This is a genomic window from Pseudomonas sp. Pseusp18, assembly GCF_059506005.1.
In genome coordinates, this window is record NZ_CP169240.1 from 119,462 (window position 1) to 579,287 (window position 459,826).

393 protein-coding genes, 4 tRNA genes, 9 pseudogenes and 1 riboswitch (1 of these 407 only partly in view) are annotated in these 459,826 nt (G+C 59.9%); of the genes and pseudogenes, 209 read left to right on the forward strand and 197 right to left on the reverse strand.

Annotation, left to right across the window (positions count from 1 at the left end; all coding sequences use genetic code 11):
• The first annotated feature begins 107 nt into the window (after nt 1-107).
• From ACEN9A_RS00430 to ACEN9A_RS00460, 7 genes are all read left to right on the forward strand, one after another.
• The gene (locus tag ACEN9A_RS00430; RefSeq protein WP_018929351.1) at nt 108-773 is read left to right on the forward strand and encodes an amino acid ABC transporter permease; all 666 of its coding nucleotides are present in this window, start codon (nt 108-110) and stop codon (nt 771-773) included.
• Entirely contained in the window at nt 754-1,413 is a 660-nt protein-coding gene (locus ACEN9A_RS00435; RefSeq protein WP_018929350.1) for an amino acid ABC transporter permease, read from the forward strand. Before ACEN9A_RS00430 ends, ACEN9A_RS00435 begins: the two co-directional genes overlap by 20 nt.
• Nucleotides 1,410-2,192: an amino acid ABC transporter ATP-binding protein gene (locus ACEN9A_RS00440; protein ID WP_258671923.1), complete on the forward strand. Its 783-nt coding sequence runs from the start codon at nt 1,410-1,412 to the stop codon at nt 2,190-2,192. The genes ACEN9A_RS00435 and ACEN9A_RS00440 overlap by 4 nt, the downstream gene beginning before the upstream one ends.
• A complete protein-coding gene (locus ACEN9A_RS00445; protein ID WP_258671925.1) occupies nt 2,189-3,070 on the forward strand; it encodes a transporter substrate-binding domain-containing protein in 882 nt (293 codons plus the stop codon). The genes ACEN9A_RS00440 and ACEN9A_RS00445 overlap by 4 nt, the downstream gene beginning before the upstream one ends.
• Before the next feature lie 437 nt (nt 3,071-3,507).
• Nucleotides 3,508-4,611 (forward strand): efflux RND transporter periplasmic adaptor subunit, encoded by a 1,104-nt coding sequence (locus ACEN9A_RS00450; RefSeq protein ID WP_258671927.1) that lies wholly within the window; start codon nt 3,508-3,510, stop codon nt 4,609-4,611.
• The gene (locus tag ACEN9A_RS00455) at nt 4,608-5,675 is read left to right on the forward strand and encodes an efflux RND transporter periplasmic adaptor subunit (protein WP_019651526.1); all 1,068 of its coding nucleotides are present in this window, start codon (nt 4,608-4,610) and stop codon (nt 5,673-5,675) included. The genes ACEN9A_RS00450 and ACEN9A_RS00455 overlap by 4 nt, the downstream gene beginning before the upstream one ends.
• Complete coding sequence (locus ACEN9A_RS00460; protein WP_258671929.1) at nt 5,672-8,725, forward strand: efflux RND transporter permease subunit; 3,054 nt, start codon at nt 5,672-5,674, stop codon at nt 8,723-8,725. The genes ACEN9A_RS00455 and ACEN9A_RS00460 overlap by 4 nt, the downstream gene beginning before the upstream one ends.
• Nucleotides 8,726-8,831: 106 nt before the next feature.
• On the opposite strand, the gene ACEN9A_RS00465 is transcribed toward ACEN9A_RS00460, so the two are convergent.
• The 12 genes from ACEN9A_RS00465 to ACEN9A_RS00520 all read right to left on the reverse strand — a co-directional run bounded on the left by ACEN9A_RS00465 (nt 8,832) and on the right by ACEN9A_RS00520 (nt 21,331).
• Nucleotides 8,832-9,461, reverse strand: a complete 630-nt coding sequence (locus tag ACEN9A_RS00465; protein WP_258671932.1) for a class I SAM-dependent methyltransferase — start codon at nt 9,459-9,461, stop codon at nt 8,832-8,834.
• 64 nt (nt 9,462-9,525) lie between these two features.
• Nucleotides 9,526-10,170: a methionine ABC transporter permease gene (locus tag ACEN9A_RS00470; protein WP_018929342.1), complete on the reverse strand. Its 645-nt coding sequence runs from the start codon at nt 10,168-10,170 to the stop codon at nt 9,526-9,528.
• A complete protein-coding gene (locus ACEN9A_RS00475; RefSeq protein ID WP_258671934.1) occupies nt 10,160-11,281 on the reverse strand; it encodes a methionine ABC transporter ATP-binding protein in 1,122 nt (373 codons plus the stop codon). Before ACEN9A_RS00475 ends, ACEN9A_RS00470 begins: the two co-directional genes overlap by 11 nt.
• 2 nt (nt 11,282-11,283) lie before the next feature.
• Nucleotides 11,284-12,093 (reverse strand): MetQ/NlpA family ABC transporter substrate-binding protein, encoded by an 810-nt coding sequence (locus ACEN9A_RS00480; RefSeq protein ID WP_258671936.1) that lies wholly within the window; start codon nt 12,091-12,093, stop codon nt 11,284-11,286.
• 189 nt (nt 12,094-12,282) lie between these two features.
• A complete protein-coding gene (locus tag ACEN9A_RS00485) occupies nt 12,283-13,635 on the reverse strand; it encodes an LLM class flavin-dependent oxidoreductase (protein WP_258671938.1) in 1,353 nt (450 codons plus the stop codon).
• Complete coding sequence (locus ACEN9A_RS00490) at nt 13,635-14,852, reverse strand: SfnB family sulfur acquisition oxidoreductase (protein ID WP_258671940.1); 1,218 nt, start codon at nt 14,850-14,852, stop codon at nt 13,635-13,637. Before ACEN9A_RS00490 ends, ACEN9A_RS00485 begins: the two co-directional genes overlap by 1 nt.
• A 23-nt stretch (nt 14,853-14,875) precedes the next feature.
• Nucleotides 14,876-16,117: an SfnB family sulfur acquisition oxidoreductase gene (locus tag ACEN9A_RS00495; RefSeq protein WP_111453977.1), complete on the reverse strand. Its 1,242-nt coding sequence runs from the start codon at nt 16,115-16,117 to the stop codon at nt 14,876-14,878.
• A 397-nt stretch (nt 16,118-16,514) separates the two neighbouring features.
• Nucleotides 16,515-17,279 carry a hypothetical protein gene (locus ACEN9A_RS00500; protein ID WP_258671942.1) on the reverse strand — a complete coding sequence of 255 codons (765 nt, stop codon included), beginning with the start codon at nt 17,277-17,279 and terminating at the stop codon, nt 16,515-16,517.
• A 506-nt stretch (nt 17,280-17,785) separates the two neighbouring features.
• A complete protein-coding gene (tcyN, locus tag ACEN9A_RS00505) occupies nt 17,786-18,535 on the reverse strand; it encodes an L-cystine ABC transporter ATP-binding protein TcyN (RefSeq protein ID WP_007939567.1) in 750 nt (249 codons plus the stop codon).
• A 4-nt stretch (nt 18,536-18,539) separates the two neighbouring features.
• Nucleotides 18,540-19,205 carry a cystine ABC transporter permease gene (gene tcyL / locus ACEN9A_RS00510; protein WP_007939566.1) on the reverse strand — a complete coding sequence of 222 codons (666 nt, stop codon included), beginning with the start codon at nt 19,203-19,205 and terminating at the stop codon, nt 18,540-18,542.
• Nucleotides 19,205-19,999 carry a cystine ABC transporter substrate-binding protein gene (tcyJ, locus tag ACEN9A_RS00515; protein WP_019581730.1) on the reverse strand — a complete coding sequence of 265 codons (795 nt, stop codon included), beginning with the start codon at nt 19,997-19,999 and terminating at the stop codon, nt 19,205-19,207. The genes tcyL and tcyJ overlap by 1 nt, the downstream gene beginning before the upstream one ends.
• Nucleotides 20,000-20,338: 339 nt before the next feature.
• Nucleotides 20,339-21,331 carry a D-cysteine desulfhydrase gene (locus ACEN9A_RS00520; protein ID WP_258671943.1) on the reverse strand — a complete coding sequence of 331 codons (993 nt, stop codon included), beginning with the start codon at nt 21,329-21,331 and terminating at the stop codon, nt 20,339-20,341.
• A 190-nt stretch (nt 21,332-21,521) separates the two neighbouring features.
• On the opposite strand from ACEN9A_RS00520, the gene epsC reads away from it, so the two are divergent.
• Both epsC and betT read left to right on the forward strand, forming a co-directional pair.
• Nucleotides 21,522-22,448, forward strand: a complete 927-nt coding sequence (gene epsC, locus ACEN9A_RS00525) for a serine O-acetyltransferase EpsC (protein ID WP_007939563.1) — start codon at nt 21,522-21,524, stop codon at nt 22,446-22,448.
• 385 nt (nt 22,449-22,833) lie between these two features.
• Complete coding sequence (gene betT, locus ACEN9A_RS00530; protein WP_258674127.1) at nt 22,834-24,789, forward strand: choline transporter BetT; 1,956 nt, start codon at nt 22,834-22,836, stop codon at nt 24,787-24,789.
• 14 nt (nt 24,790-24,803) lie between these two features.
• On the opposite strand, the gene ACEN9A_RS00535 is transcribed toward betT, so the two are convergent.
• On the reverse strand, nt 24,804-25,064 hold the full coding sequence (locus ACEN9A_RS00535) for a hypothetical protein (RefSeq protein ID WP_018929330.1): 261 nt from the start codon (nt 25,062-25,064) through the stop codon (nt 24,804-24,806).
• 56 nt (nt 25,065-25,120) lie between these two features.
• Nucleotides 25,121-25,861: an SDR family oxidoreductase gene (locus ACEN9A_RS00540; RefSeq protein WP_258671945.1), complete on the reverse strand. Its 741-nt coding sequence runs from the start codon at nt 25,859-25,861 to the stop codon at nt 25,121-25,123.
• Nucleotides 25,862-25,986: 125 nt separating this feature from the next.
• On the opposite strand from ACEN9A_RS00540, the gene ACEN9A_RS00545 reads away from it, so the two are divergent.
• Both ACEN9A_RS00545 and mgrA read left to right on the forward strand, forming a co-directional pair.
• Complete coding sequence (locus ACEN9A_RS00545) at nt 25,987-26,877, forward strand: LysR family transcriptional regulator (protein ID WP_258671947.1); 891 nt, start codon at nt 25,987-25,989, stop codon at nt 26,875-26,877.
• A gap of 180 nt (nt 26,878-27,057) precedes the next feature.
• A complete protein-coding gene (mgrA, locus tag ACEN9A_RS00550) occupies nt 27,058-28,095 on the forward strand; it encodes an L-glyceraldehyde 3-phosphate reductase (protein ID WP_258671949.1) in 1,038 nt (345 codons plus the stop codon).
• Between the two features lie 117 nt (nt 28,096-28,212).
• Here mgrA and tauD read toward each other — a convergent pair whose 3' ends face one another.
• From tauD to ACEN9A_RS00585, 7 genes are all read right to left on the reverse strand, one after another.
• Nucleotides 28,213-29,049 (reverse strand): taurine dioxygenase, encoded by an 837-nt coding sequence (gene tauD / locus ACEN9A_RS00555; protein WP_258671952.1) that lies wholly within the window; start codon nt 29,047-29,049, stop codon nt 28,213-28,215.
• Between the two features lie 176 nt (nt 29,050-29,225).
• Nucleotides 29,226-30,074 (reverse strand): taurine ABC transporter permease TauC, encoded by an 849-nt coding sequence (gene tauC, locus ACEN9A_RS00560; RefSeq protein ID WP_258671954.1) that lies wholly within the window; start codon nt 30,072-30,074, stop codon nt 29,226-29,228.
• Complete coding sequence (gene tauB, locus ACEN9A_RS00565) at nt 30,071-30,865, reverse strand: taurine ABC transporter ATP-binding subunit (RefSeq protein ID WP_258671955.1); 795 nt, start codon at nt 30,863-30,865, stop codon at nt 30,071-30,073. Before tauB ends, tauC begins: the two co-directional genes overlap by 4 nt.
• Nucleotides 30,866-30,881: 16 nt before the next feature.
• Nucleotides 30,882-31,859 carry a taurine ABC transporter substrate-binding protein gene (gene tauA / locus ACEN9A_RS00570; RefSeq protein WP_258671957.1) on the reverse strand — a complete coding sequence of 326 codons (978 nt, stop codon included), beginning with the start codon at nt 31,857-31,859 and terminating at the stop codon, nt 30,882-30,884.
• A gap of 295 nt (nt 31,860-32,154) precedes the next feature.
• The gene (gene gshA / locus ACEN9A_RS00575) at nt 32,155-33,738 is read right to left on the reverse strand and encodes a glutamate--cysteine ligase (RefSeq protein WP_258671958.1); all 1,584 of its coding nucleotides are present in this window, start codon (nt 33,736-33,738) and stop codon (nt 32,155-32,157) included.
• Between the two features lie 327 nt (nt 33,739-34,065).
• Nucleotides 34,066-34,449: a PaaI family thioesterase gene (locus ACEN9A_RS00580; protein WP_258671961.1), complete on the reverse strand. Its 384-nt coding sequence runs from the start codon at nt 34,447-34,449 to the stop codon at nt 34,066-34,068.
• On the reverse strand, nt 34,449-36,773 hold the full coding sequence (locus ACEN9A_RS00585) for a Tex family protein (RefSeq protein ID WP_258671962.1): 2,325 nt from the start codon (nt 36,771-36,773) through the stop codon (nt 34,449-34,451). Before ACEN9A_RS00585 ends, ACEN9A_RS00580 begins: the two co-directional genes overlap by 1 nt.
• A 361-nt stretch (nt 36,774-37,134) precedes the next feature.
• On the opposite strand from ACEN9A_RS00585, the gene ompR reads away from it, so the two are divergent.
• Both ompR and ACEN9A_RS00595 read left to right on the forward strand, forming a co-directional pair.
• On the forward strand, nt 37,135-37,875 hold the full coding sequence (ompR, locus tag ACEN9A_RS00590) for an osmolarity response regulator transcription factor OmpR (protein ID WP_007939544.1): 741 nt from the start codon (nt 37,135-37,137) through the stop codon (nt 37,873-37,875).
• Nucleotides 37,876-37,990: 115 nt separating this feature from the next.
• Nucleotides 37,991-39,263, forward strand: a pseudogene (locus tag ACEN9A_RS00595) (ATP-binding protein).
• 103 nt (nt 39,264-39,366) lie between these two features.
• Here the strand turns inward: ACEN9A_RS00595 and rimK are convergent.
• Nucleotides 39,367-40,272 (reverse strand): 30S ribosomal protein S6--L-glutamate ligase, encoded by a 906-nt coding sequence (gene rimK, locus ACEN9A_RS00600; RefSeq protein ID WP_007903081.1) that lies wholly within the window; start codon nt 40,270-40,272, stop codon nt 39,367-39,369.
• Nucleotides 40,269-40,748, reverse strand: coding sequence for a retropepsin-like aspartic endopeptidase RimB (gene rimB / locus ACEN9A_RS00605; protein ID WP_018929317.1), 480 nt, complete (start codon nt 40,746-40,748; stop codon nt 40,269-40,271). The genes rimK and rimB overlap by 4 nt, the downstream gene beginning before the upstream one ends.
• Before the next feature lie 213 nt (nt 40,749-40,961).
• Here rimB and ACEN9A_RS00610 point away from each other — a divergent pair, with 213 nt between their 5' ends.
• The 3 genes from ACEN9A_RS00610 (at nt 40,962) to ACEN9A_RS00620 (ending at nt 44,234) form a co-directional block, all read left to right on the forward strand.
• Complete coding sequence (locus ACEN9A_RS00610; protein ID WP_018929316.1) at nt 40,962-41,369, forward strand: RNA-binding S4 domain-containing protein; 408 nt, start codon at nt 40,962-40,964, stop codon at nt 41,367-41,369.
• A gap of 241 nt (nt 41,370-41,610) precedes the next feature.
• Entirely contained in the window at nt 41,611-42,513 is a 903-nt protein-coding gene (gene hslO / locus ACEN9A_RS00615; protein ID WP_019651505.1) for an Hsp33 family molecular chaperone HslO, read from the forward strand.
• Nucleotides 42,514-42,692: 179 nt separating this feature from the next.
• Nucleotides 42,693-44,234 (forward strand): phosphoenolpyruvate carboxykinase, encoded by a 1,542-nt coding sequence (locus ACEN9A_RS00620; protein ID WP_019581745.1) that lies wholly within the window; start codon nt 42,693-42,695, stop codon nt 44,232-44,234.
• 153 nt (nt 44,235-44,387) lie between these two features.
• On the opposite strand, the gene ACEN9A_RS00625 is transcribed toward ACEN9A_RS00620, so the two are convergent.
• The 5 genes and pseudogenes from ACEN9A_RS00625 to ACEN9A_RS00645 all read right to left on the reverse strand — a co-directional run bounded on the left by ACEN9A_RS00625 (nt 44,388) and on the right by ACEN9A_RS00645 (nt 47,255).
• Nucleotides 44,388-44,741, reverse strand: a complete 354-nt coding sequence (locus ACEN9A_RS00625; RefSeq protein WP_019651504.1) for a DUF1493 family protein — start codon at nt 44,739-44,741, stop codon at nt 44,388-44,390.
• An 88-nt stretch (nt 44,742-44,829) separates the two neighbouring features.
• A pseudogene (locus ACEN9A_RS00630) lies at nt 44,830-44,964 on the reverse strand (YhfG family protein); the annotation flags it as partial.
• 120 nt (nt 44,965-45,084) lie between these two features.
• The gene (locus tag ACEN9A_RS00635; RefSeq protein WP_019651503.1) at nt 45,085-45,378 is read right to left on the reverse strand and encodes a hypothetical protein; all 294 of its coding nucleotides are present in this window, start codon (nt 45,376-45,378) and stop codon (nt 45,085-45,087) included.
• A gap of 350 nt (nt 45,379-45,728) precedes the next feature.
• Entirely contained in the window at nt 45,729-46,871 is a 1,143-nt protein-coding gene (locus ACEN9A_RS00640) for a hypothetical protein (protein ID WP_019651502.1), read from the reverse strand.
• A gap of 96 nt (nt 46,872-46,967) precedes the next feature.
• Nucleotides 46,968-47,255, reverse strand: coding sequence for a hypothetical protein (locus tag ACEN9A_RS00645; protein WP_019651501.1), 288 nt, complete (start codon nt 47,253-47,255; stop codon nt 46,968-46,970).
• Nucleotides 47,256-47,560: 305 nt separating this feature from the next.
• Here ACEN9A_RS00645 and ACEN9A_RS00650 point away from each other — a divergent pair, with 305 nt between their 5' ends.
• The 4 genes from ACEN9A_RS00650 (at nt 47,561) to ACEN9A_RS00665 (ending at nt 52,270) form a co-directional block, all read left to right on the forward strand.
• Entirely contained in the window at nt 47,561-48,064 is a 504-nt protein-coding gene (locus tag ACEN9A_RS00650; RefSeq protein WP_019651500.1) for a hypothetical protein, read from the forward strand.
• 420 nt (nt 48,065-48,484) lie between these two features.
• Nucleotides 48,485-50,413, forward strand: a complete 1,929-nt coding sequence (locus ACEN9A_RS00655) for a RecQ family ATP-dependent DNA helicase (protein WP_258671976.1) — start codon at nt 48,485-48,487, stop codon at nt 50,411-50,413.
• Nucleotides 50,414-50,533: 120 nt separating this feature from the next.
• Nucleotides 50,534-51,760, forward strand: a complete 1,227-nt coding sequence (locus ACEN9A_RS00660; protein ID WP_258671978.1) for a 3-hydroxyacyl-CoA dehydrogenase — start codon at nt 50,534-50,536, stop codon at nt 51,758-51,760.
• A gap of 78 nt (nt 51,761-51,838) precedes the next feature.
• On the forward strand, nt 51,839-52,270 hold the full coding sequence (locus ACEN9A_RS00665; protein WP_258671979.1) for an acyl-CoA thioesterase: 432 nt from the start codon (nt 51,839-51,841) through the stop codon (nt 52,268-52,270).
• A gap of 67 nt (nt 52,271-52,337) precedes the next feature.
• Here the strand turns inward: ACEN9A_RS00665 and ACEN9A_RS00670 are convergent, their stop codons facing one another.
• From ACEN9A_RS00670 to ACEN9A_RS00685, 4 genes are all read right to left on the reverse strand, one after another.
• Nucleotides 52,338-52,829 carry a glycine zipper domain-containing protein gene (locus ACEN9A_RS00670; RefSeq protein ID WP_019651495.1) on the reverse strand — a complete coding sequence of 164 codons (492 nt, stop codon included), beginning with the start codon at nt 52,827-52,829 and terminating at the stop codon, nt 52,338-52,340.
• A 312-nt stretch (nt 52,830-53,141) separates the two neighbouring features.
• Nucleotides 53,142-55,490 (reverse strand): FdhF/YdeP family oxidoreductase, encoded by a 2,349-nt coding sequence (locus ACEN9A_RS00675; RefSeq protein ID WP_258671980.1) that lies wholly within the window; start codon nt 55,488-55,490, stop codon nt 53,142-53,144.
• Entirely contained in the window at nt 55,487-56,326 is an 840-nt protein-coding gene (gene fdhD, locus ACEN9A_RS00680; RefSeq protein ID WP_258671982.1) for a formate dehydrogenase accessory sulfurtransferase FdhD, read from the reverse strand. The genes ACEN9A_RS00675 and fdhD overlap by 4 nt, the downstream gene beginning before the upstream one ends.
• Before the next feature lie 94 nt (nt 56,327-56,420).
• The gene (locus ACEN9A_RS00685) at nt 56,421-57,308 is read right to left on the reverse strand and encodes a LysR family transcriptional regulator (protein ID WP_019651492.1); all 888 of its coding nucleotides are present in this window, start codon (nt 57,306-57,308) and stop codon (nt 56,421-56,423) included.
• Nucleotides 57,309-57,445: 137 nt separating this feature from the next.
• Here ACEN9A_RS00685 and lysM point away from each other — a divergent pair, with 137 nt between their 5' ends.
• Nucleotides 57,446-57,886, forward strand: a complete 441-nt coding sequence (gene lysM, locus ACEN9A_RS00690) for a peptidoglycan-binding protein LysM (RefSeq protein WP_258671984.1) — start codon at nt 57,446-57,448, stop codon at nt 57,884-57,886.
• Between the two features lie 111 nt (nt 57,887-57,997).
• On the opposite strand, the gene yrfG is transcribed toward lysM, so the two are convergent.
• Nucleotides 57,998-58,660: a GMP/IMP nucleotidase gene (gene yrfG / locus ACEN9A_RS00695; RefSeq protein WP_258671985.1), complete on the reverse strand. Its 663-nt coding sequence runs from the start codon at nt 58,658-58,660 to the stop codon at nt 57,998-58,000.
• Nucleotides 58,661-58,750: 90 nt separating this feature from the next.
• Between yrfG and nudE the strand changes: the two genes are divergently transcribed.
• Both nudE and cysQ read left to right on the forward strand, forming a co-directional pair.
• Nucleotides 58,751-59,317, forward strand: coding sequence for an ADP compounds hydrolase NudE (nudE, locus tag ACEN9A_RS00700; RefSeq protein ID WP_018929298.1), 567 nt, complete (start codon nt 58,751-58,753; stop codon nt 59,315-59,317).
• Nucleotides 59,314-60,147 carry a 3'(2'),5'-bisphosphate nucleotidase CysQ gene (cysQ, locus tag ACEN9A_RS00705; protein WP_019651490.1) on the forward strand — a complete coding sequence of 278 codons (834 nt, stop codon included), beginning with the start codon at nt 59,314-59,316 and terminating at the stop codon, nt 60,145-60,147. The genes nudE and cysQ overlap by 4 nt, the downstream gene beginning before the upstream one ends.
• Before the next feature lie 109 nt (nt 60,148-60,256).
• Here the strand turns inward: cysQ and ACEN9A_RS00710 are convergent, their stop codons facing one another.
• The 4 genes from ACEN9A_RS00710 to rfbC all read right to left on the reverse strand — a co-directional run bounded on the left by ACEN9A_RS00710 (nt 60,257) and on the right by rfbC (nt 64,604).
• A complete protein-coding gene (locus ACEN9A_RS00710) occupies nt 60,257-60,712 on the reverse strand; it encodes a YiiD C-terminal domain-containing protein (protein ID WP_019651489.1) in 456 nt (151 codons plus the stop codon).
• A gap of 40 nt (nt 60,713-60,752) precedes the next feature.
• Nucleotides 60,753-62,147, reverse strand: a complete 1,395-nt coding sequence (locus tag ACEN9A_RS00715) for a sigma-54-dependent transcriptional regulator (protein ID WP_018929295.1) — start codon at nt 62,145-62,147, stop codon at nt 60,753-60,755.
• Nucleotides 62,144-63,952, reverse strand: coding sequence for a sensor histidine kinase (locus ACEN9A_RS00720; RefSeq protein WP_258671988.1), 1,809 nt, complete (start codon nt 63,950-63,952; stop codon nt 62,144-62,146). The genes ACEN9A_RS00715 and ACEN9A_RS00720 overlap by 4 nt, the downstream gene beginning before the upstream one ends.
• Nucleotides 63,953-64,058: 106 nt before the next feature.
• The gene (gene rfbC / locus ACEN9A_RS00725; RefSeq protein ID WP_258671989.1) at nt 64,059-64,604 is read right to left on the reverse strand and encodes a dTDP-4-dehydrorhamnose 3,5-epimerase; all 546 of its coding nucleotides are present in this window, start codon (nt 64,602-64,604) and stop codon (nt 64,059-64,061) included.
• A 181-nt stretch (nt 64,605-64,785) separates the two neighbouring features.
• Between rfbC and ACEN9A_RS00730 the strand changes: the two genes are divergently transcribed.
• The 11 genes from ACEN9A_RS00730 (at nt 64,786) to ACEN9A_RS00780 (ending at nt 75,628) form a co-directional block, all read left to right on the forward strand.
• Nucleotides 64,786-67,698: an aminotransferase gene (locus ACEN9A_RS00730; RefSeq protein ID WP_258671992.1), complete on the forward strand. Its 2,913-nt coding sequence runs from the start codon at nt 64,786-64,788 to the stop codon at nt 67,696-67,698.
• 208 nt (nt 67,699-67,906) lie between these two features.
• On the forward strand, nt 67,907-68,785 hold the full coding sequence (gene aguB, locus ACEN9A_RS00735) for an N-carbamoylputrescine amidase (protein ID WP_019581765.1): 879 nt from the start codon (nt 67,907-67,909) through the stop codon (nt 68,783-68,785).
• Between the two features lie 4 nt (nt 68,786-68,789).
• On the forward strand, nt 68,790-69,896 hold the full coding sequence (gene aguA, locus ACEN9A_RS00740) for an agmatine deiminase (protein ID WP_258671993.1): 1,107 nt from the start codon (nt 68,790-68,792) through the stop codon (nt 69,894-69,896).
• 246 nt (nt 69,897-70,142) lie between these two features.
• A complete protein-coding gene (locus tag ACEN9A_RS00745) occupies nt 70,143-70,355 on the forward strand; it encodes a hypothetical protein (protein ID WP_018929289.1) in 213 nt (70 codons plus the stop codon).
• A 218-nt stretch (nt 70,356-70,573) separates the two neighbouring features.
• Complete coding sequence (locus ACEN9A_RS00750) at nt 70,574-71,245, forward strand: DsbA family protein (protein ID WP_258671995.1); 672 nt, start codon at nt 70,574-70,576, stop codon at nt 71,243-71,245.
• 17 nt (nt 71,246-71,262) lie between these two features.
• Entirely contained in the window at nt 71,263-71,658 is a 396-nt protein-coding gene (locus tag ACEN9A_RS00755; protein ID WP_258671996.1) for a nuclear transport factor 2 family protein, read from the forward strand.
• A gap of 237 nt (nt 71,659-71,895) precedes the next feature.
• A complete protein-coding gene (locus ACEN9A_RS00760; protein ID WP_258671997.1) occupies nt 71,896-73,182 on the forward strand; it encodes an OprD family porin in 1,287 nt (428 codons plus the stop codon).
• 230 nt (nt 73,183-73,412) lie between these two features.
• Nucleotides 73,413-74,159, forward strand: a complete 747-nt coding sequence (locus ACEN9A_RS00765) for a 2OG-Fe dioxygenase family protein (RefSeq protein WP_258671999.1) — start codon at nt 73,413-73,415, stop codon at nt 74,157-74,159.
• Between the two features lie 46 nt (nt 74,160-74,205).
• A complete protein-coding gene (locus ACEN9A_RS00770; protein ID WP_177324976.1) occupies nt 74,206-74,619 on the forward strand; it encodes a GNAT family N-acetyltransferase in 414 nt (137 codons plus the stop codon).
• Nucleotides 74,616-75,332, forward strand: coding sequence for an AzlC family ABC transporter permease (locus ACEN9A_RS00775; RefSeq protein ID WP_019651478.1), 717 nt, complete (start codon nt 74,616-74,618; stop codon nt 75,330-75,332). Before ACEN9A_RS00770 ends, ACEN9A_RS00775 begins: the two co-directional genes overlap by 4 nt.
• Nucleotides 75,311-75,628, forward strand: coding sequence for an AzlD domain-containing protein (locus ACEN9A_RS00780; protein ID WP_007939492.1), 318 nt, complete (start codon nt 75,311-75,313; stop codon nt 75,626-75,628). Before ACEN9A_RS00775 ends, ACEN9A_RS00780 begins: the two co-directional genes overlap by 22 nt.
• On the opposite strand, the gene ACEN9A_RS00785 is transcribed toward ACEN9A_RS00780, so the two are convergent.
• Nucleotides 75,545-76,471, reverse strand: coding sequence for a LysR family transcriptional regulator (locus ACEN9A_RS00785; protein ID WP_026346062.1), 927 nt, complete (start codon nt 76,469-76,471; stop codon nt 75,545-75,547). The two genes, ACEN9A_RS00780 and ACEN9A_RS00785, sit on opposite strands and share 84 nt — an antisense overlap.
• Nucleotides 76,472-77,043: 572 nt before the next feature.
• A pseudogene (locus tag ACEN9A_RS00790) lies at nt 77,044-77,591 on the reverse strand (ATP-binding protein); the annotation flags it as partial.
• Between the two features lie 195 nt (nt 77,592-77,786).
• Here ACEN9A_RS00790 and ACEN9A_RS00795 point away from each other — a divergent pair.
• The 6 genes from ACEN9A_RS00795 to ACEN9A_RS00820 all read left to right on the forward strand — a co-directional run bounded on the left by ACEN9A_RS00795 (nt 77,787) and on the right by ACEN9A_RS00820 (nt 81,371).
• Nucleotides 77,787-78,008, forward strand: a complete 222-nt coding sequence (locus tag ACEN9A_RS00795) for a tautomerase family protein (protein ID WP_007939483.1) — start codon at nt 77,787-77,789, stop codon at nt 78,006-78,008.
• Complete coding sequence (locus ACEN9A_RS00800) at nt 78,005-78,661, forward strand: DsbA family oxidoreductase (RefSeq protein WP_258672002.1); 657 nt, start codon at nt 78,005-78,007, stop codon at nt 78,659-78,661. The genes ACEN9A_RS00795 and ACEN9A_RS00800 overlap by 4 nt, the downstream gene beginning before the upstream one ends.
• A gap of 43 nt (nt 78,662-78,704) precedes the next feature.
• A complete protein-coding gene (locus ACEN9A_RS00805) occupies nt 78,705-79,415 on the forward strand; it encodes an SDR family NAD(P)-dependent oxidoreductase (protein WP_258672004.1) in 711 nt (236 codons plus the stop codon).
• A gap of 310 nt (nt 79,416-79,725) precedes the next feature.
• On the forward strand, nt 79,726-80,124 hold the full coding sequence (locus tag ACEN9A_RS00810; RefSeq protein WP_007939479.1) for a carboxymuconolactone decarboxylase family protein: 399 nt from the start codon (nt 79,726-79,728) through the stop codon (nt 80,122-80,124).
• Nucleotides 80,090-80,446: a hypothetical protein gene (locus tag ACEN9A_RS00815; RefSeq protein ID WP_258672005.1), complete on the forward strand. Its 357-nt coding sequence runs from the start codon at nt 80,090-80,092 to the stop codon at nt 80,444-80,446. The genes ACEN9A_RS00810 and ACEN9A_RS00815 overlap by 35 nt, the downstream gene beginning before the upstream one ends.
• A 175-nt stretch (nt 80,447-80,621) precedes the next feature.
• Nucleotides 80,622-81,371, forward strand: a complete 750-nt coding sequence (locus ACEN9A_RS00820; RefSeq protein ID WP_026286657.1) for a hydroxypyruvate isomerase family protein — start codon at nt 80,622-80,624, stop codon at nt 81,369-81,371.
• A 436-nt stretch (nt 81,372-81,807) separates the two neighbouring features.
• Here ACEN9A_RS00820 and ACEN9A_RS00825 read toward each other — a convergent pair whose 3' ends face one another.
• From ACEN9A_RS00825 to ACEN9A_RS00875, 11 genes and pseudogenes are all read right to left on the reverse strand, one after another.
• Nucleotides 81,808-82,659, reverse strand: coding sequence for a hypothetical protein (locus ACEN9A_RS00825; protein ID WP_413387640.1), 852 nt, complete (start codon nt 82,657-82,659; stop codon nt 81,808-81,810).
• Between the two features lie 86 nt (nt 82,660-82,745).
• On the reverse strand, nt 82,746-83,738 hold the full coding sequence (locus tag ACEN9A_RS00830) for a DGQHR domain-containing protein (protein ID WP_413387642.1): 993 nt from the start codon (nt 83,736-83,738) through the stop codon (nt 82,746-82,748).
• Between the two features lie 551 nt (nt 83,739-84,289).
• Nucleotides 84,290-85,270 carry an integrase domain-containing protein gene (locus ACEN9A_RS00835; RefSeq protein ID WP_413387644.1) on the reverse strand — a complete coding sequence of 327 codons (981 nt, stop codon included), beginning with the start codon at nt 85,268-85,270 and terminating at the stop codon, nt 84,290-84,292.
• A gap of 909 nt (nt 85,271-86,179) precedes the next feature.
• Nucleotides 86,180-87,502, reverse strand: coding sequence for a tyrosine-type recombinase/integrase (locus ACEN9A_RS00840; protein WP_110651109.1), 1,323 nt, complete (start codon nt 87,500-87,502; stop codon nt 86,180-86,182).
• A 172-nt stretch (nt 87,503-87,674) separates the two neighbouring features.
• A tRNA-Thr gene (locus ACEN9A_RS00845) sits at nt 87,675-87,750 on the reverse strand.
• A 78-nt stretch (nt 87,751-87,828) separates the two neighbouring features.
• A pseudogene (locus ACEN9A_RS00850) lies at nt 87,829-87,993 on the reverse strand (FkbM family methyltransferase); the annotation flags it as partial.
• Between the two features lie 337 nt (nt 87,994-88,330).
• Nucleotides 88,331-89,560 carry an SAM-dependent methyltransferase gene (locus ACEN9A_RS00855; RefSeq protein ID WP_258672019.1) on the reverse strand — a complete coding sequence of 410 codons (1,230 nt, stop codon included), beginning with the start codon at nt 89,558-89,560 and terminating at the stop codon, nt 88,331-88,333.
• Nucleotides 89,541-90,230 (reverse strand): ABC transporter permease, encoded by a 690-nt coding sequence (locus ACEN9A_RS00860; protein ID WP_258672023.1) that lies wholly within the window; start codon nt 90,228-90,230, stop codon nt 89,541-89,543. The genes ACEN9A_RS00855 and ACEN9A_RS00860 overlap by 20 nt, the downstream gene beginning before the upstream one ends.
• Complete coding sequence (locus ACEN9A_RS00865) at nt 90,227-90,922, reverse strand: ABC transporter permease (protein WP_007939468.1); 696 nt, start codon at nt 90,920-90,922, stop codon at nt 90,227-90,229. The genes ACEN9A_RS00860 and ACEN9A_RS00865 overlap by 4 nt, the downstream gene beginning before the upstream one ends.
• A 78-nt stretch (nt 90,923-91,000) precedes the next feature.
• Complete coding sequence (locus ACEN9A_RS00870; protein ID WP_019651466.1) at nt 91,001-91,747, reverse strand: ABC transporter substrate-binding protein; 747 nt, start codon at nt 91,745-91,747, stop codon at nt 91,001-91,003.
• 13 nt (nt 91,748-91,760) lie between these two features.
• Nucleotides 91,761-92,534 (reverse strand): ABC transporter ATP-binding protein, encoded by a 774-nt coding sequence (locus ACEN9A_RS00875; protein WP_007939465.1) that lies wholly within the window; start codon nt 92,532-92,534, stop codon nt 91,761-91,763.
• Between the two features lie 552 nt (nt 92,535-93,086).
• Between ACEN9A_RS00875 and gabP the strand changes: the two genes are divergently transcribed.
• Complete coding sequence (gene gabP / locus ACEN9A_RS00880; protein WP_258672026.1) at nt 93,087-94,478, forward strand: GABA permease; 1,392 nt, start codon at nt 93,087-93,089, stop codon at nt 94,476-94,478.
• A gap of 71 nt (nt 94,479-94,549) precedes the next feature.
• Here gabP and ACEN9A_RS00885 read toward each other — a convergent pair whose 3' ends face one another.
• The 4 genes and pseudogenes from ACEN9A_RS00885 to ACEN9A_RS00900 form a co-directional block, all read right to left on the reverse strand.
• Complete coding sequence (locus tag ACEN9A_RS00885) at nt 94,550-95,002, reverse strand: hypothetical protein (RefSeq protein WP_019651463.1); 453 nt, start codon at nt 95,000-95,002, stop codon at nt 94,550-94,552.
• Nucleotides 95,003-95,008: 6 nt separating this feature from the next.
• Entirely contained in the window at nt 95,009-95,425 is a 417-nt protein-coding gene (locus tag ACEN9A_RS00890; RefSeq protein ID WP_019581792.1) for a hypothetical protein, read from the reverse strand.
• Nucleotides 95,426-95,462: 37 nt separating this feature from the next.
• Complete coding sequence (locus ACEN9A_RS00895; protein WP_258672029.1) at nt 95,463-96,437, reverse strand: alpha/beta hydrolase family protein; 975 nt, start codon at nt 96,435-96,437, stop codon at nt 95,463-95,465.
• Nucleotides 96,438-96,530: 93 nt separating this feature from the next.
• Nucleotides 96,531-97,181, reverse strand: a pseudogene (locus ACEN9A_RS00900) (DUF1016 N-terminal domain-containing protein); the annotation flags it as partial.
• A 263-nt stretch (nt 97,182-97,444) separates the two neighbouring features.
• Between ACEN9A_RS00900 and ACEN9A_RS00905 the strand changes: the two are divergent.
• Complete coding sequence (locus ACEN9A_RS00905) at nt 97,445-97,894, forward strand: hypothetical protein (protein ID WP_019651459.1); 450 nt, start codon at nt 97,445-97,447, stop codon at nt 97,892-97,894.
• A gap of 85 nt (nt 97,895-97,979) precedes the next feature.
• Here ACEN9A_RS00905 and ACEN9A_RS00910 read toward each other — a convergent pair.
• The 5 genes from ACEN9A_RS00910 to ACEN9A_RS00930 form a co-directional block, all read right to left on the reverse strand.
• Nucleotides 97,980-98,055 (reverse strand) — tRNA-Phe (locus ACEN9A_RS00910).
• 103 nt (nt 98,056-98,158) lie between these two features.
• A complete protein-coding gene (locus ACEN9A_RS00915; RefSeq protein WP_018929219.1) occupies nt 98,159-98,431 on the reverse strand; it encodes an oxidative damage protection protein in 273 nt (90 codons plus the stop codon).
• Nucleotides 98,428-99,495: an A/G-specific adenine glycosylase gene (gene mutY, locus ACEN9A_RS00920; protein ID WP_019651458.1), complete on the reverse strand. Its 1,068-nt coding sequence runs from the start codon at nt 99,493-99,495 to the stop codon at nt 98,428-98,430. Before mutY ends, ACEN9A_RS00915 begins: the two co-directional genes overlap by 4 nt.
• Complete coding sequence (locus ACEN9A_RS00925; RefSeq protein ID WP_258672031.1) at nt 99,492-101,726, reverse strand: AsmA family protein; 2,235 nt, start codon at nt 101,724-101,726, stop codon at nt 99,492-99,494. The genes mutY and ACEN9A_RS00925 overlap by 4 nt, the downstream gene beginning before the upstream one ends.
• Before the next feature lie 77 nt (nt 101,727-101,803).
• A complete protein-coding gene (locus ACEN9A_RS00930; protein WP_258672032.1) occupies nt 101,804-102,208 on the reverse strand; it encodes an acetyl-CoA sensor PanZ family protein in 405 nt (134 codons plus the stop codon).
• 270 nt (nt 102,209-102,478) lie between these two features.
• Here ACEN9A_RS00930 and ACEN9A_RS00935 point away from each other — a divergent pair, with 270 nt between their 5' ends.
• From ACEN9A_RS00935 to ACEN9A_RS00965, 7 genes are all read left to right on the forward strand, one after another.
• Nucleotides 102,479-104,140 carry an OFA family MFS transporter gene (locus ACEN9A_RS00935; protein WP_258672033.1) on the forward strand — a complete coding sequence of 554 codons (1,662 nt, stop codon included), beginning with the start codon at nt 102,479-102,481 and terminating at the stop codon, nt 104,138-104,140.
• 271 nt (nt 104,141-104,411) lie between these two features.
• Entirely contained in the window at nt 104,412-105,005 is a 594-nt protein-coding gene (hisB, locus tag ACEN9A_RS00940; RefSeq protein ID WP_007939452.1) for an imidazoleglycerol-phosphate dehydratase HisB, read from the forward strand.
• Nucleotides 105,005-105,643: an imidazole glycerol phosphate synthase subunit HisH gene (hisH, locus tag ACEN9A_RS00945; protein WP_258672034.1), complete on the forward strand. Its 639-nt coding sequence runs from the start codon at nt 105,005-105,007 to the stop codon at nt 105,641-105,643. Before hisB ends, hisH begins: the two co-directional genes overlap by 1 nt.
• The gene (locus ACEN9A_RS00950; RefSeq protein WP_008005317.1) at nt 105,644-105,901 is read left to right on the forward strand and encodes a DUF2164 domain-containing protein; all 258 of its coding nucleotides are present in this window, start codon (nt 105,644-105,646) and stop codon (nt 105,899-105,901) included.
• Nucleotides 105,902-105,943: 42 nt separating this feature from the next.
• Nucleotides 105,944-106,681 (forward strand): 1-(5-phosphoribosyl)-5-[(5-phosphoribosylamino)methylideneamino]imidazole-4-carboxamide isomerase, encoded by a 738-nt coding sequence (hisA, locus tag ACEN9A_RS00955; protein ID WP_007939449.1) that lies wholly within the window; start codon nt 105,944-105,946, stop codon nt 106,679-106,681.
• Nucleotides 106,682-106,690: 9 nt separating this feature from the next.
• Nucleotides 106,691-107,461, forward strand: coding sequence for an imidazole glycerol phosphate synthase subunit HisF (gene hisF, locus ACEN9A_RS00960; RefSeq protein ID WP_018929212.1), 771 nt, complete (start codon nt 106,691-106,693; stop codon nt 107,459-107,461).
• A gap of 72 nt (nt 107,462-107,533) precedes the next feature.
• Nucleotides 107,534-108,289 (forward strand): substrate-binding periplasmic protein, encoded by a 756-nt coding sequence (locus ACEN9A_RS00965; protein ID WP_258672036.1) that lies wholly within the window; start codon nt 107,534-107,536, stop codon nt 108,287-108,289.
• A 54-nt stretch (nt 108,290-108,343) separates the two neighbouring features.
• Here the strand turns inward: ACEN9A_RS00965 and ACEN9A_RS00970 are convergent, their stop codons facing one another.
• The 4 genes from ACEN9A_RS00970 to gpmI all read right to left on the reverse strand — a co-directional run bounded on the left by ACEN9A_RS00970 (nt 108,344) and on the right by gpmI (nt 113,600).
• A complete protein-coding gene (locus tag ACEN9A_RS00970) occupies nt 108,344-109,126 on the reverse strand; it encodes a divergent polysaccharide deacetylase family protein (RefSeq protein WP_019650822.1) in 783 nt (260 codons plus the stop codon).
• Nucleotide 109,127: 1 nt separating this feature from the next.
• Nucleotides 109,128-110,447, reverse strand: coding sequence for a S41 family peptidase (locus ACEN9A_RS00975; RefSeq protein ID WP_018929208.1), 1,320 nt, complete (start codon nt 110,445-110,447; stop codon nt 109,128-109,130).
• Nucleotides 110,448-110,481: 34 nt separating this feature from the next.
• Nucleotides 110,482-111,774 (reverse strand): murein hydrolase activator EnvC family protein, encoded by a 1,293-nt coding sequence (locus ACEN9A_RS00980; protein ID WP_019581805.1) that lies wholly within the window; start codon nt 111,772-111,774, stop codon nt 110,482-110,484.
• A gap of 296 nt (nt 111,775-112,070) precedes the next feature.
• Nucleotides 112,071-113,600, reverse strand: coding sequence for a 2,3-bisphosphoglycerate-independent phosphoglycerate mutase (gene gpmI, locus ACEN9A_RS00985; protein WP_019581806.1), 1,530 nt, complete (start codon nt 113,598-113,600; stop codon nt 112,071-112,073).
• 153 nt (nt 113,601-113,753) lie between these two features.
• On the opposite strand from gpmI, the gene ACEN9A_RS00990 reads away from it, so the two are divergent.
• The 3 genes from ACEN9A_RS00990 to secB are packed head-to-tail and all read left to right on the forward strand — an operon-like array spanning nt 113,754 to nt 114,965.
• On the forward strand, nt 113,754-114,167 hold the full coding sequence (locus ACEN9A_RS00990; RefSeq protein ID WP_018929205.1) for a rhodanese-like domain-containing protein: 414 nt from the start codon (nt 113,754-113,756) through the stop codon (nt 114,165-114,167).
• A 1-nt stretch (nt 114,168) separates the two neighbouring features.
• Nucleotides 114,169-114,423 carry a glutaredoxin 3 gene (gene grxC / locus ACEN9A_RS00995; protein ID WP_007939440.1) on the forward strand — a complete coding sequence of 85 codons (255 nt, stop codon included), beginning with the start codon at nt 114,169-114,171 and terminating at the stop codon, nt 114,421-114,423.
• A 56-nt stretch (nt 114,424-114,479) separates the two neighbouring features.
• Complete coding sequence (secB, locus tag ACEN9A_RS01000) at nt 114,480-114,965, forward strand: protein-export chaperone SecB (protein ID WP_007939439.1); 486 nt, start codon at nt 114,480-114,482, stop codon at nt 114,963-114,965.
• Nucleotides 114,966-115,129: 164 nt separating this feature from the next.
• On the opposite strand, the gene trmL is transcribed toward secB, so the two are convergent.
• On the reverse strand, nt 115,130-115,585 hold the full coding sequence (gene trmL, locus ACEN9A_RS01005) for a tRNA (uridine(34)/cytosine(34)/5-carboxymethylaminomethyluridine(34)-2'-O)-methyltransferase TrmL (protein WP_007939438.1): 456 nt from the start codon (nt 115,583-115,585) through the stop codon (nt 115,130-115,132).
• On the opposite strand from trmL, the gene ACEN9A_RS01010 reads away from it, so the two are divergent.
• Nucleotides 115,584-116,024, forward strand: a complete 441-nt coding sequence (locus ACEN9A_RS01010) for a hypothetical protein (RefSeq protein WP_018929203.1) — start codon at nt 115,584-115,586, stop codon at nt 116,022-116,024. The genes trmL and ACEN9A_RS01010 overlap by 2 nt on opposite strands.
• A gap of 385 nt (nt 116,025-116,409) precedes the next feature.
• Here the strand turns inward: ACEN9A_RS01010 and ntrC are convergent, their stop codons facing one another.
• The 6 genes from ntrC to glnA all read right to left on the reverse strand — a co-directional run bounded on the left by ntrC (nt 116,410) and on the right by glnA (nt 122,747).
• A complete protein-coding gene (gene ntrC, locus ACEN9A_RS01015) occupies nt 116,410-117,846 on the reverse strand; it encodes a nitrogen regulation protein NR(I) (RefSeq protein WP_018929202.1) in 1,437 nt (478 codons plus the stop codon).
• On the reverse strand, nt 117,843-118,928 hold the full coding sequence (glnL, locus tag ACEN9A_RS01020) for a nitrogen regulation protein NR(II) (protein WP_018929201.1): 1,086 nt from the start codon (nt 118,926-118,928) through the stop codon (nt 117,843-117,845). The genes ntrC and glnL overlap by 4 nt, the downstream gene beginning before the upstream one ends.
• Before the next feature lie 495 nt (nt 118,929-119,423).
• Nucleotides 119,424-120,044 (reverse strand): DUF4124 domain-containing protein, encoded by a 621-nt coding sequence (locus tag ACEN9A_RS01025; RefSeq protein WP_258672039.1) that lies wholly within the window; start codon nt 120,042-120,044, stop codon nt 119,424-119,426.
• Nucleotides 120,041-120,556: a DUF4124 domain-containing protein gene (locus tag ACEN9A_RS01030; protein ID WP_258672041.1), complete on the reverse strand. Its 516-nt coding sequence runs from the start codon at nt 120,554-120,556 to the stop codon at nt 120,041-120,043. Before ACEN9A_RS01030 ends, ACEN9A_RS01025 begins: the two co-directional genes overlap by 4 nt.
• 101 nt (nt 120,557-120,657) lie before the next feature.
• Complete coding sequence (locus ACEN9A_RS01035; RefSeq protein ID WP_258672042.1) at nt 120,658-121,206, reverse strand: chorismate mutase; 549 nt, start codon at nt 121,204-121,206, stop codon at nt 120,658-120,660.
• A 134-nt stretch (nt 121,207-121,340) separates the two neighbouring features.
• On the reverse strand, nt 121,341-122,747 hold the full coding sequence (gene glnA / locus ACEN9A_RS01040) for a glutamate--ammonia ligase (protein WP_019581810.1): 1,407 nt from the start codon (nt 122,745-122,747) through the stop codon (nt 121,341-121,343).
• A 328-nt stretch (nt 122,748-123,075) separates the two neighbouring features.
• On the opposite strand from glnA, the gene thiI reads away from it, so the two are divergent.
• Nucleotides 123,076-124,530 (forward strand): tRNA uracil 4-sulfurtransferase ThiI, encoded by a 1,455-nt coding sequence (thiI, locus tag ACEN9A_RS01045; protein ID WP_258672044.1) that lies wholly within the window; start codon nt 123,076-123,078, stop codon nt 124,528-124,530.
• Between the two features lie 139 nt (nt 124,531-124,669).
• Nucleotides 124,670-126,490, forward strand: a complete 1,821-nt coding sequence (gene typA, locus ACEN9A_RS01050) for a translational GTPase TypA (RefSeq protein ID WP_008028025.1) — start codon at nt 124,670-124,672, stop codon at nt 126,488-126,490.
• A gap of 227 nt (nt 126,491-126,717) precedes the next feature.
• On the opposite strand, the gene ACEN9A_RS01055 is transcribed toward typA, so the two are convergent.
• Entirely contained in the window at nt 126,718-127,158 is a 441-nt protein-coding gene (locus ACEN9A_RS01055; RefSeq protein ID WP_258674128.1) for a YkgJ family cysteine cluster protein, read from the reverse strand.
• Between the two features lie 259 nt (nt 127,159-127,417).
• Here ACEN9A_RS01055 and ACEN9A_RS01060 point away from each other — a divergent pair, with 259 nt between their 5' ends.
• The 5 genes from ACEN9A_RS01060 to ACEN9A_RS01080 all read left to right on the forward strand — a co-directional run bounded on the left by ACEN9A_RS01060 (nt 127,418) and on the right by ACEN9A_RS01080 (nt 136,823).
• Nucleotides 127,418-129,868, forward strand: a complete 2,451-nt coding sequence (locus tag ACEN9A_RS01060) for a glycogen/starch/alpha-glucan phosphorylase (protein ID WP_019650815.1) — start codon at nt 127,418-127,420, stop codon at nt 129,866-129,868.
• 143 nt (nt 129,869-130,011) lie between these two features.
• Nucleotides 130,012-133,599: a DUF2339 domain-containing protein gene (locus ACEN9A_RS01065; protein WP_258672045.1), complete on the forward strand. Its 3,588-nt coding sequence runs from the start codon at nt 130,012-130,014 to the stop codon at nt 133,597-133,599.
• Nucleotides 133,596-134,963, forward strand: a complete 1,368-nt coding sequence (locus ACEN9A_RS01070) for a DUF3999 domain-containing protein (protein ID WP_258672046.1) — start codon at nt 133,596-133,598, stop codon at nt 134,961-134,963. The genes ACEN9A_RS01065 and ACEN9A_RS01070 overlap by 4 nt, the downstream gene beginning before the upstream one ends.
• 243 nt (nt 134,964-135,206) lie before the next feature.
• Entirely contained in the window at nt 135,207-136,217 is a 1,011-nt protein-coding gene (locus ACEN9A_RS01075) for a class 1 fructose-bisphosphatase (protein ID WP_007933966.1), read from the forward strand.
• 3 nt (nt 136,218-136,220) lie between these two features.
• Nucleotides 136,221-136,823, forward strand: coding sequence for a DUF924 family protein (locus ACEN9A_RS01080; RefSeq protein WP_018929191.1), 603 nt, complete (start codon nt 136,221-136,223; stop codon nt 136,821-136,823).
• Nucleotide 136,824: 1 nt separating this feature from the next.
• Here ACEN9A_RS01080 and ACEN9A_RS01085 read toward each other — a convergent pair whose 3' ends face one another.
• From ACEN9A_RS01085 to ACEN9A_RS01100, 4 genes and pseudogenes are all read right to left on the reverse strand, one after another.
• Nucleotides 136,825-137,157 (reverse strand): type II toxin-antitoxin system RelE/ParE family toxin, encoded by a 333-nt coding sequence (locus tag ACEN9A_RS01085; protein WP_096481387.1) that lies wholly within the window; start codon nt 137,155-137,157, stop codon nt 136,825-136,827.
• Nucleotides 137,154-137,426, reverse strand: coding sequence for a type II toxin-antitoxin system Phd/YefM family antitoxin (locus ACEN9A_RS01090; RefSeq protein WP_019581817.1), 273 nt, complete (start codon nt 137,424-137,426; stop codon nt 137,154-137,156). Before ACEN9A_RS01090 ends, ACEN9A_RS01085 begins: the two co-directional genes overlap by 4 nt.
• 148 nt (nt 137,427-137,574) lie before the next feature.
• Complete coding sequence (locus ACEN9A_RS01095; RefSeq protein ID WP_370695245.1) at nt 137,575-138,339, reverse strand: methyl-accepting chemotaxis protein; 765 nt, start codon at nt 138,337-138,339, stop codon at nt 137,575-137,577.
• A 93-nt stretch (nt 138,340-138,432) separates the two neighbouring features.
• A pseudogene (locus tag ACEN9A_RS01100) lies at nt 138,433-139,467 on the reverse strand (HAMP domain-containing protein); the annotation flags it as partial.
• A 284-nt stretch (nt 139,468-139,751) separates the two neighbouring features.
• Here ACEN9A_RS01100 and bamE point away from each other — a divergent pair.
• Together bamE and ACEN9A_RS01110 are read left to right on the forward strand one after the other, a co-directional pair.
• Nucleotides 139,752-140,006: an outer membrane protein assembly factor BamE domain-containing protein gene (gene bamE / locus ACEN9A_RS01105; protein WP_018929189.1), complete on the forward strand. Its 255-nt coding sequence runs from the start codon at nt 139,752-139,754 to the stop codon at nt 140,004-140,006.
• 33 nt (nt 140,007-140,039) lie between these two features.
• Nucleotides 140,040-140,609 (forward strand): lipocalin family protein, encoded by a 570-nt coding sequence (locus ACEN9A_RS01110; RefSeq protein WP_019650810.1) that lies wholly within the window; start codon nt 140,040-140,042, stop codon nt 140,607-140,609.
• A gap of 59 nt (nt 140,610-140,668) precedes the next feature.
• Here the strand turns inward: ACEN9A_RS01110 and ACEN9A_RS01115 are convergent, their stop codons facing one another.
• A complete protein-coding gene (locus tag ACEN9A_RS01115) occupies nt 140,669-142,033 on the reverse strand; it encodes a formimidoylglutamate deiminase (RefSeq protein WP_258672048.1) in 1,365 nt (454 codons plus the stop codon).
• 146 nt (nt 142,034-142,179) lie between these two features.
• On the opposite strand from ACEN9A_RS01115, the gene hutC reads away from it, so the two are divergent.
• From hutC to ACEN9A_RS01215, 20 genes are all read left to right on the forward strand, one after another.
• Nucleotides 142,180-142,890, forward strand: coding sequence for a histidine utilization transcriptional repressor HutC (gene hutC, locus ACEN9A_RS01120; RefSeq protein ID WP_162135916.1), 711 nt, complete (start codon nt 142,180-142,182; stop codon nt 142,888-142,890).
• A 23-nt stretch (nt 142,891-142,913) separates the two neighbouring features.
• The gene (locus ACEN9A_RS01125; protein ID WP_258672050.1) at nt 142,914-143,483 is read left to right on the forward strand and encodes a HutD/Ves family protein; all 570 of its coding nucleotides are present in this window, start codon (nt 142,914-142,916) and stop codon (nt 143,481-143,483) included.
• A gap of 467 nt (nt 143,484-143,950) precedes the next feature.
• The gene (gene hutU, locus ACEN9A_RS01130; protein ID WP_258672051.1) at nt 143,951-145,633 is read left to right on the forward strand and encodes a urocanate hydratase; all 1,683 of its coding nucleotides are present in this window, start codon (nt 143,951-143,953) and stop codon (nt 145,631-145,633) included.
• 171 nt (nt 145,634-145,804) lie between these two features.
• A complete protein-coding gene (locus tag ACEN9A_RS01135) occupies nt 145,805-146,773 on the forward strand; it encodes an ABC transporter substrate-binding protein (protein ID WP_018929183.1) in 969 nt (322 codons plus the stop codon).
• A 70-nt stretch (nt 146,774-146,843) separates the two neighbouring features.
• The gene (locus tag ACEN9A_RS01140; protein ID WP_018929182.1) at nt 146,844-147,695 is read left to right on the forward strand and encodes an ABC transporter permease; all 852 of its coding nucleotides are present in this window, start codon (nt 146,844-146,846) and stop codon (nt 147,693-147,695) included.
• Entirely contained in the window at nt 147,692-148,522 is an 831-nt protein-coding gene (locus ACEN9A_RS01145) for a quaternary amine ABC transporter ATP-binding protein (protein ID WP_007936770.1), read from the forward strand. Before ACEN9A_RS01140 ends, ACEN9A_RS01145 begins: the two co-directional genes overlap by 4 nt.
• Nucleotides 148,523-148,666: 144 nt before the next feature.
• Nucleotides 148,667-150,190, forward strand: coding sequence for a histidine ammonia-lyase (hutH, locus tag ACEN9A_RS01150; RefSeq protein WP_258672053.1), 1,524 nt, complete (start codon nt 148,667-148,669; stop codon nt 150,188-150,190).
• A 111-nt stretch (nt 150,191-150,301) separates the two neighbouring features.
• On the forward strand, nt 150,302-151,840 hold the full coding sequence (hutH, locus tag ACEN9A_RS01155) for a histidine ammonia-lyase (RefSeq protein WP_258672055.1): 1,539 nt from the start codon (nt 150,302-150,304) through the stop codon (nt 151,838-151,840).
• A 97-nt stretch (nt 151,841-151,937) separates the two neighbouring features.
• Entirely contained in the window at nt 151,938-153,347 is a 1,410-nt protein-coding gene (locus ACEN9A_RS01160) for an amino acid permease (RefSeq protein WP_258672058.1), read from the forward strand.
• Nucleotides 153,348-153,364: 17 nt separating this feature from the next.
• Nucleotides 153,365-154,570 carry an imidazolonepropionase gene (hutI, locus tag ACEN9A_RS01165; protein ID WP_258672061.1) on the forward strand — a complete coding sequence of 402 codons (1,206 nt, stop codon included), beginning with the start codon at nt 153,365-153,367 and terminating at the stop codon, nt 154,568-154,570.
• 10 nt (nt 154,571-154,580) lie between these two features.
• Nucleotides 154,581-155,384 (forward strand): N-formylglutamate deformylase, encoded by an 804-nt coding sequence (gene hutG / locus ACEN9A_RS01170; protein WP_018929176.1) that lies wholly within the window; start codon nt 154,581-154,583, stop codon nt 155,382-155,384.
• Between the two features lie 327 nt (nt 155,385-155,711).
• Nucleotides 155,712-156,659, forward strand: coding sequence for a choline ABC transporter substrate-binding protein (locus ACEN9A_RS01175; RefSeq protein WP_019650800.1), 948 nt, complete (start codon nt 155,712-155,714; stop codon nt 156,657-156,659).
• 50 nt (nt 156,660-156,709) lie between these two features.
• Nucleotides 156,710-157,630, forward strand: a complete 921-nt coding sequence (locus ACEN9A_RS01180) for an alpha/beta hydrolase (protein ID WP_258672063.1) — start codon at nt 156,710-156,712, stop codon at nt 157,628-157,630.
• Nucleotides 157,631-157,758: 128 nt separating this feature from the next.
• A complete protein-coding gene (gene pip, locus ACEN9A_RS01185) occupies nt 157,759-158,730 on the forward strand; it encodes a prolyl aminopeptidase (RefSeq protein WP_018929173.1) in 972 nt (323 codons plus the stop codon).
• Entirely contained in the window at nt 158,727-159,164 is a 438-nt protein-coding gene (dtd, locus tag ACEN9A_RS01190) for a D-aminoacyl-tRNA deacylase (protein WP_258672065.1), read from the forward strand. The genes pip and dtd overlap by 4 nt, the downstream gene beginning before the upstream one ends.
• A gap of 321 nt (nt 159,165-159,485) precedes the next feature.
• Nucleotides 159,486-161,291, forward strand: a complete 1,806-nt coding sequence (locus tag ACEN9A_RS01195) for a glucan biosynthesis protein G (RefSeq protein ID WP_026345987.1) — start codon at nt 159,486-159,488, stop codon at nt 161,289-161,291.
• A complete protein-coding gene (mdoH, locus tag ACEN9A_RS01200; RefSeq protein ID WP_258672071.1) occupies nt 161,284-163,854 on the forward strand; it encodes a glucans biosynthesis glucosyltransferase MdoH in 2,571 nt (856 codons plus the stop codon). Before ACEN9A_RS01195 ends, mdoH begins: the two co-directional genes overlap by 8 nt.
• A 229-nt stretch (nt 163,855-164,083) precedes the next feature.
• Nucleotides 164,084-164,881 (forward strand): transporter substrate-binding domain-containing protein, encoded by a 798-nt coding sequence (locus ACEN9A_RS01205; protein WP_026345986.1) that lies wholly within the window; start codon nt 164,084-164,086, stop codon nt 164,879-164,881.
• A 180-nt stretch (nt 164,882-165,061) separates the two neighbouring features.
• Entirely contained in the window at nt 165,062-166,021 is a 960-nt protein-coding gene (locus ACEN9A_RS01210) for an amino acid ABC transporter permease (RefSeq protein ID WP_258672073.1), read from the forward strand.
• Nucleotides 166,014-166,748: an amino acid ABC transporter ATP-binding protein gene (locus ACEN9A_RS01215; protein ID WP_007936789.1), complete on the forward strand. Its 735-nt coding sequence runs from the start codon at nt 166,014-166,016 to the stop codon at nt 166,746-166,748. Before ACEN9A_RS01210 ends, ACEN9A_RS01215 begins: the two co-directional genes overlap by 8 nt.
• A gap of 110 nt (nt 166,749-166,858) precedes the next feature.
• On the opposite strand, the gene ACEN9A_RS01220 is transcribed toward ACEN9A_RS01215, so the two are convergent.
• The 11 genes and pseudogenes from ACEN9A_RS01220 to ubiE all read right to left on the reverse strand — a co-directional run bounded on the left by ACEN9A_RS01220 (nt 166,859) and on the right by ubiE (nt 175,056).
• The gene (locus tag ACEN9A_RS01220; RefSeq protein ID WP_408981113.1) at nt 166,859-167,731 is read right to left on the reverse strand and encodes a methyl-accepting chemotaxis protein; all 873 of its coding nucleotides are present in this window, start codon (nt 167,729-167,731) and stop codon (nt 166,859-166,861) included.
• A pseudogene (locus ACEN9A_RS01225) lies at nt 167,717-168,775 on the reverse strand (methyl-accepting chemotaxis protein); the annotation flags it as partial. The gene ACEN9A_RS01220 and the pseudogene ACEN9A_RS01225, both read right to left, overlap by 15 nt.
• Nucleotides 168,776-168,994: 219 nt before the next feature.
• Complete coding sequence (locus ACEN9A_RS01230) at nt 168,995-169,702, reverse strand: 16S rRNA (uracil(1498)-N(3))-methyltransferase (RefSeq protein ID WP_258672076.1); 708 nt, start codon at nt 169,700-169,702, stop codon at nt 168,995-168,997.
• Nucleotides 169,699-170,493 carry a twin-arginine translocase subunit TatC gene (gene tatC / locus ACEN9A_RS01235; RefSeq protein ID WP_019581837.1) on the reverse strand — a complete coding sequence of 265 codons (795 nt, stop codon included), beginning with the start codon at nt 170,491-170,493 and terminating at the stop codon, nt 169,699-169,701. Before tatC ends, ACEN9A_RS01230 begins: the two co-directional genes overlap by 4 nt.
• Nucleotides 170,490-170,930, reverse strand: coding sequence for a Sec-independent protein translocase protein TatB (gene tatB, locus ACEN9A_RS01240; protein WP_258672078.1), 441 nt, complete (start codon nt 170,928-170,930; stop codon nt 170,490-170,492). Before tatB ends, tatC begins: the two co-directional genes overlap by 4 nt.
• Before the next feature lie 10 nt (nt 170,931-170,940).
• A complete protein-coding gene (locus ACEN9A_RS01245; protein ID WP_258672080.1) occupies nt 170,941-171,219 on the reverse strand; it encodes a twin-arginine translocase TatA/TatE family subunit in 279 nt (92 codons plus the stop codon).
• Between the two features lie 24 nt (nt 171,220-171,243).
• Nucleotides 171,244-171,576 (reverse strand): phosphoribosyl-ATP diphosphatase, encoded by a 333-nt coding sequence (locus tag ACEN9A_RS01250; RefSeq protein WP_007899279.1) that lies wholly within the window; start codon nt 171,574-171,576, stop codon nt 171,244-171,246.
• Nucleotides 171,569-171,970, reverse strand: coding sequence for a phosphoribosyl-AMP cyclohydrolase (gene hisI / locus ACEN9A_RS01255; protein WP_007936797.1), 402 nt, complete (start codon nt 171,968-171,970; stop codon nt 171,569-171,571). The genes ACEN9A_RS01250 and hisI overlap by 8 nt, the downstream gene beginning before the upstream one ends.
• Nucleotides 171,971-172,061: 91 nt before the next feature.
• Nucleotides 172,062-173,666 (reverse strand): ubiquinone biosynthesis regulatory protein kinase UbiB, encoded by a 1,605-nt coding sequence (gene ubiB, locus ACEN9A_RS01260; RefSeq protein ID WP_028939613.1) that lies wholly within the window; start codon nt 173,664-173,666, stop codon nt 172,062-172,064.
• Complete coding sequence (locus tag ACEN9A_RS01265) at nt 173,663-174,286, reverse strand: ubiquinone biosynthesis accessory factor UbiJ (protein ID WP_019581841.1); 624 nt, start codon at nt 174,284-174,286, stop codon at nt 173,663-173,665. Before ACEN9A_RS01265 ends, ubiB begins: the two co-directional genes overlap by 4 nt.
• Nucleotides 174,286-175,056 carry a bifunctional demethylmenaquinone methyltransferase/2-methoxy-6-polyprenyl-1,4-benzoquinol methylase UbiE gene (gene ubiE / locus ACEN9A_RS01270; protein WP_007936800.1) on the reverse strand — a complete coding sequence of 257 codons (771 nt, stop codon included), beginning with the start codon at nt 175,054-175,056 and terminating at the stop codon, nt 174,286-174,288. Before ubiE ends, ACEN9A_RS01265 begins: the two co-directional genes overlap by 1 nt.
• Before the next feature lie 154 nt (nt 175,057-175,210).
• Here ubiE and ACEN9A_RS01275 point away from each other — a divergent pair, with 154 nt between their 5' ends.
• From ACEN9A_RS01275 to ACEN9A_RS01285, 3 genes are all read left to right on the forward strand, one after another.
• Entirely contained in the window at nt 175,211-175,486 is a 276-nt protein-coding gene (locus ACEN9A_RS01275; RefSeq protein WP_018929158.1) for a polyhydroxyalkanoic acid system family protein, read from the forward strand.
• A 205-nt stretch (nt 175,487-175,691) separates the two neighbouring features.
• Nucleotides 175,692-176,114, forward strand: coding sequence for a phasin family protein (locus ACEN9A_RS01280; protein ID WP_007936802.1), 423 nt, complete (start codon nt 175,692-175,694; stop codon nt 176,112-176,114).
• 10 nt (nt 176,115-176,124) lie between these two features.
• On the forward strand, nt 176,125-176,946 hold the full coding sequence (locus ACEN9A_RS01285) for a phasin family protein (RefSeq protein ID WP_258672084.1): 822 nt from the start codon (nt 176,125-176,127) through the stop codon (nt 176,944-176,946).
• A 189-nt stretch (nt 176,947-177,135) separates the two neighbouring features.
• Here ACEN9A_RS01285 and ACEN9A_RS01290 read toward each other — a convergent pair whose 3' ends face one another.
• The 10 genes from ACEN9A_RS01290 to ACEN9A_RS01335 form a co-directional block, all read right to left on the reverse strand.
• Entirely contained in the window at nt 177,136-177,753 is a 618-nt protein-coding gene (locus ACEN9A_RS01290) for a TetR/AcrR family transcriptional regulator (protein ID WP_007936804.1), read from the reverse strand.
• A 59-nt stretch (nt 177,754-177,812) separates the two neighbouring features.
• Entirely contained in the window at nt 177,813-179,495 is a 1,683-nt protein-coding gene (gene phaC, locus ACEN9A_RS01295; protein WP_258672086.1) for a class II poly(R)-hydroxyalkanoic acid synthase, read from the reverse strand.
• Nucleotides 179,496-179,624: 129 nt separating this feature from the next.
• Complete coding sequence (gene phaZ / locus ACEN9A_RS01300) at nt 179,625-180,479, reverse strand: poly(3-hydroxyalkanoate) depolymerase (protein ID WP_018929153.1); 855 nt, start codon at nt 180,477-180,479, stop codon at nt 179,625-179,627.
• 134 nt (nt 180,480-180,613) lie between these two features.
• On the reverse strand, nt 180,614-182,293 hold the full coding sequence (gene phaC, locus ACEN9A_RS01305) for a class II poly(R)-hydroxyalkanoic acid synthase (protein ID WP_258672087.1): 1,680 nt from the start codon (nt 182,291-182,293) through the stop codon (nt 180,614-180,616).
• Between the two features lie 254 nt (nt 182,294-182,547).
• Nucleotides 182,548-182,928: a gamma-butyrobetaine hydroxylase family protein gene (locus ACEN9A_RS01310; protein WP_018929151.1), complete on the reverse strand. Its 381-nt coding sequence runs from the start codon at nt 182,926-182,928 to the stop codon at nt 182,548-182,550.
• Nucleotides 182,929-183,133: 205 nt separating this feature from the next.
• The gene (hslU, locus tag ACEN9A_RS01315; RefSeq protein WP_019581849.1) at nt 183,134-184,474 is read right to left on the reverse strand and encodes an ATP-dependent protease ATPase subunit HslU; all 1,341 of its coding nucleotides are present in this window, start codon (nt 184,472-184,474) and stop codon (nt 183,134-183,136) included.
• Between the two features lie 54 nt (nt 184,475-184,528).
• Nucleotides 184,529-185,059 (reverse strand): ATP-dependent protease subunit HslV, encoded by a 531-nt coding sequence (gene hslV / locus ACEN9A_RS01320; RefSeq protein ID WP_007936812.1) that lies wholly within the window; start codon nt 185,057-185,059, stop codon nt 184,529-184,531.
• A gap of 312 nt (nt 185,060-185,371) precedes the next feature.
• Nucleotides 185,372-186,082, reverse strand: coding sequence for an SPOR domain-containing protein (locus ACEN9A_RS01325; RefSeq protein WP_007936813.1), 711 nt, complete (start codon nt 186,080-186,082; stop codon nt 185,372-185,374).
• Nucleotide 186,083: 1 nt separating this feature from the next.
• Entirely contained in the window at nt 186,084-187,820 is a 1,737-nt protein-coding gene (argS, locus tag ACEN9A_RS01330) for an arginine--tRNA ligase (protein WP_258672088.1), read from the reverse strand.
• Between the two features lie 183 nt (nt 187,821-188,003).
• Entirely contained in the window at nt 188,004-190,223 is a 2,220-nt protein-coding gene (locus ACEN9A_RS01335; protein ID WP_007936815.1) for a primosomal protein N', read from the reverse strand.
• A gap of 170 nt (nt 190,224-190,393) precedes the next feature.
• Here ACEN9A_RS01335 and rpmE point away from each other — a divergent pair, with 170 nt between their 5' ends.
• From rpmE to ACEN9A_RS01350, 3 genes are all read left to right on the forward strand, one after another.
• A complete protein-coding gene (gene rpmE, locus ACEN9A_RS01340; RefSeq protein WP_018929146.1) occupies nt 190,394-190,612 on the forward strand; it encodes a 50S ribosomal protein L31 in 219 nt (72 codons plus the stop codon).
• Nucleotides 190,613-190,647: 35 nt separating this feature from the next.
• The gene (locus tag ACEN9A_RS01345; protein ID WP_258672091.1) at nt 190,648-191,439 is read left to right on the forward strand and encodes a thermonuclease family protein; all 792 of its coding nucleotides are present in this window, start codon (nt 190,648-190,650) and stop codon (nt 191,437-191,439) included.
• Between the two features lie 179 nt (nt 191,440-191,618).
• On the forward strand, nt 191,619-192,887 hold the full coding sequence (locus ACEN9A_RS01350) for a malic enzyme-like NAD(P)-binding protein (protein ID WP_204123936.1): 1,269 nt from the start codon (nt 191,619-191,621) through the stop codon (nt 192,885-192,887).
• 132 nt (nt 192,888-193,019) lie between these two features.
• Here the strand turns inward: ACEN9A_RS01350 and ACEN9A_RS01355 are convergent, their stop codons facing one another.
• Nucleotides 193,020-195,458 carry a penicillin-binding protein 1A gene (locus ACEN9A_RS01355; RefSeq protein ID WP_408981114.1) on the reverse strand — a complete coding sequence of 813 codons (2,439 nt, stop codon included), beginning with the start codon at nt 195,456-195,458 and terminating at the stop codon, nt 193,020-193,022.
• 217 nt (nt 195,459-195,675) lie between these two features.
• Between ACEN9A_RS01355 and ACEN9A_RS01360 the strand changes: the two genes are divergently transcribed.
• The 11 genes from ACEN9A_RS01360 (at nt 195,676) to hemE (ending at nt 211,405) form a co-directional block, all read left to right on the forward strand.
• Nucleotides 195,676-196,740, forward strand: coding sequence for a pilus assembly protein PilM (locus ACEN9A_RS01360; RefSeq protein ID WP_019581855.1), 1,065 nt, complete (start codon nt 195,676-195,678; stop codon nt 196,738-196,740).
• Complete coding sequence (locus ACEN9A_RS01365) at nt 196,740-197,306, forward strand: PilN domain-containing protein (protein ID WP_019650784.1); 567 nt, start codon at nt 196,740-196,742, stop codon at nt 197,304-197,306. Before ACEN9A_RS01360 ends, ACEN9A_RS01365 begins: the two co-directional genes overlap by 1 nt.
• Nucleotides 197,303-197,926 carry a type 4a pilus biogenesis protein PilO gene (pilO, locus tag ACEN9A_RS01370; protein WP_019581857.1) on the forward strand — a complete coding sequence of 208 codons (624 nt, stop codon included), beginning with the start codon at nt 197,303-197,305 and terminating at the stop codon, nt 197,924-197,926. Before ACEN9A_RS01365 ends, pilO begins: the two co-directional genes overlap by 4 nt.
• Nucleotides 197,923-198,450 (forward strand): pilus assembly protein PilP, encoded by a 528-nt coding sequence (locus ACEN9A_RS01375; RefSeq protein ID WP_258672094.1) that lies wholly within the window; start codon nt 197,923-197,925, stop codon nt 198,448-198,450. Before pilO ends, ACEN9A_RS01375 begins: the two co-directional genes overlap by 4 nt.
• A 13-nt stretch (nt 198,451-198,463) precedes the next feature.
• On the forward strand, nt 198,464-200,539 hold the full coding sequence (locus ACEN9A_RS01380) for a type IV pilus secretin PilQ (RefSeq protein WP_258672095.1): 2,076 nt from the start codon (nt 198,464-198,466) through the stop codon (nt 200,537-200,539).
• Between the two features lie 4 nt (nt 200,540-200,543).
• Nucleotides 200,544-201,062, forward strand: a complete 519-nt coding sequence (gene aroK / locus ACEN9A_RS01385; RefSeq protein WP_019581860.1) for a shikimate kinase AroK — start codon at nt 200,544-200,546, stop codon at nt 201,060-201,062.
• 150 nt (nt 201,063-201,212) lie between these two features.
• Entirely contained in the window at nt 201,213-202,313 is a 1,101-nt protein-coding gene (gene aroB, locus ACEN9A_RS01390) for a 3-dehydroquinate synthase (protein ID WP_019581861.1), read from the forward strand.
• A gap of 10 nt (nt 202,314-202,323) precedes the next feature.
• Nucleotides 202,324-203,937, forward strand: a complete 1,614-nt coding sequence (locus ACEN9A_RS01395) for an AAA family ATPase (protein WP_019650780.1) — start codon at nt 202,324-202,326, stop codon at nt 203,935-203,937.
• A 349-nt stretch (nt 203,938-204,286) separates the two neighbouring features.
• Complete coding sequence (gltB, locus tag ACEN9A_RS01400) at nt 204,287-208,732, forward strand: glutamate synthase large subunit (RefSeq protein ID WP_258672097.1); 4,446 nt, start codon at nt 204,287-204,289, stop codon at nt 208,730-208,732.
• Nucleotides 208,733-208,765: 33 nt separating this feature from the next.
• Nucleotides 208,766-210,184, forward strand: coding sequence for an FAD-dependent oxidoreductase (locus tag ACEN9A_RS01405; protein ID WP_007936832.1), 1,419 nt, complete (start codon nt 208,766-208,768; stop codon nt 210,182-210,184).
• Between the two features lie 153 nt (nt 210,185-210,337).
• The gene (gene hemE / locus ACEN9A_RS01410) at nt 210,338-211,405 is read left to right on the forward strand and encodes a uroporphyrinogen decarboxylase (RefSeq protein ID WP_018928609.1); all 1,068 of its coding nucleotides are present in this window, start codon (nt 210,338-210,340) and stop codon (nt 211,403-211,405) included.
• A gap of 70 nt (nt 211,406-211,475) precedes the next feature.
• Here the strand turns inward: hemE and ACEN9A_RS01415 are convergent, their stop codons facing one another.
• Nucleotides 211,476-212,750 (reverse strand): MFS transporter, encoded by a 1,275-nt coding sequence (locus ACEN9A_RS01415; RefSeq protein WP_258672098.1) that lies wholly within the window; start codon nt 212,748-212,750, stop codon nt 211,476-211,478.
• Between the two features lie 118 nt (nt 212,751-212,868).
• On the opposite strand from ACEN9A_RS01415, the gene ACEN9A_RS01420 reads away from it, so the two are divergent.
• Nucleotides 212,869-213,765 (forward strand): LysR family transcriptional regulator, encoded by an 897-nt coding sequence (locus ACEN9A_RS01420; RefSeq protein WP_086944120.1) that lies wholly within the window; start codon nt 212,869-212,871, stop codon nt 213,763-213,765.
• A 384-nt stretch (nt 213,766-214,149) separates the two neighbouring features.
• Here ACEN9A_RS01420 and ACEN9A_RS01425 read toward each other — a convergent pair whose 3' ends face one another.
• The 20 genes from ACEN9A_RS01425 to ACEN9A_RS01520 form a co-directional block, all read right to left on the reverse strand.
• Nucleotides 214,150-215,376, reverse strand: a complete 1,227-nt coding sequence (locus ACEN9A_RS01425) for a beta-ketoacyl-ACP synthase (protein WP_019581869.1) — start codon at nt 215,374-215,376, stop codon at nt 214,150-214,152.
• Nucleotides 215,376-216,104 carry a 3-oxoacyl-ACP reductase FabG gene (gene fabG, locus ACEN9A_RS01430; protein ID WP_019650775.1) on the reverse strand — a complete coding sequence of 243 codons (729 nt, stop codon included), beginning with the start codon at nt 216,102-216,104 and terminating at the stop codon, nt 215,376-215,378. The genes ACEN9A_RS01425 and fabG overlap by 1 nt, the downstream gene beginning before the upstream one ends.
• Nucleotides 216,104-216,562, reverse strand: a complete 459-nt coding sequence (locus ACEN9A_RS01435) for a hotdog family protein (protein WP_018928602.1) — start codon at nt 216,560-216,562, stop codon at nt 216,104-216,106. The genes fabG and ACEN9A_RS01435 overlap by 1 nt, the downstream gene beginning before the upstream one ends.
• Complete coding sequence (locus ACEN9A_RS01440; protein ID WP_258672099.1) at nt 216,559-217,755, reverse strand: beta-ketoacyl-[acyl-carrier-protein] synthase family protein; 1,197 nt, start codon at nt 217,753-217,755, stop codon at nt 216,559-216,561. The genes ACEN9A_RS01435 and ACEN9A_RS01440 overlap by 4 nt, the downstream gene beginning before the upstream one ends.
• Nucleotides 217,752-218,249: a DUF3261 domain-containing protein gene (locus ACEN9A_RS01445; protein ID WP_018928600.1), complete on the reverse strand. Its 498-nt coding sequence runs from the start codon at nt 218,247-218,249 to the stop codon at nt 217,752-217,754. Before ACEN9A_RS01445 ends, ACEN9A_RS01440 begins: the two co-directional genes overlap by 4 nt.
• A complete protein-coding gene (locus tag ACEN9A_RS01450; RefSeq protein WP_258672101.1) occupies nt 218,249-218,974 on the reverse strand; it encodes a class I SAM-dependent methyltransferase in 726 nt (241 codons plus the stop codon). Before ACEN9A_RS01450 ends, ACEN9A_RS01445 begins: the two co-directional genes overlap by 1 nt.
• A complete protein-coding gene (locus ACEN9A_RS01455) occupies nt 218,971-220,218 on the reverse strand; it encodes an NAD(P)/FAD-dependent oxidoreductase (protein WP_258672103.1) in 1,248 nt (415 codons plus the stop codon). The genes ACEN9A_RS01450 and ACEN9A_RS01455 overlap by 4 nt, the downstream gene beginning before the upstream one ends.
• Nucleotides 220,205-221,362, reverse strand: coding sequence for a sodium:proton antiporter (locus tag ACEN9A_RS01460; RefSeq protein ID WP_258672105.1), 1,158 nt, complete (start codon nt 221,360-221,362; stop codon nt 220,205-220,207). The genes ACEN9A_RS01455 and ACEN9A_RS01460 overlap by 14 nt, the downstream gene beginning before the upstream one ends.
• On the reverse strand, nt 221,362-223,701 hold the full coding sequence (locus ACEN9A_RS01465) for an MMPL family transporter (protein WP_258672107.1): 2,340 nt from the start codon (nt 223,699-223,701) through the stop codon (nt 221,362-221,364). The genes ACEN9A_RS01460 and ACEN9A_RS01465 overlap by 1 nt, the downstream gene beginning before the upstream one ends.
• Entirely contained in the window at nt 223,685-224,251 is a 567-nt protein-coding gene (locus tag ACEN9A_RS01470; RefSeq protein WP_258674129.1) for an outer membrane lipoprotein carrier protein LolA, read from the reverse strand. Before ACEN9A_RS01470 ends, ACEN9A_RS01465 begins: the two co-directional genes overlap by 17 nt.
• 146 nt (nt 224,252-224,397) lie before the next feature.
• Entirely contained in the window at nt 224,398-224,823 is a 426-nt protein-coding gene (locus ACEN9A_RS01475) for an acyl-CoA thioesterase (RefSeq protein ID WP_258672110.1), read from the reverse strand.
• Nucleotides 224,816-226,360, reverse strand: a complete 1,545-nt coding sequence (locus ACEN9A_RS01480) for an HAL/PAL/TAL family ammonia-lyase (protein ID WP_019650767.1) — start codon at nt 226,358-226,360, stop codon at nt 224,816-224,818. Before ACEN9A_RS01480 ends, ACEN9A_RS01475 begins: the two co-directional genes overlap by 8 nt.
• Nucleotides 226,341-227,288 carry a lysophospholipid acyltransferase family protein gene (locus ACEN9A_RS01485; protein ID WP_019650766.1) on the reverse strand — a complete coding sequence of 316 codons (948 nt, stop codon included), beginning with the start codon at nt 227,286-227,288 and terminating at the stop codon, nt 226,341-226,343. Before ACEN9A_RS01485 ends, ACEN9A_RS01480 begins: the two co-directional genes overlap by 20 nt.
• Complete coding sequence (locus tag ACEN9A_RS01490) at nt 227,285-228,019, reverse strand: glycosyltransferase family 2 protein (protein WP_019650765.1); 735 nt, start codon at nt 228,017-228,019, stop codon at nt 227,285-227,287. The genes ACEN9A_RS01485 and ACEN9A_RS01490 overlap by 4 nt, the downstream gene beginning before the upstream one ends.
• Nucleotides 228,012-229,694 carry an acyl-CoA synthetase family protein gene (locus tag ACEN9A_RS01495; protein WP_258672114.1) on the reverse strand — a complete coding sequence of 561 codons (1,683 nt, stop codon included), beginning with the start codon at nt 229,692-229,694 and terminating at the stop codon, nt 228,012-228,014. The genes ACEN9A_RS01490 and ACEN9A_RS01495 overlap by 8 nt, the downstream gene beginning before the upstream one ends.
• Nucleotides 229,691-230,236 (reverse strand): COG4648 family protein, encoded by a 546-nt coding sequence (locus tag ACEN9A_RS01500; protein WP_258672115.1) that lies wholly within the window; start codon nt 230,234-230,236, stop codon nt 229,691-229,693. The genes ACEN9A_RS01495 and ACEN9A_RS01500 overlap by 4 nt, the downstream gene beginning before the upstream one ends.
• On the reverse strand, nt 230,233-230,487 hold the full coding sequence (locus tag ACEN9A_RS01505) for an acyl carrier protein (RefSeq protein WP_007936741.1): 255 nt from the start codon (nt 230,485-230,487) through the stop codon (nt 230,233-230,235). The genes ACEN9A_RS01500 and ACEN9A_RS01505 overlap by 4 nt, the downstream gene beginning before the upstream one ends.
• Nucleotides 230,488-230,496: 9 nt before the next feature.
• Entirely contained in the window at nt 230,497-230,772 is a 276-nt protein-coding gene (locus ACEN9A_RS01510; RefSeq protein ID WP_018928588.1) for a phosphopantetheine-binding protein, read from the reverse strand.
• Nucleotides 230,750-231,562, reverse strand: coding sequence for a lysophospholipid acyltransferase family protein (locus ACEN9A_RS01515; RefSeq protein ID WP_258672117.1), 813 nt, complete (start codon nt 231,560-231,562; stop codon nt 230,750-230,752). Before ACEN9A_RS01515 ends, ACEN9A_RS01510 begins: the two co-directional genes overlap by 23 nt.
• Nucleotides 231,538-232,263 carry a beta-ketoacyl synthase chain length factor gene (locus tag ACEN9A_RS01520; RefSeq protein WP_258672118.1) on the reverse strand — a complete coding sequence of 242 codons (726 nt, stop codon included), beginning with the start codon at nt 232,261-232,263 and terminating at the stop codon, nt 231,538-231,540. Before ACEN9A_RS01520 ends, ACEN9A_RS01515 begins: the two co-directional genes overlap by 25 nt.
• 356 nt (nt 232,264-232,619) lie before the next feature.
• On the opposite strand from ACEN9A_RS01520, the gene ACEN9A_RS01525 reads away from it, so the two are divergent.
• Entirely contained in the window at nt 232,620-233,390 is a 771-nt protein-coding gene (locus ACEN9A_RS01525) for a ParA family protein (RefSeq protein ID WP_018928585.1), read from the forward strand.
• A gap of 7 nt (nt 233,391-233,397) precedes the next feature.
• On the opposite strand, the gene trxC is transcribed toward ACEN9A_RS01525, so the two are convergent.
• The gene (gene trxC / locus ACEN9A_RS01530; RefSeq protein WP_030129872.1) at nt 233,398-233,832 is read right to left on the reverse strand and encodes a thioredoxin TrxC; all 435 of its coding nucleotides are present in this window, start codon (nt 233,830-233,832) and stop codon (nt 233,398-233,400) included.
• Nucleotides 233,833-234,049: 217 nt separating this feature from the next.
• Between trxC and ACEN9A_RS01535 the strand changes: the two genes are divergently transcribed.
• The gene (locus ACEN9A_RS01535) at nt 234,050-234,271 is read left to right on the forward strand and encodes a hypothetical protein (RefSeq protein ID WP_258672119.1); all 222 of its coding nucleotides are present in this window, start codon (nt 234,050-234,052) and stop codon (nt 234,269-234,271) included.
• 20 nt (nt 234,272-234,291) lie between these two features.
• Here ACEN9A_RS01535 and selO read toward each other — a convergent pair whose 3' ends face one another.
• The 5 genes and pseudogenes from selO to ACEN9A_RS01560 all read right to left on the reverse strand — a co-directional run.
• Nucleotides 234,292-235,755 carry a protein adenylyltransferase SelO gene (gene selO / locus ACEN9A_RS01540; protein WP_258672121.1) on the reverse strand — a complete coding sequence of 488 codons (1,464 nt, stop codon included), beginning with the start codon at nt 235,753-235,755 and terminating at the stop codon, nt 234,292-234,294.
• Between the two features lie 48 nt (nt 235,756-235,803).
• Nucleotides 235,804-239,154 (reverse strand): mechanosensitive channel MscK, encoded by a 3,351-nt coding sequence (gene mscK, locus ACEN9A_RS01545; RefSeq protein WP_258672123.1) that lies wholly within the window; start codon nt 239,152-239,154, stop codon nt 235,804-235,806.
• 34 nt (nt 239,155-239,188) lie between these two features.
• On the reverse strand, nt 239,189-240,931 hold the full coding sequence (locus tag ACEN9A_RS01550) for a potassium/proton antiporter (RefSeq protein WP_019650758.1): 1,743 nt from the start codon (nt 240,929-240,931) through the stop codon (nt 239,189-239,191).
• Between the two features lie 259 nt (nt 240,932-241,190).
• Nucleotides 241,191-242,063, reverse strand: a complete 873-nt coding sequence (locus ACEN9A_RS01555) for a methyl-accepting chemotaxis protein (protein WP_371916747.1) — start codon at nt 242,061-242,063, stop codon at nt 241,191-241,193.
• Nucleotides 242,046-242,882 (reverse strand): annotated as a pseudogene (locus ACEN9A_RS01560) (MCP four helix bundle domain-containing protein); the annotation flags it as partial. The gene ACEN9A_RS01555 and the pseudogene ACEN9A_RS01560, both read right to left, overlap by 18 nt.
• 209 nt (nt 242,883-243,091) lie before the next feature.
• On the opposite strand from ACEN9A_RS01560, the gene ACEN9A_RS01565 reads away from it, so the two are divergent.
• From ACEN9A_RS01565 to ACEN9A_RS01580, 4 genes and pseudogenes are all read left to right on the forward strand, one after another.
• Entirely contained in the window at nt 243,092-243,322 is a 231-nt protein-coding gene (locus ACEN9A_RS01565) for a hypothetical protein (RefSeq protein ID WP_007936756.1), read from the forward strand.
• Nucleotides 243,319-243,621 (forward strand): cell division protein ZapA, encoded by a 303-nt coding sequence (locus tag ACEN9A_RS01570; RefSeq protein WP_007936757.1) that lies wholly within the window; start codon nt 243,319-243,321, stop codon nt 243,619-243,621. The genes ACEN9A_RS01565 and ACEN9A_RS01570 overlap by 4 nt, the downstream gene beginning before the upstream one ends.
• Nucleotides 243,622-243,766: 145 nt before the next feature.
• A pseudogene (locus ACEN9A_RS01575) lies at nt 243,767-244,795 on the forward strand (HAMP domain-containing protein); the annotation flags it as partial.
• A 132-nt stretch (nt 244,796-244,927) separates the two neighbouring features.
• Entirely contained in the window at nt 244,928-245,659 is a 732-nt protein-coding gene (locus ACEN9A_RS01580) for a methyl-accepting chemotaxis protein (protein WP_408981115.1), read from the forward strand.
• A 143-nt stretch (nt 245,660-245,802) separates the two neighbouring features.
• On the opposite strand, the gene ACEN9A_RS01585 is transcribed toward ACEN9A_RS01580, so the two are convergent.
• On the reverse strand, nt 245,803-247,605 hold the full coding sequence (locus tag ACEN9A_RS01585) for an acyl-CoA dehydrogenase (protein WP_258672125.1): 1,803 nt from the start codon (nt 247,603-247,605) through the stop codon (nt 245,803-245,805).
• Nucleotides 247,606-247,748: 143 nt separating this feature from the next.
• The gene (gene putA, locus ACEN9A_RS01590; protein WP_258672126.1) at nt 247,749-251,702 is read right to left on the reverse strand and encodes a trifunctional transcriptional regulator/proline dehydrogenase/L-glutamate gamma-semialdehyde dehydrogenase; all 3,954 of its coding nucleotides are present in this window, start codon (nt 251,700-251,702) and stop codon (nt 247,749-247,751) included.
• Nucleotides 251,703-252,163: 461 nt separating this feature from the next.
• Here putA and putP point away from each other — a divergent pair, with 461 nt between their 5' ends.
• From putP to ACEN9A_RS01635, 9 genes are all read left to right on the forward strand, one after another.
• Nucleotides 252,164-253,648, forward strand: a complete 1,485-nt coding sequence (gene putP / locus ACEN9A_RS01595) for a sodium/proline symporter PutP (RefSeq protein WP_258672127.1) — start codon at nt 252,164-252,166, stop codon at nt 253,646-253,648.
• Nucleotides 253,649-253,901: 253 nt separating this feature from the next.
• Complete coding sequence (locus ACEN9A_RS01600; RefSeq protein ID WP_258672128.1) at nt 253,902-255,920, forward strand: type VI secretion system Vgr family protein; 2,019 nt, start codon at nt 253,902-253,904, stop codon at nt 255,918-255,920.
• A complete protein-coding gene (locus tag ACEN9A_RS01605; protein WP_258672129.1) occupies nt 255,910-256,647 on the forward strand; it encodes a DUF4123 domain-containing protein in 738 nt (245 codons plus the stop codon). Before ACEN9A_RS01600 ends, ACEN9A_RS01605 begins: the two co-directional genes overlap by 11 nt.
• A complete protein-coding gene (locus tag ACEN9A_RS01610; RefSeq protein ID WP_258672130.1) occupies nt 256,647-261,437 on the forward strand; it encodes an RHS repeat-associated core domain-containing protein in 4,791 nt (1,596 codons plus the stop codon). The genes ACEN9A_RS01605 and ACEN9A_RS01610 overlap by 1 nt, the downstream gene beginning before the upstream one ends.
• Nucleotides 261,438-261,446: 9 nt before the next feature.
• A complete protein-coding gene (locus tag ACEN9A_RS01615) occupies nt 261,447-261,863 on the forward strand; it encodes a hypothetical protein (RefSeq protein ID WP_258672131.1) in 417 nt (138 codons plus the stop codon).
• A 6-nt stretch (nt 261,864-261,869) separates the two neighbouring features.
• Nucleotides 261,870-262,352, forward strand: a complete 483-nt coding sequence (locus ACEN9A_RS01620; protein WP_258672132.1) for a hypothetical protein — start codon at nt 261,870-261,872, stop codon at nt 262,350-262,352.
• A 166-nt stretch (nt 262,353-262,518) separates the two neighbouring features.
• Nucleotides 262,519-262,839 (forward strand): hypothetical protein, encoded by a 321-nt coding sequence (locus ACEN9A_RS01625; RefSeq protein WP_258672133.1) that lies wholly within the window; start codon nt 262,519-262,521, stop codon nt 262,837-262,839.
• 370 nt (nt 262,840-263,209) lie between these two features.
• Nucleotides 263,210-263,533 carry a hypothetical protein gene (locus ACEN9A_RS01630; RefSeq protein WP_258672134.1) on the forward strand — a complete coding sequence of 108 codons (324 nt, stop codon included), beginning with the start codon at nt 263,210-263,212 and terminating at the stop codon, nt 263,531-263,533.
• Nucleotides 263,534-263,856: 323 nt separating this feature from the next.
• Nucleotides 263,857-264,693, forward strand: coding sequence for a 23S rRNA (adenine(2030)-N(6))-methyltransferase RlmJ (locus tag ACEN9A_RS01635; RefSeq protein ID WP_258672135.1), 837 nt, complete (start codon nt 263,857-263,859; stop codon nt 264,691-264,693).
• Nucleotides 264,694-264,817: 124 nt separating this feature from the next.
• Here ACEN9A_RS01635 and msrA read toward each other — a convergent pair whose 3' ends face one another.
• The 5 genes from msrA to aceE all read right to left on the reverse strand — a co-directional run bounded on the left by msrA (nt 264,818) and on the right by aceE (nt 274,752).
• A complete protein-coding gene (msrA, locus tag ACEN9A_RS01640) occupies nt 264,818-265,465 on the reverse strand; it encodes a peptide-methionine (S)-S-oxide reductase MsrA (RefSeq protein WP_018928566.1) in 648 nt (215 codons plus the stop codon).
• A 68-nt stretch (nt 265,466-265,533) separates the two neighbouring features.
• A complete protein-coding gene (locus ACEN9A_RS01645) occupies nt 265,534-268,227 on the reverse strand; it encodes a putative bifunctional diguanylate cyclase/phosphodiesterase (RefSeq protein WP_019650744.1) in 2,694 nt (897 codons plus the stop codon).
• A gap of 236 nt (nt 268,228-268,463) precedes the next feature.
• The gene (locus ACEN9A_RS01650; RefSeq protein ID WP_258672136.1) at nt 268,464-269,858 is read right to left on the reverse strand and encodes an alkaline phosphatase D family protein; all 1,395 of its coding nucleotides are present in this window, start codon (nt 269,856-269,858) and stop codon (nt 268,464-268,466) included.
• Nucleotides 269,859-270,139: 281 nt separating this feature from the next.
• Nucleotides 270,140-272,095 (reverse strand): dihydrolipoyllysine-residue acetyltransferase, encoded by a 1,956-nt coding sequence (gene aceF / locus ACEN9A_RS01655; RefSeq protein ID WP_413388449.1) that lies wholly within the window; start codon nt 272,093-272,095, stop codon nt 270,140-270,142.
• An 11-nt stretch (nt 272,096-272,106) separates the two neighbouring features.
• On the reverse strand, nt 272,107-274,752 hold the full coding sequence (aceE, locus tag ACEN9A_RS01660) for a pyruvate dehydrogenase (acetyl-transferring), homodimeric type (protein ID WP_019650741.1): 2,646 nt from the start codon (nt 274,750-274,752) through the stop codon (nt 272,107-272,109).
• Nucleotides 274,753-275,135: 383 nt separating this feature from the next.
• Between aceE and glnE the strand changes: the two genes are divergently transcribed.
• The 17 genes from glnE to ACEN9A_RS01745 all read left to right on the forward strand — a co-directional run bounded on the left by glnE (nt 275,136) and on the right by ACEN9A_RS01745 (nt 295,232).
• Nucleotides 275,136-278,075, forward strand: coding sequence for a bifunctional [glutamate--ammonia ligase]-adenylyl-L-tyrosine phosphorylase/[glutamate--ammonia-ligase] adenylyltransferase (gene glnE / locus ACEN9A_RS01665; protein ID WP_258672139.1), 2,940 nt, complete (start codon nt 275,136-275,138; stop codon nt 278,073-278,075).
• A gap of 338 nt (nt 278,076-278,413) precedes the next feature.
• Complete coding sequence (gene waaF, locus ACEN9A_RS01670; RefSeq protein ID WP_258672140.1) at nt 278,414-279,448, forward strand: lipopolysaccharide heptosyltransferase II; 1,035 nt, start codon at nt 278,414-278,416, stop codon at nt 279,446-279,448.
• Nucleotide 279,449: 1 nt separating this feature from the next.
• Complete coding sequence (waaC, locus tag ACEN9A_RS01675) at nt 279,450-280,511, forward strand: lipopolysaccharide heptosyltransferase I (protein ID WP_258672141.1); 1,062 nt, start codon at nt 279,450-279,452, stop codon at nt 280,509-280,511.
• Nucleotides 280,511-281,632 (forward strand): glycosyltransferase family 4 protein, encoded by a 1,122-nt coding sequence (locus tag ACEN9A_RS01680; RefSeq protein WP_258672142.1) that lies wholly within the window; start codon nt 280,511-280,513, stop codon nt 281,630-281,632. The genes waaC and ACEN9A_RS01680 overlap by 1 nt, the downstream gene beginning before the upstream one ends.
• On the forward strand, nt 281,632-282,438 hold the full coding sequence (gene rfaP, locus ACEN9A_RS01685) for a lipopolysaccharide core heptose(I) kinase RfaP (RefSeq protein ID WP_258672143.1): 807 nt from the start codon (nt 281,632-281,634) through the stop codon (nt 282,436-282,438). Before ACEN9A_RS01680 ends, rfaP begins: the two co-directional genes overlap by 1 nt.
• Nucleotides 282,438-283,172, forward strand: coding sequence for a lipopolysaccharide kinase InaA family protein (locus ACEN9A_RS01690; protein ID WP_018928556.1), 735 nt, complete (start codon nt 282,438-282,440; stop codon nt 283,170-283,172). Before rfaP ends, ACEN9A_RS01690 begins: the two co-directional genes overlap by 1 nt.
• Nucleotides 283,169-283,921, forward strand: a complete 753-nt coding sequence (locus tag ACEN9A_RS01695) for a lipopolysaccharide kinase InaA family protein (RefSeq protein WP_258672144.1) — start codon at nt 283,169-283,171, stop codon at nt 283,919-283,921. The genes ACEN9A_RS01690 and ACEN9A_RS01695 overlap by 4 nt, the downstream gene beginning before the upstream one ends.
• Nucleotides 283,921-285,372, forward strand: coding sequence for a lipopolysaccharide kinase InaA family protein (locus tag ACEN9A_RS01700; protein WP_258672146.1), 1,452 nt, complete (start codon nt 283,921-283,923; stop codon nt 285,370-285,372). Before ACEN9A_RS01695 ends, ACEN9A_RS01700 begins: the two co-directional genes overlap by 1 nt.
• A 168-nt stretch (nt 285,373-285,540) precedes the next feature.
• On the forward strand, nt 285,541-285,876 hold the full coding sequence (locus tag ACEN9A_RS01705; protein ID WP_258674130.1) for a YceK/YidQ family lipoprotein: 336 nt from the start codon (nt 285,541-285,543) through the stop codon (nt 285,874-285,876).
• 71 nt (nt 285,877-285,947) lie between these two features.
• Nucleotides 285,948-286,826 (forward strand): DUF3800 domain-containing protein, encoded by an 879-nt coding sequence (locus ACEN9A_RS01710; protein ID WP_258672147.1) that lies wholly within the window; start codon nt 285,948-285,950, stop codon nt 286,824-286,826.
• A gap of 227 nt (nt 286,827-287,053) precedes the next feature.
• Nucleotides 287,054-288,811, forward strand: a complete 1,758-nt coding sequence (locus ACEN9A_RS01715) for a carbamoyltransferase family protein (RefSeq protein ID WP_018928552.1) — start codon at nt 287,054-287,056, stop codon at nt 288,809-288,811.
• Nucleotides 288,795-289,925, forward strand: coding sequence for a glycosyltransferase (locus ACEN9A_RS01720; protein ID WP_019650732.1), 1,131 nt, complete (start codon nt 288,795-288,797; stop codon nt 289,923-289,925). Before ACEN9A_RS01715 ends, ACEN9A_RS01720 begins: the two co-directional genes overlap by 17 nt.
• Nucleotides 289,925-290,821, forward strand: a complete 897-nt coding sequence (locus tag ACEN9A_RS01725) for an antimicrobial resistance protein Mig-14 (RefSeq protein ID WP_019650731.1) — start codon at nt 289,925-289,927, stop codon at nt 290,819-290,821. Before ACEN9A_RS01720 ends, ACEN9A_RS01725 begins: the two co-directional genes overlap by 1 nt.
• An 8-nt stretch (nt 290,822-290,829) precedes the next feature.
• Nucleotides 290,830-292,263 carry a PIG-L deacetylase family protein gene (locus ACEN9A_RS01730; RefSeq protein ID WP_258672149.1) on the forward strand — a complete coding sequence of 478 codons (1,434 nt, stop codon included), beginning with the start codon at nt 290,830-290,832 and terminating at the stop codon, nt 292,261-292,263.
• A gap of 52 nt (nt 292,264-292,315) precedes the next feature.
• On the forward strand, nt 292,316-293,200 hold the full coding sequence (locus ACEN9A_RS01735) for a DUF6625 family protein (RefSeq protein WP_258672150.1): 885 nt from the start codon (nt 292,316-292,318) through the stop codon (nt 293,198-293,200).
• Nucleotides 293,197-294,351, forward strand: coding sequence for a glycosyltransferase family 4 protein (locus tag ACEN9A_RS01740; RefSeq protein ID WP_258672152.1), 1,155 nt, complete (start codon nt 293,197-293,199; stop codon nt 294,349-294,351). Before ACEN9A_RS01735 ends, ACEN9A_RS01740 begins: the two co-directional genes overlap by 4 nt.
• The gene (locus tag ACEN9A_RS01745) at nt 294,348-295,232 is read left to right on the forward strand and encodes a glycosyltransferase (RefSeq protein WP_258672154.1); all 885 of its coding nucleotides are present in this window, start codon (nt 294,348-294,350) and stop codon (nt 295,230-295,232) included. The genes ACEN9A_RS01740 and ACEN9A_RS01745 overlap by 4 nt, the downstream gene beginning before the upstream one ends.
• A 159-nt stretch (nt 295,233-295,391) precedes the next feature.
• Here ACEN9A_RS01745 and ACEN9A_RS01750 read toward each other — a convergent pair whose 3' ends face one another.
• Together ACEN9A_RS01750 and ACEN9A_RS01755 are read right to left on the reverse strand one after the other, a co-directional pair.
• Complete coding sequence (locus tag ACEN9A_RS01750) at nt 295,392-296,615, reverse strand: acyltransferase family protein (protein ID WP_258672155.1); 1,224 nt, start codon at nt 296,613-296,615, stop codon at nt 295,392-295,394.
• Complete coding sequence (locus ACEN9A_RS01755) at nt 296,615-298,480, reverse strand: bifunctional O-antigen ligase/aminoglycoside phosphotransferase family protein (protein ID WP_258672156.1); 1,866 nt, start codon at nt 298,478-298,480, stop codon at nt 296,615-296,617. The genes ACEN9A_RS01750 and ACEN9A_RS01755 overlap by 1 nt, the downstream gene beginning before the upstream one ends.
• A 155-nt stretch (nt 298,481-298,635) precedes the next feature.
• Between ACEN9A_RS01755 and msbA the strand changes: the two genes are divergently transcribed.
• From msbA to ACEN9A_RS01790, 7 genes are all read left to right on the forward strand, one after another.
• A complete protein-coding gene (gene msbA, locus ACEN9A_RS01760) occupies nt 298,636-300,438 on the forward strand; it encodes a lipid A export permease/ATP-binding protein MsbA (protein ID WP_019650724.1) in 1,803 nt (600 codons plus the stop codon).
• A gap of 185 nt (nt 300,439-300,623) precedes the next feature.
• Nucleotides 300,624-301,328 carry a sulfotransferase family 2 domain-containing protein gene (locus tag ACEN9A_RS01765; RefSeq protein WP_019650723.1) on the forward strand — a complete coding sequence of 235 codons (705 nt, stop codon included), beginning with the start codon at nt 300,624-300,626 and terminating at the stop codon, nt 301,326-301,328.
• Nucleotides 301,321-301,926: an adenylyl-sulfate kinase gene (gene cysC / locus ACEN9A_RS01770; protein ID WP_258672157.1), complete on the forward strand. Its 606-nt coding sequence runs from the start codon at nt 301,321-301,323 to the stop codon at nt 301,924-301,926. Before ACEN9A_RS01765 ends, cysC begins: the two co-directional genes overlap by 8 nt.
• Nucleotides 301,927-302,028: 102 nt before the next feature.
• The gene (hldE, locus tag ACEN9A_RS01775; RefSeq protein ID WP_026286608.1) at nt 302,029-303,450 is read left to right on the forward strand and encodes a bifunctional D-glycero-beta-D-manno-heptose-7-phosphate kinase/D-glycero-beta-D-manno-heptose 1-phosphate adenylyltransferase HldE; all 1,422 of its coding nucleotides are present in this window, start codon (nt 302,029-302,031) and stop codon (nt 303,448-303,450) included.
• Between the two features lie 122 nt (nt 303,451-303,572).
• Nucleotides 303,573-304,547, forward strand: a complete 975-nt coding sequence (locus ACEN9A_RS01780; RefSeq protein ID WP_019650721.1) for a glycosyltransferase family protein — start codon at nt 303,573-303,575, stop codon at nt 304,545-304,547.
• Between the two features lie 3 nt (nt 304,548-304,550).
• Complete coding sequence (locus ACEN9A_RS01785; protein ID WP_258672158.1) at nt 304,551-305,255, forward strand: hypothetical protein; 705 nt, start codon at nt 304,551-304,553, stop codon at nt 305,253-305,255.
• Between the two features lie 71 nt (nt 305,256-305,326).
• Nucleotides 305,327-306,133: a hypothetical protein gene (locus tag ACEN9A_RS01790; RefSeq protein ID WP_018928538.1), complete on the forward strand. Its 807-nt coding sequence runs from the start codon at nt 305,327-305,329 to the stop codon at nt 306,131-306,133.
• A gap of 10 nt (nt 306,134-306,143) precedes the next feature.
• Here ACEN9A_RS01790 and ACEN9A_RS01795 read toward each other — a convergent pair whose 3' ends face one another.
• From ACEN9A_RS01795 to ACEN9A_RS01810, 4 genes are all read right to left on the reverse strand, one after another.
• Nucleotides 306,144-307,109: a metal ABC transporter ATPase gene (locus ACEN9A_RS01795; RefSeq protein WP_258672159.1), complete on the reverse strand. Its 966-nt coding sequence runs from the start codon at nt 307,107-307,109 to the stop codon at nt 306,144-306,146.
• Between the two features lie 81 nt (nt 307,110-307,190).
• Nucleotides 307,191-308,006 carry an aldo/keto reductase gene (locus tag ACEN9A_RS01800; RefSeq protein WP_258672160.1) on the reverse strand — a complete coding sequence of 272 codons (816 nt, stop codon included), beginning with the start codon at nt 308,004-308,006 and terminating at the stop codon, nt 307,191-307,193.
• Nucleotides 308,003-309,178 (reverse strand): NAD(P)/FAD-dependent oxidoreductase, encoded by a 1,176-nt coding sequence (locus ACEN9A_RS01805; protein WP_258672162.1) that lies wholly within the window; start codon nt 309,176-309,178, stop codon nt 308,003-308,005. The genes ACEN9A_RS01800 and ACEN9A_RS01805 overlap by 4 nt, the downstream gene beginning before the upstream one ends.
• Nucleotides 309,179-309,409: 231 nt before the next feature.
• Entirely contained in the window at nt 309,410-309,742 is a 333-nt protein-coding gene (locus ACEN9A_RS01810; protein ID WP_007939639.1) for a DMT family transporter, read from the reverse strand.
• Between the two features lie 103 nt (nt 309,743-309,845).
• Between ACEN9A_RS01810 and ACEN9A_RS01815 the strand changes: the two genes are divergently transcribed.
• Nucleotides 309,846-310,736, forward strand: a complete 891-nt coding sequence (locus ACEN9A_RS01815) for a LysR family transcriptional regulator (RefSeq protein WP_018928534.1) — start codon at nt 309,846-309,848, stop codon at nt 310,734-310,736.
• 22 nt (nt 310,737-310,758) lie between these two features.
• Complete coding sequence (gene waaA / locus ACEN9A_RS01820) at nt 310,759-312,039, forward strand: lipid IV(A) 3-deoxy-D-manno-octulosonic acid transferase (RefSeq protein WP_258672164.1); 1,281 nt, start codon at nt 310,759-310,761, stop codon at nt 312,037-312,039.
• Between the two features lie 57 nt (nt 312,040-312,096).
• Here the strand turns inward: waaA and ACEN9A_RS01825 are convergent, their stop codons facing one another.
• The gene (locus tag ACEN9A_RS01825) at nt 312,097-313,536 is read right to left on the reverse strand and encodes a TolC family outer membrane protein (RefSeq protein ID WP_019650714.1); all 1,440 of its coding nucleotides are present in this window, start codon (nt 313,534-313,536) and stop codon (nt 312,097-312,099) included.
• 205 nt (nt 313,537-313,741) lie between these two features.
• Nucleotides 313,742-313,847: riboswitch (TPP riboswitch) on the forward strand.
• Between the two features lie 166 nt (nt 313,848-314,013).
• On the opposite strand from ACEN9A_RS01825, the gene thiC reads away from it, so the two are divergent.
• Together thiC and cytX are read left to right on the forward strand one after the other, a co-directional pair.
• Nucleotides 314,014-315,903, forward strand: coding sequence for a phosphomethylpyrimidine synthase ThiC (gene thiC, locus ACEN9A_RS01830; RefSeq protein ID WP_258672166.1), 1,890 nt, complete (start codon nt 314,014-314,016; stop codon nt 315,901-315,903).
• Nucleotides 315,904-316,115: 212 nt separating this feature from the next.
• Complete coding sequence (cytX, locus tag ACEN9A_RS01835; RefSeq protein WP_258672167.1) at nt 316,116-317,408, forward strand: putative hydroxymethylpyrimidine transporter CytX; 1,293 nt, start codon at nt 316,116-316,118, stop codon at nt 317,406-317,408.
• Here cytX and ACEN9A_RS01840 read toward each other — a convergent pair.
• Nucleotides 317,377-318,123 (reverse strand): RsiV family protein, encoded by a 747-nt coding sequence (locus ACEN9A_RS01840; RefSeq protein WP_258672168.1) that lies wholly within the window; start codon nt 318,121-318,123, stop codon nt 317,377-317,379. The two genes, cytX and ACEN9A_RS01840, sit on opposite strands and share 32 nt — an antisense overlap.
• Before the next feature lie 229 nt (nt 318,124-318,352).
• On the opposite strand from ACEN9A_RS01840, the gene ACEN9A_RS01845 reads away from it, so the two are divergent.
• From ACEN9A_RS01845 to ACEN9A_RS01885, 9 genes are all read left to right on the forward strand, one after another.
• On the forward strand, nt 318,353-318,970 hold the full coding sequence (locus tag ACEN9A_RS01845) for an NUDIX domain-containing protein (protein ID WP_258672170.1): 618 nt from the start codon (nt 318,353-318,355) through the stop codon (nt 318,968-318,970).
• Nucleotides 318,961-319,413: a DUF1249 domain-containing protein gene (locus ACEN9A_RS01850; protein ID WP_007939629.1), complete on the forward strand. Its 453-nt coding sequence runs from the start codon at nt 318,961-318,963 to the stop codon at nt 319,411-319,413. Before ACEN9A_RS01845 ends, ACEN9A_RS01850 begins: the two co-directional genes overlap by 10 nt.
• 111 nt (nt 319,414-319,524) lie before the next feature.
• Entirely contained in the window at nt 319,525-320,340 is an 816-nt protein-coding gene (gene cpdA, locus ACEN9A_RS01855) for a 3',5'-cyclic-AMP phosphodiesterase (protein ID WP_258672171.1), read from the forward strand.
• 165 nt (nt 320,341-320,505) lie between these two features.
• The gene (locus tag ACEN9A_RS01860; protein ID WP_258672172.1) at nt 320,506-321,114 is read left to right on the forward strand and encodes a YqiA/YcfP family alpha/beta fold hydrolase; all 609 of its coding nucleotides are present in this window, start codon (nt 320,506-320,508) and stop codon (nt 321,112-321,114) included.
• Nucleotides 321,115-321,157: 43 nt separating this feature from the next.
• Nucleotides 321,158-323,065, forward strand: a complete 1,908-nt coding sequence (gene parE, locus ACEN9A_RS01865; protein WP_019582186.1) for a DNA topoisomerase IV subunit B — start codon at nt 321,158-321,160, stop codon at nt 323,063-323,065.
• On the forward strand, nt 323,065-324,054 hold the full coding sequence (locus ACEN9A_RS01870; RefSeq protein ID WP_258672173.1) for an esterase-like activity of phytase family protein: 990 nt from the start codon (nt 323,065-323,067) through the stop codon (nt 324,052-324,054). Before parE ends, ACEN9A_RS01870 begins: the two co-directional genes overlap by 1 nt.
• A complete protein-coding gene (locus tag ACEN9A_RS01875; protein ID WP_018928522.1) occupies nt 324,051-324,572 on the forward strand; it encodes a retropepsin-like aspartic protease family protein in 522 nt (173 codons plus the stop codon). Before ACEN9A_RS01870 ends, ACEN9A_RS01875 begins: the two co-directional genes overlap by 4 nt.
• A gap of 10 nt (nt 324,573-324,582) precedes the next feature.
• Nucleotides 324,583-326,847 (forward strand): DNA topoisomerase IV subunit A, encoded by a 2,265-nt coding sequence (parC, locus tag ACEN9A_RS01880; RefSeq protein WP_258672175.1) that lies wholly within the window; start codon nt 324,583-324,585, stop codon nt 326,845-326,847.
• Nucleotides 326,848-327,023: 176 nt separating this feature from the next.
• Nucleotides 327,024-327,737 (forward strand): PqiC family protein, encoded by a 714-nt coding sequence (locus ACEN9A_RS01885; RefSeq protein ID WP_019650709.1) that lies wholly within the window; start codon nt 327,024-327,026, stop codon nt 327,735-327,737.
• A 283-nt stretch (nt 327,738-328,020) separates the two neighbouring features.
• On the opposite strand, the gene ACEN9A_RS01890 is transcribed toward ACEN9A_RS01885, so the two are convergent.
• Entirely contained in the window at nt 328,021-329,550 is a 1,530-nt protein-coding gene (locus tag ACEN9A_RS01890) for an AhpA/YtjB family protein (protein ID WP_258672177.1), read from the reverse strand.
• Nucleotides 329,551-329,684: 134 nt separating this feature from the next.
• Here ACEN9A_RS01890 and serB point away from each other — a divergent pair, with 134 nt between their 5' ends.
• Entirely contained in the window at nt 329,685-330,899 is a 1,215-nt protein-coding gene (serB, locus tag ACEN9A_RS01895) for a phosphoserine phosphatase SerB (RefSeq protein WP_007939616.1), read from the forward strand.
• 69 nt (nt 330,900-330,968) lie between these two features.
• Here serB and ACEN9A_RS01900 read toward each other — a convergent pair whose 3' ends face one another.
• The 4 genes from ACEN9A_RS01900 to ACEN9A_RS01915 form a co-directional block, all read right to left on the reverse strand.
• Nucleotides 330,969-332,756 carry a cyclic-di-GMP receptor FimW-related protein gene (locus ACEN9A_RS01900; RefSeq protein ID WP_258672178.1) on the reverse strand — a complete coding sequence of 596 codons (1,788 nt, stop codon included), beginning with the start codon at nt 332,754-332,756 and terminating at the stop codon, nt 330,969-330,971.
• 135 nt (nt 332,757-332,891) lie between these two features.
• The gene (gene asd, locus ACEN9A_RS01905; protein WP_007939614.1) at nt 332,892-333,752 is read right to left on the reverse strand and encodes an archaetidylserine decarboxylase; all 861 of its coding nucleotides are present in this window, start codon (nt 333,750-333,752) and stop codon (nt 332,892-332,894) included.
• An 18-nt stretch (nt 333,753-333,770) separates the two neighbouring features.
• Complete coding sequence (rhdA, locus tag ACEN9A_RS01910; RefSeq protein WP_007939613.1) at nt 333,771-334,586, reverse strand: thiosulfate sulfurtransferase; 816 nt, start codon at nt 334,584-334,586, stop codon at nt 333,771-333,773.
• Between the two features lie 96 nt (nt 334,587-334,682).
• Nucleotides 334,683-336,215, reverse strand: coding sequence for an HDOD domain-containing protein (locus ACEN9A_RS01915; RefSeq protein WP_258672179.1), 1,533 nt, complete (start codon nt 336,213-336,215; stop codon nt 334,683-334,685).
• A gap of 166 nt (nt 336,216-336,381) precedes the next feature.
• Between ACEN9A_RS01915 and motA the strand changes: the two genes are divergently transcribed.
• The 4 genes from motA (at nt 336,382) to ACEN9A_RS01935 (ending at nt 339,731) form a co-directional block, all read left to right on the forward strand.
• Nucleotides 336,382-337,233, forward strand: coding sequence for a flagellar motor stator protein MotA (gene motA / locus ACEN9A_RS01920; protein WP_018928515.1), 852 nt, complete (start codon nt 336,382-336,384; stop codon nt 337,231-337,233).
• A gap of 3 nt (nt 337,234-337,236) precedes the next feature.
• On the forward strand, nt 337,237-338,262 hold the full coding sequence (gene motB, locus ACEN9A_RS01925) for a flagellar motor protein MotB (protein ID WP_258672180.1): 1,026 nt from the start codon (nt 337,237-337,239) through the stop codon (nt 338,260-338,262).
• 513 nt (nt 338,263-338,775) lie between these two features.
• Nucleotides 338,776-339,276, forward strand: coding sequence for a type VI secretion system amidase effector protein Tae4 (locus tag ACEN9A_RS01930; RefSeq protein ID WP_258672181.1), 501 nt, complete (start codon nt 338,776-338,778; stop codon nt 339,274-339,276).
• Entirely contained in the window at nt 339,276-339,731 is a 456-nt protein-coding gene (locus ACEN9A_RS01935) for a type VI secretion system amidase immunity protein Tai4 (RefSeq protein WP_258672182.1), read from the forward strand. The genes ACEN9A_RS01930 and ACEN9A_RS01935 overlap by 1 nt, the downstream gene beginning before the upstream one ends.
• 48 nt (nt 339,732-339,779) lie before the next feature.
• On the opposite strand, the gene ACEN9A_RS01940 is transcribed toward ACEN9A_RS01935, so the two are convergent.
• The 4 genes from ACEN9A_RS01940 to rsgA all read right to left on the reverse strand — a co-directional run bounded on the left by ACEN9A_RS01940 (nt 339,780) and on the right by rsgA (nt 342,891).
• On the reverse strand, nt 339,780-340,265 hold the full coding sequence (locus ACEN9A_RS01940) for a toll/interleukin-1 receptor domain-containing protein (RefSeq protein ID WP_258672184.1): 486 nt from the start codon (nt 340,263-340,265) through the stop codon (nt 339,780-339,782).
• The gene (locus ACEN9A_RS01945) at nt 340,265-341,224 is read right to left on the reverse strand and encodes a caspase family protein (protein ID WP_258672187.1); all 960 of its coding nucleotides are present in this window, start codon (nt 341,222-341,224) and stop codon (nt 340,265-340,267) included. Before ACEN9A_RS01945 ends, ACEN9A_RS01940 begins: the two co-directional genes overlap by 1 nt.
• Nucleotides 341,225-341,226: 2 nt before the next feature.
• Nucleotides 341,227-341,634, reverse strand: a complete 408-nt coding sequence (locus ACEN9A_RS01950; RefSeq protein ID WP_258672190.1) for a TIR domain-containing protein — start codon at nt 341,632-341,634, stop codon at nt 341,227-341,229.
• 225 nt (nt 341,635-341,859) lie between these two features.
• A complete protein-coding gene (rsgA, locus tag ACEN9A_RS01955) occupies nt 341,860-342,891 on the reverse strand; it encodes a small ribosomal subunit biogenesis GTPase RsgA (protein ID WP_018928510.1) in 1,032 nt (343 codons plus the stop codon).
• 108 nt (nt 342,892-342,999) lie between these two features.
• On the opposite strand from rsgA, the gene orn reads away from it, so the two are divergent.
• Together orn and ACEN9A_RS01965 are read left to right on the forward strand one after the other, a co-directional pair.
• Nucleotides 343,000-343,542: an oligoribonuclease gene (gene orn, locus ACEN9A_RS01960; protein WP_019582197.1), complete on the forward strand. Its 543-nt coding sequence runs from the start codon at nt 343,000-343,002 to the stop codon at nt 343,540-343,542.
• A gap of 182 nt (nt 343,543-343,724) precedes the next feature.
• Complete coding sequence (locus tag ACEN9A_RS01965) at nt 343,725-344,336, forward strand: trimeric intracellular cation channel family protein (protein WP_019650696.1); 612 nt, start codon at nt 343,725-343,727, stop codon at nt 344,334-344,336.
• Between the two features lie 89 nt (nt 344,337-344,425).
• Here ACEN9A_RS01965 and queG read toward each other — a convergent pair whose 3' ends face one another.
• Complete coding sequence (gene queG, locus ACEN9A_RS01970; protein ID WP_258672191.1) at nt 344,426-345,490, reverse strand: tRNA epoxyqueuosine(34) reductase QueG; 1,065 nt, start codon at nt 345,488-345,490, stop codon at nt 344,426-344,428.
• A 63-nt stretch (nt 345,491-345,553) separates the two neighbouring features.
• Here queG and ACEN9A_RS01975 point away from each other — a divergent pair, with 63 nt between their 5' ends.
• The 12 genes from ACEN9A_RS01975 to ACEN9A_RS02030 all read left to right on the forward strand — a co-directional run bounded on the left by ACEN9A_RS01975 (nt 345,554) and on the right by ACEN9A_RS02030 (nt 360,552).
• On the forward strand, nt 345,554-347,053 hold the full coding sequence (locus ACEN9A_RS01975; RefSeq protein WP_258672192.1) for an NAD(P)H-hydrate dehydratase: 1,500 nt from the start codon (nt 345,554-345,556) through the stop codon (nt 347,051-347,053).
• Entirely contained in the window at nt 347,041-347,511 is a 471-nt protein-coding gene (gene tsaE, locus ACEN9A_RS01980) for a tRNA (adenosine(37)-N6)-threonylcarbamoyltransferase complex ATPase subunit type 1 TsaE (RefSeq protein WP_258672193.1), read from the forward strand. The genes ACEN9A_RS01975 and tsaE overlap by 13 nt, the downstream gene beginning before the upstream one ends.
• Complete coding sequence (locus ACEN9A_RS01985) at nt 347,512-348,942, forward strand: N-acetylmuramoyl-L-alanine amidase (protein WP_019582199.1); 1,431 nt, start codon at nt 347,512-347,514, stop codon at nt 348,940-348,942.
• A complete protein-coding gene (gene mutL, locus ACEN9A_RS01990) occupies nt 348,939-350,849 on the forward strand; it encodes a DNA mismatch repair endonuclease MutL (protein WP_408981102.1) in 1,911 nt (636 codons plus the stop codon). Before ACEN9A_RS01985 ends, mutL begins: the two co-directional genes overlap by 4 nt.
• A complete protein-coding gene (gene miaA / locus ACEN9A_RS01995) occupies nt 350,849-351,820 on the forward strand; it encodes a tRNA (adenosine(37)-N6)-dimethylallyltransferase MiaA (RefSeq protein WP_019582201.1) in 972 nt (323 codons plus the stop codon). Before mutL ends, miaA begins: the two co-directional genes overlap by 1 nt.
• A gap of 94 nt (nt 351,821-351,914) precedes the next feature.
• Complete coding sequence (gene hfq / locus ACEN9A_RS02000) at nt 351,915-352,175, forward strand: RNA chaperone Hfq (protein WP_007902656.1); 261 nt, start codon at nt 351,915-351,917, stop codon at nt 352,173-352,175.
• A gap of 12 nt (nt 352,176-352,187) precedes the next feature.
• A complete protein-coding gene (gene hflX / locus ACEN9A_RS02005; protein ID WP_253417031.1) occupies nt 352,188-353,489 on the forward strand; it encodes a ribosome rescue GTPase HflX in 1,302 nt (433 codons plus the stop codon).
• A 96-nt stretch (nt 353,490-353,585) separates the two neighbouring features.
• Complete coding sequence (gene hflK, locus ACEN9A_RS02010; protein WP_019582202.1) at nt 353,586-354,758, forward strand: FtsH protease activity modulator HflK; 1,173 nt, start codon at nt 353,586-353,588, stop codon at nt 354,756-354,758.
• Nucleotides 354,758-355,627, forward strand: a complete 870-nt coding sequence (gene hflC / locus ACEN9A_RS02015; protein WP_007939589.1) for a protease modulator HflC — start codon at nt 354,758-354,760, stop codon at nt 355,625-355,627. The genes hflK and hflC overlap by 1 nt, the downstream gene beginning before the upstream one ends.
• 317 nt (nt 355,628-355,944) lie before the next feature.
• Complete coding sequence (locus tag ACEN9A_RS02020) at nt 355,945-357,132, forward strand: ATP phosphoribosyltransferase regulatory subunit (RefSeq protein ID WP_007939588.1); 1,188 nt, start codon at nt 355,945-355,947, stop codon at nt 357,130-357,132.
• A 54-nt stretch (nt 357,133-357,186) separates the two neighbouring features.
• The gene (locus tag ACEN9A_RS02025) at nt 357,187-358,479 is read left to right on the forward strand and encodes an adenylosuccinate synthase (protein WP_018928499.1); all 1,293 of its coding nucleotides are present in this window, start codon (nt 357,187-357,189) and stop codon (nt 358,477-358,479) included.
• A gap of 138 nt (nt 358,480-358,617) precedes the next feature.
• On the forward strand, nt 358,618-360,552 hold the full coding sequence (locus ACEN9A_RS02030) for a methyl-accepting chemotaxis protein (RefSeq protein ID WP_258672194.1): 1,935 nt from the start codon (nt 358,618-358,620) through the stop codon (nt 360,550-360,552).
• A 100-nt stretch (nt 360,553-360,652) separates the two neighbouring features.
• Here the strand turns inward: ACEN9A_RS02030 and ACEN9A_RS02035 are convergent, their stop codons facing one another.
• The 4 genes from ACEN9A_RS02035 to ACEN9A_RS02050 all read right to left on the reverse strand — a co-directional run bounded on the left by ACEN9A_RS02035 (nt 360,653) and on the right by ACEN9A_RS02050 (nt 363,895).
• Entirely contained in the window at nt 360,653-362,218 is a 1,566-nt protein-coding gene (locus ACEN9A_RS02035; protein WP_258672198.1) for an ABC transporter permease, read from the reverse strand.
• Nucleotides 362,218-363,228, reverse strand: a complete 1,011-nt coding sequence (locus ACEN9A_RS02040; protein WP_258672199.1) for an extracellular solute-binding protein — start codon at nt 363,226-363,228, stop codon at nt 362,218-362,220. The genes ACEN9A_RS02035 and ACEN9A_RS02040 overlap by 1 nt, the downstream gene beginning before the upstream one ends.
• A 328-nt stretch (nt 363,229-363,556) precedes the next feature.
• Nucleotides 363,557-363,643, reverse strand: a tRNA-Leu gene (locus ACEN9A_RS02045).
• 165 nt (nt 363,644-363,808) lie between these two features.
• Nucleotides 363,809-363,895 (reverse strand) — tRNA-Leu (locus ACEN9A_RS02050).
• Nucleotides 363,896-364,121: 226 nt separating this feature from the next.
• On the opposite strand from ACEN9A_RS02050, the gene rnr reads away from it, so the two are divergent.
• The 11 genes from rnr to ACEN9A_RS02105 all read left to right on the forward strand — a co-directional run bounded on the left by rnr (nt 364,122) and on the right by ACEN9A_RS02105 (nt 381,120).
• Nucleotides 364,122-366,752: a ribonuclease R gene (rnr, locus tag ACEN9A_RS02055; protein WP_258672200.1), complete on the forward strand. Its 2,631-nt coding sequence runs from the start codon at nt 364,122-364,124 to the stop codon at nt 366,750-366,752.
• Nucleotides 366,749-367,516: a 23S rRNA (guanosine(2251)-2'-O)-methyltransferase RlmB gene (gene rlmB, locus ACEN9A_RS02060; protein ID WP_018928494.1), complete on the forward strand. Its 768-nt coding sequence runs from the start codon at nt 366,749-366,751 to the stop codon at nt 367,514-367,516. Before rnr ends, rlmB begins: the two co-directional genes overlap by 4 nt.
• Nucleotides 367,517-367,833: 317 nt before the next feature.
• A complete protein-coding gene (rpsF, locus tag ACEN9A_RS02065; RefSeq protein ID WP_007939579.1) occupies nt 367,834-368,256 on the forward strand; it encodes a 30S ribosomal protein S6 in 423 nt (140 codons plus the stop codon).
• 28 nt (nt 368,257-368,284) lie between these two features.
• Nucleotides 368,285-368,515 carry a 30S ribosomal protein S18 gene (rpsR, locus tag ACEN9A_RS02070; RefSeq protein WP_002551829.1) on the forward strand — a complete coding sequence of 77 codons (231 nt, stop codon included), beginning with the start codon at nt 368,285-368,287 and terminating at the stop codon, nt 368,513-368,515.
• Nucleotides 368,516-368,551: 36 nt separating this feature from the next.
• Complete coding sequence (locus tag ACEN9A_RS02075) at nt 368,552-369,445, forward strand: YybS family protein (protein ID WP_019582207.1); 894 nt, start codon at nt 368,552-368,554, stop codon at nt 369,443-369,445.
• Nucleotides 369,446-369,464: 19 nt separating this feature from the next.
• Nucleotides 369,465-369,911, forward strand: a complete 447-nt coding sequence (gene rplI / locus ACEN9A_RS02080; protein WP_007939577.1) for a 50S ribosomal protein L9 — start codon at nt 369,465-369,467, stop codon at nt 369,909-369,911.
• A gap of 136 nt (nt 369,912-370,047) precedes the next feature.
• On the forward strand, nt 370,048-371,445 hold the full coding sequence (dnaB, locus tag ACEN9A_RS02085; RefSeq protein ID WP_019650685.1) for a replicative DNA helicase: 1,398 nt from the start codon (nt 370,048-370,050) through the stop codon (nt 371,443-371,445).
• A 286-nt stretch (nt 371,446-371,731) separates the two neighbouring features.
• Nucleotides 371,732-374,035, forward strand: coding sequence for a YgiQ family radical SAM protein (locus ACEN9A_RS02090; RefSeq protein ID WP_258672201.1), 2,304 nt, complete (start codon nt 371,732-371,734; stop codon nt 374,033-374,035).
• 344 nt (nt 374,036-374,379) lie between these two features.
• Nucleotides 374,380-377,655: a transglutaminase family protein gene (locus ACEN9A_RS02095; RefSeq protein WP_258672202.1), complete on the forward strand. Its 3,276-nt coding sequence runs from the start codon at nt 374,380-374,382 to the stop codon at nt 377,653-377,655.
• A gap of 88 nt (nt 377,656-377,743) precedes the next feature.
• Entirely contained in the window at nt 377,744-380,230 is a 2,487-nt protein-coding gene (locus ACEN9A_RS02100) for a circularly permuted type 2 ATP-grasp protein (RefSeq protein WP_019650682.1), read from the forward strand.
• Entirely contained in the window at nt 380,230-381,120 is an 891-nt protein-coding gene (locus ACEN9A_RS02105; protein WP_019650681.1) for a transglutaminase family protein, read from the forward strand. The genes ACEN9A_RS02100 and ACEN9A_RS02105 overlap by 1 nt, the downstream gene beginning before the upstream one ends.
• Before the next feature lie 130 nt (nt 381,121-381,250).
• On the opposite strand, the gene ACEN9A_RS02110 is transcribed toward ACEN9A_RS02105, so the two are convergent.
• On the reverse strand, nt 381,251-381,442 hold the full coding sequence (locus ACEN9A_RS02110; protein WP_019650680.1) for a hypothetical protein: 192 nt from the start codon (nt 381,440-381,442) through the stop codon (nt 381,251-381,253).
• Between the two features lie 68 nt (nt 381,443-381,510).
• On the reverse strand, nt 381,511-382,098 hold the full coding sequence (locus tag ACEN9A_RS02115) for a cytokinin riboside 5'-monophosphate phosphoribohydrolase (RefSeq protein ID WP_018928486.1): 588 nt from the start codon (nt 382,096-382,098) through the stop codon (nt 381,511-381,513).
• A 345-nt stretch (nt 382,099-382,443) separates the two neighbouring features.
• Between ACEN9A_RS02115 and azu the strand changes: the two genes are divergently transcribed.
• A complete protein-coding gene (gene azu, locus ACEN9A_RS02120) occupies nt 382,444-382,890 on the forward strand; it encodes an azurin (RefSeq protein WP_019650679.1) in 447 nt (148 codons plus the stop codon).
• A 71-nt stretch (nt 382,891-382,961) separates the two neighbouring features.
• Here the strand turns inward: azu and nadE are convergent, their stop codons facing one another.
• The 3 genes from nadE to ACEN9A_RS02135 form a co-directional block, all read right to left on the reverse strand.
• Nucleotides 382,962-383,789 (reverse strand): NAD(+) synthase, encoded by an 828-nt coding sequence (gene nadE / locus ACEN9A_RS02125; RefSeq protein WP_019650678.1) that lies wholly within the window; start codon nt 383,787-383,789, stop codon nt 382,962-382,964.
• A 4-nt stretch (nt 383,790-383,793) separates the two neighbouring features.
• On the reverse strand, nt 383,794-385,020 hold the full coding sequence (pncB, locus tag ACEN9A_RS02130; protein ID WP_019650677.1) for a nicotinate phosphoribosyltransferase: 1,227 nt from the start codon (nt 385,018-385,020) through the stop codon (nt 383,794-383,796).
• Between the two features lie 254 nt (nt 385,021-385,274).
• Nucleotides 385,275-386,186 (reverse strand): LysR family transcriptional regulator, encoded by a 912-nt coding sequence (locus tag ACEN9A_RS02135; protein WP_019650676.1) that lies wholly within the window; start codon nt 386,184-386,186, stop codon nt 385,275-385,277.
• Between the two features lie 187 nt (nt 386,187-386,373).
• Between ACEN9A_RS02135 and amaB the strand changes: the two genes are divergently transcribed.
• The 8 genes from amaB (at nt 386,374) to ACEN9A_RS02175 (ending at nt 396,282) form a co-directional block, all read left to right on the forward strand.
• The gene (amaB, locus tag ACEN9A_RS02140) at nt 386,374-387,864 is read left to right on the forward strand and encodes an L-piperidine-6-carboxylate dehydrogenase (RefSeq protein WP_258672204.1); all 1,491 of its coding nucleotides are present in this window, start codon (nt 386,374-386,376) and stop codon (nt 387,862-387,864) included.
• Between the two features lie 166 nt (nt 387,865-388,030).
• Entirely contained in the window at nt 388,031-389,314 is a 1,284-nt protein-coding gene (gene amaA / locus ACEN9A_RS02145) for an L-pipecolate oxidase (RefSeq protein ID WP_019650674.1), read from the forward strand.
• Between the two features lie 363 nt (nt 389,315-389,677).
• Nucleotides 389,678-390,811 carry a branched-chain amino acid ABC transporter substrate-binding protein gene (locus tag ACEN9A_RS02150; protein WP_018928479.1) on the forward strand — a complete coding sequence of 378 codons (1,134 nt, stop codon included), beginning with the start codon at nt 389,678-389,680 and terminating at the stop codon, nt 390,809-390,811.
• A gap of 171 nt (nt 390,812-390,982) precedes the next feature.
• Nucleotides 390,983-391,897 carry an ABC transporter permease subunit gene (locus tag ACEN9A_RS02155; RefSeq protein WP_007939055.1) on the forward strand — a complete coding sequence of 305 codons (915 nt, stop codon included), beginning with the start codon at nt 390,983-390,985 and terminating at the stop codon, nt 391,895-391,897.
• Nucleotides 391,898-391,900: 3 nt separating this feature from the next.
• Nucleotides 391,901-393,184: a high-affinity branched-chain amino acid ABC transporter permease LivM gene (livM, locus tag ACEN9A_RS02160; protein ID WP_258672205.1), complete on the forward strand. Its 1,284-nt coding sequence runs from the start codon at nt 391,901-391,903 to the stop codon at nt 393,182-393,184.
• Nucleotides 393,181-394,053, forward strand: coding sequence for an ABC transporter ATP-binding protein (locus ACEN9A_RS02165; RefSeq protein WP_018928477.1), 873 nt, complete (start codon nt 393,181-393,183; stop codon nt 394,051-394,053). The genes livM and ACEN9A_RS02165 overlap by 4 nt, the downstream gene beginning before the upstream one ends.
• Nucleotides 394,050-394,766, forward strand: coding sequence for an ABC transporter ATP-binding protein (locus tag ACEN9A_RS02170; protein WP_019650671.1), 717 nt, complete (start codon nt 394,050-394,052; stop codon nt 394,764-394,766). Before ACEN9A_RS02165 ends, ACEN9A_RS02170 begins: the two co-directional genes overlap by 4 nt.
• Nucleotides 394,767-395,511: 745 nt before the next feature.
• On the forward strand, nt 395,512-396,282 hold the full coding sequence (locus tag ACEN9A_RS02175; protein WP_258672206.1) for an SDR family oxidoreductase: 771 nt from the start codon (nt 395,512-395,514) through the stop codon (nt 396,280-396,282).
• 131 nt (nt 396,283-396,413) lie between these two features.
• Here ACEN9A_RS02175 and ACEN9A_RS02180 read toward each other — a convergent pair whose 3' ends face one another.
• The 7 genes from ACEN9A_RS02180 to ACEN9A_RS02210 all read right to left on the reverse strand — a co-directional run bounded on the left by ACEN9A_RS02180 (nt 396,414) and on the right by ACEN9A_RS02210 (nt 401,602).
• Nucleotides 396,414-397,541, reverse strand: coding sequence for an AGE family epimerase/isomerase (locus ACEN9A_RS02180; protein WP_258672207.1), 1,128 nt, complete (start codon nt 397,539-397,541; stop codon nt 396,414-396,416).
• A 125-nt stretch (nt 397,542-397,666) separates the two neighbouring features.
• Nucleotides 397,667-398,239: a HupE/UreJ family protein gene (locus ACEN9A_RS02185; RefSeq protein ID WP_258672209.1), complete on the reverse strand. Its 573-nt coding sequence runs from the start codon at nt 398,237-398,239 to the stop codon at nt 397,667-397,669.
• Nucleotides 398,240-398,267: 28 nt separating this feature from the next.
• Nucleotides 398,268-398,882, reverse strand: a complete 615-nt coding sequence (gene ureG, locus ACEN9A_RS02190; protein ID WP_008001031.1) for an urease accessory protein UreG — start codon at nt 398,880-398,882, stop codon at nt 398,268-398,270.
• Nucleotides 398,883-398,905: 23 nt separating this feature from the next.
• On the reverse strand, nt 398,906-399,580 hold the full coding sequence (locus tag ACEN9A_RS02195; RefSeq protein ID WP_258672210.1) for an urease accessory protein UreF: 675 nt from the start codon (nt 399,578-399,580) through the stop codon (nt 398,906-398,908).
• The gene (gene ureE, locus ACEN9A_RS02200; RefSeq protein ID WP_258672212.1) at nt 399,577-400,077 is read right to left on the reverse strand and encodes an urease accessory protein UreE; all 501 of its coding nucleotides are present in this window, start codon (nt 400,075-400,077) and stop codon (nt 399,577-399,579) included. Before ureE ends, ACEN9A_RS02195 begins: the two co-directional genes overlap by 4 nt.
• Before the next feature lie 214 nt (nt 400,078-400,291).
• Nucleotides 400,292-400,924 carry a TetR family transcriptional regulator gene (locus tag ACEN9A_RS02205; protein WP_019650666.1) on the reverse strand — a complete coding sequence of 211 codons (633 nt, stop codon included), beginning with the start codon at nt 400,922-400,924 and terminating at the stop codon, nt 400,292-400,294.
• Nucleotides 400,925-401,083: 159 nt separating this feature from the next.
• On the reverse strand, nt 401,084-401,602 hold the full coding sequence (locus tag ACEN9A_RS02210; RefSeq protein ID WP_086944068.1) for a hypothetical protein: 519 nt from the start codon (nt 401,600-401,602) through the stop codon (nt 401,084-401,086).
• A 387-nt stretch (nt 401,603-401,989) separates the two neighbouring features.
• On the opposite strand from ACEN9A_RS02210, the gene ACEN9A_RS02215 reads away from it, so the two are divergent.
• The gene (locus ACEN9A_RS02215) at nt 401,990-404,065 is read left to right on the forward strand and encodes an AsmA family protein (RefSeq protein WP_258672214.1); all 2,076 of its coding nucleotides are present in this window, start codon (nt 401,990-401,992) and stop codon (nt 404,063-404,065) included.
• A gap of 25 nt (nt 404,066-404,090) precedes the next feature.
• Here ACEN9A_RS02215 and ACEN9A_RS02220 read toward each other — a convergent pair whose 3' ends face one another.
• Nucleotides 404,091-405,035: a LysR substrate-binding domain-containing protein gene (locus tag ACEN9A_RS02220; protein ID WP_258672215.1), complete on the reverse strand. Its 945-nt coding sequence runs from the start codon at nt 405,033-405,035 to the stop codon at nt 404,091-404,093.
• A gap of 121 nt (nt 405,036-405,156) precedes the next feature.
• On the opposite strand from ACEN9A_RS02220, the gene ACEN9A_RS02225 reads away from it, so the two are divergent.
• The 3 genes from ACEN9A_RS02225 (at nt 405,157) to ACEN9A_RS02235 (ending at nt 407,100) form a co-directional block, all read left to right on the forward strand.
• Nucleotides 405,157-405,795: an FMN-dependent NADH-azoreductase gene (locus ACEN9A_RS02225; protein ID WP_258672217.1), complete on the forward strand. Its 639-nt coding sequence runs from the start codon at nt 405,157-405,159 to the stop codon at nt 405,793-405,795.
• Nucleotides 405,796-406,101: a DMT family transporter gene (locus ACEN9A_RS02230; RefSeq protein ID WP_007903452.1), complete on the forward strand. Its 306-nt coding sequence runs from the start codon at nt 405,796-405,798 to the stop codon at nt 406,099-406,101. It begins immediately after the preceding gene.
• Between the two features lie 108 nt (nt 406,102-406,209).
• Nucleotides 406,210-407,100 (forward strand): esterase/lipase family protein, encoded by an 891-nt coding sequence (locus ACEN9A_RS02235; RefSeq protein WP_258672218.1) that lies wholly within the window; start codon nt 406,210-406,212, stop codon nt 407,098-407,100.
• 101 nt (nt 407,101-407,201) lie between these two features.
• Here the strand turns inward: ACEN9A_RS02235 and ACEN9A_RS02240 are convergent, their stop codons facing one another.
• Entirely contained in the window at nt 407,202-408,077 is an 876-nt protein-coding gene (locus ACEN9A_RS02240) for a DMT family transporter (protein WP_018928463.1), read from the reverse strand.
• Between the two features lie 98 nt (nt 408,078-408,175).
• Between ACEN9A_RS02240 and ACEN9A_RS02245 the strand changes: the two genes are divergently transcribed.
• The 3 genes from ACEN9A_RS02245 to ACEN9A_RS02255 all read left to right on the forward strand — a co-directional run bounded on the left by ACEN9A_RS02245 (nt 408,176) and on the right by ACEN9A_RS02255 (nt 410,532).
• Nucleotides 408,176-408,964 (forward strand): AraC family transcriptional regulator, encoded by a 789-nt coding sequence (locus ACEN9A_RS02245; RefSeq protein WP_258672220.1) that lies wholly within the window; start codon nt 408,176-408,178, stop codon nt 408,962-408,964.
• 72 nt (nt 408,965-409,036) lie between these two features.
• Nucleotides 409,037-409,342 carry a PsiF family protein gene (locus tag ACEN9A_RS02250; protein WP_019650658.1) on the forward strand — a complete coding sequence of 102 codons (306 nt, stop codon included), beginning with the start codon at nt 409,037-409,039 and terminating at the stop codon, nt 409,340-409,342.
• Nucleotides 409,343-409,518: 176 nt separating this feature from the next.
• On the forward strand, nt 409,519-410,532 hold the full coding sequence (locus ACEN9A_RS02255; RefSeq protein ID WP_258672221.1) for an AI-2E family transporter: 1,014 nt from the start codon (nt 409,519-409,521) through the stop codon (nt 410,530-410,532).
• Between the two features lie 129 nt (nt 410,533-410,661).
• Here the strand turns inward: ACEN9A_RS02255 and ACEN9A_RS02260 are convergent, their stop codons facing one another.
• Nucleotides 410,662-411,936 (reverse strand): Hsp70 family protein, encoded by a 1,275-nt coding sequence (locus ACEN9A_RS02260; RefSeq protein ID WP_019650657.1) that lies wholly within the window; start codon nt 411,934-411,936, stop codon nt 410,662-410,664.
• Between the two features lie 295 nt (nt 411,937-412,231).
• On the opposite strand from ACEN9A_RS02260, the gene ACEN9A_RS02265 reads away from it, so the two are divergent.
• Together ACEN9A_RS02265 and ACEN9A_RS02270 are read left to right on the forward strand one after the other, a co-directional pair.
• The gene (locus ACEN9A_RS02265; protein WP_019650656.1) at nt 412,232-413,179 is read left to right on the forward strand and encodes a DnaJ C-terminal domain-containing protein; all 948 of its coding nucleotides are present in this window, start codon (nt 412,232-412,234) and stop codon (nt 413,177-413,179) included.
• 25 nt (nt 413,180-413,204) lie between these two features.
• Nucleotides 413,205-413,510, forward strand: coding sequence for a chaperone modulator CbpM (locus ACEN9A_RS02270; RefSeq protein WP_019650655.1), 306 nt, complete (start codon nt 413,205-413,207; stop codon nt 413,508-413,510).
• Nucleotides 413,511-413,688: 178 nt separating this feature from the next.
• On the opposite strand, the gene ACEN9A_RS02275 is transcribed toward ACEN9A_RS02270, so the two are convergent.
• Nucleotides 413,689-414,816, reverse strand: coding sequence for a sensor histidine kinase (locus ACEN9A_RS02275; protein ID WP_019650654.1), 1,128 nt, complete (start codon nt 414,814-414,816; stop codon nt 413,689-413,691).
• A 240-nt stretch (nt 414,817-415,056) separates the two neighbouring features.
• Here ACEN9A_RS02275 and ACEN9A_RS02280 point away from each other — a divergent pair, with 240 nt between their 5' ends.
• Complete coding sequence (locus tag ACEN9A_RS02280; protein WP_258672222.1) at nt 415,057-419,976, forward strand: NEL-type E3 ubiquitin ligase domain-containing protein; 4,920 nt, start codon at nt 415,057-415,059, stop codon at nt 419,974-419,976.
• A gap of 67 nt (nt 419,977-420,043) precedes the next feature.
• Here the strand turns inward: ACEN9A_RS02280 and ureC are convergent, their stop codons facing one another.
• The 25 genes from ureC to cbiE all read right to left on the reverse strand — a co-directional run bounded on the left by ureC (nt 420,044) and on the right by cbiE (nt 443,514).
• Nucleotides 420,044-421,744, reverse strand: coding sequence for an urease subunit alpha (gene ureC, locus ACEN9A_RS02285; protein ID WP_258672223.1), 1,701 nt, complete (start codon nt 421,742-421,744; stop codon nt 420,044-420,046).
• Between the two features lie 160 nt (nt 421,745-421,904).
• The gene (locus ACEN9A_RS02290; RefSeq protein ID WP_258672224.1) at nt 421,905-422,213 is read right to left on the reverse strand and encodes an urease subunit beta; all 309 of its coding nucleotides are present in this window, start codon (nt 422,211-422,213) and stop codon (nt 421,905-421,907) included.
• Complete coding sequence (locus ACEN9A_RS02295) at nt 422,213-422,746, reverse strand: GNAT family N-acetyltransferase (protein WP_019650650.1); 534 nt, start codon at nt 422,744-422,746, stop codon at nt 422,213-422,215. The genes ACEN9A_RS02290 and ACEN9A_RS02295 overlap by 1 nt, the downstream gene beginning before the upstream one ends.
• Nucleotides 422,747-422,752: 6 nt before the next feature.
• Entirely contained in the window at nt 422,753-423,286 is a 534-nt protein-coding gene (locus ACEN9A_RS02300; protein ID WP_258672225.1) for a GNAT family N-acetyltransferase, read from the reverse strand.
• Between the two features lie 9 nt (nt 423,287-423,295).
• Nucleotides 423,296-423,598, reverse strand: a complete 303-nt coding sequence (ureA, locus tag ACEN9A_RS02305; RefSeq protein ID WP_007937143.1) for an urease subunit gamma — start codon at nt 423,596-423,598, stop codon at nt 423,296-423,298.
• 48 nt (nt 423,599-423,646) lie between these two features.
• On the reverse strand, nt 423,647-424,486 hold the full coding sequence (locus ACEN9A_RS02310; protein WP_258672226.1) for an urease accessory protein UreD: 840 nt from the start codon (nt 424,484-424,486) through the stop codon (nt 423,647-423,649).
• 31 nt (nt 424,487-424,517) lie between these two features.
• Nucleotides 424,518-425,216 carry an urea ABC transporter ATP-binding subunit UrtE gene (urtE, locus tag ACEN9A_RS02315; RefSeq protein WP_019582243.1) on the reverse strand — a complete coding sequence of 233 codons (699 nt, stop codon included), beginning with the start codon at nt 425,214-425,216 and terminating at the stop codon, nt 424,518-424,520.
• Between the two features lie 184 nt (nt 425,217-425,400).
• Nucleotides 425,401-426,270, reverse strand: a complete 870-nt coding sequence (urtD, locus tag ACEN9A_RS02320; protein WP_018928448.1) for an urea ABC transporter ATP-binding protein UrtD — start codon at nt 426,268-426,270, stop codon at nt 425,401-425,403.
• A complete protein-coding gene (gene urtC, locus ACEN9A_RS02325) occupies nt 426,267-427,346 on the reverse strand; it encodes an urea ABC transporter permease subunit UrtC (protein ID WP_258672227.1) in 1,080 nt (359 codons plus the stop codon). Before urtC ends, urtD begins: the two co-directional genes overlap by 4 nt.
• Nucleotides 427,346-428,848 carry an urea ABC transporter permease subunit UrtB gene (gene urtB, locus ACEN9A_RS02330; protein ID WP_258672228.1) on the reverse strand — a complete coding sequence of 501 codons (1,503 nt, stop codon included), beginning with the start codon at nt 428,846-428,848 and terminating at the stop codon, nt 427,346-427,348. The genes urtC and urtB overlap by 1 nt, the downstream gene beginning before the upstream one ends.
• 190 nt (nt 428,849-429,038) lie before the next feature.
• The gene (urtA, locus tag ACEN9A_RS02335) at nt 429,039-430,304 is read right to left on the reverse strand and encodes an urea ABC transporter substrate-binding protein (RefSeq protein WP_007937152.1); all 1,266 of its coding nucleotides are present in this window, start codon (nt 430,302-430,304) and stop codon (nt 429,039-429,041) included.
• Between the two features lie 225 nt (nt 430,305-430,529).
• Nucleotides 430,530-430,829, reverse strand: a complete 300-nt coding sequence (locus tag ACEN9A_RS02340; RefSeq protein ID WP_019650643.1) for a 7(1) septoil knot domain-containing protein — start codon at nt 430,827-430,829, stop codon at nt 430,530-430,532.
• 194 nt (nt 430,830-431,023) lie between these two features.
• Nucleotides 431,024-431,392, reverse strand: coding sequence for a DUF6124 family protein (locus ACEN9A_RS02345; RefSeq protein ID WP_258672229.1), 369 nt, complete (start codon nt 431,390-431,392; stop codon nt 431,024-431,026).
• 467 nt (nt 431,393-431,859) lie between these two features.
• Nucleotides 431,860-432,870: a FecCD family ABC transporter permease gene (locus ACEN9A_RS02350; protein ID WP_258672230.1), complete on the reverse strand. Its 1,011-nt coding sequence runs from the start codon at nt 432,868-432,870 to the stop codon at nt 431,860-431,862.
• Nucleotides 432,867-433,814: an ABC transporter substrate-binding protein gene (locus ACEN9A_RS02355; RefSeq protein ID WP_258672231.1), complete on the reverse strand. Its 948-nt coding sequence runs from the start codon at nt 433,812-433,814 to the stop codon at nt 432,867-432,869. Before ACEN9A_RS02355 ends, ACEN9A_RS02350 begins: the two co-directional genes overlap by 4 nt.
• Nucleotides 433,811-434,599 carry an ABC transporter ATP-binding protein gene (locus ACEN9A_RS02360; protein WP_258672232.1) on the reverse strand — a complete coding sequence of 263 codons (789 nt, stop codon included), beginning with the start codon at nt 434,597-434,599 and terminating at the stop codon, nt 433,811-433,813. Before ACEN9A_RS02360 ends, ACEN9A_RS02355 begins: the two co-directional genes overlap by 4 nt.
• A 224-nt stretch (nt 434,600-434,823) precedes the next feature.
• Complete coding sequence (locus ACEN9A_RS02365; protein ID WP_019650638.1) at nt 434,824-436,203, reverse strand: PepSY-associated TM helix domain-containing protein; 1,380 nt, start codon at nt 436,201-436,203, stop codon at nt 434,824-434,826.
• A gap of 150 nt (nt 436,204-436,353) precedes the next feature.
• The gene (locus ACEN9A_RS02370) at nt 436,354-438,483 is read right to left on the reverse strand and encodes a TonB-dependent copper receptor (RefSeq protein ID WP_408981103.1); all 2,130 of its coding nucleotides are present in this window, start codon (nt 438,481-438,483) and stop codon (nt 436,354-436,356) included.
• 72 nt (nt 438,484-438,555) lie between these two features.
• Nucleotides 438,556-439,026 (reverse strand): DUF2946 domain-containing protein, encoded by a 471-nt coding sequence (locus tag ACEN9A_RS02375; RefSeq protein ID WP_258672234.1) that lies wholly within the window; start codon nt 439,024-439,026, stop codon nt 438,556-438,558.
• Nucleotides 439,027-439,047: 21 nt separating this feature from the next.
• Nucleotides 439,048-439,527, reverse strand: coding sequence for a copper chaperone PCu(A)C (locus ACEN9A_RS02380; RefSeq protein ID WP_019650635.1), 480 nt, complete (start codon nt 439,525-439,527; stop codon nt 439,048-439,050).
• Nucleotides 439,528-439,575: 48 nt separating this feature from the next.
• Entirely contained in the window at nt 439,576-439,974 is a 399-nt protein-coding gene (locus tag ACEN9A_RS02385; RefSeq protein ID WP_258672235.1) for a DUF2946 domain-containing protein, read from the reverse strand.
• Between the two features lie 48 nt (nt 439,975-440,022).
• Nucleotides 440,023-440,334 (reverse strand): hypothetical protein, encoded by a 312-nt coding sequence (locus ACEN9A_RS02390; RefSeq protein WP_258672236.1) that lies wholly within the window; start codon nt 440,332-440,334, stop codon nt 440,023-440,025.
• Nucleotides 440,335-440,493: 159 nt separating this feature from the next.
• Nucleotides 440,494-441,216 carry a cobalt-precorrin-6A reductase gene (locus ACEN9A_RS02395; RefSeq protein WP_258672237.1) on the reverse strand — a complete coding sequence of 241 codons (723 nt, stop codon included), beginning with the start codon at nt 441,214-441,216 and terminating at the stop codon, nt 440,494-440,496.
• Complete coding sequence (locus ACEN9A_RS02400) at nt 441,213-442,310, reverse strand: cobalt-precorrin-5B (C(1))-methyltransferase (protein WP_258672239.1); 1,098 nt, start codon at nt 442,308-442,310, stop codon at nt 441,213-441,215. The genes ACEN9A_RS02395 and ACEN9A_RS02400 overlap by 4 nt, the downstream gene beginning before the upstream one ends.
• On the reverse strand, nt 442,303-443,514 hold the full coding sequence (gene cbiE, locus ACEN9A_RS02405; protein ID WP_258672240.1) for a precorrin-6y C5,15-methyltransferase (decarboxylating) subunit CbiE: 1,212 nt from the start codon (nt 443,512-443,514) through the stop codon (nt 442,303-442,305). The genes ACEN9A_RS02400 and cbiE overlap by 8 nt, the downstream gene beginning before the upstream one ends.
• A gap of 143 nt (nt 443,515-443,657) precedes the next feature.
• On the opposite strand from cbiE, the gene cobG reads away from it, so the two are divergent.
• The 5 genes from cobG to ACEN9A_RS02430 all read left to right on the forward strand — a co-directional run bounded on the left by cobG (nt 443,658) and on the right by ACEN9A_RS02430 (nt 455,420).
• Entirely contained in the window at nt 443,658-444,959 is a 1,302-nt protein-coding gene (gene cobG / locus ACEN9A_RS02410) for a precorrin-3B synthase (RefSeq protein WP_309475227.1), read from the forward strand.
• Nucleotides 444,952-445,578 carry a precorrin-8X methylmutase gene (locus ACEN9A_RS02415; RefSeq protein ID WP_019650629.1) on the forward strand — a complete coding sequence of 209 codons (627 nt, stop codon included), beginning with the start codon at nt 444,952-444,954 and terminating at the stop codon, nt 445,576-445,578. The genes cobG and ACEN9A_RS02415 overlap by 8 nt, the downstream gene beginning before the upstream one ends.
• On the forward strand, nt 445,578-446,309 hold the full coding sequence (locus ACEN9A_RS02420; RefSeq protein WP_018928431.1) for a precorrin-2 C(20)-methyltransferase: 732 nt from the start codon (nt 445,578-445,580) through the stop codon (nt 446,307-446,309). Before ACEN9A_RS02415 ends, ACEN9A_RS02420 begins: the two co-directional genes overlap by 1 nt.
• Nucleotides 446,309-448,009, forward strand: a complete 1,701-nt coding sequence (gene cobJ, locus ACEN9A_RS02425) for a precorrin-3B C(17)-methyltransferase (RefSeq protein ID WP_258672242.1) — start codon at nt 446,309-446,311, stop codon at nt 448,007-448,009. Before ACEN9A_RS02420 ends, cobJ begins: the two co-directional genes overlap by 1 nt.
• Nucleotides 448,010-448,337: 328 nt before the next feature.
• On the forward strand, nt 448,338-455,420 hold the full coding sequence (locus ACEN9A_RS02430) for a TcdA/TcdB pore-forming domain-containing protein (protein ID WP_408981104.1): 7,083 nt from the start codon (nt 448,338-448,340) through the stop codon (nt 455,418-455,420).
• A gap of 14 nt (nt 455,421-455,434) precedes the next feature.
• Here the strand turns inward: ACEN9A_RS02430 and ACEN9A_RS02435 are convergent, their stop codons facing one another.
• The gene (locus tag ACEN9A_RS02435; protein ID WP_019582263.1) at nt 455,435-456,031 is read right to left on the reverse strand and encodes a MarC family protein; all 597 of its coding nucleotides are present in this window, start codon (nt 456,029-456,031) and stop codon (nt 455,435-455,437) included.
• A gap of 256 nt (nt 456,032-456,287) precedes the next feature.
• Here ACEN9A_RS02435 and ACEN9A_RS02440 point away from each other — a divergent pair, with 256 nt between their 5' ends.
• The 3 genes from ACEN9A_RS02440 to ACEN9A_RS02450 are packed head-to-tail and all read left to right on the forward strand — an operon-like array spanning nt 456,288 to nt 458,500.
• On the forward strand, nt 456,288-457,073 hold the full coding sequence (locus ACEN9A_RS02440) for a hypothetical protein (protein WP_019650625.1): 786 nt from the start codon (nt 456,288-456,290) through the stop codon (nt 457,071-457,073).
• Nucleotides 457,074-457,133: 60 nt separating this feature from the next.
• A complete protein-coding gene (locus ACEN9A_RS02445) occupies nt 457,134-457,862 on the forward strand; it encodes a hypothetical protein (RefSeq protein ID WP_258672243.1) in 729 nt (242 codons plus the stop codon).
• A complete protein-coding gene (locus ACEN9A_RS02450) occupies nt 457,859-458,500 on the forward strand; it encodes a hypothetical protein (RefSeq protein WP_019650623.1) in 642 nt (213 codons plus the stop codon). Before ACEN9A_RS02445 ends, ACEN9A_RS02450 begins: the two co-directional genes overlap by 4 nt.
• 22 nt (nt 458,501-458,522) lie before the next feature.
• On the opposite strand, the gene ACEN9A_RS02455 is transcribed toward ACEN9A_RS02450, so the two are convergent.
• Nucleotides 458,523-459,826: the end of a hybrid sensor histidine kinase/response regulator gene (locus tag ACEN9A_RS02455; RefSeq protein ID WP_019650622.1), read on the reverse strand. It continues 1,471 nt past the right edge of the window; 1,304 of the gene's 2,775 nt are visible here — the last part of the coding sequence; the start codon falls outside the window, past its right edge — the gene reads right to left on this strand; it ends in the stop codon at nt 458,523-458,525.

Here is a 459,826-nt window from a genome sequence, read left to right on the forward strand (position 1 = left end):
ATTTAAATTCCTCTTTTTATACCTTTAAAGTCGGTGCTTGCCGGGTGGTTATCCACTGCCCATGGACTGCGCCATCGTCGCTTACCGAGCGGCGTACAGGATGTTCAATGACCTTCGATTACGCATTTATCCTCAGCACCCTGCCGGCGTTTCTCAAAGCCGTTGGCGTGACGCTGCAGGTCGGCTTCATCGCCATCGGCACTTCATTGCTGGTGGCGCTGGTCAACGCGACGATTCTGGTGTTTCGCACGCCTTACCTGCAGCGCCTGGTCGGGCTGTATGTGGAGCTGGCGCGCAACACGCCATTGCTGATCCAGTTGTTCTTCGTCTACTTCGCGTTGCCGGCCCTGGGCATCAAAGTCTCGGGCTTCGCCGCAGCGATCATCACCATGACCTTTCTCGGTGGAGCCTACCTCACCGAAGTCCTGCGTGCCGGCGTGGATGCCGTGCCCCAGGCGCAACTTGAGTCCGGTCGTTCAATTGGCTTGTCCCACGGGCAATTGCTGCGCTACGTGATCTTGCCGCAGGCCGGCATTCTCAGCCTGCCGTCGCTATTCGCCAATTTCATATTCCTGCTCAAGGAAACCACCGTGGTCTCGGCGGTGGCGGTGCCGGAGATTCTCTACACCACCAAGAGCTACATCGCGCTCTATTACAAAACCTACGAAATGCTCGCCGTGCTGACGTTGATCTGCGTGCTGTTGTTTTTGCCGTTGTCGCTGCTGCTCAGCCGTCTGGAAAGGAGGCTCCAGCATGGCCAGTTCGGGTCTTGAGTTGCTCATGGTGTCGTTGCCGCAATTGGGCAAGGGCGCTGCACAAACCTTGTCGATTTCTTTCCTGAGCATCGCCTTCAGCACCGTCGGCGGGGTGCTCTACGGCGTGTTGCGCACGCTGAATTCGACATGGCTCAACGCAATGCTGCGGGTTTATCTGGAATTGTTCCGGGCGATCCCGGTGCTGGTCTGGTTGTATTTGCTGTTCTTCGGCCTGCCGATTTTTTTCGGCCTGAGCATTCCGAGCTTCTGGTGCGCGGTGCTGGTGCTGTCGCTGTGGGGCGCCAGCGAAGTCGGGGAAGTGGTGCGCGGCGCCTTGCATTCGTTACCGCGCGGCCAGCGAGAAGCGGGATTGTCGATTGGCTTGAACGGCCCGCAACTCTACGGCTACGTGCTGCTGCCCCAGGCGCTGAAACGCATGACGCCGCCGACCATCAACGTCTACACGCGGATCATCAAGACCAGCTCCCTGGCGGTGCTGATCGGCGTGGTGGACGTGATCAAGGTCGGCCAGCAGATCATCGAGCGCACCTACGAATCGGTACTGATCTACGGCGCGCTGTTTCTGTTTTTCTTTTTCATCTGCTACCCGCTGTCAGCCGCCTCCCGCGTGCTGGAGCGGCGCTGGACGCAAGCATGAGCGCATTGATCGAGTTCAAGGGTTTCAACAAGTTTTTCGGCGAGCAGCAGGTGCTCAACGGCATCGACCTGAAGGTGAAACCGGGCGAAGTGATCGTCATCCTCGGCCCCAGCGGCTGTGGCAAAAGCACCTTGCTGCGCTGCCTCAACGGCCTGGAAGTCGCTCACAGCGGCAGCTTGAGTTTTGCCGGGCGTGAGTTGCTGGACAAGGGCACCGACTGGCGCGAAGTGCGTCAGCAGATCGGCATGGTATTCCAGAGTTATCACCTGTTCCCGCACATGAGCGTGCTCGATAACGTGCTGCTTGGCCCGGTGAAAGTGCAGAAGCGCGACCGCCGCGAAGCCCGTGCCCAGGCCGAAGCCTTGCTGGAGCGCGTAGGCCTGTTGGACAAGCGCGACGCGTTTCCGCGTCAGCTCTCCGGCGGTCAGCAGCAACGCATCGCCATCGTCCGTTCGCTGTGCATGAATCCCCAGGTCATGCTCTTTGACGAAGTTACTGCCGCCCTCGACCCGGAGATGGTCAAGGAGGTACTCGAAGTGATTCAGGGGCTGGCCCGCGAGGGCATGACCCTGCTGATTGTCACCCACGAAATGGCCTTCGCCCGCGCCGTGGCCGACCGCATCGTGTTCATGGACGCCGGGCGCATCCTTGAGCAACAACCCCCCGAGATTTTCTTTACGAACCCGCAAACCGCACGAGCGCAGCAGTTCCTGGAGAAGTTCTCCTTCGTCGCCGCACTACCCAAAACGACTCAAATAAAGGAATTGGAACTGCCATGAAAACTGCCAAGTCTTCTCTGCTGCTACTCCCGCTGTTCGGCCTGGCGCTGTTGGCCGGTTGCAACAAAACCGAAGAACCGGCCAAGCCGAAAGTCGCCAGCGTCAGCAGCGCACCGGCCGGATACCTGGAAAAGATCAAAGCCCGGGACAAGCTGATTGTCGGCGTGTTCACCGACAAACCGCCGTTCGGTTTTGTCGATGAAGCCGGACGCTACGTGGGGTTCGATACCGACATTGGCCGCCAATTCGCCAAGGATCTGTTGGGCGATGAAAACAAAGTCGAGTTCGTGGCGGTGGAGCCGGCGAGCCGGATTCCGTTTCTGCAAAGCGACAAGGTCGATCTGATCCTGGCCAACATGACCGTCACCCCGGAGCGCAAGGAAGCGGTGGACTTCACCAACCCGAACCTCAAGGTGGCGGTGCAGGCGCTGGTGCCGCAGGCCAGTTCGGTGAAAAATCTGGATGACCTGGCGACCCGCACGACTATCGTGACCACGGGCACCACAGCCGATGTCTGGCTGACCAAAAATCACCCGGACTGGAAACTGCTGAAGTTTGAGAAAAACTCCGAGTCCCTGCAAGCCCTGGCCAATGGTCGCGGCGACGCTTATGCGCAGGACAATCTGGTGCTGTTCAGCTGGGCCAAGCAGAACCCGGGTTATCGCGTGCTGGAACAGAAGTTGGGCGCCGAAGCGCCGATCGCCCCGGCGGTGAAGAAGGGCAACATCGAACTGCGTGACTGGGTGAATGCCGAGTTGGCGAAGCTGGGTGAGGAAAAGTTTTTGCTCAAGCTGTACGACCAGTATGTGCGTAAAGAATTGAGCGATGACACCAGGCCTGAGAGCGTGATCGTCGAGGGTGGGAAGTGGCAGGGGTGATTTGCTTCAGATAAACGTTTCCACCTGTGGCGAGGGAGCTTGCTCCCGTTCGGTTGCGCAGCAGCCGCAAAACCTATCAATGCGTTACCTCAGACAAACCGCATGCTCAGGTTTAGGGCCGCTGCGCGCCCCAGCGGGAGCAAGCTCCCTCGCCACAGGTGTGGGAACGGTCACTGTGTCTCAGTCAGGCCAATACCACGCCGGCTCATCCAGCATCCGCTGCCCGACCACCAAATCGGCATCAGGATCACCGCGTTGATGAATTAACGTTGTAGGCGCTGCCGAAGGCTGCGATCTTTTGATCTTCCGGCGATATCACGATCGCTAAAGTCAAAAGATCGCGGTCTTTGATTATCGGCGTGGGCGAAGGTGGAACCCTGTTCTAAGCTCACAGTCGTATCGTCACTGGCACGTACGTACAACGCAAAGGAGTCTGCATGGCGGGTCCCGGATTGAAATTAATGGTTGGCCTGAGCATCTTTGCCTTGCTGACCGCCTGTGGCGATAAAAAGCCCGTCGAGAAGGACCGTCCGCGAGTTTTCGTGCAAGAGGTCAAGCCAACCGATTACGCCGCCGCGGTGACTCTCACCGGCGACGTCCAGGCGCGTGTCCAGACCGAGTTGTCGTTCCGCGTGGGTGGCAAGATCATCCAGCGCATGGTCGACGTCGGGAACCGGGTTTCAGCCAAACAAGTACTGGCCAGGCTTGACCCCAAAGACCTGCAAACCAATGTCGATTCGGCCCAGGCCCAGGTGGTTGCCGAACAGGCGCGGGTCAAACAGACAGCGGCAGCCTTCGTTCGCCAGCAAAAACTTCTGCCCAAGGGCTACACCAGCCAGAGCGAATACGACTCCGCCCAAGCGGCCTTGCGCAGCAGCCAGAGCGCTCTGAGCGCCGCTCAAGCGCAATTGGCCAACGCCCGCGATCAACTGAGCTACACCGCGTTGATTGCCGACGCGCCGGGCGTGATTACCGCGCGCCAGGCCGAAGTCGGCCAGGTGGTACAAGCCACGGTGCCGATTTTCAGCCTGGCCCGGGATGGCGAGCGTGACGCGGTGTTCAACGTTTACGAATCGCTGCTGGCCGAGCCGCCATCGGACAGATCAATTGTGGTCAGCCTGCTCGACAATCCGAAGATCAAGACCACGGGCACCGTTCGGGAGGTCACGCCCGCGGTGTCTGCGCAGACCGGCACGGTGCAAGTCAAAGTCAGCCTCGACAGTCTCCCTGAAGGCATGCAGCTCGGCTCGGTGGTGAGCGCCACCGCCAAGCCTGTGGGCAAAACCGCGGTGGAACTGCCTTGGGCGGCCCTGACCAAAAATCTCAGCGACCCGGCCGTGTGGCTGGTGGACGCCGAGGGCAAGGCGCAGTTGCACACGGTCACCGTCGGCCGTTACCTGACCGGCAAAGTCATTGTTAGCGCTGGCCTCACCGGTGGCGAAAAAGTCGTCACCGCGGGTGGTCAGTTACTGCACCCGGGCGTGCGGGTGGAGGTCGTCGAAAATACCTACGAGACCCCAGCGACAGGAGCCCAACCATGAAACGCCTGTTGCTGTTGTCCGCCGCTGTGCTGCTGGGCGCCTGTTCCAAGGAAGAAGCTCCGCCAGAACCGGTACGGCCGGTGCTGTCCATAGAGGTGAAAGCGCTCAATCAAGAGAACCTCGGCCGGTTCGCCGGCAGCATTCAGGCTCGTTACGAAAGCAACGTCGGGTTCCGTGTGCCGGGGCGTATCGCCAGCCGTAACGTCGATGTCGGCGCCGAAGTACAGAAGGGCGCCTTGCTCGCCACCCTTGACCCCACCGATCAGCAGAACCAGTTGCGCTCGGCTCAAGGGGATCTGGCGCGTGTCCAGGCGCAGCTTATCAACGCCCAGGCCAACGCTCGGCGTCAGCAGGAGTTGTTCAATCGCGGGGTTGGCGCGCAGGCGCAACTGGACATCGCCCAGACCGATCTGAAAACCACCCAGGCGTCCCTCGATCAAGCCAGGGCCGCGGTCAATCAGGCGCAGGACCAACTCAACTACGTTGAACTGCGCACCGATCACAAAGCCATTGTCACCGCGTGGAGCGCCGAAGCCGGGCAAGTGGTGACCGCCGGCCAGCAAGTGGTGACCCTGGCGCAGCCGGACATCAAGGAAGCGGTGATCGACTTGCCCGACACCCTGGTCGATGATTTGCCGGCCGACGTGGTGTTCCAGGTCGCCTCACAGCTGGACCCGAGCATCACCAGCACCGCCATCGTGCGTGAAATCGAACCCCAGGCCCAAAGTGCGACCCGTACCCGTCGCGCCCGCCTGAGCCTGACCGATACGCCGCCGGGTTTTCACCTCGGCACGGCGATCAGCGTGACCCTCAGCTCCGCAATCAAGCCTCGCCTCGAACTGCCGGTGAGTGCGCTGCAAGAGGTCGATGGGAAAACGCGGATCTGGGTCATCGACCCGCAGACGCTAACCGTTGCGCCACGGGACGTCAGCGTGATCAGCCGGACCGATGCCACGGTGGTCCTGGCCAACGGCGTGAACTCTGGCGAGCGGGTGGTCAGTGCCGGTGTGAACAGCCTCAAACCGGGGCAGAAAGTGAAAATCGACGAGGGCAGCCCGCAATGAATGGGAGTTTCAACTTATCCGAGTGGGCCCTCAAGCATCAGTCGTTTGTCTGGTATTTGATGTTCGTCGCGCTGCTGATGGGCGTGTTCTCGTACCTGAACCTGGGGCGCGAAGAAGACCCGTCGTTCACCATCAAAACCATGGTGATCCAGACCCGTTGGCCCGGTGCGACCCAGGAAGAAACCCTCAAGCAGGTCACTGACCGGATCGAGAAAAAACTCGAAGAACTCGACTCGCTCGATTACGTGAAAAGCTACACCCGTCCCGGCGAATCGACGGTCTTCGTTAACCTGCTCGACACCACCAGCGCCAAGGACATTCCGCAAATCTGGTACCAGGTGCGCAAGAAGATCAACGACATCCGCGGCGACTTCCCGCAAGGCCTGCAAGGGCCGGGCTTCAACGATGAGTTCGGCGACGTGTTCGGTTCGGTGTATGCCTTTACCTCTGACGGCCTGTCGATGCGCCAGCTACGCGATTACGTGGAACAGGTGCGTGCCGAAATTCGTGAAGTGCCAGGGTTGGGCAAGGTCGAAATGATCGGCGAGCAGGATGAAGTGCTGTACCTGAACTTCTCCACCCGCAAACTCGCCGCCCTCGGCATCGATCAGCGCCAGGTGGTGCAGAGCCTGCAATCACAGAATGCCGTGACCCCGGCGGGAGTGATCGAGGCCGGCCCTGAGCGGATTTCGGTGCGGACCTCGGGGCAGTTTGCCTCTGAGAAAGACCTGGCCAACGTCAACCTGAAGCTCAACGACCGCTTCTACCGCCTGGCCGACATCGCCGACATCAGCCGTGGCTATGTCGATCCTGCCACCCCGGAGTTTCGTTTCAACGGCCAGCCGGCCATCGGCCTGGCAATCGCCATGAAGAAGGGCGGCAACATCCAGGCATTTGGCAAGGCGCTGCATCTGCGCATGAACGAGCTGACGGCCGACCTGCCGGTGGGCGTTGGCGTGCACAACGTTTCCGATCAGGCCGAAGTGGTGGAAGAAGCTGTCGGCGGTTTCACCAGTGCGTTGTTCGAGGCCGTGGTGATCGTGCTGATCGTCAGCTTCGTCAGCCTTGGGGTGCGCGCCGGGCTGGTGGTGGCGTGTTCGATTCCGTTGGTGCTGGCGATGGTCTTCCTCTTCATGGAATACAGTGGCATCACCATGCAGCGGATTTCCCTCGGAGCGCTGATCATCGCCCTCGGCCTGCTGGTGGACGACGCGATGATCACGGTGGAGATGATGGTCACGCGCCTGGAAATGGGTGAAACCAAAGAGCAAGCAGCGACCTTCGCCTACACCTCGACTGCGTTTCCGATGCTCACCGGCACGCTGGTCACCGTCGCCGGCTTCGTGCCGATCGGCTTGAACGCGAGCTCCGCCGGTGAGTACACCTTCACGCTGTTCGCGGTGATCGCGGTGGCCATGTTGGTGTCATGGATCGTCGCCGTGCTGTTCGCCCCGGTACTCGGTGTGCATATTCTGAGCAGCAATGTGAAACCGCATGACGCAGAGCCAGGACGCATCGGTCGGGCATTCAATGGCGGCCTGCTCTGGGCCATGCGCAATCGCTGGTGGGCCATCGGCATCACCGTGGCGCTGTTCGTGCTCTCGGTGTTTTCCATGCAGTTCGTGCAGAACCAGTTCTTCCCGTCCTCGGACCGTCCGGAAATCCTCGTCGACCTGAACCTGCCGCAAAACGCCTCGATCGCCGAAACCCGCAAAGCCGTGGACAAGCTCGAAGCAACGCTCAAGGGCGACCCGGACATCGTGCGCTGGAGCACCTACATCGGCGAGGGCGCGATCCGTTTCTACCTACCCCTCGACCAGCAATTGCAGAACCCGTACTACGCGCAACTGGTGATCGTCAGCAAAGGCCTGGAGTCACGCACGGCGCTGACAGCTCGTTTGCAAAAGCGCTTGCGTGAAGAGTTCGTCGGCATCGGCAGTTACGTCCAGGCGCTGGAAATGGGCCCGCCGGTGGGGCGTCCGATTCAATATCGGGTCAGCGGTAAAGACATCGATCAAGTGCGCAAACACGCGATCGCCCTGGCCACCGAACTGGATAAAAACCCGCACATCGGCGAGATCATTTACGACTGGAACGAGCCGGGCAAAGTCCTGCGCATCGACATCGCGCAAGACAAGGCGCGGCAACTGGGGCTGTCGTCGGAAGACGTGGCGAACCTGATGAACAGCATCGTCGTCGGCTCGCCGGTGACGCAGGTCGATGACGACATCTACCTGATCGACGTGGTCGGCCGCGCTGAAGATGCCGAGCGCGGCAGCCCGGAAACCTTGCAGAACTTGCAGATCGTCACCCCCGGCGGCACTTCGATACCGCTGCTGGCGTTCGCCACGGTGCGCTACGAACTGGAGCAACCGCTGGTATGGCGTCGTGACCGCAAACCGACCATCACCATCAAGGCTGCGGTGCGCGACGAAATTCAGCCGACCGACCTGGTGCAACAGCTGCAACCGGAGATCGACAAATTCGCCGCCGGTTTGCCGGTGGGCTACAAAGTTGCCACTGGCGGTACGGTGGAGGAAAGCGGCAAGGCTCAGGGGCCGATTGCCAAGGTCGTGCCGTTGATGCTGTTTTTGATGGCGACCTTCCTGATGATCCAGTTGCACAGCGTGCAGAAGCTGTTCCTGGTGGCCAGCGTCGCGCCGCTCGGCTTGATCGGCGTGGTGCTGGCGCTGATTCCGACCGGCACGCCCATGGGCTTCGTGGCGATCCTCGGGATTCTGGCGCTGATCGGCATCATCATCCGCAACTCGGTGATTCTGGTGACCCAAATCGATTCTTTCGAGAAGAGCGGTTATACGCCGTGGGACGCGGTGGTGCAGGCCACGGAACATCGGCGTCGGCCGATTTTGTTGACGGCAGCGGCGGCGAGCATGGGGATGATCCCGATTGCCCGCGAAGTGTTCTGGGGGCCGATGGCCTACGCGATGATTGGCGGGATCATCATCGCGACGTTGCTGACGCTGCTGTTTTTGCCGGCGCTGTATGTGGCTTGGTACAAGGTTCGCGAGCCAAAGAAACACGCTAGCTGATTCAAAAGCAAAGATCGCAGCCTGCGGCAGCTCCTACATGGATCATTCCGGGTTAACGCCAAACCCTGTAGGAGCTGGCGAAGCCTGCGATCTTTTGATCGTCGCCCTAATCGATTCGACGCCAAACACTCGCCAACCAAGGCTGTTGCTCCCGCGGCAGCCCCGCCGGCCGGTAGTAATGCTCCAGCTCCACAAACCCCGCTTCGGTCAGCATTTCGCGCCACACCTGAAGATCGTAATACGCCCCATAACGCGGTCCGTTCCAGCCTTCCTGATTCTCGCCACGCGGATTGGAACTGAACAACACACCGCCCGGTTTCAACGCCTCGCGCAACTGCTTCAACACCCGCGGCAATTCCTGGCTCGGCACATGAAACAGCACCGCGTTGGCAAAAATCCCGTCAAACCGCTCGGCCGGCAGATCGAGTTTCAGAAAGTCCTGCTGCCAGACCTCACACCCGCTGTCGTCCCGGGCCATCTGCGCAAGCTTTTCCGAACCGTCGAGCCCGATGGCAATGTGGCCCAGGCGGGTGAACGTTTTCAGGTCGCGGCCAGGGCCGCAGCCAAAGTCGAGAATGCTGAATGGCGCGTTACTCTGGATATGCCGTAGCAGAGCATCGATGTTCTGGCTGACATCGTGATCGCGAGTGCCTTCACGGAAGTCTTCGGCCACCGCGTTGTAATGGCCCAGGGTGGTAGAGGTGATCTGCTCCAGGTCGGCGGGAGTCTGTTTCATGGTCGGCTGCACAGAAAAAGAAAGAAGCACTGACTATAAGCGCTTTCGCACTTTTGATCTTGATTCAGCGCTTGTTCAACCCCCGCGCCAACCGATCCCCACCCAACTGAATCACCGCCACCAACACCACCAGCAACACAATCACCGTCAACATGATCTGGCTGTCAAAGCGCTGATACCCATATCGATAAGCAATGTCGCCCAACCCACCAGCGCCAATCGCCCCGGCCATGGCCGACGAGTTGATCATGGTCACCAGCGTAATGGTGAAGCCGCCGACAATCCCCGGTAGCGCCTCGGGCAGCAACACATGCCAGACGATATGCCAGCGCCGGCAGCCCATGGCCTGTGCCGCTTCGATCAACCCGTGGTCGACTTCCCGCAGGCTGACTTCGGCGATGCGCGCGAAGAACGGCGTGGCGGCGATGGTCAGCGGCACCACCGCCGCCCAAACGCCATAGGTGGTGCCGACGATCAACCGGGTAAACGGTATCAGCGCCACCATCAAAATCAGAAACGGAATCGAGCGGAACAGGTTCACGAACGCGCCCAGTGCGCGGTTCAGCGCCGGTGCTTCGTAGATCCCGCCCTTGGTGCTGGTGACCAGGATCACCGCCAGCGGAATGCCCACCAACAGCGCGATCAGTGACGACACGCCGACCATCAGGAAGGTATCGATGAAACCTTGCAGCAATCGATCAAACCACATAACCCAGCACCTCCACCTGTTGCGCCCAATGACTGGCGCGCTGACGCAATTCCTCGGCGCCGAGGGACGAACCGGTCACCGCCAGCAGCAATTGCCCCAGCGCATGGCCCTGAATCCGTTCCACGCCCCCTTGCAGCAAACGCACGCGGCCACCGAGGGCGCTGAAAAGCGCCGCCAGGTCTGGCTCGTCGCGGGTATTGCCGGTGAATTGCAAGCGCAGGACCACGGCGGCGTCCGAAGACTGCGGCTGTGCCCGCAAGCGGCTTTGCAGTTCTTCCGGCAGACCGTGTTGCAGCGGCGCGAGCAAGGTCTTGCTGACCTCATGTTGCGGGTTGCCGAATACTTCCCAGACCGGCCCTTGTTCGACGATTCGCCCGTGCTCCAACACCACGACCCGATCGCAGATATCGCGGATCACCGCCATCTCGTGGGTGATCAGCACGATGGTCAGGCCCAGGCGCTGATTAATCTCGCGCAACAGGCCGAGGATCGATTGGGTGGTCTCCGGATCGAGGGCCGAAGTGGCCTCGTCGCACAGCAGAATCTCCGGGTCATGCACCAACGCACGGGCGATGCCGACACGTTGTTTCTGGCCGCCGGAAAGCTGCGCCGGATAAGCCTTGTGCTTTCCTTGCAGGCCGACCAGTTCGAGCAATTCACGGACCTTCTGCTCGCGTTTTTCCTTGGGCACACCGGCGACTTTCAGCGGCAACTCGACGTTCTGCCAAACCGTCTTGGCCGACATCAAATTGAAGTGCTGGAAGATCATCCCGATCCGTCGGCGCAGCGCCACCAGGCGGTCTTCATCGAACTCACCGATGTCCACCTGATCGATCAGTACTCGCCCGCTGCTCGGTTGTTCGAGGCGGTTGATGGTACGGATCAGAGACGACTTGCCGGCACCGCTGCGCCCGATGATGCCGAACACTTCACCGCGCTGGATTGCCAGGTCGATACCGTGCAGGGCCGCCACCGGACCTTGCTGGCCGTTGTAGGTTTTGCCCAGGCCGATGAAGCGCACGTGGGCGCGGTTCAGCTCGGGGTGCAGCTCGGTGCGTTCAGCACTGTGTGGCTCTGGAGTCTCCAGTCGCCGTTGGATGGCGGCCGTCATGCTCAGCTTTCCCAGCCTGCTTGATAGAGCTTGCCATGGGTCTTATCCAGCGCTGCGCGAACCGCTGGCGAGTGCTGATAGATGTCGACGAATTTGATCAGGCGCGGGTCGGTTTTACTTTTCGGCTGGATCACGAACTGGATCACGTATTCCTTGTGATCGAGACCATCGAACAGCAGCGCGGAGCTGGCATCGAAGGTTTTTGACAGGCGAATGTAGGCCGGGTAACCCTGGACCAGATCGGCGTCGTCATAGGCGCGTACCAGTTGCACGGCTTCGACCTGAAGGATTTTGATTTTCTTCGGGTTGGCGATGATGTCTTCTTCGGTGGCCTTGTAGCCGACGCCCGGTTTGAGGGTGATCAGGCCGGCCTTGGCCAGCAGTTGCAGGCCGCGACCGCTGTTGATCGGGTCATTGGCGATGGCCACGCTGGCGCCTTCGGGCAACTCGGCGAAGCTTTTGTATTTCTTCGAGTAGAGACCGACGTTGTTGATGATGCCCGGGGCGAACGGCACCAGGTCAAAACCGGCCGCGGCCTTGGCGTTTTCCAGGAACGGGATGTGCTGGAAGTAGTTCACGTCGATGTCGCCCGAGGCGAGGCTGACGTTGGGAGCGATCCAGTCGCTGAACTCCACGAGTTCGACTTTCAGGCCTTGTTTGCTGGCTTCCTCTACGGCGGCTTCCAGCGGAATGGCGAAGGCGGCGGTGGTGCCGACCTTCAGCGGCGCGTCGGCGGCGAAGGTGACGGAGCTGAAGAGGCCGAGGGCCAGGGCCAGTGCTTTGACTGGGTGGGATAAGAGTTTTTTGGTCATGATGATTTTCCAGTCAATTGTTTAATGTGCATGCTTTTGTGGCGAGGGAGCTTGCTCCCGCTGGGCTGCGAAGCGGCCCCAAAGCCATTCAATGAGTTCAGTCAGTTGAAACTCGCCAGCAGGTTTTGCGACTGCTGCGCAGTCGAGCGGGGCGATGCGGCGTTCCGACAAGCTCCCTCGCCACAGGTTTTAGTGTCGGTAATGGGAGCCCGTGTGTTGCTCAGGCAAATGCGCGTCACGCTGGAACAGTTTTTCCCGCAGGCTGCCGTCGTCGTAAGCGGTCTTGTACGAGCCCCTGCGTTGCAACTCGGGAATCACCAGCTCAATGAAATCCACATAGCTTTCCGGGGTGACGATCCTTGTCAGGTTGAAGCCGTCGAGGCCGGTTTCGGCGATCCATGATTCCAGCTCATCCGCTACTTGCTCAGGCGAGCCGACCACGGTGATGTAGCGGCCGCCGAGGGCGTGTTGTTCCAGCAGTTTGCGGCGGGTCCAGTCGTTGTTTTGCAGGTTCCTGGTGGCGGACTGGATGGCGTTGCTCTTCACGTACTGGATCGGTTCGTCGAGTTCGTACTCGGAAAAATCGATCCCGGTGGACGCCGAAAAGTGCGCCACGCCGGCCTCGGCGCTGGCGTAGCTCAGGTACTCGGCATGCTTGGCCCAGGCCAGTTCTTCGGTGGCGCCGACGATCACGTTCAAGCCCATGAACACCTTGATGTCCTCAGGCTTGCGCCCGGCCTCGACGGCGCTGGCGCGAACCTTGTCCACTTGAACCCGGGTCGCCGGTTTGTTCTGGCCGCTGATGAACACACACTCGGCATGCCGACCGGCGAACAGCAGGCCGCGATCGGAGCTGCCGGCCTGGAACAGCACCGGCGTGCGTTGCGGCGACGGCTCGCAGAGGTGATATCCCTCGACCTGATAGAACTCGCCCTTGTGCTCGACCTTGTGCACTTTGTCTGGCTGGGCGTAGATCCGTTGCTCGCGGTCGTTGAGTACCGCGCCGTTTTCCCAGCTGCCTTCCCAGAGTTTGTAGAGCACTTGCAGGTATTCGTCAGCCTGGTCGTAGCGTCGGTCGTGTTCCACCTGCTCGCTGAGGCCCATGGCCTTGGCGGCGCTGTCCAGATAGCCGGTGACGATGTTCCAGCCGACCCGGCCGCGACTCAGATGATCGAGGGTCGACAGGCGTCGGGCGAACAGATACGGCGGCTCGTAGGTCAGGTTGGCGGTCAGGCCGAAGCCGAGGTTCCTGGTGACCGCGGCCATGGCCGAGACCAGTAGCAGCGGGTCGTTGACCGGCAATTGGATCGACTCTTTGAGCGGCACGTCGACCGAGTTCTGGTAGACGTCGTACACGCCGACGATGTCGGCGATGAACAGACCGTCGAACAGTCCGCGCTCCAGCAGTTGCGCCAGTTCGGTCCAGTATTCGATCGTCTTGTACTGGGTGGACGTGTCCCGTGGATGGGTCCACAGACCATGGTTGATGTGCCCGATGCAGTTCATGTTGAACGCGTTGAGCAGGATCTTCTTTTTGCTCATCAAATGGTCCCCCGCAACGGCGGGTTTTCATCGTTGAGGTAGTAATTGCCCACCGCGTGATACTTCCAGCGCACCGGGTCGTGCAGGGTGTGCACCCGGGCGTTGCGCCAGTGGCGATCGAGGCCATGTTCGATCAGGGTCGCCTGGCTACCAGCCAGTTCGAACAGCGTGCTGCCGGCGGCGAGGGAGATCTCAGTGCTGATGGCCCGGGCTTCGGCAACCGCAATCGATGCAGCTGCAACGGTTTCGGCATTGGTGTCGGCCTGGGCTCGGTCGAGGAATTCGCCGGAGCGTTCCAGCAAGGCTTCGGTGGCGTGCAGACGAATACTCAAGTGGCCGAAACTCTTGATGGTCAGCGGGTCTTCGGTGGCTGTTTCATGCGTGGCGTCGATCCACGGCCGGGTTTTGGTGCGCACGAAATGCAATGCATCTTCGTAGGCTGCGCGGGCAATGCCGGTATCGATCGCGGCGTGGAGAATCTGCGCCAATGGACCGACAGTGGTCGGGCGTTCGAACGCGCTTTGAAATGGAATCACGTCCTCGGCGGCAACGTAGACATCCTCGAACACCACCGAACCGCTGCCGGTGGTGCGCTGGCCGAAGCCGCTCCAGTCATCGATGACCGTCAGGCCTTTGCTGTTGTGCGGGACGAAGGCCAGCTGCTGCACGCCGTTTTCATCCACTACTGAGGTGGGGATGCGCTGGGCGTAAATGGCGCCGGTGGCGTAGAACTTGCGGCCGTTGATGCGATAGCCGTCACCGTCACCGTCACCGTCACCGTCACCGTCGCGGGTCAGGCGGGTGACGCGGTCATGGGCGGTTTTGGTGCCCAGTTCCGCCAGTGCATTGCCGAAACGCTGGCCGGCCAGCACTTCGGCGTACAGGCGCTTTTTCTGCCCATGGCTGCCGTTCACACGGAGCACTTCGAGGGCGTAGAAATGGTTCTGCGGGATCTGCCCCAGGGAGCCGTCAGCCTGGGCGATCAACGCGATCACTTTGGCCAGGGTGACGTTGGAAACCCCGGCGCCGCCGTATTCCTTTGGCACGCTGATGCCCCAAAGGCCCGAACGGGAAAACACTTCCAGTTCCGGGTGCGGCAAACGACGTTCGCGGTCGCGCAGGGCGCTGTCGCGTTTGAAGTCGTCGGCCAGGTCACCGGCGACGATCAGGGCTTGCTCATCGCTGGTAATGACCGCGACGTTTCGAGAAAGAGACATGTGTTTCTCCAGCGATCTGGTCGTTAAATCCAGGAGTGGCGAGCCGGCAACGTGCCGTTCAAGTGATAAGCGCCAACCGCGTGATACTTCCAGCGCACCGGGTCGTGCAGCGTGTGCACCCGGGCATTGCGCCAGTGGCGGTCGAGGTTGAATTCGGCGAGGGTGGCGCGGCTGCCGGCCAGTTCGAAGAGTTTTTCGCTGGCCAGCAGCGAGATCTCGGTGGTCAGCACTTTGGCCTCGGCCACGGCAATCGAGGCGCGGGCCGCGGACTCGGTGGTGAGCGGCGCGGCGTTGACCTGATCGAGCACTTGCCCGGCCTTGCGCAGCAGCGCTTCGGCGGCGTGCAGTTCGATTTTCAGCTTGCCGATATCGGCGATCACGTAGAGGTCGTCGCTGGCCCGTTCGACCTTGGCGTCGATCCAGGGCCGGGCACGGGTTTTCACGAATTCGATGGCGTCATCGATTGCGCCCCGGGCGATGCCGGCGTCGATGGCTGCTTGAATCAGTTGCGACACGGCGCCCTGAGTGTTCGGGCTGTCGTTGATCCTCCAGTTGTCCACCACCAGCTCGGCGTCGACCCGCACGTTGTTGAGCAAAATGGTGCCGCTGGCGGTGGTGCGCTGGCCGAAACCTGACCAGTCATCAACGATGCGCAAGCCCGGCGTGCCGCGCCGAACGAAGGCCAGCACTTGCTTGCCGTCGTCGTTCAGCGCCTTGACGGCCACCCAATGGGCGAACAATGCGCCGGTGGAGTAGAACTTCTGCCCGTTGATGACGAAGCCATCGCCGTCGGCGGTGATTCGCGCCTTGAGCTCCAGGGTATTTTTGGTACCGCGCTCAGGGCCTGCGTTACCGATCCGCCAGCCTTCGAGCACGCTTTTGAACAGCTGCTTTTTCTGCGACTCGGTGGCACTGCCCAGTATCAGGTTGAGAATCCCGAACTGGTTCTGCGGGATCTGCCCCAAGGCCGGGTCGGCTGCGGAAATGATCGCGAAGACTTCGGCAACGGTGACGAATGAAACCTGTGGGCCGCCGTACTCACGCGGGATGGCAATGCTGCCCAGGCCGCTGCGGGTGAACTGTTCGATTTCCGACCAGGGCAACTTGCGCTGCTGGTCACGTTTGGCGGCGTGCAGGCGGGCGACTTGCGCCAGCTCTTGGGCAGCCTTGATGGCTTGTGCGTCGTTGCGCAAGACCTGCGCGGGCAACAACAACGGGGCGATGTCCAGATCACTCTGGATGATTGCATCTGCCAGACTGGACATCAGTGCCGCTCCTTGGCTGCACGCAATGCCCTGGCGATTTGCACTGGGGTGATTGTGTTCCGGACCATACCTACCTCACATCTCATGAAAACGCCGCAGGTGTTGCGGCGAACGAAAAACACGAATGTCCGGTGGTCCGGTGTATATACCCTAAACGCGTATAAATAATTAATGAACTAACTTTTAGGAATATGTATAGAAGGTCTGATCTGAACTCCTGTGGCGAGGGGGCTTGCCCCCGTTCGGCTGCGAAGCAGTCGTAAATCCAGCACATGTGGTTTGCCTGACACAACATCAGGCGTTCAAAAAATCGGGGACTGCTGTGCAGTCCAACGGGGGCAAGCCCCCTCGCCACAAAAGCCCCTCCCCACGAGGTCGGTGATTACAGCAAGTTTTTTCACTTCTTTCGGGATTCAGCAGCTTTGAGCACTTCTTTGGGCGGCACTTTCAGGTAAGGATTGGCACAGCCGATCTTCAGCGTGCGGGCCGGTGCCCAGCGCGAGTTGTTACCCACCCGGTCGAGGATGCAGTAAGTCACTTCCAGTCGAAGGTCTTCGCCGGCTTCGAGAATGATTGCCGGTGGCACCCAGACGTGAATCGGCTGACCCACATCGTCGGCCTTGAGTTTGGGCAGGTCCATGCGCACATCGCCCCAGCGCAGGGTGATTTCGTCGTCGGTGGCCATATTCAGATACGGTTCGATGGTCAATGGCACACCGCGCTTGACCTGGTTCGGATTGACCCCCTGACGGCGAATGGTCTCGGGGATGAACACCGGCGCCAGGCTCTGGTTTTCCTCATCGCAAAGGGGCGAGGGCAGGCCGCCGGGGCAATCGAGTTTGATCTGGACGTGCGCCGCCGGTGATATCGCTGGCCCTTGCCCGATCTGCATGACCTTGTAATGGACGCGAGCAGAACCGTTGGCAATGAAGCTTTCCGGCACCCGCAGGCTCACCGCTTTGCCGCCATGGTCAGTCCCCAACACGCTGGAGGCCACGTAGCAGTTGTTCCAGAACAGCTCGATCAGGTCGCCTTCGTCCATGCCGGGATAAGTCGGCACGTCGATCATAAGATGAGCGGCCGAGGTGATGCTGATGCCGGCCTTGTGAGTTTGCGCCAGGGTCGGGGCTGCAAGTTCGGGTTTGTTCGAAGTGCTTGTCATGGGGTTCTCTCCTTGAAGCCTTACCGCGAAGTCCGTTTCTGAAAGATCGAAAGGCGTGAATTACCAGGCAACAAAACGATTCACTTTTTGTGTATTTGAAGAGTGATCGAGTTTGATGAAAGTCGCTTGTTGGAGACTAGATAAGAGTGGGTTCGAATAGGTGTCAATAGTGTTTGTCGATTAAAGGTTGGTTCTTGGGTTATTCAGAAATCTCCTACACGGTGTAGTTAATAAACCCCATTGTCCTGTCGAATTCAGTCCGGTATTTGGGGGTGTGTATGCCTTGGAGGCAGCAACCCATTGACTGTAGGTGGCGAGGATTTTTATGGATTTTAAGCGAGGTGAATCTATTGCAGGACATATATATGTACCGCATGGGAGGGTGGGAAGTTATCTATGATCGGAGTGAATCAAGGCAGTCGTTGATGGCGATGACAGGATTTCATAAGTCGGAGAAAGTGCCACTTCCGTCCATGGAAGTTGACAGTTTTTGAGTGGGGATTGAACTAAGCGTTGTTAAGGAATTTGCTGAGAAACTGCTTCGTCCGTTCTTCTTTCGGGTTGGCAAACAGCGCCTTGGCTTCGCCCTGTTCGACGATCACACCCTTGTCGAAAAACACCACACGGTTGGCCACGTCCCGAGCAAAACCCATTTCGTGGGTGACGATCACCATGGTGCGTTTCTCCTCGGCCAGGCCGCGGATGGTCGCCAACACTTCGCCCACCAGTTCCGGGTCCAGCGCCGAGGTTGGCTCATCGAACAGGATCACTTCCGGTTCCATCGCCAGCGCCCGGGCAATCGCCACCCGCTGTTGCTGACCGCCGGAAAGGCGACGCGGGTAAGCGTCTTCCTTGCCCGCCAGGCCGACCTTGGCCAACAGCTTTTTACCCAGGGCAACGGCGTCGGCCCGTGGAATTTTTTTCACCACGATCGGGCCTTCGATGACGTTTTCCAGGGCTGTGCGATGGGGGAACAGGTTGAAATTCTGGAACACAAAACCCACGTGCTGGCGCAGGCGCCGTACCAGGCTCTGCTGCTGGTTCAGGGGGCGGCTGCCATCGATCTCGATGTCGCCGACCTTGATCCGGCCGCTGGTGGGTTCTTCCAGAAAATTCAGGCAACGCAGGAACGTGGTCTTGCCCGAGCCGCTGGGGCCGATGATTGCCACTACCTCGCCTTCCTTCACCTGCAGATCGATGCCGTTGAGCACCACCTGACCCTTGAACTGCTTTGTCAGTTTTTCCACGACAATCATTGGGTCAGGACTCCTGGTCGTGCCGATTGACCCGCTCTTCCAACTTGTTCTGCAGGTGCGAAAGCACCGTGGCCAGAACCCAGTAGATCAGCGCGGCGGCAAGATACATGGTGAAAATTTCGAAGGTACGGGCGGTGATCAGCTGTGCCTGGCGGAACAGCTCCGGCACCTGAATGGTGGCCGCCAGCGCGGTATCCTTGACCAGCGAGATGAAGCTGTTGCCCAACGGTGGCAGGGCCGTGCGCATCGCTTGCGGCAGAATGGCCCGGCGCAGGGTTTGCGCGCGGGTCATGCCGATACTGGCCGCAGCTTCCCATTGGCCGCGCTCGATGGAGCTGATCGCGGCACGCAGGATTTCGCAGGCGTAGGCCGCCATGTTCAGCGAGAAACCGATCAGGGCCGCCGGCAGCGGATCAAGTTCGATGCCCAATTGCGGCAAGCCGTAATAGATCACGAACAGTTGCACCAGCAACGGCGTGCCGCGAAAGAACGACACGTAGATGCGGGAAATCCAGCTCACCAGTTTGAAGCGCGACAGGCGCATCAACGCCAGGCCGAAGCCCATCAGCAGGCCGAAGAACATTCCGCCCAGGCTCAGGATGACCGTGTAATACGCGCCCTTGAGCAGGAAGGGCGCGGAGTCCAGCGCGAGTTGGAAAGCTTCTCCCATTATTGAGTGACGTCAGCGCTGAAGTATTTTTCCGAAAGCTTTTTCAGCGTACCGTCGGCACGCAGCTTGTCGATGGCTTTGTTCACCGCGGCCAGCAGTTCAGGCTCGCCTTTGCGCAGGGCAATACCGGCCTCTTGGCGGGAGAACGCTTCGCCGGCGGCGGCAGTGTCCTTGGCCTTCCTGGCGTATTCCAGCGCGGCCAGGCGGTCGATCAGAATGGCGTCGATGCGGCCGACGCGCAGATCCTGGAACTTGCTCGGGTCATCTTCGTAGGTGCGGACGTCAGCCTTCGGCACATTCTCTTTCACCCACTGCTCGTAGTTGGTGCCCAGGCCTACGCCGACTTTCTTGCCGGCCAGATCGGCGGCGGTCTTGATGGTGTCTTTGTTTTTGGTCAGGGTCAGCGCCTGAATCCCGGAAACGGTGTACGGCTCGGAGAAGTCGTACTTCTTCTTGCGCTCTTCGGTGATGGTCACCTGGTTGATCACCGCGTCCAGACGCTTGGATTCCAGGGCCGCGAGGATGCCTTCCCATTTGGTCGGCTGCAGTTTGACCTTCACGCCCAGCTCTTTGGCCAAGGCTTCGGAGAACTCGACTTCGAAGCCGCTCAGTTTGCCGGCCTCGTCGACGAAGCTGAACGGTGGATAAGTGCCTTCCAGGCCGACGTTGATCACGCCCGCGTCCTTGATCTTTTGCAGTTGCTCTCCGGCAACCGCTTGCCCGAGCAGGCCGGCGCTCAGCGCCAGGCCCAACGAGCCCACCAGCAGATTTCTACGTAGTGCGGAAAAATTCATGACAAGCCCCTGTGTTTTCTTATGGAAGACGCTTAAGGAAAGTTGGCAAATTCGGGATTTGAACGACTGCGATATCCTGCCCTAAAGCAGCTTATGCGTCTCGCTGCAAATTCGCCTGCGGCGCGACTATATGATGGGATTTTTAGATTGGAAAATAATAAATATTAAGTTTGTTATTCTTTAAATGAATATTTGAGGGGTGCATTCCTGTGGCGAGGGGGCTTGCCCCCGTTCGGCTGCGAAGCAGTCGTAATGTCTGCTGACTCGATATGACTGCCGGACACAAGGGGCCGCTGCGCGACCCAACGGGGGCAAGCCCCCTCGCCACAGGACTATCGGTTACAGAAAATCTTTGTAGGCAAACAACGCCGGTGCCCCGCCGGTGTGCAGGAAGATGATCGGGCCGTCATCGAAGCGCTGGCGCCCGATGCCGTCGAGCAAACCGGCCATGGCCTTGCCGGTATACACCGGGTCCAGCAACAACCCTTCCTGGCTCGCCAACAGCTTCACCGCCGCCAGCGTCCCGGCATTCGGCTCGCCATAACGCGGGCCGAAATATTCGTCCCACAGTTCGACTTTGAAACTCGCCGGCAGGTCCACGCCCAACAGCTCGGCAGTGCGTTCGGCGAGGCCCTGGACTTTCGGTCGTTGAGCTTCATCGCTACGGGAAACGGTCACGCCGATCACTGGCAAATCCGGCAGTACTTCGCTCAATGCCAGCGCCAGGCCGCTATGGGTGCCGGCACTGCCGGAAGCCAGGACTACGGCGGCGAATTGCAGCCCGGTGTCCTTGATCTGCTCGGCCAGTTCCAGACCTGCACGGACATAACCCAAAGCGCCCACCGCATTGGAGCCACCAATCGGCACCAGATAGGGTTTCTTGCCGTTGCTGCGCAGACGTGCGGCCAGCGCTTGCAATTGCTCGTCAGCATTGTCGAGGTTTTCCACCAACTCGACTTTGGCATCGAACAGGTCCAGCAACAGCCGATTGCCATTGCCGAGGTAGTTGCTATCGTCAGTGCCGAGCGGGTTCTCCAGCAGCGCCACGCAGCCCAGGCCAAGCTTGGCCGCAATGGCGGCGGTTTGGCGCACGTGGTTGGACTGGATCGCGCCAGCGGTGATCAGTGTATCGGCGCCCTGGGCCAGGGCATCGGCGGCGAGGTATTCGAGTTTGCGCAGCTTGTTGCCGCCCAGTGCCAATGGCGTCAGGTCATCGCGTTTGACGTACACATCGCGGCCCAGCCAGGTCGACAAGCGTTCGAGTTTTTCCAACGGGGTAGGGTGACCGAGCAGGTCGAGGCGGTTAAAACGGGCAAGCTGTTGTTTGATCATGGGTCCGTACTGGCGGAGAAAGATGTCTGGACTATAGGCACGGGTATTTAGCGGGGCAACTGCCAATCGCTTATAGCCAAAAGTATTGTTCCCAGCACTATTGGTTCTTAATTCGGCTGCAAGTCGTTGCCGTAAAGTAATCGCCGTCAGCGCGGCCAGACAGTCCGGCCGCCCGTGAGGAGTTTTTACCGTGAGCGAGCGTTCCAGCCATTGGCAATTGCAGACCATCGTCAGCCAACTGCGTACGGCGCGCGACCAGTGGCGCGCACAAAACGGCCGCGCCAGCACCGAGCAGGGCGGTCGCGAGTTGCCGTCCCGAGCGGCCATGGCGGACATTCTCGAAGCCTTGTGCGGTGCGTTGTTTCCGATGCGTCTGGGGCCGGTGGATTTGCGTGAGGAGAGTGAGGACTTCTACGTCGGCCACACACTCGACGTGGCGTTGAATGCATTGCTGGCTCAGGCGCGGCTCGAATTGCGCTACGTCGCTCGTCACAGTGCCGGGGGCGACTCTGAAGTCGAAGCCAAGGCCATCCGGATCATTCAGGACTTCGCCCTCGCTCTGCCGGAATTGCGCAGCCTGTTGGACACCGACGTGTTGGCGGCCTATCACGGCGATCCGGCGGCTCGCAGTGTCGATGAAGTGTTGCTGTGCTACCCGGGAATCCTGGCGGTGATTCACCATCGCCTGGCCCACCATTTGTACCGCGCCGGGTTGCCGTTGCTGGCGCGGATCAGCGCGGAAATCGCCCACTCGGCCACCGGTATCGACATCCATCCTGGCGCGCAGATCGGTCGCAGTTTCTTCATCGACCACGGTACGGGTGTGGTGATCGGCGAAACCGCGATCATTGGTGAGCGGGTGCGGATTTATCAGGCCGTGACGTTGGGCGCCAAGCGCTTCCCGGCGGACGAAGACGGCCAGTTGCAGAAGGGCCATCCGCGGCATCCGATCGTCGAGGACGACGTGGTGATCTATGCCGGCGCGACGATTCTGGGACGGATCACCATCGGCAAGGGCTCGACGATTGGTGGCAACGTCTGGCTGACCCGCAGCGTGCCAGCGGGGTGCAACCTGACCCAGGCGAATCTGCAGCATGATGACGGGACGCAGAAGTAAGCCAGGTGACACTTTGCGCTTTTTGTGGCGAGGGAGCTTGCTCCCGCTCGGTTGCGCAGCAACCGCAATATAGATAACCAGTTAAATCCACATAGAGGCGGTCGCGATTTTTGGGGCCGCTTCGCGGCCCAACGGGGGCAAGCCCCCTCGCCACAATCCTTCCTTCAGCCAGGGTGAGACGAGCTACCGCCGAGCCCTGCGATTAGTCCTTAGCACCCTATTCATGTTTAACTTGAACGTTCATTCAAGTTAAACCGGTGGTTCGCCGCCCGCTCACAACAGGAGGCTTGCCTTTGCTGAGTCCGATTTTTACAGCCACGTTTTCCCCCCTCGAGGTGCACCTTTCGTGAGTGCATCGTCCATCCCCGCAAGCGGCCAGGTCCGCATGAATCCGCCGGTGTTTTATTTCGCGGCGACCTTCATTTTGTTGTTCGCCGTCGTGGTCATGGCGATCCCCGAACAGGCCGGTGCCTGGCTGTTGCAAGCGCAAAACTGGGCGGCCAACACGGTCGGCTGGTACTACATGCTCGCGATGACGCTGTATCTGGTCTTCGTGGTGGTCACCGCCTTGTCCGGCTACGGCAAGATCAAGCTCGGTGCCGACCACGACGAGCCCGAATTCAGTTACTTGTCCTGGGCCGGCATGCTGTTCGCCGCCGGGATCAGCATCACGCTGTTTTTCTTTTGCGTGTCCGAACCACTTACGCATTTGGTGCAACCACCGCAAGGCGAGGCCGGTACGGCGGAGGCGGCGCGTCAGGCGATGCAGATTCTGTTTCTGCACTGGGGCCTGCACGGCTGGGGCGTGTTCGCCTTCGTCGGCATGGCGCTGGCCTATTTCGCCTATCGACATAACCTGCCGCTGGCCCTGCGTTCGGCGCTGTACCCGCTGATCGGCAAGCGCATCAACGGGCCCATCGGTTACGCGGTGGACGGCTTCGGCATCATCGCCACGGTGTTCGGCCTCGGTGCCGACATGGGCTTTGGCGTATTGCACCTCAACTCCGGCCTGGATTACCTGTTCGGCATCGCCCACACCCAGTGGATTCAGGTCGGCCTGATCACGCTGATGATGGGCGCGGCGATCATCGTCGCGGTGTCTGGCGTCGATAAAGGCGTGCGGGTGATGTCCGACATCAACATGCTGCTGGCCTGTGCGCTGCTGCTGTTCGTGTTGTTCGCCGGCCCCACCCAGCACTTGCTCAATACCCTTATCCAGAACCTCGGCGATTACCTCGGTGCCTTGCCGATGAAGAGTTTCGACCTCTACGCCTATGACAAACCCAGCGACTGGCTGGGCGGCTGGACGGTGTTCTACTGGGCCTGGTGGATTGCATGGTCGCCGTTCGTGGGCCTGTTCATTGCGCGGATTTCCCGTGGCCGGACCATCCGCGAATTCGTCTTCGGCGTGCTGTTGATCCCGCTCGGTTTCACCCTGGCGTGGATGTCGATCTTCGGCAACAGCGCCATCGATCAGGTGCTCAACCACGGCATGAGCGCGCTCGGCATGTCGGCCATCGACAACCCGTCGATGACGCTTTACCTGCTGCTGGAGACCTACCCGTGGAGCAAAACCGTGATCGCGGTCACGGTGTTCATCAGCTTCGTGTTCTTCGTCACCTCCGCCGACTCCGGCACCGTGGTGTTGTCGACCTTGTCCGCCAAGGGTGGCAATCCCGATGAGGACGGGCCGAAATGGCTGCGAGTGTTCTGGGGCGCGATGACGGCACTGGTGACCAGTGCGCTGTTGTTCTCCGGCAGCATCGACGCATTGAAGTCGGCGGTGGTGCTGACGTCGTTACCGTTCTCGATGATTTTGCTGCTGATGATGTGGGGTCTGCACAAGGCGTTTTATCTGGAGTCGCAGAAACAGATCGCGCAATTGCATTCCCTCGCACCGGCATCTGGATCACGGCGCGGCGGTTGGCGTCAGCGCTTGAGTCAGGCAGTGCATTTCCCGTCTCGGGATGAGGTTTATCGCTTCCTTGATACAACGGTGCGCCCGGCCATTGAGGAAGTGACCGCCGTGTTTGTCGAGAAGGGATTGCATGTGGTCACTCAGCCCGATCCGGCCAACGACAACGTTAGCCTGGAAATCGGTCACGGCGAACTGCATCCGTTCATCTATCAGGTGCAAATGCGTGGCTACTTCACCCCGTCCTTCGCCCGTGGCGGCATGGGTTCCAAGCAACTCAACAACCGTCGTTACCACCGTGCCGAAGTGCATTTGCGCGAGGGCAGTCAGGACTACGATCTGGTGGGTTACACCGAGGATCAGGTGATCAACGACATCCTTGACCAGTACGAACGGCACATGCAGTTCTTGCATCTGGTGCGTTGATCGACCGGTGGCGCTCAGGTCTCGCTGCTCAACACCATGAACAGCACCAGTGCCGCCACCGGTACGCCGAACACCGCGCTGCCCACCACCAGTTCCGCGCTCAACGGTTGGCCAGCGTTGACCATTCCGACTGCGCCGTTGATCAAGGTCAACGCCAGCCACAGCACGACAAAGCTGTAGGCCAGGGTCTGACGGGAGAAACCGATTTTCTCGCCGATGAACAGCATCAGTGCCAGCAGGATCAGGCCGAAGAAGATGATGATCGTGGTGTGCATGATGCGTTCCGTCCTTCAGATGTGTGCTGCCTTACGGCCCAATACATCGAGCATAGTTAAACCAACCCGCCGTTAACGCGCAGGATTTGCCCGTTGACCCAGGCCGAATCCGGGCCGACCAGGAAGGACACGACGCGGGAGATGTCTTCTGGCTGAGCCAGGCGTTCCAGCGGTGGCATCTTGGCGAAGGTCTGGATCTGTTCTTCGCTCTTGCCGTGCAGGAACAGGTCGGTGGCGACCGGGCCCGGGGCCACGGCGTTGACAGTGATGTTGCGACCGCGCATTTCCTTGGCGAACACTTGGGTCAGGGATTCCACTGCCGCCTTGCTGGCGATGTACACCGCATAGCCCGGCAGGTTCATGCCGACGGTGCTGCTGGAGAAGTTGATGATTCGGCCACCACTGTTCAGGCGCGTTGCCGCTTCACGCAGAGTGTTGAAAGTGCCGCGAGCGTGGATGTTGAAGTTCTGGTCGAACAGTTCGTCGCTGTGTTGCGCCAGCGGCAGCACTTTGAGGATGCCGGCGTTATTGACCAGCACGTCGACCTTGCCCAGTTGGGTTTCGGCTTCGTCGAATAGCCGGCGTACATCGTCGGCGTTGGCCACATCAGCCTTGATCGCTATGGCCCGGTGACCGGCCTGACGCAGTTTTACCACCAGTGCCGACGCCACGGTGGCGCTGTTAGCGTAGTTGATGGCGACGGCGAAACCCTGGCTGGCCAGTTGCTGGGCGATCACGGCACCGATGCCGCGGGAGGCGCCGGTCACGATGGCAACTTTCGAAGTTTGAGTAGTCATGGCGTTGATTCCTTGGAGTGGCTGGGGTGTGGAGCCAGATTCACATGTTTACTCAGGGTGATAGATGCACGAGAGTTGCCTTTACTGTTCAATAATCGCCAACAATCGATCGTCAGGAGCGCCGTATGGATCAAGTCAAGGCGATGAAGGTTTTCGTGCGGATCTACGAGCGCAGCAGCTTCACGCTCGCGGCCGATGACCTGAACCTGCCGCGTGCCACCCTGACCCATACGCTGAATCAGTTCGAAGCCTGGCTCGGTACCCGTTTACTGGAGCGCAGCACGCGCAAGGTCCGTCCTACGCTGGATGGCGAGGCGTACTACTTGCGTTGCGTGCAGTTGTTGGCAGAACTGGAAGAAGCCGAACTGGCATTTCGCGGCGTTGCGCCGAAAGGCCGATTACGGGTGGATCTGCATGGCACGTTGGCCAAGCATTTTGTAATCCCGGCGTTGCCGCAATTCATGGCGCGCTACCCGGACATCGAGTTGTCCATCAGCGAAGCCGACCGCTTCGTCGACCTGATCGCCGAAGGCGTTGATTGCGTGTTGCGCGCCGGCACCTTGGGCGATTCGGCGCTAATCGGTAAACGTGTCGCCAACCTGCGCCAGATCACCTGCGCCAGCCCGGCTTACCTGCGTAAATACGGCGAACCGAAAAACCTCGAAGACCTGAAAAACCACCGCGCGGTGAACTACGTTTCGCGCACCACGGCCAAGCTGTTTCCATTCGAGTTCATGGTGGATGGCGAGCTGAAAGAAGTGGCCATCGAGGGAGCGTTGTCGGTGTTCGGTGCGGAGATTTATGCGGCCTCGGCAATTGCCGGATTGGGGCTGATTCAGTGCCCGCATTACCGAATGGAAACGCAGATTGGCCAAGGGTTGGTGCAGGAAATCCTCACCGACACACCGCCGCCATCGATGCCGGTTTCGGTGTTGTATCCGCATAACCGACACATGTCGCCACGGGTTCGGGTGTTTGTGGATTGGTTGGGGGAGGTGTTTGCAGGGGCTCAATAACTGCCGGCCTACCGATCGTTCCCACGCTCCTGCGTGGGAACGATCACTCTCAAGACCGAAAATCTATGAAACGTTTCAGCAATTAGTCGAATCCGGGGTTTCCTGGCGTTTGTCTGGGCGTATGCTGGGCAGCTTGGAAAGCAGTCGATACCCCATTCAAGACCCACAAGAGAGGATTCGATGACCTACACCGCTGCCGAAAACCGCTACGACTCCATCCCATACCGCCGCGTGGGCCGCAGCGGGCTGGTGCTGCCGGCACTGTCCCTGGGGCTGTGGCACAACTTCGGCGACAGCACGCCGATCGACATACAGCGCTCGTTGCTGCGCACGGCGTTCGATCTGGGCATCAACCACTTCGACCTGGCCAACAACTATGGCCCGCCGTACGGCAGCGCCGAGATCAACTTCGGCCGGTTGCTGCGTGAAGACTTCAAGCAGTACCGCGACGAGCTGATCATCTCCAGCAAGGCCGGTTGGGACATGTGGCCCGGCCCTTACGGCCAGGGCGGCGGGTCGCGAAAATATGTGCTGGCCAGCCTCGACCAGAGCCTGCAACGCCTGGGCCTCGATTACGTGGACATCTTCTATTCCCACCGTTTTGACCCGGACACCCCGCTGGAAGAAACTGCCAGCGCACTGGCCACCGCCGTGCAACAGGGCAAGGCGTTGTACATTGGCATCTCGTCTTACTCCGGGGTGAAAACCCGGGAAATGGCCACGTTGCTCAAGGAGTGGAAAGTCCCGCTGCTGATCCACCAGCCGGCCTACAACCTGCTCAATCGCTGGGTGGAAAAGGACCTGCTGGATGTCACCGACGAACTCGGTACCGGCGTGATCGCCTTCACACCGTTGGCGCAGGGCCTGTTGACCGACAAATACCTCAATGGCATTCCGAAGGATGCGCGGGTCAATCGCCCGGGCGGTGATTCATTGCAGTCCTCTCACCTGTCCGAAGCCAACATCGCCCAAGTGCGGGCGCTCAATGAAATCGCCAAACGCCGCGGTCAGAGCCTCGCGCAGTTGGCGCTGGCCTGGACCTTGCGCGACCCACGGGTGACCTCGGCGCTGATCGGCGCGAGCCGGCCGGAGCAGATCATCGAGAACGTCGGGGCGTTGAAGAACCTGAGTTTTAGCGTGGAAGAACTGGCGGAGATTGATCGATTTGCCCAGGAGGGCGGGATCAACCTTTGGGAGAAGCCTTCGATGGCTGAGTAACCTGAAAAAGCAAAAGATCGCAGCCTTCGGCAGCTCCTACAGAATCGATGGTTGACCGCAATATTTGCGGCGAACGCGGTCAATGTAGGAGCTGCCGAAGGCTGCGATCTTTTGATCTTAAAACGGCACATCCCCCAACACCGTCGCCCGCTGCATCACCCGCCGTGCCGGGCGGTAATCATCCACCGCGTAATGCTGGGTCACGCGGTTGTCCCAGAACGCGATGTCGTCTTTCTGCCAGCGCCAGCGAATGGTGAAGTCCGGCCGTGTGGTGTGGGCGAACAAGAACTTCAGAACTACTTCGCTCTCGGTTTCCGACAACTCGTTGATCTTCGACGTGAACCCTTCATTGACGAATAACGAACGACGCCCGCTCACCGGGTGCGTGCGAATCACCGGGTGTGACAGCGGTGGATTCTTGCGCCGGGCTTCTTCCCATTGGGCCAGGGCTTCCGGCGTGTTGCCATAGCGCTCCAGTGGAAACGAACGGGTGAAATCGTGAGTGGCGGTCAGCCCTTCGAGCAAGGTTTTCATCGGCGCGGACAACGCTTCATACGCCGCAATGCCGCTGGCCCACAGGGTGTCGCCGCCAAACTCCGGCAGCAACTTGGCGCTGAGCACCGCGCCCATCGCCGGGGTCGGCAGGAACGTCACATCGGTGTGCCAGATCGCGTTGTCCCGCACGTCGGTGACGGCGGTGTCGAGGATCAGCACTTCCGGTTGTTCCGGCACGTTCGGGTAGATCGGATGAATATGCAGGTCGCCGAAATAGGCGGCGAATCGCGCCTGTTGCTGTGGCTCGATCGGCTGGTTACGGAAGAACAGCACCTGATACTTGAGCAGCGCCTGCTCGATGGCGTCGCGTTGTTCCACGTTCAGCGGCTGGCTGATGTCGACGCCGCTGATTTGCGCGCCGAGGGCGCAGCTGAGGGGGACGATGGTCAAGTTACTCATGGCGGTTCTCTTCAATCCAGGGCGCCGACTGTGGGAGCGACCTGTGGCGAGGGGGCTTGCCCCCGTTGGGTTGCGAAGCAGCCCTTAAAATTCTGATGTACCAAAGATCTTGTGAGTGCTACGCACTCAAACGGGGGCAAGCCCCCTCGCCACACAGGCTCCCACTGGTTGAATATTCAGTGAGCCTGGCCATGCCACGGCACCAGTTTGCGCTGCAGGGCGCGCAGGCCCATTTCCATGGCGAAGGCGATCAGCGCGATCACCAGAATCCCCAGCACCACCACATCGGTGACCAGGAACTGCGCGGCCGACTGCACCATGAAGCCCAAACCGCTGGTGGCGGCGATCAACTCGGCGGCGACCAGTGTCGACCAACCCACACCCAAGCCAATGCGCACACCGGTCAAAATGTCCGGCAAGGCACTGGGCAGAATCACATGGCGAATCAACTGCGCCCGAGTCGCACCCAACGACTGTGCAGCGCGCAATTTCGCCGGGTCGACGGTGCGCACGCCGGTGGCGGTGGCGATGGCTATCGGGGCGAAGATCGCCAGGTAGATCAGCAACACTTTCGACAGCTCACCGATGCCGCACCAGATCACGATCAGCGGCAAATAGGCCAGGGGCGGAATCGGGCGGTAAAACTCGATCAGCGGATCGAGAATGCCGCGAGCAATTCGGTTGTGGCCGATGGCAATGCCGACCGGCACGGCGGTCAGCACCGCGAAGCCCAGGCCCAAACCGATGCGGCTGAGGCTCGCGCCCAAGTGCTGCCACAAGGTCGAATCCATGTAGCCGCTGGTCACCAGCAACCAGCCTTTTTGCAGCACGGCGGAGGGGGGCGGCAGGAACAGCGGTTCGATCAATCCGGTGGCGGTGACGGCCCACCAGATCGTCAACAGTGCGATCAGGGTCAACACACTGATCCAGCGCGTGCTGATACGGCGGCGCAGCGCAATCACCGCCGAGCCCTTCACCTTTGAACCGGGTTTCACCGTTGCGGCGGGAATTCCATAACTGCTCATGCGCGCTCCTGCCGCTGGACGGCACTGCGTTGGGAGAACACTTTGGCGAGCACGTGTTCGCGGGTTTCGATAAAGCGCGGGTCGGATTTAATCGAGCGCGCCGACTCGCCGGCGGCGTAACGCTGACCGAAATCCAGGCTCAGACGCTCGACGATTTGCCCGGGATTCGGCGCCAGCAGAATCAGGTCGGTGGCGAGGAACACCGCTTCTTCAATATCGTGGGTAATCAGGAACACCGGTTTGGCGGTACGTTGCCAGACTTGCAACAGCAGCTCCTGCATCTGTTCGCGGGTGAAGGCATCCAGGGCGCCGAAGGGTTCGTCCATCAGCAACACCCGAGGGTCGGCGGCGAGGGCGCGGGCCAGGCCGACACGTTGTTTCTGCCCGCCCGAGAGTTGCCAGATGCGGCGGTTTTCGAAGCCGGAAAGGTCCACCAGCGCGAGCATTTCCCGGGCGCGGATTTCACGTTTGTCCCGGGGAATGCCGGCCAGTTCCAGACCGAAACCGACGTTGGCCAGCACGTCCTGCCAAGGCAGCAGGGCGTCGTCCTGAAACACCACGCCGCGCTCGGCGCTCGGGCCTTTGACCGGCACGCCGTCAAGGGTGATGCGCCCGGCGCTGGGCTCGACGAAACCGGCAATCAGGTTCAACAGCGAAGTCTTGCCACTGCCGGAAGGGCCGAGGGCGACCAGCAACTGCTGGGGCCCAAGGCTCAGGGAAATATCCGCCAGCACAGGTTCCGTGCTGCCTGGGTACTGTGCGCTGATGCGCTCCAGCTGTAGCAAAGCCATCGCGGTTAACTCCCGATCAGTTGGTGATGTACTTGGCGCTGACGTACGGCGCGTAGTCCGGCAGCACGGCCTCGACCTTGCCCTGCTCCTTGAGGAACGCCGCAGTGTCGGTAATGGCTTTGGTGGTCGGCGCACCGAGGGTGATCACCTGATCAGCCGCCAGCGGATACACGTTGCCTTGCAGCAGCAGCGGAATATCGCTGGCCTTGGCGCCGGAGAGTTTCACCAGTTTGTCGACGTTGCTTTGATTGGCCAGCCAGGCTTGCGGGTCTTTGCGGTAGTCGGCGTAGGCATCGAGGGTCACTTTGGCGAATGCGGTGACGATCTCCGGATGCTTCTCGGCGAAGTCCTTGCGCACGATCCAGGCATCGAAGGTCGGCGCGCCGAACTTGGCCAGCTCGCCGGAAGTGATCAGCACTTTACCGTTTTCCTTGGCCACACCGAGGGCCGGATCCCACACGTAGGTGGCGTCGATGTCACCGCGTTTCCATGCCGCGATGATGGCTGGCGGCGCGAGGTTGAGCACGGTGACTTTCGACGGGTCGATGTTCCAGTGTTTCAGCGCGGCCAGCAGGCTGTAGTGGCCGGTGGAGACGAACGGTACGGCGACTTTCTTGCCGATCAGGTCTTGCGGGGTCTTGATCCCGGAACCGTCGCGCGCGACCAATGCTTCGGCAGCGCCGATCTGGGTGGCAATGAGGAAGGTTTCCACCGGGACTTTGCGGGTGATTGCCGCTGTCAGGGGGCTGGAACCGAGGTAGCCGATCTGCACATCGCCGGAAGCGATGGCGGCGATGATGTCGGCACCGCTATCGAATTTGCGCCAGTTGATATCGGCTTTGGTGGCTTTTTCGTAGGCGCCGTCGGCTTGGGCGACTTTGGCCGGGTCAACGGTGGTCTGGTAGGCGACGGTCACATCTGCCGCCTGAGCCAGGAAACTCGCCGCAGCCAACGACGCGGCCGCCAGGAGGCGAAGGGGGAAAGTCAGTTTCATCGGGAAGCTCCTTTTCAGACGACCGAAAGCCGGCGAGAAAGGAGACTAAATGATATAAGAAACTTAAAATAAATAACTTTTTAGAATGAGCTTATGAGCGGAAAATTCTAAGGGAGAATAGTCGTGTATTGCTCTTGTGGCGAGGGAGCTTGCTCCCGCTGGACCGGGCTGGCGCTCCAGGCCGAAGGACTCCCAAAAACAGCGAAGGTGTTGTGTCAGATTAAACACCGTCGCAGATTTTACGGCTGCTGCGCAGCCGAGCGGGAGCAAGCTCCCTCGCCACAGAGGTTTACGTCTAATTGCTGATCGCCAGAATGCTCGCCTGATACGACCCGACAAACACATCGAAATCGCCGACTTCGTTCTGTTCAAGCTCAGCCTGTTGAGCCAACGACGAACGCGCCAACTCTTCAAACCTGGCCTGTTCTTCACCTGAAAGCGGCTCGCTGCAGAAAAACTCTGCATGCACCTGGCTTTGGCGCAAGGAGAACTGGGCGAAGCTTTCCTTGTGTTCGGCCATCGCCGCCAGCACCTGGGCCGATGGCGTCAGGGACGAGTCCTGGACCTTGGCCATTTGGGCGTCCAGCGCCTTGCTGTGGGCATCGCCGCCATGGCTCTGATCCAGCAGCGCCGCCAGTGGCGCAATCTTTTCCAGCAATTCGCCGGCCCATTCCTTCATGTCCACCGCTTGCCCGTCGCGTTGCAATTGCAGGCCCGGACGGCGACCTTCCTTGACCACGCTGAGGAAGTTCGACGTTGCGTTACCGCAGCTGGTACTGGTCAGCAGCGGGCTGTCGTTCAGTGCGCAGTACAGCAGGAAAGCGTCGAGGAACCGTGACTCGGTGAGGTCAATGCCCATCGGCAGGAACGGGTTGATGTCCAGGCAGCGCACTTCGACGTACTGGATGCCACGGGCCACCAGCGCCTGAATCGGCCGTTCGCCGGTGTAGGTCACGCGCTTCGGACGGATGTTGGAGTAGTACTCGTTTTCGATCTGCAGGATGTTGGTGTTGAGCTGAACCCACTCACCGTCCTTGTGCGTACCCACCTCGACGTACGGTGGATACGGCGTAGCCACCGCTTTGCGCAGGCTGTCGGTGTAGCTGGTCAGGTCGTTGTAGCACGGCGTCAGACCGGCCTGGGCGTTGCTCTGGTAACCCAGATCACTCATGCGCAGGCTGGTGGCGTACGGCAGGTACAAAGTGTCCGGATCCAGTTGTTCCAGCTGATGCGAGCGACCGCGCAGGAAACCGGCGTCCAGCGCAGGGGATGCGCCGAACAGGTACATCAGCAGCCAGCTGTAGCGACGGAAGTTGCGAATCAGCGCAATGTAGGCCGACGATTGGAAGTCGCGGTCTGTGCCGTCAAAGCCTTCGGCCTCTTTGAGCAGCGGCCAGAGCTTTTCCGGCAGGGAAAAGTTGTAGTGGATCCCGGCAATGCACTGCATGGTCTTGCCGTACCGCAGGGCCAGGCCCTTGCGATAGACGTACTTGAGCTGACCGATGTTGGAGGTGCCGTAATAGGCGATCGGGATGTCTTCCTCGGCCGGCAACGGGCACGGCATCGATGGACTCCACAGGTACTCGTTGCCGAGCTTGCTGTAGGCAAAACGGTGAATACTGTCCAGGCTCGCCAGCATCTGCGCCGGGTCTGGCAGGGCTGGCGTGATGAACTCCAGCAGCGACTCGGAATAGTCGGTGGTGATTTGTTCGTTGGTCAGCGCGGAACCCAGTGCTTCGGGGTGCGGTGTTTGCGCCAGGCGACCTTCGCCGGTCACGCGCAGGCATTCACGTTCGATGCCGTGAAGGCACTGTTCGAGCAGAGAGAGGTTAGCGCGCTCGCCGAGCAGAGCCAGGCGGCGGTTGAGAAGTTCGCTCAAGTTGGATTCCTTCACGCGTCAGTCGCCCCAATATGGGGGTGGGCAAGACGGTCTACAAGGGTGAAGTTGAAACTGGCGTTTTCGCCTGGTTTTCGGGCCGCACTGGCCTGCTATCAGCCAGCGCCGCAATCCCCGCTGGGAACGGGCCCGTGGCGAGGGGGCTTGCCCCCGTTGGGCTGCGAAGCAGCCCCAAAACCTCTGATGTTTCAAGATCTTGTGAGTGCTACGCACTCAAACGGGGGCAAGCCCCCTCGCCACAGGCGCTCCCAGAGAAACTCCGACGCTGTAGTCACAGCGCCGAAATTAACTCAAATTGATGATTGGGGGCTACAGGACAGCGAACGTGCCTTGTGCTTTTGCGACCAGTTTGTCGCCTTGCATCACATCGGCCTCGACGACAAGCGTGCGGCGGCCCGGGTGGATCACCCTGGCCGTGCACATCACTTCACCGTCGGCGACTGCGCGGATGTAGTTGATCTTGCACTCGATAGTCGCGCTTTGCTGGTCAAAGCCGTGGGTGCTGGAGCAGGCCAGCCCCATGGCAATGTCCACCAGACTGAACAAGGCCCCGCCGTGCAGCTTGCCGCCGCGATTGCGCAACTGTGGCTCCAGCGCCAGGGCGACTTGCGCCACCCCGGTTTCCAGGCTGTGCAAGCGACACCCCAGCAGCTTGAAAAACGCGCTTTCGGTCAAGCCGGCCGGGATCTCCATCAGCGTTTCTTCAACTGCTTGGCGTTGGCGAAAAGCGACGCCATGGCGTTGTTGGTCGGGGCCGCTACCGGGGTTTCCTTGCGCGGCGCGGTGTTCTGGGATTGGCGCGGAGCCGACCCCGGACGTGCACCACGGGCACCGTCGATTTTCTCTCCCGGGGTGTCGCTCATGCGCATCGATAGGCCAACGCGTTTGCGCGGGATATCGACTTCCATGACCTTCACCTTGACCACATCACCGGCCTTCACCGCTTCGCGTGGATCCTTGATGAACTTCTCCGACAGCGCGGAAATGTGCACCAGACCGTCCTGATGCACGCCGATGTCGACGAAGGCACCGAAGTTGGTCACGTTGGTGACCACGCCTTCGAGGATCATGCCCAGTTGCAGGTCCTTGAGGTCTTCGACGCCGTCCTGGAACTCGGCGGTCTTGAACTCGGGACGCGGGTCGCGGCCAGGTTTTTCCAGCTCTTGCAGAATGTCGGTGACCGTCGGCAGGCCGAACGTTTCGTCGGTGTACTTCTTCGGATCCAGACGCTTGAGGAACGCGGCGTCGCCGATCAGCGAGCGAATGTCGCGATCGGTTTCAGCGGCAATGCGCTGCACCAGCGGATAGGCTTCCGGGTGAACCGCCGACGAATCCAGCGGGTTGTCGCCATTCATTACGCGCAGGAAGCCGGCGGCCTGTTCGAAGGTTTTTTCACCCAGGCGGGCGACTTTCTTCAATGCCGCACGGGTTTTGAACGCACCGTGCTCGTCGCGGTGGGCAACGATGTTCTGCGCCAGGGTCGCGTTGAGGCCGGAGATGCGCGCCAGCAGCGCCACGGATGCAGTATTCACGTCCACGCCCACGGCGTTCACGCAGTCTTCGACCACTGCGTCCAGGCCGCGCGCCAGTTTCAGCTGCGACACGTCGTGCTGGTATTGGCCAACGCCGATGGATTTCGGATCGATCTTCACCAGCTCCGCCAGCGGGTCTTGCAAGCGACGAGCGATGGACACCGCGCCACGGATCGACACGTCCAGGTCCGGGAATTCCTTGGAAGCCAGTTCCGAGGCCGAGTAAACCGATGCACCAGCCTCGGAGACCATGACTTTGGTCATCTTCATGGCTGGGTATTTTTTGATCAGTTCAGCGGCCAGTTTGTCGGTTTCGCGGCTGGCGGTGCCGTTGCCGATAGCGATCAGGTCCACCGAATGCTTGGCGCACAGGGCAGCGAGCACGGCGAGGGTCTGGTCCCACTTGTTGTGCGGCACGTGCGGGTAAACCGTGGCGTGGTCCAGCAGCTTGCCGGTGGCGTCGACCACGGCCACCTTGCAGCCGGTGCGCAGGCCCGGGTCGAGGCCCAGGGTGGCACGCGGGCCGGCCGGCGCGGCCAGCAGCAGGTCGTGCAGGTTGTGGGCGAACACGTTGATCGCTTCGGTTTCCGCACCGTCGCGCAGCTCGCCCAGCAGGTCGGTTTCCAGGTGGGTGTAGAGCTTGACCTTCCAGGTCCAGCGCACCACTTCGCCCAGCCATTTGTCGGCGGCGCGGTTCTGGTTCTGGATGCCGAATTGCTGGCCGATCATGCCTTCGCACGGGTGCATGGTGCCCGGCAGCTCGTCACCGACTTTCAGCGCGGAGCTGAGAATGCCTTCGTTGCGGCCACGGAAAATCGCCAGTGCGCGGTGGGACGGCATGCTTTTCAGTGGTTCGTCGTGTTCGAAGTAGTCGCGGAACTTGGCACCTTCCTCTTCCTTGCCGGCGATCACGCGGGCACTGAGGGTGGCTTCCTGCTTGAGGTAATTGCGCAGCTTGTCCAGCAGACCGGCGTCTTCGGCGAAGCGCTCCATGAGGATGTACTTGGCGCCTTCGAGGGCGGCCTTCGCATCGGCCACGCCTTTTTCGGCGTCGATGAAGCGCGCCGCTTCGGTTTCCGGGTTCAGGGTTGGATCGTTGAACAGGCCGTCGGCCAGTTCGCCGAGGCCGGCTTCCAGGGCGATCTGGCCCTTGGTGCGGCGCTTCTGCTTGTACGGCAGGTACAAGTCTTCGAGGCGGGTCTTGGTGTCGGCGAGCTTGATGTCGCGCTCAAGTGCAGGGGTCAGCTTGCCTTGCTCCTCGATGCTGGCGAGGATGCTGATGCGCCGTTCGTCGAGTTCTCGCAGGTAGCGCAGACGCTCTTCCAGATGACGCAATTGCGTGTCATCGAGGCTGCCGGTCACTTCTTTCCGGTAGCGGGCGATGAAGGGCACCGTGGAGCCTTCATCGAGTAGCGCGACGGCCGCTTCGACCTGTTGTGGGCGGACGCCGAGTTCCTCGGCGATGCGGCTGTTGATGCTGTCCATAAAACCACCTGACAAATTGTGAAAGCAGGCTCGCAGGCGCGGAAATAGGGCCTTCGCGAGTCTGGTTGAGCGGCCTGGCGAGCGCCGCTACCTGGATCAACAGGCTTGCCGTTGACCCGTGAAATCGAACAATTACTGCCAGCGCCATGAAAATAAAAAGCGGTTACCGGCAATAACGATCAGACGTTGCCTGACACAAAAGGCCGCGCATTATAACCAGCGTTCTGTCATTCGGGGGCATTGCAGGCTGTAGGCGAAAAGACTGGTTTCCTGGCGGTGAAGGAAAAATCTGCTAACAATGCACACGGTGCGTATAACGGCAGCTACGCCATAATGCGCGCCGAGATCAAAGGAGCATCCAATGAGCAGCACTGCACAAACTGCTGAAGGCGAAAAAATTCTTATCGTTGACGACGATCCAGGGCTAAGCAGCCTGCTGGAACGCTTTTTCGTCAGCAAGGGCTACCGTGCCCGCGCCGTCCCGAACACCGAACAAATGGACCGCCTGCTGGCGCGTGAAGTGTTCAACCTGGTTGTCCTCGACTTGATGCTGCCCGGCGAAGACGGCCTGACCGCCTGCCGCCGCCTGCGCACGGCGAACAATCAGATTCCAATCATCATGCTCACCGCCAAGGGCGACGAGCTGAGCCGTATCAAGGGCCTGGAACTGGGCGCCGACGATTACCTGGCCAAGCCGTTCAACCCGGACGAGCTGATGGCCCGGGTCAAAGCGGTGCTGCGGCGCCAGGCAGCACCGGTGCCGGGTGCGCCGGGCAGCGAAGACGAAAGCGTGACCTTCGGTGACTACGAGCTGTCCCTGGCCACCCGCGAACTCAAGCGTGGCGATAAAGTGCACATGCTCACCACCGGTGAGTTCGCGGTGCTCAAGGCCCTGGTCATGAACGCCCGTCAACCGCTGACCCGCGACAAGCTGATGAACCTGGCCCGTGGCCGCGAGTGGGATGCCCTGGAGCGTTCCATCGACGTGCAGATCTCCCGTCTGCGCCGGATGATCGAGCCCGATCCGTCCAAACCGCGCTACATCCAGACCGTCTGGGGCGTGGGCTACGTGTTCGTTCCGGATGGCGCCGCCACGAAGTGATCGGTGATTTGTAGGAGCGGGTCCTGCGGGTAACGGGTCGGATGACCTTTCCCGCAGACTCGCGATCCGCAATATGCGAGCATCGCTCGCTCCTGCAAGTGTGTAGCGGTTACCCATGAAAACCCCTGTTTGGTTCCCCCAGAGCTTCTTCTCTCGCACCCTGTGGCTGGTGCTGATCGTCGTCCTGTTCTCCAAGGCGCTGACCCTGGTTTATCTGCTGATGAACGAAGACGTGCTGGTGGATCGCCAATACAGCCACGGCGTCGCCCTGACGCTGCGCGCCTATTGGGCCGCCGATGAAGAGAACCGCGCGAAGATTGCCGATGCCGCGACCCTGATCCGGGTGGTGGGCGCCGGTGTGCCGGAAGGCGAGCAGCACTGGCCGTACAGCGAGATCTACCAGCGACAGATGCAGGCCGAACTGGGTGCCGACACCGAAGTACGATTACGCATGCACTCGCCACCGGCGCTGTGGGTTCGGGCACCCAGCCTGGGCGATGGCTGGCTGAAAGTGCCGCTGTACCCGCATCCGTTGCGCGGCCAGAAAATCTGGAACGTGCTCGGCTGGTTCCTCGCCATCGGCCTGCTATCCACCGCCTCGGCGTGGATTTTCGTCAGCCAGCTCAATCAACCGTTGAAACGTCTGGTCTATGCCGCGCGGCAACTCGGTCAGGGCCGCAGCGTACGTCTGCCGATCAGCGACACGCCAAGTGAAATGACCGAGGTCTATCGCGCCTTCAATCAGATGGCCGAAGACGTCGAACAGGCGGGGCGCGAGCGCGAACTGATGCTGGCCGGGGTGTCCCACGACCTGCGCACGCCGCTGACCCGATTGCGGCTGTCCCTGGAACTGATGGGCGATCACAGCGACCTGACGGACGACATGATCCGCGACATCGAAGACATGGACGCGATTCTTGACCAGTTCCTGGCCTTCATTCGCGATGGTCGTGACGAGTTGGTGGAAGAAGTGGACCTGAGCGATCTGGTTCGTGAAGTCGCCGCACCGTACAACCAGAACGAAGAAAAAGTGCACTTGCGCCTGGAACCGATCCAGCCGTTCCCGTTGCGTCGGGTGTCGATGAAGCGGCTGCTGAACAACCTGATCGGCAATGCGCTGCATCACGCTGGCAGTGGAGTGGAAGTGGCGGCTTATGTGTCCGGGGATACCAGCGCGCCGTATGTGGTGCTGAGTGTCATGGACCGTGGTGCGGGGATTGATCCGTCGGAGCTGGAAGCGATTTTCAACCCGTTCACCCGTGGCGATCGTGAAACGGATCGCCTCGATGCATGGCGGCAATGTCGAGCTGCGCAACCGCTCCGGTGGCGGGCTGGAAGCGCGGGTGCGGTTGCCGCTTGGGTTGATGTTGCCGCGGGATGCGGTTTAGCGGCTGAAAAGATCGCAGCCTCGCTTCGCTCGACAGCTCCTACGGGGGATCGCACCTTCCTGTAGGAGCTGTCGAGCGAAGCGAGGCTGCGATCTTTTCAGGCTCAACCCTTACCTTTGGTCCGCGTCATATTTGGCCCGCCATTCTTCTCCAGATGCTCAATGATGATCCCCGCCACGTTCTTCCCGGTGGTGGTTTCAATCCCTTCCAGTCCCGGCGACGAGTTCACTTCCATCACCAGCGGCCCATGATTGGAACGCAGGATATCCACACCCGCCACCGCCAAACCCATGACCTTCGCTGCACGCAATGCGGTCATGCGTTCTTCCGGGGTGATCTTGATCAGGCTCGCACTGCCACCGCGATGCAGGTTGGAGCGAAACTCCCCCGGCTTGGCCTGGCGCTTCATCGCCGCGATCACCTTGTCACCGACCACGAAACAGCGAATGTCCGCGCCGCCAGCTTCCTTGATGTACTCCTGAACCATGATGTTCTGTTTCAGGCCCATGAAGGCCTCGATCACCGACTCCGCCGCCGTGGCCGTTTCACACAGCACCACGCCGATGCCCTGGGTGCCTTCCAGCACCTTGATCACCAGCGGCGCGCCGTTGACCATCTCGATCAAGTCGGGAATGTCATCCGGGGAGTGCGCAAAACCGGTGACCGGCAAACCGATCCCTCGGCGCGACAGCAATTGCAGGGAACGCAGTTTGTCTCGGGAACGGGCGATGGCCACCGATTCGTTGAGCGGAAACACCCCCATCATTTCGAACTGGCGCAGCACCGCGCAGCCATAAAACGTGACCGATGCGCCGATCCGCGGGATCACTGCATCGAAACCCTCCAGCGGTTTGCCACGGTAGTGGATTTGCGGCTTGTGGCTGGCAATGTTCATGTAGGCGCGCAGGGTATCGATCACCACCATTTCATGGCCACGCTCTATACCGGCTTCGACCAGACGACGGGTGGAATACAGACGCGGGTTCCGCGACAGCACAGCGATCTTCATGCAACACCTGTGGAGAGGGTAGATACCGGGAACACCGGCTTGTCTTGTACATATTTGATGCCCGGATTGACCACCAACTGGCCGTCGATCAGGGCTTTGGAACCGAGTAACAGGCGATAACGCATGGACTTGCGGCAGGCGAGGGTGAACTCGACCCGCCAGACCCGATCACCGAGGGCCAGGGTGGTACTGACCACATAGCGCATCTGCGCGTGGCCGTTGGAGCTTTTAATGGTTTTCATCGTCACCAGCGGTGCTTCGCAGCGCCGGTGACGCAATTGCACCACCGTGCCCAGGTGCGCGGTGAAACGCACCCACTGTTCGCCATCGCGCTCGAACGGCTCGATGTCGGTGGCATGCAGGCTGGAGGTACTGGCGCCGGTGTCGATTTTTGCCCGAAGGCCCGCGACTCCCAAATCCGGGAGCGCCACCCACTCGCGCAGACCGACAACGGTCAAATGGTCAAATGTCTTCAAAAGTGCTCAACCGGTAAAAACCGCTCAGGCCGTGTGCGGCCGAATTCGCGGTATTCACGCAGAATAATGGGTAAAAGGCGACAGATATCTACGGCCCGGATTTTCATCCCTCAAACAGGGGGGAATGCCTGCATTCTAATCCACGGCGTTGTGATTCATGGCACGACAGAAACGGTAGTACAGTTCATCGATATTTCAGAATGAGGTCATCCAATGGCACAAAAAAGCGAAGAGGACGACAAGGTCCGTCTCGATAAATGGTTGTGGGCTGCGCGTTTTTATAAAACACGTGCCTTGGCCAAGGCCGCGATTGAAAGCGGCAAGGTGCATTGCCGGGGTGAGCGCTGCAAGCCAGGCAAGGAGCCGAGGATCGGCGACGAGTTTCAGATTCGCACCGGCTTCGAGGAGCGCACGGTGGTGGTCCAGGCGTTGTCGATCGTGCGTCGTGGCGCGCCGGAAGCCCAGGCCCTGTATGCCGAAACCGAAGCCAGCATTGCCAAGCGTGAAGCGGCGGCGGCCATGCGCAAGGCCGGGGCGTTGGGCGTGAGCACCGACGGCAAACCGAGCAAGAAACAGCGCCGGGATTTGTTCAAGTTTCGCGGCAGCAGCAACGACGAGTAGTGACGGCCGTCGGGCGCAGACTTGTAATCGCCTGCCTGTGCAGCCATATGGGGGATATTCGCCAACGGCGCATTTCGCAGGTGAAAGCACCGCTCGTCGAAAACCGAGGTTTGACCTTGCTTGGAACAACCCCGAATTGTTCATAAAATGCCGCTATGGCTAAGCTCACCCCCAAAAGTGCTGCTACGGCGTGTTTCATTTTTTGTAACCTTTTTTGTCACCAATTCAGATACCCAGACCTATGACCGATCTACCGGATACCGACTACACCCAACGCTTCATCTTCGATGACAGCGACACCCGCGGCGAACTGGTGGCATTGGAGCGTAGCTATGCCGAAGTCCTCGCCAAACACACCTATCCGGAGCCGGTCGCGCAACTGCTGGGCGAGCTGATGGCGGCTGCAGCGTTGCTGGTAGGCACCTTGAAGTTCGATGGCTTGCTGATTCTTCAGGCCCGTTCCGAAGGCCCGGTGCCGATGCTGATGATCGAGTGCTCCAGCGAGCGCGAAATTCGCGGCCTGGCCCGCTATCACGCCGAGCAGATCGCGCCCGATGCGACGCTCGCCGACCTGATGCCCAATGGCGTGTTGGCGCTGACTGTCGACCCGACTCAAGGCCAGCGTTATCAGGGCATTGTCGATCTCGACGGTGAAACCCTGTCCGATTGCTTCACCAACTATTTCGTCATGTCGCAGCAGGTTGGCACCCGCTTCAAGCTGTACGCCGACGGCCGTCGTGCCCGTGGCCTGCTGTTGCAGCAATTGCCTGCCGACCGTCTGAAAGATGAAGAAGATCGCGCCGCCAGTTGGCAGCACATCACCGCCCTGGCCAGCACCCTGACCGCCGACGAATTGCTGAGCCTGGACAACGAAACCGTGCTCCATCGCCTGTACCACGAAGAACAAGTTCGTTTGTTCGATGTGCAGAAACTGCGCTTCCATTGCAGTTGCTCCCGGGAACGCTCGGGCAATGCGCTGGTCAGTCTGGGTCTGGAAGATGCGCAGCAGCTGGTTGTCGAACATGGCGGCAGCATCGAGGTCGATTGTCAGTTTTGCAACGAGCGCTACCTGTTCGACGCGGCCGATATCACTCAGTTATTCGCCGGAGCAGGGGTTGATACGCCGTCAGATACCCGTCACTAAAACGCTTCAGCGCAGGTAAATTCACTGCTTAACGCCGGAATAACGCCGTTCTGACGGGAGGGCCCTACACTTTTTGGGCTTTTCTGGCATAATCCGGCCCACTTTTTTCGCGGTAGTAGTGCACGACTTTCTACTACAAAACGTTTGGAGCACTCGGCCACTGGCCGACGGGGAACCTCATGACGCAAGCCAATAACGCCGTGTACACCGATCTGAGTGTTGATGATCTGGTTAAACAAGCCCTGAGTCGCGGTGAAGGCGAGCTTGCCGATACCGGCGCGCTGGTTGTTCGCACCGGTCACCGTACCGGCCGTTCGCCAGTCGATCGTTTCATCGTTGAAGAGCCGACCACCCAGGACGCTATTGCCTGGGGCCCGATCAACCGCAAGTTCCCGGCCGACAAGTTCGATGCCCTGTGGGCTCGCGTCGAGGCGTTCAACAACGCGCAAGAGCATTTCGTTTCCCACGTACACGTAGGTTCGGCTGAAGAGCACTACCTGGCCGTGAAAATGACTACCCAGACTGCCTGGCAGAACCTGTTCGGTCGTTGTCTGTTCATCAACCCGGCCCAGTACAACCCGGCCGGTCGTGAAGAGTGGCAAGTTCTGAACGTCGCCAACTTCGAGTGCGTGCCAGAGCGTGACGGCACCAACTCCGACGGTTGCGTGATCATCAACTTCGCGCAGAAAAAAGTGCTGCTCGCCGGCATGCGCTACGCCGGTGAAATGAAGAAAGCCATGTTCTCGGTGCAGAACTTCCTGCTGCCGGCCGCCGACGTGCTGCCAATGCACTGCGCCGCCAACATCGGCGAAGCGGGCGACGTGACCCTGTTCTTCGGTCTGTCCGGCACCGGCAAAACCACCCTGTCCGCCGACGAAAGCCGTTACCTGATCGGTGACGACGAACACGGCTGGGGCGAGGGCGTGGTGTTCAACATCGAAGGCGGTTGCTATGCCAAGTGCATCGACCTGTCCGAGAAGAACGAGCCGGTCATCTGGAAAGCCATCAAACACGGCGCAGTCCTGGAAAACGTTGTTATCGACGACGCCAAGCACGCCGACTACACCGATGTCAGCCTGACCCAGAACAGCCGCGCCGCCTACCCGCTGGAGCACGTAGCCAAGCGTTCCGAGAAGAACCTGGGCGGCGAGCCAAACGCAGTGATCTTCCTGACCTGCGACCTGACCGGCGTGCTGCCGCCAGTGTCGATCCTCAATGAAGAACAAGCGGCCTACCACTTCCTGTCCGGCTACACCGCACTGGTGGGCTCGACCGAAATGGGTTCCGGCAGCGGCATCAAGTCGACCTTCTCCACCTGCTTCGGCGCACCGTTCTTCCCGCGTCCGGCTGGCGAATACGCAGAACTGCTGATCAAGCGCATCCGCGGCTTCGGCTCCAAGGTCTACCTGGTCAACACCGGCTGGACCGGCGGCGGCTACGGCGTCGGCAAACGCTTCAACATCCCGACCACTCGCGGCGTGATCGCAGCGATCCAGAGCGGCGCGTTGATCGGTGCCGAGACTGAGCACCTGGACACTATCAACCTTGACGTGCCATTGGCTGTACCGGGCGTTGAGACTGGCCTGTTGAACCCACGTAACACCTGGGCTGACAAGGCTGCTTACGATGAAGCCGCTAAGGCGCTGGCTGGGTTGTTCGTTGAGAACTTCAAGAAGTTCGACGTGAGCGACGCGATCAAGGCTGCTGGGCCGAAGTTGTAAGTATCGGTAGTGGTTTGAGGTAAGAGAAAGCCGCCCTTTGAGGGCGGCTTTTTTGTGAGCGCGATTTAGCTCCCTTGAGGCGGAACTGGCAATACTCCCGCAGTAAACACGCTAAACAGCCAGAATAATGCCACTTACTATCGTCCTGATCCGCTATACAGCTTCCACTTCCTGCGTGTTCCAGCGTTGCTTCTTGATTGCTTTGTAGAGCATGCCAATGGTCAGCGGGATTTTGTCGCCACGACCCTTGGCCCGGCGCTTGAGGAACGGGTCAAAGCCTTCGGGCTGAAAATACCGATACGCGTCGTAGTCGATGAAGTCGATGGCGAACTGTTCCTCCAGCGCTTCCATCAGCTGCCGCGCATCCGCGCCGTCGCAGCCCAGGTCAAAGTTGATCGCGGTGGTGAGGCTGATGGTTTTGCGTTCGGGTAGGCCGAGTTCTTCGTGCAGCAGCTGCATGAGCAGGTGCATGGCGTGATCGTCGGGGAAGTTGGGGGCGAGGTTCATTGTGGGGCGTCCGGTTGGGCTCAGGAGGATCTTATTGGGCGTCGGGTTCGTGGGGAAGAGCGGAAGCAGATGGCAGCGGTTTGTCTTGTCGGTACTTGGCCAGCACTTCTTTTCGTGTAGGGAGTGATTTGTCGAGGTCTGCCGGTGATGTGTCGAATCCTGCCAGACGCAGGCTAGCCAGGTAGTTTGAGCGGCGCACTTTTTCGTAGTACGCAAGTTTTTTTGATCGTTCCTGCGCTCCGCGTGGGAATGCAGCCCGGGACGCTCTGCGTCCCAAGGGCCGAACGCGGAGCGTCCGTAGAGGCATTCCTTTGCTGCGCGTGGGAACGATCTTCACTCGGCGTCAGGCCGGCGCTTTCCAGCCCATCATGCGTTGCTGGGCGACTTTCAGCAGGTCGCAGCCGTCCTGGGTCAGCAAGTAGAGCGCGTGGGTGATGTGGGGGATGTCTTCGACGTCGCCGTGTTTGAAGCAAATGCAGTGCAAGGTTTTGAGGAGGTCGCTGGAGGCTCGGATGCGCTGGAGGGCGGCTTCGAGGATGTCTTGCGGGTTGGCCTCTGTGTCGATGATCAGGGGTGGGGTGTCGGTAAGGTTGGATTGGAGTGGGCGGTAGCGATCAGGTGTGAACGGATTATTCATAATGTGTAATCTCGAATGCATCAGAAAGAACCGCTGCCATCGTGACCAAGCGATGGGAGGCGGACTGTATTCGGGTTGGTCAACCGGTGAGATCGCACGCTTACCCGGCACGCCCGAAGACGTCCCAAACACAGCCGCCATAAACTGTACTGACACAAAAAAGCGCCGGCAGCATACAACGGGTGCGTGCGTAGATCTAATTCGGGTGACCAAGCCCGAGCCGCTGATTTGGCAGCGACAGTCACGACTATAGATTTGAGCTACAGGATGGCGATAGCCGACAAGGAGCCTTCTCTTGTAGGAACGGTATGAAGATTTCATAGGCCGTTCCTACCGATCCGCCATCGTTTTCAACAAATAGACCGATACGCCGCAACATCCAGCAGACTGGTGCTCAACCCGGTCGCCGGCGCGTAGATCGTGCCTTTCACCGCGGAGAAGCTGACCCCTTTGCTGCCCAGGGAAACGTAGCGTTCGCCTTGGTCCAGCTCGGTGAAGTAGGTGTAGGAGTAGTTGTGCATCAGCCGGTACTTCGCTTCGTCGCTGACCATGGCGTTGCTGAGGTTCTCCAAGTCGGCCTGGGTCAGGTTCAGCGGCTTGTTCAGCTGTACGCCCCAACGCTTGAGGCAGGTTTCGGCGAGGTGGCGGACGATGCGGCCGGGTTCGACCAGGATTTTCAGGTCGCTGGCACCGCTGGGGACGCCGCCGGCGGAGGTGGCGTTACCGGCCATGGTGGCGTGGCGGCCGGCCATGGGGTAGATGTGGGTTTGGGTGCCGGTGGCGGTTTGCGGGATGACGCAGCTGAAGCCTTTCGAGCGTTCATCACGGGCGAAGAAACCTACATACTCTTTGACGTTGGCGCCAAGTTTGACTTTGTCATCCTGGAAATTGCCAATGCCGGGCACCGGATCAATCGCAAAGATATTAACCGGGATGTTTTTAAGTTCGCTGTCCTTGAACATGGCGTTGGCCAGCATGTGGCAACTAATGCCGCCACGGCTCCAGCCCACCAGGTTTACTTTGGTTGGAATAACACCATCCTTGCGGAAGGTCTTGATAATTTGCTCCTGTAACTTTTGTTGCGTCACGCTGCGATCGCCGTAGTTGTATTTACGCCAGAACCACGAGCCTTCGACTTTCACATCTTCGATGGGAATGCCGGCAGCTTTGAGGCGGTTGTATTCCGCTTCGGTCAGTTGCTCGCGCTGCCAGTCGCACTGGCCTTTGATGATGTTGATCGCGTGCTGGACATTTTGCTCCCAGCCTTTGCCGAACAGCGTACCGCTGAGGCCATAGTCCGCGGACTTGGTAAACAGATCGTCGGCTTGCAGGTTACCGCTGCCGGGGCCGTCGACCACGATCCATTCGGCAAACTCGCGGCCGGTATGGTTAGAGGAAAGTGTGGAGACCAGTTCACCGTCCCAGAAGTTCTCATGGGTGTCGTCGAATTTGGTGGAACCGGTGCCGCAGAAGAAAATAGTTAGTACTGTCATGGTGTTGCCCTTGGTTTGTGTAAGAGCAAGCAGGCTAGTGTTGATTGTTTTAATAATAAAGTGATTGGTTGTTTCTAGGTTTGTAGCTTTAAAAGTTTATGATGGGTTTTTTAGTTGTTGTTTTGCAACTTCTAGTAATTCGCAGCCGTCTTGCGTCAATAAGTAAAGTGCATTGACGATGTGCGGGATGTCTTTCACGTCTGCCTGTTTGAAACATAAACAGTAAAGTGTTTCGAGCAGATCGCTGGCCGCACGCAGGCGTTGTTGGGCAGCATCGAGCAGGTCGCCATGACTGGCATCGGTGTCGATGACCAACACCGGGGTGTCGCTGTAGCTGGTCTTGAGTGGGCGATAGCGGTTGGTCAACGGGTTGAACGTGTTCATGGTTGAGGCGTGTCCTGTACGAAGTCGCTCCGGCGGGCCGACACAGTGTTTTCAGCCGCGTCGAAAACTATAGATGGCCGCAGCGAAGCGTCGCAAGGTGGTGCAAGTGGACAGGTTTTGTAGGGGGTTTACCGGTGTTATCGCCCTTTGCCTACGCATCCCTCGACTATTTTTTAAGCTTTTCCCTTGGTGGTCGATATTCCTACGGGATTGTCAGGCTTAACGCATCCAGCCTCTGGAGGGTGCGCGCCAGAATGTGTAGGACGTTTCGAAGCGTCTGAGTCGACTCTTAAAGGGAATTAGGTATGCAATGGCTGCGTATGGCCTCGATTTTGTTGTTATGGGCCGGTGTTTGTCGGATAGCGGGTGCTGCTGACGTCGGTCATTCACTGGTCCTCGCCAACATGGAGCGAACTGGTTGGCCGGATGCGCTGGCCACCCAAGCGGACATCGACACCGCATCTCGCGCCGAGGTGTTGATGGTGGGCAAGGCGTTGCTGGCCAGCGAAGCGCTGGATGAGCAGGGGCTGAAACAGCGACTGGGCGTGCGGGCTGTGAAGCTCAAGTCGATCAGGCAAGTGCGTGACGGGTTGTGGGATCGGTTGCTGATCACCTATCGCAGTGCCAGTCAGAACTGCGAGGACCAACTCTTCTGTCCTCGTGTGCACAGGGTCGCCGATTTGCGTCAGCTGGCGGCGGCGTTTACGGGCGAAATAAGCCCGGCTTATGCGGCGTGGGCGAACAAGAGCCGGGTGTTTCATGAGCAGGCGCTGGATGAGCAGTTGCGGGTGGCGGTGTTGGTGCCATAGCCACCCGACGTCAGTCGATCGATGACTAAGTTTGTGAGGCGCTGTCCAGAGTTGTGGGCGCAGCGTAGAGGGGGTCGTCAGGGAGTTTCATGCATCCGCTCAGCAGCAGGGATGCAAAGACAAGGGCGATTGGAAAAAGCAGAGTGTTAGACATGATTGTTCCTTTGTGAGGATCCGCGTGCAGGCGTCCTGCCTTGATGAAAACTTCGCGGATAATGGTTTTTCTCGGGGCGAACCTTACCGGCTGACAGGGGGCTGATGTCAGGGGGCAAAGTGCCTCGTTTGTTTCAATCTGTGGCGAAGGAATCGATGGGTTGACGCTGTATCATCCCGTATCGTTTTTGCCCCCGACCTTTTCTCGACTCGCTGCGTTCGCCGGCTAGGCTTTGGGCTTCGCAGCGGTCAACGGAGTGACAGCTTATGCACAACACCCTGGAACAGGTTTTCGGTTATCCACAGTTTCGGCCCGGCCAGGAGGCGGCGGTCAGCGCAGTGCTGGCCGGGCGCTCGGCGGCCGCGATTTTCCCTACCGGCTCGGGCAAATCCCTGTGCTATCAGTTACCGGCCATCCTGCTGCCGCACCTGACGCTGGTGGTCTCGCCTCTGCTGGCGTTGATGCAGGATCAGTTGGCGTTCTTGCAGCGCCACGGCATTGCGGCGGGCAGTATCGATTCGGCCCAGAGTCGCGATGACGCCAGCGATGTGATGGCCCGGGCAAAGTCCGGCGAATTGAAGATTCTGATGATTTCCGTGGAGCGCCTGAAGAACGAGCGTTTCCGCCATTTTCTGCAGCAGGTGCCGATCTCGCTGTTGGTGGTGGACGAGGCCCACTGCATCTCCGAGTGGGGTCACAACTTCCGCCCCGACTACCTCAAGCTGCCGGACTATCAACGCCAGTTCAACATCCCTCAGGCGCTGCTGCTGACGGCCACCGCGACGCCCAAGGTGATCGCCGACATGCAGGCCCGGTTCGCCATTGCGCCTGAGGATGTGGTGACCACCGGTTTCTACCGGCCCAACCTCAATCTGTTGGTGGAACCGGTGCGTGGCCAGGACAAGCGCCGCCGCCTGGTCGAGTGGATGAGCCAGCGTCCCGGCCAGCCCAGCATTGTCTACGTCACTCTGCAGAAAACAGCTGAGCACATCGCCGAACATCTGGGGCGCAACGGCATACAGGCCGAGGCCTATCACGCCGGTTTGCCCCACGAGCAACGGGAAGCGATTCAGCGCCGGTTCATGGGCGGGCAGTCCAATTGCATCGTCGCCACCATTGCCTTCGGCATGGGCATCGACAAAAGCGATATCCGCAACGTGGTGCATTTCGACCTGCCCAAATCCATCGAAAACTACAGCCAGGAAATCGGCCGTGCCGGGCGTGACGGGCAGCCGTCCGATTGCCTGGTGCTGGCCAACCGCGACAGCCTTAACGTGCTGGAGAATTTCGTCTACGGCGACACACCGGAGCGGGACGGCATTCGCTGTGTGCTCGACGAGTTGCAAGCCGCTGCGCCCGAGGGGCAGTGGGAGTTTCTGCTGGGGCCTTTGGCCGATCAGAGCAACATTCGTCAGTTACCGCTCAAGACCTTGCTGGTACAGCTGGAGTTGCGTGGGCTGATCGCTCCGCGCTATGCCTATTACGCTGAATACCGCTTCAAGTATTTGCAGGAGCCGGAAGCGTTGCTGGCCCGTTTCGAGGGTGAGCGCAGGGACTTCGTCTCGGCGATCATCCAGACTTCCAGTCGCGCACGGACCTGGGCCACGGTGAATTTCGACGCACTGTATCAGCAGCATTCCGCCGAGCGCAGTCGAGTGGTCAAGGCGCTGGATTACTTCCAGGAAAAGGGCTGGGTGGAGCTTGAAAGCAAGCAGATGACGGAGGTCTATAGCCTGCTGCAAGCCGACTTCGATTCCCAGGCCTTGAGCGCCGAATTGCACACCTACTTCACCCAGCACGAACGCACCGAGATTTCGCGGATTCACGCCATGCTGGATCTGTTCGCCACCGACCACTGCCTGGGATATCGCCTGGCCGAGTACTTCGGCGACGAAAACGCGCCACGGCGATGCGGGCATTGTTCGGTGTGTCACGGCCACGTAGCGCGGTTACCCGAACCACCGGAGTTGCCGGCGCTTGTGGATAAAAATTTCGAGGCGCTGTGCGGTGATTTTATCCACAGGCACCAACAGCACACGGGAAGTGCTCCATCGGCGGAGCGCGTGACGCGGTTTTTGTGCGGGATCAGCGTTCCATTGTTTACCAAGCTCAAGGCACGGTCGATTCCTGGGTTTGCGGTGCTGGAAGATTATCCGTATGCCGAGGTCCGGACGTGGGCTGAGGCGAACCTCTAACCTGCGGGATCGGGACGCATCCGTCCGCTGAATGTCGCCCATCACAGGAATAAACTTCAAAAACACGCATCGGCTGACTATGGTGAGGACTGTCTTTGGATCGCCAATAAGAGAACAACCATGAGCCAGACATCGTTCGATATTCAGCGCGCCGCCGTGATTGGCGCGGGCACCATGGGCCGTGGCATCGTCATGTGCCTGGCCAACGCCGGGGTGCCGGTGCAGTGGGTCGATAACAATCCGCAGATGCTTGAGCAGGCGCTGACCAGTGTGGCTGACACTTACGCCCACAACGTGCGTCAGGGGCGGATCGATCAGACCGAGGCGGATGCGCGCATTGCACGGGTAACGGCGGCTGCCGATTACGCAGCGATCCGCGATGTTGATCTGGTTATTGAAGCGGTCTACGAAAACCTCGAGCTGAAGCAGAAAATCTTCCGCGAACTCGACGGCCTGCTCAAACCTGAAGCGATTCTGGCCAGTAATACCTCGGCGCTGGATATCGACGCCATCGCCGCTGCCACTCGCCGCCCGCAGCAGGTCCTGGGCCTGCACTTCTTCAGTCCGGCGCACATCATGAAGTTGCTGGAGATCGTACGCGGCGCCCAGACCGCGCCGGCGGTGCTTGATGCAGCCCTGACGCTGGGCCGGCGCATGGGCAAGATCAGCGTGGTCTCGGGCAACTGCCACGGCTTCATCGGTAACCGCATGCTGCATCCGTACGTGCTTGAAGCGCGCAAGATGTTGCTGGAGGGCGCGTTGCCTTATCAGGTGGATGCGGCGCTGCAAGGTTTTGGTTTCGCCATGGGGCCGTTCCGCATGTACGACGTGGTCGGCATTGACCTGGAATGGCGCGCGCGGGAATTGGCTGGCAAAGGCCAGGATGCGCCTGAGGTTCAGGTGGACAACCGCTTGTGCGAGCTGGGGCGTTTCGGCCAGAAGAGTGGTGACGGGTATTACCATTACGAACCGGGCAGTCGTCAGGCTGAGCACGATGTGGAAGTCGATGCGCTGGTACTGGAAGTCAGCGAAGGGCTGGGGTTTCAGCGGCGTGAGATAGGGCCGGAGGAGATTCTTGAGCGCAGCTTGCTGGCACTGGTCAATGAAGGGGCGAAGATCCTTCAGGAAGGCATTGCGGCGTCGGCGCACGACATCGATCTGGTGTACCTCAACGGTTATGGTTTCCCGGCGGACAAGGGCGGGCCGATGGCCTGGGCGGATCAGCAAGGGCTGGACGATATTCATCTGCGGTTGTTGCAGCTTGAGACCAAACAGGGCGATCACTGGGCGCCGGCGCGGTTGATTGGGGAGTTGGCGGCGCAAGGCAGAGGGTTTGCCGACATGTGATTTATTTGGCGCCTGCTCGCGAGGGGTACGACGCGGTTTCACCTTAAACTAGCCATCCAACTCCAGGAACCGACGCTGATGTCCAACCCGATGCCCCAACGCACCGACTACCCCCATTTCCAGCCCATCACCACCCGCTGGCATGACAATGACACCTACGGTCACGTCAACAACGTCACCTACTACAGTTTTTTCGACACGGCGGTGAACACCTACCTGATCGAAGTCGGCGGTCTGGATATCCATGACGGTGAGGTGGTGGGTTTTGTGGTGAGTTCGGCCTGTGATTACTTTGCGTCTATCGCTTTCCCGGATCGGATCGAGATTGGCCTGCGGGTCGGCAAGTTGGGCAACAGTTCGGTGCAGTACGAGCTGGCGGTGTTCAAGGCTGGAGAAGATGAGGTCTGCGCGGCAGGGCGCTTCGTGCATGTATTCGTCGATCGGCTGTCGAACCAGCCGGTGGCGATTCCTGCCGGATTGCGTGGGGCATTGGAGCGACTGGCGATCTGAGGGCAAAAAAATCGCAGCCCGAGGGCTGCGATTCTTGGATCTACCGGTCGACGAGGCGATTCAAGCCTCAGTCGTCATCGTGATAGCGATGGTGATGCTTGCGATGCCCGTAGGCATGGCCGCGACCCGGGTGACCACGGTAGTAGCGACGATCATCATCGTCATAACCACGACGAGAGGAACGACGATCATCGTCATAGCTATTGTTGCCCATATGGTTACCCAGCGCGCCACCGAGGCCGCCACCTGCTGCGGAGCCGATCAGGCTACCGGTGGTGCCGCCCATGCTGCGGCCGACCACGTTACCGCCAGCTGCGCCCAACGCACCACCAATGGCGGCTTCGCCACGGCTGTGTCTGTCTGCGCCAACTGCGCTACCACCCGCGCCGCCCAGGGCCGCGCCAATGGTTGAACCTGTACTGCCGCCTAGCGATTGGCCGACGACCGAGCCCAGAACCCCGCCCAATGCGCCGCCCACACCTGCTTCGGTGGTGCCGCCAGCAGACGCGAAGCCACTGACCAGGCCAAGGGACAACAAGAGAATCGAGGAGAACTTCATAGAGGAACCTCAAGGGGATGACGGCGCGATCCTGAGGCTGCGTCGTGATTGTGACAATAGAAATCCGACGAGTAACACGACTTGAGCACATTTCTATAAGTTGCTGTTTTTTGGGCGGAACTTAAGTGTTTTTCGCCGGTCTTTAGCTACTTATCAAAGGCCGTTTTTATATAAAAGCGGCCTTTTTTGTGGGCGTTTGATAGTTGTTGTGTCAATGATTTTGTTAAAAGATCGCAGCCTTCGGCAGCTCCTACGCGGGATATGCGTTTCCTCTGTAGGAGCTGCCGAAGGCTGCGATCTTTTGATTTTGCGTTAAGCTGACTTAGCCATGATCAGCCCCGTCTCACTCGCCGCTTCCAGCCTGATCGCCACAAACTTCGACGTCGGCGTATGGCTGCCATCCCCGGTGCTTTCCAACGGCACCAGCGGGTTCACTTCCGGATAGTACGCAGCCGCTTGCCCGGCAGGAATATCAAATGCCAGCAGGGTGAAACCCTTGACCCGCCGCTCACGGCCATCATCCCAGATCGAAACGATGTCAGCTTTCTGCCCCGGTTTGAACCCCAGGCGAATGATGTCGGCTTCATTGACGAACAACACATCCCGCTGACCTTTCACCCCGCGATAACGATCATCAAGACCATAAATGGTGGTGTTGTACTGATCGTGGGAGCGCATCGACTGCATGATCAGGTCCGGCAGTACGCCGGTGGCGCGGGTGCGTTCGTGCACCAGGTCTTTGGGCAGGATGTTCGGGCGGAAATTGGCCCGACCCGATGGGGTATTCCAGCGACGTGCGCCAGCACTGCTGCCCAGGTAGAAACCGCCGGGGTTCTGGACTTTCTCGTTGAAGTCCCGAAAGCCCGGGATGGTGTCGGCGATCAGGTCGCGGATACGGCTGTAATCGGCCACCAGCCAGTTCCAGTCCACCGGTTTGCTGCCCAGGGTCGCGGCGGCGATACCGGCGATGATTGCAGGTTCCGAGCGCATCAGGTTCGACAACGGCTGCAACTGACCGTTGGAGGCGTGGACCATGCTGAAGGAGTCTTCCACGGTCACCGCTTGGGCGCCTTCGGTCTGGATATCGATATCGGTACGGCCCAGGCACGGCAGGATCAACGCGTCTTTACCATGGACCAAATGGCTGCGGTTGAGCTTGGTGCTGATCTGCACGGTCAAGTCGCAGTTACTCAGGGCCTGGAAGGTCCGTGGGCTGTCCGGTGTGGCTTGGGCGAAGTTGCCGCCCAGGCCGATGAAGACTTTCGAACGGCCGTCGGCCATGGCGTGAATGGCCTCGACCACGTTGTGGCCGTTTTCACGCGGCACCTTGAACTGGAAGCGCCGCTCCAGGGAGTCGAGGAACGCCACCGGCGGACGCTCGTTGATGCCCATCGTCCGGTCGCCCTGCACGTTACTGTGGCCGCGCACCGGGCACAGACCGGCCCCCGGCCGGCCGATGTTGCCGCGCAGCAGCATCAGGTTGGCGATTTCCTGGATGGTCGCCACCGAATGGCGATGCTGGGTGATGCCCATCGCCCAGCACATGATCACGTTCTTGCCTTTGGCGTACATGCGCGCCGCTTGCTCGACTTCCACCAGGGTCAGGCCGGATTGCTCGACGATCTGCTCCCACGGGGTGTCGTCGACGATGCCGAGGTATTCCAGAACGTTGGCGCTGTGTTCATTGAGGAAGTCGTGGTCGAACACCGCAGGCTCACCCGCCTTCTGCGCATCGCGCTCCCATTGCAGCAGGAACTTGGCCATGCCGCGCATGATCGCCATGTCGCCGCCCAATGCCGGACGGAAGTACGCAGTGTTGGTCGGCTTGTCGCCGTTGGTGAGCATTTCGATCGGGTGTTGCGGGTGCTGGAAGCGTTCCAGGCCGCGCTCTTTCAGCGGGTTGATGCACACCACCTGCGCACCGCGTTTCACCGCTTCGCGCAGTGGCTCGAGCATCCGCGGGTGGTTGGTGCCAGGGTTCTGGCCCCAGACGAAAATCGCATCGGCGTGTTCGAAGTCATCGAAGGTCACCGTGCCTTTGCCAACGCCGACACTTTGCGCCAATGCCACACCGCTGGCTTCGTGGCACATGTTCGAGCAGTCGGGGAAATTGTTGGTGCCATAGGCGCGCACGAACAATTGATAGAGGAACGCCGCTTCGTTGCTGGCACGACCCGAGGTGTAGAACTCGGCCTGATTCGGACTCGACAGCCCTTGCAGGTGTTTGCCGATCAGGGCGAAGGCGGCTTCCCAGCTGATCGGTTTGTAACGATCGGTTTCGGCGTCGTAGCTCAGCGGCTCGGTCAGACGGCCCTGGTACTCGAGCCAATAATCACTTTGCTCCAGCAACGAGCTGACGCTGTGCTTGGCGAAAAATGCGCCATCGACACGCCGTTTGGTCGCTTCCCAGTTCACTGCTTTGGCGCCGTTCTCGCAGAACGCCACCATGCCGGCTTCCTTAGAATCGCCCCAGGCGCAACCGGGGCAGTCGAACCCGCCGTTCTTGTTGGTCTTGAGCATCATGCGCAGATTTTTCAACGCGTTGTCGCTGGTCAACCAGGCCCGGGCGACGCTGGCCAGCGCGCCCCAGCCACCGGCCGGTCCTTTATAAGGCTTGTAACGTGGAACGGGTTTCTGGTCGGCTTGTTGGTGTTGGCTCACGCTTGATTCTCCGTCGCGGGGCTGTAGACCCGCGGCGCACTTTTTTGCGGCAGGTGGATGAGATTGAGGTTGTGTCGACGGGCCCATTGCACGGCCAGTCCCGTGGGCGACGACAGGCTGACCAGGGTCTGGATGCCGGCGCGTAAAACTTTCTGGATCAATTCGAGGCTGCAACGGCTGGTGACAATCGCCAGACCATCGGTGGTCGGGATTTTCTGGCGGATCAACCCGCCGATCAGCTTGTCGAGGGCGTTGTGCCGGCCGATGTCTTCACGGCCCAGCAGCAATTCGCCTTTACCATTCATGAACACCGCCGCATGCACCGCGCCGCAATGCTGGCCCAAAGGCTGGAATTCACCGATGCGATGGCGCAGGCCGTCCAGCCATTCGGCCGGGGGCAGCGGGGCGCCGGGCAGCACCTTGAGGTCGGGCAGCGCTTGCTCCACCGCTTCAACGCCACAGAGCCCGCAACCGCTGGTGCCGGCCAGTTGGCGGCGCTGCTGCTTGAGGTTCCAGAAGGCGCGGTTGGCGATGGTCACCTGCGCGTATTGCGCCGAACCCGAGCCGCTGAGTTGCAGGTCATAGATGTCTGAAGCGTCTTCGATGATGCCGCTGCCGAGGCTGAAGCCGACGATGAAGTCTTCAAGGTCCGTCGGCGTCACCAACATGACGGCCTGGCTGATGCCGTTGTAGGCGATCGCCAACGCGACTTCCTCAGCCAGCGCGGTGCTGGATGATTCGGAGTATTCGAGGTTGCAGTAACTGTATGTCTGGCTTGCGGCGGGCGCGGGCGTTTCGAGAGCGGGCGCCGCGCAGCCGGGGCGCTTGGCGTTCATTAGGCATCACCGACGGTTTGGTCAGCTTTAAGCCTAGGCGCGTCAACATGTCGCGTCTAATCGCTATTACTGATCTACCGATAGATGGCGTCGATCAAGTGTCTGCCGGTGATTTCTGATAGATCGCAAAACAGGCTTCTGCCAAGGCCGAACGCGGAGCGCTGCGACGCATGATCAGCCCCAGCCGGGCGAGGGTCTGGGCGCTTTCGATGGGTTGCAGACGCAAGTGATCGGTGAGGTTTTCGAGGCCGCTGTTCAGCGGCATCACCGCGCAGCACAGGCCACCGTGTACCGCTTGTAACAATTGGTGGACTGCATCGGTTTGCAGCAACGGCTGTGGGGTCAGGCCACGGCTGTGGAAGTTATGGTCGATGGACTGGCGAAAGTGCATGCCGCTGGTGAGCATGCCCATGGGCAGTTCGATCAGCGACTCCCAGCTCAGTGGCGTCTCGCCGAAACTGAAGAAGCGTTGATCGTAGAGCAGGCCCATGTGGGTTTCGCTGAACGCCAGGGAGTCGAAGCGCTCGCCGTCCAGATGCTCCAGGTACGATACGCCGAGGTCGAGACGGTTATTCGCCAGTTGTTCAAGGATCTGTTCGGAACTCAGGGCCGAGAGTTCGAACCGCAGGTTCGGGTGTGCGGCGTGCAGGCGTTGCATCAGCGGCACCGGGTCGAAACTCGACAGCGGCACCACCCCCAGACGCAACGTGCCCACGAGGTTGCCGCGACAGGCCGCCGCTTCGGCCTGCAAACCGTCGTAGGCCGCCAGCACCGTACGTGCCCATGCCAGCACGCGCTCACCCGGTGCAGTGAAACCTTCGAAGCGTTGGCCGCGATTGACCAGCGGCAGCTCGAGTTCTTCCTCAAGGCTGCGCAGGCGCATGGACAAGGTCGGCTGGGTGATGTGGCAACGCGCGGCGGCCTGGCCGAAGTGTCGGGTTTCGTCGAGAGCGATGAGGAATTTCAGCTGCTTGATGTCCATCTTCGCTCCAGGGCGCCGGCAAGGTTTGCGATTCTACCGCCTGCGCGGGGTTGGGTCATTGGTCGGTTGGGAACCGGTCTTCAAACGACTGGTCTAGTCTTGGGCGTCTGGAACCCAAATCCCAAGGAGCGTGCACCATGAGTATTTTTAGCTTTGTGAAAGAAGCAGGTGAAAAACTTATTGATCTGCTGACACCTGGCAATGCCAACGCCAGCGAGCAGCTGAAGGCACACATCAGCAAGGTCGGCTTGGGTAACCCGAATGTTCAGGCGACCATCGATGGCGACAAAGTCACCGTCACCGGTGAAGTGGCAAGCCAGGAAGAGAAGGAAAAAATTCTATTGGCCGTGGGCAATATTGCCGGTGTCGGTAGCGTCGATGACCAGATCACCGTAACGGGGCCGGTTGCCAAGGCAGCGCGGTTCGTCACCGTTAAAAAGGGCGACACCCTCAGCGCGATTTCCAAGGCGGCATACGGCGACGCGAACAAGTACAACAAAATCTTTGAAGCCAACAAACCAATGCTTTCGCACCCGGACAAAATCTATCCGGGGCAGGTGTTGCGGATTCCTGAGTAATGTGAGGCCCGTAGGAGCTGCCGCAGGCTGCGATCTTTTGATCCTGGCGGCATTGAAACTGCCAAAGATCAAGATCAAAAGATCGCAGCCTGCGGCAGCTCCTACATTGAGTCAGAGCCCTGCGATGAACTCCCGATAATCCCCCACCGCCGCAAACTCTGCCGTGTCCTTCGGCCCTTTGCGGCTGTCCGGCTCGCTCACGGCCAGCAGGTGCGCCACCCCAAAATTGCGTGCGCTGCGCAGGATCGGCAGGGTGTCGTCGATGAACAGACAGCGTGCCGGGTCGAAGCCGATATCGGCCTGCAAGGCATCCCAGAACTGCGGGTCTTCTTTGGCGAAACCGTAATCGTGAGAGCTGATCAAGCGCTCGAAATAAGGCGCCAGTTCAATTCTTTCCAGTTTCAATGACAACGAATCGCGGTGGGCGTTGGTGATCAGTACCACGCGCTTGCCGGCCTGTTTTATCGCTGCCAGAAAAGTGTCCGCATCCGGACGCAAGGCGATCAGGTGCGCGGTTTCCAGTTTCAGTTCGCGTACCGACAACTTCAGTTCGGCGCTCCAGAAGTCCAGGCAATACCACTGCAACTGACCGGCATGGCGCTCGAACAGTGGCTGCAATTCCAGCTCCGCCATGGCCAGGCTCACCCCGTGCAACTCGGCATAACGCTTTGGCAGGTGTTCCAGCCAGAAATGGTTGTCGTAGTGCAGGTCCAGCAGCGTGCCGTCCATGTCCAGCAGAACGGTATCGATGTCGCGCCAGGGCAGCAGGGACATAAAAAACTTCTCCAGCGGTAAAAAAGATATCCGAGGTAAACAATCAGGATAGGCCGGGTATAGTAACGCGTTCACGCCAAGGAGCTTCCCATGCGCCAGAAACCCACCATACTCGCCCGCGAAATCGTCGCCACCAGCCGATTATTCTGTGTCGAAGAGCTGAAATTGCGCTTTTCCAATGGCGTGGAGCGCACTTACGAGCGATTGGTCGGCAAAGGCGCTGGTTATGGTGCGGTGATGATCGTGGCGATGCTCGACGCGGACCACGCCGTGTTGGTGGAGGAATACTGCGGTGGCACCGATGCCTACGAATTGTCCCTCCCCAAAGGCTTGATCGAGCCGGGCGAAGACGTGCTGGCGGCGGCCGAGCGGGAGCTCAAGGAAGAGGCCGGGTATGGCGCGCGGCAACTGGAGCACCTGACCGAGTTGTCGTTGTCACCTGGCTACATGAGCCAGAAAATCCAGGTGGTGCTGGCCACCGATTTGTACGAAGAACGCCTGGAGGGTGACGAGCCCGAGCCGATGGGGATGGACAAGATCAACCTGCGGGAATTGTCGGCGTTGGCGCAGAACCCGCGATTCACCGAGGGCCGTGCCTTGGCGGCGCTGTATCTGGCCCGTGATCTGTTGACTCAGCGTGGGGTGTTCCTGCCATGAAGTTGAATTTTCCCCATCCGTTGATGGCACCGGTGGTAGAACTGGCATTGAAGGCTGGCGAGGCGATCCTGCCGTTCTGGCGCGTCAACGTTGCCGTGACGGCAAAGTCCGATGATTCCCCGGTCACAGCTGCCGACATGGCCGCTCACCATGTGATTCTTGCCGGGTTGACGGCGCTGGACCCGACTATTCCGGTGCTGTCCGAAGAGGATGCCAACATCCCCCAGAGCGTGCGTGCCGGCTGGCAGCGTTGGTGGTTGGTCGACCCACTGGACGGCACTAAGGAGTTCATCTCCGGCAGCGAAGAGTTCACCGTGAACATTGCGCTGATCGAGCAGGGGCGTGTGGTGTTCGGCGTGGTGTCGATGCCGACCAGCGGGCGTTTTTATGTAGGCGGTGCCGGGCTGGGTGCCTGGCGCGGCGATAAAGGCGCCGAGCCGTTGCCAATTCAGGTTCGCGAGGTGCCGGCTGCGGGTGAAGCCTTCACGGTGGTCGCCAGTCGTCGTCATTCGAGCCCTGAGCAGGAGCGCTTACTGGCGGGGTTGAGTGACAGTCTGGGCGAGCTGCAACTGGCGAATATCGGCAGCTCGCTGAAGTTTTGCCTGCTGGCGGAAGGGGCTGCGGATTGTTATCCGCGATTGGCGCCGACTTCGCAGTGGGACACGGCCGCGGCTCAAGGTGTGCTGGAAGGCGCCGGCGGTGAGGTGCTGGATTTGAGCGGCGCGCCGTTCTGTTATCCGGCGCGGGAATCGTTGCTGAATGAGTTCTTCCTGGCGCTGCCGGCTAAAGCGGCATGGCGGGAGAAACTATTGGCGCTCGCTCGGGCGTAAAGATCAAGAGATCGCAGCCTCGTTTCACTCGACAGCTCCTACAGGGGGCGCGCTTCTCTGTAGGAGCTGTCGAGTGCAACGAGGCTGCGATCTTTTAAGATCGTTTGCTTTACCGGTGAAGGACGTATTGCCCGGTAAACCTCACCGCATCCTCTTCACTCCCGGCATTCACGATCCGCGAATGCAGCGTCAACCGCGCTCGCCCATAGCGTCGATACATCGCCAGGAACTTCCTCCACACCGTCGCACTCGGTGTCTGGCAAATCGCTGTCGCGTCCATGGTGACCGGCAGCGGGTAGTTGATCTGCCCTTCCTGAATCACGATGTGCCCGTCTTCGATGCCTTCTTCACGCAAACGCAAATGCAGCCAGCCCCAGCCGGCCAGCACCGCGCCGCAATACAGGCTGCCACCGAACATGGTGCTCTTGTGATTGACGTTGGGCGCAAGCGGCAGATGCAGGCGCAGTTGTTGGTCGTGCCAGTCGAGCACTTTGAGGCCCATGTCCCGTGTGAGGGGGATGTCGCGATAGAGGATCGATTCCAGGTGACGACTGTCGCGGTTCATTCGCGGGCCTTTTGTTTGATGAGGATGATTTTACGGTAGCTCAATCGAGGTCGTCGGTATGGCTGCTGGTGCCGCCATCGGCGAAGTTCAGGCCATGCTTGCGCAGCTTGTCGTGCAGGGTTTTGCGCGGAATGCCGAGCGCTTCGGCGAGGCTGCGCACGGAGCTGTGCGAGCGCGCCAGTTCGGCGGCAATCAGGCTTTTCTCGAAGTTCTCGACTTGCTCGCTCAAGCCGCCGCTGACCACTTCAACCGTGGTGCCGACACCGCCATCCGGCGCACTGTTGTCCAGTGCCAGCTCCAGGCCCAGGGCAAAGCGCTCGGCGGCGTTCTGCAGTTCTCGCACGTTACCTGGCCAGCTGTGACGCAGCAGCAGCGCCCGTTGCCCCGGTTGCAGTTCGTGGGGCGGCAAGCCGTGGCGGGCGCTGGCTTCGTCAGCGAAATGCTGGAACAGCACCAGCGCATCTTCGCCCCGTTCGCGCAGTGGCGGAATGCGCAACGGCGCAACGTTCAGGCGGTAATACAGGTCGGCACGGAAGCGCCCCTGATCGGCGGATTGCCGCAGGTCTTCCTTGGTCGCGGCGATGATGCGGATGTCCAGCGGGATCAACTGATTGCCGCCCAGGCGTTCGACGACCCGCTCTTGCAGCAAACGCAGTAATTTCACCTGCACGTCCAGGCTCATGCTTTCGATTTCATCGAGGAACAACGTGCCGCCGTTGGCGAATTCGAACTTGCCGATGCGGCGCTTCTGCGCGCCGGTAAACGCGCCCGGTTCATGACCGAACAGCTCGCTTTCCACCACCGACTCGGCCAGGGCCCCGGCGTTGATTGCCACGAACGGGCCGTTACGCCGACTCGACAAGTCGTGCAGCGCGCGGGCCACCACTTCTTTGCCCGCACCGGTTTCGCCGAGGATCAGCACGTCGGCCTTGGTCGCCGCCAGTGCCCCGATCTGCTCGCGCAGGCGCAGCATCGGCGCCGATTGCCCGACCAGTCGAGCGCTCAGTTCGTTGCGATCGCTCAGGGCCAGTCGCAGGCTGCGGTTGTCCAGCACCAGACGGCGCAGGGCCAGGGCGCGACGTACGCTGTCGAGCAGGGCGTCACTGGCGAAAGGTTTTTCCAGAAAGTCATAAGCCCCGGCGCGCATGGCTTGCACCGCCAGGGGTACATCGCCGTGGCCGGTGATCAGCAGCACGGGCAGCTCCGGATCCTGGGCGTGGAGTTCGGTCAGTAGTTCGAGGCCGTCCATGCCCGGCATGCGGATGTCACTGACCACCACTCCCGGCCAGTCGCGTTCCAGTTGCCCGGCCAGGCCCTTGGCTTCAGCGAGCGGCAGGATCTTCAGGCCGGCCAGGTCCAGGGTCTGGCTCAGGGCCTGGCGCAGGTGGGGATCGTCGTCGATCAACACGACCTGGATGCGGTTGTCGATGGTCATGCACTTCGGTCCTCGGACGGTTGCAGGCTCACGCCCGGCGCGCCTGCGCGCAGCTTCAGGGTAATCAGGGCGCCGCCTTCCTTATGGTTGGAGAACGACAGTTCACCACCGAAGGCGCGCATCAGGGTGTCGCAGATCGCCAGCCCCAGCCCAAGTCCCTGAGTGCGGGTCTTGGTGGTGTAGAAGGGCTCGCCGGCACGACCCAGCGCTTCCAGGCAGAACCCGGGGCCGTTGTCGCGAATGTACAGAGTGACGCCGTCGGTGGTGGATTGGGCGCTCAACCAGAGTTTACGCGGCGGGCCTTTTTCCGTCAGCGCATCGAGCGCATTGGCCAGCAGATTGCCGAGTACCTGGCGCAGACGGGTTTCTCCGGCCTCGACCCACAGGGTGGCGGCCGGCAGGTCGCGGATCAGCTCGACTTCCATGCTGCGCCGACGTTTGGCCAGTAACGCCAGGGCGTCGTCCAGCGCCGGTTGCAGGGCCACGCTTTCCGGGGCGTGGCGATCACGTCGGGCGAAGGCGCGCAGGTGGGCGATGATCGACGCCATGCGCCCGGTCAGTTCGCTGATCAGCTTGAGGTTGCCGCGAGCATCCTCGGTGCGCTGATGATCGAGCAGCACTTCGGCGTTTTCCGCGTAGCTGCGGATTGCCGCCAGCGGTTGGTTGAGTTCATGACTGATACTCGCCGACATCGTCCCCAACGCCGAGAGCTTGCCGGCCTGTACCAGATCATCCTGAGCGCGTACCAGTTCTTGCTGGGCGTGTTCGCGCTCCAGCACTTCCTGTTTCAGTCGACGGTTGAGGCCCTCGAGGTCGCTGGTCCGTTCGGCGACCCGGCCTTCCAGTTCCTGGCGGGCCTTGGCTTCGAAGGCGATCCGCTCCAGGTAATGGCGTCGGCGTTGCATCATCAGGCCAAGCAGCAGCATCAATACCAGCAGCGTTGCGCCGCCGATGGCCACGACTGTGCGCACGGGGCGGTCGATCAGGGTGCGTGGAGCAAGGATACTGACACTCCAGCCGGTTTCTTCGATCTGCCGGGTTTGGGTCAGCCAGGCATTGGGGTCGAGACTCAACGGCTTTGGATCGCGGGTCGGATAGGGTTGAATCGCGGCGACGGCCTTGTTCTCCTCATCACTCAATGGACGGGTCGAGCGGAAACGCCATTCTGGCCGCGACGTGAGGATGACCACACCGTTGTGGTCGGTGACCAGCAGTTGTTCCGGGGTTTTGCCCCAGAGGCTTTCGGTGTGATCGAGGTCAACCTTGACCACCAACACGCCGATGATTTTTTCACGATCGTGTATCGCCGCGGCGAAGAAGTAACCGCGCTTGGCCGAGGTGGTGCCCAGGCCAAAGAAGCGCCCCAGGCGCCCGGCCATGGCTTCACTGAAATAAGGACGGAAAGAAAAATTGCGGCCGACGAAGCTGTCGTGTTTGTCCCAGTTGGAGGCCGCCAGCGTCTTGCCGGTGGTGTCCATCAGGTACATGACTTCGGCGCCGGTCTGGGCACTGATGTGTTTCAACAGACGATTGGCATTGCCTTGAATCACGCCCTCGTCGGGGGCGCCCAACGTCGCACGCAGGGCGGGCAGGTCGCCGAGAATCTGCGGCAGCACTTCATAGCGGTGCAGGGTACCCAGCAGGTTGGCGACGTAGAGGTCGAGGGTCTGACGGTTCTGCCCTGCCAGCTCGCTGCGGTAATAACGCTCGGCCAGATGCTCCAGCGGCCACAGCAAGGGTGCCAGGCACAACGCAAGCAGTGCCAGGCTGCGCCAGCGGGGTCTGCGGGGGAGGGTCGGTGTCATGAGCATCAAGCGCCTGTGGGTACAGACGCATTATGCCTAGGCTTGCGGGCGCAGTCTGCGCACCCTGGATCAAGTGCGCACTGGCGCTGAAAATTCAGACAGCAATTCAGGAAAAAACTTCAGCGTCCTTGAAGAACGCGGCGGACTGATCCTTGGCCGACAGCTGCGGTGTTTCGTCCAACTGCCAGTCGATGCCCAGATCCGGGTCGTCCCAGCGAATGCTGCGCTCGGCCGACGGTGTGTAGTAGTCGGTGGTTTTGTACAGGAACTCGGCGAAATCGCTCAGCACCACGAAACCATGGGCAAAACCTTCCGGTACCCAGAGCTGGCGATGGTTGTTGGCGGACAGGCGCACCGCGACCCATTTGCCGAAATGCGGCGAGCTGCGGCGAATGTCCACGGCCACGTCCAGCACTTCACCGACGGTGACGCGGACCAGTTTGCCCTGAGTGTTTTGCAGCTGGTAGTGCAAGCCGCGCAGTACGCCTTTTTGCGAGCGGGAATGGTTGTCCTGCACGAATCGGGTGTTCAGGCCGGTTGCTTCTTCGAAAGCCTTGGCGTTGAAGCTTTCATAGAAGAAGCCGCGCTCATCACCAAATACCTTGGGCTCGATGATCAGAACACCGGGCAGGTTGGTGGTGACCACATTCATGGTGTTTCTCCAGCAATAGGCGTTGATGGCCGACATTCTTACGCAAAGTGCCGGCAGGCGCGAGTGGGGCGGTGAAGAGAGTTGCTCACGCATTTGATTCAGGCCAACCAGGGAAGGGGGGTTGCGTATCGCCCCTGGCAGTGGCGATATAAGCGCCTAATAAAATTTCAGGGGTTGTTGTATGCCGCTCGCCACGTTGATTCACCGCGCCAGTCTGCCCAGCCCGCAAGTGTCCGCGGCGCAAGCGCTTGAGTTACTGGAAGAACATTACGGGCTGAGCGGACGGTTGCAGGCTCTTGGAAGCCAGCAGGATCTCAACTACCGCGTCGACAGCGAGCAGGGGCGTTTCGTCCTGAAAATCTGTCGTGGCGATTACTCGGTGCTGGAGCTGCAAGCCCAGCACGCAGGGCTCAAGCACTTGGCCGAACATCCCGGCGTGCAGGTGCCGCGAGTGATCCCGGCCAAAAATGGTACAGACCTGCTCTCCCTGGAGGTCGGTGGTCAAGCGGTGCATGTACGTCTGCTCGATTACATCGACGGCCAGTCCCTGACGCACCTCGACCATCTGAGCCAGGCAGTGGTCGCCGGTTTCGGTCGGCTCTGCGGCGAGATGGACCTGGCGCTGGCCGGCTTCGACCATCCTGGCCTTGAGCGCACCCTTCAATGGGACGCCCGCCACGCCAACGCGTTGATCGCGCATTTGCTGCCGGTGATCAAGGATGATCAGCAACGCAAGCTGATTGCTGAAGCGGCCGAGCAGGCCGAGCGCCATTTGCAGCCCTTGGTGGATAAGCTGCCGGTGCAGGCGATTCATATGGACATCACCGACGACAACGTGGTCTGGCAGCGAGATGCGCAGCGCCAATGGCAGTTGCAGGGTGTCATCGATTTCGGCGACCTGGTCCGAACCTGGCGGATCACCGATCTGTCGGTGACCTGTGCCGCGCTGCTGCACCATGCCGATGGCGATCCGTTCTACATTTTGCCGGCGGTTCGGGCCTATCACGCGATCAATCCGCTGCAACATGAAGAACTGCTGGCGCTCTGGCCGCTGATCGTTGCGCGCTCGGCGGTGTTGGTGCTGAGTGGCGAACAGCAGGTCAGCATTGATCCGGGAAACGAGTACAGTCGCGACAACCTGACCCATGAGTGGGAAATTTTCCGCGTGGCCATATCGGTGCCGCTGGCATTGATGGAGGCGGCGATTCTTGCCGCGGTTGGTCAAGGCCTGCCGAGCATAGGCAGCGAAGGCTTTGCTCCCTTGCTGCCGAGTCTGGTGGGGCGTGAGTTTGCCTTGATCGATCTGGGTGTCCTCAGCCCGCATTTCGAAGCGGGTAACTGGGAGCAGCAGGGGATCGATCTGCGTCTGTTGACGGAAGCCGCCGTAACTCATGGACTGGCGGCCAGTCGATATGGCCAATATCGTCTGTCCCAAACCCGACCGGACAGTGCCAGCGAACCAGACACTTTCCCATTGCATGTGGCGTTGCAAGTGCCTGACGGCACGGCGGTCGAAGCACCCTTTGCCGGGGTCATCCATATCGAAGGGGAGAGCCTGCTGCAACTGGACGGCCCAGAGCTCAGCGTCCGGTTGTGGGGTGTGACCCCATCGGTGCGTAGTGGCGCGGCATTGGTCAAAGGCCAGGTGCTGGGCTCTGTCAGCGGAGCGTTGATCGTACAGTTGTGCCGCAGTGCTCAGCTCGACGCACCGTTGTTTTGCACACCTTCGCGCGCTGCCGCCTGGCAGGCGTTGTGCCCCTCGCCGGCTGCGTTGCTGGGCCTGGCTTGCGATGCCGAAGAGGAGCTCGACCCGCAAACCTTGCTGGCCCGCCGCGATGCCAGTTTCGCCCGATCCCAGAAGCATTATTACGTCGATCCGCCACGCATCGAGCGTGGCTGGCGCAATCACCTGATCGACATGCAGGGCCGCTCCTACCTCGACATGCTCAATAACGTTGCGGTGTTGGGTCACGGTCATCCGCGCATGGCCGCCGTCGCCGGCCGTCAATGGTCGTTGCTCAACACCAACTCGCGTTTTCACTATGCCGCGATTGCCGAGTTTTCCGAGCGCTTGCTAAAGCTGGCACCGGACAACATGGATCGCGTATTCCTGGTCAACAGCGGCACCGAGGCCAATGACCTGGCGATTCGCCTGGCCTGGGCCTACAGCGGCGGTCGCGACATGCTCAGTGTGCTGGAGGCGTATCACGGCTGGTCGGTGGCGGCGGATGCGGTCTCGACTTCGATTGCCGACAACCCTAAGGCCTTGAGCAGCCGTCCCGATTGGGTGCACCCGGTGACTGCGCCGAACACCTATCGCGGCGAATTCCGTGGCCCGGACAGCGCGCCGGACTACGTGCGCAGCGTCGAACACAACCTGGCGAAAATCGCCGGGCAGAAACGCCAACTCGCCGGTTTCATCTGCGAGCCGGTGTATGGCAATGCCGGCGGCATCTCGCTACCACCGGGCTATTTGAAGCAGGTCTATGCACTGGTCCGTGCTCAAGGCGGGGTGTGCATCGCCGATGAGGTGCAGGTCGGTTACGGCCGCATGGGTGAATTTTTCTGGGGCTTTGAAGAGCAGGGCGTGGTGCCGGACATCATCACCATGGCCAAAGGCATGGGTAACGGCCAGCCGTTGGGCGCCGTCATTACCCGCCGGGAGATCGCCGAAGCGCTGGAGGCCGAGGGTTATTTCTTCTCGTCCGCTGGCGGCAGCCCGGTCAGTTGCCGGATCGGCATGGCGGTGCTGGATGTGATGGAAGAAGAAAAACTCTGGGAAAACGCCCAGGTCGTGGGCGGGTACTTCAAGGAACGTCTTGAAGCCTTGATCGACCGGCATCCGTTGGTGGGGGCGGTGCATGGTTCCGGTTTCTATCTGGGCGTGGAGTTGGTCCGCAATCGCGAAACCCTTGAGCCGGCGACCGAAGAAACCACGGCGTTGTGCGATCGCCTTCGTGAGTTGGGGATTTTCATGCAGCCGACGGGTGATTACCTGAACATTCTCAAGATCAAACCGCCGATGGTCACGTCGCGGCAGAGTGTGGACTTCTTTGTGGACATGCTGTCGAAGGTGCTGGGCGAAGGTTTGTAGGCAGCTCGCAGAGGTTGTAAATGTCGATTGTTATCGGGAATTTTTGAGGTTATTTAGAGGTGGTGGATATTTATTGCTTTTAAAGCCGATTTTTATCGGCTATAAAGTCACCACTGCCCACGGTGTGGACGAACCACGCCCGGTGATTCCCGTTCTGTCATCGGTCGATGCCACACTGACCCTCAAGCACTTGCCCAGGAGATGATTCATGAGTCGTATCGTTACCGTCGCCGCCACCCAGATGGCCTGTTCCTGGGACCTCGAAGCCAACATCGAGACCGCTGAAAAGCTGGTCCGTGAGGCAGCGGCCAAAGGTGCGCAAATCATCCTGATCCAGGAACTGTTCGAGGCTCCGTACTTCTGCCAGAAGCCGAACCCGGACTACCTGCAACTGGCCACGACGGTAGAAGACAACGTTGCCATCAAGCACTTCCAGAAAGTCGCCAAGGAACTGCAAGTGGTGCTGCCGATCAGCTTCTACGAATTGGCCGGTCGCGCGCGCTTCAACAGCATCGCGATCATCGATGCCGACGGCAGCAACCTCGGGATTTATCGTAAAAGCCACATCCCGGATGGCCCTGGCTACCACGAAAAGTACTACTTCAACCCGGGCGATACCGGTTTCAAAGTGTGGAACACCCGTTACGCGAAAATCGGCGTGGGCATCTGCTGGGATCAGTGGTTCCCTGAGTGCGCCCGCAGCATGGCGCTGCAAGGCGCGGAAATTCTGTTCTACCCGACTGCCATTGGCAGTGAGCCGCACGACAAGACCATTTCGTCCCGTGACCACTGGCAGCGCGTGCAACAGGGCCATGCCGGTGCCAACCTGATGCCGCTGATCGCCAGCAACCGCATCGGCAATGAAGAGCAGGACGGCTACGACATTACCTTCTACGGCTCGTCGTTCATCGCCAACCAGTTTGGCGAGAAGGTCCAAGAGCTGAACAAAACCGAAGAAGGCATTCTGGTTCACAGCTTCGACCTCGATGAGCTGGAGCACATTCGCAGCGCCTGGGGTTCGTTCCGCGACCGTCGTCCGAACCTGTACGGCGCGATCAAAACCCTCGACGGTTCCCTGGAGTCCTGAAGCCATGACCACTTTGAACAGCACCCCTCGCGCCGACGGCTTTTACATGCCTGCCGAGTGGGCACCCCAAACCCAGACCTGGATGGTCTGGCCCGAGCGTCCGGACAACTGGCGCCTGGGTGGCAAACCGGCGCAAGCCGCGCATGTCGCAGTGGCCAAGGCCATCGCGCGTTTCGAACCGGTGACCGTAGCGGTCTCCGCTGGCCAGTACGAAAATGCCCGCGCCCGTCTCGATGTGCCGAATATTCGTGTGGTGGAGATGTCCAGCGATGACGCCTGGGTTCGAGATACCGGCCCGACGTTCGTCATCAATAACAGTGGCGAAGTCCGTGGCGTGGATTGGGACTTCAATGCCTGGGGCGGTTTCGACGGTGGTTTGTATTCGCCGTGGAACCGTGACTCGCAGGTGGCGGGCAAGATCCTCGAAATCGAGCGCAGCCCGCGCTACCGCACCGAGGGTTTTGTGCTCGAAGGCGGCTCGATTCATGTCGATGGCGAAGGTACCCTGATCACCACCGAAGAGTGCCTGCTCAACCGCAATCGCAATCCGCACATGAGCCGTGAGCAAATCGAAGCGGTGCTCAGCGCAAACCTGGCTGTGGATAAGATCATCTGGCTGCCGGACGGTTTGTTCAACGACGAAACCGACGGCCATGTGGATAACTTCTGCTGCTACGTGCGTCCAGGTGAAGTGTTGCTGGCCTGGACCGACGACCCGCAGGACCCGAACTTCCCGCGCTGCCAGGCGGCCATGAACGTGCTGCAAAACAGCACCGATGCCAAGGGGCGCTCGTTCACGGTGCACAAAATGCCGATTCCGGGGCCGCTGTATGCGACCGAAGAAGAGTGCGCAGGTGTGGACCCGGTGGACGGCACTCAGGAGCGCAATCCGACCGTGCGTCTGGCCGGCTCTTATGTGAACTTCCTGATCGTCAACGGTGGGATCATCGCGCCAAGCTTCGATGACCCACTGGACGGGCCGGCCAAAGAGATTTTGCAGAACCTGTTCCCGCAGCACGAAGTCGTCATGGTGCCGGGTCGCGAACTGTTACTTGGGGGCGGTAACATTCATTGCCTTACCCAACAACAGCCCGCTCCGCACAAAGAGTGAGTGAGGTCGTAACAGCTTGAGTTGATTGAAAAATCGATTGAGCAACGGTTTAGCCTCTTCGTTTTGCACAAAGCCCGCAGCCCATCAGGACTGCGGGCTTTTTTTGTATCCACTTATCGACACTTCGAAAACATTGGCATAGCTCTTGTATCTTCGAAGGCGCAACACGGGGAGGGAGAGAACTTCGATGTTCTGTCATAAACCTTGGATAAGTTAGCCGCTCACAAACCAGGAGAGAGCGCTGAGATGAACGCCGAAATGAACGTAGTGGGCGAGCGGGCACTGCATCCCCTGGCAGTTAACAGCGAATCGCTTCAAGTCCTGGCACAGTGGTTGAAGTCCAATGGAACGCGTCAGATCAGAGAACCTGATCCGCGCCGGATGATGATCGAGCGCTATCCCGCTGGTTTATTCAGCGAGGCGGAACTGGAAGCATTGTGGGATGTGATGGAAGGATAAGAAGAAAAACAACGGATTGATAAAGGCGCTGCCGGGAAGGCGGCGCTTTTTTATGCCCGTTGGAAAAGTGGATGCCTGCAAGATCGGAGGTGCCGGTCACTAGGGGCATTCGACCGATTCAAGAAACAGACTGAAAGTCATTCCAGCGTTTTTCCGAAACTGTCTGGGGATTAATCTGCCGGCATCGAGTTTTTCTACTTTGTTGCCGGAGTCTTCCCATGATCCTTCACTATATTTACGACCCATTGTGCGGTTGGTGCTACGGCGCCAAACCCTTGGTGCAAGCTGCCCAAGCCGTGTTGCCGGTGATCGGCCACGGGGGCGGCATGATGAGCGGTGCCAATCGTCAAACCGTTTCGCCACAACTACGCAATTACGTCATGCCCCATGACCGACGTATCGCCGAGTACACCGGCCAGCCGTTCGGCGAGGCGTATTTTGAGGGATTGCTGCGTGATGGGACGGCGGTGTTCGATTCCACGCCGCCGATTGCCGCCGTGCTGGCAGCCGAGCAGATCGCCGGGCGCGGACTGGAGTTGCTGGGGCGTTTGCAGACGGCTCATTACGTGGAAGGTCGACGCATCGCTGACGAGGCTGTTTTGCTTGAACTCGCCGCACAGACAGGTCTTGAGCCCGAGGCTTTCCAGCAGGCATTTAGTGCAGCCGATACCGATCGCCATATCAAGGACAGCCGCGCACTCTTGGCCCGTGTCGGCGGTCAGGGCTTCCCTACCTTCGCGCTGGAACTGGATGGCCAGTTCACCCTGGTCGATATCGGCCCCTGGCTCGGCAAGCCGCAAGCCTTCGCCCAATGGTTGAGCCAGTCGCTTTCGGCAACAGAGTCTTCATCCGCGTTTCAAACCTGTGGCCTCGACGGCTGCGCCCATTGAACTCACCTGGAGTCACCATGGATAACCTGAGCCTGATCAAAAGCACCTACGAAGGCGTCAACTCCCAGGAGAATGCGCGCAACACCGCGGCGGCGCTGGCCGATGACGCCCGCTGGACCGAAGCGGCGGGTTTCCCCTGCGCCGGGACCTACGTCGGTTTCGACGCTATCGTCGAAAACGTCTTCAAGCGTCTGGCCACTGAGTGGGAAGATTTTCAGTTCAAGGTCGAGAACTACGTCGCTCAGGGCGACAAGGTATTTGCCTACGGCAATTACAGCGGCGTCTATAAAGCCACCGGTCGTGCGATGAATGCCCGAGTCGCGCACTTGTGGACTCTGGCCGACGGAAAAGTCACCCATTTCGAACAATTCGTCGACAGCCATGTCGTGCAATTGGCTATCGCTGACAAGTGATTTCTTAGACGATTTTCGCCTATTTACAGAAGATTCACGAAATTGACACATCATTAAGGGCGCAGATAGGATGCGCCCCAACGCCTGTGGCTAACCGCCACGACTGACAAAACAATAAAAGGCCCGCCGCGAATTTTCGTGGGCGGGCCTTTTTGTTTTTGCGGTGAAAAAAGAGCGCGATAGCGCCGTTTCAGCTGTTTGGCACAGAGCGTATCAACCCGTAATAAGGAAAATAACATGTTGAACAAGCGAATCAGCCTGATCGCACTGGGGATGTTGAGCACCACACAGGCCATGGCTAACGACCAGGCCGAATCCAAGGGTTTTGTTGAAGACAGCAGCCTGAAAGTGCTGCTGCGCAACGCCTACATCAATCGTGACTATAAAGATGGCAACCCGGACAAAGCCGAATGGGGCCAAGCGGCCATCGGTACTTACTCGTCCGGTTTCACCCAAGGCACCGTCGGTGTGGGTGTGGATGCCTTCGGTCTGTACGCACTGCGCCTGGACGGCGGCAAAGGCCGCAGCGGCGCCGGTGGTATCGACTTCTTCAAGCAGGGCGACAGCGGCAACGCGGCGGATGACCTGTCCAAGTTCGGTGGCGCGGTCAAATTCCGTATCTCCAGCACCGTGCTGACCTATGGTGACCAGATGCCGGCCCTGCCGGTGCTGAACTACGACAACTCTCGCCTGCTGCCTGAAAGCTATACCGGCACTTTGATCACCTCCAAAGAGATCAAAGGCCTGGAGCTGAACGCCGGTCGCTTCACCGCCGAATCGCGCAAAAGCGCTGAAGGCCGTGACAGTGGTGGCTTGAAGTCGATCAACGTATTGGGCGGTAGCTACCAGTTCACCGAACAGTTCAAGGCAGCGCTGTACGCTTCCGACGTCGAAGACGTACTGAAGAAACAATACGTGAACGCCAACTACGTATTCCCGATCGCCAAGGATCAGTCCCTGACCCTGGACTTCAACGGCTATCGCACCAAGCTGGACAACTCCTACGTCCGGGAAAACGGTGTCACCGGCGACGACAACAAAATCTGGAGCCTGGCAGCGACCTTCGCCACTGGCCCGCACTCGTTCACCCTCGCCCACCAGCGCAGCACCGGCGACAGCAACCTGGGTTATGCCTACGGTGGCTATCAGCGCGGCCAAAACCGCGTCGGCGACGGCGGCAACACCATATACCTGGCGAACTCCTACTGGTCCGACTTCAACGCCGAAGACGAACGCAGCTGGCAGCTGGGTTACGGTCTGGACTTCGGCGCCTTCGGCGTTCCGGGCCTGAGCTACAACGTGGCCTACGTGCGCGGCGACAACATCACCACTTCCACCAGCGAAGGCGGCACCGAGCGCGAGATCTTCAACCAGTTCAAGTACGTCGTGCAGAGTGGCCCGGCCAAAGACCTGAGCGTGAAGGTACGCAGCTCGATCCTGCGTGTGTCGCAGAAATCCAGCGAGTACAACGTCAGCGGCAACGAACTGCGCGTATTCGTGGATTACCCGATCAACATCTTCTGATGATCGGCTGAGTTGTTCAGACTCGATAAAAACCCTGACTGGTTCGGGGTTTTTTTGCCTCATAACCATATAAAAACACCGAAAACGGCTGTTTTCGATCGTAAAAAGTCGAATTGGAGCAACTTTATCCTGCGTTTCAAGCAACGCTTGATATGCCTGAAATTCTTTCTCATGGGCCGTCAATCCGGCACCTACTAGATTAGGCCGCTTAATGCAGCGGAGACCTAGTAATGATCGTGTTGAACAGAGAAGTTGGCGAATCGCTACGGCGCGACAAGTATGTCAACGTCCAGGGAGCCGACTTCAACCTCTTCGGTCATTTTTCCGACTTCGTCAGATTGACCAAAAGTTGGGAAAACATGGAGCCGGACAGTTATTACGGCCAAGCCGATGCGGGCATGCGTTTTCGTCGCTACAGCGATTTTGAATACAACCCGGTCACCCGTGACTTGAAGCAATTGGAACATCGCGCCTACGTGCAATCGAAGGCCAACAACAGCTACGTCGGTGGACTGGAGCGGCACTTCCAGGACTTCTCCAATGAAGTCATTAATTCGCCGGTGATGCGCAGCCTGATCGATACGGATTTCGAGGTGTACAAACACGTATTGCCGCCGGAACTGCACGACGAAATCTGGCAATGCCAGATTCATCAGATCCGCATCGAGATCAAGCCGGGCAAGCAACTGGAAATTACCCCGGAAGGTATCCACTGCGACGGTTATCCGTTCAGCGGTGTGCATTTCTGGGGGCGTAACAATGTGGACGGGGCGGAGAGCCGTTTGTATTCGGCCCAAGAGGAACAGTTGGCGGCAACGACCTATCTGGAAATCCTCGACACCACCTACTTCCTCGATCGCGACATGCGTCACTACGTGACACCGGCACGCAACACCCATGCTCACGAAATGGCCTATCGGCAGATTCTGGCCATTTCCTTCTCGCGGCCCGGGACCGCTTTCGACATTGTTCGCTGAACAGTTCGACCCCATGATGAACATCGCCGAGTGCTCTGCACCGGTGATGCTGCGACGCGCGACGGCCAAGGATGCCCAACGCCTGGAGCGCTTCTTTCGGCAATTCGAAGAAGTGTCGTTCTGTGAATGGCAGGACGCCAAATGCCTGCGCGGTGTGCTGGTGCAGAAAACCACCACCGCGTTCCTCGCACTCGATGTCAGTGGCGAAGTGGTCGGCGCGGTGTTGGGCGGCATGCTTGGCAGCCGTGGCACCATCAATCACCTGGCGGTGAGCCCGTTGTATCGCAGCCAGGGCGTCGGTCAGCGTCTGGTGGAAGCGGCCTCGGCGGACATGAAACGGGTGGGTGTGCTGCGGATGTTCCTGTTCGTCGACGATGCTAACCTTGCCGGCAAACGTTTTTGGAGTGCCCAGGGCTTTTGTGAGCCGCGCGGCGAAACTACCTTTGAGAGGGACCTATGAATGAGACGTCCAGCAGCCAGCCGCTGATGGTCGAGCCCCAGCCCTCGCGCACGTTTGCTGAAGCCAGCCCGGTGGTTGCGGGCTACTTCACGGTGTCGTTTGTGTTCGGTCTGATGGCCGTCAATGCCGGGATGCCCGTGTGGCTGCCGGTCGCGATGTGCCTGTTCGTCTACGCCGGTGCCTCGCAGTTCGCCGCTCTGGCGCTGATCTCCAGCGGCGCGTCGCTGACCACTATCATCCTCACCACGTTTCTGATCAACGCGCGGCACATGCTGATGTCGGTCTACATGGCCAAGGCCCTGCAGGCGATGGGGCTCAGCCGTCTGGAACGCTGGTGTTATGCCGGTGGGCTGACCGATGAATCGTTCGCCTTCCACAGCGTCAAACTGGGCAAGGGCTCGCCGGTCAATGTGCGTTACCTGATCGGCTTCAATCTGTATTGCCACACCTCGTGGGTACTCGGCGGTTTGCTGGGGGCGATCTGCGCGCAGTACGCGGCGCACCTGATCAAATATCAGCTCGACTATGCACTGACCGCGATGATGCTCTACGTGCTGGTATCGCTCTGCAACACCCGCAACAAACTGATCGCTGCACTGGCCGCGGTCGCTTGCATGGGGGCACTGAGCCTGATTGGCAACTCACCCTTCAACGTATTCATCGCCACATTCGTGGGCTGCGGAGTGGGTGTATGCCTGACCAAACGTTCCTGATCCTGGTCGTCGCGCTGATGATGGCCGTGACATTCCTGCCACGCGCGTTACCGCTGCAGGTGAACACCGATCATTGGCCACCTCTGGTCGCCCGGGCGCTGGAATACCTGCCGGTGGCGATCGTGGCTGCCATCAGCCTCACGCCCCTGTTGATCAAGGATCAGCATGTGCAGCTCGATCGCCCGGAATTTTATGCAGCCATTCCGACGTTGTTATGTGCGTATTTCAGCAAAAACCTCTTTCTCTCCGTTGCGGTGGGAACGGCTGCGTACATTGCGCTCGGCTCGTTCATGTAACGGCAGATCGACCACTTCATTCAAGGCCTGACCCGACAACTCGGGATTATTGATCGCCAGCCGCACTTCGAGGGAATCCTCGAACCCCGGGAAGATGGTCAGGCCGTTACGCAGGGCCGCCTCACGGGAAACCATGCCCAGGCCGTCCATTTGCGTGATCAACGATAGGGTCAGGGTTTCACTGCAGGAATAGATCATCCGCTTGCCTGACTCGTAGTTGCCAAGGCCTGCGTCGAGAAAGCGCAAGAAGCTGTGGGAGTACGGACAGTCGTCGGCCGGCCGAACCTGAAATTTATTGCCAAGTAGCACCAGCGGGTCGTTTTCCTGACCGCAATGAGCACCGACCACCTGCACTTGCACATCGGGCAGGGCAATGCTGGGCAACCCCGGCTGTTGCGGCCCGATCAGCACGGCCAGGTCGAAGTCCTCATTCTTCAATTTACTGAGGTTTTCCATCGACTCGGCGTAGCTGAATTCCAGCTGATAATCAGGAAACACCTCGATGAGGCGTCCGATCATTCGCCGGTTGAAGTCGGCCGAGAGCGTGGTGTTAAGCGCAACCTTGAGCGTGCGCTGCCCGGGCACCTTGAGCGCGGCGACTTTCTCTTCCAGCTGCCGCGTGGCGACCAACACTTTGTCCATGTAGGGCGTGAGCTCCGTGCCCTGTGTGGTCAGGGTCAGCCCCTTGTTGGAGCGACGAAACAACCGAAAACCGAACTGCTCTTCGACCTTGTTCAACTGCGCGGCCAATGCCTGCACGGTCAAAAAGGAATGCTCTGCCGCCGCCGACAACGAGCCGGTCTGCACGATGCGCATAAGGTTGCGTAAGGTTCTGCTATCCATTTGGGTAATGCCCTCTAAAGTGGGCTGGCTATTGTTGTGTACCTTGCCGCCCGGTGGGCGTGGGTCGCGTGCCGGCTATGATCCTGCACCAGAGCATGCTTGTCCCGAGTTTAGTAGCGAAATGATTCTGCGTCCGATGGCTGGAGGCTTGCACAGGATCGAGATTTTTGTTGGAGGGGAGATGATCGGGGTCAAGAAAGTGGCCCGGATGGGGGAGGTGTGGGCGTTTTTGGGTGTTTGTTTATCAACGAAACCTTTTCCCAAGGCAAAAAAAAAGCAGCCTGATCAGGCTGCTTTCATGAAAAGGTGCTTGATATTGTGCTCCCTCAAGCAGGGGAGAAGAGGTCTCACCAGGCGTCGATTTCCAAGTCATCAACGAGGTCCCTCCGCCGACTATTGCCACTTGGAGGCAGTCGGTTTCGCGCTCTCAATTAAATTCTCTGCCCCTATAGCCTGGGTGTCAACGTGTGTGTCGGACCGTGTGTCGGCATCTTTTCAGGCTGCGGAAAAGCCCAACACCGCCGCACCGTTCAATGGCCAGTCGGCATTGAGCTACAGGCTTCATCTGGATTCTAACTGGCATCAATCAACGCTCGTTCTTCCAACCAAATCTCCTGAACAAACTGATCCGTAATCGCATAGATCCCATGCCCACGCCGCATGATGATGTTCTCGGCAACCAGCGCAATCACCACCGGTTGAATCTCTTCCACGCGTACCTCACGACCTGTCGCAGTGCCTTGAGCATTTCCTCTGGCCGATTCCCCAGGGTGTTGAACGCTTCAATGGCAACATCAAGAGACGGCAATTTCTCCTTCTTCACCGTCATTGCGAGGCGGTTCAGCAGGTACTCAACGTAATCCCCTTTCAACACCGGATAAGCCGCCGACGTTGCACCGGAAAATGCTTGGTTCCGCTTTGCAGTCAGTTCGCTGACTTGCGCCCTGTGCGATCCCGTTCCGATGAACAGAAAGTAGCCAGGTGTATTAGGGCGTGGGTTTATTGCATCACGAGCGGCTTTGAGTGCCAGGAGCAGTTGATTGCCGTCGTCGGAGGAAATCGCGTGCTGCACTTCGTCGATGATCAGCACCAAATCTGTTTTCGCTTGGTCGACCACCTCTTTTTATGGACACGCCATAATTATTGGCCAGCCATAATTAGCATAAAGGTTAAGGTCTGATCTGAGGACTGACTCATTACATCACGTCACTAATGATGTTCCCGCCCCCACCTTTATCCCCCCAAACCAACCTCCTACATTGAGCTCCACCCACCTACCCATTCATCCCGAAGGGCAGGTCACTGGAGACTCATCATGCCTTTTGTCAGCGTACGCATTACCCGCGATGGCGTTACCTCGGAGCAGAAAGCTCAGGTGATCGCTGAAATCACTGAAACCCTGGAACGCGTCCTCAACAAACGCCCGGACCTGACCCACATCGTGATCGAGGAAGTCGACACCGATAACTGGGGCTATGCCGGTATCACTACCACCCAGTACCGCAAGCAACTGGCTGAGGCGGAGGGGCAGTCATGACCGCCTCCGTCACCATCGATTTCGTTTCCGATGTGGTGTGCCCGTGGTGTGCCTTGGGTGCGACGGCGTTGGAGCAAGCGATCGAGAACGTGGCGGGTGAGGTCTCGGTCGAGCTGACTTTCAAGCCTTTCGAACTGAACCCTGACATGCCGGCCGAAGGCGAGAACGCGGTTGCGCACTTGATGCGCAAGTACGGGCGCAGTGCCGAGGACGTCGCCGCTGGCAAAGCGATGCAGATCGCTCGGGGTGAGGCCATCGGGTTCAAGTTCGATCTGGAGAAGCGCACCCACTTCCATAACACCTTCGATGCTCACCGATTGCTGTTGTGGGCGTTGCAGGAGGGGCGGCAGCTCGCACTCAAGAAAGCTTTGCTACGTGCTTATTTCACCGACGGCCAGAACCCGAGCGATCGCGAAACGCTGGTTCGACTAGCGACGCAAGTGGGATTGGATGCGGCGAGTGCGCGTGAAGTGTTGGTATCCGGAGCGCTTGCCCAGGAAGTGCGTGAGCTTGAAGTGTTTTACCGCGAGCGCGGGATTAATTCGGTACCGGCCATGGTGCTGAACGGTCGTCACCTGGTGTCCGGTTCGCAATCGGTCGAGTACTACGAACAGATGTTGAGACAAATGGCGCAGGCGCCTGTTGAAGCCTGATTAATCACTTTTTCAAACCATCATTTATGAGTAGAGGTTCATCATGAGCAATTCGAAAAAAGTCATCGTTATTACTGGCGCATCCCAAGGTCTCGGCGCAGGCATGGTCAAGGCTTTCCGTGATCTCGATTACAAGGTTGTCGCCACCTCGCGTTCGATCAAATCGTCCACCGACCCGGATATCCTCACCGTGGCGGGCGACATCGGCGACCCGGCAGTCGCTCGGCAAGTCATTCGTGAAGCGATCGCACGTTTTGGCCGCATCGACACCCTGGTCAACAACGCCGGGATCTTCGTCGCCAAACCGTTCACGGCTTACACCCCTGAAGACTATGCCGCGGTGCTGTCGGTGAACCTGAATGGTTTTTTCTACATCACCCAACTCGCGATCACCGAGATGGAGAAGCAGGGCAAAGGCCACGTCGTCAACATCACCACCAGCCTGGTGGACCACGCCATTGACGGTGTGCCATCGGTACTGGCTTCGTTGACCAAAGGTGGCTTGAACGCGGCGACCAAATCCCTGGCCATCGAGTACGCCAAGCGCGGGATTCGAGTGAATGCGGTTAGCCCCGGCATCATCAAAACGCCGATGCATGATGAGGAAACCCATGAAGCGCTGGGGAATTTGCACCCGATCGGGCATATGGGCGAGATCAGTGATATTGCTCAGGCTGTGGTGTATCTGGACAGCGCCAACTTTGTCACCGGGGAAATTCTGCACGTTGATGGTGGGCAGAGTGCGGGTCACTAAGACCTGTTTTCTAAACATCAGAAACAACAAAGCCCTCGCGTTTTGCGAGGGCTTTGTTTTGTATGGCGCACGCTTTACCAGCACGTGCATCCGAAGATCGTCTCTTAGCCAACCCGCTAAGTCTGATAACTCCAGGTACTTAGTGGTACTTCATTGCTCCCGAAAAATCTAAATCCATCCTGTTGTTTCTACGATGGTTAAGAGTTCATTTGCTGGAGTCGTGCTGCAGCCGGCTCTGGCATGGCCGCCAGCGAACTAAACTAGTTATATCTCTATAGAAGATGTCTCTACAGAGATAAGGAGGTGTCAAATGGCCATTCGTGATACCTATCAGGAAATTGAACAGACCCTGGGTCTGGTTCCGGAGTGGATCAAGCAGATGCCGGAAGGCGGCGCGATCGGATTCTGGGGCGTAGCCCGGGATTTCTGGCTGGCAGATACCAAGATTCCTAATAAGTACAAGGAGTTGATAGGTCTGGCGGTATCCGGGGCGACCCGTTGCAAGTATTGCGCCCTGTTCCATACCGAAGCCGCGCGCTTGTTTGGCGCGAGCGATGAGGAAATTTCCGAAGCCAGCTTTATGGGCTCGCTGACCATGATGGGCAGCACCTTTATTAACGCCCAGCAGATCGACTACGAGCAGTTCCGGCAGGAAACGCTGAGTATCGTCCGGTATGTCAAAGATCACTCGCAACCCAAAGCAGCATAAGCCGTTGCGAGAACCTGCCCTTCGCCAGCTGACGAAGGATAAGTTGATTGCAATCACCAGCGATGGTCCCAGGACCACCGCTCGGTGGCAAGCGGCTGTATTGCGAGCCATCAGCGAACTAATGCAATACAGCGATACCGCCCGCGAAGAAAACCAAGACCTGCGCATTCCCTTCGCCAAAGCACTCCATGACCTCTATGCGGGACAGAAGTCCGACGCCGAGTTGACGGAAATGGTGTTGCTGATGCTGGAAGTGGAGACCGCCCCTTTTCTCGGCAAAGGGCACGAGGCAGGAGCGGCGTCCGGGAGCAATGGCCTCTGAGAAGTGGAAAAGGGACAACGTTATTTTCCTAAATGGAAATCGTCATATCCCAGGTTTGAGCAAAAAAGACCCGCACGATTTGAGCATGCTGACAACATCAACCTATAGTGCAGCGCTGGAGCTGCGAAGGATGCTCCAGGCTGATGATTTTCTTCCCAGGATGGATGTTTACCCAATGCTCAAGTTCAATGCTCATCTCGGTTTCCAATTCAATGAATTGCCTTTTCTGCAACGCATCGAAGCCGCCGCTGCAGCTGGTTTTCGGGCGGTAGAGTTCCCATCGCCCTATGAGTTCGACGCGAGTCTCTTGGCCGACCATCTGGCTCAATACAGTCTGCCGTTGATTCAATTCGCTGCACCGGCTGGCGTTACCAAAGGCATCGCTGCCTTGCAGGGCAAGGAGGAAGAGTTTCGCAACGGATTGCTCCGGGCCGCCAGCTATGCAAAGGCGCTGGCATGTTCGGATGTCCATATTATGTCTGGTGTTACGACGCAGGATGACGCAGGGCGTGTCTTCGGGAGCAACCTGGAGTATGCCGTCAAGTACTTCGAGGATCAGGGTTTGCGGCCGCTTATCGAAGTAATTTGTGCGCAGGAGATGCCGGGCTATTACATGGCTGACTTCAGCAAGGCGCAACAAGTGCTGGAAACCTTCCCGAGTGTCGGGCTGATCCTCGATCTTTACCATGCCCAGCTTCTGACTGGAGACGCAGCAGATATTCTGGCTCGGTTTTACGACAGAACAGTTCATGTGCAAATTGCCGACTGCCCGGGGCGCCACGAGCCGGGAACGGGGAGCATCGACTTTGCAGCCTTGTTCGCAGCGCTGCAGCAGCGTGGCTACACAGGATGGATCGGGTGTGAATACCGGCCTTCCGGTTCTACCGTGGCGAGCCTTGACTGGATTAGGCAGTTAAGTGCTTAGCGCTGAAGTGAAATTGTGATGGGGCGGTGTGCAGGTAGATTTGGCGCAGGGGAGGGTTAAGACGGTATCTACAAGGGCAGTTTTTATAGATGCCAGAAACAACAAAGCCCTCGCATTTCTGCGAGGGCTTCGTTTTGTATGGTGCGGCACCAGGAGTCGAATAAAAAGATAACCTATTAGTTTTTAACAGGTTTTTAAAAATTATAAACGTTTATACCCCTAAAATTATCCTTCAGATCAGATACTGCTTCTTTAAACGAAGGGGGATCTACGAACGCGTGATCCTCTGCCGTAGGGGCATTAGCCCAAAATGATCTTTCGGTTCTGGTGATTATCGTCATTGTAACCACGATTTTATATCTCAGATGGCTCCAAGGCCGCTCCTACAGGTTTGATAGCCAAATAACATGCTAGGGTACTATTTTCGATGGAGAATTTAAGTTTTTGGTTTGAAGTTGGTAATTATTTCGGAAAACTCACCAGCGTATTTTTGATGTAATTTATTAAGGATGCTATTTGGATACCTATTGATGATTGCATCAAAAAGCGCAGTTGCTAGGTATACTACATAGTTTGAGCTAGCTATAAGGGATTCTGGTTGAGATACTTTGCCAGAAACGGCTCGTACACTGCCTAGGACCATTTCGTTGATTTTGTTAATGTGGCGCTTAGGAGGCTGCTCAAATGCCCATAGGGAGCCCTTAAACTGATAATTGATCTCGGACCTAACCTTCGGTGGGCCGTAACCTCCTCCGTTGTAAACAAACTTTTGATGTTCGATTAAGCTTATACTTTCTGATGCATATTCTTGAATGTCGTCTTCGGCTTTAAGAAGTAATTCTTTTATTATGCTTTCCCAGCAACACCAGGCATCCTTATGTGATCCGCCGCCTTTTGGCATCTTGGTGAACTCAATATTATCGAGGTCTCTGAAGTCGATTTTATATAGCCCGGTTGAAGGGGCTATCTGTTTCTCGGTCAGGTTGGCTCTTTGGATGTGTGAGACGGCTCCGGCGTCGAGATTGGATAGGCTAAAACCCGTAAGGCGCATTGTAAAATGCACAGCATAGTAAGCAGCATAATAAAGCTCTACGACTTGCCAAGCCGCATTGCTTTCTTGACATTGCCTGGCTCGTACAAATGACAGCATTGATGCTAGCCAAAATCGAGCAGCTTCTCCCGACATGTAGTTACCAAAAGACTGTTTGTCAATCGCTTGAACTGTAAAGCAGGAGCTGCCTTCATTGCAGTTCTTAACTGATATTTGGATTTCCTTTAAGTTTTCCATAACTCGTTCCCCTTTGAAGCGTCGTGCAGAAGCAACTTCGCTCACAGCTGAGGAAAATAAAAGTCGAGAATATTTTACAAAACTATTCATATTTTCATTTTACTGCGTAGGAGGCGTCTGTCTAGATTCTCCACTTCTTTCAGATATGACTTAGCAGTGAGGATGTTATCGAAATTTGATGCTATCGACCTTTGTAAAAACTTCTTGTGCTCGCTTATTTTAGTCGTAAGGCCTGGATCATTTTCCGCTATTATCGAGATCACTGCTTTGCAATGTGCAGTCATGATCTTAAATACAGTAGGTTTTGTAATCACATCGTCAAAAGCGATTCCGCCATTAGTTACTACGTCGTGTGCCGCTTTGAGAAATGCGTTAACCATACTATAAAGTCGCTTGACATTGCTAACTTCAAAAGAGCGCAAGAGTGGCTTAAAGGCTTCGTAAAAAGTAACTTTTGATATTTTATTTTTCTTTTTCTCAAATCTGCTTAATTTGTCAAATAGATAGCTGTCAGGTTCTTCCTCAAAGAAAGAAAATAGGCAGTCAAGCAGGATTTCTTCCTCATTTTCAGTTTCGGCCAATCTTTTAATGTCTAGTAAAAGTTCTTTGGGGACGGGCCGCTGAAGTGTGTTGACGTCTATAAATATTCTTGCTTCTTGTACTGGCGTTAGATCGGTAAAAATCACAACCGGAATGCGCAGTTTCTCGCCAAAACCACTTTCCATTAGTTTTCTGAATCCATAGACCCTATGTTGCCCGTCAATAATAAGAAAGGAAGACACATGAGGGTTAAAACCTATTGTTTTATTTCGGCTTTTGTACTCGAATCCGGAAGTTATCTGCGCCGAAAGAATAATGCTGGAGGGGATCACTCCACCATCACGAACATATGAGGCAATGGACTCTGCACGATTAACATCTAAAGACCTTTGAAAACCGTCTTGTGGATCCTCGGCTCGAGGGTTAGGGGAGCAACATCTTACAATAACGTCGATAGGCATTGTTAACGTGTAAAACTTATGCTCACCTTGTGTGATCAAAGCAGCGCTTAAGAATTCCATATCAAGTGAGTTGCTCATAAACCCTACTATTTTCAAAAAAAATTCTGATGAGAGGTAGCTTAGTTTTTTTGCAACTTAAATGCAATCGGTAAAATTCAGTTGTGACTGAGAAAGCACTCCTGTTTAGAGTGATTGATTTTTAGATTTATTATCGTAAAATCCTTTGGCTCTCGACGAACATAAACTTATGGTCTTAGCTGAAGCTTTTCCTTTCCAGTCATGCTGTAATTTTATCTCTTGTTGCTTGCAGTGGTCACTAGTCAATGGTGGGTAGCGGTATTAGTTTGTTGTTCGTCGATTTTATAGGAGGTCCCATGGCTTACCTATTCGTTTCGCTATCAGTTGAATCGTTAACTGATAATAATAGCGAGTCGTATCTTTTCGATTATTTATCCTGTGGCTCAGGAACCATACCAGGTGCTTTCGCTGCCACGTCCATGGGTTGTCCCGCTGCCAGCGTTCTACGATTGCGGCGTGAATGGCTTTTGCTTGACGAATATGACGCAGGCGCGTGGTATACGACCCGGTCAGCACTCCCTCTAGGAAAAGCTCCATATCATATGGTTTGCTCATGCTCGGCCACCAATGTAAGCCGAAACCACGTCGATACGACTGTGGCCCAGTTCGTAGCTGATTTGTGTTCTGGCCTCCCGATCACGATATGAGTCCAGTCGATGGCAATTACCGCCGTTGATAGGTGCGGGATGACGAGTAATCTGCTCATAACGTTTACACGCATAGACCGCTCGTAGCTCGTGGAATCCTTTGAGGCCTTGGTGATGGAGAACGTCTCGAGCGGGACGAACGACGCTCTGGTTGAAATCACGGTAGTTTTCGTCTGGAGCTAACAGGTTGCGGCTACCGTCAGGCAAGACCTGTTGGGCAAATGTCAGTGCATTACAGATGTGTTCATCCACCGTTATCCACCGAGGGGCTGAGGCGCCCGAACGACCTCCTTTGGTACCGTCCTGGATGTTTATCTTGCCTAGTTGTTGGGCTTCACGTTGCAGACGCTGGATGTCGGCCAAAATCGCTTCACGCAAGCGCATGCCGGTGGCTCGCGCTAACTGAGCGATGGCCGCGGCGCGCGGTATTTGGTGTTCGCAAAGTACCTCTACGATCCGCTTCACCTGTTCGCGGTCTTGGCCTTGCGGCACTGAACGACGAACACTGGTGCGCTGCATTCCCAGCGCCTTACTCGGGCTCGACACTTTCACATACTGATCACCGCGAAGCGCAGCCATGGTTCGGTTCACGCTGGACAACCGGTTTTGTGCGGTCGTGATGGCCAACCTGCCTTGCTGCACCTGTTGACGCAGATGTTTTGCGTAATCTAACAGCATCTGTCGATCAATCTTCCGCGCATCATTGCAGCCCGGCCCATCCTCAGATCGGCACCACCGCACAAACGCCTGCCAGCGATCACTGTGCGCTTTGACCGTGCCGTAATGCCCACCGCCAAACAGATCTTTCAGCGCTTGCGGCCCCGCATAACTCAGTTGCCGGCCAAAGCCAAAATTGCGCCCATCCCGTCTACCGACCAATGCCATGATCGAACTCCTCTCGAAGCCAAAACTTTTAAAACCTTCCTCACGTCATCCCGCCAAGAATGCTGAGTGTTATCAGGGATCAGGGTCCCTGCGACCTGTGAGGGTTGTCCACTAACGCGGGACTGGCGGCTCTTTACGACCGGGAGCTTGGGCATCTCATGATCTGGCCTCCTGAACACCGTTATCGGTGGGCGGGTGGAGGCTGCGCTGGCTGACGAGGCCGGCGCCGCGAGATCCTGAGTCAGGTGAAGGCAGTGATGCGATGACCGGGGCATGCCTGACTGTCAGTCAGGTGCAGTCCATTCCGTGGGCTGCGGCACCATCATCTGCATCGCTGTTGCTGGTGACTTCGGTGTTTGTCACGCCGATTGTCGCGAGGGGAAATGCCGCAAAGCCTTGTACGAGTTGGGCTGCAGCAGCGGTAGGAGCGCCCGTCTCTTTCCGGAAGAAAGAGACGGGCGCAGGTTGGCGCAAGGAAATGGCCAAGCGGATAGGTTGCTGCAGGGCAGCTATGAAAGGGGATGAGTTGCCGCAGTGGGCACACTGGTAAAAGTAGGCATCCATCACATCGCTGTGACCGTGCGAGCCGCCGGACGCTAATCGCACTTTGGGAGAACCACCACGGTGTGGCGTAGCCTTAAAGGTTCTGGCTACCTGGGTTGCTGTCAACGACAGCGCTTTGCCCGATCTTTTCTACGCCTGTGGATAATTCGGGTCAAGGCTCGAATTTTCGGGAGTTCTGCGGCTGTGGATGAAATTATCCACCGGTGGAAATCAGTGGTTTTCCACAGACAGTTACTTGGGCTTTCGATTTTTTAAGTGAGGTCCATCCAAGCAGGGCGGCTTTGCAGCCCTGCTTGGATGGACCCGCGTGGAAAAGCGGATCACTGAGATATGAAGACCGAGCGCTTACTCGGTTGCGCCACGTTTTGCTTTTAGGCGAGTGACGTTCGCTCCGGTCTGGTTCGCGAATTCGTGTGGAGTGACATGCTCTTGCCGGTTGGCCTCCAGATACCGACTCCACCAGTTCATGATCAGCCTGCGTTCCTCGATGAACTCTGCCTTGTGAATGTAAGCGGCGCGGACGTTGTTGCGTTCCTTGTGGCTCATCTGCCTTTCAATGGCCGTCTCCGACCACAATCCTGATTCAATCAGCGCGCTACAGGCCATCGAACGAAACCCATGCCCGCAGATATCGGTTTTGGTGTCGTATCCCATCGTTCGTAGCGCGTTGTTCACGGTATTTTCGGACATGGGTTTCCAGGGTTTGGCATCACCTGCGAAGACCAATGCGAATTTGCCTGTGAGTGCATGGATTTTTTCGAGTAGCGCCACTGCTTGCGGCGATAAGGGTACTAAATGGATATCCCCTGCCATCTTCGTACCCCTTGTGGAAAAGGGTACTCCCTCCAACGCGGGTCGAGTGTCCGGTATCTCCCAGGTGCCGCGCTTGAGGTCGAACTCGCTCCAGCGTGCGAAACGCAGCTCGCTGGATCGTACAAACACATGCAGCGACAGCATCACCGTCAGACGGGTAAGTGCCCGGCCTTTATAGGTGTCGATCCGCTCTTGCAGTTCCGGCAGTCGCGATAAGGGTAGAGCGGGGCGATGTACCACCCGCGGGGCTTTGATCAAGCCTTCGAGGTCGTAAGCAGGGTTTGCGGTGATAAGCCGGAGGCGTTTTGCCTCGCGCATGATGCTCTGCAGGTAGTTTTGTACCCTTAAAGCTACGTCTATCGTTCCGCGCTTCTTGATCGCTTCCAAGGGCTGCATGAGGTCATGGGTGTCGAGGTCGACAATGGCGCGGGCGCCGATCAGCGGGAACACGTGGGTTTTGAGGCGGCTCATCACAGTCTTGGAATGGCCTGGTGCCCACTTGGCCGACATTTCCGTATGCCAGTCGAGCGCAACGCTTTCAAAGGTTCTGCCTTTGATTACGGCTTCCGCCTTGGCTTGGTGCTTGGTCTCTATAGGATCAACGCCATCCGCCAGCATTCGCTTAACTTCCAAGCGCTTGCGGCGCGCATCGGCGAGGCCAATGACGGGGTAGTTGCCGAACGAGGTCAGTCCTTCGCGTCCGTCAGGTTTGACGTAACGGAGCCGCCAGCCTTTGCGGCCATTGGGCTGGACTAGGAGGTAGAGGCCATCGCCGTCGAAAAGCTTGTAGGCGCGGTCTGTAGGTTTTGCCAAGCGGCAAGCTGCGTCGGAGAGCGGAGCTGTGGTGCGCGACATAAGGGTACTCCCTTTTATCGAAGTGACCTGTATCCCAAACTCTACCCTTAAAACGGTTGGAATCCACCAGTTTCTGACGGAAACCGATGGAACGCTAAAACGAAAAAACCCGCCAGAAGGCGGGTTTTTCGGGGGTTCCAGAGACTTTGAAAGCTTTCTATGGAACCTTGTATGGTGCCGGCACCAGGAATCGAACCCGGGACCTACTGATTACAAGTCAGTTGCTCTACCATCTGAGCTATACCGGCGTGTCAGGGCGACGATTATAGCGATTGGGTTGGTTCTGTAAACCCCTGAATTCAGACTATTTTTGCGCAGGCTTTCGGTCAGGCGCGATGCAGTACTTTCTTGAGTTTCTGCAGGGTGCGCCGGGCTCGGCTGTTTTGCATAGCCCGCAGTTGCACTTCGGCGTGTTCAGCGCGTTGCAGGGCGGCGGCGAGGTGGTTTTCGGCGTTGGTGACGGGGTGGCTGAATTGATGGCCTCTGCAGAACGTCACGGTCGAAGATTTTTCTTGTTCTTGGCCGCACTGTCGGCGCCTTCGTATGCGTGTATAGCAAGGGGGATTACAAGGCGCAATTTTCCGCCCGTGATGTCCGGAATTCGGCGGTTATGTCGTTTTGATTTAATGCTTATGCACAACGGGCTGGCGGAATCTGCTTGATCATTGCGCTTTTGTGGACTCGTTCTCATTTGTCCGCAAATACCTGTTTTACGGGTTTTTTATTTTTGTGAACAAAAAATGACCAGTAGTGTTTTAGGCGTAAAACAGCGTGGATATTGGATCCACGATAATTCCATCAACAGAGTTATCCACAGGTTGCGGCTGTTTAAGGGCGCTCTGCCAGGAGCAGGAAATTGCGCGGTGTGAGTGGGGATTCGCAGAAGGTGCCGAGACGAACGACATAACCCTGCTCAATGAGGAAAAGTGCCCGATCGAGTACCAGCCACAGCTCCAGAGGCCGTCGGAAAAGGCCTCGCAGCAGCTCCAGGTTGCGCACTTCGGCCAGTCGCTGCCAACCGGCGGCTTCCAGTGCGGCCCAATCTGGCGTGCGGACTGTGGATAAGTCTTTGAGTGCGGCCAGATCGCGGCAGTAATCGGAGAAGGGTTTGTCCAGCCAGGCGCTGGGCAGGGAAGGGGTGGGCAGGTAGTCGTCGACACCGCGAAGTTGCCGTTGCAGCAGGTCGAACCCCAGGCGCCGGGCCATGGAGGTGTCGCGCTGGCGTCGGACGCGAGCGCCAGCGGTGACGGTTTCGCTCATCGGCAGCGCAAGATCATCGAGGGAAAGGTGTAGGTCGGAGCGCTCAGCCGCACAGGAAAGTGGCCGATAGGTGTTCAGACTGATCCGGTTGTAGCAGCACGGTGCGATGGCCAGTTGTTTGCAACCGGCGGCGCTGGCGAGCTGGATCAGTCGCACATGCAGATCCCCGCAAGCGTGCAGCGCTACGGGTGTGTGATCGGCATTCAATAAGGGTGCTGCGCCAGGCGCGAGTACATCCTGTTCGACATGCAGCGCATGCATTTGATGGCGCTGGCTGAGTGCCTGGCCGCTGGCGACCAGCGTCGGGTCGTATTCCAGGCAGGTCAATTGTTGACCGATTTGTAGCAGGCGTCGCCCCAAATGGCCCTTGCCCGAACACCAGTCCAGCCAATGCGTCGGTGCACGGGCAAACTGCAAGCAGCCGGCGAACGCTTCAATCTGCTGCCACTTGCGCCCCGGCACATCCACATTCAACCGATGGCCCGCCGCTTCGAGTGCACGAGCCGGCAATTCACCTACCGCACTCAGCTCAAGAGACATCGCTGCCAATGAAGCAAACGGCTCCGGCGCATCGAGCCAGCCAGGCTGGTTATGACTGTTTTCCGCATCTTCCAGCGACCGCCCGCGTAGCCACAACGCCAGTTCCGGGTAGGACGCTTCCCAGGGTAGTTGCAGATGGGTAAACGGTCGGGGCTTCCACAGCGCCTGATGCTCGATCAGAAAAGCATCCAGCGCAGCGAAGCGGGCGAGTAGGGTCTCGCCCGTCAGCACGCAGGCATCAGCGCCCTTGGCAGGCATCGACGCGCAACCAGCGCTCCAGCAGCTTGAAGCCGCGCACCAGCACGTAAGCCATCAGCAGATAGAACATGCCCGCGGCGAAGAAGATCTCAACCGGCAGGTAGGTGCGGGCAATGATGGTGCGGGCCATGCCGGTCAGCTCCAGCAGGGTCACGGTACTGGCCAGGGCACTGGCCTTGAGCATCAGGATCACTTCGTTGCTGTACGCCGGCAGGCCGATACGCGCGGCACGGGGCAGCATGATGTAGAACAACGCCTTGGCCCGGGACATGCCCAACGCCCGCGCCGCTTCGATCTCGCCCGGTGGAATCGCCTGGATCGCGCCGCGCAGGATCTCGGCGATGTAGGCGGCGGTGTGCAGGGTCATGGTTACGGTGGCGCACCAGAATGGATCGCGCAGGTACGGCCACATCGAGCTGTTACGCACCGCGTCGAACTGCGCCAGCCCGTAGTAGACCAGAAACAGCTGAACCAGCAGCGGCGTGCCACGGAAAAAGAAGATGTAGCCGTAGGGGAATGCCCGCACGTACCAGAGTCGAGACGAGCGAGCGATGCCCAGCGGAATCGCCAGCAGCAACCCGGCGATCACGGCGATGGCCACCAGTTCCAGGGTCAGTGTCGCGCCCTGAGCCAGTTTCGGCAGCCACTTGATGATGACTTCCCAATTCATTGGGTGCTCCTCGCAAAGCCGCGAGCGGCGCGTCGTTCCATGAAGTGCATGCCGGTCATGGCCAGAATGGTCAGGCCCAGGTACATAAAGGCGGCCACCATATAGAAGGTGAACGGTTGCTTGGACACGGTCACGCCGATTTGCGCGTGACGCATGATTTCTTCAAGGCCGATGACCGATACCAGCGCAGTGTCTTTCATCAGAATCATGAACAGATTGCCCAGGCCCGGTAGGGCGATGCGCCACATCTGCGGCATGATCAGCTTGGTGAAGATGCGAAATTTCGACAGGCCCAGGGCCACACCGGCTTCACGGTGACCTTTGGGAATCGCCAGAATCGCCCCGCGAAACACTTCCGTGGCATAGGCGCCGAAACACAGCCCCAGCGCAATCACGCCGGCGGCAAAGGCGTTGAGTTCGAGCTCGGGGTTGCCGAAGAACTCACCCAGCGCACGCATCAGGTTGACTGTGCCGAAGTAGATCAACAGCACCCAGAGCAATTCCGGGATGCCGCGAACCAGCGTTGAATAAGTGCCGCCAAGCCATTGCAGCGGCTTGTACGGGGAAGTCTTGGCCAAGGCGCCGAGCAGACCGAGCACCAGCCCCAGGCACAAGGCCGAGAGTGCCAGTTTCACAGTCATCAGTGCGCCAGCGGCGAGCGCCGGGCCGAATCCGTAGAGGTCGATAATCATGGATTTCTTTTCAAATCGCGGCAGGCAATGCCAAGGACTGGCGCCGTCAGCGAACGGCGCCGGTCAGGCAGGTCAGAATCAATAGATGCTGAACGGGAAGTACTTGTCGTTGATCTTTTTGTAGGTGCCGTCAGCGACGATTTCTTTCAGCGCAGCGTTCAGCTTTTCGCGGATCGGGTCGTTCTTGCGAACGGCGATACCGATCTTGTCGCTTTCTTCCACCGGGTCGCCCTTGAATTCGTAAGCGCGGCCTGCGTCGCTTTTCAGCCATTCATAGTTGACGTACTTGTCGGCCAGGATGCCGTCCAGACGACCGGAAGTCAGGTCCAGGTAAGCGTTTTCCTGGGTGTCGTAGAGTTTGACTTCGACGCCTTCCATGTTGTCTTCCAGCCAGGTGCCGGCCAGGGTCGCGCGTTGGGCGCCGATCACCTTGCCTTGCAGCGAAGCCTTGTCGGTCTTGAAGTCGACGTCTTTTTTGGCAATGAACTGCAGTTTGTTGGAGTAGTACGGTGCGGTGAAGTCCACCGCTTGCTTGCGCTCATCGGTGATCGACATCGAGGAGATCAGGAAGTCGAACTTCTTGGCGTTCAGGGCCGGGATGATGCCGTCCCAATCGGAGGTGACCACGGTGCACTCGACTTTCATCTTGGCGCACAAGGCGTCGCCGATGTCTTTGTCGAAGCCGACGACATTGCCACTGGCATCTTTATTGTTGAACGGCGGGTAGGCCGCTTCGATGCCCATCTTCAAGGTCTCGGCGACGGCACCGGCGCTGAAGGCCAGGGTGACGGCCGCAGCCAGGAAGATCTTTTTGTAGTTCTGCATGCGGGTAGCTCCGTTAGCGGTTGCTGGACATGAATTGTTTGCAGCGCGCCGAAAGCGGGTTTTCGAACACCTGCTGCGGCGATCCTTGTTCTTCTACCAAGCCTTGGTGGAGGAACACCACTTCGCTGGAAACCTGACGGGCGAAGCCCATTTCATGGGTCACGAGCAGCATGGTGCGGCCTTCTTCGGCCAATGCGCGGATGACATTAAGTACTTCCTGGACCATTTCCGGGTCAAGGGCGGAGGTGGGTTCGTCGAACAGAATCACCTTGGGCTGCATCGCCAGGGTACGGGCGATGGCCGCGCGTTGCTGCTGGCCGCCGGAGAGTTGCGCGGGGTAGGCGTGGCGCTTGTCAGCGATGCCGACCTTGGCCAGCAGGGCTTCGGCGACTTCGATGGCCTCGGCCTTGCTCTGGCCGAGCACGCGGCGCGGGGCCTCGATGATGTTGTCGAGCACGCTCATGTGCGGCCAGAGATTAAAGTTTTGAAACACAAAACCGATCTCGCTGCGCAGGCGATTGATCTGCTTGCCGTCGGCAGCGACCAATTCGCCGTTCTTGGCGGGCTTGAGCTTGAGTTCTTCGCCAGCCACCAGGATCTGGCCCTGGTGCGGGTTTTCCAGCAGGTTGATGCAACGCAGGAACGTGGACTTGCCGGAACCGGAGGAGCCCAGGATCGAGATCACGTCGCCGTCGCGGGCGGTCAGCGAGATGCCTTTGAGCACCTCAAGCTGTCCGTAGCGTTTGTGCAAGTTGCGGATTTCAAGCGCGGGCGTGGCCTCAGCCATGTGCGTTCCTCATAGTGTGTTGCGCTCCTGCTGTTGGTCGCCTTCCTGGCGAGGCGGCCAAGCTAGCATAGCGTTCGAATGGCAGCCAACAGCGCTCGGGACGGTAAACGGATGGCGTGTGGCAGGTTGTCGCATCGGTACAGCAGACTGTCGCGCTGCTATCAACCGAACAGCCGTTTGAACCCGATGGGGTGCGGCTGCCCGTAAAAAAGGGCGCGATGTTGCCAGCTTTGGCGGGGTGTTGGAAGCGTTAACCGGCCAAACGTTCCTGATCCGCACTTTTATTGTGCGAGGGGTGATTCCGGGGTGTGTTTCTGGTGCGCTGTTTCGTTACTAAAGTGGGTCGCCAGGTAACGCTCTGGCGAATTGCCATTAATCTCAATGACTTGCGATAACTACCCGGTCAGGCTGAGAGCCCCGAGGTTGAGGAGTTTGCAACATTTTGGCGCAATTATTGCGTGCAGAATACGAAACGCCCTGTTGGTTTCTTTTTACGAGAAGGAACGCCAAACGGGATGCACGCTTCCGCTTTTCCTTACAAAGGTAGTTTTAATGAGCAGTTCCCAAAGCTCCAATGGCCTTGAACAGGGGCTCAAACCGCGTCATGTGACCATGCTGTCGATCGCCGGGGTTATCGGTGCCGGCCTGTTCGTCGGCTCCGGCCACGCCATCGCCGCTGCAGGCCCGGCCGTGCTGTTGGCCTACGCTGCCGCCGGTGCGCTGGTGGTTCTGGTCATGCGCATGCTCGGCGAGATGGCCGTTGCATCGCCAGATACAGGCTCCTTCTCGACGTATGCCGATCGTGCGATCGGTCACTGGGCCGGTTTCACCATCGGCTGGCTCTACTGGTGGTTCTGGGTTTTGGTGATCCCGCTGGAGGCTAACGCTGCCGCGACCATTCTGCATGCCTGGTTCCCGAACGTGGCGATCTGGGCCTTCACCTTGGTTATCACGTTACTGCTGACAGTGACCAACCTGTTCAGCGTGAAGAACTACGGCGAGTTCGAGTTCTGGTTCGCCCTGGTCAAAGTCGTTGCGATCATCGGCTTTATCGGTCTGGGCATTCTGGCGATCTTTGGCTTCTTGCCAACAAGTCAGGTCAGCGGCGTGTCGCACCTGTTCGACACTCAAGGCTTCCTGCCAAACGGCATGGGCGCGGTGCTGGGCGCTATCTTGACCACCATGTTTTCCTTCATGGGCACCGAGATCGTGACCATCGCGGCCGCGGAATCGAAGAACCCTGGCCAGCAGATCTCCAAGGCCACCAACTCGGTCATCTGGCGGATTGGCTTGTTCTACCTCGTCTCCATCTTCATCGTTGTGGCCTTGGTGCCATGGAACGACCCGATTCTCGCCAGTGTTGGTTCTTACCAGACTGTGCTTGAGCGCATGGGTATCCCGAATGCCAAGCTGATCGTTGATATCGTGGTTCTGGTTGCGGTCACCAGCTGCCTGAACTCCGCGCTCTACACCGCTTCGCGCATGATGTTCTCGTTGGGCAAGCGCGGCGATGCGCCGGCCGTTTCCCAGCGCACCAATAGCAGCGGCACGCCTTATTGGGCCGTGATGCTGTCGACCGCTGCGGCATTCCTTGCAGTCTTCGCCAACTACGTGGCCCCGGCTGCCGTGTTCGAGTTCCTGCTGGCCAGTTCTGGCGCCATCGCGTTGCTGGTGTACCTGGTGATCGCGTTTTCGCAACTGCGTATGCGCAAACAGCGCATGGCTCGCGGTGAAAAAATCGCCTTCAGCATGTGGCTGTTCCCGGGCCTGACCTACGCGGTGATCGTATTCATCATCGCGGCCCTGACCATTATGTTGTTCCAGGAAGCGCATCGCGTGGAGATCCTCGCAACTGGCTTGCTGAGCGTGTTGGTGGTGGCAGCCGGTTTGATTGTGGCTCGCCGTCGCAAGCTGCAGAAACTGGGCGCGGTGGTGCTGAACTGATTCGTACCGCGTAACGAAAAACGGCCGCTGTCAGTGATGACAAGCGGCCGTTTTTGTTTCTGAGGGGATGTTTACTCGCCCTTTTCTTCCTGCGCATCCAGCGACTGACGATAACTGTCCAGTGCATCGCCAAAGTCGGTGATGAATTGCGGATCGGTCAGCCAGGCCTGGGCGGCATCGCGGTCCATGCCATCGGCCCACATGCGGTAGTCGATCAGCATGTCGGCGGCCAGGTGCGTGGCGGCCATGGCTTCGTTGTCGGCGTTTTCCATGTCCAGCAGTTCTGGATGGTCGCTGATGATGCCGGCGAGGTTCGACAGCAAGGTCAGCAGCATGTCGTTGCGGCTGGTGGCTTCGGCGTCACGCATTTTGCTGAACATCGCCAGGGTGTATTCCGGGATCGGCTCGCCGATCTCACCCAGGTCATCGTTCAGATCGGCAGGCTTTCTGCCGACCATGCGGATCTGTTTGGCTTTGGCCTTTGCGCGTTTGGCGCGTTTCTGTTGCTTATTCAGGGATGCCATGGGAACTCAGTGGGTTTTCTGTTGGGTTTGGGCCGCGATGGCGTCGGACGCCGCCACGTAATCAGCCTGGAAGGCCGGTGATTCGATCCACGCCAGTGCACCGGCCTCGTCGGTCTCGGTGGACCATTGGCGGTATTCGATCAGCGCTGCGAGGATGAAGTCCATCGCGCCTTCTTCGCCTTCCTGTTCGTACACCAGCTCCAGCAACGGGTCTTCAAGGAAGGCTGTGCACATGGCCTGCTGACTGGACTTTTCGGCGTCGATCATTTTTTTGAACAGTTCGGTCAGGTCCACCGATTCGAAGTCGATGCGATCGTCGTTCGGGTCCAGCTCGACCGGCGCGGCGGCCCGCTGGGTGCGGTTCTGCTTGGCCTTGGCTTTGGCGCGGGAGGCGCGTTTGTTCTGCTTGTTGGCGGAGGCCATGGGCGTCGTTCCGTATTTCGTTGAGAGGGTGCATCAATCAGTTGCGTGGCACTCGCCGCCCGGGTGTATCGGGGGCCAGCTCGCCGGTCTGCAGCCAGGACAATGCAATGGGCCATAGTGTGGCTTGGTATGCGCTGCGAAAAAAGGCGAAATGTCCGACTTCTTCTTCGCCGATGTCCTCAGGTGTGATTCTCAGGTGGGTATTTGTACTGCCGGTGAAGTAGCCAAGCAGGCGTTCTATGGCTGGAATCGTGCCGTAGGGATCGTCGCTGAGGCTGATGGCCAGGGTTTGTGCGCTGACGTTGGCGAAGGGCAGTCGACCGGTTCTGGCGTGGATGAGGCGACCGCTGGGGCGTTTCTCATATCGGTTGCTGGGCGTGCTCCAGTCGCGAACCACGCCAGCGGGGGTGTCTTCGAGCCAACCCAGGCGTTTGCCGGGGAAGTAGCCGCAAAGCATCGTCATCAACGGCATCACCACGTGCCACTTGGCGAACATCCGCCAGCGATGAGCGGGGGCGTAGTCGCGCCAGTAAGCGAACTGCGCGCCCACTGTCACCAGGCGTCGGATCAAATGCCCGGAGGCCCCCAGCCCCGCAGCACAGCCGCCGAAGCTGTGGCCGACGACATTGATGGGTTGTCCCGCAAATTCGCGTTGCGCTCTTTGCAGCATCGCCTCGAAATCCAGCGCGCCCCAGTCGGACCATGAGGCCTCGAGCCCTTTCAGCGATGCGGGACGCGACTCGCCGATGCCACGGTAGTCATAAGTGATCACATCAAAGCCGTTGGCGAACAGGTAATCGGCGAAGCGCGAATAGTGCCGGCAACGGACAGAGGTGGCGGCGTTGATGATCACCACCGGGCGAGTTGGGTCTTGATGGGTGTGCCGCCAGGTGAAGCCGCCAAGGAGGAAACCATCGGCGGCGGGTTCCTTGAAGGATTCGCCGGGTGTGCGGGTGGGCAACGGCAACTCGAGTTGCGTCGGGGCCAGTGAGGGTATGTCCTGTAAGTTCATCGGCTTTGAACCTTTGCGACGAGTTACTCACCATAGTCGTCATGCCGTTTATGAACAATCTGCCCGCGCTTATCGGGGGCGCTTGAGTAACCGTTCCTCAAGCACCGCCCGTTCCCGATTCAGTTCTGCATGAGATTCCTCCTCGCTCAGGCCCGCATTGGGCAAGCCGAGAAACTCCAGTAGCACGGGGTCCCGGATAAAGTCCCGAGGGCTGGCGTTGATTTGCTGGATGTTGGTGGCGGCTTCCTGTTTGACGGCAGACCGGTCGCGGCTCGCCAGCAGGCGTTCGTAGTAGAGGGTGTTGATCTGGCGCTCGAGGGCGCGACTTGACCAGTTCTGGAGTGCTGATTCGTTCATGTACCAGTGGCGAGCGTTGTCGTTGTCGACTCGCAGCAGCCTGCGGTAGTGGGTCCAGCTCAATTCGTGACGCAGTGCGTCACGAATCGGGAATGCTTGATAGAACTGGCGCATGTAGCGGAGATTGGAGGCGTCGAAGCCTTTCCCAAACTCCGCTGTCAGTGTATGCGCCAATGTCGACAGCAGCTGCTTGCCATAAGCCGCCCGCCGAGCCCCTTCCTGCTCGAACTCCACGATATGCCGGCCGATCTGCCAACAGGTTTGCACCTGAACGGTATCGACCGCGCGCAGCACCTTTTGGCGCGCGTCACGGATCAGCTCGCCCAGACTGCCGAGCAGTGAAACCATTTGTGGATCTTGAGTGTTATCGGGTTTGAGGAGGCTCATGACATCTTCCGCATCTGGAGGGAACAGGCGCAAGAGGATGGCAAGAGAGCGATAGTCAGCGATGCCGGGCGCTGCTGATAAGTCGGAAGGAATTACCGGATTCGTCTTGCAGGACACCACCGACTACAGCTCGTACTTGAGGAGCAAATCGTGTAGTCCGATTCGCAGTGAACCCAATTCCGAATCGATCTAAAACTTGAGTATTCGGCGATAAATCTAAAAGGAGTAACGAGTGGGTTCTACGTAACCCGGGAGTCGCCATCATGAAGTACGTCCATTCATTCATGCTGCCCATCGCCGCTGTCGGCCTACTGCTGTTGCCAATCGCGCTTAACGCCGCCAGCCTTGAGCCAATTGACAGCTCGGCCGTGCAAGTCCAGCAGCAACAACAAAACGGGATTACCTACCTGTCCGGGGGGATTGGAGAGGACGAGGCTAAAGCCATTCAGCAAACCAAGGGCTACAACCTGCACATGACATTCTCCACCGGGCCTCAGGACGAATACGTTCCCGATGTGGATCTGGTTATCCAGAAAGCCGCAGGGCAGACCGTGCTGACACTGAGTGAGGCTGGACCGTTGGTTTACGTTCAGCTGCCTGCCGGCAAGTACACCGTTGTCGCCACGCATAAAGGTGAGGTGCGGCGTGATACAGCGGATGTAGGCAGTGGTGCCGCTCGCAATCTGGTTTTCCACTGGGGCGGTCAAAACTAGTCAGGAGAGGTGGCTTGCGTGATGTCCGATCAAATCGCAGGCATAAAAAAAACCCTGAATCTTGCGATTCAGGGTTTTCGGTATTTGGTGCCCAGAGACGGAATCGAACCGCCGACACGGGGATTTTCAATCCCCTGCTCTACCGACTGAGCTATCTGGGCAACGGGGCGCATTAAACGGGTTTTTCAGGGGGTCGTCAAGCAAGTTTTCAAAAAATATTTAATTATTACCGTCGCTTACGTGCCGACCCCGGTTTTTGATCAATTATTGAGCAGGCGGAACGTAGCCTTCAGCCTTGGCGTATTCCTCGCCGGAAAAGTATTTGTCCATCTCACCCTGAAGGTATTTGCGGTCTTCGGCGTTCATCATGTTCAGGCGTTTTTCGTTGATCAGCAGGGTCTGGTGTTTCTGCCAGTCGGCCCAGGCCTTGGCCGAGACGTGGTCAAAAATGTCCTGACCTTTTGCACCCGGGAATGGAGCGCGCTCCAGGGCGGGCAGTTCTTCTTTGTACTTGCGGCACATGATGGTGCGGGTCATGACGACTCTCCTGCGTTCAATACGGCGGCCGCGCGCTCGAGCAAGGTTTTGACCGGGGCGGCAAGGCCCAGGCGCGGCGGGGTGGCGAGGTTATACCAGAGCCAGTCGGCCTCGGCCACGTGATGGCCGGCCTCCTGGACCTGCACCAGCCAGGGTTCGATGGATAATTGAAAGTGGCTGAAGGTGTGCACCAGGCTCGGCAGTGCCTGCTGGCTGCCCAGTTCCAGCGAGTGCTGCGAAGCCAGATGTTGCAGGTCGTCGAGGTCGTCGAGTTCCGGCAGGCTCCAAAGACCGCCCCACAGGCCCGTGGAAGGGCGTCGGTAAAGCAGAATCGCGCCGTCGCCGTTGGCGAGCATCGGCATCAGCGTGCGCTTCTGTGGCACGGATTTGCGTGGCTTGGGGATCGGGTAGCGGGTTTCCAGGCCGAGCATGTGTGCTTCGCAGCCCTTTTCCAGCGGGCAGAGCAGGCAGCTCGGCTTGCTGCGGGTGCAGAGCGTGGCGCCCAGATCCATCATCGCCTGGGTGTAGGCGTTGACCCGATCATGTGGCGTGAAGCGCTCAGCGTTCGCCCACAGCTGTTTGGCGACCTTCGGCTCGCCCGGATAACCCTCTTGCGCAGTAAAGCGCGCCAGCACCCGTTTGACGTTGCCGTCGAGGATCGGCGCGCGGATACCCATGCTCAGGCTGGCAATCGCCCCGGCGGTGGACAGGCCGATACCCGGCAGCTCGGTGAGTTTTTCCACATCACGGGGAAACTCGCCGCCATATTCGGCGACCACAATCTTCGCGGTCTTTTGCAGGTTGCGCGCGCGAGTGTAGTAACCGAGGCCGGTCCACAGGTGCAGTACTTCGTCTTCCGGTGCTGCGGCCAGGGCTTCGACGGTTGGCAGCGAGGCCATGAACCGGTCGAAGTAGTTCAGCACCGTGCTGACCTGGGTCTGCTGCAACATGATTTCCGAGACCCACACCCGATAAGGGGTGATGCCCTGTTGCCAAGGCAAATCGTGGCGGCCATGGCGGTCGTACCAATCCAGCACGGCCGTTGAAAACTGCTCGGCTCTCATCGCTTGAACAGCCCCTTGAGCGCGTTTTTCAGTTCCGGGCTGACTTTATCGCCAAGCTTCTCGTCGATTTTTTCGCTGATGCGCTCGCCGGCCAGCTTGCTGGCGACCTGGCTCATGCGTTCGCTGTCGAGGCGGCAAGCCTTGGCGCCCAGCTCCAGCGGGCCACGGCAGCGCAGCGGCCATTCAATGCCGACGAATTTCTCGCCGACCTGACAAGCCGGGTCCGGCATGTCGCTCTTGTCGCCTTCGACGATGATGCCCAGGCGGTAATCCATGCCCAGCACCCGCAGGTCGATGTCGCCGTTACCGTTCACGGTCATGCCCGGGACGCGCACTTTCAGGTCCGGGTTATTGGCCACGCCGTTGCGCAAAGTCAGGTTGCCCTTGAGCTCCTCGAAGGGCGTGTCCTTGCCCCGTGGTTCGCCACTGAGGGTTTTGCGATTCAGGGTGGCGATGCCTTTGCACAGTTGTTGCTCAAGGTTGGCATTGAGCAGCATGCCGTTGTTGATGACGAAGCTGGCGTTGCCGTTGAGACTGTCGATCAGCGCGCTCTCGCTATTGCCACTGCCGGTCAGGGTGCTGTTGAGCGTGACCTGGCCTTTGACCGGTGGATTTTTCCCCTGGCCCTCGAGGATTTTCTCCACCGGCACGTTGTTGATGCGCGTCTGCATGTTCAGTGTCGGCACTTGCTGGCGCACATCCAGGGTGCCCTTGGCTTCGAAGTTACCGTCGTACAGATCGCCGCGCAGGTTCTCCAGGGTCAGCAAGCCGCCCTGGCCGTTGGCCTTGAGCGCCGCGTTCTGGATCGGCAGTTTGTCGAGGGTCAGTTGGCCGAAGGTCAGGTCGGCATCCACGTCGAGTTTGCTCAGGCGCTCCACCGGGAACAAGCGGTCGCTGCTCCACGGGCCTTTGGTCGGTGATGGCGGCAGCGGTGTGCTGCCAGGGCCGGCCAGGGCATCGGCTTCGGTGCTGGCCACTTCGGCCTTGCGGACCTGAGTTGCGCTGTTGGCTTCGGCGGATTTCGGCGGCAGGTAACGGTCGACGTTGAAGGTGTCAGCCTTGAGGGTTGCCCGCAGCGATTGCTTGGCGAAGTCTTCAATGGCGATGCGGCCGCTGAAGTTGCTGTCGTCAAGTTTCAGGTTGATGTTATCGAGCGACAGGCTGGTCGGCGTGCCGGCAACCTGGCTGACCAGTTCAACTTTGCTCAGGCTACCTTCGGCCATCGCCGGGAGTTTCTGGCCGATGCTGTCGACGAATTTCGCCAGATCGAATTGGGCAATCGACAGGCCACCGCTGATTTGCGGGGTCTTGTCGAGGTCATTGGCTTTCAGTTCACCCAAGGCGCGCAACTGGTTGGCGGAGATCTTGATGCCAGTCCATTCGGCGACGTTGGCGGCCTTGTCCAACAGCAACTGACCTTGAGCGGCGAAGGTCATGGTCTTGCCTTGCAGCGGATCGCCAGCGACTTCGCCGGAGAGTTTCATGTCTTCGAACTTGTAGCGTTGCAGCGCCCGCTCGAAGCGCAGCTCGCCAGCCAGCTCGGTCCGCACCCGCAGAACTGGTTGGTTGGTGCCCAGGAACGCCGTGAGTTTGACCGGGATGTTGGTTGAGTCATGGACCGGGCCGGTACTCAGCTGGATGCTTTCGGCGCTGAACTGCTTGCCGGTTTTCTCGTCGTTGTACTCAACGCGGGCGTTGTTGACGGTCAGGCTGTCGATGTCCAGGCGGACCGGCTGAGCCGGTTTTTCGGCCTGGGCGGTGGTCGTTGGCGCGGGTTCGCCGGTAGTGGCGGGCGTTGTGGTGGAGGTCGTCGCAGCCGCAGGCGCCGGCACCTTGCCGATGTCTTCCCAGTTGCCGTGGCCGTCCTTGTCGCGGTTCAGGCGCAGGTTCAGGCCTTCGACGCGCACATCGCTCATCTGCACTTCGCGGCGCAGCAGCGGAATCACACGGACCGACAGACCGAGCATCTGCAGGTCAGCAAACGGCTCGGTGGGCTTGGCCAGGGTCGCCACACTGGCTTCGTGCAATTCCAGGCCCAGCCAGGGGAACAGGCTCCAGCCGATATCGCCATTGAGCGTCAGCTCGATGTGGGCCTTGTCGCGGGCAATCTGGCGAATCTCGTCTTTGTAGTCGTTGGGATCGAAGAAGTGGGTCAGGGCAAAGCCCAGCGCCACAATGATCAGCAACAGCCCGAGAAGTACCAGACCCAGGATTTTGCCGAACGCTTTCATGGGCGAGTCCTTGTATTAGTCGAATTCGAAATTTAGCCGGGGAGTATAGCGCCCCGAAGTGGCTGCCCGGTCAGCGATCATGTCGGGAGCACATCCAGCGGCACTTTCAGCTTAGCCGCCAGCGCCTGGGCTTCTAGGTGCCCGGCGGGCGCCAGCAGGCGCAATGTCGCGCCCGATTGCACCGCCATTTTCTGCGCTTCGCTTACCAGGCGCTCGGCAACACCACGGCGGCGGGTGATTTTTCGTACGCATAAATGGGACAAATGCCAGGTGTCATGGTGCCGTTGCAGACGTGCCGCACCCAGCAGCCGATCGTTGAAGCGTCCAGCGATCAGAGAGCCGTCCCGCAAGCAGCTTTCGATCAGCTCAGCATTGCCTGTAAATGGCGCAAACAGCCAGTCCGGGGCGTCGCGGTAGATCTTCTGCAGATCTTGCTGATCCTGATAAGTGGCCTGGTTCAGCAGCTCGACAATGATCGGCATGGAGATTCCTGTGAAGTTGAACGGAGCCATTCCCCGTACGCGTGAAAACAATGTTCATCCAGTGGTACGAGATCAGATGACATACAAAAGGTGATGTCAGTTTGGTTTTTCTGTCACGTGCAAATGGTAACCTCTGCCCGTTCGTCCGTCCTTCTGCGACGTGATGTCGCACCAAAATGAAGCTTCACCTAACAACAGTCATGTCTGCGTGCATAAAGGCTGGGGGTGAGGAGCGGCTGGCGAACCCTACTAATAATTGGGGGAAACACCATGACTACGAGCATCACGGCGGACGGCTTTGCCGACCGGCCCGCGTTCCTGTCCAAGGAACGCATCATCGCCAAGCCCGGTTTTAACCGTTGGCTTGTACCACCGGCCGCTCTGGCCATCCACCTCTGCATCGGCATGGCCTACGGCTTTTCGGTGTTCTGGCTGCCGCTGTCCAAGGCCCTGGGCGTCACCAAAGCCGTGGCTTGCGCGCCGGACATGAGCTTCATCGCTCAGGTATTTTCGTCGCAATGCGACTGGCCGATCTCGATGCTCGGCTGGATCTACACCCTGTTCTTCATCTTCCTGGGTTGCTCGGCAGCGATCTGGGGCGGCTGGCTCGAACACGCAGGCCCACGCAAGGCAGGTGTTGTATCGGCACTGTGCTGGTGTGGCGGTCTGCTGATTTCGGCGCTGGGGGTCTATACCCACCAGATCTGGCTGATGTGGATCGGCTCCGGGGTCATTGGCGGTATCGGCCTGGGACTGGGCTACATCTCGCCGGTCTCGACCCTGATCAAGTGGTTCCCGGACAAGCGCGGCATGGCGACCGGCATGGCGATCATGGGGTTCGGTGGCGGCGCGATGGTCGGCGCTCCACTGGCTGCGGCCCTGATGGGCCACTTTGCTTCGCCAACCAGCGTCGGTGTATGGCAGAGCTTCCTGGTGATGGCCGCGATCTACTTCGTGTTCATGATCGGTGGCGCGCTGTCCTACCGCGTTCCGCCAACCGGCTGGAAGCCTGAAGGCTGGACGGCTCCGGCGAAAAAAGCTTCGAACGCGATGATCACTCACCGGCACGTCCACGTGAATGTGGCGTGGAAAACCCCGCAATTCCGTCTGGTATGGCTGGTGCTGTGCCTGAACGTTTCGGCGGGTATCGGCATCCTCGGCATGGCTTCGCCGCTGTTGCAGGAAGTGTTCGCCGGTAAATTGCTTGGCAACGACCTGACGTTCGGTCAACTGGACGCTTCGCAACTGGCCTCGATCGCCGCCATTGCTGCCGGTTTCACCGGTCTGCTGAGCCTGTTCAACATCGGCGGCCGGTTTTTCTGGGCTTCGTTCTCGGACTACCTGGGCCGCAAAAACACCTATTTTGTGTTCTTCGCCCTGGGTTTCGCCCTGTACTCGCTGATCCCGAACCTCGGTCACCTGGGCAGCGTTGCGCTGTTCGTGGCGGCGTTCTGCATCATCCTGTCGATGTACGGCGGTGGTTTTGCGACTGTTCCTGCCTACCTGGCGGACCTGTTCGGTACGCAAATGGTCGGCGCGATCCACGGTCGTCTGCTGACAGCCTGGGCGGCGGCGGGTGTGTTGGGGCCGGTGTTGGTGAACTACCTGCGTGAATATCAGCTGAGCATCGGCGTCGAACGTGCCGCGGCATACGACATCACTCTGTACATCCTCGCGGGCCTGCTGGTGTTGGGTTTCATCTGCAACCTGCTGGTGCGCCCGGTGGCGGACAAGTACTTCATGACCGACGCCGAACTGGCCGCCGAACAGGCGCTGGGCCACGACAAGGGTGCTGACGCCAGCACCGTGCTGGAGTGGAAAGCGGATGCGGGCACCAAACCATTGGCGGTGGCTGCGTGGCTGGTTGTAGGGATTCCGTTGGCGTGGGGTGTTTGGGTGACCCTGCAGAAAACCGCTGTCTTGTTCCACTAAGAGACACTTTGTGCCTGACATGTGTGGTGTCAGGCACATTGGGTTTATGCCCGAAAAGATCGCAGCCTTCGGCAGCTCCTACGGTCAGCGTGTGGACTCGGTCGGTGTAGGAGCTGCCGAAGGCTGCGATCTTTTGCTTGTATGGACATGTCTATCCCCGACGGCACGGGGTTCACTCCGTCAGTGATATCACCTCCCGTGTTTCTGTTTAGCGCCCGCGACCCTATAATGGCTGCCTTTTTCGCCCCAATGATTTTTTGCGGAGCTGGTGATGGCCGAACGTATGGCGTCTGTCGAGCGCGACACTCTGGAAACCCAGATCAAAGCCTCGATCAACCTGGATGGCACCGGAAAGGCCCGATTTGATATCGGTGTGCCTTTTCTTGAGCACATGCTGGACCAGATCGCCCGTCACGGGCTGATCGACCTGGATATTGTCAGCAAGGGCGACCTGCATATCGACGACCACCACACGGTGGAAGACGTCGGTATCACCCTGGGTCAGGCCTTCACCAAAGCCATCGGCGACAAGAAAGGCATCCGTCGCTACGGCCACGCCTACGTGCCGCTCGATGAAGCGTTGTCGCGTGTGGTGATCGACTTCTCCGGCCGTCCTGGCCTGCAGATGCATGTTCCGTATACCCGCGCTACCGTCGGTGGCTTCGACGTTGACCTGTTCCAGGAATTTTTCCAGGGCTTCGTCAACCACGCCAACGTCACCCTGCACATCGACAATCTGCGTGGGCACAACACCCACCACCAGATCGAGACCGTGTTCAAGGCTTTCGGCCGCGCCCTGCGCATGGCCGTGGAGCTGGATGACCGCATGGCCGGGCAAATGCCTTCGACCAAAGGCGTTCTGTAATGCAGACGGTCGCGGTTATCGATTACGGCATGGGCAACCTGCACTCGGTGGCCAAGGCCCTCGAGCACGTCGGTGCCGGCAAGGTCTTGATCACCAGCGATGCCGACGTGATTCGCGAAGCCGACCGGGTGGTATTCCCCGGTGTTGGCGCGATTCGCGATTGCATGGCGGAGATCCGTCGCCTGGGCTTCGATTCGCTGGTGCGTGAAGTCAGCCAAGACCGTCCATTCCTCGGCATCTGCGTGGGCATGCAAGCCTTGCTCGACAGCAGCGAAGAGAACGACGGCGTCGACTGCATCCGCATGTTCCCGGGCCAGGTGAAGTTCTTCGGCAAAGATTTGCACGAGGACGGCGAACACCTGAAAGTGCCGCACATGGGCTGGAACGAAGTGAAGCAGACGGTGAGTCACCCGCTGTGGCACAACGTACCGGACCTGGCGCGTTTCTACTTCGTGCACAGCTACTACATCGCTGCCGGCAATGCGCGGCAGGTGGTCGGTAGCGGTCACTACGGGGTCGATTTCGCTGCCGCTCTGGCCGATGGCTCGCGTTTCGCCGTGCAGTTCCACCCGGAGAAGAGCCATACCCATGGCCTGCAATTGCTGCAGAACTTCGCTGCGTGGGATGGTCGCTGGTAAATGGCTGTCAAGAAGAAGCCGCCGATCCTGACCCTCACTCCCGAGCAGGAGAGCGAGGCCAATCACAAGATCAAACGCTTCATGGAAGACCGCTTCGAACTGGACCTGGGTTCGTTCGAAGCGGCTGAAATCCTTGAGCTGTTTACCCGCGAAATTGCTCCGCACTATTACAACAGGGCGATTTTCGATGTGCAGACGCACCTCAAAGAGAGGTTCGAAAGCATCGAAAGCGACCTGTGGGCGCTCGAGAAAAACTGATTTCCGAGCGAAGCTGAACACTCGAATTTGAAGGTTTGCCAGATGCTGATTATTCCCGCTATCGATCTCAAAGACGGTGCCTGTGTTCGTCTGCGCCAGGGCCGCATGGAAGATTCCACAGTGTTCTCCGATGACCCGGTGAGCATGGCTGCCAAGTGGGTGGAGGGCGGTTGCCGTCGTCTGCATCTGGTCGACTTGAATGGCGCGTTCGAAGGCCAGCCGGTCAACGGCGAAGTGGTCACCGCCATCGCCAAGCGCTACCCGAACCTGCCGATTCAGATCGGCGGCGGTATCCGTTCCCTGGAAACCATTGAACACTACGTGAAAGCTGGTGTGAGCTACGTGATCATCGGCACCAAGGCCGTGAAAGATCCGGCCTTCGTCGCTGAAGCCTGCCGCGCGTTCCCGGGCAAGGTGATTGTCGGCCTCGATGCCAAAGACGGTTTTGTCGCCACCGACGGCTGGGCTGAAATCAGCACCGTGCAGGTCATTGACCTGGCCAGGCAATTCGAAGCCGACGGCGTGTCCGCGATCGTTTATACCGACATCGCCAAAGACGGCATGATGCAGGGCTGCAACGTCTCTTACACCGCTGCTTTGGCTGCTGCGACGAAGATCCCGGTCATTGCATCCGGCGGTATCCACAATCTGGGTGACATCAAGTCGCTGCTCGACGCCAAGGCACCAGGCATCATCGGCGCCATCACCGGCCGGGCGATCTACGAAGGCACCCTCGATGTCGCTGAAGCGCAAGCTTTCTGCGATTCGTACAAAGGCTGAGGACTCACCATGGCGCTGGCCAAACGCATCATCCCTTGCCTGGACGTGGATAACGGCCGGGTGGTCAAGGGCGTCAAGTTCGAGAACATTCGCGATGCCGGCGACCCGGTGGAAATCGCCCGTCGCTACGACGAGCAGGGTGCCGACGAGATTACCTTTCTCGACATCACTGCCAGCGTCGACGGCCGCGACACCACGCTGCACACCGTCGAGCGCATGGCCAGCCAGGTGTTTATCCCGCTGACTGTGGGCGGTGGCGTGCGTACCGTGCAGGACATTCGCAATCTGCTGAACGCCGGTGCGGACAAGGTCTCGATCAACACCGCTGCAGTGTTCAACCCGGAATTCGTCGGCGAAGCGGCGCAGCATTTCGGTTCGCAGTGCATTGTCGTCGCGATTGACGCCAAGAAAGTTTCCGGTCCGGGCGAACCCCCGCGCTGGGAAATCTTCACCCACGGTGGTCGCAAGCCAACCGGCCTCGACGCCGTTGAGTGGGCGAAGAAAATGGAAGGTCTCGGTGCCGGCGAAATCCTGCTGACCAGCATGGACCAGGACGGCATGAAAAACGGCTTCGATCTGGGTGTCACCCGCGCTATCAGTGATGCGCTGGGGATTCCGGTGATCGCCTCCGGTGGTGTCGGCAACTTGCAGCATTTGGCCGACGGTATTCTTGAAGGCCACGCCAGTGCGGTATTGGCGGCGAGTATTTTCCACTTCGGCGAATACACCGTTCAGGAAGCCAAGGCCTACATGGCCCATCGCGGAATCGTGATGCGTTAAACATACAGGCCAGTGGACAGCATGGCGGGCTCAGGGCACTCTTGGGCACGCCATGGATTCCGGTAGCCCGACATGCTTAAACGACTTCTTCTTGCCCTCGCTAGTGCTTCTCTGTTGTTCATCAACGGAGTTCACGCCGAAGAAAGTCCCGACACCGGCCTGGTGCTGCTGACGGAAAACTTCCCGCCGTACAACATGGCGAAGAACGGCAAGAACTTTGCCCAGGACGAGAACATCAACGGCGTCGCCGTGGACATCGTCCGCGAGATGTTCAAGCGCGCCAATATCCCCTACAGCCTGACGCTGCGTTTCCCTTGGGAGCGAATCTACAAACTCGCCCTGGAAAAGCCCGGTTATGGCGTGTTCGTAATGGCGCGGCTGCCGGACCGCGAGAAACTCTTCAAGTGGGTCGGCCCTATCGGCCCGGACGACTGGATCATGCTGGCCAAGGCTGATAGCAAAATCACCCTGGAATCGCTGGATCAGGCGCGTAAATACAAGATTGGCGCCTACAAGGGCGATGCGATTGCCGAGACATTGGCCAAGCAAGGGCTGAAGCCGATTGTGGTGCTGCGCGACCAGGACAATGCGAAGAAGCTGGCTAACGGTCAGATCGATCTGTGGGCTACGGGTGATCCGGCGGGGCGTTACCTGGCGCGGCTGGACGGGGTGACCGGGCTCAAGACCGTGCTGCGCTTCAATAGCGCCGAGCTGTACCTGGCCCTGAACAAGGACGTGCCGGATGAGACCGTGGCCAAGCTGCAGGCTGCGCTGGATCAGTTGCGCAAGGAAGGTGTGGTGGACGACATCATGGGGCGGTATCTCTAGACCGCAACACCGAGCCTTGTAGCTTACGCAAAACACTGTGGGAGGTGCGGCAAGTTAGCGGTAGACGCCATCTTTGCCATGAGCAGCCGTCGCACGATTGCCGCGCACGCTGATCATCAATTTGATGTCGATCCAGTCAATTCCCTGTGCCTTGAGCTTGGGCAACTCACGCTCCAGCACCGCCAGAGTCTGCGGATACGGATGCCCGATCATCACCGCAGAGCCCTGCTTGCGCGCCAGGCTGATCGCCGTCTGTAGCTGTGTGAAGATCGCCGCTTCGGTGGGCTCGTCATCCAGAAACACATCCCGCGAAACACTTGCCAGGCCAATCTTCTGCGCCTCGGCGGCGGCCACGGTTTGCGCACTGGTGCGGCTGTCGACGAAGAATTTGTGCTTACGCTGCAAGTCCGCCATCAGCCAGGCCATGGCCGGTTGCTGAGCGGTCATGCGGCTACCCATGTGGTTATTGATGCCGGCGGTATAGGGCACCATGTTGAACGCGGCGTTCAGGCGCTTTTCAAGTTCTTCGATGGGCAACTCGGGATGCCAGGCGAATGGTCCGGTGGCCGGATCCATGGGCATATGCAGAATGACAGTCTTGCCGGCGCGATGGGCTTCGCGGGCGAATTCGGTGGCGTGGGGTGTATCGGGCATGATTGCCGTGGTGACCGGGCCGGGCAGGGCCAGCACGCGGCGATCCCGGGGCAGGTTCTGCCCCAGGTCATCGATGATCAGGCTCAGATAAGCCTTGTGAGGTGTGGTCGCTGTCGTGGCAGGTGCTGCGTGAGCAACTCCCGCCAGACTGCACAGCAGACCGAGTAGTAACCGCAGGCGCATCTCAGTGGCCGCGGGTGATGCTCAGTCCTTTGAGCAGGCTCAGGGCCTGGGCCAGCTGGTAATCGTCATCCTGCGGCATGGCCTTGGCTTTGCCGCCCGAACCGCTCGGTTTGTCGGCGCCGCCGTTGCCATTGCCCAAGTGACCTTGCAGATCGGCTTCCTTGAAGTAATCGCCGTCCTGCTCGTTGGTGATCTTGGCCTTGCGCACTTCGATGTCCGGGACAATGCCCTGAGCCTGAATCGAGCGGCCGTTCGGCGTGTAGTACAGCGCCGTGGTGATTTTCAGTGCGCGGTCGTTGTTCAGCGGCAACACGGTCTGGACCGAACCTTTGCCGAAACTGGTGGTGCCCATGACCACCGCACGTTTCTGATCCTGCAGGGCGCCGGCGACAATTTCCGAGGCCGAGGCGCTGCCACCGTTGATCAGCACGACCATTGGCACGGCTTCGCTTTCGTCCTTGCCGGTGGCGGAGAAGCGCAGTTCAGAGTTGGCGATGCGGCCCTTGGTGTAGACGATCAGGCCCTTGGTGATGAAGTGGTCGACCACTTCCACCGCCGATTGCAGCACGCCGCCCGGGTTGTTACGCAGGTCGAGGACGATGCCGCTGAGCTTCTTGCCGTTGTCCTTGCGCAGCTTGGCCAAGGCCTTGGAGACCTCTTCGCCGGTCTTGACCTGGAACTGGGTGATGCGGATGTAGCCGTAGCCGGATTCCAGCAGCTGGCTCTTGACGCTTTTCACCTGGATGGTGGCGCGGACCAGGGTCACGTCGAACGGAGTGCCGCCATCGCGGACCAGGGTCAGGGTGATCTTCTGGCCGATCTTGCCGCGCATCTTGTCCACGGCTTCGGTCATGCTTTGGCCGCGAGTCGGCTGGCCGTTGATCTTGACGATGAAGTCGCCGGCCTGGATGCCAGCCTTGGAGGCTGGGGTGTCATCGATAGGCGAGACCACTTTGATGAAACCGTCTTCCGCGCCGACTTCGATGCCCAGGCCGCCAAATTCGCCACTGGTGCTTTCCTGCAATTCAGTGAAGTCTTCCGGGCCCAGGTAGGCGGAGTGCGGGTCGAGGTTGCTGAGCATGCCTTTGATGGCGTTTTCCAGCAGGGTCTTGTCATCTACCGGTTCTACATAGGCTGCCTTGATCCGGTCCATGACTTCGGCAAAGGTGCGCAACTCGTCCAGCGGCAATGGCGCCTTGGTGGTCGCAGCAGTGCCGGCAGGCGCGACCGCCGGGGCCGGTTGAGCGGCAAACGCCAGAGGCGCGCCGATCACCAGGGCGATCGTCAGAGCCAGCGAGGTAAGGCGGGACAAATGCAGCATGTCGAACGAACTCCTAATGTAGGTGACTCAACGCCTATCCTTGCGCGCGGCACCATTGCGCCGGGTCACTCGGGTGACCCTGCTGACGAATAGCGAAATACAGCGCTGGTGTGTCCTGCCCGCCACTGTTACCGACAGTGGAGATGGACTCACCGGCTTTTACCACGTCACCCGCAGACTTGAGCAGCGTCTGGTTGTGACCGTAAAGACTCAAAAAGCCGTTGCCGTGGTCGAGAATCACCAGCAGCCCGGCCCCACGCAGCCAGTCGGCAAACACCACGCGACCGCCGTGCACGGCATGCACCTGGCTGCCGGCGGAGGCGCTGATCATCACGCCGTCCCACTTGGTGCGGGCATCGTCGCCACGGGTTTCACCGAAGCGTGCCAGCAGTCGACCATCAACCGGCCATGGAAGTTTGCCGCGAGTCGAAGCAAAAGGACCGCCGAAGGTCTCGCCTGAACTTGAAACCAGGGCACCGGGCGTCGATTTGGCGGGTTTGCGTGGGGCGTCGCTGGCGTCTGCTTCAGCCTGAGCCTCACGTAACCGCTTTTTTTCGGCTTCCTGCTGGGCGATCAGCGCTTTTTGCCGCGCTTCTTCTGCCTCTCGGGCCTGACGAGCCAGGGTTTCTTCAATGGTTTTAAGGACTTTAGACAGGTCTGCCTGATCCTGCTCGCGGGCGGCCAGTTTCTGGTCGCGAGCCTTCACGTCGTCATTGAGCTTGGCCAGGACTTGCTGGCGCTCCTTGCGGACCTTGTCGAGTTCGTCGCGCTGGCTGTCGAGGCTGCTTTTCTGCACCAGCAATTGCGCTTGCTGCATGGAGATGTCTTTTTCGACATTGGCCAGTTGGCGCAGGGTTTCGTTGAAATTCTTCAGCTGCTCCAGGCGGGCCTGGCTCAGGTAGTCGTAATAGGTGAGGGTGCGGGCGAATTTTTCCGGGTTCTGCTGGTTGAGCAGCAGTTTCAGGTACTCCTGGCGGCCATTCTGATAGGCCGCGCGGGCCTGGATGGCGATCAGTCGTTGCTGTTCAACGCGCGCGCTCTGGAGTTTTTTTTTCTCGGCATCGAGTCGCTGCAGCTCGGATTCGCTTTTCTTCAGCTCTTTTTGCAGCGCCTCGACCTGCTTCTCGAGCTTGCCCATCTCGGTTTCGGTGCCTTTGAGGTCTTTCTGCACCCCGGACTTTTCTTCCTGCAGCTTGCCCAGCAGCTTTTTCAGTTCGGCAATGTCCTGACGCGTGGCGTCCAACTGTTGTTGGGTTTGCGTGCGCTCGTCGGCAAAGGCCGGTTGGAGCAGGCATGTCAGAGCGAGGGCTATCAGGACGCGAAGCATAGAGGCGGGCGACACCAGGGAAAGGGACGGCCTAGTATGCCCGCCCCACGCTGCAAAAAAAACGCCCAATTGGGACTGTGTGATAACTGGAGTGAAAACCAATGGGGGAGCGAGCCTGTGTGGCGAGGGGGCTTGCCCCCGTTGGGTCGCGAAGCGGCCCCAAATTTTGCAATTGCGGTGTACCAGGTACACCGCATGCAATGGTTTTACGACTGCTGCGCAGCCGAACGGGGGCAAGCCCCCTCACCACACAAGCCCGCTCCCACAGGGTTTGGCGGTGTTTTTGAAGAAGCGGATTACACCAGAATCGAAGTCCCGGTCATTTCCACAGGCTTCTCAAGCCCCAGCAACTTCAGCATGGTCGGCGCCACGTCTGCCAGCACGCCGCCTTCGCGAACCTTCAAGTCACGCTTGCCGACATAGATGAACGGCACCGGCTCGGTGGTGTGGGCAGTGTGGGCTTGGCCGGTGGAGGCGTCGGACATTTGCTCGACGTTGCCGTGGTCGGCAGTAATCAGGGCTTCGCCGCCGACTTTTTCCAGCGCCGTGACGATACGGCCGACGCAGGTGTCCAGGCATTCCACAGCTTTCACCGCCGCCTCGAACACACCGCTGTGGCCGACCATGTCGCCGTTGGCGTAGTTGACCACGATCACGTCGTAACGCTGGTTTTCAATGGCATCGACGATGCGGTCGGTGACTTCCGGGGCACTCATCTCGGGCTGCAAGTCATAGGTGGCGACTTTCGGCGACGGGATCAGGATGCGTTCTTCGCCCGGGAACGGTTCTTCGCGGCCGCCGGAGAAGAAGAAGGTCACGTGGGCATACTTCTCGGTTTCGGCGATGCGCAGCTGTGTCTTGCCGTTTTTCGCCAGGTAATCGCCCAGTACGTTTTCCAGGCTACCCGCAGCGAAAGCCGACGGCGCGGGGATGCTGGCGGCGTATTGGGTCAGCATGACGAAACCGGCCAGTTTTGGCTGGCGAGCACGTTCGAATTCCTTGAAATCGTCTTCGACGAACACGCGGGTCAGTTCGCGGGCACGGTCGGCGCGGAAGTTCATGAAGACCACGGCGTCGCCATCTTCGACCTTCACCGGCTCACCGATGCTGGTGGCTTTGACGAATTCGTCGCTCTCGCCACGTTCGTACGCGGCTTGCAGGCCTTCCTGGGCGGTGGCGGCATTGAATTCGCTGGCGCCATCGACGATCAGGTTGTAGGCCTGGGACACGCGATCCCAACGGTTGTCGCGGTCCATGGCGTAATAACGGCCAATGATGCTGGCGATCCGGCCTTTGCCGAGGGCCTGGAAGGTCGCGTCCAGCAACTCGATCGACGACTGGGCGCTTTTCGGCGGCGTGTCGCGGCCGTCGAGGAAGGCGTGCAGGTAGATTTTTTCGGCGCCGCGCTTGAAGGCCAGCTCAGCCATGGCGACCAGGTGGTCCTGGTGGCTGTGAACGCCGCCATCGGACAGCAGCCCCATGAAGTGCACGGCTTTGCCGGCAGCGACGGCTTTATCCACCGCGGCGCAGATGGTCGGGTTCTCGAAGAACTCGCCATCGCGGATCGCTTTGGTCACGCGTGTGAAGTCCTGATACACCACCCGACCGGCGCCGAGGTTCATGTGGCCGACTTCGGAGTTGCCCATCTGGCCGTCCGGTAAGCCGACGTCCATGCCGCTGCCCGAGATCAGGCCGTTCGGCACGGTGGCCCACAGACGGTCCAGTACGGGCTTCTTCGCCGCATAGATGGCGTTGGATTCAGGGCTCTCACTGTGACCGAAGCCGTCGAGAATAATCAGGACCAAAGGTTTAGGCGTGGTAGTCATGGATTCCACTCGTGGCTGAATTAAAAGAGGGCGATGGAAAAGGGAGTAGGAGTTTAAAGCTAAGTTCCGGCGCCGTCACCGCCGGACGGGGTTTGGCCCACCATAGTGGCTGTGTATACTGGCCGACATTTTAACGCCCTGGAACCTCCTTCGATGGTTGATCACCTGATTCAATTCGCCACCAACCACTACATTCTCGTGGGTATCTTCGTTGTACTGGCGGCCCTGCTATTGGCCTATCAGATGCAAGGCGGCGGCCGCAGCCTGAGCACCGGTGAACTGACCGGGCTGGTCAACAAGGACGCAGGTGTAGTGGTCGACATTCGTCCGACCAAGGATTTCGCCGCCGGTCACATCGTTGGCGCGTTGAACATTCCTCAGGACAAACTGACCGCTCGCGTCGGCGAACTGGAAAAGCACAAGGCCAAGACCATTATCCTGGTCGATGCCATGGGCCAGACCGCCGGTACTCATGCCCGTGAACTGGTGAAAGCCGGTTTCACCGCTGCCAAGCTGTCTGGCGGTATTTCCAGCTGGAAAGCCGACAATCTGCCACTGGTGAAGTGATATGAACAACGTCGTCGTCTATTCCAGCGATTACTGCCCTTATTGCTCGCGAGCCAAGTACCTGCTCGAGAACAAAGGCGTGGCCTTCGAAGAGATCAAGGTCGATGGCAAGCCGCAGGTGCGTGCCGCGATGGCTCAGAAAGCCGGGCGTACGTCCGTGCCGCAGATCTGGATCGGCAGCACCCACGTTGGCGGCTGTGATGATTTGTTTGCCCTGGAGCGCGCCGGCAAGCTCGACGCCATGCTCAAGGCCTGACTGCGTTACTTAGAAATAGCTAACCCTATAAGACCCGAGATCAGAAAGGATCTGAGATGACTGACCAACAGAACACTGCAGCTAGCGAAGAAGAAAACGCACCGCAATTCTCCTTGCAGCGCATCTACGTACGTGACTTGTCCTTCGAAGCCCCGAAAAGCCCGGCAATCTTCCGCCAGCAGTGGGAACCGAGCGTCGGTCTGGATCTGAACACCCGTCAGAAGGCGCTGGAAGGCGACTTCCACGAAGTCGTGCTGACCCTGTCGGTCACCGTGAAAAACGGTGAAGAAGTGGCGTTCATCGCTGAAGTGCAACAAGCCGGGATCTTCCTGATCAAGAACCTGGACGCGGCTTCGATGAGCCACACCCTGGGCGCGTTCTGCCCGAACATCCTGTTCCCGTACGCGCGCGAAACCCTGGACAGCCTGGTGACCCGCGGTTCGTTCCCGGCCCTGATGCTGGCCCCGGTGAACTTCGACGCGCTGTACGCACAAGAGCTGCAACGCATGCAGGCGGCTGGCGAGACTCCGACCGTTCAATAAAAGAAGTTTCGTTTGCTCCATGAAAAAAGCGCCTTCAAAGGCGCTTTTTTCATGGAGCAAACGAAACCTTCGTGTAGGAGCTGCCGAAGGCTGCGATCTTTTGATCTTAAAAACCAAAATCAAAAGATCGCAGCCTTCGGCAGCTCCTACGGAGGGCGTGTCTCTTACTTGAACCCGAGCTGGCGCCAGGCTTCGTACACCGCGATGGCCACGGTGTTGGACAGGTTCAGGCTGCGACAGCCTTCGCGCATGGGCAGGCGCAGGCGTTGTTCGCCGGGCAGGGCGTCGAGCACTTCGGCTGGCAAGCCACGGCTTTCCGGACCGAACAGGAAGGCATCGCCCTCGGCGAAGCTGGCATCATGGAACGGTCGCGAACCCTTGGTGGTAAAGGCGAACAGCCGAGGGTGGCCGAGGCTTTCCAGACAGCTGGCGAGGTCTGCGTGGCGTTGCAGGGTGGCATACTCATGGTAATCGAGGCCCGCTCGGCGCAGGCGCTTGTCGTCCATCTCGAAGCCCAGCGGTTCGATCAAATGCAGGTGGCAGCCACTGTTGGCGCACAGCCTGATAACGTTGCCGGTATTCGGCGGAATTTCTGGTTGGAAAAGGATGACGTGAAACATGCACGGCTCCGAAGGTAAAGATGAGCAGCATTCTACGCCGCAAGCGGATCCCCGTTCGAAACTATTCCTGCGGGTGATGGGTTCACTGGCGATTGTCGGGGTGATGGTGGGCCTGATGATCGGTCGTCTGACAGCGCCTGACCCCAGCGTTTTGCAGCAGGTCGAGGTGACCAATGATGGACTGGTGGTGTGGTTCAACAACGAACCCAAAACCCACGGCGAGTTGGTCGACGGCAGTGTCGCGCTGTTGTTCGAGGCTGAAGGCCGAGCACAGAAAGGTCAGCTCAAGCTCAACGGCAAGGACGTGAACTGGCGAACGCGATTGAGTGATGGGGGATTGTTGCTGACGGTGGTGGCGGCCCGGCCCCTGCAGGGCGACTGGGCCGGTAGCAAGGTCGATGACCGCTGGCGGCTGGAGATCCATCTCCGAGAGCAATAAAAGAGGGAATCCCCGGCCTGCCTGTACCAAGGACCCCAAAACGGGGGGCTCGTCGCTGTTGCGGTGTGAGCCCGGTGTAAAGAGGGGAATCCCCGGCCTGCCTGTACCAAGGTCCCCGAAACTGGGTAGTGAATCGAATCACTGATTGGACTATTGCAGGGGGCGTGCCAGTTTTTAATATGTTGAAACGAAAAGTCGCTGAGTAGTGCTGAAAGCCCCGTATTCCGGGGCTTTTGTGTTTTTGCAGTTCGGGTTTTGTTACGGATAAATCGAGGATTTCAAAGTAGATGCCGTGCGCGATTGCGGTTCACGGTGCATTGCGGCGGTGCACGGAGCGGCGATGATCATTCCCACGCGGGAGCGTGGGAATGATCAGGTGAAGGGATTAACCCTCATCCCCTTCATCATCATCCCCACCATCGACCTTCATCCCCAATTCCTTGATTTTGCGCGTCAAGGTATTGCGCCCCCAGCCCAGCAGTACGGCGGCGTCGCGGCGGCGGCCGGCGGTGTGTTTGAGGGCGGTTTCGATCATGATCCGCTCGAAGGCCGGTACGGCGCTGTCGAGCAGGCTCGATTGGCCACGTGCCAAAGCCTGGTCGGCCCACTGGCGCAGGGCCTGCTCCCAATTGGTTACCGGTGCTGAATCCTGCGGCAGGCTCAGCAGCTCCGGCGGCAGGTCGCTGATGTGTACTTCGCGACCTGAAGCCATCACGGTGATCCAGCGGCAGGTGTTCTCCAGCTGACGCACGTTGCCTGGCCATGGCAGGTTTTTCAGGTATTCCTCGGTTTCGCTTTTCAGCAGTTTCGGTTCCACCGCCAGTTCTTGCGCGGCGCGGCTGAGGAAGTGCTTGGCCAGGGTCGGGATGTCTTCGCGACGGTCCGACAGCCGTGGAATGTGGATGCGGATCACGTTGAGGCGGTGGAACAAGTCCTCACGGAATTTTCCGGCATGCACCAGGGTTTCCAGATTCTGGTGAGTCGCGGCGATGATGCGTACATCGACCTTCACCGGCACATGACCGCCGACGCGGTAAAACTCGCCGTCCGCCAGTACCCGCAGCAAACGAGTCTGGGTGTCCGCCGGCATGTCGCCGATTTCATCGAGGAACAGCGTGCCGCCGTCGGCCTGTTCGAAGCGCCCGCGACGCAGGTTGGCCGCGCCGGTGAACGCGCCTTTTTCGTGGCCGAACAGTTCGGACTCCATCAGATCCTTGGGGATCGCCGCCATGTTCAGTGCAATGAACGGCGAGGCCGCCCTTGGGCTGTGACGGTGCAGGGCGTGGGCCACCAGCTCTTTACCGGTGCCGGATTCGCCGTTGATCAGCACGGTGATGTTGGAGTGACTCAAGCGCCCGATGGCGCGAAACACTTCCTGCATCGCCGGTGCTTCGCCGATGATTTCCGGGGTGCGGGTCAGTGTCGGGACGACTTCCAGCCCTTGTTGTTCCTGAGCGTGTTGATTGGCGCGCTTGACCAGGGAAACGGCTTCGTCGACGTCGAACGGCTTGGGCAGGTATTCGAACGCGCCGCCCTGATAGGACGCGACAGCGCTGTCCAGGTCGGAGTGGGCAGTCATGATGATGACTGGCAGCCGTGGGTGTTGTTCGCGAATCCGCGCCAGAAGGTCCAGGCCGCTGGCACCCGGCATGCGAATGTCGGAGATGATCACGTCCGGCTGCTGGCGCGCCAGGCGGCTCATCACGCCATCGGCGCTGTCGAAGCTTTGCGTGGTCATGCCTTCCTGTTGCAAGGCTTTTTCCAGGACCCAACGGATAGAACGGTCGTCATCGACGATCCACACGGTTTCACTACGGCTCATGTCGATGTGGCTCCTTGTTCCAGTGGCAGAAAGATCGAGAACGTGGTGTGGCCTGGATGGCTGTCACATTCGATCAAGCCCTGGTGCTGGCTGATGATGTTCTGGGTAATGGCCAGGCCCAGCCCGGTACCGTCCGGGCGGCCGCTGACCATGGGGAAGAAGATGGTTTCCTGCAGCTCGGCGGGGATCCCCGGGCCGTTGTCGATGATCTCGATCTTGGTCACCAGGCGATGGCGCACGTGGCCGATGGTGAACTGGCGCATGGCGCGGGTACGCAAGCTGATGCGGCCAAGGCGCAGCTCGTTCTGGCTGCTGATGGCCTGCATCGCGTTGCGCACGATGTTCAACACGGCTTGAATCATCTGTTCGCGATCAATCAAGACATCCGGAATGCTTGGGTCGTAGTCGCGCACCAAAGTGATGCAACCCTGACTTTCGGCCTCCACCAACTGACACACACGCTCCAGCACTTCGTGGACATTGCACATGGCCAGCGACGGCAGCTTGTTGGAGCCGAGCATGCGATCCACCAGATTGCGCAGGCGATCGGCTTCTTCAATGATCACGTTGGTGTAATCGCGCAGGCTTTCTTCCGGCAACTCACGGGCGAGCAACTGAGCCGCGCCACGAATGCCGCCGAGAGGGTTCTTGATCTCGTGGGCGAGGCCACGCACCAGCATTTTGCTGGTTTCCTGCTTCGACAGTTGCGCCTCTTCCTTGGTGATCCGCAGGAGGCGGTCGCGAGGATGAACCTCCAGCAGCAGCATCGTGTCGCCATTGCTCAGGATTGGCGTCACGGCGTAGTCGACGGTCAAGGTCTGGCCGGTGAGGGCGGTGAGCATCGCTTCGCGCTTGGTGAACGGGTGTGCCTGCTCGACTGCCTGGCGCAGGGAGTTCAGCGCTTCGGTGGACTCGGTGAACAACTCACTGATGAACTGCCCATGGCTACGCTGGCCGCTGATGGCCAGGAGCATTTCCGCCGCCGGGTTCATGTACTCGAGGCGCAGTTCGGCGTCGAGCAGGATGGTGGCGGTGGTCAGGTTGTCGAGTAGCAAGCGGTGTAGTGCGTCGCTAATGGTCATAGTAGGGCGTGCTCACCGTAAATGGCGAATCGCGTTGGCGCTGTGATCGCGCCAGGCAAGGCGTAGGACGCAGAGAATGGCGTTCCCTTTTCAAGTCCTACAACGCAGCATGGCGCGATCACAGCGCCAACCCGAAGGGCAAAGCCCCACGAGACGCAATCCGTCGTTATTCGTCGTTCATTTGGAGCAACCAAACTTCTCTCCTCATGCCTAGTCTTGCGTCTCGTGGGGCTTTGCGCGATCGCCATTTACGGTGAGCACGCCCTACTCCCTCTTTTGGAGCAGGGCATGCGCATGAATAACGCGCCGGTATGAGGAAAATGCAAAAACCAAACCAAGGCTCCGAAAAGAAGCGTTTAGAGCCTGAAACTGGCGTTTTACGCTCGTTTGCATGGCGTTCTGCCAGTTTTTTCGGGTACTTTCGAACCAAAATGGGTTGAGATGTGGGTATGGTGCAGATTGTTGCACCAATATGGTGCGCAAACCTGAACGAAGTTAGAAGAAGGGTAGGAAGGAGCTTCTTTCTTCTTCAGGCCTGTCTTTGAGGGGGCATTCGGGCCGTTGGCCGTAGTCGGTGAGGGTGCAGGGTTTGACCTGGCGTTTCTGCGCCAGGGAAATGCGCAGCATGTGGAACGGCTGATTGGCCGTGCGTTCGACGGTGCGGCCCTGTTCGTCGAGGATTTCCACCGATAGGTTGTGACTGCCGCGGTCGATGTTGCTCAGGGCGAACACCGGGCTGGGGCCGGGCTCGGCGGTGGGCTGGCCGTCCAGCAGCAAACGGTAACGATGACCCTGTTGCAGGCCGGGTTCGCTGGTAACGCTGACGATCAATTCACCGGCACTGCTACGGATCGTGGCATCCGGTTCCGGCACCAGCACCCGAAGCATGTCGTAATGAAACAGTGGTTTGGCCGGGTTTGTTTTCGCAGCGGTCATGGGCGCTGCGCCACTCGGGTTGGCTGACATTCGATTGCTTGTCGCCAACGGCACACGTTTGGCGTTGCGGGTGCCCGGCTGATCGGTGAAGACCCGATTACCCTGAGCGTCGATATATGTGAAGACTTCGGCCATCGCCGGCAGGCTGACCAGGCACGCGATCAACAGCCAGGCCCTCAAGGTTTATGCACCCGTTGGACGGTGAGCGTCACGGTGGGGCTCTGTTGCACGACGTTTTGCCCGTCGATCACCTGAACCGCAAGGTTATGTTCGCCACGGTCGATGTTCACCAGTTGCAGGGTCGGCACGTTGCTCGGCTGGCCGTAGGGTTGACCGTCCAGTAACAGCCTCAATCGATGAGTGCCTTGCAGGCGTGGATTGATCAATACGCTGACGGTGAACGTGCCGTTGTTGGCGCGCAAGGCTTCTTCGGAGGGCAGGCCGCTCAGCTCCAGCACCTGATAGGCGCTGTGCGGTTGGTCACGGCTACTGGCTTGCGCAGGTGCTACCGGCTCGCTTGACGACTGGCGCTCGACGCTGTTGAGCGGTGGCAATTCGACCGGCCGGGCTTTGACGCCGTCGGGCGGCTGATTGCTGTAGGCGGTGTTGCCATTGGCGTCGGTGTACTTATAGATCTGCGCAGCGGCGGGCAGGGCGATCAGTACGAGCAGGCATAACAACAATGAGCGCATTGCAGGCTTCCATTGGCCGTTGGGCAAGTGTCCGGCCCTGTTCCGTTCGTGGCGACTAAGCGCTGAGCATAGAGCACATCAGCGCATGTCGGCAGGCCGGCTCAGCGGCTGGCGCTGCACAACTCAGCGCTGGCGCGTACCTTGGCGAGCTCGCGCAGAGATACTTGGTTGCCGGTTTTATTGGCCTTGGCCAGCCAGGACGGGCACTGCGGGTCGTTGCGATAAGGGCTGAAATCGGCCAGTTGTTGCAGCAGGCGTTTTTGTAACTGATCAAGTTGCGGGCGGATCTGCCCGACGAGGTCGGGGCGAGGGTCGTTGGGAGCCTTGCCTTGCGCATGCCAGTCAGACAAATGCGCGTATTGCACCAGTTTGTTGGCCTCGATCTGCGCCGAGAAGAACTGTTCGACGGCTTCGTTGCTCAATTTATAAGCAGGTGCCAGGGCAACGGCGCCGGCAATCACCTCACGCTCGCGCTGACGGTCCTCGACGGGTTTGCCGCTGTCCCATTTGCTCAACGCGACTTGATCGGCAATCGCCAGGCGCTCCTCGATGGTGCCAAGCAGTGGGGCGAGGGCGGCAGGTGCCGGGCTGGCAAAGGCGCTGTTGGCCAGCAAGGCAGTGAGCAAGGCAAGGCATGGGCGTAGGCGCATGGGAGATCTCGGCTTTATCGGATGACGGGCATGATGCACGCAACCGGGCATCCGATGACAGACGTTCGCCCACAAAAAAGGCCTCCCGAAGGAGGCCTCTCTTTTGTCGCGCCGCGTGACGCGGCGCTACCGGATCAGCAGCTGTAGTACAGCTCATATTCCAGTGGGTGTACGAAGGTACGAACCTTGATTTCTTCTTCGCTTTTCAGAGCGATATAAGCGTCGATGAAGTCGTCGCTGAAAACGCCGCCTTTGGTCAGGAACGCACGACCTTTGTCCAGCTCTTCCAGGGCTTCTTTCAGGCTGCCGCAAACTTGTGGGATCTCTTTCGCCTCTTCAGGCGGCAGGTCGTACAGGTTTTTGTCAGCTGCGTCGCCAGGGTGGATCTTGTTCTGGATGCCGTCCAGGCCAGCCATCAACAGTGCAGCGAAGCCCAGGTACGGGTTAGCTGCTGGATCCGGGAAACGGGCTTCGATACGGCGAGCGCGAGGGCTGGACACGTAAGGAATACGGATCGAAGCGGAACGGTTGCGAGCCGAGTACGCCAGCATTACTGGAGCTTCGAAACCTGGGACCAGACGCTTGTAGGAGTTGGTCGACGGGTTGGTGAAGCCGTTCAGAGCCTTACCGTGCTTGATGATGCCGCCGATGAAGTACAGAGCGGTGTCGGACAGGCCGGCATAGCCTTCGCCAGCGAAGGTGTTCTTGCCATCTTTGGCGATGGACAGGTGAACGTGCATACCCGAACCGTTGTCGCCGTACAGAGGTTTGGGCATGAAGGTCGCGGTGCGGCCGTATGCGTCAGCTACGTTGTGTACGCAGTATTTCAGGGTCTGAACTTCGTCAGCCTTGGCAACCAGGGTGTTGAACTTCACGCCGATTTCGTTCTGACCGGCAGTCGCCACTTCGTGGTGGTGAACTTCGATGACCAGGCCCATTTCTTCCATGGCGTTGCACATGGAGGTACGGATTTCGTGGTCGTGGTCGAACGGCGGAACCGGGAAGTAGCCGCCTTTGACGCCTGGACGGTGGCCTTTGTTGCCGCCTTCCACGTCCTGGTCGGACATCCACGAACCTTGTTCGGAGAAGATTTTGAACATCGAGCCGGAGATGTCGGACTTGAACTTCACTTCGTCGAAGATGAAGAACTCAGGCTCTGGACCCACAAATACGGTGTCGCCGATACCGGTCGACTTCAGGTATTCCTCGGCACGCTTGGCAATCGCCCGTGGGTCACGGTCGTAGCCTTGCATGGTCGAAGGCTCGATCACGTCGCAGACCAGGATCAGGGTCGGCTCTTCGGTGAACGGGTCGAGAACGGCAGTGGTGTCGTCCGGCATCAGGATCATGTCGGAAGCTTCGATGCCTTTCCAGCCAGCGATGGAGGAACCGTCGAACATTTTGCCTTCTTCGAAGAAAGCTTCATCCAGCGCATCGCGAGCCGGCATGGTCACGTGGTGCTGAGTGCCTTTGGTGTCCGTGAAGCGCAGATCAATCCACTTGACGTCATGATCTTTGATGAGTTGAACCGACTTCGACATAGTGTCCTCCGGGTGGCTTAGGGCTAGTAGTGGATGCCCTTATATGTGGGTGATGCCGGCGCGAATACTCTGCCATGGCAACCTGCCTCACAAGGGAGCAAATTGCATGCCAGTGCCTCATCATGGGTTTTTTGCCCCAATATCACGCTTATAAGGGGGCGGCGCACCATAAAGCGCAAAATCTCGCCCTGTAATGTAGCGTCGAATTCCATAAATGACCTGTTTTGGTGCGCGCAAAACCTTCTGCACATTAACTGGTTAAACCTTGAGCAATTTCCGCTATAATCCGCGCCCCCCTTTTTCGGCTGGCCCTGCGCGCGCTGTTTTCATGAAACTAATCGTAAAAGTCTTCCCCGAGATCACCATCAAGAGCCGCCCGGTACGGATGCGTTTCATCCGCCAGTTGGCCAAAAACATCCGTACCGTGCTCCGCGATCTGGACCCGGCCGTGGTGGTGAACGGTGTGTGGGACAATCTCGAGCTGGAAACCCGCGTCAGCGACCCCAAGGTCCTGAAAGAGATGGGCGAGCGCCTGACCTGCACACCGGGCATCGCGCACTTTTTGCAGATCGACGAGTACCCGTTGGGCGACTTCGACGACATCGTCGAGAAGTGCAAGCAGCACTATGGCGATGCGCTGGCCGGGAAGATTTTCTCGGTGCGCTGCAAGCGTGCGGGCAAGCACCCATTCAGTTCGATAGACATCGAGAAATATGTCGGCAGCCAGTTGCGCCGCCAGTGCGGTGCCGCCGGGATCGATCTGAAAAAGCCCGAAATCGAAGTGCGCATCGAAGTTCGCGACCAACGGTTGTTCGTGATCCACAGCCAGCACAACGGCATCGGCGGTTATCCGCTCGGCGCCCTGGAGCAGACGCTGGTGCTGATGTCCGGCGGCTTCGACTCGACCGTGGCGGCCTACCAGATCATGCGCCGCGGCCTGATGAGCCACTTCTGCTTCTTCAACCTGGGCGGACGTGCCCACGAATTGGGCGTCATGGAAGTCGCGCATTTCATCTGGAAGAAGTACGGCAGCTCCCAACGCGTGTTATTTGTCAGTGTGCCGTTCGAGGAAGTGCTGGGCGAGATTCTCGGCAAAGTCGATAACAGTCATATGGGCGTCGTATTGAAGCGTATGATGTTACGCGCCGCGTCCAGTATCGCTGACCGGCTGCACATCGATGCGCTGGTCACCGGCGAAGCAATCTCCCAGGTATCGAGCCAGACGCTGCCGAACCTGTCGGTGATCGACTGCGTGACCGATAAACTGGTGCTGCGCCCGCTGATCGCCAGCCACAAGCAGGACATCATCGACACGGCCAACGAGATCGGCACCGCCGATTTCGCCCGGCACATGCCGGAGTACTGCGGGGTCATCTCGGTCAATCCGAAAACCGCGGCCAAGCGCTACCGCGTTGAACACGAAGAGAAAGAATTCGACATGGCGGTGCTCGAGCGTGCGCTCGAAAACGCCAAACTGGTGCCGATCGATCGGGTGATCGACGAATTGGGCCAGGACTTGCAGATTGAAGAAGTCAGCGAAGCGCTGGCGGGCCAGATCATCATCGACATCCGTCACCCGGATGCCGCCGAAGACGACCCGCTGGAGCTTCCTGGCATTGAGGTACAAACGATGCCGTTTTATGCACTGAACGCTCGTTTCAAGGAACTGGACCCTACTCGCCAGTACCTGCTGTATTGCGACAAAGGCGTGATGAGTCGCCTGCATGCCCACCATTTGCTCAGTGAGGGGCATGCCAATGTGCGCGTTTATCGACCGAGCTAAGTGCCCGGGGCTGTTTGCCTGTGGCCTGCGTCACCGGCCCCCCGACACCGCCGTCAAGCTGTAACGGCCATGCCGGACACTACTGTCAATCGCTGCCAAGACTTGTCAGCACACCGAATCCTCTGATCGAGATACACAAGTGATCGAAAATCTACGCAACATCGCCATCATTGCCCACGTTGACCATGGTAAAACCACCCTGGTAGACAAACTCTTGCGTCAATCCGGCACCCTGGAGCGCAACGAGCTCAACGACGAGCGCGTGATGGACTCCAACGACCAGGAGAAAGAGCGCGGTATTACCATTCTGGCGAAAAACACCGCCATCAACTGGAACGGCTACCACATCAACATCGTGGACACCCCGGGCCACGCCGACTTCGGCGGTGAAGTTGAACGCGTAATGTCGATGGTCGACTCCGTTCTGCTGCTGGTTGACGCTCAAGACGGCCCTATGCCGCAAACCCGTTTCGTGACCAAGAAGGCGTTCGAAGCCGGCCTGCGTCCAATCGTGTGCATCAACAAGGTTGACCGTCCAGGCGCGCGTCCGGACTGGGTTCTGGACCAGATCTTCGACCTGTTCGACAACCTGGGTGCTACCGAAGAACAGCTGGACTTCAAAGTCGTCTACGCCTCGGCCCTGAACGGCATCGCCGGTCTGGACCACACCGACATGGCTGAAGACATGACCCCGTTGTACCAGTCGATCGTCGACAACGTACCGGCTCCTAAAGTTGACCGTGAAGGCCCGTTCCAGATGCAAATCTCGGCACTGGACTACAACAGCTTCCTGGGTGTTATCGGTGTTGGCCGTATCGCTCGTGGTAGCGTCAAGCCGAACACTCCAGTCGTGGCCATTGGCGCCGACGGCAAGAAGCGTAACGGTCGTATCCTGAAGCTGATGGGTCACCACGGCCTGCACCGTATCGACGTTGAAGAAGCGTTTGCCGGTGACATCGTGTGCGTGAGCGGTATGGACTCGTTGTTCATCTCCGACACCCTGTGCCAGCCGGACAACGTCGAGGCGATGAAGCCTCTGACCGTTGACGAGCCAACCGTTTCCATGACCTTCCAGGTAAACGACTCGCCTTTCTGCGGTAAAGAAGGCAAGTTCGTGACTTCCCGTAACATCAAGGAACGTCTGGACAAAGAGTTGCTGTACAACGTTGCACTGCGCGTTGAAGAAGGCGACTCGGCTGACAAGTTCAAGGTTTCCGGCCGTGGTGAGCTGCACCTCTCGGTACTGATCGAAACCATGCGTCGCGAAGGCTTCGAAATGGGCGTTGGTCGTCCGGAAGTGATCATCCGTCAAGTTGACGGCGTGAAGCAGGAACCGTTCGAAAACGTAACCATCGACACCCCTGAAGAATCTCAGGGCAAGGTCATGGAAGAGATGGGCCTGCGTAAAGGCGACCTGACCAACATGGTGCCGGATGGCAAAGGCCGTGTTCGTCTGGAATACAACATCCCTGCTCGCGGTCTGATCGGTTTCCGTAACCAGTTCCTGACCCTGACCAACGGTGCTGGCATCCTGACCTCGATCTTCGATCGCTACGACACCATGAAGTCCGGCGACATGTCCGGCCGTCAGAACGGTGTTCTGGTATCGGTAGAAACCGGCAAGGCACTGACCTACTCCCTGGAAACCCTGCAGGCGCGTGGCAAGCTGTTCGTTGAACACGGTCAAGAGATCTACAACGGTCAGATCGTTGGTCTGAACAGCCGTGACAACGACATGGGCGTCAACCCAACCAAAGGCAAGAAGCTCGACAACATGCGTGCTTCGGGTAAAGACGAAACCATCGCCCTGGTTCCGCCTGTTCGCTTCACCCTGGAACAGGCCCTGGAATTCATCCAGGACGATGAATTGTGCGAAGTGACTCCTAAGTCGATCCGCCTGCGTAAGAAGATCCTGGACGAAGGCGAGCGTACCCGCGCTGCCAAGAAAGCCAAGAACTGAGTTAACTCAGGCTGAATGAAAACGCCCCCGGTCGAAAGGCCGGGGGCGTTTTTGTTTGTCTGGCTGTAGCAGCTGCCGAGCTTGCGAGGCTGCGTTCGACTGCGCAGCAGTCGTGAAATCAAACGCTGCGGTGCATCATATAAATCGTGTTTTCAGGCCTGCGACTGCTGCGCTGCCGAACGCAGCCTCGCTGGGGCTCGACAGCTGCTACGGGGATCGAGGCGGCTTTAAAACTTTTCGAGGGTGCGGCTGGAGCTGCTGTTCTCGCGCACCACTTCTTTAGGCTTGTACGCGCAATACCCTGGCCGCGGTCCGATCTTCGGGTGGTTGCGGCAGGTGTCCGGGCGCTTATCATAAATAGTGCACAAACGGCTTTTACGATCCAGGTACAGGCAATCGTTGTTGCTCATGCGCTGGAGGGTGAAGATCTCGGACTTCTGGTTGTAGCGCTCGACAATCCCTTCCTTCTGCAAGCGCTTGGCGATGTTCTTGGGTGGATCGCCCAGTTCGAATTCGTCGACGATGCCGATACGGATCAGATCCTTGATCTTGACCTCGACCGGCAGCGTGCAGCAGCTGGACATGCACGAGCCGCACATTGGGGCAGAGTACTTGGCCCAGGTATCGAGGCGATCGATTTCCGCGGCGGCGATCAGGTTGGGCTTCATCATCGGTTGTTACCAGCGTGTGCATCAGGGCGCGCGATCATACCGGGACTGGTGGATTTTTGAACAACCTTTCGCCAGATTTTTTTTGCTTGTCGCAAAATAGTCCTGTGTCCGGCACGACCCCTGCATCGTTTCAGGCACGCGATAACCTAATGTCGATCTATCTCGTACTAACAGGAAAAACTGCCGAACCAGAGTCTCTACGGTCTGTCAGACCGACTAGGCTCAGACAACTTCACGCTCGCTCGAGGTCTTATCGATGACTCAAGAACCACTTGTTCGCGAAGCAGAGGTGGCCGCATTCCGCGACGCCGTCTTGACCAAGCTCACTTACGCGGTGGGCAAAGACCCGGATCACGCCTTCGACCATGACTGGTTCGAAGCCATTGCCCTGGCGGCGCGTGATCACATGGTCGAGCACTGGATGGACCACACCCGGCAGATCTACCGCAAAGGCCAGAAACGCGTTTATTACCTTTCCCTTGAATTTCTTATCGGTCGCTTGCTCTACGACAGCCTGAGCAACCTCGGCTTGCTCGATGTGGCCCGCGAGGCCATGACCGAACTGGGCGTCGACATCGAACGCATCCGTCTGCTGGAACCCGATGCGGCACTGGGCAACGGTGGCCTCGGGCGTCTGGCGGCATGCTTCATGGAAAGCATGTCGACCCTCGGCATCGCCGGCCATGGTTATGGCATTCGTTATGAACACGGTTTGTTCCGCCAGGCCATCGTCGACGGCTGGCAGCAGGAGCAGACCGAACACTGGCTGGACTTCGGCAACCCGTGGGAGTTCGAACGACCAGAGGTGGCCTACCCGATCGGTTTCGGCGGCAGTGTCGAAACCGTGACCGATGAAGCCGGCAAGTCGAGGCAAGTCTGGTCCCCGTCGGAAACCGTGCGGGCCATCGCCTACGACACCCCGGTGGTTGGTTGGCGTGGTGCAAGCGTCAACACCCTGCGGCTGTGGCGCGCCCGGGCCATGGAAGAATTGCATCTGGAGCGCTTCAACGCGGGCGACCACTTGGGCGCGGTCGCGGAAGTGGCCTGGGCAGAAAGTATCTCCCGCGTGCTTTACCCGGCGGACAGCAACGAGGCCGGCCAGGAGTTGCGCCTGCGCCAGGAATATTTCTTCGTCTCCGCGTCCTTGCAGGACTTGTTGCGTCGCCATCGCAACATGCACACCTCGGTGCTGACCCTGGGCGATCACGCGGCCATTCAACTCAACGACACTCACCCCTCGATCGCCGTGGCCGAACTGATGCGTCAGTTGGTCGACGTCTATGACGTGGCGTGGGATGCGGCGTGGCAGATCACGGTCGACACGCTGTCGTACACCAACCACACGCTGTTGCCGGAAGCGCTGGAAACCTGGCCGGTCAGTCTGATGGAGCGGATGCTGCCCCGGCACATGCAGATCATTTACTTGATCAACGCCCAGCACATCGACTCGTTGCGAGCCAAAGGCGTTCACGATTTCGACGTGCTGCGTGCGATTTCGCTGATCGAGGAAGACAACGGTCGCCGCGTGCGCATGGGTAACCTGGCATTCCTGGGTTCCCACAGCGTCAATGGCGTGTCCGGCCTGCATACGCAGCTGATGCGCAGCACGGTGTTCTCCGAACTGCACAAGCTTTACCCGGACCGGATCAACAACAAGACCAATGGCATTACCTTCCGCCGCTGGCTCTATCAGGCCAACCCCGAACTCACCTCCATGCTGGTTGACGCCCTCGGCCCGAGCCTGCTGGACAACCCCGAGGAGCACTTGCTCGCGCTGGAGCCATTTGCCGAGAAGACTGCGTTTCGCAAGCAGTTCGCCGAACAGCGGCTGCACAGCAAGAAAGCCCTGGCGTATCTGATTCATGAGCGGCTGGGGATCGCGGTCAATCCGGCGGCAATGTTCGATGTGCAGGTCAAGCGGATCCACGAATACAAGCGTCAGTTGCTTAACCTGATGCATACCGTTGCGCTGTATCAGGCGATTCGTGCCGAGCCGGAAATCGATTGGGTGCCGCGGGTGAAAATCTTCGCCGGCAAGGCGGCGGCCAGTTATCACCAGGCCAAGCTGATCATCAAGCTGACCAACGACATCGCGCGGGTGGTCAACAACGACCCGACGGTGCGCGGCTTGCTCAAAGTGGTGTTCCTGCCCAACTACAACGTCAGCCTGGCCGAAAGCATCATTCCGGCGGCGGACTTGTCGGAGCAGATTTCCACCGCCGGCTTCGAAGCCTCGGGCACCAGCAACATGAAATTCGGCCTCAACGGCGCGCTGACCATCGGCACGCTGGATGGGGCCAACGTGGAAATGTGCGAGCGCATCGGTGCCGAGCACATGTTTATTTTTGGTCTCAGCGCCCAGCAAGTGGAAGCGCGCAAGCGTAACCATGAATTCAACGCCGCGCCGGACATCGCCGCCTCCCATCGGCTCAACGACGTGCTGCAAGCGATTCGCAGCGGGGTGTTCTCACCGGACGATCCGTCCCGTTATACCTCACTGATCGATTCGCTGGTGGACTACGACCGCTTCCTGGTCTGCGCCGATTTCGACTCTTACTGGAACGCGCAGATGCGGGTCGAAGCTCACTGGCACGACTCGAAAGAGTGGTGGCGTTCGGCGGTATTGAACACCGCGCGGATGGGCTGGTTCTCGTCCGACCGGACCATTCGCGAGTACGCCACGGATATCTGGAAGGCTTTGGAGTAACTTTTAGCGACAAATGTGCGCAAGGCCCAACTGTTGTTGGGCCGGCCCGATATACTAAGCGCCAGTTTTACCGGATGTTTCAGTGACCGCTGCGCGGTCAGTGCAAACGCCACAAGGCAATGGGCCGCTTAGGGATATCGACCATGCAATGGATGTTAATGCTGATTGGGCTGCTGCTGGGCTGGATTCTTGACGAGTTGTTCAGTGAGGCGCTGTTGGGCGCTTTGCTCGGGCTGGGTCTCGGCCAGGCCATGCGTATCGGCCGCTTGAGCACTCAAACGGCCGAGCAGCGACGTTTACTCGATCAGGCTCAGGTTGCGCTGAATGCGGTCGAGCAGCGACTGGCGTTGCTGGAGGTGTCGGGTGCCAAGGCACCTGAACCAGGCGAACCGGTTGTCAGCGAACCCGCTGAGTCGCCTGAAATCATTCTTGAGCAAGCCCCTCTCGCACCTACGGAGCTGGTCTGGGAGCTACCCCCCGAATTCGAACCCATCACCGTGGCCGCTGCCGAAACCAGTCGTCCGTTGCCCGCCAATGTCTGGCAGCCCGAGCCGGTCGCCCGCGAACCGCAGCAACCGGCCGAGCCGCGCGGCCCGAACTTCATCGAACGCGCCATCAGCGGCGCACGCAACTGGCTGTTCGGCGGCAATACCGTGTTGCGGGTCGGTGTGGTGCTGTTGTTCCTCGGCCTGGCCTTCCTGTTGCGCTATGCCACCGAAGGCATGGTGGTGCCGATCGAGTTGCGTTATGCCGGCGTCGCGGCGGCGGCCTTGGGTCTGCTCGCCCTGGGCTGGTGGCTGAGACTGCGCAACAGCAACTACGCGCTGATGCTGCAAGGCACCGGGATCGCGGTGTTGTACCTGACGGTATTTGCCGCGATGCGTCTGCATCCGTTGCTTGATCCCAAGGCAGCATTGGGCCTGTTGGTTGTGGTGACGGTGTTCTCGGCGATTCTCGCCATTACCCAAAATGCGTTGGGCCTGGCCGCCGCTGCCGCGTTGGGCGGTTTCGCCGCGCCGATCCTGACCTCCACCGGCGCCGGCAATCACGTCGCGTTGTTCAGCTATTTCGCCCTGCTCAACGCTGGCATCCTCGCCATCGCGTGGTTCAAGGCCTGGCGGCTGCTCAACCTGATCGGGTTTGTCGGCACCTTCGGCATCGGCTTTGCCTGGGGTCTGCGCTCCTATAGACCGGAGCTGCTGTGGAGTACCGAGCCGTTCCTGATTCTGTTCTTCCTGATGTACCTGGCCATCGGTTTATTGTTCACCCGGCGCAAGTTGCTGGAGATGAGCGACGCGCCCGAGGACGACAGCCGTGAAGCACTGCTGCGCTGGTCGGCGCGCAAGGGGGATTACGTCGACGGCACCATGTTGTTCGCGCCACCGTTGGTGGGCTTCGGTCTGCAGTTCGCACTGGTGGAGCACTTTGAATTTGCCGCGGCCTTCAGCGCCTTGGCCCTGGGCATTATTTACATGAGCCTGGCCCGGTTGCTGATGGGTGGTCGAGCACTGTTGTTGGCCGAAACCTGTCTGGCGCTGGGGGTGATCTTCGCCAGCCTGGCGATCCCTCTGGGGCTTGATGCGCGTTGGACTGCCGCAGCCTGGGCGGTGGAAGGCGCGGGGATTTTCTGGCTCGGCCTGCGTCAACGACGGCCGCTGGCGCGGGCCTTTGCCTTGCTGTTGCAATTGGGCTCGGCGTTGGCCTTTATCAGCGAATTGCGCAGCGGCGAGAGCAGCCTGCTCGACGGTGCGCCGCTGGGGGCGTTGATGCTCGGCGTGGCGCTGCTGTTCAGCTTCTACCAATTACGCAAAGCGTTGCCTGAACAGGCGTTGCCGTGGGAGCGCCAGGGGTTGCCGGTGCTGGCCTGCCTGGGCCTGACGTTCCTCTATCTGCTGGCGCCGCTGTTTTTCTTCACTCACGGCACGGCGATCAGTTGGGCGCTGGCCGGGTTGGCGACGCTGTTCGTCGGCCTGCGCCTGCAATCGCGGGCGTTCCTGTTCAGCGCGTTTGCTGTGCAACTGCTTGGCGGTGCGTTGTTCCTGGTGCGGCTGCGAGGGGCGAGCGGAGACTCGGCTGCGGTATTCAGCGCCGGCTGGAGCGGTTTGCTCAGCGCATCTTTGATCGGGCTGGCACTGATCGCCGGCATGTTGTTGGCGGCCCGGGACGAAATGGTGCGCAGTGACGTACGTTTGCTGCGTGGCTTGTCGGTGGTGTTATTGGCCGGTCTGGTGCTGATCAACCTGGCGGTGCTGTTCGTGTTGCCGTGGCAAACCGCGAGTGCGGTGTGGGCGGCCAGTGGTTTGTTCATCATCTGGCTGAGCCTGTACTTGAAGCAGCGGGTGAGTTTTGTCTTTGGTCTGCTGTTGCAGGTGATCGGCGGCGTAGCGTTCCTGTTCGCCGGGCCAGACCTGCTCGGGCCGCTGCTCAGCGAAGGGTTGCGACCGTTGGCGCATAGCGGGTTCTGGACACCGCTGGTGCTGGGGCTGGCGGCATTTGTCGGGGCCTGGCGTTTGCAGCTAGGCAACCATGCTTCGGCTTTCGATGTGTTGAGCCTGCAGCGCTTGTCCGAGGTGTTGCTGGTATGGGGCGCGGGTTGGTGGGCACTGGCGTGGATCAGCGAAGTACTGCGCTTTGCGCCTGTGAACCTGCAAGCGACGTTGTTGCTGGCGGTCGCGGCGGTGAGTGTGGCGCTGTGGGCGGTGCTGGCGCCGCGCCTGAAGTGGGCGTCGCTGGGCTTGCTCTGCACCTTGCTGATTCCCGCCGCCGGTCTGGTGTTGCTCGCGGCCTGGCATTCGCGTTATCACCCGGCCGCCAACTTCGGCTGGCTGGTTTGGGCCGCGGTGTTCGTCGTGCATTTCATCTCGTTGCAGCGTCTGGCGTCGATGCTGCCCGAAAAAGCCCTGAGCACCGCCCATGTGCTCGGCTGCTGGCTATTGATCGGCGTGTTGGCCCTGGAGCTGCGTTATGGCTTGCTGCTGTTGTCGGAGCAGTACAACGCCTGGCGTTGGCTGGGTTGGGCGATTCTGCCGAGCCTGTATCTGGTGCTGATGGCCGCACCGCGTGCGTGGCCATGGCCAGTGTCGGCTTATCCCCGCGAGTACCGGGTCTATGCAGCCGCGCCGTTGGCGTTGTTGATGCTCGGCTGGTTTTGGCTGGCGAACATGGCCAGCGACGGCACCGCCGAGCCGTTGCCATATGTGCCACTGATCAACCCGCTGGAGCTGGGCCTGTTGTTCGCCCTGTTCGGCGTTTATGTCTGGTCCCGCAACGCAGTCACGCAACTGGCGATCCGCAAGGATTACACCGATAACGCCACGCAGGTGATTGCCGGTGTTGCACTGTTCGCCTTCTTTACCGCGCTGGTGATGCGCGCGGCTCACCACTGGGGTGGCGTGCCGTTCGCGCTGGATCTGCTGCTTGAATCGATGCTGGTGCAGGCTGGCCTGTCCATCGTTTGGACCCTGATGGCCCTGAGTCTGATGATCGGCGGGCATCTGCGTCACCGCCGTGAAGTCTGGCTGATCGGCGCAGGGCTGATCGCGCTGGTGGTCGCCAAGCTGTTCTTCGTTGAATTGAGTAACCGTGGCGGGTTGGCGCGGATCGTGTCGTTTATCGGCGTTGGCGTGTTGCTGTTGGTGGTGGGTTATTTCGCCCCGTTGCCACCCAAGCGTGCCGAAGCCGTGCCGGATGCTGAAAAACCGGCCCCTGAAACCGAAGGAGCGTCATCTTGAGTCAGAAGCTGAACCTGGGCTGGTGGGCTGCTGTTGTGCTGGGTGTGACACTGTCGGCTGGCGCGCAGGAAAAACCTGCGGATTTCGCCACGCAGGTGCCATTGTCTGTGAGCGGCGAGGGCCCGTGGTATCGCCTGGAATTGCCCTTGGGCGTGCAACTGAACGCGCGGCAAACCGATCTCAGCGATGTGCGTGTGTTCAACGCCGCCGGTGAGCCTCAGGCGTACGCTCTGGCCCGAGAGCCTGCGCAGACCCACGAAAACCGCACGCTGACCGACGTAAAGTGGTTCCCGTTGTACAACTCGGCGGATGCCAGCGAACGCACGCCGAGCGTACGGGTGCAATCGAACACCAACGGCACGTTGATCGAAGTGCAGCCGTCCAGCCAGTTGGAGGCGGGCGAAGAAGAGCTGCGCGGCTGGTTACTCGATGCCAGCGGCATCAAGGCGCCGTTGCAGCAATTGATCCTCGACTGGACCAGCGAACGCGACGGTTTCCAGCGTTTCAGCATCGAAGCCAGCAACGATCTGCAGCATTGGCAGTCGTGGGGTGAAGGGCAGGTGGCGCGTCTGACGTTTGCCGACGAACGGGTCGAGCAACATGAAGTCGGCCTGCCGGGGCAATCGGCGCGCTATTTGCGCTTGCTGTGGAGTTCACCGCAATCGGCGCCGGTGCTGACCTCGGCGCAGCTGGAAAGCACCAACCCTCGCACCTTGCCGCTGCCGTTGGTCTGGTCGCAACCCTTGGCCGGCAGCAGCGTGAAGGCCGGTGAGTACATCTGGCAATTGCCGATGGGGTTGAACGTCCAGCGTTTGCAGATCGAGCTGAATCAGCCCAACAGCCTGGCACCGGTAACGTTGTCGGGGCGCCGGGAGACCAGCCTGCCGTGGCAACCGCTGACCAACGGTTTGCTCTATCGCTTGACCCAGAATGGCCAGGACGTGGTGCAGAACGAATTGCAGTTGTCGGGCCAGACCGTGCAGCAATTGAAACTGACGGTAGATGAGCGCGGCGGCGGCCTGGGCGCCGAAGCACCCACCGTGCGGTATGCCGTGCGCTCCACGCAATTGGTGTTCCTGGCGCGCGGTGCCGGGCCTTATACGCTGGCGCTGGGAAGTGCGACGGTGAAGGCTGCAAGCTTGCCGTTGTCGACGCTGATTCCCGATTACAGCGCGGCAAAGCTGGCGACGTTGGGCAAGGCGACGGTGGACGGTGGAGCAGTGGTGACCCCGGCGGCGACAGCACCAACGGTGCTGGGCACGAACTGGAAAAAGATCGGGCTGTGGGCGGTGTTGCTGCTCAGTGTGCTGTTTTTGGGGGGTATGGCGTTCAGTTTGCTGCGCAAGCCTGCTGCTAAATCCTGAGGATGGCTGGCGCTGTGCGCCAGATCGCGGGCAAGTCGCTCCTGCAAGGGTGAGGCTTGCCGCGAAGGCGTCCTTCCTGCCACCAAAAATATCGAAACTGGCGCCCAATCCCGGCCCATTTCCAACTACGCTCAATCCCGCGCATGAACTCTATTGGGTGTATCACGTCTGATAGGAGGAAATGCGCCCCGACTCGCGTTAAACTGCGCGGGTTTTTAGCCCCCCATTCCTCCGGAGCCGTCCATGTCCCGCGTTACCCTGAGTCGCTATTTGATTGAGCAGACCCGCAGCAACAACACTCCTGCCGATCTGCGTTTCCTGATCGAAGTGGTGGCGCGTGCCTGTAAGGAAATCAGCCACGCCGTCTCCAAAGGCGCCCTGGGTGGTGTCCTGGGCAGCATGGGCACTGAAAACGTCCAAGGTGAAGTGCAGAAGAAGCTTGATGTGATGTCCAACGACATTCTGCTCGAAGCCAACGAATGGGGCGGTCACCTGGCCGGCATGGCATCCGAAGAAATGGACAATGCCTACCAGATCCCGGGCAAATACCCGAAAGGCGCGTACCTGCTGGTGTTCGACCCGCTGGACGGTTCGTCGAACATCGACATCAACGCGCCGGTCGGTACGATCTTCTCGGTGCTGCGTTGCCCGAACGAATACCTGACCCAGAACGAGCCTTTGAACGAAAAGGCCTTCCTGCAGCCAGGCACTCAGCAGGTTGCCGCCGGTTACGCGATTTACGGTCCACAGACCATGCTGGTGCTGACCCTGGGCAATGGCGTCAAAGGCTTCACCCTGGATCGTGAAATGGGCAGCTTCGTACTGACCCATGAAGACATCACGATTCCGGAGTCCACGCAGGAATTCGCGATCAACGCGTCCAACAAGCGTCACTGGGAAGCGCCGGTACAACGTTACGTCGACGAATTGCTGGCTGGCGATGAAGGCCCGCTGAAGAAGAACTACAACATGCGTTGGGTCGCCGCGATGGTGGCCGACGTGCACCGCATCCTGACCCGCGGCGGTCTGTTCATGTACCCACGCGACAGCCGCGAGCCGTCGAAGCCGGGCAAACTGCGCCTGATGTACGAAGCCAACCCGATGTCGTTCTTGGTGGAGCAAGCGGGTGGCGCATCCACTGACGGCCACCAGCGCATCCTCGACATCCAGCCGGAAGGCCTGCACCAGCGTGTCGCGGTGTTCCTCGGTTCGAAAGAAGAAGTTGCCCGCGTCACGGCTTACCACAAGGAATAAAACATGACCGCGCCCTGGCAGCCGTTACTCGAATGGTGGTTTGGATCTTTCGAATCACCCAACGAAATAGCGGCTGACAAGGGCAAGTTATGGTTCGGCAAGCGTGACAGTCAGGACCTCGAAGCGCGGATGCGTTTCGGGGACTTGGTCGAGCAGGCACTGGCCGGCGGATTGACCGAATGGGCGCAACGCCCCGAAGGTTGGCTGGCCCTGGTGCTGTTACTCGATCAATTGCCGCGAATGATCTTTCGCGACACCCCCAAATCCTTTTCCGGCGACGTCAGGGCCCAGGCACTGGTGGCGCAAGGCATTGCCGCGGATTTCGATCGGCAACTGCGTCCGATCCAGCGGGTTTTTATCTATCTGGTGTTCGAACACTGCGAAAACCTGGCGGTGCAGAACGAAGCGGTTTCGCGGTTTCTCGATCTGGTTGAACAGCAACCCGAGGCGGATCGGGCGGTGTTTGCCAGCAACCTGGATTACGCCGAACGGCATCAGAAGATCATTGCGCGATTTGGGCGGTTTCCCCATCGCAATGCGGTGTTGGGGCGTGAGTCTACGGCTGAGGAGCTGGAGTTTTTGAGTGGGCCGGGGTCACGGTTCTGACTCACGGATTCCCTTGCAGCAGTCGTTTCATCAGCAGTGTCGGCAGGTTTTTTCGCGTATCGGCAATGATGTGGACGTAAACCGTTTGCTCCCGCACTTCATAAATGATCCGGTTCATTCCTGAGAGAATTTGTCGATATTGGCTGAGATTGAGCTTCTCGATCTCTTCCGGGACTGGCCCTGCATAGGGCTGACTTCCCAAATGGCGGATGGCTGCCTTTAGATTGGCGTAGGTGTTTTGCCATGTCTGTGCAGAAAACTGTTTGGTGAGATAAGTACGAATTTCTTTGAGGTCTGTTTCGGCGGATTGAAGAATGACGACCTTTAAACTCATTGATGGTCGGCCTTGTCCAAATCCGCGAAGACGTCTTCAGCATCCCGAAACTTGCCCTCTTCAATCTCCCGATTACCCATCGCCAAGAGCTTCAAAAGAGCCATTGTGTCTTCTTGCTCTTCAAAGCTTTTCACATCCATGACCACGAGCTTCGCTTCACCATTTTGGGTGATCACCAAGGGTTCACGGTTCTCTGTGATTGTTTTGACGATTTCCGCAGTGTGGCTTTTCAGGTAACTGATCGGTTTTATTTGAGATGAAAGCTTCATGGAGTGAGCCTCGCCAGATTGAATAGGACTGAGTTTAGTCTTAATTCAGTCCTGCGTCAGGTTCTGCCGACCGGCGTTCTTTTGTAGAGCATGAGCCCAAGGCTTCAGACAATCATTGCGCCTGATACCGCCTTCGCGGGCAAAAGCACTAGATCCGGAAACTCCCCACCAACTGCTTCAACCGCGCCGCCTGCTGTTCAAGATCGGCACAGGCACGCAAAGTCGACTGCAAGTTCTCCACACCTTCCTGGTTCAGCGTGTTGATCTCGGTGATGTCGACGTTGATCGATTCCACCACGGCGGTCTGTTCTTCGGTCGCGGTAGCCACCGACTGGTTCATCCCGTCGATCTCGCCGATGCGCTGCGTCACGCTGCCCAGGCGTTCGCCGGCCTGGTTGGCGATGCCGACGCTGCTTTCGCTCTGGCGCTGGCTGTCGGTCATGGTGCTGACCGCTTCCCGGGCGCCAACTTGCAGCTCCTCGATCATCTTCTGCACTTGCTGCGCCGAATCCTGAGTGCGGTGGGCGAGGTTGCGTACTTCGTCGGCCACCACGGCAAAACCACGGCCGGCTTCACCGGCCCGGGCCGCTTCGATGGCCGCGTTGAGGGCCAGCAGGTTGGTCTGTTGCGAGATGCTGGTGATCACTTCCAGAATCTGTCCGATGTTCACCGTGTTGCTGTTCAGGGTTTCGATGTTGCCGCACGAATCGCTGATTTTTGCCGAAAGCTGGTGCATCGCGGCGATGGTTTTATCCACTACCTGCTGACCCTCTTCGGCCAAGCTGCGCGCGTCGCTCGAATGTTGCGAGGCGAGGGCGGCGTTCTGGGCGATTTCCTGGGCGGCGGCACCGAGCTGGTTGATCGCTGCCGCGACGCTGCTGGTGCGCGAGGCCTGTTGATCGGAGTTGAACATCGACGAGTTCGAGGCCGCCACTACGCGCAGGGCAACTTCGTTGACCTGACCGGTGGCAGAAGATACTTCGCGGATCGAGGTATGGATACGCTCGACGAAACGGTTGAACGAGGTGCCCAGAGCACCGAATTCGTCCTGGCCGTGAATGGTCAGGCGTTTGGTAAGGTCGCCTTCGCCCTCGGCGATGTCATGCATGGCGCGGCCCATGATCAGCAGAGGCTGCATCAGCACGCGGATCAGCATGCTCAGCAGCGCGATGATGATCACCACGGCGATGACCATGGCGATGATCGCCGAGGTGCGGAACTCGCTGAGCATCGAGAACGCGGTTTCCTGATCCAGCACCAGCGCCACGTACCAGTCCGCCGACGGCACACCGTTAACGTGGGTGAAGGAGATGAACTGGGTTTTACCGTCCAGTTCGACTTCTTTCAGGCCCGGGCTGACTTTCGGCGCGCCGTTGGGGTAGGCGTCGGCCAGGTTCTTGAGCACCAGTTTGCTGTCCGGGTGGATCAGGATCTTGCCGTCGGCGCTGACAATGAACGCATGGCCATGACCGCCGAAGTTCAGCGAGTTGATGATCGCGCTGACGCTGGACAGGTCGATATCCGCGCCGGCGACGCCAATCATCTGGCTCTGGTACTTCACCGGCGTGGCCACGGTGATCACCAGTTTGCCCGACGACGCCGCGATGTAGGGTTCAGTGACGATGGTCTGTTGCGCGTTGTTGGCTGCCTTGTACCAGCCACGGGCGCGAGGGTCGTAGTCCGCAGCGCGGTTGCCGGCCGGGATCGAGAACATCACGCCATCGGTGCCGCCGAAGTAGCTCAGCTGGAAGTTGCTGGTATAGGCCGGCAGGTCGATGGCGCGTTTGAGATTGGCCGGGGCGCTGCCGTCCACGGCGATCTGCTGGGACAGCGATTGCAGCAATTGGATGCGGCTTTCCAGCCAGGTCTGGATGTTGCTGGTGGTCAGGCTGCCGAGTTCCTGCATCGAGGACTCGGTACTGCTGCGCAGGGTTTGACGCTGGCGGTAATCGTTGAACAGGATGAAACAGGCGAATGCAACGGCCACCACGAGAGCGGCTGCCAACAAGATCTTGTGGCTGAATTTCATGTTTCTGGTCATTAAATGATCTACCGCGCAGTGGCTGGTCAGCAAAGGGGCGTCAATTTGCCACAGTCGAGGGCTTGGCGCTGCTTTTATGTCGACTGGCCAGCGCCAAAGATTAGGCGGGTATTGACGAAAACCGACGAAATACCCAATGACCTGAGAAAGGGGCTGATTTATCGGTAAAAGGCTGACGAGTGGCCTAATAAATAGGCGGACGGTCGGGGAACCAGATTAGGGTTTTCTCTTCTAAGCTTCTGGTTGGCAACATGCCACCTCTCTTCCGCTCCAGGAGTTACACCATGTCGCTGCGTTCTATCGCCTTGCTCTCGTTCTGCGTGCTGTTGGCCGCGTGCAGCAAGATCAATCAGGAAAATTATTCGAAGCTGTCGACCGGCATGCCCAAGGCCCAGGTTGAAACCTTGCTGGGCAAACCGACCGACTGCTCGGGCGCACTCGGCATGTCCAGTTGCACCTGGGGCGACAAAAACAGCTTTATCAGCGTGCAGTATGCCGGTGACAAAGTGCTGATGTTTTCGGGCCAAGGCCTGAAGTAAACCGGGGCTTTTCGCCCACGGGAGAAAAAAATAATGAAGCGGTTCCTGATCGTTCTTTTTGCCGGCCTGGTATTGGCCGGCTGCGCCTCTTCTGGCGTAGATCCGTTGGCGCCCAAGACCGTCAATAGTGTCAACCTCAAGCGTTACCAGGGAACCTGGTACGAATTGGCGCGTCTGCCGGTGTATTTCCAGCGTAACTGTGCGCAATCCGAAGCCCATTACAGCCTCAAGCCTGACGGTGAGATGGCGGTGCTGAACCGCTGCCTGACCTCGCAATGGCAATGGGAAGAGGCCAAGGGCAGGGCTTATCCACAGGTACCCGGCAAGGCCGACAAGCTGTGGGTCGAGTTCGATACCTGGTTCTCGCGATTGATACCCGGTGTGTCGAAGGGAGAGTACTGGGTGTTGTACGTCAGCGATGACTACAAGACCGCGATTGTCGGCGACCCGAGTCGCCATCATCTCTGGCTGCTGTCACGGACCCCGACGGTCAATGGCGTAGTGCGTGAAGAGCTGCTGAGCAGGGCGCGTCAGCAGGGCTATGACACGACACGGCTGATCTGGCGTACGTCGGATAGCAAGATGGCCAAGACCTCGAACTAACGGTCACCGAAGAGCAAAAACTGTGGGAGCGAGCAGGCTCGCTCCCACAGTTTTTTGCGTCAGCCCAAGAGATCGCGCAGGACTTGGGTGAATGCCCGGTTACTCTCTTCCTCGTCGGCATGCCGCCCATCGCGCACGACCCACTGGCCATTGACCAGCACATCACGGACCTGGCGATCGCCACCGGCAAACAGCCAGCGATTGAGAATTCCGTCGCCACTGGCCGTCGCCAGGTATGGATCGTTGCCGTCCAGCACCAACCAATCCGCGCGCTTGCCGACTTCCAGGGCGCCGATCGGCTGCCCCAACGCCTGGGCGCCGCCATCCAGCGCGGCGTCGTACAGCGTGCGGCCGACCATCGGCTGATTCGCGCCATACAACCGATTACGCCGCTGATCGCGCAGACGCTGGCCGTATTCCAGCCAGCGCAATTCTTCAACCACGCTCAACGACACATGGCTGTCGGAACCGATACCCATGCGCCCGCCCTGCGCCAGGAAGTCCACCGCTGGGAAAATCCCGTCGCCGAGGTTGGCTTCAGTGGTCAGGCACAGGCCGGCGATGGCGCGGCTCTTGGCCATGAGCGTGACTTCTTCCGGGTTGGCGTGGGTGGCGTGGACCAGGCACCAGCGTTGATCGACCTCGGTGTTTTCGTACAGCCATTGCAGCGGACGGCGACCGCTCCAGCCAAGACAGTCGTCGACTTCCTTCTGCTGCTCGGCGATGTGAATGTGCACCGGGCATTTCTTGTCGCTGGCTGCCAGCACTTCGCTGATCTGCTGCGGTGTGACCGCACGTAACGAGTGGAAACACAGGCCGAGCGACTGCGCCGGTTGCTGCGCCAGAATCGGCTGCAAACGCGACTGAAGCTTCAGGTAGTTTTCGGTGCTGTTGATAAAGCGGCGCTGGCCTTCGTTCGGGGTCTGTCCGCCAAAACCGGAATGGCTGTAGAGCACCGGCAGCAAGGTCAAACCGATACCGGCGGAGCTGGCCGCCTGGCTGATGCGCAGTGCCAGTTCGGCCGGGTCCGCATACGGCTGGCCATTATTGTCGTGATGGACGTAATGAAATTCAGCGACCGATGTGTAACCAGCCTTGAGCATTTCGATGTACAGCTGACGGGCGATAACACCGAGTTGGTCCGGGCTGATTTTTCCGACGAGCCGATACATCAGATCGCGCCAGGTCCAGAAACTGTCATTCGGATTACCCGCCACTTCCGCAAGTCCTGCCATGGCTCGCTGGAAGGCGTGGGAGTGTAAATTCGGCATTCCCGGCAGCAGTGGACCGCTCAACCGTTCGGCGCCATCTGCGTGGGAATCGGCCTGGATATGGGTCAGCACGCCATCGGCGTTGACTTCAAGACGTACATTGTTGGCCCATCCACTAGGCAGCAGCGCGCGTTCGGCAAAGAAGGCGGACATGGTTCAGCACCCCATCGTGTGTTATTTGTATATACATATACAGACGTTTGCCTGCTCGGTAAACTCCGGCAAGCTAGCAACCTCTACCAAATGAACAAGGATTAACCGTGCCGACTCCGCCTGCAGTCTCCCCGTTGGCCGCGAACATGGGCGACAGTCCGGCGCCCTTGTACGCCCGCGTAAAACAGATGATCACCCAGCAAATCGACAGTGGAAACTGGCCGCCGCACTATCGCGTTCCGTCGGAAAGCGAGCTGGTCAGCCAGCTGGGTTTCAGCCGCATGACCATCAACCGCGCCCTGCGCGAGATGACTGCCGACGGCCTGTTGGTGCGTATGCAAGGCGTCGGAACGTTCGTCGCCGAGCCGAAAAGTCAGTCTGCGCTGTTTGAAGTGCACAACATCGCCGACGAGATCGCCTCCCGTGGCCATCGTCACACGTGCAAGGTGATCACCCTCGAAGAAGAGGCCGCCGGTTCCGAGCGGGCCCTGGCCCTGGACATGCGCGAAGGCCAGAAAGTGTTCCACTCGCTGATCGTGCATTTCGAAAACGATATCCCGGTGCAAATCGAAGACCGTTTCGTCAACGCGCTGGTGGCGCCGGACTACCTCAAGCAAGACTTCACCCTGCAAACGCCTTACGCCTATCTGAATCAGGTCGCGCCGTTGACCGAGGGCGAGCATGTGGTCGAAGCGATACTCGCCGAGCCGTCCGAATGCAAGCTGCTACAGATTGAAAAGGGCGAACCGTGCCTGCTGATTCGTCGCCGCACCTGGTCCGGCCGTCAGCCAGTGACTGCCGCCCGCTTGATCCACCCCGGTTCCCGTCATCGTCTGGAAGGGCGGTTCCATAAATAAGAGCCATAAGTAGAGAGACATAAATGGGGCAGTTGAAGGTCTTACGCGCAACCGATTACCCGCGCATGCCGTGGAAGAACGGCGGCGGCAGCACTGAAGAAATCACCCGTGATACGGGGGTAGGCCTTGATGGTTTTGGCTGGCGCCTGTCGATTGCCGACATCGGCGAGTCGGGCGGTTTTTCCACCTTTGCCGGTTATGAGCGGGTGATCACCGTACTGCAAGGCGAGGGCATGACCTTGCGCGTCGATGGTCAGGACACGCGGGCGTTGTTACCGCTGGACCCGTTTGCCTTCAGTGGTGAGAGTCATGTGTCCTGCGCATTGCTCGGCGGACCGATTCGCGACTTCAACCTGATTTATGCGCCGGATCGTTACAGTGCGCGGTTGCAGTGGATGGAAGGCAAGCAGCGGTTTTTTAGTGAAGCCGGGACTCTGCTGGTGTTCAGTGTCAGTGAAGCGCTTGAAGTGAAGGTCGGTAACAAAGCATCGCAACTCAGTCGCCATGATTGCCTGCAGCTGGACGGTAACGTCGGTCTGCAGGACGTCGCCATCAATGGTTCGTGCTGTGTCATTGAGCTGACTGCACGCTGATTCAACGTCCCCAAAAGATCGCAGCCTTCGGCAGCTCCTACAGGTTCGATGTCCATCCACGATATTTGTGGTGAGCACGATCAATGTAGGAGCTGCCGAAGGCTGCGATCTTTTGCTTTTCAACGTTCCCCATCGCGCACCAATTTGTTACCGAACGCCCCAGTGTGGCGCAAAACCATGCTCAAGTAACAATCGGCACGTCCCCGAATAAATCCCCGCGAAAAATTTCATTTACGCCAGAACCCTTGATCCAGGCGCTTTGCAGCCCTTCCAGAAATTTTCTTGGATGCTCATTCAACAAGTTGGCCGCTTGATTGCATATGCTTGTATGTACAAGTAAAGACGTATGTGTATGAGTCACGAAGACTCAACCATCGTCCACTGATTCGCTGATGTGCACTGATGCCCATCGGCTTGCTCGCCCACTGCCTGGGCTGGTTTGGATTGATTGCTGAGGAGTCTTTTTCGTGACTGACATTAAACCTACCAAGTTTCGTGATGTTGAAATCCGCGCTGCCCGTGGTAACAAGCTGACCGCCAAGAGCTGGCTGACTGAAGCGCCGCTGCGCATGCTGATGAACAACCTCGACCCGGAAGTCGCCGAGAACCCTAAAGAACTGGTGGTTTACGGTGGTATCGGTCGTGCGGCACGTAACTGGGAATGCTACGACAAGATCGTCGAAAGCCTGACCAACCTGAACGACGACGAGACCCTGCTGGTGCAATCCGGCAAGCCGGTCGGCGTGTTCAAGACCCACAGCAACGCCCCACGCGTTCTGATCGCCAACTCCAACCTGGTACCGCACTGGGCGAGCTGGGAACATTTCAACGAGCTCGACGCCAAAGGCCTGGCCATGTACGGCCAGATGACTGCCGGTAGCTGGATCTACATCGGCAGCCAGGGCATCGTTCAGGGCACCTACGAAACTTTCGTTGAAGCCGGTCGCCAGCACTACAACGATGACCTGAAAGGTCGTTGGGTCCTGACCGCAGGCCTCGGTGGCATGGGTGGCGCTCAACCACTGGCTGCCACCCTGGCCGGCGCGTGCTCGCTGAACATCGAATGCCAACAAGTGAGCATCGATTTCCGTCTGAAAAGCCGTTACGTCGACGAGCAAGCCAAAGACCTCGACGACGCCCTGGCCCGTATCGCCAAATACACTGCCGAAGGTAAGGCGATCTCCATCGCCCTGCTGGGCAACGCTGCGGAAATCCTCCCTGAACTGGTCCGTCGTGGCGTGCGCCCGGACATGGTCACCGACCAGACCAGCGCCCACGACCCGCTCAACGGCTACCTGCCGGCCGGCTGGACCTGGGACGAATACCGCGCCCGCGCCAAGACCGAACCTGCTGCCGTGATCAAGGCCGCCAAGCAATCGATGGCCGTTCACGTCAAAGCGATGCTCGATTTCCAGAAGCAAGGCATCCCGACCTTCGACTACGGCAACAACATCCGTCAGATGGCGCAAGAAGAAGGCGTGGAGAACGCATTCGACTTCCCAGGCTTCGTACCGGCCTACATCCGTCCGCTGTTCTGCCGTGGCATCGGCCCGTTCCGTTGGGCTGCGCTGTCGGGCGATCCGCAGGACATCTACAAGACCGACGCTAAAGTCAAAGAACTGATCCCGGACGACGCCCACCTGCACAACTGGCTGGACATGGCTCGCGAGCGCATCAGCTTCCAGGGTCTGCCGGCACGTATCTGCTGGGTTGGCCTGGGCCTGCGCGCCAAGCTCGGTCTGGCGTTCAACGAAATGGTCCGTAGCGGTGAATTGTCCGCGCCAATCGTGATCGGTCGCGACCACCTGGACTCCGGTTCCGTATCCAGCCCGAACCGCGAAACCGAATCGATGCAGGACGGTTCCGACGCCGTGTCCGACTGGCCACTGCTCAACGCTCTGCTGAACACCGCGAGCGGCGCGACCTGGGTTTCCCTGCACCACGGCGGCGGCGTCGGCATGGGCTTCTCCCAGCACTCCGGCATGGTGATTGTCTGCGACGGTACTGACGAAGCGGCCGAGCGTATCGCTCGCGTGCTGCACAACGACCCGGCCACCGGTGTCATGCGTCACGCCGATGCCGGTTACCAGATCGCGATCGACTGCGCCAAGGAGCAGGGGCTGAACCTGCCGATGATCACCGGCAAATAAGAGAAAAGACCGCTGCAGGAGCTGCCGTGGCAGCTCCTGCAGAGATCACGACGTTGCAGACCTAACAACAAGCGGGGCGGGTAGCGCGGTTGCGCAGGCCTGATTGGACGTGGACAGGGCTGGATGCCTCTTGACTGCCGTAAGCCAACTCATGATTAGGAGCGTCACACAATGAAATCGAACAAGACCCTGCTGACCACTTTGCTTTCCATGGGCCTGCTGGCCAGTGCCGGTGCCACCCAGGCGGCTGGCTGGTGCGAATCGGGTAAACCGGTGAAATTCGCTGGCCTGAACTGGGAAAGCGCCATGCTGCTGACCGACGTGCTGCAAGTCGTGTTGGAGAAAGGCTACGACTGCAAGACTGACAGCCTGCCGGGCAACTCCATCACCATGGAAAACGCCCTGAGCAGCAACGATATCCAAGTGTTCGCCGAAGAGTGGGTCGGCCGTAGCGAAGTCTGGAACAAGGCCGAGAAGGCCGGCAAGGTCGTCGGTGTCGGCGCTCCGGTGGTGGGTGCCGTCGAAGGCTGGTACGTGCCGCGCTACGTGATCGAAGGCGACGCCAAGCGCAAACTGGAAGCCAAGGCGCCGGACCTGAAAAACATTGCCGATCTGGCTAAATATTCCGCGGTATTCAAGGACGCCGAAGAGCCATCCAAAGGCCGTTTCTACAACTGCCCGGCCGGCTGGACCTGCGAGCTGGATAACAGCGAAATGCTGAAAAGCTACGGCCTGGAAAACAGCTACACCAACTTCCGTCCGGGCACCGGCCCGGCGCTGGATGCGGCGGTGCTGTCGAGCTACAAGCGTGGCGAGCCGATCCTGTTCTACTACTGGTCGCCAACCCCGCTGATGGGCCAGATCGACGTGGTCAAACTGGAAGAAAAACCGGGTGTCGACAAGCGCGTGACCATCAAGGTCGGCCTCTCCAAGACTTTCCACGAGCAGGCCCCGGAACTGGTGACCGTGCTGGAAAAGGTCAACCTGCCGATCGACCTGTTGAATCAGAACCTGGGGCGTATGGCCAAAGAGCGGATCGAGTCGCCAAAACTGGCCAAGATCTTCTTGAAGGAACATCCTGAAGTCTGGCACGCGTGGGTGAGCGAAGACGCAGCCAAGAAAATCGACGCGGCCTTGTAGGTTGAGCCTCTCCGACTGTCGGCAACGGCAGTCGGATGCTTGATCGCAACCCCTTGATTGAGAGTCTCTTATGTTTCCCGAAAGCTTTACCTTTTCCATCGCCGACTGGGTCAACGGTTGGGTCGATACGCTGGTCACCAACTACGGCGACGTGTTCCGCAGCATCTCCGACACCCTGCTGTGGGCCATCGTCAATCTTGAAGGGCTGCTGCGTGCGGCGCCCTGGTGGCTGATGCTGGCGATCGTGGCGGGCGTGGCCTGGCACGCGACCCGCAAAGTCGTGACCACGGCGGTCATCGTCGGCCTGCTGTTCCTGGTGGGCGCGGTCGGTCTCTGGGACAAGCTGATGCAGACCCTGGCGCTGATGATGGTGGCGACGGTCATCTCGGTGCTGATCGGCATTCCGCTGGGCATTCTTTCTGCGCGCAGCAATCGCCTGCGTTCGGTGTTGATGCCGTTGCTGGACATCATGCAAACCATGCCGAGCTTCGTGTACCTGATCCCGGTGCTGATGCTGTTTGGCCTGGGCAAGGTCCCGGCGATTTTCGCTACCGTTATTTACGCTGCGCCGCCGCTGATCCGCCTGACCGATCTGGGTATTCGCCAGGTTGACGGTGAAGTGATGGAAGCCATCAACGCCTTCGGTGCCAACCGCTGGCAGCAACTGTTCGGCGTGCAACTGCCGCTGGCCCTGCCGAGCATCATGGCCGGGATCAACCAGACCACCATGATGGCCCTGTCGATGGTGGTGATCGCCTCGATGATCGGTGCCCGTGGCTTGGGTGAAGACGTATTGGTGGGGATTCAGACCCTCAACGTCGGACGTGGTCTTGAGGCCGGTCTGGCGATCGTGATTCTGGCAGTGGTGATCGACCGCATTACACAGGCGTACGGTCGTGCACGGCATGAGGTGAGCAAATGAGCAACGCAGCCATCAGCAAGATTGAAGTCAAAAACGTCTTCAAGATTTTCGGCAACCGCTCCAAGGATGCGCTGGGCATGATTAGCCAGGGCAAAACCAAAGACCAGGTACTGGCCGAAACCGGTTGCGTGGTCGGCGTGAATGACCTGTCGCTGAGCATCGGCACCGGCGAGATCTTCGTGATCATGGGCCTGTCGGGATCCGGCAAGTCGACCCTGGTGCGTCACTTCAACCGCCTGATCGACCCTACCAGTGGCGCGATCCTGGTGGACGGTGTGGACATCCTGCAATACGACATGGAAGCCCTGCGCGAATTTCGCCGGCACAAGATCAGCATGGTGTTCCAGAGCTTCGGCCTGCTGCCGCACAAAAGCGTGCTGGATAACGTCGCCTACGGCCTGAAAGTGCGTGGCGAGAGCAAGCAGGTGTGCTCCGAGCGCGCGCTGCACTGGATCAACACCGTGGGCCTGAAGGGCTACGAAAACAAATACCCGCATCAGCTTTCCGGCGGTATGCGCCAGCGTGTGGGCCTGGCTCGCGCCCTGGCGGCGGACACCGACATCATCCTGATGGACGAAGCCTTCAGCGCCCTCGACCCGCTGATCCGCGCCGAAATGCAGGACCAGTTGCTGGAACTGCAAAAGACCCTGCACAAGACCATCGTCTTCATCACCCACGACCTCGATGAGGCCGTGCGCATCGGCAACCGCATCGCGATTCTCAAGGATGGCCGGCTGATTCAGGTCGGCACGCCACGAGAGATCCTGCATTCGCCGGCGGATGAGTATGTGGATCGGTTCGTACAGCGGCGGGCTGCGGTGGTTTGAGGTTGATCGTTTTTGTGGCGAGGGAGCTTGCTCCCGCTGGGCTGCGAAGCGGCCCTGAAAATCTGCGACCGCTGCGCGGTCGAACGGGAGCAAGCTCCCTCGCCACAGGTGTCATACGTCCATGAATTTTGTATGAGGCTCTAGATGTCCCAGGCTGAAAAAATCGTTATCGCCGATGCCCCGTTGCGTTGGCAGGATGTGGTCGCGGTCGCCCGCCACGGTGCGCAGCTTGAGCTGTCGGCCCAAACCTGGGCGCGGATCGAGAATGCCCAGGCGATCGTCCAGCGCATCGTCGCCAGCGGCGAGCGCGCCTATGGCGTCAACACCGGCCTGGGTGCCTTGTGCAACGTCTCGCTCAAGGACGAACAACTCAGCCAGCTGTCGCGCAACACCTTGCTCAGCCATGCCTGCGGCGTCGGTGCTCCGCTGTCCGACGAGCAGACTCGCGCGATTCTCTGCGCCGCGATCCACAACTACAGCCATGGCAAATCCGGCATTCACCGCCGGGTGGTCGAAGCGTTGCTGGCGTTGCTCAATCGCGGCATCACTCCGCAAGTGCCGTCCCAGGGGTCGGTCGGTTATCTGACCCACATGGCCCACATCGGCATCGCGCTGCTGGGCGTCGGCAATGTCAGCTATCGCGGGCAGATCGTTTCTGCACAACAAGCCTTGGCCGAAGAAGGGCTGCAACCGGTTCAACTGGGTGCCAAAGATGGTTTGTGCCTGGTCAACGGTACACCGTGCATGACCGGCCTCAGCTGCCTGGCCCTGGCCGATGCAACGAACCTGGTGCAGTGGGCCGATGTGATCGGCGCCATGAGCTTCGAAGCCCAGCGTGGTCAGATTGCCGCGTTCGATGCCGAGATCATTGCGCTCAAACCGCATCCGGGCATGCAGCAGGTGGGTATCAATCTGCGGGCGTTGCTCGACGGCAGTGAAGTGATCGCCAGCAGCAAAGGCATTCGCACTCAGGATGCATTGAGCATCCGCTCGATTCCGCAAGTGCATGGCGCCGCGCGCGATCAGCTTGAACACGCCAGAAAACAGATCGAAACCGAGCTCAACTCCGCGACCGACAACCCGTTGCTGCTGGGTACGCCGGACAACTTCCGTGTCATGTCCCAGGCCAATCCGCACGGCCAATCGGTTGCTTTGGCGGCTGACTTGCTCGCTATTGCCATGGCCGAAATCGGCTCCATTGCCGAGCGTCGCCTGGACCGCTTGGTCAACCCGCACGTCAGCGGCTTGCCAGCCTTTCTGGTGGCCAACCCGGGCGTGAACTCCGGGATGATGATCGTGCAATACGTCGCCGCGTCGCTGTGTGCGGAAAACCGCCAGTTGGCGCAACCGGCGGTGCTCGATAACTACGTCACTTCGGGCTTGCAGGAAGACCACCTGAGCATGGGCACCAACGCCGCGCTGAAGCTGCATCGCGCGTTGGAAAACTGCACACAGATCCTCGCCATCGAGTATCTGTTGGCGGCTCAGGCTTTTGAGTTCCTGAAAGAGCAACGCTTCGGCGCCGGCACCGATGCCGCATGGCGCCTGCTGCGCGAACGTATTCCGGCCTACGACCAGGACCGCTGGCTGGCGCCGGACATCGCCAGCGCCGCTGCTGTTTTGAAAGACCCGATTTTGCTGCACAAGGCTGTACCGAACCTCAACTGATTTCCACAACACCAGCGTGCCAAGGCGCGGCCCCTCCAAAAGGCGGGAAGCGACGGACAACGGATATCTCCGGAGCGTCTGGTTAGTTAATAAAAAACTCTCAAAAGGAGAATGAATGTGACTGCGCTTAATTTGATTCCCGGCCAACTGAGCCTTGCCCAACTGCGTGATGTTTATCAGCACCCGGTCAAAATCACCCTCGACGAAAGCGCTTCGGCGCAAATCGAAGCCAGCGTTGCCTGCGTGGAACAAATCCTCGCCGAGAACCGCACCGCGTATGGCATCAACACCGGTTTCGGCCTGCTGGCCTCGACCCGCATCGCCAGCGAAGACCTGGAAAACCTCCAGCGCTCGCTGGTGCTGTCCCACGCCGCCGGTGTCGGCGAGCCGATCAGCGACGCCCTGGTGCGACTGGTCATGGTGCTCAAGGTCAACAGCCTGAGCCGTGGTTTCTCCGGCATTCGTCGTCAGGTGATCGATGCACTGATCGCGCTGATCAATGCTGAGGTTTACCCGCACATTCCTTTGAAAGGTTCGGTTGGTGCATCCGGCGATTTGGCGCCGCTGGCGCACATGTCGCTGGTACTGCTGGGTGAAGGCAAGGCGCGCTACAAAGGCGAATGGCTGCCCGCCACCGAAGCGCTGAAAGTCGCCGGTCTGACACCGCTGACCCTGGCAGCGAAAGAAGGCCTGGCGCTGCTCAACGGCACTCAGGTGTCCACCGCCTACGCCCTGCGTGGCCTGTTCGAAGGCGAAGATCTGTTCGCCGGCGCCCTGGCCCTTGGCGGCCTGACGGTCGAAGCGGTACTGGGTTCGCGCTCGCCATTCGACGCGCGTATTCATGCCGCTCGCGGCCAGAAAGGCCAGATCGACGCCGCTGCCGCTTACCGCGATCTGCTGGGTGAGCGCAGTGAAGTGTCCGACTCGCACCAGAACTGCGAAAAGGTCCAGGATCCGTACTCCCTGCGCTGCCAGCCGCAAGTCATGGGCGCCTGCCTGACCCAGTTCCGTCAGGCCGCCGAAGTGCTTGCCATCGAAGCCAACGCCGTATCGGACAACCCATTGGTGTTCGCCGCTGAAGGCGACGTGATCTCCGGCGGTAACTTCCACGCCGAGCCGGTGGCCATGGCTGCCGACAACATGGCGCTGGCCATTGCCGAAATCGGCTCCCTGAGCGAACGCCGCATCTCGCTGATGATGGACAAGCACATGTCGCAACTGCCGCCGTTCCTGGTGGCCAATGGCGGCGTGAACTCCGGTTTCATGATCGCCCAGGTGACTGCGGCGGCATTGGCCAGCGAGAACAAGGCGTTGTCCCATCCGCATTCCGTGGACAGTCTGCCGACGTCGGCGAACCAGGAAGACCACGTGTCCATGGCGCCGGCTGCCGGCAAGCGTCTGTGGGAAATGGCCGAGAACACTCGCGGGATTCTTGCGGTGGAATGGTTGGCGGCGGCCCAGGGTCTGGATCTGCGCGACGGTCTGAAAACCTCGCCAAAACTGGAAAAAGCCCGCGCGATCCTGCGTGCCGAAGTGCCGTTCTATGAGAAGGATCGCTTCTTCGCTCCGGACATCAATGCGGCCAGTGAGTTGTTGGCCACGCGTTGCCTGAATGACCTGGTGACGGCGAAGTTGCTGCCTAGCCTGTAATGGCCTTCGCGAGCAGGCCCGCGCCCACATTGGACTGTGGGAGCGAGCCTGCTCGCGATTCAATTTAGCGTCGAATAAGAATAATTAAGGACGAGAGATGCAACAGCCAGCAAAAGGTTTGAAACGCGGGCTCTCTGCCCGACATATTCGCTTCATGGCACTGGGGTCGGCGATCGGCACCGGGCTGTTTTACGGTTCTGCCTCGGCCATTCAAATGGCTGGCCCCGCGGTCCTGCTCGCTTACCTGATCGGTGGCGCGGCGGTGTTCATGGTCATGCGCGCCCTTGGCGAGATGGCGGTGCATAACCCGGTGGCCGGTTCTTTCGGCCAGTACGCCAGCACCTACCTGGGGCCAATGGCGGGCTTTATCCTCGGTTGGACCTACGCATTTGAAATGGTCATCGTCGGTATGGCCGACGTGACCGCATTCGGCATTTACATGGGTTTCTGGTTTCCGGAAGTCTCCCGCTGGATCTGGGTGCTGGGCATCGTTTCGGTGGTCGGCGGCTTGAACCTGTGCAACGTCAAAGTCTTCGGCGAAATGGAGTTCTGGTTGTCGCTGCTCAAGGTCGCGGCCATCGTCGCGATGATCCTCGGTGGTTTCGGCATCATGCTGTTCGGCATCAGCAATGCGCCCGGTGCCCAGGCGACCGATATCAGCAACCTCTGGACCCAGGGCGGCTTCATGCCCAATGGCCTGGGCGGCTTGATCGCCTCGTTTGCAGTGGTGATGTTTGCCTTTGGCGGTATTGAAATCATCGGCGTTACCGCCGGTGAAGCCAAAGACCCGCAGCATGTGCTGCCTCGCGCGATCAATGCCGTACCGTTGCGAATCCTGCTGTTCTACGTGCTGACGATGCTGGTGCTGATGTCGATCTTCCCGTGGCAGCAGATCGGCAGCCAAGGCAGCCCGTTCGTGCAGATTTTCGACAACCTGGGGATTAGCTCGGCGGCGACCATCCTCAACATCGTGGTGATCTCGGCGGCGGTGTCGGCCATCAACAGTGACATCTTCGGCGCGGGCCGCATGATGTATGGCCTGGCTCAGCAAGGGCACGCACCGAAAGGCTTCGCCCGCTTGTCGCGCAATGGCGTGCCGTGGTTGACGGTGATAGTGATGAGCTGCGCGCTGCTGCTGGGTGTGTTGCTGAACTACCTGATCCCGGAAAACGTCTTTCTGCTGATCGCCTCCATCGCGACCTTTGCCACGGTGTGGGTCTGGCTGATGATTCTGTTCACCCAAGTGGCCATGCGTCGCTCCATGAGTGCCGAGCAGGTCGCGCAATTGAAATTCCCGGTGCCATTCTGGCCCTATGCGCCGATGGCGGCGATTGCCTTCATGCTGTTCATCTTCGGCGTGCTGGGTTATTTCCCGGACACCCAGGCGGCGTTGATCGTCGGCGTGGTCTGGATTGTGTTGCTGGTGCTGGCCTACTTGACGTGGGTCAAGCCGGCGGCAGGCAAGGCGGTACCGGTGGAACAGGAACCCATTTTTTCTCATCGATAACCTAACGGAGGCCAAGGATGAAAACGCTCTGGCAACACTGCCACGTCGCAACCATGGCGCAAGGCGTCTACTCGATCATCGAGGATGCGGCCATCGTGACGTCCGGTGCGCACATTGAGTGGATCGGCCCACGCGCCGAACTGCCGGCCGGCGAGTACCCGGCCGTCAATGACTTGAGCGGGGCCTGGGTCACTCCGGGCCTGATCGACTGCCACACCCACACGGTATTCGGCGGCAACCGCAGCGGCGAATTCGAGCAGCGCCTGCAAGGCGTCAGCTACGCGGAAATCGCCGCAGCCGGCGGCGGCATTGCCAGCACCGTGCGCGCCACCCGCGCCGCCAGCGAAGACGAGCTGTTCGCCAGCGCCGCCAAGCGTCTGAAAAGCCTGATGCGTGATGGCGTGACCACCGTCGAAATGAAATCCGGCTACGGCCTGGACCTGGCCAGCGAACGCAAGATCCTGCGGGTGGTCCGCCGTCTCGGCGCCGAGCTACCCGTCAGCGTGCGCAGCACATGCCTGGCGGCCCACGCCTTGCCGCCGGAATACACCGACCGCGCCGACGCGTACATCGATCACATCTGCAGCGAAATGCTCCCGGCCCTGGCGGCCGAAGGGCTGGTGGATGCGGTAGACGCTTTCTGTGAATACCTAGCGTTTTCGCCAGAGCAGGTCGAGCGGGTGTTCGTCGCCGCGCAGAACCTCGGCTTGCCGGTGAAGCTGCACGCCGAGCAATTGTCATCGCTGCACGGTTCGAGCCTGGCGGCGCGTTACCACGCACTGTCCGCCGATCATCTGGAATTCATGACCGAAGACGATGCCATCGCCATGGCCAAGTCCGGCACCGTCGCGGTATTGCTGCCCGGCGCGTTTTACTTCCTGCGGGAAACCCAATTGCCACCGATGGAAGCCCTGCGCAAACACGGTGTGAAAATCGCCATCGCCAGCGACCTTAACCCGGGCACTTCGCCGGCGTTGTCGTTGCGCTTGATGCTGAACATGGCCTGCACCTGCTTCCGCATGACCCCGGAAGAGGCGCTGGCGGGCGCGACTATTCATGCCGCCACCGCGTTGGGCATGGGCCAAACCCACGGTTCGCTGGAAGCCGGCAAGGTCGCAGACTTCGTCGCCTGGCAAATCGATCGTCCGGCCGACCTGTCGTACTGGCTGGGCGGCGACCTGGAAAAACGCGTCGTGCGTCACGGCGTTGAATCAAATCTGTAGGAGAGCGGTTGTGGATAAGGTTCTGAACTTCAAACAAGGCCGCGTGCCGCTGCTGATCAGCATGCCCCACGCCGGCCTGCGCCTGACCCCGACGGTGGAAGCGGGGTTGATCCCCGACGCGAAAAGCCTGCCGGACACCGATTGGCACATCCCCAGGCTTTATGAATTCGCCGCCGAACTGGGCGCCAGCACCCTGGCGGCCGAGTACTCGCGGTTTGTCATCGACCTGAACCGGCCGTCCGACGACAAGCCTTTATATGTCGGCGCCACCACCGGCCTGTATCCGGCGACGCTGTTCGATGGCGTGCCGTTGTTCCGCGAAGGGCTGGAGCCGTCGGCTGCGGAACGGGCGACGTATCTGGAGCAGATCTGGACGCCGTACCACCGCACCTTGCAGGAAGAACTGGCACGGCTGAAAGCCGAGTTCGGCTACGCGCTGCTGTTCGACGCGCACTCGATCCGCTCGGTGATTCCGCACCTGTTCGACGGCAAACTACCGGACTTCAACCTCGGCACCTTCAACGGCGCCAGTTGCGATCCGCAGTTGGCCACACAGCTGGAAGCGATCTGCGCGAAGCACACCGATTACAGCCATGTGCTGAACGGCCGCTTCAAGGGCGGACACATCACCCGGCACTACGGCAACCCGGCCGAGAACATTCATGCCGTGCAACTGGAGTTGGGCCAGTGCACGTACATGGAAGAGTTCCAGCCGTTCCGTTATCGCCCGGATTTGGCCGAGCCGACGCAAGTGGTACTCCGGGAATTACTGCAAGGGCTGTTGGCGTGGGGCGAAAAGCATTACAGCGCGTAACCCTGTGGCGAACGGGCCTTTGTGGCGAGGGAGCTTGTCGGATCGCCGCACCGTCCCGCTCGGCGGCGAAGCCGTCGTAAACCCGGTTGGTCGGGCGTACCTGATAAAACTCGGTTGAATGGTTTGGGGGCTGCTTCGCAACCCAGCGGGAGCAAGCTCCCTCGCCACAGATTAGTGTTCGCCTTGATAACGCATCAGGACAGTCGCCACCGTGCAAAACACGGTCGCCACAGGTCACTTTTGCCGACTCGGTGCTGCGTAACGTTGTGGGCACGGTGCACAAAGACACCGGGCCCACAATAATCTGCTGCCGAGCGAGCCTTCCCGATGAAACGACTGTTCAACCGCTGTCTGTTAATCCTCACCGGCACTGCTCTTCTGAGCACCAGCGTTTTCGCCAACGACCCCGCTTCCTGCAAGACCGTGCGTATGGGCGTGGTCAACTGGACCGACGTCATTGCCACCAGCGGCATGGCCGATGTGCTGCTCAATGGCCTTGGCTATGAAAGCAAGCAAACCAGCGCCGTGCAGCAAATCATCTTCGCCGGCATCCGCGACAAGCGTCTGGATATTTTCCTCGGTTACTGGAAACCGGCGATGGACAAGAACATCGCCCCGTTCGTGTCCGCCAATCAGGTGAAGGTCATGGACAAACCGAGTCTGGCCGACGCCCAGGCAACGCTCGCGGTACCTGACTATGTCGCTGCCGCCGGCCTGAAAACCTTCGCCGACATCGCCAGGTTCAAGGATCAGTTGGGTGGCAAGATCTACGGCATCGAGCCGGGCAGCGGCGCCAACACCACCATCAAAACCATGATCGAGACCAACCGCTTCGGTTTGAAGGACTTCAAGTTGATCGAGTCCGGTGAGGCTGGGATGCTCGCCGCCGTACAACGGGCGGTCAATCGCAAGGAGTTCGTGGTGTTCGTCGGCTGGACCCCGCATCCGATGAACATCAACATGAACATCGCCTACCTGACCGGCAGCGAAGACGTCTACGGCCCGAATGAAGGCGCGGCGACCGTTTCCACCGTGACCGCGCCGGACTATGCCGAGCGTTGCCCGAACGTGAACCGTCTATTGGAAAACCTGACCTTCACCGCTGCCCAGGAAAGCCAGTTGATGGTACCGATCATGGAGCGTAAGACGCCGCAGGATGTCGCCAAGCAGTGGCTGCGTGATCATCCCGAAGACCTTCAGCGCTGGCTGGCGGGTGTCAGCAGTTTCGATGGAAAGAATGGCGCGGCAACCGTTCAGGCCAGTCTCAAAAATTGACTGCGCCACAGGTTATCAATCAAAAACTTTGAACTGACTGGCTGTAGTCCATGGCTTCTTATCCACTCTCTGAACAGATGGCGGCTTTCGTCGAGAAAACCCTCAGCTTCAACAGCACTGACAGCAGCCTCGCCGGTATGCGTCAGGCCTACAGCGAGATGTGCCGGGCGTTTACCCCGCCACATCCCGCGGGGCTTGAGGTGGTCGATCTAGAGTTGGCGGGAGTGGCGGTGCGCGCCTGGCAACCGCCGGTTCCGCTGCCGACCAACGGTTGGCCCTGCATTGTGTATCTGCATGGCGGTGGTTGGGTGGTGGGGGATCTGGATTCCCACGACTTCATCTGCGCCGAACTGGCGTCGGTGCTCGGTGTGTTGGTGATCGCCGTCGATTATCGGCTGGCGCCGGAGCATCCGTTTCCAGCGGCGTTCGATGACTGTCTGGGTGTCTGGCGAGCGCTACGCACGGGGCCGTTTCAACTCGACCTGGCGCGGACGCTGGTGGCCGGCGACAGCGCTGGCGGCAACCTTGCCGCTGCGCTGTGTCTGGCCTTGCGCGATGCCGGCGAACCGGCGCCTTGTGCACAGGTTCTGATCTATCCGGGCCTGGGCGGCGATCACCGGTTGCCATCACGCAGCGAATGCGCCGACGCGCCATTGCTGGGTAGCAGCGATCTGGATTGTTATCACGCGCTGTACTTGGGTGGTATCCGTCAGCCAACGGCCTATGCGATGCCCTTGCTCGCCGACGACTTCAGCGGTCTGCCACCGACGTTGATCGCCGTGGCGCAGTTCGATCCGCTACGCGATGACGGCGTGCTTTACGCCGGGCGACTCAACGCCGCCGGCGTGAGCGCAATGCTTTATTACGGTCAGGGGCTGGTTCACGGTTGTTTGCGGGCGCGGGGGCAGGTTGCCGAGGTCGACCGACTCTATGAAACCCTGCTCGGGTATTTGGCTGAGAAGACGGGCTGACAAGATGGGCTGACAAGCGCTGACGCTGCAAGGGGCATGCTCATTGAAGTAATTCGGGTTTATGATGCCGGACGGCAGAATAATAGAAGTCCCTACAGGGATGACCTCGACCCCTTACGGAGCGCGCAATGCAGACTTTGTACCCGCAGATCAAACCCCACGCCCGGCACGATCTGGCCGTCGATAAAACCCATACGCTGTATGTCGACGAAAGCGGTTCACCGGAAGGTTTGCCGGTAGTGTTCATTCACGGCGGCCCTGGCGCCGGGTGTGATGCGCAGAGCCGCCGGTATTTCGATCCGAACCTGTATCGCATTGTCACCTTCGACCAGCGCGGTTGCGGTCGCTCCACGCCCCACGCCAGCCTTGAGAACAACACCACCTGGGATCTGGTCGCCGATCTCGAGCGGATTCGCAAACACCTGGGCATCGACAAATGGGTGCTGTTCGGCGGTTCCTGGGGTTCGACCCTGGCCCTGGCTTACGCGCAAACCCACCCGGAGCGCGTGCACGGTCTGATTCTGCGCGGGATTTTTCTCTGCCGTCCCCAGGAAATCGAGTGGTTCTACCAGTGTGGCGCCAGTCGCCTGTTCCCCGATTACTGGCAGGACTACATCGCGCCGATCCCGCTGGACGAGCGCGACGACTTGCTCACGGCATTCCACAAACGCCTGGTCGGCAACGACCAGATCGCCCAGATGCACGCGGCCAAGGCCTGGTCCATCTGGGAAGGCCGCACCGCGACCCTGCGTCCGAACCCGCTGGTGGTCGATCGTTTCTCCGAACCCCAGCGTGCGTTGTCCATCGCCCGCATCGAATGCCACTACTTCACCAACAACGCTTTCCTCGAGCCGAATCAGCTGATCCGCGACATGGGCAAGATCGCCCATTTGCCCGGCGTCATCGTCCATGGTCGCTATGATGTGATCTGCCCGCTGGACAACGCCTGGGAACTGCATCAAGCCTGGCCGAACAGCGAATTGCAGGTGATCCGCGACGCCGGCCATGCGGCGTCCGAACCGGGGATCACCGATGCATTGGTACGCGCCGCCGATCAGATGGCCCGTCGCTTACTCGACCTGTCGCCTGACGAAGCATGAAGGCCCTGCTGCAACGCGTGCGCGGCGCGCGAGTCGAGGTCGCGGGAGAGGTGGTTGGTGCGATAGATCAGGGGTTGCTGGTGCTGGTGGCGGTCGAACCCGACGACACGCAGGCCAGCGCCGACAAACTTCTGCATAAACTGCTTAACTATCGAGTATTCAGTGACGCCGAGGGCAAGATGAATCTGTCCTTGGCTGACGTGGGCGGCGGGTTGTTGCTGGTCTCGCAGTTCACCCTGGCCGCCGATACCAAAAACGGGTTGCGTCCGAGTTTTTCGACTGCAGCCCCTCCGGCCTTGGGCGAGGCGCTGTTCGACTATCTATTGGGCAAAGCGAAACAGGTGCATGGCACTGTGGCATCAGGTAGATTCGGCGCGGATATGCAGGTGCACCTGGTCAATGATGGCCCGGTAACCTTCCTGTTACAGACGTGAAAGCGCTTGAAACATGTTTTTAAGGGCATTTCGGCTGAAAACAGAGGCTTTTCCCGATAAATACTTGCTTCCCCCTGATGCGTTGTAACGCGGCCTACTAGATAATCGCGCGCTACGGGGATCAGCGTTCGTTGGTCCATTTTGACTTAGGTAGAGACTTGTCCGCGGCCTGTTGGGGAATCATTTTGCCCCATGGGAGTCGGAACAATGCTCGCCAACTTGGCAAGAGTGGTCCGCAGGGTCGGTTTTTTTCCACCGTACACCGTGCTGGCACTTTAACTGGCCGTTGGTTTTTTGATCTGTTTTCGGCGAGGGTTGCTCGTGATTGTTAGTCCCTGTAATGCACCAAAATTGTCTGCCAAACGGTTTCGAAATGCTCTGGTAGCGGGCTCTGCACTGCTCTGCCTGTTCAGCGCCGGCCAGCTTTGGGCATTCAATCTGGATGACGTATCGGTCAAGGCAAAAGAGCTGGCCGGGCAAAAATACGAAGCCCCGCGCAGTAACCTGCCGAATGAATTTCGTGAGATGAAATTCGCGGATTATCAAAAAATTCGCTTCCTCACCGAAAAAGCCGAGTGGGCTAACCAGAAAACCCCATTCAAGCTGTCGTTCTATCACCAGGGCATGCACTTCGATACGCCGGTGAAAATCAACGAAATCACGGCCAACGCCGTCGAAGAGATCAAATACGACCCAAGTCGTTTCGATTTCGGCGATATGAAGTTCGATCCTAAAGCCACTGAGAAGCTGGGTTATGCCGGTTTCCGTGTGCTCTACCCGATCAACAAGGCCGACAAGCAAGACGAAATCATGACCATGCTCGGCGCGAGTTACTTCCGCGTCGTCGGCAAGGGCCACACCTATGGCTTGTCCGCTCGCGGCATGGCCATCGATACCGCCTTGCCGTCCGGCGAAGAGTTCCCGCGTTTCACCGAGTTCTGGATTCAGCAGCCGAAGCCGGGCGACAAGCACCTGGTGATCTTCGCCCTGCTGGATTCGCCGCGCGCCACCGGTGCCTATCGCCTGACCCTGCGTCCGGGCAGCGACACGGTCGTCGACGTCAAGGCCAGGATGTTCCTGCGTGACAAGGTCACCAAACTTGGCGTTGCGCCGCTGACCAGCATGTTCCTGTTCGGCGCCAACCAGCCGTCGAAAGTGCTGAACTACCGTCGCGAACTGCACGACTCCAGCGGTCTGTCGATCCATGCCGGCAACGGCGAATGGATCTGGCGCCCATTGAACAACCCGAAACACCTGGCCGTGAGCAACTTCTCGATCGAGAACCCGCGCGGTTTCGGCTTGCTGCAGCGTGGTCGTGACTTCAGCCACTACGAAGACCTCGATGACCGCTACGACAAGCGCCCAAGTGCCTGGATCGAGCCGAAAGGCGATTGGGGCAAGGGCTCCGTCGATCTGGTGGAGATTCCTACCGCTGACGAAACCAACGACAATATCGTTGCTTTCTGGAGCCCGGAAAAACTGCCAGAGCCTGGGCAGCCCCTGGACGTCGCCTATCGCATGCACTGGACCATCGACGAAGCCGCCCTGCATTCGGCGGACAGCGCCTGGGTCCAACAGACCCTGCGTTCCACGGGTGACGTGAAGCAGTCGAACCTGATTCGTCAGCCGGACGGCAGCGTGGCCTACCTGGTGGATTTCCAGGGTCCGTCCCTGCAAGACTTGCCGGAAGATGCCGAAGTGCGCAGTCAGGTGAGCGTTGGCGACAACGCGGAACTGGTCGAGAACAGCGTCCGTTACAACCCTGAAACCAAGGGCTGGCGCCTGACCCTGCGGATGAAGATCAAGGATCCGAACAAGTCCACCGAAATGCGTGCAGCACTGGTCAAGACCATCACGCCTGCCGAGACGATCAAGACCACGGCGCCAGCGTCCAGCTCTTCCGTTGCCAAGGCCGACAAGATCGCCGCCCGTCAGCAGGAGAAGAAGGACAAGGAAGCCAAGCAAGCTGAAGCGCAAGCCCAGCAAGTCAAGGACACCAAGGACAAGGACAACAAAGACGCCAAGCAGCCTGTCGCTGCCGAAGCGGCCCCTGCCACACCGGAATCGGCACCGACTGAACAAGTCCTGACCGAGACCTGGAGCTATCAGTTGCCCGCCGATGAGTAATTCACAAGTACAGCCACAAACGCTTGCCGAGTACCTGGCGCATTTGCCGATGACCGACGAGCAGCGCGCGGAACTCGCGGGCTGCAAGTCTTTCAGTGAGTTGCACGAACGTCTGTCGTCCCAGGCGTTCGACGCGCCAACCGATGCCGCCCAGGCGTCGGTCGGGCGGCGCCTGACCCTGAACACCGCCGAAGAACTGGCGGATGCGCAAATGTTGGGACTCGACGCCAGTGGTCGGGTTTGCCTCAAGGCAGCCCCGCCGATCCGTCGGACCAAAGTCGTTCCGGAGCCATGGCGCACCAATATTCTGGTGCGTGGCTGGCGTCGGCTGACCGGTCGCACCAACCCGCCGCAGCCGCAGAAAGACGAGAACGTGCTGCCGGCTGCTCGCTGGCGCACCGTCGGTTCGATCCGCCGCTATATTCTGCTGGTGCTGATGCTCGGTCAGACGATCGTCGCCGGCTGGTACATGAAAGGCATCATGCCGTACCAGGGCTGGTCGTTCGTCGATCTTGAAGAAGTCCTGCACCAACCGCTTCTGCAAACCGCGGCCCAGGTGCTGCCTTACGCGTTGCAAACCAGCATCCTGATTCTGTTCGGGATTCTGTTCTGCTGGGTGTCGGCCGGTTTCTGGACCGCGCTGATGGGCTTCCTCGAGTTGATCACGGGTCGCGACAAGTACCGCATTTCCGGCGCCAGCGCCGGCAACGAGCCGATCGCCAAGGACGCACGCACCGCATTGGTGATGCCGATCTGCAACGAAGATGTGCCGCGGGTATTCGCCGGTTTGCGGGCGACCTTCGAGTCGGTTGCAGCCTCGGGTAACCTCGATCGCTTCGACTTTTTCGTGCTCAGCGACAGTAACGACGCCGATATCTGCGTCGCCGAACAGCAGGCCTGGCTGGACGTCTGCCGTGAAGCCAAGGGCTTCGGCAAGATCTTCTACCGCCGCCGTCGTCGTCGCGTAAAACGTAAAAGCGGCAACCTCGACGACTTCTGCCGTCGTTGGGGCGGTGACTACAAATACATGGTCGTGCTCGACGCCGACAGCGTAATGAGTGGCGAATGCCTGAGCAGCCTGGTGCGCCTGATGGAAGCCACGCCGGACGCCGGGATCATCCAGACCGCGCCGCGTGCGTCGGGCATGGACACCCTTTATGCGCGTATGCAGCAGTTCGCCACCCGTGTGTACGGTCCACTGTTCACCGCTGGCCTGCACTTCTGGCAGTTGGGCGAATCCCACTACTGGGGCCACAACGCGATCATCCGCATGAAGCCGTTCATCGAGCACTGCGCCCTGGCGCCGTTGCCCGGTAAAGGCGCGTTCGCCGGTGCGATCCTGTCCCACGACTTCGTTGAAGCTGCGCTGATGCGCCGTGCCGGCTGGGGCGTGTGGATTGCCTATGATTTGCCGGGCAGCTACGAAGAACTGCCGCCGAACCTGTTGGACGAACTCAAGCGTGACCGTCGCTGGTGCCATGGCAACCTGATGAACTTCCGGCTGTTCCTGGTCAAGGGCATGCACCCGGTACACCGTGCGGTGTTCCTGACAGGCGTGATGTCTTACCTGTCGGCGCCGTTGTGGTTCTTCTTCCTCGTGCTGTCGACAGCCCTGCTGGCGACCAACACGCTGATGGAGCCGCAGTACTTCCTGGAACCGCGTCAGCTCTATCCGCTTTGGCCACAATGGCACCCGGACAAGGCGATCGCGCTGTTCTCGACGACCATCGTGCTGCTGTTCCTGCCGAAGCTGCTGAGCATCATCCTGATCTGGGCCAAGGGCGCGAAAGAGTTCGGTGGCAAGTTCAAGGTGACGCTGTCGATGCTGCTGGAGATGTTGTTCTCCATGCTGCTGGCGCCGGTGCGGATGATTTTCCACACCCGTTTCGTGCTCGCCGCGTTCCTCGGCTGGGCCGCGACCTGGAACTCGCCGCAACGTGACGACGATTCCACGCCTTGGAGCGAGGCGGTCAAGCGCCACGGTCCGCAAACCGTGCTGGGTTTCTTCTGGGCGCTGCTGGTGATCTGGCTGAACCCGAGCTTCCTCTGGTGGCTGGTGCCGATCGTCGGTTCGCTGATGCTGTCGATTCCGGTGTCGGTGATCTCCAGTCGTGTCGGCCTGGGCCTGAAATCCCGTGACGAGAGCCTGTTCCTGATTCCTGAGGAATACGCTCCGCCGCAGGCGTTGCTGGCGACTGATCAGTACACCCACGAAAACCGCTGGCATGCACTGCACGACGGCTTCGTCCGGTCGGTGGTCGATCCACAGCAGAACGCGTTGGCGTGTGCGCTGGCGACGTCTCGTCACCGTCAGGCCGAGCCGATCGAATGGCTGCGTATCGAGCGGGTTCGCCATGCGATGAAGGTCGGGCCTGAAGGGCTGACCAACAACGAGCGCGTGGCCCTGCTGAGTGATCCGGTGGCACTGGGTCGCTTGCATGAGCAAGTCTGGAGCGAAGGCCATGCCGAGTGGCTGCAAGCCTGGCGCACTTCGGTGGATGCCGATCCGCATGCGCCGCTGTTGCCGCTCAAGCCGTTGAGCGTGCAGCCTCAGTTGGCATAATGAAAAACCCCGCGAAAGCGGGGTTTTTTTTGTGCTGATGATCGTTCCGTGTTCTGCGTGGGAACGATCAAACAAATCTCCTTCAACCCCTTGTGCAAACGGCCGAGTGCGTTAGCATCCGTCCCCGAATTGGTGCGCCCGGACAACTTTCTGTTCGTATCTGCCGGTTTCCCAAAGGAAACCTGCGGTTTGCGTGCCTCACAATGCGATGGGTTTTGGGGACTTGAAGATGAAGAAGTATCTGTCGATGCTGCTGGTCGGCGTCACGGCATTGGTTGCAGTCAGCGCGGTGCAGGCCGGTGCCATCGATGACGCGGTCAAGCGCGGCACGCTGAAAGTCGGCATGGACCCGACCTACATGCCGTTCGAAATGACCAACAAGCGCGGCGAAATCATCGGCTTCGAAGTCGACATCCTCAAAGCCATGGCCAAGGCCATGGGCGTCAAGCTGGAAATGGTATCCACCGGCTACGACGGCATCATCCCGGCCCTGCTGACCGACAAGTTCGACATGATCGGCAGCGGCATGACCCTGACCCAGGAGCGCAACCTGCGCCTGAACTTCAGCGAACCCTTCATCGTGGTCGGCCAGACGCTGCTGATCCGCAAGGAGCTGGAAGGCACCATCAAGTCCTATAAAGACCTGAACACCGCCGACTACCGCATCACCTCCAAGCTCGGCACCACTGGCGAGATGGTCGCCAAAAAGCTCATTTCCAAAGCCAAGTACCACGGCTACGACAACGAGCAGGAAGCGGTGCTCGACGTGGTCAACGGCAAGGCCGACGCCTTCATCTACGACGCGCCTTACAACGTCGTGGCGGTGAACAAGGTCGGCAACGGCAAACTGCTGTTCCTCGACAAGCCGTTCACCTATGAGCCTTTGGCTTTCGGCCTGAAGAAAGGCGATTACGACAGCCTCAACTTCATCAACAACTTCCTGCACCAGATTCACGAAGACGGCACCTACGATCGCATCCATGACAAGTGGTTTAAAGACACCGCCTGGCTCAAGGACATGGAGTAACACCGCCTTTGTGGCGAGGGAGCTTGCTCCCGTCCGACTGCGAAGCAGTCGTAAATCGATTGACTCGTTTACCCGACGTTGCGCAGTGGCTGATTTCAGGGTTGCTGCGCAACCCAGCGGGAGCAAGCTCCCTCGCCACAGAGGGAGCGGGCGCCCTGATCGTTATGGATTTGCCTTTAAATGAAACAGAAAAAAGCCCAATGGCCCTGGCACGTATTAACCGTGCTGGTGCTGATCGGCCTGGCTGGCGCGTTGTACTACGCCACCTCGCTGATGTCCTACGAATGGCGCTGGAACCGTGTGCCGCAGTACTTCGCCTACCATGCCGAAGAGTCCCAGCGCGCGGCCGACATCTCCACCGTCAGTGAGCTGGTGCGCAAGGGCAGCAAGACTGAAGTCACCCTGCGCAATGATGCCGGGGATGAGCAGCACCTGACGGTTGACGACAACAGCCTGCAAGTCGCGCAAGGCGATGATGTGGCCGAAGGCGATGTGATCGGCGTGACCCGGCATTGGGCCGCCGGCCCGCTGCTATGGGGGCTCTGGACCACGTTGTGGTTGTCCCTGGTGTCTGGCGTGCTTGGCCTGCTGATCGGCCTGGCCACCGGGCTGTGCCGCCTGTCGAACAACCCGACCCTGCGCGACCTCTCGACGATCTATGTCGAGCTGGTGCGCGGTACGCCGCTGCTGGTGCAAATTTTCATTTTCTACTTCTTCATTGGCACCGTGATGAACCTCTCCCGGGAGTTCGCCGGGATCGCCGCGCTGTCGCTGTTCACCGGTGCCTACGTGGCGGAGATCATCCGCTCTGGCGTGCAATCAATTGCACGCGGCCAGAACGAAGCGGCGCGCTCCCTCGGTTTGAGCGGTGGCCAGTCGATGCGTCATGTGGTGCTGCCGCAAGCGTTCAAGCGCGTGCTGCCACCGCTGGCCGGGCAGTTCATCAGTCTGGTCAAGGACACCTCGCTGGTGTCGGTGATCGCGATTACCGAACTGTTGAAAAGCGGTCGTGAAGTCATCACTACCTCGTTCTCGCCGTTCGAAATCCTGTTCTGCGTGGCTGGGTTGTACCTGTTGATCAACCTGCCGCTGTCGAAAATCGCCAGTCGGCTTGAGCGGAGGCTCGCGCAAAGTGATTGAAGTCCGCGATCTGATAAAAGTCTTCGACACCCGCGGTCAGGTGGTTCGCGCGGTGGACAACGTCACCACCCAAGTGGCGAAGGGCGAAGTATTGGTGGTGATCGGCCCGTCCGGTTCCGGCAAGTCGACCTTTCTGCGCTGCCTGAATGGCCTGGAAGCGTTCGACTCCGGTTCGGTGAGCATCGACGGTCTGCAACTGGCCGACCCGAAAACCGACGTCAACGCCTACCGCCGCGAAGTCGGCATGGTGTTTCAGCATTTCAACCTGTTCCCGCACATGACCGTGCTGGAAAACCTCTGCCTGGCCCAGAAAGTCGTGCGCAAGCGCGGCAAGAAGGAGCGCGAGGCCAAGGCCATGGTGTTGCTGGAAAAGGTCGGTATCGCTCAGAAGGCCCACGAGTTTCCATCGCGCCTGTCCGGTGGTCAGCAGCAGCGCGTGGCTATAGCCCGGGCGTTGGCGATGGAGCCGAAAGTCATGCTGTTCGATGAGCCGACGTCGGCGCTCGACCCGGAAATGGTCGGTGAAGTGCTGGATGTGATGAAGACCCTGGCCGTGGAAGGCATGACCATGGTTTGCGTCACCCACGAAATGGGCTTCGCCCGGGAAGTGGCGGACCGGGTGCTGTTCTTCGATCACGGCAAATTGCTGGAAGACGCCTCACCGGCCGAGTTCTTCGATGCACCGAAGGATCCCCGTGCGCAGGCGTTTTTGCGCCAGGTTCTCTAACTTCGTCGCCTGATCCATCGCATTCGCGGGCAAGCCTCGCTCCTACAGGAATTCCCCCGTAGGAGCGAGGCTTGCCCGCGAATGGCTTCACCTCGGTCTTAAGCGAACGCTCAAACCTTGAATCTGCCCACCAGCATCTGCAGATGCGTCCCCAGCCGCGCCAGTTCCACGCTGGAGACCGCGGTCTCTTCACTGGCGGCCGAGGTCTGCTCGGATACGTCACGCACATTCAGCACGCTGCGGTTGATCTCTTCGGCCACCGCGCTCTGTTGCTCGGCGGCTGCGGCGATCTGCTGGTTCATCGACTGGATCGCCGACACGGTGCGGGTGATGCTTTCCAGCGAGCCGCCGGCGCGGCGGGTCAGTTCGACGCTGCTGTCGGTCAGGCTGCGGCTGTTGTCCATGATGGTCGCGACTTGCTGAGTGCCGGTTTGCAGGCCAACGATCAACTCTTCGATTTCTTCGGTGGACTTCTGGGTACGCTGGGCCAGGCTGCGGACTTCGTCGGCGACCACCGCAAAGCCACGCCCGGCTTCACCGGCGCGAGCGGCTTCGATGGCGGCGTTGAGCGCCAGCAGGTTGGTTTGCTGGGCCACGGATTTGATCACGTCGAGCACGCTGCCGATCTTGTCGCTTTCGCGCTTCAGATCGCCCATGGCGGCAGTGGAGTTGCCGACTTCGAGGGCCAGGCGCTCGATCTGGGCGATGGCTTCGCCGACCACCCTGTCACCCTCGCGGGCCTGCTGGTCGGCGGCGACGGCGGCTTCGGACGCTTCCTCGGCATTGCGCGCGACTTCCTGCACGGTGGCGGTCATTTCGTGCATGGCGGTGGCCACTTGATCGGTTTCGACCTTCTGACTGTTGACCCCGGCGCTGGTCTGCTCGGTAACGGCAGACAGTTCTTCAGCGGCGCTGGCGATTTGGGTCACGCCGTCGCTGATGCCGCCGATCAGTTCTCGCAGGCCCAGGGTCATGCTCTGCATGGCGCGCTGTAGTTGGCCCAGTTCGTCCTGGCGTTCAGAAATCAGGTTGTGGCTCAGGTCGCCCGCGGCGACACGCTCGGCGACTTTGAGGGTCTGGCTCAGGGGAATGACGATCTGGCGGGTGATGGCCCAGGCCGCGAACAGACCAAAGGCCGACGCGAGGACGGTGGCCATCAGCAGCAGGTTTTTGGCATGCGCCGTATCGGCGTCACGTATGGCGGTTTGCGAGGTGGTGAGCTTTTTGCTGACGTCGAACAGAATGTCGCCTTGGGCGCTCATGCGTTTGAAGGCGGCAGCGCTGGCGACCTGGGAGTCGCGGAACTGGCTGACCGCCGCGCGATAGGCTTTGAGCGAGTCGGTCGCCTGTTGCAGGTTGGCGATGTGCTGCTCCGGCAGTTTGGCTGGCAGGCTTTCGAGGTTTTTCAGGGCGTTGTCGATGGCGTCCAGCGCTGGCTGCTCGGCCTCGGGTTTGCCGCTGTAGGTGTAGCCGCGGACCTGGAAGCGCGCTTGCTGAATCAGTTTGCTCAGGTCGATCACACTGTTGAACTGGGTGACGCTGTCGCCCTGCAGCATGGATTTTTCGACTTCGGCGACGCGGGCCACGGCGTTATCGGCGGTGGCGCCCAGTTTGCTGCGAGCGTCTTCGCGAGCGGCGGTGGCCTGGGTCAGATCGGCGAAGGCGCGTTTGTACTCGCTGATGGCGGCCAGTTGCTGGTCGAGCAATGCCACGTCGTCAGGTTGTTCGATTAGCGTGCGGGCGGTTTTCAGGCCGCTATCGAGTTTGCCGATCAGCTCGTTGACGGCGCCCGGGCCTTGTTCGCCACGGCGCATGTCGTAGTCCAGGCGGGCCAGGCGCAGGTCTTTGGTCAGCTCATTGAGGCTGGAAATAAACCCGAGCGTGTCGCCACGGCTGATCACACCGCTCAGGCCGGTCCAGCCGGTGAAGGTGATCAACAAGGTTAGAAGCAGCACCAGACCGAAGCCGACACCCAGTTTGCGATTGACGCTTACGTTTCCCAGTTTTTCGGCTAGCCAACGGTACATGCTGCAACTCCCCTCGGACCATTATTCGGTTTTATGGGGACTGTATCGGCAGGCAGGCTGGAACCTGTAGGTGAGCAAACACCTGTGGCGAGGGAGCTTGCTCCCGCTCGGCTGCGAAGCAGTCGTAAAACCGGTGAATGCGGTCTTGCTGGAAAAAAGCGGTGGCCGCTTCGCGCCCAAGCGGGAGCAAGCTCCCTCGCCACAGGGTAAGTGTCTGGGTTAGAACAGCCGCGAAAGCAGTGCAGTGACGGCGGTTTCGACCCGCAGGATGCGCTCGCCGAGCTGCACCGGTTGCAGGCCGGCCTTGGCCAGCAGGTCGATTTCGTAAGGAATCCAGCCGCCTTCGGGGCCGATGGCCAGGGTCACGGGTTCGTCCAGGCCACGGGGGCAGGGCGGGTAATTGCCGGGATGACCGATCAGGCCGAGAGTGCCTTCAGTGATTGCTGGCAGGCGATCTTCGACAAAAGGTTTGAAGCGCTTCTCGATGACGACTTCCGGCAGCACGCTGTCCCGGGCTTGTTCAAGCCCCAGGATCAATTGCTCGCGAATCGCCTCAGGTTCCAGGAACGGGGTTTGCCAGAAGCTCTTCTCGACGCGATAGCTGTTTACCAGAACGATTCGTGGCACACCCATGGCAGCCACGGTCTGGAACACCCTGCGGAGCATTTTCGGGCGTGGCAGGGCCAGCACCAGGGTCAGTGGCAGCTTGGCTGGTGGCGGCTGGTCGAGGGTGACGCGCAACTCGGCTTCGTCAGCGTCCAGGCGCAGCACTTCGGCGGCCCCCATCAGCCCACCGATACGCCCGACGCGCATGCTGTCACCCACTTCACAGCGGTGGACTTCCTGCATATGAGTCAACCGGCGATCGCGCAGGATCACTCGGTCGGCCGCAATAAAGTCGGCCTCTTCGAGGAGCAGCAGGTTCACGCTTGGGTCGCTGGCGGCTGGTCGTTGTGATCGTCAGCCGGTTTTTCGTCCGGGTGCTCGCCGCGCTTGCTGATCAGGCCGCCGAACAGGACGCCGATCTCGAACAGCAACCACATTGGTACGGCCAACAGCGTCTGCGAGAAGATGTCCGGCGGCGTCAGGATCATGCCGACCACGAAGCAGCCGATGACCACGTACGGGCGGATTTTCTTCAGGTAGGCGACGTTGACCACGCCGATCCACACCAGCAGCACCACGGCCACCGGGATCTCGAACGCCACACCGAAGGCGAAGAACAGCGTCATGACGAAATCGAGGTAGCTGGTGATGTCGGTCATCATTTCCACGCCGGCCGGGGTGGCGGCGGCGAAGAACTTGAAGATCAGCGGGAACACCAGGAAATAGGCGAAGGCCATGCCGGTGTAGAACAGCAGGATGCTGGAGACCAGCAACGGCACGGCGATGCGCTTCTCATGCTTGTACAGGCCTGGCGCGATGAAACCCCAGATCTGATGCAGGATCACCGGGATTGCCAGGAACAGCGAGACCATCATGGTCAGCTTCAGCGGCGTCAGGAACGGCGACGACACGTCGGTGGCGATCATCGTCGCGCCGGCCGGCAGGTACTGGCGCAGAGGCGTGGAGACGAAGGTGTAAATCTGCTGGGTGAAGGCGAACAACCCGGCGAAGATAATGAAGATCGCCGCTACACAGCGCAGCAGACGGGTGCGCAACTCGGTGAGGTGCGAGACCAGTGGCATGTGCTGGTCGTTTTCGGGGAGATCGCTCATGGGGCTCGCGGCGGCAAAGTGGTGTCGTGAGGCGCCGGCGTTGTCGGCGCGGCGGCAGGAGCAACAGGTTCTACTGGAGCAATAACCGGTGCTGTTTCAACGGTTTTCACCGTTTCAGTCGGCGTAGTCTCGGCCGCCGGCGCATGAATCGTCGGCGTGGCTACAGGTTCCACCGGTGTTGGCTCCTGCTGAGTCGGCGTGAAAATCTTCCGCGCCTCCTGCTCCAGGGACAGAATGTGCTCGTTGTGCAGTTGCCGGCGAATCTCGTCGGCACCGATTTCACGTTCAACTTCCTGTTTGATCGCGTTGAAGCTGCGCTTCAGCCGCCCGACCCACAGGCCAGCGGTGCGCGCAGCACCCGGCAGGCGCTCGGGGCCCAGCACCAGCAGGGCGACGAGGCCGACGAGCAGCAGTTCAGAGAAGCTGATACCAAACATTAGTCAGTGCTCACGAGTCTTTGCGGATCGGCTCTTCGACTTTTTGCGCCTGCACGTCGATGGTGTGCGGCGGGTTCACAGGCGTTGTGGCCTGTGGCTGGGTCGGCGGAACCGGTTGGGCCGGAGTCGCAGTCGGGTCGGCCGGTTTCTCTTCGTCGTTCATGGCCTTGCGAAAGCCCTTGATCGACTCGCCCACGTCAGTGCCGAGGTTTTTCAGTTTCTTGGTGCCGAACACCAGCACCACGACAACCAGGATGACGATCCAGTGTTTCCAGTCAAAAATGCCCATGTTGCGTTCCTCTCTAATAATTATTCAGGCGGACGGACGCGAGGCTTTCTCGGCGTGTCCGGACAGACCGAAGCGACGGTCCAGTTCATCGAGCACAGCCTGTGGATGTTGCCCCAACTGGGCGAGCATGACCATGCTGTGGAACCACAGGTCGGCGGTCTCGTAGATCACATCGCTGCAGTCACCGCTGATGGCGGCATCCTTGGCGGCGATAATGGTTTCGACCGACTCTTCGCCGACTTTTTCCAGAATCTTGTTCAAGCCCTTGTGGTACAGGCTGGCGACGTACGAGCTGTCGGCGGCGGCGCCTTTGCGCTCTTCCAGCACCTGGGCCAGACGGGTCAGGGTGTCACTCATGAGTATGTCCTGCGGAGTAAATGGCGTGCGGGTCTTTGAGAACCGGGTCGACGGTTTTCCAGTCGCCGTTCTCGAAGACGCGGTAGAAGCAGCTCTGACGGCCGGTATGGCAGGCGATGTCGCCGATCTGCTCGACCATCAGGATGATCACGTCAGCGTCACAGTCCAGGCGCATCTCATGCAGGGTTTGCACGTGGCCGGACTCTTCGCCCTTGCGCCACAGCTTGCCACGGGAACGTGACCAGTAAATGGCACGGTTCTCGGCGGCGGTCAATTGCAGAGCTTCGCGGTTCATCCAGGCCATCATCAGGACGCGTCCGGTCTTGTGATCCTGGGCAATCGCGGGCACCAGGCCATCGGCGTCCCACTTGATCTCGTCCAGCCAGTTTTTCATCTTCGACTCCGACAGCGGGCTCTACTTCAATAGTTGAGGCCAATGTTCAAATTCAGCGTTCAAACAGTGTGCCAGCCGATGATCCAACTGGCTATCGGCGAACGACCAGATACAAGCCGATCGCCACCATGATTCCGGCGGGCCAATGCCCCAGTTCGTGTAACGGGCCACCGGCGGCGAGTATCGTGCCACCCGCCAGATGAGCGGTACCGAGCAGGCGCAGGAACACGTCGTCCTTGCGCCGGTGCCACGGCGGCGGCGGGTCGTTGGCGTGGGGTTGGGACATGCGCTCGAGCAGGTCGCGGGCCATGTTGGCCAGGTGCGGGAGCTGCTCGAACTGGCTCTGCACGTTGCCCAGCAAGGCTTTGGGGCTGACGCGCTCGCGCATCCAGCGTTCGAGGAACGGCTGGGCGGTGTTCCACAGATCGAGGTCCGGGTACAACTGGCGACCCAGGCCTTCGATGTTCAACAGGGTTTTTTGCAGCAAGACCAACTGCGGCTGCACTTCCATGTTGAAGCGTCGAGCGGTCTGGAACAGGCGCATCAGCACCTGACCAAAGGAAATATCTTTTAAAGGTTTTTCGAAGATTGGTTCGCACACCGTGCGGATCGCCGCTTCGAATTCGTTGAGTTTGGTTTCTGCCGGTACCCAGCCCGAGTCGATGTGTAATTGCGCGACACGCCGGTAGTCACGCTTGAAGAACGCGAACAGGTTGCGCGCCAGATAGTCCTGGTCTTCCGGGGTCAGGCTGCCGACGATGCCGCAGTCGATGGCGATGTACTGCGGGCTCCAGGGCTGCACGGTGCTGACGAAAATGTTGCCGGGGTGCATGTCTGCGTGGAAGAAGCTGTCGCGGAACACCTGGGTGAAGAAGATCTCCACACCACGCTCGGCGAGCATTTTCATGTCGGTGCGCTGGTCGGCCAGGGTCGCGAGGTCGGTGACCTGAATCCCGTAGATGCGCTCCATCACCAGCACTTTCGGCCGGCACCAGTCCCAATAGACTTGCGGCACATAGAGCAGCGGCGAACCGTCGAAGTTGCGCTTCAACTGGCTGGCGTTGGCCGCCTCGCGCAGCAGGTCGAGTTCGTCGTAGATGGTTTTTTCGTAGTCGCTGACCACGTCCACCGGGTGCAGCAGGCGGGCATCGGCCGAGAGTTTTTCCGCGGCGCGGGCAAGAATGAACAGCCATGCCAGGTCCTGGGCAATCACCGGCTTGAGGCCCGGGCGGATCACCTTGACCACTACTTCTTCACCGGTTTTCAGCTGCGCGGCATGTACCTGCGCCACCGAAGCCGAGGCCAGCGGTTCGACGTCGAAACGCGAGAAGACTTCATTGATCTTCTTGCCGAGCTGCTCTTCGATCAACCGGACCGACACTTGCGAGTCGAACGGCGGTACCCGGTCCTGCAACATCATCAGTTCATCGGCGATGTCTTCGGGCAGCAAGTCGCGGCGCGTCGAAAGGATCTGGCCGAACTTGATGAAAATCGGCCCAAGGTCCTGCAGCGCCAGGCGCAATCGTGCGCCACGGCTCAGGTCCAGGGGCTTGCGCGGGAACCAGCGCCACGGCAAGGCATAGCGCAGCGCCAGCAGAAACCAGGGCAATGGCAGGGCGAACAGCAGGTCATCGAGGCGGTAGCGGATCACGACGCGCTGGATGCGCAACAAACGGCGGACGGCAAGCAGCTTCATGCGTTATCGCTTGGGTCGAGGGATCGGGAAAGGCGCTCGAAACGCGCCTCGAGACGTTCCAGATCGAGCTTGATCTGGTCCAGTTCACTGAAACGGGCTTCGGCTTCGCGCTGACCGACGAGGGTGCGCGATTCTTCGGCCAGGTACTCGCCCAGGTTCTGGTTGAGGCTGGCGAACCCTTGCTGATACCAGCGTGCGCGACTGCGCAGGTGACCGCCGACCAGTTGCGTGGCCACAGGTCCCAGCCAGCGCGAGAGTTCGTACTCCCAGTCCAGCTCCAGGTCCTGCAGGACCGTCGCCAGTTCCAGCAGCACGCCGCTGTCGCCGTCGAGCTCGACTTCCGGGCCATGCAGCACGGAAGTCTTGTCTTTGCTCGTCGCCAGTTTCAGCAGGCTTGAGGCGGGTGCGCGCAACGTGCAGTCGGCACCGGTTTCCCAGTGGGACGCCAGCATCAGACCTTCATCGCTGGGCAGGATGAACAATTGCAACGCCGGGCTGCGGCAGTCGACGGCAATCACCTTGCCACTCAAATGCGCCAGCCGCGGCAGCGCCGTGCTGTCGAGACGCAGCACCCGGTTCAGACCGAGTTCAACGCTGGCGAGCAGGCCGGCCAGCAACATCAGGGTTTGATGCCACGGTGCAGGGCGACGATGCCTGCGGTCATGTTGTGGTAGGTCACGCGGTCGAAACCGGCCTCGACCATCATCGACTTCAGGGTTTCCTGATTCGGGTGCATGCGGATCGATTCGGCCAGGTAGCGATAGCTTTCCGAATCATTGGTGATCAGCTTGCCCATCAACGGCATGAAGGCGAACGAATAGGCATCGTAGGCTTTGGACATCAGTGCGTTGGTGGGTTTGGAAAACTCCAGCACCAGCAGGCGACCGCCGGGCTTGAGCACGCGCAGCATCGAGCGCAGGGCGTCTTCTTTATGCGTCACGTTGCGCAGGCCGAAAGCGATGGTCACGCAGTCGAAGTGGTTGTCCGGGAACGGCAGCTTTTCAGCGTCGGCCTGGACGAATTCGACGTTGCCGGACACACCCAGATCCAGCAGGCGGTCACGACCGACCTTGAGCATGGATTCGTTGATGTCGGCCAACACTACCTGACCAGTCGGTCCCACAAGATGCGAAAACTTTTTGGTCAGGTCGCCAGTGCCGCCGGCGATGTCCAGCACGCGGTTACCGGCACGCACGCCCGACAGTTCGATCGCGAAACGCTTCCATAGACGGTGCATGCCGCCCGACAGGAGGTCGTTCATCAAGTCGTACTTGGCGGCTACCGAGTGGAAAACCTCAGCGACTTTTTCCGCTTTCTGGCTTTCCGGAACGTTTTTGAAGCCGAAGTGAGTGGTGGGTTCGGCATCGCTGCCTTTGCGCTGATCAGTCATATCGCTGTCACCAAAATAGAATGCGGGACATTCTAATCCCGGTGGCCTGCTTTGTCTTGGCAAGGCTGAAGGTAAGATATAGAGAAACCGGGACGTTTTGACGCAGTAACGGTCAAGATGCTTCAGGAAGTGTCCATAAAGCAGGAGTCATTCGATGGCCCATATTAGTGTTGAGCGTGCCCATGGCCTGGGTAAGGAAGCGGCCCGCGAGAAGGCCGACAAGTTGGCGCAGAAACTGTCCGATCAATATGGCCTGGAGCCGCAGTGGTCCGGTGACACCCTGAACCTCAAGCGCTCCGGTGTGAAAGGCGCGGTACATGTGGGCGAGGACTCGATCAGGGTCGATGTCGAATTGGGGCTGTTGATGTCCGCCATGAGCGGCACCATCAAATCGGAAATCGAAAGGGCCCTCGACAAAGCCCTCGCGTGATTCCCCAAAGATCGCAGCCTTCGACAGCGCCTGCATTGAAATGTGTACATCTGCAGGCGCTGCCGAAGACTGAGATCTTTTCCCGGAGGCACCACCGATTTGTGTCATTTGTTAGGGTGCCGTTTCTAATTTTTCTCCCTACTTTGTGCCTGAGCCCGACACTTTCGCGGGCAGTTCCTCAACCCTTCTGCGCGTGAGGTGGACCATGGCCAAAGTTATTTTGAAGAAAAAAGTCGACGTTGAGACCAACACTCTGAACGACGTCAAATCGTATGCCCGCAAGATCTGGCTGGCGGGCCTGGGTGCCTACACCAAGGTCGGTCAAGAGGGTAGCGAGTACGTTCAAGAGTTGATCAAGGCTGGTCAAGCTGTTGAAAAGAAAGGCAAAAAAGTAGTTGCTGAGAAACTTGAAGCGGCTAATGCCGAGATCGATGAAGCCAAGAGTGAAGTGAGTACTTTCAAAGGCAAAGTCGAACTTCAACTCGACAAAGTCGAGAAGGCTTTCGATACGCGTATCGCAAGTGCCTTGAATCGTATCGGCATTCCGTCTAAACATGACGTGGAGACACTCTCTGCTAAGCTCGATGAGCTGACAGCATTGCTCGAACGTGTCGCGCGTAAATCTTAAGGAGAACGGGATGGCTGGCAAAAAGAATACTGAAAAAGAAGGCAGCTCGTGGATCGGGAAGGTCGAAGACTACTCCCGCAAGATCTGGCTGGCTGGTTTAGGCGTGTACTCGAAGATTGATACTGACGGCAGCAAACTCTTCGATGCATTGGTTAAGGACGGCGAGAAAGCCGAGAAGCTCACCAAGAGCGCTGTCGGCAAGACTGTCGATGCTGCCAAGGACTCCGCTTCGTCGGCCAAGTCGCGCATCAGCGGCGTGAAAGATCGCGCACTGGGCAAGTGGGATGAGCTGGAAGGGGCTTTCGACAAGCGCCTGAACAGCGCCATTTCGCGCCTGGGTGTACCGAGCCGCAATGAGGTCAAGGCACTGCACAGCAAGGTCGATACCCTGACCAAGCAAATCGAAAAACTCACCGGTGCCAAGGTTGCGCCTGTTGCGGCGAAAACCGCAGCGGCCAAACCGGCAGCCAAAAGCGCTGCCAAACCATTGGCCAAGGCCGCAGCGAAACCTGCCGCCAAGCCGGCAGCCAAAACTGCTGCTGCGAAACCTGCAGCCAAAGCGGCCGCTAAACCCGCTGCAAAAGCTGCTGCAAAACCAGCCGCTAAACCAGCGGCCAAACCTGCAGCTAAAACCGCAGCGGCCAAACCCGCTGCGGCGAAGAAGCCAGCAGTGAAGAAACCAGCCGCCCCGAAAGCGGCCGCTCCGAAACCAGCAGTGGCTGCCGCCAAACCGGCAACCCCGGTCAGTCCGGCGAACTCCGCCGCTGCACCGACCCCTGCTGTAACCCCGACTATCGCACCGACTCCATCGGCGCCAACCAGTCAGTCCTGATTTCCAGGACGCAAAAAAACGCCCGGCCTGTAAAGGTCGGGCGTTTTTGTTTTGAAAATTCAAGATTTGGGTAGTTTGTCGAAAAAAGATCGCAGCCTGCGGCAGCTCCTACAGATTCGATGTTCGCCACCATATCGCGGCTGAACACAACTCCGTGTAGGAGCTGCCGAAGGCTGCGATCTTTTGATCTTAATGCTCTTCGAGGTACTGCAACGCCAACCGCTCGGTCGCGACTTTGACCGGCGGCAACAAGTGCGGGGCCACCAGCATCATGATCTGATACACCACCAGTCGTACTTCACCTTCACGGTCGAGAATCCGCTGATAGTCCAGCGAGAACAGCAATGTCATGGTGATTTGTTCCACCAGTTGCCCCAGCGCCTGGGTGTCGCTGACCAACTGCCCCTGAGCCTTCAACTGCGCCAGCAATGAAGCCAGTGTGCGCTTCAACGCATTGAGCAAGTTGCGTATCCCCTTGGCCAGTTTCGGTAGGCGGCCGGCAAGGTTCGACAAGTCCTGGAACAGAAACCGGTATTGGGCCAGGCGTTCGACGATCAGGTGCAGGAACAGCCAGTAATCTTCGGGTGCCAATTCCACATCGGACGGTGGATCGAGCAAGGGCGTCAGTTCGGTCTGGAAGCGTTCGAACAGCCCCAGGATCAGCGGCTCCTTGCCGTGGAAGTGGTAGTAGAGGTTGCCGGGGCTGATGCCCATTTCGTTGGCCACCTCCATGGTGGACACGTTCGGTTCGCCCTTCTGATTGAACAACTGCAGGGCACATTCGAGAATCCGGTCGCGGGTTTTCATCCAGTCTTCTTAATGGTCGAGTCAGGCCACGGCCATTGGCGGCCGTGGATCATTGAACGTCAGCGCACGCGCACGTAAGTACCGGGTGCCGCCTCCATCGGTGGATAGTTCTGGTTGCCAAGGGTCATCAGGGTTTCGTGTTGAGTGCCGGAGCGTTCCTGAATCCAGCTCAGCCATTGTGTCCACCAACTGCCGTCGACGCGTTTGGCGTCGTAATACCAGGCCCGTGGGTCGCTGCTCAGTTTCGGGTTCTCGACGTAGTTGGCTTTCGAGTTGTGCGGCGGGTTGAGAATGCTCTGCACATGACCGCTGCTCGACAGCACGAAGCGCCGCTCGCCACCCAGCAGCAAGGTCGAGCGATACACCGCATCCCACGGGGTGATGTGATCGTTCATGCCGGCCACGCTGAAACTGTCGACGGTGACTTTCTGCAGGTCGATCGGAGTGCCGCACACTTCCAGCCCGCCCGGATGACTCAGCGGGTTGTGCTTGAAGAAGTCCAGCAGGTCGCCATGAAACGCTGCCGGCAGGCGCGTGTTGTCATTGTTCCAGTAGAGGATGTCGAACGCCGGTGGCTCCTTGCCCAGCAGGTAGTTATTGACGAAGTAATTCCAGATCAAATCGTTGGGGCGCATCCAGGCAAAAACCCTGGCCATGTCGCGACCTTCCAGAACGCCCTTCTGATATGAGCGGCGCTTGGCCGCTTCCAGCGTTTGTTCGTCGACGAAGAGGGTGGCCGGGCTTTCTATCTGACTGTCGAGCAGGCTCACCAGATAGGTCGCGCTGGACACCCGCCGCAGCTGCCGCTTGGCCTGCAAGTGCCCTTGCAGCGCGGCGATGGTCAGCCCGCCGGCGCAGGCACCCATCAGGTTGACATCGCGGGAACCGGTAATCGCCCGGCACACATTCATCGCTTCTTCGGTGGCTTCGACGTAAGACGACAGCCCCCATTCGCGGTGACGCACATCAGGATTGCGCCAGCTGATCACGAAGGTCTGCAAGCCGTTTTTAAGGGCGAACTGGACGAAGCTGTTACTGGGGCTCAAGTCGAAAATGTAGAACTTGTTGATCTGTGGCGGCACGATCAGCAACGGCTTGGAATACTGTTTTTCGCTCATCGGCTTGTACTGGATCAGTTCCAGCAGCTCATTGCGAAACACAACGGAGCCGGTGGTGGTGGCGACTGTCTTGCCTACCTCGAATGCTTGTTTGGTGACCTGTCTGGGCAAGCCGTCGTTGTGCAGCAGATCGTCAAGCAAATGGCCGATACCCCGCACCAGGCTGTGACCGCCAGAGTTGAAGATCTCCTTGACCGCCAGCGGATTGAGCAGGGTGTTGGACGGCGCCACGGCGTCGTTGATCAAGGCAAACGCAAAGTGGGCGCGGGCGCGATCGTCCTGGCTCAGGTTGCTCTCGTCGATCCAGTTTTTGACCTCCTTCTGCCAACTCAGGTAGGCCTGCAAACTGCGGCGATAAAAAGGGTTGAGGCTCCACGCCGGGTCGGCAAAGCGATTGTCTTGCGGATTGATCGGGTGCAGGGTCTCACCCAACAGCACGCGGCCAAGCTGGCCGCCCAGCTTCAAGGCATGCCGGGCCGTGTACACCGGGTTGCGCAGGCCATGGGTGGCCAGGCTGCGCAAGGTTGAAAGCAAGTCCCGGCCGCGCAGACCGGTAACCGCACTCTGTGCGTTGATGAATGCAGCGGGAGTGGGCAAAGAGCCCTTCGCTGGTTTGTCGCGCATGAGTCAACACTCCTTCGTCATCAGGCCAAAAACAAACTCACCGAACAAATCACCATAGACGTTGTTGCGGATTGTTGCGCGGTACGACGTCCTGTCGACGCTCTTTTCCTGAACCAAATCCGGGGCAGGTCAACTGCCCGATGGCGCCGGATGCGGATGCATCACTGCGCGCTGACGTTCCTCTTCGAGAAACTTCATGATGATCGGTGCCACCGCTTCGGCCCGGGTAATCAAGAACAGATGCCCGTCGTCGATGATGTGCAATTGGGCATTGGGAATTCGCCAGGCCAGCATGCGCATATTGATCAGCGGGATCAGAGGGTCATCGTCGCCGGCCAGCACCAGGGTCGGTTGATGGATCTTGTGCAGCCAGTGAATGCTGGTCCAGCCGAACCCGGCGAACAGCTGCCAGTAGTAGCCCAGTTTGCCTGCCGAGCGAACCCGCGCGGCGTGACTGGCCGCCAGGGTCGGATCGCGACGGAACGAGCCGCCATAGATCATCGGCGCGATGCGAATCACATGGGACGGCTGGATGTAGCGTCGTGGGCTGGCCATCATCCACAGCACTTTCGGTTTGCCCGGCACCATCACTGTGCCGGCCGCCGTGGCTGCCAGCACCAGCTTCTTGCAGCGCTCGGGATAGTCATAGGCAAATTGCTGCGCCAGGGCGCCACCCCATGACACGCCGATCACATTGACCTGCCCGTAATCGAGATAATCGAGCATTCGCGCCGTCAGTTTCGCCAGGCCCGAAAAGCGATACGGCCGGCTGGGCGTCGATGAGCCGCCGACACCGGGGACGTCGAAGGCGATGACTTCCAGGTCCGGATCCAGCGCCTGGACGAACGGAAATATCAGCTCCAGGTTGGCACCGATGCCATTGAAAACCAGCAAGGGCGTCAAGTGAGGCTTGCCGGGGCGTACCGCGGTGCGGAGGGTCTGCCCATCCAGGTTGACGGTACGAAATACGAACGGTTGCGGCATGCACGAAGCCCTGTAGGTTTTAAACGCTGCTCGGGCCATCCCGGGCCGTCGCAGAATGTTCGAGGCTGGCCTCGAGGCTGATTAATGACAATCGCGGCACCTCCCAGTGCCGCGGACTGCGAGTTGTTTGAAGCTCAACGTTCGTGCACATACGTGCCTGGCGACGCTTCACCCGCGGGATAGGCCTTGTTGCCAAGGTTGGCGGGGGACTTTTTCAGTTTGCCTGAGCGTTCGGCCTGCCACGCCTGCCAATGCAGCCACCAGGAGTCGGTGTGCTTGGTGGAGTTTTCCATCCAGTCTTCGGCTTTGACCGGCATGTCGGTGCTGGTCATGTAGCGTGCTTTCGGATTGCCGGGCGGGTTCAGAATGCTCTGGATATGTCCGCTGCTGGACAGCACGAATTCGACCTTGCCGCCGAACAGCTGTGCCGACTTGTAGCAGGACTTCCACGGGGTGATGTGATCGTTGGTGCCGGCCAGGGAAAAGATGTCGGCAGTGACCTGTTTCAGGTCAATCGGCGTGCCGCACACTTCCAGTGCGTCAGGGCGGACCAGTGGATTGTTTTTGAACATCTCGATCAGGTCGCCGTGGAAAGCGGCCGGCAGGCGAGTGGTGTCGTTGTTCCAGAACAGAATGTCGAACACCGGTGGCTCGTTGCCCAACAGGTAGTTGTTGACCCAGTAGTTCCAGATCAAGTCGTTGGGGCGCATCCAGGCGAAGACTTTCGCCATGTCGCGGCCTTCCAGCACACCGGCCTGGTAGGAATGGCGCTTGGCGGCTTCGAGGGTCTGCTCGTCGACGAACAGGGCCACGTCGCTGTCGAGGGTGGTGTCGAGCACGCTGACCAGCAGTGTCAGGGCGTTTACTTTCTTTTCGCCGATCGCTGCGTAATGACCCAGCAGGGCGGTGCAGGTAATGCCGCCGGAGCAGGCACCGAGCATGTTCACGTCTTTGCTGCCGGTGATCGCGGTGACTACATCGACCGCTTCCTTGAGCGCTTCGATGTAGGTCGACAGACCCCACTCGCGTTGTTCCTTGGTCGGGTTGCGCCAGCTGACGATGAACGTCTGCACGTTGTTGCGCAGGCAGAAGCGCGCCAGGCTCTTGTCCGGGCTCAGGTCGAAAACATAGAACTTGTTGATTTGCGGCGGCACCACCAGCAGTGGGCGTTCATGCACCTGCTCGGTGATCGGCTTGTACTGGATCAATTCCAGCACGTCGTTGCGAAAGACCACTGCGCCTTCGGTCACGCCCAGGCTCTTGCCGACTTCGAACGCGCCCATGTTGACCTGGCTCGGCATGCCGCCATTGTGGATCAGATCCTTGGCCAGATGGGAGAGGCCGTCGAGCAGGCTTTTGCCGCCGGTTTCGAAGAAGCGTTTGACCGCCGCCGGGTTGGCCGCCGTGTTGGTCGGGGCCATGGCTTCGGTCATGAGGTTGATCACGAAATGCCCGCGAGCGACGTCCTTGGGCGAGAGATTGCTCTTATCGATCCAGGTGTGGAGCTCCTTGCGCCACGCCAGATAAGTTTGCAAATAACGTTTGTAGAGAGGGTTTTGACTCCAGGCCGGGTCGAGGAAACGGCGGTCGTCGCTTTGCGGTTGAAGCTCGGATTTTCCGAACAGCACGTTCTTGAGTTCGATGCCGAAATGGGCGACGTGCCTGGCACTGTGGATGGGTTGTCTGATGGCCTGGGTCAGCACCATTCGAGCGGAACCCAGTAGATCCTTTCTACGCAGCCCAACAACAGGATTCAGTCCCAAGGTATTTTCTGAAGCCTGGAATTTCAGGTCATCGTTTTGCTTGTTACTCATCTACGACGCTCCATTGTCCTGAGGCGAGTACCTGAGCCCAGCTGTGTAGTCACACAATGCGCCAGGTACTACTGCTCGGGTGACCGTTGATTGCATAGCTGCTTTTCAGTTCAGAGAGCACTGCACGGAACTTGCCAGCTCCATTGGTTACCCGAGTTTAATTTTTTTCGCAAGCGGGCCAATCGTTGACCCGGCAGCCAAGCATTCAAACAGATGGAATTAGAAAATGCCCTCTAAATACCTAGAGGCCTGACCTAGAGCATCAGCTTGACGACCGACTCGTTCGGATCACGGGTCTTTCCAGCCGCTTTGAGTTCGGCAAGATAATCGTTCCACAGATCCTCTTGGCGCACCGCCAGCTGGTACAGATATTCCCAAGTGAACAGGCCGCTGTCGTGGCCGTCGTCGAAGGTCAATTTCAGTGCGTACTGACCGGCTGGTTCGACCTTGCTCAGGCCTACGCCGATCTTGCCAAATTGCAGGATAGGTTTGCCGTGGCCCTGGACCTCGGCGGAAGGAGAGTGCACGCGAAGGAATTCTGCGGGCAGGTGATACTCCTCGCCGGACGCGTATTTGAGCGTCAGGGTTTTCGAGGCTTTGTGCAGTTTGATGTCGGTGGGGAGTTGGGTCGTCATGGGGCCGATCTTCCGTTTGTATGAAGGCCCTGTGTCGGCGGGTGACCTGTGGCGAGGGAGCTTGCTCCCGCTCGGCTGCGTAGCAGTCGTAAATCCGGCGAATGAGGTCTTGTAGATAAACCGCATTCACCGACTTTGGGGCCGCTTCGCGACCCAGCGGGAGCAAGCTCCCTCGCCACAGAAGCCCGCTCACACAGAATGAGACCTACAGGATATAACGGGACAGGTCTTCGTTCTGCGCCAATTCGCCCAAGTGGCTGTTGACGTAATCGGCATCGATCAGGATCGCCTTTTCGTCATGGGTGCTGGCCAGATCGCCGGCGCTGAACGACACCTCTTCAAGCAGACGCTCCAGCAAGGTGTGCAGGCGACGGGCGCCGATGTTCTCGGTCTTCTCGTTGACCTGCCAGGCAATCTCGGCAATACGCTTGATGCCGTCCGGCTGGAACTCGATGAGCAGCCCTTCGGTTTTCAGTAGCGCGCAATACTGCTCGGTGAGCGAGGCATGCGGTTCGCTAAGAATGCGTTCGAAATCTTCCGGGCTCAGGGCCTTGAGTTCGACGCGAATCGGCAGGCGACCTTGCAGTTCTGGCACCAGATCGCTCGGCTTGCTCAGGTGGAACGCACCGGAGGCGATGAACAGGATGTGGTCGGTCTTGACCATACCCAGTTTGGTGTTGACGGTGCAGCCTTCGATCAGCGGCAGCAAGTCGCGCTGTACGCCTTCACGGGATACGTCGACGCCACCGGTATTGCCGCGCTTGGCGACCTTGTCGATTTCGTCGATGAACACGATGCCGTGCTGTTCGACAGCTTCCAGCGCCTTGGCCTTCAACTCTTCTTCGTTGACCAGGCGACCGGCTTCTTCGTCGCGAACCAGTTTCAGCGCCTCCTTGACCTTGAGCTTGCGGCTCTTGCGCTTGCCCTTGCCCATGTTGGCGAACAGGCTCTGCAACTGGTTGGTCATTTCTTCCATGCCCGGTGGCGCGGAGATATCGACGCCGGTGATTTCGGCGACTTCGATTTCGATCTCCTTGTCGTCCAGCTGACCTTCACGCAGGCGTTTGCGGAACAGCTGGCGGGTGTTGGAGTCCTGGGCCGGGGCGGCGTCTTCGTTGCTGAAGCCCATGCGTGCCGGAGGCAGCAACGCGTCGAGGATGCGCTCTTCGGCAGCGTCTTCGGCGCGGTGGCGAACCTTGGTCATTTCCTGTTCGCGCAGCAGCTTGATCGCCGCGTCGGCCAGATCACGAATGATCGATTCGACGTCACGGCCGACATAGCCCACTTCGGTGAATTTTGTTGCTTCGACTTTGATGAACGGCGCGTTGGCGAGTTTGGCCAGGCGACGGGCGATCTCGGTTTTACCGACGCCGGTCGGGCCGATCATCAGGATGTTCTTGGGGGTGACTTCGACGCGCAGCTCTTCTGGCAGCTGCATCCGGCGCCAGCGGTTGCGCAAGGCAATGGCGACGGCGCGTTTGGCATCGTCCTGGCCGATGATATGGCGATTGAGTTCGTGGACGATTTCACGGGGGGTCATGGGCATAGTAATTGGCGGTCCTCAAGCAAAAGTGAGCCGTGGCGCTAGGCCAACACAGGCTTACTCAGCGAGATCCTGCTCCTCGATGGTGATGTTGTGGTTGGTGAACACGCAGATGTCGCCAGCGATGCCCAAAGCGGTTTCGACGATTTCCCGGGCCGACAGGTCGGTCTTTTTCAACAGTGCGCTGGCCGCAGCCTGGGCGTAGCCGCCGCCGGAACCCATGGCGATCAGGCCTTCTTCAGGCTCAACCACGTCACCGTTGCCGGTGATGATCAGGGAGGCATCCTTGTTGGCGACCGCGAGCATGGCTTCGAGGCGGCTGAGGGAGCGGTCGGTGCGCCATTCTTTGGCGAGCTCGACAGCAGCGCGAACCAGGTGGCCCTGATGTTTTTCGAGTTGGCCTTCGAAACGTTCGAAGAGGGTGAAGGCGTCAGCGGTAGCCCCGGCAAAACCGGCGATAACCTGACCGTGGTACAGGCGGCGAACTTTCTTCGCGTTGCCTTTCATCACGGTATTGCCGAGCGAAACCTGGCCGTCGCCGCCCATGACGACTTTGCCGTGGCGGCGAACTGAAACGATGGTGGTCAAGGGGGAGTCTCCACGCAGCGGGGCGAAAATGCCTTATGCCAACTCATATGGGGGTGGTGGAGCGTTTTTCAACTGTAGGGCGCGGCGGGGGACGAGCGGTGTGTCATTTGCGAAGGCGGGTGCAAGTGAATCCCTGTGGCGAGGGAGCTTGTCGGATCGCCGCACCGTCCCGTTCGGCTGCGAAGCAGTCGTAAATCCGGGCATCGCGGTTTGTCTGGCATACCGCGATGGCCGGATTGGGAGTGCTTCGCACTCCAGCGGGAGCAAGCTCCCTCGCCACAAAAGCAGATTGCTTCTGGCTGTAAAGTGGGATCAGCGGCTCTGGCGTTGTTGTAACAACAGGTTACTGAAGCCGCTGCCCGCCAGTTGCTTCTGGGCGGTGGTCAGTTGTTCGCGGTTGCTGAACGGGCCGACCAGTACCCGGTACCAGGTCTCGTCCTTCACCGTGCCGGATTCAACCGCCACGGCCTGACCCAGCAGGATGATCTGCGCCCGAACCTTGTCGGCATCGGCTTGTTTGCGGAACGAACCGGCCTGCAGGAAGAACTTGGTCACCGGCGCGGCTTTAGCCACCGGTGGCGCTGGTGGCGGAGTGATGCCGGCCAATGCCGCTTGAGCCCGGGCAGTGTCGATCTTCGCCGCTTCCGCAGGCGTCACTGGCGTGGTCGGTACGGCCGGCACTTGTGGTGTCGGCAGGGTTTTCTCCGGCACCGCATCCGGCGGCACGATCACTTCCGATTCCGGCAGCAAGGTGTAGAAGTCGTACTTCGGCTTCACCGGTTGCGTCGGGCTCGGCGGGGTCTTGTTGGCCTCGGCGATCTTGGTGGCTTTCTGTTGCTGCTCGACCTTCTCGCGCTTGACGCTGTCACTGCCCTTGCCCGGCTCCAGCTTCATCAGGAACACAATGAACGCGCCGACCGTCAGGCCGATGGCCATCCACAGCCAGCCCGGGATCGGTTGCTTTGCAGGAGCTTGGTAACGGCTGGCGCCACGCTTGGGTGCAGGTTTTTTCTTGGCAGCCAACTTACATACGCTCCAGAGTTTCCAGACCCAAGAGTTCCAGGCCTTGCTTGAGAGTGCGGCCGGTCAGTGCGGCAAGGCGCAGACGGCTCTGCATTTGCGCCGGGGTGTCGGCGCTGAGGATCGGGCAGTTCTCGTAGAAGCTGGAGAACAGGCCAGCAACATCGTACAGGTAGGTGCAGAGAATGTGCGGCGTGCCTTTGTCGGACACGTTATTCAGGATTTCGCCGAACTGCGCCAGTTTCGCCGCCAGCTCATGTTCGTGCGGCGCTTCGAGGACGATTTGCCCTTCGACTTCGCTGAAGTCCTTGCCAAGCTTGCGGAATACGCCGGCCACTCGGGTGTAGGCGTACAGCAGGTACGGTGCGGTGTTGCCTTCGAAGTTCAGCATCAGGTCGAAGTTGAAGCTGTAGTCGCTGGTGCGGTGCTTGGACAGGTCGGCGTACTTCACCGCGCCAATGCCCACGACCTTGGCGATGTTGCGCAGCTCGTCTTCGGCCAACTCCGGGTTCTTCTCCTTCACCAGCGTGTAGGCGCGTTCCTGGGCTTCGGTCAGCAGGTCGATCAGCTTCACGGTGCCGCCGTCACGGGTCTTGAACGGACGGCCGTCGGCGCCGTTCATGGTGCCGAAGCCCATGTGTTCCATATCCATCGGATGGGTCACGAAGCCGGCCAGGCGCGCGACCTGGAACACTTGCTGGAAGTGCAGGGCCTGGCGCTGGTCGACGAAGTACAGCGCGCGATCGGCTTTCAGCACGCCGCTGCGGTAGCGCACGGCCGCCAGGTCGGTGGTGGCGTAGAGGTAGCCGCCGTCGGCCTTGACGATGATCACCGGCAGCGGATCGCCATCGGCGGTCTTGAATTCGTCGAGGAACACGCATTGAGCACCGTTGCTCTCGACCAGCATGCCTTTGGCCTTGAGGTCGTTGACCACGTTGATCAGGTCGTCGTTGTAGGCGCTTTCACCCATCACGTCGGCCATGGTCAGTTTGACGTTCAGCAGTTCGTAGATTTTCTGGCAGTGGGACAGCGAGATGTCCTTGAACTTGGTCCACAGGGCCAGGCAGTCCGGGTCGCCAGCTTGCAGCTTGACCACCAGGCCACGGGCGCGGTCGGCGAACTCTTCGGACTCGTCGAAGCGCTGCTTGGCGGCGCGGTAGAAGTTTTCCAGGTCCGACAGCTCGTCGCTGGTGATCGGGTTTTCCTGCAGATAAGCCATTAGCATGCCGAACTGGGTGCCCCAGTCGCCGACGTGGTTCTGACGAATCACGGTGTCGCCGAGGAATTCCAGCACCCGGGCCACGCCGTCGCCGATGATGGTCGAGCGCAAGTGGCCGACGTGCATCTCTTTGGCCAGGTTCGGTGCCGACAGGTCAACCACGGTGCGCTGCACCGGGCCGGCCTTGCGTACGCCGATGTGGTCGTCGGCCAGGGCCGCGTCCAGGCGGGTCGCCAGGGCTTGGGTGTTCTGGAAAAAGTTCAGGAAGCCAGGGCCGGCGATTTCGGCTTTGGAGACGTTCTCGTCAGCCGGCAGCGCGGCGATGATTTTCTCGGCCAGGTCACGGGGCTTCATGCCGGTCGGTTTGGCCAGCATCATAGCGATGTTGCTGGCGAAGTCGCCGTGAGTCTTGTCACGGGAGTTTTCCACCTGGATCGCCGGCGACAGGCCTTCAGGCAACACACCTTCGTTGACGAGTTGGGTGATGGCTTGTTGGATCAGCTGGCGAATGGTGTCTTTCATGGTCTTCTCTTTCGACCGCAGGCGCGGCGGCGCTTCGATGCGCTGGTGGAAAAACTGGGCATTATCCGTTGCGAAGACGGGCTTGCCAACTATAGCGGGCAGGTTATGGATATGTGGTGACAAAAGCGGCAAAGATCGCAGGGCAGGAGCTGCCGAAGGCTGCGATCTTTTGATCTTGATCTTTTAATACAAATCGACCGGGTCCACATCCAGCGACCAACGCACCGCCCTCCCGCTCGGCATCTGCTCCAAGGCCAGCAACCAACTGCTCAACAATCGATGCAGCGGCGCCCGGGCCGTGGCTTGCAGCAACAACTGCGCGCGATAGCGCCCGGCCCGGCGCTCCATCGGTGCCGGAACCGGCCCCAGCAACTCGATGCCGGTCAGATGCTGTTCGGCCAGCAGTCGTTCGGCCTCGCTGCACGCTTCATCGAGGAACCCTTCGGCCTGTCCCGGTTTGTGCGCTTCGGCCCGCAGCAGCGCGAGATGCGCAAATGGCGGCAACCCGGCGGAGCGGCGTTCGCTCAATGCCTGTTCGGCAAAGGCGAAATAGCCCTGCTCGGTCAGTTGCACCAGCAGCGGGTGGTCCGCCAGGTGCGTCTGGATGATCACTTTGCCCGGCTCTTCGGCGCGGCCCGCGCGTCCGGCGACCTGGACGATCAACTGCGCCATGCGCTCGCTGGCGCGGAAGTCACCGGAGAACAACCCGCCGTCGGCATCGAGAATCGACACCAGTGTCACCCGAGGAAAGTGGTGCCCTTTGGCAAGCATCTGTGTGCCGACCAGAATGCACGGCTGGCCTTTCTGGATGGTCGCGAACAACTGATTCATCGCGTCTTTGCGTGAAGTACTGTCGCGGTCGACCCGCAGCACCGGGACGTCCGGAAATAGAATCCCCAAGCGTTCCTCGGCACGCTCGGTGCCGGCGCCCACGGGCCGCAAATCGACCTTGCCGCACTTTGGGCAATGCCGAGGCACGCGTTCGACGTAGCCACAATGGTGGCAACGCAATTCGCCCGAGCGCTGGTGCACGGTCATTCGCGCGTCGCAGCGCTGGCATTCGGACATCCAGCCGCAATCGTGGCAGAGCAGCGTCGGGGCGAACCCTCGGCGGTTGAGGAACACCAGCACCTGCTGGCCGGCGGCGAGGGTTTGACCGATGGCTTGCTGCATCGGTCCGGAAATGCCGCTGTCCAGTGGGCGACTTTTTACGTCCAGGCGCAGGAAGCGCGGTTGCTTGGCACCACCGGCGCGCTCATTCAGGCGCAGCAGGCCGTAACGACCGGTGTAGGCGTTTTGCAGGCTTTCCAGCGAAGGCGTAGCGGAGCCGAGGACAATCGGGATGTTTTCCTGCCGGGCGCGAACCAGTGCCAGGTCGCGGGCGTGGTAGCGCAGGCCTTCTTGCTGTTTATAGGAGCCGTCGTGCTCTTCATCGATGATGATCAGGCCGGGGTTCTTCATTGGCGTGAACAGCGCCGAACGGGTGCCGATAATAATGTCGGCTTCGCCATCCCGCGCGGCCAGCCAGGCGTCCAGACGCTCGCGGTCGTTGACGGCGGAATGGATCAGCGCGATGCGCGCATTGAAGCGCTGCTCGAAGCGCGCCAGGGTTTGCGGGCCGAGGTTGATCTCCGGGATCAGCACCAGGGCTTGCTTGCCGGCCTCAAGGGTTTCGCGGATCAGCTGCAAATACACTTCGGTCTTGCCGCTGCCGGTGACGCCGGCCAGCAGGAACGCATGATAACTGTCGAACCCGGCGCGAATCGCTTCATAAGCGGCGCGCTGCTCCGGGTTGAGCGGCAATTCCGGTTGTGCCAGCCAGTGTTCGTGGCGAGCGCCGGGCGCGTGCCTGCGGATGTCTACCTGCACCAGATCCTTGGCCAGCAACAGGTCGAGGCTGTCCTTGCTCAGCATCAGTTTGCTCAGCAACTGATGAGCGACGCCGTGGGGATGTTGCGCCAGGGTCGCCAGCGCTTCGCGCTGCCGCGGGGCGCGGGCGATGCGCGGGTCATCAAGGCTGGCGCCGGGCGCGGCGGACCAGAACCGCTCCTGACGGGCTTCGGCCAGTTCACCCTGACGCAGCAACACCGGCAGCGCCCAGCTCAACGTGTCGCCGAGGCTGTGCTGGTAATACTGGGACGTCCACAGGCACAGCTTGAACAGCGCGGGCGGCAGCGGCGGTACGGCATCGAGCAGCGCCAGCGCCGGTTTGAGCTTTTCCGTCGGGACCTCGCTGTGGTCGGTGATCTCCACCAGAATCCCGATCATCTCCCGCCGGCCGAACGGCACCCGCAAACGCATGCCCGGGTGTAACTGGGCGCGCAGGACTCCGGCCGGCGCGCGATAGTCGAACAGGCGGCGCAGGGGCGAAGGCAGGGCGAGGCGCAGAATGGCGTTGGGCACGCGATTGTTTTCTCGATAGGGGAGCGATGACGAAGGCCGGGAGCCTAGCAGACGGTCGGTTTCAGTGACAGCTTGCGTGATCGGCATTGTCTGGTAGAATCCGCGGCCTAATTACGTGCGGTATTCAACAATAGTGTTGGGTGGCGGCACGCTAGCCTGAGGAAGACACCATGAAAGCTGATATCCATCCAGAATACCCAGCAGTTGCTGTTACCTGCAGCTGCGGCAACAAGTTCGAAACCCGTTCGACCTACGGCAAAGCCCTGGCGATCGACGTTTGCAACGAATGCCACCCGTTCTACACCGGTAAGCAAAAGACTCTGGACACTGGCGGCCGCGTTCAGCGTTTCGCAGACCGTTTCGGTGCTTTCGGCGCGAAAAAGGCCTAAGGCCGATCAACTTGGGAAGCCGTTACGGTTTTTCCATGCTGATAAAAAAGGCGTCCCTCGCGGGCGCCTTTTTTATGCCTGCGATTTGGCTTTCCGCTGCCCAGGCCTTCTGCCCGGCACCGAGCGGGCTGACGCCGGTTGTGGTGCAGCGGGTGGTGGATGGCGACACCTTGCGTCTGAGCGATGGGCGCAGTGTGCGCATGATCGGTTTGAACACGCCGGAGCTGGGCAAGCAGGGTCGTTCCGACGAGCCGTTCGCCGTGGCCGCGCGCAAACGCCTGGAAGCCCTGGTGGCCGCCAGCGACGGGCGGGTCGGTTTGCTGTCGGGTAAAGAAGGCAAGGACCATTACGGTCGCACCCTGGCCCATGTCTACAGCGTCGATGGCGCCAACCTCGAAGCGCAGATGCTTGCTGAAGGTCTCGGTTTTCAGGTCGCGGTAGCGCCGAACGTCGATTTGGTCGGCTGCCAGCAGGCGGCGGAACGCAGTGCTCGTCAGGCCGGCCTCGGGCTGTGGCGACAGTCACCTGTGCTGAAAGCGGAGCAGATCAACGCGTCCGGCTTCGCCGTGCTCAGTGGCCGTGTGAGCAAGGTTCAGCGCAATCGTGGCGGGGTTTGGATCGAGTTGCAGGATTCAGTTGTATTGCGGGTTGCACCCAATATGTTGGGCCAGTTCGATGGCGCATCGCTTGAAAGGCTCATAGGCAAGCAAATCGAGGCTCGTGGCTGGGTCGTGGATCGTTCGCGCCGTGGCGGACTGAAGCCCGGACAGGCGCGCTGGCTTTTGCCGCTGACCGATCCGGCGATGTTGCAGGTCGCACCGCAATAAAAATTGTAGACATTTATTCTGTAGATTGTGAACAGTCTATCCCTTGTATTCCGTGGCTCTTGGCCCAAAGTCGTAGGGCAGGGCGCTTGACAGGGGTGACTGGTCAGTCTTGTGGGGACTTTGCGACACGAGTATCCTCGGCGGTCCGTCTGTCCAACAGTAAAAAGCGGAATGCCCACATGTCTGATTTGAAAACTGCCGCTCTCGAATATCACGCCAATCCTCGTCCAGGGAAGCTGAGTGTCGAGCTCACCAAGGCCACTGCTACCGCCCGCGACCTGTCGCTGGCCTACAGCCCCGGCGTAGCCGAACCAGTACGCGAAATCGCCCGCGATCCTGAACTGGCCTACAAATACACCGGCAAAGGCAACCTGGTTGCAGTCATTTCCGATGGCACCGCGATTCTGGGCCTGGGTAACCTCGGTCCATTGGCTTCCAAGCCGGTGATGGAAGGTAAAGGTGTTCTGTTCAAGCGCTTCGCCGGCATCGACGTGTTCGACATCGAAGTCGACTCCGAAAGCCCGCAAGCCTTCATCGACACCGTCAAGCGTATCTCCATCACCTTCGGTGGCATCAACCTGGAAGACATCAAGGCACCTGAGTGCTTTGAAATCGAACGCGCTCTGATCGAGCAGTGCGACATTCCGGTATTCCACGATGACCAGCACGGTACCGCGATCGTGACCGCTGCCGGCATGATCAACGCCCTGGAAATCGCCGGTAAAACCCTGCCGGAAGCCAAGATCGTCTGCCTGGGCGCCGGTGCTGCCGCCATCTCCTGCATGAAATTGCTGGTGAGCATGGGCGCCAACATCGAAAACATCTACATGGTTGACCGTACCGGTGTGATCCACTCCGGCCGTGACGACCTGAACCAGTACAAGGCTGTCTTCGCTCACGCGACCGACAAGCGCACCCTGGCTGACGCGCTGGAAGGCGCTGACGTGTTCGTTGGTCTGTCCGGCCCGAACCTGCTGAGCGCTGAAGGCCTGAAGTCCATGGCGGCCAACCCGATCGTGTTCGCGTGCTCGAACCCGGATCCGGAAATCTCCCCGGAGCTGGCGCACGCCACTCGCAACGACGTGATCATGGCCACCGGCCGTTCGGACTACCCGAACCAGGTCAACAACGTACTGGGCTTCCCGTTCATCTTCCGTGGTGCCCTGGACGTTCGCGCCAAGCGCATCAACGAAGAAATGAAAGTGGCTGCCGCCAACGCCCTGCGTGAACTGGCCAAGCTGCCAGTGCCTCAGGAAGTGTGCGACGCCTACGGCGGCATCAAGCTGGAATTCGGTCGTGAGTACATCATCCCGAAACCAATGGATGCCCGTCTGATCACCGTGATCTCCGATGCCGTGGCCAAGGCTGCGATCGAGACCGGCGTGGCGACCCTGCCGTATCCGAAGAACTACCCGCTGAAAAGCGTGGATGACGTGTTCAACGGCTAAGCCGTTGTAGCGCTTCAGCCAAAGGCCCCGGCTCATTCTGAGTCGGGGCTTTTTTGTATCTGAGGGGTTTGCAGGCAGGCAATAAAAAGCCCCGCACTTCTTTCGAAGGCGGGGCTTTTTGGTGTGCGGCGATCAGAACAAATCGATCGGCGCCGCTTCGTCCGCTGGCAGCGGGCTGCCCGGCACATTGCCGTTACCCAGCTCATTCACCGACGGTGGCGTATCTTCGGCCTTGAACAGCTCAAAGTAGGCGCCCGGCGTGCTTGGAGTGGCTGCACGACCGCTGACCGGGTCGACCCGCAGGCTGAGGATGCCTTCAGGTTCCGGCTGGGTATGAGGCGGCTTGCCTTTGAGGGCGGCGCCCATGTAGTTCATCCAGATCGGCAGGGCGACGGTGCCGCCGAACTCGCGTTTGCCCAGGCTTTCCGGTTGGTCGAAGCCGGTCCAGACGGTGGTCACGTAATCGGCGTTGTAGCCGGAGAACCAGGCGTCCTTGGATTCGTTGGTGGTGCCGGTCTTGCCCGCAATGTCACTGCGGCCCAAGGCCAGTGCGCGACGGCCAGTGCCGAGCTTGATTACGTCCTCAAGCATGCTGTTGAGGATGTAGGTAGTGCGGCCATCGATGATGCGTTCGGCCACCGCTGGTGCTTGTGACACTGGCTGGGTGCCCGGCGCTTCGCCTGGGGTGGCGTTGACGGTGAAGGTATTGGCGGCCGGCACGGCGATGCCGTCGCTGACTACGTTGCCTTTCGGAACGCTCGGCGGGTTGGCAACGAACAGTGTGTCGCCGTTGCGGCTTTCGATCTTGTCGATGATGTACGGGGAAATCTTGTAGCCGCCGTTGGCAAAGGTGCTCCAGCCAGTGGCGATTTCCATTGGTGTCAGGGTCGCGGTGCCCAGTGCCAGGGACAGGTTGCGTGGCAGGTCCTGCTTGTTGAAGCCGAACTTGCTGATGTAGTCGATGGTGCGGTCGACGCCCAGCGCTTGCAGCAGGCGGATCGATACCAGATTGCGCGACTTGTAGAGCGCTTCACGCATGCGGATCGGGCCGAGGAAGGTGTTGGTGTCGTTCTTCGGGCGCCAGACCTTGTCCAGGTACTCGTCGACGAACACGATCGGTGCGTCGTTCACCAGGCTGGCGGCGGTGTAGCCGTTATCCAGGGCGGCACTATAGACGAACGGCTTGAAGCTCGAACCCGGCTGACGCTTGGCCTGCATGGCGCGGTTGTAGTTGCTCTGCTCGAAGGCAAAACCGCCGACCAGGGAACGAATGGCGCCGTTCTGCGGATCGAGGGACACCAGTGCGCCCTGGGCCTGCGGAATCTGGCTGAATTTGAGCGAATTGTCCGGCTGACGTTGTACGCGAATCAGATCGCCGACCTGCGCGACGTCCGACGGCTGCTTCGGATTGGCGCCCATGCTGTTGGTGTTCAGGAACGGACGGGCCCACTTCATGGTGTCCCAGGCAACATGCTCTTCGCCGGTGCGGGTCAGCACCTGCACGCCGTTCTTGTCGACCTGGGTCACGATCGCCGGCTCCAGGCTGCTGATGGTCCGCTGCTTGGTCAGTTCCAGGGTCCAGGCCTCTCGGGTTTTACCCGGCAGGCGTGACTCGGGGCCGCGATAACCGTGCCGTTGATCGTAGGTCATCAAGCCTTCGTGAACCGCGCTGTTGGCCATTTCCTGCAAGTCGCTCGGCACCGTGGTGGTGACGCGGAAACCTTCGGTGTACGCATCGCTGCCATAGCGACCGACCATTTCGGCGCGGGCCATTTCGGCGACGTACGGTGCGTTCACTTCCGGGGTCGGCACGTGATAGCTGGCGTTCAGCGGTTCGTTGATCGCCGCGGTGTAGTCGGCTTCGGTGATCTTGCCGAGCTTGTACATGCGCCCCAGGATCCAGTCGCGACGCTCCTTGCTGCGGGCCGGGTTGGCCAGCGGGTTGAAGCGCGACGGGGCTTTTGGCAGACCGGCGATCATCGCCATCTGCGCCAGGCTGACGTCACGAATCGACTTGCCGTAATAGACCTGCGCCGCTGCCTCGATGCCATAGGCGCGGTTGCCCAGATAGATCTTGTTGACGTACAGCTCGAGGATTTCGTCCTTGGTCAGCTGCCGTTCGATCTGCAGGGCCAGGAGAATTTCGGTGGTTTTGCGCGAGAAGCTGCGTTCGCTGCTCAGGAAGAAGTTCTTCGCCACCTGCATGGTGATGGTGCTGCCGCCGGACTGAATGTGTCCGCTCTTTACCAGCTGGGTGGCTGCACGCATCAGGCTGCTGGGATCGACGCCATAGTGGTTGGCGAAATTGTCGTCTTCCGCACTTAGTAACGCATTAATGAAATTTGGGGGAATGTCGGCGAAACGGATCGGCGTACGGCGCATTTCGCCAAATTCTGCGATCAACTTGTTGTCGCTGCTGTACACCCGCAAAGGAATCTGCAACTGAATGCTTCTCAGCGCCTCCACAGATGGCAATCCAGGGCTAAGGTAAAGAAAGGCGCCGCTCAGACCCAGGAGCAGTCCGCAGAAAACGGCGACGATGGACCAACCGAAGAATTTCAGCAGACGAATCAAGGCTTTTGGATATCCAGGGCAAAGAATGAATTAGGCATCAGGGTTCAGGCTATAAAGAGAATGACCCGCGCTTGCAGTGAAAGCGGAAAAACGCTCGGCATTATAAGCATTTTTCCGCAGGGAGCGTCATTTGCGCTTCTGTCAAGACGGGGGGTATTGAACGCAATGGATATTACAGAGTCCGTAACTCACGGATAGTCATAGGGAATTGGTAGTGCTAGGACTCTTCAATAAAAAAACCAATGCGCTTCTGGGGATCGACATCAGCTCTACGTCGGTGAAGCTGTTGGAGTTAAGCCGCCAAGGCGACCGTTATCGGGTCGAGGCCTATGCGGTCGAGCCGCTGCCCGCCAGTGCCGTGGTCGAAAAAAATATTGCCGAGCTCGAAGGCGTGGGGCAGGCCCTTGCGCGCGTGCTGCTCAAGGCCAAAACCAGCCAGAGGAACGTCGCCGTGGCGGTCGCCGGCTCGGCGGTGATCACCAAGACCATCGAGATGGACGCCGGTCTTTCCGACGACGAGATGGAAAACCAGCTGAAGATCGAGGCCGATCAGTACATCCCGTATCCGCTGGATGAAGTGGCGATCGACTTCGAAGTGCAAGGCGCGTCGGTGCGCAACCCCGAGCGGGTCAATGTGCTGCTGGCCGCCTGTCGCAAGGAAAACGTCGAGGTTCGTGAAGCGGCCCTGGCCCTGGCCGGGCTGACCGCGCGAGTGGTCGATGTCGAAGCCTATGCCCTGGAGCGATCGTTCGGCCTGCTGGCAACCCAGCTGGCCGCTTCTCAGGAGCATCTGACCGTGGCGGTGGTCGATATCGGCGCCACCATGACCACCCTGAGCGTGTTGAACAATGGGCGGATCATCTACACCCGCGAACAATTGTTCGGCGGCCGACAACTGACGGAAGAAATCCAGCGCCGTTATGGCCTGACGGTCGAGCAGGCAGGGTTGGCGAAGAAACAGGGCGGTTTGCCGGACGATTACGTCAGTGAGGTCTTGCAGCCGTTTCGGGATGCGTTGGTGCAACAAGTATCGCGCTCATTGCAGTTTTTCTTTGCCTCCGGCCAGTACAGCTCGGTCGATCACATTCTCCTGGCCGGCGGCACTGCCTCGGTCCCAGGGCTGGACCGGTTGATCGAGCAGCGTCTGGGGACGCCGACCCAGGTCGCCAATCCATTCTCTGACATGACCCTGAGCAGCAGGGTCAACGCCAGTGCCCTGGCGAGCGATGCGCCGGCACTGATGATCGCCTGCGGGCTGGCCCTCAGGAGTTTCGACTGATGGCACGGATCAATCTTTTACCCTGGCGTGAAGAGTTGCGCGAAGCGCGGCGCAAACGCTTTTTGCTGGCGTTGGTCGGTGTGCTGGCAGGGTCGGTGGGGGCACTGCTGATCACGGACCAGGTCATTAACAGCGCCATTGATCGACAAGTCGCGCGTAACGATTACATCGCCAAGCAGATTGCCGTGGTCGACGAGCGGATCAAACAGATCAGCGATCTGAAGGCTCGTCGCCAGCAGCTCGTCGAGCGCATGCGCATCATCCAGGACCTGCAAGGCAACCGGCCGATCAGCGGGAGGATCTTCGATCAGTTGGCGCGCACCTTGCCGGACGGCGTGTATTTCACCGAAGTGAAAATGGTCGGCAAGACCTTGTCCATCTCCGGCGCGGCGGAGTCCAACAATCGTGTTTCGGATTTGATGCGCAATCTGGATGCATCCGACTGGTTCGATGCGCCCAATCTCACGGAAGTCAAAGCGAACACCGCCGGTCAGCTGGATCAGGCCAATGTTTTTCAGTTGACCGTCCGTCAGACTCAGCCGGCAATTGTGGGGGTGGCTAAATGAGGCCGTCCGAATGGCTCGAAGGGTTGCGCCAGATCGACATCAGCGATCTGGACACCAACAACATGGGTTCCTGGCCAAGGGCGATCAAGGTCCTTGCGAGTGTTCTGCTGATGGTGCTGGTGCTGGCCCTGGGCTATAGCTTCCTGATCAGCGACCTGCAAAGCCACCTGGAACTCAAGCGTGAGGAGGAGTCGACGCTCAAGGAGCAGTTCGCGACCAAAGCCCACATGGCGGCCAATCTTGAGCTGTATACCCAGCAGATGAAGGAAATGGAGAATTCCTTCGGCATGCTATTACGGCAATTGCCCAGCGACACCGAAGTGCCCGGCCTGCTGGAGGACATCACCCGCACCGGCCTGGGCAGCGGCCTGGAATTCGAAGAGATCAAGCTGCTGCCGGAGGTCACCCAGCAGTTCTACATCGAACTCCCTATCCAGATCACCGTCACCGGCGCTTATCACGACCTGGCCACTTTCGTCAGCGGCGTGGCGGGGTTGCCCCGGATCGTCACCCTGCATGATTTCGACCTGGTGCCGGCCAATCCCGAAGGCGGTCCGAAGCTGCGCATGAGCATCCTTGCCAAGACCTACCGCTACAACGACAAGGGGTTGCAGAAATGAACCCGATTCGTTGCCTGTCGATGGTGATGTGCCTGGTCATCCTGGCCGGTTGTGGTGGTGACAATGGTTTCAGCGACATCGACGCCTACCTGAACGAAGTGCGCCTGCGAGCGCCCGGCAAGATTGAGCCAGCGCCGACATTCCAGTCTTATCCGACATTCACCTACAGCGCTGCCAACCTGCGCAGCCCGTTCTCCCGGCAGGTCAGAGTCGATCTGGCTGGCCAGAAGCACGGCTCGCGCAACGTCAAACCCGACCCCAATCGGGTCAAGCAGTACCTCGAAGGCTTCAACATCGAACAATTTGAAATGGTCGGCACAATCTCCAATGCCTCCGGCTCCTTTGCGCTACTGCGCGGGGCGGGCGGTGTGCATCGGCTGAAAGTCGGCGATTACCTGGGACGTAATGATGGGCGGATCGTCGCCATCAGCGCTTCGCAAGTCGATGTGGTCGAAATCGTTCCCGATGGCGAAGGTGCCTGGCTGGAGCGGCCGCGGACCATCCCTTTGAAAGAGCACTCATAGTGGAACTCGAACAATGAACAGGATTTTCTCAACCTTCGGTATTTCGCTATGGATAGCGTTTCTGTCGCCGTTGGTACAGGCGGCCAACCTCAAAGCGCTGGATGTCGCCGCGCTGCCTGGTGACCGTGTCGAGCTGAAGTTGTCGTTCGACGGGCCGCCACCGCAGCCGCATGGCTATACGACGGAGCAGCCTGCGCGGATTGCGCTGGACCTGCCGGGCGTTACCAGCCAACTGGCGAGCAAGAGTCGAGACCTGGGCAGCGGCAATGCCCGCAGCGCCACGGTGGTGGAAGCCAAGGACCGCACACGGCTGATCATCGGTCTGACTCAGCTGACTCCGTATAACGCACGCGTCGAAGGCAACAACCTGTTTGTGGTTGTCGGGCAGGCGGCCGGTAACAAGGCGTCCAAACCGATTGCCAGCGCACCACGCGCGGCCACGGCGGTACCCGCGCCCGCCAGAGCCAGTGCTCCCGTGGGCAAGGCTATTCGTGGCGTGGATTTCCAGCGTGGCACCCAGGGTGAAGGCAACGTGGTTATCGATCTGTCGGATCCGTCCATCGCCCCGGACATTCAGGAACGCGATGGCAAGATCATCGTCGGCTTCACCAAAACCCAATTGCCTGAGCGGTTGCGCGTCCGTCTCGACGTCAAGGATTTCGCTACCCCGGTGCAGTTCGTCAACGCCAGCGCCACGGGCGACCGGGCCATCATCAGTATCGAGCCCAGCGGCGCCTTCGATTATTCGACCTACCAGACCGATAACAAACTGACCGTCAGCATCCGGCCGATGACGGTCGATGACTTGCAAAAACGCAACGCCGAACGTTTTGCCTACAGCGGCGAAAAGCTCTCGCTAAATTTCCAGGACATCGATGTGCGCTCGGTGCTGCAACTGATCGCCGATTTCACCAACCTCAATCTGGTGGCCAGTGACACGGTGCAGGGCGGCATCACGTTGCGCCTGCAGAATGTGCCGTGGGATCAGGCGCTGGACCTGGTGTTGAAAACCAAAGGCCTGGATAAGCGCAAGATTGGCAATGTGTTGCTGGTAGCGCCGGCCGATGAAATCGCCGCCCGGGAGCGTCAGGAACTGGAGTCGCAGAAACAAATCGCCGAACTGGCGCCTCTGCGTCGCGAACTGTTGCAGGTCAACTACGCCAAGGCCGCGGATATCGCCAAACTGTTCCAGTCGGTGACCAGCGCCGAGGCGAAAGTCGACGAGCGCGGTTCAATCACTGTCGATGAGCGGACCAACAACATCATTGCCTACCAGACCCAGGACCGCCTCGACGAACTGCGTCGCATCGTTGCACAGCTGGATATTCCGGTGCGTCAGGTGATGATCGAGGCGCGCATCGTTGAGGCCAACGTCGATTACGACAAAAGCCTCGGCGTGCGCTGGGGCGGTTCGGTGCAGAAGGGTAATTGGAACGGCTCCGGGGTCAACGGCTCTTCGACCACCGTCGGCACGCCGGGCAGCACCAGCACCAACTCGCCGTTCGTCGACCTTGGGACTTCCTCCAACACCTCGGGGATCGGCATCGCTTTCATTACCGACAATGTGCTGCTGGATCTTGAGCTGACGGCCATGGAGAAAACCGGCAACGGGGAAATCGTCTCGCAGCCCAAGGTGGTCACGTCTGACAAGGAAACCGCGAAAATCCTCAAGGGCACCGAAATCCCCTATCAGGAAGCCAGCTCCAGCGGTGCCACTTCAGTGTCGTTCAAGGAAGCCTCGCTGTCCCTGGAAGTGACGCCGCAGATCACCCCGGACAACCGCATCATCATGGAGGTCAAGGTCACCAAGGACGAACCGGACTACCTGAACAAAGTGCAGGATGTACCGCCGATCAAGAAAAACGAGGTCAACGCCAAGGTATTGGTCAACGACGGCGAGACCATCGTGATTGGTGGGGTTTTCTCAAATACTCAGAGCAAGGTTGTAGATAAGGTGCCATTTCTCGGTGATGTGCCGTATCTTGGCCGCCTTTTCCGGCGTGACGTGGTTTCGGAGAAAAAATCCGAGCTGCTGGTATTTCTCACTCCGCGTATCATGAACAATCAGGCGATTGCTGTGAGTCATTGATTCTGTGCGAAATTTGATTCTTGTTGGACCGATGGGGGCTGGAAAAAGCACCATCGGCCGGTTGCTGGCCAAAGAGCTGCGCCTGCCGTTCAAAGATTCCGATAAGGAAATTGAATTGCGCACGGGCGCCAATATCCCGTGGATTTTCGATAAAGAAGGCGAGCCGGGCTTTCGTGACCGCGAGCAGGCGATGATTGCCGAGCTGTGCGCGTCCGACGGCGTAGTGTTGGCGACCGGTGGCGGAGCGGTAATGCGCGAAGCCAATCGTCGGGCGCTGCACGCCGGTGGTCGGGTGGTCTATCTGCACGCGTCTGTCGAGCAGCAAGTGGGCCGAACGGCTCGCGATCGCAATCGGCCACTGCTGCGCACCGCCGATCCGGCCAAGACCCTGCGGGACTTGCTGGCGATCCGTGACCCGCTGTATCGGGAAATCGCCGACCTGGTGGTGGAAACCGATGAGCGGCCGCCGCGGATGGTGGTGCTCGATATTCTCGAACGCTTGCAGCAGCTGCCGCCCCGTTAATGCACGGGGCGAAATGCGCTATCCTCGGCGTCCTGTCGCAGCCGCTCAAGGTTGTGGCGGATGGCTACCGGACGGCGTCACACCAGCAGACGCCATGGAATTCGTAAACTCAAGGCAGGACGCCTGATTCCATCTTCACTGTGGGGACACATGCAGACACTCAAGGTCGATCTAGGCGAGCGCAGCTACCCGATTCATATTGGCGAAGGTTTGTTGGATAAACCTGAGCTGCTGGCCCCGCATATTCGCGGGCGGCAGGTGGCGATCATCTCCAACGAGACCGTCGCGCCGCTCTACCTCGAGCGTCTGACCCGCAGTCTGGCGCAGTTTTCGGTCATTTCCGTGGTGCTGCCCGACGGCGAAGCCTTCAAGACCTGGGAAACCCTGCAACTGATTTTCGATGGCCTGCTGACCGCTCGGCACGACCGTCGCACCACGGTGATTGCCCTTGGTGGCGGCGTGATCGGTGACATGGCCGGCTTTGCGGCGGCCTGCTACCAGCGCGGCGTCGATTTCATCCAGGTGCCGACCACATTGCTGTCGCAAGTCGATTCTTCGGTGGGCGGCAAGACCGGGATCAATCATCCGCTGGGCAAGAACATGGTCGGCGCCTTCTATCAGCCCAACGTGGTGCTGATCGATACCGCCACCCTCAATACCCTGCCGGCCCGTGAACTGTCTGCCGGGCTGGCAGAAGTCATCAAGTACGGGCTGATCTGCGACGAGCCGTTCCTGACCTGGCTCGAAGAAAACGTCGATCGCCTGCGCGCCCTGGACCAGGCCGCCCTGACTTACGCCATCGAACGTTCCTGTGCGGCCAAGGCGGCAGTGGTGGGTGCCGACGAGAAAGAGACCGGCGTGCGTGCCACGTTGAACCTGGGGCATACCTTCGGCCACGCGATCGAAACCCATATGGGCTATGGTGTCTGGTTGCATGGTGAAGCAGTCGCTGCTGGCACTGTGATGGCTTTGGAAATGTCCGCGCGCCTGGGCTGGATCAGCGAAGAAGAGCGTGATCGCGGTATTCGCCTGTTCCAGCGCGCCGGCCTGCCGGTCATTCCGCCGGAAGAGATGACCGAAGCCGATTTTCTCGAACACATGGCAATTGACAAGAAAGTGATCGACGGTCGTTTGCGCCTGGTGCTGCTGCGCCACATGGGCGAAGCAGTGGTGACCGACGATTATCCGAAAGAGGTTTTACAGGCCACGCTGGGAGCGGATTACCGCGCCCTGGCTCAGCTTAAAGGTTAATAAGATCCCGATGACTAGTTTGCATGCCGACGAGGCTTTCCTCGGCCATTACCAGTTAAGTCATGACCCTTTCGCTCCACGGGTGCCTGGCTTCAAATTCTTCCCGGCCCAGCGCAAGCCGGTGCTGGGCCAGTTGCACCACCTGGCTCGCTACAGCCAGTTGCTGCTGGTGGTCACCGGCCCGCAAGGCAGCGGCAAAACCCTGTTGCGTCAGGCCCTGGTAGCCAGCACCAACAAACAGTCAGTGCAGAGCGTGGTGGTTTCCGCCCGTGGCGCCGGCGATGCCGCTGGCGTGCTGAATCAAGTGGCTCAGGCGCTGGACGTTGCCCAGGCCGAGATCGGTGCGATCCTGGCTCAAGTGGTGCAGCTTGCGCTCACGGGGCAGGAAGTCTATTTACTGGTGGATGACGCCGAGCAACTCGACGAGTCTGCACTGGAAGCCTTGTTGGCCCTGGCTGCCGGCGCGCCGGAAGGTCGTCCGCATGTATTCCTGTTCGGTGAGTCCTCGCTGATTGCTCAACTTGATGCGCTGAGCCTCGAGGAAGAGCGTTTTCACGTCATCGAATTGCAGCCCTACACCGAAGAAGAAACCCGCGAATATCTGGATCAGCGTCTCGAAGGTGCTGGCCGGGGAATCGAACTTTTCACCGCGGATCAGATCTCTGATATTCACGAAAGCTCCGACGGTTGGCCTGGCAACATCAACCAGGTTGCCCGCGATGCAATGATCGAAGCCATGATTGCCAGCCGCTCAGCGGTCAAGCGTCCAAGTATGGGGTTCAACATGCCGAAGAAACACGTATTGGCAATTTCCGCCGTCGTCGTGGTCGCGGTAGCTGCCGCCTGGTTGATGCCGGGTCGCAACAAAGCACCGACCACCGGCGCGCCTGCCAACGAACAAGCGCAACTGCCGTTGGGTCAGGGCACGCCAAAACCTAACAGTGGCGGCGCTCCCGCTGTGGAATTCGCCGGTAACACGCAACCGATGCCATTACCGCTGGTCGGTAACTCGCAGCCGGTGATGCGTGGTCCGTTGGCCGAAGCGGCCGGAGGCATTACCGAAGGCGATGATGGCGTACCGGTCGAAGGCTCCAGCGCCACACCGCCGACCGTGACCACCACTGCGCCACCGGCAGGCGTTCCAGCGGGGCCCGCGCCAACACCGGCCGCCAAGCCGACGCCTGCGCCGACTCAAATCGCGACCGCCAAGCCTGTCGCGCCTGTGACCAAGCCAGCGCCAGCGCCTGCACCGGCTGCCAAACCGGCTCCAGCGCCCGCCAAGCCGGCCGTCGTGGCCAAACCCGCCGAGAAACCAGCTGCCGTGGCCAAAGCCGCTGGTGGCAGCTGGTACGCAGGCCAGGCACCGGGCAGCTACGTAGTGCAGATCCTTGGCACCAGCTCCGAATCGACCGCGCAAAACTTCGTCAAGGAGCAGGGCGGCGAGTACCGTTATTTCAAGAAAGTGCTCAACGGCAAGCCGCTTTACGTCATCACCTACGGTAGCTTCGCCAACCGCGATGCAGCCGTTACTGCCATCAAGGCCTTGCCAGCGAAGGTTCAGGCTGGTAAACCTTGGCCTCGCACTGTCGCCAGCGTCCAACAGGAACTGGCAACAACTCGCTGAAGATTCGGCGGCCTTACCCAGGCCGCCTCTCCAAGCACCTCAAAATTTCTACAAGCGCATGCCGTCTCTACAGACCGCGTGCCTTGTGGTGTCTGCGTCACAGTAGTCTTTGAGTCGCTGCGGTCAAAATTAAAAAAGTTTTGACTAGCACAGCATATCGCTTTAAACCTTTCACAAATGCGACATAGATTTGCGACATTTCGTCGTCAAATTTGTGGGCCTCTGTGTCGGTGTGTACAATGACCTCCCTTTTGCCCCGCAAAGCTGGCGTACGTTCGGCGTGGATGGTAACTGGTTGAATTGAAAAGAAATTTGCCTCGAAAAGAGGCAGCCTGGTGAGAAAGTGTCTATGAAAGCAGGTCTGTACCAACCAGATGAATTCAAGGATAACTGCGGTTTTGGCCTGATAGCCCATATGCAGGGCGAGCCCAGTCATACCCTTTTGCAAACGGCCATTGAGGCCCTGACCTGCATGACCCACCGCGGTGGGATCAACGCCGACGGCAAGACCGGTGACGGTTGCGGTCTGCTGATTCAAAAGCCGGATGTGTTCCTGCGTGCCATCGCCCAGGAAACCTTCGGCGTCGAACTGCCCAAGCAATATGCCGTGGGCATGGTCTTCTTCAACCAGGATCCGGTGAAAGCCGAAGCCGCTCGCGAGAACATGAACCGCGAAATCCTGGCCGAAGGCCTGACCCTGGTCGGCTGGCGCAAAGTGCCGATCGACACCAGCGTCCTCGGCCGCCTGGCCCTCGAGCGCCTGCCGCTGATCGAGCAAGTGTTCGTCGGTGGTGAAGGCCTGAGCGATCAGGACATGGCGATCAAGCTGTTCAGCGCCCGTCGTCGTTCGTCCGTGGCCAACGCCGCCGATGTCGATCACTACATCTGCAGCTTTTCCCACAAGACCATTATTTACAAAGGCCTGATGATGCCGGCGGATTTGACCGCCTTCTATCCAGACCTGAGCGACCAGCGCCTGCAAACTTCGATCTGCGTGTTCCACCAGCGCTTTTCGACCAACACGCTGCCGAAATGGCCGCTGGCGCAGCCGTTCCGCTTCCTTGCCCACAACGGCGAAATCAACACCATCACCGGCAACCGCAACTGGGCGCAGGCCCGTCGCACCAAGTTCACCAATGATCTGATGGATCTGGATGAACTCGGCCCGCTGGTGAACCGTGTCGGTTCCGACTCCTCCAGCATGGACAACATGCTCGAGCTGATGGTCACCGGTGGCATCGACCTGTTCCGTGGCGTGCGGATGATCATTCCGCCTGCGTGGCAGAACGTCGAAACCATGGACCCGGACCTGCGTGCGTTCTACGAATACAACTCGATGCACATGGAACCGTGGGACGGCCCGGCTGGCGTAGTAATGACCGATGGTCGCTACGCGGTGTGCCTGCTCGACCGTAACGGCCTGCGTCCGGCGCGTTGGGTCACCACCAAGAACGGCTTCATCACCCTGGCGTCGGAAATCGGTGTCTGGAACTACCAGCCTGAAGACGTGATTGCCAAGGGGCGAGTCGGCCCTGGCCAGATCTTTGCCGTGGACACCGAAACCGGTCAGATCCTCGACACCGACGCCATCGACAACCGCTTGAAGTCCCGTCATCCGTACAAGCAATGGCTGCGCAAGAATGCCCTGCGCATTCAGGCGACCATGGAAGACAACGACCACGGTTCGGCGTTCTACGACGTCGATCAGCTCAAGCAGTACATGAAGATGTACCAGGTCACGTTCGAAGAGCGCGACCAAGTGCTGCGTCCGATCGGCGAGCAAGGCTACGAAGCAGTCGGCTCGATGGGCGACGATACGCCGATGGCCGTGCTGTCCCAACGCGTGCGTACGCCGTACGACTATTTCCGTCAGCAGTTCGCGCAGGTCACCAACCCGCCGATCGACCCGCTGCGCGAAGCCATCGTCATGTCGCTGGAAGTCTGCCTCGGTGCCGAGCGCAACATCTTCCAGGAGTCGCCGGAACACGCCTCGCGCGTGATCCTCAGCTCGCCGGTCATTTCTCCGGCCAAGTGGCGCTCGCTGATGAACCTCGATCGCCCAGGCTTCGAGCGTCAGATCATCGACCTCAACTATGACGAGAGCGTCGGTCTCGAAGCCGCGGTGCGTAACGTCGCCGATCAGGCTGAAGAAGCCGTTCGCGCCGGTCGCACCCAGGTCGTACTGAGTGACCGTCACATTGCTCCGGGCAAGCTGCCGATCCACGCTTCGCTGGCGACCGGTGCCGTGCACCACCGCCTGACCGAAAAAGGCCTGCGTTGCGACTCCAACATTCTGGTGGAAACCGCGACCGCTCGTGATCCGCACCACTTCGCGGTGCTGATCGGTTTCGGCGCCTCGGCGGTCTACCCGTTCCTGGCCTATGAAGTGCTGGGCGACCTGATCCGTACCGGTGAAGTGCTGGGCGACCTCTATGAGGTGTTCAAGAACTACCGCAAAGGCATCACCAAGGGCCTGCTCAAGATCCTGTCGAAGATGGGCATCTCGACCATCACGTCGTACCGCGGTGCGCAGCTGTTCGAGGCCATCGGTCTGTCCGAAGAAGTCTGCGAACTGAGCTTCCGTGGCGTGCCAAGCCGCATCAAGGGTGCACGTTTCGTCGACATTGAAGCCGAGCAGAAAGCCCTGGCGGCCGAAGCCTGGAGCCCGCGCAAACCGATCCAGCAGGGCGGTCTGTTGAAGTTCGTCCACGGTGGCGAATATCACGCCTACAACCCGGACGTGGTCAACACCTTGCAAGCCGCTGTGCAGCAGGGTGACTACAGCAAGTTCAAGGAATACACGTCACTGGTGGATAACCGCCCGGTGTCGATGATCCGCGACCTGCTCAAGGTCAAGACCCTCGACACGCCGTTGGATATCAGCGAAGTCGAGCCTCTGGAATCGGTGCTCAAGCGCTTCGACTCCGCTGGTATTTCGCTGGGCGCTCTGTCGCCGGAAGCCCACGAAGCCCTGGCCGAAGCCATGAACCGCCTCGGTGCGCGTTCGAACTCCGGCGAAGGCGGCGAAGACCCGGCGCGCTACGGCACCATCAAGAGCTCGAAAATCAAGCAGGTCGCCACTGGCCGCTTTGGTGTGACTCCGGAATACCTGGTCAATGCTGAAGTGCTGCAGATCAAAGTCGCCCAGGGTGCCAAGCCCGGCGAAGGTGGTCAGTTGCCAGGCGGCAAGGTCAACGGTCTGATCGCCAAGCTGCGTTACGCAGTGCCGGGTGTGACCCTGATTTCGCCTCCGCCGCACCACGACATCTATTCGATCGAAGACTTGTCGCAGCTGATTTTCGACCTGAAACAAGTCAACCCGAATGCGCTGGTTTCGGTGAAACTGGTGGCAGAAGCGGGCGTCGGCACCATCGCGGCCGGTGTGGCCAAGGCCTACGCGGACTTGATCACCATCTCCGGCTACGACGGCGGCACCGGTGCATCGCCACTGACCTCGATCAAATACGCGGGCGCACCGTGGGAACTCGGCCTGGCCGAAACCCACCAGACCCTGCGTGGCAACGACCTGCGCGGCAAAGTCCGGGTACAAACCGATGGTGGCCTGAAAACCGGCCTCGACGTGATCAAGGCCGCGATCCTCGGCGCTGAAAGCTTCGGCTTCGGCACCGCGCCAATGATCGCCCTGGGTTGCAAATACCTGCGTATCTGCCACCTGAACAACTGCGCCACCGGCGTTGCGACTCAGAACGAGAAGCTGCGCAAGGATCACTACATCGGGACCGTCGACATGGTGGTGAATTTCTTCACCTACGTCGCCGAAGAAACCCGTGAGTGGCTGGCCAAGCTGGGCGTGCGCTCCCTCGAAGAGCTGATCGGCCGTACCGATCTGCTGGAAGTCCTCGAAGGCCAGACCGCCAAGCAGAACCACCTGGACCTGACTCCGTTGCTCGGCAGCGATCACATCCCGGCAGACAAGCCTCAATTCTGCCAGGTCGACCGCAACCCGCCGTTCGACAAAGGCCTGTTGGCCGAGAAAATGGTCGACATGGCCACCTCGGCAATCAATGACCTGAGCGGTGCCGATTTCGCCCTGGATATCTGCAACTGCGACCGCTCCATCGGCGCGCGGATCTCCGGTGAAATCGCTCGCAAGCACGGCAATCAGGGCATGGCCAACGCGCCGATCACCTTCCGCTTCAAAGGCACGGCGGGTCAGAGCTTTGGCGTGTGGAACGCTGGCGGCCTGAACATGTACCTGGAAGGCGATGCCAACGACTACGTCGGCAAAGGCATGACCGGCGGCAAACTGGTCATCGTTCCGCCGAAAGGCAGCCTCTACAAGACTCAGGACAGTGCCATCATCGGCAACACCTGCCTGTACGGCGCCACCGGCGGCAAGCTGTTCGCCGCCGGCACCGCGGGCGAGCGTTTCGCGGTGCGTAACTCCGGTGCTCACACTGTGGTGGAAGGCACAGGCGATCACTGCTGCGAGTACATGACCGGTGGTTTCGTCTGCGTTCTGGGCAAGACCGGTTACAACTTCGGCTCAGGCATGACCGGCGGTTTCGCCTACGTGCTCGACCAGGACAACACCTTCGTTGACCGGGTCAACCACGAACTGGTGGAAATCCAGCGGATCAGCGGTGAGGCGATGGAAGCCTATCGCAGCCACCTGCAACGCGTGCTGAACGAATACGTCGAGGAAACCGACAGCGAGTGGGGTCGTAACCTCGCTGAAAACCTCGATGACTATCTGCGTCGTTTCTGGCTGGTCAAGCCCAAGGCTGCCAACCTGAAATCGTTGCTTTCCAGCACCCGTGCCAACCCGCAGTGATATGCGCCTGAAGAGTTTGATGAGGTTTTAACTATGGCTGAACGTCTGAATAACGACTTCCAGTTCATCGATGTCGGGCGCAAGGATCCGAAGAAGAAACTGTTGCGTCAACGCAAGAAAGAGTTCGTGGAAATCTACGAACCGTTCAAACCCCAGCAGTCGGCCGACCAGGCCCACCGCTGCCTGGGTTGCGGTAACCCGTATTGCGAATGGAAGTGCCCGGTGCACAACTTCATTCCCAACTGGCTCAAATTGGTGGCCGAGGGCAACATCCTCCAGGCCGCCGAACTGTCGCACCAGACCAACACCCTGCCGGAAGTCTGCGGCCGGGTGTGTCCTCAGGATCGTCTGTGCGAGGGTGCCTGCACCCTCAACGACGGTTTCGGTGCGGTGACGATCGGTTCGGTCGAGAAGTACATCACCGACACCGCGTTCGCCATGGGCTGGCGTCCGGACATGTCCAAGGTCAAGCCGACTGGCAAGCGTGTTGCGGTAATCGGTGCGGGCCCTGCGGGCCTGGGCTGTGCCGACGTACTGGTGCGTGGCGGTGTGACGCCGGTGGTGTTCGACAAGAACCCGGAAATCGGCGGTCTGCTGACCTTCGGCATTCCTGAGTTCAAGCTGGAAAAGACCGTGCTGAGCAATCGCCGCGAAGTCTTCACCGGCATGGGCATCGAGTTCCGCCTGAACACCGAAGTGGGCAAGGACGTGACCATGGAACAACTGCTCGAAGAATTCGATGCGGTCTTCATGGGCATGGGCACCTACACCTACATGAAGGGCGGCTTCGCCGGCGAGGACCTGCCGGGCGTGCACGATGCGCTGGACTTCCTGATCGCCAACGTCAACCGCAACCTGGGCTTTGAAAAGTCGCCGGAAGATTTCGTCGACATGAAAGGCAAGAAGGTGGTGGTGCTGGGCGGCGGCGACACGGCGATGGACTGCAACCGTACCTCGATTCGTCAGGGCGCCAAGGCGGTGACCTGTGCCTATCGTCGTGACGAAGCGAACATGCCGGGCTCGCGCAAAGAGGTGAAGAACGCCAAGGAAGAAGGCGTGAAATTCCTCTACAACCGCCAGCCGATCGCAATCGTCGGTGAAGACCGTGTCGAAGGCGTGAAGGTGGTCGAGACCCGTCTCGGCGAACCGGACGCCCGTGGCCGTCGCAGCCCCGAGCCGATCCCGGGTTCCGAAGAGATCATCCCGGCCGACGCCGTGGTCATCGCGTTTGGTTTCCGTCCAAGCCCGGCGTCGTGGTTCGAGCAGTTCAGCATCCAGACCGACAGCCAGGGCCGCGTCGTGGCGCCGGAGCAAGGCCAGTACAAGCACCAGACCAGCAACCCGAAAATCTTCGCCGGTGGCGACATGGTGCGCGGTTCCGACCTGGTGGTGACGGCGATCTTCGAAGGCCGCAATGCCGCTGAAGGGATCCTGGATTACCTGGGCGTTTAACCCTCCACTGATCGTTCCCACGCTCTGTGTGGGAACGATCTTTCGATGCCGAAACCGCGACAAATTGACCCGATAGACAAAAGGATCGGCTCTCGCCGTGCCTTTTGCGTCGCGCTCTGAGAAAATGCCCGCACTTTTTTTCCGGATGCCGACATGACTGCCCTGAAGAACGACCGTTTCCTCCGCGCCCTGCTCAAGCAACCCGTAGACGTCACCCCCGTGTGGATGATGCGCCAGGCCGGCCGCTACCTGCCTGAATACCGCGCCAGCCGTGCCAAGGCCGGTGACTTCATGAGCCTGTGCATGAACCCGGCGTTCGCGTGCGAAGTCACGATGCAACCGCTCGACCGCTATCCGCAACTGGATGCGGCGATCCTGTTCTCCGATATCCTGACCATCCCCGATGCCATGGGCCAAGGCCTGTACTTCGAGACCGGCGAAGGTCCGCGCTTCAAGAAAGTCGTCAGCACCCTGGCTGACATCGAAGCCTTGCCGATTCCTGATCCACAGAAAGACCTCGGCTATGTGATGGACGCCGTCAGCACCATCCGCCGCGAACTGAACGGCCGCGTGCCGCTGATCGGTTTTTCCGGCAGCCCATGGACCCTGGCCACCTACATGGTCGAAGGCGGTTCGTCGAAAGACTTCCGCAAGACCAAGGCCATGCTCTACGACAACCCGCAAGCCATGCACCTGCTGCTGGACAAGCTCGCGCAGTCGGTCACCTCGTACCTCAATGGCCAGATCCTGGCCGGCGCGCAAGCGGTGCAGATCTTCGACACCTGGGGCGGCAATCTCTCGGCGGCGGCGTATCAGGAATTCTCCCTGGCCTACATGCGCAAAATCGTCAGCGGGCTGATCCGCGAACACGAAGGCCGCAAAGTGCCGGTCATCCTGTTCACCAAGAACGGCGGCCTGTGGCTGGAAAGCATCGCCGACGCCGGCGCCGATGCGCTGGGCCTGGACTGGACCTGTGACATTGGCGAAGCCCGCCAACGCGTCGGCAACAAAGTCGCCCTGCAAGGCAACATGGACCCGACCGTGCTTTACGCCAAGCCAGAAGCCATCCGCGCCGAAGTCGGCCGGATCCTCGCCAGCTACGGCAAGGGCAGTGGCCACGTGTTCAACCTCGGCCATGGCATTACGCCGGAAGTTGATCCGGAGCATGCCGGTGCATTCCTGCGCGCGGTGCATGAGCTGTCGGCGCAGTATCACGAGTGATCGTCACCCGATAAAAAAAACGCCCGGCATTTGCCGGGCGTTTTTGCATCAAGATCAAAAGATCGCAGCCTTAAGCTTTCAAATTCTCCAACGGCGGCAACTTCGCCAATTTCAACGCCACCAACAGCGCAATCACCAGCAATCCGCTGATGAACAGCCCGATCCCGTTCCAGCCACCCAGATGCCAGGCCATGCCGCCCGCCGTCCCCGCGATACTCGACCCGGCGTAATAGCTGAACAGGTACAACGACGTTGCCTGCCCCTTGGCCTTGGTCGCGCGACGACCGATCCAGCTGCTGGCCACCGAATGCGCGCCGAAGAAGCCGAAGGTGAAGACCAGCATGCCGAAGATCACTACTGGCAGGGGCGTAAACATCGTCAACGCAAGGCCCGCGAGCATCACCACAATGGTTGCCCAGAGCACTTTGCGCCGGCCGAGCTGGTCGGCCAGGGCGCCGATTTTCGCCGAGCTGTAGATGCCCGACAGGTACACCACCGAGAGTAGCCCGACGAAGGCCTGGTCCATGTGATACGGCTCGGCCAGCAGGCGATAGCCGATGTAGTTGAACAGGGTAACGAACGCACCCATCAGCACGAACGCTTCGACAAACAGCAGCGGCAGGCCGGCGTCGCGAAAGTGCATGGTGAAGCCGTCGAGCAGGCTACGCGGGTGCAGCGAGCGGGCGTGGAAATTGCGCGACTCGGGGAGGATTTTCCAGAACACCGCAGCGGCAATCAGCGCCAGGCCGCCGATGACCAGCATTGCCGTGTGCCAGCTGACGAAGTCGATCAGCACCCCGACGATCAAGCGTCCACACATGCCGCCGATGGCGTTGCCACCGATGTACAAGCCCATGGCCAGGCCGATGTGCTGCGGGTGAATTTCTTCACTCAGGTAAGTCATTGCCACCGCCGCCAGACCGCTGAGCGACAGCCCGACCAGCGCCCGCATCACCAACACGCCTTGCCAGCTCGGCATCATCGCACTGGCCATGGTGCAGAGTGCGGCGGCGAACAGTGCGGCGACCATCACCGGTTTACGCCCGATGCGATCGGAGATGGGGCCGGTGATCAGCAAGCCGATGGCGAGAAGGCCGGTGGCGACCGACAGGATCAGGCTGCTCTGGGCCGCATTGATGGAAAACTCGCGGGACAGCAGCGGCATCATCGGCTGCACGCAGTAGAGCAGGGCAAAGGTCGCGAAGCCTCCGGAGAACAGCGCCAGCACCGTGCGCATAAACATCGGTGTGCCTTTCTCGATGTAGATCTCGTTGTGTTCAGCGACGACATCATTCAGCGCGGCGGGCGGGATTTCATGGGCGAGTGGGGCGACAGCAGTTTTCACTTCGGACCTCGGAGGACGCAGCCGGTCAGGCAATGAAAAAATCATATAGCTGGCTAATGTTTCTATCCAATATATTATTCGACCTGTTTGATAGGTTTAACGACCTAATGGAGTTTTCATGGAATTGCGTCACCTGCGCTACTTCATTGCCGTCGCCGAAGAACTGCATTTCGGCCGCGCCGCCCAAGTGCTGGGCATCTCGCAGCCGCCGCTGAGCCAGCAGATTCAGGCGCTGGAACAGGAAGTGGGGGCGCGTCTGTTCGAGCGGACCAATCGTCGGGTCGAGCTGAGTGAGGCCGGTCGGCTGTTTCTGGAAGAGGCGCGGCTGGTGCTGGCGCAGGTCGACAAAGCGGCGGATGTGGCTCGGCGGGCACAACTTGGTGAATTGGGTGAACTGAAGATCGGCTTCACCTCGTCGGCGCCGTTCAACTCGACCATTCCCCAGGCGATTTTCTCGTTTCGCCAGCGCTTCCCGGCGGTGCACCTGAACCTGCGGGAAATGAGCAGCACCCAAGTGGCCGATGCGCTGGTGGACGAGTCGATCGAGGTCGGCATCATGCGACCGTTGGGCTTGCCGGACTCCCTCAGCGTGGTGGAACTGATGCGTGAGCCATTGGTGGCGGTGCTCAGCTCCAAGCATCCGCTGGTGGATGGCAGCGAAGAAGGTCTGTTCCTGTCCGCTCTGGCCCTCGAGCCGTTCGTATTTTTCCCGCGCAGCTATGGCAGCGGTCTGTACGCACAACTGCTCACTCTGGCGCGGGACGCCGGCTTCAGCCCGCACTTTGCTCAAGAGGCTGGCGAGGCGATGACCATCATCGGGCTGGTGGCGGCGGGTTTGGGGGTATCGGTGTTGCCGGCGTCTTATCAGCGGATGCGTATCGATGGTGTGGTGTATCGGCCGTTGCTCGATCCGGAGGCGATTTCGGCGGTGTGGCTGGTGCAGCGCAAGGATCAGAAGTCGCCGATGGCCAAGGCGTTTGTGGAGTTGTTGACGCGTAAGGTTGAAGGGAAGTGAAAGCGAGCAAATCACCGCACTCAGGACACTTCAAGTAATGGATCCGTCCTAGTGATTTATCTGAGTTTTACGCAATCAAAGCCGCGGTACGCAACGCTCTTGGCCTGTGATGCCATCAGAGGTGGCACAGTTGGGCGAGTCGCCACCCGTTGTCTCCCGTTAAGTTTCAAGCAATACTGCCCGCGTTCCCGAAAGGGGCTTGTGAGACTCTGAGGATCCTGGGTAACCAGCCATCGCAGAGCCAGGCAGGTACCGGGCGATGACAAGCCGACCTGTTTGTGAAAGGGCGCCGAAAGGCGCCCTTTGTCGATTCTGGCGTTACTGAACCTTCGCCAAATCCCCTTTCAGCGCAACCCCGGTAATGATCGCCCCTGCGTGGCTCGTTTACGACCAGCGGCGGAAGATCAACGAGGTGTTGACCCCACCAAATGCGAAGTTGTTGTTCATCACGTACTGGTTGCTCATCTGCCGGAATTCACCGCGCAGGTAATCGAGCTTGCCGCACTGGGGATCGACCTCATCGAGGTTGAAGGTGTGCACGTACAGGTCGCGGTTCATCATTTCGATGCTGAACCAGGACTCCAGCGCGCCGCAGGCTCCCAGGGTGTGGCCGAGGAAGCTCTTCTGCGAGCTGATCGGCATGTGTTCGCCGAACAAACTGTTGGTCGCCAGTGTTTCGGCAATGTCACCCTGTTCTGTCGCTGTACCGTGACCATTTACATAGCCGATGGCGCTTGGGTCGAGCCCGGCGTCTTCCAAAGCCAGCTCCATGGCCCGGCGCATGGTGATCAGCTCGGGGCGGGTGGCATGCTGGCCGTCGGCGTTGCTGCCGAAACCGACGATCTCGGCGTGGATGCGGGCGCCACGCGCCAGGGCGTGTTCGAGCTCTTCGAGTACCAGCATGCCGCCGCCCTCACCGATGACCAGGCCATCGCGGCCGCTGTCGTAAGGGCGCGGGCTGGTTTGCGGGGCATCGTTTTTCAGGCTGGTGGCGTAGAGCGCATCGAACACCATGGCCTCGGTCGGGCACAGCTCTTCGGCGCCGCCGGCGAGCATCAGCGGCAGGCGGCCGAACTTGATCGACTCGTAGGCGTAACCGATGCCCTGGCTACCGCTGGTGCAGGCACTGGAGGTCGGGATCAGTCGGCCGGTGAGGCCGAAGAAGATGCTGATATTCGCTGCCGTGGTGTGCGGCATCATCCGCACGTAGGAGTTGGCGTTCAGGCCTTCGGCCACCGAATTGAGCAACATTTTGCCGAACGCCTTGATCTCGTCGGTGCTGCCGGTGGACGAGCCGCAGGACACGCCCATGCGCCCGTCCTTGATCGACTCATCACCCAGTAGCCCGGCGTCCGCCAGGGCCTGTTCTGCAGCACCGACTGCCAGCCGCGATACCCGGCCCATGCTGCGCAACTGCTTGCGCGTCCAGTGGCCTGGCACCTGGAAGTCGTCGATTGGCCCGGCCAGGCGGGTATTGAGTTCGGTAAAGCGATCCCACTCGTGCATGCGACGAATGCCGCTGCGGTTGGCGGCGAAGTTGGCGGCGATGGTGTCCCAGTCGCTGCCCAGTGAGGTGATGCCGGCCATGCCGGTGACGACGACGCGCTTCATCAGCACAGGCCTCCGTTGACGGCCAGAACCTGCCGGGTGATGTACGAAGCTTCCGCCGACATCAGGAAATTCACTGCACTGGCCACCTCATCCGGGGTGCCCATGCGTTGTGCGGGGATCATTTTCATCAGTTCTTCCACCGGCACGTTTTCATCGAGCATCGCCGTGTCGATCAGGCCGGGTGCGACACAGTTAACCGTGATTTTGCGCTTGCCCAGCTCAATCGCCAACGCCTTGGCCGCGCCGATCAGACCGGCCTTGGAGGCGCTGTAATTGACCTGTCCGCGATTGCCGATCAGCCCGGACACCGAAGTAATGCAGACAATCCGCCCGGCGGCGCGACGACGGATCATCGGCATCATCACCGGGTGCAGCACGTTGTAGAAACCGTCGAGGTTGGTGCGCATCACCACATCCCAATCCTCCTCGCTCAGGGCCGGAAAAGCACCGTCGCGGGTCAGGCCGGCGTTGAGTACCACGCCGTAATAGGCGCCGTGAGTTTCCACGTCGGCTTCAAGGATGGCTTTGCAGCTGGCGCGGTTGCTGACGTCGAATTGCAGGATGCGCGCGTTACGCCCGAGGGCTTCGACTTCGGCTTTGACGGCTTCGGCGTCCGCCAAGCCGTTGCGGCAGTGCAGCACGATGTCATGCCCCGCTCGGGCCAGACGCAATGCGATGGCGCGGCCAATACCACGGCTGGAGCCGGTGACCAGTACGGATTCAGTCATCACTCGACTCCTTGGGATTCATGCAGATATTGAGCGGCTTGAGGCGGGCGGAACACGTTCAACCGGGCGGTCGCGTGGATGCCGGGGGCGGTGATGTGGCATTCGAACACGCCCATGCCGTTGTCGTCTTCCAGCGAGCGTATCCCATGGATGGTCAGCTCGGTGCCGGCAGGGAAGTGTTCCACGTTGCATTCGAATTTGCGGCTGCCGAGCAGGAAGCCCAGTTCCACCGCATTGCCTTTCTGGCGCGCATGGCAGCCAGCGTAAGCGGCGACGCTCTGGGCCATCAACTCGATGCCGACCCAGGCCGGCAGACTGCCGTCGGGGCGATTGAACAGGCCGCCGGGCTTGACGGTGAGTCGGGTATAGATCTGCTCGTCGTCGAACGACAGGATCTGATCGATGAGGATCATGTCGCCGGCATGGGGCAGCAGTTCGGCGAGCGGCCAGGTAATCATGGGGCGTCTCCGATAATCAGGCTGACGTTATTGCCACCAAAGGCAAAGGAATTACTCATCAGGTAGCGGGGTGCAATGGACGTCAGGTGGTCGGTCGGGGTCACCCAATGCAATGCCGGCAACTCGGGGTCGGGCTGCCCGTCCCAGACATGGGGCGGCAGGGCATGCTCGTGGTTATCCGCGCTCAGGCTCAACCAGCAGAACGCCGCTTCCAGGGCGCCAGCGGCGCCGAGGGTATGGCCGGTCATCGGTTTGGTCGATGAGCAAGGCACGCCTTGTGGAAACAGCGCCGTCACAGCCAGGCTTTCCATGGCGTCATTGTGTTGGGTGGCGGTGCCGTGCAGGTTCAGATAGCTGATCTGTTGGGGTTGCAGGCCTGCGCGGCTCAAGGCTTTGTGCATGGCTTGCCGGGCACCACGGCCGGTGGGCTCCGGCGCGGAAATATGGTGTGCATCGGAGCTGGCACCACTGCCGAGCAAAGCAATCGGTTGGCCGCTGCCGGCGGTTTTGCTCATCAGAAACAGCACTGCGGCTTCGCCGATGTTGATACCGTTGCGGTTGGCCGAGAACGGGTTGCAGCGCTGCTCGGACACCGCTTCCAGGGCTGAGAAGCCATTGAGGGTCAGCTTGCACAAACTGTCGACACCACCGCACAACACGGCATCGCACATGCCCAGGTCGAGCAGTCGTTGGGCACTCATCAGAGCGCGGGCGCTGGAGGTGCAGGCGGTGGAGATCACATAGGCCGGGCCGCTCAATTGCAGCCAGTCGGCGAGAAACGTCGCCGGTGCGCCGAGCTCTTGCTGCTGATAGTCATAATCAGCCGGGAAGTGATGTTCGCGGATGTAATGGGCCAGGCCGCGGCTGGCTTCGTCGATGCCTGAGGTGCTGGTGCCCAGAATGACGCCGATACGGTCGCGGCCGTAGGTCTGGATCGCCTGCTCGATGTCTTGGCGAATTTGCAGCGCGGCCTCCAGCAGCAATTGATTGTTGCGACTGCTTTGATGAGCCAACTCAGCCGGAATCGGTGCCAGCTCACCACGCACCGCCGCCACTGGCAACGAGCGCTCCGCGACCCAGCCGGCCTCGTTGCGTATGCCCGAGCAATCGCCGGCAAACAGGTTGCGGGCGACTTCCTGCTTGTCGCGGCCGAGGGCGCAGATTACCCCGAGGGCGTTCAGGTAAGCGGTCATGGTGTGTTCTCGCCTAACGGGGTGACGCGATAATGCGGGCCTTGGGACACGTTCAATTCAAAGCTCGGTGGTTGCGAAAGACTTGGTTGTGAATAGCGGATGTTCCAGCGCGCCGACAACGACCGTTGCCCGTCATGCTGCCGGGCGGCGGGATAGTTGCCGTGCAACTCGCCTTCGGGGGTCAATGCAAACAACAGGGCGGCGAACAGCTCCCGGGCTTCCGGATTGGGTGGTAGCAAACCGTCGGCTTGCCATTGGCCATCGATCAGTTTCTGTCGTGCCACGGGAATCCCCAACGGGTCCATCATCGACCAGCGAATGCCCGGGCCTTCACGCTGGATCACCAGGAGCCAGTCCTGACGCTGCTCGGCCATCTGCCGTTCGATGTGTAGTTGCAGTGGCAACGCCAGGTTCGGGGTTCGCTCGGGCAGCGGCGTCTGGCTGGCACAGGCGCTCAGTAGCAGGACACAACCCAGAAGCAGGAAACGGATCATCAGACACTCTCTTCAAGGGGCTTGCGCGCGACCACATTGACCAGGGTTTCTTCCCGTTGGCCAAAGGGTTTTGGCTGGCGCAAGCCGAAGCGTTCGAGCAGGCCGAAATCCTTGGCGCGACTCCACCACAAGTAAGGGTAAGACACGTTTTTCGGGCCGAATTCAAAACCCTGCCGACGAATCATCTCCAGGTAGCCGGCGGCGCTCTTTTGCACGTGCATCGGATGGCGGAACAACCAGCGAATCACCCACGTATCAATGTAAGCCTCGGTGGACTCGGCGAACAGCAGATAACCGCCCGGCTTGAGCACCCGATAGAACTCGGCCAGGGCCTGATCCTGCTCGACAAGATGATGGAAGGTCTGGTGACAGAACAGCAGATCGACACTGGCGTCCGGCACTTTGATGCTGGCGCAGTCACTGCCGATCAGCTCTACATCAATGCCCTGGCGGACCGCTTCTTCGCCGCTCAGGTTCAGGCTGTGAGGGTCGGCGTCCAGCCCGATCAGGCGCTTGGGCGCGAAGGTCTGGCGCAAGTACTGGAACGACTTGCCCTGGCCGCAACCGGCATCGAGCAATACCGGGTTGTCGGGCAATGGCTCGCTGAACAGGCTGCGCAAATCATTGATCGCCACTCGCAATACATGGTGCTGCCAGGTGTGGCTGCGCAGGAACCAGAAACCGAAACGGGTTTCTTCGACGTAGTTGTCGCTCAAATAACTCATGTCGCATCCTTTGCGCAAAGCTCTGAGATCATCCGCAGTCGACGTTTGGCTTCGCTGACGAACGGGTTGCGTTCATCCCAGGCGTAACCCGCGAGGATCGAGCTGATCATGCGGCGAATATCCTCTGTACCGCCCTGATAGAAAATCACATCCTGAAAAGTCCCTGCGTACCAGCCTTCGACGTAGCAACGGAAGGTGTCGACGCCGCGCTTGAGCGGTTCGGCGAATTCGGTCTGCCAGTCGACGCTTTCACCTTGCAGTTGGCGGTGCAGCACCCCGGCGGCCATGCTCGCCGAACGCATGGCGATGGTCACGCCGGAGGAGAACACCGGGTCGAGAAATTCCGCGGCATTGCCCAATAAGGCGAAGCCAGGGCCATGCAGGGTTTTGACGTTGGCCGAATAACCGCCGATGGTTCGCGCGGGGGTATCCCACACCGCATTGTTCAGCACCCCGGCCAGGCTTGGAGTTTCAGCGATAAAGCCGCGCAGGCAGTCGTCCAGATTCTCGGTGCGGCCTGCGAAGTGTTCGGCGGCGGCCACTACGCCCACCGAGCAACGACCGTTGCTGAACGGGATGGTCCAGAACCAGATGTCGCGCTGGGTCGGATGGGTGGTAATGAGGATTTTTTCCCGTTCGAAAGCCGGGCTGTCGATACAGTCTTCGACGTGGGTGAACACCGCCTGGCGCACCGGAAAGTTCGACGGTGCCTCAAGGTCCAGCAAGCGTGGCAGTACGCGACCGTAGCCGCTGGCATCGAGCACGAAATCGGCCTCGACGCGGTATTGGCTGCCATCTTCGCGAAGCACATCGAGCTGCGGTTTCGCCAAGCTGAAATCAACGCTGACGATGGCTTCGCCGTAACGGACGTCGACTCCCTGCAGTTCAGCCTGGTCGGCCAGCAGCTTGTCAAAGTCGGCGCGCTGGACCTGGAAGGTCGTCGGCTTGCCGTTGCTGAACGTCTCGCCGAAATCGAAGGTGCTGTACTGATCGCCCCAGGCGAATGCCGCACCGTTCTTCAACTGGAAACCGGCCGCATTAACCGCCTCGAGCATGCCGGCTTCTTCGACGAAATCCAGGCAGTGGGACAGCAGGCTTTCACCGATGGAAAACCGCGGGAAATGCTGGCGTTCGATCATCAGCACATCATGGCCTTTGCGCTTGAGCAGCGCGGCGGCGATGGCGCCCGAGGGGCCGGCACCGATCACCACCACCTGACGACGTTCCATTTCAACTGTTGGCACGGGTGCTCCTTGCCGGGGCGGCGATGTTCAAAGGGATTCGGTGCATGCCGGCGAGTGCCGGCAGCAGGGTTGCGACCAGGCCCATCAACATCAGCGCGAAATACAGCTCGGGGCTGATGAGTTGTTGTTGCAGCAGCAGGTTGAGAAAGACGATTTCGCTCAAGCCGCGGATATTCAGTAAAAGGCTTTCCCGCCAGCGGCTGGCGCCTTCAAACGAGACGCCGGCCCAGCCGAGGCCCAGCCAGTTGCCCAACAGCTTGCTGGCGATCGGCAACAACAGGAGCGCGGCCAGTTGCACCCCACCGAGGCTGTCGATGGCGTTGTGCACGTTGATCTGCACGATGCCGAACGTGAGGATCAACGGGATGGCGATCCAGGTCTGCAAACGACTCATCCACGCCGTTGGCAATGGCAGTACCAGCGACACCTTGAGCGCAGCCATGCACAGCAGGTAACCGATGCCGAAAATCAGCGCATTGAGCTTGAAGTGTTCGGCGACCACCAGCAGCGCGAAGAAGCAACCGCTGTGCAGCAACGGTTGGCGCAACCCGAGCAGTCGCAGCAATAACGGCAGACAGGCGCTGGCCAGCGGCAGCAACAGGCTGCTCAGGTGCAGGCTGCCCTGGGCGAACGCGAACAGGGTCCAGCAGGTCAGGTCGATCAATATCGCGGTCTGCACCAGGCGTCGGGTGGCGGCGGGCGGGTAGTTGATGTGTCGCAGGTACAGGTACAACACCGGAATCGCGGTGATGGCGAACAACAGACCGACCGCCAGCGAGCTGATCCACGGCTGTGGCGGCAGTAACCAGACCGCTGTCGCCAGCCCGCAGGCAAATGGAATGCAGAAACTCGGCAGGGCGATTTTCAGGCTCTGGCGATCCAGTCGCAGGTCGATCACGTCGCTGAGAATGTGCCCCAGCAGCAAGGCAAAGCTCAGGCTGTAGAGGTTCTTCAGCCAACCTGGCGAGATCAGGTCGGCACCGCTCAGTTGCCAGCCCGGTTCGATCCAGAAATACATCAGCAGCGGCAGGCCGAAGGTTGCCAGCAACAACTGGCTGACGATCGGAATCAGACCGAAACGTCGACCGACGTGGGTGGCCATGGCGAACAACACCAGGGCCATGACCCAGAACGCCGCAACCATCACGCTGCTGGCTCCGCAACCGGTGCGGTATGGACTTGGCGTCCGGCCCACGGCGCCAGGATGAAGCTGTATGCCAGGCCGAGGCTCACCGACAGGCCGAAGTTGCTCACCGCCGGTGTGCTGGATACCGCCAGCAGGCCAAACGACAACCATGTGGTTGCGGCTGCCAGCATGGTGCCCAACAGGCTCGCGGCGGCACCGCCGATCTGTTCGCGCATGAGGATCGCGTAGTCGACGCTGATGGCTGTCACCAGCAGCAGGCCGAACAGGCTGAACAGCGTCAGCGGCTGACCCAGCCAGCCGAGGCTTGCCAGGCTGCACAACGCCGCCAGCAGCGGCAGGGAGACGATTCGCAGCGCGCCGCCGAGACCGAAGGGCAGGATCAGCACCAGCACGATCAACACGCAGGAGGCGAGTTTCAATTCAGCGGCGCTGATTTGAGTTGCGGCGAATACCTTGTTCAGGTCGCCGAGGCGGTCGACCAGTTGCACACCCGGCAAGTCCAGCGCCTGGACCCGCAACAGCGCTGGATTGTTCAAGCCCTGCAGGCTGACCATCGCGGCCACGCCGTTATCGGTCGGCCCCAGCCACAGGGTGCGATAGGGCTCGGCCAATGGGCCGGCCAGCGCCGCGTCGATGTCTTCGGTGGGCAGCGCCTGTAACTTCACCAGCTCGGCTTGCAGCGCGTCAGCAGGCACGCCAAGGTCGAGCAACGGTTGCCAGAATTGCGGCAGCTTGCCCAGTGCATCACGCACTTTACGCTGTTCGCTCGGCGTACTGACCAGCTGGTTGAGCGACAGGTAGCCCTGGAGTTTTTCCAGATTGACCAACTGATCCAGACGCTCGCTCAGTGCCGTCAGGCGTTCGAGCAACTCCTGCTGATTGGCCGCGCGCACCAGGAAGAACTGGCTGGTGGGTTGATGGCCGGTGACGCGCGCAATGGTCTGCGCCTCGTCCGTCAGTTGTTGCGGTGCGCCGATCCATTGGCGAATGTCGTTTTTGGTCTGCAGCTGCAACAGACCGCCGACACAGAAGGCGATCAGCAGCGCCAGCAGCACCGGCGTGCGTACGTATTTGAGCAGCGATTCACGCAGCGCCAGCAAAGACTCGGCAATGCGCATCGGCCATTGCGCCGGACGCAGTTGCACGCCCTTGAGCAGCGCCGGCAGCAGACACACCGCCGACAGATAAGCGCCGAGCAGGCCGGCGGCGGAGAACACGGCAATCTGGGTCAGGGCCGGGAACGGCGTCCAGGCCAGGGCCAGGTAGCCGATGCAACTGGTGATCAGGCTCAGCGTCAGTCCCGGCAGGGTCAGGCGCAACGCCGGCCAGCTGTGCCAGGGTTTCAGGCTCCAGCTTTTCGACAGGTAATGCAGTGGGTAATCCACCGCCACGCCGATCAGGCTTGAGCCCAGCACCAGCGTCATCACATGCATCTGACCGAACAGCGCCACGCAGGCCACCGCGCCGAACAGCATGCCCACCAGCACCGGGACGAACGCCAGCACCACCCGCCAACGCCGGAAGGCCAGCAACAGCAGCAACAGAATCCCCATCGTGGCGCCGCCGCCGACCCAAGTAATCTCGCGTGCGGCTTGCCGTTGACCGCTGGCGGCATACAGCAGGCCGCTGGCAGCGAGCAGTTGTACATCCGCCTGGGCGGCTTCTTCGCGACTGTGCTGGAGCAGGTCGGCCACTTGCAGCGGCAGGTTCATGTCGAATGCGTTGCCGACGGTTCGCGCCCGCAGCATCACCCAGCTCTTGCCGTCGGCATCGGCGACCAGCACGCCGCTGCCGATGTCCAACTGCACCGAGCCGCGCTGTGGCTGGCTGTTCTGGATGCGCCCGGTCAGGCCGAGCCAGTCATCCTGGCTCGGCACCAGGCTGAACCCGGTGAAGGGATCGAACAGGGCTTGCACCCGTTGCTGGATAAAGGCGTCGGGGTGCTCGATGAGTTGCTGGCGGTCGGCCGCGGACAGCATCGCCAGTCGGCCTTGCAGCAATTGCGTGCGCAGCGCCGGCAAGTCGGCTTGCAGGTTCCACTGGACCTTTTCGAACACGCCGCTGGCCTGCCACTGCTCACCGATTTTTTGCGCCATGGCGATGGCTTGCTGACGGTTTTTATGGCCGACCAGCACCAGCATTTCCCGGTTCAGCGGTTCTTGCATGCGTTGTTCGGCGCGCAGTTCCAGCGCGTCCGGCGCGGTACCTGGCACCAGTTCCATCAGGTTGGCGGACAGTGGAGCGCCATCGCGCCACTGCCAACCGGCAAGCGCGAGCACCGCCAGCAGCAGGATCAGAAACAGCCGTGGCAGCGTCCGTTCACTCGGCAAAGTCATGTTGCTCCGCATCGCTCAAAGGTTGGGCGCTGGTGCTGTCCTGCATGCGCAACAGGGTTCGGTCACCCTGGGTTTCGAGCAGCTCGATGTTGTGCACCAGTTCGCCGCCGTCAATGTTGATCTGATTGAACACCTGCTTGAGCAGCATCGAACGCGGGGTCAGGGTCAGTTTCCAGTTCTGCGCATCGCCGCTCAGCGACAGCTCGAAATCCCGTTGCAGGCCACTGCTGTCGCCTTGCAGCACGGCGAGGAACAAACGGTTCTGTTCGGCGCCGGCACTCTTGTTCGGCAGCATTTGCCAGCCGCTGGCATCCCGCCGGGCAATGCCCTTGTCGCTGATGCGGTAGTCCTGTTGCAGCGGTGTTTTCAGCAGCCAGAGCAAGCCGTGACTCTTCGCCAGAACGAAGGTGCCCTTGCTGGTCAGCGGCTGGGGCAGGGCACGCAGGTGTTTTTCCTGGATGAAGTTGCCGTGGATCACATCGGGTTTGGCCAGTTGATCGCTCAGTTGCTGCAGATCGAAGGCCTGGGCCAACGAAGAAAAGCCCAGCATCAATATCAAGCTCACACCAATCCCGTAGCAGCTGCCGAGCCTGCGAGGCTGCGTCCGGCGGCGAAGCCGTCGTTCAGGCATATCCGGTGGCGACTGCTGCGCAGTCGAACGCAGGCTTCGCCAGCTGCTACAAAGGAATCGCAAATTCATGGCAGCACCCCTTCAACCGCGTCGGTAAACACCTTGGGCGAAGCCAACTGCATTTCGCGGCTGCTCATGTCGACGGCAACCTGCACTGAAACAGCGCGGGTCAGACGTTCGCCGGTTGCTAGATCGCTGATCAGGTAATTGATCTTCAGTCGGTTCTCCCATTCCACCAGGCTGGCGCGCACATTCAGCTTCTGGCCGAACACGGCGCCGCGCACATAGCGCAACTGCAAATCGATCACCGGCCATGCGTAACCCGACGCAACCATGGCGTCGTAGTTGTGGCCGATCCTGTCCAGCAGCGCACAGCGGGCGACTTCCAGGTATTTGACGTAATGGCCGTGCCAGACCACGTTCATGGTGTCGACGTCAAAGAACGGGACGAGGATTTCCGTATCGGTGTGAAGCACTCCCTTGCTACGCATGCAGCCTCCAGTGTTGCTCGGCGATGCGTTGCAGGCACAGGCGCAATTCGCCTTCCAGGGCACGGTCTTCGATGACTGGCGGGAAGTCCTTGGCCAATTCTTCGTGCATCGCGGCCAGGGCCGGCGGCAGTGGGCGCGCGTCTTCAGCCTGGCCGCGCAGCCACACGCCTTGATTGGCGGCCAGCAGCGTGGCGGCGGCAACCTGTTCGGTCAGCTCCAGCACGCGGATGGCGTCGCGGGCGGCGATGGTGCCCATGCTGACTTTGTCCTGGTTGTGGCACTCGGTGGAGCGCGAGAAGACGCTGGCCGGCATGGTGTTTTTCAGGGCTTCGGCGGTCCAGGCGCTGGTGCCGATCTGCACGGCCTTGAAGCCGTGGTTGAGCATCGCACGGTCGGCAGTGGCGCCGGACAGGTTGCTCGGCAAGCCATGGTTGTAGCGTTCGTCCACCAGCAGCGCGAGCTGACGGTCGAGCAAGTCGGCGACGTTGGCCACCAGGTTTTTCAGGCTGTCCATGGCGAACGCGATGTGGCCGCCGTAGAAGTGCCCGCCGTGCAGCACGCGTTCGGCTTCAGCGTCGATGATCGGGTTGTCGTTGGCGCTGTTGAGTTCGATCTCGATGAACGAGCGCAGCCAGTTCAGGCTGTCGGCCAGCACACCGAGCACGTGTGGCGCGCAACGCAGGGAGTAACGATCTTGCAGGCGATGCAGCGGCGCGGTCGGCGCGTCGATCGCCAGATCCTTGCGCAACCACGCGGCGACTTGCATCTGCCCTGGATGGGGTTTGGCGGCGAACAGGCGCTCGTCGAAGTGCTCCGGGTTGCCCTGCAAAGCGACCACGTTCAGCGCGGTGATGCGCGTGGCCAGCTGCAGCAGGTAATCGGCACGGGCGTAAGCCAGGCACGCAAGGCCGGTCATCACGGCGGTGCCGTTCATCAACGCCAGGGCTTCCTTGGGGCGCAATACCAGCGGCTGCCAACCCAGTTCGCGGTGCACATCGGCAGCTTGTCGGCGTTCGCCGCGGAACATCACTTCGCGCTCGCCGGACAAGGTTGCGGCGACGTAGGACAGCGGCGTCAGATCACCGCTGGCGCCCACGGAACCTTCTTCCGGAATCAGCGGCAGGATGTCGTGTTCGAGGAACGCTTGCAGGCGCTCCAGCAATTCCACGCGTACCCCGGACACGCCCTGGCACAGCGACTGCAAACGCGCCGCCAGCACCGCGCGGGTGGCCTGGGCGTCGAGCAGTTTGCCCAGGCCGCAGCCGTGGAACGTGTACAGATGACGGGGCAACGCCTCGACGTGATGCAGCGGCACCGCCACCACGCAGGAATCGCCATAACCGGTGGTCACGCCATAGATCACACCTTCCTTGTCCAGCAGGGAGTCAAGGAACTGCGGGCCCTTGGCAATGCGCTGGCGAAACTCGGGGTCGCCCTGCAACTGCGTTGGCACCTGACGGTTAGCCAGGGCCAGCACGTCTTCGATGCACAAAGGGAGTTCGCCGAAGGTTACCGGCTCAAGCGTTGGCGTCGTCATCGGTCTTCCAGAAAGGGTAAAAGTTGAACCATTGTTGGGGCGCTTCGAGGCAATAGTGACCCAGACGTTCGGCGTAGCGGGAGGCCCACTGATGAATGACCTGTTCGCGCTCGCTGCGTTTCCATACCACCGCCTCGGTGAACGGTTCGAGGGTCAGTCGATAGTCGCCCGTGGGTTTCTTCAGGCACAGCAGCAGATTGACCGGGCATTTCAGCAGACCGGCCAATAGCCAAGGGCCCTGAGGGAAGGCTGCCTGATGACCGAGAAAGTCCACCGTCACGCTACGCCCGCCATGCAGCGGTACGCGGTCGCCGGCAATTGCCAGCCACTCGCCGCGCTCCAGGCGCTCATGCAGTTGCAGCATGATCACCGGGTCGAGCTCGCTGACCTGGATCAGCCGCAGATTGGTTGCCCCGGCTTCGCCCAGCAGGCGGTTGAACTGCTCGGCGTGCTTGGTGTGCACCAGCACGTTCATGGTGACTTTCTCGCCGATCTCGGCCAGTGCCCGGCAAACCTCGAGATTGCCCAGATGCGTGCCCACCAGCATCTGCCCGCGTGTGCCGCGCAGTTTATTGCGCAGCAGCGCCGGGTCGATGATTTCGATCTGCTCGATGCTCAGCTTGCCGTTCCACACGTCGAGTTTGTCGAGCATGGAATCGGCGAAGGCCATGAACTGGCCGAACACCCGCCAATGGGTCGGACGCAATTCGCTGCGCCCGCTCCAGTCGGCGAGCCGCTGCTGGTATTGCCAGGCGCTTTGGCGGGCGCTGCGTCCGAACAGGAAAAAGTACAGCACGATGCCGTACAGCAGTGGGCTCAGCAGGCGTCGGCCCAGGACCTTTGCGCAGAATGCGGTGAACTTCATCAGCCAGAAACTGCCACGCTCCTGGCGATCGGCCCAGTGCTGTTTGTCTACGTTGTCGCTCATGCTCGCCACCGTCGCCAGAGGATCACCGGTGCCCGCAGCAACATGCCGAAGAACAGCCGGGTGTGCATGCTCGTAATCAGTACGTTGTCGTAGAACAGACGGAAATGTGAAACGCCATCCAGCGGGTAATGGACCCTGGTTTTCAGCCATTGCATCGGCAGATTGCGCCAGGCCAGGCGCACCAGGATGTCGGAGTCGAAGTCCATGCGCTTGCCGATTCTGGCCGAGTCGATCAGTGCCAGGGTTGGCGGTAATGGATAGACACGGAAGCCGCACATCGAGTCGCGAATCTGCAGCGACAGGGTGTTGATCCAGACCATGACGTGAGTCAGGTAGCGCGCGTACAAACGACCTTTCGGCACGCTGGCGTCGTATTGCGGATAGCCACAGATCACCGCCCCAGGATGGTTGCGTGAGTATTCGATGAAGACTTTGACGTCTTGCAGGTCGTGCTGGCCGTCGGCGTCTACCTGCAGGGCATGGCTGAAACCCAGGCGCGAAGCTTCCCGCAGACCGGTCATCACTGCGCCGCCCTTGCCCTGATTGACGGTGAGCCGGATCAGATAAACCCGGTCGCGCTGCGCCAGTTGGTCGAGTACCTTGGCGCAGGCGGGGCTGCTGGCATCGTCCACCAGAATGCATGGCAGGTCACAGGCAAGCAGCGCATCGACCACGGCAGTGATTGCGGTTTCGTGGTTGTAGACCGGGATTACGGCGCAGGGGTTATGCATCGCCGGTAGCCTCCAGCAAAATCCGCCCGCTGGAGCAGGTGGCGGTTTCGTTGCGATAGGCGAAATACAATTTGCCGCGCGCCGGGTCGAAGCGCAGGTGCAACTGGATTTCATCGCCAGGGCGTACCAGTTGCTGGAATTTCAGCACTTCCATGCCGGCGAACTTTGCCGGCAGGTCCATCAATTGCTGGCCCAGGCTCATTGCCCACTCCACTTGCACCACGCCGGGCAATACCGGGGCCCGGGGAAAGTGTCCGCTGAAATACGCCAGGTCCGGCGGGACGGCCAGTTGCAGGCTCCACTCACCATCGGCTTCGACCTGCTCCAGCACTTGCGGCGCCTTTGGGCGGGGCGCCAGCAGCAAGGCTTCAACCTCAGCCTGGGGCAGTTTGCCCTGCGCGTTCAGCGGCAACTGCCGCAACAGGCGCCAGCGTCGTGGCAGGGCCAGCGTTTCACAGTGCTGGCTCAGATGCTGACGCAACGCTTGCGTGAGGCTGCGTCGTCCCTGATTGCGCAACGCGTGCATACCTCGCTCGCTGAGCACCAGCAGCGCCCCCAATGAGGCGCGGTTTTCCTGAACCACTCCCAGGCGGGCTTCGGCGACCCAGGCGTGCGCCATCAGCGCGTGTTCGAGCATGGGTAGCGAGATACGTTTTTCTTCCAGTTTGACGATCCGGTCCAGCCGCCCCAACAGCTCGAAACGGCCGTCGGCGGCGATGCGCGCGGCATCGGCGGTGTGTTCGATATGACCTGCCGGCAGGTATGGCGATGCGATAAGCAGGGCGCCATCGCTGTCCTGGCTCAGCTCCACGCCGGCGAAGGGCTGCCAGAGAGCCTGACCCTGACGCCAGGCGATGCCACCGGTTTCCGAGCTGCCGAGGATCTCGGTCGGCCATTGTTGCAGGCGTTCGTAAAGGCTTTGCGAGGCTTCGGCGGGTAACGCGCCACCGGAGGAGAACACTCGGCGCACTGCGCTCAGCGCTGGCCAGTCGAGGTTGTCGCCCATGCGCTTGAGCAATGCCGGGCTGGCGACCCAGGCGAAGGCCGGGTGTTCACGGCTGGCGCGTTGCAAGTCTTCCGGGAAAGCCAGTTGCTTGCGCACGAACGAACGCCCGGCGCACAGCGGCCACAGCACCCGAAACAGCAAGCCGTAGATGTGCTGGGTGGCGACGCTGCCGATGATGCAGGCTTCGCCCAGATCTGCGCCCCACAATTGCTCCAGCGCTTCGACTTCATTGGCCAGTTGGCGCAGGGTTTTGTCGATGCGCTTGGGTTCGCCGCTGGAGCCGGAGGTGCACAGGCTCAGCTGACAACGATCCAGGTCCAGCGGGTGGGCTGGCAGCGGCGGATGCCGATAATCGCTCAGGTGTGCATCGTCGGCCTGATCGGTCAGCCACAGATCGACCTCGGTCGACCAGCGCTGGCGCGTCTGCGCTTGCAGGTCGGCGGGCAGCAGTACGCTGACCCCGGCACGCCAGGCGCCGAGCAGGGCAATGGCCAGGTCGGCGGCGTCTTCAAGGTGCACGGCGATGCGCTGCACACCCTGGGCTTGCAGGCCGGCAGCCAGGCTCAGGGCCCGGTCGCACAATTGCGCGTGATTCAACGCCGGCTCCGCCGTCACGGCACGCTCCGGCTGAGCCTTGAGCAGCAGTTGCTCAAGTTTTATCCAATTCATGGGTGGCCTCGTACCCGTTGTCGTATCAGCCATTCAATGGCAAACATCAGGCCGATCAATCCATAGGAGATCAGGCCGGTGTACAACATCCACCAGCTCAGCGGCGCCCAAAGGGTCAGGGCGGCGGCGCACAAACCGTTGCAAAGAAAAAACACGCTCCAGGCAATGGTCACCTGGCGGGTGTAGCGAATGGCCCTGGGCGGTAATTCCGGTTCTCGCAGGCGGGCCAGGCGTTCGACCATCGGCGGGCCGTATTTCAGGCTAAGACCGAACAGCACCAGCATGAACGCGCTGATCAGCACTGGGTACCAGCGCAGCAGCACCGGGCTGTCGAACGCTGCCAGCAGCAGGCAGAACGCGATGGCGACCGTGGACATCCACAGGCTGCCGGGGCGCCGTTCGCCGGTCAGCGCTCGCGCCAGCCACAGGCTGCCCAGCAGCAGACCGAACTGCCACGGGGCAAAATGCTCCATGCCGAAATACACCGCAAAGGGGTACAGCAGGCCTGCGAGCAGCAGGCCAAGGCCGATCAGTCGGCTCATGCGGCGGGCTGAACCAGACGGTAGACCGCCTCGACCACGTCGCTGACGGTACGCACCGATTTGAATTCTTCGGCGGCGATTTTCTTGCCGGTCTGGCGTTTGATGTGATCGATCAGGTCGACCGCATCGATGCTGTCGATTTCCAGATCCTGGTACAGGTTGGATTCCAGGCTGATGCGCTCGGGGTCCAGCTCGAAGAGTTCGACCAGAGCATCGCGCAGGGTGTTGAAAATATCGTCACGAGTTTGCATGGTCCGGTCTCAAGCTGCCTGTTTTGCAGTGACGAACGCCGCAAGGCTCGCCACGTTGCTGAAGTGATTACGGGTGTCCTTGGCGTCGGCATCGATTTTGATACCGTACTTTTTCTGGATCGCCAGGCCGAGTTCCAGTGCGTCTACCGAGTCCAGGCCCAGGCCTTCGCCGAACAGCGTCTGGTTGTCGCCGATGTCGTCGACGCTGATGTCTTCGAGGCCCAGGGCTTCGATGATCAGCTCTTTGATTTCCTGCATCAGGCTAACGGTGTTCTGATCGCTCATCTTCGGCGAGCTCCTTGATAAAGTAAGAATGCAAATAGTCGTTGAGCTTTCGCGAGGCCTGGGGTGCAGGGCCTTGCGTAGCGAAGGCCTGTGGGTCTATATCGGCCCCGACGCGAAAACTGAAGTGCACGCGGCGTTTGGGGATCCGATACCAGGGTTCGGCCTTGGTCAATGTGGTCGGGTTGACCTTGATAATCACCGGGGTGAGGATTCTCGCACCGCGCAGCGCGATTGCCGCCGCCCCCCGATGAAAGGCCGGCGGTTGGCCGGGTCGGGTCCGGGTGCCCTCGGGAAAGATGATCAGGGTCTGACCGCTTTTCAGCGCATCGGCAGCGGCGTCGAGCATGTCCATGCTGCCATCGTTGCTGATGTATTCGGTACAGCGTAGCGGACCGCGAGTGAACGGGTTTTCCCAGAGGCTTTTCTTGACCACGCAGTTGGCGTGGCGCACCAGGCCGATCAAAAACACCACATCGATCAGCGAGGGGTGGTTGGCGACGATCATTTGGCCTGGGCGCCCGAGCTTTTCCGCCCCCTGAATGTCATAGGTCAGCACGCCACTGCGTGCCATGAACTGAATGAAAAACCAGAAACACCGACTGACCGTATGTCGCGCGCGCTGACGATGGACCTGAGCGTCTCCTGGCAGGCAGTTCAACAGCGGGAACACCACCAGTCGCAGGCACAGGCTGCTCAACCCGAACAGGGTAAAGCTTGCGGCGGTGGCCAGCAGGCGCCAGTAGTAGGCGTCGCGGTTTTTATCGGTTACGGGTTGCGTTGCCAGGTCCATACACGATTTTTCCAGACATGTTGGCAGGTAGTCTGCTGGCCGAGCAGCGTATGCAACAGATTCAGGGCATGGGGCCAGCGGGCTTTGGACAACGTGTGCGGGGCGCTGTTCAGCGACAGTTGCCACTGATTGCCGGGGGTGATCAACAGGCCGACTGCGTAAGGGAATGGCACATCATCGATCCAGGCCGAGTAGGCGGCGGGCGGTTGCTCTTCGGTGACGATCAGCAGTACCGCGGGCGCGCCTTCCTCAAGCAGCGCCGCGGCCTCTAGCATGCCGTGTTCAAGGCCATCGCCGGCGGCGGCGAGGGCGGTCATTTCGCTGGTTTCGCCACGCATGATCGACCACAGGCCGATGACCGCGTTGTGCACCGAGAGGCTGAACTGGGTGGGCGATAACGGTTGGTCGGTCGCCAGATCGCTGAGAATTTCGAAGGTGCGCGGGGTTTCGCCGTGGCGAGAAATAAAGACCAACGGTAAATCCGGATGACCATCGGCCAAGGGCCAGCCGACACTGAACGCCATCCGCGCCAGACGGCTGAGTCTCCGACGCTGCATGGCCGGCAGAAACGACACATCCGGGGCGGCATCGCTGGGCTCGAGCACGACCGGTTGTCGGCTCCAGGCCTGCCAATCATCCACGCTTTCAAGCCCAGGGGCCCAAGCGCGCCATTGGGCGATGTTGAAGTTGATCACAGACATTCATCCCGCCCCTGCGGGCTTCCTTTAACGCGGTGAGTCGCAAGAACCGCGGCTGACCTGACGTGGCGCTTAACGCCGAGTGGCGCGCATTATCCCGGTGCTGCGGGCGTGTAGCAAATGCTGGTTACATTTTGCGCAACGAAATGTACCGTCTGGTTCGCGAAAAGCTGTCGTTTTGCCATTATCCACAATGCGGCGGACATGTCTGTCGGCACTGTCGGCTATCAATGGACGAGTTGGCAGCTTTTCAGGCCAGAGATTTGCCTATGACTGTGTAGTCTAGATGCTGGCGAGGTAGCTAAGCAGCGATGTGGACCACTACACTCGGTCATTCTTTGATACACGGAGGTTTAGACATGCGGCGCGTGGTGTTCAATCAGAAAGGTGGCGTGGGCAAATCAAGCATTGCCTGCAATCTGGCGGCGGTCAGCGCCAGCGAAGGCTATCGCACGTTATTGGTGGATCTCGATGCCCAGGCCAACTCCACTCAATACCTGACGGGGCTCACCGGTGAGGATATCCCGATGGGTATCGCCGACTTCTTCAAGCAGACCCTTTCCTCCGGGCCGTTCTCGAAGAAAGGTCAGGTCGACATCTACGAAACTCCGTTCGACAACCTTCACGTCATCACTGCCACCGCCGAGCTGGCAGACTTGCAGCCCAAGCTTGAGGCCAAACACAAGATCAACAAGCTGCGCAAATTGCTCGAGGAGCTGGACGGCGATTACGACCGGATCTACCTCGACACCCCGCCGGCGCTGAATTTCTATGCCGTCTCGGCCTTGATCGCCGCTGATCGTGTGCTGATCCCCTTCGACTGCGACAGCTTCTCGCGCCAGGCGTTGTATGGGCTGTTGGCGGAAATCGAAGAGTTGAAGGACGACCACAATGAAGGGCTGGAAGTCGAAGGCATTGTCGTCAACCAGTTCCAGGCTCGCGCCAGCCTGCCCCAGCAAATCCTCGACGAACTGATCGCCGAAGGGCTGCCGGTGCTGCCGGTGTACCTGGCCAGTTCGGTGCGCATGCGCGAATCCCATCAGGCCAACACGCCGCTGATCCACCTCGACCCGCGGCACAAGCTGACCCAGCAATTCGTCGAACTGCACAACCTGTTGGAAAATGCCTGAAAGGCAATCAGATCCCCTGACTGCGCAACCAGCTCATCAACTGCGGTAACGGGAAGGCCCCGCTTTGGCGAGCCACTTCCCGGCCGTTCTTGAACAGAATCAGGCTCGGGATCGAGCGAATCCCCAGCTGCGCCGACAACTGTTGATTCGCCTCACTGTCCAGCTTGGCCAGCCGACACTTGCCCGCCAATTGCCCCGCCGCCTGCTCGAACACCGGCGCAAACGATTTGCACGGCCCGCACCAATCCGCCCATACATCCACCAGCAACGGCAGGTCACCCTTGATCTGACTGGCGTAATCGCCTTGCTTCAATTCGAACGGCTTGTTCAACAAGACCTCGGCCTTGCAGCGGCCGCACTTTGGATGATCGTTGAGGCGCTCGGCGGGGATGCGGTTCAGGCCGTTGCAGTGGGGGCAGGGGATGAGGAGTGGGTCGGTCATGATCGGGTTCCGGATGAGTAGGCAATCTATGGAACTGATCTGGAGTCGGAAATGATGTTTATCAAGGTGGGAGTTTGTAGGCAATAGCCTTCCTTGGTTAGAGATACCCCCTACGAGTAATGGTGTCCCCGACTGATTGGCTGCGAGCGATTCAACTCTTAGTCTTGATCCGTATCTTCACGCAGCAAGACCGAAGCGCCACTAATAGGGAGCAATAATGAGCGATATCGTTAAGCAAGCCATTGAACATTGGCCATTTGTAGCCTGGTTGTTAAAGCGACCTGAATCGGAAGCTGAGTACAACCTGCTGGCTGAGTCGCGGTACGAGTTGCTAGCAATGATGGACGGCGATGAATTACATCCATTGGAAAACCTGGTGGAGATCATAGGCGACCATATCGAAGCCTATGACCAAAAGCGCCGGCGAGTACCCGTCTGAATATTCAGTGTTGTTCAGTCTCACGACGAACAACTGATCTCCAGATGCTTGCCCCATTCAGGTGGCCGCTCGGCATAACTTTCCATCCCCGGCTGCTCCTCGAACGGATTGCTCAGTACCGCGTGCAGTCGACGAACTTCTGAATAGTCGCCGCTTTCCGCTGCATCGATGGCTTTCTGCGCCAGGTAATTGCGCAGAATGTACAGCGGATTCACCGCATGCATCCGTTCGCGGCGCAGCTCCTGATCAGCCTCACCTTCACGGGCAACTCGGGCACTGTAGCGCTCACCCCAGGCATCGAAGCCCTTGATGTCGACGAAGTCATCACGCAGGCGGGCGACGGCCAGTTCGGGTGATTCATCGCCCAGGCGGCGGAAGAACAGGCTGTAATCGACGCCGCTGTTCTGCATCAGTTGCAGCAGCTGCTCCAGCAGTTTCTGGTCGTCGTCTTCGGCGGTAGTAAGGCCGAGGCGGCGGCGCATCAGGTCCAGGTAGTGGGCCTGGAACAGTGGCAGGTACAGGCCGAGGGTCTCGCGCAGGGCTTCGACGCTGATGAACGGTGTCAGGGCCTGGGCGAGGGCGCTGAGGTTCCACTGGCCGATCGGTACCTGGTTGCTGAAGGAGTAGCGGCCCTGGTCATCGGAGTGGTTGCAGATGAAGTGGGCGTCGAAGTCGTCGAGGAAGGCAAACGGGCCGAAGTCGAAAGTGATGCCGAGGATCGACATGTTGTCGGTGTTCATCACGCCGTGGCAGAACCCATAGGCCTGCCATTTGGCGATCAGTTCGGCATTACGCTCGACGATTTCGCGGAACATCGCCAGGTACGGTTCCGGCTGTTCCAGGCAGTGCGGGAAGTGCATGGCCAGCACGTGCTGGCCGAGTTCTTTCTGCTGCTCGGGGCGCTTGGTGTAGTAGAAAAATTCGAAATGCCCGAAGCGCACATGGCTCGGCGACAGGCGCAGGACCATGGCCGCGCGTTCCTGTTTCTCACGCCAGACCGGCGTGTCGGAGCCGATCACGCACAATGCGCGCGTGGTGGGGATGTTCAGGGCATGCAGGGCTTCGGAGGCAAGAAATTCGCGGATCGAGGAGCGCAGCACCGCGCGTCCATCGCCCATGCGTGAGTAAGGCGTCTGACCGGCACCCTTGAGGTGCAGGTCCCAATGCTCGCCGGCTTCGTTATAAACCTCGCCCAGCAACAGGCCGCGCCCGTCGCCCAACTGCGGGTTATAGGAGCCGAACTGATGCCCGGAATAGACCATCGCCCGCGGCTCGGCTTCGGCCCACAGCTTGTGGCCGCCGAACAGCTCGGCGAACACTGGCGTTTCGGCCTCGGCCGGATCCAGGTCCAGCAGCGCCATGGCGGCGGGGCTGGCGACCACCAGTCGCGGAGACGCAATGGGCTCAGGCAGTACATGAGTTGAGAACGCGTCGCCCAGGCGGGCGAAGCGATTGTCGAAGGTCAGTTCGTCGAGGGCTTTCAACGGCCATCTCCAGCAGAATGTCCGAGCATTCTGCTAGGGATAGCACGCTTAGTCGAGTTCGACAGGCGGTGGCTCTTGCCGCGGTTTGCTGGTGGGTGCCGGAACAATGGTTTTGGTTTCCGGTTCGATCGGCACCATCTTGTATTCCTGGCCCTGAAGGTTCTTGAGATAGACCTCCATCTGCCGGAACGAGATGTTGATGTGCTGCTTCTTGAACTCGCGATTGATGAAACGGTTGACCTCATCGAGCACCGGGTTACGGTCGCCGAGGTCACGCACATGCATGCGCAACTCGTGGTCGAGGGTGCTTTCGCCGAAGTTCAGGAAGTACACCTGGGGTTCCGGGTCCTTCAGCACGCGCGGGTTATTGCGGGCCGCCTTGAGCAGCAGCTCTTTGACCAGGTCCAGGTCCGAGCCGTAGTCGACGCCGAGCTTGAGGGTCACCCGGGTGATGGTGTCGGTCAGCGACCAGTTGATCAGTTGCCCGGTGATGAACGTCTTGTTCGGGACGATGATGTCCTTGCGGTCAAAGTCGGTGATGGTCGTGGCACGGATGCGGATCTTGCTCACCGTGCCCGACAGGTTGCCGATGGTGATGGTGTCGCCGATCCGCACCGGGCGTTCGAACAAGATCATGATGCCGGAGATGAAGTTGGCGAAGATTTCCTGCATCCCGAAACCGAGACCCACCGACAGCGCCGCCACCAGCCATTGCAACTTGTCCCAGCTCACGCCGAGCGTGGACAGGGTCGAAACAAAACCGACGCCGGCAATCACATAGGACAGCAACGTGGTCGTGGCGTAGGAGCTGCCCTGGGCCAAATTCAGCTTCGACAGCACAAACACTTCCAGCAGACCCGGCAAGTTGCGCGCCAGCGCGAAGGTGATGCCGATGATGATCAGCGCGCCGAGCATGTCGCCGATGCTGATCGGCACCATGCTCATGTTGGCGCCGGTGCCGCTGGTGTATTCGTAGAGGGTGATGTTGTCCAGGTACGAGAACACCGAGATCAGGTCCGACCAGACCCAATACAGCGCCGCGATGAAACCGCCGAGCAGGGCCAGGCGGATCAGTCGCAGGGACTGCTCGTTAACCTTCTCGATGTCCAGGGTCGGCTCTTCGATCACCGCTTCGCCGTCGCCAGCCTCTTTCGCGGCCTGGCGTTTGGCCAGGGCGCGCTGATAGGCCAGGCGGCGTGCCGCAACGCTGAGGCCGCGCACGAAGGTTGCTTCGATCACCAGCCAGAACATCAGCAGGTACAGGGTGTTGATCAACCGGTCGCTGAGTTTCAGCGCGGTGTAGTAGTAGCCGAAGCACACGGCGACGAACAACGCGATCGGCAGGACAGTGAACATGATTCCCACGGCCTTGCGGAACAGCGAGGCGTTTTCATGGGTTGGGCTGCTGACCAGCAGGCGGCTGAGCAGCCAGGCCATCAAGGCGTAGCAAGTCAGCACCACCGGCATGCCAAGCACGTCATCGGCCAGCACCGCTGGTTGCAGTTCGGCGACCGCCACCACCGTCACCAGGGCCATCACCACCAGCCCGAGCCGGCGAATCCAGCCTTGAAGGAATTCGACCTGGGGCTTTTCCCAGCGGAAATGCAGTTCGGCCACGCCACCCGGCGCGAGGATGCGGTAGGCGGTGTAGAACACCAGCCAGGCCTGGGCCATCTGCAGCAGTGCCGCGCCCATATTGGCGTTCTGCCCGCGGGCGTCGATCTGCAAGGCCAGGCCGCACAAGGCCAGACCCAGGGAAACCGGCATCGCCAGCAGGATATTGATCAGAATCGCTTGCGGGGTGTGCCACTGGCTGTCGCGCTTGAAGTGGCCGATGTCCTGGTGAACTTTGCTCAGGCGGGCATAGAGATTTTTGCGGCGCCACAGCAGCGCGCCGATCAGCAGGGCCAGCGGCAGGAACAGCAGCGGCCGCTGCGTCAGGCCATCGGCCAATTCGCTCAGGCTCGAAGCCCACGGCAGGGTCGTGACCTGGCGTTGCAGGCGTTCCGGCACGCCGTGCATCCACTCAAGATCCAGCGGCTTGTTGCTGGGAATCCAGAACATCTGCTCGTCCAGCGTAGCCCGCAGACTTTGCGCGGTGCTGAGCAGTTGTTTCTGGTTGAGTTGCAGCGTGATGGATTCGTTGAGCACCGCGCTCAGTTCGCGATTCAAGCGCTCCAACAGGTCCGCACGGGTGTTGGCCAGGTCCAGCAAACTCTTGCGCAGTTGCGGGGTGACTTGCTCGGGTGGTTGAGTCGCCAGCAGGTTATCGACGTAGGTGATCGGGTTGCTGAGCAGTTCCCGTTGCTGGCTGACTTCGAACTGATACAGGCGAATGTCGGCAATCTGGTCGGCCAGATCGCGGTCGAGCCTTAGACGCGGCAGGGCCTGTTTCTGTTTGTAGAGAATCTTGGAGAGCAGCAGGCTGCCCTTGAGCACGTTGATCTGTTCGTCCAGCGCCGAGTCGCTCTGGGTCACGCTGTCCAGTTGCTGCTTGGTCTGCAGGTTCTGTTGAGTGACTTCGTTGAGGCGGTCGGTGCTTTTGAGCAGGTAGTCGGAGAGCTTCAGGTTGGCCGCGCTTTCGGTGGCCAGCAGGCTACTGCCACCGGCCTTCTGCGCCTCGATGGACTGCTGGGTCACGGTCTCTTGCGACTGGGCCAGGCGTTTCTGGTTGATCAGGGTTTGCAGGTCCTGGATCTCCTGATCCAGGCGATCGGATTTTTCCGACAGCAAGTCGTGCTGGCTGTTGCCCAGGTCCTGCAACAGGCTGTTGCCGGCCAGTTCCTGGCGACGCAACGGAATCAAGGCGTTCAGTGCCGTGAGTTCGGCGTTGAGCTGATCGCGTTGCTCGGCGGTCAGGGTCTTGCCGCTGTCCTTGCCGAGCTTGAGGATGTTGTTGATCTGCTGGATGCGCGTCTGGCTGGCGGAGATCTCGGCCTGGGCACGCTCGGGGCGGGTCTGGGCGGTAATGATCAGGCTGTTCGCTTCGGCCAGGGCTTTCTGCAAATCGCTTTGCTGAGTGGAGCGTTCGGTCAGCAGTTGTTCGAGCTGCTGAATCGTCTCTTTGGTATAGCGTTGCCCCACCGGCACCACTCTGGTGGCCTTGAGGCGGGTCAGCTCGCGCTGGTTCTCGATGTTCTGCCTTGGAGCGTTGGTCAATTGCTGCTTGAGATCGATCAGCTTCTGGTCGTAATCACGCCGGTTGTTGAGCTGGGTGAGCGTGCTCTGCAGGACCGCTTGCAGGGCTTTCTGATCGGCCTCCGGCAGTTTGCGGTCGGCGATCTTGTCCAGGCTCGCCTGCACGGCTTCGCTGGATGGCGGCTCGGCGGCTTGCAGCGTGTTGATGGAAAGACTCAAGCCCAGCAGGGCCATGATGAAAAAGGTGCGCAGAGTTGACATAGAGACCGATCGAAAACGAGACGAAGTGTGGAGTTTAGAGGAACAGGCCGGGGCCGGGGCGACTTCCTTCGGGGAATCTGACGCCCACTTTACCAATCTTGTTCCCTTCCATGACCGCGACGGTCCAGAGGGTGTTGTTCCACTCCACCTGGTCACCGACGACTGGAGCACCGCCCACTTTCTGGGCAATGAAGTGGCCCAGGGACATGTTCGGATCGATGCCCTCGACTTTCAATCCGTACAGGGCAGCAACCGCGCCCAGCTGGGCGTCTCCTTCGAGTACGAAGTCGCCGAAGAAACGCAAATCCAGCCCCCGTTGCGGTGCCTGGCTGAAGAGTTTTCCGAGGGCCGGAAGGTTGTGTTCATGGCCGATCACGCAGAGTAAATCATCGACTTCGAGCACCGTACTACCCGACGGATGGAGCAGCTGCTGGCCACGAAACAGGGCTGCGATACGGGTGCCTTCGGGCATTTTCAGCTCGCGAAGGGGTGAGCCGATGCACCATTTCTCGGCACCGAGGCGATAAACGAACAGCTCCCACTCGCTGGTGACATGCACTTCCAGCGCCGATCGGGAGATTGGCAGGGGCTCCGGCGGGACGGTCACTTTCAAAAGCTTGGCGACCCACGGCAAGCTGGTGCCCTGCACCAACAGCGACACCAGCACGATAAAGAACGCCAGATTGAAATACAGCTGCGCGTTGGGCAACCCCGCCATCAGCGGGAACACCGCCAGAATGATCGGTACGGCGCCGCGCAGGCCAACCCAGGAAATGAATGCCTTCTCGCGTCCATGGAACGCCTTGAAAGGCAGCAGGCCAGCCAGCACCGACAGCGGACGGGCAAACAGAATCATCCACAGCGCCAGGCCCAGCGCCGGCAAAGCGATCGGCAGCAGGTCATGGGGCGTGACCAGCAGCCCCAGCACCAGGAACATGCCGATCTGGGCCAGCCAGGCCATGCCGTCGAGCATATGCAGAATACCGTGGCGGCTGCGCACCGGGCGATTGCCGATCACCAGGCCGCACAGGTACACCGCCAAAAAGCCGCTGCCGTGCAGGGCGTTGGTCAGGGCGAACACCACCAGGCCGCCGGCAATCACCAGAATTGGATAAAGGCCGGTGGCCAAGTGGATGCGGTTGACCAGTTGCAGCATCAGCCAGCCACCGCCGAGGCCGATGACGGCGCCGATACCGAACTCACGCAGCAAGTGCCCGAGCAGGCTCCAGTGCAGGCCGGTCTGGCCGCTGGCGAGCATGTCGATCAGGGTGACGGTGAGGAACACCGCCATCGGGTCGTTGCTGCCGGATTCGATCTCCAGGCTCGCGGTCACCCGTTCGTTCAGGCCTTTGCCGCCCAGCAGCGAGAACACGGCCGCGGCATCGGTGGAACCGACGATGGCGCCGATCAGGAGGCCCTGAATCAGGTTCAGGTCGAACAACCACGCCGCCGCCATGCCGGTCAGCCCGGTGGTGATCAACACCCCGACCGTGGCCAGCGACAGCGCCGGCCACAATGCCACGCGAAAACTCGCCACCCGGGTGCGCAAGCCGCCGTCGAGCAGGATCACTGCCAGGGCGAGGTTGCCGACCAGATAGGCCGTGGGGTAGTTATCGAAAATGATGCCGGCACCGTCGACACCGGCCGACATGCCCACCGCGAGGATGATCACCAGAATCGGGATCCCGAGGCGCGATGAAAGTGAGCTCACCAGAATGCTCGCACCTACCAGCAACGCGCCGATCAAGAACAGGCTGTTGATGGTCGTCGCATTCAAAGGCAGTACTCCGGAAGCATAAAGGCGGGCGCAAACTGACCATGCAGTCCGCGTGCCAGCGATTCTAACCTGTTGAAATGTGATGCTGTCAAAAAGCTTTTGACGGCGATCATCCCCTGTGGCGAGGGGGCTTGCCCCCGTTGGGTCGCGCAGCGACCCCAAAGCCGGCGCTGCGGTGCGCCAAGTTCAACGCGTGGGTCAATTTGCGACTGCTTCGCAGCCGAACGGGGGCAAGCCCCCTCGCCACAGGGGGGAGCCGTTACAGGCTAAACCGCCCAACCATGTTGTTCAGGTCCAGCGCCAGGCGCGACAGTTCGTTGCTGGCCGCACTCGTCTGGTTGGCGCCGGTGGCCGATTGCACCGACAGGTCACGAATGTTCACCAGATTGCGGTCCACTTCACGGGCCACTTGCGCCTGTTCTTCGGCCGCGCTGGCGATCACCAGGTTGCGCTCGTTGATTTCGACGATGGCGCTGTTGATGGTGTCCAGCGACAGGCCGGCACCGCGCGCGATGTTCAAGGTCGACTCGGCGCGCTCGGTGCTGTTACGCATCGAATCCACGGCGTGTTCGGTACCGCTCTGAATGCTGCCGATCATGCGTTCGATTTCACTGGTCGACTGCTGGGTGCGATGGGCCAGGGCCCGCACTTCATCGGCAACCACCGCAAAACCACGACCGGCTTCACCGGCACGGGCCGCTTCGATGGCAGCGTTCAACGCCAACAGGTTGGTCTGGTCAGCCAGGCCGCGAATCACGTCCAGCACTTTGCCGATGTCTCGCGACTCGTTGGCCAGATCGCCGATCAGGGTGGCGGTGCTCTGCACGTCGGCGCTCATGCGTTCGATGGCGCTGACGGTTTCCTGCACCAGGTCACGACCGTCGCCTGCCGAAGTGGTGGCGTTTTTCGAGGCTTCGGAGGTGCTCACGGCATTGCGCGCGACTTCTTCCACGGCGCTGGTCATTTCGTTGACGGCGGTGGCGGCCTGTTCGATTTCGTTGTTTTGCTGGGTCAGGCCGCGGGCGCTTTCGTCGGTGACACTATTCAGTTCTTCCGCTGCGGACGCCAGTTGCGTGGCCGAACCGGAAATCCGTTGCAGGGTGTCGCGCAGTTTGTCCTGCATCTTCGCCATGGCGGCCAATAGACGACCGGCTTCATCTTCGCCATCGACCGTGATCGGGCGCGTCAGATTGCCTTCGGCGATTTCTTCGGCGGCGCTCAGGGCGTTGGCGATCGGTTTGGTGATGCTGTTGGTCAGCAGCCAGGCGAACAGCAGGGTCAGGCCGGTGGCGATGACCAGCAGGGTCACCACCAGGTTGAACGCCGAGGAGTACTGGTCGGCGGCTTGCTGGTTGGTGTCGATGGTCTGCTGGGTGTTGATCTCCAGCAAGCGATTGAGCACGGTGTTCATGGCTTCAGAGTTGTTCAGCAAATCGGTGTTGACCAGCGTGCGCTGTTCGTCGACCTGATTGTTGCGCGACAGACTTTTCATCCGGTCTTCGATCTGGCGGTACTGCCCCAGCAACTGCACATACTGATCATAGGCTGCACGCTCCTGCGGGCTGGCGATCAGTTTTTCGTAGCCGGCCTGAGCCGCTCGGATCTGCTGGTTTCGGGTTTCCAGCAGCTCGATGGTTTTCTGCTGGACGTCCGGCTCACGATTCACGAGCAGACGATAGGCCAGCACACGCAGGCGCAGGGTCAGCTGGGTGAATTCGTCGAGGCTTTTAATGCTCGGTACGCTGTTTGAGGTGATCTCCTCGGCGGCGCCGCGAATCTTGCTCATCTGGTTCAGGGCGAACACACCCAGGATCAGCATCATGGCGCCAATCAGGGTGAAACCGAGGAACGCCCGCGGTGCGATATTCATATTTCTTAGGGACATGGTGTTCACCGAAAAAAGCGCCTCCGTGCGAGGCTGAGACTGTTGTATGGATGACTTATCGGTCATACGACTAAAGTCTTGAGTCGCTGCGCGTATTTGTCGCAGAAGGGCCGCGACGACGAAGTGCAGGAACCAGAACCGGCAATCACAGTCTTTAAAGTTCGCGAGGAAGGTCGACCGCCAGGAAAATCAAGGCCTTGCGCCTGCATAACCCTGGCTTCCACAGTGACTTTTCTTTATCGTACGCGCCCTTTGAAAATGCCCGGAAAATCAAAATGTTAGAAGCATCCCTAAGCCAATTGGAACAACTGGTCAGCGACCTGGTGCAACAGAACCAGACCCTGCTCGGCACCAACCAATCCCTGAGTGCGGAGCTGGCCCAGGTCAAGGATGAAAACGAAAGCCTGCAACTGAGCCTGATGGAACAGGAAGAGAAACAAGGCGCCACTGTTGCACGCATTCAGGCCTTGGTTGAGCGCGTCAGCGCCGGCCCTGTCAGCGCATGAGTTACGGCGCCGCAGGGGTAAAAGTCGTCTCGATTCTGGGTGAAGACTATTCAATCAAGGCACCGGCCGGGGAAGAGCAGACCCTGCTGGACGCCGCCTTAATGTTGAAGGCCGCTCTGGCCGAGACCAAAAAGAAATACCCGGCGCTGATCGGTGACCGCTTGCTGGTGCTGGCGGCGATGAATCTGTGCTCGCAGCAGATCGAAATGCAAAAGCGTCACCAGCAGGAACTCGACCGTTACCAAGAGCAAGTCAGCGCCACGGTTGAAGTGATCGCCAAGACGATCAACCAGGCCTGAGCGGCTTTGCGCACAACCAAAGAATAAATTGTCGATCTAGTTGTATACAATCGGCATGGCTGTTGCAGTGTTTCAGCCCTTTATTCTTTGGGGGTGCTCCATGCAGTTCTGGCGACGCAGTATTCAATGGCAGTTGATCCTGAGCATGGGCACCGCCCTGCTGGTCAGTATTCTGATCGTGGTTGGCATTTATACCCTCGTGGTCAACCGCCTCGCCCAGCGCTATCTGGTCGAGCAGGCGCTGCCGTCGAGCATCGAAGCGATGCGCAACGACATCGAGCGCATCCTCGTCCAACCCCTCACCGCCGCCAAGGACATCGCCAGTAACAGCATGGTGCGTGACTGGCTGGCCGGGGGTGAAAACGGCACCCAGACCGCCGGTTTCGTCAGTTATCTGGAAGGCATCCGTGCCGAGCACAAGGCCTTTACCGCGCTGATCATCGGTGCCGCTTCAAACCATTACTTCACCGAAAAGGGCCTGGACCGCACGCTCAGCCGCTCCAATCCCAATGACGCCTGGTTCTATTCGTTCCTCGACGGCAATCAGCCGCGCACCCTCAATATCGACAATGACACCGCCACCGGCGAGTTGGCGCTGTTCATCGACCTCAAGGTCGAACAGGCCGGCAAAGTCGTGGGCGTTGCCGGGCTGGGCCTGAGCATGAAAGAGCTGTCGGAGCTGATCCACAACTTCAACTTTGGTGAGCGCGGCAAGGTCTATCTCGTGCGCTCCGACGGTTTGATCCAGATTCATCCCGAGGCGCAGTTCAGCGGCAAACGTACGCTGGTCGAACAGATCGGCGCTTCGGCGGCGCAAGCGGTGATGACCTCCACCGCGTCTGGTAGCAGCAGTTTTGCCCGCGATGGCGAAGATTTTCTGGCCTTGAGCCTGCCGCTGCGTGATCTGGGCTGGACCCTGGTGGCCGAAGTGCCGCAGTCGCAGATCTACGCCGAAGCTCGTCGGGCGATGTGGATGAGCAGCGGCATCGGCTTGGCGGTGGCGCTGGTGTGCCTATTGCTGGTGGTATTGCTGGCCCGTGGATTGGTGCGACCGATTCGTCAGGTAACAGCGGCGCTGGTAGCCATCGGTAGCGGTGGTGGAGATTTGACCCACCGGTTAGATTCCAGTCGCGCCGATGAGCTGGGTGATCTCGCTCGCGGTTTCAATCGGTTCCTGGAAAGTCAGCGCGAGATGATCGGCGAAGTGCTGACCACCAGTGAACATTTGCGCACGGCGGTCGGTCAGGTGGCGCGGGTGGTGGACAACACCGCTGAGCGTTCCGGACGTCAGCAGGAAATGACCGACATGGTCGCCACCGCCGTTCACGAGATGGGCCTGACCGTGCAGGAAATCGCACAGAACGCCGGCAATGCGGCGGTCGCTTCACAAGCCGCGCGGGATGAAGCGCTGCAGGCGCGGGAAGTGGTGGGCGGGTCGATCAGGCATATAGAAAGCATGTCCGACGAAATTGGTGTCGCCGCCGGAGCAGTGGGCGAGTTGGCCCATCAGGTGGCGTCCATCGATCAAGTGCTGGCGGTGATTCGCGGGATTTCCGAGCAGACCAATCTGCTGGCGCTCAACGCCGCCATAGAAGCGGCGCGGGCCGGGGACATGGGCCGCGGCTTTGCGGTGGTGGCCGATGAAGTGCGGACCCTGGCGCGACGGACTCAGTCGTCCACCGACGAAATTCAGCAAATGATCGGCAGCCTCAAGCAGGGCGCGGAAAACGCGGTGTCTTCAATGCACTCCGGGCAAGCGGCGACCGGCACAGGCGTTGAGTCGAGCCAACGCACCGGGGCGTCGTTGACGGCGATTACCGGGCAGGTCGAGCGCATCAGCGACATGAACCATCAGGTGGCGACAGCGACTGAAGAGCAATCGGCGGTGACGGAAGAGATCAACCGCAACGTGCAGGGGATTTCCGATTTGGCACGGGCCACGGCGGGGGAGGTCAGGGCTTGTCGTGAAGACTGTCAGACGTTGCAGCGTTTGGCCGATGATTTGGCGCGGCAGATGGGTGGGTTTCGGTTGAGCTAAAAGATCAAGATCAAAAGATCGCAGCCTGCGGCAGCTCCTACAGAGATCGATGTTCGCCGAAATATCGCGGATAAACACCGATCCTGTAGGAGCTGCCGCAGGCTGCGATCTTTTTTGTGGCCGTTACACAAATCCATGTCCGATCAGAACCACTCATCCTGCATGTTCAGGCACACATCATCCCGCGCCTCAAGAATCGCCAGTTCATGGTGACAACCCGGCACTTCCCACGTCAGGAAATACCGCGCCGCCTGTAGCTTGCCTTTATAGAAGCTCACATCTGCCGCGTTACCGTTGGTCAACCCTTCCTCGGCACGAATCGCCTGTTCCAGCCAGCGCCAGCCGATCACCGTATGACCGAACACTTTCAGGTACAGCGCCGAGTTCGCCAGGCTGCTGTTGACCTTGCCCTGGGCCAGATCGGTCAGCAGGCCGATGGTCACGGTTTGCAGGCGCGCCACCAGTTTCTCCAGTGGTTCACGCAATGCACTTAATGTTTCGTACGTCTGCGCCCGCTCGGCGGTGTCGGCAATCAGGCGGATCAATTGCTTGAGTCCCGCGCCGCCGTTCTGCGCCAGTTTGCGCCCCAGCAAGTCCAGCGACTGAATGCCGTGGGTGCCTTCATGAATCGGGTTCAGGCGGTTGTCGCGGTAATACTGCTCCACCGGGTATTCACGGGTGTAGCCGTGACCGCCGAGAATCTGGATCGCCAGTTCGTTGGCCTTCAGGCAAAACTCTGACGGCCAGGATTTGACGATCGGCGTCAGCAAATCCAATAGCTCATGGGCCTGTTTGCGCTCGGCTTCGCTCTCAAGCGTCGTGGTATCGTCGAACAGCCGCGCCGCGTACAAACCGAGGTCGAACGCGCCTTCGACGTAGGCTTTCTGGGTCAGCAGCATGCGTTTGACGTCGGCGTGCTGAATGATTGCCACCGGTGCCGTAGTCGGGTCCTTGCTGTCCGGCACCCGACCTTGCGGACGCTCGCGGGCGTATTCCAGGGAATACAGATACCCAGCGTAACCCAGCATCACTGCGCCCATGCCGACGCCGATCCGCGCCTCGTTCATCATCTGGAACATGTAGCTCAAGCCATGGTGTGGCTTGCCCACCAGATAGCCTACGCACTCACCGTTATCGCCGAAGTTCAGCGCAGTGGAGGTGGTGCCACGCCAGCCCATCTTGTGGAACAGTCCGGCGAGCAGCACATCGTTGCGCTTGCCGAGGCTGCCGTCATCGTTGACCAAAAACTTGGGCACGATAAACAGCGAAATACCTTTCACCCCGGCCGGTGCGTCCGGCAACTTGGCCAACACCATGTGCACGATGTTTTCCGACAGCGGGTGATCGCCGCCGGAGATGAAGATCTTGTTGCCCTTGAGTCGATAGGTGTCGTCGGACGCTGGCTCGGCGCGGGTACGAATATCCGACAGTGACGAGCCGGCGTGCGGCTCGGTCAGCGCCATGGTGCCGAAGAAGCGACCGTCGATCATCGGTTGCAGAAAGCGTTGCTTCTGCTCATCGGTGCCGAAGCTCTCGATCAGGTTGGCTGCGCCCATGGTCAGGAACGGGTAGGAGGTCGACGCCGCGTTGGCCGATTGAAAGTGCGCGAAGCAAGCCTGGGACAGCAGCGTAGGAAGTTGCATGCCGCCGGCATCGAAACTGCGCGCGGCGTTGAGGAAACCGGCTTCGAGGAAGGCATCCACCGCCGGTTTCACTTCCGGAATCAGAATCGCCTGACCGTCCTCATAGCGCGGCTCGTTCTCATCGCCCTTGCGGTTGTGCGGGGCGAAGAACTTTTCGGCGATGTTGCGGGCAGTGCCGATGGCGGCATCGAAGGTCTCGCGATTGTGCTCGGCGAAACGCTCACGTTGGGTCAGGCCCTCGGCATCAAGGACTTCATACAGCTCGAAAGCCAGATTGCGGGAACTGAGCAACGTCTCGGACATGGCGGCCTACCTTTATTTGGGATGGTCCGAGTCTAGGCGTAGGAATAGAGGCTGAACAGGATGATTGATCTTGGTGATGGAGAAGCAAAAGATCTTGCTTGAAAAACCGGACGCCCATTGCAGGCGCCCGGCTTTATTACGGTTTAACCGATAGTCATCAAGCTGGCATTACCACCCGCCGCGGCGGTGTTTACGCTCAACGCCCGTTCGATCACCAGACGCTCCAGCGCAATGTTGGTTTCACCCTGCGACAAACCATGAACCCCGACAATCGCACCCGCCCGCTTGGCCACTTGCTGGCATACCGCGCGCAGCTGATCGGAATGGCCATGATGCAGAACTGCATCAACCACCACTTCGTCCTTGGTCCAGTCGGCCACCCGCTTGATACGTGCCTGCACTTCTTTCGGCAGGCGTGCGAACAAGGCCTTGCCCGGTTCCGCGTCCGGCCACACCGCCGAGCCGCCGACGGCCAATACCGCCGCCAGTTGAGTCAGCAGATCGCCTTCGACGTCCGCCAGGCACAGCACGTGTTCGCGCGGGAGGATGGCGTAGCTGTTGCGCTCGCCGGTCGGGCCGGCCAGCACGCGGGTGATCCCGCTTTGCGATTGCGCCGCGAACAGCACGCACAGGGCGCTCAGGTCCGTGAGCTTGTTGCTGTCGGCCCAGGCTTGCAGCGCGGTCAGCGGTTTGCTCATGGCGTCACGCAGACGCACGTCCGGCGCTGCGATAGCGTCGCCGCGGGCGAAGGATTGTTCGATCGCATCGGTAGGACGCGTCGACAGCAGACGGTACAGGTACAGCGGACCACCGGCTTTCGGACCGGTCCCCGACAGGCCTTCGCCGCCGAACGGTTGCACGCCGACCACGGCACCGACAATGTTGCGGTTGACGTAGACGTTACCGGCGTTGACGTTGTCGATCACCTTGGCGATGGTTTCGTCGATGCGAGTGTGCACGCCGAGGGTCAGGCCGTAGCCGGATGCGTTGATCTGGCCGATCAGTTGGTCGATGTCTTTGCGCTTGTAGCGCACCACGTGCAGCACCGGGCCAAAGATCTCCCGTTGCAGCTCGTCGAAGCTTTCCAGCTCGATCAGGGTCGGCATGACGAAGGTGCCGCGTTTGACTTCTTCGCTGTTGGCGATCGCCACCTGGTACACGTTGCGACCTTTGTCGCGCATGGCCTGGATGTGCTTCTCGATGCCGGCCTTGGCTTCGGCGTCGATCACCGGGCCAATGTCCACGGACAGGCGCTCCGGGTTGCCGAGTCGGCATTCCGCCATGGCGCCCTTGAGCATTTCGATGACACGATCAGCGGAATCTTCCTGCAAGCACAGCACCCGCAGCGCCGAGCAGCGTTGACCGGCGCTGTCGAACGCCGACGACACCACGTCGATCACGACTTGTTCGGTCAGTGCCGAGGAGTCGACGATCATCGCGTTCTGGCCACCGGTTTCGGCGATCAGCGGGATCGGACGGCCCTGGGCATCCAGACGACCGGCGACGTTGCGTTGCAGCAGGCGCGCGACTTCGGTGGAACCGGTGAACATCACGCCTTTGACCCGATCGTCGCCGACCAGGCGGGCACCGACGGTTTCGCCACGGCCCGGCAGCAGTTGCAGCACGCCTTCCGGAATCCCGGCTTCGAGCAGCAGGCGCACGGCTTGAGCGGCGACCAGCGGGGTTTGCTCGGCAGGCTTGGCCAGTACCGGGTTACCGGCGGCCAAAGCAGCAGCGACTTGGCCACTGAAGATTGCCAGCGGGAAGTTCCACGGGCTGATGCACACCACTGGGCCCAACGGGCGGTGGGCGTCGTTGGTGAAATCGTTGCGTGCCTGAACTGCGTAATAACGCAGGAAGTCCACGGCTTCACGCACTTCGGCGATGGCGTTGGCGAAGGTCTTGCCGGCTTCGCGAGCCAGCAGGCCCATCAGCGGCTGGATCTCGCCTTCCATCAAATCGGCGGCACGTTCCAGGATTGCGGCGCGTTCGGCTGGCGGCGTGGCCTGCCAGATCGGCGCAGCATTCAAGGCGCACTGGATCGCGTTGTCGACGTCTTCGACGGTGGCTTCCTGCACATGGCCCACCACGTCCCGCAGATCCGACGGGTTCAAAACCGGCGCAGGGGTTTCAGTGCTGGAGGTGCAACCGAGCATCGGCGCGGCTTTCCAGTTGTTATGGGCAGTGGCGAGCAGAGCGCAGGACAGCGAAGCCAGGCGATGTTCGTTGGCCATGTCGATGCCGCTGGAGTTGGCGCGCTCGGCACCGTACAGGTCACGTGGCAGCGGGATGCGCGGGTGCGGCAGGCCGAAGCCGCCTTCCAGCGTGGCCATCTGCTCGATGCTGGCCACTGGATCGGCCACCAGTTCCTGAATCGAGATCGACTGGTCGGCAATGCGGTTAACGAATGAGGTGTTCGCGCCGTTTTCCAGCAGACGACGTACGAGGTACGCCAACAGCGTTTCGTGAGTACCGACCGGTGCGTACACGCGGCACGGACGGTTCAGCTTGCCGTCGGAGACTTTGCCTACAACCTGTTCGTACAGCGGTTCACCCATACCGTGCAGGCACTGGAACTCGTACTGACCGGGGTAATAGTTCTGACCGGCAATGTGATAGATAGCCGACAGGGTGTGGGCGTTGTGCGTGGCGAATTGCGGGTAGATGACTTCCGGCACCGACAGCAGCTTGCGTGCGCAGGCGATGTAGGAGACGTCGGTGTACACCTTGCGGGTGTACACCGGATAGCCTTCCAGGCCCTCGACCTGGGCGCGTTTGATTTCGCTGTCCCAGTACGCGCCTTTCACCAGGCGGATCATCAGGCGATGACGGCTGCGGCGAGCCAGGTCGATCACGTAGTCGATCACGTAAGGGCAGCGCTTCTGGTAAGCCTGGATCACGAAACCGATACCGTTCCAGCCGGTCAGTTGCGGCTCGAAGCACAGGCGCTCCAGCAGATCCAGCGACAACTCGAGGCGGTCGGCTTCTTCGGCGTCGATGTTCAGGCCGATATCGTATTGCTTGGCCAGCAGGGTCAGCGACAGCAGGCGCGGGTACAGCTCGTCCATCACGCGCTCGTACTGGGCGCGGCTGTAGCGCGGGTGCAAGGCGGACAGCTTGATGGAAATGCCCGGGCCTTCGTAAATCCCACGGCCGTGAGAGGCTTTGCCGATCGCATGGATGGCTTGTTCGTACGAGGCCAGGTACTTCTGGGCGTCATGTTCGGTGAGGGCGGCTTCACCCAGCATGTCGTAGGAATAGCGGAAGCCTTTGGCTTCGAACTTGCTGGCGTTGGCCAGGGCTTCGGCGATGGTTTCGCCGGTGACGAACTGCTCGCCCATCAGGCGCATGGCCATGTCGACGCCCTTGCGGATCATCGGCTCGCCGCTCTTGCCGATGATGCGGCTCAGGGACGAGGTCAGGCCGGCTTCGTTGTGGGTGGCGACCAGTTTGCCGGTCAGCAACAGGCCCCAGGTGGCGGCGTTGACGAACAGCGACGGGCTGTTGCCCAAGTGTGGCTGCCAGTTGCCGGTGCTGATCTTGTCGCGGATCAAGGCATCGCGAGTGCCTTTGTCCGGGATGCGCAGCAGCGCTTCGGCCAGGCACATCAGCGCCACGCCTTCCTGGGACGACAGGGAAAACTCCTGCAGCAGGCCCTGAACAATCCCGGCACGGCCGCCGGCGCTCTTCTGATTGCGCAGTTTCTCGGCAATCGAGGCGGCGAGCTTGTTGGTGGCGTCGCACATCGGTGCCGGCAGGCGAGCCTGTTCGATCAGCATCGGCACCACTTCAGGTTCCGGGCGACGGTAAGCGGCAGTGATCGAGGCGCGCAGCACCGATTGCGGCAGGATGCTTTCAGCGAATTCCAGGAAGCATTGGTGCGCGTGATCGACGTGGACCTCGCCCACCTCGTCAACTTCCTTGCCGTTCAAACCGTTCAGCTCGGACAGGGTTGCACCACCCTCGAGTTTTTCCAGGTAATTGAAAATTGCCTGCTTGATCAGCCAGTGCGGCGTGCGATCAATCGAGGTCGCGGCGGCCTTGAGGCGTTCGCGGGTCGGGTCGTCAAGTTTGACCCCAAGGGTGGTGGTAGCCATATTTTTATCCTCATGTTTGCCACGACCGCGTGGCATCAGCTGACGGCAAGATTAGCTGTGCGTTGGTTGAGGTGCAACCGGGTGCAACCCTTTTTTTGTCGGAATAATAGGCAGCTCGTCAGGAAATAAATTCTGGTACACAAGTCCTGTGCCTGCTTGGTGCTTTTACTTCTAGTGCAACCTGAAAAACGCCCTAAAAGGGAGCAAAAACAGACCTTTCTCAAGAAAAACCGACTAGGTGCAACTTATTCGAACGAAACTGGTTGCACCTTATTTGCTTTGTTGAATAGCATTCGCGGCCAAGGTGCAACCGGTCGAAACGGTCGGTGCACCGGCTGATGGCTTTCCTGGGGAAACATCAGTCATAAATGCGCGGGCCCCCGAATCGTCTGTCAAACGTCATCGTTTGCGAGCGGTTCACCAGCCGCTGCTACATAAAAACAATGCCAGGGCGTAACTCAATGAGCGTAAGCAATCCAACCCTGATCACGTTCGTGATCTACATCGCAGCAATGGTGCTGATCGGCTTCATGGCCTATCGCTCCACCAACAACCTTTCTGACTACATTCTGGGCGGCCGTAGCCTGGGCAGCGTCGTGACCGCACTCTCTGCCGGTGCTTCCGACATGAGTGGCTGGTTGTTGATGGGCCTGCCGGGCGCTATCTACATGTCCGGTCTTTCCGAAAGCTGGATCGCCATCGGCCTGATCGTCGGTGCTTACCTGAACTGGCTGTTCGTCGCCGGCCGTCTGCGTGTGCAGACCGAGCACAACGGCGATGCGCTGACCCTGCCGGACTACTTCTCCAGCCGTTTCGAAGATAAAAGCGGCCTGCTGCGGATTATCTCCGCGGTCGTGATCCTGGTGTTCTTCACCATCTACTGCGCTTCCGGCATCGTCGCTGGCGCCCGTCTGTTTGAAAGCACCTTCGGCATGTCCTACGAGACGGCGCTGTGGGCCGGTGCTGCGGCGACGATTGCCTACACCTTCGTCGGTGGTTTCCTGGCGGTGAGCTGGACCGATACCGTACAAGCCACGCTGATGATCTTCGCCCTGTTGCTGACGCCGATCATCGTGCTGCTGGCCACTGGCGGCATCGACACCACGTTCCTGGCCATTGAAGCGCAAGACCCAAGCAACTTCGACATGCTGAAAAACACCACCTTCATCGGCGTGATTTCGTTGATGGGCTGGGGTCTTGGCTACTTCGGCCAGCCGCACATCCTGGCGCGTTTCATGGCGGCGGATTCGGTCAAGTCGATCGCCAACGCTCGTCGCATCTCCATGACCTGGATGATCCTGTGCCTGGGCGGCACCGTCGCTGTAGGATTCTTCGGCATCGCTTACTTCTCGGCACACCCTGCCGTGGCCATGCCAGTGAGCGAAAACCACGAACGTGTGTTTATCGAACTGGCGAAAATCCTGTTCAACCCGTGGGTTGCCGGTGTGCTGCTGTCGGCCATTCTGGCGGCAGTGATGAGTACGCTGAGCTGCCAACTGCTGGTGTGCTCGAGTGCCCTGACCGAAGACTTCTACAAAACTTTCCTGCGTAAAAGTGCTTCCCAGGTTGAGCTGGTCTGGGTCGGCCGTGCCATGGTGCTGCTGGTTGCGCTGATCGCTATCGCTCTGGCGGCTAACCCGAATAATCGCGTACTGGGTCTGGTCAGCTACGCCTGGGCAGGTTTCGGTGCTGCGTTCGGTCCAGTTGTCCTGATCTCCGTGATCTGGAAAAACATGACCCGCAACGGCGCACTGGCCGGCATCCTGGTCGGCGCGATCACTGTGATCGTCTGGAAACACTTCGAACTGCTGGGCCTGTACGAAATCATCCCTGGTTTCATCTTCGCCAGCCTGGCGATCTACATCGTCAGCAAAATGGGCGCACCGACCAGCGGCATGCTTTCGCGCTTCGCCGCGGCCGAAAAGGATTTCCGCCTGAACCAATGAGGGGGATGAGCTGATGCTCTGACCTTTCGCCGAACATGAAAACGGCCCGCTTCCTTTTGGAGGCGGGCCGTTTTTTTGCGCTCCCACATTTGTTCGGTGGTGCTTCTGACAGGAATGTCTGTAGTGCTTTATCCAGTTTTTTGAAGGAAAAATCCCTAAAAAAGCAGGGTAAATCTGATTTCCTTGTCCCTCCATCAACACCCCTTGTCGCTCATGCAGAATCGCCCGCCTTCATTCTGCAGAGACACATCGGATGTTCGCGCCTGCCAATCAACCGCGTTTCACGTTGACCCTCGACGGCGTCCAGAATGAGCTCAAGGTGCTTGAGTTCACGGGCAAGGAAGCCATCAGCCAACCCTATCGTTTTGACCTGGAACTGGTCAGCGAGCGGCCCGACATAGAGCTCGAAAGCCTGTTGCATCGTCAGGCGTTTCTGAGTTTCGATGCGCAAGGCTCCGGTATTCATGGTCAGATTTTTCGTGTCGGCCAGAGCGATTCCGGGCACCGTCTGACGGGTTACCAGATCAGTCTCGTACCGCGTCTGGCGTATCTCGACCGGCGTATCAATCAGCGGATCTTCCAGCACAAAAGTGTGCCGACGATCGTCACGCAAATCCTCAAAGACCACGGCATCCAGCGCGATGCCTTCGAGTTCCGGCTCGGCAGTGATTACCCCCAGCGCGAGTACTGCGTGCAATACGCTGAAAGCGATCTGGCCTTCATCCAGCGACTGTGCGCCGAAGTCGGTATTCACTACCACTTTCAGCACAGCCCCGACGGGCACCTGCTGGTGTTCGGCGATGACCAGACGGTTTTCCCTCGTCTGCCCGAACCGACGCTGTACCTGCCGGGCAGCGGGATGGCCGCGGATGCGCCGGCGATCAAGCGTTTCAATGTACGGCTGGAAACCCGCACCACCGCAGTTACCCGTCGCGACTACGACTTCCAGAAACCGCGATTGCAACTCGAAAGTCGCCTCGACAGCGAGCAGCGACCGGTGCTGGAGGACTACCACTTCCCCGGCCAATTCACCGATCGCGAACACGGCAAGCATCTGGTTCAACGAGCGTTGGAGCGACACAGCGCGGATTACCGTCAGGCCGAAGGTCGCGGCGACGAATCCGCTTTGGTCAGCGGGCATTTCCTACACTTGGCCGAACACCCGCGTCAGGCGTGGAATGACCTGTGGTTGATCACCGAAATCGAACACCGTGGCCGTCAGCCGCAAGTGCTGGAAGAGTCGGCCACCAGCGACAGCCCGGATGATTTTCAGGGCTATCGCAATACCTTTCTGGCGACGCCGTGGGACGTTTCTTTCCGCCCTCCGCTGGGGCCGGAAAAGCCACGGATGCTCGGCTATCAACCCGCCGTGGTCACCGGCCCGGCTGACAGCGAAATCCATTGCGACAAGTACGGTCGGGTCAAGGTTCAGCTTGCCTGGGACCGTGACGGTCAGCTCAACGAACACTCCAGTTGCTGGCTGCGCGTCGCCACTGGCTGGGCTCACGACCGTTACGGCAGCGTGATGATTCCGCGCGTCGGCATGGAAGTGCTGGTGGGGTTTATCGATGCCGATGCCGACAAACCGCTGGTGATGGGTTGCCTGCCCAACGCCGCGACGCCTGTGCCCCTCGATCTGCCGGCGGACAAGACCCGCAGTATTTTCCGCAGCCAAAGCAGTCCCGGTGGCGGCGGTTACAACGAGTTGCGCATCGAGGATCGCAAAGGTGCCGAGGAAATCTACCTGCGCGCCCAGCGCAACTGGACTCAGCACGTCCTCAACGATCAACAGGTGCAGGTTGATAACCAGCGCAGCATCGTCGTCACCGGCACCGCCCGCCATGAGCTGAAGGCCGACGAAAAACGCATCACCCACGGCCAGCGCCAGACCGAAGTGCGGTTGGACGATCACCTGGTGGTGGTCGGCGACCGGCACATTCGCGTGAGCAATCAAGCCCTCAATGCCAGTCAGCAATTCCACGTCAGCGCCGGCCAACAAGTGGTCATCGACGGCGGCGCCAGCGCGACCATTCAGGCGGGCGGGCAGTGGATCAACATCGGCCCCGGCGGGATTTTCAGCAGCGTGCCGATTCAGGTCGGTGGGGCACCGATGGCGGCCATGGCTTCTGCGCCGAACTTGCCGGATATGCCGTTGAAACTTGCAGCGGCCCCGGCGGCGCTGCTCAGTGCCGCGCAGATTCTCAGCCTGCAAAGCGACGCGCCGTTCTGCGAAGAGTGCGAGCGCTGCAAGGGCGGTGTCTGTGCTGCCTGATGTTTTGTCGCCTCGCGCCTGGCTGGAGCACCAGCCGCTGCAACCATCGGAGCAGCTGTTCGCGATTTTCAGCAGTGCCAGCGCCGCTGAACCGTTCAAAACCTGGCAACGCTCGATCACTGCACAAGCGCCGAGCCCGATCTGGGCCGGCACTGCCTACGCCGAGTGGGAAGCGGTGATGCCCTATGTCGGAATCGTCGCCACTGACAGTGAGTTTCTGGACTGGGTAGCCGCCACTGAGTCCCGCGATTGGGGTTGGCTGGCGGTGTCTTGCGCCACTCAAGAGGCGTTGGTCGAGCATTTGCGCAGCCTCACACACGTTCTGATGCCCAACGGCAACGCGGTGTTTTTCCGCTATTGGGATGGGCGCTATGTGCTGCCGATTCTGCAGTCTGCCGAGGTTAACGCTGCGCAACTGATGCCGGTGATCGGGCGTTGCCTGATCAATGGTCAGCCACTGGATATCGGTGGTAGTGCGCTGAAAACCGCCAGGGATTTCCCCTGGTGGGAAGTATCTGAATCGCTGCTCAACCACCTCGCCACCGAGTCCGCGACAACGCATATCAACAACCTGCTGAAGTGGTTGAGCGAGGACCGCCCTGATCTTTATGAGGCGTTCTCCGAAAGCGTGTTGCGGCACAAAGTCGCGAGCTTTCTTGAGATGCCAGACCTGCCTCAAGCGCCGAAATCAGCGTTGGTGGATTACCTGATGACGGAGCTGGACTGATGGATCAGATCGTACGGATCGAGCAGGAGCTCGACGGTTTCAAAGACACACTGGTCTTGTATCGCCAACAGCTTGGCAAATTCTTGAGCCGGAATGCGGACAGGGTCAGCCGGGCGATGGACATGCCTTCGCTGTTGGACATGGAGCGGGTGATAAAACTCGGCAATACCACGACTGCGGTGAGCAGTGGCGACGATGATTTTATCTCGGGTCTTGCGCAGTGTCCGGCTAGTGGAATTCTGCAGATCGAGAGCAAGTTCGAATCGGTTTATGACATTCCGTTGGGGAACATTCAGGTCGATGTGATTGCCGTTGATGGCGGCGAAAGCACGCCAGTCACGCTCGATGAACATGGTAAAGGGCAGTTCACAGGCACACCCGGCAAGTTCTATCGCGTTCATGTCCAGGGTGAAGTTGCACCCTCGAAAATCAACGATCTTTTTGAATCTTACAAAGGCCTGACCAGCGACTTGGAGGGCTGGCTACGCAGTGAGTGGGAAGGTTTCAAACCGCAGTGGTCGCAATCGGCTTTTGCGGCCGCGGGTAACGGCATGCTGGCGGGCAGTTGGGCGGCGGTCATGGGCGTGTGGGACAGCCTCGGCATGCTCTCGGACATCCTCAAGGACCCCGGCCGGTTCGCGGAGCGGTTGGGCAGCGGTGCCGATCAACTGCGTGAACTGGCGGAAAAATCACCGCAGGTGATGCAAAAAATCCAGCTGCTGGCCAGTGACGAAGCGGCGCTGTGTTTATTGTTGCGTACTGCGAGTCTCTGGCTGGAAATGCTCCCGCCCAGCGAGATCGCCGGCAACGCGGCAGAGGCGGCCAGCCAAGTCATTGTCTCGGTACTGATCGATATTCTTATCGCTTCAGCGCTGGCTTTCACAGGTGTCGGCATACCCGCCGCCAAAGCCTATTTAACGGCTCGCGGGCTCAAATACGGGATGGGGCTGGCCAGTCTCGCGATGCGCTTCGTTGAGGCGACATTCAATATCCTCAGCACCTTCATGAAGTACGTCGACCAGTACAAAGCGGTCGCCGCGCGCGGTGTTGCGGCGGGGCTGAAAAAAGGCCGGATGCAACTGCGCTGGGATGCCAAACGCAACACCACGCTCAAGCAAAACGAACACCACGACGACTCCCCGGATCAGGCGAAAAACCCCAACGGCGACAGCGCCGACTCAGTCGACAAAACCGCGACCAACAAATGCCCGGTGTCGATGGTCACCGGCGAAGAACTGCTGACCCTCACCGACGGTTCGCTGGACGGCATCCTGCCGTTCGACTTCACCCGACTCTATCGCACCAGCGCCGCCGAGATCGATGTCGGCCTCGGTTTTGGCTGGAGTCATTCGCTCACCCATCGGCTGGAAATCGACGGCGACCAGGTCATCTGGATCGACCACGAAAACCGCCGCACCACGTTCCCGCTGCCGAGCAGCGAACGCCCGGCGATCCACAACAGCCTGTCGCGCGCGGCGATTTATCTCGGCGATGCCCCTGAAGAACTGATCCTCGCCCAGGCCGGCGACGACACGCGGTTCTACCACTTTCACCACGGCCGGCTGACCGCGATCAGCGACGCCTACGACAACCGCCTGCGCATCACCCGCGACCGCCAGGAGCGCATCCAGCGCCTCGACAACGGCGCCGGCCGCGCCTTGCTGTTGCGCTACGACCGCGCCCACCTGATCGCTGTCGATTACCAGTGTTTCCGCCCGGCCCAGACCCTCGCCGAGGCGTGGCACACCGAGCAGACGCTGGTCAGTTACCACTACGACGAACGCGATCAGCTGATCGAAGCGAGCAACGCCGCCGGCGAAGGCGAGCGTTACGACTACGACGACCGGCACGTGATTCTGCAGCGGCAACTGGCCGGTGGCGCGAGTTTCTTCTGGGAGTGGGAACGGTCTGGCAAGGCGGCCAGATGTATTCGCCACTGGGCGTCGTTTGCGCAGATGGACACGCGCTATGTCTGGGATGACCAGGGCAGCGTCACGGTCCGGAACATCGACGGCAGTGAAGAGGTTTACGTCCACGACGACCGGGCGCGACTGGTACGGCGGGTTGGGCTGGATGGCGGCGAACAGCTCAAGGCCTACGACGAGCAGGGTCGATTGATTGCCGAGCAGGATCCGCTCGGCGCTGTCACCGAATATCGCTACGACGACGTCGGACGGCTGGTGGCACTGATTCCGCCGCAGGACGAACCGACGTCCTACGAGTATCGCAACGGTTTCCTGCATGCGCGCTATCGCGGTCAGGCGGTGTGGAAATACCAGCGCAATGCTCAGGGTGATGTCACCGAGGCGACCGATCCCGACGGTCAGGTCACCCACTATCACTACGACGCACAAGGCCGGTTGCTGTCGGTCCGCTATCCGGACACCAGCCGGCATCTGTTCGTTTGGAATGCCTTGGGACAGCTGCTCGAGGAAACGCTGCCGGACGGTGGGCAGCGGCGGTTTTCCTACGATGCGCTGGGGCGGCAGATTACCCGTCAGGACGAACACGGTGCCGTTACCCAGTGCCAATGGGATGCCGTCGGCCGACTGGTCCAGACCACGCTGCCTACCGGGGCCACGCGCGGGTTCAGCTACAACGCCTACGGCAAGATCACCGCCGAACGCGACGAACTGGACCACGTCACCCGCTACGAATACGCCGACGATTTGCATCTGGTCAGCCGCCGGATCAATCCCGACGGCACCCAGCTCCAGTACCGCTACGACAACGCGCAGCTGCTGCTCACGGAAATCGAAAACGAATCCGGCGAAAAATATCAGCTGGACTACACGCCCAACGGCTTGATCCGACAGGAAACCGGCTTCGACGGCCGTCGTACCGCGTACGCCTACGACCTCAACGGGCATCTGCTGGAAAAAACCGAGTTCGGCGATGACGACTCGCGGCTGATCACCGGCTATCAACGGGATGCGGCCGGGCGCTTGCTGGTCAAGACCTTGCCCGATGGCACCCAGGTCGAATACCGCTACGACTCGTTGGGCCGGCTGACCAGCGTCGACGACGGCCACGATCATCCGCTGGAATTCGAGTACGACCAGCAGGACCGGCTGATCACCGAACATCAGGGCTGGGGCACCCTGCGCTATGGCTACGACGCCTGCGGGCAGCTCAACCGCCTGCGTCTGCCGGACGGCAGCAAACTCGACTACCACCACGCCAAGGGCGGTGCGCTGGCGGCCATTGACCTCAATGGCGCGCGGCTTACCAGCCACCAGTTCGTCTTCGGCCGCGAACAGCAACGCCAGCAAGGACAACTGACCAGCCAATACCACTACGACGAACAAGGCCGGTTACAAGCCCACGCGATCAACCAGCAAACCCGGCCGCTGTACCTGCGCCACTACAGCTATGCGGTCAACGGCAACCTGGCGACCATCGCCGACAGCCGTCACGGCCAGCGCAGCTATTACTACGACGCACTCAACCGCCTGACCCGCGTTCGCCACACCCGCGACGACCCACCGGAAAGCTTCGCCCACGACCCGGCCGGCAACCTGCTGATGCAGGACCGCCCCGGCCTCGCGAAGGTGCTGGGTAATCGCCTGTTGATGCAAGGCGACCGTCATTACGACTATGACGCCTTTGGCAACCTGGTCCGCGAGCGTCGCGGCACCGGGCAGAAACTGGTCACCGAGTACCGCTATGACTGCCAGCATCGGCTGGTCGGCGTCACGTTGCCGGATGGAAGTTGCGCGAGTTATCGCTACGACGCTTTTGGCCGTCGCATCGCCAAAACCGTCGACGGCAATACCACCGAGTTCTTCTGGCAGGGCGACCAAGTGGTCGCTGAAAGCAGCAAAGAGCACTACCGCAGCTACGTCTACGAGCCGGGCAGCTTCCGCCCGCTGGCCATGCTCGACGGCAAAGGCCCGAAAAAGGCCTGCCCCTTCTACTACCAACTCGATCACCTGGGTACACCGCAGGAACTGACGGATTTCGGCGGTGAAATCGTCTGGTCGGCGAAGTACAACGCCTACGGCAAAGTCACGGACCTCGCACTCGGTGGAGGCGAGCAGCTTGACCAGCCACTGCGTTTCCAGGGGCAGTACTTCGACGTCGAGAGCGGTCTGCACTACAACCGGCATCGGTACTATGATCCAGAGATTGGCCGCTACCTGACGCCGGACCCGGTCAAGTTGGCGGGTGGGCTGAACCAGTATCAATACACGCCGAATCCGACGGGGTGGGTTGATCCGTTGGGGTTGAGCGGGAATTGTCCGCCGCCGAATAAGCCTGGGTGTCAGGCGCCGGATGATACGACTGGCGTTAGGGTTGATGAGGGTGAGCCGCAACTTCCGAAGCTGACGGGTGAGCAGCGGCGGGCGCGGATTGATGAGTTGGCTGAGGCGAATGCGAAGCGGCGGGTTTTGGAATGGGAGGACGATTACGACATGCATACTGTCGCGAAGCATAATCCCGAAATTCCACATGCACCGCTAAAGCAGAGATCGATTGATGGGAGTCATCCAACAAAAAAAGGAAAAAAGGAGAGAATTAATCCCAGTTCACAGTTCAAAAGCTGGTTACTCCAGATGAATGCGATAAATGATGCGGTTTCTAGGATGAGTCGAAACCCACCTGCTCCCACGGGTTTTACCCCAACAGGGGATCCCGTTGTAAGGAAGGAAATGCCGGGTGGTGGTAGAGGTTATAAACCAAATCAAAAAGATCTAAATAATCCTTATTATATAGATGAGTTGAATTACTCAGAGGTCAGGTTTCGTCAGGGTAGTCTTGTCAAGCCCTATACTGCATTCCCAGATTAGGATAATAAAATGTTGAAGTGGCCTATGTATGACCTTCCTTTTGAACCGACGCTTTTGTACTGGCTGGGAGGTATCTCTATTTTTGATCGTGAGGAAACACTAGGTGAGGCATTGTGGGTCTATAACCCAAATGATAGTGGTGATAGAGAAAAAATTATTAGGAAGTTCATATTGGGTCGTTTCGAGCATTTGCCATATAGGCATCGTTTTTTGATGTTTAAAATCCTTGAGGATGCTTTAGCGCAGTCGAATTTTGATTTTTCTACACAGTTTGAAAGCGATTACGAGACAAATACGTCTATGGCATGGGACGAAACGGAAATAGACGATCATCGAGGTTTTTTTGAGGATATTTATAAGTTGGCTGGTGAGGAGTGGAAGGTTGATCTTCAAAAAGCTAGTCTCGAAGATCAATCTAGTTGGTGAATTTTGATGTCTGAGAGTATAACGCGAGAATTGATACTGGAATGGGCGTATAACGACATCGTTATTGATATGTATGAAAGTGACGATGATGGTGATGCTGCAATTTTCCAAAGCGCAGTAATGGATATTTTTGGTGCCAAAGGGTTGTTGGAGTTGGCTGCTGATCCAGCTTGCCCGAGTAGATTGTATTTTGCAGGTTTGCTTTCTAAATGTTTTTTGTGGATGTTTCGCCAAAGTGCAAAACTGCCGTTTCATAGCTCTCGGTTTCGCGGGATTATGTCGAGAGATGAGTATCAACAGGAAAATTTGAAACGAGAGGATGAGTTTTACAAGCTTTGCTTGGTTTTAGACAGTATGCGAACGATTAATGATCCTGCGATCCAGTCGCTGTATAAGCAGTTTTTTGATTTTAGGAATGATCAAAGTGACAGTGGTTCGAAGTTTTATTATGAGTGCTATGCCAGGTTGACGTTAAAGCAGTTTGAGTAGTAACGGTATTTTTTTTTGTGCCGCTTGTAGCGTTTACATAGGTGTGTCGGATTTCGTTGGAAGGTAAGGAATGTTGCGATGTCCATTTGTGGATGAGGAGTTTGATGCAGGGTTAATGTGGTTCGTTGGTCGATTTAGTGTTTACGATCGGGAGGAAACACTTGGCATGGAACTTGAGGTTTATGATCCTGATAATAAGATTGATAGGGTAGGCCTGATTAAAAAATACGCGCTGGATCTCGGGTGTTTGTCTTATAGGCATAAGTTCGTGTTGGTGGAGTCTCTGGCGGATAAACTGCATGATCGAAACTATGATTTCCAAAGTTTGTTCGAAATAGATGAGGGCGAAGCATCAAGCTGGCCTCGTGAGGAGTGGTACAAATTGGAGAGCCCTAGGGGCTTTTTTCAGCATGTCTACACGCTGGCGCTAGAGGTTTGGGAAGAAGATTTGCTCAAAGCGAGTCAGGAAGATAGAGCCACGTGGTGAGTGACGAAGCATCCTGATAGGCCGATATAGCGAAATTTCCGGGCAAGCCCGTCAGAAGTTTCCTTCAACTCGTATCGGTTTCCATGAACTGGTTTGAAATGCATTCCATCGATAGTCTCTGGTGGTCACTGAAGACTCAGTGGCGGGGTGTAGGAACCCTTCAAAGTCGTTGGAAATGTATTAGCGTTGAAGCTTGGTTTGCGGCCGTTAACGTGCGTCCGTAATATCAGTTGCGGCGGTTGTGCGCGGGCACGCTTCGGTGTGGTCGAGTTTTCCAAAGGCCTCGATATTCCTACCCCGCGCATAGCTGCCACCCCAGCCTGTAGGAAGGCTGATGGCAGTTCCTGTTTACTGCCTCTGGAACTTGAAAATGAAAAATCTTCACCCCGACCCACCCTACGAAAAACCAATTCCCCACCCAAAAAGCCGCTTCATGGCCCTCACCGGCAACAGCACCGACATGCCCACGCTATTCGTCGATACCCTCGCGCCGCTGGACATCTTGACCGACACAGCCAGCTATCGAATTCGCGCAGTCACTCAGGTGCTGGAAAACATGTCGATGCGCGGCTCGGTCGAGTGCGAATCCTTCATTCTTAGTGATTTTGCCTTGCTCTGTGCCATTTCATTGCGTGACGGGTGTGATGTGCTGGATGTGGTGGGGCGGCGGTTGCGGGCCCGGCCTTCGGAATAACGTCGAGTGGCTTTTGTGGCGAGGGAGCTTGCTCCCGTTGGGCTGCGTAGCAGCCCCAAAACCTGCAATCCCGTTTTGTCAGCTGTACCGAGTGGCTTGGTTTGGCGACTGCTTCGCAGTCGAGCGGGAGCAAGCTCCCTCGCCACAGGTTATGGGGTGGTCTGGATATTTTGGGGCTGCTTTGCAGCCCAACGGGGGCAAGCCCGCTCGCCACAGGGTTTATGGATTGGCGCGGTATTGGGGTTGTACTTGCCCGCTCAGCCGCGAACCCCTGACGTCCTGCGCCGTACAGGGTAAACTTCCCGGCCTTCGCAGGAGCAGCCATGAATTATCGTCACGCCTTCCATGCCGGCAATCACGCCGATGTGTTCAAACACCTGACTTTGACCCGCCTCATCGCCTTGATGTCGCGCAAGGAGCAGCCGTTTGCCTATCTCGACACTCACGCCGGCATCGGTCTGTATGACCTGCAGGGCGATCAGGCCAGTCGTACCGGTGAGTACCTGGAAGGGATCGCGCGGTTGTGGGATCAGCCGGATTTGCCGGCGCTGACCGCTGATTACATGAAGGTGTTGCACGAGATGAACCCGGATGGCCAGTTGCGCTATTACCCGGGGTCGCCGGAGTTGGCGCGGCGCCTGACCCGGCCGCAGGATCGCGTGTTGCTGAACGAGAAGCACCCGGAAGACGGTGTGTTGCTCAAGGACAACATGAAGGGCGATCGTCGGGTGAAGGTTCACCTGGGCGAAGGCTGGCATGTGCCGCGTGCGCTGTTGCCGGTGCCGGAGAAGCGGGCGGTGATGTTGATCGATCCGCCATTTGAGCAGCTCGATGAGATGCAGCGTTGTGCGGCATCGCTGAAAGAGGCGATTGGCCGGATGCGCCAGACGGTGGCGGCGATCTGGTATCCGGTGAAGGATCAGCGGGCGTTGCGGCGCTTCTATCAGGATCTGGCCGGCTCGGGCGCGCCGAAGTTGCTGCGGGTGGAGTTGTTGGTGCATCCGCTGGATACGCCGAACAGCCTGAATGGTTCGGGGTTGGCGATTGCCAATCCGCCGTGGGGGCTGGAAGAGGAATTGCGTGAGTTGCTGCCGTGGTTGTCCAAGAAGTTGGGGCAGACCCAGGGTGGATGGCAGATGGATTGGTTGATTGCCGAATAGGGTCAATCGACAAGCAAGATCAAAAGATCGCAGCCTCGTTTCACTCGACAGCTCCTACAACGGAATGCATTTCTCTGTAGGAGCTGTCGAGTGAAACGAGGCTGCGATCTTTTGCTTTAAGCGGTTAGATCGGGCACGTCACGCCAGTACCGCCAATCCCGCAATACCCCTCAGGATTCTTGGCCAGGTACTGCTGGTGATACGCCTCTGCGTAGTAGAACGTCGGGGCTTCGTCGATTTCGGTGGTGATGATGCCTTTGCCAGCCTTGGTCAATTCTGCCTGGAACACTTTCGCGCTGTTCTTCGCCGCTTCCAGTTGTTCCGGTTTGGTGCAGTAGATCACCGAGCGGTACTGGGTGCCGATGTCGTTGCCCTGGCGCATGCCCTGGGTCGGGTTGTGCAGTTCCCAGAACATTTTCAGCAGCTGTTCATAGCTGACTTTTTCCGGCTCATACACCACGAGCACCACTTCGGTGTGCCCGGTCAGGCCCGAGCAGACTTCTTCGTAGGTCGGGTTCGGCGTGAAGCCGCCGGCGTAACCGACCGAGGTGCTGAACACGCCTTCGCGCTGCCAGAATTTACGTTCCGCGCCCCAGAAGCAACCCAGGCCGAAGATTGCGAATTCTACGTTGCCCGGAAACGGGCCCAGCAGCGGGTTGCCGTTGACGAAGTGTTTCTCCGGAACCTTGATCGGGGTTTCGCGGCCAGGCAGAGCTTGTTCTTTAGTCGGGAGCACGTTTTTGTTCACCAGAATTTCCGAGCGCAGAACCATGATCAGTCCTCTCAGTCAGGTTGAGATGTAAATACAGACTGCCAGTTTGCCCGAGTGTTACGTCGCTGTCAGGCGATTGGGCCGCGTGGGTAGCGTTTGAGCTTTTCGATCAGCTCGGAGCCCGGGATCGGTCGGTCGAACAGGTAGCCCTGGCCGACGTCGCAGCGGTGGCGGCGCAGGAAGGCCAGTTGCTCGGCAGTCTCGATGCCTTCAGCCACGACCTTGAGTTTCAGGTTGTGGGCCATGGCAATCACGGCGGAGGTGATTTCCATGTCGTCCTGGTTGTCCGGGATTTCGTGGATGAAGCTTCGATCGATCTTGATGATGTCGATCGGGAATTTTTTCAAGTAGCTGAGCGACGAGTAACCGGTGCCGAAGTCGTCCATCGCCAGGGTCAGGCCCAGACGCTTGAGCTGATCGAGCTGCAAGTGCGTGTCTTCGGTGGCTTCCAGCAGCAGGCCTTCGGTCAGCTCCAGCTCCAGCAGGTTCGCCGGCAGCGCTTCTTCCTTGAGGATGTTGGCGATGGACGCCACCAAGTCCGGGTCGGAGAACTGCTTGGGCGACAGGTTGATCGCCACTTGCAGGTTGCCCAGGCCAGCGGCGGTCAAATCCTTGCTCATGCGGCAGGCCTGGCGGGCGATCCATTTGCCGATCGGGATGATCAGGCCGGTTTCTTCGGCCACGCTGATGAATTGGTCCGGGCGGATCATGCCTTTTTCCGGATGGTTCCAGCGCAGCAGCGCTTCCATGCCCAGCAAGCGACCGCTGCGCAGGCACAGCTTGGGTTGGTAGAACACGTCCAGCTCGTTCTGGGTCAGGGCGCGGCGCAGGTTGTTTTCGACGAACAGTTTGTAGCTGGCCTCGGCGTTCAGCGCTTCGGTGAACACTTGCACCTGGTGTTTGCCGTTGGCCTTGGCCTTGTGCAGCGCCAGGCCGGCGTTGCGCATCAGCGTCTGTGGGTCGCGACCGTGCAGCGGCGCGCAGGCCAGGCCCACGGAGCCGGTGACGCTGATCAACTGGTTGTCGACGAACATCGGTTTGTCGAGGGTTGCCAGTAATTGATTGGCAACCTGTTGGCCCGCCGAGAGGTCGGTGTCGTCCAGCAGCACCGCGAATTCGTTACTGGCAAACCGCGCCAGACTGCCGCTCGAACTCAGGCTGTTGCGCAGGCGCCGGGCCAGGCTGATCAGCAGTTTGTCGCCGGTCTGGTGGCCGAGGCTGTCGTTGATCCGCTTGAAGTTGTCGATGTCCACCAGCAGCAGGCTGATTGGCGTATCGCTGTCTCGGGCGAAGCGCTCGTCGAGGTTGCGGATGAACGCCGGGCGGTTGCCGAGGTTGGTCAGGTTATCGGTGTAAGCCAGGCGCTCGATTCGTTGCTGGGCGAGCTTGGTATGGGTGATGTCTTCGTAGATGCCGATGTAATGGGTCAGTTCGCGGTTGTCGCCGTAGACCTTGGAAATCGACAACTGGCCCCAGTAGGGCTCGAGGTTTTTACGCCGGCTCTTGAACTCGCCCTGCCAGCTGTTGCTCTTGGCCAGCGCCGACGGAGCGTCGAACAGCAGCTCGCTGAGGTTTTCCAGCGCCGGCAGTTCCGACAGCCGCTGGCCGTGGACTTCCTCGGTTGTGTACTGGGTGATCGCGGTAAAGCTTGGGTTGACGTACTCCACCACGCCGTCGCAATTGACCAGCAGAAAGGCGTTGGCGCTTTGCTCCACAGCACGCTGGAACAGGTGCAGGGCGCTGGTGGCGGTGCGGCGGTTGTGGTTGTTGATGACTTGGGCGAATTGATCCGCCAGTTCGCCGGCAAAGGCGATTTCGTCCGACTGCCAGGCGCGGGTCGCCCCGATCTGTTCCAGGCAGAGCACGCCGACCACCTGGCCATCGACGCGGATGCTGGCGTCGAGCATGGCGTTGACGTCGCGCGGGCGCAGGTGCTCGGCGATTTCCCGGGTGCGTGGGTCGCGCATGGCGTTGTGGGCGTCGATGGCGCGGCCAGTGTGCAAGGCGTCGAGGTAATCGGGAAAACCACTGGCGTCGATCGGCGCCGGCAGTTGGCGACCCCGGGTGGCGCGGTGATAGGCCGAGATCGGCGTCAGTAGCGAGCCATCGAGGTTCCACAGGCTGGCGCAGTCGATTTCGTAGATGTCGCAGGCGCTACGGGTGATCAGTTCGGCAGCTTCTTGCAAGGAATTGTTGGTGCTGTAGCGCTGGCGGGTCAGCAGCAGGATCAGGTCTTGCTGGGCACGCACTCGGTCCAAGTGCTGCAGTTGTTCCTGCTGGGCACGTTGATTGAGTTCCAGGGCGATTTGCAGGCGTGAGTTCTGGGTTTCCAGATCCAGCGCCGGCAGCAACGGTTCGCCGTCGAACAGGCCGTCCACCACCATCAGGTAGCCGCGCAACAGGTGTCGATTGTGTTGTTTGTAGGCTTCGCCCAGTTCCAGCAGGCTCAGAACGCCGGCGGCGGTGTGCAAGGTGTAGCGGATCAGGTAATGCGGGCTTTCGGTGAGTTGCTGCTGGATCGTGTCATGCAGTTGATAGCGCGCTTCGGGTTCCATCAGGCTGGCGTAGGGCGAGCCGACCAGAGCACAAAGCTCCACCGCTGGCAGGCCGAACTGTCGTTCGCAATTGGGATCGAGAAACAGCAGCGCCCAGCTTGGTTCATTCAGCCGTTCGAAACGCAGCATGCCGAGCCGCGAGGGCACAGGCAACTGCGTCACTACCTCGGCCACCATACGGCTGGCGGCATCGGGTTGGCTTTTCATTGAGGGAAACTCGCTTCGAATATGCTGATCGCGCCGGGCTCTCGCCCTCTTTACTGTTGCCTGCGGCAAGGTTGCATCATTGCGACACCGACTGACAAGAGACATGAAGGCCAAGTGCTATAAGAATATGTCGGCAGACGTGGAGAATTCTTCAACGAGGCGCCGAAAAGTAATGCTGTGAATCAAGAGATCGCAGCCTTCGGCGGCTCCTGCAAGGCTGCGATCTTTTCCAAGGGTCAACGCAATTTGATGCTGATCGACTGCAATGGCTTGCCATCCCGATCGTGATAATTGACGCGAACCTGTTCGGCCTCGACGACCAGATGGGCAAAATTGTCCTGGCTGATCACCTCGCTGGTCAGTTCATGCCGATAGTCGCCCGCCGCTGTTCGGGCCAGGGCTTGATCGAGGATGAAAGTCGATGCCTTGGCATACGGCAGCAGCTTGCTGTTGCACAGCGGTGAAGACACGATGGTGTGGACTTCGAAATCCGGGTTCTCGCTGTGGGTCAGGCGACTGGTGAGGGAGCCGTGGACATCGCCGGAAATGAACAAGACGTTTTTTATACCGCGTGTACGAATCGTCTCCAGCAGCCGTAGGCGTTGCTCCGGGAAGGCTTTCCAGGCGTCATCGCCGTTTAGTTTGCGGTCGGGATAGAACATGACGCTGGTGACCACGAATTTGACCCGGGCCGAGCTATTGATCAGCCATTTGAGCAGCGCCTGTTCCTGTTCTTCGTCAAGGATACGCCGGTCGTTGGCCGACAGATTGCGTCGCGTCCGGCTATCGGTGACAAACCACCCGATATCACCCTCGGAGAACTGATACCAATACTGCTCCAGTCTTTTGCTTACTTGCCCATTGGCCAGCAGTTCATGCGTGGGGCTGTGACTGGCTTGATATAACTCATATGCTGCAATGGCATTTTTGTATAAGTAATCATCGGCGTTACTTTTATTGGCGGGCCAGTTGTCTTCTATTTCATGGTCGTCGAGGATCATATAAGTCGGCATGCCCGACATTAACTTGGAGATATGAGGCTGCGAAAAGGCTGTGCGGTACTTCTTTAGGATGTCCTGGTATTCCCGGTCGGGGGCCAGGAGGTTCAGGTCATCGACGTAAATCTGGTCGCCAGTCATCAGCATGGCGCTGATGGGCGGTTCGGCGCTGTCCGCCAGGCTGTTGATCGAGGCAAAAATCCGGTCGCCCAACTGTGGGGCCGACGCAATGCCGGCGGTCATTCGCAGGTAACGACACGAGCCGACGATATAGGCCCGTGGCTGGCTGGTTTTGCTGGACTGCGTGCGAAAGCGGTAAATCTCCCGTGGCCATTGCAGCGGCAGTTCCTGAACTGTCTCCACGGTATGCACCGGGCTCATGGGGCTGAACCAGCCTGCCTGGTACTCATAGTCGGTGTCGGTGGCCAGGTCATTGAGTGCAATTACATCGGACATGTCGCGCAAGACGGACAGTTTTACAAATACGCCTTTGGACCAGAGTTTCTCGGCTGTGCGTCGATAACGGATGCCCGCAAATACCAAGGCATCGTTCTGTAATTCACCGCGCAAGAAAATACGCGCATGGTTAGTTGTGGTGTGGCCGATAATTGGGCCGACAGTTGGTTTGAACATGTTCGAATCCATTCGAGGTAATGCTAACTAAGCAGATTAAGTTGTCGAGGTTTCTATAAGAAATCTCCAAACTAAGACTAGTTATTGGCTGGAAAAAAATATCGGGCAGAAGTGGACTGGGGGTGTAGGTGGCGTAAGCCGGGAATGTAGGAATAAAGTGCGAATGAGGGCTTTTTTCAGGCAAAAAAAGCCCCGCCAAATCGACGGGGTTGAGGTACGAGCGTGGCGCTCGGAAAACGTGGAACGCGATTGGCCCTCCGCCAGGGGAGGGCCAGTCGGTGTTACAGCAGGATGGTGCGGATGTCCGCCAGCAGGTCGCTCAGACGCTTGGTGAAGCGTGCAGCAGCGGCGCCGTTGATCACACGGTGATCGTAGGACAGCGACAGCGGCAGCATCAGTTTCGGCTGGAAGGCTTTGCCATCCCAGACTGGCTGGATGGTTGCCTTGGAAACACCGAGGATCGCCACTTCCGGCGCGTTGACGATCGGCGTGAAGCCGGTGCCGCCAATGTGGCCGAGGCTGGAAATGGTGAAGCAGGCGCCTTGCATCTCGTCCGACGAAAGCTTCTTGGTCCGGGCTTTTTCAGCCAGGGAAGCAGCTTCGGCGGCCAGTTGCAGGAGGCTCTTCTGGTCGACGTTCTTGATGACCGGTACCAGCAGGCCATCCGGGGTGTCGACGGCGAAGCCGATGTTCACGTATTTCTTGCGGATGATCGCTTTGCCGCTTGGTGCCAGCGAGCTGTTGAAATCCGGCAGTTCCTTGAGCAGGTGTGCGCAGGACTTGAGCAGTAGCGGCAGGATGGTCAGCTTGACGCCGGCCTTCTCTGCAACGGCTTTCTGGGCGTTACGGAACGCTTCCAGCTCGGTGATATCCGCCGAGTCGAATTGCGTCACGTGCGGCACGTTCAGCCAACTGCGGTGCAGGTTGGCAGCGCCGACCTGCATCAGGCGGGTCATCGGCACTTCTTCGATTTCGCCGAAGCGGCTGAAGTCGACGACCGGGATCGGCGGGATGCCCGCGCCGCCGGTTGCACCAGCTGCAGCGGCCGGAGCTTCCTTGGCCTTCTGCATCATGGCCTTGACGTAAACCTGAACGTCTTCCTTCAGGATGCGACCGTGCGGACCGCTGGCGCCGACAGCGCTCAGCTCGACGCCGAACTCGCGGGCCAGTTGACGCACGGCAGGGCCGGCGTGAACTTTCGCGCCAGGCTTGGCAGGAGCAGCAGCCGGGGCAGCAGGAGCGGCGGCAGCCGGAGCGGCAGCGGCAGGCGCTGGAGCACTCGGCGCAGCAGCGGCAGCCGGAGCCGGGGCTGCAGCAGGTGCTGCGCCTTTGACTTTCAGCTTCAGGATCAGGTCGCCGGTACCGACTTCGTCATCCAGCTTGATGGAAATGCTTTCCACCACGCCAGCGGCAGGCGATGGGATTTCCATGCTCGCCTTGTCGGATTCCAGGGTGATCAGCGACTGGTCGGCGGCAACAGTGTCGCCAGCCTTGACCAGTACTTCGATGATCTTGGCCTTGCCAGCCGAACCGATGTCCGGGACGTGAATGTCCTGAACGCTGTCGGCAACCGGTGCAGCCGGAGCCGCGGCAGCAGGCGCAGCAGCCTGGGCAGGAGCGGCAGCAGCGGCAGCAGCAGGGGCCGCGGCACCCGCCACTTCCAGATCCAGAATCAGATCACCCGTGCCGACTTCGTCGTTGAGCTTGACGCTGATGGCCTTGACCACGCCAGCGGCGGGCGAAGGGATTTCCATGCTGGCCTTGTCGGATTCCAGGGTGATCAGCGACTGATCAGCCTCGACGGTGTCGCCGACCTTGACCTGGATCTCGATGATCTGGGCCTTGCCCGACGAACCGATGTCCGGCACGTGCACTTGCTGAATGCTGGCAGCAGCCGGCGCGGCAGCAGGCGCCGCCGGCGCAGGTGCGGCAGCCGGTTTGGCTTCAGCTTTGGCTGGCGCAGCGGCCGCCGCAGGGGGCTGTATAGAGGCTGGGGCAGCGGCACCTTCGACTTCCAGTTCCAGCAGTTCGTCGCCTTCTTTCAGGCGATCGCCCAGCTTCACTTTCAGGCTCTTGATGATGCCGGCCTTAGGCGCAGGCACTTCCATGCTCGCCTTGTCCGATTCCAGCGTCAGGATGCTCTGATCGGCTTCGATACGGTCGCCGACCTTCACAAACAGTTCAATTACTTCACCTTCACCGCTGCCGATGTCAGGTACGCGAATGAGTTCGCTCACAGAGTGTCTCCTCAGCAGTCCAGTGGGTTGCGTTTTTCCGGGTTGATGCCGAACTTGGCGATGGCTTCAGCCACCACTTTAGGTTCGATGTCACCACGGTCAGCCAAGGCTTCCAGGGCTGCCAACACCACGAAATGACGGTCTACTTCGAAGAAGTGACGCAGCTTCTTGCGGCTGTCACTGCGGCCGAAACCATCGGTGCCCAGGACTTTGAATTCCTTGGACGGGACCCACTGACGAATTTGTTCAGCGAACAGCTTCATGTAGTCGGTAGAGGCAATGACCGGACCTTTACGGCCGTTCAGGCACTCTTCGACGTAGCTCAGCTTAGGCTTCTGGCCAGGGTGCAGACGGTTGGTACGCTCAACGGCCAGGCCATCGCGACGCAGTTCGTTGAAGCTGGTAACGCTCCATACGTCGGCGCCGACGTTGAACTCTTCACGCAGGATCTTCGCCGCTTCACGGACTTCACGCAGGATGGTGCCGGAGCCCATCAGCTGAACGTGGTGCGCCGCTTCGCGGGTGTCTTCCTCGAGCAGGTACATGCCTTTCTTGATGCCTTCTTCGGCACCGGCCGGCATGGCTGGCTGCTGGTAGGACTCGTTCATTACGGTGATGTAGTAGAAGACGTCCTGTTGCTCTTCGGTCATCTTCTTCATGCCGTCCTGAATGATCACCGCCAGCTCGTAGCCGTAGGTTGGATCGTAGGTGCGGCAGTTCGGGATGGTGGCAGCCAGCAGGTGGCTGTGACCGTCTTCGTGTTGCAGGCCTTCACCGTTCAGGGTGGTACGGCCGGCGGTGCCGCCGATCAGGAAGCCACGGGTACGGCTGTCGCCGGCAGCCCAGGCCAGGTCGCCGATACGCTGGAAGCCGAACATCGAGTAGAAGATGTAGAACGGCAGCATTGGCTGGTTGTGGCTGGAGTACGAAGTACCGGCAGCGATGAAGGAGCTCATGGCGCCCGCTTCGTTGATGCCTTCTTCGAGGATCTGGCCCTTCTGGTCTTCCTTGTAGAACATCACCTGGTCTTTATCGACTGGCTCGTAGAGCTGGCCGACGGAGGAGTAGATGCCCAACTGACGGAACATGCCTTCCATACCGAAGGTACGGGCTTCGTCCGGGATGATCGGTACGATGCGCGGGCCGATTTCCTTGTCCTTGACCAGTTGCGCGAGGATCCGCACGAAGGCCATGGTGGTGGAAATTTCACGGTCGCCCGAGCCGTCCAGGATCGCCTTGAGGGTGTCCAGTGGAGGAGTCGGGATGTTGAAGCTCTTGGCGCGACGCTGTGGTACGAAACCGCCTAGTGCGGTACGGCGCTCGGCCAGGTAACGGGCTTCGGCGCTGCCTTCTTCCGGTTTGAAGAACGGCAGGTTCTCCAGTTCTTCGTCCTTGACCGGAATGTCGAAACGATCGCGGAACAACTTCAGGCTGTCGACATCGACTTTCTTGGTGTTGTGCGCAGTGTTTTTCGCTTCGCCGGCACCGGTGCCATAACCTTTGATGGTCTTGGCCAGGATGACAGTCGGTTGTTCTTTGTGGTTGACCGCTTCGTGGTACGCCGCGTAGACCTTGTACGGGTCGTGGCCGCCACGGTTGAGTTTCCAGATCTCGTCGTCGGACAGATCGGCAACCATCGCCTTGAGTTCTGGCGTGTTGAAGAAGTGTTCACGCACGAACGCGCCGTCTTTGGCTTTGTAGTTCTGGTACTCGCCGTCGATGACTTCGTCCATGCGGCGTTGCAGGATGCCGTCGACGTCCTTGGCCAGCAGTGGGTCCCAGAAACGGCCCCAGATGACTTTGGTCACGTTCCACTGAGCACCGCGGAACACGCCTTCGAGTTCCTGGATGATCTTGCCGTTGCCGCGAACCGGGCCGTCGAGGCGCTGCAGGTTGCAGTTGATGACGAAGATCAGGTTGTCCAGCTTTTCGCGGCCGGCCAGGGAGATGGCGCCCAGGGATTCCGGCTCGTCGCACTCGCCGTCGCCCAGGAAGCACCAGACTTTCTGTTTGCCTGGCTGGATGAAACCACGGTGTTCCAGGTACTTCATGAAGCGTGCCTGGTAGATCGCCTGGATCGGACCCAGACCCATGGATACGGTCGGGAACTGCCAGAAGTCAGGCATCAGCCATGGGTGTGGGTAGGACGACAGGCCCTGACCGTCGACTTCCTGGCGGAAGTTGTTCATCTGGTCTTCGGTGATGCGGCCTTCCATGAATGCACGGGCGTAAACGCCTGGCGAGGTGTGGCCCTGGAAGTAGATCAGGTCGCCGCCGTGTTCGTCGGTCGGGGCCTGGAAGAAATAGTTGAAGCCGATGTCGTACAGGGTTGCGCTGGAGGCGAAGCTGGAGATGTGACCGCCCAGGTCAGAATCTTTCAGGTTCGTGCGCATCACCATGGCCATCGCGTTCCAGCGTACCAGCGAGCGAATGCGGCGTTCCATGAACAGGTCGCCAGGCATGCGTGCTTCGTGGGTAACGGGAATGGTGTTGCGGTATGGCGTGGTGATGGCGTAAGGCAATTGCGAACCGCTACGGGTTGCGAGTTCGCCCATACGGGTCATCAGATAGTGAGCACGGTCTTCGCCTTCTTTGTCGAGAACCGATTCCAGGGCGTCCAGCCATTCCTGGGTTTCGACGGGATCGAGGTCTTGCATGGCTTGCTCCAGGGCGGAAAGGCTTCCAGAATCGGTTGCCTGAGTTTGCGACTGGCCTTGTGGGCAGACGATATAAATTCTTGGATTGCCGATAGGTTGTTCCGGCGGCGTGTAGTTTTACTACAAATCTTCGGGCATTTCAGCCTTTCGAATGTATAGACGAGTAGTAAAACTACAGATGATTGGCTTGTGGCCTCCGGCTGCGTTGTGAGAATAATCGTTAAGGTTGGTCTTTTGCCAATCGAAAAAGGTGGAAGCTTGATGATCGCTGCCAAAAATAAAGAAATTTCAGCTATTTCTAACCTTTGTTCGACAGTCAGTCACGTAGTGTGTTTTCACGAATCACTACATGCAGCCCTTCACACGCCGATCAAGGATAGACCATGAGCCTCCCTTCGCTTGCCGAACTGCCCGATGGGCTCCTGCCGTTAGTCACCCGCGCCGAGCAGTCGTTTCGTACGACAGTCGGGGTTCTTCCCGATGACCATGGCCTGTCTGCCTGGACGCCTGAGCGCTGGGCGCAATTTGCCCGCGTCGCCGCTGCCAGCGACTTTGTGATTGAACAGAGTCTGCGTGACCCTTTGATGTTGCTGGAACTGGTGCAGTCCGGCGAACTGGACCGCGCCTTGGCACCGGGCGAGTTGTGCGCACAGATCGCCATGGCGGTGAGCGCCGCCGAAACCGACGACCAGCTAGGCCGTGCCCTGCGCCGCCAGCGTAATCGTCACCAGGTGCGGATCATCTGGCGCGACCTGACTCGCCAGGCCGATCTGGTGCAGACCTGTCGCGACCTCTCGGACATGGCCGATGCCAGCATCGATCAGGCCTATCAGTGGTTGTACTCGCGGCATTGCCAGCAGTTCGGTGTGCCCACCGGGCGGCGCAGCGGCGAGCCGCAGCAAATGGTCATCCTCGGCATGGGCAAACTTGGCGCGGTGGAGCTGAATCTGTCGTCGGACATCGACCTGATCTTTGCCTACCCCGAGGGCGGCGAAACCGTCGGCGTGAAACGCTCGCTGGATAACCAGGAGTTTTTCATTCGCCTCGGCCAGCGTCTGATCAAGGCGCTGGACCCGATGACTGTCGACGGTTTTGTGTTCCGCGTCGACATGCGCTTGCGGCCTTACGGTTCGTCCGGCGCTCTGGTGCTGAGCTTCAATGCGCTGGAACAGTATTACCAGGATCAGGGTCGCGACTGGGAACGCTACGCGATGATCAAGGCGCGGGTGGTGGCTGGCGATCAAGTGGCTGGCGCCCAGTTGCTCGAGATGCTGCGGCCGTTCGTTTACCGGCGTTACCTGGACTTCTCGGCCATCGAAGCGCTGCGCACCATGAAGCAGCTGATCCAGCAGGAAGTCCGGCGCAAGGGTATGGCCGACAACATCAAGCTTGGCTCCGGCGGCATCCGTGAAGTCGAGTTTATCGCCCAGGCCTTCCAGCTGATTCACGGTGGTCGCGACCTGAGCCTGCAGCAGCGTCCTCTATTAAAAGTACTGAGCACCCTGGAGGGGCAGGGCTATCTGCCTCCGGCGGTGGTCAGCGAACTGCGCGAAGGCTACGAATTCCTGCGTTACACCGAGCACGCGATTCAGGCGATTGCCGACCGCCAGACCCAGATGTTGCCGGACGGCGCGCAGGATCAGGCGCGCATTGCCTTTATGCTCGGGTTTGCCAACTGGACGGCATTCCACGAACAACTGATGTACTGGCGTGGCCGGGTGGCCTGGCACTTTGGTCAGGTGATTGCCGATCCTGATGAAGAGCAAGGCACCGAGAGCGAAGTGGTGGTCGGCGGGGAATGGCTGCCGCTGTGGGAAGAAGCCCAGGACGAAGAAGCCGCGTGCCGCCAACTCGAAGAGGGCGGTTTCGCCGATGCCGCCAAGGCGCTGAAAGCATTGGCCAGTCTGCGCAGCAGTCCGCAATTGCGTGCCATGCAGCGTCTGGGGCGGGAGCGTCTCGATGCATTTATTCCGCGCTTGCTGGCCCAGGCCGTGGAGCACGCCAATCCCGATCTGGTGCTGGAGCGCGTGCTGCCACTGGTTGAAGCGGTGGCGCGGCGTTCCGCCTATCTGGTGCTGCTGACCGAAAACCCCGGTGCGCTGCGCCGTCTGCTGACACTGTGCGCGGCGAGCCCGTGGATTGCCGAGCAGATCACGCGCTTCCCGTTGCTGCTCGACGAATTGCTCAACGAAGGCCGGCTGTTCAAGCCGCCGCTGGCGCCGGAACTGGCGGCCGAGTTGCGCGAGCGTCTGACGCGGATTCCCGAAGACGACCTCGAACAACAAATGGAGGCCCTGCGGCATTTCAAACTGGCGCACCGCTTGCGTGTCGCTGCTTCGGAAATTGCTGGTAGCCTGCCGTTGATGAAAGTCAGCGATTACCTGACCTGGCTTGCCGAAGCGATCCTCGAACAAGTGCTGGCCCTGGCCTGGCGCCAGACGGTGGCCAAGTACGGTACACCGCTGCGCACCGACGGCAGCGTGTGCGACCCTGGATTCATCATTGTCGGTTACGGGAAAGTCGGCGGTCTGGAATTGGGGCACAGTTCGGACCTGGACCTGGTGTTCATCCATGACGCGGATCCGCAAGCGGAAACCGACGGCCCGAAACCCATCGACGGCGCGCAGTTCTTTACCCGGCTCGGGCAGCGGATCATTCACTTGCTGACGGCCCAGACCAACTCCGGTCAGCTGTATGAAGTGGACATGCGCCTGCGACCGTCCGGCGCTTCCGGTTTGCTGGTGAGTTCATTGGGGGCGTTTGCCCGGTATCAGGAAAACGAGGCCTGGACTTGGGAGCACCAGGCGCTGGTGCGGGCGCGGGTGCTGGTGGGCAGTCAGGATGTCGGCCAGGCATTCGAGAAGGTTCGCGCGACGGTATTGGCCAAATCGCGGGACCTGTCGACCTTGCGCCAGGAGGTCAGCGAGATGCGCGCCAAGATGCGCGATAATCTCGGCAGCAAGAGCACAGCGGCGGGCACGGCGGCAAATGCCTTCGAGGCCACGGCGCCGTTCGATCTCAAGCAGGACGCTGGAGGTATCGTCGATATTGAATTTATGGTGCAATACGCGGCTCTGGCGTGGTCTGAAACACATCCGTCATTGCTGCGCTATACCGACAATATCCGCATTCTGGAAGGGCTGGAGGAGGAAGGGTTGATACCCTCCGAAGACGCCAGCCTGTTGCGTGAGGCTTATAAAGCCTACCGCTCCGCCGCTCACCGGGAGGCCTTGCAGAAGGATGCCGGCGTGATACCGGGCGACCAGTTCGCGGATGAGCGACGGCAGGTCATGCGGATCTGGCGTGAGCTGGGGTTAAGCTGACATGAGTGCGGCAGGCTTTTGTGGCGAGGGAGCTTGCTGTGGCGAGGGGGCTTGCCCCCGTTCGACTGCGCAGCAGTCGCAAAGCGTTACACTCGATAATATGTGTAAGTGGTTGAAGATTTTGGGAGTGCTCCGCGCTCCAGCGGGGGCAAGCCCCCTCGCCACATTAACAAGTCAGCCCAAGAGATTTACTGGCTAAGCTGCACGCACTGGATGTGCAAAAATTGATCTGACGAGCCTGTACAGGCTCGTCCAAATGACCTGGCGGCTCACCCCGCAGGTGCTGGATTCTCGAGGCGGGGAGGCGTATGCCTCCCCGGTTCGTTTTTGGAAACCACATGAAAATTCTGATCGTTGGGCCCAGTTGGGTCGGTGACATGGTGATGGCGCAGACACTTTTTCAGTGTCTCAAACAACGCCACCCGCAGTGCGAAATCGACGTGCTGGCCCCCGAGTGGAGCCGGCCGATCCTCGAGCGCATGCCCGAAGTACGCCAGGCCTTGAGCTTCCCGCTCGGCCACGGCGTGCTGGAACTGGCAACGCGTCGGCGCATCGGTAAATCCCTGGTCGGTCAGTACGACCAGGCCATCCTGCTGCCCAATTCGCTGAAATCGGCCCTGGTGCCGTTTTTTGCCGGCATCCCGAAACGCACCGGCTGGCGTGGCGAGTTCCGCTACGGCCTGCTCAATGATGTGCGCACGCTCGACAAAGAGCGTTATCCGTTGATGATCGAGCGCTTCATGGCCCTGGCCTTTGAGCCTGGCATCGAGCTGCCGAAACCTTATCCACGGCCGAGCCTGCAGATCGACCCGGTGACCCGCGACGGCGCGCTGGCCAAGTTCGGCCTGGCCCTTGATCGTCCGGTATTGGCGCTGTGCCCCGGCGCCGAGTTCGGCGAGTCCAAGCGCTGGCCGTCCGAGCACTATGCCAAGGTCGCCGAGGCGAAGATTCGTGAAGGCTGGCAAGTCTGGCTGTTCGGCTCGAAAAACGATCACGCGGTGGGTGAAGACATTCGTGGGCGGTTGATTCCGGGGCTGCGTGAAGAGTCGGTGAACCTCAGTGGCGGCACTTCCCTGGCCGAGGCCATCGATCTGCTGTCCTGCGCCGACGCGGTGGTCTCCAACGACTCCGGCCTGATGCACGTGGCCGCCGCGCTGAACCGCCCGCTGGTGGCGGTGTACGGCTCGACGTCGCCGGGCTTCACGCCGCCGCTGGCCGAACACGTCGAGATCGTGCGCCTGGGTATCGAATGCAGTCCGTGCTTCGATCGCACCTGCCGTTTCGGTCATTACAACTGCTTGCGCCAGCTCATGCCCAAAGCGGTGAACGAAGCCTTGCAGCGGTTGCTGGGCACTGTGGTCGAGGTCAAATAGTTTGCGGGTACTGTTGATCAAGACTTCTTCGCTGGGCGACGTGATTCACGCGTTGCCAGCGTTGACCGATGCGGCGCGGGCGATCCCCGGCATCAAGTTCGACTGGGTGGTGGAAGAAGGTTTCGCCGAGATCCCGACCTGGCACCCGGCCGTGGGCAAGGTGATTCCGGTGGCGATCCGTCGCTGGCGCAAGAACATCTGGCAGACCATCAAGAGTGGCGAGTGGAAGCGCTTCAAGCAAAGCGTTCGCGCGACCAAATACGACTTGGTGATCGATGCTCAGGGCCTGCTGAAAAGTGCGTTGCTGACTCGCTATGCCAAAGCACCGGTGGCCGGGCTGGACAAGAATTCGGCCCGCGAACCGATCGCCGCGCGCTTCTATTCCCGACGTCTGGCCGTGGCCCGTGGGCAGCACGCGGTTGAACGAGTGCGTCAGCTGTTCGCGTTGGCCCTGGGTTACGACCTGCCCAAAGGCCTGGGTGATTACGGCCTGAACGTCGAGCGGCTGGTGGAATTGCCGCGCAAGAATCCGTACGTGGTGTTTCTCCACGGCACCACCTGGGACACCAAGCACTGGCCCGAAGCCTATTGGCGCGAGCTGGCCGAGCGGGTGGGGTATCTCGGCGTGGCGGTGAAGCTGCCGTGGGGCAACCCGGTCGAAAAGGCCCGCGCCGAGCGCATCGCCAAAGACATGAAACACGTCGAAGTGCTGCCCAAGCTGAACCTGGCGGGTGTCGGCAAAGTCCTGGCCGGCGCGCAAGCGTGCGTGGCGGTGGACACCGGTCTCGGTCACCTGGCCGCGGCGCTGGACGTGCCGACCCTGTCACTGTTCGGCCCGACCAATCCGGGCCTGACCGGCGCCTACGGCAAATCGCAGATTCACATGGCCAGCGACTTCCCTTGCGCACCGTGCCTGCAAAAAAAATGCACCTATCAACCGACGGCCGACGATACCCGTCGGTTCGACCTGAAACGCGAGTGGCCCCTGTGCTTCACGCGTCTGAATCCCGAGCGTGTCGCGAGCCGACTGAGCACGTTGTTACTGGCTGAGGAGCTGCGTTGATGCAATTGGCATTTGTCCTGTACAAGTACTTTCCGTTTGGCGGCTTGCAGCGTGACTTCATGCGCATCGCCCTTGAATGCCAGCAGCGCGGCCATCAAATCCGTGTCTACACGTTGATCTGGGAGGGCGACATCCCTCCGGGCTTCGAAGTGTTGGTGGCGCCGGTCAAGGCGTTCTTCAATCATCGGCGCAACGAGAAACTCACCGAATGGATGGAGGCCGATCTGGCCAAGCGCCCGGTGGATCGCTTGATCGGTTTCAATAAAATGCCGGGCCTGGACGTTTACTACGCCGCCGACGGCTGCTTCGAAGACAAGGCGCAAAACCTGCGCAACTCGCTGTACCGTCGCTGGGGCCGCTACCGGCACTTCGCCGAGTACGAACGCGCAGTGTTCGCCAAAGATGCCAAGACCGAAGTGCTGATGATTTCCGAAGTCCAGCAGCCGCTGTTCATCAAGCATTACGACACACCGCTGGCGCGCTTCCATTTGCTGCCACCGGGCATTGCCCAGGACCGTCGTCGCCCCGTGAACGCGGATGAAATTCGCGCCGGGTTCCGCGCCGAATTCAACCTGAAGGACGATGAGCTGCTGCTGGTACAGATCGGTTCCGGGTTCAAGACCAAAGGCGTGGACCGTAGCCTCAAGGCACTGGCCGCGCTGCCAACCGAGCTGAAAAAACGCACCCGGCTGTTTGTAATTGGCCAGGACGACCCCAAAGTATTCCAATTGCAGAGCGCCACATTGGGGCTCGGCGACAACGTGCAATTCCTCAAGGGGCGCAGCGATATCCCGCGCTTCCTGCTCGGTGCCGATCTGCTGATCCACCCGGCGTACAACGAAAACACCGGGACGGTATTGCTTGAAGCCCTGGTAGCCGGTTTGCCGGTGCTGGTGAGCGCAGTGTGCGGTTATGCCCATTACATCGCCGAGGCCGACGCGGGTCTGGTGCTGGACGAACCCTTCGATCAGGCGCAACTGACTCAGTACCTGACCGGCATGTTGAACGACACTGATGCACGGGCGGCCTGGAGCCGCAACGGTCTGGCCTTCGCCGAGACGGCCGACCTCTACAGCATGCCGCAGCACGCGGCCGATGTGATTCTGGCGGAGCACGCTTAATGAAGTTGATGCTGGCTGAACCGTTCAAGAGCCTCTGGGCCGGACGCGACCCGTTCGCCGAAGTCGAGGGCCTCAAGGGCGAGGTGTACCGCGAGCTCGAAGCGCGCCGGACACTGCGAACTGAAGTGGACGGCCACGGGTACTTCGTGAAGATCCACCGGGGCATCGGCTGGAGTGAGATTTTCAAGAACCTGCTGACCGCCAAGCTGCCGGTGCTGGGCGCGGGCCAGGAGTGGAAGGCCATTGAACGCCTGCAAGAAGTCGGCGTGCCGACCATGACTGCCGTCGCTTATGGCGAAAAGGGCAGCAACCCGGCGGATCAGCATTCGTTCATCGTCACTGAAGAATTGGCGCCCACCGTCAGCCTTGAAGATTTCAGCATCGACTGGGTCAAGCACCCGCCGGAGCCAAAGCTCAAGCGCGCCCTGATCGCCGAAGTCGCGCGCATGACCGGCATGATGCACCGCGCCGGGGTTAACCATCGCGACTGCTACATCTGCCACTTCCTGCTGCACACCGATAAGCCGGTGACCTGCGATGACCTCAAGTTGTCGGTGATCGACCTGCACCGCGCCCAGGCCCGCCCGGCGATTACCCGGCGCTGGCGCAACAAGGACCTGGCAGCGCTATATTTTTCAGCGCTGGAGATCGGCCTGACCCGTCGTGACAAGCTGCGTTTCCTCAAAGGGTACTTTCAGCAGCCTCTGCGCCAGATTCTGGTAGAAGAAGCCGGGTTACTGGCGTGGCTCGAAGGCAAGGCCAACAAGCTCTATGAGCGTAAACAGCGCTACGGGGATGCGCTCTGATGTCGGGTTGGACACTGGAGCCGGCTTACAGCGATCTGGCAGAAGATTTCGGCAGTCTTGATGCGGTGTTTGCCCTCGAGGGCGAGCAACTGACCCATGATCCGCTGTCTGAAGTTATTCGCGTCCAGCGCAAAGGCGTCAACTATTACGTAAAACGCTACGTCAGTGCCGGCAAAGGCCTGCGGCGCTACCTGGGAAAGCCTCGGGTCAAGGCCGAATGGCAGAACCTCAAGCGTTTCGCCAAGTGGGGCATTCCCACCGCAGAGGTTGTGGCCTGGGGGTTGGAGCGGCACGGTGTGACATACGCTCGTGGGGCAATGATCACTCGCGAACTGCCGCATACCGAAGACTTGTCGGTCCTGGCTAATCGGCATGATCCGAAACTGGCGGACCGCGCCTGGGTTGATACCGTCAGTCGCCAATTGGCCGGTTACACCCGGACCATGCACGACAACCGTTTCACTCATAATGATTTGAAGTGGCGCAACCTGTTGGTCGACGATGAGGCCCGGCTGTTCCTGATCGATTGCCCCAATGGCGATTTCTGGCGCGGCTTCTGGCTCAAATACCGCATCACCAAAGACCTGGCCTGCCTCGACAAGGTCGCCAAGTATCACCTGTCGGCCACCCAGCGCCTGCGCTTTTACCTGCAATACCGCCAATGCGCCCGGCTCGATGCCGCGGACAAGAAACGCATTCGGCACGTGGTGAGATTTTTTGAGGGACGCGAATGACTGATTTTCTGGCTGCTGAAGACCGTGCGCTGTTCGAGCGTCATGGTCTCGGCACCTTCGACGCACTTTGGGTCAAACAGCTCGACGCGGTGGATGAGCCCAACACCGGCCGTGGTGGCTGGAGCAGTGTGTTTCGGCTGGATCTGGACGGTCATGGCTACTACCTCAAGCGCCAGAGCAACTACCTGACGCGCTCCCGGCATTCGCCCTTTGGCGAGCCGAGCTTTGCCCGTGAATTTCGTAACATCAGTCGTTATCGGACACTGGGGATTCCGGCGCTGCAGGCGGCGTTTTTTGGTGAGCGCAAGGTCGACGGCGAAGTTCGGGCGATTCTGCTGACTCACGCGCTGGACGGTTGGGATGATCTGGATTCGCTGTTGCAGCGCTGGTCGGAGCTGAGCGAGATACAGCACTCGGCCATTCTCAAGGCCTGTGGGCAACTGGCGCGACGCCTGCACGGCAGGCGCCAGGTCCACGGTTGCTTCTACCCCAAGCACATTTTTCTTCAGGCTACCGGTGACGGCTATCTGGCTCAGTTGATCGACCTGGAAAAAACCCGGCCGCTGTTTTTCGGCAAGCGTGATCGGGTCAAGGATCTGGAGCCGTTGCTGCGTCGGGCGCCGGAGTGGAGCGACAGTCAGCTGCGCGAGTTGTTGGCGGTTTATCTGGATCAGCCGCTGAGCAGTTCGCGGGTGGACCGTTGGGTATCGCGCCTGAGTGCGCGGCGCAGTAACAAGGAGACGCGTTGATGCGTTTGTCCGAACTGAAAAACGCCGGTCGCAGTCCGAGCCTGCCGCTGAGCATTCCACTGGCCGATGCCGCGGGGCCTGCCGAGTTGCAGCTGCTGAGTCTGTTGCGGGTGTTGCCGGGACAGCGTTATGTGGGGGCTGGCGTCTGGCGCGGCCGGCCGGTGCTGGCCAAGTTGTTGGTTGGTGGCAAGGCGGCGCGGCATTTTCAACGTGAACTGGATGGCGTGCGTTTGCTTGCCGCTCAGGGGCTGACCACGCCGTTGTTATTGGCCGACGGCCTCAAGGACGGCGAGGGCGGTTGGCTGTTGTTCGATTTCCTGGAGGGCGCCGAGAGCCTGGGGGATGCCTGGAAGCAGGTCGAACACTTGCCCGCATTGGCGGATGAACAATCCGCGGTGCTGGCCGAGGCGTTGGGCGCCATCGGCCAGCTGCACAGCAAAGGCCTGTGGCAGGAAGACCTGCACCTGGACAATCTGCTGCGCCATGGCGGTCAGTTGTATTTGATCGATGGCGCCGGGATCTGTGTCGAAACGGCGGGCAAGCCGCTGTCGCAACAGAAAGTCCTGGAGAACCTCGGGGTGTTTTTCGCCCAGTTGCCCAAAGCGCTGGAACCCTTCACCGAAGAGTTGTTGGTGTATTACCTGCTGAGTAACGGCGAACACGCGTTGCCGATGGAGGCGTTGCAAAAACAGATCGACAAGGTCCGTCGCTGGCGTTTGAAGGACTTTCTGATCAAGGTCGGCCGCGAATGCACGCTGTTCAGCGTCCAGCGTGGTGCGTTCGGCTTGCGGGCGATTCGCCGTGAGGAAGAGGCAGCGATGCTGCCGGTGCTGGCACAGGCCGATGCCTTGCTCGATCAGGGGCATCTGTACAAGACCGGCGGCGCGGCGAGCGTCGGCAAGGTCGAGGTGGCTGGGCGCACATTGGTGGTCAAGCGTTACAACATCAAGGGCTTTACCCACTGGCTCAAGCGTTTCTGGCGCCCGAGCCGCGCCTGGCATTCATGGCGCGAAGGCAATCGCCTGGCGTTCCTCGGTATTGCCACGCCAAAACCATTGGCGTTGCTGGAGAAGCGTTTTCTCTGGCTGCGCAGCCGGGCGTACCTGGTGACCGAGTATTTGCCGGGGCCGGACATCATCGAGCGCTTTGCACCGTACGTTGAGAGCGGGGATGCGCCAGAGGCTGAGCTGCAGGCTCTGGATTACCTGTTCGCCGAACTGATTGGCGAGCGGATCAGTCATGGCGATTTCAAGGGCCATAACCTGTTCTGGCAACAGGATCGCTGGGCGCTGATCGACCTGGATTCGATGTGTCAGCATGGTTCGCTCAGCAGCTTTGCCCCCGCATATGCGCGGGATCGGGCGCGGTTCATGCGCAACTGGCCCGAGAGCAGTGCGCTGTACCAAGTGATTGATCAGCGTCTGCCCAAAGATATTTCTAGCGCTACTTGAAGCGGGTCTTCGACCCCATCGCGGGCTTGCCCGCGATGGCGCCAGATCAGTCTCCCGAGATCTGGCGGACAAGTTCTTGTGAATTGTCCTACATGATCTGCAGAGCCCATGAACTGTGCCCTGAATAGCCACGATGCTAGTTTGCCTGACGTTCTCGGAGGGCAGATTTTGACGATAAAAATGGCTGTGATGTTGAGCTCTTTTTCACTGACGCTGTCTGGCTGCGGGACCGCTGTCACGGTGCTGCAGGATGACGAAGAGGCCGCCCGAGGCCTCAGAAAGCAAAAGACCTACTGTCAGTCCATTCCTCGCATCTACAGCGGTATGGCGCACGACTTTTGCCTCTTGCACGCGCCGCCCGATCCCACGGGTATTCTGGTGCCGTTCGTATTGCTGGATTTGACCCTTTCGGGTGTATTCGACACGGTTTTCTTGCCCTATACGATTTACCGGCAGGCTGCCGACGGAAATATCAGGATTTACTGGCGGTCGGGTCGCGGGTAATTCTTTTGTATTCCGACGTGTCAGTGCTACATCTAACGCACCTGGTTCGAAAAACAAAGGGTAAATAGCTCGTGGCGACCCCGATCTTGCCCTCTCAACAGTTTTTTCTTTTTGAGAACGAAAACGAAGCCTCAACTAATGTTGAAGCGAAAAAGCTTTCACCTCCGTTCGGGAGGTACAGCGATTTCATAATCTATGTGGATGAGAGCGGCGATCATGGGATGCGAACATTAGATCCAAACTATCCAATGTTTGTGCTGGCATTTTGTGTGTTTCATAAAAGGCATTATTGCGAGAGGGCTATTCCTGCCCTTCAGAAGTTTAAATTCAATCATATGGGGCACGACCTGATCGGTCTGCATGAATTGGAAATTCGAAAAGAAAAGGGCGCGTTCTCTAGTCTATTCACGTCGAGGCAACACAAACATGCTTTTCTCGACGAGCTGACGGGCATCATTGAAGCCAGCAATTTCGTCCTGATCAGCTGTGTTATCGACAAAGCTGCCCTTCGTGAAAAACAAGGTCCTGTCCACAATCCTTATCACGTCGCACTCGGCTTCTGCCTGGAAACGCTTTATGAGTATTTACAGGAAAAAAATCAACAGAGCGTTTTAACTCATGTGATATTCGAGCGTCGAGGGAAGCGGGAGGATAACGAGCTTGAACTCGAGTTCCGTCGCATGTGCGATGGCGCGAACCGATTAGGCATTCAGTTGCCGTTCGATATCGTCTTTGCAACCAAGCAAGTGAATTCTACGGGCTTACAGCTAGCGGATCTTGTTGCAAGACCCATTGGTATGAGCGTTTTGCGGTCAGGGCAAGAGAATCGTGCCTTTGACGTACTCAAGCGCAAGTTCTACTGCAGTGGTGGGCGTAATAATGTGGGGGAGGGTTTCGAGAACTGGGGTCTAAAGATTTTCCCTCTCTCAGAAAGCGAAAAGCCCCGGTGAAACTCACCGAGGCCACAACGCCGACCGGGATCCCCCAGTCCATTTGCGCAGGAGTCTATGTCGAGCTCCTTCATCTGTCAACGCGCCGGCTTGCCACTTCCCGCTAGAGGCTTGCCGCCGCTTTTAAGCTATAATCCCGCCCTTTAGCTGTCTCTCGCCCCTTGCGAGGGCACATTAATTTTTGAGGCGCGTTGCGCCTGCATGCAGACTAAAGAGGCTAGACCCCTGTGGCATTGACGATTCTTGGCCTGTCCGGCGCCCTTAGCCATGATCCTTCCGCAGCCTTGTACATCGACGGCAAGCTGGTCGCGGCGGCTGAAGAAGAGCGTTTCGTGCGTGATAAACATGCAAAGAACCGCATGCCTTACGAATCGGCGAAATTCTGCCTCGAGCAGGCTGGCATCAAGCCATCCGACGTTGACGTGGTGGCGATTCCATTCGCACCGATCAGCCTGTTCGGCAAGGCTCGCTGGCACTACGCCAAGCGCTACTGGTACGCCCCGGACCGCGCCCTCGATGCGATCCTGATGGGTAACCGTCGCTACAAGCGCTATCGCAACAAGATTGTCTGGTGCCTCGAGCAATTGGGTTTCGATCCGAAAAAGATCAAGATCGAGCCGGTCGAGCACCACTTGGCCCACGCCTCCAGCGCCTACCACTGCTCCGGTTTCAAAGAGAAAACCGCGATCCTGGGGATCGACGGCAAGGGCGAATACGCCACGACTTTCTTCGGTTATGGCGAAAACGGCAAGATCCACAAGATCAAGGAATTTTTCGATCCGGACTCCCTCGGCGGCCTGTACGGCGCGATCACCGAGTTCCTCGGCTTCGAAATGCTCGACGGTGAGTTCAAGGTCATGGGCATGGCGCCGTACGGCGACGCCAGCAAATACGATTTTTCCCGTCTGGCCTCGTTCGAGAACGGCGAACTGGTGATCAATACCGACTACGCCAACGTCATCGGCCTGCGTCGTTATAAAGAGAAGGGCAAGGGTTTCTACTTCTCACCGAAGCTGATCGAGTGGCTGGGGCCGAAGCGCGAAGGCGATATCGCCGACGAGCCGTACATCCACTACGCCGCCAGCATGCAAGCGCTGTTCGAGAAACTGGCGTTGCAGATGATCGACCATTACCTGGGCGATGTGCTCAAGGAAACCGGCAAGCTGGCCTTCGCCGGTGGTTGTGCGTTGAACGTCAAGCTGAACCAGAAAATCATCGCCCGCGACGACATCAAAGAATTGTTCGTCCAGCCTGCGTCCGGCGATGCCGGTACCGCGGTGGGTGCGGCGGCTTACGTGTCTCATGCTCGTGGTGTACCGGTCGAGAAGATGGAGCACGTCTACCTCGGCCCGTCCTACAGCAACGAAGACGTGATCGCGGCCTGCGCCCGTCACGCCGACAAGCCAAAGTGGCGCAAGCTCGACAATATGCCGGAGCAGATCGCCAAAATCATGGTCGATGGCAACCCGGTGGCCTGGTTCCAGGGCCGCATGGAGTTCGGTCCGCGTGCCTTGGGCGGCCGTTCGATCATTGGCTGCCCGAGCGTGGCCGGTGTGGCGGACCGTATCAACCATCAGATCAAGTTCCGCGAGCGCTGGAGGCCTTTCTGCCCGTCGATGCTCGACACCGTTGCGCCGCAAATGATCAAGATCGATCACCCGGCACCGTTCATGACCTTCACCTTCGAAGTGGCTGAAGAGTGGAAAACCCGCGTACCGGAAGTCGTCCACGAAGACGGCACATCCCGGGCCCAGGTGCTCAAGCGCGAATACAACCCGCGCTACTACGACATGATGAAGGCGCTGGAAGTGCTGACCGGCAACGGTGTGTCGCTGAACACTTCGCTCAACCGTCGTGGCGAGCCGATGATCTGCTCGCCGACCGATGCCTTGAATATGTTCTTTGGTTCCGACCTGCAGTACCTGATCATGGAAGACATTCTGGTGGTCAAAGAAGGCGCGGACGCTTATGACTCGCTCGGCTGAACGCCATGTGCTGCAGTTCTGTCACGGCTATGACGGGCCGTTTCTGGACTGCGCCCGGCAGTACGCCAGCCTGTTCGCGGGGACCGGTTATCGCGTGACCACGGTGTTTCTGACCGGGGCTGCAGATAGCCAAGTCGCCGCGAGCTGCGCGTCCGACGAAGTGCTGTTCATGGAATACAGCTCCAAGGCCATTCGTGGCCTGAAGCTGGGCGCCATCGGCGATCTGCGCAAGATCGCCGCCTCGCGCAATTTCAGTTTCTGTATTGCTCACCGTTTCAAACCGATCTACATCGCCTTGCTCGGTACTTCGTTGCCGGTCATTGGCGTGCATCACGCGTTTGGCGATTACCAGCGCAGCACACGCAAACTGTTCGCGCATATTTTCCGCAAGCGCCTGAGCCTGCTCGGGGTTTCCGATGCGGTGCGTGACGACATGCGCCGTTGCTTGCCGAAATGGCCGCAGGCGCGGATTCAGACGCTCTATAACCGGATTGATGTGCAGGCGTTGCAGGCCAGTCAGTTATCGGTTCGCGAGGCCCGGGAAACCCTCGGTCTGTCGATGGATGCCTGGATTGTCGGCAACGTTGGGCGCCTGCATCCGGACAAGGATCAGAATACGCTGCTGCATGGTTTTGCCACGGCATTGCCGGGGTTGCCGGCCAACAGTCAGTTGGTGATTCTGGGCAGCGGTCGGCTGGAGCAGAACCTCAAGGACCTGGCGCGTGAACTGGGTATCGGCGATCGCGTGCTGTTCCTCGGCCAGGTGCCCGAGGCGCGTCGCTACTTCCGCGCTTTCGATGTGTTTGCCTTGAGTTCCGATCACGAACCGTTCGGCATGGTATTGCTGGAGGCCATGGCCGCCGGTGTGCCGCTGCTCGCCACCGCGAGCGGCGGTGCCCGGGAAGTGGTCGAAGGCGTGGGCATTCTGTTTCCGCTGGGGGATGCCGGACACCTGGCTCAGGGGCTGCAACATCTGGCCGCGATGGATGAGCAGCAACGCCGCCAGTGCGCCGAGCTAATGTTCGACCGCTTGCGTGAGCGCTTCTCCGATCGCGCGGTGCGCGATGCTTTCTGGCATTTGCCGCACGTCACCGAACTGGCACCGAGGGGCTAATGCTCAACCGACTTCAAGGCTGGCGTGAGCGTGGCTGGGCGCAGGTCGACGCCTCGACTTATGCACAAACCTGGCAACGTTTTGGCGGCAGCGTCGCGACCCATCCCCTGGTAGTCGAACGTCTGGCACAGTTGGCCGACATTCCGGTGCGCTACCTGGCTTGGGAGCAGGACGGCGAAGTGAAAGCCGCCATCCCAACCTGGGGGCGCGACCTGGCGCTGTCCAAGGACGTGCTCAAGCGCACAGGTAAAAAGGGCCTGTTCGACCTCGGCAATGCCGAACTGATCCTCCCGGCCGCCGCCGATGCCCAGGCACCGCTGCGCCATCGGGGGCGTTACCTGTCGGCGCTGAGCGAAGGTCGTTTTACCGGTATCAAGCTGCAGACAGAACAACTGGCGCTGGCCCGCACGCCTGAAGAATTGTCGAAAAAGTTTCGCTACAACCAGCGCCGCGAGTTGCGTCTGCTGGAAGAGGCGGGCGGCGTGGTGCGGCCGGTTACCGAGTTTTCCAGCAGTGAACTGGCTGCGATCTATTGCGACCTGTTCCAGCGTCGCTGGGGCTTTCCGGCCACCGGTGCCGAGCGCATGGGCGAGGTGATCGAGTTGTTGCGCGAGTTGCTGATCGGCTCGGTGATTTTCCTCAACGACGCACCGATAGCGACTCAACTGGTGTACCGCGTCGAGGCGCCGGAATGGATCAGCGTCGAATACGTCAACGGTGGTGTCGATCCCGAGACCCGTGAATTCAGCCCCGGCAGCGTGCTGAGCTTCCTCAACACCCAAAGCGCCTGGGAACATGCTCGTGCGTTGGATAAGCCCCTGCGGTTTTCCTTTGGTCGAACCGACCGTGAGTACAAGGACCGTTGGTGCAATTCTGTGCCGGTCTTCACGGTATGAGCCAACCCATGAGCCGCAAACAGCAACTGCTCAAGCGCCATCGGCGCAACAAACGCATCGGCCTGTTGATTGCGTTGATGTTGCTGATCGCGATCGGCGGGCTGGTGGCCTGGTGGCTGCCGCTGGTGCTTGCGGTGCTGGGCTGGATCGCCCATGAGGCGTGGTTTGCGGACCATCTGTTTTATTCCCCCCAGGACGATTACCAATACAGCTTCCCGCCGTATACCCCGCAACCCAAGATTCATCTGGACGGTGAACGGCTACGGCTGGATGAGGGCGTCATGCTGGTCGATGACGCCACGCTGATACTGGCGCTGAGGGTGAAAAGTACTTGGCTGGGGCGCTTTATCGATCCGGTGGTCGAGTTGCTGGGGGGCGATAATCCCGACCGGCAAACTTTCGAGCGCGGTGTAAACGGGCTGCGTTATCTCAATCTCAGTGGTCAGGCAAGCGTGTTGTCGCAAGGTGAGTTGCGTCTGCGTGGGCGTTTCTGCCGATTGCTCGGCGAGCCCGTGCTCTGGGCGTTCGAGCAACCGGACTACCGCCGTCAGCGAGTGATGGTGATTGCTCCCCATGCCGACGACGCAGAGTTGGCCGCCTACGGTCTGTACAGCCAGGCTGACGAAGCCTGGATCGTCACCCTGACCGCCGGTGAAATCGAAGCCGAACATTATCGACAGATGGGTCTGAGCACAATCGAGGCGGCTCGCCTCAAAGGCCGTTTGCGGGCCTGGGATAGCATCGCTGTACCGCGCTGGGCCGGGGTGCCTGAAGCCCATTGCGTGCAGTTGGGGTATTTTTGCCTGCAACTGGCGGCGATGCAGGCGGCGCCGGCCACGCCGGTGGGTTCGCGCGAAGCGGATTTGAGTGACACCCGGTTGTTTCGTCAGTTGAATCCATTTGCCCTGCCGGGCGATGTCGACGGCGCGCCGACCTGGAACAATTTGCTGGCCGATCTGCGTGAACTGTTGCTGAGGGCGCGTCCGCAAGTGATCGTATTGCCGCACCCGACCCTCGACCCGCACCCGGATCACATCTGTGCCCAGGCAGCGGTTCTCGAAGCGTTGAGCGGGCTGGAGTGGCAGCCGACCACCGTGCTTGGCTATGCCAACCATCTGCATGACAATGATCGTTGGCCGATGGGTGATGCGGGTCATGGCATCGCCCTGCCGCCGACGTTCGATTCGGCAACGGCGATGCAGCCCTGTTGCCTGCCGATGCCTTTGGCGCGTCAGCGTGATAAAGCGATGGCGTTGGGCATGATGCACGACCTGCAACCGCCCATGCCGTTCAAGCGACGTTTGCGGCGGTTGATACAGTGGCTGCTGGCCAGTAGAGTGCCACCCGTCTATGGAGAGAACGAGTTCTTTCGCAAGGCGGTCAGGCGGCACGAGTTGTTCTGGGTTCTGAAGCATGGTGAAACATCTGTGAGGCAGAAATGAAGTATCGCGGCCCCTAGCATGGCGGCGTATCCAAGCAGTAGTGAGTATTTCTGTGATCAATCCATGCCCGCGTATCCTGTTCCTGATTCCGTATTTCGGTCATTGGCCGTTCTGGATGCCGTTTTTCCTCGAGAGTTGCCGACGCAACGCCGATATCGACTGGCTGCTGTTCAGTGATTGCGGCACTCCCGAGAACCTGCCGCCCAACGTGACTGTTGAAGCCATGAGTTTCAGCGAGTACTGCGCGCTGGTGTCACGGCGGTTGAATATCGACTTTGTGCCGGACGCGTCTTACAAGCTCTGCGACATCAAGCCGGCCCTGGGGCATATCCATGTCGACCGCCTGCAAGGCTATGATTTCTGGGCGTTCGGCGATATTGATCTGGTATTTGGTGATCTGCGACGTTATTTCACCGCTGATCGGTTGGCCAGTTATGACCTGTTCTCCACCCACGAGCGGCGGGTGGCAGGCCATCTCTGTTTGATGCGCAACACTGCCCGCAAACGTGAGTTGTTCATGCAGATCAAGGACTGGCAAACACGCTTTACCGATCAGGCGCATCACGCGCTGGATGAAGGCGCATTCAGTCGGATCTTCCTCTGGCGCAAGAATTTCCCCGAGCCACTGTTCTCCCTGGTGGGCAAGCTCAATCCGTGGCGTCGCCGCAGCGAATTCACCGAGGCGTTCAGTACCCCGGGCGGTTGCATCAAGTGGCACGACGGCACGGATGATTTTCCGCATCGCTGGTATTGGCGCGATGGTTGTTTGAGTAACGATCGTGATGGCGATCGTCGGTTTCCGTATTTCCACTTTGTCTGCTGGAAACGCAACGAGTGGTCACGGTTGTCCCCACCCGATCCAGCCGAGATCAGGCGCCTTGCCGCCGAGCCGGCCTGGGTCATCGATGCGACTGGTTTTCACCGGGGAGAGTTATGAGTCAACGGTCAAAGGTTCTGCAGTTGCAGCCTGACTACAACGTCAAAGCCCATGATTTTGCCGACCTCGCGGAGCAGATCGTCAAGGCCCTGCCGAGTGATCGCTATGAAGTGACCGCGGCGTTCCTGCGCGGCAAGCCAGGGCCTGGCGAGGCAGTGAGTCGCGCCGATCGTTCGGTATATTTCGAGTTTTCCGACAAGTCCCTCAAGGGCATGCGCCTGCGCGCCATGTGGCAGCTGTACAAGTTCTGCCGCACAGAAAAATTCGACGTGGTGATTTGCAATCGCTTCAAACCGGTGAACATGATGCTGGCGCTCAACCGTTGGTTGAAAGTACCGCTGTGCATCGGCATTTCCCACGGTTTTGGCGAGTACGACCGGTTTTACCGGCGCCGCCAGACCCAGCGCCTGATCGATCGCCATTGGCGCTTTGTCGGTGTGTCGCCAGCGGTCAAACAGTACCTGCTCGATTGCGACTGCGGCTTTACCGACCAGAATACCTACGCAATCACCAACGCCATCGACATCGAGCAGGCTGAAGGTTTGCAGCACCGCCGCGAGCGTGCCCGCGAGTTGTTGGGCATCGATCCCTCGGTGCGCTTGATCGGCGCATTGGGCCGACTGGTGCCGGTCAAGGGCCACACCTATCTGCTGCAGGCCTTTGCCACCCTCAAGGACAAATACCCGAACACCCAACTGGCAATCATTGGTGCGGGGCGTGAAGAGTCGCGCCTGGCCGCCGAGATCGAGCGCCTTGGGCTGACCGGTCGCGCCCACTTGCTGGGTTTCAAGGAAAACGCCTTGCAGTATGTTCGGGCGTTCGACATCTGGACCATGCCGTCCTTGGCTGAAGGCCTGGGGCTGGCATTGCTCGAGGGCATGAGCGGGCACCTGCCGGTGATCGCCTCGAACGTGCCGGCCATGTTGCCGCTGATTCAGGGCGCGGGCGGTCTGGCAATTACCCCGGCAGACGTACCGACGCTGGTCGCTGCGCTGGATAACTACCTGGGGCTGTCGGATGACGAGCTCAAGGCCAAGGGTGAGCAGGCCTACCGCTATCTCCAGGAGCAACACGACATCGAGGTATTCCGCCAGGAGTACCTGAACCTGATCGACTCCGGCTTGAGCCAAGCCCGCAGGGAACAACCATGAGCGACGTGCAACCTCTCGTCACGGTCATCATCGCGTCGTACAACCACGCTCGCTATATTGAGGAAAGCATTCTCAGCGTCCTCAACCAGACCTACAAAAATATCGAGTTGCTGGTCATCGATGATGGCTCCAGCGATGACAGCGTCGAGCGGATCAATGTCTTGCAGGCGCAGCACGGCTTCGATTTCCGGGTCCAGCAGAACCAGGGGCTGACCAACACCCTCAACGGTGCCATTGCGCGCTCGAAGGGCAGTTTGATCGCGCCGTTCGGGTCTGATGACATCATGTTGCCGGAGCGCATCGCCACCCAGGTGGCGTATATGGATGGCAAGCCCGAGGTCGGGATCTGCGCCGGCAACATCGAACTGATCGACGCCGACGGCAATCTCTATCCGGAGAAACGTCAGCGTCGAGATGTGCCGTTCCGTCGTCTGGATTTCGATGACATGTTCCTGGAGCGCAAGCCCTATCCGCCGGCACCGACCCTGATGATCCGCCGCGAAGCTCTGGACAAGGTGGGCGGTTTCGATCCGAACATTCGGCTGGAGGACTTGCTGATCGAGTTGAAGGTGACCCGCGCCGGTTACTTCATTGATGGCCTGAATGTGCTGATGGCACGCTATCGCAAGCACGCCACCAACTCCTACAAGAATAACCGCTTCATGATCGACAACATCCTGCGCTCCTACGCGCTGTTCAGCGATCATCCGCTGTACGACGAGGTGCGCTACAAATTCCTCAGCTCAATGTTCCTGAAAACCTCCAATCGTGACCGCAAGCTGGCGCGGGAGCTGCTGGCGCAGATACCGTTCAAGGCCTGGAACAAGAAGACCTGGCGAGGGCTGGGGCGGTTGTTTTTCTCACCCTTGGAAAAAGACTGAGACATGGGCTGGATACAACGCTATCGAGAAAAACGCGCGAAGCGGGCGCGTTTCAAGCTGCGATACCCGGAGTACACCTTCGGTCGTGGCAGTTACAGCTTGCCGCACGTTTCGAGGGCTTTCTTGCGTATGCCCGTCAGTGACAGCCCCGGTGATTGCTCAACGTTGTGGAGCGACCTTCTGCGGGAGTTTTTTCTGACCTTCCCTGTGCTGGCGCAGCCACTGCAGGGTTTTCTTGCCAGCATCGATGCCCGGTTTCTCGATGTACAGGAATGTCAGGCTGCTGATGATGATCAGCAGGCAGCTGCATAGGGCGAGCAACGGTAGGAAGATCCAGGCTTCCCGGGCATCCAGCTGCAACACCAACGGCAGGCGCTGCACTATCGCCCAGAGCACGAACCCGTGCAGCAGATAGACGCTGTAGCTGATTTCTCCAAGCCAGCGGATGCTGCACGGCTTGAGGGCACCAGACAGCGTGTTGCCAGACGCCACGATCACAAAAAACAGCGAGAGCAACAGCAACGGCATCAGGTTGAACGCGCGGTTGAATGCTGTAAACGCAATCGCCAACGCTATCAGGGCGATGATCCCCGCCAGTCGGGTCTGACCCCAGGCCACCAGAGACGGCCGACGAATCCAGTACGCGGCGCCTATTCCGCCGAGAAAACTGACCAGGAAGTGATTTTTCAGCGAGTGCTCCCAACCGACCAATTTGTACAGTGCGTAAATGCCGATTAGGCACAACCCCACCCGCAACCAGCTGCCGCGATAGATGAACACCATGGCAGCCAGCGGCAGCGCCAGATAGAAGAACACTTCGTAGCCCAGGGTCCAGGTGACGTTGGAGATCAGCATGCCGGTCTGCGGGTATTGGTTGACGTCCGGTCGGTCGAAGGTCAGCCACGCCAGTGTCTGGCCGAGCAGTCGGGTAGCCGGATCCTTGAGTTCCCAGTTCTGCAGATAGAACACGGTGACAAACACAATCGACATCAGCGGCAAGTACAGCGGGTAGAGACGAAACAGTCGCGATACGGCGAAGGCCAGCCAGTCGTGTTGACGCCCCTGGGTGAGTAAGCGGTTCCAGAACAGAAAACCGGTAATCATGAAAAACAGCGCGACGCTGCCCTGACCCAGCTGGGAGTAGAAATTGCTCGGTGGAAATCCGATCACACCGGTCCGCAGGAAGATCCAGGTAATGATCGAGTGGTGCACGAACACGCCGAAAGCCAGATAGCCGCGCAACCCATCGATACTGGCAAAGCGGCTCTCACCGGCATGCCTGAGGTGTCGGGCGATTTTCGGAACGGCGCGCAACAACAGGGCGGCGGTCACGATGGCCAGCAGATAGGCCGCCAGCGCAATGAAGGGGTTGGTTTCGACCATTAATGAGCCTGGGCGGGATGACTCCTGGTTAGCACTTGCCTGTGCAGGTTATCCACGGCAGATTTCGACGCCATCACGGCGTAGCCCTGAAGTAGCGCATCAAAGTGTTCTTCGAACAGCCAGCGTCGATCTTCGGTGTAACGCTGCATATGGCGCAGATTGCGCTTGCGCAGGGACAGGCTCAGCGATGACGGATAGATGCGCATGTCTGCCAGATCGATCAGGCCGAACTCACCGTCATCCAGGACCAGTACGTTGCCCAGGTGCAGGGAGCGGAAATAGATACCTTGTTCATGCAGTTGCGCCAGGAGCTTGCCGAAACGCTCAACCAGTGCCTGACGCACCGCGGGCGCGGTAATGCCTTGAAGAACTTGACGCAAAGTGCTGCCTGGCAGCGGCGAATAGTGCACGGCACTGCTACCGTCCTTGAGTCGATACAGGTCCAGAATTTGCGGGGTCGGGATACCCATGTTGCGCAATTGCTGGCTGTTGGCGGCAAACCGTTCGGAATAGGGATTGAAGCTGCCCGAGGTGTACCAGCGACGGCGACGGAACAACTTGAGAAAGCTGCCATCGACCAGGCGTAGGACTTTTGGTCCCAGCCCGTCTTCTTCGATCACTTGGGCATTGGCGGTCAGTTGTTGCAGGGCGGCTGGTGTCAAGGTTCTGATCGGCATTGCCAATAGGCGCCTGGCACGCTGGTTGATGCTTAATGCGGCGATCAGCGCCAGCGGAATCCACAGCAGAAACCAGTGCTCCTTGGGCCGGGAGATGATGCCACCGCCTTCGGTCAGGCCGGCGCCGATGCCGAATACCAGCCAGGTCGAGGCGATGATGAACAACGGTTGCAGGCGATACCGCCAGCTATTCAGCAAGGCCCGGACCTGGAAGAACAGCCACGGCAGCAAGCCGAAAATACCAACGTAATAGAGCACCCCCAAGGCGAAGCTATGAGGCTCCTGCAAGGTGTAGCCGATACCGGGGTCGAGAGTCAGGGTGGCGTTGTAGCCATGACCGATCCATGGGTGCTCGGCAATTTTTTGCAGGGCCAGCTGCCAGATTTCAAAGCGATAGGAGTCGCCGCGCTCGACGATCATCTGCGAAAACAGTACGGCAACCGCTGCGCCGATGATCAACAGCGCGCCCAGCAATACGAAAGAACGGCGGCTCCAGATGATGAAACTCAGCCAGAGCGCTGCCATTGTCAAAGCAACCAGCGGGGTTCTGGAGCCGGTGGCGATCACCGCGGCGAACATGATCGCCATCGCCGGGATGCTCAGCCAGAGTATCTGGCGACGCTTGCAGGTCATGCTCACGCTCAGCCAGTAGGTACAAAAAAAACCGAATACGTGGGAGCTGAGCAGTGGGTTGTCGAATGCGCCGCTCCCGATCAGGCGCATGCCCGGCTCGTAGAGGCGGGTAAACATGAACAGGTTGTAGGCCGACGCGAACAGCCCGACCATTGCGGCACTGAACAGCAGGGGCTGGATGATCTCGCTTCGGTAGCGCACCAGCAGGTAGCAGCCAGCGAACAACAGCAGGGTGTGTAAAGAGGGTTTGAACTGACCGATGACGCTTTGCTCCATCGGCGGCCCCCAGCTCAGGCTGAGCAAGGCCCAGGCGGCGAACAACAGTGCCGCGACGAAGATCGGTTCGCGCAGCAACTCTTTGAGTTCGCGGGGGCGCAGGCACAGGACAATAAACGATGGAATGCTGAACAGCCCATAAAAAAGCTTGTGATGCAGGCTGCGACCAGGCAGAAAGAACATCGCGCACAGCAGCAAGAAGTAGCCAAGTGGAAGAATCCAGAGGCAAATGAAATCGAAGACTCGATTGGATGTGTTGTTGAAGCCACTGAGTTGCATGCTGAGAGATTCAATCCTGAAGTTGATCGGCCATTCGGGGTGATGGCTATTTGATGCTGAATATGACGCTTAACAATAACAGCCTTTATGCGATTGCCAGAACCCAGAAGAAGCTGTGCTAAAGTCAGCGTCCTTTTTATCGACATTCGCGTGATATGACCGACTCCAGTCTCTCCGCAAGCCCATCGAGCTTGAAAATCTACTTCCGCCTGCTCAGCTATGTCCGGCCGTACATCAGCCTGTTCCTGATCAGCATTGTCGGTTTTCTGATTTTCGCTTCGACTCAGCCAATGCTCGGGTACATCCTCAAGTATTTCGTCGACGGCCTGTCCAACCCCGAAGCGGCGCTGTTTCCAACCGTACCGTACCTGCGTGACCTGCAGCTGCTGCAGGCCGTGCCTCTGCTGATCATCCTGATTGCAGCGTGGCAGGGGCTCGGATCTTATCTGGGCAACTACTTCCTGGCCAAGGTTTCTCTCGGGCTGGTCCACGACTTGCGTGTGCAGCTGTTCAACAACCTGCTGGTCCTGCCCAACCGCTATTTCGACAAGCATAACTCGGGTCATCTGATTTCGCGCATCACCTTCAACGTGACCATGGTCACGGGGGCGGCCACAGATGCGATCAAGGTCGTAATTCGTGAAGGCATGACGGTGATGTTCCTGTTCGCCTCGCTGCTGTTCATGAACTGGCGCTTGACGCTGGTCATGGTCGCGATCCTGCCGTTGATCGCCTTGATGGTGCGCACCGCCAGCAAGAAATTCCGTAAACAGAGCAAGAAGATCCAGGCCGCCATGGGCGACGTGACGCACGTGGCCTCGGAAACGATCCAGGGCTATCGTGTGGTGCGCAGCTTCGGCGGCGAAGTCTATGAAGAAAGGCGTTTCTTCAATGCCAGCCAGGGCAACACCGACAAGCAACTGCGCATGACTCGCACCGGCGCCATCTATACACCGCTGCTGCAACTGGTGATCTACACCGCCATGGCGGTGCTGATGTTCCTGGTGTTGTTCCTGCGCGGCGATGCGTCCGCCGGTGACATGGTGGCCTACATTACTCTGGCGGGCCTGCTGCCGAAGCCGATCCGCCAATTGTCCGAAGTCAGCTCGACCATCCAGAAAGGTGTGGCCGGCGCCGAGAGTATCTTCGAGCAACTGGACGTCGAACCTGAAGTCGATACCGGCACCATCGAGCGCGATGCCGTCAGCGGTCGTCTGGATGTGCGTCACTTGAGCTTCACTTACCCGGGCACCGATCGCCAGGTACTCGATGACATCAGTTTCTCGGTCGAGCCGGGGCAAATGGTGGCATTGGTGGGGCGTTCGGGCAGCGGCAAGTCGACATTGGCCAACCTGATTCCGCGCTTCTACCACCACGACAAGGGCGAGATCCTGATCGATGGCGTTGAAGTGGAACAGTACAAGCTGCTGAACCTGCGCAGGCACATCGCCCAAGTGACCCAGCATGTGACGCTGTTCAGCGACACCGTGGCCAACAACATTGCGTATGGCGATCTGGCTGGGGCTCCCCGCGAAGACATCGAGAAAGCGGCAAGAGACGCCTACGCGATGGACTTCATTGCGCAGTTGCCCGAAGGCCTGGACACCCAGGTCGGCGAGAACGGCGTGTTGCTGTCCGGCGGTCAGCGTCAGCGTCTGGCAATTGCCCGGGCTCTGCTGAAGAATGCACCGTTGCTGATTCTCGACGAAGCCACTTCGGCCCTCGATACCGAATCCGAGCGGCATATTCAGGCTGCGCTGGATCAGGTCATGAAAGGTCGCACGACGCTGGTCATCGCTCACCGGTTGTCGACCATCGAGAAGGCTGACCTGATTCTGGTCATGGATCAGGGCCGGATCGTCGAGCGCGGCACCCATGCCGAGCTTCTGGCGCAGAATGGCTACTACGCCCGCCTGAACGCCATGGGGCTCGACGCCCCGGCGGAAGACATCGCCTGACTCGATGCAAGGGTGAGCCCTGCTCACCCTTGCGTTCACCGACGTGCAACGCGTCCGGTGGATTGTATCCAGACCTTTACGCTTCTTGACCAAACCGGAATAAATCTCGGCAACGCGCTTGTTAAGGTTCCTGAACGAACTTTGACTTCAATCGAGGGGGCCAACCCTTTCGCGCGGGTACTGCCATGCTGCAACGTTATCTCTGGAAGCTCTTGCCCAAGCCGCAGCGGGCTTTCCTGCTGGGACGCCTGTCGGTCGTGGACCGTCAGGTGATCAACAAGTCGATGTCGGCCAACCTGAGTTTCCCACAGGCCTTCGAGCAGCGTTCCTGTCTATTCATTCATGTTCCCAAGTGTGCCGGGAGCAGCGTGTGTGCAGCGATGTTCGATGGCTGGAGCCCCGGGCACTTGCCGTTGTACTGGTACGAGCAGCAATTTCCCGAGCAGTTCGCCGCCAGTTTCAAGTTCGCCTTCGTTCGTGATCCGCTGGAAAGGGCCTACTCGGCTTATGCTTTTTTGCGGGGCAACGAGTTGGGCCGGCGCGACCAGGCGGCGCAGAAGCTGGTCAGCCACTACCGCGACTTTGATGACTTCGTCGCTCGCTGGCTGCATTCGGAGACAATCCGCCGGCAAATGCATTTTGCCGCGCAAACGGATTTTCTGACCGACTCCCTGGGGCATCTGGCCCTGGACTTCATCGGCTACCAGGAGCATCTGGAGCGAGATTTTCGCCTGGTCTGCGAACAGGTGGGCCACTGGGCGGTGTTACCTCACGTCAACGGCTCGCAACAGCGGCGTCCGATGCTCGCCCGCGACTTCTGCTCGGTGCGTACCCGTCGGCTGGTGCGACGGGTGTACCAGCGCGATTACGAAATGCTCGGTTATGAATGAGACCCTGTCGATACCTGTTCCGGAGATCAGGCCTTACGATTTGTCATTGTCGAACCGCGACCGCGCCGCAATCAAATTCCAGCACCCGCGTTGCCTCTGGTTGACGGGCCTGTCAGGCGCGGGCAAGTCGACCCTGGCCAATGCGCTGGAGTTGCAACTCAATCGGCACGGGCTGCACACGTTCCTGCTCGATGGCGACAATTTGCGCAATGGCCTGTGTCGTGACTTGGGAATGAGTGCCGAGTGTCGCCGGGAAAACATCCGGCGCATGGCCGAGGTGGCACGGCTGATGGTCGACGCCGGTTTGATTGTGATTGTGGCGGCGATCTCGCCGTTTCGCGCTGAGCGTGATGCCGCTCGTCGGTTGTTCGCTGAGGGCGATTTCATCGAGGTATATGTGAGCACGCCCTTGGCGGTGTGTGCGCAACGAGACCCCAAAGGCCTGTATCGAGCGGCCCGCCAAGGGCGGATCACGAACTTCACCGGCATCGACAGCCCTTATGAGGCACCGCTGACGGCGGAGTGCGAGATCGACACCCAGGCGCTGCAACTTGAGGGCGCTTGCCATCGTTTATCGCAATTTCTGCTCAATAAATGAACAGAAATCCCCGCCGATTCATCCGCTTGCAGGCGCCCCGCAAGCCAGCGCCAACCCTGTGTTAATATCGCGCCCCTGTTCATTTTGTATGTGGGTTGCTCCATGAAGTTGTCCATGCCGCGATTCAATCAAGCCCCTGTCTTGGTGGTCGGCGATGTCATGCTCGACCGTTACTGGCATGGTGGTACCTCACGGATCTCTCCTGAGGCGCCGGTACCGGTCGTCAAGGTCGAGCACATCGAGGACCGCCCGGGCGGCGCCGCCAACGTTGCCTTGAACATTGCCGCGCTCGGTGCGCCGGCCTCGCTGGTCGGTGTGACTGGCGACGACGAAGCCGCCGACAGCCTGGTCAATAGCCTCAAGGGCGCCGGCGTGCGTGCGTTGTTCCAGCGCATTGCGCACCAGCCGACCATCGTCAAGCTGCGGGTCATGAGCCGTCACCAGCAATTGCTGCGTATCGACTTCGAAGAGCCTTTCGCAACTGACGCTCTGGCGCTGGGCGAGCAAGTCGACGAATTGCTCGAAGGCATCAAGGTGCTGGTGCTGTCCGATTACGGTAAAGGCGCGCTGAAAAACCATCAGGTGCTGATCCAGGCCGCCCGTGCCCGTGGCATTCCGGTGTTGGCCGATCCCAAGGGCAAGGATTTCTCGATCTACCGTGGCGCGAGCCTGATCACCCCGAACCTCAGCGAGTTCGAAACCATCGTCGGCGGTTGCGCCGATGAGCACGAACTGGTGAGCAAGGGCGCGCAGCTGATGCACGACCTCGACCTCGGTGCGTTGCTGGTAACCCGTGGCGAGCACGGCATGACCTTGCTGCGTCCGGATCATCCGGCGCTGCACCTGCCGGCCCGTGCCCGTGAAGTGTTCGACGTGACCGGCGCCGGCGACACGGTGATTTCTACCCTGGCGGCGGCGATCGCCGCTGGCGAAGAGCTGCCCCATGCGGTGGCCCTGGCTAATCTGGCGGCGGGCATCGTGGTCGGCAAGCTCGGTACCGCGGCCATCAGCGCACCGGAACTGCGTCGCGCGATCCAGCGCGAGGAAGGCTCCGAGCGCGGTGTGCTGGGCCTCGAGCAGTTGCTGCTGGCGGTCGATGACGCGCGAGCGCACAAAGAGAAGATCGTGTTCACCAACGGTTGCTTCGACATCCTGCATGCCGGCCATGTGACTTACCTCGAACAGGCGCGCGCCCAAGGTGATCGCCTTATCGTGGCGGTCAATGACGATGCGTCGGTGAGCCGCTTGAAAGGGCCGGGTCGGCCGATCAACAGCGTCGACCGTCGCATGGCGGTACTGGCGGGTTTAGGCGCCGTGGATTGGGTGATCAGTTTCTCTGAAGGCACCCCGGAAAACCTGCTGCGTGCGGTCAAACCGGATGTACTGGTCAAGGGCGGTGATTACGGGGTCGACCAAGTGGTTGGCGCGGACATCGTCAACGCTTACGGCGGGACGGTGAAAGTACTGGGGTTGGTGGAAAACAGCTCGACCACTGCAATCGTCGAGAAGATACGCAGCCGTTGAGGTGGGCGTCTCTCGTTTTGTAATGTACGTGAACGGTCTTACCTTGGAGGTATAACCGTTCCCGTTGACGTTGGCCGGTACAAATCCGCGCTTACCTGCTGTTGTCTTGTGGTAGTTATTTTATGAAAGTCATGCTCCTGGTGATGGATGAGCAGCGTGTCATATTGGACCGTCTGTATGAAATCGTGCAGCAGAACTGCACCGATTGCGTTGTCTATCGCCTAAGCAAACTGCAACAGATGAAGCTCGGCCCGTTTCTCGCTTCGGTCAATTATCAGAACTTTGACCGGGTCGTGATTTTCTCCAGAGTCAAGCGCCTCGCGCCGCAGCTCAGTGTTCTAAAGTGTATTCCCGGGCTGATTTTTCTCGAGCATGACGCCTATCAGAACTACATGCCCGACAGTAAGTACCGGAGAGTTTATTCGCGTCTGTATCGCCGTCTCCCAAGCTCTCGCGTGCTGGTGTCTGGCGCTGTTGTTGCGCGTAGGATGCAAGCTGAAAATATTGATGCAGTGTTCGTTTCAAAAGGATATGACGAACAGATGCTGCATAACATGGACGGTGTTCGAGACATTCCGATCGGGTTTCTGGGCAGTTTGAAAAGTACCGAATATGCGCAGCGCAAGGCCGTCCTTGAATCGCTGGCTCGGCGTACCGGCATGTTGGTAACCCGGACCCAGTCTGGCGCCGAATATCTTGAAACACTCAATCGCATCAAGATCTTTGTCAGTGCCGATATCGGCATGGGCGAATTCATGATCAAAAACTTTGAAGCCATGGCCTGTGGCTGTGTACTGCTGGCCTGGAGTCAAGGTGAAGAAGATGAGTTGTTGGGCTTTCAGGATATGCACAACACCGTGTTCTATCGCTCCGAAGAGGAGGCAGTGGAAAAACTCAAGCTGTTGGAGAATGATCCTGCGTTAGCGTCTCGTATCGCCAGTAACGGGCAGGCGTTCGCTGAGAGCCAGTATTCCTTTGCACGTGTGGGACGTACCCTCGCTGTTGAAATCCAGCGTGAAATGCGTCCTTGGCGACCGCCATCGGCATTCACTCGTCTGTGGGTCAAGTTACGTCATGGGATGAAGGTTCCGGAGTAGCTCATGGAATGTCAGAAGCCTCAAACCTGTGAACAATTGGCGCTGGATGCAATGCCTGGTGGGCACCAGTCCGTTATGGATGGACTGCCGCAGGAGCTGAAAGACTGTCTGCGCTCGGCCGCTCGCGTTGTGCTTATAGCTAATAATCCGGCTATTACGTCGGCCGATTTCCAGGCACTGAATATTGGCATTGATGACGTCGTGGTCAGCTTCAACACCTGTGTTAAATCAGCATTGCTTCGCCCGCAGAGCGTCAATGTATTCGTTCATGGCTACAACGCGCCGGACGCTTACTTTTTCGGCCTTCCTTATGGATCTGAAGTGCGGCGACTTTTCGAACACGCTGGCGAGCGTTGTTTCACAATGCTGGTGGGATGTACGGAGCCAATGTGCGCTTTGCCGCGAGTGGCGCTTTTTTGGGAGCGCATTCCGTTACCGGCACTGTGGAACTATCCGGTCGACCGACCAGGAGGCAAGCGGTATGTTGGACCTTCCACCGGCTTTAATGCACTGGTGTTGTTCGATTGGCTGCGCAGTCACACTGGTTATACCTACCAACTGATGACATTGGGTTTTTCCAACGAGGCAGGAAAGCTCTGGGGCGGGCATGCCTGGGACTATGAGCGAGACTGGCTGCAAAAGTCGGACGTCATCGTCGTGCCTCTGCGGCGTCGTAGTTGGTGGCAAACATTGCTTCGTCGCAAATGAATGATTGTTGGTAACCGGTCACCAGCAGGGCGCCGAAAAGCGGGCTCGTTTTCTTTCAGGGGTGTTGTCGAGTGTTAAATGTTGCGGTGGCTTTTTTTGGTATCCCAAGAAATTCGGAAATCTGCTTTCCCTCCATTCAAGAAAACGTTCTTGCGCAGTTGCCCCCGAACAGCAACGTAAAATGCTTTTATCATCTGTATAAAGTCGACGAAGTCCAGAACGCGCGCTCAGGCGAAAGGGGGGAGCTGAAGGCGGATAACTATAAGGCCTTCGAGGTTATGACGGGCCAGCTCACTTCAACGGAAGGTGTTCTTGAGCGTTGGAACTTTGAACAAGTCAAGGCACTCGGCGATACCTGGGCTGACGAGTACGCATCACTTCGGAACCTGATCTATCAGCTGAATTCGCTGCACACAGTCACCGCCATGATGGAGTCCTTCAATCCTGATTTCGTAGTATTCGTTCGTCCGGACAATTTCTATCACACACCGCTTCCCGCCTATGTGTTCGATCACCCTGAAGCCAGGCGACTGAATAGCTATATCCCTGATTGGCAGTGGTGGGGGGGGCTGAACGATCGTTTTGCCATTTGTGGGCGCGATACCTATATGGCTTATGGGAAAAGGATCGAGCACATCTTCGACTTCTGCAAGGCGACAGGAAGGCAGTTACATTCCGAACGACTGCTCAAATACGTATTACAACAGGCAGGAGCCCGGATTTGCACCATGGATACCAAGGCTTCCCGTGTTCGTATCACCGGTGCATTTGCTGATGAATCGTTCTCTCCCAAGCGCGGCATGGGCAAGCGGGAGAATCGCTACTTTCATTTGTTTGCGCAGTTCCGCACGTTCATGGACAAGCAACGATCAAGCTAGGCGCAAGCAATTATTTACTCAGTGTTCCCCGCACCAGCTTCACCAGTCGGAGAGCCTTCACGCTAAGTTGCTTCAACCCTTGTCGCTGAGCTTTCGGTACCCCCAGCCCTTGTTGTGCTATCCAGTCCTTCCAGCGAATACGTTCTTCACGGACCACCCAACCTTGTTGGATAGCGAAGCTCTCCGCCAGGTACAGTCCACGGGTACTGGCCGGTAAAAGCTTATCGCGCTTGAGCGTATACAACTCGGGGAGGGGCACCCCGTCTTCAAGTGGCATCAGGTACAAATCGGGACGTTTGCGATCGAGCCGGGCCACCAGTTGATCGCCCTCCAGCCGCTCGTCGACATGGAACAGGCTCAGGGATTTGGCTTCCTTGGGCACGTCCAGGCGCAAATCGTAGATCAATTGCAGCGAGGCTGTCGGCAAGTGCACGTAGGCCCGGGGACGTTCGATCAGCGGCATGTTCGCGCAGCGCACCGGCCGCGCCGAGCCGGAGAGTGGTGTCAGGCGAAACGGCAGGGCTTCGCGGTAGTGCAGGGCAGCCGAGTAGGGCGCTGGCAGCCAGGTTTCGTTGAAGCGCCCGCTGAGCCAGCCTTCCGGGGTTTCCAGCAGGCACTCTTCGGCAATTTCCTGGGTCGCCGTGTGCAGCGGCAGGTTCAGCTCATGGGCCGGCACGTAGCCGGAGATCAGCTTGAGCACCACGTCGCCGCGATCCTGCCGACGTTGACGCACCAACACCCAGTAGTCGCGATTCTGCCAATGCAGGGTCAGGCGCACCGAAACCCCGAGGTTCGCCAGCTCCAGGGCAAACCGCTCGCTATCGGCCACCGTCACCGGACGGCGGCGTTGCAGGGTCTGGGAAAAATTCAACGGCATCCCGACGCTCTGATAACTCAAACCTTCGGGCGTGGCTTCGACGAACAGCGGCAGGGTCTTGAAGTTGCTCGGGTTCTTTCTGATCAGCGTACGCGGCATGTCGGCTCCTGCTTAAGGCCGCGTGGGCGGCATCAATGGCTAGGGTCTGTTGACGGCCAGCGTCGCGGTCGTCACCAAACGTCAACAGGCCCTATGAAGGACCTGGGCAACGGTCGCGACGTTGTGGGCGAGGTGCAGCGGATTGATGGTCCCGACAATAGCACTGGCCACCCCCGGGTGTTCAAACAACAACTCGAAGCTGGCACGCACCGGATCAACACCCGGGCTCAGGCAGACGTGGCCGCTGGCCAGGGCCTTTTTGACCAGGATCGCTTTGCCGTGAGCAGCAGCATAGTCAATGACTGGCTTCTCGCTCTGTTCGTTCAGATTGTAGGTGACCATTGCGCAATCACCTTGTTCCAGAGCCTTCAAACCGCCTTCGACGGTTTTACCGGAAAAGCCGAAACCGCGAATCTTGCCTTCGCGCTTGAGCTCGGCAAGGGTCGCATAGACCTCATTGTCGTTGAGGATCGCCAGGTCGTTGCCGTCGGAATGCACCAGCACCAGATCGATAAAGTCCGTTTCCAGGCGTTGCAGGCTGCGCTCCACCGAGAACCGGGTATGCGCAGCGCTGAAATCATGGCGGGACTGACCGTCGGCAAACTCTTCGCCGACCTTGCTGACGATTACCCAGTCCTGACGCTGACCACGCAGCAACGGGCCGAGACGCTCTTCGCTGCGGCCATAGGCCGGGGCGGTGTCGATCAGGTTGATGCCCAGGTCGCGCGCGAGTTTGAGCAGCCTGCGGGCTTCGTCGTCGTCGGGGATCTGAAAACCGTTGGGGTATTTCACCCCTTGATCGCGGCCAAGTTTCACTGTGCCCAGGCCCAGGGGTGATACCAGCAGGCCTGTGCTGCCCAGCGGGCGATGCAGGTCATGCAGGGTCGGTTGGCTCATGGCAGCAGTTGCTCCCAGGCAGGGACACCGATCGGCGGTTTCGGCAGTTCCGGCAGCGGGGCGGCATGGCTTGGCTGAATGCCGTCGCGTTGCAACGAGGCGATGACGCGGTCGGCGAAGTCCGGTGCCAGGGCCAGTTTGGTCGGCCAGCCCACCAGCAAACGATTCTGCTCGGCGAGGAAGGCGTTGTCCGGGCGGGTCAGGCCCGATTGCAGCGGCTCGGCGCGTTCGACCCGCAAGGTCGCCCACTGTGCGGTGCTCAGGTCGATCCACGGCAGAAGTTGGCCAAGTTCTTTCTGGGCGGCGGCAATTTGCGCGGCTGGCTCGCGGGCCACGCCTTCAGCTTCGGCGATGTCGCCTCCCACGTACCAGACCCACTGGCCATCGGCGGCCGGGTGAGTGGTCACGGTGACGCGCGGCTTCGGCCCGCCGCCCAGGCAGTGGGCGTACAGCGGTTTGAGGCTCGGGCCTTTGACGATGATCATGTGCAGGGGACGGCGCTGCATGGCCGGCTGGCTCAGGCCCAGCGTGGTCAGCAGGTCAGCGGTGCCGGCACCGGCACTGAGAACGATGCGCTGGGCGCGGATTTCGCGTTCGTCGACTTTCAAACCGACCAGTTCGCCATTCTCCAGTAGCGGTTCGATGTGCTGACCGGCCAGCAGACCGTCGCCAGCCAGGTCGGCCAGGCGCTGGATCAGGCTTGGCACGTCGACCACCAGTTCCGTCAAGCGATAGACCTTGCCCTTGAAGCGCTTGTCTTGCAGCGCCGGCGGCAATTGATCACCTTTGACCTGATCGACCCGCCCGCGCACGGCTTTGCTGGCGAAAAAGCTGGTGAGGTTGCCAGCGAGGGTGCCGGGGGACCAGAGGTAATGGGCATCGGACAATACGCGCACGTCGGACAGGTCCAGTTCGCCGTCGCCGGCCAGCGCCTCACGCCAGCGACGCGGCATGTCGGCAATGGCTTCCGAGGCGCCGGTCAGGGCGCCGTGCAACGCGTATTTGGCACCGCCGTGGATGATGCCCTGGGACTTCAGGCTTTGCCCGCCACCGAGGCTGGCGCTTTCCACCAGCACGGTCGAGAAACCCTGGCGGCGCAGGCGTGCATTCAGCCAGAGGCCGGCGACACCAGCGCCGACAATCAGAACGTCGGTGGAAATAACGGATGGCATGCAGCGACCTCAGTGTTCAAGACGAGGGCGCAGTATACAGACTCATGGATTGGAGGTTTTGCTGGCGATCAAGAGATCCATTGTGGCGAGGGGGCTTGCCCCCGTTCGACTGCGCAGCAGTCGTAAAGCCTGCCGCCGCAATATGTCAGAAAAAAGCGGTGACCGGATTCGGGGCCGCTTCGCGCCCCAACGGGGGCAAGCCCCCTCGCCACAAGAGGTTGATGTCAGCAGTTAATGCCCCGCTGTTTTCGAGAACAACTGAATAACCACGACGCCCAGCACAATCAACGCCATCCCCAGCATTGCCGGCACATCCAGTTTCTGCCCGTAGATAAACAGTGCCGCGACGCTGACCATCACGATGCCCATGCCGGCCCACACCGCGTAGGCCACGCCGACCGGAACGCTGCGCACCACCAGGGTCAGCATCCCGAAAGCAATGCCGTAACCGACGATGACCAGCAGCAGCGGCAGTGGCGTGCTGATACCCTTGACCGCTTTCATCGAAACGGTGGCGATCACTTCGGCGCAGATGGCAATTGCGAGGTAGTAGTAAGCGGTCATGGGTCAATCCTCGTATGAAGTGTTGCTTTCTGAGGTCGGCATTCTAGAGATCCGCCAGATGCGGTAAAGTCATTACCTATCTGTTCTGAAGATGGGTTGAGCCATGAACATGCAATGGAGTCTGGAACAGCTGCACTTGTTTGTCAGTGTCGCGGAACAGCGTTCCTTTTCCGCGGTGGCGCGGGATCAGCGCAAGGCGCAGTCGGCGGTCAGCAGTTCGATTGCGCTGCTGGAAGAAGACCTGGGCGTCAGCCTGTTCGATCGCAGCAGTGGTCGCCAGCCGAAACTCACCGAAGCCGGCACCGCGCTGCTTGAAGAGGCACGGGAAGTGCTGCGCCAATGTGAGCGCCTCAACGGCCGGGCATTGGCGATGATGCGCGGCCAGGAAGCGAGTTTGCGGGTGGCTCAGGACGAGGCAATGCCTTATCAGGCAGTGGTTGAAAGCTTCGAAGCCCTGGCCGAACAATTTCCCAGCCTCGAAGTGCAACTGACCAGCGCTGCCCAGGGTGATGTCGCGCGCAAACTGGTGGAGCGTCGGGCCGACCTGGGTTTGCTGTTTTATCACGAGCAGATTCCCGAAGCCCTTGAGCGCCGAGTGCTGGGCAGCGTTGAAATGGTCACGGTGTGCGGCGTGGGGCATCCATTGGCGCAACAGACGCAGGTCAATTGCCAGCAACTGGCGCAGCATCGACAGTTGCTGATGTCCACGCAGTCCAGCGTCTATCCCGGCAGTGAACCAGCCAGCCCGCAGGTCTGGCGGGCCGACAGTTTCTATGTGATGGCCGAGTGGGTGATGCGCGGCCTTGGCTGGGCCTGGTTGCCGCGCCATGTCGTGCAGTACCCGGCGTATCAGAATCTGATGGTCGAACTGACCAGCGAATGGACGCCGCCGGCATTGATTGTGGAGCTGGTCTGGCGCCGCGACGAGCCCCTCGGCCCGGCAGCCCGTTGGCTGGCGGAACGTTTTGCCGTGCACTTGCAGGCGATTGGCTAAAAAACCGATAAACTCCGCCGCCATGAATAGAACCCTCTACACCGCGCTGTTTTACCTGGGGCTGCCATTGGTAGCGATTCGGCTTTGGCTGCGGGCGCGCAAGGCGCCCGCGTACGCCAAACGCATTGGCGAGCGTTTCTCCCTCGCGCTACCGGCGATGAAGCCGGACGGCCTTTGGGTGCACGCGGTGTCGGTGGGCGAAAGCATCGCCGCGGCGCCGATGATCCGTGCCTTGCTGCAGCGATATCCGACGCTGCCGATCACCGTCACCTGCATGACCCCGACCGGATCCGAGCGCATCCAGGCGCTGTTTGCCAACGAGCCGCGCATTCAGCACTGCTATTTGCCTTATGACTTGCCTTGCGCTGCGGCGCGATTCCTTGATCGGGCCCGGCCGAAACTGGCGGTGATCATGGAAACCGAGCTCTGGCCCAACCATATCCATCAGTGCGCCAAGCGTGGAATTCCCGTGGCCCTGGCCAATGCGCGACTGTCCGAACGCTCGGCCAAAGGCTATGGCCGCTTCCATAAACTGACCCAGCCGATGCTCGCCGAGATGAGCCTGTTCGCAGTACAGACCGAAGCCGAAGCGCAGCGTTTTCGCGATTTGGGCGCGCGCCCGGAAACGGTTGAAGTGACCGGTTCGATCAAGTTCGACCTGACTATCGACCCGCAATTACTGCAACGTGCTGCCGAGTTGCGTGGACAATGGCAGGCGCAGGAACGCCCGGTGTGGATCGCCGCGAGTACCCACGAAGGTGAAGACGAGGTGGTGCTCGATGCCCATCGTCGGCTGCTGGCCAATCACCCCGATGCCTTGCTGATTCTGGTGCCGCGTCATCCGGAGCGCTTCAACCCGGTGTTTGAGTTGTGCCGGCAAAAAGGTTTCGCCACGGTACGGCGTTCGACGGGCGAGCCGGTGAATGCAGACACTTCGGTGCTGCTGGGCGACACCATGGGCGAGTTGCTGTTTCTCTACGCCCTGGCCGACAGCGCTTTCGTCGGTGGCAGCCTGGTGCCCAACGGCGGCCATAACCTGCTGGAGCCGGCGGCCTTGGCCAAACCGGTGCTCAGCGGGCCGCACCTGTTCAACTTCCTCGAAATCGCCGCGCAGTTGCGCAGCGCCGGGGCGCTGGCCGAGGTCGATGATGCCGAAGGTCTGGCACTGGCGGTGCAGCGGCTGTTCGAACTGCCGCGCGATGCACAGCGGATGGCGGAGGCGGGGCTGAAGGTGATGCGCACCAATCAGGGCGCGTTGCAACGGTTGCTGGATGGGTTGGGGCGGTTGATCGACAAGTCTTGAGTTTGTCACCGACCAATTGTGGCGAGGGAGCTTGCTCCCTCGCCACAGGTTTACCTTTTAATGAGCGGGATTAGCTCGTAACTGCTCCGCCGCAGCCTTCGCCAGATCCGGTGGCAAGAAGTCCTTGTCCGGGTTGTAGTCGGCTTTGAGATAACGCGTCAGGTCCTGCAAATCCCCCGGGTTCAAGGTGCCGGCGGCCTGCTTCAGGCGCAGGTTGTCGAGGATGTAGTCGTAGCGGGTGTTGTTGTAGTTGCGCACCGAGGTGTACAGCTGACGCTGGGCATCGAGCACGTCGACGATGTTGCGCGTCCCCACCTGATAACCGATTTCGGTCGCTTCCACCGCGCTCTGGTTGGAAATGATCGACTGCCGACGCGCCTGCACCTGCTCGACGTCGGTGTTCACGGCGCGGTGCAGATTGCGGGTGTTTTCCACGACCTGACGACGCAGCGCTTCGCGTTGTTGCTCGGTCTGATCCAGCCGTGAGTAAGACTCACGCACCTGGGAACTGGTGAGCCCGCCGCTGTAGATCGGAATGCTCAATTGCAGGCCGACAGTGCGCTGCTCGACATCGCCGCCGTAATGCACGCCGGTCGCGCTCGGGTTGGTAAAGCCGAGGGCGTCGTTGTCACCTTTCTTGTATTGCGCGACCGCATCCAAGGTGGGTGCATGCCCGGCCTTGCGCTGCTTGAGGGTTTCCTCGGCGGCGCTCACCGCGTAGTTGCTGGCCAGCAGATTGAGGTTCTGCCTGGCGGCGGTATCGACCCAGGCTTTGGCGTCGTTCGGCGCCGGCGGCAGGATCGGCAAGGTGTGGACGATGCCCTGGATCGAGTTGTACTGACGGTTGGTCAGGGTGATCAGCGCTTCGAACGCGTCATCCACCTGACGCTGGGCGAGAATCCGGTTGGCCCGCGCCGTGTCGTAACTGGCCTGGGATTGCAGCACATCGGTCTTGTCCGACAGGCCGACGTCGAAGCGCTCGTTGGACTGGTCGAGCTGGCGTTTGAACGCTGCTTCTTCGGCCTTGGTCGAGGCCAGGTTGTCCTGGCTGCGCAGCACGTTGAAGTAGCTTTCGGCGCTTTGCAGGATCAGGTTCTGTTCGGTGGCCGAGAGTTGCAAGGCGGCCTGTTCGTTGACGTCCTTGGCGGCCTGGAACTGGAACCAGCGGTCGGCGCGGAAAATCGGTTGCGACAGGGTCGCCTGATACACCGTACCGCTGCGGTTCGAGGTCACCGATGGCTGATCGAGCGCGGTACGGGTGTCGTTCATGTTGGCACCGGCCGACAGGTTGGGCAGCAGCCCGGCGCGGGCCTGGGGCACGACTTCCTTCTGGGCGCCGTATTGGGCACGGGCGGCGGCGATATCGGCGTTGTTATCCACCGCTTCCTGATAGACGCTGACCAGGTCGGTCTTGGTCGATAAGGGCGCTTCTGCTGCCCAGGCCATTCCATTGGACGCACAAGACACGGCAAGGGCCAGTGAGAGTTTGCGCAGCATGAGGCCATCCCTAAAAATTACGCTGATAATTTGAGCGCCAAGGCTACGGCGCGGCGCCCTGCAGCGTCAAGGCAGAGCGTCAAGGCGCGGCACGGCGTAGCGAGTGTAGTTGCACGCAGGCACGGCAACAATCCGCTGATTGCGCCATTCATCATGGTGTTTACCGTGGTGTTGGCGTTCTTTGCCGGTTATGTCTAGACTGGCCGGGTTCTTGTCGGGGTGCCTTGCTATGAGGCTGAGATCGAATAATTTCGGATCCCGTTGAACCTGATCAGGTTAGCGCCTGCGTAGGGAACAAGATTTCTCGTCACCCGGCGAGTCCTCTTGTGCTTCGTCCGGGATGTTGTTCGACAATCGAACACCCCTCGAGCATCGAGCACAGCACCTGCTGGATTTTTCAGCGCCCGTGCGTCCATTCGTTTACAGGTTCGCTCCGACAAAAATCCACTGCCTGGATGTGTGTCTGGAGAGCCCGTGATGACTACAAAATCAAAAATCGCAACCAACCTGAGTGATTCGGCCAAGGTCGATCAGCAATCGGTTCAGCCGTTTACCCGCTCGCAAAAAATCTATGTTCAGGGCACACGCCCCGACATCCTCGTGCCGATGCGCGAAATCAGCCTGGACGTGACCCCGACCGACTTCGGCGGCGAAATCAACGCGCCAGTGGTGGTGTATGACACCTCGGGCCCGTACACCGATCCCAACGTCATCATCGACGTGCGCAAAGGCCTGGGCGATGTGCGGTCGCCGTGGATCGAATCCCGTGGCGACACCGAACGCCTGTCCGGCCTGAGCTCCAACTTCGGCCAGGAACGCCTCGCTGATCCGGAGCTGACCAAGCTGCGTTTCGCCCACGTCAACAACCCGCGTCGCGCCAAGCCGGGTGCCAACGTCAGCCAGATGCACTACGCCCGCAAAGGCATCATCACCGCCGAGATGGAATACGTCGCCATCCGCGAAAACATGAAGCTCGAAGTGGCCCGCGCCGCCGGCCTGCTGGACCAGCAACACGCCGGCCACAGCTTTGGCGCCAGCGTGCCGAAAATCATCACCCCGGAATTCGTCCGTGAAGAGATCGCCCGCGGTCGCGCGATCATTCCGGCCAACATCAACCACACCGAACTGGAACCGATGATCATCGGCCGTAACTTCCTGGTGAAGATCAACGGCAACATCGGCAACAGTGCCTTGGGTTCGTCCATCGAAGAAGAAGTGGCGAAGCTGACCTGGGGCATTCGCTGGGGTTCGGACACGGTCATGGACCTGTCCACCGGCAAGCACATCCACGAAACCCGCGAATGGATCATCCGTAACTCGCCGGTGCCGATCGGTACCGTGCCGATCTATCAGGCACTGGAGAAGGTCAATGGCGTCGCCGAAGACCTGACCTGGGAGCTGTTCCGCGACACGCTGATCGAGCAGGCCGAGCAGGGCGTCGACTACTTCACCATCCACGCCGGTGTGTTGCTGCGCTACGTGCCGCTGACCGCCAAGCGCGTGACCGGTATCGTCTCCCGTGGCGGTTCGATCATGGCCAAGTGGTGCCTGGCGCACCACAAGGAAAACTTCCTCTACACCCATTTTGAAGACATCTGCGAAATCATGAAGGCCTACGACGTCAGCTTCTCGCTGGGTGATGGCCTGCGTCCGGGCTCGATTGCCGACGCCAACGACGAAGCGCAATTCGGTGAGCTGGAAACCCTCGGCGAGCTGACCAAAATCGCCTGGAAGCACGACGTGCAGTGCATGATCGAAGGCCCGGGCCACGTGCCGATGCAGTTGATCAAAGAGAACATGGACAAGCAGCTGGAGTGCTGCGACGAGGCGCCGTTCTACACCCTTGGCCCACTGACCACCGACATCGCCCCAGGCTACGACCACATCACTTCCGGTATCGGTGCGGCGATGATCGGCTGGTTCGGTTGCGCCATGCTCTGCTACGTGACGCCGAAGGAGCACTTGGGCCTGCCGAACAAGGATGACGTGAAGACCGGGATCATCACCTACAAGATCGCCGCTCACGCCGCCGACCTGGCCAAAGGGCATCCGGGGGCACAGATTCGCGACAACGCCTTGAGCAAGGCGCGTTTCGAATTCCGTTGGGAAGACCAGTTCAACCTGGGCCTCGATCCAGATACCGCACGTTCGTACCACGATGAAACACTGCCGAAGGATTCGGCCAAGGTCGCGCACTTCTGCTCCATGTGCGGGCCGAAATTCTGCTCGATGAAAATCACCCAGGAAGTCCGTGAATACGCGGCCAACCAGCGGATCGAAACCGTCGATGTCGAAGTCGCCAAGGGACTGGCGGAGCAGGCTGAGCGGTTCAAGCAGGAAGGCAGTCAGCTGTACAAGAAGGTTTGATCTGACCGGCGCACTCGGGTGCGCCGCTTACCCTTGTGGCGAGGGAGCTTGCTCCCGCTCGGCTGCGAAGCAGTCGTAAAATCGGTAATCGCAACCTGACTGTCAGACCGCGGTGACTTGTTTTGGGTCTGCTTCGCAGACCAGCGGGAGCAAGCTCCCTCGCCACAAAGGGTGGTCAACACCACAACACATGTTCCTCTGAGATAACACCCTTGAGCATTCAACCCAGCACTTACTCCCCGGATATCGCGGTGCCGACCGACAAGCGCGTCTTCGGCGGTCGTGATCTGTTTTCCCTGTGGTTTTCCCTCGGCATCGGCTTGATGGTGTTGCAGACCGGCGCTTTGCTCGCACCGGGTCTGGGCCTGTCCGGCTCATTGCTGGCGATTTTTCTCGGCACGCTGGTCGGCGTGCTGTTGCTGGCCGCTGTCGGCGTGATCGGCAGTGACACCGGCCTGTCATCGATGGCCGCGCTCAAACTCAGCCTCGGTGCAAAAGGCGCGAGCCTTCCGGCGGTGCTGAACCTGCTGCAACTGATCGGTTGGGGTTCGTTCGAAATCATTGTGATGCGCGACGCCGCCAGCCTGCTCGGCGCCCGTGCATTCAGCGAAGGCAGCCTGTGGTCGAACCCATTGCTGTGGACGCTGTTCTTCGGTGCACTGGCCACCTTGCTGGCGGTCAGCGGTCCGCTGACCTTCGTGCGCAAGATCCTGCGCAAGTGGGGCATCTGGCTGTTGCTGGCCGCGTGCATCTGGCTGACCTGGAACCTGTTCGCCAAGGCCGACCTGGCGGCGTTGTGGGCGCAGGCCGGTGATGGTTCGATGCCGTTCGCCGTCGGTTTCGACATTGCGATCGCGATGCCGCTGTCCTGGCTGCCGCTGATTGCCGACTACTCGCGGTTCGGCAAGCGTGCGAAGAATGTCTTCGGCGGTACGGCGTTGGGTTTCTTTATCGGTAACTTCTGGCTGATGAGCCTGGGCGTGGCGTACACCCTGGCGTTCGCGCCGAGTGGTGAAGTGAATGCCTTGCTGCTGGCGCTGGCCGGTGCTGGCCTGGGGATTCCGTTGCTGCTGATTCTGTTGGATGAATCAGAAAATGCCTTTGCCGATATTCATTCGGCGGCGGTGTCCAGCGGGATTCTGCTGCGCTTGAAAGTTGAGCATCTGGCCTTGGCCATCGGCGTGATCTGCACGCTGATCGCTTGCCTGGCGCCATTGGCCCAGTACCAGAATTTCCTGCTGTTGATCGGTTCGGTGTTTGCGCCGCTGTTCGGCGTGGTGCTAGTGGATCACTTCATCCTGCGCAAACGCAGTAGCCAAGTGGCCTCGGCCGCCTTGCGCTGGCCGGCGTTGCTCGCCTGGTTGGGCGGGGTGAGTACTTATCACTTGCTGGCCAATCTCTATCCGGACATCGGCGCAACCCTGCCGTCGCTGGTACTGGCAGGGCTGCTGCAACTGGTGCTTGGTCGAGCCTTCAGCTACGGCCGGGAAACAGCTCAGGCTTGAGAATGCCGTTCAGGCGTGGGTAGGGGATCTTCAGTTCGACGTGGCCCAATGCGTAAGGCGCAAGGGTGCTCACTTCGTACTTGAGGATCACCCCGCCATACGTCAACGCCACGTTCTGGGTTTTCACGAAGGGCCAGCTCTTGACGAACTCCGGCTCCTGATCGAGTTTGGTGCTGATCAGCCAGCTGTTGTGCGCCACCTGGGCCGCTTTCCAGAACGCTTCTTCCTGCCCCGGGATCACCATGTCCGACAGCGTCAGCACTTTATGCTGCTGACGCGAGTAGTTGATGAAACCGCGGCCTGGCGTGCCATGGGCACCGCCATTGTCCAGATAGCTGGACAGTTCAATGATCACCAAGCCGTCATGCTGCTCACGTACCTTGGCTTGCAAGTAGCTGCTGTAGCGCGGCTCGGCACTGCTCAAAAATTGCTCGCGATACGCCGCCAGCGTCGGCGCTACAGAGGCGTCGGGTGAGGTGCGGGTCATTTGCAGCAAACGTTTTTCGATGATGCCGTCAAGCGCAGGCTCAGCCGGGAAGTGCAGCGTATCGATGTTCACCAGCGGGCAGTCAGGGTTGGCGCAACCTGGTTTCAGCTGTTCGGAAGCGTCGCGGGTGGTTTCCAGCGGCGCCCGGTAATTGGGCTGGAAAAGACTCTGGCACGCACCCAGGGTCAGGGCGATGGCGGCCACGGAGGCGATCTTGAAAAGCGACATGGGCGTCCTTAATGAAACAGGGGAAGGCGAAAAGTTAACCGCTTCGACTCTCAACGAGGCAGTCAGTTCGCCACTAAGCTAATTAGAGTTGGTTTCGCCCTCACCGTCTATCCCGCTGACTGTAAAGGGGCTGCATCAAACATCGCGGGCGCGTTAGGATGGCGCGAAGTCGAGGTTGCAAGTAACAAAAAGGAGCCTCGTAACGGATTTGCAGTAAACGAGGATTGTCATGACTGATTTTGCCAACGCCATTCCGACCGCCGTTGATATTGTTCGGCGTGAAAAGTGCTACGAGGGTTTCTACAAGCTCGACCGCGTGCACCTGCGCCACGAATTGTTCGACGGCGGCATGAGTCGCGAGATCAATCGTGAAGTGTTCTTGCGCCACGATGCAGTGTGTGTGCTGCCTTATGATCCACAGCGCGACGAAGTGGTGCTGATCGAGCAGTTTCGCGTCGGCGCCATGGGCAAGACCGACAATCCGTGGCTGATCGAACTGGTCGCCGGTCTGATCGACAAGGATGAAGTACCGGAAGAAGTTGCTCACCGCGAAGCGCAGGAGGAAGCTGGACTTGTATTCGGGGCGCTCTGGCCGATGACCAAATATTTTCCATCGCCGGGTGGCAGTAACGAGTTTGTGCATTTGTACCTGGGGCGTTGTGACAGTGCCGGGGTTGGCGGCCTGCATGGGCTGGAGGAAGAGGCAGAAGATATTCGCGTCACGGTCTGGGCTTTCGAAGATGCCCTGCAAGCCGTGCGTGACGGACGTATTGCCAACGCGGCGAGCATCATTGCCTTGCAGTGGCTGGCTTTGAACCGCGTGGAAGTGAGGGGGTTATGGTCGTAAACAAGCTGCGCGATCGATATCGGGTCGACCTCGTGGGGCTGCAAGCCTCTTGCGAGGCCAACTACGCGCGCCTGATGCGACTGTTGCCGGACATGCGCAACGATCCGGCGGCCCGGCGCATTGCCGTGACCCAAGGTGACCAGATGCTTGGCGTGCTGGCCCTGGAAGTGCTGCAAGCCTGTCCGTACACCACCACCCTGCAGGTGCGTCAGGAGCACAGCCTGCCCTGGTTGCCAGTGCCGCAACTGGAAGTGCAGGTGTATCACGACGCGCGCATGGCTGAAGTTATCAGCGCCGAACATGCACGACGCTTTCGCGGCATCTATCCTTACCCGAACGCCGCGATGCATCAGCCGGACGAAAAGGCTCAACTCAATCTGTTCCTGGGGGAATGGCTGAGTCATTGCCTGGCTTGCGGACACGAGTACGCCGTTGTGCGCTAAGAGTGCTGTGTAGTTGTGAACTGCTTCCGGTTCACAGGTTTCCTCTTTTGATCGTCCCCCAGCATAATTGCGGCACTTTCCAATCCCGTGATCACGCCCTGGGAGAACGCCTTGCCGAGCGTATCCACTTTGACCACCGCCGATCCGGCGTTGCTGGTGCAACTCTCCGACAGTCATCTGTTTGCCGAGGCGGACGCGACGTTGCTGGGCATGAATACCCGCGACAGCCTGCAACAGGTGATTGAGCTGGTATTGAAGCAGCAACCGCAGATCGATCTGATGATTGCCACTGGCGATCTGTCCCAGGACGGGACGCTGGAGTCGTACCAGCTGTTTCGCGACCTGACCCGGCAGATCGATGCCCCGGCGCGCTGGATCCCCGGTAATCACGACGAGCCGCGGATCATGGCCGAGGCGGCGGTGCACAGTGCATTGCTGGAGCCGGTGGTGGACATCGGCAACTGGCGGGTGACGTTGCTCGATTCGGCGGTGCCGGGTTCAGTGCCGGGGTATTTGCAGGATGAGCAGTTGCAATTGCTCGTGCGCTCGTTGAGCGAGGCGCCGCAGCGGCATCATCTGGTGTGCTTCCATCATCATCCGGTGTCGATCGGGTGCGCGTGGATGGAGCCGATTGGATTGCGCAATCCAGAGGCGTTGTTCGCGGTGCTGGATCGGTTTCCGCAGGTACGTGCGGTGCTTTGGGGGCATGTTCATCAGGAGATTGATCAAGTGCGCAACGGTGTTCGCCTGATCGCATCACCCTCGACCTGCATCCAGTTCGAACCGGGCAGTGACGATTTCAAAGTGAGTGAGCAGGCGCCGGGGTATCGGTGGTTGCGGCTGTTGCCCGATGGTCAGCTTGAAACTGGCGTTGAGCGCGTGACCGGGTTCGATTTCCAGATTGATTACGGCTCCAACGGCTACTGACACTTACCGATTCCCCCTGTAGGAGCTTGTAGGAGCTGTCGAGTGCAACGAGGCTGCGATCTCTTGATCTTGCTTTTAAACAAAGTCAAAAGATCGCAGCCTCGTTGCACTCGACAGCTCCTGCAGTAAACTCCGCCTTCTTTACCCGACGCACAGGGAGCTCAAATGTCTGGTTCGATCCTTTATATCCACGGTTTCAACAGCGCGCCTGCCTCAAAAAAGGCCACTCAGTTGATCGAAGTGATGGAGCGGCTGGGCTTGAGCGATCAGTTGCGTGTGCCGGCCCTGCATCACCATCCCCGCGAGGCCATCGCTCAGCTGGAACAGGCGATTGCGGAGCTGGGGCGGCCACTGCTGGTCGGCAGCTCACTCGGCGGCTACTATGCGACTCACCTGGCCGAGCGCCATGGCTTGAAAGCCCTGTTGATCAACCCTGCCGTCAGCCCACACCGGATGTTCGACGGGTTTCTGGGGACGCAGAAAAACCTGTATACCGATGAGACCTGGGAAATGACCCACGACCACGTGACGGCCCTGGCCGAGCTGGAAGTGCCGGCGCCCCAGGATCCGCAGCGGTTTCAGGTATGGTTGCAGACTGGCGATGAAACGCTGGACTATCGCCTCGCCCAACAATATTACCGGGCCTGTGCCTTGCGCATTCAGGCCGGCGGCGACCATAGTTTCCAGGGTTTTGCCGCGCAACTGCCGGCAATATTGAGTTTTGCCGGCATCGGCGCAGATTTGTATCAGGCGATCGATTTCACAGCACTGTGATCATTGCCCCCCTATTTTCACTGAACACTGACGACGAGACCCCATGGCCACTCCCAGCGCTAGCTCTTATAACGCAGACGCCATCGAAGTCCTCTCGGGCCTCGACCCGGTGCGCAAACGCCCCGGCATGTACACCGACACCAGTCGGCCGAACCACCTCGCCCAGGAAGTCATCGACAACAGCGTCGACGAAGCTTTGGCCGGGCACGCGACGTCGGTGCAGGTCATCCTGCACGCCGATCACTCCCTGGAAGTCAGCGATGACGGCCGTGGCATGCCGGTGGACATTCACCCGGAAGAGGGTGTTTCGGGCGTCGAGCTGATCCTCACCAAACTCCATGCGGGCGGCAAGTTTTCCAACAAGAACTACCAGTTCTCCGGCGGTTTGCACGGGGTGGGTATTTCCGTGGTCAACGCCTTGTCGACCGAAGTCCGGGTGCGTGTAAAACGTGACGGCAACGAATACCAGATGACCTTCGCCGACGGTTACAAGAAAACCGAGCTGGAAGTCATCGGCACCGTCGGCAAGCGCAATACCGGCACCAGCGTGTTCTTCGCACCGGACCCGAAGTATTTCGATTCACCGAAATTCTCCATCAGCCGCCTCAAGCACGTGCTCAAGGCCAAGGCCGTTCTGTGCCCGGGGTTGCTGGTCAGTTTTGAAGACAAGGCCACCGGCGAGAAAGTCGAATGGCATTACGAAGACGGCCTGCGCTCCTACCTGGTAGACGCGGTCAGCGAATTTGAACGCCTGCCTGACGAGCCGTTCTGCGGCAGCCTGGCCGGTAACAAGGAAGCCGTCGATTGGGCGTTGCTGTGGTTGCCCGAGGGCGGCGACAGCGTTCAGGAAAGCTACGTCAACCTGATCCCGACAGCCCAGGGCGGTACTCACGTCAACGGTCTGCGTCAGGGCTTGCTCGACGCCATGCGCGAGTTCTGCGAGTTCCGCAGCCTGTTGCCGCGTGGTGTGAAGCTGGCGCCGGAAGACGTCTGGGAGCGTATCGCTTTCGTCCTGTCGATGAAGATGCAGGAACCGCAATTCTCCGGCCAGACCAAGGAGCGCCTGTCCTCCCGTGAAGCGGCCGCCTTCGTTTCCGGTGTGGTCAAGGATGCTTTCAGCCTGTGGCTCAACGCCAACCCGGAAACCGGCATGTTGCTGGCCGAACTGGCGATCAACAACGCCGGTCGTCGTCTGAAGGCCAGCAAGAAGGTCGAGCGCAAACGCATTACCCAAGGGCCGGCATTGCCGGGCAAGCTCGCCGACTGCGCCGGGCAGGACCCGATGCGTTCCGAGCTGTTCCTGGTGGAAGGTGACTCCGCAGGCGGTTCGGCCAAGCAAGCGCGGGACAAAGAATTTCAGGCGATCCTGCCGTTGCGCGGCAAGATCCTGAACACCTGGGAAGTCGACGGCAGCGAAGTGCTGGCCAGCCAGGAAGTGCACAATATCGCCGTGGCGATCGGTGTCGACCCGGGCGCGGCGGACATGAGCCAGCTGCGTTACGGCAAGATCTGCATCCTCGCCGACGCCGACTCCGACGGTCTGCACATCGCAACCTTGCTCTGCGCCTTGTTCGTCCAGCATTTCCGCCCGCTGGTGGATGCCGGTCACGTCTATGTCGCCATGCCGCCGCTGTACCGTATCGACCTGGGCAAAGAGATCTACTACGCCCTCGACGAGGCCGAGCGCGACGGCATCCTCGATCGCCTGGTGGCCGAGAAGAAACGCGGCAAGCCGCAGGTCACCCGATTCAAGGGGCTGGGTGAAATGAACCCGCCACAGTTGCGCGAAACCACCATGGACCCGAACACGCGGCGCCTGGTGCAACTGACACTGGGTGAAGATTTCGCCGAGACCTCGGAAATGATGGACATGCTGCTGGCGAAAAAACGCGCGGGCGATCGCAAGACCTGGCTGGAATCCAAAGGCAACCTGGCCGAGGTTCTGGGCTGATGCGGTTTGGCTGGGCCCTGGCGTGTGCGTTGCTGCTGACTTCGGTGACGGTTTCTGCCGAACCCGCGCCAGAGCTGCGCCTGTTGTCCGAACATGCCGTCGACGGCATGCGCGGCGGCAATCTTTCGGGGCTGGCCCAGTGTGGCAAGGAGCTGTGGACCGTTTCGGATCGCGACGATGATCAAATCTATCGCCTCGACACCCGCAACTCCACCTGGCAAGCCGAAACCGTGCACATTGACGTACCCCTGGTGCCCGACACCGGTTTGCCTTGGGGCTTGCGTGCGCGGACTTGGGCGGCATCGTTCGTGCGGGGCGGGGATCTGGATTTCGAAGGCATCACCTGTGACAGCGCGGGCAATCGTTACATCGTCAGCGAAGGCCACGCCGCGGTGTTGCAAGTACCGCCAACCGGGCCTGCGTCCTGGCTGAAAATCTCGCCGATGCTGGTTCGCGAAGCGCGGGCGAGCGGCATGTTGTTGCACTTCAATGCATTATTCGAAGGCTTGGCGATCAATCCGGCCGGTGACACGCTGTGGCTGGCCGCCGAACGTGAGCGCCGCGGTTTGCTGCTGATCAAGCGCCAGCAAACAGTGTGGGACTGCGACGGTAGCTGTGTGCTGCTGAGTGAAGGCGGGGTGGAAATGCAGCCAGCGCAATTTCCCCACGCCAGAGCTCGCCCTCGGGATTTTGCTGATCTGTCATTGTTCGACGGCAAGCTGTTTACCCTTGAGCGCAACGCCTTTCAGATCTGTCGCCGTGATGCGGTGACGACCAAGGTCGAGCGCTGCTGGTCGTTTGCTGCCGAGGCCTTGCAGGAAAATCGTCGTTATTCACAACCCTTTGGGCTGGCGGAAGCGCTGATCATCGACGTCGAAGGTGCCTGGATCGGTATCGACAACAACAACGGTGCGCGCGCCGACGGTGAAGTACGGCCGATTGTGTGGCGCTTTGCCGCGCCTGAAGGTGGCTGGAGTGCCAAGCCATGAGTCAGCAACCGCCGGGCAAACGCGCCGGTCGGGTGTTGATGGTGCTGGCCTGGGGCGCCGCGCTGTTTCTGGCGACGCGGTTCTTCGGTCAATGGGAGGAGCGTCAACAGAATCCCAACACCGTCGTCAGCTCTGAGCAGGGCCAGGGTTTTATCGAAGTGAAGCTGATCGGCAACAGCCAGGGGCATTTTGTCGCCACCGGCCAGATCAACGGCCAGCCCGTGGAGTTCATGCTCGATACCGGTGCGACCGATGTGTCGATCCCGGCCGAAATGGCTGAACGATTGAAGCTGGAAAAAGGCTTCGGGGTGACCCTGAGCACGGCCAATGGCTTGAGCGAGGGCTATCGAACCCGCCTCGACCGGCTGCAACTGGGCGCCATCGTGCTGCGTGACGTTCGCGCGCTGGTGGCGCCCGGTTTGCACGGCAATCAAGTGCTGCTCGGCATGAGCGCACTGAACAAACTTGAATTTACCCAGCGCGGTGGCACCATGCTGCTGCGCCAGACCACGAAATAATGAGGCCCGCATGAGCGACTCCCTTGATCTCAGCCTGGACGGTGTAGAGCGCCGGTCACTGGCTGACTTCACCGAAAATGCCTACCTCAACTACTCCATGTACGTGATCATGGACCGTGCCTTGCCGCATATCGGCGACGGCCTGAAACCGGTACAGCGACGCATCGTCTATGCGATGAGCGAGTTGGGGCTGGACGCCGATTCCAAGCACAAGAAGTCGGCGCGTACCGTCGGTGACGTGCTCGGTAAATTCCACCCTCACGGCGACTCGGCGTGCTACGAAGCCATGGTGCTGATGGCCCAGCCGTTCAGCTACCGCTACACGCTGGTCGACGGCCAGGGTAACTGGGGTGCGCCGGATGATCCCAAGTCCTTCGCGGCCATGCGTTACACCGAAGCGCGGCTGTCGCGTTATTCCGAAGTGCTGCTCAGCGAACTGGGCCAGGGCACGGCGGACTGGGGCCCGAACTTCGACGGCACCCTGGAAGAACCTCTGGTGTTGCCGGCCCGTTTGCCGAACATTCTGCTCAACGGCACCACCGGTATCGCCGTGGGCATGGCCACCGACGTCCCGCCGCATAACCTGCGCGAAGTCGCGACCGCTTGCGTGCGTTTGCTGGATGAACCGAAAGCCACGGTCGAGGAGCTCTGCGAACACATTCAGGGCCCGGATTATCCGACCGAAGCGGAAATCATCACGCCGCGCGCCGACCTGCTGAAAATCTACGAAACCGGTCGCGGTTCGGTGCGCATGCGCGCTGTTTACCACGTCGAAGACGGCGACATCGTCGTGACGGCGCTGCCGCACCAGGTCTCTGGTGCCAAAGTGCTGGAGCAGATTGCCGCGATGATGCAGGCCAAACCGTCGAAAGCCCCGCAGATCGCGGACTTGCGCGACGAGTCGGACCACGAGAACCCTTGCCGCATCGTGATTATTCCGGTCAACAGCCGGGTCGATCACGAAGCGCTGATGCAACACCTGTTCGCGACCACCGAGCTGGAATCCAGCTACCGGGTCAACATCAACATCATTGGCCTCGACGGCAAGCCGCAGCTCAAGAACCTGCGCGCATTGTTGGTGGAATGGCTGGAATTCCGCGTGCGGACCGTGCGTCGACGCCTGCAATTCCGTCTGGACAAGGTCGAGCGTCGCCTGCACCTGTTGGACGGTTTGCTGATTGCCTACCTCAACCTGGACGAAGTGATCCACATCATCCGTACCGAGGAGCAGCCGAAGGCCAGCCTGATCGAGCGCTATGCCCTGAGCGAAATCCAGGCCGACTACATTCTCGACACCCGCTTGCGTCAGTTGGCGCGACTGGAAGAAATGAAGCTGCGTGCCGAGCAGGATGAACTGCTCAAGGAACAGGCCAAGCTGCAAGCCCTGCTGGGCAGCGAAGCCAAGCTGAAGAAACTGGTACGCAGCGAGCTGATCAAAGACGCCGAAACCTATGGCGACGACCGTCGTTCGCCAATCGTCGAGCGCGCCGAAGCCAAGGCGATGACCGAGCACGATCTGCTGCCGAACGAGAAAGTGACGGTCGTGTTGTCGGAAAAAGGCTGGGTTCGCTCCGCCAAAGGTCACGACATCGATGCTACCGGACTGTCCTACAAGGCCGGGGATGGCTTCAAGACCTCGGCGGCCGGGCGTTCCAACCAGTTTGCGGTGTTTATCGACTCCACCGGCCGCAGTTATTCGGTTGCATCCCACACACTGCCGTCGGCCCGTGGCCAGGGTGAACCGCTGACCGGCCGTCTGACGCCGCCACCAGGGGCGAGCTTCGAATGCGTGCTGATGCCTGAAGACGATGCGCTGTACGTGATCGCATCCGACGCCGGTTACGGTTTCGTGGTCAAGGGCGAAGACCTGCAAGCCAAGAACAAGGCGGGCAAGGCCCTGTTGAGCCTGCCGAACAACGCCAAGGTCATCCTGCCGCGTCCGGTGGCCGACCGTGAACACAACTGGCTGGCCTCGGTGACCACCGAGGGTCGCCTGCTGATCTTCAAAATCAGCGATCTGCCACAATTAGGTAAAGGTAAAGGGAATAAGATCATCGGGATTCCCGGTGAGCGTGTTGCCAGTCGCGAAGAATATGTCACGGACATCGCTGTTTTGCCGGAGGGCGCTACTTTGGTGCTGCAGGCCGGCAAACGTACCTTGTCACTGAAGGCGGACGACCTTGAACACTATAAAGGTGAGCGTGGACGTCGCGGTAACAAACTGCCACGGGGCTTCCAGAGGGTGGATGCGCTGTTCGTCGAAAACCTCAATTAAGCGTCCTAGAGCGCTCGATCTACGATTTGACGCGTAGATCGACGCTTTGGCGCTGGAGTCGGAACGCATATTCACGGATGATATGGCCTTTCAAGCGCCGGCGTGGCCGAGCGTTCTTCATATTTTTTGAGTATTTTCACTGTGGTGAGCCTTGTGGCAGCCACCTGGATGGGACGATGACTGCTCTGCGCCTTCCTTTTATTTTGATGCTCGCTGGCGTTCTTGGCCTGGCGGGTTGCAGCGTGCACCAGCCGGTGTCGCTGTATCAGCTGGACAGCGGAAGTCCGGCTCAGCCTGCGCAAAGCGCGGGCATGGCGGTATTGTTGGGCCCGGTAACGGTTGCTGATTACCTGCAACGCGAAACCTTGTTGCAGCGTCAGCCGGATGGCAGCCTTCAAGCATCGGCCGACGGTCGTTGGGCGGGCAGCCTGTCGTCGGACATCGATCAGCTGTTGCTGCGTCAGGTCGCTGGTCATCTGGACAGCCAACGCGTTGTCCTGGCACCTGCGACAGTGGGCTTCACGCCGGACGTTCAGGTTCTGCTGACCATCACCCGTCTGGACTCGGGTGTGTCGCAACCGGCGATCCTGGACGCGCAATGGCGCCTGATCGATCGTCGTGGTCAGGTGCGTGATAACCGTATCATTCATCTGCAAGAGCAGCACGCCGGCGGTACGGCGTCTCAGGTTCAGGCCCAGGGTGTGTTGCTGCAGCGTCTGGCCGAGCAACTGTCGACAGCGCTCAAGCCGCTGGCCAACCAGCCGCCGATCGCTGAAGCACCGCGCAAACCGGCTGCCAAGCCTGTGGCACCGGCAGCAGAGCCGGAGAAACAGCCAAAGATCCCGATGGCCTCGCCGATTCGTACGGATATGGAAGTGTTCAGGTTCTGAGCCTGGATTGATCCAAAGCAAAGCCCGCCATCGTGCGGGCTTTGTTGTTTTTGCGGGTTGGTCGTAGCAGCTGCCGAGCCTGCGAGGCTGCGTTCGAGGACGAAGTCCTCGCAGAGCCTGTTGGCGCGTTTTGCCTGACCGTACCCATCGCCTGATTTTACGACTGCTGTGCAGCCGAACGCAGCCTCGCAGGCTCGGCAGCTGCTACAAGAGTTAAGGGGGCAACAAAAAGCCCGCAAACGATCAATCGTCTGCGGGCCTCTTTGCAGCGGGGGGGCAAGATTTACGCCCGGCGTTCGTGCATCCGCGCCAGTTGCCGCTCCAGCATCGATGGATAAGGCTCCATCAGGCGTTCTACGCAGCACGCACCCTCAGGGCTTGCAATCGGGCGGATCCGTGCACGCTGGCGAATTAGCGCGTCGTCGCTGATCTTGCGCTCCACCAGCAGCAGGTTGCGGCTGTGTTGCGACAGGGCCAGTGCATCCTGAGCGGTTTCGGTCAACAGCAGGTCGATCTGGCTCAAGCCGAACAGTTCGTCGCCCAGTGTCAGGCCCAACTGCAATTGCAGGGTGATGCCGCTGTCGGCGACTTCGATCTGCAATTGATGGCCCAGGGCGCGCAGCAACTCACCACAGCAGATGGCGTTGGTCAGGTAGTCATCGCCGCTGTCTTCGGTGTGGAACAGCATCAGCGTGCTGCCATCGTTCAGGGTGTGCAGTTCGCTCTGGTAGAGCGACGCCGCCTGATCGAGGCAATCGCGGTAGCGCTTGAGCAGCTCTTCCAGACGTGCGCGGGGCAGGCGACGCAGTTGATCCTGTGCACCCAGTTGCACCGCCAGTACCGCGCTGTGTTGAGGTACGTTCGATACCTGCGGCTTTGCGACGGATTTCGGCGCGCTGTCTGTCGAGTCGTCACGCAGATCGGCAAACGGATCTTCGTCGTCATCGTCGTCTTCGACCGTGCTGACAATGCGTCGCGGCGCAGGCTTGAGACCTGCCACCGGTCGGGTTTCATCGAAGCTCGGATCACGCAGGTTGCGCACTTCGAAGGCCGGATCGGTCTCTTCGTCGTCATCGCTGTCGTTGAACTCGGGCTCCGGAACAGGCTCCGGTTCGGCCGGCTCCGGCGCGAAATTGGCGTGCAGCTGACGAGCGAGATCGCCGACTTCATCCTGACGCTCGGTGGCCGGGGTGTATTCGTCGATATTGCGCAGCCACACCCGCAATTGCAGCAGCGGCGTGGAGATATTGCGGCCCAGGCGCAGGCTCAAGGCCAGGGACAGCGCCAGCAGAATCGCGCTCAGAATGCCCATGCTTTGCAGGCTGATGGTCATCGGCTGCTGGAACTGATCCATGTCCAGGCTGATGCGCAGTTGCCCGGCGGTCACGTCCTGGAAGGTGATCTTGCTCTGGTACATGCCTTCGGCTTCGCCCAGCAGGCCGTGCTTGGGACGCTGACCGGCTTCGGCGAGGATGCGGTTATCCACGCTGTAGATGGCAGCGTGGGCCACCAGCTTGTTCTTGGTCAGGTTGTTGAGCAGCACATTCAGGCTGAGGATGTCGTTGGACACCAGCAGCTCCGTGGCCGACGTAGCCGTCTGGGTGGTCAGGCTTTCGCCCAGGGCATCCGCCTGCTCGTGCATGGCCTGCTTGAACTGCAAACCCATCACACAGGCATAGATCACCAGGGCCAGAGCGACCAGGATCACGTTATGGCTGGCAATGCGTAATGCGATCGGCACACGGCGATGACGCAGTGCCCGGAAGATCAGCAGAAAGAAGTTATCGGTTTTTACTGGCGTGGGCCGGTTCACTTGAGCTCGGCTCTTTGTCCGTGAAGTTGACGCGCAGTATAGCGACAGGCCCTAGGCCGTCAAAGCGCTCGCGGTGCCCGATGGTCACTGAAAATGGGTAGAATGCGGTTTTTTTCCACCTGCGGGGGTGCGCCTTGCGCGAAATCGTCCTGATAAACATCACGGGAGTCGACCGTCCGGGTCTGACTGCGGCCATAACCGGCGTTCTGGCCCAGGGTGGTGTGAACATTCTCGACATCGGTCAGGCGGTGATCCACGACACCCTGTCGTTCGGCATCCTGGTTGAAATTCCTGACACCGAGCAAGGCAACTCGGTGCTCAAAGACATCCTGTTCAAAGGCTATGAGCTTGAGCAACAAGTGCGTTTCACGCCGGTGTCCGAAGAGGATTACCAGCAGTGGGTCGGCAACCAGGGCAAGAAACGCCACATCGTCACCCTGTTGACCCGCAAAGTGACCGCCGAGCAATTGCAGCGTGTGAGTTCGATCACCGCCAAATATGGCCTGAACATCGACCATATCGATCGCCTTTCCGGGCGCATGCCGCTGGACACCCCGGCCGACAAGGGCAAGGGTTGCATCGAGTTTTCCGTGCGTGGCGAAGCGGCTGACCCGCAAGCGCTGCGGGCTGAATTCCTCAGCGTTGCGCAAGAGCTGAACGTCGACATCGCCTTCCAGGAAGATTCGCTGTTCCGCCGTAACCGTCGTCTGGCGGTGTTCGACATGGACTCGACGCTGATTGAAGCCGAGGTCATCGACGAACTGGCCAAGGCCGCCGGCGTTGGCGACCAGGTGTCCGCGATTACTGAGCGGGCGATGGCCGGCGAGTTGGACTTCCGCGCCAGCTTCAAGGAACGCCTGGCCTTGCTGCAAGGGCTGGACGTCAGCGTGCTGGACTCCATCGGTGCTTCCCTGCGCCTGACCGAAGGCGCCGAAACCCTGTTCGCCGAACTCAAGCGCCTGGGCTACAAGACCGCGATTCTGTCGGGCGGCTTCACCTACTTCGCCAAGCAACTGCAGGCCAAGCTGGGCATCGACTATGTGTTCGCCAACGAACTGGAAGTGGTCGACGGCAAGGTCACCGGCGTGGCGGTCGAGCCGATTGTCGATGCGCAACGCAAGGCGGATTTGCTGCGTGAGCTGGCGCATAAAGAAGGTTTGCGTCTGGAGCAGACGATTGCCGTCGGTGACGGTGCCAACGACCTGCCGATGCTGGCGATTGCCGGGCTGGGCGTAGCGTTCCGCGCCAAACCATTGGTCAAGCAATCGGCGAAGCAGGCAATTTCCACCCTTGGGCTGGATGGCGTGCTGTATCTGCTGGGCTTCCGGGATCGCGACGGGCAGCTCTGAGTTTTCGACCGTCCGGGCGAGCCCCATCGCGAGCGTGCTCGCGATGGGGGCACCTTCTGGGACTCGCCGTTATAGCGACTTCCACAACGAATCAAACTCTTGCGCTACCCCGACCACGCCGCCTTCCGCGGCGTTTTCGTTTCTGGCTACCTCCAGCGAACGGTAGGCAAACTGATTGAAGCTGTTGGTGCTCGTCATCCGTCTCTCCAGCTCGGCCGGGCGTTCCTGGCCATTGGTGTTGATCAACACCTTATTACCTTCCTGGAACGGCAGGCGCGGCGTGAGCAGGGTGGCCGGGAGGTCGATGGCACTGATAGCGGGCAGTAACAGCCCGCGCAAGTACTGGCTGTGTTCGTCGCCGGAGCGAATCAGTTGCAGGCCGCAGGGTTCGGCGTAAGGCGCAACGTGTTCGATACCCATCTGCGTGCCGCCGCCCCGTACCTGGCGGATCCAGCGCACCACGGCAACGCTCCAGCCTTGACCGGCCGTATCCTCGATGCCGACCATTTCGCCAGCCTGCAGTTCGGCAGGCACTGCGCCGGGCCAGGCCAGGCAATAACCGCCAGGGCTGTGATTGATCACCGGTAGCGCGTAGGTCGGGAAATGCTGTTGGCCGGACGCCTCGTGGTTGTCATGTTTCTGAAGGTGTGGATATTCGATCTCTTCGTAGGGCAGCAGCGTGTCTGCCGTGCCATGGGGGGCGGCGTCGAAGGCCTGTTTCCATTGGTCCTTGGCGCGTCCTGCCGGCTCGGCTGCCGAGAACTGCGCGGGACGGGCGCCGGTTTTTTTCAGGATGTCGTTGAACGGGCGTTTGCCACCGAGATAAAAGTGCAGGGCGCTCATGCCCACGCACAGGGTCAATGTGCCGTGGCCGACGGTGCGCTGGAAACCGCGCTCGGAGGCCTGGCCCCAGGCGGCATACAGGTGTTGCAGCGTATCCAGATTCAGCCCTGTCGGAACCGGCAGCGGCGATGCCTTGTCGGCTGATTGTTGCAGATGGGTTTCGATGGCGGCGACCAGGGGCTGCGGGTCGATCCCCAACAAGCGCTCCTGTTGTTCGGCAGGGAATTTGACGCGATAACGCGGGCCGCTGTCGAGGTCCGGGGCGACGGCAAACAGCCCGTTGTCCGGTTTGAAGGGTTGCAGCTTGATCCATTGGCTCCAGGGTTCCAGCACCTCGGCGAGCCGGGCGATCTGGTTCTGGCGCAGTTGATTGCAGCGTGAAGCACCCAGCAGGAGGGCGACGACGTAGGTCTGCTCGATGCTCAGGCTTTGCGTCTGGCTGGCCAGTTCATCGCGCACGCTCTGATGTTGCAGCTGATGTTCGCAGCCGATCCGGTACAGCTGATGCAGTTCCAGCCACAGCCCTTCGGGCGCCGGGCAATAGAGCTCAGTGGCGCGGATCAACGTACCATTCAGGCAATGGACGGCCCGTTGCAATGCCTGGGTCAGCAGCGGCGCACGGTCTTTACTGAAACGCGGTGCAATGCGGACGACGATCTGCTTGTAACCGATCGCCAAGTGGCTCTGCAGCGCCTGGCAAAGGTTGGCAATCTTGCGCGAACGCTCGTCGAGCACAATGGCCTGGTGCAGAAAATGCCGCTCCAGGTGCTTGCAGACGTAATACACCTCGGGCCGCAGCAATTCGAGCAATTGCAGGCGATTGTCGCTGGGTGTGAGCAGCTGGTTGAGTTCATTCAAGCCTTGATACAACTGGCGAGCGGTTTCGCCGATGTTGGCTTTGGGCAGGTTGGCGATCCAGCGCTTGAGGTCGCGTGGCGTGGCTTCGCAGAAAGACAGGCGCGACTGCATCGGGATCGGTGCGCGTAGCAGCAGGGCAGGATTGGTCTCATTCATGCCGTGGACAAACTCCGACCGGGAAATGGGCAACGAATGACTTTGACTGTAGCAGCTATGAACGCTGGAGGAGGGGGCGCAGCGGGAGGAAATGTCCGATCCCACGAAAGGCGTTCGTGGGATCGGATCGAGGGATCAGGCGGTTGGCAGGCCGATGCCCTGGCCCATCTGCACCGGCGAAAGAGCGCCCAGCCCTTCAGCCCATTTCACTTGATCCGGCCCGAACAGCACGACCGCCGTAGAACCGAGCTTGAAACGACCCAGTTCCGCACCTTTTTCCAAGTGAATCGGCGCACGGGCCGCTTCATCGTAGCGGAAGGTTTTCAGCTCGCGTTTTGGCGGTGTGACCAAGCCAGCCCAAACGGTTTCGATCGACGCCACAATCATCGCACCCACCAACACCACGGCCATCGGGCCGCGCTCGGTGTCGAAAATGCACGCTACACGCTCGTTGCGGGCGAACAGTTCCGGAACGTTTTCAGCGGTGGTCTGGTTGACCGAGAAGATGCGGCCGGGGATGTAGACCATCTCGCGCAGGGTACCGGCCAGCGGCATGTGCACACGGTGGTAGTCTTTCGGCGACAGATAAATGGTGGCGAAATCGCCGCCCATGAAGGGCGCTGCGTTGGCCGCGTCGCCACCCAGCAGTTCCAGCACGCTGAAGCTGTGGCCCTTGGCCTGGAAAACGCGACCGTGTTCGATCGGACCGAGCTGGCTGACGGCGCCGTCGGCCGGGCTGAGGATCGCGCCAGGCGTTTGATCCAGCGGGCGAGCACCGTCCTTCAAGGCGCGGGTGAAGAACGCATTGAAGTGCTCGTAAGCGGTCAGGTCTTCGACTAGCGCCTGGGACATGTCCACTTGATAACGCTTGGCGAACCAGGCGGTAAAGGCGTTCTTGAACCAGCGCACACGGCATTCGGCAATGCAGCCGGCCAGTCGCGAGAGCAAGTGATGGGGCAGCAGGTATTGGCTGAGGATAAACAAACGCTTATTCATTAACTGTCCTTGAAAAACTTAAATCTCTACGGGCGTGTCGGGGTGGTTGCCCCATTCGCCCCAGGAGCCGGCGTAGCCTTTGACCCGCGGATAACCGAGCGCCTTGGCCACCAGATAGGTGAAGCCAGAACGATGGTGTGTCTGGCAGTGGGTAATGACTTCTTTGTCTTTGGTAATGCCGAGTTGTTCCAGGATTTTCGGCATGTCGGTGCGGATACGCAGGTTGCGCGCCTGATCCATGCCGGCGGTCCATTCGAAATTGACCGCGCCGGGGATGTGCCCGCCCTTGGCCGCCAGCACTTTCTCGCCGGAGTATTCCAGCGGGCCACGTGCGTCCCAGATCGCCAGGTCAGCGGCGCCGAGGCGGCTTTGCAGGTATTCGCGGGTGGCGACAGGTTCGTCGTGCAGGGTCAGGGCGACCGGGCCGCCGACTGCCGGCGGGATCTGGATTGACATGGGCAAGCCTTCTGCCAGCCAGGCCGGCAGGCCGCCGTCGACATAGTGATACTTGCTGTGGCCGATGACATCCAGCAGCCAGATAAAGCGCCCGGCCCAACCGCCGCCTTCATCGTCATAGACGACATAGACCGCATCAGGGTTGTGCCCCAGTTCGCCGAACAATGCTTCAAGCGCGGCGTGGGTCGGCAGCAGGCCCGGCGCAGGCGCCTGGCCCAGCTGAGTGCGTTTTGGATCGACAAAGCGTGCACCGGGGATATGCCCTTCGGCATAGCGGGCGCTGCTGGTCAGGTCCACCAGAATCAGTTCGCGGGAGTCGAGACGCGGGAGCAGGTCGCTCGGCTCGATCACCAGCGCCAAGCCAGAGAAGTCAGACATGTGAGGTCTCCAGAGCACAAAGGGGAGGATTGTAGCGCAGCGTCATGAGGGCCTGTTATCAGTTATTTTGGGGCAGGAAATAACGGTAAACAGGCCCTAGCGGTGGCTAAAGCTGTGCAGGGCCTTTTCGATGCATTGTGCGGTTTTGCCGAAGGCTTGCACGGTGATTTCCGAGAACGGTCCGCCGCCCTGATCCGCCACCACGATCATGATCACCCGGCCGTTGTTGACCAGTGAGCGCAGCAGCAGGTGTTCGCCGCTGAACTGTGAGCGCAGGCTGGCTGGCAGCAGGGCCGAGAATTGTGCGTTGTTGGCCGGCGTCAGGCGCACCTGGGCCTGTTGCGCGAGCAGGCGTTGCAGCACGGTGCTCTGGCTGACCACCAGGTTCAAACCGGCCACTTCCTTGGGTAGCCCGGCGGTCTGGTGCACGCGCAAATTGGCGTGCGTGCGGTCGGCCATCAGAATCATCACCCGGCGCATGCCACACGCCACCAGGGCATCCAGGGCCGATGTGGTCAAGTGCATGGCATTGGTAAAACGGCTCGGCTCCACCAGCAATTCGGCACATTGCTTGCGCCACTTCGCCAGGTCTTCGGCGGTCGGCGCCGGGGCGGGCAACAACCCGGCATGCACGCGGTGCGCACCCGGTGGCCAGATCAGCGATTCGGCCGGGTGCCAGAGGTCCGGCATGGCGTGTTGACGAGCGCTGTTGGCGGCCTGCTGGTGCAATTGTTGCTGCACCTCATCCATCGGCATTTGCAGGTAAAGGCTGGTCAGGTACTGCCAGCGCTCGCAATGGGGGCTATCCCAGGCCTGTTGTGCCGCCAGCGCCAGACCGTTGGCCAGCAGCACGGTATTGGCGGGCTGATTGAGCCAGCGGCGCAACGTCGGGTCGTCATCCAGGCGGTTCTGTTGGCGCAACGGGTGATCGCTGTCACGTGCGATGCGCAGGACTTTCACCAGCTCACGTTGTTCGCTGCGCAGCAGCCGATAACCTTGCTGTACCCAGATCGGCAGGCGCCAGACGTCCACCAGCGCCAGACAGATTTCCAGCAGGCGCACGCCGAACAATTGCTTTTCGACTTTGCGTGCCGACTCGCCTTTATGGATGACCCGCAACTCCCACTCTTCAAGCAACTGCGGATGGGTCAGCGCCATGGGCCAGAGTGGCGAGAGAAACAGCAGGCTGCCCCAGTGGATGTCCTGCCACAGTCGCGCCAGGCGACTGGCAAAAAAACCGTTGGCCTGTTGAGTGGCGTGTTGGCTGATCAGTTGGAGCTGGCGCAGGGCGACGGGGATTTGCAATTGGGGTTCGGCAGGCAGGCGGTCGAGCAGTTCTTCGGTGCGTTTCAAACCGAGGCGATTGATCGCCACCTCAAGGTTTTCAGCAGGCTCGGTCATGCTGCCATGGGTGTGACGGTTGGCTTCGCGAATCACGCTCAAGGCCAGGGCCGGGCTTTCCTGCATCAGGTCGGCGATGTCGCGCAGCGAGCTGCGGTTATCGCGGATGGCTTTGCAGACCCGGTCGTGGCTGGCTTGCGGAACCGGCAGGCGTACGCCATCGAGAAGCTTGACCCAGCTTTCAAGCGTGGTTGGTTTTGGCGTTGGGACGTTCGTTTCGTTAGCCATGTCTGGACGCGATCATCGTCTGCTTTACCTATGCCCTGAACGGGTCAAATTAGCTTTTCGCCTTAACTGGCTATAGTCTGGCGCAGTTTTGCCGATAAGTAGAAGAAGAGATTTTTTAACTTCCGAATATGACCTTGAACCCGACTCAGTAAGTGCTCTCCTACCTATGGCTAAAATTATCGGCATCATCGTCGTATTCGCGAGCGTGCTCGGCGGATACGTGCTTTCCCACGGCAAGATTGCCGCTCTCATCCAGCCTTTCGAGGTGATGATTATCGGTGGCGCGGCCCTTGGCGCCTTCCTGCAGGCCAACCCCGGCCACATGACAATGCACGTGCTCAAGAAGTCCTTGGGCATGTTCAGTTCGCGTTTCAACCACACCTTCTACCTGGAAGTGCTGGGGCTGATTTACGAGATCCTCAACAAGAGCCGTCGCGAAGGCATGATGGCGATCGAAGGCGACATCGAAGATGCCGCCGCGAGCCCGATCTTCGCCAAGTACCCGGCGGTGCTCAAAGACGAACGCATGACCGCGTTCATCTGCGATTACCTGCGCATCATGTCCTCCGGCAACATGGCTCCCCATGAGCTGGAAGGCCTGTTCGACATGGAACTCTACAGCCTCAAGGAAGACCTCGAGCACCCGTCCCACGCGGTGAACGGCATCGCCGACGCCATGCCCGGTTTCGGTATCGTCGCGGCGGTATTGGGGATCGTGGTGACCATGGCATCCCTGGGCGAAGGCGACCAGAAGTCCATCGGTCTGCACGTGGGGGCGGCACTGGTCGGTACCTTCTTCGGTATTCTCGCGGCCTACGGTTTCTTTGGCCCGCTGGCCCACTCCCTGGCTCACGATGCCAAGGAAGAACTGAATACCTACGAAGCCATCAAGGCCTCGCTGGTGGCTTCGGCTTCCGGGATGCCGCCGTCGCTGGCGGTGGAGTTCGGTCGCAAGGTTCTGTACCCGGCGCACCGTCCTAGCTTCGCTGAGCTGGAACAAGCGGTTCGCGGTCGTTAAGTCATGGAAAATAACCAGCCGATAATCATCAAGCGCGTCAAGCGCATCGCCGGCGGACATCACGGGGGCGCCTGGAAAATCGCCTTCGCGGACTTCGCGACGGCGATGATGGCGTTCTTCCTGGTGTTGTGGCTGCTGTCCACCGCGACGCCTGAACAGAAGATCGCCATCGCCGGTTACTTCAAGGACCCGGTCGGGTTTTCCGAAAGCGGTACGCCGTACATCATCGACCTGGGCGGCACGCCGACCCTGGCGCCGGAGAACACCCTCAACCCGGAGGTGAAATCTCAGCCGCAGCCAGACAAGGTGACCATCGACGCCGAGCAGGTTGAAGGCATGGCCGAGCAGGTCGAGAAGGAACGCCTGGAGTTGTTGCTGCAAGAGTTGCAGAACAAGGTCAATGAAAACCCGCAATTGCAGAAATTCAAGGATCAGATCCTCTTCGAGATCACCCAGGACGGTTTGCGCATCCAGATCATGGACGCCGAAAACCGCCCGATGTTCGACTCCGGCAGTGCGCGCCTGAAGCCGTACTTCGAAGATATTCTGCTGGCCATGGCCGACACCATCAAAGCGGTGCCGAACAAGATCAGCATCAGCGGCCACACCGATGCCAAGCCGTACTCGGGCACCGGCGATTTCGGCAACTGGGAACTCTCGGCCAACCGCGCCAACGCGGCTCGTCGCGCATTGGTCGCCGGCAGCTACCCAGACTCACAGGTGGCGCGCGTCGTGGGTTATGCCTCATCGGCACTGTTCGATCGGGAGAACCCGTTCAACCCGGTCAACCGCCGGATCGACATCGTGGTGCTGACCAAGAAAGCCCAGCGAGCCATCGAAGGCGAACAAGGTGCCGAACCGGCGCCAGCGCCGACGCAAGGGCAGGGTGGTCCGGGCGAAGTGCCTGCGCCGCCAGCCGATCCGAACGCATTGCCGGCGGACAAAGAACCGCTGCCGGCACACGAACTTCGTGAACGTTTGAATCTGTTTGATAATCCTGCGCCGAAGCCGGCAGCGCCAGCCAAGTAGTGACCCACAAAAAAGCCGCGAATGATCGCGGCTTTTTTGTCTCTGCTGCTTCGTCCTGAATAAGGTTTACACCTTCTGGCTTCTTATCAGGAAGTCGTTATGGATAATCAATCCTTGCCACAGCTGCAACAGCGAAACCGCTGGAGTGGATGCCGCTAATCATTTTCGTGACGTCACGAAAATGATCGAGATCGGCAAAGGCGGGCAGCGTTTTTCGCACGGTATCACTAGCGCTGATAGCGTGCGTAGATCCTGTTATTTGGCCGTTAATAGGGGCACCGCATCATCTGCCTGTGCGTCGTAACTTCAGGGCAACACACCTTCATGACACCGTCGTTCAGGGCTATGGCAGCCGTCTGCTCAGATGTACACCGTTCGGTCCCAGCACGCTGGTCGTAACGCCAAGGGCCGGAAGCATGAGGTGCTGTTGAGCGGCGCGTGTCACCATCGTCACCTCAAGTATGAAGGATTAAACTGCTGCGATTTTCTGCTTCCCAACATCAAGGATGAAACATGATTCGACCCTCATTTTCTAGCGCGTGGGCGGCTTCTCAACGGATTTACGACACCCTCAATCCATCTGAAAAAGTTGCGACAGTCATCGGCGGCAATGTTGCAATGAACATCAAAAGCCGTGATCCGGCCCTAAGGTGGGTCAACACGTGCGCAGTACGCATGAGTTATATCCTCAATTACTCCGGCTCACTCATACCACGAATAGTTGGCGAAACCGTGTCTGGCGCTGACAAGCGCTGGTACTTTTATCGCGTCAAAAGCCTGATTGCCTATCTGGAACAGCAATGGGGAAGTGCCGAGACGGTCAGATACCCGGCCGCAAACGGCGGCACCCTGGCGGGCCGGAAGGGACTTATTTTGTTTGAAGTTTCTGGCTGGTCGGATGCTCAAGGGCATGCCACATTGTTTGACGGCAGAATGTGTTACGACCACTGCTATTTCAATGAGCCGGGTGTGAATTATCAAACCGACCGCGCGAACTTCTGGAGTTTGTCGTGATGAAATATTTGACTGCGGTTTTGGCACTGGCTTGGGCGGCCGCACCTTCCAACAGTTGGGCCAAGGATGATCCGACCAACTCCCCACAGGCAGGCGGGCGCACCTACGCGCAAAATTACAAGGATATGGTGCTGGCGGACTGCATCGCTACAGCCTACAAGAGCGAACCTGAAGCCGCCCAGGATGCCGGAAGCAGTGCCAGTGCGCTTATGGATTGGACCTATTTCGATCTGGAGCAAGCACCTCAAGCTGGTAGATCTCTGGTTGACCAGTTTCTGGCTCGTGATTATCACAATCCACTGGTCGAATCAGAGCGAAAAGGTGTTCGTTTTGAGCTGCTCAAATGCCTGGACCTGTATCACAGCAAAGAGTTGGACAGCCAGGTCAGGCAACTGGTCATCAATCCCCAGCACACCTATCGTCAGGACAACCCGCCACGGCCCAAAAAGGATTGAACTGCGAAATACAAGAAAGCCGCGATCATCGCGGCTTTTTCACACCTGTCAGTAACCCCGTCGGATGCGGTTTTTGAGCTGGTCGTGGAACACCTCGGCATTGCGTCTGTAGGTGCCGTAAAGGGATTCGCTGATCGAATCCAGCGTCATGGAGCGCTTGGTCGCCACTTCTTCACGGTAGGCATCAATGAAAAAATCCAGATCCTTGTCAGTGCTGAGCTTTGGCCATTTATCGAGGTACAGCGGCAGTTCCGCCGGTTCGGTCTTGAATGAGCAAATCCGTCGGTTGCTGATGGTCGCTTCGCCGATTTCGAACGGTACCCACCACGAGAGCGCAGTCTTGTCAGAGACCACCGCCATCAGATGCGTGCATGCGGTTATGTTGCGGGTGATGACCCCGGTGATGTCGTCGGTGGTCTGTGATTCCGGATCCAGCACGTCGAAGTAGGTCTTGATGTTGGCCTGTATCAGACGGCTGTTGATGGCGATCGCGTGGGGGCGATCCACGTGACGGTAGCTGATGAATACGGGCATCAGAAATGTCCTTTGAGGGCGAGTTCGCGGTAATAGGCGCCGAGTGCCGTGAGGCAGCAACCGGTGGAGTTGATGGCCGCGTAGTACATGTGTTCGGCGTCCACCGGTTCGATCAGGCTGTGGCGGTTGCACTTTTGCAGTTGCTTGAAGACGTCGCCGTGCTCCGGATCGAACGTCGTTTCCGTGGGCTCGTAGCTGGGATCGAGGGGGAACACGGACTCTGCTTCGGCGAACCAGTCGGGCAGTTTGCGCAGGATCTCCTTGGGGATCAGTGGCGACACTTCGCGCAGGGAAATGAACTGCGACACGTTGGTCTTGAACACCGGACGCTGCTCCCAGGCGTCGAGGGCGTTGTCGACAAACGAATAGAGGCTGCCGGGGGTGATCTTGCCGAGGATGTTCGCCGCGCCGCCGTGCAGGGCCTGGAGCAATAACCCGGTGAACACGCCGTGTTGCGCACCCTCCATGGCCGGCTCTTCCTTTTTGCAGGCGGTAAGAATCGTCATGCCTTCGCCGACCATGCTGCTTTCGCTGCGCAACGCGCGCACCTGGCCAGCCGAGCCGCTCTGGCAACAGTCGAGAATGATCACTTTGTTTTTGATCTTGGTGGCTTTGGTCGCCCAGTTGAGGATGTCGCTGATGCGAATTCCGTCCTTGGCGTTTTTGTAGTCCTGCGGGATCAGCATGCCTTCGTCGGTATCGGCGTCAAAGCCGCCATGCCCGGCGAAGTACAACAGCGCGACATTGCAGTCACCGGAAAACAGCTCGCGGATCTGGTCTTCGAGTTTTTCCCGGCTCAGGTAATCCTCGGCGGAGGTCAGCACGATGTTCTTGAAGTTCGGATCGCCGTTGGCGTCGGTTTTAAGCACGGAAGCCATGGCGATGGCGTCATTGCTGCAGCCGCTCAAGCGCGAAACATGGGTGTAGTCGTTGATACCGATAAACAGTCCCTTGCGCATGATCACACCGCCGTATGCAGGCGAATCGCATTGACGATGCTCTTGGTGTTCCACGCGCATTCGGCGTGTGCGGCCTCGCGCACTACGTTGGAAATCCGCTCGGCTCCGAACGGTTTGATCGCGATGATCACTTTGCCCATGCGTTTGGCGATCTCGATTTCCTTGTTGATCCACTTGCTGTAGGTCGAATACATCCCGGCCATGATCAGCACTGCCGAGCAGGGACGAATCTTGTTTTCGATGGCTTCTTCGAGCTGCTTGTCGGTGCGGGCGCCCATGATCGGGTTGTGCGGTGGTACTGAGAAGTTCTTGAAACTGAAGTCCGGCTGTGCGCCCAGCAGGCGGACCAGATTGTCGTGGGCGTCTGAATAGTTCCACGAGTGGCTGATGAACAAATGATAGGTTTGCATGGCTGTCCCTCGGTATCGCTAATGTGCGAAGAGGGCTTGAATGTATGCAGTTGAATGGCTGGAACAAGGCCTTCACGGTTAAAGAGAAGTGCCCTTCAAACAGGCGTGCGGACGCCCTACAGAAATATCTGATGTTTAAGTCGACGGGGTGTTTTGTAGGTTGTTTTGTAGGTAGTTACGAGCGGCCAGCCGTCCGATTAATGTCGGGGCGGCCGGCGCGTCGGTTTAATAGCTGTTTTCAGGCAAGCTGGCGATGATCGACCGGTAGCTGTTCATTCGCTGCTGCTGCACGCGGCCGTCTTCCAGGGCCTTGAGCAAGGCGCAGCCCGGCTCGCGGTCGTGTTTGCAGTCGCGGAAGCGGCAGGTGCCGAGCAGGTCGTTGAACTCGATGAAGCCGGCTTCGACGTCGGCACGGCTGACGTGACCCAGGCCGAACTCGCGGATACCCGGGGAGTCAATCAACTCACCGCCACCGGGGAAGTGGAACAACCGCGCGGTGGTGGTGGTGTGGGTGCCCTGGCCCGACAGCTCGGACAGCGGGCCGACGCGGGTTTCGACTTCTGGCAGCAAGCTGTTGACCAGCGACGACTTGCCGACGCCGGACTGGCCGACGAACACACTGATGTGCCCATCCAACAGTTTTTGAAGTTGCTCCATGCCGTTGCCGTGGTGCGCCGACACTTCCAGCACCGGGTAACCCAGCGTGCGGTAAACCGCCAGCAAGGCATTCAGCGCCGGAGCGTTCTGCTCGTCGATCAGGTCGAATTTGTTCAGCAGCAGCAACGGCCGGATACCGGCGTGTTCGGCGGCGACCAGATAGCGGTCGATCAGGTTGGCGTGAGGCTCGGGCAGCGGGGCGAAGACGATGACGATCATATCGACGTTGGCCGCCACCGGCTTGAGCTGGCCACGGCTGTCCGGACGGCAGAGTTCGGTTTTGCGCGGCAGTTGCGCCACGATCACACCGATGCCCTGGTTGCCGGCACGCCATACGACCTGATCGCCGGTCACCAGCGCCGGCAGGTTGGCGCGCAAGTGGCAGCGGAATACCTGGCCGGCCAATTCGCCATCGAGGGCCTCGACTTCGACCTGTACACCGAAGTGCGCGATCACCAGGCCCGTCTGTTCCGGACCCAGGTCGCCACCTTCGAGTGCCTCGACAGCCGAGGACTCGCGTTTGGCGGCGCGGGCAGCGCGCTCGCCCTGAATCTTTTCGATGCGCCAGTTTTGACGACGATTGAGTTGGCGTTTGGCCATGGGTGTTCCGTATCGAGAATGCAGCGATTAGGTAAAACGGCCGCGAGTTTAGCACGCCCGGCCACCGGCCTAGGCTAAACTGCGCACCATTGCCTAGGAGCCGACACAATGCAAAACCCGCAGAACCTGATCTGGATCGACCTGGAAATGACCGGGCTGAACCCTGATACCGACGTCATCATCGAGATGGCCACCATCGTCACCGACAGTAATTTGAACACCTTGGCTGAAGGTCCGGTGATCGCCATCCATCACAGCGACGAGATCCTCGCCGGCATGGACGAGTGGAATACCCGTCAACACGGCGGCTCCGGACTGACCCAACGGGTTCGCGACAGCCGCATCAGCATGGCCGAAGCGGAAGCCGAGACCATCGCCTTCCTGGAGAAATGGGTGCCGAAGGGCAAGTCGCCGATCTGTGGCAACAGCATCTGCCAGGACCGTCGCTTCCTTTATACCCACATGAAGTCGCTGGAAAGCTATTTCCACTACCGCAACCTCGACGTGTCGACCCTCAAGGAGTTGGCCGCGCGTTGGGCACCGGATGTGCGCGACAGCTTCAAAAAAGGCAGCACTCACCTGGCCCTGGACGACATCCGCGAATCGATCGCCGAGCTGCAGCACTACCGCAAGAATTTCATCAAGTTCTGATTGCGCACCACAGTCCGCCCCTGTAGGAGCTGCCGAAGGCTGCGATCTTTTGATCTTGAAAAACAGAATCAAAAGATCGCAGCCTTCGGCAGCTCCTACGGGGGGCGTTGTGTTGTTGCTGCCCTCTTTTGGTGCCGTCCCTAAATGGCTAGACTGCGCGCCTTCTTGTAAGGACCGCCACCATGTTGCTGATGCTCTACCTGATCGCCATTACTGCCGAAGCCATGACTGGCGCCCTGTCTGCGGGCCGTCGCGGCATGGACTGGTTTGGCGTGGTGCTGATTGCGTGTGTCACGGCGCTGGGTGGCGGTTCGGTGCGCGACGTGCTGCTTGGCCATTACCCGCTGACCTGGGTCAAACACCCGGAATACCTGGTGCTGACGTCGATCGCAGCGATGTTCACGGTCTTCGCGGCGCGCTGGATGCGTCATCTGCGCTCGCTGTTTCTGGTGCTCGACGCCGTGGGCCTGGTGGCGTTCACCCTGATCGGCTGCATGACCGCCCTGGAAATGGGCCACGGCATGCTGGTGGCCTCGGTCAGCGGCGTGATCACCGGGGTATTCGGTGGCATTCTGCGGGACATCTTCTGCAACGACATCCCGCTGATTTTCCGCCGCGAACTCTACGCCAGCGTCTCGTTTGCCGCGGCATGGTGCTATTTATTCTGTATCTATCTGCAATTGCCGGGTGAACAGGCGATCCTGATCACGCTATTCGGCGGCTTCCTGCTGCGCTTGCTGGCGATCCGTTTCCATTGGGAAATGCCCAAGTTCGTTTATAACGATGAAGCCTGACCCCGCGATCCCTGTGTAGGAGCTGCCGCAGGCTGCGATCTTTTGACTTTGATTTTTTAAGATCAAAAGATCGCAGCCTGCGGCAGCTCCTACGCGAGCCCGTGTTGTTTCAGCGCCCATTCGACGTGTTCACGCACCAGTTCCGACGGATAGTCCCGCCGGGCCTTCAGCGCTTCCAGCACCGGAATGCTCGACGGCGCATTGCCCAGGCCGACCGCCAGATTGCGCAACCAACGCTCGTAACCGGCCCGGCGCAGCGGTGAACCTTCGGTGCTGCTGAGGAATTTTTCTTCGTCCCACATGAACAGTTCGGCCAGTTCGGCGTTGTCCAGGTTGTGCCGGGGTTTGAAGTCGCTTTCCCCGGAGGGCCGGGCGAAGCGGTTCCACGGGCAGACAATCTGGCAGTCATCGCAACCGAACACCCGATTGCCGATCAGCGGTCGTAAATCTTCAGGAATCGCGCTTTTCAGTTCGATGGTCAGGTACGAAATGCAGCGACGGGCGTCCAGCACATAGGGGCCGACGAAGGCATTGGTCGGGCAAATGTCCAGGCAGGCCGTGCAGCGACCGCAGTGCTCGGTGGCGTGGGGCGGGTCCACCGGCAGCGGCAGGTCGACGAACAGTTCGCTGAGGAAGAAGTAACTGCCGGCCTTGCGATTCAAGACCAGCGTGTTTTTGCCGATCCAGCCCAGGCCAGCCTGTTCGGCGATGGCCTTTTCCAGCACCGGGGCGCTGTCGACGAAGGCGCGGTAGCCGAACGGGCCGATCACTGCCTGGATTTTTTCCGCCAGTTGTTGCACGCGTTTACGAATTAATTTGTGGTAATCACGGCCCAAGGCATAGCGCGAGACGTAGGCTTTTTCTGGTTGGGCCAGCCGTTGCGCCATGTGCGTGTCGCCCGGCAGGTAGTCCATGCGCAGGGAAACCACGCGCAGGGTGCCCGGCACCAGTTCTTCCGGGTGCGAGCGTTTGCTGCCATGGGCGCCCATGTAATCCATTTCGCCGTGATAGCCAGCGGCGAGCCAGCGCTCCAGGTGCTGCTCATGCTCGGCCAGGTCGAGGCCGCTGATGCCGACTTGCTGAAAGCCCAGCTCGCGGCCCCAGTCCTTGATGGATTGGGCGAGGGCGGGCAGGTCTGTGGTAATAGCGGGCATGAGGCGAGAGAAACCGGAGCTGAGATGCGTATAATTCTGCCAGACATCGGAGCCTGAAGACGCATGCCGCACACTAAAGATGAATTACCCGACGCGCTGTATAGCGCCGCGCAAGTCCGAGGGCTCGATGCGAGCGTGATCGCGGCCGGTACACCGGGCTTCGAATTGATGCAGCGTGCGGCGCGGGCGACCTGGCGTGCGCTGGTCCGCCATTGGCCGACCGGGCACGAACTGAGTGTGGTGGCCGGCCACGGCAATAACGCGGGCGACGGTTATCTGGTGGCCGTGCTGGCCCGACGTGCCGGCTGGCATGTGCGGGTGCTGGCCGCCGGCGACCCCGGGCGTTTGCAGGGCGATGCCGCGTCGGCCCATGCCGAGGCGGTGGCCGAAGGCGTGGCCATTCAAGGCTGGACCCCGCACTCCGAGTTGCGCGGCATTGTGCTGGATGCCTTGCTCGGCACCGGCCTGACCGGTGAAGTACGCGAGCCGTTCGCCAGCGTCATCGCCGCGATCAATGCCAGTGGGCTCCCGGTTGCGGCGGTGGATATCCCCTCGGGGCTGTGCGCCGATACGGGGCGCCAGCTCGGCATTGCGGTTCGAGCAGACCTGACGGTGACGTTCATCGGTTTGAAGGTGGGGCTGTTTACCGGTGACGCGGCGGATGTGGTGGGCGATTTGGTATTCAACGATCTGCACGTCGCCCCCGAGACATTTATTGGGGCCGAGATCAGTGCGCGTCGCCTGACGGCCGGTAATGTGCCGCGTCTGACCGGCCGCGCTCCAACTGCCCACAAAGGCAAATTTGGTCACGTATTGCTCGTTGGTGGTGATCGCGGTTTTGGCGGCGCCATCCTGCTTAGCGCACAAAGTGCCCTGCGCAGCGGTGCCGGCATGGTGTCCGTGGCCACGCGCAGTGAGCACGTTCCGGCCGCCCTGGCGCGTTTGCCGGAAGCCATGGTGCTCGGCACGTCGTCGGCCAATCAATTGATGGGCCTGCTGGAGAAGGCCACGGTGCTGGTGGTCGGCCCGGGTCTGGGGCAGGCCGCCTGGGGGCGCAGTCTGTTGTCGGCCGCGGCCAACGCGTCGCAGCCACAAGTCTGGGATGCCGATGCATTGAACCTGTTGGCCGAAGGTGGCGTGAGCTTGCCCGCAGGTAGTGTCATCACGCCGCATCCGGGCGAAGCGGCACGATTGCTGGGGATATCGACAGCCGCCGTGCAGGCTGACCGCCCGGCCGCGGCCCATGCGTTGAGCAAAAAATATACAGCGGTGGTAGTGCTCAAGGGCGCTGGCAGTCTGATTGCCAGCCCCGATGGGCGTCTGGCGCTGTGTCATCAGGGCCATCCGGCCATGGCGTCGGCCGGGTTGGGTGATGTGCTGGCCGGTCTGGTGGGCGCCTTACTCGCTCAGGGCCTGGACGCGTATGACGCGGCCTGCCTGGCGGTCTGGCTGCACGCCAATGCCGGCGAGCAACAAGGTAAATTCGGCCGCGGGCTGGCGGCCAGTGATCTGATTCCAGCCATTCGTCAGTTGTTGGAGGAGCAAGCACCGTGTCTGAAGTAACCCTGTACCTGGCCGATGAACAGGCCATGAGCGATTTTGGCGCACGTATCGCCAAAACCACCGAAGGGCACGGTCTGATCTTTCTTGAAGGGGATCTGGGCGCGGGGAAAACCACGCTGTCCCGGGGCATCATCCGTGGCCTGGGGCATACCGGCGCGGTAAAAAGTCCAACCTTTACCCTGGTCGAGCCTTACGAGATCGGCGCCGTCCGCGCCTTCCATTTCGACTTATATCGATTGGTCGACCCCGAGGAGCTGGAGTACCTCGGCATCCGCGACTATTTCGATGACGACGCATTGTGTCTTATTGAATGGCCCCAGAAGGGTGCAGGCTTTTTGCCAAAGCCCGACCTGACCATTACCATTAGCCCGCAAGACAGCGGGCGTTCGCTGAGAATTTTGCCCCAAGGCTCGCGTGGCGAGTCGTGGTGTGCCGTTTTGGCATTGGAATCCAAATAAATGATGGGGTTAGGTATGCGCTTTCGCGCGTTGGTTGCTGCCGTAGGGGTGTTGTTTTTGGCGGTGACCGTCGACGCTGTGGCCGAGACGAAGGTCAACAGTGTTCGCCTTTGGCGGGCGCCGGATAACACTCGACTGGTGTTCGACCTGACGGGGCCTGTCCAGCACAGCGTCTTTACCCTGACCGCACCGGATCGGCTGGTAATCGACATCAATGGCGCGACGCTCGGCTCGCCGCTGAACGTCTCCACGGCCAATACGCCGATCACGGCAATGCGTTCGGCTCAGCGTACGCCGACCGATTTGCGGGTGGTCATCGACCTGAAAAAAGCCGTCACGCCGAAAAGCTTCACCTTGGCGCCGAACGCCCAGTACGGCAATCGCCTGGTAGTCGACCTGTTCGACAACGCGGCCGACGCCGCGCCACCGCCTGCGCCAACACCGTCTGTGGCCACGGTACCCGCCGTACCCGTCACGCCGTCCGAGCCTTCGATCAAGCTGCCACCCGCACCGGCTGGCAAGCGCGACATTATCGTGGTGATCGATGCCGGTCACGGCGGCGAAGACCCGGGCGCCTCGGGCTCTCGCGGTCAGCGTGAAAAAGACGTGGTGCTGGCCATCGCCCGTGAGTTGCAGCGTCAGGTCAATGGCATGAAAGGTTTCCGCGCCGAACTGACCCGTACCGGCGACTACTTCATTCCGTTGCGCGGCCGTACCGAAATCGCCCGCAAGAAGGGCGCCGACCTGTTCGTTTCGATCCACGCCGACGCCGCGCCTTCAGCCGCTGCGTTCGGTGCGTCGGTGTTTGCCCTGTCTGACCGCGGCGCTACGTCGGAGACCGCCCGTTGGCTGGCCGACAGCGAAAACCGTTCCGACTTGATCGGCGGTGCCGGCAACGTCAGCCTCGACGACAAGGACCGGATGCTTGCCGGCGTGCTGCTCGACCTGTCGATGACCGCTTCGCTGACTTCCAGCCTGAACGTTGGCCAGAAAGTCTTGAGCAACATCGGTCGCGTCACGCCGCTGCACAAACAGCGCGTGGAGCAAGCCGGGTTCATGGTGTTGAAGTCGCCGGACATCCCGTCGATCCTGGTGGAAACCGGGTTCATCTCCAACGCCAACGAAGCCTCGAAACTCGCGGCATCGAGCCACCAGCAGGCGCTGGCGCGCTCCATCAGCAGCGGCGTGCGGCAATTCTTCCAGCAAAACCCGCCGCCGGGCACCTACATTGCCTGGCTGCGCGATTCCGGCAAGATCGCCCAAGGCCCGCGTGACCATCGCGTCAGCCCCGGTGAAACCCTGGCGATGATCGCCGTGCGTTATCAGGTGTCTGCGGCCACCTTGCGCAGTGCCAACAACTTGCAAAGTGACGAGCTGAAGATTGGTCAGACGTTGACCATTCCAGGCACTGAACTGGCGGCCAAAGAATGAACCAGGTGCTGACCAACACGGCGCGTATCGAGCTACTCAGCCCACGGCTGGCGAACCAGATTGCCGCCGGTGAAGTGGTTGAGCGCCCGGCCTCGGTGATCAAGGAGTTGCTGGAAAACAGCCTCGACTCCGGCGCCAAACGCATCGATGTCGATGTGGAGCAGGGCGGTGTCAAGCTGCTGCGGGTGCGCGACGATGGCAGCGGCATTTCCGCCGATGACCTGCCTTTGGCCCTGGCCCGTCACGCCACCAGCAAGATTCGCAACCTGGAAGACCTCGAACAGGTTATGAGCCTGGGGTTTCGTGGTGAGGCGCTGGCATCTATCAGTTCCGTGGCGCGCCTGACCCTGACCTCCCGCACTCGCGATGCCGATCAGGCCTGGCAGGTGGAAACCGAAGGCCGGGACATGGCTCCTCGCGTGCAACCAGCGGCTCATCCGGTGGGCACTTCGGTGGAAGTGCGCGATTTGTTCTTCAATACCCCGGCGCGCCGCAAGTTTCTGAAGACCGAAAAAACCGAATTCGATCACCTGCAAGAAGTGATCAAGCGTCTGGCGCTGGCGCGGTTCGATGTGGCGTTCCATCTGCGTCACAACGGCAAAACCATCCTCAGCCTGCACGAAGCCCATGATGACGCGGCCCGCGCCCGGCGTGTGGCGGCGATCTGTGGGGCGGGCTTTCTGGAGCAGGCGCTGCCGATCGAAATCGAACGCAATGGCCTGCATTTGTGGGGTTGGGTCGGGTTGCCGACCTTCAACCGCAGCCAGGCGGATCTGCAGTATTTCTTTGTGAATGGCCGTGCCGTGCGCGACAAACTGGTAGCCCACGCAGTGCGCCAGGCGTATCGCGACGTGCTGTTCAACGGTCGGCACCCGACATTCGTGCTGTTTTTCGAAGTCGATCCGGCGGGCGTCGACGTCAACGTGCACCCTACCAAACACGAAGTGCGTTTCCGTGACGGGCGCATGGTTCACGACTTCCTTTACGGCACTTTGCACCGCGCCTTGGGCGATGTGCGGCCGGAAGACCAGTTGGCCGCGCCTGTCGCGACGGCCATGGTCCGGCCGACCGGTATCGAAGCTGGCGAGTTTGGCCCTCAAGGCGAGATGCGTTTGGCGGCCAATGCGCTGCTGGAGCAGCCTCAGGCCCAGCCGTCCTTCAATACCTCGGCGGGTACTGGCGCCGGTGCCGGTTATCAGTATCAATACACGCCGCGGCCTCAGTCCGGCGTGCCCGTCGCTGAAGCCCAGGCGGCCTATCGCGAGTTCTTCGCGCCGTTGCCCGAGGCCAACGCAGTCGCGCTGCCGGCCGGGCAGGACGACATCCCGCCGCTGGGCTACGCACTGGCGCAGCTCAAGGGCATCTACATTCTTTCGGAAAACGCCCAAGGCCTGGTGCTGGTAGACATGCATGCCGCCCATGAGCGGATCATGTACGAACGCCTGAAAGTCGCCATGGCCAGTGAGGGGTTGAGCGGTCAGCCGTTGCTGGTGCCGGAATCCCTGGCGGTCAGCCAGCGCGAAGCCGACTGCGCCGAAGAAAACGTCGCCTGGTTCCAGCGTCTGGGTTTTGAATTGCAGCGTCTTGGCCCGGAAACCCTGGCCATCCGGCAAATCCCCGCCTTGCTGAAACAGGCCGAGGCTAACCGACTGGTCAGCGACGTTCTGGCGGATTTGATGGAATACGGCACCAGCGACCGGATTCAGGCGCACCTGAACGAACTGCTCGGCACCATGGCCTGCCACGGCGCGATTCGCGCGAATCGGCGCCTGGCCTTGCCGGAAATGAACGGCCTGCTGCGGGACATGGAAAACACCGAGCGCAGCGGTCAATGCAACCATGGCCGACCGACCTGGACCCAACTGGGCCTGGACGATCTGGACAAACTGTTCTTGCGCGGTCGTTGATGAGCCAGTTCCCTCCCGCGATTTTCCTGATGGGGCCGACGGCCGCCGGCAAGACCGACCTGGCCATCGAACTCACCAAGGTCCTGCCCTGCGAGCTGATCAGTGTCGATTCGGCGCTGGTTTATCGCGGCATGGACATCGGCACCGCCAAACCCTCCAAAGAGATTCTGGCCGAATTCCCGCACCGCCTGATCGATATTCTCGATCCGGCCGAGAGTTATTCCGCCGCGGATTTCCGTCGCGATGCGTTGCAAGCCATGAGCGAGATCACCGCGCGGGGCAATATTCCGCTGCTGGTGGGCGGCACAATGCTCTATTACAAGGCTTTGCTCGAAGGTCTGGCTGACATGCCGGCGGCCGATGCGGACGTTCGTGCGCAAATCGAAGAAGAGGCTGCACGCCTTGGCTGGCAAGCCCTGCACGATCAATTGGCGGTGATTGATCCGCAATCCGCGGCGCGAATTCACCCGAACGATCCGCAGCGCCTTAGTCGTGCACTGGAAGTTTATCGCGTCAGCGGTCAGAGCATGACTGAGCTACGCTTGCGACAATCTGCGCAAAGTACTGAAGCAGCCGCTTCGGGACTGCAACAATTGCCCTATACTGTCGCGAACTTGGCCATCGCTCCGGCAAATCGCCAGGTACTGCACGAGCGCATTAAACAAAGATTCACAAATATGTTGGAACAGGGATTCGTCGACGAGGTCGTAGCCCTGCGAGATAGAGGTGACTTGCATTCCGGGTTGCCGTCTATACGTGCTGTAGGTTATCGACAAGTCTGGGATTACCTGGATGGCAAGCTGACGCAAGCCGAGATGCAGGAGCGTGGAATCATTGCCACGCGCCAATTGGCGAAGCGCCAGTTCACCTGGCTGCGTAGTTGGGCTGATTTACACTGGTTGGACAGCCTCGATTGCGACAATCTGCCGCGCGCCTTGAAATACCTCGGGACCATCTCCATATTGAGCTGAGTCCTTGCAATTGCCGTCTATCCTTGGGGGTGTGACGGCCCCAAGCCATCTGTTTACCTATTTTTTATATTGAATCCTTAAAGGAGTGCGGCACATGTCAAAAGGGCATTCGCTACAAGACCCTTACTTGAATACTTTACGTAAAGAGAAAGTGGGGGTTTCCATCTACCTGGTCAACGGGATCAAACTGCAAGGCACGATCGAGTCTTTCGACCAGTTCGTTATCCTGCTGAAAAACACCGTCAGCCAGATGGTTTACAAACACGCTATCTCTACAGTGGTGCCGGTTCGTCCAATTCGTCTGCCTAGCGCAACCGAATCCGAAGCAGGCGACGCTGAGCCAGGTAACGCCTGATAGGAGTCTCCTTTGTTCTTTGAGCGCCACGGTGGTGGTGAGCGGGCAATTCTCGTTCACTTGGATGGTCAGGACCCTGAGGCGCGCGAAGATCCGCAGGAGTTTCAGGAGTTGGCAATTTCGGCAGGTGCCGAGACCGTCGCGTTTTTTAACGTGCCGCGTCATCGGCCAACCGCCAAAACCCTGATCAGCAGCGGCAAGGTCGAAGAGTTACGCGACCTGGTCAAAGCCGAGCAGGTCGATCTGGTGATTTTCAATCACATCCTCACGCCCAGTCAGGAACGTAACCTCGAACGTATTTTCGAGTGTCGCGTGATCGATCGCACGGGTCTGATTCTCGATATCTTCGCTCAACGCGCCCGCACCCATGAAGGCAAGCTCCAGGTCGAACTGGCCCAGCTTGAGTACATGAGTACGCGACTGGTTCGCGGCTGGACTCACCTTGAGCGGCAGAAGGGCGGTATCGGTCTGCGCGGCCCGGGTGAAACCCAGCTGGAAACCGACCGGCGCCTGTTGCGGATTCGTCTGCGGCAGATCAAGGGGCGCCTGGAAAAGGTCCGCAGCCAGCGCGAGCAGTCTCGTCGCGGGCGCAAACGTGCTGACATTCCGACGGTTTCACTGGTGGGTTATACCAACGCCGGCAAATCGACGCTGTTCAACTCGGTCACCGATTCCGACGTCTTCGCCGCCAACCAGCTATTCGCGACCCTCGACCCGACCTTGCGCCGACTCGAGCTCGATGACCTCGGGCCGATCGTGCTGGCCGACACCGTGGGCTTCATTCGTCACCTGCCGCACAAACTGGTCGAGGCATTTCGAGCTACGCTCGAAGAGTCGAGCAACTCCGACCTGCTGCTGCACGTGATCGATGCGCACGAGCCTGATCGTATGGCCCAGATCGAACAGGTCATGGTGGTGCTCGGGGAGATCGGGGCACAAGACTTGCCGATCCTTGAGGTATACAACAAACTCGATTTGCTCGAGGGGGTTGAGCCGCAGATCCAGCGCGATGCCGATGGCAAGCCGCAGCGGGTCTGGTTGTCGGCCAAGGACGGTACCGGCCTGGATTTGCTCAAGCAGGCAGTGGCGGAACTGTTGGGCAGCGATTTGTTTGTTGGCACCTTGCGCTTGCCGCAACGTTTTGCTCGACTGCGTGCGCAGTTTTTCGAACTCGGTGCGGTGCAAAAAGAAGAACACGACGAAGAAGGCATCAGCCTGCTGGCCGTTCGCTTGCCACGGATCGAATTGAATCGACTCGTGAGCCGCGAAGGTCTGCAACCGATGGAATTCATCGAGCAACACACTTTGCAATAAAAGCCTGAGAAAGCGGTTGTGCCGCGGTGACAGGCATTCTGTAGCATTGGTCGGCGCGCCGTGGGTGCGTCTTTGCTTTATCAGATGGAGAGCGCTATGGCTTGGAATGAGCCGGGTGGCAACTCGAATAATCAGGATCCTTGGGGTGGCAAGCGCCGCAATAACGGCGACCGCAAGGGACCACCGGATCTCGACGAGGCCTTCCGAAAGCTGCAGGAAAGCCTGAACGGGTTGTTCGGTGGTGGCAAGAAACGCGGTGACGAGGGCGGTGGTCCGGGCAAGAGTGGCGGCTTTGGTGGCCTGCTCGGCATCGGTCTGACCGTGCTCGCGGCCGTGTGGCTGTACAGCGCTGTCTACGTGGTCGACGAGCAGGAGCAGGCCGTGGTGCTGCGCTTCGGCAAATACTATGAAACCGTCGGCCCGGGCCTGAACATCTATTTCCCGCCGATCGATCGCAAGTACCTGGAAAACGTCACGCGTGAGCGTGCCTATACCAAGCAGGGTCAAATGCTGACTGAAGACGAAAACATCGTCGAAGTGCCGCTGACCGTGCAGTACAAGATCAGCAACCTGCAGGACTTCGTGCTGAACGTCGATCAGCCGGAAATCAGCCTGCAGCACGCGACCGACAGTGCCTTGCGCCACGTGGTGGGTTCTACCGCCATGGACCAGGTGCTGACCGAAGGTCGTGAATTGATGGCCAGCGAAATCAAGGAACGTCTGCAACGTTTCCTCGATACCTATCGCACCGGTATCACCGTCACTCAGGTCAACGTACAGAGCGCTGCTGCACCGCGTGAAGTCCAGGAAGCCTTCGATGACGTGATCCGCGCCCGTGAAGACGAGCAGCGTTCGCGTAACCAGGCTGAAACCTACGCCAACGGCGTCGTGCCGGAAGCCCGTGGTCAGGCCCAGCGCATCCTCGAGGATGCCAACGGTTACCGCGACGAGACCGTTTCCCGCGCCAAGGGTGAGGCCGACCGCTTCACCAAGCTGGTGGCCGAGTACCGCAAGGCGCCTGAAGTTACCCGTCAGCGTCTGTACCTGGACACCATGCAGGAAATCTTCAGCAACACCAGCAAGGTTCTCGTGACCGGCAACAAGAATGGCCAGAGCAATCTGCTGTATCTGCCGCTGGACAAGATGGTCGAGGATGGTCGCCGCACCAGCACTCCGGTGACCGGCGCAGCAGCCAGCAGCAATGAAGTGAATGTGCGTGCGGCAGCTGATCTGCAGCAACAGCAGGCACGTACCAGGGAGAGTCGCTGATGAGCAATAAATCGCTGATCGCCCTTATTGTCGGCGTCGTCGTGGCGATCGTTGCCTGGAACTGCTTCTACATCGTGGCTCAGACCGAGCGTGCGGTGTTGCTGCAGTTCGGTCGCGTGGTCCAGGCCGATGTTCAGCCAGGCCTGCATGTGAAAGTGCCTTACGTTAACAAGGTGCGCATATTCGACGCGCGCCTGATGACGCTGGATGCACCGACACAGCGTTTCCTGACGCTGGAAAAGAAAGCCGTGATGGTCGATGCCTACGCCAAGTGGCGCGTGAAAGATGCCGAGCGCTTCTACACCGCGACTTCCGGCCTCAAGCAGATTGCCGACGAGCGTCTTTCCCGTCGTCTGGAATCGGGCCTGCGTGACCAGTTCGGTAAACGCACCCTGCACGAAGTGGTGTCCGGTGAGCGTGATGCGCTGATGGCGGACATCACCGCTTCGCTGAACAAGATGGCGGAAAAAGAGCTGGGCATTGAAGTTGTCGATGTCCGGGTCAAAGCCATCGACCTGCCGAAGGAAGTGAACCGCAGCGTGTTCGAGCGTATGAGCACCGAGCGTGAGCGTGAAGCTCGCGAGCACCGCGCCAAGGGTAACGAGCTGGCCGAAGGCATCCGTGCCGACGCCGACCGTCAACGCCGCGTGCTGCTGGCTGAAGCCTATCGTGAATCCGAAGAGGTTCGCGGTGACGGTGATGCCCAGGCTGCTGCGATCTACTCCAAGGCATACGGCCAGGATCAGGAGTTCTACGCGTTCTACCGTAGCCTGCGTGCCTACCGTGAAAGCTTCGCGAACAAATCCGACGTCATGGTCCTGGACCCGAGCAGTGACTTCTTCCGTTACCTGGAAAAAGCCAAGCCTTGATACGACGTTGACCTGAATCATCCCCCGCCTGGCGGCTAAAGCCTCGGGCGGGGTGATCCTTTGGGAAAACGTGTGTATGATGCGGCAGCCGGGAAATTCCCGGCTTTTTTGCGTCTGCACGTTTGATTGCTGTTTTGATGCAGGCGCCCGAGTTGAATGACTCGACAGGTTTTTCGAGGAAAGTGGTTGGCGAAGCCGGTTCCAGGCTTTTCGCCACGTTGTTCATGCGCGGGGTTTATGCACATGAGCCGATCATTTTCTGCTTCACTCAAGGCTCGCCCAAAGGCTTGCTGCCCGGATCATAGGGGAATGGCGTAATGGCAACGGTAGACCGCTGGCTGCTGCCAGATGGCATCGAAGAAGTACTGCCACCGGAGGCTGCGCGCATTGAAGTTGCGCGTCGCCAGGTGTTGGATCTGTTCCAGAGCTGGGGTTACGAGTTTGTCGTGACTCCCCATATCGAGTACCTGGAATCCCTGCTGACCGGCGCAGGCCAGGACCTCGATCTGCGCACCTTCAAGGTCATCGACCCGCAGTCGGGCCGGCAGATGGGTTTCCGTGCCGACATCACGCCGCAAGTGGCGCGCATCGATGCGCACACCCTGCGTCGCGAAGGCCCGAGCCGTCTGTGCTATGCCGGTAGCGTGCTGCATGCTCAGCCACGTGCGTTGTCGTCCTCGCGCAGCCCGATTCAACTGGGCGCCGAGTTGTACGGCGATGCCAGCCCGAGCAGCGACGTGGAAGTCATCAGCCTGATGCTGGCCATGCTGCAACTGGCCGATGTGCCGGATGTGCACATGGACCTCGGGCATGTCGGCATCTACCGCGGCCTGGCCCGCGCCGCCGGTTTGTCCGGCGAAGTCGAGCAACAGTTGTTCGATGCATTGCAACGTAAAGCCATCGACGAGGTCATTACCTTGACCGAAGGCCTGCCTGCCGATCTGTCGGGCATGCTGCGAGCGCTGGTCGACCTGTGTGGCGGTCGTGAAGTGTTGAGCGCTGCCCGCGAGCGTCTGGCCAATGCGCCGGCGCCTGTTCTGGCGGCCCTGGACGATTTGCTGGCGATTGCCGAGCGTCTGTCCACGCGTTTCCCGGAGTTACCGCTGTACTTCGACCTGGGCGAATTGCGCGGCTACCACTACCACACCGGTGTGGTGTTCGCCGTGTTCGTGCCAGGTGTTGGCCAGTCCATCGCTCAGGGCGGTCGTTACGACGATATCGGTGCCGACTTCGGTCGCGCCCGTCCGGCGACAGGCTTCTCCACCGATTTGAAAACCCTGGTGACCCTGGGGCGTGCTGAGATCGAGCTACCGTCTGGCGGTATCTGGATGCCTGACAGTACGGATGCAGCACTCTGGCAGCAGGTTTGCCAGTTGCGCAGTGAGGGTCAGCGTGTCGTTCAGGCATTGCCTGGGCAACCTTTGGCCGCCGCCCGTGAAGCGGACTGCGACCGGCAATTGATTCAGCAGAACGGGCTTTGGCAAGTATCGCCACTGGCTTCTTGAGTTTTCCTGCCGGCCGCCGCCGGCACCAAGTTTGCGCGAATGAGGACAAGTGTTATGGGTAAGAATGTCGTAGTCCTGGGCACCCAATGGGGTGATGAGGGCAAAGGCAAGATCGTTGATCTGCTGACCGAACATGCTGCCGCCGTAGTGCGCTACCAAGGTGGCCACAACGCTGGTCACACTCTGGTGATCGACGGCGAAAAAACCGTCTTGCACCTGATCCCGTCTGGCGTGCTGCGCGAAGGCGTGCAGTGCCTGATCGGTAACGGCGTGGTGGTTGCACCCGACGCCCTGCTGCGGGAAATCAACAAGCTGGAAGAGAAAGGCGTACCGGTGCGCGAGCGCCTGCGTATCAGCCCGTCCTGCCCGCTGATCCTGTCCTACCACGTAGCGCTGGACCAGGCCCGTGAAAAGGCCCGTGGCGAGCTGAAGATCGGCACCACCGGTCGCGGCATCGGCCCGGCTTACGAAGACAAGGTTGCCCGTCGCGGTCTGCGCATCGGTGATCTGTTCCATCGTGAGCGTTTCGCCGCCAAGCTGGGCGAGTTGCTGGATTACCACAACTTCGTACTGGTCAATTACTACAAAGAGCCAGCGATCGACTTCCAGAAGACACTCGACGAGTGCATGGAATACGCCGAGCTGCTCAAGCCGATGATGCTCGACGTCACCGCAGAGCTGCACAACCTGCGTCGTGCCGGCAAGGACATCATGTTCGAAGGCGCCCAGGGCTCCCTGCTGGACATCGACCACGGCACCTACCCGTACGTCACCAGCTCCAACACCACCGCTGGCGGCATCGCCACCGGTTCGGGTGTTGGTCCGATGTTCCTGGACTACATCCTCGGCATCACCAAGGCTTACACCACGCGCGTCGGCTCCGGTCCGTTCCCGACTGAGCTGTTCGACGACGTTGGTGCGTTCCTGGCCAAGCGTGGCCACGAGTTCGGCGCCACCACTGGCCGTGCCCGTCGTTGCGGCTGGTTCGATGCCGTGATCCTGCGTCGCGCTATCGATGTGAACAGCATCTCGGGCCTGTGCCTGACCAAGCTGGACGTGCTGGACGGCCTGGAAACCATCAACATCTGCGTAGGCTACAAGAACGAAGATGGTGCAGTGATCGACGCACCGACCGACGCCGACAGCTACATCGGCCTGGAGCCGGTGTACGAGCAGATGCCGGGCTGGAGCGAATCGACTCTGGGTGCCAAGACCCTGGAAGAGCTGCCTCAGGCTGCGCGCAACTACATCAAGCGCATCGAAGAGTTGGTCGGCGCGCCGATCGACATTATTTCGACGGGCCCGGACCGCAACGAAACTATCGTTCTGCGTCACCCGTTCGCTTAATAAGTCGTTGATGTAAAACACAAAGGCCCCTTAATCGGGGCCTTTGTCGTTTATGCCTGTTGGACGGCATGACCTTTGCTGTGAATATCGCCTTCAGAATGCCATCAATTTAATGGCGTTAGAGTAGAGGGATTTCCTGTGTCGGCCGTTCTCTCACTGTTACAAAGCCGTTTGTTGCGGCCCGTGTTCGTTACCCTTGGTATCGCCCTTTTGGTGCAGGTGCTGGTGGCTGTCGCTCTGACCCGGAGCACGGTGACTGCGCTGGAAACCGATCTGGGCGTGCGCCTGGGCGCCGATAGCCAAAAGCTCTCCAGTGAGCTGGAGCAGGCGGGGCGTGAAGTCACGTCGAGCCTGGATAACCTGTCCAGCAGTACCCGTCAGCGCCTGACCGCTGGGCTGTCTTCACGTTTGAAAGACGAGCAGGCTCAACTGCGTACGACGCTGGAGAAGGACCTGAAGGAATCGGCCAATGACATGGCGCAACTTCTGGCCTCGGTCGCACCCCGCGCCATGTGGGACAGCGACATTCCTACCCTGTCCGAATTCGCTCGCCGCGCCCAGCGCAATCCCAACGTGCTGTTCGTGGTCTATGACGACGCCACGGGCCAGCACCTGACGCGCTACCTCAACCGAGAGAACCCGATCAACAAGGGGCTGCTGGAGAAAGGCCAGGGTGAGCGGGCGCTGGATAAGGTGCTGGATGCAGCGAAGAGCGATCCTTCGGTCTACTACCTTGAGGCTTCGATCAGTCCCAATGGGGTGGAAATCGGCAAGGTCTTGATGGGGGTCTCAACTGCCTCCGTGGAAACCGATCTGGCGGCGCTGGACAAGCGCTTCTCGGCGCTGATCGCCAGCAGCGATCAATTGGTGGGTGACAGCCTCAAAGGTGCGGCGGCCGACAGCGCAACGGCGATGCGCGGGCGTCTACAGTCGGCGCAGTCCACCGCTTCTGAAATGAAAGCCAACACCACGGGCGCTGTGCAGGAAGCCGCGGGGGCTTTGCGCTGGCGCATCGGCATGGGCCTGGCGGTGGTGGGTTTCGGTGTGCTGCTGTTACTGGCGGTGGTGCTGGGGCGTCGAGTGGTCAATCGCCTGAAAATGCTCATTGTCGCGATGGATGACCTGGCGGCGGGTGAGGGCGACCTGACCAAGCGCGTGCAGATCAACAGCCAGGACGAGATCGGCGACATGGCCTCGGCGGTCAATCGCTTTGTGGATAAATTGCAGCCGATCGTGCGTGAGGCGGGCGATGTGGCTCAGCGTACCGGCGTGGAAATCGGCGCCATGACCCTGCGCAATGCCGGTGCCGATGCGGCGGCTGGCATGCAGCGCGATGAAGTGGCCGAAAGCCTGCGCGCGTTGTCGCAAATGGCTGATGAGGCTCAATCTGAAAGCCACGCCATGCAGGCCGCTTTGCAGCAGGTGGTGGGCATTCGTCAGGCCACGGATGAGAACACCCGGACTTCGGCGAAAGTCGGCAGTCTCATCGAGGCATTGGCCGGACAAGTCGACACCGGTGCGAAAGTCATCGAGCGTCTGGCGCAGCAGAGTGAGCAGATTGAAGTGGTGCTGACGGTGATTCACGGGATCGCCGAACAAACCAACTTGCTGGCGCTGAACGCGGCCATTGAAGCTGCGCGTGCCGGCGAGACCGGTCGTGGGTTTGCCGTGGTGGCGGACGAGGTGCGGGCGCTGGCGAGCAAGACGCAGAGCTCCACCGGTGACATTCAGGCGCACATTGTTGCGCTGCAGCAGGGCGCGCGTGAGGCTGTTGCGGCAATCGGGCAGGCTGGGCGTCAGGCCAGTGAAGGTTTGCTGGTGTTGCGCGACAGTGCGCGGTTGCAGCAGTCGGTGCAGGCGTCGGTCGAGCAGGTGCATGCGGCGATCGGCCTGGCGACCCAGGCCGCGGCGCATCAGGCGCAAGGTGCGCAGGCCGTGCGTGGGCGGGTTGAGACCATTCATGCTCAAGCTGAGAAAGCAGCTCAGGCGGTCGTGGAGACCACGGCCAGCGGCAAGGTGCTGGATGGGTTGGCGGCGCAGTTGAAGGCGAGCCTGGGGCAGTTCAGGGCGTAATAAACCCCGCAGATCAAAAGATCGCAGTCTTCGGCAGCTCCTACAGTGGAAACGCATATCCCTGTGTAGGAGCTGCCGAAGGCTGCGATCTTTTGCTTTATCAGCGGCTCAAATACATCCGCGTCGTCAGCAGGTACACCGGTAATCCCGACACTAATATCAACAACGCCGCATAAGGCGCCGCCGCCGCGAACTCCACATTCGCGGTATGCGCCCAGACTTCCGTCGCCAGAGTATTGAGCCCGGTCGGGCTCAGCAGCAGCGTCGCCGTCAGTTCCTTCATTGCATCCAGAAACACCAGCGCAAACGCAGCGCCCAGGGCGGGGAAGATGATGGGCAGGGTCACCCGACAAAACGCGCTGAAAGACGACGCCCCCAGCGTGCGTGCGGCTTCTTCCAATTGCGGCGCGGCCTTGTTCAGTGCAGTGCGAATCGGTGCCTGCGCCAGTGGCAGAAACAACAGCGCATAGGCAATCAGCAGCAACGCCGAGGTCTGGTACAGCACTGGCACATAATGCAGGGCGAAATACACCAGGGTCAGCGCAATCACCAATCCCGGCAGTGCATGCAGCAGATACGGCAAGCGCTCGGCCCAGATTGCCAGTCGGCCTTTATGGCGCACCACCAGCAACCCCACCGGCACCGCCAGCACCAGGCACAGCGCAGCGCCACCGAGCGACAGCGCCAGCGACGAGAGCAATGCCTCGCTGATCGCGGCCACCGGGAACGCTGCCGAGGAACCCACCATCAGCCAGTACGCCAGCATTCCCAGTGGAATGCCGCTGCCGATGATCGCCAGCAGCAAGCAGTAAAGTTGTCCCACAGCCGTCCACGGCCCGAGGCGAACCTGCTCCGCATGTCGCGCAGCGCCCTGACCGGTGCGTACGTGACGGCCTTTGCCGCGCACGCGTAACTCAAGCCATAGCAGCACCAGGCACAGCGCCAGCAACACCGCAGAAAGCATCGCTGCATTGGCGTTGCTGAATTCCAGTTCGAACTGCTGATAGATCGCCGTGGTAAAGGTTTGCAGGCCGATGATCGACAGCGCGCCGAACTCCACCAGCATGTGCAGCGCAATCAACAGTGAACCGGCCAGCAGTGACGGCCAGAGCAGGGGCAGGGTGATTTTGAAGAATACACCCCAACGATTCTGCCCCAGGGTGCGGGCAGACTCTTCAAGAGAGGGGTCGAGATTGCGCAGCGTTGCCGCGACCGGCAGAAAGATCAGCGGGTACTTGGACAGCGTCATCACCAGAATCGCCCCACCCAGCCCTTCGAAGTGAGCGCTCAGGGACACCCAGGTGAAGCTGCTGACAAATGCCGGCACCGCGAACGGCAGGCACAGAATCACGCCCCATAACCGCCGTCCCGGCAGATTGCTGCGCTCCAGCAGCCAGGCGAGTGACAAGCCAATCACACCGCAGGCCAGTGTCACGCCCAGCATCAGCGCCAGGGTATTGCGCAGCAGGCCAAACACGTAGGGCCGCCACAGCAGATGCAGTGCCTCGACCCAGCCGGCTTGCCAGGTTTTGAGACCGACATAGGCCAGTGGCAACAGGCTGAGTACCACCAGCAGCAGAACCGGTAGCAGCAGCCAGATCGATGGCCGCTTGCGCCGTGGCATGTAGCCCCCACGCGAGGCGGGGGCGGATAACGAGGTGCTCATCAGTTCAAGCCAACGTCACGTTCCAGGTCCAGGGCTTCTTCGGCGTTGCCGAGGTCGGCTGGCGTGACGTTCGGCGCTTGCAGTTCGCTGAATGGCTTGAGCCCGCGATCCGATGCCATACCCTTGTGCAGTGGGTATTCGGCGGTGGTCTGGGTGATCACGCGCTGACCTTCTTCGCTGGCCATATAGGCGAGCAATTGTTGGGCTTCTTTTGGATGTTTGCTGGATTTCAGTACGCCAGCGCTGGAAACGGTGATCAGTCCGCCGACGTCGCCACCGGTGAAGTAATGCAGTTTCGAGTCGAGTTGGCCTTTTTCACGCTGCAAGGCGAACCAGTAATAGTTGTTCACCAGCACGGTGGCGACTTCGCCATTTTCCACGGCTTTCAGTGCAACCATGTTGTTGCTGTAGGTCTTGCCGAACGCGCGCAGGCCGGTCAGCCACTCTTCGGCGGCGTCCATCCCGTGGACCTTGATAATCGCCACGGCCTGTTCCTGGAAGGCACCGCTGGAAGGCACGAAGCCGACCTTGCCTTGCCATTTTGGATTGGAGAACTCCATCACTGACTTGGGCAGGTCTTTCTCGTCGATCAGTTTAGGGTTGAAAGCGACGACCCGGACCCGTGCCGTGATGCCAATCCAGGTGCCATTACCGGCAACGTAATCCTTGGGCAGGACTTCAAGCGTGGCGGCATCGGCTTTTGCCAGCAGGCCTTGTTCGCCGAGCTTGTTCAGCGGTGGCGATTCTTCGGTGTAGATCACGTCGGCGGGGGAGCGATCGCCTTCTTCGACGATCTGGCTGGCGAGCTGGTTGCTGCTGCCCTTGCGCACATTGACGTGAATCCCTGTCTTGGCTTCGAAGGCTTTGGCGACCGCGTCGCCGACTTCCTTGTGTTGACCGTTATAGAGTGTCAGGGAAACCGGATCGGCGGCTTGGGTGAGGGGCGTGGCGAGTGTCAGGCCGAGGAGGGTGATGGTCAGGCCGCGGCGCAGGGTATTTCGAAACATCATTCGCAGGGTTCCTCACTGTCGCATTGCAAAAACTTGAAACAATGATAAACGATATTGTTTCTCAAGTGCGCCTTGCGGGGCGGGTGAGGGTTTGCTAGAGGGCCTGGTGCAGACTTCTGTGGCGAGGGAGCTTGCTCCCGCTCGGCTGCGGAGCAGTCGCAAAACCGGGCAATAAGGTTTGACTGAAAGAATGAGGGGGCCGCTTCGCAGCCCAGCGGGAGCAAGCTCCCTCGCCACAAAGGGCGGCGATGGCTTCAAAGGCCAGAAACGCAAAAACCCGCTTTCGCGGGTTTTTGTGAAATTCAAGATCGTGACCTTGAATTTGAATTGGTGCCCAGAAGAAGACTCGAACTTCCACGACCTTGCGGTCACCAGCACCTGAAGCTGGCGTGTCTACCAATTTCACCATCTGGGCATGATCTTCAGCGTTGCCGCTGTTGATGTGGCGCACTATACGGAGAGCATTTTGATCTGTAAACCCCTGATTTAATTTTAATAATTCAGAAGCCTGGAATGCAAAAACCCGCTTTCGCGGGTTTTTGTGTGAGCCTTGAAATTGATCTAATCTCAAGCTCGAAATTGGTGCCCAGAAGAAGACTCGAACTTCCACGACCTTGCGGTCACCAGCACCTGAAGCTGGCGTGTCTACCAATTTCACCATCTGGGCAGTATCGGCAGCGCTAGTGCGTCGTCGATGGCGCGCACTATACGGAGCGTCTTTTTAACTGTAAACCCCTGTCATCAAAAAAACCTGGAAAATTTTACCGACGGCATTCAAATCAGCTTCGCGGTGTCGATAAAGGGCTTTAGATGGGCTGTCACAGCCTGAAATTTCCCGTTTCATTACGCCTATGCCAAACTAACCCGCATATAGACAAGGTGAAAACTCTCTAATGGCCGATTGGCAGTCCCTCGATCCCGAGGCCGCTCGTGAAGCGGAAAAATATGAAAACCCTATTCCTAGCCGCGAACTGATCCTTCAGCACCTTGCTGATCGAGGTTCGCCTGCTAACCGCGAGCAGCTGGTCGAAGAGTTTGGTCTGACCACAGAAGACCAGATCGAAGCCCTGCGCCGCCGCCTGCGCGCCATGGAGCGCGACGCTCAACTGATCTATACCCGTCGCGGCACTTATGCGCCGGTGGACAAGCTCGACCTGATCCTGGGCCGCATCAGCGGTCACCGTGACGGTTTCGGCTTCCTGGTCCCGGACGACGGCAGTGACGACCTGTTCATGAGCCCGGCGCAAATGCGCCTGGTGTTCGATGGCGACCGTGCCCTGGCACGAGTTTCCGGCCTCGACCGTCGCGGTCGCCGCGAAGGCATGATTGTCGAAGTGGTGTCCCGTGCCCACGAGAGCATCGTCGGTCGTTACTTCGAAGAGGGCGGTATCGGTTTCGTCGTCGCGGACAATCCGAAGATCCAGCAAGAAGTGCTGGTGACGCCAGGTCGCAACGCCAACGCGCAGATCGGTCAGTTCGTCGAAGTGAAGATCACTCACTGGCCGACGCCACGCTTCCAGCCGCAAGGCGACGTGGTCGAGGTGGTGGGTAACTACATGGCGCCGGGCATGGAAATCGATGTTGCCCTGCGCACCTACGATATTCCGCACGTCTGGCCTGAAGCGGTCTTGAAAGAAGCCGCCAAGCTCAAGCCTGAAGTCGAAGAGAAAGACAAAGAGAAGCGCATCGACCTGCGTCATCTGCCGTTCGTGACCATCGACGGTGAAGATGCGCGCGACTTCGATGACGCGGTCTACTGCGAAGCCAAGCCGGGCAAGCTGCGCCTGTTCTCCGGTGGCTGGAAGTTGTACGTGGCGATCGCTGACGTTTCCAGCTATGTGAAAATCGGTTCGGCGCTGGATAACGAATCCCAGGTTCGCGGCAACTCGGTGTACTTCCCCGAGCGCGTGGTGCCGATGCTGCCTGAGCAGCTGTCCAACGGCCTGTGCTCGCTGAACCCGCACGTCGATCGCCTGGCCATGGTTTGCGAGATGACTATCTCCAAATCCGGCGAAATGACCGACTACTGCTTCTACGAAGCGGTGATTCACTCCCATGCCCGCCTGACCTACAACAAGGTCAGCACCATGCTGGAGACGCCAAAAGTCACCGAAGCGCGTCAGCTGCGTGGTGAATACACCAACGTTCTGCCGCACCTCAAGCAGCTGTACTCGCTGTACAAGGTTCTGCTGGCGGCCCGTCACGTGCGTGGCGCGATCGATTTCGAAACCCAGGAAACCCGGATCATCTTCGGTTCCGAGCGCAAGATTGCCGAAATCCGTCCGACCGTTCGCAACGATGCTCACAAGCTGATTGAAGAATGCATGCTGGCGGCCAACGTGGCCACCGCCGAATTCCTGAAAAAGCACGAAATTCCTGCGTTGTATCGCGTCCACGACGGTCCGCCACCGGAGCGTCTGGAAAAACTGCGCGCCTTCCTCGGCGAGCTCGGCCTGTCCCTGCACAAAGGCAAGGACGGCCCGTCGCCGAAGGATTACCAGGCTTTGCTCGCGGGCATCAAGGATCGTCCGGATTTCCACCTGATCCAGACCGTCATGCTGCGCTCGTTGAGCCAGGCGGTGTACAGCGCCGATAACCAGGGCCACTTCGGCCTGAATTACGAAGCCTATACCCACTTCACTTCGCCGATTCGCCGCTACCCGGACTTGCTCACGCACCGGGCGATTCGCAGCGTCATCCATTCGAAAATGGACACCCCGCACGTTCGCCGTGCTGGCGCGATGACCATTCCGAAAGCGCGGATCTATCCGTACGACGAAGCGATCCTGGAGCAGCTCGGCGAGCAGTGCTCGATGAGCGAGCGTCGTGCCGACGAAGCGACCCGCGACGTAGTGAACTGGCTCAAGTGCGAGTTCATGAAAGACCGCGTGGGCGAATCGTTCCCGGGGGTGATCACCGCCGTGACCGGTTTCGGCCTGTTCGTCGAACTGACCGATATTTACGTCGAAGGCCTGGTGCACGTCACCGCGCTGCCGGGCGACTACTACCACTTCGATCCTGTACACCACCGCCTCGCCGGTGAGCGTACCGGTCGTAGCTTCCGCCTGGGCGACACTGTTGAAGTGCGCGTCATGCGCGTCGACCTCGACGAGCGCAAGATCGACTTCGAGATGGCCGAAAAAACCATCAGCGCACCGATCGGTCGCAAAAAGCGCGGCACTGAAACCGCAGCGCCTGCTATCAAAACAGCTGCCGAGCCGGTACTGGCCAAGGCCGGGCGTCGTCCTGCCAAGGAAAAGGCCGTCGAGGCCTATCGTCCGAGCGATGCGGCGGCAAAAAATGCCGAGTTGCGCAAAAGTCGTGAAATGAAACAGGCATTGCTGTCTGAAGCGAAAAGCGGCGGTAAAGCGGCGTCTGGGGGAAAGACCGGGCGGTCGGCGCCTGAAAAGGCCTCCGGCGGCAAGCCAGCCAAACCGAGCAAACACCGTAAAGGCCCGCCAAAAGCGGGTTCCGCTCCAGCCGCCAGAAGCGGCGGGGCGCGTAAACCTAAGGCCAAGTCATGAGTCAGTTGGAAAAGATCTACGGCGTGCACGCGGTAGAAGCGTTGCTGCGTCACCACCCAAAACGCGTCAAGCAGATCTGGCTGGCTGAAGGCCGCAGCGATCCGCGGGTTCAGACGCTGATCGAACTCGCTGCCGAAAATCGCGTGGCCGTCGGTCAGGCTGAGCGTCGTGAGCTGGATGCCTGGGTTGAAGGCGTGCACCAGGGCGTGGTGGCGGACGTGAGCCCGAGCCAGGTCTGGGGCGAGGCGATGCTCGACGAGCTGCTCGATCGCACCGAAGGCGCACCGTTGCTGCTGGTGCTCGACGGTGTGACCGATCCGCACAACCTCGGCGCTTGCCTGCGTTCGGCCGATGCGGCCGGCGCGCTGGCGGTGATCGTGCCGAAGGACAAATCAGCCACGCTGACCCCGACGGTTCGAAAAGTTGCTTGTGGCGCGGCGGAAGTGATTCCGTTGGTCGCCGTGACCAACCTGGCGCGCACCCTGGAAAAACTCAAGCAGCGCGGCTTGTGGGTCGTCGGTACGGCGGGCGAGGCTGAGCAGGATCTGTATCAGCAGGACCTGACGGGCCCGACCATCCTGATCATGGGTGCCGAAGGTAGCGGCATGCGCCGCCTGACTCGCGACCTTTGCGACTATTTGGTGCGCCTGCCGATGGCTGGCAGCGTCAGCAGCCTCAACGTGTCCGTCGCCACCGGCGTCTGCCTGTTCGAAGCGCTGCGCCAGCGCGGCGTCAAAGCCGCCGGGACCGCCAAAAAGTCCTGACACTCCTCTTGTAGGAGCTGTCGAGTGAAACGAGGCTGCGATATTTTGACTTTGATTTTTCGAGATCAAAAGATCGCAGCCTCGTTTCACTCGACAGCTCCTACAGTCCTACAGTCCTACAGGTGTTCGGATTTTAGTTCGGGTGATTGTTCAAATAATCACCAATTGCCTTGCACCTCCCTCGACCCTTCTCTACAATTGCGCCCCTTGCTGTGACGGCAGGCACGCATGTGTCTATCGCAAGCAAGTCCATAAGTGTCATTCACTCCTTGTCTGACCGCTTTTGAGCGGCAGGCTACAACCCGTAAGGAGCATTCATGCGTCATTACGAAATCATCTTTTTGGTCCACCCGGATCAAAGCGAGCAAGTCGGCGGCATGGTTGAGCGTTACACCAAGCTGATCGAAGAAGACGGCGGCAAAATCCACCGTCTGGAAGATTGGGGCCGTCGTCAACTGGCCTACGCAATCAACAATGTTCACAAGGCTCACTACGTGATGCTGAACGTTGAGTGCACTGGCAAGGCCCTGGCCGAGCTGGAAGACAACTTCCGCTACAACGATGCAGTGATCCGTAACCTGGTCATCCGTCGCGAAGAAGCCGTTACCGGCCAATCCGAGATGCTCAAGGCTGAAGAAAACCGCAGTGAGCGCCGTGAGCGTCGCGACCGTCCTGAGCACTCCGACGCTGAAGGCGTTGACAGTGATGACAGCGACAACAGCGATAACGCTGACGAGTAATCCACGGACCTTTTGAGGAGCCTATTACATGGCACGTTTCTTCCGTCGTCGTAAATTCTGCCGCTTCACCGCTGAAGACGTGAAAGAGATCGATTACAAAGATCTCAACACTCTGAAAGCTTACGTATCCGAGACCGGCAAAATCGTTCCAAGCCGCATCACCGGTACCAAAGCACGTTATCAGCGTCAGCTGGCCACCGCTATCAAGCGCGCCCGCTTCCTGGCCCTGCTGGCCTACACCGACAGCCACGGCCGCTGAGACCGGGCAGTCGACACGTAGCAAAGGATTGAATGCATGCGCGCCTTAGCTGAGTTCATCATGCGCGGCCGTATGCAGGCCACTCTGGTAGTGGCCGGATGCGCAACATTGCCGTTGTTGTATTGGTTGGGTGCTGCCGCTGGATGCCTTGTGCTCCTGCGGCGCGGATTGAAGGACGCCGTTGGCGTACTTGCTCTGGGACTGCTGCCGGCGTTGATCTGGTGGCTTTTCTTCGACGACCCACGGGCACTTCTGGTGCTGCTGGGGTCTTCGAGCCTTGCGTTGGTTTTGCGCGCAAGCGAGTCCTGGAACCGCGTGCTGCTGGTCAGCATAGCGATGGGATTGGTGTTTTCAGTGGTGCTGGGGGCGGCTTTTGCGCCCCAGATCGAGATGCTGGCGCAGGCTTTGATAAAAGTCATGCCGTCGCTACTCGGTGAGGTCTACCAGCAATTGTCGGTAGACGAGCAAGCGCGCTTTGCGTCCCTGATTGCACCGGTCCTGACCGGCCTGATTGCGGCCTTGTTGCAAATCGTCAGTGTGCTGAGCCTGATTGTCGGGCGCTACTGGCAGGCGTTGTTGTACAACCCGGGTGGTTTTGGTCGCGAGTTTCGCGCCATCCGAATCCCGCTGGGACCGGCGATGTTGCTGCTGGCGTTAATGCTTCTGGGGCCAAATCTTGGCCCGCAGATGGCCATGTTGACGCCGTTGTGCAGCGTACCGCTGGTGTTCGCCGGACTGGCCCTGATTCACGGGCTGGTGGCGCAAAAGCGACTGGCCAAATTCTGGCTGGTGGGGTTGTACGTCACGCTGTTGCTGTTCATGCAGCTGATCTATCCGTTGCTGGTGGTTCTGGCCATCGTCGACAGCCTGATTGATTTTCGCGGTCGTTCGGCACCGAAAGATGCCGATAGCGCGAACGGTGAAGGTTAAAAGTTAAGAGGATTTTCACATGCAACTGATCCTTCTGGAAAAAGTCACCAACCTGGGCAACCTGGGTGACAAAGTGAACGTTAAGGCTGGTTACGGTCGTAACTACCTGCTGCCATACGGCAAAGCTACCGCTGCGACCCCAGCCAACCTGGCTGCGTTCGAAGAGCGTCGCGCTGAGCTGGAAAAAGCCGCAGCAGACCGTAAAGCATCGGCTGAAAGCCGCGCCGCCCAACTGGCTGAGCTGGAAGTGACTATCACTGCCACCGCTGGTGACGAAGGCAAGCTGTTCGGTTCGATCGGCACCCACGACATCGCTGATGCACTGACCGCCTCTGGCGTTGAAGTTGCAAAAAGCGAAGTTCGTCTGCCGAACGGCACCATCCGCAACGTAGGCGAATTCGACGTAGCCGTGCACCTGCACGCCGAAGTTGAAGCCACCGTACGCGTTGTCGTGGTAGCAGCTTAAGCAGTACTTGTCGGCTGGCACCCTCGGGTGCTTGCCGGTAACATCGGGCACGATCCTGTTTACAGGTCGTGCCCTTTGTCTTTCTGCAGTTCCTGATTTTCACAACTCCTGCTTTTCCTGAATAAACCAAGTGGCCATGAACGATATCTCCGCTCCCGAGCAATACGATCTGCAAACCGCTGCCCTGAAGGTGCCGCCGCATTCCATCGAGGCCGAACAGGCCGTGCTCGGTGGTCTGATGCTGGACAACAACGCCTGGGAGCGCGTGCTCGATCAAGTCTCCGACGGCGATTTCTATCGGCATGACCACCGCCTGATCTTCCGGGCCATCGCCAAACTGGCGGACCAGAACCAGCCGATCGACGTCGTGACCCTGGCCGAGCAATTGGACAAGGAAGGTCAGACGTCCCAGGTCGGCGGTCTCGGTTACCTTGGCGAACTGGCAAAAAACACGCCGTCCGTCGCCAACATCAAGGCCTATGCCCAGATCGTTCGCGAGCGGGCAACCCTGCGCCAGTTGATCGGCATCAGTACCGAAATCGCCGACAGCGCTTTCAACCCTGAAGGCCGCACCGCCGCCGAGATTCTCGACGAGGCTGAACGGCAGATCTTCCAGATCGCCGAGGCCCGTCCGAAAACCGGCGGCCCGGTCAGCGTCAACGACCTGCTGACCAAGGCCATCGACCGCATCGACACCTTGTTCAACACCGATAACTCGATCACCGGCCTGTCCACCGGTTACACCGACCTCGACGAGAAGACCAGTGGCCTGCAACCGGCCGACCTGATCATCGTCGCCGGCCGTCCGTCCATGGGTAAAACCACCTTTGCGATGAACCTGGTGGAAAACGCCGTGCTACGCAGCGAGAAGGCTGTCCTGGTTTACTCCCTCGAGATGCCAGGCGAATCGCTGATCATGCGTATGCTGTCGTCCCTCGGTCGCATCGACCAGACCAAGGTCCGGGCCGGTCGCCTGGAAGACGACGACTGGCCGCGCCTGACGTCGGCGGTCAACCTGCTCAATGATCGCAAGTTGTTCATCGACGACACGGCGGGTATCAGCCCCTCGGAAATGCGCGCCCGGACCCGTCGTCTGGTGCGTGAGCACGGTGAGATCGGTCTGATCATGATCGACTACCTGCAACTGATGCAGATCCCGGGGTCCAGTGGTGACAACCGGACCAACGAGATTTCCGAGATCTCCCGGTCCCTGAAAGCCCTGGCCAAGGAATTCAACTGCCCGGTGGTGGCACTGTCCCAGCTCAACCGTTCCCTGGAACAACGCCCGAACAAGCGCCCGGTGAACTCCGACTTGCGGGAATCGGGAGCGATCGAGCAGGACGCCGACGTAATCATGTTCGTTTACCGGGACGAGGTGTATCACCCGGAAACCGAACACAAAGGCATTGCCGAAATCATCATCGGCAAGCAGCGGAACGGCCCGATCGGCTTTATCCGCCTGGCCTTCATCGGCAAATACACCCGATTTGAAAACCTGGCGCCGGGTAGCTACAACTTCGACGACGATGAATAACTGTGGCGAGGGCTTCTGTGGTGAGGGGGCTTGTCGGAGCGCCGCACCGCCCCGTTCGGCTGCGAAGCAGTCGTAGATCCTGAATTTGCGGTATCACAGATAAACTATGGGGGCCGCTTCGCAGCCCAACGGGGGCAAGCCCCCTCGCCACAAGGGTTATATGTAGCCCCGGGATTTTTGCGAAAACAGCTCCACCGATTTCCGACCATAGCCGTCGGAATTGGTCAAAATTTGTGCTATATTCCGCGCCCGCGAAATTCAATGAAAGCCAACACCGGTTATCGACATGCAAGCAGCCAAGCCGTTATTTGACTATCCCAAGTACTGGGCCGAATGTTTCGGGCCAGCGCCATTCCTGCCCATGAGCAGGGAGGAGATGGATCAGCTCGGCTGGGATTCCTGCGACATCATCATCGTCACCGGTGATGCCTACGTCGACCATCCGTCGTTCGGCATGGCGATCATCGGCCGGCTGCTGGAGGCCCAGGGCTTCCGCGTCGGGATCATCGCGCAGCCGAACTGGCAGTCCAAAGACGATTTCATGAAGCTTGGCGAGCCGAACCTGTTTTTCGGTGTCGCGGCCGGCAACATGGACTCGATGATCAACCGCTACACCGCCGACAAGAAAATCCGTTCCGACGACGCCTACACCCCCGGTGGCCTGGCGGGCAAACGTCCGGACCGCGCGAGTCTGGTTTACAGCCAGCGCTGCAAGGAAGCCTACAAGCACGTACCGATTGTGCTCGGCGGCATCGAAGCCTCCCTGCGCCGCATCGCCCACTACGATTACTGGCAGGATCGGGTGCGCAACTCGATCCTGATCGACGCCTGCGCCGACATCCTGCTCTACGGCAACGCCGAGCGTGCGATCGTCGAAGTCGCCCAGCGCCTGTCCTACGGTCACAAGATCGAAGACATCACCGATGTTCGCGGTACCGCGTTCATTCGTCGTGATACGCCGCAAGGCTGGTACGAAGTCGACTCCACGCGCATCGACCGTCCGGGCAAGATCGACAAGATCATCAACCCGTACGTGAACACCCAAGACACTCAGGCTTGCGCAATCGAGCAGGAAAAGGGACCGGTCGAAGATCCGGAAGAAGCCAAGGTCGTACAGATCCTGGCCAGCCCGAAAATGACTCGCGACAAGACCGTCATTCGTCTGCCATCGGTTGAAAAAGTCCGTGGCGATGCGGTGCTTTACGCTCACGCCAACCGCGTGCTGCACCTGGAAACCAACCCGGGCAACGCCCGCGCTCTGGTGCAAAAGCACGGCGAAGTCGACGTCTGGTTCAACCCGCCACCGATTCCGATGACCACCGAAGAAATGGACTACGTGTTCGGCATGCCCTATGCGCGCATTCCGCACCCGGCGTACGGCAAGGAAAAGATCCCGGCCTACGAGATGATCCGTTTCTCGGTGAACATCATGCGTGGCTGCTTTGGTGGCTGCACCTTCTGCTCGATTACCGAGCACGAAGGCCGGATCATCCAGAACCGTTCCGAAGAGTCGATCATTCGCGAAATCGAAGAGATCCGCGACAAGGTCCCGGGCTTCACCGGCGTCATTTCCGACCTCGGCGGCCCGACCGCGAACATGTACCGCATCGCCTGCAAGACCCCGGAAATCGAATCCGCGTGCCGCAAGCCTTCATGCGTGTTCCCAGGCATTTGCCCGAACCTCAACACCGATCACTCGTCGCTGATCCAGCTCTATCGCAGCGCCCGGGCCTTGCCGGGTGTGAAGAAGATCCTGATCGCCTCCGGCCTGCGCTACGACCTCGCGGTCGAGTCGCCGGAGTACGTCAAGGAGCTGGTGACCCACCACGTCGGTGGTTACCTGAAGATCGCCCCGGAACACACCGAGGAAGGTCCGCTCAACCAGATGATGAAACCGGGCATCGGCAGCTATGACAAGTTCAAGCGCATGTTCGAGAAGTACACCAAGGAAGCCGGGAAAGAGCAGTACCTGATTCCGTACTTCATCGCCGCTCACCCGGGCACCACCGACGAAGACATGATGAACCTGGCCCTGTGGCTCAAGGGCAACGGTTTCCGTGCCGACCAGGTGCAGGCGTTCTACCCGTCGCCGATGGCCACCGCCACCGCGATGTACCACTCGGGCAAGAACCCGCTGCGCAAGGTCACTTACAAGAGCGACGGCGTGACCATCGTCAAGAGCGAAGAGCAGCGCCGCCTGCACAAAGCGTTCTTGCGTTATCACGACCCGAAAGGCTGGCCGATGCTGCGTGAAGCGCTGACCCGCATGGGCCGCGCCGACCTGATCGGGCCGGGCAAGAACCAGTTGATCCCGTTGCATCAGCCCGCGACCGACAGCTACCAGAGCGCCCGTCGCAAGAACTCGACGCCGGCCGGCAGCCACAAAGTGGCCAAGGAAACGACCACCAAGATCCTGACCCAGCACACCGGCCTGCCACCGCGTGCCAGCGATGGCGGCAACCCGTGGGACAAGCGTGAACAGGCCAAGGCGGCGGCATTCGCCCGCAACCAGCAGGCGGCCAAGGAGCGCAAGGACGCGGCCAAAGGCAAGGGGCCGAAGCCTGCGCGCAAGCCGGTTGTACCGCGCTAAACGTCGCTTGAGCTGAACAGAACGCCAACCTTCGGGTTGGCGTTCTGCGTTTCAGGAACAACGAATCTCATTGTGGCGAGGGAGCTTGCTCCCGTTCGGCTGCGAAGCAGTCGTCAGTTTTTTAGGGCCGCTGCGCGCCCCAGCGGGAGCAAGCTCCCTCGCCACAGAGACCGCGTACATTCACGTCCTCGCCACATTTGCGTGCAACTGCGCCAAACCAATTTCCCGCATCGCCCGATTTTGGTGCTGTACTGCCTCAAGCAATTGGAGAAAGCGCCAACGCCGCTGTCTGGCATAAGTCTTGCGCGCTTTCCTATAAGTTTAAGGCTCGCAGGAGGCACGCCGTGTCGATTCATGTCGCATTGCATCACGTCACGCATTACCGCTACGACCGCGCCGTCGAGCTCGGTCCGCAGATCGTTCGCCTGCGTCCGGCTGCCCACAGCCGCACGCGGATACTGTCCTATGCGCTGAAGGTCTCGCCCGAGCAGCATTTCATCAACTGGCAACAAGACCCTCAGGGCAATTACCTGGCGCGGTTGGTGTTCCCGGAGAAAACCGATGAACTGAGGATCGAGGTCGACCTGCTGGCCGAGATGGCAGTCTTCAATCCCTTCGACTTCTTCCTCGAGCCCTACGCCGAGAAGATCCCTTTCGCCTATGCAGCGGATGAGCGCAAAGAGCTGGCGCCGTACCTGGAAACCTTGCCCCTGACGCCGACATTCAAGGCCTATCTGGACGGCATCGACCGCACGCCGCTGCCCAGCGTGGATTTCCTCGTCGCACTCAACCAGCGCCTGAGCGAAGACATCGGTTACCTGATTCGTATGGAGCCGGGCGTACAGACCCCGGAATACACCCTCGAGCATGCTTCCGGCTCCTGCCGCGACTCGGCGTGGTTGTTGGTGCAGTTGCTGCGCAACCTCGGCCTGGCGGCGCGATTCGTTTCCGGTTACCTGATTCAGCTGACCGCCGACGTCAAAAGCCTCGACGGTCCCTCGGGCACTGAAGTGGATTTCACTGACCTGCATGCCTGGTGCGAAGTCTATTTGCCCGGTGCAGGCTGGATCGGCCTGGACGCGACCTCGGGGTTGTTTGCCGGTGAAGGACACATTCCGTTGGCGTGCAGTCCCGACCCATCCTCTGCGGCACCGATCAGTGGTTTGGTGGAACCGTGCGAGTGCGAATTCACCCACGAAATGTCGGTCGAGCGGATTTGGGAAGCGCCAAGGGTTACCAAACCCTACACCGAAGACCAATGGCTGGCGATTCAGGCGTTGGGCCGGCAGATCGATGCCGATTTGCTCGAAGGCGACGTGCGCCTGACCATGGGCGGTGAGCCGACATTCGTTTCCATTGATGACCCGGACGGCGCCGAGTGGAACACCGCCGCGCTCGGGCCAGACAAGCGGCGCCTCTCCGCCGAACTGTTCCAGCGCATGCGCAAGCATTACGCGCCCAAGGGCCTGGTGCATTTCGGTCAGGGCAAGTGGTACCCCGGCGAGCAACTGCCGCGCTGGTCGCTGAACTGCTATTGGCGCCGCGATGGCGTGCCGATCTGGCATAACAGCGCGCTGATTGCCGATGAGCAGGAAGATTACGGCGCCGATGGTGAACTGGCCGGGCGTTTTCTGGCGAGCGTCGCCGAACGCTTGAAAATTCCGACACGCTTCGTGTTCCCGGCCTACGAAGACAATTTCTATTACCTCTGGCGTGAAGGCGCCTTACCGCAGAACGTCAGCGCTGAAGACTCACGCCTGGAAGAACCTTTGGAGCGTGCGCGCCTGCGCAAAGTCTTCAGTCAAGGCCTGGACAAGGTCATCGGTCAGGTCCTGCCGCTGGCGCGCACCGCCAAGGGCGATCAATGGCAGAGCGGTCGCTGGTACCTGCGCGAGGAACACTGCCGGTTGGTGCCGGGGGATTCGCCACTGGGGTATCGCTTGCCGCTCGGTTCGCAGCCTTGGGTGAAAGCCGCGGAGTACCCGTTCATTCACCCCACGGACCCGAATCAGGATTTCCCGGCGCTGCCGGACACCGAGCAGCTACAGAATCACGCTCAACCGAAAACGGCCGACGAACGTGTACCCGAGATCGACCAGTCCGCCGACTGGCTGACCCGCACCGCGTTCTGCGCCGAAGCACGTGAAGGTCGGTTGTACCTGTTCATGCCGCCACTGGAGCGGGTCGAGGACTACCTGGAGCTGGTCGCCGCCATCGAAGCCACCGCCGAGGAACTGCATTGCCCGGTATTGCTGGAAGGCTATGAACCGCCGAGCGATCCGCGCCTGAGCAACTTCCGCATTACCCCGGATCCGGGCGTGATCGAGGTCAACGTCCAGCCGTCCGCCACCTGGGACGAGTTGGTGGAACGCACCGAGTTTCTTTATGAAGAGGCGCGCCAGACCCGGCTGACCACCGAGAAGTTCATGATCGATGGCCGGCACACCGGCACCGGCGGCGGCAACCATTTCGTCCTGGGTGGCGCGACCCCGGCTGACTCACCGTTTCTGCGCCGTCCTGACCTGCTGCGCAGCCTGATCAGCTACTGGCATAACCACCCATCCCTGTCCTACCTGTTTTCCGGGCTGTTCATCGGTCCGACATCCCAGGCACCGCGGGTGGACGAAGCGCGCAATGATTCGCTGTATGAGCTGGAAATCGCCTTCGCCCAGATGCCGACGCCAGGCGAAGAATGCCCGCCATGGCTGGTGGATCGCTTGCTTCGCAATTTGCTGATCGACGTGACCGGCAACACCCACCGCGCCGAGTTCTGCATCGACAAGCTCTATTCACCGGACGGCGCCACCGGACGCCTCGGCTTGCTGGAACTGCGAGCCTTTGAAATGCCGCCCCATGCACGCATGAGCCTGGCTCAGCAGTTGTTGTTGCGGGCGCTGGTGGCGCGGTTCTGGCGCGAGCCTTATGCGCCGCCGAAACTGGCGCGCTGGGGCACCGAACTGCACGACCGGTTCCTGCTGCCGCACTTTATCGAGCAGGATTTCGCCGATGTGATCGTCGACCTGAATGCCGCCGGTTATCCGGTGCGGGCAGAGTGGTTCGCGGCGCATCTGGAGTTCCGTTTTCCCAAGGTCGGCGACTACGCCGTCAGCGGCATCGAGCTGGAATTGCGTCAGGCGCTGGAGCCCTGGCATGTGTTGGGCGAAGAGGGCAGCGCGGGCGGTACGGTGCGTTATGTGGATTCGTCCCTGGAACGTTTGCAGGTCAAGCTGACGGGGTTGGCGCCGCAACGTTATCTGCTGACCTGCAATGGCATCCCGGTGCCGTTACAACCTACCGGTCGGGTCGGCGAGTTCGTCGCCGGTGTACGTTTCCGTGCCTGGCAACCGTACAACTGTCTGCAACCGACTATCCCGGTCCACGCACCGCTGGTGTTCGACTTGCTCGACACCTGGATGGGGCGCTCGCTGGGCGGTTGTCAGTACCACGTCGCCCATCCGGGCGGGCGCAACTACGACAGCCTGCCGGTGAACGCCAATGAGGCCGAGAGCCGGCGGATGGCGCGTTTCTTCCGCGTCGGACACTCGCCAGGGAAACTTCCGATACCGAATCTGGAAATCAACGACGAGCTGCCGATGACGCTCGATTTACGACGTTTTTAAACCGTACGCGACGCTCGGATTTTTCGTCTATCCGGGCGTCATGAGCCTGCGTTAGTCTGACCGTTCTTTGCTGTCTGCCGAGCTTTCCATGCCTGACCTGCTTGACCGCTACCCGTTGACCGCGGGCACCTATCACGAACTGCTCGACAACAGCGGCGCCGTGCGCCCGCACTGGCGGCGGCTGTTCGATCAATTGCAACGCAGCACGCCAGCGCAACTGGTGCAGCGTCAGGCGCTGCTGACCCGGCAGATTCAGGAAAACGGCGTGACCTACAATGTCTACGCCGACCCCAAGGGCGCCGATCGGCCGTGGGAGCTGGATTTGTTGCCTCATGTGATTGCAGCCGATGAGTGGCAGCAGTTATCGGCCGGGATCGCTCAACGGGCGCGTTTGCTCAATGCTGTGCTGGCGGACCTGTACGGTCCTCAACGCTTGATCGCCGAAGGCCTGCTGCCGGCTGAACTGGTGTTCGGTCATAACAACTTCCTCTGGCCTTGCCAGGGCATTGCCCCGCCCGACGGGGCTTTTCTGCATCTGTATGCGGTGGATCTGGCGCGCACGCCTGACGGTCGCTGGTGGGTGACCGCCGACCGCACTCAAGCGCCATCCGGTGCCGGTTACGCCCTGGAAAACCGCACCATCGTGTCCCGAGCGTTCCCCGAGTTGTACCGCGACTTGAAGGTGCGGCACCTGTCCGGGTTCTTCCGCACACTTCAGGAAACACTCGCCCGGCAGGCGCCGAGCGACGATGAAGCGCCACTGGTGGTCCTGCTGACACCGGGGCGTTTCAATGAAAGCTATTTCGAGCACTTGTACCTGGCTCGTCAGCTCGGTTATCCACTGGTGGAAGGCGGTGATCTGACCGTCCGTGATGCCACGGTGTACCTGAAGACCTTGAGCGGGCTGCGTCGGGTTCACGCGATCATGCGTCGGCTCGACGATGATTTCTGCGACCCGCTGGAGCTGCGCACCGACTCGGCCCTTGGCGTGCCGGGGCTGCTCGAAGCGGTGCGTCAGGGCCGGGTGTTGGTGGCCAACGCCCTCGGCAGCGGTGTGCTGGAGTCGCCGGGTTTGCTGGGCTTCCTGCCGAGAATCAATCAATTCCTGTTCGGCGAAGAATTGATCCTGCCGTCCATCGCAACCTGGTGGTGCGGCGAAGCGCCGGTGCTGGCCCAGGCCTTGGAGAAACTGCCGGAACTGTTGATCAAACCAGCATTTCCGTCGCAGAGCTTCGCACCGGTGTTTGGGCGTGATTTGAGTGAAAAACAGCGCCAGGCTCTGGCCGAGCGCATGCAGGCACGGCCTTATGCCTATGTTGCGCAAGAATTGGCGCAACTGTCCCAGGCGCCGATCTGGCAGGCCGAAGGCGGACAGTTGCAACCGCGAGCCATCGGCATGCGCGTGTATGCGGTGGCCAGTCGGGAGGGTTATCGAGTGCTGTCCGGTGGCCTGACCCGGGTTGCCGCCGAGGCCGATGCCGAAGCGGTGTCGATGCAGCGCGGCGGTGCGAGCAAGGACACCTGGGTATTGGGCGATCACCCGCCCAGCGGCGAACAATGGAAAGCCCAGCGCAACATTGGCGTTCACGATCTGGTGCGCCGTGATCCGTATCTGCCATCGCGGGTGGTCGAGAATCTGTTCTGGTTCGGCCGTTACTGCGAGCGCTGCGATGACAGCGCGCGGCTACTGAGGGTCATGCTCGCGCGCTATGTCGATGGCGATGACCCGCAAGCCCTGGAGGCGGCGGTCGATCTCGGTGAACGCCTGAATCTGTTGCCGGAGGAGGGTGAGTTGCCGGAACGATTGCTGGCGGCGCTGCTCGGCGATGATTGGCCGTTCAGCCTGCGCTCCAATCTGCAGCGTTTGCAGTGGGCGGCGTCGCAAGTACGCGGCAAGCTCTCGCGAGAGAACTGGCAAGCGCTGGTGGAGTTGCAGCGCGAGGCTATGGGGCTGGAAACCGAAGAGCCGGATTTCGGCGAGTTGCTGGACTTCCTCAATCGGTTGGTGATGTCGCTGGCGGCGCTGTCCGGTTTTGCCCTCGACGACATGACCCGGGATGAGGGCTGGCGTTTCCTGATGATCGGTCGGCGAATCGAACGGCTGCAATTTCTCAGCGGCAGTCTGGCGGCGTTTTTGCGCGGCGCAGGGGCTTTCGATCAGGCCGGGCTGGAGTGGCTGCTGGAACTGGGTAACAGCAGCATCACCTACCGATCGCGGTACCTGGCGGTGGCGCAATTGATCCCGGTGCTCGACCTGCTGCTGCTCGACGAGCAGAACCCGCACGCGGTGCTGTTCCAGTTGAAACTGGTGACCCGTACGTTGAAGCGCTTGAACGACGACTTCGGCGCGCCGCGCGAAACGGGTCTGCTGCAGTTGGTGGAGCGGCTGGTGCACTTCGATCTGGGCTGCCTGGAGAACTCGCTGTTCGGCGAGGCCAGTGTTCACGCCGCCTTAGAGGGGCTGGCAGATCTGCTGCAAGAGATCGCCGATGCCAGCGGACAGGTGTCGGATCGCCTGGCCTTGCGCCATTTCGCCCATGTCGATGATGTCAGCCAGCGCACGGTGTCCGTCTGATGAGTGCCCATTACCAGATTTTCCACGACACCCATTATCACTACGACAGCCCGGTATCCCTGGCCCAGCAACTGGCGCACCTGTGGCCGCGCGCCTGTGCCTGGCAGCGCTGTACCGAACAGCAGTTGCAGATCAGTCCCCAGCCGACTTCACGCCGGGATGAGCTGGATGTGTTCGGCAATCCGCTGACCCGGTTGGCGTTCGAGCGCCCCCACGATGAGTTGCTGGTCAACGCTCGGCTCACCGTCGAAGTGCTGGAACGGCCGTCACTGGACTTCAATCAATCACCGGCCTGGGAAGCGACCTGCAACGCGCTGACCTACAGCAGTCAGCCACTCTCGCCTGCGTTGCTGGAAGCCTGCCGTTATCGGTTCGAATCGCCCTACGTGCATTTGAAGCGCAGTTTCGTCGAGTTCTCCGAAAGTTGCTTTCCTGCTGGCCGGCCATTGCTGCTGGGTGTTCAAGCGTTGATGGAGAAGATCTTCAGCGAGTTCACCTTCGACGCCGAGGCGACCCAAGTGGCGACGCCGTTGGTGGAAGTGCTGGAGAGGCGTCGTGGGGTTTGCCAGGACTTCGCGCATTTGATGCTCGCTTGCCTGCGCTCCCGTGGGTTGGCGGCGCGGTACGTCAGCGGCTATCTGCTGACACAGCCCCCACCGGGCCAGCCACGGCTGATCGGCGCCGATGCGTCGCATGCGTGGGTGTCGGTGTTTTGCCCGGTGCTGGGTTGGGTGGATTTTGACCCGACCAACAATGTGCAACCGGCGCTGGAGCACATCACCCTGGCCTGGGGCCGGGATTTTTCCGATGTGTCGCCGTTGCGTGGGGTGATTCTGGGCGGCGGCAGCCATGATCCCGAAGTTCGGGTGACAGTGATGCCATTGGAGTAGCGCAGACCCCACGTGGGTATGTGTTTTTTTGGAGGAAGGTTTCAATTTGGCCTGTGAGGGTCAGCAACATCGTTGCTGACCCTGGACACAGATCCGGTGGGCCTGATCAGATCATCGGGCCCGGAGGGTCTCAGGCGTCGGGCGCCTGATCTTTCGGTGCTTCAGCATCATCTTCTGCCGCCACTTCACCTTCTGCATCCGGGTTCAGTGCTGCTGCTTCTTCTTCAGCTGTAGCTTTCTTGCGCTGAAGCTTTTCCTCTTTCTTCTGCTCCTTGGCCAAGTCTCTCTGACGTTTGGCGAAGGAATAATTAGGTTTAGCCATGGGCGATCCTCTGGGGTCGAAGGTGAGGTTGAGCGGCGCATATTCTGCCCTGTATCGGCACCGAGCCGTTAGCTGGGTTTTTGCTCGGTCCATTTTGGCGGTACCGAGGGTTGCCAGGCGTCCAGTGCATCGAGCAGGGTTTGCGGTGATTCGCTCATTTGCAGCATGTCACGGTGCTGCCCGCGAACGAAGCCTTCGCCGACGATATGATCGAGAAAAGACGTCAACTTGCTGTAGAAACCGTTCACTTCCAGCAAACCCAGCGGTTTGCCGTGATAACCGAGCTGGCCCCAGGTCCAGACTTCGAACAGCTCTTCCAGCGTGCCCAGACCGCCGGGCAAGGCAATGAAGGCATCGCTGAGCTCGGCCATTCGCGCCTTGCGCGCATGCATGCCGTCGACCACTTCCAGGCGGGTCAGGCCGCTGTGGCCGATTTCCTTGTCCTTGAGGCTCTGCGGAATGATCCCGATCACTTCGCCACCGGCCGCCAGTGCGGCATCAGCCACAATCCCCATCAGCCCGACAGCGCCGCCGCCATAGACCAGGGTCAGCTTGCGCTCGGCCAATGCTCGCCCCAGGGCGACAGCCGCTTCACGATAAGCCGGATTGGTGCCGGTGCTGGCACCGCAAAATACACAAACGGACGTTAAAGACATGCCTTACTCCATGGTCAACCAGGACCACAGAGTAAAGGCAGGCTCGCATCGTTCCAAGGGTTAAACCGCGCGTTCAGGTGTTTCGTAAGTGCCACTGGCGCCACAGGCGTAGGCGGCCAACAAACTGCTCAACAAGCTGCTGAAAGACATGACAGGCGCTCCAGGTGAGTAATGATGGCGCTGATGATAGGGCCGTCCCAGACGTCTGGCTGGTAGATTGTTTCGATGGGTGTCATAGCCCGAAAGTTGTATACAATTTTTGATTCAGGTCATAGGAACTTGCGAAGATTTCAGGCAGTCTTCTGTCCATTCGCACTTTTGTTAACCCTGCCTTGGAGATTCACCATGTTTGCCAAACTTGTTGCGGTATCCCTGCTGACACTGGCCAGCAGCCAATTGATGGCTGCTGAGTGCAAAACGACCATCGACTCCACCGATCAGATGTCCTTCAACACCAAGGCCATTGAAATCGACAAAAGCTGCAAGACCTTCACCGTTGAACTGACCCACTCCGGCAGCCTGCCGAAAAACGTCATGGGCCATAACCTGGTGATCAGCAAAGAGGCTGACATGCAGCCGATCGCCACCGACGGCCTGTCGGCTGGCATCGACAAGAATTACCTGAAAGAAGGTGATACCCGCGTCATCGCTCACACCAAAGTCATTGGCGCTGGCGAAAAGGATTCTGTGACGTTCGATGTGTCGAAGCTCAATGCAGCCGAAAAATACGGCTTCTTCTGCTCGTTCCCGGGCCACATCTCGATGATGAAAGGCACGGTTACACTGAAGTAATCGATTCAAACGCATAAAAAAAGCGTCCACCCGGGACGCTTTTTTTGTGCTCATTTCTACAGGGGACAGAATCAAGGCGCGAACGGCATCACACGCTTGTGATGAGTCTTCTTGTACGTATCACAAATGATCTTGAACGCTTCTTCGCGCACCGGTTCGCCGTGCAGGAAGGCGTCGATCTCGGCGTAGGTCACGCCGTGGGACGCTTCGTCCGGTTTGCCCGGCGACAGGTCTTCGAGGTCGGCGGTCGGGGTTTTTTCCACCAGCGACTCCGGCGCGCCAAAGCTGCGGGCAATTGCCCGGACCTGGTTTTTCACCAGGCCGCTCAGCGGTGCGAGGTCGCAGGCACCGTCACCGAATTTGGTGAAGAAACCCATCACGGCTTCTGCCGCGTGGTCGGTGCCGATCACCAGGCCATGAGCCGCGCCAGCGATGGTGTATTGCGCGACCATGCGCATCCGCGCCTTGGTATTGCCCAATACGAAATCCACCGAGACTGCCTCCTTGCCTTCGAAGGCTGCCACTTCACTGGCCAGGGATTTGACTGCCGGGCCGATGTTCACCGTGTGGCGTTCGTCAGGGGCGATGAAGTCCACCGAGGCCTGGGCGTCGTGTTCATCGAACTGCGTCTGGTACGGCAGGCGCACGGCGATGAACTTGTAGCGGTTATCACCGGTACGTTCACGCAGTTCACGTACGGCGCGTTGGGCCAGCAGGCCGGCGGTCAGGGAGTCGACGCCGCCGCTGATACCGAGCACCAGGGCCTTGAGCCCGGAATTGACCAGGCAATCCTGAATGAAGGTGATTCGCCGGGCGACTTCAGCCTCAAGGGCGAGTTGATCCACAAACGGCGGTTGGACCTTGAGCTGTTCAGCAATCTCACGCTGTACGGCTTGCATGAATTCACTCCTTGCTTGATGTACTGGAAAGGGTGGCAGGTACTTGGAAAACGTGTCGCAAATAGGCGACGAAATTCGGGTCTTTGCAGTGAGTCTTGCCAGGCTCATCAGAAATCTTGGCCACCGGTTGGCCGTTGCATGCGGTCATTTTAAGCACGATGCTCATCGGTTCGACACCCGGAATGTCACAGGTCAGGTTAGTGCCGATACCGAAACTGACATTGATCCGACCGCGCAACGCCCGAAAAATCTCCAGGGACTTGGGCAACGTCAGGCTGTCGGAAAACACCAGGGTCTTGCTCATCGGGTCGATGCCCAGCTTGTGGTAGTGGGCGATGGCCTTTTCCGCCCAGAGCACCGGGTCACCGGAGTCGTGACGCAAGCCGTCGAAGAGCTTGGCAAAGAACAGGTCGAAATCGCCGAGAAACGCATCGGAAGTGATGCAGTCGGTCAGGGCGATCCCCAGCAGGCCACGGTACTCGCGGACCCAGCAGTCGAGGGCGGCGATCTGGCTGTCGATCAGCCGCGGACCGAGTTGCTGGTGGGCCATGATCCATTCGTGGGCCATGGTGCCCAGCGGCTTCATGTCCAGCTCGCGGGACAGGTGCACGTTGCTGGTGCCGACGAAACGACCGGGGAAGTCGTGCTTGAGCACGTTCACCACTTCTTCCTGCACGCGATACGAGAAGCGTCGGCGAGTGCCGAAATCGGCTACCTGCAACTCGGACAATTCGTCGGTGCTGGCGTTGGCGGTCAACCAGTCGAACTTGCGATAGAGCTGCTCGCGGGCCTGTTCCAGGACGATTTCCCGGTAGCGATAGCGGTTGCGCACTTCGCTGACCATGGCCAGCAACGGCACTTCGAACAGAATCACGTGCAGCCACGGCCCGCGCAGGCGGATGAACAACTCGCCGTTTTCAATGCCGGTGTGGATATAGCGCAGATTGAAACGGAACAGTCCGAGAAAGCGCAGAAAGTCCGGTTTCAGGAAGCTGATGCGCTCCAGGAAGCTCAACTGATCGGCGCTCAGGCTCAACTCGGCCAGGCGCTCGATCTGGAAACGGATCTCCGCCAGGTACGGGCGCAGATCCTCGCTGTTACGGCAACGAAACTCCCATTCGACTTCCACGTTAGGGTAGTTGTGCAGCACCGCCTGCATCATCGTCAATTTGTAGAAGTCGGTGTCGAGCAGGTTCTGCACGATGCGATCGGCAAACACACTCTCGCTCATAACGGGTCTCCAGGCGGGTCGCGGCCCGTGGCGGCGACGTTGCAGCTGTTTCAATGAATGGGGCTAGTGGCGCATATCAGCGGTGAGGATTGCCAGCAATTTTTTGTGGCGAGGGGGCTTGCCCCCGTTCGGCTGCGCAGCAGTCGTAAATTCGGCATGCACGATCTGTCTGAGGGGCCACTATTGCAGGTTTTGGGGTCGCTACGCGACCCAACGGGGGCAAGCCCCCTCGCCACAGAGTTTTGCGTGATATTTCAATTTTGCGGTGCATCCGGATTATCCGTCCGCTCCAGCATCCACTTCACAAAATCCCGCACCTTGGGCACTTCCGCCGAATGCTCCGGATACGCCAGGTAATAGGCGTCGGTGCTGGGCATTGCATGCTGCCAGGGAATGACCAGTTTGCCGTCGGCCAATTCCTCTTCCACCAGAAACTTCGGCAACAGCGCCACGCCGCAGCCGACCTGGGCGGCGCGGATGCACATATAGAACGTTTCGAAACGCGGGCCGTGGTAGCTGTGTTCGGTGTGGTAGCCCTGACTGTCGAACCAGTCGTGCCAGGCCTGGGGCCGGGAGGCGTTTTGCAGCAGGACCAGGTCGGTGAGTTGGGTCGGATCGGTGAACGGTGTGTCCGGCAGACTGCCGGGGGCACACACAGGAACAAGCTCTTCGCCGAACAGCTTCAGGCATTCGGTGCCGGGCCGTGAGCCCTGGCCGAAGTAGAACGCCAGGTCGCTGCGGCCTTGCAGCAGATCGTCGGCTTCCTGCTCGCTGCACAGGTCCAGATGAATTGATGGATGACGCAGGCGCCAGCCTTTCAAGCGTGGCACCAGCCAGCGCGCGCCGAAGGTCGGAGGCGTGGAGACGCGCAAGACTTCGGTGTCACCGCCGTAGGAGCGCAGGTAATGGGTCGACATTTCGACTTGGGTGAGGATTTTTCGCACCTCCACCAAATACAAATCGCCGGCGGGGGTCATTTGCAGGCGTCGGCGCACCCGGCGGAACAGCAGGTGCTGCAACAACTCTTCGAGTTGCGCGACCTGTTTGCTCACGGCGCTCTGGGTCAGGTTCAGCTCTTCGGCGGCGCGGGTGAAGCTCAAATGCCGGGTCACGGCCTCGAAACACTGCAGCGCAGTGATCGACGGCAAGTAGCGTTTATTCAGCATCGGTTCTCCTTGTTCTTGTCTCTCTACGTGGCACGCGTGTTACCGGTAGATTCGCAGCATGAATAAACGGAATGATATCTCGCTTAATCGTCGTTTGTTGGAGAACCTCGGGAGCGCTAAAACTACAGGTCAGATCAGTCGAATCAATCCGGCTGCACGTTTTCTGTTTCTGCTCGAGGAGTGACCCATGGTTGCCGCATTGCTTGATCGTCTTGGTGTGAACCCGGCCCTGTACCAGAACGGCAAAGTGCCGGTGCATTCGCCCATCGACGGTAGTCGGATTGCCGCCGTGAACTGGGAAGGCGCCGCTGAAGTCGAGCAGCACATCAGTCGCGCAGATCATGCGTTCGAATTGTGGCGCAAGGTGCCGGCGCCGCGCCGTGGCGAACTGGTTCGTCAATTGGGCGACATCCTGCGCGAGTACAAGGCCGATCTCGGTGAGCTGGTTTCCTGGGAAGCCGGCAAGATCACTCAGGAAGGCCTGGGTGAAGTTCAGGAAATGATCGACATCTGCGACTTCGCGGTCGGTCTGTCCCGTCAGTTGTACGGTTTGACCATCGCCTCCGAGCGCCCTGGCCACCACATGCGCGAAACCTGGCACCCGCTGGGCATCGTCGGCGTGATCAGCGCGTTCAACTTCCCGGTCGCCGTCTGGGCCTGGAACGCGGCGCTGGCGCTGGTGTGCGGCAACCCGGTGATCTGGAAGCCGTCGGAGAAAACCCCGCTGACCGCGCTGGCCTGTCAGGCGCTGTTCGACCGTGTCCTGAAGAACTTCAGCGACGCCACGCCGCACCTGAGCCAAGTGATCATCGGTGGTCGCGATGCAGGCGAAGCCCTGGTCGATGACCCGCGTGTCGCGCTGATCAGCGCTACCGGCAGCACCCGCATGGGTCGCGAAGTGGCGCCGAAAATCGCCGCGCGTTTCGCCCGTAGCATTCTGGAACTGGGCGGTAATAACGCGATGATCCTCGGCCCAAGCGCCGATCTGGACATGGCCGTACGGGCGATTCTGTTCAGCGCCGTCGGCACTGCCGGTCAGCGTTGCACCACCTTGCGTCGCCTGATTGCCCACGAATCGGTGAAAGAAGAAATCGTCACCCGCCTGAAAGCCGCTTACTCCAAGGTGCGCATCGGCCATCCACTGGAAGGCAACCTGATCGGGCCGCTGATCGACAAACACAGCTTCGACAACATGCAGGACGCGCTGGAGCAAGCCTTGAGCGAAGGCGGTCGGGTGTTTGGCGGCCAGCGTCAGCTGGAAGATAAATTCCCCAACGCTTACTACGTTTCGCCGGCCATCGTCGAAATGCCGGAACAGAGCGATGTGGTGCGCGACGAAACCTTCGCGCCGATTCTGTACGTGATCGGTTACACCGATTTCGAAGAGGCATTGCGCCTGAACAACGCCGTGCCACAGGGCCTGTCGTCGTGCATTTTCACCACCGACGTGCGTGAAGCCGAGCGGTTCATGTCAGCGGTGGGCAGCGATTGCGGCATCGCCAACGTCAACATCGGCCCGAGCGGCGCGGAAATCGGCGGCGCGTTCGGCGGCGAGAAGGAAACGGGCGGTGGTCGTGAGTCGGGCTCCGACGCATGGCGCGGGTACATGCGCCGTCAGACCAACACCGTGAACTATTCGCTGGAATTGCCGTTGGCTCAGGGGATTACGTTCGACTGACACAATGGTGGTGCGCCTTAAAAGATCGTCCGAACGCGGCCCGAACCTTCGGCAGCTCCTACGGGATTGTGCCTGGCTGCGGTTTTGTAGGAGCTGCCGCAGGCTGCGATCTTTTGGCGGCCTCTGCACAACGAGGGTTGGTTAGGTTTCTGATTGGAGTCTGGCAATGCCGTTACGCGAAGAGTGTCTGTGGGAAAAACTGACGCCGCAAAGGCCCGACAATGCGGCGCTCAAGGGGGAAGTGACGGTGGATGTCTGCGTCATCGGTGCCGGTTTCACCGGGCTGTCGGCGGCGGTGCATCTGCTGGAGCAAGGCAAAAGTGTCTGTGTGCTGGAAGCGCATCGCGCCGGCCATGGCGGTTCGGGGCGTAACGTCGGGCTGGTCAACGCCGGGATGTGGATTCCTCCGGACGAAATCGAAGCCGGTTTTGGCAAGGCGGTCGGCAGTCAGCTCAACCGTATGCTCGGAGCGGCGCCGTCGCTGGTGTTCAGCCTCGTCGACAAATACAACATCGATTGCCAGTTGCGCCGCGAAGGCACGCTGCACATGGCGCACAACGCGCGTGGCGAGGCGGACCTGCGCAGTCGCGAAGAACAATGGAAACGTCGTGGGGCACCGGTGGAGCTATTGACCGGAACTGCCTGCGAACAAGCCACGGGCACCAGGAAAATCGCCGCTGCGCTGCTCGACCGGCGTGCCGGCACGATCAACCCGATGGCCTACACCACGGGGCTGGCCAACGCGGCCATCGGCCTTGGCGGTCAGTTGTTCGATCATTCCCCGGTGACCCGACTCGAACGTCAGGGCCAGCGCTGGTCAGTGCAGACCGCCCAGGGTTCGGTGCTGGCCGAACAGGTGGTGATCGCCTCCAATGCTTATACCGAAGGCGACTGGACGGAACTACGCCGCAACTTCTTCCCCGGTTATTACTATCAAGTGGCTTCGGTGCCGCTGACCGAAGACGCCGCGCAGCAAATTCTGCCCGGTGGTCAGGGCTCCTGGGACACCCGGCAAGTGCTCAGCAGCATCCGTCGTGATGCCGAGGGGCGGTTGTTGCTCGGCAGTCTCGGCAATGGCAACCAGAAACCGACCTGGTTCCTCAAAGCCTGGGCCGATCGGGTTCAGCAGCATTACTTCCCCTACCTGAAACCGGTGGAATGGGAATGCACCTGGACCGGTTGCATCGCCTTCACCCCCGATCATTTGATGCGCCTGTTCGAGCCAGCGCCGGGTCTGGTGGCCGTCACCGGTTACAACGGACGAGGCGTGACCACCGGCACAGTGGTCGGCAAAGCCTTCGCCGACTACTTGTGTAACGGAAATCCTCAAGCCCTGCCGATTCCCTTCGCACCCATGCAGCCATTGGCGGGTGTGGGGCTGCGAAGCTGTCTGTATGAGGCCGGTTTTTCGCTGTATCACGCGGGCCAGTGCCTGCGGATCGTGATCTGATTGTTGAAATATGTTGCTGGAAGCAGCGCTTTTCAGCGAAGCGGCTAGCCTGTAATGGTGCGGGTTGTAGCAGTTGTGCACCGGCAGTGTGCAGTTCGGTGACGCGGGCTGTTACAGGCAGGTTGCACACCGTTTGGCGCTGCGGTTGCAATGATGGCGCATGCGGGTTGCGCCTTTTGAAATAAATGGTTTCACCTCCCGCGGTTTAGACGGTTGCACGCCCAATGAAAATGGGATCGAAACAGTCGAAATAACAAGAAAGCAGCGACTTTTTTCAGAATAAAAAACCGATGGCACGGCCCTTGCTCTGAGCATTCAGTGAAGTCGCAGTGCCAACTAAAAAAAACCTTGGAGCACCACCTCATGTCCCAGACGTTTTACAAGAAAGGCTTTCTGGCCCTCGCAGTGGCAGCTGCGTTGGGTGTTTCTGCGTTTGCACAGGCTGATGTGAAAATCGGTGTGGCGGGCCCTATGACAGGCGCCAACGCGGCATTTGGCGAGCAGTACATGAAGGGTGCGCAGGCAGCCGCCGATGCGGTCAACGCCGCCGGCGGTGTCAACGGGGAAAAAATCGTACTGGTCAAAGGCGATGACGCCTGCGAGCCGAAGCAGGCTGTGACGGTCGCCAAAGACCTGACTGAAAAGAAAGTCGTTGGTGTGGTAGGTCACTTCTGCTCCTCGTCGACCATCCCTGCCTCCGAGATCTACGACGAAGCCGGCATCATCACGATCACCCCAGGTTCCACCAACCCCAAGGTGACCGAGCGCGGCCTGAGTGCCATGTTCCGCATGTGCGGGCGTGACGACCAGCAAGGTATCGTGGCTGGCGACTATATCGTCGACGTGCTCAAGGGCAAGAAAGTCGCCGTGCTGCACGACAAGGACACCTATGGCCAAGGCTTGGCAGATGCCACCAAGGCTCAACTGATCAAGCGCGGCGTAACGCCAGTGCTGTATGAAGGCTTGACCCGCGGCGAGAAAGACTTCAGCGCCGTCGTCACCAAGATCCGTGCGGCCGGTGCCGACGTGGTCTACTTCGGCGGCTTGCACCCGGAAGCCGGTCCACTGGTTCGGCAGCTGCGTGAACAGGGCCTCAAAGACGTCAAGTTCATGTCCGATGACGGCATCGTGACTGACGAACTGGTGACCACCGCCGGTGGCCCACAGAACGTTGATGGCGTACTGATGACCTTCGGCGCCGACCCACGTCTGCTGCCAGACAGCAAGACCGTGGTAGACGCCTTCCGCAAGGCCGGCACCGAACCTGAAGGCTACACCCTGTACGCCTACGCTTCGGTCCAGACCCTGGCCGCGGCGTTCAATGGCGCCAAATCCAACAAGGGCGAAGACGCTGCCAAATGGCTGAAAGCCAACCCGGTCAAGACCGTCATGGGCGAGAAGACCTGGGACAGCAAGGGCGACCTGAAAGTCTCCGACTACGTGGTTTACAAGTGGGACAAGGACGGCAAATACCACCAGCTGGAAAAACAGAAGTGATATGAGCGGTTGATCTGCCCGGCGCCTTGCGCGCCGGGCAGTCCTGAAACATGTCCGTGCAGTACCTGTCTTTTCTCGTAGAGCTGCACACCAGCGTGTTGCACCGGCGGCTGAACCCCGGTCCGTTGCAACTGGCTTCTGTGCAGTCTCTCAAGTGCGTGAGATTGCGTTATGGATGGTATTTTCCTGCAGCAACTGGTCAACGGCCTGACCCTCGGGTCGGTCTATGGCCTGATCGCCATCGGCTACACAATGGTCTATGGCATCATCGGCATGATCAACTTCGCCCATGGCGAGGTTTATATGATCTCTGCGTACCTCGCGGCGATCAGTCTGGCTCTGCTGGCTTACTTCGGTATTGAATCCTTCCCGCTGCTGATGCTCGGCACCCTGGTTTTCACCATCATCGTCACTGCGGTGTATGGCTGGGTCATCGAGCGTGTCGCTTACAAACCGCTGCGCAACTCCACCCGACTGGCACCGCTGATCAGCGCCATCGGTATTTCGCTGATCCTGCAAAACTATGCACAGATCAGTCAGGGCGCCCGTCAACAGGGTGTACCGACACTGCTGACCGGTGCATGGCGAGTTGAAGTCGGGAGCGGCTTCGTTCAACTCACCTACACCAAAATCTTCATTCTGGTTGCCGCATTCGTCGGCATGGGCCTGCTGACCTACGTCATCAAGTACACCAAACTCGGCCGCATGTGCCGCGCCACCCAGCAAGACCGCAAGATGGCTTCGATTCTGGGGATCAACACCGATCGGGTGATTTCCTACGTGTTCATCATCGGTGCAGCGATGGCGGCCCTGGCCGGCGTGCTGATCACCATGAACTACGGCACGTTCGACTTCTACGCAGGCTTCGTCATCGGGATCAAGGCGTTCACCGCGGCGGTGCTCGGCGGGATCGGCTCACTGCCCGGCGCCATGCTGGGAGGGATCATTCTCGGGATCTCCGAGTCGCTGTTCTCGGGGCTGGTCAACTCGGATTACAAAGACGTTTTCAGCTTCTCGCTGCTCGTTCTTGTTCTGGTCTTTCGGCCCCAAGGCCTGCTTGGCCGTCCTCTTGTGTCGAAGGTGTAAGCGATGTCTTCAACCACTAAAAAAACCATTGATATCAAAAAAAGCCTGGTTGACGCGATTCTTGCCGGCCTCATCGCCCTGATTGTGTTCGGCCCGATTGTTGGTGTGGTCCTCGACGGCTACGGCTTCAACCTGCAGCCGACGCGCGTGGCATGGATAGTCGCCATCGTTATGGCTGGCCGCTTTGCCCTGAGCCTGTTCTTGCAAACCCCCAAAGGCCTGAGAATTCTCGAAGGCTTTGAGAGCACCGGTTCCGGGGTTCATGTTCTGGCGCCTGATTACAAATCCCGGTTGCGCTGGGTCGTCCCGCTAGTGGTCGTTGTCGCCGTGGTATTCCCGTTCTTCTCCAACTCTTACCTGTTGGGCGTGGTCATCCTTGGGTTGATCTACGTGCTGCTGGGCCTGGGCCTGAACATCGTGGTCGGCCTGGCCGGCCTGCTCGACCTGGGTTATGTGGCGTTCTATGCCATCGGTGCCTACGGTCTGGCGCTCGGTTACCAATACCTGGGGCTGGGCTTCTGGACTGTGCTGCCTTTGGCGGCGATCACTGCCGGGCTGGCGGGATGCATACTGGGTTTCCCGGTGCTGCGTCTGCACGGCGACTATCTGGCGATCGTGACCCTGGGCTTCGGTGAAATCATCCGGTTGATCCTCAATAACTGGCTGTCCCTGACCGGTGGCCCGAATGGCATGGCGGCGCCGTTGCCGACTTTCTTCGGTCTCGAATTCGGAAAGCGGGCGAAGGACGGCGGAATACCGTTTCATGAGTTCTTCGGCATCGCCTACAACCCGGATGTGAAGTACTACTTCATTTATGCGGTGTTGTTCCTGGTGGTGCTGGCCGTGTTGTACATCAAGCATCGCTTGACCCGCATGCCGGTCGGTCGCGCATGGGAAGCCTTGCGTGAAGACGAAATCGCCTGCCGCTCCATGGGCCTGAATCACGTGCTGGTCAAACTGTCGGCGTTCACCATTGGTGCATCGACAGCGGGTCTGGCCGGTGTGTTCTTCGCGACCTATCAAGGCTTTGTGAACCCGACCTCGTTCACCTTCTTCGAATCGGCATTGATCCTCGCCATCGTGGTACTTGGCGGCATGGGTTCGACCATCGGCGTGGTGATGGCAGCATTCGTGTTGACCGTCGCCCCGGAACTGCTACGCGGCTTCGCTGAATATCGCGTGCTGCTGTTCGGCATCCTGATGGTGTTGATGATGATTTGGCGACCGCGCGGCCTGATCCGGATCAGCCGTACCGGTGTGACCCCGCGTAAAGGAGTAGCGCCATGAGTGAAGTCGTACTCTCGGTCGAGAATCTGATGATGCACTTCGGTGGCATCAAGGCGCTGAGTGACGTCAGCCTGAAGGTCAAGCGCAACTCGATCTTCGCGTTGATCGGCCCCAACGGCGCGGGCAAGACCACTGTGTTCAACTGCTTGACCGGGTTCTACAAAGCGTCCGGCGGGCATATCGAGCTCAACACCCGTGGGGTGAAAACCAACGTCATCAAAATGCTCGGGGAGCCGTTCAAGGCAACCGATTTCGTTTCGCCGAAAAGCTTCATCAGCCGGCTCCACTACAAGATGTTCGGTGGCACGCACCTGATCAACCGTGCCGGTCTGGCGCGGACTTTCCAGAACATTCGTCTGTTCAAGGAAATGTCGGTGCTGGAAAACCTGCTGGTGGCCCAGCACATGTGGGTCAACCGCGGCATGCTGGCCGGCATCCTCAACACCAAGGGTTATCGCAAGGCCGAAAGCGATGCGCTGGACCACGCGTTCTACTGGCTGGAAGTGGTGGACCTGGTGGACTGCGCCAACCGTCTGGCCGGTGAACTGTCCTATGGTCAGCAACGCCGTCTGGAGATCGCCCGGGCCATGTGTACCCGGCCGCAGATCATCTGCCTCGACGAACCGGCCGCCGGCCTCAACCCTCAGGAAACCGAAGCGCTGAGCGCGATGATCCGGCTGCTGCGTGACGAGCATGATCTGACCGTGGTGCTGATCGAACACGACATGGGCATGGTCATGAGCATTTCCGACCACATCGTGGTGCTGGACCACGGCGTTGTCATCGCCGAGGGCGGGCCTGATGCGATCCGACACGATCCGAAAGTGATTGCCGCCTACCTGGGCGCCGACGAAGAGGAACTGGTATGAGTCAACCGATCCTCGAACTGAAAGAGATCGACGTGTTCTACGGACCGATCCAGGCCCTGAAGAAAGTCTCGTTGCACATCAATGAAGGGGAGACCGTCAGCCTGATCGGCTCCAACGGCGCCGGCAAGTCGACTCTGCTGATGTCGATTTTCGGTCAGCCACGGGCGACTGACGGGCAAATCGTCTATCAGGGTGTGGATATCACTCACAAGTCGTCCCACTACATCGCCTCCAACGGTATCGCTCAGTCGCCGGAAGGCCGCCGGGTGTTCCCCGACATGACCGTCGAGGAAAACCTGCTGATGGGCACCATCCCGATCGGTGACAAGTACGCCAAGGAAGATATGCAGCGCATGTTTGAGTTGTTTCCGCGGCTTGAAGAGCGGCGTAACCAGCGGGCCATGACCATGTCTGGCGGCGAGCAGCAAATGCTCGCCATCGCCCGGGCGTTGATGAGTCGACCCAAGCTGTTGCTGCTCGATGAGCCGAGCCTGGGGCTGGCGCCGATTGTGGTGAAACAGATCTTCGCGACCCTGCGGGAACTGGCCAAGACGGGCATGACCATCTTTTTGGTGGAGCAGAACGCCAACCACGCCCTCAAGCTGTCGGACCGGGCGTATGTGATGGTCAACGGCCAGATCCGCCTCAGCGGCACCGGCAAGGAGCTGCTGGTGAACGAGGAGGTGCGTAACGCCTATCTCGGCGGGCACTAAAACAGAAGAGCCTGGAAAACGCCCTGACGAACTCAGGGCGTTTTTTATGCCCGCACAATCCCTACACGAGGCAGTGGTTTGAGGTAAAGGGAAATTGTGGAAAACAATATTCATGACCTCTCAAAGCGCGACATAAAGCCGCTGCAAATTGCTGTTTTGTCACGGTTTTGACTTGTCCCCGTTTGCTGTGGAGCTGGCTGTGAATAACGTGGGAGTAGCTGGCTGTAAGCCTTTGAATACGTGGCTTGCAGAGAGATGATTGTTTTTTGATCAGGTGCTTTTGGCGAGCCTGAAGTGGGCATTGTCAACCTTTTTGTTATGAGCGAACACGGTATGAATCGAGGTGGACAAGCCTGTGGATAAGTCTGTGGTTAAACTCTGGAAAGACTCGGCTGAGGGCCGTGGTTGCTGGCTTGGCGCCATCGTCGCTATGACCACTCGGTCTTGCAAATTGCCCTTGGCTACACAGCGGATGCCTCAGGGTCAAGAAAAAAACTTTCAAACCTACCCGCAAAGCCTTGTGGATAGCGGCTTGCAGCTTTTCCACTTGCCCCCGGAAACTGTGGACCGGCCTGTGGATAAGGTGCGTGTACATGGCTGCAAGCCACGGGGCATGGGGTGTTGCCAGCATTGATCATTTTTTGTACGGTTTTTGCCATGGTTGCCGCTGTGGAAAAGGCCGGGCATGCTGCCGGTTGATTTTCTATTCCAAGGGCTGACTGTCAGCCGACGCAAGGAGAACACGATGTCCAACACCCTGTTTATTACCGGCGCGACCTCCGGTTTTGGTGAAGCCTGTGCCCGTCGTTTTGCCGAGGCCGGCTGGAAACTGGTGCTGACAGGTCGTCGTGAAGAGCGCCTCAATGCCCTGTGCGCCGAGTTGTCGAAGCAGACCGAGGTCCATGGCCTGGTGCTCGACGTACGGGACCGCAAGGCCATGGAGGAGGCGATTGCCAACCTGCCGCCGTCCTTCGCCAAGCTGCGCGGGCTGATCAACAACGCCGGCCTGGCCCTCGGTGTGGACCCGGCACCCAAGTGCGATCTCGATGATTGGGACACCATGGTCGACACCAACATCAAAGGCCTGATGTACAGCACCCGCCTGTTGCTGCCGCGTTTGATCGCTCATGGTCGTGGTGCCAGCATCGTCAACCTCGGCTCCATCGCCGGCAACTACCCGTACCCGGGCAGCCACGTGTATGGCGCGAGCAAGGCGTTCGTCAAACAGTTCTCCCTGAACCTGCGCTGCGACCTGCAAGGTACGGGCGTGCGGGTCAGCAACATCGAGCCGGGCCTGTGCGAGAGCGAGTTCTCGCTGGTGCGTTTCGCCGGTGATCAGGAGCGTTACAACGCCACTTACGCCGGTGCCGATCCGATCCAGCCGCAAGACATCGCCGAGACCATTTTCTGGGTGCTCAACGCACCGGCCCACATCAACATCAACAGCCTCGAGCTGATGCCGGTGAGCCAGACCTGGAGCGGGTTTGCCATTGAGCGTAATGGCAGCAAGGCGTAATTGTGGCGAGGGGGCTTGTCGGAACGCCGCACCGCCCCGTTCGGGTGCGAAGCAGCCGCCTGCGATGCAACTGACAGAACACTAGGGCTGCTGCGCGGCCCAACGGGGGCAAGCCCCCTCGCCACAAAAACTCAGCCGAGATACTCGGCCAATCCGCGATAGCAGGTTGCCAAGTGATAAGGCGTGGTCGAAGGCATGTCCTTGCGGCTCACTTCGCCCTGCTCATCGCGACACTCATACCAACCGCCCGCATGCAGGAAGCGCTGCTGCAACGCCTGCAATTGGCATTGCACCGATGCTTCGCTGTCCGGGCGCAAGGTCAGGGCGCGCAGGTATTCGGCCTGAGCCCAGATGCGTTGGGTTGCGTCGCGAGGGCGGTCGTCCAGTTCCAGCATCGCTCGCACGGCACCGGTCTGCTGATCGACACCCCGTTGCTCGGTGAACGCAAACGCGCGCTCGAGCGAGGCGTGCAGTGTCGAGCCGCGCAGCAATGGCGAGGATTGCAGCAGGAAATACCATTCGAACTGATGGCCCGGCTCGAACCAGTTATCCACAGCTCCCAGCGGCTTCTCCATCAACACCGCATGTCCCGGGTCGATGAAACGCTTTTGCATGGCTGTGCATAACTCGATGAGAGCGTTCTGCACAGCCGCGTCTTCGCGCACCGAAAGGGTGGCGAGGAAGGCTTCGGCCAAATGCATCAGAGGGTTCTGCAATGGCCCGGAGTCGAGCGAGGACCAATCACGGTCCAGGCTGGCTTCGTACAGGCCGTCGCCCGTGGCGAAACGCTGCGCCACCACTTCCAGCGCGGCGTTGAGTACCGACTCCACCAGCGGTTCGCGAACCTTGTCCCAATAATGGGCGCAGGCGAACAGGATGAAGGCGTGGGTGTAGAGGTCTTTGCGCTGGTCCAGCGGCGTACCTTGCGGGTCGATGCTGTAGAACCAGCCGCCATGCTCGGCATCGTGGAAATGCCGTTGCAAGGAACGAAACAGCGCCGCCGCGCGCTCTTCAGCCTTGGGCACCTGGCCGATCAGGCTGGAGAACAGGTACAGCTGCCGCGCGCAGGCCATGGCCCGGTAGCGCTGAGGGGGCAGCGGTTTATGCTCGGCATCCAGCGCCTCATAAGGCAACGCCATGTCGGCGTTCCAGCCGGGGCCCTGCCAGAGCGGCACGATCACGTCCTGGAAGTGCTGATGCACTGAGGCGAACAGGGCGGTCAATTCAGGCTGGGAGGCAGAGCGGGAAGCATGCGGCATTGGCTGGCGTCGTCACGGCAGGGTTAATTGCGCGACATGTTAGCAGGCCTTAGAGATGCGGTGTCTGTCAGGCCGCCTTCGCGGGCAAACCGGATCGCGAAGGGGCCAGTTCAGACGCTAGGGAATCAACCCGCCAGCAACCAGGCACCGGTTGCCGCCGACGCTGCACCCGCCAGCCGAACCAACGGTGCCGCGGCCTGAGGCAAGACGCGAACCACCGCATAACCCGCGGCATGCAACGCCGCTGTCGCTGCCACAAACCCTGCGGCATACGCCCAGGGACTGGACATGTCCGGCAATTCCAGACCATGCGCCACGCCATGAAACAGCGCGAACAACGCGGTCGCCGCCACCGCCAGGCTCAACGGCGGACGCACTGCCAACGCCACCGCCAGGCCCAGCGCCAATACCGATGCCGCAATCCCGCTCTCCAGCGCCGGCAGGTTCAGCCCTTCAAAACCCAGCAAGCCGCCGATCAACATGGTGCCCACGAATGTGCACGGCAGGGCCCAGCGCGCAGCGCCTTTCTGCTGCGCCGCCCACAACCCCACGGCAACCATCGCCAGCAAGTGATCGAGGCCGCCGATCGGGTGGCTGATGCCGGCGATCAAGCCGTTGTCGCCATGGCCCGGGTGGGCGAAGGCAATGGCTGGGGTCAGCAGCAGGGCCATGGCGCCCAGAATGCGTTTCAGTGTCATGGATAAGCTTCCTTGTTGATAAGTGTGATCAGGCCGCAGTCAGCAGGCCCTGGCGTTCGATGAAGGCGATGATTTCTTCAAGGCCCTGGCCGGTTTTCTGGTTGCTGAAGACAAACGGCTTGCCGTTGCGCATGCGTTGGGTGTCGCTGTTCATCATTTCCAGAGAGGCGCCTACCAGCGGCGCCAAGTCGATCTTGTTGATCACCAGCAGGTCGGATTTACAGATGCCGGGGCCACCCTTGCGCGGCAGCTTGTCGCCGGCGGAGACATCGATCACGTAAATGGTCAGGTCGGACAGTTCCGGGCTGAAGGTCGCCGAGAGGTTGTCGCCGCCGGACTCCACCAGGATCAGATCCAGCCCCGGAAAGCGACGGTTCAGTTGGTCCACGGCTTCGAGGTTGATCGAGGCGTCTTCGCGGATCGCCGTGTGCGGGCAGCCGCCGGTTTCCACGCCGATGATCCGCTCCGGCGCCAAGGCTTCGTTGCGCACCAGAAAGTCAGCGTCTTCGCGGGTATAGATGTCATTGGTCACGACGGCCAGGTTGTAGCGCTCGCGCAGGGCCAGGCACAGGGCCAGGGTCAAGGCGGTTTTGCCGGAGCCGACCGGGCCGCCGATGCCGACGCGCAGGGGTTGTGTGTTCATGTGATTCTCCAAACTAAAAGGCCCTAGGAACGGAACAGACGGCTGTACTGGCGCTCATGGGCCATGCACGCCAGGGACAGGCCGAAAGCGGCGCTGCCAACGTGTTCGGGATTGATTCGGGTAGCGTCTTGCTGCGCCTGTTGCAGCAACGGCAGCAGTTCGCTGGTCAGGCGTTGTGCGGCTTGCTGGCCCAACGGCAGGGTTTTCATCAACACCGCCAGTTGGTTTTCGAGCCAGCTCCAGAGCCAGGCGGCCAGCGCATCTTGCGGGCTGATGTTCCAGGCGCGAGCCGCCAGCGCCCAGCCGAGAGCCAGGTGCGGTTCGGGGCGTTGCTCGAGAAAGGCACGGGCTGGTGCATCCAGTTCCGGCAATCCGTTGAGCAGTTGCTGCAGCGAATAGCCCATCTGCCGGCTCTCCTGATGCAGCTCGCGGGTTTCGCGGCTGGCGCGATGCTCTTCGCAGCGTTGCAGCAATAGGCCCCAGTTTTCTTCGGCGGCAGCGGTGCAATGGGCGAGCAACAGTGGCGCTTCGAAACGCGCCAGGTTCAACAGCAACTGATCACTGATCCAGCGTCGCGCGCTGTCGGGATCATTGACCCGGCCGTTATCCACCGCCATTTCCAGGCCCTGGGAATAGCTGTAGCCGCCGATCGGCAGCTGCGGGCTGGCCAGGCGCAGCAGCGCCCAGGCCGGGTTCATAAACGCACGCCGAACTGGTGCAGTTTCGGCGGGTAGTTGAAGTCCTCGTCACCGTGGCGCGAGTGGTGATGGCCACCACCGTAGGCACCGTGTTCCGGCTGGAACTGCGCTTCGATGTTCTCGGCCTTGGCGCCAAGCTGTTCGAGCATGGCCTTGAGCACGTAATCGTCGAGCAGGCGCAACCAGCCGTCGCCGACTTGCAGGGCCACGTGTCGATTGCCCAGGTGATAGGCGGCGCGGGTCAGTTCGAACGCATTGGCACAGGTGACGTGCAGCAGTTGTTCGGGGCGAGCGCAGACGCGAACGATGCGCCCGTCTTCGGCTTGCAGGCATTCGCCGTCATACAACGGCGGCTGGCCGCGCTCCAGAAACAAGCCGACGTCCTCACCCTCGGCACTGAAACAGCGCAAGCGACTTTTGCTCCTGGCTTCGAAGGTCAGGTGCAACTCGGCGGCCCAGACGGGTTGAGGGTCGATTCTGCGATGAATCACCAGCATCGGAAGGCTTCCAGCAATGAACAATGTTCAGGCTAGAGCAAGGGGCTTGCCAATCGGGGGGGAGGTAGGAAATGCCTGTCAGAGCGACGGGGGAGGCTCACAATGTTGCAGGACTTTGATTGAAGTTGGTGCGTGACGGGTGTTTACGCACCAATTTGCAGCGCACAAAAAAATCGCAGCCTTCTGCCGAAGGCTGCGATCTTTTTCTAACGGGTTACTCGGTACTGCCGAGTCCCTGCCAATGCTTCAGCCCGATAAAGATAAACCGCAACTGCTGGGTGATTTTCGCCTGTGGTGTCAGGTGCTCGGGCAATGCTTCGGCCGGCGGATCGATGATGTCCGGCAGGGTCGCGAACACGCTTTTGACGATCAGATCGGCCATGACGCTCAGGCCGGCGATGTCCAGATGCTGCAGTTTGGGCATCAGTGACAAATCGGCTGCCAGGTCTGAGCTGATACCTTCGCGCAAGCGACCGATGGCCAGGCGCACTGGTAGCGAGCCACCGTACTGCTCGCGGGCAAGAAACAGGAACTGCGAGCGATTGGCCGTGACCACGTCGAGAAAGATCCGCACCGAGGCATCGATGATACCGCCCATGACGAACTCGTTATGGCGCACCAGGCGGATGGTTTCGCGGAAGGTCTGGCCGACTTCGCACACCAGCGCCAGGCCCAATTCGTCCATGTCGGCGAAGTGCCGGTAGAAACCAGTGGGCACGATCCCGGCGGTTCGCGTCACTTCGCGCAGGCTCAAGCTGCCGAATCCTCGGCCGCTTTCCATCAGGTGGCGGGCAGCGTCCATCAGGGCGTTGCGGGTCTGTTGTTTCTGTTCGGCGCGGGGCAGCATCGCAAGGGTGTTTTCTGGACAGGGACAGCGGCGCACTCTAGCAAATCGGCTTCGCTGGCGTCGAACGGACTGTCGGGGGATCACGCGGGGGAAATGCAGCTTCTATAAAGTCAAAAGCCCAATCCGGGGATTGGGCTTTTTTTCCAGGCCGCCATGGGCTTAGCTCACAGCGCTGTTGCGTTCGATCACACGGTCACCACCACCTTCAGCAAGGGTTTGGCCTTGTGGAGTGCGATCGGTACCGTCAGCGGCCAGGGTTTGACCTTGTGGGGTACGGTCGGCACCGTCAGCAGCCAGGGTTTGGCCTTGTGGAGTGCGGTCAGTACCGTCAGCAGCGAGGGTTTGGCCTTGTGGAGTGCGATCGGTACCGTCAGCAGCCAGGGTTTGGCCTTGTGGGGTACGGTCGGTACCGTCAGCCGCCAGGGTTTGGCCTTGTGGAGTGCGGTCAGTACCGTCAGCGGCCAGGGTTTGGCCCTGTGGAGTGCGATCCGAGCCATCCTGGGTGATCAGGCCTTTTTCTTTCAGGCGCTCGTTACCGTTGGCACCATCGGCAACGGTCTGGCTGAACACCGAGTGGCTGTCTTTGACTTGTGGAGTGGCCTGATCGGCAGCCGGCAGAGCAAAAGCGGTGCTGGCTAACATTGAGAGGGTCAGGCTAAGCAGTAATTCGCGTTTCATGATGGGTTGCTCCTTGGGAGGGCGATAAAGTGGGTACGAGGTCAATGCTACTCTCGATAAGTCGATACAAAAGTTCATAAACGCAATGGTAATAATCAACAGAATTGATTGTTCGGCCGCAGCGCTCTAGAACGGGCGTTTCCGGCGAGCTTTTTTGCACTGAGGTGGGTATTTTCGACCCGCTCTCGCCTCGCAAAAGTGCGGGTGCGGTAACACCGGATGAGGGAGCAGGGTGTCTCCGGCCGATTATTTGAGTGTTAAGTCCCTATTCGGTTAAACCTGCGCGCCATTTCCCAGTCCTAGATTTCATGGCAGGCCGGTTCTGGCCTAACGTTTCATCAGTGCGTCGCTGTCAGGGCGCTCAGTCGTATTCAGGAGCTCTGTGCAATGACGCGCACTCGTAAAATGCTTGCCTGGACCTCCGCCAGCCTCGTTGTGCTGCTGGCCGTCCTGGTGCTGATCATCGCGTTCTTCGATTGGAACCGGATCAAACCGCCCCTTAACGCCAAAGTCTCTGAAGAACTGCATCGTCCGTTCGCCATCAATGGCAACCTCGCGGTGGTCTGGCAGCGCGAGCCCGACGAAGGCGGCTGGCGGGCCTGGGTGCCGTGGCCGCACGTGGTGGCCGAGGACCTGAGCCTGGGCAACCCGGACTGGTCGAAGCAACCGCAGATGGCCTCCCTCAAACGCGTCGAACTGCGCATTTCGCCGCTGGCCTTGCTGACACAGCGGGTGACGATCCCGCGCATCGACCTGACCGAGCCCAATGCCGACCTGCAGCGTCTGGCCGACGGCCGCGCCAACTGGACATTCAAGTTCGACCCCAAGGATCCGAATGCCGAGCCTTCTAACTGGGTGGTGGACATCGGTGCCATCGGCTTCGACAAGGGCCATGTCACGCTCGACGACCAGAGCCTGAAAACCCGCCTCGACTTGCTTATCGATCCGCTGGGCAAACCGATTCCGTTCAGTGACATCGTCGGCGACAAAGCGGCGAAAGCTGCGCTTGAGAAGGGCGGTTCGCCGCAGGATTACGCGTTCGCGTTGAAGGTCAAAGGCCAATACCACGACCAGAATCTCGCCGGCCAAGGCAAGATCGGCGGTCTGCTGGCCTTACAGGATGCCGCCAAGCCGTTCCCGCTTCATGCGCAAATCAAGATTGCCGACACCAGCGTCGAACTGGCCGGTACGCTTACCGATCCATTGAATCTCGGCGCCCTGGATCTGCGCCTGAAACTGGCCGGTGCCAGCCTGGGCAAGCTCTATCCGCTGATCGGCGTGCCCCTGCCGGATACCCCGCCGTACGCCACGGATGGGCATTTGACTGCCAAGTTGCATGAGTCGGGCGGGGCGGTTTACCGCTATGAGGACTTCAACGGCAAGATTGGCGAGAGCGACATCCATGGCAACCTGGCTTATGTCGCGAGCCAACCGCGGCCCAAGCTCAGCGGGGCGGTGGAGTCCAATCAACTGTTGTTTGCCGACCTGGCCCCACTGATCGGCGCCGACTCCAATGCCAAGCAAAAGGCCCGCGGCGGTGAAAGCAAGCAGCCGGCGGACAAGATACTGCCGGTCGAGGAATTCAAGACCGAGCGCTGGCGCGACATGGACGCTGACGTCGAGTTCACTGGCAAGCGCATCGTCCACAGCGAAAAACTGCCGTTCAACGACCTCTACACTCATTTGGTGCTCACCGATGGCGTGCTCAGCCTCGAGCCCCTGCGTTTCGGCGTGGCTGGCGGCAATCTGGATGCGCAGATTCGCCTGAACGGGCGCGCCGAACCATTGGAAGGCCGGGCCAAACTGACCGCGCGCAAGTTCAAGCTCAAACAGTTGTTCCCGTCCATTGAACGGATGAAAACCAGTTTCGGTGAGCTCAATGGCGACGCCGACCTTACCGGTCGTGGCAACTCGGTGGCCAAGCTGCTGGGCACTGCCGACGGCAATTTGAAGATGTTGATCAATGATGGCGCCATCAGTCGCGAGCTGATGGAGCTGGCCGGGCTCAATGTCGGCAACTATGTGGTCGGGAAAATCTTTGGCGACAAGGAAGTGAAGATCAACTGCGCGGCGGCCAATTTCGACATCAAGAGCGGTCTGGCGACCACGCAGTTGTTCGTCTTCGATACCGAGAACGCGATTGTCTACATCGATGGCACTGCGAACATGGCGACCGAGCAACTGGACCTGACCATCAGCCCGGAATCCAAGGGCTGGCGCTTGATTTCGCTGCGTTCGCCACTGTATGTGCGGGGCAAGTTCATCAAGCCGGATGCGGGGGTGAAAGCGGTGCCGCTGATGCTGCGCGGGGCCGGGATGGTGGCGCTGGGGGTGATTGCCGCGCCGGCGGCGGGTTTGCTGGCGCTGATCGCGCCGAGCGCTGGCGAGCCGAATCAATGTGCGCCGTTGCTGGAGCAGATGAAGGCGGGCAAGGCGCCGGTGACGGTCAAGCCCACCCGGTAGATCAAAAGATCGCAGCCAGCGGCAGCTACATTGGAGCGCGTTCCCCTGCAGGAGCTGCCGCTGGCTTCGATCTTGGCAATAGGCCAGACAATCGAGCCTCCTCCTGCAACCACACAAAAAACGCCCGCACCGGCGGATGCCGTTCGCGCCCTGGTACGCACAGTGCGCTATATCCGGCCCCGTCGACCTGAATCTCACCCCGGTAAGGCAGCAATAAGCCGCTGGCCACACTCTCCGACACCAGAATATTGCTCGCCAGCACCAGACCTTGCCCGGCGACGGCGGCTTGCAGGGCGTAATGTTCTTCGTCGTATTCACGCACCGCTGGCTGTCCGGTCAGCCAGGTTTCGCCGGATTGCGCGCACCAGGCTTCCCAGCCGTGGGCATACAGTTTGGAGTTTTGCCACTGCACGCTGATCAGGGTGGGTACCCGACGGGTCGCCAGGGCCACTTGTTCAGGCGAGCCATAAACCCCGAAGGATTCGTCGAACAGGCACAACCCATACAGGTTCGGGTAGTCGTCTTGGCTGTAACGCAGCACCAGATCGACACTGGCGTCCTGATGCAAATCGATGACTTCGCAGTGAGTGTCCAGCCGCACGTTGATGTTCGGGTGCCGGGCATAAAACCGTCCCAGCCGAGGCACCAGCCAGAGGGCGGCGAAAGCGGCGGTGGTGGAGATCGTCAGGCTCGTGCCGCTGCGTTGCGGGCGCAAGGTATCGACGCTTTGCGCCACCTCCAGCAGGGCGCCATGCAGGCTACGGAACAGCCGTTCGCCGCACTCGGTGAGGCGCACCTGCCGGGGCAGTCGTTCGAACAGCGGCACGCCGAGCCAGTTTTCCAGGGAGCGGATCTGGTGGGAAACCGCCGTAGGCGTCACAGACAGCTCTTCGGCGGCAGCCTTGAAACTCAGCAGGCGCGAGGCGGATTCGAAAGCCCGCAGGGCGGTCAATGGCAACGAGGCAAACATTTAAAACTCCATGGATGAAATAGATTCATCCAGACTGATTTTTGCTCATTTGAAGGCAGGCGGCTGTGCGCTTCAAGCTGCAGCCACAAGCCGTTTCAGTTTAGCCCTCAAGGAGATTCAGATGAGCACAATTCTTGCCATTCACGCTAGCCCCCGTGGCGAACGCTCTCATTCGCGGCGGTTGGCCGAGGTGTTTCTTTCAGCCTGGCAGGTCCGTAACCCGCAGTCGCAATTGACCCGCCGTGAAGTCGGCCGGGCGTTGATCCCGGCCGTCAACGAAGCCTTCGTAGCGGCTGCTTTTCATCCGGAGCCTCAAGCGCGACCGCTGTCGATGCAGGCCGACCTGGCACTCAGCGATGAGTTGGTGGGTGAGTTGCTCGGCCATGATCTGCTGGTGATTTCCACGCCGATGTACAACTTCAGCGTGCCCAGCGGCCTCAAGGCCTGGATCGACCAGATTGTGCGGCTCGGGCTGACGTTCAATCACACCCTGGACAACGGCATCGCGCAGTACGAGCCGCTGGTGCGGGGCAAGAAGGCGTTGATCATTACCAGTCGCGGCGGGTTTGGTTTCGGGCCGGGTGGTGAGCTTGAAGCGATGAACCATGCCGACCCGTTGCTGCGCACGGCACTGGGGTTCATCGGCATCACTGACGTCACGGTTGTCGCCGCCGAGGGCGAAGAGTCGGCCGAGCGCACCTTCCAGGTATCCGTGGCCGAGGCCGAACAGCGCTTGCTGGCGCTGGCCAGGGCGTTCTAGATGGCCTGGCTGTTCTTGCTGATCGCCGCCGGGTTTGAAGTCACCTTCGCCATGGGCATGAAGTACGCCGAAGGTTTTACCCGGCTCTGGCCTTCGGTGATCACCGTGGTGGCCGCGGTGGGCGGGATTTACTTCCTGACCCTGGCCATGCGCGAATTGCCGGTGAGCATCGCCTACCCGATCTGGACCGCTATCGGTTCACTGGGCACGGTGTTTCTTGGCTTTGCGCTACTGGGCGAAAGCCTGACGGCGCTCAAGCTGGTGTCGGTCGGGCTGATTGTGGCGGGCGTGGTGGGGTTGAAGTAGGGTGGATGTCATAGACTGGTCGTCGAGTTGTCATCTTGGGTGGCGATGCTTGGCTGAGGCCTTGCATCCAGCCTTGCTTCATCTCACCGACCACAAGGATGTTCATCCATGTCGCAAGGCTCCGCCACGCGTTACCCGTTGGTGCTGGTTCCGGGGATGCTCGGGTTTATCCGTCTGCTGCTCTATCCGTACTGGTTCGGGATCATTTCGGCATTACGCCGGGACGGGGCGACTGTGATCGCGGTGCAGGTCTCGCCGCTCAATTCAACCGAGGTGCGCGGTGAGCAATTGCTGGCGCGGATCGAGGAAATTTTGCGCGACACCGGGGCCGAGAAGGTCAACCTGATCGGCCATAGCCAGGGCTCGCTCACCGCTCGTTACGCTGCCGCAAAACGCCCGGACCAGGTGGCGTCGGTGACCTCGGTGGCCGGGCCCAATCACGGTTCGGAGTTGGTGGACTACCTGCACGATCACTATCCGGCCAACAGCGCCAGGGGCCGACTGCTCAGCTTTCTACTGTGGCTGATCAGCGCGTTGATGTGCCTGCTGGAAACCGGTTATCGCGGGCCGCGACTGCCGGTGGATATCCCGGCTTCGCATCAATCGCTGACCACGGCCGGCGTGGCGCTGTTCAATCAGCGTTATCCACAGGGGCTGCCTGACACCTGGGGTGGGCATGGTCCGGAAGTGGTCAATGGCGTGCGCTATTACTCCTGGTCCGGGACTTTGCAGCCGGGCAAGACCGATCGCGGGTGCAACCTGTTCGACGGCACTAACCGCAGTTGCCGGTTGTTTGCCAGAACCTTCGTGCGTGAAGCGGGGCATTGCGACGGGATGGTCGGGCGCTACAGCTCGCATCTCGGGACGGTGATTGGCGACCAATACCCAATGGATCACTTCGATATCGTCAACCAATCCCTGGGGCTGGTGGGCAAAGGGGCGGAGCCGGTGCGGTTGTTTGTCGAGCATGCCGCGCGGTTGAAGGCGGCAGGCGTTTAACCCCTGTGGCGAGGGAGCTTGCTCCCGTTGGGCGGCGAAGCAGCCCCCAGAATGCGACCGCCTTGCGCTCGAGCGGGAGCAAGCTCCCTCGTTACAAAGGGTTATGCGCGGCCCAACGTGGTGGTCCAGCGCTCCGACAAAATCACCCCACCCAACGTCAGCACCCCACCCACCAGGTGATACAACGCCAACTGCTCATGCAGCACCACCGCCGCAATCAGCGCGGTGATCAACGGCAGCAGGTTGAAAAACAGCGTGGTCCGGCTCGGGCCCAGGCGCACCACGGCCTGCATCCACGCCAGTGGCGCAAGCATCGAGGCCAGCAGACAGGCGTAAAGCACCAGCGGAATGTTATGCAGGGTCGGACCGATTTTCGGTGAGGCGAGGAACAGCGGAAACAGCACCACCACCGCCACCAGCACCTGCAAATACAGCAACACCAGCGGCGGCAAGCGCAGTTGCCATTTTTTCAGCAAGGTGCTGTAAACCGCATACGCCAGCGTGGCGATCAGCATCATCGCGTCGCCCAGGTTCACCCCGTGCTCCAGCAACGCGCCAAGGCTGCCGGACGACACCACCACCAGAACACCGGCAAACGACAATACCGCACCGGCCAGGGCTCCGGCGGTCAGGCGTTGGCCGAGGCTGACTATCGCCATGGCCAGCGACATCAACGGCATCAGCGACAGAATGATCCCCATGTTGGTGGCCGACGTCAGTGTTGCAGCGAAATAGGCCAGGCTCTGATAAACCGCCATGCCGAGTACGCCGAGGATGAAGATCCTCCCCAGGTTTGGACGTATTACCGGCCAATGGGCGATCACCGGCTTAAGCATGAAAGGCGTGAACAGAATCCCGGCCAGCAGCCAGCGGTAGAAGCCGATTTCGGCGGGGAAGATTGCGCCCACCGCGAGTTTGTTGATCACGGTGTTGCCAGCCCAAATGAAAATGGCCAGCAGGGGATAAGCGTATTGCATCGGGAAAAAGCCAGAACGTTAATGAGGGGCAATTATCCGCCTGTCTGGATACAAGCCTATACTGCGATCCAGACAACCTGCCCCTGATTCCGGACAGCATGAACAGTAAACACATCGACCTGTTGGATTTCAGCGAACTGCCGTCGGCGGTGTATTTCCGCTATGCCGACTTCAACGCCCACGAATACGCTGCGCCTCACCGGCATCCGTGGGGCACGCTGGAGTACGCGGCCCATGGCGTGTTGCACATGGATGTCGACGGCAGCCGCTTCATGTCACCGCCGCAATACGCGGTGTGGGTGCCGCCCGGGACCGAACACAGTTTCTATAGCCATCAGCCGATCAACTATCGCGCGGTCTGCCTCGCGCCGACGTTGTGCCGCAATCTACCGCAACAGGCCTGCACCCTGGCGATCAGCGACATCCTCAAGGCGATCCTGAAAGACTTCGCCGCCCGCGATGTGAAAATTCCCGAGCACGACGCGGATCAGCGTCTGGCTCAAGTGCTGGTGGACCAACTGCAACAGGCGCCAATGCATGAGTGCTATTTGCCCTACGCCAGCAGCCCCGGGTTACTTGGCATTCTGGAAGCCTTGCAGACCGAGCCTGGGGATAACCGGCCGTTGGCGTATTGGGCCGGGCAGATTCACGTCAGCGAACGCACGTTGGCCCGGCAGTTTGTTCGCGAATTGGGCATGAGTTTCGGTGAATGGCGGCAACGGTTGCGGTTTCTGGCGGCGATCGAAGCGCTGGACAGCCATCGCAGCATTCAGGAAATCGCCTTCGACATGGGTTACAGCACTGGCTCGGCGTTTATCGCGATGTTTCAGCGCCAGGCCGGGTGCACGCCGGAACAGTATCGGCGCAGCCACCTTGATAGCAGGTGAACGTGTAACAGGCTTTGTCTACACTCCAGAGCGAGGCCGTACCCATCGGTGCGGTAACAAGGAGAAAACTCCATGAAGATGTTGCGTGCCCCGTTGTTGATGATCGGTCTGCTGCTCTGCTCTCAGGGTTTTGCTGCCACTGCCCAACAGAACAAGATGACCACTTGCAATGCCGACGCTACCGCCAAGAGCCTTAAAGGCGATGAGCGCAAAGCCTTCATGAGCACCTGCCTCAAAGCCGCGCCGGCCGCCGATGTCGCCAAACCCCTGACTCCTCAGCAAGAAAAAATGAAAACCTGCAACGCCGATGCCGCCACCAAGGCCCTCAAGGGCGATGCGCGCAAAGCGTTCATGAGCGAGTGCCTGAAGAAAAAGTAAAAAATCAAAAGATCGTCCGAACGCGGCCCGAGCCTGCGGCAGTTCCTACGCGCCTGTGGGTGCTGCCGCAGGCTGCGAACTTTTCGGGGCGACGCCGCTTGTGGGTCATCCGCTCGCTTCGGCGCCGGAACGCTGGCAGACTGCCAATCCTTTTACGTCGTTCGTTTTGAGGCTGTATGTCAGCGTTTTCTCAGCGTCAGGTCTTGTTGCTCATCAGTTGGGTCATCATTTTTGGCGGTTTGCTGCTGGTGATCCCTCTGCGATTGCTGCCCAGCCTGCTGGCCGGGTTGTTGGTGTTTGAACTGGTCAACATGCTCACGCCGCAATTGCAACGGCTGATCGAAGGCCGCCGCGCGCGCTGGCTGGCGGTGGCGTTACTGGGGACTTTGGTGGTCAGTGTGCTGGCGCTGATCTTTGCCGGTGCGATCAGTTTCCTGCTGCACGAGGCGGAAAACCCCGGTGCTTCCCTCGACAAATTCATGGGTGTGGTCGACCGCGCACGCGGGCAGCTGCCGCCGTTCATCGACGCTTATTTGCCGGCCAGTGCCGCCGAGTTTCGTGTGGCCATCGGCGAGTGGGTTAGCAAGCACCTCAGCGACTTGCAACTGGTGGGCAAGGACGCGGCGCACATGTTCGTGACGCTGCTGATCGGCATGGTGCTGGGGGCGATCATCGCCTTGCAGCGCGTGCCGGACCTGACCAAGCGCAAGCCCTTGGCTGCGGCGCTGTTCGACCGCTTGCATCTGTTGGTCCAGGCGTTTCGCAACATCGTCTTCGCGCAGATCAAGATTTCCCTGCTCAACACCTTTTTCACCGGGATTTTCCTCGCGGTGGTCCTGCCGATGTTCGGGATCAAGCTGCCGCTGACCAAAACCCTGATCGTGCTGACCTTCCTGCTCGGCTTGTTGCCGGTGATCGGCAACCTGATGTCGAACACGTTGATCACCATCGTCGGCTTGTCGCTGTCGATCTGGGTGGCGGTGGCGGCACTGGGGTATCTGATCTTTATCCACAAGCTCGAATACTTCCTCAACGCGCGCATCGTAGGCGGGCAGATCAGTGCCAAGTCGTGGGAGTTGCTGCTGGCGATGCTAGTGTTCGAAGCCGCGTTCGGCCTGCCGGGGGTGGTGGCGGGGCCGATTTATTACGCGTACCTGAAGAGTGAGTTGAAGCAGGTGGGGATGGTTTGATCCTGTGTTGATCTACTGTGGCGAGGGGGCTTGCCCCCGTTGGGTCGCGAAGCGGCCCCCCTTATCTCCAAAAGAAGGGACTGCTGCGCAGTCCAACGGGGGCAAGCCCCCTCGCCACTGGGTTTCAGGTCAATCCATCGGGCCGTAACGCTTGGCCGCCTCGATCGCCAACCCGCTGCCAATGCTGCCGAAGATGTTGCCTTCCACATGCTGCGCGTTCGGCAACATCGCCGAGACGCTGTTGCGCAGCGCCGGAATCCCGCTCGAACCGCCAGTGAAGAACACCGTATCCACCTGATCGACCCGCACATTGGCGTCGTTCAGCAGCTGGGTCACGCTGTTGCGCACCCGCTCCAGCAAATTGTCGATGGCTGATTCGAACAGCGCACGAGTCAGTTCCACACTCAAACCGGACTCGATGCGATCCAGCGGCACATGACGGCTGTCGGCGTGGGTCAGCTGGATCTTGGTCTCTTCCACTTCCATCGCCAGCCAGTGCCCGGCGCGCTGGTCGATCAGCTTGAACAGGCGATCGATGCCGCCGGTGTCTTCGATGTCGTAACGCATGCTGCCCAGGGCCAGGGTCGATTTCTGCGAGTACACCGAGTTGATGGTGTGCCAGGTCGCCAGGTTCATGTGATGGCTGGTGGGCATGTAGGCGCCGCTCTTCATGCGGCTGCCGTAGCCGAACAGCGGCATCAGGCCTTGCAGGCTCAGCTGCTTGTCGAAATCGGTCCCGCCGATGTGCACGCCGCCAGTGGCGAGGATGTCGTCGTGACGGTTGTCGTGCCCGCGTCGCTCAGGGGACAGGCGCACCAGGGAGAAGTCCGACGTACCGCCGCCGATGTCGACGATCAGTACCAGCTCTTCCTTTTCGATGGTCGACTCGTAGTCGAACGCCGCGGCGATCGGCTCGTACTGGAACGAGACGTCCTTGAAGCCGATGGCGCGGGCCACGTCCACCAGGGTGTTCTCGGCTTCCTGGTCGGCCACCTCGTCGTCATCGACGAAAAACACCGGACGGCCCAGCACCACTTCCTCGAACTCCCGACCGGCGGCGGTTTCGGCGCGCTTCTTCAACTGGCCGATGAACAGCCCGAGCAGGTCCTTGAACGGCATCGCCGTGCCGAGGACGCTGGTGTCGTGCTTGATCAGCTTGGAACCCAGCAGGCTCTTGAGCGAGCGCATCAGCCGGCCTTCGTAACCTTCCAGGTACTCGTGCAGCGCCAGCCGGCCGTACACCGGGCGGCGTTCTTCCATATTGAAGAAGACCACCGAGGGCAGGGTTATCTTGTCGTCCTCCAGCGCGATCAGCGTTTCCATGCCGGGGCGCAGCCAGCCGACGGTGGAGTTGGACGTGCCGAAGTCGATACCACAGGCACGGGCTGGAGATGCGTTTTTCATGTCTTTCAAGTTCCGGTTAAAAAACGGCCGCGCAGTGTATGTCAGTGCGGCGCAGATTCGAAGGCCGACTATCTGTTAAATCACATTGATCTGCGCTTGAAAGATGGTCCATCACCCCCAAACTTCCCTGCATAGGTTTGGCAATCCTTGGGCGACAGCAAGAACTGCGCCTGGCTGCCGATAAACTACTGATGCGCTGCCCGGTCACAAATTGAGATTGATCAATTCAAACGCTGTAAACCAGAGCATGCTGTACCGAGCGGCGCGATTTCGATAATGGATGGTGATTCCCTCGATGGACTTCAAAGACTATTACAAGATTCTCGGTGTGGAGCCGACCGCGGACGATAAGGCGATCAAGGCCGCCTATCGAAAGCTGGCGCGCAAATACCACCCCGATGTCAGCAAGGAAAAAGACGCCGAGGCCAAGTTCAAGGACGCGTCCGAAGCCTATGAAGCGCTGAAAAGCGCCGACAAGCGCGCCGAATACGACGACTTGCGCAAATACGGTCACCATGGCCAGCCGTTCCAGGGCCCGCCGGGTTGGCAGAGTCGTGGTGGTTTCGGTGGCGGTGGTCAGGACACGGGCGATTTCTCGGACTTCTTCAGTTCGATCTTCGGCAACCGTGGGCCTGGTTTTGGTGGTGGTGGACAGTCGCGTCGCAGTACCGGGCGTCGAGGGCAAGACGTGGAAATGGAATTACCGGTTTTTCTGGAAGAAACCCTGTCGACCGAATCGAAGAAGGTCAGCTTTCAGGTGCCGCAGTACAACGCTGCCGGCCAGCATGTCAGCAACACCAGCAAAAGCCTGAACGTGAAGATCCCGGCCGGCGTGACCGACGGCGAGCGCATTCGCCTCAAGGGCCAGGGCGCGCCGGGTATCGGTGGCGGGGTCAATGGCGACCTGTACCTGACCATTCGTTTTGCGCCGCACCCCAAATTCGATGTCGAAGGCGAGAACCTGATCATCACCTTGCCGCTGGCGCCGTGGGAACTGGCGCTGGGGACCGAAGTCGCGGTGCCGACCCTGACCGGCAAGATCAACCTCAAGGTGCCGGCCGGCAGCCAGAATGGCCAGCGCATGCGCGCCAAGGGCCACGGCCTGCTGCACAAGGCCGGCCACCGCGGCTACCTGTTCGTGCAGCTCAAGGCGGTGATGCCGAAAAAACTCGACCATGACGTCAAGGCGTTGTGGGAGGAGTTGGCGAAGAAAGCTGCTTTTGATCCGCGAGAGAATTTTTGATTCCGAGATAAGGAGGAGCCCAATCATGAGCGACCCCGTGATCGTTCAATTGGACCTGGCAGAATTCTGCGAGGCGACCGAATTGTCGGACGTGCATGTGATCGAGATCGTTGAACACGGCATCCTCGAACCGCAGGGGGCTGTGCCCAAGGATTGGCGTTTCACCGACTATGAACTGACCTTGGCCAAGCGTGCCGCCAAGCTGCGGCGCGAGCTGGAGCTGGAATGGGAAGGCGTCGCCCTGGCGCTGGACCTGCTTGACGAGGTCCAGCAACTTCGGGCCGAGAACCGCATGCTCAAGCAGCGGTTGGGGCGCTTGGTGATCGAATAGCTGTAAACACTAAACCTGTGGCGAGGGGGCTTGTCGGAACGCCGCACCACCCCGTTGGGTTGCGTAGCGACCCCAAATCCGGTCATCGCGGTTTTTCAGACTGACCGCATGCGTCGATTTTACGACTGCTGCGCAGCCGAACGGGGGCAAGCCCCCTCGCCACAGCGGTCCCAAGGCGTCACACCTTCCTGGGCAACACCACGCTAAACAGCGTGCCCTGCTCGGCGCTGGAACTGACCTCGATCGTCCCTTGATGGGCATCAACCACTTCCTTGACGATGAACAATCCCAGACCAAGGCTGGTGCTCGGCGCGCCGAGTTCTTCGTCGGCACTGCGTACCAACGGATCGAAGATGGTGCCGATTGCCTCGGGTGGAATCGGCGTACCGTCGTTGTGCACGGTGAGGCGAATGTTGTCCGTTTCACCCCTGAGGGTCAGTTTGACCGCGCAGTGGTTCGAACCGTGTTGCAACGCATTGCCGATCAGGTTCTGCAGCATTTGAGCGAGCCTTCGGCCATCCCATACACCCTGGGTATCACCTTCGACGCTCAGTGTCGGATCGCATTGCGGATGAGCCGCGCAGGCTTGGGCAATCGCTTCGCGCGCCGTCTCGGCCAGGTCCATGGGCGCCGGTTCAATCGGCAGGCGCTTGCCCAGGCGACTGCGGACCAGCTCCAGCAAATCGCTGACCATCACCGCCATGTGCCGCGCGCCACGCTGGATATGGATTGCGCACGTCAGCGCATCGCCTTCGAGAGCGGCTTTGCGCAGCAGCATTTCCGTGGACATGCTCACTGCTTGCAGCGGTGCGCGCAGGTCATGGCCGAGGATTGCCAAAAAGATGTCCCGGGAGCGATTGACCTGCTCGGCATAAGCCTCGGTGGATTCGGCCAGGGCTTCGTCGATGGCCTCGTTGAAACGGATCATGTCCTGGAAATAGGCGATTTCGGGGGCGTCCAGGCTGTTGACCCACAGGCGGATCACGCAGGCACGCAAATGGCGAAATTCGCTGGTCATCTGCACCAGGTCGAAACCCACGGTATGGCGCAGCTCGCCATGGCTGGCGCCGGCCTTGTCCAGGCTCGGGGTCTTCTCAGGGCCTTCGCCCTTGGCTTTGGCCTGTTGTTCGCTGGCAGTCTGTGCAGTGGACATGTCTCGCGCGGCAGCCAGCAGAATCGCCTTGGCGTGGTCGCGCAAGGCTGCTTGATCCATGTACTCGGCCGCCGGGGCGATCGTTCTGGCGAACTGTTCCCATTCATCGACGATACGGTCCACGTGTTGCCTGATGAATTCGGATAAGCGCATGGCCGGTACCTGACTGGAAACTCTTGGCATCTTAGCCCCTTTGCCGGCGGGTAAAAACTACCGCTGGCAAGGCGGATCAGGCTTGCGAATTTTGCGGGTGGTATTTATTTATTTTTTAGATTCTCAAGTTGAGTGGTGTTGTTTGTTTTGTCGCTGTTTTCCAACAACTATTTGAGCTTTTGTTTTTGCCGCTATTGAATAAGCTTGGTGTTCTGTTGATCGCATAGGGATACATGCGTAATGAATGAAATATCAGAAGGATCTGTTTCGGACGCTTCTCCAGCTTTCGCTGTCAGCGAAAACATTTATCTGAATTATCTTGCAACCAAAGTTCCGGCGTTAATAAATAAAGCATCGGTATCAAAACTTGTATCAAATGCAATTCAGCCACCCGACTTTCCCGAGTGGTACGTCAAGGCCAGCGCTATCGACCGTCAGTATCTCCAGGAACTCATCAGTGAGCGCTGGCGATTGCAAGACAACCTCGATGACGTCTTGGGGGATTTACAAGAGGACATCAATGCATTCGCTGAACCCTTGCTCATTCAAGCGCTGAAAGAAAAACGGAACCTGGAACTGGATGTCCAGGCAACTACAGTACGGCTTTATATTCCAGCCCCGCTGGGTTTTGGCATCGATACCCAAGCCAGCCGGCTCAGGCAGTCCACCCTGATGGAGGCCGCGCTGCACAACTTCGAGGACGCTGACACCCGTGCAGGCGCCTTTCGCGACGGCTCCGGCATTTTCGTTACCGATGCCGAAGGTGCGCTGAAGCGCCATCCGTTGACCGTCGAAAGTTTTGCGAGCCTTTGTCGAGAGCTGGATCTCGGTGCGCAGTATCAGCGGCACATTACCGGGTTGCTGGACCCGGCCCGGGCTGATGCGAAGGCATCCCTTGAGCAGCACTTCATCGGGACCGAAAAGGCCGCGTTCAGTGAATCGGCATTAATTGCGTACTTGAAGGGCGATGTCACTTCTTATGCATACGGAAAACTAAAGCAACTGCGGGATAACCAGGCAACTGTCTTGATGGGGCATCACCCTTTACAGTCTCATCGCTTGACACTGATGGGTGTGAAGTTGACCGGTATTGTGCTGTTCAGTGCCGTGGCTGATCCAACGCAAATAAAAAAACTTTACGACAATCTGGTCCCGGTACATCAGCGAGCAATGATGGAGTGGTCGCAGCGATTGGCAATTTTGCCTGGGCAAGAGTTTGACCAGTTCAAACTACTCAAGGCATTTTTTGCCAATGGCCCTAGCGGCGTTGTCGAGGAAATGCTGCGAAGGGAAGATGTTTATAAGCAAAGTCGGCTTGAGGGCCCCCTGATTGCCTATGTGCCCGATGACCCTGATCATCCCTTGAAAGAGTACGGCTCCTTCACTGATTTCATGAAGGAGCTGACGAGTCAGCTGCGCTCCTCGGACTATCAACAATTCTTCAGCCGGTTCGTGCCGCAAAAAGACAAGGGCAGGTTTTTCACTCGCATCAGAGAACGCTTTACCACCTTCACCTGGCAACAGCGTGAACCTTTGAACATGGGGCCGTGGTGGCGGGAGACGGCGGTGGAGAATCCCGATGCGGAGCCGATCACCAACGTGATTGACGGTTTGCTTTGGTCTGCGCTCGGTCGATGGCGGCGTGACAAGGCCATCGCGGATGCGCGACACATTGCCGTTCCCACTGACGACGAAGATGCCAACGCCCGTTGGGCGCGACTGAACAGTTACGCGAGTATCGGCTGGAACGTATTCAACTTCGGCGCGATGCTGGTACCGGGTTTGGGAGAAGCCATGCTGGGCATCATGGTCGGGCAAATGGTGCTCGAAACCATGGAGGGCATCGAGGACTGGAGCAAGGGAGACAAGGATGAAGCGGCGGCACTGCTGAGCGGTGTCCTGATCAATGCTGCCCAGCTGGCAATCATGGGGGCAGGGCATGTTCTACCGACGGGCGCGGCGGCAGCGATCAAGCCTTCGACGTTTATCGACCAGTTGAAGCCGGTCGTGCTTGACGACGGCAAGACCCGTTTGTGGAATCCTGACTTGAGCCCTTACGAGCGTCAGGTCGATTTGGCCCCGGATTCAACGCTTAACGAGCGAGGCCTGCATCGGCATGACGGTCAGGAGTTTCTGTCGCGCGACGGCAAATATTTCGCCGTACAAGACGATCCGCAGACGGGTCAATCGCGAATCCAGCATCCCGGCCGGCCGACGGCCTACAAGCCAAAACTCGAGCACAACAATGCCGGTACCTGGCATGCCGAGTTCGACCGTCCCGTTGAATGGACCAAGGCCCAGCTCATGCGACGTTTGGGGACAATCGTCGATGCGTTCGATGATGCGATGCTTGAACACATCCGTATTGCCAGTGGTGTTGAAGAAGCGATATTGCGTCGGCTGCATGTCGAAAACGAAGCGCCGCCAGCGTTGCTGATCGATGAGATCAACCGGTTCAAAACATGGGCGGACACGGGAAAGCTGCCCGCAAATGGCCTGCCACGCTCAAGCAATGTCGGCGCGTTGGTGCTTCAGGACGCCTATGCCCAATTGCCCACCCGCATGGCCGAGGAACTGCTGAGCACAGCTGAACCCGCTGACTTGAAGGCGCTTGCCGAGCACAAGCGCATTGGGTTGCACCTGCGGCAACAGGTGCGAGCCGCTTTGCTGGAGTTGCGTCTGGCGCGTGCCTATGAAGGGCTTTTCCTTGATTCACTGCATGCACTGGACACAGAGAGGCTGGCACTACACACCCTGGAAACCTTGCCGAACTGGCCGGGTGATGTGCGCATCGAAATTCGCGAACATTCGCTGACTGGCCGTCTGCGCGACAGTGTTGGCCCTGAAGACGCGCCGGTGCGCAAAGTGCTGGTCAGCACGGACGAAGGGTATGAGGCGCGCGATGCCGATGATCAGCATCTGCACGGAGCCGATGACCTGTTTTCTTCGGTATTGCATGCCCTGCCTGACGCGGAGCGCAGAGCACTGGGCTATGAGATCAACCAGGGCGCGATGCTCAAACGCACCGTTCAAAATGCACCATTGGCGCGTGACAAGCTACGTCTGATGCTGGTGGAAAATCCTTTGCGCAAGCCCACCTACGATCCCGAGACGATGAAGCTGCGCGGTGGTATGCAAGCTTCTTCAGGCATTCAGCGACTCACCGGGCGACTGACACCACAGGAGCGGGTCAGGAGTGTGCGCCCGGGTTGGACGGAGGCCGAAGCTCAGACTTATCTGGATGCCGGCGGTCAGGGCGGCCACCCAGAGCAGCGAGCAAGTGCACTTGAAGCCGAATTCAATCGCCTCAACGCCAATTTCCAGCGCTGGCTGGATTCGCCGACCGAAGCCTTCAGGTACAGCTCGGCCGGGAGAGCTGAGTGGCACTCCAGAAACACGCTGTACAGAGCCATTCGCCAGTGCTGGCAGCGAACCGGGATCCGCGATCTGGATCCGCATGGCAATCCGCGAGGCTATGTGCTCAACCTCGAAGGCATGCCGCTGGGGCGCCTTCTGCAGACGATGCCGGCCCTGGAAGGCAATTTTGCCCACGTCACCAGACTCCATGTGTCCGGGACCGGGTTTGCCGATGCACAGGTGTCTTTTCTCGATCATTTTCCCCGTTTGTGTTCGCTGGACATGCACGACAACCAGCTCACACAGCTTCCCCGTGCGGTGGGGCGAGCGCGTGGGCTGATGGAGTTAAGCCTCAGGAACAATCGAATCGAGTTGAATGAGCAGTCGATCGCCGGTCTGAGGAATCTTTCCCGTCTGGAAACCCTGGACCTGCAAGGAAACCCGTTGCGGCAGGTTCCGGACATTGGCGGCATGCGCAGATTACATACCGTGCTCCTTGCCGATACCAGTATTGGAACCTGGCCTGACGGGCTGTTTTCCCAGCCGCGGTATCGCCACTTTTACCTGGATTTGCGGCATAACGAGCTGACCTATATTCCCATGGTCAGGCGTGGCTCCGTTGAAGCGGAGCTGTTGGCTCGCACACTATTGAGTCGCGATGAGCGATGGTTGCCGCGTTTCACTCTGCAGACGCTCAGAGAGTACATCCAGTCTGTCGGCATGGACCCTGATCGCCCGTATCCGCCCCGTGGCGTTCGCGACAGTCTGGATTGGGAGGAAGGCCTGACGCGACCCGAATGGGTCGCCAGACAAGAGGTATGGAACAGCGTTGAGGATGAGTTTGGCTCGGAGCCCTTTTTTAATCAGATCAGGAAACTGACCCGATCCGTTCACTTCAAGAACGACAAGGCCTTCCGGACGGATGTGACGAGCAAGCTGTGGCGAATGTTGGAGGCCATGGCCAGGGACAGCGAGCTGCGGCGCAATCTGTTTGTCATGGGCCGCGACGAGGTTGCCCGATGCGTGGATGCCGGTGCGCAGTTGTTCAATGCGATGGGCGTGGAAGTGCTGATCCATGAGGCCTACGCATTGGCTAACCCAAGCCTGGTGGAAGGCGAGTTGGTGGAGCTGGCCAGAGGCAAATCAAGGCTGGACGAGTTGAGCCGGATCGCCCACAAAGTGGTGGCTGAACGATTGGCGAACGGAGAGCAATTCAGAAATGTCGATGCTGAAGGTCAAGTGTCGGGAAGCATCGATGAGGTCGAGGTTCACCTGGCTTACATGACGGATCTGGCGGAGCGACTGGACCTGCCCTGGCAGTCCCGTGATTTGCAATTTCGCACGCACACCGGTGTGACTCCCGAGATGATCGAGAGTGCGTATCGGCGGGTCGTAGAACTGGAAGCCGGCGATTTATTGCGTGATTCGATCATCGAACAGCCGTTCTGGGAAACTTACCTCCAGGGCTCGAATCGAAGCGCCTTCAAGGTCTTCAGGCGCCGAATCGATGCAACGACGGAGTTTTACATGGCGCTTGAAAAGAGAACCTCCGAACCGGACCTTTCGTTGCAGGCAAAGGCCGATCTGAAGCAGGAGCTCAGGGTACTCGCCGCAGAGTTGGGTAAGCCGGAAAGCCAAATTGCCCCGGGACAGGTCATGACTGACGAGGCTTATGCGGCCGAGCTGAACCTGATCGATATCGAGATGAAAACGCTGCTTAAAACCCTGACCCAACAGGCGATGGATCGGGCGAAACTGCAAAGGGTGGACATCGCCTTTATGAACGCACCAGCAACGGATTGACCTGAGAAACAGCTAACCCGGCACGAAGAATGACACCCCTCGCGCCGGGTTTATGCCTGACCGAATCTCAAAACAGGAAGTAACGCTGAGCCATCGGCAACACATCCGCTGGCTCGCACCAGAGCAAGACACCGTCGGCCTTGACCTGATAAGTCTGCGGGTCAACGTCAATGTTCGGCAGATAATCGTTGTGAATCAAATCGGTTTTCTGCACATCGCGGCAGCCTTTGACCACGGCGATTTTCTTCTTCAGGCCCAGGGCTTCAGGCAAACCGGCTTCCTGTGCCGCCTGGCTGATAAACGTCAGGCTGGTGGCGTGCAACGAGCCGCCGTAACTGGCGAACATCGGGCGGTAGTGCACCGGTTGCGGCGTTGGAATAGACGCGTTGGCGTCGCCCATCAGGCTGGCCGCAATGGCACCGCCCTTGAGGATCAACGTCGGCTTTACCCCGAAAAATGCCGGGCGCCAGAGCACCAGATCCGCCCACTTGCCGACTTCGATCGAGCCCACTTCATGGCTGATGCCGTGGGTGATCGCCGGGTTGATCGTGTACTTGGCGATGTAGCGTTTGGCGCGGAAGTTGTCGTTGCCTTCACCGTCCAGGGGTAGCGGACCGCGCTGTTTTTTCATTTTGTCGGCAGTCTGCCAGGTGCGCGTGATGACTTCGCCGACGCGACCCATGGCCTGGCTATCGGAGCTGATCATCGAGAAGGCGCCGAGGTCATGCAGGATGTCTTCTGCGGCAATCGTCTCGCGGCGTATGCGGCTTTCGGCGAAAGCCACGTCTTCAGCAATGCTCGGGTCCAGGTGGTGGCAGACCATCAACATGTCGAGGTGTTCGTCGATGGTGTTGCGGGTGAACGGCCGGGTCGGGTTGGTCGAGCTCGGCAGCACGTTGGCGAAACCGCAGGCCTTGATGATGTCCGGCGCATGTCCTCCACCGGCACCTTCGGTGTGATAGGTGTGGATGGTGCGGCCCTTGAAGGCGGCGAGGGTGGTTTCGACGAAGCCGGACTCGTTGAGGGTGTCGGTGTGAATCGCCACCTGCACATCGTACTGGTCAGCCACGGTCAGGCAATTGTCGATGCTCGCCGGGGTGGTGCCCCAGTCTTCGTGCAGCTTGAGGCCGATGGCGCCGGCCTTGACCTGCTCGATCAGAGGTTCCGGCAGGCTGGCGTTGCCCTTGCCGGTGAGGCCGATGTTCATCGGGAACGCATCGGCGGCCTGGAGCATGCGCGCCAGGTGCCACGGCCCTGAAGTGCAGGTGGTGGCGTTGGTGCCGGTGGCAGGTCCCGTGCCGCCACCGATCATGGTGGTGACGCCGCTCATCAGCGCTTCTTCGATCTGCTGCGGGCAGATGAAGTGGATGTGGGTGTCGATGCCGCCGGCGGTGAGGATCATGCCTTCACCGGCAATCACTTCGGTGCTGGCGCCGACCGCGATGGTGACGTTGGGCTGGATGTCCGGGTTGCCGGCCTTGCCGATGGCCGCGATGCGTCCGTCCTTGAGGCCGACGTCGGCTTTGACGATGCCCCAGTGGTCGATGATCAGCGCGTTGGTGATCAGGGTGTCGACGACATCGCGTGCCAATAATTGGCTTTGGCCCTGGCCGTCGCGAATGACTTTGCCGCCGCCGAATTTCACCTCTTCGCCGTAGGTGGTGAAGTCCTGTTCCACTTCGATCCACAGTTCGGTGTCGGCCAGGCGGACCTTGTCACCGACGGTGGGGCCGAACATGTCGGCGTAGGCTTGTCTTGAGATTTTCATGCGCTTGCCTTGGGATTCAATTGGGTTTTAGACCGCTCGCGTCGCTCGCTATCGCAGCCTCGCTCCGCTCGACAGCTCCTACAGGGGGATCGTGTTCCCCCGTCTATCGCGTTTTTCTGTAGGAGCTGTCGAGCGAAGCGAGGCTGCGATCTTTTGATCTTTAATCGAGGTCGCCCATGATCCTGCCGGCAAACCCGAACACCCGGCGATACCCGGCCAAGTCCACCAGCTCGACCTCGCGGCTCTGCCCCGGTTCGAAGCGCACGGCGGTGCCGGCGGGGATGTTCAGGCGCATGCCACGGCTGGCGGCGCGGTCGAAGGTCAGCGCGTCGTTGGTTTCGAAGAAGTGATAATGCGAGCCGACCTGGATCGGCCGGTCGCCGCTGTTGGCCACCTTCAGGCTGACAGTGCGTCGGCCCGCGTTAAGCTCGATGTCGCCGGGCTGGATCTGGTACTCACCGGGAATCATCACTGGGCTCCTTGGAGAATCTTGTAGTAGAGGGCGGTCGGTTTGTAGCGCCCGTTCGGGTCACAGGCGTAGTCCGGAATTTCGCCGGCACGGGTGTAACCCATGGCCTTGTAGAAGTCTTCGGCGGGGGAGCCGGCCTCGGTGTCGAGGTAGAGCATGCCGCGCTTGTGCTGGCGGGCCGTAAGCTCAAGGGCATTCATCAACTGCTGGCCCAGGCCGCGACGACGGGCGTGTTCACGCACCAGCAGTTTCTGCACTTCGGCGCGATTCAGTCCATTGGCTTTCTGGCACAGGTTCAGTTGCACGCTGGCCTGTACCTGTTCGTCCTTGACCACCACCCACAGCAGCACGTTGCCTTTGTTCAGATTGTCCTGGACTTCATCGAAATGGGCTCGGGCCTGGGTGGCGTCCAGATCCGCCATGAACCCGACGCTGGCGCCATAGCCGACGGCGTCGAGCAGCAGATCAATCAATCCCTGACGATAGTGCGCAAAGCTTTCAACGTTGACGCGTCGCAGTTGGGCGGCGTTCATGGGGCATCACTCCTTGTGGGAACCGGGTGGCATTGCGCCGGGGTCGAGGATCAGTTGCATGAAGGTCAGGTCCAGCCAGCGGCCGAACTTGGTACCCACCTGCGGCATTTGGCCGGTGACGACAAAACCGGCCCGATCGTGCAGCCGGATCGAGGCGCCGTTACCGCTTTCGATGGCGGCGACCATCACGTGTTTGTTGCAGCCTTTGGCGCGCTCGATCAGCGCTGCCATCAGTTGCGGGCCGAGGCCATTGCCACGCTGGTCGTTGCGCACGTACACCGAGTGCTCGACTGTGTGGCGGAACCCGTCGAAGGGCCGCCAGTCACCGAATGAAGCGTAGCCGAGTACGTTGTCGTCGCCGTCGACGATCACCAGAATCGGATAGCCCTGGGCTTGCCGCGCGCTGAACCAGGCCTGGCGGTTGCCCAGGTCTACGGCTTGTTCGTTCCAGATCGCCGTGGTGTTGAGCACGGCATCGTTGTAGATGTCGCGGATCGCCGGCAGATCGGCGTGCAGCGCATCGCGGATGTGGTAAGTCATGGCGCGGCCTCAGGCGATCGGTTGGTGAACGGTGACCAGTTTGGTGCCGTCGGGAAACGTCGCTTCGACCTGGATCTCCGGGATCATTTCCGGGATGCCTTCCATCACTTGTTCGCGGCTGAGCAGGGTGGTGCCGTAGTGCATCAGCTCGGCCACGGTCTGGCCGTCACGCGCGCCTTCGAGCAGCGCCGCGGAAATGTAGGCCATGGCCTCCGGGTAATTGAGTTTCACGCCGCGAGCCAAACGCCGCTCGGCCACGAGGCCGGCGGTGAAGATCAGCAGCTTGTCTTTTTCGCGTGGGGTCAGGTCCATCGTAGAAATCCATAATCGGCAGTTAAAAAGTCTTCTGTAGGAGCGTATTCAGGTGGCCCATATTCTGGGCGGAACGGCTTCGCGGCCGAGCAACGCCGGCCGGAGCAATCGCCATAAATCAATCAGCCAGCCCCGTGCCAACAGCGCCTCGCTGGCCAGGCATCGGGCGACCAAAAGCCCTGGCAGCTGTGTCAGATCCCCGCGCACCTCATTGGGCAGCGAGCGGCACTTCTCCAGCAATTCACTATCAATCTCTCCGGTCACCAGCAACGTCGCAAACACCGGTTGCCCATCCAGCCCGATCGGCGAGTCCAGCAAGCCGTCATCCCCGGTAATGCGCTGGCGTTCGTGCCAGAGCAACTGGCCGTCGCGGCGGATATCCAGGTGGGCCTGGAAGTGCCCGAGGTCGAAGCGCTCGCCACTGGCCGGACGCCCCAGCGCTACCACGTCCCAGTAGAACAACCGGGCATCGCCCTCAAGATCAATGCTCGTGCTGAGTTCAGCCTGAGCGGCGCTGAAGATAATCGTCTCTTGTGGCAGCCACTCCAACGTCGCACCGGCGCCAACGCGCAATTCGAGTTTCTGATAAGCCGGCCCGGCCGCGCGATACCACTTGGCGGCGCCAGGGCTGGTGATTTGCGCCCAGGCGTGCGTACCGACGCTGGCCGATATATCCAGCCGATCACCGCCGGCAATCCCGCCCGGCGGGTGGACGATGATGTGCTGACAGACCTCGGGGCCTTCGGCATACAAGTGCTTCTGCACCCGCAGCGGGCCTTGATGACGGCGCTGCACCGGGCGGGTGCTGGTGCCGAAACGGGCGTAGCCCAGCTCCAGCTCGGCATGCCAGCTCGGGGTAAACAGCGCAGTGGGGAGAGGTAAATTCATATCGTCTAATTTATCGTCAGAAGGCTGCAGGTTAGATCGTAACCAGTCCACGCACACCTTCGGCTTCCATATTTTCGCCACGACCCTGCTGCACGATCTCGCCCCGGGACATCACCAGGTATTGATCGGCCAGCTCGGCGGCGAAATCGTAGAACTGCTCCACCAGCAAAATCGCCATGTCGCCACGGGCCGCGAGCTTTTTGATCACTGCGCCGATTTCCTTGATCACCGACGGCTGGATGCCTTCGGTGGGCTCATCGAGAATCAGCAGCCGTGGACGACTGGCCAGTGCCCTGCCGATCGCCAGTTGCTGTTGCTGACCGCCGGACAAGTCACCGCCACGCCGTTGCTTCATTTGCAGCAGCACCGGGAAAAGCTCGTAGATGAACGCCGGGACTTCCTTGGCCTCGGAGCCAGGAAACCGCGACAGGCCCATCAGCAGGTTTTCTTCCACGGTCAGCCGGCCGAAGATTTCCCGGCCCTGAGGCACGTAGGCGATCCCGGCGTGAACCCGTTGGTGCGGCTTGAACGTGGTGATCGGTTTACCTTCCCAGTTCACCGCGCCCTCCTTGGCCGGCAGCAAACCCATCAGGCATTTGAGCAAGGTGGTCTTGCCCACGCCGTTGCGCCCGAGCAGGCAGGTGACTTCGCCGACCTTCACCTCAAACGTCAGGCCCCGCAGGATGTGGCTACCGCCGTAGTACTGGTGCAGCTTGTCGACTTGCAGCATGTTCAAGATTCCTTCTGTTCCACCCGATCCCGGGCTTTACCTGCACCGCCCCACCCTTGACCCACCCTTGTAGGAGCTGTCGAGCGGAGCGAGGCTGCGATCTTTTGATCTTCATCGGGCGCGACATGCAAAGATCAAAAGATCGCAGCCTCGTTTCACTCGACAGCTCCTACGCAGGGAGCAGCTAGCGACCGAGATACACCTCGATCACCCGCTCATTGTCCTGCACCTGCTCCAGCGACCCTTCGGCCAGCACGCTGCCCTGGTGCAACACGGTGACGTGGTCGGCGATCGAGCCGACGAAGCCCATGTCGTGTTCCACCACCATCAGCGAATGCTTGCCGGCCAGGCGCTTGAACAGCTCGGCGGTGAATTCGGTTTCGGCGTCGGTCATGCCCGCCACCGGCTCGTCGAGCAGCAGCAGTTGCGGGTCTTGCATCAGCAGCATGCCGATTTCCAGAAACTGCTTCTGCCCGTGAGACAACAACCCTGCCGGGCGATTGACCGAACTGGTCAGGCGAATGGTTTCCAGCACCTCACTGATGCGATCTTTTTGTTCACCACTCAGGCGAGCCCGCAAGCTGGCCCACACCGACTTGTCGGTTTTCTGCGCCAGCTCCAGGTTTTCGAACACGCTCAGGGCTTCGAACACGGTTGGCTTCTGGAACTTGCGACCGATACCGGCCTGGGCGATTTGCACTTCGCTCATCTGCGTCAGGTCCAGGGTTTCACCGAACCAGGCCTTGCCGTGACTGGGGCGGGTCTTGCCGGTGATCACGTCCATCAGCGTGGTTTTGCCCGCGCCGTTGGGGCCGATGATGCAGCGCAATTCGCCGACGCCGATGTACAGGTTCAGATTATTGAGCGCCTTGAAACCATCGAAACTGACGCTGATGTCTTCCAGGGTCAGTATGGTGCCGTGGCGCGTATTAAGGCCGGGGCCGACGCGTTGGCCGAGGCCGATGGCATCGCGGCTGCTGCCAGCGTCCTTGTTGGGCTGCGGTGGAAAAAAGGCCGGTTCGAGCATGAATTCCGCAGTCGCTGTGATTCTCATGATTCACCCCTTTTCTTCAGCAGACCGATCACACCCTTAGGCAGATACAACGTCACGACGATGAACAGCGCGCCGAGGAAGAACAGCCAGTATTCCGGAAACGCCACGGTGAACCAGCTCTTCATCCCGTTGACCACACCGGCACCCAGCAGCGGGCCGATCAGCGTGCCGCGCCCCCCCAAGGCAACCCAGACCGCCGCTTCGATCGAGTTGGTCGGCGACATTTCGCTCGGGTTGATGATCCCGACTTGCGGCACATACAGCGCCCCCGCCAGGCCACACAACACCGCACTCAACACCCAGACAAACAGCTTGAAGCCGCGCGGGTCGTAGCCGCAAAACATCAGGCGGTTCTCGGCATCGCGCAACGCGGTCAGCACCCGGCCGAACTTGCTTTGCGCCAGCCGCCAGCCGATGAACAGGCTCGCCACCAGCAACAGTACCGTGGCGAAAAACAACACCGCGCGAGTCCCAGGTTCCGTGATGCCAAACCCGAGAATGCTGCGGAAATTGGTGAAGCCATTGTTGCCGCCAAACCCGGTTTCGTTGCGGAAAAACAGCAGCATCCCGGCGAAGGTCAGGGCCTGGGTCATGATCGAGAAATACACGCCCTTGATCCGCGAGCGGAAGGCGAAGAAACCGAACACCAGCGCCAGCAATCCCGGCGCTAATACCACCAGGCACATGGCCCAGAGGAAGCTGCTGGTGCCGGTCCAGTACCACGGCAATTCGGTCCACGACAGGAACGTCATGAACGCCGGCAAGCCGTCACCCGAGGCTTGGCGCATCAGGTACATGCCCATGGCATAACCGCCGAGGGCGAAGAACAGACCGTGACCGAGGGACAGGAGGCCGGCGTAACCCCAGACCAGATCGAGGGCGAGGGCGACGATGGCGTAGCAAAGAATCTTGCCCACCAGTGTCAGCGTGTAGGCCGAGACGTGAAGCGCGCTATCGGGCGATAACAACGACAGCAATGGCAACGCCAGTAGCAAAACGAGAATCACCGTGCCAACAGTGATGGTGACTTTGGGGCCGGCTTTTTTTGTCGCGGTAACGAGCAGAGGCTGGTTCATCAGTCGATCACCCGTCCTTTCAGTGCGAAGAGGCCTTGCGGACGTTTCTGGATGAACAGAATGATCAGCGCGAGGATCAGGATCTTGCCCAGCACCGCACCGATCTGCGGTTCGAGAATCTTGTTGGCGATGCCTAAGCCGAATGCGGCCAGCACGCTACCGGCCAATTGACCGACACCGCCGAGCACCACCACCAGGAACGAATCGATGATGTAGCTCTGGCCGAGGTCCGGGCCGACGTTGCCGATCTGGCTGAGCGCCACGCCACCGAGCCCGGCGATGCCCGAGCCTAAACCGAAGGCGAGCATGTCGACGCGCCCGGTGGGCACGCCGCAGCAGGCGGCCATGTTGCGGTTTTGGGTGACGGCACGCACGTTCAAGCCGAGGCGCGTCTTGTTCAACAGCAGCCAGGTCAGCACCACCACAAACAAGGCAAACGCGATGATCACGATACGGTTGTACGGCAGCACCAGATTGGGCAGCACCTGAATCCCGCCCGACAACCACGCCGGGTTGGCCACTTCGACGTTCTGCGCGCCGAACACCAGCCGCACCAACTGGATCAGCATCAGGCTGATGCCCCACGTCGCGAGCAGCGTTTCCAGCGGGCGACCGTAGAGGTGACGAATCACCGTGCGCTCCAGCGCCATGCCGATGGCGGCGGTGACGAAAAACGCCACCGGCAGCGCAATCAGCGGATAGAACTCGATGGCTTGTGGGGCGAAGCGCTGGAACATCAACTGCACCACGTACGTCGAGTACGCGCCGAGCATCAGCATCTCGCCGTGGGCCATGTTGATCACCCCGAGCAGGCCGAAGGTGATCGCCAATCCGAGGGCCGCCAACAGCAGAATCGAACCGAGGGACATGCCACTGAAGGCCTGGCCGAGCATCTCGCCGATCAGCAGTTTGCGTTTGACCTGGGCCAGGCTGGTTTCGGCGGCGGTGTGCACACTGGCGTCGGCTTCGACGCCGGGTTCGAGCAAGCCTTCGAGGCGGGTGCGGGCCAGCGGGTCGCCGGTTTCGCCGAGCAAACGCACGGCGGCGAGGCGCACGGCGGGGTCACTGTCGACCAGTTGCAGATTGGCCAAGGCCAGGCTCAGGGCGGCGTGAACGGTTTCGTCTTGTTCGCTGGTCAGCTGTTGGTCGAGGAATTTCAGTTGCGCCGGTTTGGCGCTTTTCTGCAATTGCTGCGCGGCGGCCAGACGGATTTTGGCGTCGGCGGCGAGCAATTGGTGGCTGGCCAAAGCGGTGTCGATCAGACCCCGCAGGCGATTGTTCAGGCGCAGGGTTTTCGGTTGGCCATCGATGGTCAGTTCGCCTTGTTGCAGGGCGTTGATCAGTTCGATACGGGCCGGATCGGGCTGCGCGGCCCAGGTTTCCAGAAGCTTGGCTTGCTGCACGGGATTGGCCGCGACGAAGTCTTCGGCGTCGCCGGCGTGGACGGCCATCGGCAGTAACAGAGCGATGGCGAGGATCAAGCGGTAAAAGGCAATGGGCATGTCAGTGTCCTTGCGCGGACTAAGTGTGGGAGCAAATTTTGTGGCGAGGGAGCTTGCTCCCGCTGGACTACGCAGTAGTCCCGTTTTTTGGGGCCGCTTCGCAGCCCAACGGGGGCAAGCCCCCTCACCACAAAGCCCGCTCACACAGGAGTTGTGTCGGGCCTGAGCTCCATGCTCAGGCCCCAGTGGCTCAGTTGCTCTTCACCGCATACTCCGGCTTCTTGTCGTTGCCCGGGATGAACGGGCTCCACGGTTGGGCGCGGATCGGCCCTTCGGTCTGCCACACCACGTTGAACTGACCGTCGGCCTGAATCTCGCCGATCATCACTGGTTTGTGCAGGTGATGGTTGGTCTTGTCCATGGTCAGGGTGTAGCCGGACGGTGCGGCGAAAGTCTGGCCGGCCAAGGCTTCGCGGACTTTGTCGACGTCGGTGGACTTGGCTTTTTCGGCGGCTTGCGCCCACATGTGGATGCCGACGTAGGTGGCTTCCATCGGGTCGTTGGTCACCGCTTTGTCGGCGCCCGGCAGGTTGTGTTTCTTGGCGTAGGCTTTCCAGTCATCGACGAACTTCTTGTTCACCGGGTTTTCCACCGACTCAAAGTAGTTCCATGCCGCGAGGTTGCCCACCAGCGGTTTGGTGTCGATGCCGCGCAATTCTTCTTCGCCCACCGAGAACGCCACGACCGGTACGTCGGTGGCTTTCAGGCCCTGGTTGGCCAGCTCTTTATAGAACGGCACGTTGGAGTCGCCGTTGACGGTGGAGATGACCGCGGTCTTGCCACCGGCGGAGAACTTTTTGATGCTGGCCACGATGGTTTGATAGTCGCTGTGGCCGAACGGGGTGTAGACCTCTTCGATGTCCTTGTCGGCCACACCTTTGGAGTGCAGGAACGAGCGCAGGATCTTGTTGGTGGTGCGTGGGTAGACGTAGTCGGTGCCGAGCAGGAAGTAGCGCTTGGCGCTGCCGCCTTCTTCGCTCATCAGGTATTCCACTGCCGGAATCGCCTGTTGGTTGGGCGCCGCGCCGGTGTAGAACACGTTCGGCGACATCTCTTCGCCTTCGTATTGCACTGGGTAGAACAGCAGGCCGTTGAGCTCTTCGAACACCGGCAATACCGATTTACGCGACACCGAGGTCCAGCAACCGAACACCACCGCCACTTTGTCCTGGGTCAGCAACTGCCGGCCCTTTTCGGCGAACAGCGGCCAGTTCGATGCCGGGTCCACGACCACAGGTTCGAGCATCTTGCCGTTCACACCGCCCTTGGCGTTGATTTCGTCGATGGTCATCAACGCCATGTCTTTGAGCGAGGTTTCGGAGATCGCCATGGTCCCGGACAACGAATGCAGAATACCGACCTTGATGGTCTCGGCGGCCTGGACAGTCCAGGTCATGCCCATCGCGGCAATGCTTGCCGTGAGTGTGAAAGCCTTGATCAAACTGCGACGCTTCATTGTGCGATCTCCATGAACGTTAAAGTTTTTTATGGTTGGCAGATGCGGACGACTGAAGGCTGATTTGCAAGGGCTGTGCCCGGTCGGGGACGGGCACGGAAATGTCGTGTTAGAGCGGTTGCGCGGGGATTGAACGCACCAGGAGAGGACGAGCGGCGGTGCGTGGTGCGCAGACGTGCTTCATTGTGGTGCTGCCGCGTGACGGCAGCGGTGATGCAAAGTTTGTCAGTTCACGCCTGGGTAGGAGTCCACATACTTGATGGTGAAGTCAGGGTAGGAGTCAACGATTTGAATCTTGTAATCGGGGTAGCTATCGACAATTTTCCATTTGCCGACAGAGTCGGGGTAGCTATCGACTTTTTTTACTTTCAGATCGGGCCAGCCGTTGTCAATCTTGACCTTGTAGTCTGGGTAAGAGTCGACGAACTGGATGTTGCCGTAAATCTTTGAGACATCGACCTTGGTATCGGCCAGCACCGAGCTGGAGCCGAACACAAGCAGCGACAGGAAAACAGTTTTCAACATGAGGCTCATCCTGAGAATAGTCAGGCGTGCATTCTAAGGGTCGATGAACCAACAATGAAATGGCTACCCCCGCCACCCCCTGCGATCGCTCACTAAGCTTTCGCAGGGGCTCACCGGGAGCGAGCCTGCTCGCGAATGCGATGTGTCAGTCACCAATGATGCTGAAGGTGCTGCCTCCATCGCGAGCAGGGGGACTACGCCGGGTCGACGTTATCCAGCGCCCGGTTCACCGCCAGTTCCGCCAGCATGATGCTCTGTTGAATCGCCAGCGCCGTGTAGCGCTGCGGGCCGGTCAGGGAGTTAGCGAAATCGCTGGCCAGGACACTCGCCGTGGCTAACGATTCGTAGGCGTGGGCCAGGAGGCTTTCGGTGTCCATATTCGGGGCGACCAAGAACATGGTGCTGGGGCGGCGGGGTTTTTCGGTGTAGGGCGCCGGGGGATCGAGGTAATAGTCGAGGGCGCGTTTTATGGCTTCGCGATCCTTGAGTAATTCTTCGTTGCGCGAGGCTTCGGCGTTGGGGGTGGTGGTGTTGAAGGGTGGGTCAGGAATTAATTTGTCCATTGAAAAATTTCTCCAGCGTTGGAGCCTCCACTTGCCGCTTCTCACAAGGGAAGAGGTGGCAGCTATGTGCGAGGTGAGAAGACCGGTTATGGACACCCGGCCGGACCGAAGTCCGCCCGCACACAGCCGCCATAACACATTTGCAGGCAGCTAATAAGCTGGCGGCGATTATGCGTGTACAGACACTGGATGACCATAAGTTGCCGGGCTTCTCACACCCGATCGCTGAGTTGTCAGCGACAGCCAAAGACTAGAGAGCCCGCTTCCGACGGACAACCTGAAAGATGCGTGGGAAAGGTCTGGTATTTTGGTATTCACATAAACACACAAAAACAAACGCAGAATTGCAATCCCTTGTAGGAGCTGCCGAAGGCTGCGATCTTTTGATCTTGATTTTTTAAGATCAAAAGATCGCAGCCTCGTTTCACTCGGCAGCTCCTACAGGGGACTGCGCACCTCCGGAGAGGTCAGCGCCGGCGCATCAGGCCGATGAAGAACAGCCCGCCAATCGCAGCGGTGGCGACGCCGATGGGCAGGTCTTCCGGGGCGATCAGGGTGCGTGCGGCCACGTCGACCCAGACGAGGAACAGGCTGCCCAACAACACGCACACCGGCAGCAACCGCCGATGCTCGGCACCCACCAATCGCCGGGCAATGTGCGGCACCATCAGCCCGACAAAACCAATCGAGCCGCTGATGGACACCAGCACCCCGGTCATCAGCGAGGCAATCAAAAACACCCGCAGCCGCACAGTGCGGGCATTGAGGCCCAGGGTCACGGCGGTCTGTTCACCGGCCATCAACGCATTCAACGGCCGGGCCATGCCCAGCAGCAACACCAACCCGAGCAACACACTCGCGGCGGGCACGGCGAGCAATTCCCAACGCGCCAGCCCTAGGCCGCCGAGCATCCAGAACATCACCGCCGAACTGGCGCGATGGTCGCCCAGAAACAGCAGCAGGTTGGCGATCGCCATCATCACGAACGACACCGCGACACCGCACAGCAGCAGCCGATCACTGTCCAGCCGCCCATTGCGATTGGCGATCATCAGCACAGTCAACATGCTCAACAATGCGCCGATAAACGCTGCGATGGGCAAGGTCAGCAGGCCGACGATTTCACCGACATGCAACACCACGATCACTGCGCCGAGGGTCGCGCCGGAGGTCACGCCCAACAAGTGCGGATCGGCCAGCGGATTGCGCGTCACCGCTTGCAGCACCGCACCGATCAGCGCCAGGCCGGCGCCCACCAGCGCGCCGAGCAACATGCGCGGCACGCGGATCAGCCAGACGATGTGTTCCTGTCCGGCCGTCCAGTTCTGCTCGCCAAGACCGAAGGCCTTGTGCAGCAGAATCCGCCACACCACGTCCACCGGCACCCGCGCCGGGCCGAAGCCCAGCGACACCACACACGACATCAGCAACAGCACGCCGAGGCCGATCAGCAACAAGGCATAGCGACGGTCAATCATTCGCCGTGGAAACCCTTGGCCAGGGTTTTGACCGCCAGCACGTTGTCGATCCCCGGGGTGGCCTGCACGTAAGGAATGACGATGAAGCGCTGGTTCTTGATCGCGTCCACCGATTGCAGGGCCTGGTTGTTCAGCAAAAACTGCTCCTTCTGCTCGGCGGTGACTTCGCCGTAATCGACGATCACGATCACCTGCGGATTGCGCTCGACCACGTTCTCCCAGTTGACCCGGGTCCAGCTCGCCTCTACGTCATCGAGAATGTTGCGTCCGCCGGCAGCATCGATCAGCGCTTGCGGCATGCCGAGGCGCCCGGAAGTCATGGCCCGGTCTTCACCGCTGTCGTAGAGAAACACCCGAGGCTTGTCCGTCGGCAGGTCCTTGCGCACCTCGGCGACTTGCGCCTGCATCTGGGCGATCACGGCATTGGCGCGATCCTGCACGTCGAAGATTTTGCCGAGGTTGCGCAGGTCGTTGTAGGTGTCTTCCAGGCTGGCCGGTGGACGCTTCATCACGAACGCGCAGGACTCGGTGAGCTCGTAGACGTTGATGCCCAGTGGTTGCAGGGTTTGCGGCGTGAGGTCACCACCGACGCGCATGCCGTAGTCCCAACCGGCGAAGAAGAAATCGACGTTGGCGTTGAGCAGGGTTTCCACCGACGGGTACTTGGCCGCCAGCTCCGGCAAACCGTCGAGGATGGTCTGCATTTCGGGTGTCACCGATTTCCATCCGGTCACGCCGCTGTAGCCGGCCATCCTGGGTTTGAGACCGAGGGCGAGCATCATCTGGGTCATGTTGATGTCGTGGCTGACCGCGTGTTTCGGCGCTTGCTTGAAGGTGACTGCACGGTTGCAACTCTGAACCGTCAGCGGGTATTTCGTGGCCTCGGCGAAGGCATGGGCACTGCCCAGCAACAACGCGACGCAAAGCAGGGAACGCAAAGTCATGGTTGGGTTATCCAGGTGATTCGTGGGTAGCCGTGCAAGGGATGGTCATCGATCAGAGCGTCGACGCCGAACACGTTGTGCAAAAGGTGTGTGGTCAGGACTTCTTTGGGGGTGCCACTGGCGACGATGCGACCGTGATGGATCACGTAGAGCCGATCGCAGAAGGCCGCCGCCAGATTGAGGTCGTGGATGCTCGCCAGCGTGCCGATCTGCAGGCGTTTGACCAGCTGCAGCAGTTCCAGTTGATAGCGCGGGTCGAGGTGGTTGGTCGGCTCATCGAGGATCAGCAATTGCGGTTGCTGGGCCAGGGCGCGGGCGAGGATCACGCGCTGCTTTTCACCGCCGGACAGGGTGGCGAAGGCGTGGTCTTCGAAGCCCTTGAGGCCGACCGATTCGAGGGCTTGGGTTGCGAGCTTCCGGTCTTCGAGAGTGTCGCCATCGAACAGACCTTTGTGCGGTGTGCGGCCCATGGCGACCACTTCATCGACGGTCAGACCGAAGGCGTCGGGAAATTCCTGCAACACCACCGCGATGCGTTGCGCGCACCAGCGTGAGGATTGCTTCCAGACGTTGTGATGGTCGAGTTTTACGTCGCCGCTTTCCGGTTTACTGAAGCGATAAGCACACCGCAGCAGGCTGGTTTTACCGCTGCCGTTGGGGCCGATCAACCCGACGAACTCACCGGCAGCCACGTGCAAGGAGGCGTCACGCAGCTGGAACTGGTGATGGCAGTGGCCGTGGCCCAGGGGTGTCCAGGCGAGGTTGGTGATGTTCAGCGAAGTCATTTCATTCCTGATGATCGTTCAAACCAGCACACACCTGTGGCGAGGGAGCTTGCTCCCGCTCGGCTGCGCAGCAGTCGTAAAACCCTACAACGCGGTATCCCCTCAGAAACCGCGGCGTCAGGTTTGGGGTCGCTGCGCAACCCAGCGGGAGCAAGCTCCCTCGCCACAAAAGCTTGGCGGCCCCGCATTGTATTGGCTTTACGCGTACGCGTATCTCGCCTGTTTCATGATGAAGGTGAGGTGGATTCAATTTGCCGGCCCAGGCGTGACAGCAGCCCCCAATCCAATAGCCACACGACAACCAGCGAAGCCCCCACCAACGGAAACATTACCGCCAGGGCGAACATGATGACCATTGCGGTTTTCCATTTCGGCAGGTCGTGACGCAACGGTGGCACACCGAACTTGCCCTGTGGCCGACGCTTCCACCAGATCACCACGCCGCTGACGGCGCTGAGCAAAATCATCAGGCAGATCAGCAGCACGATGATCTGATTGAACGGGCCGAACATCTTGCCTTCGTGCAGCATCACGCCGACCTCCGTGGCGCGGGCGACGTTGCTGTAATGCTGCCAGCGCACGTCGGCGAGGACGTCGCCGGTGTATTGGTCGACATGCAGGGTGGCGTCGTTGCGCGGGTCATCGGCGAACACCGCGATGGTGAACACGCCGGTGGCGGTGGTGGGGAAGGTGATGCTGTAGCCGGGCTCGACCTTGCGCTGCACGGCGATGTTTTGCACGTCTTGCAGGCTGATGGTCGGCGCTGCCGGGCCGGTCTGGGTGTTGGCGTGAGCCATGTGTTCGGCGTGGTCGCCGGACATTGGCATCGGCGTATTTTCCATGGCCCACGGCACGGTCTGGCGCGTGGCGCTGTTGAGGCTGCGGGCCTCGACGTCGGACTTGGGCACGTCATTCCACATGGCGACCGGAAAGCGGTTCCAGAGGTCGGCGTATTGCTTGCCCCAGAAGCCGGTCCAGGTCATGCCGCTGAGCAGCATCACCAGCAAAAACGCCGCGCCCCAGAAGCCAGTCACTGCGTGCAAGTCACGCCACAGCACACGTCCGCGACGACTGAGGCGCGGCCACAGCACGCCGGCGTACTGACCGCGTGGCCACCACAAAAACACCCCGGAGACCACCAACACCACGCCCCAACCGGCGGCCAGTTCCACCAGTCGATCACCGACGGTGCCGATCATCAACTCGCCGTGAATCGAGCGTGCGAGCGCCTGCAGATTGTTCTTCGCGTCCTGCTCGCCGAGGATGTCGCCGTGGTACGGATCGATGAATACGTTCAGTTCATGACCTTCATTGATCACCACAAATTGCGCGCTGCGTTCGGCGTTGACCGGCGGCAGGTATTGTTTGATTCGGGCTTGTGGATACGCCTCTTTCACCCGTTTGAGCAGGTCGTCGGCGGCCACGGTGTGATGACCTGCCGGGATGTTCATCAGGCTGCCGTACATCAATGGATCGAGTTGCGGTTTGAACAGGTAGACGATGCCGGTCAGGGCCAGCATCACCATGAACGGCGCGACGAACAGGCCGGCGTAGAAATGCCAACGCCAGGCCAGGTTGTAGAAATTCGGTTTGGGTTGTTTCATCGGGTGTGCTCCGCGTGGCGATTCAATTGTTTTTGTTAAAAGATCGCAGCCTTCGGCAGCTCCTACACGGGCCGAGGATACCGCCGCAATTGCGGGTGTACACACATCCCGTAGGAGCTGCCGGAGGCTGCGATCTTTTGATTTTTCTTGTTAGAAACTCATGTCCACCTTGGTCCAGAGCGTGCGCCCCGGTTCGTTGATGGCTTGCGGATCATTGGCCGGGAAGCCGAAACCGGCGTTGCCGGCCAGGTTCAGGTGTTCGGCGTAGGCCTTGCCGAACAAGTTGTCGACGCCGCTGCTGACCTTCCAGTTCTTGTTGATCCGGTACGCGCCGTTGAGCGAGAACACGCCGAACCCCGAGCTTTTGTCGAAGTCTTTGCCGACCACGTTGCCCTTGTTCCGGTCGATGCGGTTTTGCGCCGCGACCACCCGCCACAAGGCGCCGGCGCTCCAGTTGTCTTCGCTGTAGGTCAGGCCGAAACGTGCATCCAGCGGTGGCATTTGCGGCAGGGCAGTGCCGTCGCTGCTGTTCTTGCCCCAGGCATAGGCCAGGGTCGCGTCGGCTTTCCAGTTGGCCGTCAGTTTGTAGGCTGCACCGAGTTCGCCGCCCATGATTCGCGCGTCGATGTTCTCGGCTTGCGAGGTCATGCCCATCATCCCCGGCGTGTAGTTGAACAGGATGTAGTCACGCACCTGCCCGACGTAACCCGAGGCCCAGGCTTCGAGGTCTGCGGTCTTGTATTGCAGGCCGAAGTCGAGCTGGGTGGTTTTCTCCGGCTTGATCGAGTCGAACGCATTTACCGAACCGGCAGGACCGGACTTGGGCGAAAACAGCTCCCAGTAATCCGGGAAACGCTGGGCATGACCGAGGCCCGCATACAGCGTGGTCGGGCTGTCGGCCAGGTCATGCTCGTAACGCACGAAACCGCTGGGCAGGGTGTCGGCGCGGGTGTCGTCGGCGGTCGGGTTGGGGCGGGCCATCATCCCGGAGCCGATGGTCTGCCGATAATCCTTGGCCGAAGCACGGTCCAGTCGTGCGCCGGTGATCAGTCGATCACGGTCGGCGGCGTACCAGGTCAGTTCGCTGAACACGCCGTAATTGTGGAAGTCGGCGTCCTTGTTGCGGGGCACATCCTTGTAAGTGTCGACGCCCATGGCGCTGCGTTGGCGGTGTTCGTTGGTCTGCGCATCCAGGCCACTGATCAGCTGCACATCGGCCCAGCGCCAGGTGGCTTTGATCCGCGCACCGAGGGTTCGGCGGTCGACGTTGGAAGCCATGGGGCCGGCCATCATCCCGGTGCCGGACGGCGTGCGCAGGGTGTAGTTGTCCATGACGTGGTCGGCGTAGTTGTAGTAGACCTGCGCCTCGACCTTATCCAGCACTTCACCGATGTTCGACTGCTCGAAGCGCAGGCCGAGGCTTTCGCGCAAGAACTGTGAACCGTCCATGCCGCGCCCGGCGTAACGGGCTTCGCCGTCGCCCTTGCCGGCAGTCAATTCCAGCAGGGTGTCGGCGTTCGGCGTCCAGCCGACAGCAACATCGCCGTTCCACTTGTCGTAGCGCGAGGGCACGGTGTCGTTGTTGCCGTCCTTGTAGTCATCGGAATGCGCGGTGTTGCCGATCACGCGCACGTAACCCAGCGACCCGCCAGCGGCGGCGTCCAGCACTTTGTCGAAGCGGCCGTTGGAGCCGGCCAATACGCTGGCATTCACCCGGGTGCCGAGTTCGCCGAAGCTTTCCGGCTCCCGGTCGAACAGGATGGTGCCGGCCGATGCGCCGGGGCCCCAGAGCACGGTTTGCGGGCCTTTGATCACGGTGAGTTTGTCGTAGGTTTCCGGTGAAATGTACGAGGTCGGCGCGTCCATCCGGCCCGGGCAGGCGCCGAGCATCATGCTGCCGTTGGTGAGGATATTCAGACGCGAGCCGAACATGCCGCGCAGCACCGGGTCGCCATTGGTGCCGCCGTTGCGCACCAGCGCGAAGCCGGGGATGGTCTTCAGATAATCACCACCATCGCTGGCCGGCACTGGTTGGCGCGGGTCCTTGGGGTTGGTGACGACAGTCAGCGGCGAACTCGGCGCGATGGCAGTGATTACCGTCGGGCTCAGTTCTTCGGTGTGGCCGGCGTGTTCATCGGCCAGCACCATTGGCGTCAGCAACAAGCCGCAAAGGGCGGCGGTGGCCTGCCTGAAGCGAACGCGGGATGGGTTCAGGGCAAAAAAAGCCTGGGCAGCGCCCAAACGTGTGTCAGCAGAAAACCTGGACATGACAATTTCCATCGAACAGTCGTAAACGACACGGCCGGCAGCCTGCGGCTGTCTTCTAAACCGTGTGAGATCAGAGGTGGGTGTTTACGCGACGATGGGCGGGGCGCGGGTGCGGGCGCCGGGGAAGAAGGTTTGCCGGGCATGGCCCAGGCGGGTGGCGGGTGTGGTGAAGGTGGTGGCGGGCGGGGTGTCGAACGCGGTGAATGAAGCGCCACCGGTGAGCGCCGGGCAATTGAACAGCAGACTGCAATAGCCGCATTTTTCCCACAGCGCGTGATGCTCGGCTGCCGGCCGGCAGTGTTCGGCGGTGGGTTGTGCGTCGTGGTCGGCGTGCTCCATTGCCGACATGTCCATGCTCATGCCCATCGACATGTTCATGGACATGCTTGCAGCCATGTTTGTAGACGCAGGCGCGCGCGAATCCATCGGCATCGACTGAGAAATCAGCGGGCCGATAAAGATCATCAGCATGGCGAACAGGCTGATCCAGCTGCCGCGGGTCAGGCTCATTGGCTGACGGCGGTGCGCGGATGACCTGGCGTTATGCGGGCGCATAGGCGTTTTCAACGGGGGCGATTACTGGGCGTGCATGTGCTCTTGCATGCTGTCCGGTGCCTTTTTCTGCACCGAGACCTCGACCGTTACATCACCGGACTTCTCGAAGTGCAGGGTCAGCGGGAAGCGCTTGCCGTCGCTCAACAGGCTGCGGTCTCTGAGCTCCAGCAGCATCACGTGGTATGCCATCGGGGCGAAGGTGACATCGCCGCCAGCCGGAATCTCGACGCTGGGCACTTGCTGCATTTTCATCAGATCGTTTTGCATCACATGTTCGTGCAACTCGGCCTTGCCGGATATTGGCGATCCGACGCTAAGCAGCCGATCAGCGGTTTTGCCGCTGTTGTGAATCACGAAATACGCCGCGACGGTGGGCGCGTTGGGCGGCAACTCCTGCGACCACGGATGGGCGATCTCAAGTTCGCCAACCTTGTATTCGTGGGCATTGGCAAAACAGGCAGGCAGCAGCAACACAGCCAGGACGATGAGTTTGTTCAACATGGCAGTTCTCCAGAACGATTCAAAACGCAGGTCAATTGCGAGAAGGAATCACACCAGAGGGGACGCGCGGGGATTGAGACTCGGCCATTGCTGGCGCGGTGTCGGTGTGTCGAGCGTGGCGGGCGGCACGCTTCGATTGGCGTCGAAACGCGCGAAATACAACTGCGGCGAATGCCCCGGCAACGCCACCAACGGCGCGGAGCCCGAGCAACACCAGCAATGCTGCATGTTGGAATGATCGTCGTTCTGCGGGGCTTTCTGCTCGATGTCGCCCAGGGAAATCGCCACCAGCTTCGTGCCGCTGGAAGAGCAGAAACTGCCCCACAGCAACTGTTCGGCCGGCGATTTCGCCGTTTGCGCCATCGCTCCGGACATCGGCATGGCGAGCATGTTGAACAGCACTGCAAAGCAGGCGATCCAGGCAAATGCGAGCCGTTGTCGGGACATGGGACAGATCCGTTTGAGTGGGCGATCAGGCGCGGTTATTTAGCCTGATCAGGGGCGATAAGTAAAAAGACCGCGTGCGGTGTGGTGTCGCAGCGCGTCAGTCAGCATGTCGAGCAGCCGGCGTGCAAGCTCAGCCTCGCCGTTTTGAAAGAGTGTAGCGACTTCGATTCTTAATGCCTGAGCGAATTGAGGGTCGCTTTGGATTCTTGCCCGGATTGTGTGTTTGACGTCCCTGAGCGCCACACGATTGAAACTTCCATCGCCCGGGTCTTCCTCTTCGCAGGCCTTGATGTAGTGCCACATATCGGCAGACGTCAGGAGAAACTCAGTGATATCGAAACGAGTGAATTTTTCAGTCATCCGGCATTCCCCGCTACATGGGTGGGGCTCGAAATATAGGAGTTGGGTTGTGAGCCCACAAGTCAGCCGATTTGGATGATGTTGTGCGTTAGGTCCGATGGATATGTAGGGGGTTGCACATTTTCTGTAGCAGCTGCCGAACGCAGGCTTCGCCAGCTGCTACAGGTTTTGTGTGAGGGCCGCTAAAACCTCAGTCACAGACCCAAACTCCCGCTCAACCCCCGGCAACACCGGCCGCTTCAACACCAGCACCGGCACCCCACGTTCCCGCGCCACTTCCAGCTTCGGCTCGGTGGCGGTGCTGCCGCTGTTCTTGCTGATCAGCACGTCGATCCGCCGCCGCTCGAACAACGCGCGTTCGTCCTCGATCAGAAACGGCCCACGCGCGCCGATCACTTCGCAGCGCTCGTTGCCCGGATAAACGTCCAGTGCACGCAACGTCCAGAATTGCTCAGGCGGGATTTCGTGCAGGTGCTGCAATGGTTCGCGACCGAGGGTGAACAGCGGTCGGCGAAAGGTTTTCAGCGCTTCGATCAGCTCGGCCCAGTCGCTGACTTCGCGCCAGTCGTCGCAGGCGTGTGGCTGCCAGGCCGGACGGCGCAAGGCCCAGCAGGCAATGCCGCTCAACTTCGCGGCGGTGGCGGCGTTGTGGCTGATGCGAGCCGCGTAGGGGTGGGTCGCATCCAGCAGCAGGTCAATGCCTTCGTCACGGATGAACTGCGCCAGACCTTCGGCGCCGCCATAGCCACCAACGCGGACCTGACAGTTCAGATCGGTCGGCACCCGACCGACGCCAGCCAGGCTGTAGATGTGCTCCGGCCCCAGGGTTCGGGCGATGGCCAATGCTTCAGTGACACCGCCGAGCAACAACACGCGCTTCATTGAAAAACTCCCGCATGGCCGACAATCCCGCCCTGGCGATCGATGGCGAACACTTCGACCTGAACCTGCGCCGGCACCACGCTGCGGGCAAAGTCGAGGGCGTGCTGACACACCGCGTCGCCGAGGGCGATCCCGGCGGTGCTGGCCATGGCCAAGGCTTGCTGACTGGTATTGGCGTCGCGGATCGCCTGTTGCAACGCCGTATCGGCACCGACCGCTGCGGCCCATTCGGCCAGTTGCGGCAGGTCGATGCTTGAATGCCGACTGTGCAAATCCATGTGCCCGGCCGCCAGTTTGCTGATCTTGCCGAAGCCGCCGCACAGGCTGAGTTTATCCACAGGCACTTTGCGCAAGTGCTTGAGCACCGCGCCGACGAAGTCGCCCATTTCGATCAGGGCGATTTCCGGCAAGTCGTAGACCCGGCGCATGGTGTCTTCGCTGGCGTTGCCGGTGCACGCGGCGATGTGCAGGTAGCCGTTGGTTTTGGCGACGTCGATGCCTTGGTGGATCGAGGCGATATAGGCCGCGCAGGAGAACGGCCGGACGATGCCGCTGGTGCCGAGGATCGACAAGCCGCCGAGAATTCCCAGCCGCGGGTTCATGGTTTTCAGCGCCAGGGCTTCGCCGTCCTCGACGTTCACCGTGACCTCGAAGCCGCCCTGGTAATCCAGCTCCTCGGCCAGCAACGTCAGGTGGTCGGTGATCATCTTGCGCGGCACCGGGTTGATCGCCGGTTCACCGACGTTCAGCACTAGCCCTGGTCGGGTGACGGTGCCGACACCACGGCCGGCGCTGAAGCGGATGCCCGGTTCGCTGTGCAGGCGCACCTGGGAAAACAGCAGGGCGCCGTGGGTCACGTCGGGGTCGTCGCCGGCGTCCTTGATCGTTCCGGCTTCGGCGCCGTCGTCCGTCAGCCGACAGAATTCCAGGCGCATTTGCACCCGTTTGCCTTTGGGCAGAATGATCTCGACGGCGTCCGCTTCCACGCCGCCGAGCAGCAAGCGGGCAGCTGCGAGGCTGGTGGCGGTGGCGCAGCTGCCGGTGGTCAGGCCGCTGCGCAGCGGGGCGGGTTGTTCGGCGGTTTCGTCACGCATCGAGGGGTTTCGTCACGTCCAGCAAGGTAATCGGCAGCGCCTGACGCCAGGTATCGAACTCGCCCAGCGGTTGCGCCTGGGCGACGTGAATGCGGGTCAGCTCACCGCCATGCCGTTCACGCCAGGCCATCAAGGTCACTTCGCTTTGCAGTGTCACAGCGTTGGCGATCAACCGGCCGCCGGGTTTGAGTTGCGCCCAGCAGGTATCGAGCACGCCCTCACGGGTAACGCCACCGCCGATGAAAATCGCGTCCGGGCGTTCGAGTCCGCTCAGGGCTTGCGGCGCACTGCCGCGAATCAATTGCAGGCCGGGAACGCCCAGGGCATCGCGGTTGTGTTCGATCAACGCCTGCCGTCCCTCATCCGCTTCGATGGCCAGCGCTCGGCAACTCGGGTGAGCGCGCATCCATTCGATGCCGATCGAACCGCTGCCGGCGCCGACGTCCCACAGCAGTTCGCCGGGGACCGGGGCTAGGCGCGCAAGGGTGATGGCGCGCACGTCGCGTTTAGTCAGTTGGCCGTCGTGCTGGAAGGCCGAATCCGGCAGGCCGGCCAGGCGCGACAGGCGCGGTGTGTTGGGTTCAGCGATGCATTCGATGGCGATCAGGTTCAGATCGGCGATCGTCGGGTCGCTCCAGTCGTTGGCAGCGCCCTCGATGCGTCGTTCGGCGTTGCCGCCCAGATGTTCCAGCACGGTCAGGCGACTCGGCCCGAAACCGCGCTCACGCAGCAGCGCCGCAATGGCCGCTGGACTCTGGCCGTCGTTGCTCAGCACCAGCAAACGCACACCACTGAACAAATGAGCGTTGAGCGCCGCGACGGGGCGGGCGACCACCGACAGCGTCACCACATCCTGTAACGGCCAGCCCAGGCGAGCGGCCGCCAGTGACGCGGAGGATGGGGCGGGCAGGATCAGCATTTCTGCGCCGGGAAGTTGCCGCGCCAGGCTGGCACCGACGCCAAAGAACATCGGGTCGCCGCTGGCCAGCACGCAAACCGGTTCGCCCCGCAGCGCCAATAGTGGTTCAAGGGAGAATGGACTGGGCCAGAGCTGGCGCTCGCCGCGAATGCACACGGGCAACAAATCCAGTTGCCGTTGGCCGCCGAATATCCGCGAAGCGCCCAGAAGGGCGCGACGGGCGTTCTTGCCCAGGCCCTTGAAGCCGTCTTCACCGATACCTACTACTGTCAGCCAGGGCGACATCTGCAGTCCTCAAAAAATGCCTCAAACGGGGTGTTCCGACGGGCAGGCTTTTCATGCCGTCGGACAAAGCAGGCATAATACCGCGCCTTCGCCCGCGAAGCGCCTTTCCCACACAGCCGGTCGCCCCTTTGAACGAACGCCCGATGTCTACCGCCTTACGCCCCTCGGCCTGCCCGGGGTTGCTGCGTATCGTCCCGGCGCTGGATGGCGGAATCTGCCGGATCAAATTGAACGGCGGCTCGATCAGCGCGGCCCAGGCTGAAGCGGTGGCCAGCGCGGCCGAACGGTTTGCCGGGGGCGTGATCGAGGCGACCAACCGGGCCAACCTGCAGATTCGCGGAATTGGCAGTGAGCAGACGGCTTTGATCGACAGCCTGCTCGCCGCAGGGTTGGGGCCGCGTACCGCGGCGGGCGACGATGTGCGCAATCTGATGCTCAGCCCGTCTGCCGGGATTGACCGGCACATGTTCTTCGACACGCATGCGCTGGCGGAGCAGATCCTCACCACCCTGCAAAGCCACGAACGTTTCCACGAACTCAGCGCCAAGTTTGCCGTGCAACTCGATGGCGGCGAGGCGTTGGCGATGCTCGAACACCCGCATGATCTGTGGTTGTCTGCTGCTGAGCGAAACGGCGAGCTGTTGCTGGCGTTCGGTCTGGCGGGTTGCCCTACGGACAGGCCCGCAGGCGCGGTGTCACTCGAGCAGGGGCACGCACTGGTGGTAGCGGTGCTGGAGTTGTTTCTCGACCTGGCGCGTCCGGATCAAACACGAATGCGTCATTTGTTGGCCGAGTATCCACTCGCAGAGTTTCTCGCTCGCCTGGCCGAGCGTGTGCCCTTGAAGTCGATTACCGATTGGCAGCGCTTGTTGACTCCGGGTGCCCTGCACATCGGCGTCCATCCACAGGTTGGAACCGAATACGTCTACATCGGCGCCGTCCCTCCGTTGGGGCGGCTCGATCCCGTCATGCTCAGAGGTGCGGCGCAACTGGCGTGCGAATTCGGCGACGCAAGCCTGCGTTTCACCCCATGGCAAAGTCTGTTGCTGCCCAACGTTCAAAAAGAGCGAGCGCCTGAAGTGATTAGGCGTCTGGAGCAACTGGGCCTGCTATGTGAGGCTGATCAGCCTGTGTCACGGTTGATCGCCTGCACCGGTTCCGTTGGCTGCGGCAAGGGCCTGGCCGATACCAAGAGCGACGCCATGCAGTTGGCCGCGCTGTTGCAACGTCACGATCAAGCAGTGCATTTGTCCGGCTGCCAGCGTTCCTGCGCCGCGGCCCATGTAGCACCGGTCACGCTGCTGGCCGTCGCCCCCGGTCACTACGACCTCTATTTTCGCGATGCAGGGCATCCGGGTTTCGGCGCCCTGCACGCACACAACCTTACTATTGAAGCGGTCGCAGCCTTGCTCGACGCCCGCTCACGGAGTTCCCTTGATGCTTGATTACATCCGCGACGGTCAGGAGATCTATCGCAACTCCTTCGCGATCATTCGTGCCGAGGCCAACCTCGACCGTATTCCGGCCGATCTGGAGAAACTCGCCGTGCGGGTGATCCACGCCTGCGGCATGGTCGAAGCCATCGACGGTCTGCAATTTTCCGAAGGCGCCGGCAAGGCCGGGCGCGATGCGCTGGCGGCCGGTGCGCCGATTCTGTGCGACGCGCGGATGGTCAGCGAAGGCGTGACCCGCGCGCGCTTGCCGGCCAACAACCCGGTGATCTGTACCCTGCGCGACGACAGCGTGCCGGAGCTTGCCCGCGAGTTGGGCAATACCCGTTCCGCCGCCGCGCTGGAGCTGTGGCGCCCGCATCTGGAAGGCAGCGTGGTGGTGATCGGCAACGCACCGACCGCACTGTTTTATCTGTTGGAAATGCTCGATGCCGGCGCGCCGAAGCCGGCGCTGATCCTCGGCTTCCCGGTGGGCTTCGTCGGCGCCGCCGAATCCAAGGCGATGCTCGCGGCGGACAGCCGTGGCGTGCCTTTCGTCATCATGCAAGGCCGGCTGGGCGGTAGCGCCATGGCCGCCGCCGCCGTCAATGCCCTCGCCACGGAGATCGAATGATGCAGCAACCTGGACGTTTGATTGGCCTGGGCGTCGGCCCCGGTGATCCGGAACTGATTACCGTCAAAGCCTTGCGCCTGCTGCGCGAATCGCCGGTAGTGGCGTACTTCGTTGCCAAGGGCAAGAAGGGCAATGCGTTCGGCATCATCGAAGCGCATCTGCAAGATCCACAAACCCTGCTGCCGCTGGTTTATCCGGTGACCACCGAAGCGCTGCCGGCGCCGTTGTCGTATGAACAAGTGATCAGCGATTTCTACGATACGGCCGCCGAACAACTCGCCGCGCATCTGGACGCCGGCCGTGATGTGGCGGTGATCTGCGAAGGCGATCCGTTCTTCTACGGCTCCTACATGTACCTGCACGATCGACTGGCCGAGCGTTACGAAGCCGAAGTCGTGCCGGGTGTCTGCTCGATGCTCGGTGGCGCCTCGGTACTGGGCGCGCCGCTGGTGTATCGCAATCAGAGCCTGTCGGTGTTGTCCGGCGTGCTGCCCCACGAAGACCTCAAGCGTCGCCTGGCCGATGCCGATGCGGCAGTGATCATGAAACTGGGGCGCAACTTTCCCAAGGTCCGTCAGGTGCTGGAAGAACTCGGTCTGGCAGAGCGTGCGCTGTATGTGGAGCGCGCGACCATGGCCAACCAGAAAATCGTGCCGCTGGATCAGGTCGAGCCGATGTCCTCGCCGTATTTCTCGCTGATTATCGTTCCAGGTGAAAGGTGGCAAGGCTGATGGCCCATTCTGCTCCGGCGATTGTCATTCTCGGCAATGGCAGCCTTGCGACCGCACGCAAAATCCAACAGCTTTACTCGGGGGCTTTGATCCATGGGTTGGCTGATCGGGTCGAAGGCGCGGATCGCAGCTATCGCGAGTTCGGCGCGACCCTGCGTGAGCTTTATCAACAGGACACACCGATCATCGCCCTGTGCGCGGCAGGGATCGTGATCCGCACCCTGGCGCCATTGTTGCTGGAGAAGGGTGTCGAGCCGCCGGTGCTGGCCGTGGCTGAGGACGGCAGCGCGGTGGTGCCGCTGCTCGGTGGTCTCGGCGGGGTGAACGTCATGGCGCGCGAGATTGCCGCCGGCCTGGACGTCGCGGCGGCGATCACCACCAGCGGTGAATTGCGCTTCGGCACTTGCCTGCTCAATCCACCAAGCGGCTACGCCCTGGGTGATCTGGAACTGGGCAAGCGCTTCGTCTCGGATTTGCTCGCGGGCCAAAGCGTGCGCATTGAAGGGGCTGCGCCGTGGCTTGATCAGGCACAGTTACCGGAAGATCCCCAGGCTCGGTTGTCGATTCATGTCGGCAGTGCCGAGCGCACGCCTGTGGCCAATGAATTGATGATCTACCCGCGCAGCGTGCTGGTGGCGGTGAGCGCCGAGGTGGCGGACCTGCCGAGCGCCGTTCGAATGGCTTTGCATCAGGCGAAAATCGCCGTGCAATCGCTGGCGTGCCTGTTGGCCAGCGACCTGGACATGGCCAACCCTGCGTTGCGCGAGGCGGCGCTTGAGTTGGGCGTGCCACTGCGTTTTGCGTCGGTCAGCGGCGTCAGCGAATTGGCCCGCCACACCGTACCGAACGCCACAGTCGTGACGGCGGATAACGGAATCGCCATCGCGGTGGCCAGTCAGCCACTGGAGCTTGCGCAGATCGGTCGTGCGCGCGGTCGTTTGGCTGTGATCGGCCTGGGCCCTGGCGCTGCCGAACTGATGGTGTCGGCGGTCAAGGCCGAACTGGCGCGCGCCAATGACGTGCTCGGTTATGAAACTTACGTACGTATGGCTGGGCCGTTTCGCGACGATCAGGTGCTGCATTGCACCGACAATCGCGAGGAAATGCAACGCGCTCGCCACGCCTTTGAGCTGGCCGCCCAAGGGCGCTCGGTGGTGGTGGTTTCATCCGGGGATCCGGGCGTGTTCGCCATGGCGGCGGCGGTGCTTGAGGCGTTACACGAGTCGAGTGAGCCAGCATGGCACAGCGTTGATCTGCAGATCCTTCCAGGCGTTTCTGCTTCTCTGGCCACTGCTGCGCAGGCCGGTGCGCCGCTGGGCCATGACTTCTGTGTGATGTCGCTGTCGGACAACCTCAAACCATGGACGATCATCGAAAAGCGTCTGGACCTGGCGGCCGAGGCCGATCTGGCGCTGGCGTTCTACAACCCGATCTCCCGCGCACGGCCATGGCAACTGGGCCAGGCGCTGGACATCGTCGGCCGGCATCGAACGCCGGAAACGGTGGTGGTGCTGGGCCGTGACATCGGTCGCCCCGGCCAGACGCTCCGGGTCACGACGCTCGGCGAACTGACCCCCGATCAGGTCGATATGCGCACCATGGTGCTGATCGGCTCCTCCACCACTTGCGTGTTTCCTCGTGCCGAGGGCGGCAAGTGGGTGTATACGCCTCGTTGGTATGGCGACAAGCCAACATCATGAGTGTCGGCGGCCTCGCTGGAGGCCGCGTTTCAAAATGGCCTGGCGTTGATAAACAGGAAGTTTTTGCGGCAGGCGGTTAGATGTCTTGATGTAAGTTTGTTTTTCTCTGGCACAAAAGAAACTGTCGCGTTTGTTGAGGGTTGCCTTTTGCTTGTCTTTTTTTGTTGTGTTTGACGGCTTTAATATTTCTAAGTGTTCGGTTGGTCATCAGTTGTTTGTTTTTTTTGCTTCCGGGCTGAAGTTTTGTTCAGTTAGTGTTGTTTGAGCGTCGGGTGCATCCATCCATTTTGACGGATGAGAAATCTTATTTTTACAGGGAAGTATCTTTATGGGTGAGCAATCGGCTCGTCGTGTGAGCGGTTACGTCAATTTTATTGATTTATTTAAACTGTCTGATCTTGAAAAGGCGTTACAGGAACATAAGGGTACAGAGAAATACGATGCGGTATTTCGATATTACTTTTCTTGTATCGGCATGCTCGATTTTCCGAGAATGCTTCCACCGCTTGGTTTGCTGCGCGAAGCCCTGGGGGCTTTTGTTGAATCCAAGAGCCGGCATCGACGTGCCGTGGAAGTGGAGCCGAAAGCTGCGCCGGAGGGCGCTGAAGCTCCGGGTTTGACTGAAATCCGCGACAGAGTCGAAGGCTTTCACACGCGCCTGTCCACCAGCATTGCAGAGCTGTCTGCCGCAGCAACCGAAGTGCCGAAAAATCTACACTTCGTTTGGCTTGGAGGGGGGGTAGGAAATATTCAGCGCGACTACATTAATGTTTGGTGCAAGGTTTTGGCCGGGCACGATTATGCCGTGAAACTCTGGTATGACAGCGACGCGTTATTGGCCTATGAAACCAATCGGATCATTGTCGAGGCCGCGAAGGCCGATGCGATGATTAATGGCGGACATAGCACGGGAACATTTCTTGAGCTGGGTGACAAATATGAAGAGCGAGCCATTGTTCTTAAGCAGCAAATGTTCGCACATATCAACAAGGCGGTGGAACGCGGTGTTAAAGCGGATGATGCCCGGATTGATCTTCTGGTCCGTGGGTATGGCCAGGATAAAACCGCCCTGGAAATGTTGCGGAAAAAGAATGGTCAGAGCATTTTGGCATTGGCGGGAGTGGAACTCCGCAACCTGGCGGAGAATGCAACACCGCTGCACTTGCAGAGCATTTATGAGCGCGAGATAAGTTTGCGAGGCAATTTTGCCGCCGCCTCCGATGTGGTGCGCATTGAAGCTTTGATGGCTGAAGGCGGATTTTACGCAGATGTCGATAACTTGCCACCTCTTGTAGAAAAGTTGGGCGATGTGGAGATCAATCAATTCAGCAGTGATGAGCGCCTGGGCGTGTTGCAGTTGTTGCTCGATCAAAATCCTGGATGGATGCCAGGTCGAGAAGCGTTAAGAGGTAAATATACAAACTATTTCGAAGTCATCCCTGCAGAGCATCGTCCCGCACTGGAGCGTTTCGCGAAAAGTCGCCCGGACTTGAACAGCGTTTTTCGCGCCCCCGTCGAACGTCTCGTACGTCCGGATGGAATGCGGGCAGTTGCCGAGCAGGCCAGCCTGAGTAATGCGTTTCTCATGGCTCATGCCGGATCGGCAATGTTGAGTGCTGTCATCGATCGTTTCAAACTCAACTATGAGATTGTTGATGCCACGACCCGCTTGGCTATGGAGAACCAGGTCGCCTTGATTGATAGCGAGGCCATGAGCGGTTTTGCGCGGGAGGTGGTCGAGAAAAAATTTGGTTCGTTGGATGCACTCCCGCCTGAAGAAGAACTCGCCCTCACTTTTTTGGTGGAAGCCGCAGCGATTTACTACAGCGACGGCATTCGCCCCCAGAGCGAAGTGACAATCTATCTGACCGGGCCTGCTGCGATGCGCGATGCACTCGCGGATTACGCAAAAATCCACTCCATACCTCCAGCAGCGGGGGCGTGGCGAAAGGATGTGGCTATTGTCGCCGCCGCCATGGTGAACCGGGACACCGAGGAGGAGCTGGATCATTCCTGGAAAGAAAACGAAAGCGACACCGTCGAGTGGCTGCGCAGGGAAAAACAACGTTGGGAGGCCGGGCAATTCAAGGCGCGTTACGTCGGCAAGGTGGATCAATTACTAAAGAGTCAGACAATCCATTTCGACCATGGCTGGCCAGTCATCGAAGGTCGACATGTGATGTCGACCGATTTGTTGCAGTCCTTGGCGCAGCACCTTGGTGAACCCTTTTTGCGAGCGATGAGCCAACGTGTCTCTGGTGAAGTGACTTTCGACAAGCAAGTGCAGCTGAGTTTTGACGAGCGCCAGTCCATCCTCACGCAGGAGATCACGCTACCGCCATCGTTGGTCGGAGAGCCGGCAGACGGGGATCTGCCGCTTGATGAATTGCTTCATCGAATTGGCCGGGGCACTTTGCAGGTTGAACAGCTTAACCCCTTGCAGCGGTGGTTGATCGGTTCGTTGCTGGGCGCGCGGGCAATGGATCAACGCAACTTCGGACACGTCAACGCACGCCTGGAAAACCTCGCGAACAATGTGTCTGAGTTGGGCGTGTCACACCGTTACGGGGCGATTGAACGGGAGCTGTTCAAAGAGAATCACCCCGCATTCGTTGCCGGTTTGGCCAGCGCTTCGATACCTTCCTTGGTGTTGTCCGAGACCAGCATTGAACTGAAGAAGCAGGCGCTGGAGGGGGCTCTGACCTTGCTGCAATGGGGGCGTCAGGTCGCCCGTATTCAGCAGGTAGCAAAACTCGAATTCCGTGACCGGATTGCCGAGCGCATGGCCGATGTGCTGGAAAGTTTCGATCACGGCAGCTTCAAACTGGTGCCGCAGGATTTGTTGCTTCAGGGGGTCGGCGACCGGATCGCGGGGCGTTGCTACCCATTGGCATTGGCCATGGCAGCGGCGATCAGCAAGGGTGATGAAGCTGCCAACACACTGCGTGAACGGTTTTACCTGGCGGTCATTGAACCTGACACCGGCCATTCGAAAGCGTTTGTGAGCATTATCGAGGAACTGCGCGATGTTGACGTCCATGACTTGGGCGGACCGGTGGTGCGCTCCGATCTGGCACACGTCATTGCGACGCTCGAAGGTAAAACCGGCAGCAGCACCCTGATGCTCAACTCTGACAACCACTCGATGCTGGTGGCTAAAACATTCAGTGGAGGCCGCAGTACTTATCATTTCTACGATCCGAATTTTAGTGTTTTCGAGTTTGATACCGCTGAAGCGCTCAGCAAAGCGCTGACACATTTTTTCGTTCGGCAAGAGATGGCCAAGCCTTACGCAGCATATGGAGAGCCTGCGCGTCCAACCTTTGATTTGATTGACCTCGACGCTGGCCGACTCAATGAACGAGTGCTGCCGTCGGGTGTCCGGGTGTCCAGTCTTTCCGAGTCAGGCAGCCTGCCTGAACAGACGCCCCGGGCAAGACAGCGACTGGCCAGCGCGCGAGGACGGTCACTGGTCAACAATGGGGTATTGGGCAGTTCGTTGCTGGAACTGGACGCTCACTGGTGGGGCGGGCAGATCGCGCAGGCGACATGGCAGCTACAGGAGAAACACGGGCTATCGTCGGGTGCCATTGCATTGTTTGAGACATTGGAGATCACCCCGACAGGCGCTTACAAGATCAGTCTGGTCAATAACGATCCAGCGCAGACCATTGTGCGTGTCACCACCGATGATCATCGACTCCTCAGGATTAAAAACTTCCTCTCGCAAACCTTCCATTCCTTGGCGGCTCAACCGCGTGCGCCGGCCAACTCGCCTGATCCTGTGGACGCCGGTAGTGTTCATACGCTCAATGCCGGTTTCACCGTACAAGCCTTGATGAACTCGCTGCGTCATCACGAAGGCGCGGCCGGCGGTAGCGACAAGGCACTGACCACCGCCATTCGCCTGCATGCCTACGTCAACTACGCCCAACTGGTCCATGGCAATGTGGTGGATGTGATTGGCGTTGTGACACTGGTGCGACAGGCCCTGGATGATGAAAAGCTGATCGCTCGCACCAGTGCGCCATTGGTGCAAAAGGCGTTGGGGCATGTGGCGAATGAAGGCGTTGGCACGGTGTTGGGAATGGTGAATGTCGGGTTTGATATTTACCAGTTGAGCCATGCCGGCAATGACATTGAAAAGGCGCAATTCGGGACGCAATTGGCGTTCGACTCCGCGAGCGCTGTGTTGGGGGCGGCCGGGCTGGGTGCGGGATTGGCCGGCGCAGGCGCCGTATCTGCGGTGCTGGGCGGTGTCGGGGTGATTCTGGGCGGGTTGGCGGTGGGTGTCGCTGCGCTGGCCGAAGGGTTTGCCACCATTGCCGAGGAGGCCAAAGGGGTCGGCCTCTTTTTTGAACGACTGGAGAAAGCGTATCTTCAGGGCGGCTTTCACTTGGACAAGGCGTCGGATGCCTGGATTGCACATCCGTTGCTGGTGCTCACCGAGCTGGATTTACGCGCATCAACGGTCCATTTCGACAGCCCTAAACTGTTCCCGCTTCGGGATCATTTCGGGGTTCCGGATTACGATGAGGATTACCACCGCGCTATTGATATACGCTTGGGCCTTGAGTTGCCGGGCTCGGCGCTTTTTTCGCCGAAGCCTGGGCAGACGATCGTTTTGCCGTGCACACCCAAAACCTGGTATGGCTATGAGTACAAGTTGCTGCCGTTCGTCACGTTTCGTCATGCTGACGGATTCGATACGGCACGTCGGCTGGAAAAAAAGAATGAACAGGGGAAATGGCAGTTCCTGTTTTCCTTTTATTCGTTTCCGGGTGAGTACGTCGTCCACCGACTGAACCCTGTCTGCAAACCAACAGTTTTCAACGTTCGTCTCGATAATGTTGAGCGCTCGCTGGTGGTGCCTGTGCTACCCAAGGCATGGCACGGCCTGGTCTCCTATCGGATAGCGGGTGCCGGTGCTCAATGTTCCGTGCTGCTCAATCAGGGGGTGAGTCTTGAGCTCGACGCACCGGGTCACGCGGCCATGCACTGGGTGTTGCTGGCTACCTGGCTGGCGGAGACAGATATCCAGATAGAGCCTGCGGGCAGCCTCATGTTGGGCACTCTGGCTGTGAGGTTCACAGGTAGCGGGGTTCACGATGTGTTGCTCAAACTGGCAGGTAACAAGATCGTGCGCGTTGATCTCGTTGCCCTGCAATTGGAGGTTGTCGAAGAAACGGCCGATCCGGCGCTCGGAGAGCAAGCGTTGCTGGATCACTTCAAATCACTGGCTCGTGAACATCGCCTGGCCATGCCTTACACCCCCGTTCACAACTTTGTGGTGCCGTTTGAAAAGCCGGACGAACCGAGGACGGTGGCTGCGTATTACGACTCGGCTGAGGATCGTTTTCTGTATATCCGCGACCCGAATGTGCTGTTGGCCGACGAGGTCGTATTGGGCGCGGTGGTCGAGGGCTCGGCCTATTTCTATCACCCCGAGAACTTCGATGTCTGGCAGGTCGACGCGATCACCGGCACGCTGCTTCAACGATACCGTTTGCTGGTAAGAGAAGGCTTGACCATTGTCCGCTGTGAGGCCGTGGCCAATGGCGGCATTCAGATCGTGCAGCGGTCCATTCCAAAGGAAGGCCCGCATGATGAGCTGACATATATGATCCATGACGGTGCGGTGTTGCTTGGCTCGATCACCCGCGGTCACGATCCGGCATTGCAGGCTGTTCTACAGGTCAACACGCTCACGGACTGGAAGCCGGTGCTGGGCAACTATGTGTTGCCGGCAGAGTCCATCGATACCGTGAATTGGCGCCCCGGTGCGCTGGTTTCGATTTGTTGGCAGTTCGAAGACAAGTGGCACGATCTGGTCTGGGTCCGAGAGGTTGACGGGTTGATCATCCGTGCGCCGGCCCGACGTCGCCATGCGCGGGGATGGAAAGATTCGATTCTGAATGATCTTCGACTGATTGTTCCTGCCGGTGCCGAGGGCGAAGTATTTGTTACCTACGACCAGCCTGACCAACGCCTCGTGCGACAGCAAAGGTCGATGGTGGATGGCCGCGTGCAATGGTCTTCCACAGAAATTGCACCCTCGGGCCTGAATAATGTTGTCGCCGTTGAGCAGGGCTACCTGGCTCTGACCGAATCCGGTCTGTTCTTCAATGTGATGCCCGATGGCATGCTTCGATTGGGCGGACTCAGCGACACCTGGTTCAAGGATCGAGCCCAATGGTGGTCCGCACTGCCGCAAGTGTCGACGCGCTATCCGGTGTCGAGTTTCGCCCTCCTTGGCTTGACCAACTTTACGGGGGATGCCGGCTTATGCGCCTGGTATCTGGACGATCGACTGTTGCTCTCGGATCCTGGCCATGGAAAAGAAGTACGGTTACTGAGTATTGCTCCAGACAATCAGGCCGCCTGGTTGTTCGATCTTTCAACGGGCAAGATTTTCAGCCAGCGCTTTATTGATACGAAACATTTGAGTACGGCATTTGCCCAGGGCACCAGACTTTTGCAAGTAGAAGCATTGCCGGCCCCGATACAGGTGTGGGCCCCTTGGACCTTTACCGACGTGACGGTAGAGGGCGCGGGTCTGAGGGCGACGACTCTCGAGGGCGTGGAGGTGGATTTACAGCACAACGAACCGGTACGGGTTACGGGTGTGGACAGCCTCTGGGTCGCTGCACTGGACGGTCCATTGAGTGAGCGGCTGGCAGCGCTGGCGAACCAACATCGATGCGCCGATTTTCTGTCCGTCAAAGATCCTGACTACCTTCAATGGTATGTGGTCCGGACCGGACGATTGATCCGGATTCCGAAAACCACCCTTCCTGCGCAATACACACTGGTGGGTACCCGGCATCAAACCAATGTGATGCTGCACCAGATCGGGAATGGTTTGTTGCACACCTATCCGCAAAAAAATACGGTCGGGCCACTTGAGTATATTCAGCGAAACGCCGAAGTACTGGTGGTCGAGGGACTGAAGACGGCCGATGACCTACTCCCGTTGATTGCCGATGATGTCAGTATCCTGGTACTCAAAATGGGTCAAGGGACAACGACTAGCCGGCTGACCCAGACGGCGTGGTTGAAACTTGAATCGGTTATCGTCGATTGTCGTTACCCGCTTGAGCTCCCACCCTTGATTCCGGGGAAGCTGATTCTGGACGCTTCAATCATGGATCAGTTATGGGTCAGCCTGGTCGATGAACACCTGGTAATGAACGGCCTGGACAGCGGGCACAGTCTGATCTTTCGCGGTGTTTACTCATCGGATGTGACGTTGCGGGGGGACGTGTTCCTTGCGCTCAGTGGTTATCGATCGCGCGCGGTTTCGGAAATAGTGACCGAGTTGCTGAGGCAAAAGGGCGTTTCGGGCAGCGCAATGCTAACGGAGCTGATGTCGAATCATCAGATCGAGGCGCTTGTAGAACCGGCTTTTTAGAGCTCCTTGGCCGATTAAGGCACCAGATAACCTTTCACCCCGGTGAAGATTATCTGTGCCGCCAGAGCGCACACGAACAATCCCATCAACCGGCTGACAATCTGCAACCCCTGGTCACCCAGAATCCGTTCGATGCGGTTCGACAAATACAGCACCACGCCAACGGTGAAGCTGGCGAGGGCGATACTGAGAATGGCCGTGAGTTTGTCGTCCCAATGCGGCTGGCTCACGCCCATCACCAGCAAGGCGCCGATGGTGCCCGGGCCGACAGTCAGGGGGATGGTCAGCGGGACGATGGTCACGTCCTGCTGCACATTGTCGGTCTGCACCACCGACTTGCCCTGAGCCATGCCCAGCGCCGAAATGAATAGCACGCTGCCGGCGCCGATGCGAAATGCATCCACGGTAATGCCGAACACGTCAAATATCACCCTCCCGAACAGGTACAGCAAAACGCTGGAAACCAGTGTGGCAATTGCCACTTTCCAGGCCAGGCGACGTTGTTCCTTGCGCGAATAACCGCGGGTCAGGCTGATGAAGCAGGACAACACGAAGAACGGGCTGTAGAGCACCAACATCTTCAGGTAAACGCTGAATAACACATGGAGCATGGTTTTGGCTCGCATCCAGAGACGGGTGAAGCGGAGTCTATCAGTTGGTCAAGTGCCTGTGGGGGGCGAGTTTATAAGGTCTGAAAGTTATTTTTATTCATGTGTAGGCTGTTGGGCTGAGTCTGAATGGTTAGTTGTGTGATTGCTGTTGTGGATGATGTTACATGTTTGGGTTTGTCGTGGTGGGTTAATTTGTTTATTGTTTCTTTCGGCAAGTTCATGAGGAGCTTGCTTTAATGTCAATAAGGAAGAAGTTATGAATAATATGTTTAGTGAAAGTTATATTGCTGCCTGCTTGGAAAATCTTCAGGGTTATGATCTGGGTGAGACGCCGCTTATTAGATCTCGTGGTTTGTTGGCGCCGGGTGACGAAATTGAAGCGCCGTCGAAAGGATCGGTTGTAGGCGAAGGCCTCATTAGTTTCAGCGGTAACCTCACCGGTATTAACCGCAGTGACGCGCAGAATGCGTTTCACTATGCGTCGCTTGTGGCAAACAAACAGTTTCCACTGGAGCACCAGGGCAAAGAATGGTATGCGCAGTTCTGTAAAGTCATGGGTGAAACGGGTTGGATGACCATCAGCAAGTACTACAACGATCTGAACGTGTCGGGAACCAGTGTCCGCATGGACAAGATGGTGCTGGAGATTCTTGCTTCGGTAGTCACAGGCCTTGCCGTACCGGGTCCGGCTACTGCACTGATGCTGAAAACCGCGGGTGATGCGATTGCCGCCCTGCAAAAACGCGATACCGCATTGACGCTTTATGAGCGCAACTTGCTGGCACAAGGTGTGGGTGGAGTAACGACCGGCTCGTGTATCGATGTGAACGGGACCACTGTTTTTGCCATTGGCGCAGTACGTTTTACACGCCGGAATTCATCGGTAAAAGTAATGTTCGTCGATACGGATGTTCGTGACGTAAGTCTGTATCGCGGTGAGGCAGCTTTCGAAAAAAATGATCTTTTGGCTGCGGCTACTCGTGAGCTGATTGCAACGAAACTGGTGAAGTACTCGGCTGATAAGCTCGATTACGACATTTGATGAATGCTTGGAAGGGCGGTCGAAAAAAACGACTGTCCTTCTCTGTATGAAGGTATTTAAATGAGATGTGATTATTCAGTGTTGATTGTCGGGGCTGCGGTTTTGATAGTGCCCGAATCAGAGGATTTGACCACTTATGATGATGTGGTCAATACGGTGTTGTATGCACAGTTGGCAGCCAATAAAAAAACAGAACTAGAGCCGGGTGTGAGTTGGTATGACACCTACATGAAAGTTTTGGATGGTATCTGGATGTGGCGCGGTAAAGCGCGCGAAGACTTGAGTCTCCCTCCAGAGAGTGTTGAAACGGCGGTTCAGTGGGTGGCCTCAGCGATGTCCAAAGTAGGGGCAGATGAAGGGCATGTGACTGCAGAAGTGCTGTCACAAATTGTCAACGAATCGGACATCAACCCGGCAGCCAACTTGTTGCGCAGCCATATGCAAAAAGTGTCCGAAGAGCAGTCCACCGAGGTGTCGGCACCTGCGATGGATGTTCGTTTGCTGGTGATCGTGGCGCCAACACCGACTTCGTTCAGTAGTGTATGTATCGAGCTCAAAACCCGTCAATTGCTGAGTTCCAGCCCTTTGGCGCACCTCTATTGGGGCGAAGACGTACAAGGCATCATTAGCTGCCGTTACGTCCGGGCGAATCTATCGGAAACGGTATATGCACCTGTACGAGATCAAATTGCTCTGAAGGTCAAGGACCGGATTGAGACCAATGTTGCAATGTTGACCGTGCGCGACAATGCCTGCAGCACCACGCAGCCAGAGGAGGTTCGGTCATGACGGATCTGATTGCACCACCGGCAGCGGTGGTTGGCGGCAGTATCGTGTCGTTCGCCAGCGATCTGCCGGCGTCCCACCGCGAAGACGTCTACATGAGCACGGCTTTTGCGCAAAGAGCCACACGCGATGCAATTAATGATGGATTATCGGGCGACTGGTTCGACTACTACTGCGGGCAACTTCGTTTTCTGGGATGGGATGTGCCCGCACCTCAAACGTTTTCGCCCGCGCCAGCTGCTCCGATGGGCAGCAAGGCGATACAACGTATCCGGGAGTCCATCGGTGATAGATTCTCAATACCCATCAGCCGCGCCCTGACAGCGTTGGAGCGCAATTCGCTGGCGCTCGAAATGTTTGAATCCACGACCCTGAAGGGAGATATGGCTTACTTTCAGATGATTCCTTGCGTGATGAACGGCACGCACAAGGTGGATATGGCGGTCTATCACCGCAAGTTTTCGATAGTGCGAGATATCTCTCGGTTCCTGTTCAGCAACAATGATTCGCTTGAGCAAAAAAGCACCGAACAGATAACCACGATCACGTTCAACACGCTTCATTACGGCACGTTTCGGGAGAAAGTGAAGAAGTCTGTGGTGTCTCAGTCCCTGAAATACTTGAGCGCTCTGGACATTTGACCGAGTGCCAGCCCGAGGGCTCTCAGAGGGTCGACACTGTGCGGTTCTGCTGATCACGCTGGGCAACCCAATGCTCGATCAAATCGCGCAACTGCGACAGCTCGACCGGTTTGGCCATGTGCCCGTCCATGCCGGCCTGACGCGCGCGCTCTTTGTGCTCGGCGAGGATGTGTGCGGTCAACGCCACCACGGGGGTGCGAATCCGCTGGTTGCCGACTTCCCAGGCACGCAATTGCTGAGTGGCGGAGAAGCCGTCAAGGATTGGCATTTCGCAGTCCATCAGCACCAGGTCGTAACGCTGGGCCTTCATTGCCACCAAGGCTTCCTCGCCATTGCTGGCGGTATCCGGTTGCAGGTTGAGCTTGCCCAGCATGCCGCGGATGACTTTGGTCGAGATGCTGTTGTCTTCGGCCACCAGGATGCGGAAGTCGCTGGGTACCTTGACCGGAAGGGTAGGGCCGGTGGGCAGGTGCTGCGAGGTGGCCGGGCCGTTGTTGCGCTGGTTCAGTTCGTCCGCCAGGGTGGTCTTGAGGGTGTAGCCGGCCACTGGCTTGGCGAGGATGCGCTTGATCCCGGAGTTGCGCGCGATGATCTTGCTCGGCGCGTTGCTGATGCCGGTGAGCATGATCAGCAGAATGTCGTGGTTCAGGCTCGGGTCTTCCTTGATCTTGGCGGCCAGTTGCATGCCGGTCATACCGGGCATGTTCTGGTCCAGCAGGACCACGTCGAAATAATCGCGCAGGTGGGCCTTGGTGCGCAGCAGCGCCAGGGCCTCCTTGCCGGACGGTACGGCGCTGACGTTCAAGCCCCAGGCGCTGCACTGCTGCACCAGCACCTTGCGACAGGTGTCGTTGTCGTCCACGACCAGTACGCGTGCGCCTTGCAACGGGCTGTCCAGGTCCGAGGTCGGGTGTTCGAGACGGTCCGGGTCCAGTGGCAGGGTCAGCCACAATGTGCTGCCCTGGTTGGCGCCGCTCTTGATGCCGAATTCGCCCTGCATCAAACGGATCAGCTGACGGGCAATCACCAGCCCCAGATTGCCCCCCAGGCTGGTGGCCGAGAGGAAATGCTTGCTGTGCAGCTCGGCGTGCATCAGTGCGTCGCGCTCTTCAGCCTCCATCGGCTGGCCGCTGTCCTGCACGGCGATGCGCAGCCGCGGTTTGGCGCTGCGTTCATCCAGGGCGACAACGATCAGAATCTCGCCTTCATCGGTTTTCTTCAGGGCGTTTTCCAGCAGGCTCAGCAAGGTTTGGCGCAGGCGCGTCGGATCACCGCTGATGACGCGCGGCACCTGCGGCTGGATAAAACTGATCAGCTCGATGTTCT

Excerpts from the sequence above, each read along its gene's own strand:
- ACEN9A_RS00430 (WP_018929351.1), top strand. The coding sequence starts at position 108 with ATGACCTTCGATTACGCATTTATCCTCAGCACCCTGCCGGCGTTTCTC.
- ACEN9A_RS00435 (WP_018929350.1), top strand. The coding sequence starts at position 754 with ATGGCCAGTTCGGGTCTTGAGTTGCTCATGGTGTCGTTGCCGCAATTG.
- ACEN9A_RS00440 (WP_258671923.1), top strand. The coding sequence starts at position 1,410 with ATGAGCGCATTGATCGAGTTCAAGGGTTTCAACAAGTTTTTCGGCGAG.
- ACEN9A_RS00445 (WP_258671925.1), top strand. The coding sequence starts at position 2,189 with ATGAAAACTGCCAAGTCTTCTCTGCTGCTACTCCCGCTGTTCGGCCTG.
- ACEN9A_RS00450 (WP_258671927.1), top strand. The coding sequence starts at position 3,508 with ATGGCGGGTCCCGGATTGAAATTAATGGTTGGCCTGAGCATCTTTGCC.
- ACEN9A_RS00455 (WP_019651526.1), top strand. The coding sequence starts at position 4,608 with ATGAAACGCCTGTTGCTGTTGTCCGCCGCTGTGCTGCTGGGCGCCTGT.
- ACEN9A_RS00460 (WP_258671929.1), top strand. The coding sequence starts at position 5,672 with ATGAATGGGAGTTTCAACTTATCCGAGTGGGCCCTCAAGCATCAGTCG.
- ACEN9A_RS00465 (WP_258671932.1), bottom strand. The coding sequence starts at position 9,461 with ATGAAACAGACTCCCGCCGACCTGGAGCAGATCACCTCTACCACCCTG.
- ACEN9A_RS00470 (WP_018929342.1), bottom strand. The coding sequence starts at position 10,170 with ATGTGGTTTGATCGATTGCTGCAAGGTTTCATCGATACCTTCCTGATG.
- ACEN9A_RS00475 (WP_258671934.1), bottom strand. The coding sequence starts at position 11,281 with ATGACGGCCGCCATCCAACGGCGACTGGAGACTCCAGAGCCACACAGT.
- ACEN9A_RS00480 (WP_258671936.1), bottom strand. The coding sequence starts at position 12,093 with ATGACCAAAAAACTCTTATCCCACCCAGTCAAAGCACTGGCCCTGGCC.
- ACEN9A_RS00485 (WP_258671938.1), bottom strand. The coding sequence starts at position 13,635 with ATGAGCAAAAAGAAGATCCTGCTCAACGCGTTCAACATGAACTGCATC.
- ACEN9A_RS00490 (WP_258671940.1), bottom strand. The coding sequence starts at position 14,852 with ATGTCTCTTTCTCGAAACGTCGCGGTCATTACCAGCGATGAGCAAGCC.
- ACEN9A_RS00495 (WP_111453977.1), bottom strand. The coding sequence starts at position 16,117 with ATGTCCAGTCTGGCAGATGCAATCATCCAGAGTGATCTGGACATCGCC.
- ACEN9A_RS00500 (WP_258671942.1), bottom strand. The coding sequence starts at position 17,279 with ATGACAAGCACTTCGAACAAACCCGAACTTGCAGCCCCGACCCTGGCG.
- tcyN (WP_007939567.1), bottom strand. The coding sequence starts at position 18,535 with ATGATTGTCGTGGAAAAACTGACAAAGCAGTTCAAGGGTCAGGTGGTG.
- tcyL (WP_007939566.1), bottom strand. The coding sequence starts at position 19,205 with ATGGGAGAAGCTTTCCAACTCGCGCTGGACTCCGCGCCCTTCCTGCTC.
- tcyJ (WP_019581730.1), bottom strand. The coding sequence starts at position 19,999 with ATGAATTTTTCCGCACTACGTAGAAATCTGCTGGTGGGCTCGTTGGGC.
- ACEN9A_RS00520 (WP_258671943.1), bottom strand. The coding sequence starts at position 21,331 with ATGATCAAACAACAGCTTGCCCGTTTTAACCGCCTCGACCTGCTCGGT.
- betT (WP_258674127.1), top strand. The coding sequence starts at position 22,834 with ATGAATCCGCCGGTGTTTTATTTCGCGGCGACCTTCATTTTGTTGTTC.
- ACEN9A_RS00535 (WP_018929330.1), bottom strand. The coding sequence starts at position 25,064 with ATGCACACCACGATCATCATCTTCTTCGGCCTGATCCTGCTGGCACTG.
- ACEN9A_RS00540 (WP_258671945.1), bottom strand. The coding sequence starts at position 25,861 with ATGACTACTCAAACTTCGAAAGTTGCCATCGTGACCGGCGCCTCCCGC.
- ACEN9A_RS00545 (WP_258671947.1), top strand. The coding sequence starts at position 25,987 with ATGGATCAAGTCAAGGCGATGAAGGTTTTCGTGCGGATCTACGAGCGC.
- mgrA (WP_258671949.1), top strand. The coding sequence starts at position 27,058 with ATGACCTACACCGCTGCCGAAAACCGCTACGACTCCATCCCATACCGC.
- tauD (WP_258671952.1), bottom strand. The coding sequence starts at position 29,049 with ATGAGTAACTTGACCATCGTCCCCCTCAGCTGCGCCCTCGGCGCGCAA.
- tauC (WP_258671954.1), bottom strand. The coding sequence starts at position 30,074 with ATGAGCAGTTATGGAATTCCCGCCGCAACGGTGAAACCCGGTTCAAAG.
- tauB (WP_258671955.1), bottom strand. The coding sequence starts at position 30,865 with ATGGCTTTGCTACAGCTGGAGCGCATCAGCGCACAGTACCCAGGCAGC.
- tauA (WP_258671957.1), bottom strand. The coding sequence starts at position 31,859 with ATGAAACTGACTTTCCCCCTTCGCCTCCTGGCGGCCGCGTCGTTGGCT.
- ACEN9A_RS00580 (WP_258671961.1), bottom strand. The coding sequence starts at position 34,449 with ATGGAGATCCCGGCCGGCTTGACCGAAAGCGCGTTTTTCAAGCTGCTG.
- ACEN9A_RS00585 (WP_258671962.1), bottom strand. The coding sequence starts at position 36,773 with ATGGACAGCATCAACAGCCGCATCGCCGAGGAACTCGGCGTCCGCCCA.
- ompR (WP_007939544.1), top strand. The coding sequence starts at position 37,135 with ATGAGCAGCACTGCACAAACTGCTGAAGGCGAAAAAATTCTTATCGTT.
- rimK (WP_007903081.1), bottom strand. The coding sequence starts at position 40,272 with ATGAAGATCGCTGTGCTGTCGCGGAACCCGCGTCTGTATTCCACCCGT.
- ACEN9A_RS00610 (WP_018929316.1), top strand. The coding sequence starts at position 40,962 with ATGGCACAAAAAAGCGAAGAGGACGACAAGGTCCGTCTCGATAAATGG.
- hslO (WP_019651505.1), top strand. The coding sequence starts at position 41,611 with ATGACCGATCTACCGGATACCGACTACACCCAACGCTTCATCTTCGAT.
- ACEN9A_RS00620 (WP_019581745.1), top strand. The coding sequence starts at position 42,693 with ATGACGCAAGCCAATAACGCCGTGTACACCGATCTGAGTGTTGATGAT.
- ACEN9A_RS00625 (WP_019651504.1), bottom strand. The coding sequence starts at position 44,741 with ATGAACCTCGCCCCCAACTTCCCCGACGATCACGCCATGCACCTGCTC.
- ACEN9A_RS00635 (WP_019651503.1), bottom strand. The coding sequence starts at position 45,378 with ATGAATAATCCGTTCACACCTGATCGCTACCGCCCACTCCAATCCAAC.
- ACEN9A_RS00640 (WP_019651502.1), bottom strand. The coding sequence starts at position 46,871 with ATGACAGTACTAACTATTTTCTTCTGCGGCACCGGTTCCACCAAATTC.
- ACEN9A_RS00645 (WP_019651501.1), bottom strand. The coding sequence starts at position 47,255 with ATGAACACGTTCAACCCGTTGACCAACCGCTATCGCCCACTCAAGACC.
- ACEN9A_RS00650 (WP_019651500.1), top strand. The coding sequence starts at position 47,561 with ATGCAATGGCTGCGTATGGCCTCGATTTTGTTGTTATGGGCCGGTGTT.
- ACEN9A_RS00655 (WP_258671976.1), top strand. The coding sequence starts at position 48,485 with ATGCACAACACCCTGGAACAGGTTTTCGGTTATCCACAGTTTCGGCCC.
- ACEN9A_RS00660 (WP_258671978.1), top strand. The coding sequence starts at position 50,534 with ATGAGCCAGACATCGTTCGATATTCAGCGCGCCGCCGTGATTGGCGCG.
- ACEN9A_RS00665 (WP_258671979.1), top strand. The coding sequence starts at position 51,839 with ATGTCCAACCCGATGCCCCAACGCACCGACTACCCCCATTTCCAGCCC.
- ACEN9A_RS00670 (WP_019651495.1), bottom strand. The coding sequence starts at position 52,829 with ATGAAGTTCTCCTCGATTCTCTTGTTGTCCCTTGGCCTGGTCAGTGGC.
- fdhD (WP_258671982.1), bottom strand. The coding sequence starts at position 56,326 with ATGAACGCCAAGCGCCCCGGCTGCGCGGCGCCCGCTCTCGAAACGCCC.
- ACEN9A_RS00685 (WP_019651492.1), bottom strand. The coding sequence starts at position 57,308 with ATGGACATCAAGCAGCTGAAATTCCTCATCGCTCTCGACGAAACCCGA.
- lysM (WP_258671984.1), top strand. The coding sequence starts at position 57,446 with ATGAGTATTTTTAGCTTTGTGAAAGAAGCAGGTGAAAAACTTATTGAT.
- yrfG (WP_258671985.1), bottom strand. The coding sequence starts at position 58,660 with ATGTCCCTGCTGCCCTGGCGCGACATCGATACCGTTCTGCTGGACATG.
- nudE (WP_018929298.1), top strand. The coding sequence starts at position 58,751 with ATGCGCCAGAAACCCACCATACTCGCCCGCGAAATCGTCGCCACCAGC.
- cysQ (WP_019651490.1), top strand. The coding sequence starts at position 59,314 with ATGAAGTTGAATTTTCCCCATCCGTTGATGGCACCGGTGGTAGAACTG.
- ACEN9A_RS00710 (WP_019651489.1), bottom strand. The coding sequence starts at position 60,712 with ATGAACCGCGACAGTCGTCACCTGGAATCGATCCTCTATCGCGACATC.
- ACEN9A_RS00715 (WP_018929295.1), bottom strand. The coding sequence starts at position 62,147 with ATGACCATCGACAACCGCATCCAGGTCGTGTTGATCGACGACGATCCC.
- ACEN9A_RS00720 (WP_258671988.1), bottom strand. The coding sequence starts at position 63,952 with ATGACACCGACCCTCCCCCGCAGACCCCGCTGGCGCAGCCTGGCACTG.
- rfbC (WP_258671989.1), bottom strand. The coding sequence starts at position 64,604 with ATGAATGTGGTCACCACCAACCTGCCCGGTGTTCTGATCATCGAGCCC.
- ACEN9A_RS00730 (WP_258671992.1), top strand. The coding sequence starts at position 64,786 with ATGCCGCTCGCCACGTTGATTCACCGCGCCAGTCTGCCCAGCCCGCAA.
- aguB (WP_019581765.1), top strand. The coding sequence starts at position 67,907 with ATGAGTCGTATCGTTACCGTCGCCGCCACCCAGATGGCCTGTTCCTGG.
- aguA (WP_258671993.1), top strand. The coding sequence starts at position 68,790 with ATGACCACTTTGAACAGCACCCCTCGCGCCGACGGCTTTTACATGCCT.
- ACEN9A_RS00745 (WP_018929289.1), top strand. The coding sequence starts at position 70,143 with ATGAACGCCGAAATGAACGTAGTGGGCGAGCGGGCACTGCATCCCCTG.
- ACEN9A_RS00750 (WP_258671995.1), top strand. The coding sequence starts at position 70,574 with ATGATCCTTCACTATATTTACGACCCATTGTGCGGTTGGTGCTACGGC.
- ACEN9A_RS00755 (WP_258671996.1), top strand. The coding sequence starts at position 71,263 with ATGGATAACCTGAGCCTGATCAAAAGCACCTACGAAGGCGTCAACTCC.
- ACEN9A_RS00760 (WP_258671997.1), top strand. The coding sequence starts at position 71,896 with ATGTTGAACAAGCGAATCAGCCTGATCGCACTGGGGATGTTGAGCACC.
- ACEN9A_RS00765 (WP_258671999.1), top strand. The coding sequence starts at position 73,413 with ATGATCGTGTTGAACAGAGAAGTTGGCGAATCGCTACGGCGCGACAAG.
- ACEN9A_RS00770 (WP_177324976.1), top strand. The coding sequence starts at position 74,206 with ATGCTGCGACGCGCGACGGCCAAGGATGCCCAACGCCTGGAGCGCTTC.
- ACEN9A_RS00775 (WP_019651478.1), top strand. The coding sequence starts at position 74,616 with ATGAATGAGACGTCCAGCAGCCAGCCGCTGATGGTCGAGCCCCAGCCC.
- ACEN9A_RS00780 (WP_007939492.1), top strand. The coding sequence starts at position 75,311 with ATGCCTGACCAAACGTTCCTGATCCTGGTCGTCGCGCTGATGATGGCC.
- ACEN9A_RS00785 (WP_026346062.1), bottom strand. The coding sequence starts at position 76,471 with ATGGATAGCAGAACCTTACGCAACCTTATGCGCATCGTGCAGACCGGC.
- ACEN9A_RS00795 (WP_007939483.1), top strand. The coding sequence starts at position 77,787 with ATGCCTTTTGTCAGCGTACGCATTACCCGCGATGGCGTTACCTCGGAG.
- ACEN9A_RS00800 (WP_258672002.1), top strand. The coding sequence starts at position 78,005 with ATGACCGCCTCCGTCACCATCGATTTCGTTTCCGATGTGGTGTGCCCG.
- ACEN9A_RS00805 (WP_258672004.1), top strand. The coding sequence starts at position 78,705 with ATGAGCAATTCGAAAAAAGTCATCGTTATTACTGGCGCATCCCAAGGT.
- ACEN9A_RS00810 (WP_007939479.1), top strand. The coding sequence starts at position 79,726 with ATGGCCATTCGTGATACCTATCAGGAAATTGAACAGACCCTGGGTCTG.
- ACEN9A_RS00815 (WP_258672005.1), top strand. The coding sequence starts at position 80,090 with ATGTCAAAGATCACTCGCAACCCAAAGCAGCATAAGCCGTTGCGAGAA.
- ACEN9A_RS00820 (WP_026286657.1), top strand. The coding sequence starts at position 80,622 with ATGCTCAAGTTCAATGCTCATCTCGGTTTCCAATTCAATGAATTGCCT.
- ACEN9A_RS00825 (WP_413387640.1), bottom strand. The coding sequence starts at position 82,659 with ATGGAAAACTTAAAGGAAATCCAAATATCAGTTAAGAACTGCAATGAA.
- ACEN9A_RS00830 (WP_413387642.1), bottom strand. The coding sequence starts at position 83,738 with ATGAGCAACTCACTTGATATGGAATTCTTAAGCGCTGCTTTGATCACA.
- ACEN9A_RS00835 (WP_413387644.1), bottom strand. The coding sequence starts at position 85,270 with ATGGCATTGGTCGGTAGACGGGATGGGCGCAATTTTGGCTTTGGCCGG.
- ACEN9A_RS00840 (WP_110651109.1), bottom strand. The coding sequence starts at position 87,502 with ATGTCGCGCACCACAGCTCCGCTCTCCGACGCAGCTTGCCGCTTGGCA.
- ACEN9A_RS00855 (WP_258672019.1), bottom strand. The coding sequence starts at position 89,560 with ATGCCTGCCAAGGGCGCTGATGCCTGCGTGCTGACGGGCGAGACCCTA.
- ACEN9A_RS00860 (WP_258672023.1), bottom strand. The coding sequence starts at position 90,230 with ATGAATTGGGAAGTCATCATCAAGTGGCTGCCGAAACTGGCTCAGGGC.
- ACEN9A_RS00865 (WP_007939468.1), bottom strand. The coding sequence starts at position 90,922 with ATGATTATCGACCTCTACGGATTCGGCCCGGCGCTCGCCGCTGGCGCA.
- ACEN9A_RS00870 (WP_019651466.1), bottom strand. The coding sequence starts at position 91,747 with ATGCAGAACTACAAAAAGATCTTCCTGGCTGCGGCCGTCACCCTGGCC.
- ACEN9A_RS00875 (WP_007939465.1), bottom strand. The coding sequence starts at position 92,534 with ATGGCTGAGGCCACGCCCGCGCTTGAAATCCGCAACTTGCACAAACGC.
- gabP (WP_258672026.1), top strand. The coding sequence starts at position 93,087 with ATGAGCAGTTCCCAAAGCTCCAATGGCCTTGAACAGGGGCTCAAACCG.
- ACEN9A_RS00885 (WP_019651463.1), bottom strand. The coding sequence starts at position 95,002 with ATGGCATCCCTGAATAAGCAACAGAAACGCGCCAAACGCGCAAAGGCC.
- ACEN9A_RS00890 (WP_019581792.1), bottom strand. The coding sequence starts at position 95,425 with ATGGCCTCCGCCAACAAGCAGAACAAACGCGCCTCCCGCGCCAAAGCC.
- ACEN9A_RS00895 (WP_258672029.1), bottom strand. The coding sequence starts at position 96,437 with ATGAACTTACAGGACATACCCTCACTGGCCCCGACGCAACTCGAGTTG.
- ACEN9A_RS00905 (WP_019651459.1), top strand. The coding sequence starts at position 97,445 with ATGAAGTACGTCCATTCATTCATGCTGCCCATCGCCGCTGTCGGCCTA.
- ACEN9A_RS00915 (WP_018929219.1), bottom strand. The coding sequence starts at position 98,431 with ATGACCCGCACCATCATGTGCCGCAAGTACAAAGAAGAACTGCCCGCC.
- mutY (WP_019651458.1), bottom strand. The coding sequence starts at position 99,495 with ATGAGAGCCGAGCAGTTTTCAACGGCCGTGCTGGATTGGTACGACCGC.
- ACEN9A_RS00925 (WP_258672031.1), bottom strand. The coding sequence starts at position 101,726 with ATGAAAGCGTTCGGCAAAATCCTGGGTCTGGTACTTCTCGGGCTGTTG.
- ACEN9A_RS00930 (WP_258672032.1), bottom strand. The coding sequence starts at position 102,208 with ATGCCGATCATTGTCGAGCTGCTGAACCAGGCCACTTATCAGGATCAG.
- ACEN9A_RS00935 (WP_258672033.1), top strand. The coding sequence starts at position 102,479 with ATGACTACGAGCATCACGGCGGACGGCTTTGCCGACCGGCCCGCGTTC.
- hisB (WP_007939452.1), top strand. The coding sequence starts at position 104,412 with ATGGCCGAACGTATGGCGTCTGTCGAGCGCGACACTCTGGAAACCCAG.
- hisH (WP_258672034.1), top strand. The coding sequence starts at position 105,005 with ATGCAGACGGTCGCGGTTATCGATTACGGCATGGGCAACCTGCACTCG.
- ACEN9A_RS00950 (WP_008005317.1), top strand. The coding sequence starts at position 105,644 with ATGGCTGTCAAGAAGAAGCCGCCGATCCTGACCCTCACTCCCGAGCAG.
- hisA (WP_007939449.1), top strand. The coding sequence starts at position 105,944 with ATGCTGATTATTCCCGCTATCGATCTCAAAGACGGTGCCTGTGTTCGT.
- hisF (WP_018929212.1), top strand. The coding sequence starts at position 106,691 with ATGGCGCTGGCCAAACGCATCATCCCTTGCCTGGACGTGGATAACGGC.
- ACEN9A_RS00965 (WP_258672036.1), top strand. The coding sequence starts at position 107,534 with ATGCTTAAACGACTTCTTCTTGCCCTCGCTAGTGCTTCTCTGTTGTTC.
- ACEN9A_RS00970 (WP_019650822.1), bottom strand. The coding sequence starts at position 109,126 with ATGCGCCTGCGGTTACTACTCGGTCTGCTGTGCAGTCTGGCGGGAGTT.
- ACEN9A_RS00975 (WP_018929208.1), bottom strand. The coding sequence starts at position 110,447 with ATGCTGCATTTGTCCCGCCTTACCTCGCTGGCTCTGACGATCGCCCTG.
- ACEN9A_RS00980 (WP_019581805.1), bottom strand. The coding sequence starts at position 111,774 with ATGCTTCGCGTCCTGATAGCCCTCGCTCTGACATGCCTGCTCCAACCG.
- gpmI (WP_019581806.1), bottom strand. The coding sequence starts at position 113,600 with ATGACTACCACGCCTAAACCTTTGGTCCTGATTATTCTCGACGGCTTC.
- ACEN9A_RS00990 (WP_018929205.1), top strand. The coding sequence starts at position 113,754 with ATGGTTGATCACCTGATTCAATTCGCCACCAACCACTACATTCTCGTG.
- grxC (WP_007939440.1), top strand. The coding sequence starts at position 114,169 with ATGAACAACGTCGTCGTCTATTCCAGCGATTACTGCCCTTATTGCTCG.
- secB (WP_007939439.1), top strand. The coding sequence starts at position 114,480 with ATGACTGACCAACAGAACACTGCAGCTAGCGAAGAAGAAAACGCACCG.
- ACEN9A_RS01010 (WP_018929203.1), top strand. The coding sequence starts at position 115,584 with ATGCACGGCTCCGAAGGTAAAGATGAGCAGCATTCTACGCCGCAAGCG.
- trmL (WP_007939438.1), bottom strand. The coding sequence starts at position 115,585 with ATGTTTCACGTCATCCTTTTCCAACCAGAAATTCCGCCGAATACCGGC.
- ntrC (WP_018929202.1), bottom strand. The coding sequence starts at position 117,846 with ATGAGCCGTAGTGAAACCGTGTGGATCGTCGATGACGACCGTTCTATC.
- glnL (WP_018929201.1), bottom strand. The coding sequence starts at position 118,928 with ATGACCATTAGCGACGCACTACACCGCTTGCTACTCGACAACCTGACC.
- ACEN9A_RS01030 (WP_258672041.1), bottom strand. The coding sequence starts at position 120,556 with ATGCGCTCATTGTTGTTATGCCTGCTCGTACTGATCGCCCTGCCCGCC.
- ACEN9A_RS01035 (WP_258672042.1), bottom strand. The coding sequence starts at position 121,206 with ATGCGCCTACGCCCATGCCTTGCCTTGCTCACTGCCTTGCTGGCCAAC.
- glnA (WP_019581810.1), bottom strand. The coding sequence starts at position 122,747 with ATGTCGAAGTCGGTTCAACTCATCAAAGATCATGACGTCAAGTGGATT.
- thiI (WP_258672044.1), top strand. The coding sequence starts at position 123,076 with ATGAAACTAATCGTAAAAGTCTTCCCCGAGATCACCATCAAGAGCCGC.
- ACEN9A_RS01055 (WP_258674128.1), bottom strand. The coding sequence starts at position 127,158 with ATGAAGCCCAACCTGATCGCCGCCGCGGAAATCGATCGCCTCGATACC.
- ACEN9A_RS01060 (WP_019650815.1), top strand. The coding sequence starts at position 127,418 with ATGACTCAAGAACCACTTGTTCGCGAAGCAGAGGTGGCCGCATTCCGC.
- ACEN9A_RS01065 (WP_258672045.1), top strand. The coding sequence starts at position 130,012 with ATGCAATGGATGTTAATGCTGATTGGGCTGCTGCTGGGCTGGATTCTT.
- ACEN9A_RS01075 (WP_007933966.1), top strand. The coding sequence starts at position 135,207 with ATGTCCCGCGTTACCCTGAGTCGCTATTTGATTGAGCAGACCCGCAGC.
- ACEN9A_RS01080 (WP_018929191.1), top strand. The coding sequence starts at position 136,221 with ATGACCGCGCCCTGGCAGCCGTTACTCGAATGGTGGTTTGGATCTTTC.
- ACEN9A_RS01085 (WP_096481387.1), bottom strand. The coding sequence starts at position 137,157 with ATGAGTTTAAAGGTCGTCATTCTTCAATCCGCCGAAACAGACCTCAAA.
- ACEN9A_RS01090 (WP_019581817.1), bottom strand. The coding sequence starts at position 137,426 with ATGAAGCTTTCATCTCAAATAAAACCGATCAGTTACCTGAAAAGCCAC.
- ACEN9A_RS01095 (WP_370695245.1), bottom strand. The coding sequence starts at position 138,339 with ATGTTCAACTCCGATCAACAGGCCTCGCGCACCAGCAGCGTCGCGGCA.
- bamE (WP_018929189.1), top strand. The coding sequence starts at position 139,752 with ATGTCGCTGCGTTCTATCGCCTTGCTCTCGTTCTGCGTGCTGTTGGCC.
- ACEN9A_RS01110 (WP_019650810.1), top strand. The coding sequence starts at position 140,040 with ATGAAGCGGTTCCTGATCGTTCTTTTTGCCGGCCTGGTATTGGCCGGC.
- ACEN9A_RS01115 (WP_258672048.1), bottom strand. The coding sequence starts at position 142,033 with ATGTCCGCCTTCTTTGCCGAACGCGCGCTGCTGCCTAGTGGATGGGCC.
- hutC (WP_162135916.1), top strand. The coding sequence starts at position 142,180 with ATGGGCGACAGTCCGGCGCCCTTGTACGCCCGCGTAAAACAGATGATC.
- ACEN9A_RS01125 (WP_258672050.1), top strand. The coding sequence starts at position 142,914 with ATGGGGCAGTTGAAGGTCTTACGCGCAACCGATTACCCGCGCATGCCG.
- ACEN9A_RS01135 (WP_018929183.1), top strand. The coding sequence starts at position 145,805 with ATGAAATCGAACAAGACCCTGCTGACCACTTTGCTTTCCATGGGCCTG.
- ACEN9A_RS01140 (WP_018929182.1), top strand. The coding sequence starts at position 146,844 with ATGTTTCCCGAAAGCTTTACCTTTTCCATCGCCGACTGGGTCAACGGT.
- ACEN9A_RS01145 (WP_007936770.1), top strand. The coding sequence starts at position 147,692 with ATGAGCAACGCAGCCATCAGCAAGATTGAAGTCAAAAACGTCTTCAAG.
- hutH (WP_258672053.1), top strand. The coding sequence starts at position 148,667 with ATGTCCCAGGCTGAAAAAATCGTTATCGCCGATGCCCCGTTGCGTTGG.
- hutH (WP_258672055.1), top strand. The coding sequence starts at position 150,302 with ATGAATGTGACTGCGCTTAATTTGATTCCCGGCCAACTGAGCCTTGCC.
- ACEN9A_RS01160 (WP_258672058.1), top strand. The coding sequence starts at position 151,938 with ATGCAACAGCCAGCAAAAGGTTTGAAACGCGGGCTCTCTGCCCGACAT.
- hutI (WP_258672061.1), top strand. The coding sequence starts at position 153,365 with ATGAAAACGCTCTGGCAACACTGCCACGTCGCAACCATGGCGCAAGGC.
- ACEN9A_RS01175 (WP_019650800.1), top strand. The coding sequence starts at position 155,712 with ATGAAACGACTGTTCAACCGCTGTCTGTTAATCCTCACCGGCACTGCT.
- ACEN9A_RS01180 (WP_258672063.1), top strand. The coding sequence starts at position 156,710 with ATGGCTTCTTATCCACTCTCTGAACAGATGGCGGCTTTCGTCGAGAAA.
- pip (WP_018929173.1), top strand. The coding sequence starts at position 157,759 with ATGCAGACTTTGTACCCGCAGATCAAACCCCACGCCCGGCACGATCTG.
- dtd (WP_258672065.1), top strand. The coding sequence starts at position 158,727 with ATGAAGGCCCTGCTGCAACGCGTGCGCGGCGCGCGAGTCGAGGTCGCG.
- mdoH (WP_258672071.1), top strand. The coding sequence starts at position 161,284 with ATGAGTAATTCACAAGTACAGCCACAAACGCTTGCCGAGTACCTGGCG.
- ACEN9A_RS01205 (WP_026345986.1), top strand. The coding sequence starts at position 164,084 with ATGAAGAAGTATCTGTCGATGCTGCTGGTCGGCGTCACGGCATTGGTT.
- ACEN9A_RS01210 (WP_258672073.1), top strand. The coding sequence starts at position 165,062 with ATGAAACAGAAAAAAGCCCAATGGCCCTGGCACGTATTAACCGTGCTG.
- ACEN9A_RS01220 (WP_408981113.1), bottom strand. The coding sequence starts at position 167,731 with ATGCAGAGCATGACCCTGGGCCTGCGAGAACTGATCGGCGGCATCAGC.
- tatC (WP_019581837.1), bottom strand. The coding sequence starts at position 170,493 with ATGAGCGATCTCCCCGAAAACGACCAGCACATGCCACTGGTCTCGCAC.
- tatB (WP_258672078.1), bottom strand. The coding sequence starts at position 170,930 with ATGTTTGGTATCAGCTTCTCTGAACTGCTGCTCGTCGGCCTCGTCGCC.
- ACEN9A_RS01245 (WP_258672080.1), bottom strand. The coding sequence starts at position 171,219 with ATGGGCATTTTTGACTGGAAACACTGGATCGTCATCCTGGTTGTCGTG.
- ACEN9A_RS01250 (WP_007899279.1), bottom strand. The coding sequence starts at position 171,576 with ATGAGTGACACCCTGACCCGTCTGGCCCAGGTGCTGGAAGAGCGCAAA.
- hisI (WP_007936797.1), bottom strand. The coding sequence starts at position 171,970 with ATGAAAAACTGGCTGGACGAGATCAAGTGGGACGCCGATGGCCTGGTG.
- ubiB (WP_028939613.1), bottom strand. The coding sequence starts at position 173,666 with ATGAAGCTGCTTGCCGTCCGCCGTTTGTTGCGCATCCAGCGCGTCGTG.
- ACEN9A_RS01265 (WP_019581841.1), bottom strand. The coding sequence starts at position 174,286 with ATGTTGCTGGCCGGCCTGCTCGCCAGCGTTGAACTCGGTCTGAACCGG.
- ubiE (WP_007936800.1), bottom strand. The coding sequence starts at position 175,056 with ATGACTGATCAGCGCAAAGGCAGCGATGCCGAACCCACCACTCACTTC.
- ACEN9A_RS01275 (WP_018929158.1), top strand. The coding sequence starts at position 175,211 with ATGGCCCATATTAGTGTTGAGCGTGCCCATGGCCTGGGTAAGGAAGCG.
- ACEN9A_RS01280 (WP_007936802.1), top strand. The coding sequence starts at position 175,692 with ATGGCCAAAGTTATTTTGAAGAAAAAAGTCGACGTTGAGACCAACACT.
- ACEN9A_RS01285 (WP_258672084.1), top strand. The coding sequence starts at position 176,125 with ATGGCTGGCAAAAAGAATACTGAAAAAGAAGGCAGCTCGTGGATCGGG.
- ACEN9A_RS01290 (WP_007936804.1), bottom strand. The coding sequence starts at position 177,753 with ATGAAAACCCGCGACCGGATTCTCGAATGTGCCCTGCAGTTGTTCAAT.
- phaC (WP_258672086.1), bottom strand. The coding sequence starts at position 179,495 with ATGCGCGACAAACCAGCGAAGGGCTCTTTGCCCACTCCCGCTGCATTC.
- phaZ (WP_018929153.1), bottom strand. The coding sequence starts at position 180,479 with ATGCCGCAACCGTTCGTATTTCGTACCGTCAACCTGGATGGGCAGACC.
- phaC (WP_258672087.1), bottom strand. The coding sequence starts at position 182,293 with ATGAGTAACAAGCAAAACGATGACCTGAAATTCCAGGCTTCAGAAAAT.
- ACEN9A_RS01310 (WP_018929151.1), bottom strand. The coding sequence starts at position 182,928 with ATGACGACCCAACTCCCCACCGACATCAAACTGCACAAAGCCTCGAAA.
- hslU (WP_019581849.1), bottom strand. The coding sequence starts at position 184,474 with ATGCCCATGACCCCCCGTGAAATCGTCCACGAACTCAATCGCCATATC.
- argS (WP_258672088.1), bottom strand. The coding sequence starts at position 187,820 with ATGAAAGACACCATTCGCCAGCTGATCCAACAAGCCATCACCCAACTC.
- rpmE (WP_018929146.1), top strand. The coding sequence starts at position 190,394 with ATGAAAGCTGATATCCATCCAGAATACCCAGCAGTTGCTGTTACCTGC.
- ACEN9A_RS01345 (WP_258672091.1), top strand. The coding sequence starts at position 190,648 with ATGCTGATAAAAAAGGCGTCCCTCGCGGGCGCCTTTTTTATGCCTGCG.
- ACEN9A_RS01350 (WP_204123936.1), top strand. The coding sequence starts at position 191,619 with ATGTCTGATTTGAAAACTGCCGCTCTCGAATATCACGCCAATCCTCGT.
- ACEN9A_RS01365 (WP_019650784.1), top strand. The coding sequence starts at position 196,740 with ATGGCACGGATCAATCTTTTACCCTGGCGTGAAGAGTTGCGCGAAGCG.
- pilO (WP_019581857.1), top strand. The coding sequence starts at position 197,303 with ATGAGGCCGTCCGAATGGCTCGAAGGGTTGCGCCAGATCGACATCAGC.
- ACEN9A_RS01375 (WP_258672094.1), top strand. The coding sequence starts at position 197,923 with ATGAACCCGATTCGTTGCCTGTCGATGGTGATGTGCCTGGTCATCCTG.
- ACEN9A_RS01380 (WP_258672095.1), top strand. The coding sequence starts at position 198,464 with ATGAACAGGATTTTCTCAACCTTCGGTATTTCGCTATGGATAGCGTTT.
- aroB (WP_019581861.1), top strand. The coding sequence starts at position 201,213 with ATGCAGACACTCAAGGTCGATCTAGGCGAGCGCAGCTACCCGATTCAT.
- ACEN9A_RS01395 (WP_019650780.1), top strand. The coding sequence starts at position 202,324 with ATGACTAGTTTGCATGCCGACGAGGCTTTCCTCGGCCATTACCAGTTA.
- gltB (WP_258672097.1), top strand. The coding sequence starts at position 204,287 with ATGAAAGCAGGTCTGTACCAACCAGATGAATTCAAGGATAACTGCGGT.
- ACEN9A_RS01405 (WP_007936832.1), top strand. The coding sequence starts at position 208,766 with ATGGCTGAACGTCTGAATAACGACTTCCAGTTCATCGATGTCGGGCGC.
- hemE (WP_018928609.1), top strand. The coding sequence starts at position 210,338 with ATGACTGCCCTGAAGAACGACCGTTTCCTCCGCGCCCTGCTCAAGCAA.
- ACEN9A_RS01420 (WP_086944120.1), top strand. The coding sequence starts at position 212,869 with ATGGAATTGCGTCACCTGCGCTACTTCATTGCCGTCGCCGAAGAACTG.
- ACEN9A_RS01425 (WP_019581869.1), bottom strand. The coding sequence starts at position 215,376 with ATGAAGCGCGTCGTCGTCACCGGCATGGCCGGCATCACCTCACTGGGC.
- fabG (WP_019650775.1), bottom strand. The coding sequence starts at position 216,104 with ATGACTGAATCCGTACTGGTCACCGGCTCCAGCCGTGGTATTGGCCGC.
- ACEN9A_RS01435 (WP_018928602.1), bottom strand. The coding sequence starts at position 216,562 with ATGATTACCTGGCCGCTCGCCGAACTGCTGCCCCATGCCGGCGACATG.
- ACEN9A_RS01440 (WP_258672099.1), bottom strand. The coding sequence starts at position 217,755 with ATGACCGCTTACCTGAACGCCCTCGGGGTAATCTGCGCCCTCGGCCGC.
- ACEN9A_RS01445 (WP_018928600.1), bottom strand. The coding sequence starts at position 218,249 with ATGATCCGTTTCCTGCTTCTGGGTTGTGTCCTGCTACTGAGCGCCTGT.
- ACEN9A_RS01450 (WP_258672101.1), bottom strand. The coding sequence starts at position 218,974 with ATGAGTTATTTGAGCGACAACTACGTCGAAGAAACCCGTTTCGGTTTC.
- ACEN9A_RS01460 (WP_258672105.1), bottom strand. The coding sequence starts at position 221,362 with ATGGTTGCGGCGTTCTGGGTCATGGCCCTGGTGTTGTTCGCCATGGCC.
- ACEN9A_RS01465 (WP_258672107.1), bottom strand. The coding sequence starts at position 223,701 with ATGACTTTGCCGAGTGAACGGACGCTGCCACGGCTGTTTCTGATCCTG.
- ACEN9A_RS01470 (WP_258674129.1), bottom strand. The coding sequence starts at position 224,251 with ATGCTGGGCTTTTCTTCGTTGGCCCAGGCCTTCGATCTGCAGCAACTG.
- ACEN9A_RS01475 (WP_258672110.1), bottom strand. The coding sequence starts at position 224,823 with ATGCGTAGCAAGGGAGTGCTTCACACCGATACGGAAATCCTCGTCCCG.
- ACEN9A_RS01480 (WP_019650767.1), bottom strand. The coding sequence starts at position 226,360 with ATGACGACGCCAACGCTTGAGCCGGTAACCTTCGGCGAACTCCCTTTG.
- ACEN9A_RS01485 (WP_019650766.1), bottom strand. The coding sequence starts at position 227,288 with ATGAGCGACAACGTAGACAAACAGCACTGGGCCGATCGCCAGGAGCGT.
- ACEN9A_RS01490 (WP_019650765.1), bottom strand. The coding sequence starts at position 228,019 with ATGCATAACCCCTGCGCCGTAATCCCGGTCTACAACCACGAAACCGCA.
- ACEN9A_RS01495 (WP_258672114.1), bottom strand. The coding sequence starts at position 229,694 with ATGAATTGGATAAAACTTGAGCAACTGCTGCTCAAGGCTCAGCCGGAG.
- ACEN9A_RS01500 (WP_258672115.1), bottom strand. The coding sequence starts at position 230,236 with ATGAGCCGACTGATCGGCCTTGGCCTGCTGCTCGCAGGCCTGCTGTAC.
- ACEN9A_RS01505 (WP_007936741.1), bottom strand. The coding sequence starts at position 230,487 with ATGCAAACTCGTGACGATATTTTCAACACCCTGCGCGATGCTCTGGTC.
- ACEN9A_RS01510 (WP_018928588.1), bottom strand. The coding sequence starts at position 230,772 with ATGAGCGATCAGAACACCGTTAGCCTGATGCAGGAAATCAAAGAGCTG.
- ACEN9A_RS01515 (WP_258672117.1), bottom strand. The coding sequence starts at position 231,562 with ATGGACCTGGCAACGCAACCCGTAACCGATAAAAACCGCGACGCCTAC.
- ACEN9A_RS01520 (WP_258672118.1), bottom strand. The coding sequence starts at position 232,263 with ATGTCTGTGATCAACTTCAACATCGCCCAATGGCGCGCTTGGGCCCCT.
- ACEN9A_RS01525 (WP_018928585.1), top strand. The coding sequence starts at position 232,620 with ATGCGGCGCGTGGTGTTCAATCAGAAAGGTGGCGTGGGCAAATCAAGC.
- trxC (WP_030129872.1), bottom strand. The coding sequence starts at position 233,832 with ATGACCGACCCACTCCTCATCCCCTGCCCCCACTGCAACGGCCTGAAC.
- ACEN9A_RS01535 (WP_258672119.1), top strand. The coding sequence starts at position 234,050 with ATGAGCGATATCGTTAAGCAAGCCATTGAACATTGGCCATTTGTAGCC.
- mscK (WP_258672123.1), bottom strand. The coding sequence starts at position 239,154 with ATGTCAACTCTGCGCACCTTTTTCATCATGGCCCTGCTGGGCTTGAGT.
- ACEN9A_RS01555 (WP_371916747.1), bottom strand. The coding sequence starts at position 242,063 with ATGGCGAAGATGCAGGACAAACTGCGCGACACCCTGCAACGGATTTCC.
- ACEN9A_RS01565 (WP_007936756.1), top strand. The coding sequence starts at position 243,092 with ATGTTAGAAGCATCCCTAAGCCAATTGGAACAACTGGTCAGCGACCTG.
- ACEN9A_RS01570 (WP_007936757.1), top strand. The coding sequence starts at position 243,319 with ATGAGTTACGGCGCCGCAGGGGTAAAAGTCGTCTCGATTCTGGGTGAA.
- ACEN9A_RS01580 (WP_408981115.1), top strand. The coding sequence starts at position 244,928 with ATGGTCGCCACCGCCGTTCACGAGATGGGCCTGACCGTGCAGGAAATC.
- ACEN9A_RS01585 (WP_258672125.1), bottom strand. The coding sequence starts at position 247,605 with ATGTCCGAGACGTTGCTCAGTTCCCGCAATCTGGCTTTCGAGCTGTAT.
- putA (WP_258672126.1), bottom strand. The coding sequence starts at position 251,702 with ATGGCTACCACCACCCTTGGGGTCAAACTTGACGACCCGACCCGCGAA.
- putP (WP_258672127.1), top strand. The coding sequence starts at position 252,164 with ATGAGCGTAAGCAATCCAACCCTGATCACGTTCGTGATCTACATCGCA.
- ACEN9A_RS01600 (WP_258672128.1), top strand. The coding sequence starts at position 253,902 with ATGTTCGCGCCTGCCAATCAACCGCGTTTCACGTTGACCCTCGACGGC.
- ACEN9A_RS01610 (WP_258672130.1), top strand. The coding sequence starts at position 256,647 with ATGGATCAGATCGTACGGATCGAGCAGGAGCTCGACGGTTTCAAAGAC.
- ACEN9A_RS01615 (WP_258672131.1), top strand. The coding sequence starts at position 261,447 with ATGTTGAAGTGGCCTATGTATGACCTTCCTTTTGAACCGACGCTTTTG.
- ACEN9A_RS01620 (WP_258672132.1), top strand. The coding sequence starts at position 261,870 with ATGTCTGAGAGTATAACGCGAGAATTGATACTGGAATGGGCGTATAAC.
- ACEN9A_RS01625 (WP_258672133.1), top strand. The coding sequence starts at position 262,519 with ATGGAACTTGAGGTTTATGATCCTGATAATAAGATTGATAGGGTAGGC.
- ACEN9A_RS01630 (WP_258672134.1), top strand. The coding sequence starts at position 263,210 with ATGAAAAATCTTCACCCCGACCCACCCTACGAAAAACCAATTCCCCAC.
- ACEN9A_RS01635 (WP_258672135.1), top strand. The coding sequence starts at position 263,857 with ATGAATTATCGTCACGCCTTCCATGCCGGCAATCACGCCGATGTGTTC.
- msrA (WP_018928566.1), bottom strand. The coding sequence starts at position 265,465 with ATGGTTCTGCGCTCGGAAATTCTGGTGAACAAAAACGTGCTCCCGACT.
- ACEN9A_RS01645 (WP_019650744.1), bottom strand. The coding sequence starts at position 268,227 with ATGAAAAGCCAACCCGATGCCGCCAGCCGTATGGTGGCCGAGGTAGTG.
- ACEN9A_RS01650 (WP_258672136.1), bottom strand. The coding sequence starts at position 269,858 with ATGTTCAAACCAACTGTCGGCCCAATTATCGGCCACACCACAACTAAC.
- aceE (WP_019650741.1), bottom strand. The coding sequence starts at position 274,752 with ATGCAAGACCTCGATCCCGTCGAAACCCAGGAATGGCTGGACGCCCTG.
- glnE (WP_258672139.1), top strand. The coding sequence starts at position 275,136 with ATGAGCCTCCCTTCGCTTGCCGAACTGCCCGATGGGCTCCTGCCGTTA.
- waaF (WP_258672140.1), top strand. The coding sequence starts at position 278,414 with ATGAAAATTCTGATCGTTGGGCCCAGTTGGGTCGGTGACATGGTGATG.
- ACEN9A_RS01680 (WP_258672142.1), top strand. The coding sequence starts at position 280,511 with ATGCAATTGGCATTTGTCCTGTACAAGTACTTTCCGTTTGGCGGCTTG.
- rfaP (WP_258672143.1), top strand. The coding sequence starts at position 281,632 with ATGAAGTTGATGCTGGCTGAACCGTTCAAGAGCCTCTGGGCCGGACGC.
- ACEN9A_RS01690 (WP_018928556.1), top strand. The coding sequence starts at position 282,438 with ATGTCGGGTTGGACACTGGAGCCGGCTTACAGCGATCTGGCAGAAGAT.
- ACEN9A_RS01695 (WP_258672144.1), top strand. The coding sequence starts at position 283,169 with ATGACTGATTTTCTGGCTGCTGAAGACCGTGCGCTGTTCGAGCGTCAT.
- ACEN9A_RS01700 (WP_258672146.1), top strand. The coding sequence starts at position 283,921 with ATGCGTTTGTCCGAACTGAAAAACGCCGGTCGCAGTCCGAGCCTGCCG.
- ACEN9A_RS01720 (WP_019650732.1), top strand. The coding sequence starts at position 288,795 with ATGACTCGCTCGGCTGAACGCCATGTGCTGCAGTTCTGTCACGGCTAT.
- ACEN9A_RS01725 (WP_019650731.1), top strand. The coding sequence starts at position 289,925 with ATGCTCAACCGACTTCAAGGCTGGCGTGAGCGTGGCTGGGCGCAGGTC.
- ACEN9A_RS01730 (WP_258672149.1), top strand. The coding sequence starts at position 290,830 with ATGAGCCGCAAACAGCAACTGCTCAAGCGCCATCGGCGCAACAAACGC.
- ACEN9A_RS01740 (WP_258672152.1), top strand. The coding sequence starts at position 293,197 with ATGAGTCAACGGTCAAAGGTTCTGCAGTTGCAGCCTGACTACAACGTC.
- ACEN9A_RS01745 (WP_258672154.1), top strand. The coding sequence starts at position 294,348 with ATGAGCGACGTGCAACCTCTCGTCACGGTCATCATCGCGTCGTACAAC.
- ACEN9A_RS01750 (WP_258672155.1), bottom strand. The coding sequence starts at position 296,615 with ATGGTCGAAACCAACCCCTTCATTGCGCTGGCGGCCTATCTGCTGGCC.
- ACEN9A_RS01755 (WP_258672156.1), bottom strand. The coding sequence starts at position 298,480 with ATGCAACTCAGTGGCTTCAACAACACATCCAATCGAGTCTTCGATTTC.
- msbA (WP_019650724.1), top strand. The coding sequence starts at position 298,636 with ATGACCGACTCCAGTCTCTCCGCAAGCCCATCGAGCTTGAAAATCTAC.
- ACEN9A_RS01765 (WP_019650723.1), top strand. The coding sequence starts at position 300,624 with ATGCTGCAACGTTATCTCTGGAAGCTCTTGCCCAAGCCGCAGCGGGCT.
- cysC (WP_258672157.1), top strand. The coding sequence starts at position 301,321 with ATGAATGAGACCCTGTCGATACCTGTTCCGGAGATCAGGCCTTACGAT.
- hldE (WP_026286608.1), top strand. The coding sequence starts at position 302,029 with ATGAAGTTGTCCATGCCGCGATTCAATCAAGCCCCTGTCTTGGTGGTC.
- ACEN9A_RS01780 (WP_019650721.1), top strand. The coding sequence starts at position 303,573 with ATGAAAGTCATGCTCCTGGTGATGGATGAGCAGCGTGTCATATTGGAC.
- ACEN9A_RS01785 (WP_258672158.1), top strand. The coding sequence starts at position 304,551 with ATGGAATGTCAGAAGCCTCAAACCTGTGAACAATTGGCGCTGGATGCA.
- ACEN9A_RS01795 (WP_258672159.1), bottom strand. The coding sequence starts at position 307,109 with ATGCCGCGTACGCTGATCAGAAAGAACCCGAGCAACTTCAAGACCCTG.
- ACEN9A_RS01800 (WP_258672160.1), bottom strand. The coding sequence starts at position 308,006 with ATGAGCCAACCGACCCTGCATGACCTGCATCGCCCGCTGGGCAGCACA.
- ACEN9A_RS01805 (WP_258672162.1), bottom strand. The coding sequence starts at position 309,178 with ATGCCATCCGTTATTTCCACCGACGTTCTGATTGTCGGCGCTGGTGTC.
- ACEN9A_RS01810 (WP_007939639.1), bottom strand. The coding sequence starts at position 309,742 with ATGACCGCTTACTACTACCTCGCAATTGCCATCTGCGCCGAAGTGATC.
- ACEN9A_RS01815 (WP_018928534.1), top strand. The coding sequence starts at position 309,846 with ATGAACATGCAATGGAGTCTGGAACAGCTGCACTTGTTTGTCAGTGTC.
- waaA (WP_258672164.1), top strand. The coding sequence starts at position 310,759 with ATGAATAGAACCCTCTACACCGCGCTGTTTTACCTGGGGCTGCCATTG.
- ACEN9A_RS01825 (WP_019650714.1), bottom strand. The coding sequence starts at position 313,536 with ATGCTGCGCAAACTCTCACTGGCCCTTGCCGTGTCTTGTGCGTCCAAT.
- thiC (WP_258672166.1), top strand. The coding sequence starts at position 314,014 with ATGACTACAAAATCAAAAATCGCAACCAACCTGAGTGATTCGGCCAAG.
- ACEN9A_RS01840 (WP_258672168.1), bottom strand. The coding sequence starts at position 318,123 with ATGTCGCTTTTCAAGATCGCCTCCGTGGCCGCCATCGCCCTGACCCTG.
- ACEN9A_RS01845 (WP_258672170.1), top strand. The coding sequence starts at position 318,353 with ATGACTGATTTTGCCAACGCCATTCCGACCGCCGTTGATATTGTTCGG.
- ACEN9A_RS01850 (WP_007939629.1), top strand. The coding sequence starts at position 318,961 with ATGGTCGTAAACAAGCTGCGCGATCGATATCGGGTCGACCTCGTGGGG.
- ACEN9A_RS01860 (WP_258672172.1), top strand. The coding sequence starts at position 320,506 with ATGTCTGGTTCGATCCTTTATATCCACGGTTTCAACAGCGCGCCTGCC.
- parE (WP_019582186.1), top strand. The coding sequence starts at position 321,158 with ATGGCCACTCCCAGCGCTAGCTCTTATAACGCAGACGCCATCGAAGTC.
- ACEN9A_RS01870 (WP_258672173.1), top strand. The coding sequence starts at position 323,065 with ATGCGGTTTGGCTGGGCCCTGGCGTGTGCGTTGCTGCTGACTTCGGTG.
- ACEN9A_RS01875 (WP_018928522.1), top strand. The coding sequence starts at position 324,051 with ATGAGTCAGCAACCGCCGGGCAAACGCGCCGGTCGGGTGTTGATGGTG.
- parC (WP_258672175.1), top strand. The coding sequence starts at position 324,583 with ATGAGCGACTCCCTTGATCTCAGCCTGGACGGTGTAGAGCGCCGGTCA.
- ACEN9A_RS01885 (WP_019650709.1), top strand. The coding sequence starts at position 327,024 with ATGACTGCTCTGCGCCTTCCTTTTATTTTGATGCTCGCTGGCGTTCTT.
- ACEN9A_RS01900 (WP_258672178.1), bottom strand. The coding sequence starts at position 332,756 with ATGAATGAGACCAATCCTGCCCTGCTGCTACGCGCACCGATCCCGATG.
- asd (WP_007939614.1), bottom strand. The coding sequence starts at position 333,752 with ATGAATAAGCGTTTGTTTATCCTCAGCCAATACCTGCTGCCCCATCAC.
- rhdA (WP_007939613.1), bottom strand. The coding sequence starts at position 334,586 with ATGTCTGACTTCTCTGGCTTGGCGCTGGTGATCGAGCCGAGCGACCTG.
- ACEN9A_RS01915 (WP_258672179.1), bottom strand. The coding sequence starts at position 336,215 with ATGGCTAACGAAACGAACGTCCCAACGCCAAAACCAACCACGCTTGAA.
- motA (WP_018928515.1), top strand. The coding sequence starts at position 336,382 with ATGGCTAAAATTATCGGCATCATCGTCGTATTCGCGAGCGTGCTCGGC.
- motB (WP_258672180.1), top strand. The coding sequence starts at position 337,237 with ATGGAAAATAACCAGCCGATAATCATCAAGCGCGTCAAGCGCATCGCC.
- ACEN9A_RS01930 (WP_258672181.1), top strand. The coding sequence starts at position 338,776 with ATGATTCGACCCTCATTTTCTAGCGCGTGGGCGGCTTCTCAACGGATT.
- ACEN9A_RS01935 (WP_258672182.1), top strand. The coding sequence starts at position 339,276 with ATGAAATATTTGACTGCGGTTTTGGCACTGGCTTGGGCGGCCGCACCT.
- ACEN9A_RS01940 (WP_258672184.1), bottom strand. The coding sequence starts at position 340,265 with ATGCCCGTATTCATCAGCTACCGTCACGTGGATCGCCCCCACGCGATC.
- ACEN9A_RS01945 (WP_258672187.1), bottom strand. The coding sequence starts at position 341,224 with ATGCGCAAGGGACTGTTTATCGGTATCAACGACTACACCCATGTTTCG.
- ACEN9A_RS01950 (WP_258672190.1), bottom strand. The coding sequence starts at position 341,634 with ATGCAAACCTATCATTTGTTCATCAGCCACTCGTGGAACTATTCAGAC.
- rsgA (WP_018928510.1), bottom strand. The coding sequence starts at position 342,891 with ATGGCCAAACGCCAACTCAATCGTCGTCAAAACTGGCGCATCGAAAAG.
- orn (WP_019582197.1), top strand. The coding sequence starts at position 343,000 with ATGCAAAACCCGCAGAACCTGATCTGGATCGACCTGGAAATGACCGGG.
- ACEN9A_RS01965 (WP_019650696.1), top strand. The coding sequence starts at position 343,725 with ATGTTGCTGATGCTCTACCTGATCGCCATTACTGCCGAAGCCATGACT.
- queG (WP_258672191.1), bottom strand. The coding sequence starts at position 345,490 with ATGCCCGCTATTACCACAGACCTGCCCGCCCTCGCCCAATCCATCAAG.
- ACEN9A_RS01975 (WP_258672192.1), top strand. The coding sequence starts at position 345,554 with ATGCCGCACACTAAAGATGAATTACCCGACGCGCTGTATAGCGCCGCG.
- ACEN9A_RS01985 (WP_019582199.1), top strand. The coding sequence starts at position 347,512 with ATGATGGGGTTAGGTATGCGCTTTCGCGCGTTGGTTGCTGCCGTAGGG.
- mutL (WP_408981102.1), top strand. The coding sequence starts at position 348,939 with ATGAACCAGGTGCTGACCAACACGGCGCGTATCGAGCTACTCAGCCCA.
- miaA (WP_019582201.1), top strand. The coding sequence starts at position 350,849 with ATGAGCCAGTTCCCTCCCGCGATTTTCCTGATGGGGCCGACGGCCGCC.
- hfq (WP_007902656.1), top strand. The coding sequence starts at position 351,915 with ATGTCAAAAGGGCATTCGCTACAAGACCCTTACTTGAATACTTTACGT.
- hflK (WP_019582202.1), top strand. The coding sequence starts at position 353,586 with ATGGCTTGGAATGAGCCGGGTGGCAACTCGAATAATCAGGATCCTTGG.
- hflC (WP_007939589.1), top strand. The coding sequence starts at position 354,758 with ATGAGCAATAAATCGCTGATCGCCCTTATTGTCGGCGTCGTCGTGGCG.
- ACEN9A_RS02020 (WP_007939588.1), top strand. The coding sequence starts at position 355,945 with ATGGCAACGGTAGACCGCTGGCTGCTGCCAGATGGCATCGAAGAAGTA.
- ACEN9A_RS02025 (WP_018928499.1), top strand. The coding sequence starts at position 357,187 with ATGGGTAAGAATGTCGTAGTCCTGGGCACCCAATGGGGTGATGAGGGC.
- ACEN9A_RS02035 (WP_258672198.1), bottom strand. The coding sequence starts at position 362,218 with ATGAGCACCTCGTTATCCGCCCCCGCCTCGCGTGGGGGCTACATGCCA.
- ACEN9A_RS02040 (WP_258672199.1), bottom strand. The coding sequence starts at position 363,228 with ATGATGTTTCGAAATACCCTGCGCCGCGGCCTGACCATCACCCTCCTC.
- rnr (WP_258672200.1), top strand. The coding sequence starts at position 364,122 with ATGGCCGATTGGCAGTCCCTCGATCCCGAGGCCGCTCGTGAAGCGGAA.
- rlmB (WP_018928494.1), top strand. The coding sequence starts at position 366,749 with ATGAGTCAGTTGGAAAAGATCTACGGCGTGCACGCGGTAGAAGCGTTG.
- rpsF (WP_007939579.1), top strand. The coding sequence starts at position 367,834 with ATGCGTCATTACGAAATCATCTTTTTGGTCCACCCGGATCAAAGCGAG.
- rpsR (WP_002551829.1), top strand. The coding sequence starts at position 368,285 with ATGGCACGTTTCTTCCGTCGTCGTAAATTCTGCCGCTTCACCGCTGAA.
- ACEN9A_RS02075 (WP_019582207.1), top strand. The coding sequence starts at position 368,552 with ATGCGCGCCTTAGCTGAGTTCATCATGCGCGGCCGTATGCAGGCCACT.
- rplI (WP_007939577.1), top strand. The coding sequence starts at position 369,465 with ATGCAACTGATCCTTCTGGAAAAAGTCACCAACCTGGGCAACCTGGGT.
- dnaB (WP_019650685.1), top strand. The coding sequence starts at position 370,048 with ATGAACGATATCTCCGCTCCCGAGCAATACGATCTGCAAACCGCTGCC.
- ACEN9A_RS02090 (WP_258672201.1), top strand. The coding sequence starts at position 371,732 with ATGCAAGCAGCCAAGCCGTTATTTGACTATCCCAAGTACTGGGCCGAA.
- ACEN9A_RS02100 (WP_019650682.1), top strand. The coding sequence starts at position 377,744 with ATGCCTGACCTGCTTGACCGCTACCCGTTGACCGCGGGCACCTATCAC.
- ACEN9A_RS02105 (WP_019650681.1), top strand. The coding sequence starts at position 380,230 with ATGAGTGCCCATTACCAGATTTTCCACGACACCCATTATCACTACGAC.
- ACEN9A_RS02110 (WP_019650680.1), bottom strand. The coding sequence starts at position 381,442 with ATGGCTAAACCTAATTATTCCTTCGCCAAACGTCAGAGAGACTTGGCC.
- ACEN9A_RS02115 (WP_018928486.1), bottom strand. The coding sequence starts at position 382,098 with ATGTCTTTAACGTCCGTTTGTGTATTTTGCGGTGCCAGCACCGGCACC.
- azu (WP_019650679.1), top strand. The coding sequence starts at position 382,444 with ATGTTTGCCAAACTTGTTGCGGTATCCCTGCTGACACTGGCCAGCAGC.
- nadE (WP_019650678.1), bottom strand. The coding sequence starts at position 383,789 with ATGCAAGCCGTACAGCGTGAGATTGCTGAACAGCTCAAGGTCCAACCG.
- pncB (WP_019650677.1), bottom strand. The coding sequence starts at position 385,020 with ATGAGCGAGAGTGTGTTTGCCGATCGCATCGTGCAGAACCTGCTCGAC.
- ACEN9A_RS02135 (WP_019650676.1), bottom strand. The coding sequence starts at position 386,186 with ATGCTGAATAAACGCTACTTGCCGTCGATCACTGCGCTGCAGTGTTTC.
- amaB (WP_258672204.1), top strand. The coding sequence starts at position 386,374 with ATGGTTGCCGCATTGCTTGATCGTCTTGGTGTGAACCCGGCCCTGTAC.
- amaA (WP_019650674.1), top strand. The coding sequence starts at position 388,031 with ATGCCGTTACGCGAAGAGTGTCTGTGGGAAAAACTGACGCCGCAAAGG.
- ACEN9A_RS02150 (WP_018928479.1), top strand. The coding sequence starts at position 389,678 with ATGTCCCAGACGTTTTACAAGAAAGGCTTTCTGGCCCTCGCAGTGGCA.
- ACEN9A_RS02155 (WP_007939055.1), top strand. The coding sequence starts at position 390,983 with ATGGATGGTATTTTCCTGCAGCAACTGGTCAACGGCCTGACCCTCGGG.
- livM (WP_258672205.1), top strand. The coding sequence starts at position 391,901 with ATGTCTTCAACCACTAAAAAAACCATTGATATCAAAAAAAGCCTGGTT.
- ACEN9A_RS02165 (WP_018928477.1), top strand. The coding sequence starts at position 393,181 with ATGAGTGAAGTCGTACTCTCGGTCGAGAATCTGATGATGCACTTCGGT.
- ACEN9A_RS02170 (WP_019650671.1), top strand. The coding sequence starts at position 394,050 with ATGAGTCAACCGATCCTCGAACTGAAAGAGATCGACGTGTTCTACGGA.
- ACEN9A_RS02175 (WP_258672206.1), top strand. The coding sequence starts at position 395,512 with ATGTCCAACACCCTGTTTATTACCGGCGCGACCTCCGGTTTTGGTGAA.
- ACEN9A_RS02180 (WP_258672207.1), bottom strand. The coding sequence starts at position 397,541 with ATGCCGCATGCTTCCCGCTCTGCCTCCCAGCCTGAATTGACCGCCCTG.
- ACEN9A_RS02185 (WP_258672209.1), bottom strand. The coding sequence starts at position 398,239 with ATGACACTGAAACGCATTCTGGGCGCCATGGCCCTGCTGCTGACCCCA.
- ureG (WP_008001031.1), bottom strand. The coding sequence starts at position 398,882 with ATGAACACACAACCCCTGCGCGTCGGCATCGGCGGCCCGGTCGGCTCC.
- ACEN9A_RS02195 (WP_258672210.1), bottom strand. The coding sequence starts at position 399,580 with ATGAACCCGGCCTGGGCGCTGCTGCGCCTGGCCAGCCCGCAGCTGCCG.
- ureE (WP_258672212.1), bottom strand. The coding sequence starts at position 400,077 with ATGCTGGTGATTCATCGCAGAATCGACCCTCAACCCGTCTGGGCCGCC.
- ACEN9A_RS02205 (WP_019650666.1), bottom strand. The coding sequence starts at position 400,924 with ATGCTGCCCCGCGCCGAACAGAAACAACAGACCCGCAACGCCCTGATG.
- ACEN9A_RS02210 (WP_086944068.1), bottom strand. The coding sequence starts at position 401,602 with ATGAAACGCGAATTACTGCTTAGCCTGACCCTCTCAATGTTAGCCAGC.
- ACEN9A_RS02215 (WP_258672214.1), top strand. The coding sequence starts at position 401,990 with ATGACGCGCACTCGTAAAATGCTTGCCTGGACCTCCGCCAGCCTCGTT.
- ACEN9A_RS02220 (WP_258672215.1), bottom strand. The coding sequence starts at position 405,035 with ATGTTTGCCTCGTTGCCATTGACCGCCCTGCGGGCTTTCGAATCCGCC.
- ACEN9A_RS02225 (WP_258672217.1), top strand. The coding sequence starts at position 405,157 with ATGAGCACAATTCTTGCCATTCACGCTAGCCCCCGTGGCGAACGCTCT.
- ACEN9A_RS02230 (WP_007903452.1), top strand. The coding sequence starts at position 405,796 with ATGGCCTGGCTGTTCTTGCTGATCGCCGCCGGGTTTGAAGTCACCTTC.
- ACEN9A_RS02235 (WP_258672218.1), top strand. The coding sequence starts at position 406,210 with ATGTCGCAAGGCTCCGCCACGCGTTACCCGTTGGTGCTGGTTCCGGGG.
- ACEN9A_RS02240 (WP_018928463.1), bottom strand. The coding sequence starts at position 408,077 with ATGCAATACGCTTATCCCCTGCTGGCCATTTTCATTTGGGCTGGCAAC.
- ACEN9A_RS02245 (WP_258672220.1), top strand. The coding sequence starts at position 408,176 with ATGAACAGTAAACACATCGACCTGTTGGATTTCAGCGAACTGCCGTCG.
- ACEN9A_RS02250 (WP_019650658.1), top strand. The coding sequence starts at position 409,037 with ATGAAGATGTTGCGTGCCCCGTTGTTGATGATCGGTCTGCTGCTCTGC.
- ACEN9A_RS02255 (WP_258672221.1), top strand. The coding sequence starts at position 409,519 with ATGTCAGCGTTTTCTCAGCGTCAGGTCTTGTTGCTCATCAGTTGGGTC.
- ACEN9A_RS02260 (WP_019650657.1), bottom strand. The coding sequence starts at position 411,936 with ATGAAAAACGCATCTCCAGCCCGTGCCTGTGGTATCGACTTCGGCACG.
- ACEN9A_RS02265 (WP_019650656.1), top strand. The coding sequence starts at position 412,232 with ATGGACTTCAAAGACTATTACAAGATTCTCGGTGTGGAGCCGACCGCG.
- ACEN9A_RS02270 (WP_019650655.1), top strand. The coding sequence starts at position 413,205 with ATGAGCGACCCCGTGATCGTTCAATTGGACCTGGCAGAATTCTGCGAG.
- ACEN9A_RS02275 (WP_019650654.1), bottom strand. The coding sequence starts at position 414,816 with ATGCGCTTATCCGAATTCATCAGGCAACACGTGGACCGTATCGTCGAT.
- ACEN9A_RS02280 (WP_258672222.1), top strand. The coding sequence starts at position 415,057 with ATGAATGAAATATCAGAAGGATCTGTTTCGGACGCTTCTCCAGCTTTC.
- ureC (WP_258672223.1), bottom strand. The coding sequence starts at position 421,744 with ATGAAAATCTCAAGACAAGCCTACGCCGACATGTTCGGCCCCACCGTC.
- ACEN9A_RS02290 (WP_258672224.1), bottom strand. The coding sequence starts at position 422,213 with ATGATTCCCGGTGAGTACCAGATCCAGCCCGGCGACATCGAGCTTAAC.
- ACEN9A_RS02295 (WP_019650650.1), bottom strand. The coding sequence starts at position 422,746 with ATGAACGCCGCCCAACTGCGACGCGTCAACGTTGAAAGCTTTGCGCAC.
- ACEN9A_RS02300 (WP_258672225.1), bottom strand. The coding sequence starts at position 423,286 with ATGACTTACCACATCCGCGATGCGCTGCACGCCGATCTGCCGGCGATC.
- ureA (WP_007937143.1), bottom strand. The coding sequence starts at position 423,598 with ATGGACCTGACCCCACGCGAAAAAGACAAGCTGCTGATCTTCACCGCC.
- ACEN9A_RS02310 (WP_258672226.1), bottom strand. The coding sequence starts at position 424,486 with ATGAATTTACCTCTCCCCACTGCGCTGTTTACCCCGAGCTGGCATGCC.
- urtE (WP_019582243.1), bottom strand. The coding sequence starts at position 425,216 with ATGCTGCAAGTCGACAAGCTGCACCAGTACTACGGCGGTAGCCACATC.
- urtD (WP_018928448.1), bottom strand. The coding sequence starts at position 426,270 with ATGAGAATCACAGCGACTGCGGAATTCATGCTCGAACCGGCCTTTTTT.
- urtC (WP_258672227.1), bottom strand. The coding sequence starts at position 427,346 with ATGAACCAGCCTCTGCTCGTTACCGCGACAAAAAAAGCCGGCCCCAAA.
- urtB (WP_258672228.1), bottom strand. The coding sequence starts at position 428,848 with ATGCCCATTGCCTTTTACCGCTTGATCCTCGCCATCGCTCTGTTACTG.
- urtA (WP_007937152.1), bottom strand. The coding sequence starts at position 430,304 with ATGAAGCGTCGCAGTTTGATCAAGGCTTTCACACTCACGGCAAGCATT.
- ACEN9A_RS02340 (WP_019650643.1), bottom strand. The coding sequence starts at position 430,829 with ATGTTGAAAACTGTTTTCCTGTCGCTGCTTGTGTTCGGCTCCAGCTCG.
- ACEN9A_RS02345 (WP_258672229.1), bottom strand. The coding sequence starts at position 431,392 with ATGGACAAATTAATTCCTGACCCACCCTTCAACACCACCACCCCCAAC.
- ACEN9A_RS02350 (WP_258672230.1), bottom strand. The coding sequence starts at position 432,870 with ATGATTGACCGTCGCTATGCCTTGTTGCTGATCGGCCTCGGCGTGCTG.
- ACEN9A_RS02355 (WP_258672231.1), bottom strand. The coding sequence starts at position 433,814 with ATGACTTTGCGTTCCCTGCTTTGCGTCGCGTTGTTGCTGGGCAGTGCC.
- ACEN9A_RS02360 (WP_258672232.1), bottom strand. The coding sequence starts at position 434,599 with ATGACTTCGCTGAACATCACCAACCTCGCCTGGACACCCCTGGGCCAC.
- ACEN9A_RS02365 (WP_019650638.1), bottom strand. The coding sequence starts at position 436,203 with ATGAAACAACCCAAACCGAATTTCTACAACCTGGCCTGGCGTTGGCAT.
- ACEN9A_RS02370 (WP_408981103.1), bottom strand. The coding sequence starts at position 438,483 with ATGGAAATTGTCATGTCCAGGTTTTCTGCTGACACACGTTTGGGCGCT.
- ACEN9A_RS02375 (WP_258672234.1), bottom strand. The coding sequence starts at position 439,026 with ATGCGCCCGCATAACGCCAGGTCATCCGCGCACCGCCGTCAGCCAATG.
- ACEN9A_RS02380 (WP_019650635.1), bottom strand. The coding sequence starts at position 439,527 with ATGTTGAACAAACTCATCGTCCTGGCTGTGTTGCTGCTGCCTGCCTGT.
- ACEN9A_RS02385 (WP_258672235.1), bottom strand. The coding sequence starts at position 439,974 with ATGTCCCGACAACGGCTCGCATTTGCCTGGATCGCCTGCTTTGCAGTG.
- ACEN9A_RS02390 (WP_258672236.1), bottom strand. The coding sequence starts at position 440,334 with ATGACTGAAAAATTCACTCGTTTCGATATCACTGAGTTTCTCCTGACG.
- ACEN9A_RS02395 (WP_258672237.1), bottom strand. The coding sequence starts at position 441,216 with ATGAAGCGCGTGTTGTTGCTCGGCGGTGTCACTGAAGCATTGGCCATC.
- ACEN9A_RS02400 (WP_258672239.1), bottom strand. The coding sequence starts at position 442,310 with ATGCGTGACGAAACCGCCGAACAACCCGCCCCGCTGCGCAGCGGCCTG.
- cbiE (WP_258672240.1), bottom strand. The coding sequence starts at position 443,514 with ATGTCGCCCTGGCTGACAGTAGTAGGTATCGGTGAAGACGGCTTCAAG.
- cobG (WP_309475227.1), top strand. The coding sequence starts at position 443,658 with ATGTCTACCGCCTTACGCCCCTCGGCCTGCCCGGGGTTGCTGCGTATC.
- ACEN9A_RS02415 (WP_019650629.1), top strand. The coding sequence starts at position 444,952 with ATGCTTGATTACATCCGCGACGGTCAGGAGATCTATCGCAACTCCTTC.
- ACEN9A_RS02420 (WP_018928431.1), top strand. The coding sequence starts at position 445,578 with ATGCAGCAACCTGGACGTTTGATTGGCCTGGGCGTCGGCCCCGGTGAT.
- cobJ (WP_258672242.1), top strand. The coding sequence starts at position 446,309 with ATGGCCCATTCTGCTCCGGCGATTGTCATTCTCGGCAATGGCAGCCTT.
- ACEN9A_RS02430 (WP_408981104.1), top strand. The coding sequence starts at position 448,338 with ATGGGTGAGCAATCGGCTCGTCGTGTGAGCGGTTACGTCAATTTTATT.
- ACEN9A_RS02435 (WP_019582263.1), bottom strand. The coding sequence starts at position 456,031 with ATGCTCCATGTGTTATTCAGCGTTTACCTGAAGATGTTGGTGCTCTAC.
- ACEN9A_RS02440 (WP_019650625.1), top strand. The coding sequence starts at position 456,288 with ATGAATAATATGTTTAGTGAAAGTTATATTGCTGCCTGCTTGGAAAAT.
- ACEN9A_RS02445 (WP_258672243.1), top strand. The coding sequence starts at position 457,134 with ATGAGATGTGATTATTCAGTGTTGATTGTCGGGGCTGCGGTTTTGATA.
- ACEN9A_RS02450 (WP_019650623.1), top strand. The coding sequence starts at position 457,859 with ATGACGGATCTGATTGCACCACCGGCAGCGGTGGTTGGCGGCAGTATC.